This window comes from Massilia forsythiae (genome assembly GCF_012849555.1).
Classification (GTDB): Bacteria; Pseudomonadota; Gammaproteobacteria; order Burkholderiales; family Burkholderiaceae_D; genus Telluria; species Telluria forsythiae.
This window is the reverse complement of the sequence record NZ_CP051685.1, coordinates 4077775-4539147: the sequence shown is the minus strand read 5'-3', so window position 1 is coordinate 4539147 and position 461373 is coordinate 4077775. Positions and strand designations below refer to the sequence as shown.

361 protein-coding genes, 2 tRNA genes, 6 pseudogenes and 2 riboswitches (2 of these 371 cut by a window edge) are annotated in these 461373 nt (G+C 68.3%); of the genes and pseudogenes, 181 read left to right on the top strand and 188 right to left on the bottom strand.

The window, feature by feature from the left end; all coding sequences use genetic code 11:
* A protein-coding gene (locus tag HH212_RS19205; RefSeq protein ID WP_170203971.1) for a CzcE family metal-binding protein crosses the window boundary here: on the bottom strand, positions 1 to 201 show its 5' portion. Its footprint begins 156 nt before the window's first position; only the first 201 of its 357 coding nucleotides appear in the window; the start codon lies at positions 199 to 201; its stop codon lies off the left edge, out of view.
* Between the two features lie 164 nt (positions 202 to 365).
* Here HH212_RS19205 and HH212_RS19200 point away from each other — a divergent pair, with 164 nt between their 5' ends.
* The 5 genes from HH212_RS19200 (at position 366) to HH212_RS19180 (ending at position 6385) form a co-directional block, all read left to right on the top strand.
* On the top strand, positions 366 to 1037 hold the full coding sequence (locus HH212_RS19200; RefSeq protein WP_170203970.1) for a heavy metal response regulator transcription factor: 672 nt from the start codon (positions 366 to 368) through the stop codon (positions 1035 to 1037).
* The gene (locus HH212_RS19195; RefSeq protein WP_229217359.1) at positions 1034 to 2455 is read left to right on the top strand and encodes a heavy metal sensor histidine kinase; all 1422 of its coding nucleotides are present in this window, start codon (positions 1034 to 1036) and stop codon (positions 2453 to 2455) included. Before HH212_RS19200 ends, HH212_RS19195 begins: the two co-directional genes overlap by 4 nt.
* Positions 2456 to 2542: 87 nt before the next feature.
* Positions 2543 to 2872 carry a hypothetical protein gene (locus HH212_RS19190; protein ID WP_170203969.1) on the top strand — a complete coding sequence of 110 codons (330 nt, stop codon included), beginning with the start codon at positions 2543 to 2545 and terminating at the stop codon, positions 2870 to 2872.
* A gap of 215 nt (positions 2873 to 3087) precedes the next feature.
* Complete coding sequence (locus tag HH212_RS19185) at positions 3088 to 5214, top strand: TonB-dependent siderophore receptor (protein WP_170203968.1); 2127 nt, start codon at positions 3088 to 3090, stop codon at positions 5212 to 5214.
* 10 nt (positions 5215 to 5224) lie between these two features.
* On the top strand, positions 5225 to 6385 hold the full coding sequence (locus HH212_RS19180) for an acetyltransferase domain-containing protein (protein WP_170203967.1): 1161 nt from the start codon (positions 5225 to 5227) through the stop codon (positions 6383 to 6385).
* A gap of 304 nt (positions 6386 to 6689) precedes the next feature.
* Here the strand turns inward: HH212_RS19180 and HH212_RS19175 are convergent, their stop codons facing one another.
* Entirely contained in the window at positions 6690 to 9392 is a 2703-nt protein-coding gene (locus HH212_RS19175; RefSeq protein WP_170203966.1) for a glycosyl hydrolase 115 family protein, read from the bottom strand.
* A 115-nt stretch (positions 9393 to 9507) separates the two neighbouring features.
* Entirely contained in the window at positions 9508 to 10539 is a 1032-nt protein-coding gene (locus HH212_RS19170; RefSeq protein ID WP_170203965.1) for an NADP-dependent oxidoreductase, read from the bottom strand.
* A gap of 104 nt (positions 10540 to 10643) precedes the next feature.
* Between HH212_RS19170 and HH212_RS19165 the strand changes: the two genes are divergently transcribed.
* Entirely contained in the window at positions 10644 to 11558 is a 915-nt protein-coding gene (locus HH212_RS19165) for a LysR family transcriptional regulator (RefSeq protein WP_170203964.1), read from the top strand.
* Positions 11559 to 11597: 39 nt separating this feature from the next.
* Here the strand turns inward: HH212_RS19165 and HH212_RS19160 are convergent, their stop codons facing one another.
* Positions 11598 to 12251: an NAD(P)-dependent oxidoreductase gene (locus tag HH212_RS19160; protein WP_170203963.1), complete on the bottom strand. Its 654-nt coding sequence runs from the start codon at positions 12249 to 12251 to the stop codon at positions 11598 to 11600.
* A gap of 241 nt (positions 12252 to 12492) precedes the next feature.
* Here HH212_RS19160 and HH212_RS19155 point away from each other — a divergent pair, with 241 nt between their 5' ends.
* Positions 12493 to 13470, top strand: coding sequence for a LysR family transcriptional regulator (locus HH212_RS19155; protein WP_308633216.1), 978 nt, complete (start codon positions 12493 to 12495; stop codon positions 13468 to 13470).
* Positions 13471 to 13578: 108 nt separating this feature from the next.
* A complete protein-coding gene (zwf, locus tag HH212_RS19150; protein ID WP_170203962.1) occupies positions 13579 to 15054 on the top strand; it encodes a glucose-6-phosphate dehydrogenase in 1476 nt (491 codons plus the stop codon).
* Positions 15055 to 15199: 145 nt separating this feature from the next.
* On the opposite strand, the gene HH212_RS19145 is transcribed toward zwf, so the two are convergent.
* The 5 genes from HH212_RS19145 to HH212_RS19125 all read right to left on the bottom strand — a co-directional run bounded on the left by HH212_RS19145 (position 15200) and on the right by HH212_RS19125 (position 18227).
* Positions 15200 to 15637 carry a hypothetical protein gene (locus tag HH212_RS19145; protein WP_170203961.1) on the bottom strand — a complete coding sequence of 146 codons (438 nt, stop codon included), beginning with the start codon at positions 15635 to 15637 and terminating at the stop codon, positions 15200 to 15202.
* Between the two features lie 194 nt (positions 15638 to 15831).
* On the bottom strand, positions 15832 to 16428 hold the full coding sequence (locus HH212_RS19140; protein ID WP_170203960.1) for a hypothetical protein: 597 nt from the start codon (positions 16426 to 16428) through the stop codon (positions 15832 to 15834).
* Between the two features lie 7 nt (positions 16429 to 16435).
* On the bottom strand, positions 16436 to 16621 hold the full coding sequence (locus HH212_RS19135) for a hypothetical protein (protein WP_170203959.1): 186 nt from the start codon (positions 16619 to 16621) through the stop codon (positions 16436 to 16438).
* A 75-nt stretch (positions 16622 to 16696) separates the two neighbouring features.
* Positions 16697 to 17946 (bottom strand): IS3 family transposase gene (locus tag HH212_RS19130; RefSeq protein WP_229217358.1). Its coding sequence is split into 2 segments (ribosomal slippage): positions 16697 to 17661 and positions 17661 to 17946, totalling 1251 coding nucleotides; the frame shifts between segments, so codons are not numbered across the junction.
* A gap of 41 nt (positions 17947 to 17987) precedes the next feature.
* Positions 17988 to 18227, bottom strand: a complete 240-nt coding sequence (locus HH212_RS19125) for a hypothetical protein (protein WP_170203958.1) — start codon at positions 18225 to 18227, stop codon at positions 17988 to 17990.
* A 299-nt stretch (positions 18228 to 18526) separates the two neighbouring features.
* On the opposite strand from HH212_RS19125, the gene HH212_RS19120 reads away from it, so the two are divergent.
* Together HH212_RS19120 and HH212_RS19115 are read left to right on the top strand one after the other, a co-directional pair.
* Positions 18527 to 20314, top strand: a complete 1788-nt coding sequence (locus tag HH212_RS19120) for a thiamine pyrophosphate-requiring protein (RefSeq protein ID WP_170203957.1) — start codon at positions 18527 to 18529, stop codon at positions 20312 to 20314.
* 381 nt (positions 20315 to 20695) lie between these two features.
* The gene (locus HH212_RS19115) at positions 20696 to 23500 is read left to right on the top strand and encodes a TonB-dependent receptor plug domain-containing protein (protein WP_229217357.1); all 2805 of its coding nucleotides are present in this window, start codon (positions 20696 to 20698) and stop codon (positions 23498 to 23500) included.
* Positions 23501 to 23568: 68 nt separating this feature from the next.
* On the opposite strand, the gene HH212_RS19110 is transcribed toward HH212_RS19115, so the two are convergent.
* From HH212_RS19110 to HH212_RS19100, 3 genes are read right to left on the bottom strand one after another with little or no spacing between them, the layout of a single operon-like run.
* Positions 23569 to 24351: a 3-hydroxybutyrate dehydrogenase gene (locus HH212_RS19110; RefSeq protein WP_170203956.1), complete on the bottom strand. Its 783-nt coding sequence runs from the start codon at positions 24349 to 24351 to the stop codon at positions 23569 to 23571.
* 21 nt (positions 24352 to 24372) lie between these two features.
* On the bottom strand, positions 24373 to 25560 hold the full coding sequence (locus tag HH212_RS19105) for a patatin-like phospholipase family protein (protein ID WP_170205547.1): 1188 nt from the start codon (positions 25558 to 25560) through the stop codon (positions 24373 to 24375).
* A 16-nt stretch (positions 25561 to 25576) separates the two neighbouring features.
* On the bottom strand, positions 25577 to 26143 hold the full coding sequence (locus tag HH212_RS19100; protein WP_170203955.1) for a carboxymuconolactone decarboxylase family protein: 567 nt from the start codon (positions 26141 to 26143) through the stop codon (positions 25577 to 25579).
* 143 nt (positions 26144 to 26286) lie between these two features.
* Here HH212_RS19100 and HH212_RS19095 point away from each other — a divergent pair, with 143 nt between their 5' ends.
* Positions 26287 to 26496, top strand: a complete 210-nt coding sequence (locus tag HH212_RS19095; protein WP_170203954.1) for an NADAR domain-containing protein — start codon at positions 26287 to 26289, stop codon at positions 26494 to 26496.
* Here HH212_RS19095 and HH212_RS19090 read toward each other — a convergent pair.
* Genes HH212_RS19090 through HH212_RS19030 form a run of 13 tightly spaced genes read right to left on the bottom strand, consistent with a single transcriptional unit; the run spans position 26457 to position 40138 of the window.
* Positions 26457 to 27083, bottom strand: a complete 627-nt coding sequence (locus tag HH212_RS19090; protein ID WP_170203953.1) for a hypothetical protein — start codon at positions 27081 to 27083, stop codon at positions 26457 to 26459. The two genes, HH212_RS19095 and HH212_RS19090, sit on opposite strands and share 40 nt — an antisense overlap.
* Before the next feature lie 34 nt (positions 27084 to 27117).
* Positions 27118 to 27474, bottom strand: coding sequence for a cytochrome C oxidase subunit IV family protein (locus HH212_RS19085; protein WP_170203952.1), 357 nt, complete (start codon positions 27472 to 27474; stop codon positions 27118 to 27120).
* 1 nt (position 27475) lies between these two features.
* Entirely contained in the window at positions 27476 to 28207 is a 732-nt protein-coding gene (locus tag HH212_RS19080) for a cytochrome c oxidase subunit 3 (protein ID WP_170203951.1), read from the bottom strand.
* Positions 28204 to 29859, bottom strand: coding sequence for a cytochrome c oxidase subunit I (gene ctaD, locus HH212_RS19075; protein ID WP_170203950.1), 1656 nt, complete (start codon positions 29857 to 29859; stop codon positions 28204 to 28206). The genes HH212_RS19080 and ctaD overlap by 4 nt, the downstream gene beginning before the upstream one ends.
* Positions 29834 to 30781, bottom strand: a complete 948-nt coding sequence (gene coxB, locus HH212_RS19070; protein WP_170203949.1) for a cytochrome c oxidase subunit II — start codon at positions 30779 to 30781, stop codon at positions 29834 to 29836. The genes ctaD and coxB overlap by 26 nt, the downstream gene beginning before the upstream one ends.
* The gene (locus tag HH212_RS19065) at positions 30778 to 31785 is read right to left on the bottom strand and encodes an SCO family protein (protein WP_170203948.1); all 1008 of its coding nucleotides are present in this window, start codon (positions 31783 to 31785) and stop codon (positions 30778 to 30780) included. The genes coxB and HH212_RS19065 overlap by 4 nt, the downstream gene beginning before the upstream one ends.
* Complete coding sequence (locus tag HH212_RS27110; RefSeq protein WP_211172369.1) at positions 31782 to 32492, bottom strand: hypothetical protein; 711 nt, start codon at positions 32490 to 32492, stop codon at positions 31782 to 31784. The genes HH212_RS19065 and HH212_RS27110 overlap by 4 nt, the downstream gene beginning before the upstream one ends.
* A complete protein-coding gene (locus tag HH212_RS19055; protein WP_211172368.1) occupies positions 32485 to 33567 on the bottom strand; it encodes a hypothetical protein in 1083 nt (360 codons plus the stop codon). Before HH212_RS19055 ends, HH212_RS27110 begins: the two co-directional genes overlap by 8 nt.
* Positions 33564 to 34259: a c-type cytochrome gene (locus tag HH212_RS19050; RefSeq protein ID WP_229217356.1), complete on the bottom strand. Its 696-nt coding sequence runs from the start codon at positions 34257 to 34259 to the stop codon at positions 33564 to 33566. The genes HH212_RS19055 and HH212_RS19050 overlap by 4 nt, the downstream gene beginning before the upstream one ends.
* Entirely contained in the window at positions 34256 to 35050 is a 795-nt protein-coding gene (locus HH212_RS19045) for a DUF3341 domain-containing protein (RefSeq protein ID WP_170203947.1), read from the bottom strand. Before HH212_RS19045 ends, HH212_RS19050 begins: the two co-directional genes overlap by 4 nt.
* Positions 35047 to 36474, bottom strand: coding sequence for an NrfD/PsrC family molybdoenzyme membrane anchor subunit (gene nrfD, locus HH212_RS19040; RefSeq protein ID WP_170203946.1), 1428 nt, complete (start codon positions 36472 to 36474; stop codon positions 35047 to 35049). Before nrfD ends, HH212_RS19045 begins: the two co-directional genes overlap by 4 nt.
* Positions 36471 to 39491 carry a 4Fe-4S dicluster domain-containing protein gene (locus tag HH212_RS27430; RefSeq protein ID WP_229217355.1) on the bottom strand — a complete coding sequence of 1007 codons (3021 nt, stop codon included), beginning with the start codon at positions 39489 to 39491 and terminating at the stop codon, positions 36471 to 36473. The genes nrfD and HH212_RS27430 overlap by 4 nt, the downstream gene beginning before the upstream one ends.
* Positions 39488 to 40138: a cytochrome c3 family protein gene (locus HH212_RS19030; RefSeq protein WP_170203945.1), complete on the bottom strand. Its 651-nt coding sequence runs from the start codon at positions 40136 to 40138 to the stop codon at positions 39488 to 39490. Before HH212_RS19030 ends, HH212_RS27430 begins: the two co-directional genes overlap by 4 nt.
* Before the next feature lie 328 nt (positions 40139 to 40466).
* Here HH212_RS19030 and HH212_RS19025 point away from each other — a divergent pair, with 328 nt between their 5' ends.
* From HH212_RS19025 to HH212_RS19005, 5 genes are all read left to right on the top strand, one after another.
* Positions 40467 to 41246, top strand: a complete 780-nt coding sequence (locus HH212_RS19025) for a PEP-CTERM sorting domain-containing protein (protein WP_170203944.1) — start codon at positions 40467 to 40469, stop codon at positions 41244 to 41246.
* Between the two features lie 129 nt (positions 41247 to 41375).
* On the top strand, positions 41376 to 42200 hold the full coding sequence (locus tag HH212_RS19020; RefSeq protein ID WP_170203943.1) for a sterol desaturase family protein: 825 nt from the start codon (positions 41376 to 41378) through the stop codon (positions 42198 to 42200).
* Positions 42201 to 42371: 171 nt separating this feature from the next.
* On the top strand, positions 42372 to 44996 hold the full coding sequence (locus HH212_RS19015; protein ID WP_170203942.1) for a TonB-dependent receptor: 2625 nt from the start codon (positions 42372 to 42374) through the stop codon (positions 44994 to 44996).
* 214 nt (positions 44997 to 45210) lie between these two features.
* A complete protein-coding gene (locus HH212_RS19010) occupies positions 45211 to 47709 on the top strand; it encodes a beta-galactosidase (RefSeq protein ID WP_170203941.1) in 2499 nt (832 codons plus the stop codon).
* A gap of 18 nt (positions 47710 to 47727) precedes the next feature.
* Entirely contained in the window at positions 47728 to 48318 is a 591-nt protein-coding gene (locus HH212_RS19005) for a hypothetical protein (RefSeq protein ID WP_170203940.1), read from the top strand.
* Positions 48319 to 48330: 12 nt separating this feature from the next.
* Here HH212_RS19005 and HH212_RS19000 read toward each other — a convergent pair whose 3' ends face one another.
* On the bottom strand, positions 48331 to 49290 hold the full coding sequence (locus tag HH212_RS19000) for a LysR substrate-binding domain-containing protein (protein WP_170203939.1): 960 nt from the start codon (positions 49288 to 49290) through the stop codon (positions 48331 to 48333).
* 198 nt (positions 49291 to 49488) lie between these two features.
* On the opposite strand from HH212_RS19000, the gene HH212_RS18995 reads away from it, so the two are divergent.
* The 6 genes from HH212_RS18995 (at position 49489) to HH212_RS18970 (ending at position 57122) form a co-directional block, all read left to right on the top strand.
* Entirely contained in the window at positions 49489 to 50592 is a 1104-nt protein-coding gene (locus HH212_RS18995; protein WP_170203938.1) for a glycoside hydrolase family 53 protein, read from the top strand.
* Between the two features lie 70 nt (positions 50593 to 50662).
* On the top strand, positions 50663 to 52186 hold the full coding sequence (locus HH212_RS18990; RefSeq protein ID WP_170203937.1) for a glycoside hydrolase family 32 protein: 1524 nt from the start codon (positions 50663 to 50665) through the stop codon (positions 52184 to 52186).
* Between the two features lie 170 nt (positions 52187 to 52356).
* Complete coding sequence (locus HH212_RS18985) at positions 52357 to 53463, top strand: UDP-glucose--hexose-1-phosphate uridylyltransferase (protein WP_170203936.1); 1107 nt, start codon at positions 52357 to 52359, stop codon at positions 53461 to 53463.
* 41 nt (positions 53464 to 53504) lie between these two features.
* Complete coding sequence (galK, locus tag HH212_RS18980; RefSeq protein ID WP_170203935.1) at positions 53505 to 54692, top strand: galactokinase; 1188 nt, start codon at positions 53505 to 53507, stop codon at positions 54690 to 54692.
* Positions 54689 to 55690, top strand: coding sequence for an aldo/keto reductase (locus HH212_RS18975; protein ID WP_170203934.1), 1002 nt, complete (start codon positions 54689 to 54691; stop codon positions 55688 to 55690). Before galK ends, HH212_RS18975 begins: the two co-directional genes overlap by 4 nt.
* Before the next feature lie 733 nt (positions 55691 to 56423).
* Positions 56424 to 57122 carry a FadR/GntR family transcriptional regulator gene (locus HH212_RS18970; RefSeq protein WP_170203933.1) on the top strand — a complete coding sequence of 233 codons (699 nt, stop codon included), beginning with the start codon at positions 56424 to 56426 and terminating at the stop codon, positions 57120 to 57122.
* A 37-nt stretch (positions 57123 to 57159) separates the two neighbouring features.
* On the opposite strand, the gene HH212_RS18965 is transcribed toward HH212_RS18970, so the two are convergent.
* The 3 genes from HH212_RS18965 to HH212_RS18955 form a co-directional block, all read right to left on the bottom strand.
* On the bottom strand, positions 57160 to 57897 hold the full coding sequence (locus tag HH212_RS18965; RefSeq protein ID WP_170203932.1) for a hypothetical protein: 738 nt from the start codon (positions 57895 to 57897) through the stop codon (positions 57160 to 57162).
* Between the two features lie 359 nt (positions 57898 to 58256).
* Positions 58257 to 58781: a hypothetical protein gene (locus HH212_RS18960; RefSeq protein WP_170203931.1), complete on the bottom strand. Its 525-nt coding sequence runs from the start codon at positions 58779 to 58781 to the stop codon at positions 58257 to 58259.
* Between the two features lie 154 nt (positions 58782 to 58935).
* Positions 58936 to 60051 carry an alpha/beta hydrolase gene (locus HH212_RS18955; protein ID WP_229217354.1) on the bottom strand — a complete coding sequence of 372 codons (1116 nt, stop codon included), beginning with the start codon at positions 60049 to 60051 and terminating at the stop codon, positions 58936 to 58938.
* 240 nt (positions 60052 to 60291) lie between these two features.
* Here HH212_RS18955 and HH212_RS18950 point away from each other — a divergent pair, with 240 nt between their 5' ends.
* From HH212_RS18950 to HH212_RS18925, 6 genes are all read left to right on the top strand, one after another.
* Entirely contained in the window at positions 60292 to 61707 is a 1416-nt protein-coding gene (locus tag HH212_RS18950; protein ID WP_229217353.1) for a glycoside hydrolase family 88/105 protein, read from the top strand.
* 265 nt (positions 61708 to 61972) lie between these two features.
* The gene (locus HH212_RS18945) at positions 61973 to 64717 is read left to right on the top strand and encodes a TonB-dependent receptor (RefSeq protein WP_170203930.1); all 2745 of its coding nucleotides are present in this window, start codon (positions 61973 to 61975) and stop codon (positions 64715 to 64717) included.
* 124 nt (positions 64718 to 64841) lie between these two features.
* Positions 64842 to 65669 (top strand): rhamnogalacturonan acetylesterase, encoded by an 828-nt coding sequence (locus HH212_RS18940; protein ID WP_170203929.1) that lies wholly within the window; start codon positions 64842 to 64844, stop codon positions 65667 to 65669.
* Positions 65666 to 68542 (top strand): pectinesterase family protein, encoded by a 2877-nt coding sequence (locus HH212_RS18935; RefSeq protein ID WP_229217352.1) that lies wholly within the window; start codon positions 65666 to 65668, stop codon positions 68540 to 68542. The genes HH212_RS18940 and HH212_RS18935 overlap by 4 nt, the downstream gene beginning before the upstream one ends.
* Before the next feature lie 19 nt (positions 68543 to 68561).
* Complete coding sequence (locus HH212_RS18930; protein WP_170203928.1) at positions 68562 to 70481, top strand: glycoside hydrolase family 28 protein; 1920 nt, start codon at positions 68562 to 68564, stop codon at positions 70479 to 70481.
* Positions 70482 to 70631: 150 nt separating this feature from the next.
* Positions 70632 to 72200, top strand: coding sequence for a GGDEF domain-containing protein (locus HH212_RS18925; RefSeq protein ID WP_170203927.1), 1569 nt, complete (start codon positions 70632 to 70634; stop codon positions 72198 to 72200).
* A 5-nt stretch (positions 72201 to 72205) separates the two neighbouring features.
* Here HH212_RS18925 and HH212_RS18920 read toward each other — a convergent pair whose 3' ends face one another.
* Positions 72206 to 72892: a TetR/AcrR family transcriptional regulator gene (locus tag HH212_RS18920; RefSeq protein WP_170203926.1), complete on the bottom strand. Its 687-nt coding sequence runs from the start codon at positions 72890 to 72892 to the stop codon at positions 72206 to 72208.
* Positions 72893 to 72997: 105 nt separating this feature from the next.
* On the opposite strand from HH212_RS18920, the gene HH212_RS18915 reads away from it, so the two are divergent.
* Positions 72998 to 74176, top strand: coding sequence for an FAD-dependent oxidoreductase (locus HH212_RS18915; protein WP_170203925.1), 1179 nt, complete (start codon positions 72998 to 73000; stop codon positions 74174 to 74176).
* A gap of 87 nt (positions 74177 to 74263) precedes the next feature.
* On the opposite strand, the gene HH212_RS18910 is transcribed toward HH212_RS18915, so the two are convergent.
* Positions 74264 to 75496, bottom strand: a complete 1233-nt coding sequence (locus HH212_RS18910; protein WP_170203924.1) for a TerD family protein — start codon at positions 75494 to 75496, stop codon at positions 74264 to 74266.
* Between the two features lie 181 nt (positions 75497 to 75677).
* Between HH212_RS18910 and HH212_RS18905 the strand changes: the two genes are divergently transcribed.
* On the top strand, positions 75678 to 76730 hold the full coding sequence (locus HH212_RS18905; protein ID WP_170203923.1) for a ferritin-like domain-containing protein: 1053 nt from the start codon (positions 75678 to 75680) through the stop codon (positions 76728 to 76730).
* A 311-nt stretch (positions 76731 to 77041) separates the two neighbouring features.
* Here the strand turns inward: HH212_RS18905 and hpnA are convergent, their stop codons facing one another.
* Entirely contained in the window at positions 77042 to 78052 is a 1011-nt protein-coding gene (hpnA, locus tag HH212_RS18900; protein ID WP_170203922.1) for a hopanoid-associated sugar epimerase, read from the bottom strand.
* A gap of 243 nt (positions 78053 to 78295) precedes the next feature.
* On the opposite strand from hpnA, the gene ispH reads away from it, so the two are divergent.
* The 6 genes from ispH to HH212_RS18865 all read left to right on the top strand — a co-directional run bounded on the left by ispH (position 78296) and on the right by HH212_RS18865 (position 85565).
* Positions 78296 to 79228 (top strand): 4-hydroxy-3-methylbut-2-enyl diphosphate reductase, encoded by a 933-nt coding sequence (ispH, locus tag HH212_RS18895; RefSeq protein WP_170203921.1) that lies wholly within the window; start codon positions 78296 to 78298, stop codon positions 79226 to 79228.
* Between the two features lie 47 nt (positions 79229 to 79275).
* Entirely contained in the window at positions 79276 to 80457 is a 1182-nt protein-coding gene (gene hpnH, locus HH212_RS18890; RefSeq protein ID WP_170203920.1) for an adenosyl-hopene transferase HpnH, read from the top strand.
* Positions 80458 to 80465: 8 nt separating this feature from the next.
* Positions 80466 to 81830 carry a bacteriohopanetetrol glucosamine biosynthesis glycosyltransferase HpnI gene (gene hpnI / locus HH212_RS18885; RefSeq protein WP_229217351.1) on the top strand — a complete coding sequence of 455 codons (1365 nt, stop codon included), beginning with the start codon at positions 80466 to 80468 and terminating at the stop codon, positions 81828 to 81830.
* A gap of 26 nt (positions 81831 to 81856) precedes the next feature.
* Positions 81857 to 83290, top strand: a complete 1434-nt coding sequence (gene hpnJ, locus HH212_RS18880) for a hopanoid biosynthesis associated radical SAM protein HpnJ (RefSeq protein ID WP_170205540.1) — start codon at positions 81857 to 81859, stop codon at positions 83288 to 83290.
* Positions 83291 to 83347: 57 nt separating this feature from the next.
* Positions 83348 to 84184 (top strand): hopanoid biosynthesis-associated protein HpnK, encoded by an 837-nt coding sequence (hpnK, locus tag HH212_RS18875; protein WP_170203919.1) that lies wholly within the window; start codon positions 83348 to 83350, stop codon positions 84182 to 84184.
* Between the two features lie 370 nt (positions 84185 to 84554).
* A complete protein-coding gene (locus HH212_RS18865) occupies positions 84555 to 85565 on the top strand; it encodes a lysylphosphatidylglycerol synthase domain-containing protein (RefSeq protein WP_170203918.1) in 1011 nt (336 codons plus the stop codon).
* On the opposite strand, the gene HH212_RS18860 is transcribed toward HH212_RS18865, so the two are convergent.
* On the bottom strand, positions 85531 to 86202 hold the full coding sequence (locus HH212_RS18860) for an MlaC/ttg2D family ABC transporter substrate-binding protein (RefSeq protein WP_229217350.1): 672 nt from the start codon (positions 86200 to 86202) through the stop codon (positions 85531 to 85533). The two genes, HH212_RS18865 and HH212_RS18860, sit on opposite strands and share 35 nt — an antisense overlap.
* 349 nt (positions 86203 to 86551) lie before the next feature.
* Between HH212_RS18860 and HH212_RS18855 the strand changes: the two genes are divergently transcribed.
* Together HH212_RS18855 and HH212_RS18850 are read left to right on the top strand one after the other, a co-directional pair.
* On the top strand, positions 86552 to 89521 hold the full coding sequence (locus HH212_RS18855; RefSeq protein WP_229217349.1) for an MMPL family transporter: 2970 nt from the start codon (positions 86552 to 86554) through the stop codon (positions 89519 to 89521).
* A gap of 41 nt (positions 89522 to 89562) precedes the next feature.
* Positions 89563 to 90366 carry an MlaA family lipoprotein gene (locus tag HH212_RS18850; protein ID WP_170203916.1) on the top strand — a complete coding sequence of 268 codons (804 nt, stop codon included), beginning with the start codon at positions 89563 to 89565 and terminating at the stop codon, positions 90364 to 90366.
* Here the strand turns inward: HH212_RS18850 and HH212_RS18845 are convergent.
* Positions 90363 to 91166, bottom strand: a complete 804-nt coding sequence (locus HH212_RS18845; protein ID WP_170203914.1) for a phosphorylase family protein — start codon at positions 91164 to 91166, stop codon at positions 90363 to 90365. The genes HH212_RS18850 and HH212_RS18845 overlap by 4 nt on opposite strands.
* A gap of 2 nt (positions 91167 to 91168) precedes the next feature.
* The gene (gene shc / locus HH212_RS18840) at positions 91169 to 93259 is read right to left on the bottom strand and encodes a squalene--hopene cyclase (RefSeq protein ID WP_170203912.1); all 2091 of its coding nucleotides are present in this window, start codon (positions 93257 to 93259) and stop codon (positions 91169 to 91171) included.
* Positions 93260 to 93735: 476 nt separating this feature from the next.
* Here shc and HH212_RS18835 point away from each other — a divergent pair, with 476 nt between their 5' ends.
* The gene (locus HH212_RS18835; protein WP_229217348.1) at positions 93736 to 98367 is read left to right on the top strand and encodes a PDDEXK-like endonuclease domain-containing protein; all 4632 of its coding nucleotides are present in this window, start codon (positions 93736 to 93738) and stop codon (positions 98365 to 98367) included.
* A gap of 156 nt (positions 98368 to 98523) precedes the next feature.
* Here HH212_RS18835 and galB read toward each other — a convergent pair whose 3' ends face one another.
* Together galB and HH212_RS18825 are read right to left on the bottom strand one after the other, a co-directional pair.
* Positions 98524 to 101136, bottom strand: a complete 2613-nt coding sequence (gene galB / locus HH212_RS18830) for a beta-galactosidase GalB (protein ID WP_170203910.1) — start codon at positions 101134 to 101136, stop codon at positions 98524 to 98526.
* Positions 101137 to 101281: 145 nt separating this feature from the next.
* A complete protein-coding gene (locus HH212_RS18825) occupies positions 101282 to 101659 on the bottom strand; it encodes a response regulator (RefSeq protein WP_170203908.1) in 378 nt (125 codons plus the stop codon).
* Between the two features lie 223 nt (positions 101660 to 101882).
* On the opposite strand from HH212_RS18825, the gene HH212_RS18820 reads away from it, so the two are divergent.
* A complete protein-coding gene (locus HH212_RS18820; RefSeq protein ID WP_170203907.1) occupies positions 101883 to 103028 on the top strand; it encodes a PAS domain-containing sensor histidine kinase in 1146 nt (381 codons plus the stop codon).
* A 46-nt stretch (positions 103029 to 103074) separates the two neighbouring features.
* Here HH212_RS18820 and HH212_RS18815 read toward each other — a convergent pair whose 3' ends face one another.
* Positions 103075 to 103656, bottom strand: coding sequence for a VPLPA-CTERM sorting domain-containing protein (locus tag HH212_RS18815; protein ID WP_170203905.1), 582 nt, complete (start codon positions 103654 to 103656; stop codon positions 103075 to 103077).
* A 313-nt stretch (positions 103657 to 103969) separates the two neighbouring features.
* Between HH212_RS18815 and HH212_RS18810 the strand changes: the two genes are divergently transcribed.
* Positions 103970 to 104950, top strand: coding sequence for a sulfurtransferase (locus tag HH212_RS18810; RefSeq protein ID WP_229217347.1), 981 nt, complete (start codon positions 103970 to 103972; stop codon positions 104948 to 104950).
* Between the two features lie 205 nt (positions 104951 to 105155).
* On the opposite strand, the gene HH212_RS18805 is transcribed toward HH212_RS18810, so the two are convergent.
* Entirely contained in the window at positions 105156 to 105791 is a 636-nt protein-coding gene (locus HH212_RS18805; RefSeq protein ID WP_170203903.1) for an NAD(P)H-dependent oxidoreductase, read from the bottom strand.
* On the opposite strand from HH212_RS18805, the gene HH212_RS18800 reads away from it, so the two are divergent.
* Positions 105790 to 106134 (top strand): peptidylprolyl isomerase, encoded by a 345-nt coding sequence (locus HH212_RS18800; RefSeq protein ID WP_170203901.1) that lies wholly within the window; start codon positions 105790 to 105792, stop codon positions 106132 to 106134. The two genes, HH212_RS18805 and HH212_RS18800, sit on opposite strands and share 2 nt — an antisense overlap.
* A 5-nt stretch (positions 106135 to 106139) precedes the next feature.
* Positions 106140 to 107783 carry an outer membrane protein assembly factor BamB family protein gene (locus tag HH212_RS18795; protein ID WP_170203900.1) on the top strand — a complete coding sequence of 548 codons (1644 nt, stop codon included), beginning with the start codon at positions 106140 to 106142 and terminating at the stop codon, positions 107781 to 107783.
* A gap of 134 nt (positions 107784 to 107917) precedes the next feature.
* Here the strand turns inward: HH212_RS18795 and HH212_RS18790 are convergent, their stop codons facing one another.
* Positions 107918 to 109276 (bottom strand): amidohydrolase family protein, encoded by a 1359-nt coding sequence (locus HH212_RS18790; protein WP_170203898.1) that lies wholly within the window; start codon positions 109274 to 109276, stop codon positions 107918 to 107920.
* 317 nt (positions 109277 to 109593) lie between these two features.
* Between HH212_RS18790 and HH212_RS18785 the strand changes: the two genes are divergently transcribed.
* The 6 genes from HH212_RS18785 to HH212_RS18760 are packed head-to-tail and all read left to right on the top strand — an operon-like array spanning position 109594 to position 120403.
* Positions 109594 to 111168 (top strand): DUF2138 family protein, encoded by a 1575-nt coding sequence (locus HH212_RS18785; protein WP_170203896.1) that lies wholly within the window; start codon positions 109594 to 109596, stop codon positions 111166 to 111168.
* Entirely contained in the window at positions 111150 to 111896 is a 747-nt protein-coding gene (locus HH212_RS18780; protein WP_170203894.1) for a DUF1175 family protein, read from the top strand. The genes HH212_RS18785 and HH212_RS18780 overlap by 19 nt, the downstream gene beginning before the upstream one ends.
* Positions 111896 to 116578, top strand: a complete 4683-nt coding sequence (locus HH212_RS18775; protein WP_170203892.1) for an alpha-2-macroglobulin family protein — start codon at positions 111896 to 111898, stop codon at positions 116576 to 116578. Before HH212_RS18780 ends, HH212_RS18775 begins: the two co-directional genes overlap by 1 nt.
* Positions 116575 to 118353 (top strand): DUF2300 domain-containing protein, encoded by a 1779-nt coding sequence (locus tag HH212_RS18770; protein ID WP_229217346.1) that lies wholly within the window; start codon positions 116575 to 116577, stop codon positions 118351 to 118353. Before HH212_RS18775 ends, HH212_RS18770 begins: the two co-directional genes overlap by 4 nt.
* Positions 118350 to 119141 (top strand): DUF2135 domain-containing protein, encoded by a 792-nt coding sequence (locus HH212_RS18765; RefSeq protein WP_170203891.1) that lies wholly within the window; start codon positions 118350 to 118352, stop codon positions 119139 to 119141. The genes HH212_RS18770 and HH212_RS18765 overlap by 4 nt, the downstream gene beginning before the upstream one ends.
* A gap of 26 nt (positions 119142 to 119167) precedes the next feature.
* Positions 119168 to 120403 carry an XAC2610-related protein gene (locus HH212_RS18760; protein ID WP_170203889.1) on the top strand — a complete coding sequence of 412 codons (1236 nt, stop codon included), beginning with the start codon at positions 119168 to 119170 and terminating at the stop codon, positions 120401 to 120403.
* 49 nt (positions 120404 to 120452) lie between these two features.
* On the opposite strand, the gene HH212_RS18755 is transcribed toward HH212_RS18760, so the two are convergent.
* The gene (locus tag HH212_RS18755) at positions 120453 to 120965 is read right to left on the bottom strand and encodes a type II secretion system protein (protein ID WP_170203887.1); all 513 of its coding nucleotides are present in this window, start codon (positions 120963 to 120965) and stop codon (positions 120453 to 120455) included.
* 211 nt (positions 120966 to 121176) lie between these two features.
* Between HH212_RS18755 and HH212_RS18750 the strand changes: the two genes are divergently transcribed.
* On the top strand, positions 121177 to 121719 hold the full coding sequence (locus HH212_RS18750; RefSeq protein WP_229217345.1) for a hypothetical protein: 543 nt from the start codon (positions 121177 to 121179) through the stop codon (positions 121717 to 121719).
* A gap of 28 nt (positions 121720 to 121747) precedes the next feature.
* Here HH212_RS18750 and HH212_RS18745 read toward each other — a convergent pair whose 3' ends face one another.
* From HH212_RS18745 to HH212_RS18735, 3 genes are all read right to left on the bottom strand, one after another.
* Positions 121748 to 122977: a YncE family protein gene (locus HH212_RS18745; RefSeq protein ID WP_441295196.1), complete on the bottom strand. Its 1230-nt coding sequence runs from the start codon at positions 122975 to 122977 to the stop codon at positions 121748 to 121750.
* A gap of 76 nt (positions 122978 to 123053) precedes the next feature.
* Positions 123054 to 123941: a creatininase family protein gene (locus tag HH212_RS18740; protein ID WP_170203885.1), complete on the bottom strand. Its 888-nt coding sequence runs from the start codon at positions 123939 to 123941 to the stop codon at positions 123054 to 123056.
* Positions 123942 to 123969: 28 nt separating this feature from the next.
* A complete protein-coding gene (locus tag HH212_RS18735; RefSeq protein WP_170203884.1) occupies positions 123970 to 125136 on the bottom strand; it encodes a TGL-type protein-glutamine gamma-glutamyltransferase in 1167 nt (388 codons plus the stop codon).
* A 128-nt stretch (positions 125137 to 125264) separates the two neighbouring features.
* Between HH212_RS18735 and HH212_RS18730 the strand changes: the two genes are divergently transcribed.
* Positions 125265 to 125990, top strand: a complete 726-nt coding sequence (locus tag HH212_RS18730; RefSeq protein ID WP_170203882.1) for a hypothetical protein — start codon at positions 125265 to 125267, stop codon at positions 125988 to 125990.
* A gap of 30 nt (positions 125991 to 126020) precedes the next feature.
* Here HH212_RS18730 and HH212_RS18725 read toward each other — a convergent pair whose 3' ends face one another.
* On the bottom strand, positions 126021 to 127388 hold the full coding sequence (locus tag HH212_RS18725; RefSeq protein WP_170203880.1) for an MBL fold metallo-hydrolase: 1368 nt from the start codon (positions 127386 to 127388) through the stop codon (positions 126021 to 126023).
* Between the two features lie 213 nt (positions 127389 to 127601).
* On the opposite strand from HH212_RS18725, the gene HH212_RS27425 reads away from it, so the two are divergent.
* Positions 127602 to 128192 (top strand): tannase/feruloyl esterase family alpha/beta hydrolase, encoded by a 591-nt coding sequence (locus tag HH212_RS27425; RefSeq protein WP_229217344.1) that lies wholly within the window; start codon positions 127602 to 127604, stop codon positions 128190 to 128192.
* Entirely contained in the window at positions 128075 to 129301 is a 1227-nt protein-coding gene (locus tag HH212_RS18720) for a tannase/feruloyl esterase family alpha/beta hydrolase (protein WP_229217756.1), read from the top strand. Before HH212_RS27425 ends, HH212_RS18720 begins: the two co-directional genes overlap by 118 nt.
* Here HH212_RS18720 and HH212_RS18715 read toward each other — a convergent pair.
* Entirely contained in the window at positions 129293 to 131893 is a 2601-nt protein-coding gene (locus tag HH212_RS18715) for a TonB-dependent receptor (RefSeq protein ID WP_170203878.1), read from the bottom strand. The genes HH212_RS18720 and HH212_RS18715 overlap by 9 nt on opposite strands.
* Before the next feature lie 153 nt (positions 131894 to 132046).
* Here HH212_RS18715 and HH212_RS18710 point away from each other — a divergent pair, with 153 nt between their 5' ends.
* From HH212_RS18710 to gudD, 5 genes are all read left to right on the top strand, one after another.
* Positions 132047 to 133408, top strand: coding sequence for a sensor histidine kinase (locus HH212_RS18710; protein ID WP_170203877.1), 1362 nt, complete (start codon positions 132047 to 132049; stop codon positions 133406 to 133408).
* Positions 133405 to 134043: a response regulator gene (locus HH212_RS18705; RefSeq protein WP_170203875.1), complete on the top strand. Its 639-nt coding sequence runs from the start codon at positions 133405 to 133407 to the stop codon at positions 134041 to 134043. The genes HH212_RS18710 and HH212_RS18705 overlap by 4 nt, the downstream gene beginning before the upstream one ends.
* Before the next feature lie 191 nt (positions 134044 to 134234).
* Positions 134235 to 135119 (top strand): LysR substrate-binding domain-containing protein, encoded by an 885-nt coding sequence (locus HH212_RS18700; RefSeq protein ID WP_170203873.1) that lies wholly within the window; start codon positions 134235 to 134237, stop codon positions 135117 to 135119.
* A 190-nt stretch (positions 135120 to 135309) separates the two neighbouring features.
* Entirely contained in the window at positions 135310 to 136614 is a 1305-nt protein-coding gene (locus HH212_RS18695) for an MFS transporter (protein WP_229217755.1), read from the top strand.
* A 33-nt stretch (positions 136615 to 136647) separates the two neighbouring features.
* Positions 136648 to 137988, top strand: coding sequence for a glucarate dehydratase (gudD, locus tag HH212_RS18690; RefSeq protein ID WP_170203870.1), 1341 nt, complete (start codon positions 136648 to 136650; stop codon positions 137986 to 137988).
* A gap of 132 nt (positions 137989 to 138120) precedes the next feature.
* Here the strand turns inward: gudD and HH212_RS18685 are convergent, their stop codons facing one another.
* Complete coding sequence (locus HH212_RS18685; protein WP_211172367.1) at positions 138121 to 140670, bottom strand: S9 family peptidase; 2550 nt, start codon at positions 140668 to 140670, stop codon at positions 138121 to 138123.
* A gap of 252 nt (positions 140671 to 140922) precedes the next feature.
* On the opposite strand from HH212_RS18685, the gene HH212_RS18680 reads away from it, so the two are divergent.
* Entirely contained in the window at positions 140923 to 141042 is a 120-nt protein-coding gene (locus HH212_RS18680; protein ID WP_170203868.1) for a PEP-CTERM sorting domain-containing protein, read from the top strand.
* Between the two features lie 49 nt (positions 141043 to 141091).
* On the opposite strand, the gene HH212_RS18675 is transcribed toward HH212_RS18680, so the two are convergent.
* The 3 genes from HH212_RS18675 to HH212_RS18665 all read right to left on the bottom strand — a co-directional run bounded on the left by HH212_RS18675 (position 141092) and on the right by HH212_RS18665 (position 144371).
* Positions 141092 to 142192, bottom strand: coding sequence for a PQQ-dependent sugar dehydrogenase (locus HH212_RS18675; RefSeq protein WP_170203867.1), 1101 nt, complete (start codon positions 142190 to 142192; stop codon positions 141092 to 141094).
* 98 nt (positions 142193 to 142290) lie between these two features.
* Entirely contained in the window at positions 142291 to 142968 is a 678-nt protein-coding gene (locus HH212_RS18670; protein WP_229217343.1) for a hypothetical protein, read from the bottom strand.
* On the bottom strand, positions 142965 to 144371 hold the full coding sequence (locus HH212_RS18665; RefSeq protein WP_170203865.1) for a selenium-binding protein SBP56-related protein: 1407 nt from the start codon (positions 144369 to 144371) through the stop codon (positions 142965 to 142967). The genes HH212_RS18670 and HH212_RS18665 overlap by 4 nt, the downstream gene beginning before the upstream one ends.
* Before the next feature lie 359 nt (positions 144372 to 144730).
* Between HH212_RS18665 and HH212_RS18660 the strand changes: the two genes are divergently transcribed.
* Positions 144731 to 147643, top strand: coding sequence for a TonB-dependent receptor (locus tag HH212_RS18660; RefSeq protein ID WP_211172366.1), 2913 nt, complete (start codon positions 144731 to 144733; stop codon positions 147641 to 147643).
* A gap of 162 nt (positions 147644 to 147805) precedes the next feature.
* Entirely contained in the window at positions 147806 to 150670 is a 2865-nt protein-coding gene (locus tag HH212_RS18655) for a TonB-dependent receptor (protein WP_170203863.1), read from the top strand.
* Positions 150671 to 150995: 325 nt separating this feature from the next.
* Here HH212_RS18655 and HH212_RS18650 read toward each other — a convergent pair whose 3' ends face one another.
* Positions 150996 to 151355 (bottom strand): HepT-like ribonuclease domain-containing protein, encoded by a 360-nt coding sequence (locus HH212_RS18650; RefSeq protein ID WP_170203861.1) that lies wholly within the window; start codon positions 151353 to 151355, stop codon positions 150996 to 150998.
* Positions 151352 to 151642, bottom strand: a complete 291-nt coding sequence (locus HH212_RS18645) for a nucleotidyltransferase family protein (protein ID WP_170203859.1) — start codon at positions 151640 to 151642, stop codon at positions 151352 to 151354. Before HH212_RS18645 ends, HH212_RS18650 begins: the two co-directional genes overlap by 4 nt.
* 362 nt (positions 151643 to 152004) lie before the next feature.
* Between HH212_RS18645 and HH212_RS18640 the strand changes: the two genes are divergently transcribed.
* Positions 152005 to 152829, top strand: coding sequence for a hypothetical protein (locus HH212_RS18640; RefSeq protein WP_170203857.1), 825 nt, complete (start codon positions 152005 to 152007; stop codon positions 152827 to 152829).
* A complete protein-coding gene (locus HH212_RS18635; RefSeq protein ID WP_170203855.1) occupies positions 152826 to 153389 on the top strand; it encodes a DUF4123 domain-containing protein in 564 nt (187 codons plus the stop codon). The genes HH212_RS18640 and HH212_RS18635 overlap by 4 nt, the downstream gene beginning before the upstream one ends.
* A 57-nt stretch (positions 153390 to 153446) precedes the next feature.
* On the opposite strand, the gene HH212_RS18630 is transcribed toward HH212_RS18635, so the two are convergent.
* The 5 genes from HH212_RS18630 to HH212_RS18610 are packed head-to-tail and all read right to left on the bottom strand — an operon-like array spanning position 153447 to position 158746.
* Positions 153447 to 153767, bottom strand: coding sequence for an OTU domain-containing protein (locus HH212_RS18630; protein ID WP_170203854.1), 321 nt, complete (start codon positions 153765 to 153767; stop codon positions 153447 to 153449).
* Position 153768: 1 nt separating this feature from the next.
* Positions 153769 to 156435: a hypothetical protein gene (locus HH212_RS18625; RefSeq protein WP_170203852.1), complete on the bottom strand. Its 2667-nt coding sequence runs from the start codon at positions 156433 to 156435 to the stop codon at positions 153769 to 153771.
* Positions 156436 to 156441: 6 nt separating this feature from the next.
* Positions 156442 to 157410, bottom strand: coding sequence for a peptidoglycan-binding protein (locus HH212_RS18620; protein ID WP_170203850.1), 969 nt, complete (start codon positions 157408 to 157410; stop codon positions 156442 to 156444).
* Positions 157403 to 157834, bottom strand: a complete 432-nt coding sequence (locus HH212_RS18615; RefSeq protein WP_170203848.1) for a hypothetical protein — start codon at positions 157832 to 157834, stop codon at positions 157403 to 157405. Before HH212_RS18615 ends, HH212_RS18620 begins: the two co-directional genes overlap by 8 nt.
* 45 nt (positions 157835 to 157879) lie before the next feature.
* Complete coding sequence (locus tag HH212_RS18610) at positions 157880 to 158746, bottom strand: hypothetical protein (protein ID WP_170203847.1); 867 nt, start codon at positions 158744 to 158746, stop codon at positions 157880 to 157882.
* On the opposite strand from HH212_RS18610, the pseudogene HH212_RS27845 reads away from it, so the two are divergent.
* Positions 158634 to 158972 (top strand): annotated as a pseudogene (locus tag HH212_RS27845) (transposase); the annotation flags it as partial. The gene HH212_RS18610 and the pseudogene HH212_RS27845 sit on opposite strands and share 113 nt — an antisense overlap.
* 138 nt (positions 158973 to 159110) lie before the next feature.
* Here HH212_RS27845 and HH212_RS18600 read toward each other — a convergent pair.
* From HH212_RS18600 to guaB, 6 genes and pseudogenes are all read right to left on the bottom strand, one after another.
* Positions 159111 to 159401 (bottom strand): annotated as a pseudogene (locus tag HH212_RS18600) (integrase core domain-containing protein); the annotation flags it as partial.
* A gap of 4 nt (positions 159402 to 159405) precedes the next feature.
* Complete coding sequence (locus HH212_RS18595; protein WP_170203843.1) at positions 159406 to 160782, bottom strand: IS30 family transposase; 1377 nt, start codon at positions 160780 to 160782, stop codon at positions 159406 to 159408.
* A gap of 67 nt (positions 160783 to 160849) precedes the next feature.
* Positions 160850 to 161729: pseudogene (locus tag HH212_RS27420) on the bottom strand (IS3 family transposase); the annotation flags it as partial.
* A gap of 50 nt (positions 161730 to 161779) precedes the next feature.
* Positions 161780 to 161929: pseudogene (locus tag HH212_RS18580) on the bottom strand (transposase); the annotation flags it as partial.
* 416 nt (positions 161930 to 162345) lie between these two features.
* Positions 162346 to 163956, bottom strand: coding sequence for a glutamine-hydrolyzing GMP synthase (gene guaA / locus HH212_RS18575; protein WP_170203838.1), 1611 nt, complete (start codon positions 163954 to 163956; stop codon positions 162346 to 162348).
* A 56-nt stretch (positions 163957 to 164012) separates the two neighbouring features.
* Positions 164013 to 165473: an IMP dehydrogenase gene (gene guaB, locus HH212_RS18570; protein WP_170203836.1), complete on the bottom strand. Its 1461-nt coding sequence runs from the start codon at positions 165471 to 165473 to the stop codon at positions 164013 to 164015.
* 208 nt (positions 165474 to 165681) lie between these two features.
* On the opposite strand from guaB, the gene HH212_RS18565 reads away from it, so the two are divergent.
* Complete coding sequence (locus HH212_RS18565; RefSeq protein WP_170203834.1) at positions 165682 to 166272, top strand: DUF4124 domain-containing protein; 591 nt, start codon at positions 165682 to 165684, stop codon at positions 166270 to 166272.
* A 44-nt stretch (positions 166273 to 166316) separates the two neighbouring features.
* Here HH212_RS18565 and HH212_RS18560 read toward each other — a convergent pair whose 3' ends face one another.
* Both HH212_RS18560 and HH212_RS18555 read right to left on the bottom strand, forming a co-directional pair.
* On the bottom strand, positions 166317 to 166736 hold the full coding sequence (locus tag HH212_RS18560; protein ID WP_170203833.1) for an RnfH family protein: 420 nt from the start codon (positions 166734 to 166736) through the stop codon (positions 166317 to 166319).
* The gene (locus HH212_RS18555) at positions 166729 to 167160 is read right to left on the bottom strand and encodes a type II toxin-antitoxin system RatA family toxin (RefSeq protein WP_170203831.1); all 432 of its coding nucleotides are present in this window, start codon (positions 167158 to 167160) and stop codon (positions 166729 to 166731) included. The genes HH212_RS18560 and HH212_RS18555 overlap by 8 nt, the downstream gene beginning before the upstream one ends.
* Before the next feature lie 66 nt (positions 167161 to 167226).
* Between HH212_RS18555 and smpB the strand changes: the two genes are divergently transcribed.
* Complete coding sequence (gene smpB, locus HH212_RS18550) at positions 167227 to 167676, top strand: SsrA-binding protein SmpB (protein ID WP_170203829.1); 450 nt, start codon at positions 167227 to 167229, stop codon at positions 167674 to 167676.
* Between the two features lie 237 nt (positions 167677 to 167913).
* Here the strand turns inward: smpB and HH212_RS18545 are convergent, their stop codons facing one another.
* Together HH212_RS18545 and lepB are read right to left on the bottom strand one after the other, a co-directional pair.
* Entirely contained in the window at positions 167914 to 169116 is a 1203-nt protein-coding gene (locus HH212_RS18545) for a multidrug effflux MFS transporter (RefSeq protein ID WP_170203827.1), read from the bottom strand.
* Between the two features lie 175 nt (positions 169117 to 169291).
* Positions 169292 to 169975 (bottom strand): signal peptidase I, encoded by a 684-nt coding sequence (lepB, locus tag HH212_RS18540; RefSeq protein ID WP_170203825.1) that lies wholly within the window; start codon positions 169973 to 169975, stop codon positions 169292 to 169294.
* A 260-nt stretch (positions 169976 to 170235) separates the two neighbouring features.
* On the opposite strand from lepB, the gene HH212_RS18535 reads away from it, so the two are divergent.
* Complete coding sequence (locus HH212_RS18535; protein ID WP_170203824.1) at positions 170236 to 170472, top strand: hypothetical protein; 237 nt, start codon at positions 170236 to 170238, stop codon at positions 170470 to 170472.
* Between the two features lie 30 nt (positions 170473 to 170502).
* Here the strand turns inward: HH212_RS18535 and HH212_RS18530 are convergent, their stop codons facing one another.
* Positions 170503 to 170682 (bottom strand): hypothetical protein, encoded by a 180-nt coding sequence (locus HH212_RS18530; protein ID WP_170203822.1) that lies wholly within the window; start codon positions 170680 to 170682, stop codon positions 170503 to 170505.
* Positions 170679 to 171878 (bottom strand): PepSY-associated TM helix domain-containing protein, encoded by a 1200-nt coding sequence (locus tag HH212_RS18525; protein ID WP_170203820.1) that lies wholly within the window; start codon positions 171876 to 171878, stop codon positions 170679 to 170681. Before HH212_RS18525 ends, HH212_RS18530 begins: the two co-directional genes overlap by 4 nt.
* Before the next feature lie 154 nt (positions 171879 to 172032).
* On the opposite strand from HH212_RS18525, the gene HH212_RS18520 reads away from it, so the two are divergent.
* Complete coding sequence (locus HH212_RS18520; protein ID WP_170203818.1) at positions 172033 to 174234, top strand: TonB-dependent receptor; 2202 nt, start codon at positions 172033 to 172035, stop codon at positions 174232 to 174234.
* Positions 174235 to 174429: 195 nt separating this feature from the next.
* Entirely contained in the window at positions 174430 to 175377 is a 948-nt protein-coding gene (locus HH212_RS18515; protein WP_170203816.1) for a hypothetical protein, read from the top strand.
* A 42-nt stretch (positions 175378 to 175419) separates the two neighbouring features.
* Here HH212_RS18515 and HH212_RS18510 read toward each other — a convergent pair whose 3' ends face one another.
* Together HH212_RS18510 and HH212_RS18505 are read right to left on the bottom strand one after the other, a co-directional pair.
* The gene (locus HH212_RS18510) at positions 175420 to 176376 is read right to left on the bottom strand and encodes an SPFH domain-containing protein (protein WP_170205529.1); all 957 of its coding nucleotides are present in this window, start codon (positions 176374 to 176376) and stop codon (positions 175420 to 175422) included.
* 95 nt (positions 176377 to 176471) lie between these two features.
* Entirely contained in the window at positions 176472 to 176894 is a 423-nt protein-coding gene (locus HH212_RS18505; protein ID WP_170203815.1) for an NfeD family protein, read from the bottom strand.
* Positions 176895 to 177174: 280 nt separating this feature from the next.
* On the opposite strand from HH212_RS18505, the gene HH212_RS18500 reads away from it, so the two are divergent.
* The gene (locus tag HH212_RS18500; RefSeq protein ID WP_170203813.1) at positions 177175 to 178380 is read left to right on the top strand and encodes a GGDEF domain-containing protein; all 1206 of its coding nucleotides are present in this window, start codon (positions 177175 to 177177) and stop codon (positions 178378 to 178380) included.
* A gap of 24 nt (positions 178381 to 178404) precedes the next feature.
* Here HH212_RS18500 and HH212_RS18495 read toward each other — a convergent pair whose 3' ends face one another.
* Both HH212_RS18495 and ppsA read right to left on the bottom strand, forming a co-directional pair.
* Positions 178405 to 178779 (bottom strand): hypothetical protein, encoded by a 375-nt coding sequence (locus HH212_RS18495; RefSeq protein ID WP_170203812.1) that lies wholly within the window; start codon positions 178777 to 178779, stop codon positions 178405 to 178407.
* 130 nt (positions 178780 to 178909) lie between these two features.
* Positions 178910 to 181363, bottom strand: a complete 2454-nt coding sequence (gene ppsA / locus HH212_RS18490; RefSeq protein ID WP_255486837.1) for a phosphoenolpyruvate synthase — start codon at positions 181361 to 181363, stop codon at positions 178910 to 178912.
* A 299-nt stretch (positions 181364 to 181662) separates the two neighbouring features.
* Here ppsA and ppsR point away from each other — a divergent pair, with 299 nt between their 5' ends.
* Entirely contained in the window at positions 181663 to 182520 is an 858-nt protein-coding gene (gene ppsR, locus HH212_RS18485; RefSeq protein WP_211172365.1) for a posphoenolpyruvate synthetase regulatory kinase/phosphorylase PpsR, read from the top strand.
* 177 nt (positions 182521 to 182697) lie between these two features.
* Here ppsR and HH212_RS18480 read toward each other — a convergent pair whose 3' ends face one another.
* The 17 genes from HH212_RS18480 to rpsB all read right to left on the bottom strand — a co-directional run bounded on the left by HH212_RS18480 (position 182698) and on the right by rpsB (position 199862).
* A complete protein-coding gene (locus HH212_RS18480; protein WP_170203810.1) occupies positions 182698 to 183936 on the bottom strand; it encodes an EAL domain-containing response regulator in 1239 nt (412 codons plus the stop codon).
* Positions 183937 to 183987: 51 nt separating this feature from the next.
* Positions 183988 to 184773, bottom strand: coding sequence for a TrmH family RNA methyltransferase (locus HH212_RS18475; RefSeq protein WP_170203808.1), 786 nt, complete (start codon positions 184771 to 184773; stop codon positions 183988 to 183990).
* Complete coding sequence (gene rnhB, locus HH212_RS18470) at positions 184770 to 185462, bottom strand: ribonuclease HII (RefSeq protein WP_170203806.1); 693 nt, start codon at positions 185460 to 185462, stop codon at positions 184770 to 184772. The genes HH212_RS18475 and rnhB overlap by 4 nt, the downstream gene beginning before the upstream one ends.
* Before the next feature lie 50 nt (positions 185463 to 185512).
* Positions 185513 to 186685, bottom strand: a complete 1173-nt coding sequence (lpxB, locus tag HH212_RS18465; RefSeq protein WP_229217342.1) for a lipid-A-disaccharide synthase — start codon at positions 186683 to 186685, stop codon at positions 185513 to 185515.
* Positions 186669 to 187457: an acyl-ACP--UDP-N-acetylglucosamine O-acyltransferase gene (gene lpxA / locus HH212_RS18460; protein ID WP_170203804.1), complete on the bottom strand. Its 789-nt coding sequence runs from the start codon at positions 187455 to 187457 to the stop codon at positions 186669 to 186671. The genes lpxB and lpxA overlap by 17 nt, the downstream gene beginning before the upstream one ends.
* The gene (fabZ, locus tag HH212_RS18455) at positions 187457 to 187993 is read right to left on the bottom strand and encodes a 3-hydroxyacyl-ACP dehydratase FabZ (RefSeq protein ID WP_170203803.1); all 537 of its coding nucleotides are present in this window, start codon (positions 187991 to 187993) and stop codon (positions 187457 to 187459) included. Before fabZ ends, lpxA begins: the two co-directional genes overlap by 1 nt.
* A complete protein-coding gene (gene lpxD / locus HH212_RS18450) occupies positions 187990 to 189048 on the bottom strand; it encodes a UDP-3-O-(3-hydroxymyristoyl)glucosamine N-acyltransferase (protein WP_170203802.1) in 1059 nt (352 codons plus the stop codon). Before lpxD ends, fabZ begins: the two co-directional genes overlap by 4 nt.
* Before the next feature lie 106 nt (positions 189049 to 189154).
* Positions 189155 to 189676 (bottom strand): OmpH/Skp family outer membrane protein, encoded by a 522-nt coding sequence (locus HH212_RS18445; RefSeq protein WP_170203801.1) that lies wholly within the window; start codon positions 189674 to 189676, stop codon positions 189155 to 189157.
* 79 nt (positions 189677 to 189755) lie between these two features.
* Positions 189756 to 192107 carry an outer membrane protein assembly factor BamA gene (gene bamA / locus HH212_RS18440; protein ID WP_170203800.1) on the bottom strand — a complete coding sequence of 784 codons (2352 nt, stop codon included), beginning with the start codon at positions 192105 to 192107 and terminating at the stop codon, positions 189756 to 189758.
* Between the two features lie 87 nt (positions 192108 to 192194).
* Entirely contained in the window at positions 192195 to 193547 is a 1353-nt protein-coding gene (gene rseP / locus HH212_RS18435) for an RIP metalloprotease RseP (protein WP_170203799.1), read from the bottom strand.
* Between the two features lie 62 nt (positions 193548 to 193609).
* Positions 193610 to 194788, bottom strand: a complete 1179-nt coding sequence (gene ispC, locus HH212_RS18430) for a 1-deoxy-D-xylulose-5-phosphate reductoisomerase (RefSeq protein ID WP_170203798.1) — start codon at positions 194786 to 194788, stop codon at positions 193610 to 193612.
* A gap of 14 nt (positions 194789 to 194802) precedes the next feature.
* Entirely contained in the window at positions 194803 to 195630 is an 828-nt protein-coding gene (locus HH212_RS18425; protein WP_170203797.1) for a phosphatidate cytidylyltransferase, read from the bottom strand.
* Positions 195630 to 196379 carry a polyprenyl diphosphate synthase gene (uppS, locus tag HH212_RS18420; RefSeq protein WP_170203796.1) on the bottom strand — a complete coding sequence of 250 codons (750 nt, stop codon included), beginning with the start codon at positions 196377 to 196379 and terminating at the stop codon, positions 195630 to 195632. Before uppS ends, HH212_RS18425 begins: the two co-directional genes overlap by 1 nt.
* A gap of 132 nt (positions 196380 to 196511) precedes the next feature.
* Positions 196512 to 197072, bottom strand: coding sequence for a ribosome recycling factor (gene frr, locus HH212_RS18415; RefSeq protein WP_170203795.1), 561 nt, complete (start codon positions 197070 to 197072; stop codon positions 196512 to 196514).
* Positions 197073 to 197105: 33 nt separating this feature from the next.
* Positions 197106 to 197822 carry a UMP kinase gene (pyrH, locus tag HH212_RS18410; RefSeq protein WP_170203794.1) on the bottom strand — a complete coding sequence of 239 codons (717 nt, stop codon included), beginning with the start codon at positions 197820 to 197822 and terminating at the stop codon, positions 197106 to 197108.
* Positions 197823 to 198050: 228 nt separating this feature from the next.
* Positions 198051 to 198959 (bottom strand): translation elongation factor Ts, encoded by a 909-nt coding sequence (gene tsf, locus HH212_RS18405; RefSeq protein ID WP_170203793.1) that lies wholly within the window; start codon positions 198957 to 198959, stop codon positions 198051 to 198053.
* Positions 198960 to 199115: 156 nt separating this feature from the next.
* Entirely contained in the window at positions 199116 to 199862 is a 747-nt protein-coding gene (gene rpsB, locus HH212_RS18400) for a 30S ribosomal protein S2 (RefSeq protein WP_170203792.1), read from the bottom strand.
* 269 nt (positions 199863 to 200131) lie between these two features.
* Here rpsB and map point away from each other — a divergent pair, with 269 nt between their 5' ends.
* The 3 genes from map to HH212_RS18385 all read left to right on the top strand — a co-directional run bounded on the left by map (position 200132) and on the right by HH212_RS18385 (position 204594).
* A complete protein-coding gene (gene map, locus HH212_RS18395) occupies positions 200132 to 200971 on the top strand; it encodes a type I methionyl aminopeptidase (RefSeq protein ID WP_170203791.1) in 840 nt (279 codons plus the stop codon).
* Positions 200972 to 201002: 31 nt separating this feature from the next.
* Positions 201003 to 203624 carry a [protein-PII] uridylyltransferase gene (locus HH212_RS18390; protein WP_170203790.1) on the top strand — a complete coding sequence of 874 codons (2622 nt, stop codon included), beginning with the start codon at positions 201003 to 201005 and terminating at the stop codon, positions 203622 to 203624.
* 223 nt (positions 203625 to 203847) lie between these two features.
* A complete protein-coding gene (locus tag HH212_RS18385) occupies positions 203848 to 204594 on the top strand; it encodes a pseudouridine synthase (RefSeq protein WP_170203789.1) in 747 nt (248 codons plus the stop codon).
* Positions 204595 to 204608: 14 nt separating this feature from the next.
* Here the strand turns inward: HH212_RS18385 and HH212_RS18380 are convergent, their stop codons facing one another.
* On the bottom strand, positions 204609 to 204902 hold the full coding sequence (locus tag HH212_RS18380; protein WP_170203788.1) for a hypothetical protein: 294 nt from the start codon (positions 204900 to 204902) through the stop codon (positions 204609 to 204611).
* 352 nt (positions 204903 to 205254) lie between these two features.
* Between HH212_RS18380 and HH212_RS18375 the strand changes: the two genes are divergently transcribed.
* The 4 genes from HH212_RS18375 (at position 205255) to HH212_RS18360 (ending at position 211346) form a co-directional block, all read left to right on the top strand.
* Positions 205255 to 206778: a peptide MFS transporter gene (locus tag HH212_RS18375; RefSeq protein ID WP_170203787.1), complete on the top strand. Its 1524-nt coding sequence runs from the start codon at positions 205255 to 205257 to the stop codon at positions 206776 to 206778.
* 83 nt (positions 206779 to 206861) lie between these two features.
* On the top strand, positions 206862 to 207383 hold the full coding sequence (locus tag HH212_RS18370; protein ID WP_170203786.1) for a GNAT family N-acetyltransferase: 522 nt from the start codon (positions 206862 to 206864) through the stop codon (positions 207381 to 207383).
* A 200-nt stretch (positions 207384 to 207583) separates the two neighbouring features.
* Entirely contained in the window at positions 207584 to 208447 is an 864-nt protein-coding gene (locus HH212_RS18365; RefSeq protein WP_170203785.1) for a phosphate/phosphite/phosphonate ABC transporter substrate-binding protein, read from the top strand.
* 16 nt (positions 208448 to 208463) lie between these two features.
* A complete protein-coding gene (locus HH212_RS18360; protein ID WP_170203784.1) occupies positions 208464 to 211346 on the top strand; it encodes an EAL domain-containing protein in 2883 nt (960 codons plus the stop codon).
* Between the two features lie 365 nt (positions 211347 to 211711).
* Here HH212_RS18360 and HH212_RS18355 read toward each other — a convergent pair whose 3' ends face one another.
* A complete protein-coding gene (locus HH212_RS18355; RefSeq protein WP_170203783.1) occupies positions 211712 to 212806 on the bottom strand; it encodes a patatin-like phospholipase family protein in 1095 nt (364 codons plus the stop codon).
* A 197-nt stretch (positions 212807 to 213003) separates the two neighbouring features.
* Between HH212_RS18355 and HH212_RS18350 the strand changes: the two genes are divergently transcribed.
* Positions 213004 to 214251 carry a pyridoxal phosphate-dependent aminotransferase gene (locus HH212_RS18350; protein WP_170203782.1) on the top strand — a complete coding sequence of 416 codons (1248 nt, stop codon included), beginning with the start codon at positions 213004 to 213006 and terminating at the stop codon, positions 214249 to 214251.
* Between the two features lie 13 nt (positions 214252 to 214264).
* Here HH212_RS18350 and HH212_RS18345 read toward each other — a convergent pair whose 3' ends face one another.
* The 4 genes from HH212_RS18345 to HH212_RS18330 form a co-directional block, all read right to left on the bottom strand.
* Positions 214265 to 214525 (bottom strand): hypothetical protein, encoded by a 261-nt coding sequence (locus HH212_RS18345; protein ID WP_170203781.1) that lies wholly within the window; start codon positions 214523 to 214525, stop codon positions 214265 to 214267.
* A gap of 52 nt (positions 214526 to 214577) precedes the next feature.
* Positions 214578 to 215831 (bottom strand): hybrid sensor histidine kinase/response regulator, encoded by a 1254-nt coding sequence (locus tag HH212_RS18340; protein ID WP_229217341.1) that lies wholly within the window; start codon positions 215829 to 215831, stop codon positions 214578 to 214580.
* A 97-nt stretch (positions 215832 to 215928) separates the two neighbouring features.
* Positions 215929 to 217398: an ATPase domain-containing protein gene (locus tag HH212_RS18335; protein ID WP_170203779.1), complete on the bottom strand. Its 1470-nt coding sequence runs from the start codon at positions 217396 to 217398 to the stop codon at positions 215929 to 215931.
* The gene (locus HH212_RS18330) at positions 217395 to 217841 is read right to left on the bottom strand and encodes a hypothetical protein (protein ID WP_170203778.1); all 447 of its coding nucleotides are present in this window, start codon (positions 217839 to 217841) and stop codon (positions 217395 to 217397) included. Before HH212_RS18330 ends, HH212_RS18335 begins: the two co-directional genes overlap by 4 nt.
* A 254-nt stretch (positions 217842 to 218095) precedes the next feature.
* Between HH212_RS18330 and HH212_RS18325 the strand changes: the two genes are divergently transcribed.
* The 3 genes from HH212_RS18325 (at position 218096) to HH212_RS18315 (ending at position 222079) form a co-directional block, all read left to right on the top strand.
* Entirely contained in the window at positions 218096 to 219754 is a 1659-nt protein-coding gene (locus HH212_RS18325; protein ID WP_370663940.1) for a M28 family peptidase, read from the top strand.
* Positions 219755 to 220026: 272 nt separating this feature from the next.
* On the top strand, positions 220027 to 221808 hold the full coding sequence (locus HH212_RS18320; protein WP_170203777.1) for a DUF885 domain-containing protein: 1782 nt from the start codon (positions 220027 to 220029) through the stop codon (positions 221806 to 221808).
* Positions 221809 to 221923: 115 nt separating this feature from the next.
* Positions 221924 to 222079, top strand: coding sequence for a hypothetical protein (locus HH212_RS18315; RefSeq protein ID WP_170203776.1), 156 nt, complete (start codon positions 221924 to 221926; stop codon positions 222077 to 222079).
* Positions 222080 to 222608: 529 nt separating this feature from the next.
* On the opposite strand, the gene HH212_RS18310 is transcribed toward HH212_RS18315, so the two are convergent.
* Together HH212_RS18310 and HH212_RS18305 are read right to left on the bottom strand one after the other, a co-directional pair.
* Positions 222609 to 223913, bottom strand: coding sequence for an ImmA/IrrE family metallo-endopeptidase (locus tag HH212_RS18310; RefSeq protein ID WP_170203775.1), 1305 nt, complete (start codon positions 223911 to 223913; stop codon positions 222609 to 222611).
* A gap of 885 nt (positions 223914 to 224798) precedes the next feature.
* Positions 224799 to 225272, bottom strand: a complete 474-nt coding sequence (locus HH212_RS18305) for a MarR family winged helix-turn-helix transcriptional regulator (protein WP_170203774.1) — start codon at positions 225270 to 225272, stop codon at positions 224799 to 224801.
* Positions 225273 to 225354: 82 nt separating this feature from the next.
* Here HH212_RS18305 and HH212_RS18300 point away from each other — a divergent pair, with 82 nt between their 5' ends.
* From HH212_RS18300 to HH212_RS18280, 5 genes are read left to right on the top strand one after another with little or no spacing between them, the layout of a single operon-like run.
* Entirely contained in the window at positions 225355 to 226212 is an 858-nt protein-coding gene (locus HH212_RS18300) for a hypothetical protein (protein WP_170203773.1), read from the top strand.
* A gap of 40 nt (positions 226213 to 226252) precedes the next feature.
* On the top strand, positions 226253 to 227017 hold the full coding sequence (locus HH212_RS18295; RefSeq protein WP_211172364.1) for an MlaE family ABC transporter permease: 765 nt from the start codon (positions 226253 to 226255) through the stop codon (positions 227015 to 227017).
* 12 nt (positions 227018 to 227029) lie between these two features.
* A complete protein-coding gene (locus HH212_RS18290; protein ID WP_170203771.1) occupies positions 227030 to 227857 on the top strand; it encodes an ABC transporter ATP-binding protein in 828 nt (275 codons plus the stop codon).
* Complete coding sequence (locus HH212_RS18285; protein ID WP_170203770.1) at positions 227854 to 228849, top strand: MlaD family protein; 996 nt, start codon at positions 227854 to 227856, stop codon at positions 228847 to 228849. Before HH212_RS18290 ends, HH212_RS18285 begins: the two co-directional genes overlap by 4 nt.
* On the top strand, positions 228846 to 229520 hold the full coding sequence (locus tag HH212_RS18280) for a PqiC family protein (protein ID WP_170203769.1): 675 nt from the start codon (positions 228846 to 228848) through the stop codon (positions 229518 to 229520). The genes HH212_RS18285 and HH212_RS18280 overlap by 4 nt, the downstream gene beginning before the upstream one ends.
* 119 nt (positions 229521 to 229639) lie before the next feature.
* On the opposite strand, the gene HH212_RS18275 is transcribed toward HH212_RS18280, so the two are convergent.
* The 8 genes from HH212_RS18275 to HH212_RS18240 all read right to left on the bottom strand — a co-directional run bounded on the left by HH212_RS18275 (position 229640) and on the right by HH212_RS18240 (position 243631).
* Positions 229640 to 230188 (bottom strand): hypothetical protein, encoded by a 549-nt coding sequence (locus tag HH212_RS18275; protein ID WP_308633215.1) that lies wholly within the window; start codon positions 230186 to 230188, stop codon positions 229640 to 229642.
* Positions 230185 to 230721, bottom strand: coding sequence for a peptide deformylase (gene def / locus HH212_RS18270; protein ID WP_170203768.1), 537 nt, complete (start codon positions 230719 to 230721; stop codon positions 230185 to 230187). Before def ends, HH212_RS18275 begins: the two co-directional genes overlap by 4 nt.
* Positions 230718 to 231608, bottom strand: coding sequence for a UTP--glucose-1-phosphate uridylyltransferase GalU (galU, locus tag HH212_RS18265; RefSeq protein ID WP_170203767.1), 891 nt, complete (start codon positions 231606 to 231608; stop codon positions 230718 to 230720). Before galU ends, def begins: the two co-directional genes overlap by 4 nt.
* Complete coding sequence (ligA, locus tag HH212_RS18260) at positions 231605 to 234034, bottom strand: NAD-dependent DNA ligase LigA (RefSeq protein ID WP_502572565.1); 2430 nt, start codon at positions 234032 to 234034, stop codon at positions 231605 to 231607. The genes galU and ligA overlap by 4 nt, the downstream gene beginning before the upstream one ends.
* A 10-nt stretch (positions 234035 to 234044) precedes the next feature.
* Positions 234045 to 235331, bottom strand: coding sequence for a cell division protein ZipA C-terminal FtsZ-binding domain-containing protein (locus tag HH212_RS18255; RefSeq protein WP_170203766.1), 1287 nt, complete (start codon positions 235329 to 235331; stop codon positions 234045 to 234047).
* 269 nt (positions 235332 to 235600) lie between these two features.
* The gene (locus HH212_RS18250; protein WP_370663939.1) at positions 235601 to 237145 is read right to left on the bottom strand and encodes a catalase; all 1545 of its coding nucleotides are present in this window, start codon (positions 237143 to 237145) and stop codon (positions 235601 to 235603) included.
* Between the two features lie 125 nt (positions 237146 to 237270).
* A complete protein-coding gene (gene smc / locus HH212_RS18245; protein WP_170203765.1) occupies positions 237271 to 240783 on the bottom strand; it encodes a chromosome segregation protein SMC in 3513 nt (1170 codons plus the stop codon).
* Positions 240784 to 240874: 91 nt separating this feature from the next.
* Positions 240875 to 243631, bottom strand: a complete 2757-nt coding sequence (locus HH212_RS18240) for a DUF1631 family protein (RefSeq protein ID WP_170203764.1) — start codon at positions 243629 to 243631, stop codon at positions 240875 to 240877.
* A 402-nt stretch (positions 243632 to 244033) separates the two neighbouring features.
* Between HH212_RS18240 and HH212_RS18235 the strand changes: the two genes are divergently transcribed.
* Complete coding sequence (locus HH212_RS18235; protein WP_170203763.1) at positions 244034 to 244399, top strand: hypothetical protein; 366 nt, start codon at positions 244034 to 244036, stop codon at positions 244397 to 244399.
* Between the two features lie 442 nt (positions 244400 to 244841).
* Here the strand turns inward: HH212_RS18235 and HH212_RS18230 are convergent, their stop codons facing one another.
* Positions 244842 to 245402 (bottom strand): ATP-dependent Clp protease proteolytic subunit, encoded by a 561-nt coding sequence (locus HH212_RS18230; RefSeq protein WP_170203762.1) that lies wholly within the window; start codon positions 245400 to 245402, stop codon positions 244842 to 244844.
* A gap of 150 nt (positions 245403 to 245552) precedes the next feature.
* Positions 245553 to 245638, top strand: a riboswitch (glycine riboswitch).
* A gap of 16 nt (positions 245639 to 245654) precedes the next feature.
* Positions 245655 to 245747: riboswitch (glycine riboswitch) on the top strand.
* A 54-nt stretch (positions 245748 to 245801) separates the two neighbouring features.
* Between HH212_RS18230 and gcvT the strand changes: the two genes are divergently transcribed.
* The 3 genes from gcvT (at position 245802) to gcvP (ending at position 250486) form a co-directional block, all read left to right on the top strand.
* On the top strand, positions 245802 to 246938 hold the full coding sequence (gcvT, locus tag HH212_RS18225; RefSeq protein ID WP_170203761.1) for a glycine cleavage system aminomethyltransferase GcvT: 1137 nt from the start codon (positions 245802 to 245804) through the stop codon (positions 246936 to 246938).
* 77 nt (positions 246939 to 247015) lie between these two features.
* Positions 247016 to 247396 carry a glycine cleavage system protein GcvH gene (gene gcvH, locus HH212_RS18220; RefSeq protein WP_170203760.1) on the top strand — a complete coding sequence of 127 codons (381 nt, stop codon included), beginning with the start codon at positions 247016 to 247018 and terminating at the stop codon, positions 247394 to 247396.
* 195 nt (positions 247397 to 247591) lie between these two features.
* Entirely contained in the window at positions 247592 to 250486 is a 2895-nt protein-coding gene (gcvP, locus tag HH212_RS18215) for an aminomethyl-transferring glycine dehydrogenase (protein WP_170203759.1), read from the top strand.
* Between the two features lie 26 nt (positions 250487 to 250512).
* Here gcvP and HH212_RS18210 read toward each other — a convergent pair whose 3' ends face one another.
* Positions 250513 to 252189, bottom strand: coding sequence for a methyl-accepting chemotaxis protein (locus tag HH212_RS18210; protein ID WP_170203758.1), 1677 nt, complete (start codon positions 252187 to 252189; stop codon positions 250513 to 250515).
* Between the two features lie 202 nt (positions 252190 to 252391).
* On the opposite strand from HH212_RS18210, the gene HH212_RS18205 reads away from it, so the two are divergent.
* On the top strand, positions 252392 to 252715 hold the full coding sequence (locus tag HH212_RS18205; RefSeq protein WP_229217340.1) for a hypothetical protein: 324 nt from the start codon (positions 252392 to 252394) through the stop codon (positions 252713 to 252715).
* Positions 252716 to 252806: 91 nt separating this feature from the next.
* On the opposite strand, the gene HH212_RS18200 is transcribed toward HH212_RS18205, so the two are convergent.
* Complete coding sequence (locus HH212_RS18200) at positions 252807 to 254474, bottom strand: peptide chain release factor 3 (protein WP_170203757.1); 1668 nt, start codon at positions 254472 to 254474, stop codon at positions 252807 to 252809.
* A 490-nt stretch (positions 254475 to 254964) separates the two neighbouring features.
* On the opposite strand from HH212_RS18200, the gene HH212_RS18195 reads away from it, so the two are divergent.
* Positions 254965 to 255729 (top strand): Crp/Fnr family transcriptional regulator, encoded by a 765-nt coding sequence (locus HH212_RS18195; protein WP_229217339.1) that lies wholly within the window; start codon positions 254965 to 254967, stop codon positions 255727 to 255729.
* A gap of 96 nt (positions 255730 to 255825) precedes the next feature.
* Here HH212_RS18195 and HH212_RS18190 read toward each other — a convergent pair whose 3' ends face one another.
* From HH212_RS18190 to HH212_RS18140, 11 genes are all read right to left on the bottom strand, one after another.
* Positions 255826 to 257388 (bottom strand): sensor histidine kinase, encoded by a 1563-nt coding sequence (locus HH212_RS18190; protein WP_170203755.1) that lies wholly within the window; start codon positions 257386 to 257388, stop codon positions 255826 to 255828.
* Positions 257389 to 257747: 359 nt separating this feature from the next.
* Positions 257748 to 258380: a response regulator gene (locus HH212_RS18185; protein WP_170203754.1), complete on the bottom strand. Its 633-nt coding sequence runs from the start codon at positions 258378 to 258380 to the stop codon at positions 257748 to 257750.
* A gap of 222 nt (positions 258381 to 258602) precedes the next feature.
* Complete coding sequence (locus HH212_RS18180) at positions 258603 to 259007, bottom strand: MerR family transcriptional regulator (protein WP_170203753.1); 405 nt, start codon at positions 259005 to 259007, stop codon at positions 258603 to 258605.
* A gap of 12 nt (positions 259008 to 259019) precedes the next feature.
* On the bottom strand, positions 259020 to 259388 hold the full coding sequence (locus tag HH212_RS18175) for an integration host factor subunit alpha (protein ID WP_170203752.1): 369 nt from the start codon (positions 259386 to 259388) through the stop codon (positions 259020 to 259022).
* 175 nt (positions 259389 to 259563) lie between these two features.
* Positions 259564 to 261990: a phenylalanine--tRNA ligase subunit beta gene (gene pheT / locus HH212_RS18170; protein ID WP_170203751.1), complete on the bottom strand. Its 2427-nt coding sequence runs from the start codon at positions 261988 to 261990 to the stop codon at positions 259564 to 259566.
* Between the two features lie 55 nt (positions 261991 to 262045).
* On the bottom strand, positions 262046 to 263077 hold the full coding sequence (gene pheS, locus HH212_RS18165; protein WP_170203750.1) for a phenylalanine--tRNA ligase subunit alpha: 1032 nt from the start codon (positions 263075 to 263077) through the stop codon (positions 262046 to 262048).
* Positions 263078 to 263212: 135 nt separating this feature from the next.
* Positions 263213 to 263575 (bottom strand): 50S ribosomal protein L20, encoded by a 363-nt coding sequence (rplT, locus tag HH212_RS18160; RefSeq protein ID WP_170203749.1) that lies wholly within the window; start codon positions 263573 to 263575, stop codon positions 263213 to 263215.
* 23 nt (positions 263576 to 263598) lie between these two features.
* Complete coding sequence (rpmI, locus tag HH212_RS18155) at positions 263599 to 263799, bottom strand: 50S ribosomal protein L35 (RefSeq protein ID WP_005667419.1); 201 nt, start codon at positions 263797 to 263799, stop codon at positions 263599 to 263601.
* A 319-nt stretch (positions 263800 to 264118) separates the two neighbouring features.
* On the bottom strand, positions 264119 to 264643 hold the full coding sequence (gene infC / locus HH212_RS18150) for a translation initiation factor IF-3 (protein ID WP_170205521.1): 525 nt from the start codon (positions 264641 to 264643) through the stop codon (positions 264119 to 264121).
* Between the two features lie 55 nt (positions 264644 to 264698).
* Positions 264699 to 266609: a threonine--tRNA ligase gene (gene thrS / locus HH212_RS18145; RefSeq protein ID WP_170203748.1), complete on the bottom strand. Its 1911-nt coding sequence runs from the start codon at positions 266607 to 266609 to the stop codon at positions 264699 to 264701.
* A 233-nt stretch (positions 266610 to 266842) separates the two neighbouring features.
* A tRNA-Val gene (locus HH212_RS18140) sits at positions 266843 to 266919 on the bottom strand.
* Positions 266920 to 267044: 125 nt separating this feature from the next.
* Between HH212_RS18140 and HH212_RS18135 the strand changes: the two genes are divergently transcribed.
* The 4 genes from HH212_RS18135 to HH212_RS18120 all read left to right on the top strand — a co-directional run bounded on the left by HH212_RS18135 (position 267045) and on the right by HH212_RS18120 (position 270161).
* Positions 267045 to 267998, top strand: coding sequence for a cation diffusion facilitator family transporter (locus HH212_RS18135; protein ID WP_170203747.1), 954 nt, complete (start codon positions 267045 to 267047; stop codon positions 267996 to 267998).
* Between the two features lie 108 nt (positions 267999 to 268106).
* Complete coding sequence (locus HH212_RS18130; protein WP_170203746.1) at positions 268107 to 269129, top strand: NAD(P)/FAD-dependent oxidoreductase; 1023 nt, start codon at positions 268107 to 268109, stop codon at positions 269127 to 269129.
* 67 nt (positions 269130 to 269196) lie between these two features.
* Positions 269197 to 269589 carry an H-NS histone family protein gene (locus HH212_RS18125; RefSeq protein ID WP_170203745.1) on the top strand — a complete coding sequence of 131 codons (393 nt, stop codon included), beginning with the start codon at positions 269197 to 269199 and terminating at the stop codon, positions 269587 to 269589.
* A gap of 98 nt (positions 269590 to 269687) precedes the next feature.
* On the top strand, positions 269688 to 270161 hold the full coding sequence (locus HH212_RS18120; RefSeq protein WP_170203744.1) for an MgtC/SapB family protein: 474 nt from the start codon (positions 269688 to 269690) through the stop codon (positions 270159 to 270161).
* Positions 270162 to 270262: 101 nt separating this feature from the next.
* Here HH212_RS18120 and HH212_RS18115 read toward each other — a convergent pair whose 3' ends face one another.
* From HH212_RS18115 to HH212_RS18090, 6 genes are read right to left on the bottom strand one after another with little or no spacing between them, the layout of a single operon-like run.
* Entirely contained in the window at positions 270263 to 270910 is a 648-nt protein-coding gene (locus HH212_RS18115; RefSeq protein WP_170203743.1) for a hypothetical protein, read from the bottom strand.
* Positions 270907 to 271860, bottom strand: coding sequence for an MlaD family protein (locus HH212_RS18110; RefSeq protein ID WP_170203742.1), 954 nt, complete (start codon positions 271858 to 271860; stop codon positions 270907 to 270909). The genes HH212_RS18115 and HH212_RS18110 overlap by 4 nt, the downstream gene beginning before the upstream one ends.
* A gap of 13 nt (positions 271861 to 271873) precedes the next feature.
* Positions 271874 to 272680, bottom strand: a complete 807-nt coding sequence (locus tag HH212_RS18105; RefSeq protein WP_370663938.1) for an MlaE family ABC transporter permease — start codon at positions 272678 to 272680, stop codon at positions 271874 to 271876.
* 52 nt (positions 272681 to 272732) lie between these two features.
* A complete protein-coding gene (locus HH212_RS18100; RefSeq protein WP_170203741.1) occupies positions 272733 to 274973 on the bottom strand; it encodes a RelA/SpoT family protein in 2241 nt (746 codons plus the stop codon).
* A gap of 12 nt (positions 274974 to 274985) precedes the next feature.
* On the bottom strand, positions 274986 to 275336 hold the full coding sequence (locus HH212_RS18095) for a RidA family protein (protein WP_170203740.1): 351 nt from the start codon (positions 275334 to 275336) through the stop codon (positions 274986 to 274988).
* 30 nt (positions 275337 to 275366) lie between these two features.
* On the bottom strand, positions 275367 to 276254 hold the full coding sequence (locus tag HH212_RS18090) for an alpha/beta fold hydrolase (RefSeq protein WP_170205519.1): 888 nt from the start codon (positions 276252 to 276254) through the stop codon (positions 275367 to 275369).
* Positions 276255 to 276466: 212 nt separating this feature from the next.
* On the opposite strand from HH212_RS18090, the gene HH212_RS18085 reads away from it, so the two are divergent.
* Together HH212_RS18085 and HH212_RS18080 are read left to right on the top strand one after the other, a co-directional pair.
* Entirely contained in the window at positions 276467 to 277261 is a 795-nt protein-coding gene (locus HH212_RS18085; protein ID WP_170203739.1) for a 3-hydroxybutyrate dehydrogenase, read from the top strand.
* A 66-nt stretch (positions 277262 to 277327) separates the two neighbouring features.
* Entirely contained in the window at positions 277328 to 277735 is a 408-nt protein-coding gene (locus tag HH212_RS18080) for a hypothetical protein (protein WP_170203738.1), read from the top strand.
* 52 nt (positions 277736 to 277787) lie between these two features.
* Here HH212_RS18080 and HH212_RS18075 read toward each other — a convergent pair whose 3' ends face one another.
* Positions 277788 to 278372: a cohesin domain-containing protein gene (locus HH212_RS18075; RefSeq protein WP_170205518.1), complete on the bottom strand. Its 585-nt coding sequence runs from the start codon at positions 278370 to 278372 to the stop codon at positions 277788 to 277790.
* A 95-nt stretch (positions 278373 to 278467) separates the two neighbouring features.
* Entirely contained in the window at positions 278468 to 281497 is a 3030-nt protein-coding gene (locus tag HH212_RS18070; RefSeq protein ID WP_229217338.1) for a reprolysin-like metallopeptidase, read from the bottom strand.
* Between the two features lie 300 nt (positions 281498 to 281797).
* On the opposite strand from HH212_RS18070, the gene HH212_RS18065 reads away from it, so the two are divergent.
* From HH212_RS18065 to HH212_RS18055, 3 genes are all read left to right on the top strand, one after another.
* The gene (locus tag HH212_RS18065; RefSeq protein ID WP_229217337.1) at positions 281798 to 283255 is read left to right on the top strand and encodes a metal-dependent hydrolase family protein; all 1458 of its coding nucleotides are present in this window, start codon (positions 281798 to 281800) and stop codon (positions 283253 to 283255) included.
* 153 nt (positions 283256 to 283408) lie between these two features.
* Entirely contained in the window at positions 283409 to 284707 is a 1299-nt protein-coding gene (locus HH212_RS18060; protein ID WP_170203737.1) for a dicarboxylate/amino acid:cation symporter, read from the top strand.
* Positions 284708 to 284854: 147 nt separating this feature from the next.
* Positions 284855 to 286300 (top strand): NAD-dependent succinate-semialdehyde dehydrogenase, encoded by a 1446-nt coding sequence (locus tag HH212_RS18055; protein ID WP_170203736.1) that lies wholly within the window; start codon positions 284855 to 284857, stop codon positions 286298 to 286300.
* 6 nt (positions 286301 to 286306) lie between these two features.
* On the opposite strand, the gene HH212_RS18050 is transcribed toward HH212_RS18055, so the two are convergent.
* Together HH212_RS18050 and HH212_RS18045 are read right to left on the bottom strand one after the other, a co-directional pair.
* Positions 286307 to 287101 (bottom strand): SIMPL domain-containing protein, encoded by a 795-nt coding sequence (locus tag HH212_RS18050; RefSeq protein WP_170203735.1) that lies wholly within the window; start codon positions 287099 to 287101, stop codon positions 286307 to 286309.
* A gap of 33 nt (positions 287102 to 287134) precedes the next feature.
* Positions 287135 to 289531, bottom strand: coding sequence for an ABC transporter permease (locus HH212_RS18045; RefSeq protein WP_170203734.1), 2397 nt, complete (start codon positions 289529 to 289531; stop codon positions 287135 to 287137).
* A 146-nt stretch (positions 289532 to 289677) separates the two neighbouring features.
* On the opposite strand from HH212_RS18045, the gene HH212_RS18040 reads away from it, so the two are divergent.
* Positions 289678 to 290064 (top strand): BlaI/MecI/CopY family transcriptional regulator, encoded by a 387-nt coding sequence (locus tag HH212_RS18040; RefSeq protein ID WP_170203733.1) that lies wholly within the window; start codon positions 289678 to 289680, stop codon positions 290062 to 290064.
* Positions 290061 to 291353: a M56 family metallopeptidase gene (locus tag HH212_RS18035; RefSeq protein WP_170203732.1), complete on the top strand. Its 1293-nt coding sequence runs from the start codon at positions 290061 to 290063 to the stop codon at positions 291351 to 291353. The genes HH212_RS18040 and HH212_RS18035 overlap by 4 nt, the downstream gene beginning before the upstream one ends.
* A 95-nt stretch (positions 291354 to 291448) precedes the next feature.
* Here the strand turns inward: HH212_RS18035 and HH212_RS18030 are convergent, their stop codons facing one another.
* Together HH212_RS18030 and HH212_RS18025 are read right to left on the bottom strand one after the other, a co-directional pair.
* Positions 291449 to 292099, bottom strand: coding sequence for a 3-oxoacid CoA-transferase subunit B (locus HH212_RS18030; RefSeq protein WP_170203731.1), 651 nt, complete (start codon positions 292097 to 292099; stop codon positions 291449 to 291451).
* 17 nt (positions 292100 to 292116) lie between these two features.
* Positions 292117 to 292815: a CoA transferase subunit A gene (locus HH212_RS18025; protein ID WP_170203730.1), complete on the bottom strand. Its 699-nt coding sequence runs from the start codon at positions 292813 to 292815 to the stop codon at positions 292117 to 292119.
* A 159-nt stretch (positions 292816 to 292974) separates the two neighbouring features.
* Between HH212_RS18025 and HH212_RS18020 the strand changes: the two genes are divergently transcribed.
* Positions 292975 to 293532 carry a LuxR C-terminal-related transcriptional regulator gene (locus tag HH212_RS18020; RefSeq protein ID WP_170203729.1) on the top strand — a complete coding sequence of 186 codons (558 nt, stop codon included), beginning with the start codon at positions 292975 to 292977 and terminating at the stop codon, positions 293530 to 293532.
* A gap of 12 nt (positions 293533 to 293544) precedes the next feature.
* Here the strand turns inward: HH212_RS18020 and HH212_RS18015 are convergent, their stop codons facing one another.
* Genes HH212_RS18015 through HH212_RS18005 form a run of 3 tightly spaced genes read right to left on the bottom strand, consistent with a single transcriptional unit; the run spans position 293545 to position 295687 of the window.
* A complete protein-coding gene (locus HH212_RS18015) occupies positions 293545 to 294102 on the bottom strand; it encodes an acyl-CoA thioesterase (protein ID WP_170203728.1) in 558 nt (185 codons plus the stop codon).
* A complete protein-coding gene (locus tag HH212_RS18010) occupies positions 294099 to 294914 on the bottom strand; it encodes an alpha/beta fold hydrolase (RefSeq protein ID WP_170203727.1) in 816 nt (271 codons plus the stop codon). The genes HH212_RS18015 and HH212_RS18010 overlap by 4 nt, the downstream gene beginning before the upstream one ends.
* A complete protein-coding gene (locus tag HH212_RS18005; protein ID WP_170203726.1) occupies positions 294911 to 295687 on the bottom strand; it encodes an SDR family oxidoreductase in 777 nt (258 codons plus the stop codon). Before HH212_RS18005 ends, HH212_RS18010 begins: the two co-directional genes overlap by 4 nt.
* Positions 295688 to 295892: 205 nt before the next feature.
* Between HH212_RS18005 and HH212_RS18000 the strand changes: the two genes are divergently transcribed.
* Positions 295893 to 297569 (top strand): electron transfer flavoprotein-ubiquinone oxidoreductase, encoded by a 1677-nt coding sequence (locus HH212_RS18000; RefSeq protein ID WP_170203725.1) that lies wholly within the window; start codon positions 295893 to 295895, stop codon positions 297567 to 297569.
* A gap of 65 nt (positions 297570 to 297634) precedes the next feature.
* Here the strand turns inward: HH212_RS18000 and HH212_RS17995 are convergent, their stop codons facing one another.
* Positions 297635 to 299761 (bottom strand): putative bifunctional diguanylate cyclase/phosphodiesterase, encoded by a 2127-nt coding sequence (locus tag HH212_RS17995; RefSeq protein ID WP_229217336.1) that lies wholly within the window; start codon positions 299759 to 299761, stop codon positions 297635 to 297637.
* A gap of 105 nt (positions 299762 to 299866) precedes the next feature.
* Between HH212_RS17995 and HH212_RS17990 the strand changes: the two genes are divergently transcribed.
* On the top strand, positions 299867 to 300046 hold the full coding sequence (locus HH212_RS17990; protein WP_170203724.1) for a hypothetical protein: 180 nt from the start codon (positions 299867 to 299869) through the stop codon (positions 300044 to 300046).
* Positions 300047 to 300048: 2 nt separating this feature from the next.
* Here HH212_RS17990 and HH212_RS17985 read toward each other — a convergent pair whose 3' ends face one another.
* From HH212_RS17985 to HH212_RS17965, 5 genes are all read right to left on the bottom strand, one after another.
* Entirely contained in the window at positions 300049 to 300465 is a 417-nt protein-coding gene (locus tag HH212_RS17985; RefSeq protein ID WP_170203723.1) for a hypothetical protein, read from the bottom strand.
* A 135-nt stretch (positions 300466 to 300600) separates the two neighbouring features.
* Positions 300601 to 301065, bottom strand: coding sequence for a metallophosphoesterase family protein (locus tag HH212_RS17980; protein WP_170203722.1), 465 nt, complete (start codon positions 301063 to 301065; stop codon positions 300601 to 300603).
* Positions 301044 to 301352 carry a DUF378 domain-containing protein gene (locus HH212_RS17975; RefSeq protein ID WP_170205514.1) on the bottom strand — a complete coding sequence of 103 codons (309 nt, stop codon included), beginning with the start codon at positions 301350 to 301352 and terminating at the stop codon, positions 301044 to 301046. Before HH212_RS17975 ends, HH212_RS17980 begins: the two co-directional genes overlap by 22 nt.
* Before the next feature lie 175 nt (positions 301353 to 301527).
* On the bottom strand, positions 301528 to 302181 hold the full coding sequence (locus HH212_RS17970) for a YcbK family protein (protein WP_170203721.1): 654 nt from the start codon (positions 302179 to 302181) through the stop codon (positions 301528 to 301530).
* 95 nt (positions 302182 to 302276) lie between these two features.
* Entirely contained in the window at positions 302277 to 302792 is a 516-nt protein-coding gene (locus HH212_RS17965; RefSeq protein ID WP_170203720.1) for a GNAT family N-acetyltransferase, read from the bottom strand.
* 196 nt (positions 302793 to 302988) lie between these two features.
* Here HH212_RS17965 and HH212_RS17960 point away from each other — a divergent pair, with 196 nt between their 5' ends.
* The 4 genes from HH212_RS17960 (at position 302989) to HH212_RS17945 (ending at position 306471) form a co-directional block, all read left to right on the top strand.
* Positions 302989 to 304002: a sulfate ABC transporter substrate-binding protein gene (locus HH212_RS17960; protein ID WP_170203719.1), complete on the top strand. Its 1014-nt coding sequence runs from the start codon at positions 302989 to 302991 to the stop codon at positions 304000 to 304002.
* A 361-nt stretch (positions 304003 to 304363) separates the two neighbouring features.
* On the top strand, positions 304364 to 305335 hold the full coding sequence (locus HH212_RS17955; RefSeq protein WP_170203718.1) for a serine hydrolase: 972 nt from the start codon (positions 304364 to 304366) through the stop codon (positions 305333 to 305335).
* 159 nt (positions 305336 to 305494) lie between these two features.
* Complete coding sequence (locus HH212_RS17950) at positions 305495 to 305920, top strand: DUF7684 family protein (protein WP_170203717.1); 426 nt, start codon at positions 305495 to 305497, stop codon at positions 305918 to 305920.
* Positions 305921 to 306069: 149 nt separating this feature from the next.
* Positions 306070 to 306471, top strand: coding sequence for a response regulator (locus tag HH212_RS17945; protein ID WP_170203716.1), 402 nt, complete (start codon positions 306070 to 306072; stop codon positions 306469 to 306471).
* Between the two features lie 21 nt (positions 306472 to 306492).
* Here the strand turns inward: HH212_RS17945 and HH212_RS17940 are convergent, their stop codons facing one another.
* The 4 genes from HH212_RS17940 to recC all read right to left on the bottom strand — a co-directional run bounded on the left by HH212_RS17940 (position 306493) and on the right by recC (position 317370).
* Positions 306493 to 307656, bottom strand: a complete 1164-nt coding sequence (locus HH212_RS17940; RefSeq protein WP_170203715.1) for a PAS domain-containing sensor histidine kinase — start codon at positions 307654 to 307656, stop codon at positions 306493 to 306495.
* A gap of 125 nt (positions 307657 to 307781) precedes the next feature.
* On the bottom strand, positions 307782 to 309992 hold the full coding sequence (gene recD / locus HH212_RS17935; RefSeq protein WP_170203714.1) for an exodeoxyribonuclease V subunit alpha: 2211 nt from the start codon (positions 309990 to 309992) through the stop codon (positions 307782 to 307784).
* On the bottom strand, positions 309989 to 313912 hold the full coding sequence (gene recB, locus HH212_RS17930; RefSeq protein WP_170203713.1) for an exodeoxyribonuclease V subunit beta: 3924 nt from the start codon (positions 313910 to 313912) through the stop codon (positions 309989 to 309991). The genes recD and recB overlap by 4 nt, the downstream gene beginning before the upstream one ends.
* Positions 313909 to 317370: an exodeoxyribonuclease V subunit gamma gene (gene recC, locus HH212_RS17925; protein ID WP_170203712.1), complete on the bottom strand. Its 3462-nt coding sequence runs from the start codon at positions 317368 to 317370 to the stop codon at positions 313909 to 313911. Before recC ends, recB begins: the two co-directional genes overlap by 4 nt.
* A gap of 146 nt (positions 317371 to 317516) precedes the next feature.
* On the opposite strand from recC, the gene HH212_RS17920 reads away from it, so the two are divergent.
* A complete protein-coding gene (locus tag HH212_RS17920) occupies positions 317517 to 319562 on the top strand; it encodes a prolyl oligopeptidase family serine peptidase (RefSeq protein ID WP_170203711.1) in 2046 nt (681 codons plus the stop codon).
* Between the two features lie 101 nt (positions 319563 to 319663).
* Complete coding sequence (locus tag HH212_RS27840; protein WP_370663881.1) at positions 319664 to 320038, top strand: helix-turn-helix domain-containing protein; 375 nt, start codon at positions 319664 to 319666, stop codon at positions 320036 to 320038.
* Here the strand turns inward: HH212_RS27840 and HH212_RS17910 are convergent.
* Positions 320013 to 320744 (bottom strand): helix-turn-helix transcriptional regulator, encoded by a 732-nt coding sequence (locus HH212_RS17910; protein ID WP_170203710.1) that lies wholly within the window; start codon positions 320742 to 320744, stop codon positions 320013 to 320015. The two genes, HH212_RS27840 and HH212_RS17910, sit on opposite strands and share 26 nt — an antisense overlap.
* Positions 320745 to 321139: 395 nt before the next feature.
* Between HH212_RS17910 and HH212_RS17905 the strand changes: the two genes are divergently transcribed.
* Positions 321140 to 326149 carry a HAMP domain-containing protein gene (locus tag HH212_RS17905; RefSeq protein WP_170203709.1) on the top strand — a complete coding sequence of 1670 codons (5010 nt, stop codon included), beginning with the start codon at positions 321140 to 321142 and terminating at the stop codon, positions 326147 to 326149.
* On the top strand, positions 326149 to 327027 hold the full coding sequence (locus tag HH212_RS17900) for a CheR family methyltransferase (protein WP_170203708.1): 879 nt from the start codon (positions 326149 to 326151) through the stop codon (positions 327025 to 327027). Before HH212_RS17905 ends, HH212_RS17900 begins: the two co-directional genes overlap by 1 nt.
* Before the next feature lie 206 nt (positions 327028 to 327233).
* On the opposite strand, the gene HH212_RS17895 is transcribed toward HH212_RS17900, so the two are convergent.
* Positions 327234 to 327854 (bottom strand): glutathione S-transferase family protein, encoded by a 621-nt coding sequence (locus HH212_RS17895; RefSeq protein ID WP_170203707.1) that lies wholly within the window; start codon positions 327852 to 327854, stop codon positions 327234 to 327236.
* 199 nt (positions 327855 to 328053) lie between these two features.
* On the opposite strand from HH212_RS17895, the gene HH212_RS17890 reads away from it, so the two are divergent.
* Positions 328054 to 330717, top strand: coding sequence for a M1 family metallopeptidase (locus HH212_RS17890; RefSeq protein ID WP_170203706.1), 2664 nt, complete (start codon positions 328054 to 328056; stop codon positions 330715 to 330717).
* Between the two features lie 9 nt (positions 330718 to 330726).
* Positions 330727 to 331089: a hypothetical protein gene (locus HH212_RS17885; RefSeq protein WP_170203705.1), complete on the top strand. Its 363-nt coding sequence runs from the start codon at positions 330727 to 330729 to the stop codon at positions 331087 to 331089.
* A 216-nt stretch (positions 331090 to 331305) separates the two neighbouring features.
* On the opposite strand, the gene glpD is transcribed toward HH212_RS17885, so the two are convergent.
* Positions 331306 to 333033, bottom strand: coding sequence for a glycerol-3-phosphate dehydrogenase (gene glpD, locus HH212_RS17880; RefSeq protein ID WP_170203704.1), 1728 nt, complete (start codon positions 333031 to 333033; stop codon positions 331306 to 331308).
* Between the two features lie 166 nt (positions 333034 to 333199).
* On the opposite strand from glpD, the gene HH212_RS17875 reads away from it, so the two are divergent.
* Positions 333200 to 333847, top strand: coding sequence for a phosphohydrolase (locus tag HH212_RS17875; RefSeq protein ID WP_170203703.1), 648 nt, complete (start codon positions 333200 to 333202; stop codon positions 333845 to 333847).
* A 429-nt stretch (positions 333848 to 334276) separates the two neighbouring features.
* Here the strand turns inward: HH212_RS17875 and HH212_RS17870 are convergent, their stop codons facing one another.
* Complete coding sequence (locus tag HH212_RS17870; protein WP_170203702.1) at positions 334277 to 336397, bottom strand: ATP-dependent helicase; 2121 nt, start codon at positions 336395 to 336397, stop codon at positions 334277 to 334279.
* A gap of 465 nt (positions 336398 to 336862) precedes the next feature.
* Positions 336863 to 337093, bottom strand: coding sequence for a hypothetical protein (locus tag HH212_RS17865; RefSeq protein ID WP_169433516.1), 231 nt, complete (start codon positions 337091 to 337093; stop codon positions 336863 to 336865).
* Positions 337094 to 337308: 215 nt separating this feature from the next.
* On the opposite strand from HH212_RS17865, the gene HH212_RS17860 reads away from it, so the two are divergent.
* Positions 337309 to 337485, top strand: coding sequence for a hypothetical protein (locus HH212_RS17860; RefSeq protein ID WP_170203701.1), 177 nt, complete (start codon positions 337309 to 337311; stop codon positions 337483 to 337485).
* An 18-nt stretch (positions 337486 to 337503) separates the two neighbouring features.
* Here the strand turns inward: HH212_RS17860 and HH212_RS17855 are convergent, their stop codons facing one another.
* A complete protein-coding gene (locus HH212_RS17855) occupies positions 337504 to 338607 on the bottom strand; it encodes a DUF4380 domain-containing protein (RefSeq protein ID WP_170203700.1) in 1104 nt (367 codons plus the stop codon).
* 190 nt (positions 338608 to 338797) lie between these two features.
* Between HH212_RS17855 and fghA the strand changes: the two genes are divergently transcribed.
* The 4 genes from fghA (at position 338798) to HH212_RS17835 (ending at position 342877) form a co-directional block, all read left to right on the top strand.
* Positions 338798 to 339640, top strand: a complete 843-nt coding sequence (fghA, locus tag HH212_RS17850) for an S-formylglutathione hydrolase (protein WP_170203699.1) — start codon at positions 338798 to 338800, stop codon at positions 339638 to 339640.
* A gap of 314 nt (positions 339641 to 339954) precedes the next feature.
* Positions 339955 to 340677 (top strand): phosphoribosyltransferase, encoded by a 723-nt coding sequence (locus tag HH212_RS17845; RefSeq protein ID WP_170203698.1) that lies wholly within the window; start codon positions 339955 to 339957, stop codon positions 340675 to 340677.
* Positions 340646 to 341470 carry a hypothetical protein gene (locus tag HH212_RS17840; protein WP_170203697.1) on the top strand — a complete coding sequence of 275 codons (825 nt, stop codon included), beginning with the start codon at positions 340646 to 340648 and terminating at the stop codon, positions 341468 to 341470. The genes HH212_RS17845 and HH212_RS17840 overlap by 32 nt, the downstream gene beginning before the upstream one ends.
* 81 nt (positions 341471 to 341551) lie before the next feature.
* Positions 341552 to 342877: an erythromycin esterase family protein gene (locus HH212_RS17835; protein ID WP_211172362.1), complete on the top strand. Its 1326-nt coding sequence runs from the start codon at positions 341552 to 341554 to the stop codon at positions 342875 to 342877.
* Positions 342878 to 342883: 6 nt separating this feature from the next.
* Here HH212_RS17835 and HH212_RS17830 read toward each other — a convergent pair whose 3' ends face one another.
* Entirely contained in the window at positions 342884 to 345430 is a 2547-nt protein-coding gene (locus HH212_RS17830; RefSeq protein WP_170203696.1) for a sensor domain-containing diguanylate cyclase, read from the bottom strand.
* A gap of 331 nt (positions 345431 to 345761) precedes the next feature.
* On the opposite strand from HH212_RS17830, the gene HH212_RS17825 reads away from it, so the two are divergent.
* A complete protein-coding gene (locus tag HH212_RS17825; RefSeq protein WP_170203695.1) occupies positions 345762 to 347390 on the top strand; it encodes a tetratricopeptide repeat protein in 1629 nt (542 codons plus the stop codon).
* Here HH212_RS17825 and HH212_RS17820 read toward each other — a convergent pair.
* Positions 347387 to 347992, bottom strand: a complete 606-nt coding sequence (locus tag HH212_RS17820) for an isochorismatase family protein (RefSeq protein ID WP_170203694.1) — start codon at positions 347990 to 347992, stop codon at positions 347387 to 347389. The two genes, HH212_RS17825 and HH212_RS17820, sit on opposite strands and share 4 nt — an antisense overlap.
* A 347-nt stretch (positions 347993 to 348339) precedes the next feature.
* Between HH212_RS17820 and HH212_RS17815 the strand changes: the two genes are divergently transcribed.
* The 5 genes from HH212_RS17815 to HH212_RS17795 all read left to right on the top strand — a co-directional run bounded on the left by HH212_RS17815 (position 348340) and on the right by HH212_RS17795 (position 357501).
* Positions 348340 to 349449, top strand: a complete 1110-nt coding sequence (locus HH212_RS17815) for a pyridoxal phosphate-dependent aminotransferase (protein WP_229217335.1) — start codon at positions 348340 to 348342, stop codon at positions 349447 to 349449.
* 15 nt (positions 349450 to 349464) lie between these two features.
* Positions 349465 to 351702 carry a hybrid sensor histidine kinase/response regulator gene (locus HH212_RS17810; protein ID WP_170203692.1) on the top strand — a complete coding sequence of 746 codons (2238 nt, stop codon included), beginning with the start codon at positions 349465 to 349467 and terminating at the stop codon, positions 351700 to 351702.
* 422 nt (positions 351703 to 352124) lie between these two features.
* A complete protein-coding gene (locus HH212_RS17805; RefSeq protein ID WP_170203691.1) occupies positions 352125 to 354347 on the top strand; it encodes a TonB-dependent receptor plug domain-containing protein in 2223 nt (740 codons plus the stop codon).
* A gap of 255 nt (positions 354348 to 354602) precedes the next feature.
* On the top strand, positions 354603 to 356228 hold the full coding sequence (locus tag HH212_RS17800) for a Na+/H+ antiporter (protein WP_170203690.1): 1626 nt from the start codon (positions 354603 to 354605) through the stop codon (positions 356226 to 356228).
* 58 nt (positions 356229 to 356286) lie between these two features.
* A complete protein-coding gene (locus HH212_RS17795) occupies positions 356287 to 357501 on the top strand; it encodes a glycoside hydrolase family 88 protein (RefSeq protein ID WP_211172361.1) in 1215 nt (404 codons plus the stop codon).
* Positions 357502 to 357522: 21 nt separating this feature from the next.
* Here HH212_RS17795 and HH212_RS27105 read toward each other — a convergent pair whose 3' ends face one another.
* Complete coding sequence (locus tag HH212_RS27105) at positions 357523 to 358131, bottom strand: PEP-CTERM sorting domain-containing protein (RefSeq protein WP_211172360.1); 609 nt, start codon at positions 358129 to 358131, stop codon at positions 357523 to 357525.
* Between the two features lie 64 nt (positions 358132 to 358195).
* Entirely contained in the window at positions 358196 to 360439 is a 2244-nt protein-coding gene (locus HH212_RS17785; RefSeq protein WP_170203689.1) for a phosphocholine-specific phospholipase C, read from the bottom strand.
* A gap of 340 nt (positions 360440 to 360779) precedes the next feature.
* Here HH212_RS17785 and HH212_RS17780 point away from each other — a divergent pair, with 340 nt between their 5' ends.
* Positions 360780 to 362132, top strand: a complete 1353-nt coding sequence (locus tag HH212_RS17780) for a YihY/virulence factor BrkB family protein (protein WP_229217334.1) — start codon at positions 360780 to 360782, stop codon at positions 362130 to 362132.
* A gap of 157 nt (positions 362133 to 362289) precedes the next feature.
* Here HH212_RS17780 and HH212_RS17775 read toward each other — a convergent pair whose 3' ends face one another.
* Positions 362290 to 362583: a hypothetical protein gene (locus HH212_RS17775; RefSeq protein WP_211172359.1), complete on the bottom strand. Its 294-nt coding sequence runs from the start codon at positions 362581 to 362583 to the stop codon at positions 362290 to 362292.
* A gap of 322 nt (positions 362584 to 362905) precedes the next feature.
* Entirely contained in the window at positions 362906 to 363889 is a 984-nt protein-coding gene (locus tag HH212_RS17770) for an alginate lyase family protein (protein ID WP_170203687.1), read from the bottom strand.
* Between the two features lie 147 nt (positions 363890 to 364036).
* Between HH212_RS17770 and HH212_RS17765 the strand changes: the two genes are divergently transcribed.
* Both HH212_RS17765 and HH212_RS17760 read left to right on the top strand, forming a co-directional pair.
* Positions 364037 to 365179, top strand: coding sequence for a DNA topoisomerase IB (locus tag HH212_RS17765; RefSeq protein WP_170203686.1), 1143 nt, complete (start codon positions 364037 to 364039; stop codon positions 365177 to 365179).
* Between the two features lie 35 nt (positions 365180 to 365214).
* On the top strand, positions 365215 to 366285 hold the full coding sequence (locus HH212_RS17760; RefSeq protein WP_170203685.1) for an L-dopachrome tautomerase-related protein: 1071 nt from the start codon (positions 365215 to 365217) through the stop codon (positions 366283 to 366285).
* Between the two features lie 222 nt (positions 366286 to 366507).
* Here the strand turns inward: HH212_RS17760 and HH212_RS17755 are convergent, their stop codons facing one another.
* Positions 366508 to 369393, bottom strand: a complete 2886-nt coding sequence (locus HH212_RS17755; RefSeq protein WP_170203684.1) for a hybrid sensor histidine kinase/response regulator — start codon at positions 369391 to 369393, stop codon at positions 366508 to 366510.
* Positions 369394 to 369636: 243 nt separating this feature from the next.
* Here HH212_RS17755 and HH212_RS17750 point away from each other — a divergent pair, with 243 nt between their 5' ends.
* Positions 369637 to 370818 carry an L-dopachrome tautomerase-related protein gene (locus tag HH212_RS17750; RefSeq protein ID WP_229217333.1) on the top strand — a complete coding sequence of 394 codons (1182 nt, stop codon included), beginning with the start codon at positions 369637 to 369639 and terminating at the stop codon, positions 370816 to 370818.
* A gap of 295 nt (positions 370819 to 371113) precedes the next feature.
* Positions 371114 to 372142 carry an IS5 family transposase gene (locus HH212_RS17745; protein ID WP_170203683.1) on the top strand — a complete coding sequence of 343 codons (1029 nt, stop codon included), beginning with the start codon at positions 371114 to 371116 and terminating at the stop codon, positions 372140 to 372142.
* Between the two features lie 166 nt (positions 372143 to 372308).
* Here HH212_RS17745 and HH212_RS17740 read toward each other — a convergent pair whose 3' ends face one another.
* The 4 genes from HH212_RS17740 to HH212_RS17725 form a co-directional block, all read right to left on the bottom strand.
* Positions 372309 to 372845: a pyridoxamine 5'-phosphate oxidase family protein gene (locus HH212_RS17740; RefSeq protein WP_170203682.1), complete on the bottom strand. Its 537-nt coding sequence runs from the start codon at positions 372843 to 372845 to the stop codon at positions 372309 to 372311.
* Between the two features lie 105 nt (positions 372846 to 372950).
* The gene (locus tag HH212_RS17735; protein WP_170203681.1) at positions 372951 to 373436 is read right to left on the bottom strand and encodes an RES family NAD+ phosphorylase; all 486 of its coding nucleotides are present in this window, start codon (positions 373434 to 373436) and stop codon (positions 372951 to 372953) included.
* Positions 373433 to 373957 carry an Xre family toxin-antitoxin system antitoxin gene (locus HH212_RS17730; protein ID WP_170203680.1) on the bottom strand — a complete coding sequence of 175 codons (525 nt, stop codon included), beginning with the start codon at positions 373955 to 373957 and terminating at the stop codon, positions 373433 to 373435. The genes HH212_RS17735 and HH212_RS17730 overlap by 4 nt, the downstream gene beginning before the upstream one ends.
* Positions 373958 to 374087: 130 nt before the next feature.
* Positions 374088 to 377039, bottom strand: a complete 2952-nt coding sequence (locus HH212_RS17725) for a hybrid sensor histidine kinase/response regulator (RefSeq protein WP_170203679.1) — start codon at positions 377037 to 377039, stop codon at positions 374088 to 374090.
* An 89-nt stretch (positions 377040 to 377128) separates the two neighbouring features.
* Here HH212_RS17725 and HH212_RS17720 point away from each other — a divergent pair, with 89 nt between their 5' ends.
* Positions 377129 to 377269 carry a hypothetical protein gene (locus HH212_RS17720; protein ID WP_170203678.1) on the top strand — a complete coding sequence of 47 codons (141 nt, stop codon included), beginning with the start codon at positions 377129 to 377131 and terminating at the stop codon, positions 377267 to 377269.
* 12 nt (positions 377270 to 377281) lie between these two features.
* Here HH212_RS17720 and clpP read toward each other — a convergent pair whose 3' ends face one another.
* Positions 377282 to 377890, bottom strand: a complete 609-nt coding sequence (gene clpP, locus HH212_RS17715) for an ATP-dependent Clp endopeptidase proteolytic subunit ClpP (protein ID WP_170203677.1) — start codon at positions 377888 to 377890, stop codon at positions 377282 to 377284.
* Positions 377891 to 378038: 148 nt separating this feature from the next.
* On the opposite strand from clpP, the gene HH212_RS17710 reads away from it, so the two are divergent.
* Entirely contained in the window at positions 378039 to 378755 is a 717-nt protein-coding gene (locus HH212_RS17710; protein WP_170203676.1) for a sigma-70 family RNA polymerase sigma factor, read from the top strand.
* A gap of 22 nt (positions 378756 to 378777) precedes the next feature.
* Here the strand turns inward: HH212_RS17710 and pncB are convergent, their stop codons facing one another.
* The 8 genes from pncB to HH212_RS17670 form a co-directional block, all read right to left on the bottom strand.
* Positions 378778 to 379974, bottom strand: coding sequence for a nicotinate phosphoribosyltransferase (gene pncB, locus HH212_RS17705; RefSeq protein ID WP_170203675.1), 1197 nt, complete (start codon positions 379972 to 379974; stop codon positions 378778 to 378780).
* Between the two features lie 36 nt (positions 379975 to 380010).
* A complete protein-coding gene (locus HH212_RS17700; protein WP_170203674.1) occupies positions 380011 to 380571 on the bottom strand; it encodes an SET domain-containing protein in 561 nt (186 codons plus the stop codon).
* Positions 380572 to 380675: 104 nt separating this feature from the next.
* The gene (locus HH212_RS17695; RefSeq protein ID WP_170203673.1) at positions 380676 to 380912 is read right to left on the bottom strand and encodes a cupin domain-containing protein; all 237 of its coding nucleotides are present in this window, start codon (positions 380910 to 380912) and stop codon (positions 380676 to 380678) included.
* A 29-nt stretch (positions 380913 to 380941) separates the two neighbouring features.
* Positions 380942 to 382624 (bottom strand): AMP-binding protein, encoded by a 1683-nt coding sequence (locus tag HH212_RS17690; RefSeq protein WP_170203672.1) that lies wholly within the window; start codon positions 382622 to 382624, stop codon positions 380942 to 380944.
* 125 nt (positions 382625 to 382749) lie between these two features.
* Entirely contained in the window at positions 382750 to 383430 is a 681-nt protein-coding gene (locus tag HH212_RS17685; RefSeq protein WP_170203671.1) for a TorD/DmsD family molecular chaperone, read from the bottom strand.
* A gap of 24 nt (positions 383431 to 383454) precedes the next feature.
* The gene (locus tag HH212_RS17680; RefSeq protein WP_170203670.1) at positions 383455 to 383592 is read right to left on the bottom strand and encodes a DUF2474 family protein; all 138 of its coding nucleotides are present in this window, start codon (positions 383590 to 383592) and stop codon (positions 383455 to 383457) included.
* Positions 383592 to 384599 (bottom strand): cytochrome d ubiquinol oxidase subunit II, encoded by a 1008-nt coding sequence (cydB, locus tag HH212_RS17675; protein WP_170203669.1) that lies wholly within the window; start codon positions 384597 to 384599, stop codon positions 383592 to 383594. Before cydB ends, HH212_RS17680 begins: the two co-directional genes overlap by 1 nt.
* A gap of 2 nt (positions 384600 to 384601) precedes the next feature.
* Positions 384602 to 386077, bottom strand: coding sequence for a cytochrome ubiquinol oxidase subunit I (locus tag HH212_RS17670; RefSeq protein WP_170203668.1), 1476 nt, complete (start codon positions 386075 to 386077; stop codon positions 384602 to 384604).
* Between the two features lie 182 nt (positions 386078 to 386259).
* Between HH212_RS17670 and HH212_RS17665 the strand changes: the two genes are divergently transcribed.
* Positions 386260 to 387390, top strand: a complete 1131-nt coding sequence (locus HH212_RS17665; RefSeq protein WP_170203667.1) for an AI-2E family transporter — start codon at positions 386260 to 386262, stop codon at positions 387388 to 387390.
* A gap of 425 nt (positions 387391 to 387815) precedes the next feature.
* Here HH212_RS17665 and HH212_RS17660 read toward each other — a convergent pair whose 3' ends face one another.
* A complete protein-coding gene (locus HH212_RS17660) occupies positions 387816 to 388082 on the bottom strand; it encodes a hypothetical protein (protein ID WP_170203666.1) in 267 nt (88 codons plus the stop codon).
* A gap of 88 nt (positions 388083 to 388170) precedes the next feature.
* Here HH212_RS17660 and fnr point away from each other — a divergent pair, with 88 nt between their 5' ends.
* The gene (gene fnr / locus HH212_RS17655) at positions 388171 to 388956 is read left to right on the top strand and encodes a fumarate/nitrate reduction transcriptional regulator Fnr (RefSeq protein WP_170203665.1); all 786 of its coding nucleotides are present in this window, start codon (positions 388171 to 388173) and stop codon (positions 388954 to 388956) included.
* A gap of 10 nt (positions 388957 to 388966) precedes the next feature.
* Here the strand turns inward: fnr and HH212_RS17650 are convergent, their stop codons facing one another.
* From HH212_RS17650 to HH212_RS17630, 5 genes are all read right to left on the bottom strand, one after another.
* Entirely contained in the window at positions 388967 to 390349 is a 1383-nt protein-coding gene (locus HH212_RS17650; protein WP_170203664.1) for a right-handed parallel beta-helix repeat-containing protein, read from the bottom strand.
* Between the two features lie 171 nt (positions 390350 to 390520).
* Complete coding sequence (locus tag HH212_RS17645; protein WP_170203663.1) at positions 390521 to 391012, bottom strand: GNAT family N-acetyltransferase; 492 nt, start codon at positions 391010 to 391012, stop codon at positions 390521 to 390523.
* 70 nt (positions 391013 to 391082) lie between these two features.
* Entirely contained in the window at positions 391083 to 392960 is a 1878-nt protein-coding gene (locus HH212_RS17640) for a DUF885 domain-containing protein (protein ID WP_170203662.1), read from the bottom strand.
* Positions 392961 to 393073: 113 nt separating this feature from the next.
* Positions 393074 to 393511 (bottom strand): type 2 periplasmic-binding domain-containing protein, encoded by a 438-nt coding sequence (locus HH212_RS17635; RefSeq protein ID WP_170203661.1) that lies wholly within the window; start codon positions 393509 to 393511, stop codon positions 393074 to 393076.
* A 5-nt stretch (positions 393512 to 393516) separates the two neighbouring features.
* Positions 393517 to 394770 carry a hypothetical protein gene (locus tag HH212_RS17630; protein ID WP_170203660.1) on the bottom strand — a complete coding sequence of 418 codons (1254 nt, stop codon included), beginning with the start codon at positions 394768 to 394770 and terminating at the stop codon, positions 393517 to 393519.
* Between the two features lie 194 nt (positions 394771 to 394964).
* On the opposite strand from HH212_RS17630, the gene HH212_RS17625 reads away from it, so the two are divergent.
* A complete protein-coding gene (locus tag HH212_RS17625) occupies positions 394965 to 395540 on the top strand; it encodes a TssQ family T6SS-associated lipoprotein (protein WP_170203659.1) in 576 nt (191 codons plus the stop codon).
* A 335-nt stretch (positions 395541 to 395875) separates the two neighbouring features.
* The gene (locus HH212_RS17620; RefSeq protein WP_170203658.1) at positions 395876 to 396274 is read left to right on the top strand and encodes a TraR/DksA family transcriptional regulator; all 399 of its coding nucleotides are present in this window, start codon (positions 395876 to 395878) and stop codon (positions 396272 to 396274) included.
* A 3-nt stretch (positions 396275 to 396277) separates the two neighbouring features.
* Here HH212_RS17620 and hemN read toward each other — a convergent pair whose 3' ends face one another.
* On the bottom strand, positions 396278 to 397678 hold the full coding sequence (gene hemN / locus HH212_RS17615) for an oxygen-independent coproporphyrinogen III oxidase (RefSeq protein ID WP_170203657.1): 1401 nt from the start codon (positions 397676 to 397678) through the stop codon (positions 396278 to 396280).
* 132 nt (positions 397679 to 397810) lie between these two features.
* Positions 397811 to 399370 carry a methyl-accepting chemotaxis protein gene (locus tag HH212_RS17610; RefSeq protein ID WP_170203656.1) on the bottom strand — a complete coding sequence of 520 codons (1560 nt, stop codon included), beginning with the start codon at positions 399368 to 399370 and terminating at the stop codon, positions 397811 to 397813.
* A gap of 254 nt (positions 399371 to 399624) precedes the next feature.
* Here HH212_RS17610 and HH212_RS17605 point away from each other — a divergent pair, with 254 nt between their 5' ends.
* From HH212_RS17605 to HH212_RS17555, 11 genes and pseudogenes are all read left to right on the top strand, one after another.
* Positions 399625 to 403665: a Pls/PosA family non-ribosomal peptide synthetase gene (locus HH212_RS17605; protein ID WP_170203655.1), complete on the top strand. Its 4041-nt coding sequence runs from the start codon at positions 399625 to 399627 to the stop codon at positions 403663 to 403665.
* Between the two features lie 4 nt (positions 403666 to 403669).
* The gene (locus tag HH212_RS17600; RefSeq protein ID WP_170203654.1) at positions 403670 to 404383 is read left to right on the top strand and encodes a 4'-phosphopantetheinyl transferase family protein; all 714 of its coding nucleotides are present in this window, start codon (positions 403670 to 403672) and stop codon (positions 404381 to 404383) included.
* Positions 404384 to 404526: 143 nt separating this feature from the next.
* Positions 404527 to 404805 (top strand): annotated as a pseudogene (locus HH212_RS17595) (gamma carbonic anhydrase family protein); the annotation flags it as partial.
* Between the two features lie 109 nt (positions 404806 to 404914).
* Complete coding sequence (locus HH212_RS17590) at positions 404915 to 405883, top strand: threo-3-hydroxy-L-aspartate ammonia-lyase (RefSeq protein ID WP_170203653.1); 969 nt, start codon at positions 404915 to 404917, stop codon at positions 405881 to 405883.
* A 127-nt stretch (positions 405884 to 406010) separates the two neighbouring features.
* Complete coding sequence (locus HH212_RS17585) at positions 406011 to 407288, top strand: metal-dependent hydrolase (RefSeq protein ID WP_170203652.1); 1278 nt, start codon at positions 406011 to 406013, stop codon at positions 407286 to 407288.
* A gap of 442 nt (positions 407289 to 407730) precedes the next feature.
* A complete protein-coding gene (locus HH212_RS17580) occupies positions 407731 to 408282 on the top strand; it encodes a GNAT family N-acetyltransferase (protein WP_170203651.1) in 552 nt (183 codons plus the stop codon).
* Between the two features lie 255 nt (positions 408283 to 408537).
* Positions 408538 to 410799: a TonB-dependent receptor gene (locus tag HH212_RS17575; RefSeq protein ID WP_229217331.1), complete on the top strand. Its 2262-nt coding sequence runs from the start codon at positions 408538 to 408540 to the stop codon at positions 410797 to 410799.
* Positions 410799 to 411668 carry a carotenoid biosynthesis protein gene (locus tag HH212_RS17570; protein ID WP_170203650.1) on the top strand — a complete coding sequence of 290 codons (870 nt, stop codon included), beginning with the start codon at positions 410799 to 410801 and terminating at the stop codon, positions 411666 to 411668. Before HH212_RS17575 ends, HH212_RS17570 begins: the two co-directional genes overlap by 1 nt.
* Positions 411665 to 413107: an oxygenase MpaB family protein gene (locus HH212_RS17565; protein ID WP_229217330.1), complete on the top strand. Its 1443-nt coding sequence runs from the start codon at positions 411665 to 411667 to the stop codon at positions 413105 to 413107. The genes HH212_RS17570 and HH212_RS17565 overlap by 4 nt, the downstream gene beginning before the upstream one ends.
* 4 nt (positions 413108 to 413111) lie before the next feature.
* Complete coding sequence (locus HH212_RS17560) at positions 413112 to 416720, top strand: hybrid sensor histidine kinase/response regulator (protein ID WP_229217329.1); 3609 nt, start codon at positions 413112 to 413114, stop codon at positions 416718 to 416720.
* Positions 416717 to 417673 (top strand): diguanylate cyclase domain-containing protein, encoded by a 957-nt coding sequence (locus HH212_RS17555; protein ID WP_211172358.1) that lies wholly within the window; start codon positions 416717 to 416719, stop codon positions 417671 to 417673. The genes HH212_RS17560 and HH212_RS17555 overlap by 4 nt, the downstream gene beginning before the upstream one ends.
* A gap of 4 nt (positions 417674 to 417677) precedes the next feature.
* Here HH212_RS17555 and HH212_RS17550 read toward each other — a convergent pair whose 3' ends face one another.
* A complete protein-coding gene (locus tag HH212_RS17550) occupies positions 417678 to 417986 on the bottom strand; it encodes a hypothetical protein (protein ID WP_170203649.1) in 309 nt (102 codons plus the stop codon).
* A gap of 237 nt (positions 417987 to 418223) precedes the next feature.
* Between HH212_RS17550 and HH212_RS17545 the strand changes: the two genes are divergently transcribed.
* From HH212_RS17545 to HH212_RS17510, 8 genes are all read left to right on the top strand, one after another.
* Entirely contained in the window at positions 418224 to 418928 is a 705-nt protein-coding gene (locus HH212_RS17545) for an ABC transporter ATP-binding protein (RefSeq protein WP_170203648.1), read from the top strand.
* On the top strand, positions 418921 to 420378 hold the full coding sequence (locus tag HH212_RS17540; protein ID WP_170203647.1) for a DUF3526 domain-containing protein: 1458 nt from the start codon (positions 418921 to 418923) through the stop codon (positions 420376 to 420378). The genes HH212_RS17545 and HH212_RS17540 overlap by 8 nt, the downstream gene beginning before the upstream one ends.
* Complete coding sequence (locus HH212_RS17535) at positions 420375 to 421877, top strand: DUF3526 domain-containing protein (protein ID WP_170203646.1); 1503 nt, start codon at positions 420375 to 420377, stop codon at positions 421875 to 421877. Before HH212_RS17540 ends, HH212_RS17535 begins: the two co-directional genes overlap by 4 nt.
* Positions 421878 to 422016: 139 nt before the next feature.
* On the top strand, positions 422017 to 424137 hold the full coding sequence (locus HH212_RS17530) for a TonB-dependent receptor (protein WP_229217328.1): 2121 nt from the start codon (positions 422017 to 422019) through the stop codon (positions 424135 to 424137).
* A 31-nt stretch (positions 424138 to 424168) separates the two neighbouring features.
* The gene (locus tag HH212_RS17525) at positions 424169 to 424564 is read left to right on the top strand and encodes a MerC domain-containing protein (protein ID WP_170203645.1); all 396 of its coding nucleotides are present in this window, start codon (positions 424169 to 424171) and stop codon (positions 424562 to 424564) included.
* Positions 424565 to 424681: 117 nt separating this feature from the next.
* Positions 424682 to 426157 carry a pilus assembly protein TadE gene (locus tag HH212_RS17520; protein ID WP_170203644.1) on the top strand — a complete coding sequence of 492 codons (1476 nt, stop codon included), beginning with the start codon at positions 424682 to 424684 and terminating at the stop codon, positions 426155 to 426157.
* Positions 426154 to 426642, top strand: a complete 489-nt coding sequence (locus HH212_RS17515; protein ID WP_170203643.1) for a TadE family protein — start codon at positions 426154 to 426156, stop codon at positions 426640 to 426642. Before HH212_RS17520 ends, HH212_RS17515 begins: the two co-directional genes overlap by 4 nt.
* Positions 426629 to 427258, top strand: a complete 630-nt coding sequence (locus HH212_RS17510; RefSeq protein ID WP_170203642.1) for a TadE/TadG family type IV pilus assembly protein — start codon at positions 426629 to 426631, stop codon at positions 427256 to 427258. Before HH212_RS17515 ends, HH212_RS17510 begins: the two co-directional genes overlap by 14 nt.
* Positions 427259 to 427289: 31 nt before the next feature.
* Here HH212_RS17510 and HH212_RS17505 read toward each other — a convergent pair whose 3' ends face one another.
* The gene (locus HH212_RS17505; RefSeq protein WP_170203641.1) at positions 427290 to 428630 is read right to left on the bottom strand and encodes an MFS transporter; all 1341 of its coding nucleotides are present in this window, start codon (positions 428628 to 428630) and stop codon (positions 427290 to 427292) included.
* A gap of 195 nt (positions 428631 to 428825) precedes the next feature.
* Here HH212_RS17505 and HH212_RS17500 point away from each other — a divergent pair, with 195 nt between their 5' ends.
* Both HH212_RS17500 and HH212_RS17495 read left to right on the top strand, forming a co-directional pair.
* A complete protein-coding gene (locus tag HH212_RS17500) occupies positions 428826 to 430916 on the top strand; it encodes a sensor histidine kinase (RefSeq protein ID WP_229217327.1) in 2091 nt (696 codons plus the stop codon).
* Positions 430913 to 431512 carry a response regulator transcription factor gene (locus HH212_RS17495; protein WP_170203639.1) on the top strand — a complete coding sequence of 200 codons (600 nt, stop codon included), beginning with the start codon at positions 430913 to 430915 and terminating at the stop codon, positions 431510 to 431512. The genes HH212_RS17500 and HH212_RS17495 overlap by 4 nt, the downstream gene beginning before the upstream one ends.
* Positions 431513 to 431558: 46 nt before the next feature.
* Here the strand turns inward: HH212_RS17495 and HH212_RS17490 are convergent.
* The 3 genes from HH212_RS17490 to HH212_RS17480 form a co-directional block, all read right to left on the bottom strand.
* Positions 431559 to 431629, bottom strand: a tRNA-Cys gene (locus HH212_RS17490).
* A 99-nt stretch (positions 431630 to 431728) separates the two neighbouring features.
* Positions 431729 to 432859 (bottom strand): FMN-dependent L-lactate dehydrogenase LldD, encoded by a 1131-nt coding sequence (gene lldD / locus HH212_RS17485; protein WP_170203638.1) that lies wholly within the window; start codon positions 432857 to 432859, stop codon positions 431729 to 431731.
* 102 nt (positions 432860 to 432961) lie between these two features.
* Positions 432962 to 433633: a DUF1345 domain-containing protein gene (locus tag HH212_RS17480; protein ID WP_170203637.1), complete on the bottom strand. Its 672-nt coding sequence runs from the start codon at positions 433631 to 433633 to the stop codon at positions 432962 to 432964.
* A gap of 151 nt (positions 433634 to 433784) precedes the next feature.
* On the opposite strand from HH212_RS17480, the gene HH212_RS17475 reads away from it, so the two are divergent.
* The 4 genes from HH212_RS17475 to msrA all read left to right on the top strand — a co-directional run bounded on the left by HH212_RS17475 (position 433785) and on the right by msrA (position 437400).
* On the top strand, positions 433785 to 434825 hold the full coding sequence (locus HH212_RS17475; RefSeq protein WP_211172357.1) for an aldo/keto reductase: 1041 nt from the start codon (positions 433785 to 433787) through the stop codon (positions 434823 to 434825).
* A gap of 160 nt (positions 434826 to 434985) precedes the next feature.
* Complete coding sequence (locus HH212_RS17470) at positions 434986 to 435465, top strand: DUF2231 domain-containing protein (RefSeq protein WP_170203636.1); 480 nt, start codon at positions 434986 to 434988, stop codon at positions 435463 to 435465.
* Between the two features lie 71 nt (positions 435466 to 435536).
* Positions 435537 to 436823, top strand: coding sequence for a PQQ-dependent sugar dehydrogenase (locus HH212_RS17465; protein WP_170205503.1), 1287 nt, complete (start codon positions 435537 to 435539; stop codon positions 436821 to 436823).
* Between the two features lie 64 nt (positions 436824 to 436887).
* The gene (gene msrA, locus HH212_RS17460) at positions 436888 to 437400 is read left to right on the top strand and encodes a peptide-methionine (S)-S-oxide reductase MsrA (protein ID WP_170203635.1); all 513 of its coding nucleotides are present in this window, start codon (positions 436888 to 436890) and stop codon (positions 437398 to 437400) included.
* 77 nt (positions 437401 to 437477) lie between these two features.
* Here the strand turns inward: msrA and HH212_RS17455 are convergent, their stop codons facing one another.
* Positions 437478 to 438461, bottom strand: coding sequence for a YdcF family protein (locus HH212_RS17455; RefSeq protein ID WP_229217325.1), 984 nt, complete (start codon positions 438459 to 438461; stop codon positions 437478 to 437480).
* 140 nt (positions 438462 to 438601) lie between these two features.
* Here HH212_RS17455 and HH212_RS17450 point away from each other — a divergent pair, with 140 nt between their 5' ends.
* From HH212_RS17450 to HH212_RS17410, 9 genes and pseudogenes are all read left to right on the top strand, one after another.
* Positions 438602 to 440158, top strand: coding sequence for an ABC transporter substrate-binding protein (locus HH212_RS17450; protein ID WP_170203634.1), 1557 nt, complete (start codon positions 438602 to 438604; stop codon positions 440156 to 440158).
* On the top strand, positions 440155 to 441093 hold the full coding sequence (locus HH212_RS17445; RefSeq protein ID WP_229217324.1) for an ABC transporter permease: 939 nt from the start codon (positions 440155 to 440157) through the stop codon (positions 441091 to 441093). Before HH212_RS17450 ends, HH212_RS17445 begins: the two co-directional genes overlap by 4 nt.
* Complete coding sequence (locus HH212_RS17440) at positions 441090 to 441920, top strand: ABC transporter permease (RefSeq protein WP_170203632.1); 831 nt, start codon at positions 441090 to 441092, stop codon at positions 441918 to 441920. The genes HH212_RS17445 and HH212_RS17440 overlap by 4 nt, the downstream gene beginning before the upstream one ends.
* Positions 441917 to 443386: an ABC transporter ATP-binding protein gene (locus HH212_RS17435; protein WP_170203631.1), complete on the top strand. Its 1470-nt coding sequence runs from the start codon at positions 441917 to 441919 to the stop codon at positions 443384 to 443386. The genes HH212_RS17440 and HH212_RS17435 overlap by 4 nt, the downstream gene beginning before the upstream one ends.
* Positions 443387 to 443390: 4 nt before the next feature.
* A complete protein-coding gene (locus tag HH212_RS17430) occupies positions 443391 to 444215 on the top strand; it encodes a DUF429 domain-containing protein (protein ID WP_170203630.1) in 825 nt (274 codons plus the stop codon).
* A 726-nt stretch (positions 444216 to 444941) separates the two neighbouring features.
* Positions 444942 to 446024, top strand: coding sequence for an eCIS core domain-containing protein (locus HH212_RS17425; RefSeq protein ID WP_170203629.1), 1083 nt, complete (start codon positions 444942 to 444944; stop codon positions 446022 to 446024).
* A 219-nt stretch (positions 446025 to 446243) separates the two neighbouring features.
* Entirely contained in the window at positions 446244 to 446648 is a 405-nt protein-coding gene (locus tag HH212_RS17420; protein ID WP_255487019.1) for a substrate-binding domain-containing protein, read from the top strand.
* A gap of 64 nt (positions 446649 to 446712) precedes the next feature.
* Positions 446713 to 447102: pseudogene (locus HH212_RS17415) on the top strand (TonB-dependent receptor plug domain-containing protein); the annotation flags it as partial.
* A 119-nt stretch (positions 447103 to 447221) separates the two neighbouring features.
* Entirely contained in the window at positions 447222 to 447575 is a 354-nt protein-coding gene (locus HH212_RS17410) for a hypothetical protein (protein ID WP_170203627.1), read from the top strand.
* 50 nt (positions 447576 to 447625) lie between these two features.
* Here the strand turns inward: HH212_RS17410 and HH212_RS17405 are convergent, their stop codons facing one another.
* Positions 447626 to 447847, bottom strand: coding sequence for a hypothetical protein (locus HH212_RS17405; RefSeq protein WP_170203626.1), 222 nt, complete (start codon positions 447845 to 447847; stop codon positions 447626 to 447628).
* Positions 447848 to 448005: 158 nt separating this feature from the next.
* Here HH212_RS17405 and HH212_RS17400 point away from each other — a divergent pair, with 158 nt between their 5' ends.
* From HH212_RS17400 to HH212_RS17390, 3 genes are all read left to right on the top strand, one after another.
* Complete coding sequence (locus HH212_RS17400; protein WP_170203625.1) at positions 448006 to 449373, top strand: aminotransferase-like domain-containing protein; 1368 nt, start codon at positions 448006 to 448008, stop codon at positions 449371 to 449373.
* 57 nt (positions 449374 to 449430) lie between these two features.
* Positions 449431 to 450186: a substrate-binding domain-containing protein gene (locus HH212_RS17395; protein ID WP_170203624.1), complete on the top strand. Its 756-nt coding sequence runs from the start codon at positions 449431 to 449433 to the stop codon at positions 450184 to 450186.
* A gap of 184 nt (positions 450187 to 450370) precedes the next feature.
* The gene (locus HH212_RS17390) at positions 450371 to 452473 is read left to right on the top strand and encodes a TonB-dependent siderophore receptor (protein ID WP_170203623.1); all 2103 of its coding nucleotides are present in this window, start codon (positions 450371 to 450373) and stop codon (positions 452471 to 452473) included.
* A 202-nt stretch (positions 452474 to 452675) separates the two neighbouring features.
* Here HH212_RS17390 and HH212_RS17385 read toward each other — a convergent pair whose 3' ends face one another.
* Positions 452676 to 454880: an OsmC domain/YcaO domain-containing protein gene (locus HH212_RS17385; protein WP_170203622.1), complete on the bottom strand. Its 2205-nt coding sequence runs from the start codon at positions 454878 to 454880 to the stop codon at positions 452676 to 452678.
* An 18-nt stretch (positions 454881 to 454898) separates the two neighbouring features.
* Positions 454899 to 455786 carry a LysR family transcriptional regulator gene (locus HH212_RS17380; RefSeq protein WP_170203621.1) on the bottom strand — a complete coding sequence of 296 codons (888 nt, stop codon included), beginning with the start codon at positions 455784 to 455786 and terminating at the stop codon, positions 454899 to 454901.
* Between the two features lie 97 nt (positions 455787 to 455883).
* Here HH212_RS17380 and metE point away from each other — a divergent pair, with 97 nt between their 5' ends.
* The 4 genes from metE to HH212_RS17360 form a co-directional block, all read left to right on the top strand.
* Positions 455884 to 458175 carry a 5-methyltetrahydropteroyltriglutamate--homocysteine S-methyltransferase gene (metE, locus tag HH212_RS17375; protein ID WP_170203620.1) on the top strand — a complete coding sequence of 764 codons (2292 nt, stop codon included), beginning with the start codon at positions 455884 to 455886 and terminating at the stop codon, positions 458173 to 458175.
* Between the two features lie 116 nt (positions 458176 to 458291).
* Positions 458292 to 459497 (top strand): aminotransferase class V-fold PLP-dependent enzyme, encoded by a 1206-nt coding sequence (locus HH212_RS17370; RefSeq protein WP_170203619.1) that lies wholly within the window; start codon positions 458292 to 458294, stop codon positions 459495 to 459497.
* A 314-nt stretch (positions 459498 to 459811) separates the two neighbouring features.
* Positions 459812 to 460816, top strand: a complete 1005-nt coding sequence (locus HH212_RS17365; protein WP_170203618.1) for a catalase family protein — start codon at positions 459812 to 459814, stop codon at positions 460814 to 460816.
* A 28-nt stretch (positions 460817 to 460844) separates the two neighbouring features.
* Positions 460845 to 461373, top strand: the 5' portion of a protein-coding gene (locus HH212_RS17360; protein ID WP_170203617.1) for a hypothetical protein. 170 nt of this gene lie beyond the right edge of the window; only the first 529 of its 699 coding nucleotides appear in the window; the start codon lies at positions 460845 to 460847; its stop codon lies beyond the right edge, outside the window.

Sequence of the window (461373 nt, the reverse complement as noted above, 5' to 3'; positions counted from 1 at the left end):
CTCGCCGTTGGTCACGTTCACGTGGCGGGTGCGCTCATGGACCACGACGGTGCGGTGCGCATGCTTGGCATGCTTGACGTGGGTGCCGTAGTCGGCGTGCTTGTGCTTGGCCGGGGCGACATTCGAGGCGCTGGCGGCGCCGGTGGCGAACAGGGCGCCGACGATCAGCGGGAGGATCAGGGTACGGGTCGAGCGCTTCATGGTGTTTCTCCTTCTCGGTTGGTATGGCTGTAGTCTAGAATCCCGGCGCTGACACGAGCATGACCCGATTATGACAATTGCATGACAGATCCCGGTCGGATTCGTCATCCGCAAGCGGGGCCGGGTACGGCACAATGGCGGCCAATCGCGGCAATGGAGAACAGATGCGAATACTGATTGTTGAAGACGACCCCAAGACCGGCGACTACCTGAACCGGGGCCTGCGCGAATCCGGTTTCAACGCCGACCTGGCGCGCACCGGCCCGGACGGCCTGTACCTGGCGCTGGAACACGACTACGACCTCGTGGTGCTGGACGTGATGCTGCCGAAGATGGATGGCTGGGCCGTGCTGGGCGAGCTGCGCCAACGGAAGGACACGCCGGTGCTGTTCCTGACCGCGCGCGACGAGATCGCCGACCGCGTGCGCGGCCTGGAACTGGGCGCCGACGATTACCTGGTCAAGCCGTTCGCCTTCGCCGAACTGCTGGCGCGCATCCGCACCCTGCTGCGCCGGGCGCCGACGCGCGAGCCGGACGTCATCCGGGTGAGCGACCTCGAGGTCGACCTGCTGCGCAGCCGCGTCTCGCGCGCCGGCACGCGGCTCGACCTGACGCCGCGGGAATTCGCCCTGCTCAAGCTGCTGGTGCGGCGCCAGGGCGAGGTGCTGTCGCGTTCCCTGATCGCCTCGCAGGTGTGGGACATGAACTTCGATTCGGACACCAACGTCGTCGACGTCGCCGTCAAGCGCCTGCGCGCCAAGGTCGACGACCCGCATCCGTCCAAGCTGATCCACACGGTGCGCGGCATGGGCTACCTGCTGGAAGAACGCGCGTGACGCGCACGCCGCTGTCGATTTCGCTGCGCCTGTGCCTGCTGTTCGCCGCCATCGCCGCCGGGGTATTCGGGGTAGTCGACGCCTACCTGTACCGCACCCTCGAGGTCCAGATGGCACAGCGCGACGATGCCGACCTGCTCAACAAGGGCGTGCTGGTGCGCCAGCTGCTGCGCACGCTGCCGGCCGGCGGGCGCATGCCGCAGGAACAGCTGGAAGCGGTGCTGGCGCCGATGATCGGCCAGGAAGGCGTGATGCTGCATGTGTCCCTGCCGGACGGCCAGGTGCTGGCGTCGACCGTGGAGGACGAGATGCGCCTGCCGGCGCACGCGCCGGTACCGCTGGCGCGCGCGCCCGCGTTGGACGACATCGTGGAAGTGGACGGCGGGCCGGCGCCGGCGCACGTGCTCGCCATGCTGGCCGACTACGGCGGACGCGGCGCGCGCACCCAGGTGCGGGTGCTGCTGCTGCGCGCGCGCTCGGACCGCCTGGCGATCCTGGAACACTACCGCGCCGACCTGCTCGCCACGGTCGGCGCCGGCACGCTGCTCGCCGCGGTGCTGGGTTTCTGGGCCGTGCGCAGCGGCATGCGCCCGCTGCGCGGCATGGCCGCCAAGGCCAACGACATCCACACCCACCACCTGGCGACGCGGCTCGACCCGGCCGCCATGCCGGCCGAGCTGCGCGAGATGGCGACCGCCTTCAACGACATGCTCGACCGCCTGGAAGAAGGCGTGCAGCGCCTGTCGGGCTTCGCCGCCGACCTGGCGCACGACCTGCGCACGCCGGTCAACGCCCTGATGATGCAGACCCAGGTGGCGCTGGGCCAGGAGCGCACGGTCGAGGACTACCAGCTGCTGCTCGAATCCAACCAGGAAGAGTACGAGCGGCTGGCGCGCATGATCGAGAACACGCTGTTCCTGGCGCGCGCCGAGAACGCCCAGCTGGCGCTGGCGCGCGAGCATCTCGACCTGGGCCGCGAACTGGCGCAGATCGGCGACTATTTCGAGCTGCTGGCCGAGGACCGCGGCGTGCAGATGACGCTCGGCCCGATGCCGGAACACCCCCTGTTCGCCGATCCGGTGCTGCTGCGCCGCGCCGTCAACAACCTGATGTCGAACGCGATCCGCTACACGCCGCCGGGCGGCCAGGTGCGGCTGGACGCGCGCACCGAAGGCCCCTGGATCACGATCGCGGTGGCGAATCGCGGCGACGGCGTGCCCTCCTTCGACCTGGAGCGCGTGTTCGACCGCTACTACCAGGCCGATCCCGCGCGCGCCAGCACCAGCTCGGTCGGCCTGGGCCTGCCGATCGTGCGCGTGATCATGCACCTGCATGGCGGCAGCGCCCATGCCGAGGTTCGCCCGGAGACCGGGACGGTGTTCAGCTTGCGCTTTCCGCGCCATGCGGGAGCGGCATAATGCATGCGTCGGCGCGCGGCCGCCTTCAATAAATACAGCACTTCCAGTAGAATCGCGTTTTTCCGGACCGAACCGCATCACGCCGCCATGACCGCCGCCCCGCCATGCCACTTCCGACCTGCCGCCGCGCGCGGCCGGCTGGTGCTGTGGCTGGCCGGGCTGGTATTCCTGTTCCAGCTGCTCGCCGGCACCCAGCACCATCACGAGCCGGGTGCCAAGACACAGCATTGCGTGTCCTGCACGCTGCACGCCCAGCCGCACGCGGCGCCGCCGGATGCGGTGCTGGCGGTGTTGCCGTCGGCGTTCACACTGCTGCACGTGCTGGGCGCCGCGCGCGCCGCCCACGCGGCGCCTGCCGCGCCCGATCACCTGCGTCCGCCATCGCAGGCCCCGCCCCGCCTCCCGCACCGGTACTGACACGTCGCGCGCCCTCCGGGGCGCACAGCGGCCGCACACGCACATGCAGCGGGAGCGAAGCAGTGCGAGCGCGCTTCGCATCCGGGCATCGCACCCGCTCGTGCAATGCACGCGGCCGTTCGCATTTACCTGCCGGCGCACGCCCTGGCAGCCGTCCGCGCATCCATGCGCCGGCGGCGCCATGGCGCGCCTTGCCGGCCATTGCAGGAACGAACATGAAGCACACCTCTCTACGGTGCCTGGCGCTGGCCGCCGGCACCCTGCCCTTCGCCTGGCCCCTGGTCGCCAATGCCGCCGACGACGCCGTTGCAGCCGCCGCTGTAGCCGACATTGCCGGCCCGGCCGCCGACAGCGTCGTCGTCACCGGCCAGCGCAGCGCCTACCGCACGCTGGCCGTGGCCGGCGCCACCAAGACCGACGCGCTGCCGCTCGACCTGCCGCAGAGCACCCGCACCCTCGGCGCCGACCTGCTGCGCGACGCCGGCGTCACCAGCCTGTCCGACGCGCTCGACCTGGCCAGCGGCATCGCCCGCCAGAGCGACCTCGGCGGCCTGTGGGACAGCTACGCCATGCGCGGCTTTACCGGCGACCCGAACTTCGGCGCCGACTACCTGGTCAACGGCTTCAGCGCCAGCCGCGGCTACAACGGCCGGCGCGACGTCGCCGGCACCCAGGCCATCGAAGTCCTCAAGGGACCGGCGGCGGCGCTGTACGGGCGCGGCGAACCGGGCGGCACCGTCAACATCCTCACCAAGAAGCCGCGCTTCGCGCCGCAGTACGGCCTCGACCTGTCCTACGGCAGCCACGACACGCGCCGCGTCGCCGCCGACCTCACCGGGCCGGTCAGCGAAACACTGGCCTGGCGCGTCAACCTGGCGCACCAGGACGGCGACAGTTTCCGCGACACCGTCCACACCGAGCGTTCCTACCTGGCGCCGTCGCTGCTGTGGCTGGCGGGGCCCGACACCACGGTGTCCTACGAGATCGAGGCCACGCGCCAGCGCACGCCATTCGACCGCGGCGTCCCGGCGATCAAGGGCCGCCTGGGTGCGCTGCCGGTCACGCGCTTCCTGGGCGAGCCGGGCGACGGCCCGATGACGGTGCAATCGGTCGGCCAGCAGCTGTTCGTCCAGCACGTACTGGCCGAGGGCTGGTCGCTGCAGGGCGGCGCGTCCTACCGCGACAGTTCGCTGGAAGGCTATTCCACCGAAGCCAACGACCTGCTGGCCGACGGCCGCACGCTGCGGCGCCAGCGCCGCCACCGCGACTTTTCCGCCACCGACCGCTCGGCGCGCCTGGAACTGGTCGGCAGCGCCACGGCGTGGGGCGTACGCCACGCGCTGCTGTTCGGCGTGGACGGCTACCGCTTCGACGACACCCGCGTGCAGCTGCGCCGCAATCCCTCCGCCGCCAACCCGTACGCGATCGACATCTTCGCGCCGGTGTACGGCACCGTGGCGGCGCCGCTGGCGCTGTCCATCGACACCGTCGAGCACCAGCACGCGCGCGCCGTGTACGCGCAGGACCAGCTCGACCTGGGCCGCGGCTGGAAGGCGCTGCTGGGCGCGCGCCTGGACCGCTACGACCAGGCCGTGGTCAACCACCGTACCGGCGCCACCAATCGCCAGTCGCTGGACGCCACCAGCCCGCGCGCCGGCCTGGTGTGGCAGCCCACCGCGAGCACCGCGCTGTACGCCAGCAGCGCGCGCGGCTTCCGCCCCAACAGCGGCATCGGCATCGACAACAATGCCTTCCCGGCCGAGCGCAGCCGCACCCACGAGGTCGGCGCCAAGCTGGACGTGCCGGACGGCCTGTCGGCCACGCTGGCGCTGTACCGCATCGAGAAGGACAACGTGCTGACGACCAATCCGCTGAATACCGACTACGCACTGCCGGCCGGCGCAGTCGCCAGCCGTGGTGTGGAGCTGGACGTGGCCGGCGAACTGCGGCGCGGCCTGCGCCTGTCCGGCGCATACGCCTATACCGATGCCAGGGTCACGCGCGGCGACAACACCATCCGCAGCGGCAGCCGCTTCCCCAACGTGCCGAGGAACAGCGCCAACCTGCTGCTGGTGGCCGGCGACGCGCGCGCCTCGCTCGGCGCCGGCGTGAGCTACGTCGGCGAGCGCTTCGGCGACGTGGCCGCCTCCAGCGACTTCCGCCTGCCGGGCTACACCACCGCGCGCCTGCTGGCGGCGTGGACGCCGGCGCCGCGCTGGCGCCTGGCGCTCAACGTCGACAACCTGTTCGACCGCCGCTACTACGCCAGCTCGTACAGCCAGCTGTGGGTGGCGCCGGGCAGCACGCGCACGGCCAACGCGACGCTGTCGTACCGTTACTGAAGGAACCATCATGGAACGACTGGACAAGCTCGCCGTGCATGCGGGCGTCGCCGGCAAGCGCATCGCCTCGATCGACGTCGCGCGCGGCCTGGTGATGCTCCTGATGACGCTCGACCACGTGCGCGAGACCTTCTTCCTGCAGCACCAGGTGAGCGATCCGATGGACCTCGCCGCCACCGGCCCGGCGCTGTTCTTCTCGCGCCTGGCCGCGCACTTCTGCGCGCCGATGTTCGTGTTCCTGACCGGGCTGTCGGCCTGGCTGTACGCGCACCCGGCCGCCGGGCCGCGCGACGCCACCGGCTTCCTGGTCAAGCGCGGCCTGCTGCTGATTGCGCTGGAGATCGTGGCGGTCAACTTCGCCTGGACCGGCACCTTGCTGCCGTCCGTGGTCTACCTGCAGGTGATCTGGGCGATCGGCCTGGCGATGCTGGCGCTGGCCCTGCTGCACCGGCTGCCGCTGCCGCTGCTGGCGCTGCTGGGCGCCGTCATCGTCGGCGGCCACAACGCGCTGTCCGGACTGTCGTTCGCGCCCGGCAGCCCGGCGCAACTCGCCTGGACCGTGCTGGAGCAGCGCGGCTTCCTGCTGGACGGCGCGCTGCGCATCAAGGTCAGCTACCCGGTGCTGGCCTGGATCGGCGTGATCCTGCTCGGCTACGCCGCCGGCCCGCTGTATGCGGCGTCCACCGCGCCGGCGCTGCGGCGGCGCCGGCTGCTCGCCATCGGCGCCGCCTGCCTGGCGCTGCTGCTGGTGCTGCGCGGCTTCAACCTGTACGGCGAAGCCGCGCCGTGGACCGCGCAGGCCGATGCGCTGCATACGGCGATGGGCTTCCTGAACTTCACCAAGTACCCGCCCTCCCTCGACTTCCTGCTGCTGACGCTGGGCTGCGGCCTGCCGCTGCTGGCCTGGCTGGAACGGATCGACGCCGCGCCGGCGCGCGTGCTGGCCGCGTTCGGCGGCGCGCCGCTGTTCTACTACCTGCTGCACCTGTACGCGCTCTTGGCACTGCAAAAGCTGGCGGCCGGCGCCGCCGGCGTGGCGCGCGCCGACGTCGCCCACATCTGGCAGGTGTGGACGATCGCGGCCCTGCTGCCGCTGGCGCTGTACTGGCCGACGCGCTGGTTCGGGCACTACAAGCGCAGCAGCGGCAAGGGGTGGGTGAAATATTTCTGAGGCGTCGTTCGTACGTATGCGCGGTGCTGTCCAGCATACTATCGCCGCGCTCAAGACCGTCGTTCCCAGCACTGCCGGAAACGACTTCCAGGCACTGCCTGAAACGACTCCCCGCGCAGGCGCACTGCTGTCGAAGATAATATTGCTGACCTAAAAACCGTCGTCCCCGCGAAGGCGGGGACCCATGCTGAGCGCCAAAAGTTGCCATCTTTGGAAATTTTATGATTGCTTCTGAGTACCAAATTCTCTTGCTCAGTATGGGTCCCCGCCTTCGCGGGGACGACGGAACAATCGAATGCATGCATCATTGGCTCACCGTGCCGTCTTCCACCACATCCACCAGCATCCGGTCCACTACCACGCCCGCATCGATACCGTACAGGCGCAGCGTGTGGGCGCCGGCACTCGTCACGCCGAGGTCCACCGGCACCAGGCGCCTGTTGTCGAGCACGCCCTGGGCCCACACGGCGTCGCCATCCCGGTTCGGTAGTTCCACCACCCTCGGCGTGCCATCGTCCAGCGCCAGCGCGAAACGCAGCGCGCCCGTGCTCGGATGGGTCGGCAGCAGCTGGACCCGCAGCGTCACCTTGCCGGCGCGCGCCAGGGTGACACGGTAGTCGAGGCGCGCGGCATCGCGGGCGACCTGCTGCGGCGTGGCGACATCCGCCGGCGCGCCCGATGCGGCGGCGGCGCCGGGCGCGAAGGCGGTGCCGGTTGCCGATGCAGGATAGCGCGGCGGCGCGGCTACCAGCGTCACGCCGCCCTCGCCGCTCGTCCCCAGGCCCGTCACCGCCTGCCAGGCGGCGGCGCCCGCCGCGCGCCGCTGATCGAAACGCTCGGCCTCGATCGACATCGGCGCTGCCAATTGCGCTGGTGCCGGTCGCGCTGCTGCCGATTGCGCCGCTGCCGGCGCGGCCGGAGGCGTATCCGCATACGCCGGCAGGCGCCACGGCCGCAAGCGGAACGACGGCCACTGCCCGTCGGCCGGCTCCTCGCGCATGAAGTGGCGCCACTTGCCGCCGGCCAGGTCGCCGTCCCAATACGCCGTCAGGCGCTGCAGGCGCAGGTCGGCGGCCAGCGCCGCGGCCTGGCTATCGCGCTCGCCACGCATGAAGCGCTCGCCCTCGATGAAGCGCTGGTTGGCCAGCGCCGCCGCCTGCACCGGGTAGGCCACCAGCTCGAACCAGGCATCGCGGTTGGCGGCGGGGATCGCCGGCTGCAGCGCCTCGACCCGCTCGCGCAGGCGCGCGAAGGCCAGCAGGCGCGCGTCGGCCTCGCCCGCATCCCAGGCGGCGGCGCGCGGCGTTTGCTTCGGCAGCCACCATTGCAGGTGCTCCGGCCGGCGCCGGAAATTCAGGCGGTACCAGTCCGCCATGATGGCCGCGATGGCGTCCGCCTGCGCCGCGCCGAACTCGCGCGCGGCCCAATGGCGCAGGTAGTCGCCCAGGTTGTCGGCGCGCCAGCGGTCGATGTCCCAGGCCAGCTGCAGGAAGAATTCGGTGCCGATCTCGGCCGGCTTGAGGTCGCCGACGTTGACGATCCAGACGCGGTCGGCGCCGGCATCGTATGAGCGGCGTAGTTCTTCCCACACCAGCGCCGGCGGCGTCGTCGCCAGCCACAGGTAGGACAGCGGCGCGCCCAGGTAGGACAGATGATAGTAGACGCCGAAGCCGCCGGCGCGCCCGCGCTCGGCCGGCGCGGTGAAGTTGCGCACGTAGCCGAAGTTATCGTCGGTCCACATGACGGTGACGTCGTCCGGCACCCGCAAGCCCTGGCGGTACTGGGCCAGCACTTCCTTGTACGGCACGAACAGTTGCGGCACCCGCGCCACCTGCGGGTCGACGTGTTTCGCCAGCAGCGCGCGCTGGTCGTCGAAGATGCGCTCGAGCAGCGCCGCCCGCTGCGCCGTGTCCTTCGGTCCCTGCATGGCCGAATCGTGGATGCCGCGCATGCCGACCGTGTATAGATTCTCGTAGCGGCCGTTGGCGGCGACGCGCTGTTCCCAATAGGCACGCACGCCGTCCCGGTTGGCCTGGTAGTCGTAGGCGGCGGCCGGCGCGGTCCACTCGCCCACGTTGTTGCGCAACATCGGCTCGGCGTGCGAGGAGCCCATGACGATGCCCCATTCATCGGCCAGGCGCGCGTTTTCCGGGTCGGCGTTGAAGGCCGGGGTGCCGGGGTGCATGGCCGGCCACAGCGTGTTCGCCTTCAGGCGCAGCAGCAGCTCGAACAGGCGCGCATGGGTCCTGGGGCCGATGCCGCCGTGCTCCGGCTCGAAGGTGCGCGCGGCCCACGGCTGCAGGCCCCAATCCTCGTCGTTGAGGAACACGCCGCGGTACTTGACCGACGGCGGGCCGAAGCGGCGCAGGCCGGCGGCCACGTACAGCGCGTCGCGCCGCGGCGGCGCCACGTCGGCCCACCAGTGCCAGGGCGAGACGCCGATCGCCTGCGCCAGCTCGTAGACGCCGAAGGCGGTGCCGCGCGGGTCGCTGCCGACGATCGCCAGCGCGCGCTCGACGCCGGGCAGCGGCCGCTCCACGGTGGCAATGACGAAGCTTTCCCATGTGCCGCGCAGGCCGGACAGGTCGATCTTGCCGCCGGCCGCGAGCGCATCGGCCAGCGCGCTCTTGCCCAGCGTGCCGACCAGCACCACGGGACCGGGCGTCGCTACGCCGGACGCCGGCGCCACATGCCACGCGCGCAGGTCCGGGCGGCGTCCGCTCACCCGCTCGACGTCGGCGGCCAGGTCGCGCAGCGCGTGCCCGACCACGGCGGCATCGGCCGGGTCGGACAGCAGCGCGGCCGCGCCGGCGCCGGTCGCCAGCGGGAAGTCGGCGGCGGCGCCGGTGGCGCGTATCCAAGACGTGGCGTAGCCGGCGGGCAGCGCGGCGGCGGGCGATGCGGCGGCGGCCCGCGCCGCGGCGCCGGCGAGCAGCGATGCAGCCAGCAACACCAGGAACAGCCAACCCGCGAGCAGCGGACCAGGGAACAGCAATCGGCGCGGCATCCTTCCTCCCCTATTTCCAGCATGGTAGCCGCGGCCGGCGCCGGCCGGACGGCGCGCGCATAAAACTCAAGCGGGTGAGCGTTCGGGCGCGCCGCCGGGATGCAGCGGCGCGGGCCTACGCCACCTTCACCAGCAATTTACCGGTATTGGCGCCCTCGAACAGCATGTTCAAGGCGTGCGGCAGGCGCTCGAAACCTTCCACCACGGTCTCGTCGAGGAACACCTCGCCGGAACGCACCCAGGGCGCGACCACCGTACGCAGTTCGTCCATGCGGTGCACGAAGTCGCGCGCCAGGATGCCCTGCGCGGTGGCGCGCTGGAACAGCAGGTGCTGCAGCACGCGCGGCGCCAGTTCGGGCGCATCGATGCCGCCTTCGTACTGGCTGATGGTGCCGCACACGACGATGCGCGCGCGCAGCTTGATCAGCGGGATGACGGCATCGCTGACGGCGCCGCCGACGTTGTCGAAATAGATGTCGACGCCACCGCTCTGGCGCGCCACCTCGGCCGCCAGCGCCTCGGTACTCGCGAATGCCTTGTAGTCGACCGCGCCGTCCAGGCCCAGCCGTCCGGTCAGCCAGGCGCACTTGGCCGGGCCGCCGGCGATGCCGATCACGCGGCAGCCGGCGCGCTTGCCGAACTGCGCCACCAGCGATCCGACCGCGCCGGCCGCGCCCGACACCACCAGCGTGTCGCCGGGACGGGGCCGGCCGGCTTCCATCAGCCCGAACCAGGCGGTGCGGCCCGGCATGCCGAGCACGCCGAGCGCGCTGGTCACCGGCGCCGCCGCCGGATCGAGCTTGTGCAGCTGGGACGCGTGGCATTTGTCGTGGGTCTGCCAGCCGTTGTAGCCGAGCACCCAGTCGCCGGGCCGCAGCGCCGCGCTGCTGGAAGCCAGCACCTGCGACACCGCGCCGCCCTGCTGGACGATGCCGAGCGGGTGCGGCGCGTCGTAGGTGCGGCGGGTGTGCTGCTGCACGCGCATGTAGGGGTCGACGCTGAGGTAGCGCGCCCCCAGCAGGACTTCGCCCTCGGCCAGACGGTCGTCGATCGGCGTCTCGCGCAAGGTGTAATGGTCGGCGCCGACGCGGCCCGTGGGCTGCCTGGCGTAGATCCATTGGCGGTTGGTGTAGGTGGTGGCGGTCATGTTCGCTCCTGTGGTCGATGTGCGAAAAATTATCGGCCGCCCGATCTTTCCCGAAAAGCGATAAAAATGACATAATCGTTTCCCGCCATTCACGCATCGCCCTCATGCCCGACCTCGAAACCCTGCGCCATTTCCTCGCCATCGCCACCCACGGCAGCCTGGCGGCGGCCTCAGCACAGCTGCACCTGACGCCCGGCGCGCTGTCGAAATCGCTCAAGCGCCTGGAAGAGCAGTTGCAGGTGACGCTGTTCGACCGCGACGGCCGCGCGTTGCGGCTGAACCTGAATGGCGAGCGCCTGCGCCCGCGCGCCGCGGCCCTACTGGCCCAGGCCCGCCAGGTGCAGTTCGACTTCGCCGGCGAAAAGCACGCCTTCGCCTGCCGCATCGCGGCGCCCGCGCTGCTGCACGTGCACTGGGCGGAAACGCTGGCGACGCGGGTGGCGCAGTCCTATCCGAAAGCCACGGTCGGCATCGAGCAGATGAGCGAGGCGCAGGCGCTGCGCGCGCTGGTCAACGGCGACGCGGACGTGGCGCTGGTCACCGGCGGCGTGCTGGAAGGGCTGGACGCGCGCCTGGCCAGCCGCGCATTGGGCGACACCGAGTTCCGCGTCGCCATCGGCGCCGCCCATCCCCTGCATGCGGCGCGCTTTCCCGGCGGCGCCGCGATCGAGGACGTTGTCGCGCACGACTTCGCGGCCTTGCTGACGCCGCCCTTCGCGCAGCTGGAAACGGGCGTGTCGAGCGACGGCTGGCACGACGAGCGTTTCCCGCGCACGATCCGCTACCGCAGCGACGACCTGGCGCTGCTGTGCAAGCTGGTGCGCACCGGGCAGGCGCTGGCCTACCTGCCGGACCGCCTGATCCGCGACCTGGGCCTGGACATCCTCCCGATCGGCGGCTGCCCGTATTTCTGCCGCCAGAGCGTGGCGCTGGTGGTTGACCGCGCGCACGCGCCGGGCTGGATCGGGCACGTGGCCGACGGCGCGCCATGGCCGCCGCTGGAGGACGCACGGGCCTGAGCGCGATAGCCGTCCGCGCTACGCCCCGATCGCGCCCATTCAGGCCGCGACCGTGAAGCGCGCACGCACGTGGCGCGGCTGCTCGATCTCGTCGACCGCCGCCAGCGCCAGGTCGGCCACCGAGATGCCGGCCGGCCGCGTGCCATCCATCAGCAGGTCGTCGCCGCCCGTGCGGTAGCGGCCGCTGCGCGCGCCCGGCGCCAGCATCGCCGGCGGGCTGAGGAAGGCCCAGTCGAGCGCAGTGTTGGCGCGCAGCGCCGTGAGGGCATCGCGCGCGGCGCGCGCGCCCGGCACCACCTTGGCCGGCACGTGGTCGGTGAACTGCGGCGTGTCGACCAGTTGCACGCCCGGCGCCACGAACAGGCTGCCGGCGCCGCCGACCACCAGCAGGCGGCGCACGCCGGCCGCCTCGACGCCGCGCTCGATGGCGGCGCTGCCGCGCAGGAACAGGGCGTACAGGTCCGGCTCGTCCCAGCCGGGGTTGAAGGCCGAGATGACCGCGTCGTGGCCGCGCACGGCGGCGGCGACGCGCTCGCTGTCGTAGACGTCGCAGGCCAGCGCCGTCAGCCCCGGCGCGGGCGCCAGCTTGCCGACGTTGCGCACGATGGCGGTGACCCGGTGGCCGCGGCCGAGCAGCTCGGCCAGGACGGCGGCGCCGACGAAACCGGTGGCGCCGATGAGGGCGATGTTCATGGTGATTCCTTATGGTTGGAGCCGCTAACACGAGCCGCAGGGCAAGGGGCGCGGCCCACCGACGCATTGTCGAAGACAGCACGCCAGTACGGCGAGACGAATGCAACGCCGCCATGCGGCTCGTGTTCGCGGCTCTTATGGATGAGCCATGCATGTTAGCTATGATGGACGCATGCGATAAGCCGGTTGGCATCGCCAACAGCTTGAAGCGCAGCTTAACGATGGAAAGGCAATATCCAGGATGTTGGACGACCTGAAAGCGATGGCGGTATTCGCCGAAACCGTCGACGCCGGCTCGATGAGCGCCGCCGCGCGCCGCCTGCAGATGACGCCCTCGGCGGTCAGCCAGGCCATCCGCGCGCTGGAGTCGCGCGGCGGCGTCACGCTGCTGCACCGCTCGACGCGCAAGCTGGCGCTGACCGAGGCCGGCGAGCGCTACTACCCGCACTGCCGGCGCCTGCTCGATGCCGGCCAGGCCGCGGCCGATTCGCTACAGCTGGCGCGCGACGCCCCCAGCGGCGAACTGCGGGTGGCCGCCCCGGTCGGCTTCGCCGGCCACATCGCGCCGGCGCTGGCGCCGCTGCTGGCCGACGCGCCGCTGCTGCGCCTGCGGCTGCTGGTCGACGACGCCATGATCGACCTGATCGAGGCGCGCATCGACATCGCGGTGCGCGCCGGGCGCCTGGCCGATTCCGGCTGGACCGCACGCCGCCTGTGCGAGCTGCGCACCGTGCTGTGCGCGGCGCCGGACTACCTGGCGCGCCACGGCACGCCGCTGGCCCCGGAAGAACTGCCGGCGCACCAGTGGCTGGCGCTGGGACGCGCGCCGCAGGCGGGCGCGCGCACCGGCCCGGCGGCCGCGCCGGATGCCGTGGCGGCGCCGGCCGCGTCGTCGCGCGCGGTAACGATGGCGCTCGACCTGACCGCGCCCGACGGCGCCGTACACGGCGTGGCGCTGCAGGCGCGCATCGCCAGCAACAGCCAGGTCGCGCTGCAGCAGATGTGCGAGCACGGCCTGGGCATCGCCCACCTGGCCGAAGCCGACGCCGCCCCGGCCCTGCAGCGCGGCGCGCTGGTGCGGGTGCTGCCGGCGTGGCGCCTGGCGGCGCTGCCGGTGGCGGCACTGACGGCGCGGCGCGACGGCGAAGCGGCCAAGGTGCGCGCCGCGCTCGACCACCTGAAACGCTATTTCGCGACCCTGCCCGGCGCCGCCGCTTGAGCCGCTGCGGCCGTGGTTCGCACCGGCGCCGCGCATCTGCTACGCTATGGGGCGATGGAGCGGCACGACGGCCGCGCTTTCCCCACCAATCATCATGAACGGAACGACATGACCCAACCGACCCAGCCGACCCCGCAAGACAGCGACCTCCCCCTCGACATGATCATCTTCGGCGGCGTCGGCGACTTGGCGATGCGCAAGCTGCTGCCGGCGCTGTACATGGCCTACCTGCACGGCAACCTGCCGAGCGCGACGCGCATCCTCTCCACCGGCCGCCAGGACTACGACCGCCAGGCCTACCTGGACCACGTCGAGACCAATTCGCGCGGCTTCATCGCCGAGGCCAACTTCAACGCCAAGACCTGGGACGGCTTCCTGCAGCTGCTCGAGTACGTCAAGCTCGACGTCCAGGCCGCCCCCGCCTTCGACGCGCTGGCGCAGGCCTCGCGCGACGGGGCCCAGCGCGTGTTCTACCTGTCGACCGCGCCTTCGCTGTTCACCACCATCTGCGAAAAGCTGGCCGCCGCCGGCCTGGTCGACGCGCGCGCGCGCGTGGTGCTGGAAAAGCCGCTCGGCCAGGACCTGGCCTCGGCGGTGGAGATCAACGAGGCGGTCGGCGCCCACTTCGCCGAATCGCAGATCTACCGCATCGACCATTACCTGGGCAAGGAAACCGTGCAGAACCTGATGGTGCTGCGCTTCGGGAACTCGATCCTGGAACCGCTGTGGCGCGCGCCGAACATCTCCAGCGTGCAGATCACGGTGGCCGAGGAAGTCGGCGTCGGCAGCCGCGCCGGCTTCTACGACGGCACCGGCGCCATGCGCGACATGGTGCAGAACCACCTGCTGCAGCTGCTGTGCATCGTCGCCATGGAGCCGCCCACCTCGCTGGCGCCGGACGCGGTGCGCGACGAGAAGCTGAAGGTGCTGCATTCGCTGCGCCGCATGGGCCTGGCCGACATCGCGCGCGACACCGTGCGAGGCCAGTACAAGCACGGCGCCAGCGGCAACCAGGAAGTGCCGGGCTACCTCGAAGAGAAGAACGTCCCGGCCGGCAGCAAGACCGAGACCTTCGTCGCGCTGCGCGCCTACGTCGACACCTGGCGCTGGTCCAAGGTGCCGTTCTACCTGCGCACCGGCAAGCGCATGACGCGCCAGTCGTCGAAGATCGTGATCGAGTTCGCGAATCCGCCGTTCCCGCTGTTCCCGGGCAGCCAGGAAGGCGTGGCCAACCGCTTGGTGATCGAGCTGCAGCCGGAAGAAGCGATCAAGCTGCAGATCATGGCCAAGCAGCCCGGCAGCGGCATGGAGATGCAGCAGGTGGCGCTGAACCTCGACCTGCAGTCGGCCTTCCAGCAGCGCCGCGCGGAAGCCTACGAGCGCCTCCTGATCGACGTGGTGCGCGGCCGCCTGACCCACTTCATGCGCCGCGACGAACTGGAAGCGGCGTGGGCCTGGGCCGATCCGATCATCGAGGGCTGGAAGACGCTGGACGAGAAGCCGCACGGCTACGCGGCCGGCTCGTGGGGGCCGGCGGAATCGTTCGCGCTGCTGGCGCGGGATGGGTTCAGCTGGGTCGAGTGATCCCGCGGCATACCGTGATGGGAAGTACGCTGCGCCTGCGACGTGCGGGCGCAGCCGGTGTGCCTCAATCGTCGATAATGGATGTCACCATGCCCGACAAGGGCCGGTTGGCATGATTCAACGTAGCGCGAGGATGGCGAGCGCTTCATGCCCTGCGCGCCGTTATATCGTCAGGATAGCTCGGAGACACGTAAATTGTCGTAGATGGCCTGTCTCGACCAAGTCCCTCGATCGCTTTCTTGGCTAATGCAATGTCGAAGTTTTCCAAGTTTGCCTTCATGGCTTCCAGAAAGCCTTCGACGCCGTCGTCTTCCCAGCCGATGTCCACGGCATGAAATTCCGCCATGACGTCGTACACATAGTGCCCCGGGGTGTACGGCTCCTTCATCAGTACTTGAACGTTTTGAAACAGGCACCATGGGATCCAATACGTCTCGCCAGTGTCGATGTGCCGTACACCAACCGCTCCATCTGCATAAATCAGCTTGCGTGCACCCGAATGTTCACTGGCTCGTACCTCTTGCAGGGTCCGAGATCCTTCAATCTTCGCTTTCTTGCAGAAGAACTTGAGTAAAGAAGTCATTCTGTTTTTTGACATGTATTCCGGCATTTGCAGCAGAAATTAAAAAAATCGAACTACCGTTACCGGCCATCTTCCGTTGCACAGCGATTGGACCGGCGATCCGCATCGCTGTCATCAAGGCATGCCCCGCTGTGCGAAACAACCGATGACAGCGAATTTGAAGGATGAGCCGCCGACAATGCACGACCACCAACTTAGTCGATGATCTCCACGTGCGCTTCGAGCCATACGGTCGGCCTGGCGTTCAAGATGGACACGGGGTTCGCGTTCAAGCTGAACTTCATTGACCTGTGGCTACCGCTCACCCGGATTTCCGCGCTCGAAACGGCCAGCGGCTGCGGCCCGCATATCGAACAGAGCGGCACGGCATCTGGCGTCACCACGGCAACGGACGCAGTCGCGTAAGCAGTAAAGTCCTTCGAAATAGCCTTTGCCCCTGATACATGGACATTGAGATCCTCTCCATCCCTCGGCATGCGACAGCCCGGAATGTCCCATCCATTGGCGCCCGCGGCATTACCTTCGTCGGCATAGACGGGGATCTTCCCGCGGACCTTGCAAAGCTCGCTTATTTTGCTGACTCGACCATGACTCGCTTCGATTAATCGAACCTCGACCGTCATCATCGCTTTACGCAGCAGACGCGGTGACGGCGGCGGCGGCGGAATTGCCTGCGCGGGCAACATGCCCAATAGAAACCACGTTACCAGCAATTGGTTTCGGGATGGCATGTATTTGCTTGCAGCCACTGGCTTACCGTGCGCATCGACGCTTTTGCCAACTTGTCCCATTGTCGTATCACGTGAAATATTTGCCTCCGCCTCGCCTGAACAACGATGGATCGTTGGGCAGGCATTTGCCGAATGCCGTGTAGATCGACTCGACATTCGACCGGCGCAGCATCACCGTGCAGATGAATGGATCGCCGATCCAGTGCGGCTGAAAGCGCCCTCCGGGAACATCGGCCTTGAACTGGATCGTCACCCTGGCTTGCGTCAGATCCTCGGCCCGCAGGTTCTTTAAAGTGGACCCATCAGTCAAGACACTCAGCCGGCTAGTTTAAGCTGTGTCCGTTTCCACTTCAGCAGCTGCCCGGCGCTGCCCCGTACTGCCGATTTTTTCTTGCTCTAGGCCCGCGTCGCCGAACCTGTCGACGATCAGCGCACCGCCTCCGACACCGGCGCGGTAGACATGATCCGGCGTCTCATATCTCAACGCCTGATGCGGTCGCTCGGCGTTGTAGAACACAAAGTACTGCGCCAGGCCGACTGTTAGTTCGGGCATGTTGGCATAACCCTTCAGGTACACGTCTTCGTACTTCACGTTGCGCCACAAGCGCTCGACGAAGATGTTGTCCAGCGCCCGCCCGCGTCCGTCCATGCTGATCGCCACACCTTCGCGCTTGAGCACGCCGGTAAAGGCGTCGCTGGTGAACTGCGCGCCCTGGTCGCTGTTGAATACATCCGGCCTGCCGTGGTGGCGCAGCGCATCTTCCAGGCAGTCCACGCAGAACGACGCGTCCATGCTGTTGCTGATGCGCCAGGCCAGTACCCGGCGCGAGTACCAGTCGATGATCGCCACCAGGTAGGCAAAGCCACGCGCCAGGCGGATATAGGTCAGATCCGTACTCCACACCTGGTTCGGTCGCGTGACTGCTACCCCGCGCAACAGGTATGGATAGACCTTGTGCTGCGGATGCGGCTTGCTCGTCGCCGGCCCCGGCGCCATGCCCGCCAGACCCATTTCCCGCATCAAGCGCTGCACGCGCTTGCGATTGACCTGGTGCCCTCGACCTCGCAGGAACACCGCCATGCGCCGGCTACCGTAGAACGGCCGGCCGGTGTATTCCTCGTCGATCAGGGCGCGCAATCGGTCGTCTTCCTCGTTCATGCATGCCTGGCGTGTTACCGCTTCCAGCCGCCGATACACCGTCGAACGCGGCACGCCGGCCAGTTCGCACTGCATGGTCAGCGGCATCGCGTCTTCCCGCGCAATCCACCGTGCCCGCTCGGCAGGACTCATTCCCCAAGCTTTTTTTTGAGCCAATCCACCTGCATCTTCAACTTGCCGATCTCGCTGTACAGCTTGTCCTCGGGACTGCTTTCGTCCACCGGCTTCGGCCCGCGCTTGACGTCGAACAGCGCGCCGGCGTTCTCCAGAATCTCCTTCTTCCACTGCGTCACCAACTGCGGATGCACGTCGTGCTCCTGCGCGATCTCGTTGATCGTCTTCACCCCGCGCACCGCTTCCAGCCCGAGCTTGCCCTTGAACTCGGCACTGTGCACCCTGCGTTTTTTACCTTCACTCATTCGCTGTCATCCTTTCGCGGACGACAGCTTAAACCACTGTCTCAAATTCGGGGTCCACTATACTTCTTCGACAGGGCCTTGCCGAGGAAGTCGGCATAACGCGCTGCAATCGAATCCGCCCCGGGTCCCGCCGGCGTGGCGGTTCGCGCCAGCAGATCGAGCGTGACGAGGTATGGCGCTTCCTGCACTTCCCGGTAGAGCATGCCCAACGCCCAGAACCCGTCCAGTGCATTGCAGCGCGAGTAAAAGGAATCGAGCAGACCTGCCGCGACGTGGTTCATGCGATTGCGTATTGCCATTGGACGTTTTCATCCTTTCTTCGACATCATATGGTATCGACCGCATGCGGCCGTCCGGACAAGCATAGCAGGCTGGCGGTCCGCAAAAAGTCATACACTGTCATGACCGGTCCGGATCGGCCCGTCGCATCCACCGCCAATCCAGAACATCCGCCCAGTACGTCCGCACCCCTGCTCCTTGCTCATCCTTAACGGGCGATGTCCTGCGGTATCGTGCGCTCGCCAATACGACCCTCCTGCTAGCCTGACAACTCGAATAATCGATTGGCATTGGAGCGGACATGAGCAAGACGGTGGGCGATTTCGTGGTGGAACGGCTGGTGGAATGGGGCGTCAAGAAGATCTTCGGCTATCCCGGCGACGGCATCAACGGCGTGATCGGCGCCCTCGCCCGCGCCAAGGGCAAGATCGAATTCATCCAGGTGCGGCACGAGGAAATGGCGGCCTTCATGGCGGCGGCGCACGCCAAGTTCACCGGCGAACTGGGCGTGTGCCTGTCCACCGGTGGCCCCGGCGCCTCGCACCTGGTGACCGGCCTGTACGACGCCAAGCTGGACCACCAGCCGGTGCTGGCCATCGCCGGCCAGGCGGCGCGCACCGCGCGCGGCGCCCACTACCAGCAGGAAATCAACCTCGAGCGCATGTTCAGCGACGTCGCCGACTTCGTGCAGGAAGCCTCGGTGCCGTCGCAGGTGCGCCACCTGATCGACCGTTCGATCCGCACCGCGCTGGGCAACCGCAGCGTCGGCGTGCTGATACTGCCCAACGACCTGCAGGAAGAGAAGTACGAGGACCCGCCGCACGCGCACGCCAGCGTCACCTCCAGCGTCGGCTACACGCGCCCGCGCGTGGTGCCGTACGAGGTCGACCTGCGCCGCGCCGCCGAGGTGCTCAATGCCGGCAAGAAGGTAGCGATCCTGGTCGGCGCCGGGGCCTTCGGCGCCACCGATGAGATCATCGCCGTGGCCGACCGCCTGCAGGCCGGTGCCGCCAAGGCGCTGCTGGGCAAGGCGGTGCTGCCGGACGACCTGCCGTGGGTGACCGGCTCGATCGGCATCCTGGGCACCAAGCCGAGCTGGGACATGATGAACGATTGCGACACGCTGCTGATGGTCGGCACCGCGTTCCCCTACGTCGAGTTCCTGCCCAAGGAGGGCAAGGCGCGCGCGGTGCAGATCGACATCTCGCCGACCATGCTCGGCATCCGCTACGCCACCGAGGTCAACCTGCACGGCGACAGCGCCGAGACCCTGCGCGCGCTGCTGCCGCTGCTGGAGCAGAAGGCCGACCGCGACTTCCGCGACGGCATCGAATCCGGCATGCGCGACTGGCACAAGACGCTGGAAGAGCGCGCGCTGGCGCCGGCCAACCCGGTCAATCCGCAGCGCGTGGTGTGGGAACTGTCGCCGCGCATTCCGCACGACGCCATCGTCACCAGTGACTCCGGCTCGTGCGCCAACTGGTATGCGCGCGATTTGCAGGTGCGGCGCGGCATGATGTGCTCGCTGTCCGGCGGACTGGCGTCGATGGGGGCGGCGGTGCCGTACGCCATCGCCGCCAAGTTCGCGCATCCGTCGCGCCCAGTGGTGGCGCTGGTCGGCGACGGCGCGATGCAGATGAATAACATGGCCGAGCTGATCACGGTGGCCAAGTACTGGCGCGAGTGGAAGGACGGGCGCTGGATCGTGTGCGTGTTCAACAACCAGGACTTGAACCAGGTGACCTGGGAGCAGCGCGTGATGGAAGGCGACCCGAAATTCGAGGCCAGCCAGGACCTGCCGGACGTGCCGTACTGGCGCTTCGCCGAGCTGGTCGGCCTGAAAGGCATCTTCTGCGACGATCCGGACAAGGTCGGCGCGGCCTGGGCCGAGGCGCTGGCGTCCGACAAGCCGGTGGTGCTGGAGTTCAAGACCGATCCGGAAGTGCCGCCGCTGCCCTCGCACATCACGTTGGAGCAGGCCAAGAACCTGACCTCGACCCTGCTGCACGGCGACCCGAGCGAAGGCTCGATGCTGAAAGGCGTGGCGCGCCAGGTGCTCAGCGCGATCCTGCCCAAGGACAAATCCTGACGACGACGGGGGCGTTAGCCGCCTCCGGCAGCATGGATACGTTGGGTACTCTAGCCGTCAGGCCGATCATACCGTCGGCCTGTGCCCACCGTAATCGAGCAATTCCAAGCATGAAACTCGCACTCGGCGCCCGTTTTCGCGCAGCTTATGCGCAAAACGCTCAACTTTATTCGGAATCCGATCAAGCACCTGCGCACTTTGTAGTCAAATCACAACACATGTAACGAGAAGTAACCGATAAATCCCGGAAATGGAATTTACAACTTTGCATTATAGAAATGCTATGCAAAAGTATGTACGTCCGTGATCACCGGCAGGCCTACCTTGCCTGCCCGGCCGATGCGTGCGATCCAACAATAAAACCATCACCCGGGAGTCGTTGTGAAGCACAAGAGCACCTTGCAAAAGAACGCCGTCGCACTGGCGTTGACCTTGGCCTTTCCTGCCGTTGCCGCCGCACAGGAAAACATCCAGCCCACCACGCCGATGCAGCGCGTCGAAGTCACGGGCAGCAGCATCAAGCGCACCGATGCGGAAGCGGCCGGCTCGGTCCAGGTCCTGACCCGCGACGATATCGAAAAGATCGGCAAGACGACCGCCCTCGAGATCCTCACCAGCACCGCGGCCATCAATACCGACCTGAGTTCCGCCACCGGCGGGTCGGGCGGTTTCGCCACCGGCGCGTCCGGCATCAGCATGCGCGGCCTGAACAAGGTGTCGACCCTGGTGCTGGTCAACGGCCGCCGTATCGCCCCGTACGGCCTGGCCGACGGCGCCCAGCAGAACTTCACCAACCTCGACGCGATCGCCAGCGATGCCATCGAACGCATCGAGATCCTGAAGGACGGCGCCTCGGCGATCTACGGTTCCGACGCCATCGCCGGCGTGGTCAACATCATCCTGCGCAACAATTTCCAGGGAGCGCGCATACGCGCCCAGTACAAGGAAGCGCAGCACTTCAAGGACATGCGCAACCGCAACGTGGCCGCCATCTTCGGCTACGGCGACCTGGAGCAGCAGGGCTTCAATACCTACCTGAGCGTGGAAGGCTACAAGACCGACGGCTACAGCACCGGCGACCTGCGCAGCCACTATCCGGACTGGCACCGCCTGACGCCGGGGCGCTCGACCTGGGACGCCAAGAGCACTTATTCGCCGACCGGCAATTACTATCGCAGCAGCACCAACATCGTCGCCGCGCCCGGCTGCCCGGCCGACGCCATCGACCCGAGCGACAAGCTGTGCAAATGGGACTTGCTGCCGTACACCGGCCTGGCCACCGACAACAAGCGCCACGCGCTGGTCAGCAACACCCATTTCAAGCTGGGCAAGGAGATCGACGCCAACCTGGAAATCACCCATTCCGCCGCGACCACCGACTACATCGTGGCGCCGTTCGCCACCAATAACGGCGGCTCGACCACGTCCACCAGCGTCTGGTACAACGTCTACGCCGGCAAGATGGTCGGCCCGTTCTCCTATCCCAAACTGCCGGTCGGCCACCCGAACAACCCGTATTCGGTGGCGACCGAATACCGTGCGCGCCTGCTGGACACCGGCGACGGCTTCAACTTCAACCGCACCGACGCCGAGCAATCGCGCGTGATGCTGGCGCTGAGCGGCACCATCGCCGGCTTCGACTGGAAGTCGGCGGCCGGCTGGATGAATTCGACCGCGACCAAGGCCACGCGCGCGGTGAGCGCCACCGGCTACACCAACGCGATCGTCAACGGCACCTACAAGTTCGGCCAGCAGAACGACCGCGCGCTGCTGGAAACCATGTTCCCGGTGCGCACCACCGACGGCAAGGCCCAGGTGAAATTCTTCGATGCGACCGTGTCGGGCACCGTGGCCCAGTTGCCGGCCGGCCCGCTGAATATCGCGGTCGGCACCGACATCCGCAGCAACGCCTACCGCATGAAGAGCTCGGACAACGTGCTGAACGGCGAACTGGTCGGCATCTTCGGCCTGCAGGTGGACGACCAGGTCGGCCAGTACGCGCTGTTCACCGAAGCCGTGGCGCCCTTGACCAAGAACCTCGAATTGAACGCCGCGCTGCGCGCCGACAAGACCGACAATGCCGAGGCGCACGTGTCGCCCAAGCTCGGCCTGCGCTTCAACGTCAGCGACAGCCTGCTGCTGCGCGCCACCGCGTCCGGCGGCTTCCGCGCGCCGAACATCGTCGAGTCCGGCAACGGCCTGGGCCGCAGCTCGGTGGCGACCAGCGTGGTCGACCCGCGCCGCTGCCCGATCGCGACCCAGCTCAACAAGCTGGTGCAGGGCGCGGCGGGCGCGACCACGGCGGACAAGGCGCAGGCCAACACCTTCCAGAACAACGAGTGCCTGACCTCGCTGCCCAGCTTCGTCGCATCCAACCCGGATCTGAAGCCGGAAACCTCGCGTTCCGTCACCACCGGTTTCGTGTTCGAACCGGTCAAGAACTGGACCATGGCCCTCGATTACTACTTCATCGAGCGCCGCAACGAGATCGGCACGCGCAGCGTGGCCGACATCTTGAACGGCGAAGCCAGCCTGCCGGCCGGCCAGCTGATCCGGGTCGACAATACCGCCAACGACAACGAGTTCCTGGCGCTGGTGCGCAAGTACGCGCCGGGCAACACCCTGAACTACGGCGGCGTCGGCAAGCTGGGGCTGGTCTACAACCCGTACGTCAACAGCGGCCGCACGCGCGCTTCCGGCTTCGACTTCGACGCGTCCGGACGCGTGCGCGTGGCCGGCGTCGACGTGCGCCTGAAGCTGGACGGTAACTACCTGTGGAAGTTCCAGGAATTCAACGTGGCCAACAACGCCTACTATCCGAACGAAAGCGGCACCTACGACGTCGGCTCGCGCCTGAAGTTGCGCGCGCGCGCCTACGTCAAGCACGGCGACTGGGACCATGGCCTGACCGGGAACTTTTCCAGCGGCTACAGCAACAACAGCATCTCGTCGCCGACCTACTGCGCCACGCAAAAAGTCGCCGCCGAATACCTGGCCAACTGCGAGCGCGTGGGCACCAACACCACCTTCGACTACAGCCTGACCTACAGCGGCATCCACCACGTGCGCCTGAATTTCTACGTCGACAATATCGCCGACAAGGATATTCCGATCCGCTGGCGCGACGGCTACACGTCGAATCCGCAGTTGCGCAAGTTCGGCTTCGCGGCCAGCTACACGCTGTGATCCGCACGGCGGCGCCGGCATGGCGCCGCCTCGCCGGGACTGGGCCGCGGCCCGGTCCTTCGATCACGTCATTGCATGAACCAGCCGTGGCTGACCACGATCGATTGCCCGGTCAGCGCGTTGGTCGGGAACGCCGCCAGGAACAGCGCGGTCTGGGCGACGTCGTCGACGGTGGTGAATTCGCCGTCGACGGTATCCTTCAGCATCACGTTCTTGACCACCTCGTCCTCGCTGATGCCCAGTTCCCTGGCCTGCTCGGGAATCTGCTTTTCCACCAGCGGCGTGCGCACGAAGCCCGGGCAGATCACGTTGGCGCGCACGCCGTGCGCGGCGCCTTCCTTGGCCACCGTCTTGGCCAGGCCGACCAGGCCGTGCTTGGCCGTCACGTACGGTGCCTTGAGTTTCGAGGCTTCCTTCGAGTGCACCGATCCCATGTAGATGACGCTGCCGCCGCGGCCCTGCGCATACATCAGCTTCAGGCAGGCGCGCGTGGTGAGGAAGGCGCCGTCCAGGTGGATCGCCAGCATCTTCTTCCAGGCGCCGAAGTCGAACGACTCGACCGGGTTGACGATCTGGATGCCGGCGTTCGAGACCAGCACGTCGATGCCGCCGAACTTGGCCGCCACCGCGGCGATGCCGGCCTCGACCTGCTCCTCGCTGGTGACGTCCATCGCCACCGCCAGCGCGCGCTCGCCGGACGGGTCGAGTTCGCGCGCCGCCGCCTGCGCCGCGGCCAGGTCGAGGTCGGCGATGGCGACCTTGGCGCCGTTGTCGAAGTAGGTCCTGGCGATCTGCTTGCCGATGCCGCTGGCGGCGCCGGTGACGACGGCGACCTTGTCATTCAAATTCATGTCGGTTCCTTGTAGCTTGGTTCATGCGGGTTGAGGGAGTGGCTGCGCCGGCGCCGTCAGGAAATCGTAGACGGCCGGATTGTCGGCGGCGGCGGGCAGCCGGAAGATCTCGTCGTGCGCCAGCGTCCTGGCGGCGTCGGCATAGCCGGCCTGCCAGTGGTCGTTCATGGTGCGGCGCGAGAACTCGAAGTCCTTGCACTGGCCTTCGTAGGTCGGCGAGCGGTACACCAGCTCGACGATGCCGTACAACGCCGGGCCGGACGCCTCGGCCAGCAGGCGCGCCTGCGGCGTGGCGGCCAGCGCCGGCGGCATCTGCGCCAGCAGTTCGTTGAACGCGGTGCGCAGCTTTTCGGTGCGGCGGAAGGCATCGGTGGCGCTGCGCGTGCGGCTCGAGTACTGGATTTCCTTCATGCGCGTGGCCACGCCGGCCAAGTCGCTCGGCACCTCGCCGCGCGCGCTCCACAGGTCGACCTGGAACACCAGCGTATCCAGGCGCGCGCGCGAGGACAGCACCCAGTCGAGCGGCGTGTTGGACACCATGCCGCCGTCCCAGTAGCGCTCGCCGTCGATCTCGACCGCGTCGAAGCCGGGCGGCAGCGCGCCGCTGGCCATGATGTGCTCGGGACCGATGCGGTCGGCGGCGTTGTCGAAGTAGGCGAAGTTGCCGGTGCGGACATTCACCGCGCCGATGCTCAGGCGCGTCTCGCGCGCGTTGATGCGCTCGAAATCGACCAGGCGCTCGAGCGTGGCGCGCAGCGGCGCGGTGTCGTAGTAGCTGGTGGCGCCGCTGCCGAACGGCGCCAGGTAGGGCGGCGGCAGGCGCGGCTCGAAGAAGCCGGGCACGCCCTGCACCAGCACGCGCCCGGCGGCGGCCTGGTTCAGCCAGGCGCGCCAGACGTCGGCCAGCGCCAGGGCGTTCCACTGGTCGCCCAGCACGCCGTCGCCGGCGGCGCTGACGCCTTCCCAGAACTCGCGCAGGCGCGCCACCCGTTGCGCGCGCGGGTTGCCGGCGATGATGGCGCTGTTGATGGCGCCGATCGAGATGCCCGAGATCCAGGTCGGCTCGATGCCCTGCTCCAGCATGCGCTCGTACACGCCGGCCTGGTAGGCGCCGAGCGCGCCGCCGCCCTGCAGCACCAGCGCGATGCTCTGGAAATCGGTGGCGCACGGACGGGGCGGCTCGGCGGGCGCGCGCCGTCCCTCGTGCAATACGCTGTCGTCGCGTCTATTCACGTTCCGGCACCGGCACGTTGAAGCCGTTCAGCGTGGTCGACACCAGCGCGTACAGCCCGACCAGGTAGATCAGCTCGTTGGTGGCGTGCTGGCCGAAGGTGCCCAGCGCCAGCCGGTACAGCGGCTCCGGCAGCACGCCGCCGCGCGCCAGCGCGTGGGAAAAGTCGAAGGCGACGTTTTCTTCCTTGCTCAGGTCGGTCGGCTTGACGCCCGCCACCAGCGCGGCCAGGCGCTCGGGCGACATGCCCTCGTGCTCGGCCACCGCCACGTGCGCGTACAGCTCGTAGGCGGCGTTGTAGCGCGCGCCCACCACCAGGATGGCGATCTGGCGCACGTTGTCGGGCAAGGCGGCATTGGCGGTCATCGCCAGGGTCAAATCCCAGATCGCCTTGCCGATCGCGGGCTCGTGCAGCCACGGATTCCACGGGCCCATCAGGGCCCCGTCCTCGCGCTCGACCTTGAAGGCGTTGAAGTTGCTGGCGATACCCTTGCGCATTTCGTCGTACAAGGGCCGTTGTTCGGCGTTGAGTTCGGCCGGGGGGATGAGTGGCAGGCGCAATCGATTCCTCACGAATGTGTTGACGGGAAAAGGCAGCGCCGCTGGAAAGAACATGCCTCGGCGCGTCCGTTACCATTCTGGCACTGCGCGGCTTCGCATGCTGTACGATTGAATGCGGACGCAATATTTACGCGGGGCTGGCCATGAGCGCGGATCGATTGAATCACCGGTACCTGCACCGGTTCCTGCTGTCGACCGGCGACGACGTGCTGGTAGAAGCCAACCCGGTAGATGCCGTCTGTGACATCGGGCTGGAAGGACAGGCGGCGAAGACCGTATCGCCGCGCGAATGGCAAGAGCGCAACCTGCTCGGCTACGCACTCGTGAAAGTACGCACCGCCATGCGCGCATGAAACGGACGCGCATTTTTGTCCAGGAAACCATCGACCAGGGCTGTCACGGCCTGGTCGACCGACGCCTTGTGGGCCAGCAAGCCGGGATGCAAGACATAACACAACTCGATGGCGTCCGAATAGCGCCGATCGGCACTCGCGTTCATGCCGTCGGTAGTCGAATAACGGATGATGTGCCCTTGTGCCGTCAGTGCAAACACTTCTTCCGATACTTCTCCCTTGTGCACCGGCCCCTGCAAGCGGCGCAGCGAAGCCATGTCGGCTTGCGCATTCAATGGCAAATCCTGCGCTTCGACCTGCAGGCCGCTCCTGCCGAACGCGAATTCGGCGCGCGTCCTTTGCATGCCGATATTTTCGATGAGGAGCGCGATGACGTTGCCGGTATCGCCCGGGAAAGCCTCCGGCCGCAAATCCGGATAGGAAAAATAGACCCAAACGAACGGCATGTCCGGCTTGGGATCGTAGCCGGTAAAGTACGCGACCGGAATCCGTAGTTCGACCACGCGATTGCCTTCGGTCAGTCGCACCGTGCCGGCATAGTCCGGCCTGGTGCAGCCAGCGATGCCCGCCGAGGCCAGCGCGGCCATGAGTGAACGCCGATTCATCGCTGTCGGGTCCACATTATCCGTGCACCAGCGGCGCCAGCTGCACCGGCCCCTGCATCGGCGCCGGATGCAGCGGCCGCGTGGCGAAGTCCATGCCGGACAGGCCGAACAGCACCGTCAGCGCCACCAGTCCGACCATCGCCGCGGTCCAGATCAGGCCGTGGCTGGAGCGCAGGCGCATGAAGAACCACAGCACCAGTGCCGCCTTGACGGCGGCGATGCCCAGGCTGATCGGGCCGCTCCAGGCGCCCAGCCGCAGCAGCGCCAGCCCGGCGCTCGCCGCCAGCAGCAGCACGAGCGCGATCCAGACCAGCACCAGCGTCACTTCATCCTTGCGCGCGTCCTGCTTGCGCGTCTTCTTGTCATCGTCCATCTCAGCCTCCCGCGCGTCCGGCCAGGTACAGGAGCGGGTACAGGAAGATCCACACCGCGTCCACGAAGTGCCAGTACAGGCCGACCAGCTCGATGTGCTCGGCACGCGCCTTGCCGCGCCGCAGCGCCCACGCCGCCAGGCCGCACAGGCCGAGGCCGACCACCAGGTGCAGCGCGTGCAGCGCGGTCATGGCGAAGTACAGCAGGAAGAACAGCTGCATCGCGTGCACGTGGGCCGGGCTGCCGCCCTCCTTCGGCGCAAAATGTACGCTGGGGAACAGGCCTTCCGTGTACTCCTTGTGCCACTCGAAGCCCTTGATCGCCAAAAAGGCGACGCCGAGCAGCATGGCGATGCCCATCAGGCGCACCGTCGGGCGGCTGTCTTCGCGGCCCGGCTTGGCTTTCACCGCCGCCAGCGCGATGCACAGGCTGCTGGTCAGGAGCAGCGCGGTGTTGACGGTGCCGAGCAGCAGGTCGGTGTGGCGGCTGGCGGCGTGCACCGCCGGCGCATAGTGCGTGCTCAGGTACAGGTAGCCGAAGAACAGCGGCCCGAAGAACAGCAGCTCGGTCGACAGGAAGATCCACACGCCGAGCGTGGCGGCCAGTTCCTGGCGCTCGCGCGTGCGGAACTGCTCGGCGTGCGGCGCCGATGCCGGCGCCGGCACCTGTTCGGCATGCGGCGAGGCCGGATTGGGCTCCTCGGCCGCCACGGTGGAGGTGGAGGCGGCGCTCATGGCGTTGGCGTATAAGCGTACGGGCCGCGCGTGACGATCGGCTGCTCGGCGAAGTTGTGGGTCGGCGGCGGCGAGTCGGTCTGCCATTCCAGGCCGGTGGCGCGCCACGGGTCGGCGGCGGCGCGCTTGCCCTTGAACAGCGACCAGGTCAGGTAAATCAGCGGCAGCAGGTAGCCGACCGCCAGCAGCGAGGCGCCGGCCGAGGACAGCACGTTCAGCACCTGGAATTCCGGCGGATAGCTGTGGTAGCGGCGCGGCATGCCGCCGTAGCCGAGCAGGTATTGCGGGAAGAAGGTCAGGTTGAAACCGAAGAAGATCAGCAGGGCCGCCACCCTGCCCCAGGCTTCCGAGTACATGCGCCCGGTGATCTTCGGCCACCAGAAGTGGATGCCGCCCAAGTAGGCCATCACCGAGCCGCCCACCATGATGTAGTGGAAGTGGGCGACCACGAAATAGGTGTCGGACAGGTGCACGTCCAGCGCCAGCGCGGCCAGGAACAGCCCGGTCAGGCCGCCGATGGTGAACAGGCCGACGAAGCCGAGCGCGTACAGCATCGGCGCGTGGAAAGTGATCGAGCCTTTATATAACGTGGCGGTCCAGTTGAACACCTTGATCGCCGACGGGATCGCCACCAGGAAGGACAGCAGCGAGAACACCATGCCGGCGTACACCGACTGGCCGCTAACGAACATGTGGTGGCCCCAGACCAGGAAGCCGATCACGGCGATGCCGAGGATCGCATAGGTCATGAAGCGGTAGCCGAACACCGGACGGCGCGCGAAGCACGGGATGATCTCGCTGGCCACGCCCATCGCCGGCAGCACCATGATGTACACCGCCGGGTGCGAATAGAACCAGAACAGGTGCTGGAACAGCAGCGGGTCGCCGCCCAGCGCCGGGTCGAAGATGCCGACCTGGAACACGCGCTCGATGCCGACCAGCAGCAGTGTCATGGCCAGCACCGGCGTGGCCAGCACCAGGATGATCGAGGTCGCGTAGTTGGCCCAGATGAACAACGGCATGCGGAACCAGCTCATGCCGGGCGCGCGCATGGTGTGCACGGTGACGATGATGTTCAGGCCCGACATGATCGACGAGAAGCCGAGGATCAGGATACCCAGCAGCGCCATCACCACGTTCGAGTTCGAGAACATCGACGAGAACGGCGTGTAGAAGGTCCAGCCGGTGTCCACGCCGCCCAGCAGCAGCGCGCCCAGCGTGAAGATGCCGCCGGCGATGTACGTGTACCAGCTGGCCAGGTTCAGGCGCGGGAAGGCCAGGTCGCGCGCGCCGATCATCAGCGGCACCAGGAAGTTGCCCAGCACCTGCGGGATCGACGGGATCAGGAACAGCCACACCATGATCACGCCGTGCGCGGTGAACAGCTTGTTGTAGGTCTCCGCGGTGACCAGGTCGCCCTGCGGCGTGGCCAGCTCGAAGCGGATCAGCGCCGCCGCCATGCCGCCGATGAAGAAGAACAGCGTGATCGCGATCGCGTACAGGATGGCGATGCGCTTGTGGTCGCGCGTGCCCAGCCAGGAGCGCAGCGAATGGCCGTCGGCCAGGTAGCTGGGCTGGTCGGGCGGATCGACTGCGCGCGGCTGGTCGGCGGCGTCGGGGGGCGCGCTATCGGTCCCGGTTGCGCTCGTCATGGTTGCTCTCCTTGAGGTATTCGATGATCGCCAGCAGGTCTTCCTCGGCGATCTGGCCGGCGAAGGATGGCATGACGGGGGCGTAGCCCGCCACCACGTCCTTCTGCGGCAATAAAATGGAATCGCGCACGTAGGCGGCGTCGGCGCGCACGGTGCGGCCGTCGGAAAGGTGCACTTCGCGCCCCAGTAAACCTTCGAGCAGCGGCGCGTGCACGCTGGAGCCGGCGGCGTGGCAGCCGGTGCAGCCGTAGCTGCGCATCAGCTCGTAGCCGCGCGCCGCCATGCCGGGCTGGCGCGGGCCTTCTTCCAGCCAGCGCGCGAACGCGGCCGGCGGCATCACCACGATGCGTCCGCCCATCACGGCATGGTCGGTGCCGCAGAACTCGGCGCAGAACAGGCGGTATTCGCCGGCGGCCTTGGCGTCGAACCAGGCCGCGGTGTAGCGGCCCGGCAGCACGTCCTGCTTGATGCGGAAGGCCGGCACGAAGAAGCTGTGGATCACGTCCTGCGACGTCATCAGCAAGCGCACCGGCGTACCCAGCGGCACGTGCAGTTCGCCGATCTCGCGCTTGCCGTTGCGGTGCTCGGCCTTCCACATCCACTGCTTGGCCACCACGTACACCGGCATGGCGTCGTCGGGCGGATCGTACAGTTTCACGTAATCGATCGCGGCCCAGGCGAACACGCCGAAGAAGATCAGCATCGGGATCGCGATCCAGGTGCTTTCCAGCGCGCGGTTGCCGGCCGGCGGATTGACGCGATTGACCTTCGTGCCGGCGCGGTAGCGCACGCACATCACCACGATCAGGACGAAGACGGTGACCGCCACGAAGCCGGTCAGCAGCAGCATGCTCAGCGCCAGCGAATCGAGGCGGTCGGCCGAGCCGGACGCGCTGGCCGGCAGGATGTGCATCGGGTTCATGGGCGCGCTCCCTGCGGACGGCGGCGCCAGGCCCAGGCCAGCAGCGCCGCCAGCGCCAGCAGCACGCCGGCGCGCACCGCCCACAATGCGCCGGCCGAGTGCAGGCCGCTGGCGGGGGCATAGTGCGAACACAGCATCAGGAAGCGCTGGCCGAGGCCGGGGCCGGCTGCGTCGGCTGTGTCGATTGCGTTGACGGCCACCGTGCCGGCTGCTGCAGCATTGCCGGCGTCGGCGCCGCCACGGGTGGCTGCGCTGCCGATGCGTCCGAGGCGCGCCGCTTCCAGCGCCGCGCGCAGCGAGGCCGGGTCGAAGCGCACACCGGAAAAGAAGGCAGAAATGCGGCCGTCGGCGGTCGCCACCACGAAGCCGGCCGCGTGCGCGAACTGGCCGTCGGCGTCGCGGCTGGCGCGGTAGCCGATTGCGTCGGCCAGCGCCGTGACATCGGCGGCCGCGCCGGGCGCGCCGCTCAGCAGGTGCAGGCCGGCGCCGGACGGCAGGATGGCTGCGTAGGCGCGCTTGCGTCCCAGCGCGCGCGCGGCGCTGTCGTCCGGGTCGATCGAAAAGCCGACCAGGCGGTAGGCATCGCCCGGCAGGCCGCTCAAGGCCAGCGCCTGCAGCACGCCTTCGAACAACGTCGAGCACAGGTTCGGGCAGGTGTAGTAGCCGGGCACCAGCACCACCGGCGCCGCGCCGAACAGGCTGCCCAGGCGCAGCGCGCGGCCGTCGTCGTCGGTGAAGCGCGCGTCCAGCGGCAGCCGCGTGCCCGGCAGCGGGGCGAACGCGGCCTGCGGCGCCGGCGGCAGCGCCAGCGGCGGTGCGGCCAGGGCGGTGCCCGCGCCGGACAGCACGACCAGCGCCAGCCCGGCGGCCCGCAGCCGGCGGGGCGCCCTGCACGCCCGCACGCCGCGCTCCGTGTCCGGCACTGCCGTGCCGCACGTGGCCGGCGCCGGCACGCCATCCGTCGCCACCCGCCGCGCCCTCCGATTGTCGGTGCTGCGCCTCATCTGCCCTGCTCCCCCGGCCCGTTTGCCGTGCTCATCTGCATATCCTTCTGCTCATCCTTGCGCACCTTCTTGCGCTCGTCCCCGCGCCGGTCCGGCCGCCGGTCCGCAGGCGCGCCTGCGAACGCCGGCGTTTCCGCTTGCGCCTGCGCCTGTCCCGTCCCCGGCCGCGGCCGCGGCCGCGCCGCCATCAGCTGCATCGCCTGCTCGACCGGAATGCGCGCGATGCCCGCCTCACGGTCGACCCAGCCGTAGCCGTCCACCAGCTGCGCCTTTTCGCGGTCGTAGGCGGCGCGTTCCGGCTGTGGCGCCGTTTCCAGGCGCGGCCGGGCGGTGGGCGCGGCGCCGACCGCGTCGGGCGGATGGTGGCCGTGGCCCGGCCACAGCAGCCCCAGGCCGAACCACGACACTGCCACCGCGAACACGATGCCGGTGACGATGATGGCGCCGCCCCAGGCCACGGCGCGCAGGTCGATGTCGTCCGGGTGGCCGGCGTCACGCGGCTCGCGCCCCGCGGCGTCCGCCCGGCGCCGCTCCTGCCCACGTTCCTGCCCACGTTCCTGCCCGCGTTCCTGCCCGCGTTCCGGCGTTTGTTCCCGGCCGCGCGCCTGCTCCTCGGCAGGCTCCTCAGGCAGGTCCTGCGCCGGCCGCCCCTGTCCGGATTCCTGGTGCGGCGCCTGCTGCACCGGCTTGCGATCCTGTTCAGGCATGCGCGCGCTCCTCGTCCGTTTGCTTCTCGTGCGGCAGCGTGGGCGCCGGCGCCGGCAGCAGCAGCGCCCCCATGCCCAGCGCCAGCAGCGGCGCCATCCACAGCCAGTGCAGCGAGAGCGGCGCCGCGCCCGGCAGCACCAGCCACCAGCAGTCGAGCAGGTGCGCCGCCAGCAAGCCCAGCGCCAGCAGCCCGAGCAGGCGCGGCGCGCGCTTGGCGCGGCGCGACAGCAGGATCAGCAGCGGCGCGGCGAAGTGGAACGCCGCCAGCGTCCAGGCCACCGCCGTCCACAACGGCGTACGGCGGCGCACGTACCAGGCGATTTCGTTGGGCAGGTCGGCGCCCCAGATGATCAGGTACTGCACGTAGGCCATGTAGGCCCACAGCAGCACGTACATCAGCAGCAGGTTGCCGAGGTCCGGCAACGCTTTCCTGCAACGCTCGCGGTCGATCAGGACGATGGCCAACGCCATCCCGGCCAGCATCTGGCCCGAACCGGCCAGCCAGCCGAACACGCTGGAGCGCCACTCCGGCTGCAGCGACATGATCCAGTCGAGCGCGGCGAAGCTGACGCTGACGCCGTACGCCAGCAGCGCCAGCGCTGCGAAGCCTTGCGAGCGCGCCAGCGCCGGGCGCCGCGCCAGCCAGGACAGCAGGCTCCACAGCGCGAGGTAGCCCAGCGCGCGGACGGTGAAGAAGCCGCGCGACAGCCACCACAGCTTGAAGTCCGGCGCGCTGAGCAGCTCGCGCCAGTGCGCGGTGCCGCCCGGCGCCGCCCACGGGTACAGCAGCTCGACCCCGGCCAGCAGCGGCAACAGCAGCAGGCAGGCCAGCGGCACCCGCCGTCCCGCATGCAGCAGAGGCGCGCGGATCGCCTCTCCCCACGCGCCGCCGGTGAGGTTGTGCAGCCAGACGTTGGCCAGGCCGCCCATCAGGATGCCGGCGCACCACCACCAGGCCGCCAGCCAGCAGGCCAGCAGCGCGCGGGCATCGACCAGCCAGCCGGCGGCGCCGGCAACCAGCAGGCCGGCCAGCGCCGCGATGCGGATGACGCTCCCCCGTGCGCGCAGGTTCATGGCCGGCCTCCGGCCGGCAGTCGCGCGCGCACGGCCGCCGGCAGCGCGGCCGCCTCGGCGTGCTGGCTCAACTGCAGCGCGCGGATGTAGGCGACGATGGCCCAGCGGTCGGCCGGCTCCACGCGGTCGCCGTACGGGTACATGATGCCGTAGCCGTTGCTGATCACCTCGAACAGGTGGCGGTCGCTGGCGTCGCGCAGGCGCGCGATGTGGTACGAGGGCGGCGCCGGGAAGCCGCGCCGCACGATATAGCCGTCGCCGTCGCCGGCGCGGCTGTGGCAGGGCGTGCAATAGATGGTGTAGCGCTCCTGGCCGCGCCGCAGCAGCGCCATGTCGATGGGATACGGGATCGCCTGTGCCTGCGCCGCCTGCTGGTCGCGCAGCACCGCCTCGCGGCCCAGGCGCCCGCTGGAACTGCCGGCGAAGGCGCCGCGTGCCTGCGGCACCGCGCCCGCCGGCGCGGTGCGCCCGGCCAGGCCGTCGTCGAACTGCGGACTGGCGGCGTACGGTTTGTATTTGGGCTGGTCGTACATGTCCTGCTTGGCACGTTCGCAGCCGCCCAGCAGCAAGGACGCGAGCAAGGGCAGCATCGAGGCCAGGGCCGCGACCGGCAGCGGGCGCGCACCCGGCGCCGCCAGCGGGCGTCCGGTGCCGGCTGGGCGCAGAGCGAGAGCGAGCGCGGCGCGCGTCATGCCGGCACCTCGCGCACCAGCAGCGGATCGAGCGAGCGCAGGAAGCCGCTGCTGCGCGTCCGGTCGAAGGCCGGATCGCGCGCCGGCAGGCACAGGAAGAAGCGGTTGCGCGAGGCCAGCTCGAATTCCTCGACCTCGAACAGCGGATGGTGCAGCCTGGGCAGGCCGTTCAGCGCCAGCATGCCCACCGCCGCGGCCAGCGCCGCGCCCAGGATGGTGATCTCGAAGGTGGCGGGAATGAAGGCGGGCCAGCTGTGCAGCGGCCGGCCGCCGACGTTGATCGGGTAATCCACCACCGCCGCGTACCACTGCAGGAAATAGGTGGCGGCGCCGCCGGCGACGCCGCCCAGCAGCGTGATCAGGGGAATGCGGTTGCTTCTCATGCCGACCGCCTCTTCCAGTCCCTCGACCGCGAACGGTGCGTAGGCTTCCACGCGCGCGTAGCCGTGCGCGCGTGCGGCGCGGGTGGCGGCCAGCAGCGCGTCGCCGTCCGGGAATTCGGCCAGCAGGCCGTACAGCGGCGCATCCCGCCCCGGCTGCGGCGCTGGAGCGCCCTGCGGTGCCGGCTGTTCCTGCTCTTCCTTCGGCTCCGGGCTGGTCTCGCCGTGCTGCGGCGCGGCCTGCGGCGCCGGCGGCGCGCTGTCCTTGACGTGTCGTTCCGGCACGTCCGGCGGCTGCGGGTGCGGCCGGGCCGGCTCGCCGTGCTGCGGCGCGCCCTGCGGCTGCGGCACGGCCCGCCCTGCCTCCCGGCCCGGCTGGCGATCCGGCTCGCGTTCAGTCGGCGTGCTCATGCCTTCCCTTTCGCATTCTCGTCCACCAGTTCGCGCATCTCCGCCATCGAGATCGCCGGCAGCACGCGCACGAACATCAAGAACAGCCAGACGAACAGGGCGATCGAGCCGGCCAGCTGCAGGCAGTCCCAGAACGTCGGGTGGTAGATGCCCCAGGCGGACGGCAGGTAGTCGCGGTGCAGCGAGGACACCACGATCAGGAAGCGCTCCATCCACATGCCCAGGTTGATCACCAGGCTGATGGCGAACAGCAGCGGCACGCTGTGGCGCACGCGGCGCAGCCACAGCAGTTGCGGGATGACGATGTTACAGGCGATCATGGTCCAGTAGACCGGTGCATAGGGACCATGAAAACGATTGAGCGTCATGTAGATCTCGTTTTCGTCGCCGCTGTAAAAGGCGGTGAAGATCTCGGCGCCGTAGCCGTAGGCCAGCAGCCAGCCGGTGACCAGCAGCACCTTGGCGGCGTTGGCCAGGTGGCGCTTGGTGATGAAGTCCTGCAGGCCGAAGGCCCAGCGCAGCGGGATCGCCAGCGTCAGCACCATGGCGAAGCCGGAAAACAGCGCGCCGTCGACGAAGTACGGCGGGAAGATGGTCGAATGGTAACCGGGCGTGTTGCCGAAGGCGAAATCGAGCGCCACGATGGTGTGCACCGACACCACCAGCGGCGTGGCCAGGCCGGCCAGCAACAGGTAGGCGTGCTCGTAGCGCGCCCAGTGGCGCGCTTCGCCGCGCCAGCCCAGCGCCAGCAGGCCGTAGGCGACCTGCATGCCGCGCCGGCCCATGCGCCCGGCGCGGTCGCGCAGCAGGGCCAGGTCCGGGATCAGGCCGATGTACCAGAACAGCAGCGACACCAGGATATAGGTGCTGATGGCGAAGAAGTCCCACACCAGCGGGCTGCGCCATTGCGGCCAGACATTCATCACGTTCGGGTACGGCACCAGCCAGTAGAAGAACCAGGGCCGGCCCAGGTGCAGGATCGGGTACATGCCGGCGATGCTGGCGGCGAACAGCGTCATCGCCTCGGCGAAGCGATTGATCGAGGTGCGCCACTTCTGGCGCAATAGCAGCAGCACCGCCGAGATGAAGGTGCCGGCGTGGCCGATGCCGATCCACCAGACGAAATTGCTGAGCGCGAAACCCCAGGCCACCGGGATGTTGACGCCCCAGATGCCGATGCCCTTCATGAACAGCCAGACCATGCCGACCAAATAGCCGCACACGCCGATGCTGGCCAGGAAAAACGCCAGCCACCAGCCGCGCCCGAACGGCTGGTTCATGACCACGTTGGCGATCTTGTCGCTGACGGTGGCGTAGTTCCAGCCCGCCTTGATCACAGCGCTGTCGTGCGAGACCGGCTGCCGGCGCGCCGCTTCCGCGGGCGTGGCCGCGTGCTGCGCCGTGTTTTCCTTGGACGCGCTCATTCCAGCTCCGGATCGGGGTTGACCACGCGCGCCGCGTAGGTGGTGCGCGGGCGGGTATTCAGTTCGGCCAGCAAGGCATAGTCGAGCGGCGACGCCTTGGCGCGCACCACCGCGCTGGATTTGTCGTTGAGGTCGCCGAACACGATGGCGGACGTGGGACAGGCGGCCTGGCAGGCGGTGACGACCTCGCCGTCCTGGATGCCGCGTCCCAGCTTTTCGGCATCGATGCGCGCGCGCGTGATGCGCTGCAGGCAGAAGGTGCACTTTTCCATCACGCCGCGCCGGCGCACCGTGACTTCCGGATTGCGGCTGGCCTTGATCTGCTCGCGCGAGGCGTCGGCGTACTGCAGGAAGTTGAAGCGCCGGACTTTATACGGACAGTTGTTGGAACAGAAGCGCGTGCCGACGCAACGGTTGTACACCTGCACGTTGAGGCCTTCGCTGTCGTGCACGGTGGCGCCGACCGGACAGACCTCCTCGCACGGCGCCTGCTCGCAATGCATGCACGGCACCGGCTGGAACAGCGTGCGCGGGCGTCCTCCCGCGCCTTTGCGGCCCGTGTCGCGGTCGCGGTAGCGGTCGACGCGGATCCAGTGCATGATGCGCCCGCGCAGCACCTCTTCCTTGCCCACGGTCGGGATGTTGTTCTCGGCCTGGCAGGCGAGCGTGCAGGTGCCGCAGCCGATGCAGGCGTTCAGGTCGATCGCCATACCCCACTTGTGTTCCTTGTAGGGCACCTGCGGGTACAGCGAATGTTCCGGCACGCGGTCGCGTTCGAGCGCGTTGGCAAAGGCGGGCTTGCGCGTGAATTCCTGCAGGTCGGCCAGGCGCACGATCGAGCGCCCGTGCATGTCGTCTTCCTTCTGGCGCAGCGCGAAGGTGTGGAAGCCGGCGGCGCGCGTTAGCCTGCCCACGGCCGGCGCATCCAGCGCCGCCAGGCTGCGCAGGCGGTAGGCGTCGAAGCCGACGCCGTTGCCGACGTTGCCGGCGGCGGCGCGCCCGTAGCCCAGCGGCAGCGTGACCACGCCGTCGGCCTGCTCCGGCAGCACCAGCACCGGCGCCTCCAGCGTGCGCCCGGCCACCTCGATGCGCAGGCGTTCGCCATCGATCACCTTCAGCGCCGCCGCCGTGCCGGGGCCGAGCAGCGCGGCATTGTCCCAGGTGAGCTGGGTCAGCGGGCGCGGCCACTCCTGCAGCCAGGCGTTGTTGGCGAATTCGCCGCCGTCCAGGCCGGGGTCGGGCTTGAACACGATCTCGATGGCGTCCAGGCGCGCCGGCGGCGGGCCGATCTCGCCGCCTGCCTTCAGCGCCAGCGGCGCCGCGGCGCTGCCGTCGATGACGCCGCGCCGCAGCGCCTCCTGCCAGAAGCCTTCGAAGCGCGCGTCGAAGCGCGGATCGGCTGCTCCGCCGCCGGCGACCGCGGTGGCGGCACCGAGGATGGTGGGCGCGGCGCGACCGCCGTCCACGCCGGGGTGCTGGCGCCGGTTTGCGTCGGCATCCTCGCGCCCATTCACGGACAGCCCGGCGTCGCCGTCGGCGTGTTCGGCCCAGGTGCGGCGCACGGCCGCATACTCTTCCGCGCCCGGCCCGGCGCCTTCGCGCCCCAGCAGCATGGCCAGCAGCGCATGCTCGGAACGGCCGCCGTACAGCGGCGCGATCACCGGCTGCACGATGGACGCCGTGCCGTCGTGGGCGCGCGCGTCGCTCCACATTTCATAGCAGTGGGTCTGCGGCAGGTGCCAGGTGGCCTGGTGCGCGGTCTCGTCGCGGTACAGGCCCAGGTGGGCGCTGAGCTTCACGCGGCGCATGGCTTGCCCGAAGTCGAGGTCGGCCGGCGCCGTGTACACCGGATTGGCGCCCAGCACCAGCAGCGTATCGACCGCGCCGGTATGCATGTCGCGCGCCAGGTCGGCGATGGCGGCGCCGTGCTGCGGCGCCGCGCTCGACACCGGCGCAATGTGCAGCAAAGTAACGCCGGTGTTGCCGAGCACGTCGTTGAGGCGGTGCGCCAGCGCGCGCGCCGCCGGGCGCAGGCTCGGGCCGGCCGCCACCAGGCAATGTCCGCGGTTGGCCGCCAATGCGGTCGCCGCCGCGCGTTCCCAGCGCGCCGTGGCGGCGTCCGGCGCGGCGCCGGGGTCGGCCACGGCGCCCAGGCGCGCCGCGATGCGCCACAGCGAGCGCTCGATCTCGCGCGGCGCGCGCGCCAGGCGCTCGTCGGCAAAGGCGCCGGTGATCGAGGCGCTGGCTTCCATCGCATACAAGCGCGCGCTGCCCGGCGCGGCGCCGGCGCGGCGCCCGGCGGTGAAGTCGCGCGCGTTGCGCAGCGCGTCCGGCCAGTCGCCCAGCAGGTCGGCGTCCAGCGCCAGCACCATCTGGGCGCGGTCGAGCCGGTACAGGGTGTCGGCGGCGCGCCCGAAGGCCAGTTGCGCGGCGGCGGCGGCGCCATCGTCGTGCAGCGGCTCCCAGGCGTGCCAGCGCGCGTTCGGATACAGGTCCATCAGCGCGCGCAGCTGCGCCACCAGCGTCGGCGAGGTGACGTCGCCGGTCAGGATGCGCAGGCCGGCGCCGCCGTCGCGCGCAAAGGCGGCGCGCCGCTCGTCCAGCGCGCGCGCGAAACCGGCCCAGGTGCCGGGCTGGCCGCCGAACTCGGTATTCTGAAAGACCGCCTGCGAGCGGTCCGGGTCCCACAGCTGCAGCACCGAGGCCTGCATGAACACGTCGCTGGCGCCGCCGCTGCCGGGATGCTCGGGATTGCCCTCGATCTTGGTCGGCCGCCCCTCGTTGGCCTCCACCAGTACGCCGTGCGCGAAGCCGCGCCGCACGAAGGCGCTGGCGTAGAACTGCGGCTGGCCCGGCACCGTTCCCTCCGGCATGCGCACGTAGGGCAGGATGCGTTCCGCCGGCGGCCCGCTGCAGGCGCTGCCGCCCAGCGCGGCCGACGCCGCCATCAGCTTGAGCACGCGGCGGCGGTTGGCGTCGTCCAGCGGCAGGATCGGAATCGAGCGTTTCAGGGTCATCGGTGGCACACCGAGCAGTTGGTGAGCGCGTTGGCGTCGCGCAGCTTGTACATGCGTTGCAGCTGGCGCACCTCGTCCGGCGACAGCGAGCGCACCGGCTGCATCGACAGCACCTCGTTCAGCGGTCGCACGTTCTGCGGCGCGTTGCGGTGGCATTCCAGGCACCACTGCATCTCCAGCGAGGCGTTGCGCCAGGTGAGCGGCATCTGGTCGACCTGGCCGTGGCACTTGATGCAGGCGACGCCCTTGTTGACGTGGATATCGTGCTGGAAGTAGACGAAGTCCGGCAGGTCGTGCACGCGCGTCCAGGCGACCGGCTTACCGGTGCGCATGCTGTCGTGCAGGGGCTGCAGGGCCGGCGCATCCAGGAACAGCTGCGAGTGGCAGGTCAGGCAGACTTGCGTGGACGGCATGCCGGCGGTATTCGACTTCTCGACCGAGGTGTGGCAGTAGCGGCAGTCGAGGCCGTCGTCGCCCACGTGGTGCTTGTGGCTGAACGGGATCGGCTGGCCGACCGGTTCGAACTGCGCGTATTCCGGCGTCATACGCCAGTGCGCCAGCGCCACGCCGGCGGCGATTGCCAGCGGAATGGCCAGCAGGATCAGCTTGACGACCAGCACCGCCGATCGTGAGAACGCAGGTTTCATGCAAGGCGCGGCGACGGCGTCGGTGACGGTGGCGGTGAGGGCGGCAGATCCATCCTTGCAGTATAGTCAAGATACCCAGGGAGGGTCCGCACGCTTGGCGGCGCGTGTTGCCGCGGGCATCCGATGTGTTTCCAACACTTTCGCGCAGAGTTGATTTACAACAAGAAAGTTCTGCTAGAATATCCTCAGCGCAATTAATTTTGCCAATTCGCAACTTGCGCGCTTGAATTCCAGTTCGACGACGGTCACGCGTCGAACTCCCGCCGGCCGAATCGCCGCCGGCGGCAGTTCCTCAACTGTCCGTCACTCATTCATTGGAGCCCGTCCCATGCGCCTGAAGTCCGTCCTGCTGTCCCTGTCCGCCGCCGCCGCCATGCACGCCGGCGTCGCCCACGCCAACCTGATCGTCAACGGCAATTTCGAGTCGACCACCAACGGCACCAACAAGCAGCTGTCGTATGGCACCAGCAGCGCCTCGAACCGCACCACCCTGACCGGCTGGACCAGCTACAACGGCAGCGACGGCGGCTACAACTTCGTGCTGAACGCCGCCACCGCCACCACCAGCGCCTCGGTGCTGCAGCTGCGCGGCACCAACAACGGCTTCAGCGGCTCGTCCGACGGCGGCAACTTCTTCGCCTCGGATCCGTTGTACTACCCGGGCGTGCTGTACCAGTACGTCAACGGCCTGACGGTGGGCAGCACCTACACGGTCACATTCGAATACGCGCTGGCCCAGCAGACCAATTTCAGCGGCCCCAACGTCGACGATTACTGGCAGGTCGGCCTCGGCACTTCCACCGCAGGCCCCAGCCAGGCCACCACCGCGCTGAGCATCGCCGACGGCGGCTTCAGCGGCTGGAAAAACGCCACCATGACCTTCACCGCCACCGGCGTCAACCAGGCGCTGTGGTTCCTGGCCAAGGGCAGCTCGACCGGCGCGCCGCCGTTCATGCTGCTCGATAACGTGTCGATGAATGCCGCCTCGACCACCAACCCGTCGAGCGCGGTGTCCGAGCCGTCGTCGCTGAGCATGCTGCTGGGCGGCCTGGGCCTGGTGGGCGCGCTGGCCTACCGCCGCCGCGGCGTCGCCCGCAAGCCGGCGTAACGAGGCAGGCACGCCGGGCGCACAGGCCCGGCACGCGGACGGCGCATCGACGGCGCGCCGTTCGTCGTGTACGCCTTGACGCACCTGCCGGCATCCTCGCCACGCCGTCATCCGCCAGGCGCCTCTTCCATGCACTTTTCCCTCCACGAGTTTCTTGAAACCGCGCTGCGCCTGTGCGTCTGGCTGGTGCTGCTGACCGCCCTGTTCGTCCCGCTCGAACGCTGGTTCGGCGCGCGCCACGACGCATCGGCGCGGCGCGACCTGGGCCAGAACCTGGCCTGGTACTTCATCAGCGGCATGGTGCCGGTCGTGCTGCTGGGCGTGCCGACCGCGCTGCTGGCCGCCGCCGCCCAGCACCTGGTGCCGGCCGCGCTCACCGACGCCATCCGCGCGCTGCCCTACTGGCTGCGCCTCGCCATCGGCTTCGTCGTCGCCGAGACCGGCTTCTACTGGGGCCACCGCCTCAGCCACGAACTGCCCTGGCTGTGGCGCTTCCACGCCCTGCACCACAGCACCGAGCACCTGAGCTTCCTGGCCAACACCCGCGCGCACCCGGTCGACATGGTCGTGACGCGGCTGTTCGGCCTGGTGCCGCTGTACCTGCTCGGCCTGGCCAGCCCGGGCGTGGCCGGCAGCGGCGCGCCGGCGCTGCTGCTGGTCGTGGGTTCGATGTGGGGCTTCTTCATCCACGCCGACCTGCGCTGGCGCCTCGGCCCGCTTGAATGGCTGCTGACCACGCCCGCCTTCCACCACTGGCACCACAGCCGGCGCGACCACATCAACCGCAACTACGCTTCCACCCTGCCCGTGCTGGACCGGGTGTTCGGCACCCACTACCTGCCACGGCACTGGCCGGCCGAGTGCGGGACCGGCACGCCGGTGGCGGAGACGCTGGCGGGGCAGCTGCTCGATCCGCTGGCGCCGCCAGCGGCGCCACACGGCCAGCGCACCTGAGCAAAAAAGCACGGTCATGCTGAAGCTATACGAAGTTCGTATAAATACATAACGAAATCGTATTGGTTAGCCGGTGGTTCACCCGCCTAGAATTTCGATCAGTAAATTGATTATTTCTCAATCAGCGCAATCAATTTACCCATATCGAATAATAGATCCCCGAGGAGACCCATGAAGCCAACCCGCATGGCCGCGCTGGTGCGCGCCCTGTTCCTGTTCCCCGCCGTGCCCGCTGCCCTGGCCCAGCAAGCCGGCGACGCGCCGCAGGCCGCCGATGCCGTAGCCGCAACCTCGACCGCGCAAGTCCAGCAGATCACCGTCACCGGCATCCGCGCCTCGCTGCGCAGCGCCCTGTCGGTCAAGGAAAACTCCAACAGCATCGTCGAAGTCGTGTCGTCGGAAGACATCGGCAAGCTGCCGGACACCACGATCGCCGAATCGCTGGCGCGCCTGCCTGGCCTGTCCGCCGGCCTGGACCGCGGCAACGCCAGCCAGATCGTGGCGCGCGGCATGGGCGAGCGCTTCATCGGCGCCACCCTCAACGGGCGCGAGCTGGCCTCGTCGGAACCGGGCCGCGCGGTGCGCTTCGAGCAGTTCCCGTCCGAGTCGCTGAGCGGCGCGGTGGTCTACAAGACCCAGAATGCCGACCTGGTCGAGGGCGGCGTGGCCACCACGATCGATTTGCAGACCGTGCAGCCGCTGAAATACAACGGTCGCCAGGCCTCGATCAAGGCCGACGCGCTGTACTACCCGCTGGCCAAGGACGTCGGCACCCGCTCGGTGCGCCCGCGCCTGGGCGGCATCTGGATCGACCAGTTCGCCGACAAGACGGTCGGCGCCGCGCTGGCCTTCAGCTACCAGAAGCAGCCGTCGGTGCAGGAGCGCAAGCGCCACTGGGGCTTCAACGAAGACCATTCCGTCGACCTGAACGGCGACGGCAAGGTCGACAAGACGCCGTGGGGCTTCGAGGACGAGATCAAGCGCGGCACCAACGAACGCAGCAGCGTGCTGGGCAAGCTGGAATGGAAGGCCAGTCCGGACGCCTTCATCACCGCCGACGTCTACTACGCCAAGGACAAGATCCTGGAACCGAGCGTGCAGCACTGGAGCAGCGACCTGGGCAACTGGGACGGCTACGAGAGCGGCAATTTCTCGAATCTCGACATCCGCAACGGCTACGTGGTCGGCGGCACCTTGCGCGACGCCTCGGTCTCGACCCACAGCACGCGCTGGTTCCAGAACATGGACAACCTGGCCGGCGGCCTGAACGGCAAGTTCAACGCCGGCGACTGGAAGATCGAGGCGGATATCGCCACCTCGCGCGCCAGCCGCGACAGCCAGTGGGCCGACGTGCGCCAGTACAGCGGCAACGGCACCCTGAACTGGTCGTTCACCGGCATCGACCACCAGAATTATGCGTTCACCGGCGACACCGGCAACGCCGCCCTCTTCGGCACGCCCTCGCTGTACGTCGACAACGACGGCCACGTCGACGACCGCCTGAACTCGGCGCAGCTGAGCGCGGCGCGTCCGCTGGAGCTGGGCCTGGTCAACCGCATCAAGTTCGGCGCGCGCTTCGCCGACCGCGAAAAGAGCTACCGCCAGACCACCTGGAACCTGTCGCCGGCCGGTGCCGCCATTCCCGCCTCCGCCTACGAGACGGTGAGCATCCCCGGCTACTTCCCGGCCCTGTTCCTGCGCGACTTCGACGGCACCGTGGCCTCGACCTTCGGCAATGGCGCCACCGACCCGGCCGGCCGCACCCAGACCACCACCGACCTGCTGGCCGGCTGGCGCGTGAAGGAACGCACCAGCGCGCTGTACGCCCAGGCCGACCTGGACGGCGATGTGTTCGGCAAGAGCATGCGCGGCAACGCCGGCGTGCGCGTGGTGCACACCAGCCAGACCGGTTCCGGCATGGGGCAAGTCAACGGCGGCACCCCGACCGAGCGCTCGGAAGGCACTTCGTACACGCGCGTGCTGCCGAGCGTGAACCTGATCTTCAACCTCGACCAGGCGCAAAAGCAGCAGCTGCGCTTCAGCGTGGCACGCGCCATGTCGCGCGCGCCGCTGGACGAGATGCGCGCCTCGCGCCAGATCTCGGTCGACACCACGGCCGGATCGCAGCAGCCGCTGTCGGGCAGCGCCGGCAACCCGGGCCTGCTGCCGATGATGTCGAACCAGGCCGACCTGTCGTACCAGTGGTACTTCGACAAGGGCGCGCTGCTGTCGGCCGGCGTGTTTTATAAACACATCGGCAGCTACATCGGCATCACCACCGACAACACCACCATCGACGGCCGCGCCGCCGTGATCAGCCGCTCGGTGAATGGCCCCGGCGGCGACGTGCACGGCCTGGAGCTGGTGTACCAGCAAGCCTTGACCATGCTGCCGGCGCCGTTCGACGGCCTCGGCATCGCGGCCAACTACTCGTACAACGAGAGCAACATCAAGGAGTACGTCAACAACTTCTCGATGGTCGGCCTGATGCGCCACAACGCCGGCGCCACGCTCTGGTACGAAAAGAACGGCTTCGAGGCACGCCTCTCGGCCAACTACCACAGCCCCTACGTGCGCATGCCGCAATGGGACCCGAGCTACCTGATCGAGAACGCCAAGGAACTGTACGTCACCGCCAACTTCTCGCAATACCTGACGCCGCAGCTGCAGCTGCGCCTGGGGCTGGACAACATCACCAACCAGAAGGTGATCGAGACGCGCGCGGGGAATGCGTACGTGCAGAACGTGATGAACTACGGGCGCCGCTACAATCTGGGGCTGTCGTACAAGTTCTGATCCGCCACGGCCTCGCCGCCGCCACGTCGTCCCCGCGCAGGCGGGGACCCATGCCGAGCATCGGAACTCGTGATCCTCGATGAGCCGCGATGCTTCTGGTTGCACGACTCTGGAAATTCAGTATGGGTCCCCGCCTGCGCGGGGACGACGGCTTGATGCTCGCTTCGGCTGCAAGCATCGGCACCCCTGTCCTCCAGCACCACGAAAAGAATCCATGTACCCATCCTTCCGCCCCGCCACCCGCCGCACCGTCCGCCGCACCGCCTGCGTTACCGCCATCTGCCTAGCAACCGCCCTGCTGTGCCATGCCGCCCACGCCGAACGCCTGCTCACCATCGACGCCAGCGCCCCCGCCGCAACGCCGCTGATGAACACCATCCAGACCGGCACCGCGCGCTCCCCCGACGGCCACGTCCTCGGCATCAACAGCCAGTACCTCACCCGCGACGGCCAGCCCTGGCTGCCGGTGATGGGCGAATTCCACTACTCGCGCGTGCCGGCCGCCAGCTGGGAAGCGGAGCTGGCCAAGATGAAGACGGCCGGCATCGACATCGTCGCCTTCTACGTCATCTGGAACCACCACGAAGCCAACGAAGGCCGCTTCGACTGGAGCGGCAACCGCGACCTGCGCCGCTTCGTCCAGCTGGCGCAACAGGCGGGATTACAGGTGGTGGTGCGCGTCGGCCCCTGGGCGCACGCCGAGGTGAGATACGGCGGCGTGCCGGACTGGGTGGTGGACGCCATGCCGACCCGGCGCGACGATCCGCAATATCTCGGTTATGTCGCGCGCTTCTACAACGAGATCGGGCGCCAGCTCGACGGGCTGCTGTGGAAACAGGGCGGCCCGGTGATCGGCGCGCAGATCGAGAACGAATACAACCTGGCCGGCCCGGGCCGCGGCGCCGGCCACATCCGCACCCTCAAGGGACTGGTGCTGAAGGCCGGCATCGACGTGCCCTACTACACCGTCACCGGCTGGGACCAGACGCTGTACCCGTCCGGCGAAGTGACACCGGTGTTCGGCAGCTACCCGGACGAACCGTGGGGCACCAGCACGCGCGAACTGCCGCCCAAGGAAACCTACGCCTTCCGCTTCGACAGCCGCGTCAGCGGCGACCTCGGCGCCCAGACCCATGCCACCCAGCAGGGCACCGCCGAGACCGACATGACGCGCACGCCCTTCCTCGGCGCGGAATACGGCGCCGGCCTGCCGGCCATGTACCGGCGCCGCACGCTGGTCTCGCCCGACGACATCGCGGCGATGCTGCCGGTGCAGCTGGGTTCCGGCGTCAACCTGATGGGCTACTACATGTTCCATGGCGGGCGCAATCCGGTGATGGGCACCACGATGGAAGAAAGCACGCGCACCGGCGGCTACAACGACACGCCGGCCATCAACTATGACTTCAACGCCCCGCTCGGACCGGACGGCCAGCAGCGCCCGGTGCTGGCCTGGCTGCGCCCGTTCCACTTTCTTCTGCACGACTTCGGCGCGCGCCTGGCGCCGATGACCGTGCGCAAGCCGGACGTGGCGCCGCGCGCGCCCGACGACCTGGCCACGCCGCGCCTGTCGGTGCGTAGCCGCGGCGACGCCGCCTTCTTGTTCTACAACGGCCACGTGCGCCAGTACCCCACCCCGGCCCAGAAGGACGTGCGCTTCACGGTCAAGCTGCCGGGCGGCGCGGTGACGCTGCCACGCAAGCCGGTCGACCTGGCCAGCGGCAGCTACTTCATCTGGCCGGTGAACTTCGACATGGACGGCCACCGGCTGCGCTATGCGACCGCGCAGCCGGTGGCGCGCCTAGACGGCGCCGGCGGCCAGGGCAGCGTCTACGTGTTCGCGGCGCAGGCCGGCGTGCCGGTCGAATTCGCGTTCGGCGCGAGCGCGCGCGACTGCGTGCATGCCGGCACCGGTGCGCATGTCGACAACGCCGGCGGCCAGCTGACCGTGGACGGCATCCGCCCAGGCCTGGACGCGGCGCTGACGCTGGCCTGCGCCGGCAAGCAGCCGGTGACGGTGCTGGTGCTGGCGCAGGACCAGGCGAGACAGTTGATCGTGGGCGACATCCAGGGCCGGCGCCGGCTGGTGCTGAGCGACAGCCAGGCCTACGTCGAGAACGGACGCCTGGTGCTGCGCAGCCTCGGCCAGCCGAATTTCAGGGCGGCGGTGTACCCGGCGCTGGACCAGCCGGCGGCCACCGGCGGCGCCGCGCTGCGTTCGTCCGGCCGCGACGGCCTGTTCCAGGTGCTCGAAGCGTCGGTGCCGGCGCGCTCGACGACAGTGACCATGCGCCAGGTGCGCGCGGCCCAGCCGGCGGCGCCGGTGCGCATCGGCGGCACCGCCAAGGCGGCCCTGCTGCCCGATCCGGAAAGCTTCGGCGCATCGGCGGCATGGGAACTGGCCTTCGGTGGCGACCGGCCGGGCGCCGACGACCTGCTCGACATCGACTTCAGCGGCGACGTGGCGCGCCTGTTCGACGGCACGCGCATGGTGGACGACTGGTACTACAACGGCCAGCGCTGGCAGTTCGGGCTGGGGAACCTGGGAGCTTCGCGCTTCGGGCCGTTGATGCTGACGGTGCTGCCGTTGCGCGCCGATGCGCCGATCTACCTGCCGCGCGAGCACCGGCCGGCGTTCGGCGGGCAGGCGCAGGTGGCGGCGCTGCGCAAGGTGCAGGTGGTGCCGGCGTACCGGCTGGAGATCGGCCGCTGATCGACAATATGGAGCGACATGATTTTTTCTTTCGTATCCATCGGCGTCGCTGACGTTGCCGAAACCAGGGCTTTTCCCGCAGTCCTGGCCGGACACGTGCAGCGCGTGGCGCCCATGCTCGCGCAGGGTCAGATGCACGCCCCTTCGGAGACCGTCGTTTCCGTCCGGCTTCAAAACGCGTTTCTCGCCATTCCGTATCGCGTGTATTACGATGCGAAGCGGGTCCTCGCGGCGCTGGACGAGCCGGGCGAGGCGGGTGTCATTGCCCAGTGCCTGGGATCCCGGCATCATGATGGATCGATCCGCGAGGTGTGCCTGCGTCGCCTCCTGGCGAGCGAACCGGATTGGGCGGTACCGTTTATCGTCCAACTGCTCGGCGAATACGTGATCGAGATCGTCGAGCCGATCCATGAACGTTTCGAGCAAGGGATCGAAGCGAAATACGTGGATTTTTTCCGGCTCGACCCACACCACTGCCACGTCCTCGAACAAAGGGCGATCAGCTACTGGAACGCCTATTACCGTCATCGCTTCGCCACGCATCGGGATTATCCGGCCGTCCAGGCCTTGGCGATGCTGAAACATGCCGCCCAGCGCGAGGATGGATAAAGCGGCGTGCGCTCACGCCGTGGCCCGCGCTGCTTCCCTCAGTACCCCCAGCATCGCCTCCGCCGCCGGCGACAAGCGGTGCTGCCGCCGCGTGATGAACCCGTACATATCCATGCGCAAGTCCAGGTCGAACGGCAGCACCGCCAGCAGGCCGCTGTCCAGGTAGGGCCGCACCAGCTCCACCGACATCGGCGCCACCATGTCGCTGCGCGCCAGCAGCGCCGTCACCACCGGCAGGGACGAGGTCGACACCGTCTCGGCCGGCTGCTCCACGCCGCGCGACAGGAACAGCGAGGCGATGCAGTCGCGCACCAGGCTGCCCGGCGGCGGCACGATCCAGCCTTGCCGCGCCAGTTCGTCCAGGCCGACCGGGCCGACGCCGAGCAGCGGGTGGCCGGGACGCACGATCAGGCAGTGCGGCTCGTCGCTGAGCGGCTCGAACTGCAGTTCGTCGGCGGCGGCCATGGCGGCGGGGTCGGTCACGCGGCCGATGGCGATGTCCAGTTCGCCGGCGCGCAGGCGCCGCACCAGCGCCGCGCTGCTGTCGACCTCGATCGACACGTTGACGCGCGCGTGGCGCGCCTTGAGCATCGTCACCGCCGCCGGGACCAGCGTGCTGGCCGGCGTCAGGATGGCGCCAAGCGCGACCCGGCCGCGCAAGCCGGAGGCCAGTTCCATCACCTCCTGGTAGGCGGCGTCCATCTCGGCCAGCGAGGCGCCGGCGCGGCGGATCAGCACCTTGCCGTACCAGGTCGGTTCGACGCCGCGCGGCAGGCGTTCGAACAGCGGCACGCCGAGCGCGTGTTCGAGTTCGCCGAGCAGCTTGGAGGCCGCCGGCTGGGTCAGGTTGGCGGCCTGGGCGGCCTGCATGATGGAGCCGTGCCGTCCCAGCTCGACCAGCAGCACCAGGTGGCGGGTTTTGAGGTAGGCGCGCACGAAGCGGTCGGAGCGGTCGGGACGGGGATCGGACATATTTACTGCAGATAATTTTTCCAATGATAATTGGCGGCCCGGGCACGGTCAAACCAGCCATACGATTTTTACATGCCTGCAACGAAAGATCGCATGGACGCACGCTGGCCCTTGTCCCTACAATGCGCGCTGCCGCGGTCCGGCCGGCACCCGATCGCATCGTCCGGACCGCGCTTCCACCCACGCACACCGACGCCCATGAACCCATCCAGCACGCCCGCCGCCCCTGCCCGTCTTGCCCGCCTTGCCAGCCGCCATCCGCTGCGTGCCCTGACTGCCCTGACTGCCCTGGCGCTCGGCCTGCAACTGGCGGCCTGCGCCAGCCTGCCGGCGCCGTCCGCGCCGTCCGCGCCCGCCGCCGGCGCGCCGGCCTTCGCCAAGGGCGCCGACATCAGCTGGGTCACGGAGATGGAAGCCGCGCAGTATGTCTTCCGCGACCGCAACGGCGCGCCGCGCGACTTGTTCGCGATCCTCAAGGACCAAGGCATGGACGCGGTGCGCCTGCGCATCTGGGTCGATCCGCAGGATGGCTGGAACGGCATCGCCGACACCATCGCCAAGGCGCGCCGCGCGCAGGCGGCCGGCATGCGCATCATGCTCGACTTCCACTACAGCGATTCCTGGGCCGATCCGCAGCAGCAGACCAAGCCGGCGGCCTCGGCGCACCTGGACGCGGCCGGCCTGGCCGATGCGCTGGCCGCGCACACGCGCGCCAGCCTGCTCGCGCTGCGCGCCGCCGGCATCGCGCCCGAGTGGGTGCAGGTCGGCAACGAGACGCGCGACGGCCTGTTGTGGCCCGAGGGACGCGCCAGCACGAACATGGCCAACTACGCGCTGTTCGTGAAGCGCGGCTACGGCGCGGTGAAGGATGTGTTCCCGCAGGCGCAGGTCATCGTCCACGTCGACAATTGCCACGACAACGCCACCTTCCGCTGGAACTTCGACGGCCTGGCAAAGCACGGCGCGCCCTTCGACGTGATCGGCATCTCGTCGTACCCGACCACCGCCAAGGGCCACACCTGGCGCAGCGCGGTGGCCGCCTGCACCGCCAGCATGGACGACCTGGTGGCGCGCTACGGCAAGCCGGTGATGCTGACCGAGGTCGGCGCGCCCTGGGACGACCCCGAGGCCGGCGCCATCGTTTCCAGCCTGATCGCCAGGGCGCGCGCGGTCAGGAACGGGCCGGCGCTGGGCGTGTTCTACTGGGAACCGGAGGCCTACGGCTGGAAGAACTACGGCATGGGCGCCTTCGACCAGCGCGGCAAGCCGGGACCGGGGATGGACGCCTTCCTGGAGCGTTGATGCCAGCCGTGTCATTACGCGGGCCGGCCCTCGGTTAGAATCGCCGCGTCCAACCATCCGGGAAGCACGCATGATCTCACGCCGTACCTTTACCTCGACCGCCCTGCTGTCCCTGGCCGGCCTGCCCGCCGCGCGCGGCGCCTGGGCGCAAGCGCCGGCGCCGGCGCCGGTCCCATCTGCCGACGAGCGCTACCGCCCGGTGCTGCACTTCACCCCGCCGCAGGGTTTCATGAACGACCCCAACGGCCTGGTGTTCGCCGACGGCGAATGGCACCTGTTCTACCAGCACAACCCGTTCGAAGCGAAGATGGGCCGCGTGCACTGGGGCCACGCGGTCAGCCGCGACCTGCTGCATTGGCAGGTGCTGCCGCTGGCCCTGCGCGAGACGGCGGACGGCATGGCCTTCAGCGGCTCGGCGGTGATCGACCGTGCCAACAGCAGCGGCCTGCTCGCGCAACGCGGTGAAGGCAACGGGCGCGGCGGCATGGTGGCGGTCTATACGCGCGCCTCGGCCACGCGCCAGGTGCAGGCGCTGGCCTACAGCAGCGACGGCGGCCGCAGCTTCGCCGACTACCGCGGCAATCCGGTGCTGGACGTCGGCTCGGACCAGTTCCGCGACCCGAAAGTGTTCTGGCACGCGCCCGGCAAGGTCTGGGTGATGTGCGTGGTGCGCTCGCGCGAGCACCGGGTCATGTTCTACCGCTCGCGCAACCTCAAGGACTGGCGCGCGGCCGGCGAGTTCGCCCATGCCGGCGTCTACGGCATCGACTACGAGTGCCCCGACCTGGTCGAGCTGCCGGTGGCGGGCGGCGGCACGCGCTGGGTGCTGTTCCTGTCGATCAATCCGGGCGCGCCGCAGGGCGGCAGCACGGTGCAGTACTTCGTCGGCCGCTTCGACGGGCGCCGCTTCGTGCTTGATGACGGCGCCACCCGCTTCGCCGACTTCGGCAAGGATTTCTATGCGCTGCAGACCTTCGCCGGCGTCGACGGCGCGCCGGTCGGCATCGCCTGGATGAACAACTGGCAGTACGCCAACGACCTGCCCACCGGCCGATGGCGCGGCGCCATGACGCTGCCGCGCCGGCTGTCGCTGCGCCGGGTGGCGGACGACTGGAAGCTGGTGCAGGAACCGCTGGGCCTGGAGGCGGCGCGCAGGCAGGTCATCGCGCAGGGACCGGGCCGGGCCAGCACGGCGCTGCCGCCGGACACGGCGCTGGAGATCCGCCTGGCGTGCGCGCCGGACACCGTCACCAGCCTGCGCCTGGCCAACGGCACCGGCGAATACCTGGAAGTCGGCTACGATCCCGGCCCGGCGGTCGGCTCGGTGTGGGTCGACCGCGGCAACGCCCGGGGCTTCCGGCACCGCTTCTTCACCGACAAGATGTCGTGGGCGCCGCCGCCGGACGGCAAGCCGCTCGACCTGCGCCTGGTGTTCGATCGCTGCTCGCTGGAGCTGTTCGCGGCCGGTGGCACCGGCTGCGCCACGCTGCTGCACTTCTTCGCGGCGCCGCCCGATCGCCTCGAGCTCGCCGTCGCCGGCGGCCCGCTCCCCGACATCGCGGTGCACGCCCTGCTGCCGACCGGCGGGCGCTAGCGTGCCGGCATGCCGGGCCCGCCATGGCGAAGCGATCGGGCGGCAGGCGCGCCCGGTATATCGAAACGGCATACCTCGATGCGCAACTCGCAGTAGACTGGCGCCTGTCGCACGGCTAAGCTTTGCCGCCAAATAATTGCCATATCCAGCACACAGTACAAGGAGATCCCATGTTCAATCCCTCGGACCATCCGCACCGCCGCCACAACCCCCTGACAGGTGAATGGGTGCTGGTATCGCCGCACCGCGCCAAGCGCCCCTGGCAGGGCCAGCAGGAAAAGGTCGACCGCAGCGCCCTGCCCGCGCACGACCCCAGCTGCTACCTGTGCGCCGGCAACCTGCGCGTCAACGGCGAGCGCAATCCCGACTACAGCGGCACCTTCGTGTTCGAGAACGACTTCGCCGCGCTGATGCCGGACACGCCGGATGCCGAAGCCGGCGCGGGTACGGGTGAAGGCGGCGCCGACGGTGCGCAGGCCGGCGACCCGCTGTTCCAGAACATGAGCGCGCGCGGCGTCAGCCGCGTCATCTGCTTCTCGCCCGACCACGGCAAGTCGCTGCCGCTGCTGTCCGTGCCCGCCATCGAAGGCGTGGTCGATACCTGGTGCGAACAAGCGGCCGAGCTGGGCGCCACCTACCGCTGGGTGCAGGTGTTCGAGAACAAGGGCGCGGTGATGGGTTGCTCGAACCCGCACCCGCACGGCCAGATCTGGGCCAGCAGTTTCCTGCCCAACCTGCCGGCCGCCGAGGACCGGCGCCAGCGCGACTACTTCGCCAGGCAGGGCCGCCCGATGCTGCTCGACGTGGCCGAGCGCGAAGCCGGCAGCGAACGCGTGGTGGTGGAAACAGAGCACTGGCTGGCGATCGTCCCGTACTGGGCGGCGTGGCCGTTCGAGACGCTGCTGCTGCCGCGCTTCGCGGTATCGCGCCTGGAAGACCTGACCCGCGAACAGCGCGCCGACCTGGCGCTGGCGCTGAAAAAGCTGACCACGCGCTACGACAACCTGTTCGAGACCTCGTTCCCGTATTCGATGGGCTGGCACGGCGCGCCCTATTCCCCCGCCGGCGAGGCTGACGACAAGCAGCCGTGGCAGCTGCACGCCCACTTCTACCCGCCGCTGCTGCGCTCGGCCACGGTGCGCAAGTTCATGGTCGGCTTCGAGATGCTGGCCGAGTCGCAGCGCGACCTGACCCCGGAACAGGCCGCCGCGCGCCTGCGCGAGCAGTCCGACGAGGTGCATTACCTGGACGCCGAACTGGCCGCCGCCCACTCCTGAATCATCAACCGCAACCTGTAACCTATAAGCTCATCGACAGCATGACGAACGAAACCCTCACGGCCCGCGTGGCCGACGTGTTCCAGGCCACCTTCGGCGGCGCCGCACCGATCGTGGTGCAAGCCCCCGGCCGGGTCAACCTGATCGGCGAGCACACCGACTATAACGACGGCCTGGTGCTGCCCTGCGCGATCGACTACCGCACCGTGATCGCCGCGCGCCCGCGCGCCGACCGCACGCTGCGCGTGGTCGCCGCCGACTACGCCGACGCGGTCGACGAATACGCGCTGGACGCGCCGATCGAGCGCCTGGACGCCCCGATGTGGGCCAACTACGTGCGCGGCGTGGTGCGTGCGCTGCGCGAACGCGGCCTGGCGCTGCAGGGTTTCGACGTGGTGATCGGGGGCGACGTGCCGCAGGGCGCCGGGCTGTCGTCGTCGGCCTCGCTGTCGGTGGCGGTGTGCCGCCTGTTCGCCACCCTGCCCGGCTTCGACCTGTCGCCGGTGGAGATGGCGCTGGTGGCGCAGCGCGCCGAGAACGACTTCGTCGGCTGCAAGTGCGGCAACATGGACCAGATCAGCTCCGCCTGCGGGGTCGAGGGCCACGCGCTGCTGATCGACTGCCGCTCGCTGGACGTGCAGCCGGTGCCGGTGCCGGACAACGCCGCCATCATGATCTTCAATTCGCACGTCACGCGCGGCCTGGTCGACAGCGCCTACAACACCCGGCGCGAGCAGTGCGAGGCGGCGGCGCGCCACTTCGGCGTCAAGGCGCTGCGCGACGTCGACCTGGCCATGCTGGACGCCCAGGCCGACGGCCTGGACCCGGTGGCGCTGCAGCGTGCGCGCCACGTGGTGAGCGAGAACGCGCGCGTGCAGGACGCCGCCGTCGCCCTGCAGGCCGGCGACCTGGCGCGCATGGGCGAATTGATGGCCGCCTCGCACGCCTCGATGCGCGACGACTTCGAGATCACGGTGCCGGCCATCGACCGCCTGGTGGAGATCGTCAAGGATGTCATCGGCGCCGACGGCGGCGTGCGCATGACCGGCGGCGGCTTCGGCGGCTGCGTGGTGGCGCTGGTGCCGCACGCGCTGGTGGAGCGGGTGCAGGCCGCCGTGGCGCGCGACTACCGCAGCCCGGACGGCAAGCAATCCACCGTCTACGTCTGCCGCGCGGCGGCCGGCGCCGGCACGCTGCGCGCGGACACCGGCGCGCAGGCCGCCGCATGAGCTGGCAGGCGGCGCCAAGCCGCTACGACACGATGCCGTATCCGCATTGCGGCCGCAGCGGCCTGCGCCTGCCGGCGGTGTCGCTCGGACTGTGGCACAACTTCGGCGGCGAGGGCGCCGACCTGGCGCGCCAGCGCGAGATCGTGCGCACCGCCTTCGACCACGGCGTCACCTGCTTCGACCTGGCCAACAACTACGGTCCGCCGCCGGGATCGGCCGAGCGCAATTTCGGGCGCCTGTTCGACTTGTACCTGCGGCCCTACCGCGACGAACTCGTGGTCTGCACCAAGGCCGGCTACACCATGTGGCCGGGGCCGTACGGCGACTGGGGCAGCCGCAAGTACCTGGTGGCCAGCCTCGACCAGAGCCTGAAACGCATGGGCCTGGACTACGTGGACGTGTTCTATCATCACCGTCCGGACCCGTCCACGCCGCTGGAAGAAACCATGGCGGCGCTGGACTGGATCGTGCGCAGCGGGCGCGCGCTGTACGCCGGCATCTCCAACTACAACGGCGAACAGACCCGGCGCGCCGCCGCCGAACTGCGCCGCCTGGGCACGCCGTGCGTGGTCAACCAGTCGCGCTACAGCATGCTGGTGCGCGGCGTCGAGGACGATCTGCTGCCGGTGCTGGAACAGGAAGGCATCGGCGGCGTCGCCTTTTCGCCGCTGGCGCAGGGCCTGCTCACCGACCGCTACCTGGGCGGCGCGCTGCCGGCCGATTCGCGCGCGGCCGGCGGCGTGGGCTTCCTGCGGCCGGAACACGTCACCGACGAGCGGCTCGACGTGGCGCGCCGGCTGGACGCGATCGCGCGCGAAGGGGGCCAGTCGCTGGCCCAATTGGCGCTACGCTGGGTCAAGCGCCAGCCGGCGGTGACCTCGGTGCTGATCGGCGCCAGCAAGCCGCGGCAGGTGCTGGACGCGGTCCGGGCGGTGCAGATGCCGGCACTGGGCGGCGACGAACTGGCGGCGATTGAAGAAATTCTGCTGGCTGGCTGAGTTCGGATACTCAGCATGGGTGCCCGCCTGCGTACATTGCTGCCCAAGATAGTATTGCTGGCCTAAAAACCGTCGTTCCAGGCACTGCCTGAAACGACTCCCCGCGCAGACGCACTGCTGTCCAAGATAATTGTTATCTCTGCCTTAAGCAGGTTTTGTTGCTAGCAGTAACGTAAAAATCATTCCTAGCCAATAACTCGTCGTCCCCGCGAAGGCGGGGATAATGCCACTGGCATTATCCCCTCCATACTGAGCAAGAAAATTTGGTAGCTGGAAGCAGTCAGAATGCTTCAAAAATACCAACTTTTGACACTCAGTATGGGTCCCCGCCTTCGCGGGGAGTCGTTTCAGGCAGTGCCTGGAACGACGGTTTTTAGGCCAGCAATACTATCTTGGACAGTAGTGCGCGCAGGCGGGGATCCATGCTGAGCATCCACAGTTGATATTTCTGAAATATTCCAGTTGCTTCAATGGTAATGAATTCTGTTGCTCAGTATGGGTCCCCGCCTTCGCGGGGAGTCGTTCTCGGCAGTGCCGGGAACGACGCGTTATTGGTTGAAGCAGAGATAAAGGTTGTCTTGGACAGCAGCGCGCAGCGCCGGCAACGCTCGAAAATTTGCAGTTCCGCTCAAGCTCATCGGCATTTCGGTTGCTCCCCTTGCAACCTTGCCCGGACCAAACTAAGATTCGGCTCTTGGCATCCGCCGTCAATCTTTCCGGAACGAATTCACCGATGAAGAGAACCACCGCGCCGCAAGAAGCGACTTCCGCCGAGCCGCGCCTGTACCGGGTCGTCTCGAACCGGATCGAAGACCTGATCCGTGAAGAAAACATCCAGCCGGGCGAACGATTGCCTTCCGAACGCGACCTCTCCACCAAGCTGGGCGTCAGCCGCACCTCGCTGCGCGAAGCGCTGATCGCGCTGGAACTGGGCGGCATCGTCGAGGTGCACGGCGGTTCCGGCGTGTACGTGAGCGAGCCGGCGCCGGCGCACAAGAACGGCCCGGCGGCCGGCCCCGGCCCGTTCGAGGTGCTGGCGGCGCGCCGCATGATCGAGGTTGAGGTGGCGGCGCTGGCCGCCAAGAATGCCACGGCGGCCGGCATCGACGCCATCCTGGTCGCGGTCGAGCAGATGGAGCAGGATTACCAGGACCGCGACGCCAACGAAACCGCCGACCGCAATTTTCATCTGGCGATCGCGCGCGCCAGCGGCAACAGCGCGCTGGTGGGCGTGGTCGAGTACCTGTGGAACCAGCGCGGCACCCTGTGGCACAAGCTCAAGGAACATTTCCAGACCGAGGAATTGCGCCAGCAGACCCTGATCGACCACCGCAACATCCTGTCGGCGATCGCGTCGCACGACGTGGCCGGCGCCAAGCAGGCCATGCGCGCGCACCTGGACCGCGTGACGCGCACCTTTTCGCGCGGCTGATCGGGGCCGAGCGCCGGTCGATACACGCTGCCGGGCGCTACGCCGGCGCGGCGGCGTCCGCGCCCGCCAGCGTGTAGCGCGCCCGGTACGGCCGGAAGCCGACCCGGCGCTTGAAGTCGCGCAGCCCCGGCCTGGCGCCGAGGAAGGTGTCGTACATGAAGTAATCGACCGCGCCCTCCTCGATCAGGCCGCAGATGATGGTCGACAGCAGCAGGTACATGATACCGTCCTGGTTCTTGTAGCCGATCAGCTGGTCGGTGGCGACGAAATTGCCGTAGCGGCCCATCGTGCAATAGCCGGCCAGGCGCCCTTCGGCGTCGAACACGCCGTGGCATTCGAAGTGGGACGGGGTATCGAAATCGTCCCGTTTCACCAGGTATTGGCTGTCCATCGGCCGGCCCTGGCGCTCCTCGCACGAGGTGTGGATGGCGTGGATGGCGTCGGCGTGCTCGTTGCGGTCGAAGCGGCGCACGCTGTAGCCGCGCGCGGCCGCCTTCTTGCTCTGCGGCCCGGCATGGCCGCTGCGCCGCACCGACGCCAGGTAAGCGGCGGCCTGTCCTTCGAACGCGCGCAGGTCGACCAGCGCGATGCCCATGGTCTTGTTGCCGAACACTTTGTAGCGCGCATGCGGGCGCGTGAACAGGGCGTGGGTGCGGCGGATGCCCTCGGGATTCAGGCGTTGGTCGAAGCGCAGCCGGGCAACCGGCAGGCGCGCCAGCTGCAGCAGCAGCCGCGCGCGTTCCGCCAGGGTCGAAAACAGCTCGGGCATGTCCATGGATACACTTTCGGGTCGGGCGCTGGGAAGGATCGTCCATGCAGAGTCTAGCCGCGCGCCGGACGCATCCGGAGGGGCCTGGCGGAATACACCCCATAAAAGCATGTAAAGATCGTGCTGTGGATTGCTGAGTGAACAATGCATCGGCTTCCACTATTTCGAGCGAAAACTGAAATACTGAAACTATCTTGCTGTGCCGATCGATTGCATTGGAACTGGCTAACCGGAATGCATCGCCACTCGAATAGCGAAAACAATAGCGTTTTCCGGCGACCCGCTTTTGAGCGGCACCAAGAAACTTGTTTTTCTATATTGGATGCTGCCGCCGACAACGTCGGCCGCGACATGCGCTGCCGGCCTCAGCCGCGCGCCAGCGACGCCCGTTTCACTTGCCGGTCGCGGCCGATGGCCGCCGCCGATGCGCACCACAGCGCCAGGGCCGCCGCGATGCCGGCAATGTCGCCGCCCAGCGGCGCGGCGACCGCGAAGCCGATGGCGGCAGCCAGCAGCAGGAATGCGCCGAGCACATAAAACGGGCGGAACGCGGCGGCGTGGGCGATCGGCAGGAAATGCAGGCCGACGACGAGGGCGATCGCCGGCAGCAGCAGGTCGGGACGGTGCAGGTTGGCGACGACATTCGCTGCGATGAAGATACCGATGCCCTCGCCGGTGCTGCTCCAGACCAGCGCCTTTCTGGTTCGTTCGGAAAGCACGATGCCATCGCCTTCCGAGCGCAGGGTATGGGCGGCGGCGGCGCCGATGGCCAGGAACACGATGAACGGCAACGCCAGCATGACGCCGCCGAGCTGCCACTGCAAATGCATCGTCAGCGCCGCGAATACCGCGCCGAAGAAGCCCATGACGACCGCGCCGCGAGCACCCATTTTTTTCCTTTCCTAATCCGCCACCCGGCGGATGCCGCCGAGGATACCGCAATGCAGCCCGGCCAAAACGCGTGCATCGTCACGCCCGCGGTCCACGGCGCCCCTCCCCCGCCTCGGGTAGCGGCCGCGCGGCTGGCACAGGCGGCGGCGCGCCCTAGCTGCCCGCGCCGCGCAGGTACTTGTCCAGGAACGCCGCGGTCGCTTCCACGGTCGGCGCCAGCCACGGATCGAACAGCCAGAAGCTGTGCGGCGTGTCCGGCACCATCACGACCCGGCTGGGAATGCCCAGCGCCGTCATCTTGCCGATCATCGCTTCGCGCCCCATACTGAAACGCGGCTGGGCGCTGCCGATGAACAGGATCGGCGGCGTCTCGCGCGTGACGTGGAAGGTCGGCGAGGCCTCGCGCCACAGCGCTTCCTTTTGCGCATAGCGGCCGCCGAACCAGGCGCCGGCCGACGACGGCTGCTTGGCCGGGTCGTCCTCGTAGCGCAGCGCTTCCGGGGCGGTGAAGTCGGACAGGCCGTCGATGTTGACGATCGCCTGCACCGCGCTCGATACCTTGCCCGGCGCCGTGGCCGCATCGGCCGCGTCCACGGCCGCCGCCGGCTCGACGATCTCGCGGTCGGCCGTCACGCCGGCCAGGCTGGCGACCTGCCCGCCGGCCGAGGCGCCGCCGATGGCGATGCGCGCCCCATCGATGCCGTAGGACTGGCCGTGGGCGCGCAGCCAGCGCACCGCCGCCTTGGCGTCCAGCACCGCGGCCGGGTAACCGGCTTCGGGCGACAGGCGGTAGCCGATGGTCGCCGCCGCGTAGCCGCGTTCGGCCAGGCGGATCGCCAGCGGCGCCAGGTTGCTGCGCAGGCCGGCGCGCCAGCCGCCGCCGTGCACCAGGACGATGGCCGGCGCCGGCGGACGTTCTCCCGCCTTCGCAGCCGGCAGGTACAGGTCCAGCTGCAGCGCGTGCGTTCCGCGCTGCACATAGGTGATGTCTTCGACTGCGCGCACCGTGGCCGGCACGGCACGGCTGGCGATGCGGATGAACGGATACGTCTTGGCCAGCTTGGCCCAGGTGGTCTCGGCGGTATAGCTCTCGGGCGCGGGCGCGGGCGCGGGTGCCGGCGCCGCCACGGAGGCGGCGGCCGTCTGCGCCGCGGACTGCGCCAGCGGCGCCAGCACGGCGAGCAGGGCCGCGCCCATCGAGACGGCGGCGCGGCGGTTCACGCGCGGCGCGGCGGGATACGGAGCAAGGTGCGGCTTGGGGCGGGACATACCGGTGTTCCAGTCGAATAGCGTATTGATCGGAGCGCGGCGGTGCCGGCGGGGGCGGTCACGCGGCCGCGATGGTGTCGAGTATGCCACGATTCCGAACATAAATGCCCTGCTGCGGCCCATCCGCCTTGCACAAGCGGTCTTACCAAATTAGAATGGTCCGACCAAAAAGAAACCAGCCCGGACGGTGTGCACGAACGCGCGGCCGAGGAAGGTTCGACGACACAACTGGAGACGACGTTGCATCTGAAGCCAAGACTGCTGGCCTCGCTGGCCGCCACCGCATGCGCATTCGCGCTGGCCGTTCCCGCCCACGCGGACGGCCCCTACCGCAACCCCGACAACAAGAACCGCAACGACCCGGCCGAGGGTACCTACCCGGTCCCGTACAAGAAGCCGGTGGCGGCCGAGATCACGGCGTCGCTGCAGCGCATCCGCGCCTACCTCGAATCGCAGACGCCGACCCGCATCGTGCACAAGGACGGCGGCGCCCCCGTCACCGATTTCGCCACGCCCGTGGCGGACGCCGTGGTGGCCGGTATGGACAGCGACCTCGGCCTGCAGGTCTACGAGATGGGCGTGGTGCACGCCGGCCTGCTCAAGGCGGCCGAGGTCACCGGCGACAAGCGCTTCACCGACATGACCGCGCGCCATTTCAATTTTTTCGCCGAGCGCCTGCCCTACTTCCGCGCCCAGGAACAGCGTTTTCACCTGGAACGCGCCAACAGCTTTTCGCGCTTCCTCGACCCGCGCTCGCTGGACGACGCCGGCTCCATGTGCGCCGCCATGATGCGCGCGCGCCGCGCCGGGGTCGGCCCGGACCTGTCCGCCCAGATCAAGGTGTGCGGCGACTGGGTCGCGCGGCGCCAGTTCCGCCTGGCGGACGGCACCCTGGCGCGCCAGCGCCCGCAGGCGGTGTCGCTGTGGGCCGACGACATGTACATGGGCGTGCCGGCGCTGGCCGAGCTGGGGCGCATGAGCGGCCAGCGCGCCTACTTCGACGACGCCGTCAAGAACGTGCTGCAGATGTCGTCCTACCTGGCCGACCCGCAGACCGGCCTGTACACGCACGGCTGGAACGCCAACAACCCGGACGCGCCGCGCTTCTACTGGGCGCGCGCCAACGGCTGGGCGCTGTTGTCGATGGCCGACCTGCTGGACGTGCTGCCCAAGGACCATCCGGGCACCCCCAAGGTACTGGCCCAGTTGCGCAAGTCGCTGCGCGCGGTGGCCGAGCTGCAGTCGGGCAGCGGCCTGTGGCACCAGATGATCGACCGCAGCGACTCGTATCTCGAGACCTCGGCCAGCGCCATCTTCACCTACGTGATCGCGCATGCGGTCAACCAGGGCTGGGTCAGCCCGTCCACCTGGGGCTCGGTCGCCCAGGCCGGCTGGGCCGGGCTGTCCACGCGCATCAACGACAAGGGGCAGGTCGAAGGCACCTGCGTCGGCACCACCTTCGCCGGCGACCAGGTGTACTACTACAACCGCCCCACCAGCGTCGACGCCCTGCACGGCTACGGGCCGACGCTGCTGGCCGGCGCCGAGATCATCCGCATGCTGAACAACCCGGCCTTCAGCATCGAGTACCGCGTGCGCACCTACCATTACGTGCCGAAGGACGGCGGCCAGACCAGCTACCGCGAACACCACTGACGCGCTGCTTCTCCGGCAGGCGCGCGGCCGCGATCCGACCCGCGCCCAGCCCGGCAAGTGTTGAAATTAAGTCACAAACATGGATAAGGTGGTCTGTCCACATTGCATATGTGAACATACCAATCTAGAATGGTCCGACCAATATGACTCCTGGACGCCACGCCGGCAACGGCGGCGGACCGGGCAGCCATCGGGCAGGAAGCATCAGCGGCGCCGCGGAGACGGCGGCGCCGGATAGTCGTCAAAATAATCAGGAGACAGCTTCATGAACACCCCCCGCATCACCGCCGCCCATCCTTCCCCATCGCGCCAGGGCCGCGCCATCGCCCTGTCCGCCATCGCGCTGGGCGTGCTGGCACTGACCCAGCAGGCCGCCGCCCAGACCGTGGCTGCGCAACCCGACGCCGCCGTGCAGCGCGTCGAAGTCACCGGCTCCAGCATCAAGCGCCTGGCCGCCGAGGAAGCGCTGCCGGTCACCACCATCAAGGCCGAGGAATTCGTCAAGCAGGGCTTGACCACGCTGGCCGACGTCATGATGGCGCTGCCGCAATCGAACTCGCTGGCGCCGTCGCAGGCCGGCTCCGGCACCAACGTCAACCTGCGCGGCCTGGGCGTGAACCGCACCCTGGTGCTGCTCAACGGCCGCCGCCTGGCCAACGAGGCGATCGCCGACGGCTACGCCAACCTCGACACCATCCCGATCAGCGCGCTGGCGCGCGTCGAGGTGCTGCGCGACGGCGCGTCCTCGACCTACGGTTCGGACGCCATCGGCGGCGTGGTCAACTTCATCACCAAGCGCGAGTACGAAGGCGCCAACGCCACCATCCAGTACGTGCAGCCGGAACGGCGCGGCGGCGGCGACGAGCAGCGCGTGACCCTCAGCTTCGGCAAGGGCAATATCGAACGCGACGGCTGGAACGTCTACGGCACCGTCGACTTCCACCAGCGCAGCCGCCTGCTGCAGGCCGACCGCGTCGGCTTCGTGCCGGACACCGCGGCCCTGACCGCGATCGGCCTGGCGCCGAGCCTGGCCAGCGGCGGCTACGCCACCCCGGCCAACTTCACCAGCTCGGCCAACAAGACCGCCGCCAACCCGTATTATGCGAGCGGCTGCCTGGCGCCCTACTCGATCCAGGGCCGCAACAACACCTGCGTGCTGAACAACGACACCTACGGCACCGCGCTGTACCCGAACAAGCAGCTGTCGGCCTACTTCAAGGCGACCAAGAAGATCAACGACGACCACACCGTGTCGGTCGAATACACGCGCGGCGACGAATCGATCTTCAGCTACAAGAATCCGACCCAGGCGCTGGCCGTCGGCTCGCTGCAGCCGATCGTGCCGTCCACCAGCAAGTGGTACCCGGGCAAGAGCGGCGGCACGCCGGCGGTGGCCGGCATCACCAACCAGCCGCTGACCGTGAGCTGGGCCGTGCCCGATGCCGCCGTCACGCGCGACAACCAGATCAACCAGCGCCTGCTGGTGTCGGCCGAAGGCCGCCTCGGCACCTGGGACTACCGCACCGGCTTGAGCTATGGCCTGTCGCAGCGCAAGGTGTACTTCCAGTCCGGCTACTACTCGGGCCCCGGCCTGCTCACCGGCCTGGCCAACGGCACCCTGAACCCGTTCGGCGTACAGGACCAGGCCGGTACCGACTACCTCGATTCGATCGCCGCCGACGGCATGCTCAACCGCAGCGCCAAGGTGTCGTACTACGGCGTCGACGGCACCGTCAGCAAGGCCCTGATGCCGCTGGCGGGCGGCGACCTGGCGCTGGCGGTGGGCGTGGACCTGCACCGCGACACCAACGAAGACACCAAGCTGGCGCAGGCGGCCGACATCACCTTCGCCAAGATCGTGCCGAGCCACGGCGAGAGCGCGCGCACCATCGCCGGCATCTTCACCGAGGTGGACGCCCCGGTCACCAAGCAGCTGACCCTGAACGGCGCGGTGCGCGTCGACCACTACAGCGACGTCGGCAGCACCGTGACGCCGAAGATCAGCTTCCGCTACCAGCCGACCAAGACCATCATGCTGCGCGGTTCGGCCAACACCGGCTTCCGCGCCCCGACCCTGTTCGACCGCTACGGCGCACGCACCACCGTGGCCAACACCACTACCTCCGGCCGCTGGGACGATCCGGTGCTGTGCCCGAGCCGTACCCCGACCATCCCGGGCACCGGCACCGCCGTGGCCGGCGCCAACGCCGCCGACGTCTGCAACGCCAAGCTGAACAAGCTCACCGGCAGCAACCCCAACCTGTCGCCGGAAAAATCCAAGGGCGGCACGCTGGGCGTGGTGTTCGAGCCGAGCCCGGCGGTGACGATGTCGCTCGACTACTGGCAGGTCAACATGAAGGACATGCTGGCCAACATCCCCGAGTCGGTGTACTTCACCAACTACGCCCAGTACCAGAACCTGTTCGTGCGCGGCGCCAACAATTCGCTGACCTACATCGACAACACCACGATGAACCTGGGCGGCCAGATCGCCGGCGGCGTCGACGTGACCGGCAACTGGAACCTGCCGCGCACCAGCTTCGGCACCTTCCGCCTCGGCCTGGACGGCACCTACCTGACCCGCTTCGACAACCAGCTCGTGAAAGACGGTCCGTGGATGTCGAACGTCGGCCGCTTCGGCTGGGCCAGCAACGGCACCACCAGCAGCTACCCGATCATCACGCCGCGCTGGAAGCACTCGCTGCGCCTGTCGTGGCAGGGCGGCGACTGGAGTGCCCAGCTGACCAACAACTTCAACAGCAAGTACCACGACGCCAACACCGCGGTCACGTCGCAGTACTACCGCGACATCTCCTCGTACTCGACCTGGGCCCTGACCGCCGGCTACGTCGCGATGAAGCAGGTGCGCGTCACCCTCGGCGTCACCAACCTGACCGACAAGGCGCCGCCGACCACCAACAACACGGTGTACAGCTACGGCTACCTGAGCAGCATGGGCAACGCCACCGGCCGCGCCTACAATCTGCGCGTGAGCTACGACTTCCTGTAAGCCGTAACCCGGCGATGCGCCACGACGCATGACCCGCGCCCGTCCCGCCTGCCCTCACCGGCAGGCCGGACGGGCGCGCGGCCATCCAGCGGCGCCTTTCGAGACCATCCAGACGAGCAGGCAGATGAAACGATTTACCCACTTTTCCATGACACGCGCCGCGCTGGCGACGCTGGCGGGCATCGCGGCGCTGGCCGCGTGCACGCACGCCGGCGCGGCCGATACGGCCGGCACCAGGACGCGCGTGATCCTGGTCGGCGATTCGACCATGGCCACCAAAAGCGGCTACGGCGACGCGCTGTGCGCCCGCTTCACGGCGCAGGTCGACTGCATCAACCTGGCGCGCGGCGGCCGCAGCACCAAGAGCTTCCGCGAGGAAGGCCGCTGGGACGAGGTGCAGCGCCTGCTGCGCGACGGCGCCGCCTTCGGCAACACCTACGTGCTGGTGCAGTTCGGCCACAACGACCAGCCGGGCAAGCCGGGCCGCTCGACCGACTTCGTGACCGAATACCCGGCCAACATGGCGCGCTACGCCGCCGAGACGAAAGCGGCGGGCGGCGTGCCGGTGCTGGTGACGCCGCTCACCCGGCGCACCTTCAAGGGCACCTACCTGCACAACGACCTGGCGCCCTGGGCCGAGGAAACCCGCCGCGCCGCCAAGCGCGAAGGCGCGACCCTGCTCGACCTGAACGCCGACAGCTACGCCGCGGTGCAGGCGATGGGCCAGGCCGGAGCGGACACGCTGGCGGTGGCACCGCCGCCCGCGGCGCCACCGGCGAACGGCACGACGGACCTGAACAAGCTGGAGCCGGCCGGCGTCGCCAAGAGCGCGTTCGACCGCACCCACGTGGGCGCCAAGGGCGCCGACTTCTTCGCGCGCATGGTCGAGCGCGAGATGGTGCAGGCGCTGCCGGCCACCGGCGCGTTGTTCAAGGATGGGGGCCGGCCTTGACGCCGCGATCGGCGGCGGCCGCGACGCCGCTCGATGCGACGGCAGCTGATGCGACGACGCCCGATGCGGCGCGGCAGGCGGCGCCGGCACCTGGCGGCGCATGGAACCCGCGCCTGCGTCTCGCGCTGGGCCTGGCGTTCGGCGCCGCCGCCGGCGCCGCCTGCGGCATGGCGCACGCGCAGGACACGCGCACAGTGCGCGAGCCGGCCGTGCCGCCGGCCTGCGCGGTGCTGATCGCCGAAGCCGAAGCCGATGCAGCCGGCGGCGCGACCGCAGCCGGCGCCGCGCCCGCCAGCGCGGCCAGCGCCTGGGGCGCCGGCCAGACCGGCCGCGACGACGCCGCGCGCATCCAGGCCGCCATCGACAAGTGCGCGCCCGGCCGCGCGGTGGTGCTCGCCGCCAGCAACGGCAAGCGCGCCTTCGTCTCCGGCCCGCTGGTGCTGAAGGAAGGCGTGACGCTGGTGGTGGACGACGGCGCCACCCTGTACGCCAGCACCGACCCGGCACTGTTCGACCGTGGCGCCGGCACCTGCGGCAGCAACGACCGGAACGGCCGCGGCTGCCGCCCGCTGATCACCGCCGAGGGCGTGCGCGGCGCCGGCATCATGGGCCGCGGCGCCATCGACGGCCAGGGCGGCATGCGCATCGCCGGCAAGACCGAATCCTGGTGGCAGATCGCGCGCCGCGCGCAAAAGGAAAAAACACGCCAGAACGTGCCGCGCCTGGTCCAGGTCGACCGCGCGCGCGACTTCACGATCTACGGCATCCTGCTGAAGAATTCGCCCAACTTCCACGTCACGCTGAACGGCGTCGACGGCTTCACCGCCTGGGGCGTGCGCATCGACACCCCGACGGACGCGCGCAACACCGACGGCATCGACCCGATCTCCTCGACCAACGTCACCATCGCCCACAGCTTCATCCGCACCGGCGACGACAACGTGGCGATCAAGGCCGGCAACGGCGGCCCCACCGAGCACATCAGCCTGGTCGACAACCATTTCTACAGCGGCCACGGCATGTCGATCGGCAGCGAGACCAACGGTGGCGTGCGCAAGGTGCTGGTCGAGGGTTTGACGCTGGACGGCACCACCTCCGGCCTGCGCATCAAGAGCAACGACACGCGCGGCGGCCTGGTGACCGACATCGTGTACCGCGACGTCTGCCTGCGCGCCGTACGCACGCCGATCGACATCACCACCCACTACGAACAGGGCGTGCCCGGCAACCTGATCCCGTCGTATAGCGGCATCCGCATGGAGCGCGTGCACGGCCTGACGCCGGGCCGCGTGCTGCTGCAGGGCTACGACGACGCCCATCCGCTGAACCTGGCCCTGCGCGACGTGGTGGTCGACGGCCAGCCGCCGGTGACGCTGGAACACGCCCGCCTGAGCGACGCGGGCGGCGCGCCGACGCAGTTCAATGCGCCCGCCAATACGGCAATCGATTGCGGCGCGCGCTTCGTCCCCTTCCCTGTCGACGCGCCGCGCAACCGCCGTCCGCAGTTGAGCGCCGAGCAGGCCAAGGCCTACGCCTACCGCGAAGTGCTGCAATGGACCGGGCCGCTGGGCGCCGAGCGGCGCGACCCGTGGGACCCGCTGGCCGATCCGCTCGCCACCGGCGCGCGCTTCACGCCCGATTACACGGTGGATGCCGGCGCGCCGGCCGACGGCGTCACGCGCTTCGCCAGCGTGCAGGCCGCGGTCAGCCGCGCGGTCGCGGACGGCGAGCGTACGCGCCGCGTGTATATCCGCATCGCGCCGGGCACCTACGACGAACTGCTGTACGTGCCGGCCTCCGGCGCACCGATCACGCTGTACAGCGACGCCGCCGACGCGCGCGCCACCCGCATCACGGCGCGCCTGGACGCCTCCACCACGGGCGCCGCCTACCGCCAGCGCTACGCAGGCCAGTTCGACCACGCGGCGCCGGCCGTGCGCGCCATGTACGAGACCCTGAAGGACTTGCCGGTGCTGCAGACCACCGGTTCCGGCACCGCCTGGATCCGCGCCGACGGCTTCCAGGCGCGCAACCTCACCATCGAGAACGGCTTCAACCGGGGTGCGGTGGCCGAATGCAGCGGCGACGCCTGCCCGGACAACACCGGCGGCAGCCGCGTGCACCACCAGGCGGTGGCGCTGCGCGTGGACGGCGCCGACCGCGTGCAGTTCGAGAACGTGCGCCTGCTGGGGCGCCAGGACACGCTGTTCCTGCACTCGCGCGACGCCGCCAGCACCGTGCGCAGCTTCTTCAACCGCTCGTACGTGGAAGGCGACGTCGACTTCATCTTCGGCGACACCATCGCCTACTTCAACGACTGCGAAGTCAGGTCGCTGGGCGGGCGCGCGGCCTCGTACGCGCTGGCGCCGGACACCAGCCGCCGCGCCCGATACGGCTTCGTGTTCAACGGCTGCCGCTTTACCGGCGACGCCGCCGACGGCGCCGCTGGTTCCGCCACCGGCAAGGCGGCGGGCACCCGGTTCTACCTGGCGCGCCAGTGGTTCCACAACCAGCGCTGCACGCCCTACGGCGCCATCGCCACGGAGGGCTACAGCTGCCGCCCGGGCGAGGTCGACGTGTACAAGGCGCCCAACGGCACCATCCGCAAGCGCACGCTGGAATCGGTGGGCAAGGCGGTGATCCTGCATTCGCGCATCGGCGCCCACATCGACCAGGACACGCCGTGGTCCGAATGGAACCGCAACGGCACGCTGGCGCACCGCCCGGCGCAGTTCGGTGCCGACGACTGGTGGAACAACCTGCAACGCGCCGGCCTCGACCCGGCCACCGCGCTGGGCGAAGGCCCGCGCCCCGCCGCCGCCGCTACCGCCGCCGACATCTACCTCGGCGAATACGGCAATACAATCGAATGATCGAATGATGGAGACACCCATGAAGAACACGTTCACCCGCCGCACCCTGCTGCGCGGCGCCTCCGCCGGCGGCCTGTCCCTGCTGGGCGGCGCGCTGCCGTTGACGGCGCTGGCCGCCGCCGCGAAGGCTGCAAGCGACGCCGCCGCCAAGGACGCCGGCGATCCGTGGCAGCGCGCGCGCGACATCGCCGCGCGCCTGGCCAACCCGGTCAAGTTCCGCAAGATGGACTACCGCATCGGCGACTTCGGCGCCGAGCCGTGCAAGCTGGTGCCGGTGAAGGCCTGGGTCTCGTTCGAAGACCAGGCAACCCTGAACACGCCGGCGCCCGGCGCCAAGGATTGCCATGGCGCGATCAAGGCCGCCATCGCGCGCTGCCATGCCGAGGGCGGCGGGCGCGTGCTGATCCCGAAGGGCGACTGGTTCTGCGCCGGCCCGATCGTGCTGCTGTCGAACGTCAACGTGCACCTGCAGAGCGGCGCCCACGTCTACTTCAGCAACGACCCGCGCGACTACGCCAAATACGGCGACGTCGACTGCGGCGCCAACGGCAAGCTGGTGGTGTCGCGCTGGCAGAGCAACGATTGCCTGAATTTCTCCTCGATGGTGTACGCGAAGGGCCAGGACAACATCGCCCTCACCGGCGACGACTGGAACGCCATCCTCGACGGCCAGGGCGGCGTGCCGTTCGGAGACGCCGTCGTGAGCCGCGACAAGGCCTTCGGCGCCGCGTCCGACTGCTGGTGGACCTGGAAGGGCAAGAACGCCACCATCAATTCGGTGGCGCAGGACAAGTCGCCCGGCTACGCGCCGGGCAAGCTGGCGCAGAACCAGCCCAATCCCGCCAACCCCAGGTCGCTGGCCGAGGTGGCGCCGGGCCTGGCGGAGGCGCAGCGCCTGCTGATCCAGGGCGAAGGCGACAAGTGGCGCGCCGACGACGCCTACCTGCCGGCGCTGTCCGAAGCCGGCGTGCCGCTGCAAAAACGCGTGTTCGGCCTGGGCCACTATCTGCGTCCGCCGATGATCCAGCTGATCGAGTGCACCAACGTGCTGCTGCAGGGCTACCAGGTGACCCACACGCCGTTCTGGCAACACCACCCGGTGGCTTGCCGCAACCTGGCGATCCGCAACGTGTACGCCAACAGCCTGGGGCCGAACAGCGACGGCTTCGACCCGGAAGCCTGCGACACGGTGCTGGTGGAAGGCTGCCAGTTCGACACCGGCGACGATTGCATCGCCATCAAGGCCGGCAAGAACCTGGACACGCACTACGGCCCGTCGCAGAACATGGTGATCCAGAAGTGCACCATGCAGAGCGGCCATGGCGCGGTCACGCTGGGCAGCGAGATGGCGGCCGGCATCCAGCACGTGTACGCGCAGGACCTGGTGTTCGAGAACAAGAACTGGGCCACCAATCCGCTCAACACCGCGATCCGCCTGAAGACCAACATGAACCGCGGCGGCTTCCTGCGCCATTTCTACGTGCGCAACGTGTCGATCCCGAACGGCGTACAGACCAGCCCCTCGTTCTATGCGTCGCTGCCGGGCTCACCGATCGCCTCGCGCACCGTGGCCACCGCCGCCGGGGCCGTGGTCACCTTCGACTGCGACTACACGCCGCGCGCCGACAACGTGCGCACCCGCCCGCCGGAAGTCAGCGACGTGCATATCTCGAACGTCAGGGTCGGCAACGTGAGCAAGGACGGCAAGCGCCTGTCCGGCTTCCAGGCGTTCGTGCTGCTGGGACCGGTGGCCTCGGACTACAACGGACCGTCTCCGGCACCGGCCGTGCTGCCGGTGCGCGACGTGACCATCAGCGACTGCGATTTCGGTACGCCGGCCAACGCCGCCCAGCCCTGGTTCGTGTACAACGTCAAGGGTGTCAAGTTGTCCAACGTGACCATCGCCGGCAAGCGCCACGATACGGTGCTGTCGACGTGAAAGGGTATCAAAGCCGTTGCTAAACGACAACCAATTCGGCTGTAATCAGTAAATTCGGTAATTATTTTTAGAAATTAAAGTTGCACTGTGGACTTACCGGGAACGGAAGGCTATGCTGTTTTCCGACTCTTCCGTTCTTTCCGGTCCGCCATGCACTATGCCGCTTCATCCGCCATCGATCACCTTGACCGGCAGCGCAAGCCGCTGGTCATGCGCTCGGCCGCGCTGATCGCGGGCTTTTGCCTGCTGCTGCTCGGCCTGCATTTCTGGAGCCTGATGGTGTCACGCCAGGAACAGTTGGACGAGACCGCCACCAGCACCGCCAACATGGCGCGCGCGCTGGCCTCGCAGGCGGAGCGCTCGCTCAAGGTCGGCGACCTGATCCTGGGCGAGATGGTCGAACGCATCGAGCAAGGCAAGCCGGAAGCGGATGCCGAGCAGCACCTGCACGCGCGCCTGGCGGCGATCGTCAAGGCGGCGCCGGAAATCCAGGAACTGTTCCTGTACGGCGCCGACGGCCTGCGCATCGCCACCTCGCTGCCGGTCAAGCTCCCCGGCAGCAACGCCGACCGCGAATTCTTCCGCTACCACCAGACCCATGCGGACCGCAGCCTGCACATCGGCAAGCCGATCCGCAGCCGTTCCACCGGCATCCTGACGATTCCGCTGTCGCGCCGCATCGACCGCGCGGACGGCAGCTTCGGCGGCGTGGCGATGGCCTCGCTGCGGCTGAGCTTCTTCGGCAATTTCTACGACAGCTTCAACGTCGGCAAGACCGGCACCATCATCCTCGCCATCGACGACGGCACCCTGCTCTACCGGCGTCCGTTCAACCCGGCCATGGTCGGCTCCGACGTCGGCAATACCGTGGTGTTCCAGATGTACAGGAAGGACGGCCCGGTCGGCAGCGGCCTGCGCGTGGCCAGGCTGGACGGCATCGAGCGCATGTACAGCTACCGCCACCTGGAAGGTTTTCCGCTGCTGGTGGCGATCGCCCGCTCCCGGGACGAGATCCTGGCCGACTGGTGGACGGTGGTGTTCAAGATGAGCGGCGTGGTGCTGTTCGCGGTGGCGCTGCTGGCCTGGGGCGGCGTGCGCATGGTGCGCCAGATCCGCGTGCGCGAGGCGCTGGAGACCGAACTGCGCCTGGCGCGCGCCTCGCTGGAAGGGCACAACGTCTCGCTGCAGGCGCTGGCCGACACCGACGGCCTGACCGGCCTGGCCAACCGGCGCCGCTTCGAGACCACGCTGGCGCGCGAGCACGAGCGGGCCCGCCGCAACGGCATGCCGTGCTCGCTGATCCTGACCGACGTCGACTTCTTCAAGAAATACAACGACCGCTACGGCCACGTGGCCGGCGACGATTGCCTGCGCCGCGTCGCCGCCGCCATCGGCAGCGGCACGCGCCGCCCGACCGACCTGGCGGCGCGCTACGGCGGCGAGGAATTCGCCGTCATCCTGCCGGACACCGACCTGGAAGGCGCGCGCGCCGTGGCCGAGAACATGCGCGCCGCCGTCGCCGCGCTGCACGTCCTGCACGCCGACAGCCCGTGCGGCCACGTCAGCATCAGCCTGGGCGTGGTCACCGTCCATCCGGCCGTCGAAGGCGGCGACCCGCTGGAATGGGTCGAGGCCGCGGACACGCTGCTGTACCGCGCCAAGGCCGCCGGCCGCAATTGCGCCGCCGCCTGCGACGGCAGGACCCTGCTCGCAGCCTGAGTTGATTACGGCGGTGGCCGCCGCGCCTGTTCGATGCCGTCCAGGATCAGGTCGATCCCGGCCATGAAATCGGCGCGGTCGTCGTGCTCGCGCAGCTGCGCGGCGACGCTGCGCGTGAACGCATAGGCGTCCTCGTCCAGGCGCAGCCACGCCGCCGCCACCGATTCCAGCAGCGCCGGCCGTTCCCCGCCCAGCCGGCGCGCCACCCGCGCGTTGGCGGCATTCTGGCCGGCCACGCCGAGGATGTAGTTCAGCAGCGTGGACGCCGCCAGCCACTGCCCCTGCGACGGCACGCCGAGCGCGCGCACCTGGCCGCCGATGCCTTCCAGGATGCGCACCATCGGCAGCGCCCCCGGGCTGCGCGCCAGTTCGGCGCCGATCCAGGGGTGCGCATCCAGCGCGTCGAACATGCCGACGCCGATGGCGCGCATGCGTTCCCTGGGCGTGGCGCTGTCTGCGGCAGCCGCCATGGTGCGTGCCACCACGGCGTCGCAGGCGGCGTCCAGCAGGTCGCCCTTGTCGGCCACGTGCCAGTAGATGGCGCCGGCGCCGGTGGCCAACCGCTCCGACAGCGCGCGGAAGGTCAGCCCGGCCTCGCCGCCGGCGTCCAGCAGCGCGATGGCCGCCTCGATGATGCTGTCGCGCGACAGCGATGTTTCCCCGCGCTGGGTGCGGCGTGTGTTCCTGGTCATGGCGCATCTTGACATGCCGGCGACAATGTTTCAACATTAATGGAACGGCGTTCCACAAAGCGCACGCAGCGTGGATGCATTTCTACTCTCTTTCAAGGAACCACCATGACCACTTCCATCGCCATCGTCGGCGCCGGCCTCGGCGGCCTGCTGCTGGCGCGCGTCCTGCACCTGCACGGCATCGCGGCCACCGTGTACGAAGCCGACGCCGCGGCCGACGCGCGCAGCCAGGGCGGCATGCTCGACATCCACGAGCACGACGGCCAGCGCGCGCTCAAGGCGGCCGGCCTGTTCGACGCATTCACGTCCATCATCCACCGCGGCGGCGAAGCCACGCGCGTGCTCGCCAAGGACGGCGCCGTGCTGCTTGACGTGCCCGACGACGGCAGCGGCGGCCGGCCCGAAGTGCCGCGCGCCGCACTGCGCCGCATCCTGCTCGACTCCCTGCCGGCCGGCACGGTGCGCTGGGGCAGCAAGCTGGTCGCGGCCACCCCGCTCGGCGGCGGCCGCCATGCGCTCGCCTTTGCCGACGGCACGCAACAGGCCGTGGACCTGCTGGTGGGCGCCGATGGCGCCTGGTCGCGCGTGCGCCCGCTGGTCTCCGGCGCGCGCCCGGCCTACGCCGGCTTCACCTTCGTCGAAACGTTCCTGCGCGATGCCGACCGGCGTTTTCCCACCAGCGCGCAGGCGGTCGGCGGCGGCGCCCTGTTCGCGCTGCTGCCCGGCCAGGGCATCCTGGCGCACCGCGAACCGGACGGCGTGCTGCACGCCTACCTGGCCTTCCAGCAGCCGCACGACTGGGCCGACGCCATCGACCTCGCCGACCCGGCCGGCGCCAAGGAAGGCCTCGCCGCCGCCTTCGACGGCTGGGCGCCCGCCCTGACCGACCTGGTCCGCGCGGCCGACGGCGTGCCCGTGGTGCGCCGCATCCATGCGCTGCCGGCCGGACACCGCTGGGAACGCGTGCCGGGCGTGACCCTGCTGGGCGACGCCGCGCACCTGATGGCGCCCTCGGGCGACGGCGCCAACCTCGCCATGCTCGACGGCGCCGAACTGGGCCAGGCGATCGCCGCGCATCCGGACGACCCGGAGGCGGCGCTGGCGGCCTACGAAGCGCCGATGTTCGCGCGCGCCGCACAGGCCGCGGCGGGCGCCGACGCCGTGCTGGAAGCCTGCTTCGGCGCCGATGCGCCGGGCAGCCTGCTGGCCTTTTTCGGGGCTGCCCTGCCGGCCGAGGCATCGCGGGCGGCGGCGCCGGCGCCGGATGCGCAGCCGGCCGGCTAGGCTTAAGAACCTATCCCGGTAGGGAACCGGTCGTTGCTGACGCGCCGAAGTGGAACGGATCGCCAGGCAGGCGCGCAAGGACGCGCCTCAGTTCTTGGAACCGGTCTTCCAGCGCAGCCCGAATCCGTAGCGCTGGTCCAGCGCCACGTGGTCGGCCACGTACTCGGCCAGCTTGGTCACGCGCAGCTGGCCGCGGTCGTTGTCGATCATCGCGATGGCGCACATCTTGTACGCGCTGCCGTGGTCGAGCCGCACTTCCACCGCCGGCTGGTCCGGCAGCGTGACCGTGACCACGCCGTCGGTCTCGACCCAGTTGGCGACGCCGCGGTAGATGTAGGCGAACACCAGCACGCGGCGGATCTGGTCGAAGCGGTCGCCGTTGACCAGCATGTTCTCGCCGCCCTGGACGGCGCCGGTGCGGTCGTCGCCTTCGAGGCGGATGAACGGGCGGCCGTCGAAGCTGCCCCAGCTGTTGCCGAGCGCCTGCACCACGCCGCGCGAACCGTCGGCCAGTTCGTACAGGCAGCCGAGGTCGAGGTCGACGCCGCGCGCGCCGGCGTTGCGCAGGCGGTCGAGCAGGCCGCGCGCCGGCGTCCTGGATGCCTGGTTCCAGTCGAGGTTGACGCGGATGCGGCCGAACCCCGCGTTGCCGCGCTTGTCGAGCGAGACCTTGTCGCCACGCTTGTCGAGGGTAATCTTGGACAGCGATACCTTGGGGGCCGCCGGTGCTGTCGACGCTGCCGCTGCGGGCGCCACGGGCGCGGATGCCGGGACAGGCGCGGGCGCCGGCACGGACGGACGCGCTTCCTCGCCGCCGAAATGCGCCAGCAGCGCGCTCAGGCCACCGTCGAAGCCCTGCCCCACGGCACCGAAGCGCCACTGGCCGTCGCGACGGTACAGCTCGGCCAGGATCACCGCCTTTTCCGCCGCCAGGTCGGCGCCGTCGAGCGTGAACGCCAGGGCGTGGCCGAGGCGCAGCGTGATCGGGCCGGCGCTGCGGATCGCCGCGCCGCCGTCGATGGCGGCGGTGAACACCAGCTTGGCGATCGACGGCGGCAGCGCTTCCAGGTCGACCTGGAAGTCGGCGCGCCCCGGCGCCAGCGCCAGAGAGACTTCGTTGCGCGCACTGGCCAGCTGGTTGTAGAACACCATGTAGCGGTCGTCGGCCAGGCGCTCGCCGGCATCCAGCCCGAAGCAGGAAATATCGACGGCATGGGCAGGCGCGTGTCCGGCCGCCTGCAGTTCGACGGCGACCGGCAGGCGCAGCGGCAGCCCGAGGTCCGACAATTTGCCCTTTTGGCCGCGTGTGAATGTTTGCATCGTGGTTGTACCTTTCAAGCTCGTCGCGCTGTTTCGCTGATGGTATTGCACGCCTGGCGACACGATCAATATCCATCCTTCAACGGCGCGCCGATGCGAGCGGCTTGCAGGCGAATGCGCGACGGCGCGCCGCACATCCGGCTATCATGACGGCGACGTGTTTCGCCCCATGGGAGGCAGCATGGACCAGTACGCCGATGCCGGCGACGGCTTCGACATCGCCCGCCTGGTGCCGGGCTTCCGGCCGCCGCCGCACCCCGACACCGCCGGCGCCGGCGCCGCGCAACTGCGCGCCGCCGACATGCGCATGCGCTGCTGGCGCAGTCCGCTCGCCGGCCCCTTGGCTCCCGGTTCGGCACGGCACCGTGACGCCGTCTGCCGCATGTTCCGCGACACCTTCAATCCCTACCGTCCCGCCGTGCTCGACTGGCCGGCCCTGGCGCCGGCCACGCTGGCGCGCATCGTCGCCCTGCCGATCTGGGATATCGCGGTACAGACCGAAGGCAAGGCGCGCCTGCGCATGGCGGCCTATGCCGGGACCGTGCTCGATCCCGGCATGCGCGCGGCGCTGGCCCTGAACGCCTGGGAAGAACACCGCCACAAGGAAGTGCTGTCGCGCATGGTGGCCGCCTACGGCATCGCGCTCGCGCCCGAGTCCCCGTACCGCCGGCCGGCCGATCCGGAATGGGCCTACCTGGTCACCGGCTACAGCGAATGCATCGACAGCTTCTTCGCCTTCGGGCTGTTCGAGCTGGCGCGGCGCTCCGGCCTGTTTCCGCCGGAACTGGTAGACACCTTCGAACCGGTGATGCAGGAAGAGTGCCGCCACATCCTGCTGTTCGCCAACTGGGCCGCCTGGCACCGCGCCCGCCTGCCATGGTGGCGGCGGCTGCGCTTTGAGGCCAGGGTCGGCGCCGCGTGGGCGTTCCTGGCCTGGGAGCGGATCGGGCTGGCGCGCAGCGTCGGCAGCGGCGGCGGTGCCGGTGCCGACGCTGCCGCCGGGCAGACCCGCGGCAAGGGGCAGGACAACAATTTCACCCTGCACGGCGCGCAGTCGGTCGCGTCCGGCGACGTGCGGCTGTCCGACCTGCTCGCGCTGTGCCTGGCCGAAAACGACCGGCGCTTCGCCGGTTACGACGAACGCCTGCTGCGGCCGGCCACGGTGCCGTGCCTGGTCCGCCTGGTGTTGCGCTGCCTGCCGCGACGCGGCGGGCGCGCTGCACGAACGGGCTGAGGCAATCGCCACAAAACAAATGTCGTGGGCAAGGACGACAAAGCAAGCGCTGTAAGGCAAGAGCCATGAAGGGCACCTCGAAAAAACCGTCGCGAGCGGCAGTAGTTTCGGCTGAGACGCACAGCCGTACAAGCGTACGGCCGGTCCGCCGTAGCGGAGCATCGCAAGCCGAAAATGCAACGCGCAGCAGGTTTTTCGAGGTGTTCTGAAACAAGCACTGTGAACCAAGCGTTATGAACCCGGATCTGTGAAGCGCGCCCCGTGGAACAAGCGCCTGAGGCCTGGCCGGCGCCGCCCGAGCCTGCCGGCGCCTATCCAGGCCGGCGCCTGCCGAGATAGCCGGCCTGTCCGAACCATGCCAGGGCCGCCTGCACCGCGGCCGCGTGCGGCGCCGGCCGGTAGCCCAGTTCGCGCTGCGCCTTGTCGGACGAAAAGAACATGCGGTTGCGCGACATGCGCAAGCCGTCCACCGTCAGCAACGGTTCCCTGCCGCTCAGGCGCGCCGCCGCTTGCGCCAGGTGCGCCAGCGGCAGCAACGGCGTTACCGGCAACCTGATGCGCGGCGCGCGCCGTCCGCACAGCGCCGCGATTTCCGCCAGCAACTGGTGCAGCATCAGGTTGTCGCCGCCCAGGATGTAGCGTTCGCCGACCCGCCCGCGCTCCAGCGCCAGCAGGTGGCCGCGCGCGACGTCGTCCACGCCGACCACGTTCAGCCCGGTCTCGACAAAGGCCGGCATGCGGCCGCGCGCCGCCTCGACGATGATGCGCCCGGTCGGCGTGGGACGCACGTCGCGCGGCCCCACCGGGGTCGACGGATTGACGATCACCGCCGGCAGGTCTTCCTCGGCGGCCATGCGTTCCACCAGGCGCTCGGCCAGCACCTTGCTGCGCTTGTAGGCGCCGATCGCCGCGTCCGGCGCCACGGGCGCGTCCTCGGCGGCGGCCACGGTGGACGGCGCCACCCGCAACGTCGCCACGCTGCTGGTGTACACCACCCGTTCCACCGCCGTGGCCAGCGCCGCGCGCATCACCGCCGCCGTGCCGGTGACGTTGTTGCCGACGATGTCGCCCGGCGTACGCGACCACAGCCGGTAGTCCGCCGCCACGTGCAGCAGGTAGCGTGCGCCGTCGAGGGCGCGTTCGACCGCCGGCTGGTCGCGCATGTCGGCCACCGCCACCTCGGCGTCGAGCCCGGCCAGGTTGCGGCGCGGACTGCCGGCGCGAACCAGCAGGCGCACGCGATAGCCGCGTTCGAGTGCGGCGCGCGCCACCGCCGAGCCGACGAAGCCGGCCGCTCCCGTCACCAGCACCAGGTCTGCCATCGGGCCTCCATGCATGCTTGCCGGGCTGCGCTCATGCGGCACCGGCGCCGAAGCATCGTTTCGTACCCATGCAGCGATAGAGCATGGAGGATGCCGCCCGGTTCCCGCCGATGCGCGGTCCGTTTGATCCAGGCGAAGAAACGGCAGCAAAGATGGCCCCGCCACACCGAAAAACGCGGCGGCGCGCGAACCGCCGGGCGGATGCGCCATCTAACCGTCGTGAACATCGATGAAGGGATCGTCATGCGGGTCATCCTTGCCCAGCCACGCGGGTTCTGTGCCGGCGTCGTGCGCGCCATCGACATCGTCGAGCGCGCGCTGCAGCAATACGGCACGCCGGTGCGCGTGCGCCATGAAATCGTGCACAACAAGGCGGTGGTCGACGGCCTGCGCGCCAAGGGCGCCGTGTTCGTCGAACAGCTCGACGCGGTGCCGCCGGGCGCGGTGACGGTCTTCAGCGCCCACGGGGTCGGCCGCGCGGTCGAGGCCGAAGCGCGGGCGCGCGGGCTGCGCGTGCTCGACGCCACCTGCCCGCTGGTCGGCAAGGTGCACATGCAGGGCCGCCAGTACGCCGCCGCCGGCCGCGTCGTCATCCTGATCGGCCATGCCGGCCACGCCGAGGTGGAGGGCACGATGGGCCAGATCGACGGCCGCGTGCTGCTGGTGCAGAACGAGCGCGACGTCGCGGCGCTCGACCTGCCGGCGGATACGCCGCTCGCCTACGTGACCCAGACCACCCTCAGCGTGGACGACACGCGCGGCGTGATCGCGGCGCTGCAGCGGCGCTTCCACGACATCGTCGGGCCGAACGTCAGCGACATCTGCTACGCCACCCAGAACCGCCAGCGCGCGGTGCGTGCGCTGAGCGGGCTGGTGGACGTGCTGCTGGTGGTGGGCGCGCCCAACAGCTCGAACGCCAACCGCCTGCGCGAGATCGGCAACGAAAGCGGCATTCCCAGCTACCTGCTGGCCGACGGCGGCGAACTCGATCCCGCCTGGGTGGCCGGCGCCACCGCGGTCGGCATCACGGCCGGGGCGTCGGCGCCGGAAGCGATGGTCGGCCACGTGATCGACGCGCTGCGCGCGCTGGCGCCGGTCGAGCTGTCGACCATGGACGGGATCGAGGAGCGGGTCGAGTTCCGGCTGCCGTCCGAGCTGGCCGGCCGGGCGGCGTGACGGCGCCCGGCGACCGGCGCGAATGGCATACGCACAGGGAGCGGACCATGGCGATACCGTTGCTGCAGAAATTCCGGGTCGGCGCCTACGTCGTGCGCAAGCACCTGTCCGGCACCCGGCGCTATCCGCTGGCGCTGATGCTGGAACCGCTGTTCCGCTGCAACTTGGCCTGCGCCGGCTGCGGCAAGATCGACTATCCGGAGCCGATCCTCGACCAGCGCCTGTCGATCGACGAATGCCTGGGCGCGGTCGACGAATGCGGCGCGCCGGTGGTCTCGATTGCCGGCGGCGAACCGCTGCTGCACAAGGACATGGCGAGGATCGTCGAGGGGATCGTGGCGCGCCGCAAGTTCGTGTACCTGTGCACCAACGCGCTGCTGCTGGAAAAGAAGCTGGACCAGTACCGGCCCGGCCCCTACTTCACCTGGTCGGTCCACCTGGACGGCGACCAGGACATGCACGACCGCGCCGTGTGCCAGCCCGGCGTGTACCGGCGCGCGCTGGCGGCGATCGGGCGCGCCAAGGCGCGCGGATTCCGCGTGAACATCAACTGCACGCTGTTCGACGGCGCCGAACCGGAGCGGGTGGCGCGCTTCTTCGATTCGCTGGCGCTGCTGGACGTGGACGGCATCACGGTGTCGCCCGGCTATGCCTACGAACGCGCCCCGGAACAGCAGCATTTCCTGAATCGCAACAACACCCGGCAATTGTTCCGCGACATCTTCAAGCGCGGCGACGGCGGCCGGCGCTGGGCCTTCGGCCAGTCCAGCCTGTTCCTGGATTTCCTGGCCGGCAACCAGCGCTACCACTGCACGCCGTGGGGCAACCCGACCCGCACCGTGTTCGGCTGGCAGCGTCCCTGCTACCTGCTGGGCGAGGGTTATGCCGCCAGCTTCGCCGAACTGATGGATGAGACCGACTGGGATGCCTACGGCACCGGCAACTACGAGAAGTGCGCGAACTGCATGGTGCACAGCGGCTACGAGGCGACCGCCGTGATGGACACCCTGGCCCATCCGCTGGCGGCGGCGCGGGTCGCGCTGGCCGGCGTGCGCACCGACGGGCCGATGGCGCCCGACATCGCCCTGGAAGGCCAGCGTCCCGCGCAATACGTGCACGCGCGCCACGTGGCGGTGAAGCTGGCCGAGATCGGCGGACGCAAGGCCGGCGCCGGGCTGGCGGGAGCGCCTGGCGGCCGCGACGCCGGCCCGGCGCCGGCCGCGGAGTGACGGCGCCCATGGACACGACGATGAGCGCCATCGCCGCATCCGCTACATTCGCGGCCACCGCCGGCATGCTGCTGACGTTGCTCGCCACCGTGTATGCGCTGGCCGCGCTGCTGTGCCGCGGCCGGCCCTGGCGTCCGCGCCGGAGCGCCGGTCCCGGCGACGAACCCGGCGCCGTGCCGGTGCCGGTGACCGTCCTCAAGCCCCTGTGCGGCGCGGAACCGCGCCTCGACCACAACCTGGCCACCCTGGCCGTCCAGACCCATCCGTGCTACCAGCTCGTGTTCGGCGTGCGCCGCGCCGACGATCCCGCCATCGCCGCCGTGGAACGGCTGGCGCGCCGCCATCCGCGGCTCGACATCCGGCTGGTGGTCGACCCGCGCGTGCACGGCGCCAACTTCAAGGCCGGCAACCTGGCCAACATGGCGGCCGCCGCGCGCCATCCCTTCCTCGTCGTCGCCGACAGCGACATCGCCGTGGCCCCGGATTACCTGGAACGCGTGACGGCGCCATTGCACGACCCCGGCACCGGCATCGTCACCTGCCTGTACCGCGGGCGCGCGCTGGACGGCTTCTGGCCGCGCCTGGGCGCCCTCTTCATCGATGCCTGGTTCGCGCCCTCGGTGCGGGTGGCCAGCAGCGGCGGCGCCAGCGCGTTCGGCTTCGGCGCCACCATCGCGCTGCGCGCCGACACCCTGCACGCGGTCGGCGGCTTCGCCGCGCTCGAGGATTGCCTGGCCGACGATTTCTGGCTGGGCGAACGCACGCGCTGCCTGGGCCTGGCCACGGTACTGTCCGAGGTCGTGGTCGATACCGATGTCACCGAAGGCAGCCTGCGCGCGCTGTGGGCGCGCGAGCGGCGCTGGATGCAGACCATCCGCTCGCTCAATCCGCTCGGCTATCCCTGTTCCTGCATCACCTTCACCTTGCCGATGCTGGCGCTGGGCCTGTGGCTGGCGCCGACCGCCGCCAACGCCGCCGTGGCGCTGCTGGGCGCCGCCGCCCGCCTGGGCCTGGTGGCGCGCACGCCGGCGGCAGCGCGCGCGGCGCGCGCGGCGCATGCGTCGGGCACGGCGGATACGGCCGGGACAGCACCGATGGCGAGCACGGCGCCGATGGCGCGGGCGGAACCGATGGCCGGCGCCGGCCGCACGGCCCCCTGCGCCGCGGCGCCGGCCTGGCGCCGCCGGCTGCGCCACGCGCTGCTGATGGCACCGCTGCGCGATGGCCTGCTGCTGCTGGAATGGCTGGCCGGCTTCGGCGGCGCCACCACGCGCTGGCGCGGCCGCACCGTGCCGGTGGACCGCCGCCGCGCCGGCAGCGGCGCCGCGGCCGCACGCAGCCGCAGTCCTCCCACCCTGCACGAATCGTCCTGAAGGTGGCCACGATGAACGATACCCCGATGAAGACGACCCTGTTCCTGCAAGCGCCCTCGTTCGACGGCTTCGACGGCGGCGCCGGCTCGCGCTACCAGGCGCGGCGCGAGATCCGCTCGTTCTGGTACCCGACCTGGCTGGCCCAGCCGGCCGCGCTGGTACCCGGCAGCCGCCTGCTGGACGCGCCCGCCGAGGGCATGCCGGTCGAGCAAGCGCTGGCCATCGCCGCCGGGTACGAGCTGGTGATCATCCATACCAGCACGCCCTCGTTCGCCGGCGACGTGGCGTTCGCGGAACTGGCCAGGGCACGCCGCCCCGATATGTTGCTGGGCATGGTCGGCGCCAAGGTCGCGGTCGACCCGGGCGGATCGCTGGCGGCGAGCCCGGCCCTCGACTTCGTCTGCCGCGAAGAGTTCGACTACACCTGCCGCGACCTGGCCGAAGGCCGGCCGCTGGAGACGATTGCCGGCCTGAGCTGGCGCGACCACGCCGGCGCCATCCGCCACAATCCGCGGCGGCCGATCGTCGAGGACATGGATGCGCTGCCCTTCGTGGCGCCGGTCTACCGGCGCCACCTGGACCTCCGCAATTACTTCATCGGCTACCTGAACTACCCCTACGTCTCGCTGTACACCGGACGCGGCTGCCGCTCGCGCTGCACCTTCTGCCTGTGGCCGCAGACCGTGGGCGGTCACCGCTACCGCACGCGCTCGGCCGCCAACGTGCTGGCGGAGGTACGCTGGATCAGGGACAACATGCCCGAGGTGAAGGAGATCATGTTCGACGACGACACCTTCACCGACCTGCGCCCGCGTGCCGAGGAAATCGCGCGCGGACTCGGCGCGCTCGGCGTGACCTGGTCGTGCAACGCCAAGGCCAACGTGCCGTACTCGACCCTGAAGATCATGAAGGAGAACGGCTTGCGCCTGCTGCTGGTCGGCTACGAGTCCGGCGACGACCAGATCCTGCTGAACATCAAGAAGGGCCTGCGCACCGACATCGCGCGTCGCTTCGCCGCCGATTGCCGCGCGCTCGGCATCACCGTGCACGGCACCTTCATCCTCGGCCTGCCGGGCGAGACCCGCGCCACCATCGAGAAATCGATCGAGTTCGCCAAGGAGATCAATCCGCACACGATCCAGGTCTCGCTGGCGGCGCCCTACCCCGGCACCCGCCTGTACGAGCAGGCCGTGGAAAACGCCTGGATCGCGCAGGACAAGACCATCCCCCTGGTCAGCGACAAGGGCGTGCAACTGGCGGCGCTAAGCTATCCGCACCTGTCGAGCGAGGAAATCTACCATGGCGTCGAACGCTTCTACCGGCGCTTCTATTTCCGCCCCTCGAAGATCTGGGAAATCGTGCGCGAGATGCTGCATAGCTGGGAGATGACGCGGCGGCGCCTGCGCGAGGGCGTCGAATTCTTCCGCTTCCTGCGCAGCCATGGCGCCAGCCATTCATGACGGCGCGCCCGGATGCGCCGGTCCGGTGCATGAAGGCGGCCGGCCGCGAGGGGCGCCATGCGCCGGCCCGGCCTGATCGTCACCGCCGACGATTTCGGGCTGCACCCGAGCGTCAACCTGGCGGTCGAGCGCGCCTGGCAGGCAGGCACGCTGGCGGCAGCCAGCCTGATGGTCGGGGCGCCGGCGGCACGCGATGCGATCGCACGCGCGCGCGCCTGCGCCGGCCTGCGGGTCGGCCTGCACCTGGTGCTGGCCGATGGGCAGCCGGTGCTGCCGGCGCGCCTGGTGCCCGACCTGGTCGGCGCCGACGGCCGCTTCGGCCTGCACATGGTGCGCGCCGGGGTGCGCTTCTTTTGCCTGCCGCGCGTGCGCCGGCAGTTGCGCGACGAGATCGAGGCCCAGTTCGCCGCCTTTGCAGGCGCCAACCTGGCGCTCGATCACGTGAACGCGCACAAGCACTTTCACCTGCACCCGACCGTGCTGTCGCTGCTGCTCGATGTGGGACGCGGCTTCGGCCTGCGCGCGGTGCGCCTGCCGCGCGACGCCGGCGCGCCGCCGTGGCTGCGGCCGTGGCTGTCCCTGCTGCGCATGCGCCTGGAGCGCGCCGGCGTCGCGCACAACGATTACCTGGTCGGCCTGCGCCAGTCCGGCCGCTTCGGCGAGGCGGCGCTGCTGGCGGCGCTGGACGCCTTGCCGGCCGCCGGCGTGGGCGAGTTGTACCTGCATCCGGCGCTGGAATCGGGCGCGGCGATCGCGCCCTCGATGCGCGGCTACCGCCATGCCGACGAATTCGCGGCGCTGCTGTCGCCGCGCGTGCATGCCGCCTGCGCGCGCCTGCGCGAACGCGGCGTGCGCTTCGGCGGATTCGCCGACCTGCTCGGCCGGCCGCCGTGAACCGCGTCGCCTGCCCGAGCGCGGTGACCGCAACGGTTGTCCCGGCGGACGGGCGCCCCGCAAGCCCGGGGACGTGCACGTGCACCACGGGCACTGGCTCTGGCACTGGCTCTGGCACTGGCTCCGGCTCCGGCTCCGGCTCTGGCTCTGGCTCTGGCTCTGGCTCTAGCTCTGGCTCTGGCAATGGCTCCGGCTCCGGCTCTAGCACTGGCTCCGGTTCTGGCACTGGCTCCGGTTCTGGCTCTGGCTCCGGCTCCGGTTCTGGTTCTGGCGCTGGCAATCGCACGGGCACGGGCACGGGCACGGGCACGGCAGTTTTCCACAGCACGCGCGCCGCCCGCCGCGCAGCGGCGGCAAGCGCCCCGCAGGCATGAACCGGCTGGCCTGGCTGGGCGCGAGCGTCGGCCTGGCCGTGCTGGCGGCGCTGGTCGCCTGGCAGGGCTGGGATGCGGTCGTGTCCGCCTTTTCACACGCCGGCTGGGCGCTGCTGTTGCTGCTGCCGCTGCGCCTGGCGACGCTGGCGCTGGACGCGCTGGCCTGGCGCGTGCTGCTGGCGCGGGCCGATCCGGCGCGCCGGGCGCGCCTGCCGTTCCTGCTGTGGGTCGCGTGCGTGCGCGACGCCGTCAACCGCCTGCTGCCGGTGGCCGGCATCGGCGGCGAAGTGGTCGGGGTGCGCCTGGCCGGCACGCGCATCCGCGACAACGCCGCGCTGGGCGCCAGCGTGATCGTGGAGGTGCTGCTGACCATGCTGGTGCTGACCCTGTTCTGCGGCGCCGGCCTGGTGCTGATGGCGCGCCTGGCCGCCGGCCTCGACCAGCTCGGGACACTGGCCGCCGCCCTGGCGCTGGGCGTGCCGCTGCCGCTGCTGGCCTGGCTGCTGCTGCGCCATGGGGCGCCGTTCGGACGGCTGGTACGATGTCTGCGGGCGGCGCTGGTGGGGCTCGGGCTGCGCAGGGAGATCGCGGCGAACCTCGACGGCGCCCGCCTCGACCGCGAAACCGCGATCCTGCTGGCGCAGCGCGACCGGCTGGCGCGCGCCTTCGGCTGGCAGGCGGCATCCTGGCTGCTGGGCAGCGCCGAGACCTGGTATGCGCTGCTGCTGCTGGGCCATCCGGTGAGCGTCGGCGCCGCCGTCGCCATCGAAGCACTGACCCAGGCCGCGCGCCACGCCGGCTTCCTGGTGCCGGCCGGCCTCGGCGTCCAGGAAGCCGCCATGCTGCTGTTCGGCCACCTGGCCGGGGTCGGCGGCGACGTCGCCCTGTCGCTGGCGCTGGTCAAGCGCATGCGCGAACTGCTGACCGGCATCCCGGCGCTGCTGTCCTGGCACTGGTTCGAGACGCGCCGCCTCATGGCGCCGCGTTGTGCGCCGCCAGATACCTGATCAGGCCATCGACGCCGCCTGCCTGCAACTGCGCCGCGAACTGGCGGCGGTAGACCTGGATCATCCACGCGCCCATCATGTCGATGTCGTAGATCTTCCAGCCGGCCGCCGTCCTGCGCAGGCGGTAATCGATGGCCATCGTGTCGCCGCCGCTGTGGACGGTGGTCTTGACCACGGCGTCGGTGTCGCTGCGCGCCACCCTGCCGGCCTGCGCATAGGTGAATCGCGTGTCCTCTGCGCTGATCTGGGTCAACTGGGTGGCGTAGGTACGCGCCAGCAAGGTCTGGAACTGGCGGAACAGCGCCTCGCGCTGGGCCGGCGTGGCCCGGGTCCAGGCGGCGCCGACCGCGTATTGCGTGCTCAGCATGAAATCCGTCCCCGGCAAAAATTTTTCCCGGACCAGTCGATAGATGCGCTCGCCATCGCCCGCGCGCGCCCCGGCATCGGCGCGCATCGCGGCCATGACGCCGTCGATGGTGGTCTTGACCGCCTGGTCGGGACCGAGCTCGTCCACCTGCGCGGCCAGCACGGCCGGGGCGGCCGGCAGCATGGCGGCTGGCAGGAGCGCGGATGCCGGAAGCAGGCACCGCAGGCGCATCGACGACAGCAGTGCGATTAGCGGGATCGATGGCTTCATCGCGGAGTTCCTTTGCGGGCAACGGGAGAATGGCCGTCCGCGCACGGCGGGCGCCGGCTTCGGCTCCGGCTCCGGCTTCGGCTCCGGCCTCGGCTTCGGCTCCGGCTTCGGCTCCGGCCTCGGCAGGACCGCTTACCGTGCGCGACTTCCGTAAGACCGGCCCGCAACGGGCGCGTTCCATCGGGCGCCGGTCCGGCGCCGCCCGCACCGGCGCGGCGACAGTGCCTTAATCGCGACAATCGGACGGCATGCGGCCGGTTCCGCCAAAGCCACCCGCGCGTGGCCGCCGAAACGCCGCCGCGGCGCCGGCCGATGGAGTCCACTGGCACCGACCACCACACCTGCGCCGATGCCGACCGAGCCGATCGCGAAAATCGTCGATGCCTCCTGCCGCCACGCCTGGGCGGTGGTGGCCGCGTTCGCCCTGCTGGTGCTGCTCGCCGGCGCCTTTGCCGCCGGCCGCTTCGCGATCAGCACCGACGTCGGCAAGCTGATCGATCCGCATGCCGGCTGGGCGCGGCGCGATGCCGCCATCGCCGCCGCCTTTCCCGGCCGCAGCGACACCACGCTGGTGGTGGTGCGCGCGCCGGCGCCCGAATTCGCGGCCCGGGCGGCGCGCGAACTGGCAGGGCGGCTTCGGCAGCAAGCGCAGCATTTCCATGCGGTCGACCTGGGCGCGGGTAGCGACTTTTTCCTGCGTAACGGCTTGCTCTACCTGCCGGCGCCGCAGGTGGCGCAGCTCACCGGACAGTTGACGGACGCGCGCCCGCTGCTGAATGCGCTGGCGCGCGACCCCTCGCTGCGCGGCCTGGCCAACCTGCTGTCGGTGTCGTTGTCGACGCCCCTGCAGACCGGCCAACTGACCCTGGCCGGCATGGCGCCGCTGCTGGAGCGCAGCGGCGCCACGGTCGACGCCGTGCTGGCGGGACGGCCGGCGGTGCTGTCGTGGCAGGAACTGATGGACGCTACTGGCGGCAGAGCCGGCAGCGGCGCAGATGGCGGTGGCGGCGCAGATAGCGGTGGCGATGGCAGCGGCAGCGGTACTGATGGCGATGGAGATGGCAGCCGCAGCGGTGGCGGCACTGATGGCGGTAGCGGTAGCGGTGGCAGCGGCTCAGGTGCAGGTGCAGGCGCGGGCGGCGAGCGCATGGCGACCAGCCTGATCGAAGTGCGGCCGGTACTCGATTTCAGCGAACTGATGCCCGGCGCGCCGTCGAGCCGGGCGATCCGCGCCGCCGCGCGCGAACTGCATCTGGCCGAGCGCTACCACGCCAGCGTGGCATTGACCGGGCCGATCCCGCTGGCCGACGACGAATTCGCCTCGCTGCAGGAAGGTTCGGCGCTGACGGCCGTCGCCCCGGTGGCGCTGCTGGTGTGCATCCTGTGGCGCGCGCTGCGCTCGTGGCGCCTGGTGCTGGCGGTGCTGCTGACGATGCTGGGCGGGCTGGTCATCACGGCCGCGCTGGGCGTGCTGATGGTGGGCGAACTGAACGTGATCTCGATCGCCTTCGCCATCCTGTTCGTCGGCATCGGCGTCGACTTCGGCATCCAGTTCGGAATGCGTTTCCGGGAATTGCGGCGCCGCCATGGCGGCGCCGGTACCGGCGCGGCCCTGCACGATGCCGCGCGCGCGATCGCGCTGCCGCTGGCCCTGGCCGCGGCCGCCACCGCGTGCGGTTTCCTGGCGTTCCTGCCGACCGCCTACCGCGGCGTGGCGGAGCTGGGACAGATCGCCGGGGTCGGCATCCTGTTCGTGGCGTTTCCGTCCTGCGTGACGGTGCTGCCGGCGCTGATCTGCCTGATGCCGCCGCCGCCCAGCGCCGTCGCGCCCGGCTATCCGCGCCTGGCGCCGCTCGACCGCGCGCTGCAGGCGCACCGCAGGACGGTGCTGGGCGCCACGCTGGCGCTGGTGGCGGCAGGGCTGCCGCTGCTGTGGCAGCTGCGCTTCGACGCCGACCCGCTGCACCTGAAGGACCCGGCCAGCGAATCGATGGCGACGCTGCGCGCGCTGGAAGGCGGCGCCGGGAACGGTGCAAGCGTCGGCATCGACAACATCCAGGTGCTGGCGGCTTCCCCGGCCGCGGCGCAGGCGCTGGCGCGGCGCCTGGCACGCCTGCCCGAGGTCGGCAGCGCGACGAGCGTGGCGGACCTGGTGCCGGACCGCCAGGACGACAAGCTGCGCGCCATCGGCACGGCCGCCGCCGCCCTGCTGCCGGCGCTGGCGCAGGCGCCCTTGCCCGCGGCCAGCGACGCCCAGCGCGTGACGGCCCTGCGGGCGGCTGCGCAGGCGCTGCGCAACGCGGCGCTGGATCACCCTGGACCGGGCGCGGCGCAGGCCGTGCGCCTGGCCGCGGCGCTGGCCGCGCTGGCGCGCGCCGGCCCTGCCCTGCGGGATCGCGCCGAGCACGCGCTGGCGATGCCGCTGCGGCTGGCGCTGGAGACGCTGGAGCTGGCGCTGCAGGCCGGGCCGGTCACGCTGGCCGGTCTGCCGCAAGCGCTGCGGCGCAACTGGATCGCGCCGGACGGCCGCGCGCTGGTCGACGTCGGCCCGCGGCCCGCACGGGAGCCGACCCGCGCGCGGCGGAATGCACGCGACGGCGCCACGGCGCGTACGGATCGTGCGCCCGGCGACGGCGGCGCCGGAAGCAGCGCCAGCGACGATGGCGGCGTCAGCCACGGCGGCGGCAAACATGGCAGCGACCGCGAACCTGGCAACGCCAGCGAACACGGCGACGCCCGCCTACGCGCATTTGCGCGCGCGGTGCTGCGCGAGGCGCCCGAGGCCAGCGGCGGCACCGTCTCCGTGCAGGGCGCGGCGCAACTGATCGTCGATGCCTTCATCGAGGCGGCGCTGCTGGCGGTGCTGGCCATCACGCTGCTGCTGTGGCTGGCGTTCCGCCGCTTCGGCGACGTGCTGCGCACCATGGTGCCGCTGCTGGTATCGGGGCTGGTGACGCTGGAAGCCTGCGTGCTGCTCGGCATCGACCTGAATTTCGCCAACATCATCGCGCTGCCGCTGCTGCTCGGGGTCGGGGTCGCCTTCAAGATCTATTACGTGATGGCCTGGCGCAGCGGCGAAGCGGCGCTGCTGCAACATGCGCTGACCCAGGCCATCGTGCTGAGCGCGGCCACCACCGCCACCGCCTTCGGCAGCCTGTGGCTGTCGCACCACCCCGGCACCGCCAGCATGGGCGAACTCCTGGTGCTGGCGCTGGTCTGCACCTTGGTCGGCGCGGTGTTTTTCCAGCCGGTCCTGCTGGGACGGCCGCGCCAGGCCCAGGCGGACCGGCCCGGCCGCGACGGGCCGGCGCACGATTGAACCGGAAACCGGGCCGAACCAACCTGGGAACGAACGCGACCATGCCTATCCCACATGACCTGCTTGCGTCCGCCATGGCCGACGCCGGCGGCAGGCGACGGACGCCGGTTGCCGCCTGCGCGGGAACGACGCCCTGGGGCCTGCTGCGCGTGCTCGGCGCAGCCGCATGCCTGGCCGGCTGCGCCACCGGGGCGCAACGCGATCCGGCCGATCCGCTGGAGCCGCTCAACCGCGTCACCTGGCGCGTCAACGATGCGCTCGACCGCACCATCGCGCAGCCGGCGGCGCGCACCTGGAACCGCGCCGTGCCGCGCCCGCTGCGCACCGGCGTCGACAACTTCTTCGCCAACCTGGGCGACGTCACCGTCATGGTCAACGACTTCGCCCAGTTGCGCTTCGAGGACGGCATGTCCGACCTGATGCGCGTCGCCGTGAATTCGACCTTCGGCCTGCTGGGCGTGCTCGACGTGGCCACGCCGGCCGGGATCGCCAGGCACGACCAGGACTTCGGCCTCACGCTGGGCCACTACGGCGTGCCCGGCGGCCCCTACCTGGTGCTGCCGCTGTTCGGGCCGAGTTCGTTGCGCGATGCGGCCGGGTTCGGCGTCGACCAGGCCGTCGCGCCCGCCAACCGCGCCCGTCCGCGGGTGCGCAACAGCCTGTGGGTGACGGACTTCGTCAGCACGCGCGCGCGCTACCTGAACGCCACCAACCTGCTGGAACAGGCGGCGCTCGACCGATACCTGTTCGTGCGCGACGCCGACCTGGGCCGGCGCCGCTCGCAGCTGGAAGACGGCAAGGAACCAGCGCTGCCGGACTACGAGAAACCGGAGCACCCTCCCTAGTAAGGTGGCGCAGCCAGCGCCACCCCGAGCCGCGCACGCACGCGGCGCAGCGTGCGGCGCGCGCGCCAGGCGTCGCGCGCCAGCGCGCGCATGGCGCCGAGCTGGCGCGGCTCGCCGGCCAGGCTGCGCAGCAGCGCCAGCCAGGCGGTGCGGCCGTCGTCTTGCACGCCCGCCAGCGCTGACGGCGGCACGCTGCGCCCGGCCGGATCGAGCACCACGCGGCAGGCGGCGAACGGCAGGCCGTGGCGGCGCGCCGCCAGCGCCGCGGCGTGCGATTCCATGTCGGCGACGACGGCGCCGCTGGCCTGCAGCAGGCGCGCCTTGTCGGCCGGCGCGACCAGCGGCGCGTCGACGCCGGCCAGCCAGCCGCCGCGCGCCTGCGGCAGGCGTTGGCGCAGGACGTCCAGCCAGTCGGCGTCGGCCGCCAGGCGCCAGGCCGGCGTGTACACGCCCACCGCCAGCACGCAGGTGCCGGGCGCCAGCGCCGGATCGAGCCCGGCGGCGCAGCCGAAGCTCATCACGCCGGCCCAGTCCTGCTCCGGGCCGGACAGCAGCGCGTCGAGCCGGGCGGCGATGCGCGCCGGCCCCGGCCCGACCAGCGGCACCACGCGCCGCCCGGCGGCGATGGCCGCCTCGAACGCCAGGCCGCACACCGCGATGACCGGGGCGCCGCGCTCGTCGTCACGCTCGTCGTCGCGCCCGGCGCGGGGCCGCGCCTTGCGCCCGCCGCCACGCCGGTCGCCACGCTCGTCGCCGCCCCGGTCGCCGCCCGCATCATACACGCCGCCGGCGCCGTCCATGCTCACATCCCGAACACCGCCGCGCCGGCGCCGCCCGCGCGCAGATTGCGCCAGCGCGCCAGCGCCCACAACGGGAAGTAGCGCGCGTAGCCGTGGTAGCGCAGGTAGAACACGCGCGCGAAGCCGGTGGCGGTGTGATGCGGCTCGTCCCACAGGCCGTCGGCGCGCTGGCGCGCGATCAGCCAGGCGGCCCCGCGCGCCACTGCCGCCGCCGTAGCGCCATCCGCCGCGCCACCCGCCGCGCGCTCCGCCACGCCGCCCGGCGCCGCACCCGCGGCGGCGCCCGCCATCAGTCCCAGCATCGCCCAGGCCGTCTGCGACGCGGTGCTGGGGGCGCCCACGAAGCCGGCCTGCGCCGGCTCGTAGCTGCGCGCATCCTCGCCCCAGCCGCCGTCGCGGTTCTGCACCGAGGCCAGCCAGCCGCGCGCGCGCGCCACCGGCGCGGCATCCGGGCCGAGTCCGGCGGCCCCGAGCGCGCACAGCACGCTCCAGGTGCCGTAGACGTAGTTCATGCCCCAGCGTCCGTACCAGCTGCCGTCGCGCTCCTGGGCGCGCAGGAGCCAGGCCAGCGCCCGTCCCGCCGGCGTACGCCGCGGCGGGCGTCCCATCCAGCCCCGGCCGGCGCCGCCGTCGAGCTGGGCCAGCAGCGACAGGCAGCGCGCCGAGACGTCGGCGGTGGGCGGGTCGAGCAGCGCGCCGTGGTCGGCGAACGGGATGTTGTTCAGGTAGGGATAGTCGTTGTCGATGTCGAACGCGCCCCAGCCGCCGCCGCGGCCCTGCATGCCGACGATCCAGGCGCGCGCGCGCGCGATGGCGTCGCCGTAGCCGGCCTGCGGGCGCAGGCGGCCGGCGCGCTCCAGCGCCATCGCTACCACGGCGGTGTCGTCGACGTCGGGATAATGGCGGTTCTCGTACTGGAAGGCCCAGCCGCCGGGCGCCAGGCGCGGTCGCCGCGCGCTCCAGTCGCCGCGCAGGTCGACGATCTGCAGCGGCAGCAGCCAGTCGAGCGCGCGGCAGGCCGCGTCCACCGCGTCCGGCGTACCGGCTTCGAGCAGCGCGTGGCTCATCAGCGCGGTGTCCCACACGGGCGACAGGCAGGGCTGGCAATAGGCTTCGCCGGCGCGCCGCACCAGCAGGCGCTCGATGGCGCCGCGCGCCTGCAGCGCCTCCGGACCGGACGGCGGCACGCCGAGCGCATCGAGCATCTGCACCGCGTTGACCATGGCCGGGAAGATGGCGCCCAGGCCGTGCTCGCCGTTCAGGCGCGCACGCACGAAGGCGGCCGCCTGCGCGATGGCGTGGCGGCGCAGGCGTGCCGGCAGGTGCGGCTCCAGCGCGCGCACCTGCGCCTCCACCACGCGGAAGAAGGAAAACCACAGGCGCTTCTGGTGCGCCGCGCGCGGCGCCTGGCCGAGCTGCTGCGGCGGCGCCAGGAACAGTTCGTCGATGCCGACCGCGCGCGGATTTCTCGCGCGCGGCTTGAGCGCGCCCAGCACCAGCAGCGGCGCCACCACCGTGCGCGTCCAGTACGACACCTTGGACAGGTGGAACGGGAACCAGCCGGGCAGCAGCGCGATCTCGACCGGCATCACCGGCACCGCGTCCCACGGCACCACGCCGTACAGCGCCAGCAGCATGCGCGTGAACACGTTGCTGCGCTCGGCGCCGCCATGCAGCAGGATCGCCGCGCGCGCCCTGGCCATGTGCGGCGCGCCGGGCGCATCGCCGATCATCTTCAGCGCGAAATACGCTTTCACGCTGGCGCTCGGATCGAAGGCGCCGCCGTGCACCAGCGGCCAGCCGCCGTGCGCGCCCTGCACGCGGCGCAGGTAGCGCCCGATCTGCGCTTCCAGCAGCGGGTCTGCCGGCTCGCCCAGGAAATGCACCATCAGCACGTATTCGGCCGGGATGGTGGCGTCGGCCTCCAGTTCGTAGACCCAGTGGCCGTCGGGCCGCTGTTCGTCCAGCACCGCCTGCAGCGCGCGTTCGATGGCGCGATCGAGTGCGCCGCCGCGACGCAGCGCCGCGTCTTCGACGCCGCGCACCGCCGGCGCGCCGGCCGGCGCCCCCGCATGGAAAGCCGAATATCGCATGGCGCATCCCCTGGCTCGTCCGCCCGAGCACGGCAAGGCCGCACGGGCGGCGGATCATGCAGTTCGAAGCGCCAATACTAAGCCATTCGGCCGATCCGGTTCGCACGTTCCGGCGCGCGTCTGGATCGTTGAAAGAGCAATATTTTCAATGAAAAGTGTTGATCGAAATCCGGCGAAAAGAACCCGATAAACCGTTTTCCGCTGGCGCCGTTGCGCGCCTCGCCGCGACGGACCGGTTTGTCAATACATCAAGTTCTTGCCGCTGTACTCGTCATTACCTCATGGATGGCGATATGAAAAAAACACGGCACGAAAAAATAGCGCGAAAAACGCCGCGTTTGTCACGATACCCTGCGGAAATCCGATGTTATTTAGCATCATTTCGCTACAATAGCCGGACGGCCAGCGCATTGCCTGTCGCGGCCTTCCAAGAAACAGACGCCTACCTGATCCGCCCCGCCGGGAACCCCAGAACCATGCACACTCCCACCCTGCTGATGAGCGGGTTGCTCGACTATCTGGTCGAGCAAGCCAAAGACATCGACCCCGCCGCTTTTTCCCTGTCGAAGGCGGCCGAATTCAAGAAGACCTTCGCCGACCTGGCCACGCTGCCCGGCGTCGAATTCAACATCGACGAGGACGGCGATCCCGATACCGAAGGCGACACGCTGTGGCTGCGCGTGGCCCGCTTCGACCCGACCCGCCCGCCGGCGCTGGCCCAGCCCGGCCTGGCGCAATACCTGGCCATCGGCGAGAACCCGGCCGGCGCCGCGCCGAGCGTGCGCGACGACGTGCTGGCCGGCGCGCGCGACCGCGACGTCGACAGCGTCGGGCTTGAAGCTGCCGCCGAGCGCGATGCCTCGCGCCGCGCGCGCCTGGCCCGGTTCCTGGAAAGCTATGCGACCCACTGGCGCGACTGGGCCGCACGCGAACTGCCGCGGCGCCAGGCGATCGCGCTGTACGCCGACCTGTTCGCGCTGAAGACGCGCCTGGAATCCGAGGAAGCGCTGCGCCCGCTGGAACTGGTGTGGGGCATCGGCGTCGCGGCCTGGCGCATCGCCGGCAGCAACCCGAACGGCGCGGCGCTGGCGGCCGACTTCCAGTACCCCTTGATCACGCAGGCGGTGGAACTCGACATCGACCCGCTCACGCACGCGATCGCGGTGCGCCCGCGCCAGACCAGGCCGCGCCTGGAGCTGGATGCCTTCGCCGCCGCCGACGTGCCGGGCATCGGCGACGTCGACCGCGCCGCGCGCGACTACCTGCGCGCCGACACCATCGTGTCGCCGTTCGACCCGGCCGGCGTGGAACCGATCCTGAAACTGGTGGCGGGCAACCTGGCCTCGTCGGCGCGCTACGAGCCCGGCGCCCAGGCGCTGCCAACGCCCGGCCCCGACCTGGTGGTGTCCGACGCCTGGGTGCTGTTCGCGCGCCCGCGCGCCAGCCACTTCCTGATCGAGGACATCGCGCGCCTGAAGGAACGCGTGGGCACCAGCGCCGAACTGCCGCAGGGGCCGCTGAGCATCGTCACCAGTCCGGACGACGCGGTGATGGAGCACGCACCGATCGCCTTCCGCGGCCTCTCCGGCCGCGCGGCGGACAACCGCGGCGCCGGCGCAGAGCCGCGCGAGCTGTACTTCCCGCTGCCCTACAACCGCGAGCAGGAAACCATCATCCAGCAGCTGGAACGCTCGGCCGGCGTGGCGGTGCAGGGTCCCCCCGGCACCGGCAAGACCCACACCATCGCCAACATCATCAGCCACTACCTGGCCTCGGGCAAGCGCATCCTGGTCACCTCGAAGGGCGAGCCGGCGCTGAAGGTGCTGCAGGAGAAAATCCCGGAATCGATCCGGCCGCTCACGGTCGCCCTGCTGTCCGGCGACAAGGAAGGCATGCGCCAGTTCCAGGCCTCGATCGAGGCGATCATCCACAAGCTGACCCACCTGAATCCGGCGCTGGAACAGGAAGCGATCGCCACCTGCCACGCGGCGCTGGACCGCGCGCACGAAGAGATGGCGCGCATCGATGCGCGCATCGACGACATCGCCTACGAGCAACTGGCCGACATCGACGTCGACGGCGTGCCGATGCGCGCCCAGAAGATGGCCGAGCTGGTGGTGCATGGGCGCGCGCAGTTCGGCTGGTTCGACGACGAATTGACGCTGGCGCCGGAACACGCGCCGCCGTTCGGCGACGACACCGCGCTGCAGCTGCGCGAGACGCGGCGCCGCCTGGGCGCCGACCTGGCCTATTGCCACGTGCACGCGCCGGCATCGAACGCGCTGCCGCCGGCGGCCGACATCGAGCGCCTGCACGGCGTGCTGGCGGCGATGCGCACGCTGGAACGCGACGAAGCCAGCGGCGCCCTGCTGCCGCTGCGTCCGGTCACGCCCGAGGTGCTGGCGAATGCGCGCCGCCTGCTGGCGAACCTGGAAGGCGCCATCGAGGAAGTGGCGCAGCTGGAGGAATCCGGCTACGACTGGGTGTTCGCGCTGCGCGACAAGGCGCGCCGGCCGCAGTTCGCCACCGAGCGCGCCTCGCTGGAGGCGCTGTTCGCCGACATCGACGCGCTGCTGCACGCGCGCGCCGAGTTCATGCAAAAGCCCGTGAGCGCGCCGCGCGAGGCGCTGGAACTGCCGAAGGCGCAGGAAGCGATCGCGCGCGGCGCCGAGAGCGGCAAGCCGTTCGGCCTGTTCGCCTTCGGCGCCGGCGACGTCAAGGCGCACGTGAGCGCGGTGCGCGTGGCGGGATTGCCGCCTGCTTCCGCCGCCGACTGGGCACACGTGCTGCGCTTCGCCGCCCTGCACGCGCGCGTGCTGTCGTTCGTGACGCGCTGGAACGCCTTCGCCGAACTGCTGTCGCTGCCGCAGCTGCAGGCCGGGTCGGAACAACTGCTGGCGCAGCTGCGCACGATCGAACTGATCACCAACGCGGCGCGCGGCGCGCACCGCCTGGCCGCCACCATCGACCCGCAATCGCTGGCGCTGGCGGCGCAGGTGTTCGACGAGGTGCCGGGCGCCGCCCTGCTGGGCCGCCAGCCCGAGCTGGCGCGCGTGCGCGAGCAGCTGCGCCGCCACCTGGCGCGCGAGCAGCTGGCGCAGGCCACGGCGGCGCTGGCCCAGCTGCGCGACAGGCTGGCAGGCAGCGGCGGCCCGGTCACGCGGCGCCTTCACGCCTTCATCGACGATGAACTCGGCAACCCGGAGCTGGCGCCGGCCCGGGCGCACGCGGACTATGCCGCCCTCGTCGCCGAAGTGCGCCGCGTCGAAGGCCTGGCGCACGACCTGGCGACGGTGCGCGGCCTGGCCGCCGCCATCGAGCGCCAGGGCGCGCCGCAGCTGGCCGCGCGCGTGACGGCGATTCCGGTCGACGCCCACGGCGAGGACGCGGTGTTCCCGGTGCGCTGGCGCGACGCCTGGACCTGGGCGCGCCTGAAATCGCACCTGGAAGGCATCGACGACCGCGAAGAGATGCAGGTGCTGGCGGCGCGCCGGCGCGACCTGGAAAAGGGTTTATCACGTTTATACGAAGAGCTGGTGTCGAAATCGGCCTGGCTGGCGACGCGGCGCCAGGCCGGCCAAAGCGTGTTGAGCGCACTGGAAACCTACCGCGTGGCGATGCGCAAGATCGGCAAGGGCACCGGCACCAATGCCGGCCGCTACCGGCGCGACGCGCAAAAGGCGATGGTCGACGCCCAGGCCGCGGTGCCGTGCTGGATCATGAGCCATGCGCGCGTGTCCGAGACGCTGCCGGCCAGCCTGGGCGCGTTCGACCTGGTGATCGTCGACGAGGCCAGCCAGTCCGACCTGTGGGCGCTGCCGGCAATCCTGCGCGGCAAGCAGATCCTGGTGGTGGGCGACGACAAGCAGGTGTCGCCGGAAGCCGGCTTCATCGCCGCCGCCAAGATCGCCGACCTGCGCCGCCGCTTCCTGGCCGGCCAGCCGTTCGAGCCGGTGCTGACCGCCGACATGTCGCTGTACGACATCGCCTCGTCGGTGTTCGCCTCATCCAAGGTGATGCTGCGCGAGCACTTCCGCTGCGTGCCGCCGATCATCGCCTACAGCAACCGCGTGTTCTACAAGAATTTCATCCAGCCGGTGCGCATCCCGAAACCGTCCGAGCGGCTGGACCCGCCGCTGGTGGACGTGTACGTGGCCAACGGCTTCCGATCGGCCAAGGGCCAGAACCCGTCCGAGGCCGAGTTCATCGCCGCCGAAATCGACGCCATCCTGCGCGACCCGAAGATGGCCGGGCGCAGCCTGGGCGTGGTGTCGCTGCTGGGACCGGAACAGGCGCAGCTGATCGACAAGCTGGTGCGCGGACGCTGCGACGCCGCCGAGCTGGCCAGGCGCCAGTTCTCGTGCGGCGACGCGCGCATCTTCCAGGGCAGCGAGCGCGACATCATCTTCCTGAGCATGGTGGCCGACAGCGCCAACCACCACGCGCTGTCCGGCAGCATGTACGACCAGCGCTTCAACGTAGCCGCCTCGCGCGCGCGCGACCGCATGTATCTCGTGCGCTCGGTGCGGCTGGAAGAACTGTCCACGCTCGACCTGCGGCGCACGCTGGTCGAGCACTTCGCCAAGCCGGTACAGGCCAACGACGAGGCCAGGAGCCTGATCGAGCTGTGCGAATCGGGCTTCGAGCGCGACGTGTACACCGAATTGTTCGAGCGCGGCTACCGCGTGATCCCGCAGGTGCCGGCGGCCGGCTACCGCATCGACATGGTGATCGAGGGCGCCGACGACCGCCGCCTGGCGATCGAGCTGGATGGCGACGAATTCCACGGCCCCGACAAATGGGCAGCCGACATGGGCCGCCAGCGCGTGCTGGAGCGCGCCGGCTGGACCTTCTGGCGCTGCTTCGCCTCGACCTGGTCGCTGCGGCGCGAAGCGGTGCTGGACGAATTGCTGACGCAACTGGACGGCATGGGCATCGAGCCGCTGGGGGCGCTGGAGCGGATTCCGTCGCTGGTGGAGTACCGCGAGTGGGGGCGCGAGCCGCTGGCGGCCAACGATGACGCGGCGGGACGGATGGTGGAGGCCGCGGTGGCCGAAGCGACTTCGGAGACCGTCGCAGCGCCAGCGGGGGACGCGGCGGCGGCATAATTGCGCCGTCGTCCCCGCGCAGGCGGGGACCCAAGCTGACCTAACTGAAATCGACATACTGGAAGCTGTACGATTACAGCAGGAATATTACCTTCGGATGATCAGTATGGGTCCCCGCCTGCGCGGGGACGACGGTGGTTGCGACGGCGTGGCGGGTCAAAGCTGACTGTCCAGCACCACCTGCGCACTCCCCAATCCCTCGGCGCTGGCCGTCAGCACCATCCTGCCGTCCTCGCCCGCGCGCGTACGCACGATCGCCAGCGCCATGCCGTTGTACGCATTCCTCTGCGGCGACTGGAACGATTCGAAGCTGGTCGCATCGCCGTTGTCGGTGGCGACGATCCGGCCCGGCCCGCTCAGGCTGAAGCGGATGCGGTTGGACGCACGCGGCGCCGGGCGGCCCTGCCGGTCGACGATGCGCACGGTGACGAAGGCCAGGTCGGCGCCGTCCGCATGCAGCGCGGCGCGGTCGGCCGCCAGCGTCAGCCTGGCCGGCGCGCCGGCGGTGGCGACGCTGTCCTCGGCCCAGGGCTTGCCGTTCTTGTAGCTCACCGCGCGCAGGGTGCCCGGCTGGTAGACGACGTCGTCCCAACGCAGGCGGTAGTCGCGCGGGCCGCGCCGCTTGCGGCCGAGCGACTTCCCGTTCAGGAACAGCTCGGCCTCGTCGCCCGAGGTGTACAGGTGCACCGGCGTCACCTGGCCGACGCGTTCCGGCCAGGTCCAGTGCGGCAGCAGGTGCGCCATCGGCAGGTCCGGGCGCCAGCGCGCTTGGTACAGGTAGAAACGGTCCTTCCGGAAGCCGGCCAGGTCTACGATGCCGAAGTAGGAACTGCGCGAGGGCACCGCGATCTTCTTGAGGTCCGCCAGCTCGCGCGCCATGCGCCCCTGCTGGGCCGGGTCGGTGAAGTTCAGCAGGTTGGTGGCGTCGCTGTTGTACGGGGTCGGCTCGCCCAGGTAGTCGAAGCCGGTCCAGACGAATTCGCCGGCCACGAACGGGTTGTCGTCCTGGCCCCTGAACTCGACGTCGGGCGGCATGGCCCAGCGCGGCGCCGACAGGTCGTAGCTGCTGACCTGGAAGTTGGCCTGGCCCTTCGACTGGTCGTCGCTGACCGGGAAGAAGTACTCGCCGCGCGAGCTGACGGTGGAGGCGGTCTCGGTGCCGACCAGCGGGATGTGCGGCGCGGACGCGTGGAACTTGGCGTACTCGCCCGGCTTGTAGTTGTAGCCGAACAGGTCGACCGCATTCTGAAAGCCATTGTAGCCGGAGGCGACGTGATTGTAGGCGGCGGTGACCGGGCGGGTGCGGTCTTCGCCGTGCGCGATCTCGGCCAGGCGCGCGGCCAGCTTCCAGCCTTCGCTGCGGCCCTGCTCCGGGATCTCGTTGCCGATACTCCAGGCGACGATGCTGGGGTGGTTGCGGTCGCGCCGGATCATCGCGCGCAGGTCCTTCTCGTGCCAGGCGTCGAACAGGGTGTGGTAGTCGTTCGGCGTCTTTTGTTCGCGCCAGGTGTCGAACGCCTCGTCCAGCACCAGGAAGCCCATGCGGTCGGCCAGGTCGAGCAGTTCCGGCGCCGGCGGGTTGTGGCTGGTGCGGATGGCGTTGACGCCCATCTCGCGCAGGATCTCCAGCTGGCGTTCGAGCGCGCGCACGTTGACGGCGGCGCCCAGCGCCCCCAGGTCGTGATGCTGGCAGACGCCCTGGATCGGCAGGCGCTGGCCGTTCAGCAGGAAGCCGCGCGCGGCGTCGAAAGCGATGGTGCGCACGCCGAACGGCGTCTCGACCACGTCGGTCACCCGGCCGCGGCTGGTGACGGTGGTGACGGCGACGTAGCGCTGCGGACTGGACGGGCTCCACAGGCGCGGCTGCGCCAGCGTCAGCGCCTGGGTCAGCTGCACCTGGCGGCCGACGCCGATCTTCGCCGGCGCCGACACGTCCCGGTGCGCCAGCGCGGCGCCGCTGCGCCGGCCGGCGGCGTCGAGCAGGTACACATCGGTCGCCACCTGTACTTCGTCGTCGGCGCCATGGTTTTCCAGCGTGACCTGCACGTCGACCGTGGCGGCGGCCGGCGTCACGCTCGGCGTGCTGACGAAGGTGCCGTACTGGGCCACGTGCAGCGGCGCCGTCTTGACCAGCCAGACGTTGCGGTAGATGCCGCCACCCGGATACCAGCGCGAGGAATCCTTCGGGTTGTCGAGGCGGATCGCCACCACGTTGGCGGCGCCCGGCTTGACGACATCGGTCAGGTCGAGGCGCCACGAGGCGTAGCCGTAGGGCCAGCCGCCCACGTGGCGGCCGTTGACCCACACCGTGGCGTGCGACATGGCGCCGTCGAGGTCGAGGTAGATGCGCTTGCCGGCGTCGCCCGCCGACAGCGTAAACTGCTTGCGGTACCAGCCGACGCCCCACCACGGCAGCTTGCCGGTGTCGCCCGGGTATTCCTGCCTGAACGGCCCTTCGATGCCCCAGTCGTGCGGCAGGTCGAGCTTGCGCCAGGCGCCGTCATCGTAGTCGACGCGCGCGGCGGACAGGTCGGCGCCGGCGGGGACGTCGGCGCCGCTGCGCAAGGCGGCGTCGTTCATCGAAGCGCCGCCGGCCTGGTCGCCCTTGGCGAAGCGCCAGCCGGCGTTGAAGGCGCTGCGTTCGCGCACCGATGCGCCGGCGGCGGCGTCGGCAGCGACGGCGGCCGGGGCGGTGGCGATGGCGGCGGCGCCGCACAGGGTCAGGCAAGCCAGGGCGATGGGAACGAGGGAGCGGCGAAGTGGCGGCATGGGGAATCGACGACGGGAGTCAGCGGAAGCGAAAGTATGGCTTGAATGAAAACTTTCAGCTATAACAATTGCAGTGGCCGTTATCTCGAAATGCTATGGCAGCGACAAGCCGGCGATCCACGACGGTGCCCTCCCTTGCATGGCATTAACGCGCCAGCGCGGCTTCGTTGATCAAGCTGTCGAGCATCGCCGGCTTCACCAGATGGCCGTCGAAGCCGCAGGCAACGGCGCGCGCGCGCGATGCCAGGTCGCCCCAAGCTGTCAGGGCGACGATGCGCGCCGTATCGAACGATGGATCGCGGCGCAGCGCGCAGGCCACTTCATAGCCGTCCATGTCGGGCATGCCGATATCCAGGAATACCACATCCGGCAAGAACGTGGCGGCGGCGGCGAGCGCCGCCTTGCCACCATGCGCCACCACCACGTCATGTCCATGCAGCGACATGACTTCACCCACCAGCTCGGCCGCGTCCGCATTGTCGTCGACCACCAGGACCCGCCGACCGCTGAATGCCTGCTCCATGACTGCCTCTCTCGTATCGTGCTTTGTCAGTTCTTATCGGCTGAGATTTCACATTCTAAAGATCTGCGATGCATTATTTTTGACATGCCGGATGCAGCAACTGCGCCGATCGAGGGACAACTTCCGACATTCCCTACAGTGATTGTCCTACGCAAACAAAAACTGGCTGGACCGATAATATCAATTAGCTAACTCAGCAGCGGCCTGGTGCCGCATCCGCATCATGAACACGACACACCATTCGCCAGGGCGCAGCTTCGCCCGACTCGACAATGGGTGGCCCGACTCCTACGCATGGGCCATCGAGCAGATGCCTTGTCCGGCTTACTGCTGCGCGCACGACGGCGCCGTCATCCACCGCAATGCTGCGGCAACCCGCATCTGGGGAGAGACGCAAACGAGCGTCGCCGCATCGCGCTGGGACGGTTTTGCGGCGCTGCGCGACCTGGACGGCAGCATCATCGACAAGGACGCCAGCCCAGCCGCGCAAGCCGCGGCGGGCGAGCACCCTGCCCCCACCGAGCTGCTCGCCCTGTGCCAGGATGGCCAGTTGCGGCGGGTGGTCATCCACGCCAAGCCGGTGTTCGACGCCGCAGGCGCCATCATGGGCGCCTTGTGCTGTCTCACCGATGTCAGCGAAAAACGCCGCCTGCAAGAGCGCGTCCAGGATGCGGCCAGCGCACGCGAGGATTTCCTGACCATGCTCGCGCACGAACTGCGCAATCCGCTGGCACCCATCATGAACGTCGCAGGATGCCTGCAGCGGCCGAACGCCGATCCGGCGGTCGCCAGGATGGCGGCCGTCGTGCAGCGCCAAACCAGGCAGCTGGCGCGCTTCATCACCGACCTGCTCGATGCCTCGCGCGTCGACTGCCTGTGCGAACTACCGGTGGCGCCGCGCACCTGCACCAAGGACGACATCCTCACCCTGGCCCTCGATGCGGTCGAGCCCGAAGTGCGCGCCCGCAGGCAGCGCGTGGTGGTCGAAGTCGACGACCCCGGCGCCGGCTTGTGCTGCGATCCGGAACGGGTGGCGCAAGCCCTGGGCAATGTCTTGTGCAACGCCAGCGCATTCACGCCGGATGGGGAAGAGATCTGCCTGCGCATGGAGGTCGAAGGCGACTCGCTGCACGTGGAAGTGGCCGACCGCGGCGCCGGTATCGCACCGGAAGACTTGCCGCACGTGTTCGACCCGTTCGAGCGGCGCGCGGTGGCGCCCGGCCGGGCGCCGGTCGGTGCCGGCCTCGGCTTGACCATCGCCAAGGGCGTATGCGAGGCGCACGGCGGTTCGATCCAGGTATGCAGTCCCGGACTGGGCCAGGGAACGACGGTATCGCTGGCCTTGCCGGTGGCCGTGGACAGCGCTTGAGCAGTGCCGCGGGCGGCGGCCGGATCAGCGCCGCATCAGGCAGCGATCAGTGGATTGCCTTGGCCGCGCGACGGCGGCGGCGGCCGGCATACGCCATGGCCGCCAAGCCGCCTCCCAACAGCAGCGCGCTGGCCGGTTCCGGCACATCCTGCTGCGCTGCCTGCTGGACCTCGAACGTGATCGTGCCAAAGTTCCAGATGCCGTCAGCGCCGGCCAGGTCGTCGTATTCCTCGTAGAACTCCAGGCGCAGGATACCGTCGCCGCCGACCTTGAAGTCAAGGCCCAGGGCGACCAGGTTGACCACATCCGAATAGCTGGCGGTCCCCGGATCGTCGTCGCCGATACCGGGGTTGAAGATCACGCCGTCGCTGACGGCCGAGTTGGTGAAAGCCAAGCCGAGGTCGGACAGCCAACTCGGCGTGAACGCGGTCAGGTTGACCGAATACGAAACCGCGGTGATGGACGCATTGGCGCCGACGTTGTAGGTGCGCACCGTATTGGCCGCATCGCCGAACTCGCCGACACTCTGGGCGCCGGCGATATTGACCGTGAACGGCACGGCAAACGCCGAAGCGCATGCGAAGAACGACATGCCGACCAGCAGATTCTTAACCGAGCTCAATGCCATGGAAATCCCCTGTTGTTGTGTGAGCCAACAAGGAATGCAATTACCGTGCCTTCAAGCATTAATTGATTTAAATCATTGATTCCTATTGGGAAAAATTAAAGTATGAATTCGGACGCTGGTTAATTTGTAATGTTTACCGACATTCAGTTAGTATAAATTAATTATAATAAATTTTTAATTCCCAAAATCAATCAGCTGCGATTACAGCGTCGCTCATCTATTTCCGTGCTTCAATGGGCTAGCAATAAGCCAGTGATGCTCACACGCAACCGCTATAATCCAGTGCCCATTTTTTACATGATAGGCCGGCTCGTTGAACAGCATCGCCGCCACCACGTCTTCCCGCTTTCGCCGCGACCTGGCCCGCTGGCGCCAACTCGTCGCGCCTGCCTGGCTCCACGGCCTGGTCTCGGGAACGGCGGTCGACGCCGCCCCGACCGGCGCATGGCGCCTGTTCGAGTGCGGATTCGCCGCCATCGATGCCTATGTGGATCGCCACATCCCCGGCGCCGGTTACATCGATACCAACGAGCTCGAACATGGTCCGCTGTGGAACAAGGTGCCGGATGCCGAACTGGAACGGGTGCTGCTGCGCCACGGCATCCGCCACGACGTCACCGTGATCCTGTACGCGCGCAACCTGCTGGCGGCGGCGCGCGTGGCGCACCTGCTGCTGTATGCTGGCGTGGCCGACGTGCGCTTGCTCGATGGCGGCTTCGACGCCTGGCGCCGCGCCGGCTTCGCTTGCGAACACGGCGCCCCGCCCTCCCCATTTGCCGTGCCCGATTTCGGAGCGGCGCTGCCGGTCCGGCCGGATTACCTGTTCGACATGCAGCGCACGCGTGACTTGCTGCGGCATGGCGGCGGCACGCTGGTCAGCACCCGCAGCTGGAACGAATTCATCGGCAAGACCTCGGGCTATGGCTACATCGAAGCCAGGGGCGACATCGCCGGGGCGGTATGGGGCCGGGCCGGCGATGACGACGACGTCAACAGCATGAGCGAGTTCCACGACGCCGATGGATGCATGAAGCCGGCCGCGGCCATCCGCGTCATGTGGGGCGCGGCCGGCATTCACCCCGGGCGCCGCACGGTGTTCTATTGCGGCACCGGGTGGCGCGCCTCGCTGGCGTTCTTCTACGCGTGGCTGATGGACTGGGAGCACATCGCCGTGTACGACGGCGGCTGGTGCGAATGGAGCCGCGACGCGGAGAATGCGGTCGTGCGGCGCGTGGACGATTGCGCGCAGGACCGCGATTCCGGCAGCACGGACGCCGGCATCCTGGCTGCCTGACGCTTCGTCGGCATGGCGGTCTCCCCGGCTGCGGCCCGTATCCGCAGGAAGACCGTCCGTGCGCTCCCTCCTTTTCGAGGGCGCCGACCAGGAAGGAAGCGCCGTGCTCGGCGCCGTAACTCTTCATGGGCTGCTAACCCCACCTGCATCGCGGTCACCCGGTGATGCTACGCGCTCGAGCATGCGGACATGCCGTACCGCGGGCTCAATCCACGTCGGTCACGAACTGCCCGAGCGGACGACGCACCTTCGGCAGGCCGGCCAGCCAGTCCTGCTCGGCCTTGCGGTAGCCCAGCGGCAGCATGACCACGCTGCGCAGGTGCCGTTCGCGCAAGCCCAGGATATCGTCGACCGCGGCCGGATCGAAGCCTTCCATCGGCGTGGCGTCGACTTCCTCGAACGCGGCGGCGATCACCGCCGCGCCGAAGCCGATGTAGGCCTGGCGCGCGGCGTGCTCGAAGTTCACCTGCGCGCCGCGGCCCGGATAGGTGGACAGCAGCTGCTGGCGGTACGCTTCCCAGCCTTCGTTACGGAAGCCCCGTACCTCGTTGGTCAGGTCGAACATGGCGTTGATGCGTTCCGGCGTGTAGTCGTCCCAGGCCGCGAACACCAGCAGGTGCGACGCATCGGTGACCTGCGCCTGGTTCCAGGCGACCTCGCGGATGCGCGCGCGCAGCTGCGGGTTGTTGACGACCAGGATTTCGAAAGGCTGCAAGCCCGACGAGGTCGGCGCCAGGCGCGCCGCCTCGATAATGCGGTCGACCTTGTCGCGCGCCACCGGGCGCGCCGGGTCCATTGCCTTGGTGGCGTAGCGCCACTGCAGTTTGTCCAGCAATTCCATGAGAGTCCTTATCGATAATGGGGGCATCCATTATATTTTTTCCCGCCGGAGGCTGCCGGGTATGGCCCGAAAATCGCGGCCTGGCCTTGGAGGCGGCAGCAGCCCGGGCCAGTTTCGGCGCGGCGAGTGCGTGCCGGAGTTCGATACGCTGCTGTCGCGCATGCAGGCCGGCGAGGCGCCGCAACTGGTCGAGACGCGCTTCGGCTTGCACATCGTGCAGATGGTACCGCACATCGAGGGTATGCTGGCGCCCGACGATAAAGTACCTCCGCCATGTGATGATCGGATAGATTTCCGCCAGTTTCGAAGTGACATCGTTGCATTCCAAATAACACATTTGTAATGACAATGAAAACGACCATTTCGATTCCAGCACGCCATTTCACCATCGTTACGTACAGTCTGCTTCTGACAGCTTGCGGCGGCGGCGGTAGTGACGGCGGCGGCGGCAATGCGGGCGCCGTCGGCACGGGGAGTGGCGCCCCGGTGGCCACCACGCCAGCACCACCGGCCGCGCAAGCGCCGTTCACGATCGTACCGGGTGTATTGAGCGGCAAGTACTTGGCTGGCTATCCCACCGCCATCAAAGCCACCGCTTCCCCGAACACCACGCTGGCGGGTACGCTCTATTTCAGGCTCGACGACGACAATGGCGTGATCGTGTCCGCGGACATCAGCGCCAACGCCGACAACACCTATGCCGTGTCGGCCATGCCATCGGCAACCAAGGCGTCCGGCCACTACACGGGTGCGGTGGTCGTCAACGTGTGCAAGGACGCCAGTTGCACGACGCAGATCGCCGGTGCGCCTTTCAAGGTACCGTATTCGATCGATGTCATTTCGCCCAATGGCGGCACGGTTGCCGCGAACGTGACGGCACTTTCGGGGCTCGCCAACGCGCGCGACTGGTCGGGCTTCCAGGGCGACGCCTCGCATACCGGCATGGTACCGGTCACGCTGGCGCCGGCTTCGTTCACGGCGCGCTGGACCCACGAAACCCCCGCCATCGGCGCAGAACAGCTCAGGATTTCGGACATCGCCACCGGCAACGGGCTGATTTACTTTTCGACCAATCCTCGCTACACGGAAAAGCGCGGGTACGCCCTGTTTGCGCTGAAGGAGCAGGACGGGACCGAGGCCTGGCGACGCGATTTCTCCAGCCTGCCCTATCCATCGACCAATGCCCCCGCCTTCGCCAACGGCAGGATCTTCATGTCCGCCGGATCGCAGACGTCTTCGTCGTTCTACGCGTTCGATGCCGCCAACGGCACCACTTTGTTTGCCAAAACGGTCTCCGAACAATGGAATCGCTACCCTGCGCCGGCCGTCTTCGGCAACGGTGTCTACCTCGGTGGCGGCATCTATGGCGGCATGTATGGATTCGACGCCAATTCCGGTATGCAGCGGTGGCTCATCAACGAGAGGCAAGTCGGCAACTGGACACCCGCGGTCGACGAAACCCATGTCTACAACTACCAGAATGACCGCCTGCTCGTGAACGACCGGATCACCGGCGCGCCCGTCAGTCAGGTCCTCGGCCTCGAGGACCTCAGCTTCTACGGTATCACTCCGATGCTCGGCGCAGCGAACAACGTGATCATTGCAGGTAGCAAAGCCGTGGTCAATTTCGATACCGGCGCCAACAAGATCCGCTGGTCGGTCGGCGGCAGCTACCATGTGGGACCCGCTTACGACAACAAGACCATCTTCGTGCTGCGCGACCAGTCGATCGCTCTGCAGGCGCTCAACGAAGCCGATGGCAGCCTGGCGTGGAGCTGGACGCCGCCTGCGGTCGCCGGTCGCTGGAGCGGCAACGTGCTTTTGACGAACAACCTCGTCTTCGTCAGTACCGAAAACACGACCTTCGCGATCGACCGCGCCACCCACTTGCCGGTATGGACCTACCCCGCCGGTGGCAACCTGGCATTGTCGTCGAACGGTGTCCTGTACATCGGCGGCCAATCGAGTATTACCGCGATCAACACCAGGTGACGTGCAGCGGCGATAGGTAAGCACGATAACCTGTTCCGGCCATTCTTCGGCAAATCGATGGCCCGCAAGACGACAGGGACAACAACGATAGAAGGGAATCAAGGCGGTGCGGCCTGCCGCCGCCTGCGCCCGCGTCAGCGCTCGCCCGACACCAGTACCCCGCGCAGCCACACCCCGTGGATCTTGCGCGTATTGCGGATATCGTCCAGCGGATTGGCATCCAGCACCAAGATGTCGGCCTGCTTGCCGGCCGCCAGCGACCCGCGCTCCTTGTCGACGCCAAGGATCGCCGCATTCACCGCGGTCCCGGCCTGCAGCGCCTGCATCGGCGTCAGTCCGGCCTGCGTCAGCAGCTCCAGTTCGCGGTGCTCGGCGAAGCCCTGGATGCGCGCGATGGTGGCGCCGGAATCGGTGCCGAGGCCGACCGGGATGCCGGCCGCGTGCAGCGCGCGCACGTTGCGCTGCGCCACCGAGAAGTCCTTGCGCGATTGTTCCTTGACCTTATACGCCGGGCTGTGCAGCCACTCCCACACGCCCGGGTCGAGCGCCTGGCGGAAGAACGGTTGCCCCATCCACTCGGGCTTGTCGGCATAGACATAAAAGGCTTCGTCCAGGTCCAGCGTCGGGATGTACGAGATCCGGTTCTTCTTCATCAGGCCGATCAGTTCGGCGTCCACCGGCTTGTCACGCACGCTGTGGCCGAAGATGTCGATGCTGTCGCGCGCCAGGCGCTTGGCGTCTTCCAGGTAGAACACGTGCGCCGCCACCTTCAGGCCGTGCTTGTGGGCCTGCACGATCACTTCGCGGTACAGCGCCGGGTCCATCTTCCTGGTCGACTTGTCGCCGAAGTCGTCGACCCAGATCTTGACCAGGTCCGGCTTGTTGGCCGCCAGTTCGGCGATGTCCTTGTCGACTTGCGCGATGGTGGTCGGCCGGTACACCTGGTCGATGCCCATCTTCGCCGGCGGCGCGCCGTCGGGCACGCCGAAGCCGTGGCCCGCGGTAAGGATCGCCGGCGCGGCCAGCTTGCCGGCCTGCTGGCGCGCGCGCAGGCCGTAGATGAAGTCGTGGTCGGTGCCGAACACCGCCACCGTGCCGATGCCGTACTTCATGTACTTCTGCAACTGGCGCACGACGTTGTCTTCGGTGACGTTTTTCGCCCCCGCGCTGGTGCCGTTGGTCAGCCCCAGGTGCGCGTGGCCGGCGATCAGCGCCGGCATCACGGTCTTGCCGCGCAGGTCGACGATCGTGGCGCCGGCGGGCGGCGCCGCACCTGCCCTGGCGACCGATTCGATGCGGCCGTTGCGGATCACGATACTGCCGTTTTCCAGCGGCGCAGCGCCGCTGCCGTCGATGATGCGCGCGCCTTGCAGCACGGTGGCCCGGGATGCCGGCTGGGACGCCGGCTGCGCAAGCGCCGGGGTACCGGACATGGTCCAGGACACGACGCCGGCGACGGCGAGCGCGGCGACGCGCGGAATGGGAAGACGCATGCTGGAACCTCTCTGAATAGGGAAATGGACGCACGACACGATCCACCACGACGGCGTCTGCATCGACTCATCGTTATCCATACTAGCATCGCGCCCTTCCCGCACTGCGCACGGCTGCGGCGGGGGTCGATACCCGGAACCGGCGCTGGCCTACCTTCCGGCAAGCCAACAAGTTGCAATCCAGGCAAACATTTCGCCACATTCCGCACTGTTTTGCGTTGCAGTTTGGTTAGGATTGAGCCACGTCAAGATGTATCATATAGCAATAGCTTCCTGTTAAGTTTTATCATCGATACTTTGTTCTCTTCCTTCCCGACATGAAAAGAAACGTGCTGCGCGGCTCGCTGATCGCCGCCGTCGTGTGCGTCGGCGCCGTGGCCGCCTGGCGCGTGTTCGGCTGGGGCCACCTGGGGCCGGTCAACGGCCTCCACCTGGACCTGGCCAGGCCGGACGCGCTGGTGCTTACGCGCAGCCTGGCGGCGCTGCCGCGCGATTTGCTCACCATTCCGCTGGCGCGCGACGTGCTGCGCGAAGACTTCGTGTTCTACTACGAGCAGAGCGAAGACCGTCTCGGCTTGAAGGGCACGCTGCGCCGCATCGCCTACGAGCACGACCTGGGCTGGGGCGACCGCCTGATCCGCAGCGTGCTGGACGAGCCGGCCGAGGTGGCGCTGTGGCGCGACGGCAATGGCGCGCTGCGCCACTACGCCATCGCGGTCTCGCGCGGCAAGCTGGCGCGCCTGCTGGAAGAAGCCGGCAAGGTGGCATTGAAGGACAGCCAGCTGCGCGTGGCCGGCAAGCTGCGCGTGGACGGCGACAGCGTGCAGGTGTACGCGCTCGACTACGCCTACGGGCAGACGCTCCTGATCGCGGCGCACGGCGAGCGCATGGTGATCCTGTCGCATCCGGGCATGCTGTACGGCGGCGACGACGGCAAGCGCGAGGACAAGGATGCGCGCGCGGTGGTCATCAAGCTGCTGGCGGCCAAGCGCGCCGACCAGGACGTGTTCCACGGCCAGTTCCACCTGGCGCCGGGCATCCCGGCCGGCCACAGCGTGGCGGTCAAGGCCGATTGGCTGTCATTTGGCTACCAGCCGTTCTTCGGCGCGCTGCAGGCGCTGCGCTTCGATTTCAGCAACGGCCGCTGGCAGTCGCAGGTGCTGGTGGACGGCAACCGCCTGCGCGCCGGCGGCTACGACAACCGCGCGCTGTGGGGCGTGCTGCCGTACAACCCGAGTGCCTGCTTCAGCGTACCGGCCGACTGGAACGCCATGAAGCCGGTGCTGGAACGCCTGGGCGCCAAGGGCGGCAGCGCGCTGCCGCAGCTGGTGGCGCGCTTCGACGGGCCGGCCGCCGCCTGCTGGTACGGCACGTCGCGCCTGTACACGCCGGTGTTCGTCGCCAACTACACGCACAGCGGCGACAACGACCTGCTGGCCAGCCTGTTCGGCGCGCTGGTCGGCGGCACCCCGGCCTACAGCGCCGCCGGCGGCGTGCAGCGCTGGGAACGCACGATCGACACGCCGCAGGGCAAGCTGACGCCGACGCTGGCCGTCGGCAACGGCACGCTGGTGTTCTCGGCCGACCGCAAGCTGGTCGATGCGGTGCTGGCGGTGAAGCGGCGCCAGGCACCGGCCGCCGCCGACCGCCTGCCGGATGCGCCGCGCACGGTCGGCTTGATCGACACCGCCGCGCTGGCGCAGCTGGCGCAGAAGGAAGCCTTCGAGGCGTTGCCGGCGGCCAGCGAACCGGTGCTGCGCGGCGCCGCCGAGGCGCACCTGCTGCCGCGCCTGGCCGCGCTGCGCACCTATCCGCCCTACCGCATGGTAGTCAAAAGCCTGCCGGCGTCCGGCGTGGTGTGGGAACCGCTGGAATGGCAGGCGGCGCGGTGAGCGGCGGGCGCCGGCCGGATCGCGCACCGGCGCCGCGGCAAGGGTGCGTCCAGCCCGGACGGCGCGCCTGTCTGAAGCTGCTGGCGCTGGCGGCCGGCGGCGCCGGCCTGGGCGCACTGGCGCCGCCGGCCGCCGCGCTGAAGGAGCTGCCCGGCACCCAGCCGCGCCTGAGCGTCGAGCAGAGCCGCGCGTTCCAGGCCTGGATGGTGCGCATCGTGCGCGACCAGGTCGCGCGCGGGCCGAATCCGCGCTGGCAGCACCGCGACTGCGCCGGCCTGGTGCGCTTCGCCGTCACCGAGGCGCTCAGCCCGCACGACGCCAGGTGGATGCGCGCCAACGGCATGCGCACCGACGCCAGCCTGCCGCCCGAGCTCGACCTCGGTCCGCAGCAGGCGCTGCTGCGCAACCGCTGGGTGCAGACCGGCGGCACGGTCGGCCACTTCGTCACCGCGCTGGCGCTGGTGCAGCACAACAGCCGCCCCGTCGGGCGCGAGGTCAACGCCGCCCGCCCCGGCGACCTGCTGTTCTACGACCAGGGCACGGAACAACACCTGATGGTATGGATGGGCGCCTCGATCGCCTACCACACCGGCACGGTCGCGCCGGGCGACAACGGCCTGCGCACCGTCGGCATTCGACAACTCATGAACTGGAAGGACACGCGGTGGCAACCAACGCCCGACAATCCGAATTTCGCCGGCGTGTATCGGCTCTCGTTTCTGGCTTGATGCCTGGCCTGGCACGGCGCGCGCGCCAGCCGGGAGCGGCGCTGGCCATGGCGCTGGCGGTCGCGCTGTCAGCCGTGCTTGCGCTGGCGGCCCTGCCGGGCAGCGCCGGCGCCGCCGATCCGATTCCCTGGGAGCAGCCGAGCGGCTATACCACCTTCAAGGGCGAGCCCTTCTTCCTGCTGTCCGACGCCACCCGCGGCAGCAACGAGGTCGCCAGCGTGCGCCTGGAAGTGCCGGGACGCGACATGGCGCGCGCCAGCCTGGAAGCCTATTCCGGCGTCGACATCGTGGTCTACCGCGTGCCGCAGCCGCTGGAGTTCCTGAAGAAGCAGCGCAACCTGCACCGCATCGAGGTGGCCGGCAACTACCAGGGCGAAGGCCTGGCCAACACGCTGCGCTACCTGTGGGACAGCTGGTGGAAGAAGTCGCGCCTGCTGTGGCGCCGCATCTTCACCGGCGACGCCCGCCGCGCCGTCACCGAGACCCATCCGGCGCTGCGGACCGACGACGCCATCGGCCGCCCCACCGTGTTCGCGCACCATCCGCAATACAAGCCCTTGAAAGGCTTCGAGATGGTGGACAGCTTCCGCTATCCGGTCTGGCAGGCCAGGCCGATCGAGCCGCCCAAGGGCGTCAAGCTGGAAGGCTCCAGCAGCGATTTCCTGCCGTCCGGCGGCGGCAACCTCATGATCCCGGTCGGCCAGCGCAAGCCGGGCCTGTACCTGGTGGAAGCCATCATCGGCGAGCACCGCGCCACCACGCTGGTGTTCGTCTCGGACACCATGGCGGTGACCAAGGTGTCGTCCAACCAGATGCTGGTGTGGAGCGCGCGCCGCGACAACGGCGCCGCGGTGGCGGGCACGCGCCTGGCCTGGAGCGACGGCACCGGCATCCTGCAATCGGGCGCCACCGACGCCGCCGGCATCGCCGTGTTCGAGCGCGGCAGCCCGGAACACACCTACGTGATCGGCGAGGACAAGCAGGGCGGCGTGTTCGTCTCGGAGAATTACTACTACGACAGCGAGATCTACAACACCAAGGTGTACGCCGTTACCGACCGGCCGCTGTACCGGCCGGGCGACGAGGTCAACGTCAAGTTCCTGGCGCGCGACTTCAAGTCGGCGCGGGTGTCGCAGCCGGCCGCCGCCGGCCCGGTCGAGCTCAGCGTGATCGACCCGAACGGCACCCCGGTGCTGACGCAGCGCCTGCAACTGTCGCCGGACAGCGGCAGCGAGGCGCGCTTCCGCCTGCCGGAGAGCGCCGGCGCCGGCGGCTACGAACTGCGCTTCAGCTACCAGGACGGCACCTACGGCGCCGCCTTCCGGGTGGCCGAATACGTCAAGCCTCACTTCGAGATCGACGTGCGTCCCGCCAAGCCCGAGTTCAAGACCGGCGAGACGGTGAAGGGCAGCATCGCGCTGCGCTACCCGGACGGCAAGCCGGTGCGGCGCGCCGCCGTGGCGCTGTCGCTGCGCAGCCAGCAGAACACCATGGTCGAGGGCGAGCTGCGCTACGGCGGCCTGTTCCCGGTGGAGCTGAAGACCCAGGAACTCACGACCGACAACGACGGCAACGTCGACTTCACGCTGCCCGCCGCCACCCAGCCGTCGCGTTACATCGTCACCCTGCTGGCCACCGACGGCGCCGCCTACCGCGTCAAGACCACGCGCGAACTGCTGATCGAGCGCGCGTCCGCCAGCTACCGCTTGAGCGCCGCGCGCCAGTTCTCCGACCCCGGCCAGCGCGTGCATTTCGACCTGGTGCCGGAGAACGCGGCGCCGCCATCCACGAGCACGAACGCGGCCGCAGCCGCAGCCGCCGCCGCACGCCCGACGCGCTGGGAGATGGTGCGTCTGGAAACCCAGACCAGGACCGCCGGCGACTTCGACCCGGCCGCGCGCGGCTGGGACGTGAGCTTCCCGCAGGCCGGTTCCTACCAGCTGTCGCTGCGCGACGCGCGCGGCAACCTGGTGGCGGCCGCCAGCCACTGGGTCAGCGGCGACGGCGTCAGGACCACGCCGGGCAGCATCGAGATCGTGCTGGACCGCGCCCGCTATGCGGTGGGCGATACCGCCGAGGCCCTGGTCACGTTTTCGGAACCGGCCGACCAGGCGCTGGTGACGCTGGAGCGCGACAAGGTCGAGCACCACGGCCTGGTCACCGGCGGCGCCGACTGGTTCAGCGCGCAGCGGGTGGCGCCGCGCCAGTGGCGCGTGCGCATTCCGGTGCGCGAGGACTACGGTCCCAACATGACGTTCTCGGTGGCCAGCGTGCGCCGTGGCGACTTCGTGTTCGAGAACGCCGGCCTGCAGATCGCCGAGCCGCGCATCGCGCTGCAGTTCAAGGCCGACAAGGACGTCTACCAGCCGGGCGAAAAAGTCACGCTCGACGTCAGCGCGCAGCTGGACGGCAAGCCGGTGTCGACCCTGGTGACGCTGGGCGTGGTGGACGAGATGATCTATGTGCTGCAGCCGGAGATCGCGCCGCCCATCGACGATTTCTTCTACCACCCGCGCCGCAACAACGTGCGCACCACCGCTAGCCTGTCGTTCATCAGCTACGACGTGGCGCAGGGCCGCGGCGACGCGGCGCCGGCGCGCCACAACTACAACGAGCGCGGGGTGAAGGTGCTGGAGCGGCCGCGCCGCGACGACGTCGACACCGCGCTGTGGGCGCCGTCCCTGCGCACCGATGCCAGCGGCCGCGCGCGCGTCAGCTTCACCATGCCGGACGCCCTCACCCGCTGGCGCATCACCGGGCGCGCCATGGACGCCCAGGGCCGGGTCGGCCAGCGCACCGCTTACCTGCGCTCGGACAAGGCCTTTTATGCCAAGTGGACCGCGCCCGACTGGATGCGCGCCGGCGACGCCCCGCGCGCCAGCGTGGCGCTGTTCAACCAGAGCGGCAAGGAGCAGGCGCTGGCATTGACGCTGCTGGGCGGGCCGCAGCCGCAGGCGCTGAACGTCGCCGCCAAGCCCGGCGTGAACTATGCCGAGTTCGCGCTGCCGCCCAACGCCGGCGCGCTGCGCCTGGAAGTGCGCCAGGACGGGCGCCTGGTGGACGCCCTCGACACCCCGCTGGCCACGCTGCCGGCCGGCTGGAGCGGCACGCGCACGCAGGTGCTGCCGCTGGCCGGCCAGGACACCGCGCTGCAGCTGCCGGCGGACGCGCGCGACGTGCGCGTGACGTTCGCGTCCGACGCCGCCGGCCACTTCGCGCGCATCGTCGACGACCTGATCGCCTACCCGTACGGCTGCGTCGAACAGACGGCGAGCCGCCTGATTCCGCTGGCCATGGCGCTGCAGAGCGTCGGCAACGCGGGTTCGACGAATGCGCCGGCGGCGCTGGCGGTGCGCGGCCGCCTGGGCGCCATGCTGCAGTCGCAGCGCCTGCGCCTGGTGGCGATGGCCGGGCCGCAGGCGACCTTCGGCTGGTGGGGCAACGGCACCCGCGGCGACGCCCTGATGACCGCCTACGCCTACTACGCCGACTGGCTCGCCGCGCGCGCGCTGCGCATCGAGCTGCCGCCCGAGCACTGGAACAACGTGCTGGCGGTGTACCAGGAACACGGCCTCAAGCAGCCGCTGCTGGACCGCGCGCTGGTACTGTGGCTGGCGCACGAGATGGACTTGCCGACCCAGACGCTGGCGGCCGGCCTGGTCGACGAACAGGCGAAAACGGTGCTGGGCAACCAGCGCGGCCGGGCCTCCGCCAACGCCTCGCTGGTGCTGGGCGCGGTGCAGGAGCAGGCGGCCGGCAAGGCGGCCGGCGCAAATGCCGACGCCATGGGCCTGGCGCTGCTGGGCCTGGTGGCGGCGCAGAACGGCGCCACGCTGCCGGCGCCGCTGCAGCAACAGGTCGACGCGGCGCGCCAGGCGCTGCTGGCCAGCCCGGCGCCGGTGGCGCAGGCACTGCTGGTGCTGGGCGGCCAGCTGCCCGTCACCCGCGCCGATGCCATCCTGGCCGCGGTGCGCGCCGAGATGCCGACCGTGGACCGCGCGCTGACGCTGGTCTGGCTGCAGAAGAAGCTGGGCGGCGCCCAGCCGGCCGGCCTGGCGGAGGCCGCGCTGGACGGCGACTGGCGCCGCCAGGACACCCGCACCGGGCTGCCGGCCTGGCGCTGGAACGGCAAGGGCGTGCCGGAGCGCCTGCGCCTGGCGCAGGCAGCGCTGCCCGCCACGCTGGCCGTGGTCGAGTACGAGAGCCGCGCGCCGGAAGCGCAATCGCTGCCGGTGGGCGTGGAGCGGCGCATCCTGCGCATGCAGCGCGACAAGGACGGCTACCGCACCGAGCCGGTCAAGGCCGGCGAGGCGCTGCGCACCGACGAACTGTACATGGACGAGATCACGCTCAAGCCGCCCGCCAATGCCAACTACCGCTTCGGCCTGCTGGAAGTGGCGCTGCCGCCGGGTGCCACGGTCGAAGGCAGCACCTGGGGCATCAAGCTCCTGGGCGGCAAGGAACCGGTGGCGCTGGAACGGGCGCGCCACGTCGAGCGGCGCGACGGCTACGCGGTGCCGGTGGACGCCCTGGCGGAAACGGTCACCGTGCGCCACCTGCTGCGCTTCGCCCAGAAAGGCCGCTACGTGCTGCCGCCGGCGCGCTTCTACCGCATGTACCAGCCGGACCAGAAAGCCTTCGAGGATGGCGGCAAGACCATGCGCCAGCTAGCGGTGGAATGATGCGATCGGGTCCGCTCCGCGCGCCGCCGCGGCGCCCATGGCGTCCACGCGCGCGCGCGCTGGCGGCGGCGTGCCTGCTGGCGGCGGCGTGCGCGCAGCCGGCGGCGGCCACGCTGGACCTGGCCTGGCTGCGCGGCGGCGAGGTCGCCGCGCTGCAGCTGCACCAGGGCGCGCGGCCGCCCTCCGCGTCGGTGCACGCCTCCGCGCCGGCCGCCGCCGGCGCGCGCCCGGTGCCGCTGGGCAGCCTGTGGAAACTGTTCGTCTACGTGTACGCGGCCGACAGCGGCCTGCCGATGCCGGACTACCGCTGCGGCGGGCATGTGCCCGACGAAGTGTATTGCTGCGAAGCGGGCGCCAGCATCGACCGCGACGCCGCGCTGGCGCAATCCTGCGGCCTGTTCTTTTCCCCCGCCCGGCTGATGCTGGCGCGCGACCCCTGGCGGCGCTACTGGACGCGTCGCCTCGGCGCGGCGCCCGCCGGGCAATTCGCCTGGCTGGCCGACCCGGCGCTGTTGACGCCGGAGCGCACGGTGCGCCTGGACAGCCTGCTGCGCGCACTGGCCAGCCTGCCGCCGGCCAGCCGTGCCGATGCCGAAGCGGCGCTGCTGCGCGTGGTGCTGGACGGGCGCGGCGCCGACACGGTGCGCTGGTTCGGCAGCCGCCTGCGCGTGAAGACGTTTTCCTGGCACGAACCCGGGCATCCGCGCGCGCCGCTGGGCGGCGCCGCCGGCTGGCTGGCCGACGGCACCCCGGTGTGGTTCGCCGGCGCCGGCACCAGCGCCGCCATCCTGCGCGGCTGGGCGCCGCAGCTGGCCGCGGCGCTGCCGCCGCCCGTCGCCGCGGCGGATGCCGCCGGCGCCGCGCCGGCCGATGCCGGCTGCGTGGTGGTGGATTTCTTCGCGCGCTATCCGCTGCGCAGCGTCACCGGCCCGGCCGGACCGGCGCGGCCCGGCCCGCTGGCCGGACGCCATGTGGCGCTGTTCGAGAACGGCCAGCGGCTGGCCTTCCGCGCCGACGGCATGACGCTGGCGCGCGGTCCCGGCGGCCATCCTCTGCTGCAGGGACGCTTCGGCGTCAACGACTACGTGGCGCGCGTGCTCGAACGCGAGGGCGGCGCGGCCGAGCCGGAAGCGGCCAAGGCGCTGGCGATCGCCGCGCGCAGCTACCTGCGCCAGAACGCGCGCCCGGAAGGCTCGTGCCGGCGCATCGCCGACAGCAGCGCCGCCCAGCGCGTGGGGCCGGACCTGCCGTCGCCGGCGGCGCTGGCGGTGGCGCGCTGGACCGACCGCCTGGTGGTCGACGGCCCCGCCGTGCGCTACCACGGCACGACGCCCGGACCGAACGTGCTGGCCTGGAGCGATGCGCTGGCGCAGGCGCGCGCCGGCCGCCCGTTCGACGCCATCCTGGCGCGCGCCTACCCCGGCGCCGTGCTGACGGTGGACGGCGCCGGCGGGCGCAGTTGCCGACGCCTGCACGGCAACGAAGACTGGCTGGCCGCCATGCTGCCGCGCTGGGAACGCCTGCTGCGCAGCCAGCCGGGCTACGAACGGCCGGCGCAGCTGCCCAGCGTATGCGAGCTGGCGCTGGGCGCGCCCTATTCCGAACAATCGCGCAACCGCATCTTCATGCGCCCCCTGTCCGGCCGCGAGGACCGCATCACGCTGGCCCACGAATACGTCCACATCGCCCTGCGCGGCCATCCGCGCGGACAGGACGAGGCCTACGTGGAACAGACCGCGCGCCGGCTGGTCGACCTGAACCTGGAGAGCCTGTGAAACGCCTCATCGACAAACTGCGCCGCCATGCACTGTGCGGCATCGCCTGCCTGCTGGCCGCGGGCGCGCACGCGCCGGCGCACGCGCAGGTGCGAATCGACGCCCCCGCCGGCGGCTGGCGCAATTCGGCCGGCGCCGCGGAACAGTACACGCAGGGCGTGAACTACCCGGCATCCTCGGTGAACCTGCAGCCGGGCCAGAGCGAGACCGCGCAGATCCGCGGCCGCATCGCCGGCGCGCCCAAGGACAAGCCGGCCACGCTGGTGGTGAACGGCACCGCCATGCCGCTGCAGGTGAACGAGGACGGCAGCTTCGCCCGCCCCTACGGCTTCGGCAGCGGCGCCAACGGGGTCGAGGTGCGCGCGCCCGACGGCAAGAACCGCGCGCGCGCCCAGTTCTACGACGTCTACCAGGGCAAGACCCAGGCGCGCCTGCGCGTGGTGCTGTCGTGGGACACGCCCGGCACCGACCTCGACCTGCACGTGGTGTCGCCGGACGGCGGCCACGCCTGGTACGGCAACCGCGTGATGCCGAACGGCGGCGCGCTCGACGTCGACGTCACCACCGGCTACGGCCCCGAGATCTTTTCCAGCGCGGCGCCGGCCAGGGGCCTGTACCACGTCTACGTGAACTACTTCGGCAGCGGCCAGGACACCTCGGCGCTGACGGTGGCGCAGGTGGCGATCATCACCAACGAAAACACCCCGCGCGAAAAACGCCAGGTGTTCCAGGTGCCGATGCGCGCGGCCGGCGAGCTGACGCTGGTGAAGTCGTTCGTGTTCCCATGAGCGCGCAGGCGGCGGCACGATCGGACATGTCGGCGCCGCGCCCGCGCCGCAACTGTCTGCCATGGATGCTGGTCCTTGCTTGCCTGGCGGTGGCGCCCGCTTCCACGGCCGCCGCCGAGGGCAAGAAGGGCGAAGTGGAAATCTCGGCCTGGAACCGCGTGTTTTCCGGCAAGCTGGGCGACAAGGACGTCCAGGTGAACCTGGAACTGATCGATACCCGCCTGTCCGGCCGGTACTGCTACGGCGCGTGTTCGGAGAACGCGCCCTTGCAGCTGCAACTCGACGGCAAGCTGGTACGGGACAGGATCGAACTGGTCGAACGCGACCAACGCTCGCGTCGACCGGCGGCGCCGACCGGCCGCTGGAGCGTCGCGCTGGAAAACCAGGACCTGGTGGGCAGCTGGCGCTCGCCGGAAGGAAAACGCGTCCTGCCGCTGCGGCTGCACGCGCAACCCGCGTTTCCATTCCAGATGCGCCTGGTCGCCAGCTCGCTGCCTGCCGATGCCGGCGACTGCGACGACGAGCCGCGTGTCTCGGCCATCCGGCTGTACCGGAACGGCAAGCCGGTCCAGACGCTGCCTACCGACGCGCAAGATGGTTGCCGCCTGTTCGTACCGGCCATCGTCGACGCCAACTTCGACGGATGGCCCGACCTGACGATTGCCACCGCCACGCCCGCCGGTCCCAACATCCCCCATCGGACCTGGCTGTACGACGCCGCGCGCGGACGCTTCGTGGATGCACCACCCGCCTTGCAGGCCATCACCTCGCCCGAATTCGATGCCACCCACAAGACCATCGTGTCGCAATGGCGTAACGGCTGCTGCGAGCATGGCGTGACGACCTACCGCTGGCACGGCAATGCGCTGCGCGAAAGCGGACGCGAAACGAGCAGGTGGCTGCCGGTGCTGGCCGGGCGGCGCCGATTGTATTGCTACGTCATCCCTGCCTACCAGGATGGACGTATCGACTATCCGGACCGGGTGGAACGGCGTGGCGAACGCCTGTCGCTGACGTTCGACGATTTCAGCAACTGCGAGTCCAGGCTGGTCATGTCGCCGGAACCTGCGATCGACATATGGGAAACCGACCCGGCTGGAAAGCAGCGCCGCGTACGTACGGAAACCACGCGCTGGAAACAGGTGGCAGGCGCCGCCGGCGGGCAGTGGTGCCCGGAAGTGCCTTTCTTCTCCGCTGGCACGATCCGGCGCATCGTCATCCAAAACGATCCCGAGCAGCCTTGCAGCGCGACCCGGCCGTGACCGCGCGGCCCTGCGGCAACGTGCTCGCTGCGACACGCAAGGACACGCTTCAGGCGCAGTTGCCGGGCGTGGTATTGCCGCCGGCTGCCACCTGCGGCGGACTCTCCGGTCCGGGGCTTTGCGTATACACCAGGTAGCAGCGCACCGCCCTCGGCGTGCCGGCGATGCTGTTGTGCACCAGGGACATCGTCCCCGCCGCCACGGCGGGCGTGGTGTCCGTCGGCGCGGACACGTCGGTATAAACGGTATAGCCCTTTGCCAGGCCGGCGGCGGCGGCCGTGGCCGGCACCGCGGCGGGATAGCCGTATACGAGCGGCACCGTCACGTCTTCCAGCGCCTGCGCCGCGCCGCCGTGGACCAGGAAGCGGCCATGGGCCGTGGCGGCCACGGTCATCAGCGCGCCGCCCGCCGCCTGCATCGACGCCTCGCGGGCGGCGCCGCCCAGCGCCGTCACCTTGGGCAGGACGGCCGCCGTCAGCACGCCGATGGCGGCCGTCGCCGCGACCATCTCGATCAGGGTGAAGCCGGCTTGGCGCCGTGCGCTGCGCAGGGTGGTGGGCATGGAAGATCGTTTCGCGGGCAATGGGTTGAGGTTGGATTGACATCGCCAAGATAACATATTTGCAATATTTATCTTGTCTGATTGAATCGAGTCATACCTGGCGACATCCCGGCGATTCGCCGCGGCCATGGCGGCCGGGTATCGAAAACGCCATTTCCGGACGCCTGCTGTATATTGAAATGTCAACGATCCCCACCGTAAAGGAGATGGCATGTCATTCGATCTAGGCAGCTTATTGCAGCAGTTCACCGGCGGCGGCGCCAGCGCGGAGCAGGCCGACCGGCATTTCGACCAGGTGGCCCAGTCGGTGCCGCAAGGGCAGCTGGCGCAGGGCCTGGGACAGGCATTCCGCTCGGACCAGACGCCGCCGTTCGCGCAGATGGCGGCGCAGTTGTTCGGCAACAGCGATCCGAACCAGCGCGCCGGCATGCTCAACCAGATCCTCGGCAGCATCGGCCCCGGCGTGCTGTCCTCGCTGGCCGGCGGTGCCCTCGGCGGCAGCCTGGGCAACCTGTTCGGCGGCGGCGCGGGCGCGACGCCACAGCAGGCGCCGCAGATCACGCCCGAGCAGGCCTCGCAGATGACGCCGGAGCAGGTGCGCCAGATCGCCGAGCAGGCCGAACGGCACGACCCGAGCGTGGTCGACCGCATGGACGACTTCTATGCCCAGCATCCCGGCCTGGTGAAAGGCCTGGGCGGCGCCGTCCTGGCGGTGGCGCTGGGCCACATGGCGCAGGGAATGCAGCGCGATTGAGGATCGCGCCGGCGGGCCGGCTGCCGCGCTAGCGCAGGTTGCCGGTGTGGCCGAGCGAATAGCGGCCCGGCTGCGGCCACACGGTCAGGCCGTGCGGCTCGCCGCCGACCGCGATCTGGCGCACCTCGCCGCTGGTCGTGTCGAAGCGGTAGACCACGTCGTCGAAGCGGCCCGACAGCCACAGCCACTTGCCGTCGGCGCTGACGTTGCCCATGTCCGGGCTGCCGCCGCCCGGCACCGTCCAGCGCTTGACGATCTGCCCGGTGGCGAAGTCGAGCACGGCCACGCTGCCGGGTCCCTTGCGCTTGCCGTGGATGCGGTGGGTGCCGCGGTTGGCGATGTACAGGAACTTGCCGTCGCGGCTCGGGTACAGGCCGTGGGTGCCGAGGCCGGCCGGGATGAAGCCGATCTGGCGCATGGCGTCGCCGTCGACCACGTGCACGCCGTCCGCTTCCATGTCGGCGATGTAGTAGCGCTTGCCGTCCGGCGACATGCGCACGTCCTGCGGCATGCCCTTCTTCGACGAACACACCTCGTCGGCGCCCGGGATGCCGGGCGTGCCGTTGCCTTCCTTCAGGCGCGTGGACGGCATGTTCAGCTTCAGGTAGCCCAGCACCTTGCGCTCGGCCAGGTCGATCTTGGCCAGGCTGCCGTCGAATTCGCAGGTGAACAGCGCGTAGCGGCCGTCCATCGAGAATTCGGCGTGGTTGATGCCGCCGCATTGCGGCACGTCGATCGCGTACTGCATCGCCATCGTGTGCGGATCGCGGAAATCGAGGCGGTGGCGTGCCTCGGCCACCACGATCGCCGACTTGCCGTCCGGCGTGAAGTACATGTTGTAGGGGTCGTCGACCGGCACCGACGGGCCCGGCTTGCCGGTGGCCGGGTCGATCGGCGTCAGGCTGCCGTCGTTGCGGCGCTCGGCGTTGTTGGCGACCCACAGCGTGCGCAGGTCCCAGCCGGGAATCACGTGCTGCGGGCCATAGCCCACCTTGAAGCGGTCGACCACCTTCATCGCCACCGGGTCGATCACGCTGACGTCGTTGGTGCGCAGGTTGGGCACGTACACGCGCTGCAAGTCGCCGCGCACGGCCGGGCTCAGGTGGGTGGGGCCGATCTCGCTGTAGACGTTGCTCGGGTCGACCACCGGCGGCATGCCTGGGACGGCCTTGACTGCCGGGACCAGCACGGCGTCCGGCTTGCCCTTGGCATCGACGCCGGCCCGGGAGGCGGACAGGGGCGCGACCTTGCCGCGCATGGCGATGGCGCCGCCGGCCACGATGGCCAGGATCAGGACGGCGCCGGCTGTTTTCTTGTATCGCACGATGGATTCTCTACTGTTGCTTGGATGGTTTCTGGACAGGCCCGGACTGGCGCGCCCCGGACTGGCGCGCGGCGCGGATGGCGGCGACCGAGGCGTCGACGATGCGCGCCACGCCGAGCTGGCCCAGCGCCGCGCTGGCGCGGGTCGGGTCGCCGCGCACGCCGCCGGCCGCGCCGGCCCTGGCGCCGGCCGCCAGCAGGCCAGTGCGCACCTGGGCCGGGTCGAGCGCCAGGCTCAGGCTGGTGTCGGCCAGGCCGGCGTGCAGGCCGATCTCGGCGTCGCCGTAGCCGCGCCGCTTCAGGTCGGCGACGTAGGCGTCCTGCGTGGCCTGGTAGTAATCCGGCAGCGCATGCACGCGGCAGCCGCTGTCCAGGGCCTTGTTGGCGCGCGCCGCGGCCCTCTCCTCGTTCTTCTGGTAGCCGCCGTGGTCGCCCAGGAAGAACACGTCGCGCACGCCATGTGCACAGAGGCTGCGCGCGGTCCCTTCCAGCAGCGCCTCGAAGGCGGCGTCCGGGATGGAGAGGGTGCCGGCGAAGCGCATGTGCCCGGCCGGCGGCGCGATCGACCCTTCCGGGACGTAGGCGACCACCGGCGCCACCACGGCGTCGCCCAGGCGCTGGGCGATGCGTCCGGCCAGCAGGCGCGCGCGCGCGTTGTGCTTGCCGAGCGCGAGGTGCGGCCCGCTCTGCTCGGTGCCGCCGATCGGCACCAGCACGGTAGCGGCGCCGGCGGCGATGCGCTCGCGCAGCTCGGGCGAGGTCAGGTCTTCGAGGTAGACGCTGGCCGCGGCGCCGGCGGCGGGCACGTCAGCAGCCACGGCAGCCGCGGACGCCAGCAGCGCTGCCAGGCAGGCGATGCCGGCCGCCGCACGGCGCCGTGTATTCTGGGGGTGAAGCATGTGTGCCATCTTTCGGAAGCTTGACCGCCTATTGTAGAGCATGCGGCGCTCCGCGGGCGGACGGCAACGCGATCCGGGCGCTGCCCGGACACACGCTGCGCGCCGACTCGCGCGAATGGTCGAGGCAGCCGCCGTCGGCGTAGACGCCGCGTCCGTCGCGCAGGCGCGCCATGCGCGCGAGCACCGCCGTCCGCCGCTGCGGGTCGGCCATGGTCTCGCGCACCCTGGCCTCGACCACCGCCTCGTCGATACGCGCATCGCCCGCCGCATCCAGGTAGACGGCGTCGCGCCAATGGTACATCTCGACGCACTTCGATTCGAACGTGTACGGCTGGTCCTGTTTCCAGAAATTGGCGAACTCGCCATTGCCGAGGTAGATGACCCACGATCCCTCGTAGCCGGACGCGTCCGAAGAGCGCGCGTCCGGATTGCGGAACCAGACCCGGTCGCCCGGCACGTAATAGCGCAGCGGCAGCGGCGCGTCGATCGATCCGTACTCGTCCAGGAAGGTGTCGTGGAAGGCCCCGGACTGGATCGCGCGCGTTTCCCACTGCCGCTGCAGGCGCGCCAGCAGCGGCGGATTGACCCGTTCCAGTTCCTGCGCGATCCCGAGCAGCAGCACGTATTCGCTGGCGCGGTAGCACGAAAAGCCGTACAGGCGGCCGTCGCCCGCCCCCGGCTGGGTGGCCAGCGTCAATGCCTCGACCAGCGGCCGGCCCGGCAGGACGGTGAAGCCGCGCCCGGGATCGTAGGTCCAGTGGCTGGGCGGGCGCTCCACGGCGGCGGTGCCGAAGGCGAGCCGGGTGCGGCGCGCGGCCAGCACCGTGTTGCGGCGGATCGCCAGCGCCGCCAGGACTTCGCACGCGCTGGCAAAGCGCAGCGGGCGCGGCGCCGCCAGCATGGCCAGCACGATCTCGCGCTCCAGGCCGGCCGAACCGGCGGCGCTGTCGAGCCCGAGGTCGCGGCACAGGTGCATGGTGTCGCCGCCGGGGACCAGGTCGCGCGCGACGCCGGCCGCCAGCGCGAACGCGTGGCCGGCGCCGGACGCAGATTCGGCCACGTACGGCCCCAGCGCCAGGGCATCGAGCAGGTCGCGCACGCGGCCGGCCTGGGCCGGATCGGCGCCAGGCAATTCGATGCCGCGCGGCGGCGGCGCGGCGCTGGGAAAGTCGCCGGAAAAGCAAGCGGAATTCACGGTGAAAGTCGATCCTCGATATGGTACGCGCTGGATGGCGGCGTCTGCCCTGCGGGTCAAGTTACACCATAACCATGAGGCCAGCATTAAAATGACGGCCTTCGATCACCGCCACGCTACCCGCCACCATGACGCCCGCTCCCGACCTGCCCTTCCGCGCCACCACCGACGAAACCTGCGCCTGGCTGGCGCGGCGCACCGGTTCGCCCTGGACCCTGGCGCGCCTGCTCGAGCACGGGTTGACGCCCCATGTCTGGCTGGATTACGACGCCGCCCACGCCGACTTGTTCGGCGAGGCCAACGGCGGCTACGCGGCGCCGATCTTCTTCGAGGGCGACATCGCGCGCCTGGCAGGCGGCGCCGGCGACGTGCTGATCACGCTGACCAAGGATGCCTACAAGATCGCCGTGCGCCTGCCGGAACCGGGTTTCCGGCGGCCGCTCGAGGCGCTGCGGTTCCAGAAAAAGGACATCGAGCGGCTGGCCGAGCAGCTGCAGCGCGCGGCCGAGGCGCCGCCGGCAGCCGAAGCGCCGGCCAGGCCTGCGGCCACCGAATCGCAGGCCGGCATCGGCAAGGATGCCGTGCTGGCGGCGTTCGGGCGCCTGGCGCGGCTGGACCTGGCGCAGGCGCTGGACGAGGCCATCGGCCTGTTCGGCGACGACGGCGCACGTGTGAAAGCGAGCGTACGCAAGTCGAAGCGCAACGCGCTGTGGAATCCGGTCACGCTGGCGCTGGGACTGCACGACGCCTACCGCGTGCCGCTGGGTCCGCTGAAGCGCGCCTTCCAGTCGCACGAGGTCCTGGCGCCGTGGGCGGCCGACTGGGAAGCATCGCTGCGCCTGCTCGGCAAGTAGCCGTTCCCGCGGCGCCGGCGCTCGGGTGGACTAGCGCGCCAGCAGGCGCTTCAACTGCGCCGCCTGGTAGGCGCCGAAGGTGTCGCCGAACAGGCAGCGCACCAGCGGGTCGTCGACCACGTCGGCATCGGCCAGGTCGCGTTCGGTGGCGGCGTCGAACACGGCGTCGTTGATGCGCACGTACATCGAGGTCAGCGACTCGCCCAGTTCCAGCGCCGCGTACAGCTTGGCGATCGGCACTTCGGTGGTCCAGCCCAGCGGGGCGTCCGCCTCGCCTTCCCCTTCCCCTTCCCCTTCCAGCAACGCCGCATCGCCGTCGAGGCGGTAGCACAGGTGCAGCGCCCGGCCGTGATGGTCGTACAGGGACAGGCGCCAGTTGCGCGGCCGCTCGAAGTAGTCGCAGCCGGCCTCGGTCTCGCCGTATTTTCCCGGCAGCGCGCTGCGGCACCAGTCCAGCACGCGCGCCCGCTCGGCTTCGCCCAGGGGCGGGAAATGGCGCGCGATGGCGGCGGTCGGCGGCGGCGCGGCGTTGCCTTCGTAGGCGTAGTCGACGTCCTGCGGGCCGAGCGGGACCACCCACGGCAGCGGCGGCGCCGGCCGCAAGCCCGCGCCGTCAAGCCGCACCGACACCGACGGATCGAGCCGCACCACCTGCGCATCCGGCAGCGCCGCTCCCACTTCGCGCGCGAATTGCGCGTACGAGATCGGAAAAAAGGCGCGGTTGTACCAGGACCACGGCTCCTGCAGGAACTGGCACGAGCTCGGCACCACATGGCGCGGCCGCAGCGCCCGCAATTGTTCGATCCATTCGTCCGGCAGCGTGGGCGGGACGGCGGCGGCGCGCGACGGCGCCAGCACCTCGATCTCGCGCATGGTCTGGAACGGCCACAGCACCATGTCCCACGGCCCCTCGCGCACCAGTTGCGCCAGGGTGCCTTCGTCGATCCAGGAATCGACCACGTTCAGCACGTTCAGGCCGGCCGCGCGCACCTGGAACATCGAGTCGACCTCGGCGTCCATGGCTTCGCGCGGCGTCACCCGGAACGGGCCGACGGCCACCGTCCGGTCCAGGTGCAGCGGGTGGACATGGGTAAAACCCAGCCGGCGCACCATCTCGAACAGCTCGTCGAACAGGCAGTAGATGTGGATCGGCGTGGCGCGGTCGAGCAGGTCCAGGCTGTCGAGCGAGCAGTGGTCGTCGTGGAAGTGCGAGATGAACACCGCGTCGAAGCGCTGGCGGCGGATCGCCTCGGTGTCGAAGCGCACGCCGGGAAAGGCGTGGCAGTTGCGGCTGAACGGGTTCTCGAAGATGGTATCGAAGGCGATGCGGACGCCGTCGCATTCGAACACGTAGCCGGCGTGCAGGATGCGGGAAATGGTGAGAAATGGCTGGGTCATGGTGGTCTCGCGGCGAAGGCGGCATTCTACAACCTGCACGGACAATGCCGCCTCCAGTTCTCAAGGCAAGGATTTCGCCGCACGCGGCGCGCCGTGGCCACCAAACTGTCGCGATCGACGCCGCCGCCCTTGCCGGCGTTTGCTCATCCTTTGCGCCGATGGTAAAACGGGGTTCGCCCTGATGCACAGGGAATAACCCACCTCGGAGATACCATGCAAAGGCACCTGACTTCCAGGCCGGCGCGGTTGGCGCCGTGCCTGGTCCTGCTGTCCTGTTCCGCCGCGCTGCTGGCGGGCTGCCACGGCCGCGACGACGACGGCGCGCCGCCGCAAGCCCTGGGCTGCGCCGACATGGCCGGCAAGACCGTGTCCGCTGCCGCCATCGGCCTGCCCACCGGCGGCGCCACGGTGACCTCGGCCACCGTGGTCGCGGCAAGCGAGGCCGGCAACGCCAACGGCGAATACTGCAAGGTGCTGGGCGCCATCCTGCCGGACGCCGGCGCCGCCGCGGGCACCCCGAACATCCATTTCCAGCTCAACCTGCCCGCCGCGTGGAACGGCAAGACGGTGCACATGGGCGGCGGCGGCTACAACGGCACGGTGGTCACACCGGCGCGGTCTCGTTCGCGCCCGGCGTGGCCCCGCTGGCGCTGGGCTACGCCACCTTCGGCTCGGATTCCGGCCACGTGGGTAACAGCGCCACGGCCGACTTCGCGCTCAACGAAGCGGCGATCGCCGCGAGCCGCGGCTCGAACTTCGGTTACCAGCACATCAAGAAAACCTGCGACACGGCGTTCGCGCTGATCCGGCTGCGCTACGCCAGGGCCGTCGCCAAGTCCTACTTCGCCGGCGGCTCCACCGGCGGGCGCGAAGGCATGACGGCGGTCGAGCGCTTCCCGCAGGACTACGACGGCGTGATCGCCAACGCCCCGGCCATCAATTTTTCCGGCGTGCGCCTGCAGGGCGTCAAGATCGGCCAGGCCGCCTACGGCAGCGGTGGCAACGGCGGCGGCGCCGGCTACATCGACCCGGCCAGGCAGCGCCTGATCCTGAAGACCGCAGTCGATGCCTGCGACGCCGACGACGGCGCGCTCGACCGCATCGTCGCCAACGTGGAAGCCTGCCGCACCAGACAGGCGTCCATCCTGGCCACCCTCGCCTGCCGCAGCGGCACCGACGAAGGCGACGGCTGCCTGTCGGCCGCCCAGCTCCGCACCGTGCGCGCCATCGCCGACGACCTGGTGCTGCCCTACACGCTGGCCTACGGCGTCGACCGGCACCAGGGCTACAACATCCTGCAGGGCGCCGACTTCTCCACCGGACTGGGCCTGGGCAATTCGCCCACGCTGCTGGACCCGCCGACCGTGGCCGCCAACGGCTACCTGTACACCCAGGGCGACGGTTACCTGAAATACTTCATCGCCAGGAATCCGGACCTGGACACGCTGGCCTTCGACCTGGACCGGCCGGGCGCGTACCAGCAGCGCCTGGTCGACATGTCGGCCACGGTCGGCGCCATGAACCCGGACCTGGCCGCGTTCATGGCGCGCGGCGGCAAGCTGATCGTGCTGCACGGGCTGGCCGACGAGGTGATCAGCCCGAACGCCACCATCGCCTACTACAAGGCGCAGGTGGCGAAGAGCGGCCAGGCCGCGGTGGACGCCTTCTGGCGCTTCTACACGGTGCCCGGCCTCGGCCACGGCGACGGCGCCTTCATCCCGTCGTGGGATGCGATCGGCGCGCTGGACGCCTGGGTGAGCACGGGCACGGCGCCGGGCACGCTGACCGGCACCGACACCGCGGCCGCGACCGCCGGCCGCACCCGGCCGCTGTGCCAGTATCCGGCCTACCCGCGCTACAAGGGGACGGGCAGCATCGACGTGGCCGCCAACTACGCCTGTGCCTTACCTTGAGCGCGTGCCGAAGGCATAGCGCAGTCCGGCCCAGACGGTGCGCGGCGCGCCCGGCGCATAGAAGGTCGCATTGACCACGCTGGCGTTGTCGCCCTGCGCCGAGAACGGCCGCGCGATGAAGTTGCCTTGCGCAGTGAGACCGGTCGCGTTCAGCTGGGCGGCAGTGGCGTAGCGCCGGTCGAACAGGTTGTCGACCTGGACGAACAGGCGCAGGCGCGGCGCCGCTTCCCAGGTGGCGCCGAGGTCGAACACCGCATACCCGGCGGAGCGGCCGCTGCCGACGAAATAGGTGCCGTCGGGCCGGTGGCCGCCGTTCTCGTTGCCGCGCGCGTTGGCGCCGGATAGCGCGACCAGGCCGGCTTCCAGCGCCAGGGCCGGCATGATGCGCCAGTCGGCGCGCGCCTTGAACACGCGGCGCGGGATCAAGGGCAGGCGGTCGCCCGGCCGCACCGCGATGTTGCCATCGTCGCCGGCGCTGCTGTTGGCGGCGCCGTTCAGCAGTTCGGCGCTGCGGAAGGTCGCGTCCAGCCAGGTGGCGTTGGCGGAAAACCCGATGTCGCCGGCGCGGCCGTCCAGACCGAGTTCGACACCCTGGCGGCGGGTCTTGGCGACGTTGCGGAAGTAGCCGAAGCCGGCCGCGTCGTCGGCCACGAACAGGATGTCGTCGGCGTTGGTGGCGCGGAACAGCCCGGCGTTCCAGCGCAGGGTCGTGGCCGGATTGCCGGCCAGCGTGCCGCGCGCGCCCGCTTCCCAGGTCCGGGTGACGACCTGGCGCAGCGGCGGATCGCCCGCCATGGCGTTGGGCAGCTTGCACGGGTTGTCCGGATCGGCGCAGCCGAGCTCGATCGCGGTCGGGGTGCGGCTGCCCTGGTTGTAGCCGGCGTACAGGTTGAGGCCGCGCGCCGCGTCCCAGGCGGCGCCGACGGCCGGGTTGAAGCGGCCGAAGCGGTGGTCGCCGTCGAGCGAACCGGGGCCGCCGCCGGGGGCGATGCGGTCGCGGTTGCGCACGGTGCTGCGGTCGTAGCGTCCGGACAGGGTCAGGTGCAGCGTCTCGCCCACGCTCAGGGTATCGGTGGCGTAGGCGCTGGCGGTGCGCGTGCGCCCTTCCAGGTCGACGCGCGCGTCGACCGGGGTGCCGTCGTCGTCGATCTCGCTGCCGTCGGCAAAGAAATCGACCGGCGTCACGCTGCGGTCGGGGTTCAGGTAGCCGAACTGGCTCGACTGGCGGAAGCGCACGCGGCTGGTGTCGAACGCCGCGCCCAGCGTGAACCCGTTGCGCTGCCCGGCCAGGCGCCCGGACAGGGTGGCCTGGGCGCTGGCGCCGGCATTGCGCTGGCGGCTGTCGCTGCGGTTCAGCAGGCCGTTGCATTTCTCGGCCGGCTCGTCGGCGCGCAGCACGTTGGCGATGCAGCGCCAGTACGGGAACGGCGTATTCGCCGCCGTCGCCCCGCTGGCCGGAAAGCCCGAATAACCGGCCGCCGCCAGCGCCGTGCGTTCCGCCGCGCTCGGCTGGTAGACCGACTGGTCGAGCGCATCGTCGTTCAGGTCGCCGTTCAGGGTGGCGGTGCGGATGCGCCGGAAATACGCGTTGCCCGAGAATTGCAGCGCGTCGCCCACCGTATGGCTGGCGGCCAGGTTGAACAGCACGGCGTGGTTGCGGGTCTGGTCCGGCGTGGTGTAGACGCTGGCGTAGTCGCGCGCCAGCAAGCGCCCCTCCTGCAGGCCGTTGCCGGTCAGCCGGGTCGGCGCCAGCGCGGCGCTGAGCGCCACGTCGCTGCGGCCGTCGCGCCATCCGGCCTTGGCGAACAGTTGCCCGAGCCGGGTCGGCGAGGCGTCGCGCCAGCCGCGCTCCCTGAAACCGTTGCCGGCCAGGTACCAGTGCCAGCCGCGGCTGTCCTGGCCGCCATGGCCGCCGTGTTCGAACGTGACTTCCTGGCGGCCGTGGCTGCCGGCCAGCGCCTGCACGCTCGTGCCGGGGTCGTGCAGGCCATCCCTGGTGCGGATCGAGAGCGCGCCGCCCAGCGTGTTCAGGCCGAACAGCGGATTCGAACCGGGCATCAGGTCGACCGAGGCGATGGCGGCACGCGGGATCAGGTCCCAGCTGACCACGTCGCCGAACGGCTGGTTGATGCGCACCCCGTCCAGGTACACCGACAGGCCCTGCGGCGTGCCCAGCAGCGGCGAGGCGGTGAAGCCGCGGAAGCTGACGTCGGGCTGGAACGGGTTGCCCTGGATCTCGTTGACGAACACGCTGCCCAGGCGCCGGTTGAGGGCGTCCGGCAGGTTGGCGCCGTCGGGGCCGGTGACGGCGGCGCCGTCCAGGGTCTGCACGTTGGCGGCAATCCGCTCGCGCGCCAGTCCCAGGCCGGGCAAGGGCGTGGTGCCGATCACGACCACGGTCTGCAGGGCGGGCGCCGGCGCGGCCACGGGGGCGGGCGTGACGGCAGGCGCGAGCGGCGCGTCGGCGGCCGCTCGCGCCAGCGCCGGCGCGCCGGGCCAGGCGGCCGCGACGGCGGCGGCGGCCAGGCCCGGCGCCAGGCGCCGCCGGGCCGCGGTTTGTCGTGGATGCCTGCCCTGCGCGCGCTGTTTCATGCTCGTGTCTCCGTGGCGTTCTTGTGCGTTCGATTATTCCAAGGACGGCCGCGCCGCCGCTAGGGAAAAATTCCCGACGTGGCGGCGCCGGCATCGCGGCATGGCATGGATGTTGCAAGAAGCCGGACAGGGATGGCACACACGAGGAGACCCATGGACCTGCGCCGCCGTTTGATCGTGTCGCTCGGCCTGCTGCTGGGCGGCTTGCTGGCGATGACCGCCATGATCCAGCTGCTGTCGCTGCGCAGCGACATCGCCGCCGAAGTCGCTGCATCCACACGCCTGGTGAACGTGCTGCTCGCGGCCGGCGAGCCGCCGTCCGGGGCCCAGCCCGGCCAGCGTCCCGGCCCCGGCGCCGCCCTGGACGAGCGCCTGGACGAGCGCCTGGCGCACGCCGGGCTGCGCCACCTGCGCATCCGCAGCGCGGACGGTCCGGCGCCGGCGGCGGCGGCGGCGCCCCATCCGCTGCTGGCCTGGCTGGGCCTGGCGCCGCCCGAACAGCGCGAACGGGCGATCCGCATCGGCGCCCGGGTGCTGGCCATCGCGCCCAATCCGCATTCGGAAATCGACGAACGCCTGGCGAACACTGTGCAATTATTGAGCACCCTGTTGTTCTTTTCCGGAACAACGCTGCTGGTGGCCTGGTACTGTGCCGACCGCGCGCTGGCGCCGGTGCGCGAACTCGAGGCCAGCCTGCAGCGCCTGGCGCGCGGCGAGCCGGACCCGGCGCTGCCCGCGTCCGTCCTCCCGCCGCGCGCGCTGCGCGAATTCGCGCGCGTGGCGCACGCCATCGAGCACCTGGCCGGCGCCCTGCGCGACGCCCGCGCCGCCCAGCACGAACTGGCGCAGCAGCTGATCGCGGTGCAGGAAGAGGAGCGGCGCGCGCTGGCGCGCGAGCTGCACGACGAAATGGGCCAGACCCTGGCCGCGCTGAGCGTCACCGCCACCCACCTGGCGCGCAACGCCCAGCGCTTGAGTCCGCCCGCCGTGGCCGAATGCGCCAGCGACCTGCGGCGCGACCTGCGCACCTGCGGCGAGCAGTTGCGCGCCATGCTCAAGACGCTGCGCCCGCACGGCCTGCACGCCAGCGGCCTGGCGCCGACATTGCGCGAACTGGTGCAGGGCTGGCGCGGCCGCCATACCGAGATCGCCTTCACGCTGGCGCTGCCGGCGGCGCTGCCCGGGATCGGCGAGGCGGCGGCGCTGACCGCCTACCGCGTCGTGCAGGAAGCCGTCACCAACGTCGTGCGCCACAGCGGCGCGCGCCGCTGCGCGATCCGCGTGGACGCCGGCGCCGACGGCCTGGCGCTGGAAGTGCGCGACGACGGCCGCGGGCTGCCGGCCGCGCCGCGCTGGCGCGGCGGGCTGCTCGGCATGCGCGAACGGCTCGGCATGATCGGAGGAACGCTGGAACTGGCGCCGGCGCCCGGCGGCGGCCTGCGCCTGCGCGCCACCCTGCCGCTGGCGGCCGCCGCCGCGCAGCCGGACACCCTGCCCGCGGGAGCGCTGCCATGATCCGCATCGTCCTGGTCGACGACCATGCCATCGTGCGCAGCGGCTACCGCCGGCTGCTGTCGGCGGAACCGGATTTCGACGTCGCCGGCGAAGCCGCCACGGTCCAGGAAGCCAACGCCCTGGTGCAGCGCGTGCGCCCCAAGGTCGCCATCGTCGACCTCAGCCTGAAAGGCAGCAGCGGCCTGGAAGCCATCGCCGGCATGCTGGCGCGCCTGCCCGCGCTGCGCGTGCTGGTGCTGTCGATGCACGACGGTGCCGGCCACCTGGCGCAGGCGTTCAAGGCCGGCGCGCACGGCTACCTGACCAAGTCGAGCGAACCGGAGGAAGTCATCGACGCCATCCGCGCCGTGGTGCAGGGCCGGCGCGTGCTGTCGCGCGACATGCGGGACGCCATGCCGGCCGATGGGGACGAGGCGCTGCACGACCTCAAGCCGCGCGAGTTCGAGCTGCTGCGCCTGCTGGTGCACGGCGAATCGGTGCAGGACATCGCCACCGTGATGCACCTGAGTCCGAAGACGGTGCTGAACTACCTGACCGCAATCCGCCAAAAGCTCAATGCCGACAACGATTTCAAGCTGATGCACCTGGCGGCGCGCTGCGGGCTGGTGGAATTCGGGGCCGGGGTGGCGGCTTGAGAGGATGCGAGCGGCGGCCCTCGCGTGCCGGCCGGGTTTGCGGGCAGGACACTGCTTTCTTGTTCGCTGCAGCGGACTCGGCGAAGGCACAGCACCCCTACAGTTGTACGATGACGCATCTCAAGCGATTGCCAATCGGCTCGCTTGGTTGTACGATGACTTACAAATGTTGTACGCCCCAGGAATCACCGATGTTCGAACTCAGCCAGCTGCGCTGCTTCGTCGCCGTCGCCGAAGAGCTGCACTTCAGCAAGGCCGCCGAACGGCTGAACATGACGCAACCGCCGCTGAGCCGGCAAATCCGCCTGCTGGAACACCACGTCGGCGTGCAGCTGCTCGAGCGCAACAGCCGCGCCGTGCGCCTCACCGCCGCCGGCCAAGCCTTTTTCCAGGAAGCCTCGCGCATGCTGCGCATCGCGGAAGAGGCGGTGTTCGCCGCGCGCCGCGCCGCCAAGGGCGAGCAGGGCCGCCTGGCGATCGGCTTCACCTCCGCCTCCGGCTACAGCCTGCTGCCGGAAATCGTGCACCGCCTGCGCGAGTGCGCGCCCTGCGTGACGCTGACCCTGAAGGAACTGGTCAGCACGGTGCAGGTCGAGTCCCTGAATGCCGGCGAACTCGACCTGGGCGTGCTGCGCCCGCACGCCATGAACCGCGAACTGGAGAGCCGGCGCATCGCCACCGAGGCGCTGATGCTGGCGGTGCCGGAAGCCGAAGCCGGTCGCTGGCCGGCCACGCCCACCCTCGCCTGCCTGCACGGCAAGCCGTTCGTGATGTACTCGCCGTTCGAGGCGCGCCCGTTCTACCTGATGCTGAGCGAACGCTTCGCCAGGGCCGGCGTGGTGCCCGACGTCGTCGAACACATCGGCCAGGTGCACACCATGCTGGCGCTGGTGCGCGCCGGCGTGGGCGCGGCGCTGATCGCCCAGGGCGCCGCGCGCCTGCAATTCGACGGCATCGTCCTGCGCCCGATGGCGACCGAGCCGGTGGAAATGGTCTGCACCTGGCGGCGCGACAACGCCAATCCGGTGCTGCAGCTGTTCAAGGAACGGGTACTGCCGAGCTTCGGCGCCGGTTGACGATTCAATTATTGAATGCATGCCGTCACACTTTGGTTTGGCCGTGCCGGGTGCAGGGCATATGATCGTTCCACAAGGCGTGCAAAAAGACGCCATCCGACAACCGGAGACACCCGTGGAACAAGTTCAAACCGCCAAGGCCGCCAGCGCGGCCGGGGTCCGGACGCGCACGCGCTGGACCATCCTCGCGATGCTGTTCGCGATCACCACCATCAACTACGCCGACCGTGCCACGATCTCGATCGCCGCGCCCGAGATCCGCAAGGACCTGGGACTGGACGCGGTGCAGATGGGCTTCGTCTTTTCGGCCTTCGCCTGGTCGTACGTGCTGGCCCAGCTGCCGGGCGGCTGGCTGCTGGACCGCTTCGGCTCCAAGATCACCTATTTCTTCAGCATCTTCCTGTGGTCGACCTTCACCGTGCTGACCGGCGCCGCCGGCTTCTTCGCCGGCGGCGCCGCGGTGGCGGTGCTGTTCGCGCTGCGCCTGCTGGTGGGCGCCGCCGAAGCGCCCTCCTTCCCCGGCAACAGCCGCATCGCCTCGAGCTGGTTCCCGACCCACGAACGCGGCCTGGCCGCCGCCGTGTTCAATTCGGCCCAGTACTTCGCCACCGTGCTGTTCGCCCCGATCATGGGCTGGCTGGTGCATACGCACGGCTGGCACAGCGTGTTCTACGTGATGGGCGGACTGGGCATCGGGATGGCCTTGCTGTGGCTGAAGACCATCTACAGTCCCAGGCAGCACCCGCGCCTCGGCGCCGGCGAACTGCACTACATCCAGGAAGGCGGCGCGCTGGTCGACCTCGACGGCCAGGCCGGCGGCAAGCGCGCCGCGCCGCCGCGCCAGGTGGACACGCTGGCCTGCATCAGGGAGCTGCTGTCGAACCGCATGCTGCTGGGCGTCTACATCGGCCAGTACTGCATCACCACCCTCACCTATTTCTTCCTGACCTGGTTCCCGGTGTACCTGGTGCAGGAGCGCCACATGACCATCCTGAAGGCCGGTTTCGTGGCCTCGCTGCCGGCCATCGCCGGCTTCGTCGGCGGCATCGTCGGCGGCTGGATGTCGGACCGCCTGAGCCGCGCCGGCTACTCCTTGTCGGTGGCGCGCAAGCTGCCGATCGTGGTCGGCATGCTGCTGTCGATGAGCATGATCGCCTGTAACTACATCCAGACCGACCTGCTGGTGGTGGCGGTGATGTCGCTGGCCTTTTTCGGCAAGGGCATCGGCGCGCTCGGCTGGGCGGTGGTGTCGGACACCTCGCCCCGGGAAGCCGGCGGCCTGAGCGGCGCCTTGTTCAACACCTTCGGCAATACCGCCGGCATCACCACGCCGATCGCCATCGGCTACATCGTGCAGAATACCGGCTCGTTCGCCGGCGCCCTGGTCTTCGTCGGCGTGAATGCCGCGCTGGCCATCGTCAGCTACCTGTTCATCGTCGGCGACATCCGGCGCGTGACGCTGGTGACGTCGCTGGTGAAACCGCCCGCCTTGTAAGCTGCTCCACGCATCCACCATCGAGACTCGACCATGACCCATTCCGTTTCCAGCGCCCCCGTCGTCACCGACATGCGCGTCGTCCCCGTCGCCGGCCAGGACAGCATGCTGCTCAACCTGAGCGGCGCCCACGGCCCCTGGTTCACCCGCAACATCGTCCTGCTGACCGACAGTGCCGGCAATACCGGCCTGGGCGAAGTGCCGGGCGGCGACAAGATCCGCCAGACCATCGAGGATGCGCGCCCCTTCGTCATCGGCAAGACCCTGGGCGACTACAACAAGGTGCTCAACCGGATGCGCAGCGCCTTCGCCGGGCGCGACGCCGGCGGGCGCGGCCAGCAGACCTTCGACCTGCGCACCACCATCCACGCGGTGACGGCGGTGGAATCGGCGCTGCTCGACCTGCTCGGCCAGTTCATGGGGGTGTCGGTGGCGGCGCTGCTGGGCGAAGGCCAGCAGCGCGACGCGGTCGAGATGCTGGGCTACCTGTTCTACGTGGGCGACCGCAACAAGACGAACCTGTCCTACCGCGCCGAGCCGGACGCGGGCGACGCCTGGCTACGCCTGCGCAACGAGGAAGCCTTGACGCCGGAAGCGATCGTGCGCCTGGCCGAGGCCACGCGCGCGCGCTACGGCTTCAACGACTTCAAGCTGAAAGGCGGGGTACTGAGCGCCGACGAAGAGATGGAAGCCATCGTCGCCCTGCACGAGCGCTTTCCCGAGGCGCGCGTGACGCTCGATCCGAACGGCGGCTGGCTGCTGAAGGATGCGATCCGCGTGTGCCGCGACAAGCACGGCATCCTGGCCTACGCCGAAGACCCGTGCGGCGCCGAGGACGGCTACTCGGGCCGCGAGGTGATGGCCGAGTTCCGCCGCGCCACCGGCCTGCCGACCGCCACCAACATGGTCGCCACCGACTGGCGCCAGATGGCCCATTCGATCCAGCTGCAATCGGTCGACATCCCGCTGGCCGACCCGCATTTCTGGACCATGCAGGGTTCGGTGCGCGTGGCCCAGCTGTGCCAGATGTTCGGCCTGACCTGGGGTTCGCACTCGAACAACCACTTCGACATCTCGCTGGCCATGTTCACCCACGTCGGCGCCGCCGCGCCGGGCAAGGTGACGGCGATCGACACCCACTGGATCTGGCAGGACGGCCAGCGCTTGACGAAGGAACCGCTGCGGATCGAGGGCGGCATGGTCAAGGTGCCGGCCAAGCCGGGACTGGGCATCGAGATCGACGCGGATGCGCTGGAACAGGCGCACCAGGCCTACAAGAACATGGGCCTGGGCGCGCGCGACGACGCCGCGGCGATGCAGTTCCTGGTGCCGGGGTGGAAGTTCGACAACAAGCGGCCCTGCCTGGTGCGCTGAACCGGCCGTCCCCGGTCGACGATCGGAACGCGAACGTAGGGTGGACGGCTACGCCGTCCACGCGTTCGAGCATCAGCGGCACCTTGGCGACGCACGCTCTAATTGAACGCGTGGACGGGAAACCCGTTCACCCTACGGTGCCGCGCCGCCGGCCGGCGCCGCATCCTTCACGTACTTGTCGAACCAGCGCAGCATTTCGTACACCAGCTGCTCGTTCGACTCGCGCGCCGCGTACCAGTGCGGCTCGTACGGCAGCATCACCAGGCGCGTGGTGCCGCCGTTGCCGCGGATCGCCTCGTACAGCTTGGTCGATTGCAGCGGCGTGGTGCCGGGATTGGCGTCGTCGCCGCCGTGCACCAGCAGCAGCGGCGTCTTGAGCTTGTCGGCGTAGAAGAAGGTCGAGGCCTTGGTGTACACGTCCGGCGCTTCCCACACCGAGCGGCGCTCGTTCTGGAAGCCGAACGGCGTCAGCGACTTGTTGTACGAACCGCTGGTGGCGGCGCCGGCGCGGAACAGGGTCGAGTGCGCCAGCAGGTTGGCGGTCATCAGCGCGCCGTGGCTGTGGCCGGTCACGCCGACGCGGTCCGGGTCGGTCACGCCCAGGCGCACCGCTTCGTCCACCGCGGCCTGCGCATCCGCCACCAGCTGCTCGGTGTAGGTGTCGTAGGCCTTGCGCGGATCGCCGACGATCGGGAAGGCGGCGCTGTCGATGATGGCGTAGCCGGACAGCAGCAGCAGCCGGTACTGGCGCAGGCGCGTGAAGGTCGCCTGCGAGCCGGTGGTCTGGCCGGCCTTGGAGGCGTCCGCGAAATCCATCGGATAGGCGTTCAGGATGGTCGGCAGGCGCGTGCCTTCCTTGTAGCCGGGCGGCGTGTACAGCGTGAACGACAGCGGCACGCCGTCGGCGCGCTTGTAGGTCACCAGGCGCTTCTTGATCTCGCGTACCTGCGGCACCGGATCGGTCAGGTGGGTCAGCGCCGCGGCGGACGACGCGACCGCCGGCTCGCCCGGCGCCGCGGCCGTGGCGGCGCCCAGGGTCCGCACGAAGGCGTTCGGCGTTTCCGCGGCCGACTGGTACCAGGTCAGCAGGCGGCCGGTATCGTCGCCCGCGAAACCGATGAACTGTTCATACGAGGTCTTGCTGCTGCGGAACAGGCGCTGGGCCGTCTGCGTCTTGAGGTCGAACCTGTCGAGGAACGGACGGTCGCCATCGGTGGACGATCCGGTGCCGGACAGGTAGATGGTGTCGCCCTGCTGGCGGATCACCGGGAAGCCGTTGGCCAGGATGCGGCGCACCGGCACGCCCGGGTCGGCGTACTTCTCGTCGCTCGACATGTCCCACAGCAGGCGGCGCGATGCTTGCGCGCTATCGACATCGATCTGCCAGGTGCGGCGCCACTTGCGGTTGACGTCGTAGTCGCTCAACAGCGCCGTGCCCGGCTGCTCGCTCCACAGCAGGCCGGCGTAGCGCTGGCCGGTGCGCACGATTTCCTTCGGCTCCGCGCTGAACGGCGCTTTCAGCAGCATCAGTTTGTCGCGCTCCGCGGCCTGGACGTTGGGGTTGCCGCCGTCCAGCGCCTCGGCCCACACCAGCGTTGCTGCTTCGGTCGGACGCCAGGTGAAGCCGCGCGGGCCGACCGGCACGCCGCGGTTCGGCACGCGGTCGGCCAGCGGCAGCGACGCGATCTGGCGCACCACCGGGTTGCTTCCCTTGGCGCCATGCTTCGACAGGTCCCAGATGTCGATCTGCTTGGGGAAGCGGTCGAAGGTGGTGACGTAGGAATACGGCGTGCGGATCTCGGTCACGACCGCGTGGCGGCCGTCCGGCGCCACGTCCAGCGCCTCGTACAGGCCGGGCTTGCCGACCGGCGTGATCTTGCCGCTGGCGGCATCCACCAGCGCCAGCTGCGAGCTGCCGTAGTAGTCGAACAGCTGTTCGTCGTGGCGGTTGCGCAGGGTGTCGCGGTTTTCGTAGGTGCTGCTCTGGCCGGTGGCGCCCAGCGATTCCTGGATGCCCGGACCGTCCGAACCCGCAGGCGCTTCGGGCGGCGCCGTCTGCCCGGACACCAGCTTGACCAGCAGCGTCTTCTGGTCCGGCATCCATTGCACCTGGTCGCCGAACATCTGGTTCAGGCGCACGCCGGCCAAGCGGCGCACGGCACCGGTACGCGCGTCGCCGACCCACAATTCCACCGCCTGCGCGGTGATGTTCTCGAACGCGAAGCGCTGGCCGTCCGCGCTCCACACCGGGCGGCGCGGGCAGGCGCCGGCCGGCAGCTTGACCGCGGTCTGCCTGCCGTCGGCCACCGTCACCAGGTCGATCGCGCCGACGCAGGGCGGGATGCCGTAGCCGCCCGGCGTGTCGTGCTGGCTGCGGTTGCCCGGCTCGATGCGCACGCCGGCCAGGCGCAGGAAGGGCGTGGCGACCTTGGCGATCGACGGGTACTCCTCCATGGTGACCAGCATCAGGCGGTCGCGCGTGGGGCTGAGCGACGGCACCGGCGGCGGCGGCGCGCGCATGACGTCGAGGATTTCCCTGGGCGGCTGGTTGTAGGCGCTGCCTGTAGCGGCGGTAGCGGCGGTGGTGGACGCTGCCGGCGCCGCGCTGGCGGCCGAGATCGGTGTCATGCCGGCGGCGAGCGTGGCGCTCACGAGGCCGGATAACAGGTGTTTTGCCTGCATGGAGGTGCTCCGTTTCTATGGAATGCGTGGGTATGCCAGGAGGATCGCTCCCGGCACGCCTATAACCTTGCCATAGAAATATTTCTGCGACAACATTAAATTTGACGATTTCCTGCGCCATCGGTTGCCGCCATCTCGTCGTCATCGCCTGCGCCGCCCTGTTTCGCTACCAGCTTCCTTCCACCGACCGCGTGATTTATTGATCTGACCGAGTACCTGGGCACCGGAAGATACACCCTGACGATCTCGAACGTGGACGCCGGGCCCGGCCCGACCGATCCGGGCGAGGTGCCGGAGCCGGCCACCGCCGCGATGCTGCTCGGCGGCCTGGGCCTGATGTACGCGTCCAGGAAGCGTCGCTTCGGCAAGTAAATCGTTTCCTGGCAGCGGCGCTCCGTTGCAACGGGCGGTTACAACGCACTTACAGCGCAGGGACGGCGACGATGCGGTCGTCGTCCGGCCCCGGCGTACCGCGCCCATCGGTATTGTTCGTCAACATCCACAGGGTGCCGTCGGGCGCCACGGCGACGTCGCGCAAACGACCATATTGCCCGACATAGCGTTCGGTGGCGCTGCCCAGGGCGGTCACCGGAATCTGGCGCAGGCGCTGGCCGCGCAGGTTGGCGATGTACAGGTTGCCCTGGCTGTAGGTCATCCCGCTCGGGCTGGCGTCCGCGGTCGCCCACTGCTGCACCGGGTCGATGAAGCGGCTGTCGCCCGCCCTGCCCTCCACGGTCGGCCAGCCGTAGTTGCCGCCCGCCTTGATCACGTTCAGCTCGTCCCAGGTGTTCTGGCCGAATTCGGACGCGTACATGGTGCCGTCGGCGCCCCATGCCAGTCCCTGCGGATTGCGGTGGCCGTAGCTGTAGACATACGATCCGGGAAAGGGATTGTCGGCCGGTACGCCGCCCTGCGGCCGCAGGCGCAGGATCTTGCCGCCCAATGAAGCCAGGTCCTGCGCCCGCGCGCTGTTGCCGGCGTCGCCGGCGGTGGCGTACAACATGCCGTCCGGACCGAACGCCAGGCGCCCGCCGTTGTGGATGCCGGCCGCCGGAATGCCGTCGAGGACGGTCTCGGCCGGACCGAGGCGCAGCGCCGGCGCCGTGCCGTCGAGCCGGTAGCGTTCGATGCGGTTGACCGTACCGGCGGTGAAATAGGCATACAGGTAGCCGTCGCGCACCGCGATCCCCAGCAGGCCGCCCTCGCCGCTGCCGTTCACGCCGGCGATGCGCGCGATCTCGGACGGTTTGTTGGCGCTGTCGAACGCGAGGATGCGCGCCGAATCGCGCTCGCTCACCAGCGCGGTGCCGCCCTGGAAGGCGATCGACCAGGGCGCCTTCAGCGAGCTGGCGATGATCCTGGGTGCGGCGGGCGCCGCCGGCGTGCCCGGCGACACCGGCGCGGCCGGCGCGCTGGCGACGGGGCCGGCCGTGTCCGACCCGCTGCCGCACGCGGCCAGCGCCAGCACCGCTATCCCTGCGATGGCCCATGCGGGCGCTGCAATATCGATTCGGTTCGCCATGCTGTTCCTCCTCGTTGTGCTGGACGAGACTGTAGCGCGGACGCCGCCGGCGCGGAGCGCGATTGGTGAGCCGGGCCGCCGCCGCTGCCGCTGCCCGGCTACCAGGCCAGCGCGATCCCGGCCGCGCCGGCCAGCGCCAGGCTGGCGCCCCAGACGGCATCGAGGTCGAACCACGTGCGGCGCAGGAAGCGCAGCCCGAGATGGCGATACACGAGCCAGGCCATGCCGAGGCCGGCCAGCATGCTGGCCAGCGCGTGCACCGCCGTGACCAGCAGCGCCGTGTCCAGGTTCGCGCGCGCCAGTTGGCCCATCAACCCGGCGTGGCCCGTCGCTGCAGCCCCGGCACCGGCCGCCATGCCGGGCGCCGGTGCGGCGCACAGGCCCAGCATGAACGGTACCAGCATCAATCCCGCGCCGTGCGCGGTGGCCATCAGGAACGACCACCAGGCCAGCCGGCCCGGAGGAATGCGCGCCAGCATGCGCGGGTGGCGCGGCCTGGCCAGCTTGTAAAGGCCGAACAGCAGCACCAGCGCGCCCGCGCCGGTGCGGATGGCGCGGCTCCATTCCAGGTACCAGCCCAGCCAGGCGAACGGCGCCAGCGCGACGGCGATCGCCATGGCGTGGCCGCCGCCCAGCGGCAGCACGGTGGCGAACACCGCACCGGCGCGCCGCTCGGCCATGCCGTTGGCCACCGCCAGCGGCCAGCCCATCGCCGGATTGAGGCCGTGGTACAGCCCCAGGCCCACCACCGCCAGCCAGAGCGCGGCCGTGTTCAAGCGGACGGATAGCAGAACGAATCGGTCGAGCAATCGCCGCCCTGCAGGCGGATCTGGTGCGCGCGGTAATGCGGGCCGAAGTCGACGCAGAACGCCGGGTCCAGCTCGATGCCGCCGCCGGCGCCGACCTTGCACATCAGCTGCACGCCGGGCACGCCGTCCGGATAGAACTGGTCGTCCCAGCTGCTGTAGAGCGAGTTGGTGAAGTACACGCGCCTGCCGTCGCGGCTGATTTCGGTCATCTGCGGGCCGCCGCCGACCGTCCGGCCGTTCGGATGCGCCGTGCGCCGGGCGATGCCGCCGACGCGCACGCTGCCCGCCAGGGTCGGTTTCATCGGATCGGTGACGTCGTACTGGCGCAATTCCCCGGTGCCCCAGCAGGCCACGTACAGGAAACGGTCGTCGAGCGACAGGTCGATGTCCGTCACCAGCGGCGGCACCGCGCCGAAGCCTTTCAGCAGCGCGGGCAGCCGGCCGGCATCGGCCGATTCGGCCGGTATGGTGGCGCTCTTCCTGATCCGGAAGCGGCCGTTCTCGCGGTACCAGGTCCAGATCGACCCTTCCAGGTTGGCGGTATCGACGACCACGCCCAGGAACCCGTACTCGCGCGCCGGGTCGTGCGCCGGCCGCACCTCCAGCGCCATCTGGTGGTTGGCGCCCAGGTCGATGGTCTGCACGTGCCGGCGCTCGCGCAGGTTCCAGAAATGCACCGCGTGGCCGTATTTGCCGGCCAGCAGGTCTTCGGCCACGATGCCGCTCTCGAACTGCGGCGGCAGGCCCCATTCGCTCGACACCATGTAGTCGCGCGGCAGGTTCCACCAGAAATCGTAGTGCAGCTTCTGCGGCCCGCGCTCGATTTCCCAGCGCCCCAGTATCTCGAAGTTCTCGCAATCCATCACGAACACGCCCGGCGGCCCCTGCGTGCCGTCCGGACCGGCCCCGCCCAGGGTGCTGATGTAGATCCCTTCCGGACCGCAGTGGACGGTGTGCGGCCGCGAATAGCCCGTCTTGCGCAGCAGCTCGTCCGGCTCGATCGTCTTGACCAGCACGGGCGCGCGCGGGTCGGGCTGCGTATCCACGATGTAGATGCGCGACGAGCGGATGCCGGGAATGACCAGGTAGCGGCGCTGCAGGAAGGCATGCCCGGACAGGGGCGAGAGCACCGAGCTGCAGGCATTCCAGCCGAAATGGTGGAACTCGTCGCCGCTGTGCGGCATGACCAGCCGGTGGATGACCGTGCCGTAGGCCGCGGATTGCGGGTCGACGTCGACCACGGCCAGGGCGTCTGGACGGGAGCGGTCGGGCGACAGCAGCACCGTGTAGGCGATCAGTTCGGCCGGCGCTTCCATCGCCAGGCGCGCCGATGGGTGGAAGGTGGGATCGGGACGCAGGGTGTTCAGCATGGTGGATCCTCGTTGGGGAGACAGCGGATGCTGGGAACGGCTCGGTCGTCGGTGCCGCAAGCTTGAAGGCTGAAGTTCGGACTGGCGCTTGTCAAGGGACCCGATCAAACCACCGCACCGAAGTGGCCTGAATACAACGCCATGTGGCCAGACCAGATTTACCGTAGTTGGGCCGACATGAGGGGCTTTGGCCACGCGATCCATCCACGAACGATGCGGTTGCCTGCATATGCATCCGGCATACGGACGTCGGTCGACGGCGCTCCCAGAAAATTGTTGTATTTACGCGGGATTCCAGCAATATGGCGTTGGCTTATTTGCATTGCTGCACTACCAACATAAACCCACAGGAGACCCGCATGCATCGTTCCCCGCTTCCGCTCAAGCGCACCCTCATCGCCTCGGCCCTGCTGGCCATCGGCCTACCCGTCCAGGCGCAGGACACGCCGGGCGCCGCCCAGACCGTGGTCGTGACCGGCCTGCGCGCCTCGCTGGAGAGTGCGCTCAACGCCAAGCGCTCGGAAAACGGCATCGTCGACGTCGTCAAGGCCGAAGACATCGGCAAGTTCCCGGACACCAACCTGGCCGAGTCGCTGCAGCGCGTGCCCGGCGTGGCGATCGACCGCGATGCCGGCGAAGGCCGCAGCATCACCGTGCGCGGCCTCGGCGCCGATTTTACGCGCGTGCGCATCAACGGCATCGAGGGCTTGGCGACCACCGGCGGCACCGACAGTTCGGGCGGCAACAACCGCGGACGCGGCTTCGATTTCAACGTGTTCGCCTCGGAACTGTTCAGCTCCCTCACGGTACGCAAGAGTTCGTCGGCCGAGATCGAGGAAGGCTCGCTCGGCGCCACCGTCGACTTGCAGACCATGCGCCCGTTCGACACGCCCAAGCGCGGCTTCAACGCCACCGCCATGGCCAAGGCGCGCTACAACGACATCTCGAAGAAGACCGACCCGCGCGCCGCCTTCCTGCTGTCCAACACCTTCAACGACAACACGATGGGCTTCCTGGTATCGGGCGCCTTTTCCAAGCGTAATGTGCTGGAAGAAGGCTTCTCGACCGTCCGCTGGGACAACGGCCCCTCTTCCGGCGGCTGGTGCGCCCCGCTCGGCGGCAGCGTCACCTCGGCCAACTGCGCCGCGCCGGTGGCCGGCTTTCCCACCGCCACGCGGCTGCCGGCCAGCGCCGCGGCGAGCGCCGCCTACACCGCCGCCTCCAGCGCCGCCAACTTCACGCCGCGCCTGCCGCGCTACGGCCGCCTGACGCACGACCAGGACCGCGTCGGCCTGACCGCTTCGTTCGAATGGAAGCCGACGCGCGGCACGCGCATCTCGCTGGACATGCTGTACGCCGACCTCTCGGCCACGCGCGAGGAAAGCTACCTGGAAGCCATCTCGTTCAGCCGCTCGGCCTCGCAGGGCGGCAAGCCGCAGACCTCGGTGGCGCAGGCGCAGTACGACGCGCAAGGCCGCCTGCTGTACGGCGTCTTCAACGGCGTCGACATCCGCTCCGAGACCCGCTTCGACGACTTGTCGACCAGGTTCACCCAGCCGACCCTGACGGTGGCGCACCGCCTCGGCGACACGCTCGACCTGAACCTGCGCCTCGGGCGCGCCAGGTCGAACTTCAAGAACCCCAACCAGACCACGGTGACGCTGGACGCGCCCAACGTCAACGGCTACACGATCGACTTCCGCAACAGCGACCGCCTGCCGGTCATCGCCTACCCGTTCGACCCGGCCGCCACCAATGGGGCACTCGGCATCTACGGCGTGCCGGCCGGCGCCGCCAGCGTCACCAGCGCCACCCCGAGCGAGATCCGCATCCGCCCGCAAGGCTCGATCAACCAGAACGACGTGGCCCACATCGACCTGGCCTGGCGCGCCGGCGACACCTGGACGCTCAAGGGCGGCGCCGACCTGAAGACCTACAAATTCCAGACCTACGAGGCGCGCCGCCCGAACGCGTCCGGCGAAGCGATCTACAGCCTGCCGGCCGGCACCAGCCTGGCCAGCGTGACGCGCCTGCTGTCCGGCTTCGGCAACGGCCTCGACCTGCCGGCCGGCAGCGTCACCGGCTGGCTGGTCCCGGACGTGCAGGCCATCACCAGGCTGTACGACGCCTACTGCAATTGCTTGACAAGCGGCCCGGCCGGCGGCCCCGGCGACTTCACGCTGACCTCGACCACCAACGGCAATGCGCGCGGCAACAACCGCAACGTCAAGGAAGACGACAAGGGCGTGTTCCTGCAGGCCGACTTCGACAGCGAACTGGCCGGCACGCCGCTGCGCGGCAACCTCGGCGGGCGCTACGTCAAGACCAGGCTGACCGCGCAAGGCTACCTGGCCACCGGCGGCGGCACGTCCGTGACGGCGACCAACGCCTACAACGACTTCCTGCCCTCGTTCAACCTGGCCGCCAGCCTGACGCCCGACTTCCTGGTGCGCCTGGCCGGCGCCAAGGTGATGTCGCGCCCGCCGCTGGGCAACCTGAACCCGGGCGGCACCGTGGCTACCTCCGGCACGCTGACGATCAACTCGGGCAACCCGACCCTGGCGCCGTTCCGCGCCAAGACGCTGGACGCCTCGTTCGAGTATTACTTCAAGAACAAGGCCTTCCTCGGACTGGGCCTGTTCCAGAAGAATATCGACAGCTATATCCAGGGCATCCGCCAGACGCTGCCGTTCAACCAGACCGGCCTGCCCCTGTCCTTGCTGCCGTCCAGCTTCAACGGTTCGGAAGTGTTCGACGTGACCTCGTTCGCCAATACGCCGGGCGGCAAATTGCGCGGGTTCGAATTGAATTACCAGCAGCCGTTCACCTTCCTGCCGGCATGGGGCCGGAACTTCGGGCTGGTGGCCAACTACACCAGGGTGAAATCGAAGATCGCGTATCTGATTTCGGCGACGGCGGCCAACAGCGCGACCGTGCAGGACGACCTGGTGAATCTGTCGCCGACGTCGTGGAATACCACGTTTTATTACGACGACGGCAAATTCAGTGCGCGCCTGACCGGGGCGTCGCGCTCGGGATACCTGCAAGTGGTGCCGGCGCAGAACAACAACGATGTGCAGGGAAAGAATGCGACCTTCAACGTGGACTTGTCGGTGTCGTACAAATGGGACGACAAGCTGGAATTCACGTTCGAGGGGGTCAATTTGACCAACGAGGCGAACGACCAGTTCGTGAGCCGGGCACGGAACAGCGTTCTGGTGAATCACGTCACTGGGCGCGAATACCTGCTGGGGGCGCGCTACAAGTTCTGATCCTCGGCCCGGCTTTGCTGCGACAACACCGGAGTGATCTCCAAATCGATATGGGAAACACGGGAAAAGTCATTGGCTCGATGATTGCAGGATCTCTAACATGTTCTCGGTGCAATGCCAATTTCAAAAAGAATTTTCCATAACTAGAAACAGAGGAGACATATGAAATCGCACGTACCCGCACGTCCTTTCGCCTTGAAGCTCACCGTGACCGCGCTGATGGGCGCCGGCCTGCTCAGCAGCGCCTCGGTGTGGGGCCAAGCGGCCGCCGGACAGGCCGAGCCGGCCGACACCCAGACCGTGGTCGTCACCGGCGTCAAGGCTTCGCTGATCAAGAGCCTGGCGATCAAGCGCACCAACGACCAGGTCGTCGAATCGGTGGTTGCCGAAGACATCGGCAAGCTGCCCGACAACAATGTCGTCGAAGCGCTGCAACGCGTGACCGGGGTGCAAGTCACCAACCGCACCGGCGGCGAAGTCGGCACCTTGTCCATCCGCGGCCTGCCCGACGTCCAGACCACCTGGAACGGCCGCACGATTTTCACCGCGTCCGGCACCCAGGTCGCGCTGCAGGACATTCCCTCGACCCTGGTGCGCCAGATCGACGTCTACAAGACGCGCGACGCCAGCCAGCTGGAAACCGGCATTGCCGGGCAAGTCGACGTCAAGTCGCTGCGGCCGTTCGATTTCAAGGGCCAGAAAGTGTCGCTGTCGGCGCGTGAAACCTATCTCGATCCCGCGAAAAAGGCGAACCCGCAACTCAGCGCCATGTACAGCAACCGCTGGCAGACCGGCGCCGGCGAATTCGGCGCCCTGGTCAATCTGTCGGATTCCAGGACCAAGTACCGCAACGAGAGCGTGACGCCGGGCGCGATGGTGCCGTTCGCCAGCCCGAATGCCGCCGAACTGCCACCGGGTTATACGCCGCTGCAGCGCATCACCGACACCAGCATCTGGACGCCCGGCACCAATACCGGATTGCCGACGGCAGCGGGTTCGACGCTGAATTTCAACGGCAAGGCGTATCCGTATTACCTGTCGCGCGACGCCATTTTCCAGAGCGACGTCCAGGGAGAACGGCAGCGTCCCGCCGCGAATATCGCCCTGCAATGGAAACCGGACAGGGATTCGGTGTACACCTTCGAATCGATGTACAACGGTTATCGCAACAAGTCCTTCAACCAGCTGCTGTTCAGCTTCGTCGACTGGTGGGGCGATCTCGGCAGCAACCCGGCGGGAACGATCACGACCTACCCGGGAACCAACATCATCAAGAGCCGCCAGGTCGGCAGCGTGTATGGCTTCAACAGCGGCGACTACACCACATCGGCAACCGATTCCTACGTGTATGCGCTGAACGGCAAGTGGGACATCGGCGAGCGCCTGAAGCTGGACGGCGACCTGTCCTACCAGACCAGCACCTACCATTCGGAATTCACGGCCACCCGCATCGATCGCGTCGCGCCATCCATCAACGTCAACTTCAACGACGGCGGCGACAACACGTCGTTCCACTTCAATAACGATGCCGACCTGACCGACCCGACCAAGTGGAACGTCGCCCAGTTCTACGATACCGCCAACCGCAACAAGGGTAGCGCCGCGACGGCCAGCCTGTCGGGCGTCTACGATGCCGACTGGGGCATGCTGCAGACGCTCCACTTCGGCGCGCGCTTCGACGACCGCAAGGCCTCGGAGGCCAACCGCACCCAATCGGCCACCCTGGGCCGCAACCTCGCCTCGCTGGGTGCGGCGTATGCCTCCACCAACGCCAACTTCGGCACCGACATCTCGGACGTGCCACGCTCGTGGCTGGAACCGAATGCCTACTATATCCGCGACCATATCGACGACTGGCGCAAGCTATATAACTCGGTCGACCCGAATTTCCTGACGACGGACCGGCTGAGCCTGCAGAAGACCTTCGATGTCGACGAAAAGACGACCAACCTGTTCGTGATGGGAAATACCCAGAACGAACTGTTCGGCCGGCGCTTGCGCGGCAATTTCGGCGTGCGCTACGTCAAGGTCGATACCGACATGACCTTCTACAAGGTCGATGCCACCACCAAGGTGGTCACGCCGTCCGGCGCCAGCAAGTCGACCAAGAAATTCTTGCCCAGCATGACCCTGATCTACGACCCGACCCAGGACGTGGTGCTGCGCTTCAACTATGGCCAAACCCTGCGCCGCCCGAACTTCGGCGACCTGAATCCCGTCCTGCAACTCGGTGACGACGTGTCGCGGGTGGGCTATGGCTCGGGCAGCGGCGGCAATCCCGACTTGAAACCGACGCGCGCCAAGAACCTCGACCTGACGGCCGAATGGTATTTCCAGAAGGACAGCGCAATCTACGGCACGGTGTTCCAGCGCAAGATCGATGGCCTGGTCGTGAACTTGCGCCACAAGGTGCACGTCGACCCGGCGGACGACCCGTTCCGCAACTCGACCTCGGGCGGCAACCATGCGAACGGCTACGACTACGTCATCAACTCGCCGGTCAATGCCTCCAACGGCAAGATCAGCGGCGCCGAGCTCGGCTTCGTCTACTTCCCGAAGGGCCTGCCGAGCCTGCTGGACGGCCTGGGCATCCAGGGCAGCTATACGCGACTGACCTCGTCACAGAACGTGCCCGAGGCCAACGATGCCGGCGAGATCGTCGCCCAGCTCGAGACCCCGTTCTTCGGCGTGTCCAACCGCTCCTACAACGCCACCCTGGCGTACGAAAAAGGCCCGCTCAGCGCGCGCTTGTCCCAGGTCTGGCGCTCCGGCTTCTTGGCGGGCAACGAAGCTGCCTTGTTCGCCAATCCGATCGGTATCTGGCGTCACCCGGAAAAGAGCGTGGACATGCAGATTTCGTACAGGATCAACGACAATATGTCGGTCGATATCAGCGGGGTCAACTTGACTAATGAGATGCAGAAGCAGTACTACCATTTCGGGAGTGCGGGGAATGCGCAGGTGAGTAATTTTGGTACGGTGCAGATCGGGCGGTCGGTGGCGGCTGGGTTGCACTGGAAGATGTAAGTCTGGGAGTCGAGGAGAGGCTGCCGGCCAGAAAGGGCGTTGCTTGGTTCAGACCTGCAACGCCCATTTCATTAAATTCTACAAATTGCCATTAGTTTGCTGGGTTAGTTAACTCTAATCTGTCAACCTCGTAAAAGACTCACCGAAACAAGCTTTTCAAGCCGGGCAAGCAGAGTTCTGCAAGGGAAGCCTTACCCGCACTCCAATATCAATCGGCTCGGCAGCCTCTTGATTATCGCCGCTTTCTTTTATCCCAAACATTCGATACCGTCCCGGATACCGTATCTGGAAAACGTTGCTGCTGTAGTAGCAAAACTTACCTTAGTCAGTCAGGATTCGCCACGGCGTGCTGTACCTTCCGGTACAAGACCGGCAGGTCCGCGTAAATCGTCTTCCATACGATCCCGTAGTCGACGTTGAAGTAATCATGCGCGACAGCATTGCGCATCTGGTATGCGAATGCCAAGGGAAGTTCGGGATGCCGCGTCGCAAAATCCGGATAATGCTTTTGAATGTTGTTGCTGGCTTCGCAGAGAATATCAAGGTTGCGGACGACGGCGTCTTGTACCAGTTCGTTCCGCAGGAACGCGAGCTCGTCCATATCCTCGGTGTAGCGGTTGATCCTCTCGATCGCTTCCAGCATGTGCGCCAGATAGTCGATCAGGCGCCGCCGGTCCTTGCTCATACCGGCATGGCTTGCGCAAGTACGATGGCCCGGAAACTTTCGGGGAGCGCCTTTGGTGTCAGCACGTCGACCGGTACGCCAAGAAGTTGCAAGAGCTCATGCCGGATCGCACCGATGTCGAGAAGCGTGGTTTCCGGCGTCGGGTCGACGAGCAGGTCCAGGTCACTTCCCTCGGTATCGCAGCCTTGAAGCACGGACCCGAATATGCGGGGATTGGAGGCGCGATGACCGGCCACGATCTTGCGAATCGTTTCCCTGTGTTTCTGCAAGGCGATAGATGGTTTCATGTCGACGAACCGCGTGGCTTCGGTTGGACAGATTTTACCACCTCGATTACAGCGTCCGAACGGTGCCATCGGCTGCAACATCCTTGACACAGATGATTTCGCTGTACATATCCGGCCAACCATTCAGTAGCCGCGCACGACGACTTCGCACGGCATCGCAGGTATAAACCGGCCGCGTCGATCTCGGCCATACGACGTCGACAACAGCTCAGCTGCAAGTTCGCAAGCCACTGTGTCCCGGCTGATAAGTTCACCGAGGTGTACACGTTATAGCCATGTGGACACAAGGCCGGACGCGCGCTATGCTGCTAGCCTCGCGACTCCATGCCATCGTGTTCCAATACCCGTCTGGACCCCGCTTCATGTTACATCCCCTGGCCAGCCTGTGGCGTCATCCGCTGCGCGTGTCGTTCTACGAGTCACGCGCGCTGACCGGAGGTGGCTTGCCCCGGCCGGACGGACCTGGACTGGAATCGCTGGCGGTGCGACGCCGCTTCGCTTCGGCCGACGCCACCGCGGCCTACCTGCGCTACTGGCTGGGCGAACCGGCCGCGCGCGCCGAACTCCAGGCGACCCTGCGCCGCTCCGGACCATCGCTGACGAGCGTTAATGCGGGCGCCGACGGCTGGTTGCGTGCGCTGGCGACATGCATCATGGCCGGCAGCATCGTGGTGGTCGAGGAAAAGACGCACCGGGCCATACCGTCTCGGCTGATCGCGCCGAGCCCGCCCGCCGCCGACAGCGTCGACGATCTATCCCCGCTGAGCGCCACGGCGCTCATGGAGACGCCTGTGCGGGACGTCGACGAGGCGCCGGCCGTCGCCGCGACGAAAGCAGCGACACCGGCCGCGGCGGCGGCATGGGACATGCAGGCGGATGCAGGCACCGAAGCGCGCGAGACGGCAGCCACCGAAACTGCAGTCGATGTGCAGGTCGCACAGGCGCAAGTGCTCGAGGAAGCCGCCCGGAACGGCACACCGTTCTGCGAAATCTGCGAGGCGGCGCGCGTCCCGGTCGATCCCACCCCGCAGGACCGGGAAGCAAGCACGTACCCGCCCTCCCCTGCCGACCATGTCGCGCAAGCAGAAACGCTCGAACAGGCCGCGCAACACGGTACGCCATTCTGCGAAATCTGCGAAACGACGCGCCGGTCGGCCCAACAATCTCTCACGGAAAGCAGGACATGAACGGCAGCGCCCAGCAATCCTTTCGCCGTCTGCTCTGGCGCGATGCCGCCGACGGCGATGGCCAGCATGTCCACTGGATCCTGGACGGCGCGCGCGACCGCGCCATCGTCCCGCTCGTCCGCACCAGCGGGCTGGAACATGTCTGCATGTTCTCGGGGCCCCTGCATCCTCGCCTGGAAGCGGCAGCGCCCTATCTCGTGCGCCTGCCCGCCTCGTCCGAGGCGGCCTGCGAATTGCTGCGCCGGGGCTGGGGGCGCTCCTGGGGTATCTTGATCACCGCCGATGCCGCTCTTACGCTCGATCAGTTGCGCCTGCACCTGAAGAAATTCTTGCGCGTCAAGACCGAAGATGGCAGGACGCTGGCGTTCCGCTACTACGATCCACGCGTGCTGAACATCTTCATTCCAACCTGTACCAACGCGGAATTCAAGACCTTTCTCGGTCCCGTGACGCGGCTGCTCGCCGAGACCAATGGTGGCGCCGCGGCCCGGGAATTCGACCTGGAAGACGACATCCTGCGCGTGCGGGACCATGCCGACATCGCCCTCGGGCCGGGATGAGCGAAGTGCGCACTCCAATGGGCGAAGCTGGCGCCGTGAGGCGACAGCACCGACCGGTCAACCTGGCGGCTTCAGATAGCGCCAATGGTTGCCATGCCGGTGCACCAGTGCGATGTCATAGGCCGGCGCGAGGCCTTGGTCGTTTTCGAACACAAGGCTGTAGCCGGGCGCCGGATAGGTCGGGGAAAACACGGTGACCCTGGCGTTGTACACCCGGCAAAACATCATGATCTCGGCATCCGATCCCCAGCGGCTGAGCTGCGAGGAACTCTTAGCGTACTGCCGCATTTCCGCAATGTAGTCCGGCGTGATTTTCTGCCTGAGGCAAAAGACGGGATATCTCCCATACTCGTCGCAAATCCTTTCTCGTATCGTCACGTCATCGGTGCCGACGATCCCGTGTCCCGCTTCGTACAGCCCCCCCCCCCAAAGCGTAGAACAGGCAATTGCCATCGCTTGGCACGTCGCATTCGATGCCGCGGACCGCTACAGCGGCGTCGAACTGCAGAACCGTCCGCAGTGCTGGAGGAGCCGTCCGGCTGGACAGGAACTTGGTGATCCAGGCGGCATTCTTGAATTCGCTCGTGCGACCGGTGCGCATGACCATGGGTGCGACCGTCTTCCCCGTGTGCGCGTCGGTGCGCACCGCATGGATGTTCCCGATCGGCATGAGTCCTTTGCTCAGGTTGCCCAAGTCGTCGCGGTAGACCAGCAAGCCGCCGCGCTGCTTTGCCATGCGGCGCATGAGCTCGATCAAGCGGGCCTCGTGATAATTCACCAGCCAAGAGGCAATATTCCGGTAGGCGCCGGACCGTTGCACATCGTCGGTACGCACTCCGGCATGGAATTGCAGGAAATCTTCCCTTACCAATCCGTATTTCTGCAGGTGGATCTTCGGGTCATATCCATCACCAGCGTCGCTGCCAGGGAAGGACGGGTACTTGGCGACATGCTCGGCCGCCACCCGATCACGTTCGATGAAAGCGGGAAATGTGGTTTCGCGTTCTTCGGCGATGGCGAGCGCTACCTTAATCCTCCCGTTCAGGTTGAGAGAGGTGACGTGCAAGGGCGCTGCCTTTAGATAATCCTCCAGCGTGAACAGGTAGGCAAACACCTTCCCGGCATATGGCCATACCGTATTGCCGTCGGCATCCCAATTCGGATTAAGGATCTCGTTTTCATGGCCGCCATAGGCTTTCATACCATAGGCGTACTTCAGCGCATGGCGCGGCATGTCGCCGGTCGAGACCATCGGATTTGCCGCGTTGAACAGGCCGTCCCACAACTTCCATTCGTCGCCGTCGCCCTTGGCCTTTCCCGGGGCTTCTTCGCCACTCCTGGCCGTCGCCTGCTGCCGCAGATATTCGCCGATCAGGGCGAAGCAGCGATCGTAATTGTTGGTGTACAGGTCCTGCAGCGCTTCGCCCGCATTCTCGTAGCGATAACCCGACGTCTCGACCGGGCCAGATTTGCGCTTTTCCAGCAAGACGCCGCGTAACTCCTCGGCGTATTGCAGCAGCCTGGCATCCACGGTCTCGTCGTATTGCCCGTCGTAATACCGTTCCGCGGAAATCCCGACCTCGACAAACACGGAAGGACTGAAGGTCGGCAGCCGGGTCTCGAACTTTTCTCGGCTGTTGCGCCGTTCGATTGGCGTGAATCTGTAGGTATTGTAGGTAATGCCCCGGTATTGTGCGATAAAGAACCGGGTCTTGAGTGCCTTCAACGCCTTCAAGTCCTGGTTGGCGAAGGCCGCGCGCGCGGCCAGGAAATCCTTTTCCTCCTGGACCGTCCATGCAGGTTCGTGGTAGACCTGCGCGATACCGATTTCCTGCCCTTCCTTGACTTCGGCGGCAAGTCTGGCGACCTTGGCGCCTTCGTCGTCGAATCGCTTGACCAGTTCCTTGATGCCGGAACAATGCACGCCCCAGTCGGCCAGGCTTCCGCTCGACAGCTTTTCCCGAGAGTTACGCACCTCGCCCGCCACCATCTTCTCCAGATCCTTGACGGCGCCACGCAGGTAGGCGCCTTTGTTGCGCTCGTTCGAAAACTCTTTCGAACACAGCGTTTGCTGGAACCCGGCGGCAAATTTGTAGGCCGCGTCGCGCTGCGCCAGCGCCTTGCACAAATCGTCCCGCAAACGGTCGACCCGCGATACCGCATTGCGCACCGTCGTTAGGTCCGGCGCAGACGAGGCTAGCATCTTCTCGATGTCGCGCACGGCATTGCTCCCGCGGCTGTAACACGTCTCGATGTCGTCCGCCAATGCCGCGACCGGCGCGAATGCGGCCTTCGCACGCTTGCAGATGTCGCTCCTGTTATCCTCTGTTACGCCCGTACCTTTCAGCATCGTCTCAAGGGTGTCATCGAAGGACGCCATTGCGCTCCCGACCCGTTCGTCTAGGGCTGTATGCGCCGTCACGGTCTCCACCAACGCATCGGCACAAGCCCGTAGCCCATCCAGGATGGGGGCGCAAGCTTCGTCGAAATCGCGCCCGATCTTGTCCGTCCTTCTTGAGGCGTCGACCTGTTCCTTCTTGACCCGCTGCAGTACCTGGTTGGCGTCCGGCGTGCAGTCGTAGGTGCGGAACGTGCGCTCTTCGCCGTCGTCCGAATCCTCGGAGGCATAACCGCTCAAGTCATGCTTTCCCGCCTTGTCGGGGAAATACTCGCGGAATAGCTTCTCGCGCGCTACCTCTGTCTTTTCGGAGCCGCCCTGGATATCCTCGGCCAGCGCGGGATCGACCTCACGCAGCCTGGCTAGGACCTGCAGTGCTTCTTTGTTACCAGGGCCGCTGCTGGCAACCAGGTCGAGATAGCGCAGGCGCAACGCAGTCAGCAGCTTGTCGTGGGCGGCCCGCACGTACTCGTACAGCGCCGCCTCCGCTTCCGGTGCATCCTTGTAGGGTTCCAGTCCGCACAACGCATCATGAAGCGCGTATAAGTTCTCTTCCTTCAAGCAATCGTCCACGTGGCGATACGACGCCACCAGGGCGCCCTCCGGCCCGGGCACCGGCACGCCGCGATTTTCGAAGACAGCACTCATGGTCGGTCAGCAGCCATGAACAGACACCAGCATGTCGCGCGTGGCACCGTCGGCCTCCCCGGTGGCTTCGAGGTCGTGATTGACCTGGAACAGCCGTAGGGCGGCAGCCAGGGCGCGTGCCGCATCGATACCTTGCGACTCGTCCTGGCTCTGCGGCAGCAGGTAACTCAGGTGGACAAGGCGTGACTTTAGTCCGGACTCGGTGGTAACTGGATCGAGATGGCCGACATGGACGGCGAATGCCTGCCCGCCCTTCAGTTGCAGGGTGCCTTTCGCCGCGCCTTGATCGACCGCCACCTCGGCCACGTCATACGCGGCCAATGTCCCGCCCTCGGCCACGCCATCGATCTCCATCAAGTACTTGACCGGATCGTCGGGGTCACCTTCGACCCGGATCCGTACGAACAAGGGCACGCCCCGGCGTTCGAATTCATTGAGCCGTTCCAGCACCACCGGAACCTTCCTGACGCGTAATGTCGGCAGCGCCAGGATGTCGCCGGGATACAGGATGCCTTCCGCCCGCAGGTCCGCAGCCAGCGCCCGGTTGGCGTCGAGCGCCATGACGGTGCCTGCGAAGAAGCCGTGTGCCACGGCGAGCGTATGCACGCAGTCACCCTGGACAACCTCGATGGTAGTGGCCGCGGCACGCGGCGCGGCGGGCGGAGTAGTGGCGCCAACCGGCCCCCATGCCTCTTCGTCCAGGCCGGGAAAGGACAGGGTCCATTCGCCTTCGGCGAGCCCTTCGACGCGGGTGGAGCCGTCGGCCCGGGTTTTCCCGCGTACAGGGCGCGCCGCGCCATTCGCCAGTTCGTAGGTTTCGCCGCCGATCGTCACGCCATCCGCCCCGGCGAGGCGGATCTCGCACCAGCTTCCCTGGCGGCACGGCTGTACCGCGGACAAGGGAGGCGCGGCTGCCGAAATCTGCGCCGCTGCCACATCTCCTGCGCGCAACTGTCTTTCGATCGAATCAGTCACGCTCGAACGCCTCACGGGCGCCGGCGCTGGCAGCCTGCTTCGCCGCGCGGCGCAATGCTTCGGCGTGTAAATGGGCGAGGCGGTCGGCCGGCGCGATGGCGGCATCGTCCAGCACGTCCAGCACCCACTCACGCGTGGTAAAGTCTTCGCCGTGCAGCAGAGCGAGCGTGGCGAAACGCAGCGCATCATGCTTGCCGGCCCCGAGCCGAGCCGCCGTTCCCACGCAGTGGTCGAGCAACGCATGCCGGCCAGCGTACGGCAGCCGTCCCCACTCTTTAGGAAAATGCCGCTCGAGATGCACCGCCGCGCGCCGTACCGTTGCGACGCGCGCCAGCCGCTCGAATTCTGCCATCTGTGCCTGCCGTATCACGAAGAAGGACATACGGTCATTTCCGGTCGTTGGAACAAGGATGAGTATCGGCATCTCGGCACATCCCGTCAAGACGGTGCTGCCTGGCAGCTAGCCCTTCTATGCAAACTTGAGTTCTTTGCCGCGCGCCGAATTGCATGTTTGGCAGGCTGGTTTAAGGTTCATCAAGCCATGCATGCATTGCGACTGCAGCAGGGCCTTTTCACCCGCATCGACAACGAAGCTGTACAGGACAGCGCCGTCGTCGTTCAAAGTATAGCGATCGTTGATATTGAAGCCGCCCAGCCCAAACCGCCCAGGCCGTGTCAGCACGGGCTCGAGTTGCGCGCCTGCCGTAATATGCTGCAATACTATCTTTCCCTTGCCGCCACGCGGCCCCTCCATGGTCAGGCCGAATGCGCGGAATGTCTTCAAGACCGCCTCGATCTCGCCGCCCGACTGGGGACGCTGATGGTCGACGGTCAAGTTTCTCATTGGAAGCACCAGTCCACAGATCATGCAGGGAGCGCTCCAGACCTCCCGTGTACTGGAGTCTCCCGCTTCGATATACATGAGCCACCGCTTCTTCACGTCATAGAGTTTCTGGAAAAGTATGTCATCCGTGACATTGCCGTACTGGGTCCTGGCGAAGGCGACGCTGCTCACCATTCCCGCCCTGGCGTAGAGCGGCCCCATTTTCAACGCTGTCGTCGTGACAGGCGGCATGGTTGTGACGAGTTCCACGTCATAGCCGTCGTTTCGGCGTAAGACCTTCAGCTTATAACCAGCCTTCGCGACTTCCTTGCCGGTCTCTAGCGTTACGACGTTGAACAGATAGGGACGCGACGACGTGGCCTTACGCAGGACCTTTTCGATGGTGTCTTTCAGGTTAATGATGATTCGTCTCCCAGGTGCGTCTCGAGTTCGTTGCGCATTATCTCGTATTTTTGCGAGTATGAAAAAATACTTCAGCCAACGCAGCTTCAAGCTCGAGGTCGTCCGTATGGTCAAAGAACAAGGGCTCAGCATCTCGCACGTGAGTCAGACAATGGATATCGGTGTGACCGCGATCCGACGTTGTATCGAGCAGTACGAAGCTGAGCAGCAAGGCCAGCCAGGCATTGGCCAGCCGCTCACTCCCGAGCAGCAGCACATTCGCCAACTGGAGCAGGAAAACCGCCAACTTCGTAGTGATGTGGACGTCCTAAAAAAGCATCGGCCTTCTTTGCCCGCGAGCTCAAGTGAGCTACCGGCTCATGGTGAACCGCGGTGTTGACCCAGCGGCCCAGACTGTCCAGGAGTTCGCGTGTGACCGGGCTGAGGTGTACTGTCAATAGTGGACACGTCCGTTTCAAGCAGCCAGCGGCTGTCTGCTGAATTCTTCGGCAAACGATGCTGGCGATAGGTACCCGAGACGCGAATGGCGCCGCTGACGGTTATAGAAAATTTCGATGTACTCCGTGATCGCGGACTCCGCGTCAGCTCTGGTCGCATATCTCTGGTAGTGGATCAATTCGTTTTTCAGGCTCCGCCAGAAGCTTTCCATGGGCGCGTTGTCGTAGCAGTTCCCCTTGCGCGACATGGAGGCCTTCATGCCGAACTGCTCGACCAGTTTGCGATAGTCGTCCGCGCAATATTGGGCGGATTCAACCGGTCGTCGCAACACTATATTGTTGTACAGATTTTAGGTACTCGTCCAGTGCTTCGGCCGGCGTCTTCCAACCAAGTGTTTTACGGGGCCTAGAATTGAGTGTATTGGCAATGGCGTGGAGTTCGCGGGCGCTCCACCGAGATAAATCAGTACCTTTTGGGAAGTACTGCCGCAAGAGGCCGTTCGTATTTTCGTTTGTGCCGCGTTGCCATGGACTGTGCGGATCGGCAAAGAAGACCTTTACCCCAGACTCGACCGTGAATCGCGCGTGATCAGACAGTTCTTTTCCACGATCCCAAGTCAATGACTGCCACAAAAGGGCCGGCATGTCAGCGACGGTATTACTGAGCGCGTTGGCCATTGTGACAGCTCCGTAGCCAGCTAGCGCAGGGCCATTCTTTGTCTTGGGTATCAAACCGTAGCCTTCCTCGCGAGGCAGATGGACAAGCATGGTAAATCGGCTTGATCGCTCGACCAGCGTTCCGATGGCCGACCGATTCAAACCGATGATCAGGTCGCCTTCCCAATGTCCCGGCACGGCACGATCTTGGACTTCTGCAGGCCGGTTGGAGATCATTACATCCTCGCTCACGTGTGCCCAGGCTTTGGCTTGTGCTCTCGTCCTCGGCATGCGTAATGCCCGCCCAGTGCGCAGACAACTAACCAGCTCGCGCTTAAGAGCTCCTCGGCCTTGGATATAGAGTGCTTGGTAGATGGCTTCGTGAGAGATGCGCATGGATTCGTCATCCGGAAAGTCAGTCCGCAGGCGGTTGGAAATCTGTTCAGGCGACCAACCAGTGACCCATTTACGGTCGCCGCGATGTGGCTTGTTTCTTCCTATGAACGGTGCCGATTCCGGCCCAGAAATGTCATGGCCATCAGCGTCGCGAACCTGTCCCTGCAAGCGGCCTTGAACATAGTCGTGCAACCGTTGATTCGTCACCAGTTTCGAAGGCTTGGGTCTTCTAGCAACGAGTTCGGCCTTCCACTGCGCAACCGAAGCTCGATACTCAAGTCGGCCGCAGCGTGTAGCAGCATTACGTCTTAGTTCTCGGGAGACCGTTGATGCACTGCGGCCGATCTGGCGAGCAATCTCTCGGATTCCGATACCTTGACACGAAAGAAGGCCAATCTCTTCTCGCTCTGTGAAAGACAGGTATCTTTTAGATATTGGACTCAACATGGAAAGTGGCATGCCGCCATTATGACGAAACCAGCGCGCCCCAACTGCCTGCGATACGCCAACCGCCTCAGCAGCCTTCTCAGTTGTAATACCCGTCGCTATTTGCTCCCAGAATCGCCGCTCGGTTTCTCGGCGATGCGACGGCGCCCCTGGTGAGCGCATTGCTCCTCGCCCTGTCAACTTGTGCATCCATCCTGCTGGTCGTCCCATAAACACCCTCTCGATAAAGGTGTTGCGACGACTGGTTGAATCCGCCTTGGCTGCCGCGGTCCGAATGAAGAATCAGGCCTGGCGCCGGCCGCTTGTTGCGTACTGCTCGCCAGAGCGCCTGCGCCGTCAACTCCTGGGTCATTCGTGCGCCCAGCGCATAGCCCACCATCTCGCACGTGAAAACGTCCTTGATGCCCGCCAGATAGAGCCAGCCTTTGTCAGTGGCGACATACGTGATGTCGCTCACCCAGGCTTCGTCTGGCGCTGTCGGCGTAAAGGTCTGTTCCAGCAGATTCGATGCGACCGGATAAGCGTGCTTCGAGTTCGTCGTCGCCTTGAATCTGCGTTTTTGCTTGCAGCGCAGGCCAAGCTCGCGCCGCAGTCGCACGATCCGATTACGTCCTGCTTCAAAGCCTTGTGCGGCCAGTTCTGGCTGCAGGCGCAACGGCCCATACGTCTGGCGAGTCTGGACATGAGCAGCCTTGATGGCGATCTTCAGCTTTTCGTCGTCCTGCGCACGCTGCGATGCTGGACGATCCAGCGCCGCGTAATAGCCGCTGCGCGACACCTCAAAGACACGGCACAACAGGCCAAGCGGATACTTGAGTCGCACCGTCTTCATGAACGCGTACCGGGCAGCGACTTCCTCGCAAAGTACGCGGTGACCTTTTTAGCACTTCCTTTTCCATCCGCTCCACGGCCAGTTCTTTACGCAGCTTTGCCAACTCGGTTTCCAGTTCCGCGACGCTTCGGCTGCCCGGTAGTGCCGCTGGGTCCGTGCTGCGCTTCGCCGCGCTCACCCAGTTGGCCAGCGTCCCTTTCGGCACCTCGATCCACTGGGCGGCCTGTTCCTGCGATAAGCCCTGTTCCAGCACCAGCTTGACTTCTTCGGCCCTGAACTCAGGCGTGTATGTTTTCAATTTCATGTGTTCGCTCCTTCCGACAAGTTTAACAATCGGAAGTGTCCGAAAAAGTCAGGGTACCTCAACGCATCCAGCGCCGCTTCGGCCAGCTCGGCGTTGGCAGCGTGGTAGATCGGCTTGAGCGCCGCTGCCAGTTCCTTACGGTCCTTCCAAGCCGCAAGCGTCGTCGAATTGCGGATCAGGTGCACGATGCACGTCTGAATCTGCGCCTGCTATCGTTCATGACATGAGCTCACAAGCGAAGAAACCGTCGCGTTCTATTACGTTGCAGGCCGGTGTCCCTGGACTTGAGCTTACGGGGTACAGGTCGATGAGCATAGATGCCTCCGATACCATGCTTATCGGCACGCGGTTACGGTGCGCCCCTCCCTTTGTATTCAGCCATTCGGCACATTCCGATACCATGGCGGGAAGCGAGCTTAAAAATGGTATGGGCACTCTTCAATGCCAACGCCCTGACCCAACACCATGCTCAATACCATTGAATTCACCCGTATAGAATCACTTGGGCATGCACAGACCCGCCCCATCCGACAATGAAAAAGCCGTTGACCATCCACACTTGATGATCAACGGCTCTTCATTTTTCAGTTTAAAATCAGTTACTTAGATAATCCGGTCACTCCCACTCAATCGTCGCCGGCGGCTTCCCCGAAATATCATAAACAACCCGATTAATCCCGCGCACCTCGTTAATGATGCGATTCGAGACTTTGCCCAGCAACTCATGCGGCAAATGCGCCCAATGCGCCGTCATGAAATCCAGCGTCTGCACCGCCCGCAAGGCCACCACGTAATCATACGTGCGTCCATCCCCCATCACCCCCACCGACTTCACCGGCAGGAACACGGCAAACGCCTGGCTGGTCGCCTCGTACCAGTTCACCGGCGCCTTGCCGGCATCGATGCCCGGCACATGCAGCGTTTCGAACGGTGCCTTGCGCAATTCCTCGATGAAGATCGCATCCGCCTCGCGCAGCAAGTCCGCATACTCGCGTTTCACCTCGCCCAGGATGCGCACGCCCAGCCCCGGCCCTGGGAACGGATGGCGGTACACCATGTCGTGCGGCAGGCCCAGCGCCACGCCGAGTTTGCGCACCTCGTCCTTGAACAGTTCGCGCAGCGGCTCCAGCAATTGCAGGTTCAGCGTGTCCGGCAAGCCGCCCACGTTGTGGTGGCTCTTGATGGTCTGGCCCTTCTTGCCCTTCCCCGCCGATTCGATCACGTCCGGATAGATCGTCCCTTGGGCGAGCCAGCGCGCCGACGTCAACTTGGCGGACTCGGCCTGGAACACCTCGACGAATTCGCGGCCGATGATCTTGCGCTTCTGCTCCGGGTCGCTGACGCCGGCCAGGTGGCCCATGAACTGGTCGGACGCGTCGATGCGCAGCACCTTGACGCCCAGGTTCTTCGAGAACATGTCCATCACCATCTTGCCCTCGTCCTTGCGCAGCAGGCCGTGGTCGACGAACACGCAGGTCAGCTGGTCGCCGATGGCGCGGTGGATCAGGGCCGCGGCCACGCTGGAGTCGACGCCGCCGGACAAGCCCAGGATGACTTCATCGCTGCCGACCTGCGCGCGGATCTTCTCGACCGCTTCGCTGATGTAGTCCGGCATATTCCAGTCGCTCTTGCAGCCGCAGATCTCGTGCACGAAGCGGCCGATGATGGCTTCGCCCTGGGTCGTGTGGGTCACTTCCGGGTGGAATTGCAGCGCGTAGAAGCGGCGCTCCTCGTCGGCCATGGCAGCGATCGGGCAGCTGTCGGTCGAGCCCATCAGCTTGAAGCCGGCCGGCATGTCCAGCACCTTGTCGCCGTGGCTCATCCAGACCTTCAGCATGCCGTGGCCTTCATCGGTGACGAAGTCGTTGATGCCGTTCAGCAGCTTGGTGTGGCCGCGCGCGCGCACTTCGGCATAGCCGAATTCGCGCACCTTGCCGTTCTCGACCTTGCCGCCGAGCTGGGCCGCCATGGTCTGCATGCCGTAGCAGATGCCGAGCACCGGCACGCCGAGTTCGAACACGGCTTGCGGGGCGCGCGGGGAGTCGCCTTCCAGCGTCGAGTTGTGGCTGCCGGACAGGATCACACCGGCGGCGCCGTAGTTGCGCACGAACTCGTCGCCGATGTCGTAGGGGAAGACTTCGGAGAACACGCCGGCGTCGCGCACGCGGCGGGCGATCAGTTGGGTAACCTGGGAGCCGAAGTCGAGGATGAGGATTTTCGAATGCATGTGGTTTTTCAATGGCAAATACAAGAACGCGGCCGTGTGGCCGCGTTTCGGGGATCTTATTCGGTGCGGTAGTTCGGCGCTTCCTTGGTGATCTGCACGTCGTGCACGTGCGATTCACGCATGCCGGCCGAGGTGATCTCGACGAATTCCGCCTTTTCGCGCAGTTCCTCGATGGTGCCGCAGCCGCAGTAGCCCATCGACTGGCGCACGCCGCCGACGAGTTGATAAATGATCGCCAGCACGCTGCCCTTGTAGGCGACGCGGCCCTCGATGCCTTCCGGGACGAATTTCTCGGCCTTGCTCGAGGCTTCCTGGAAGTAGCGGTCGGCCGAGCCTTCGGCCATCGCGCCCAGCGAGCCCATGCCGCGGTAGGACTTGTAGCTGCGGCCCTGGTACAGGATGACTTCGCCCGGCGCTTCTTCGGTGCCGGCGAACATCGAGCCCATCATGACGGTGTGCGCGCCCGCCGCCAGTGCCTTCGAGATATCGCCCGAGAAGCGGATGCCGCCGTCGGCGATGCAGGGCACGCCGGTGCCGGCCAGCGCTTCGGCCACGTTCGAGATCGCGGTCACTTGCGGCACGCCGACGCCGGCGACGATGCGGGTGGTGCAGATCGAGCCGGGGCCGATGCCGACCTTGACCGCGTCCGCGCCGGCCTCGACCAGCGCCAGCGCGGCGGCCGCGGTGGCGATGTTGCCGCCGATGACGTCCACTTCCGGATAGGTCGTCTTGATCCACTTCACGCTGTCGAGGATGCCCTGCGAATGGCCGTGGGCAGTGTCGACCACCAGCACGTCCACGCCGGCTTTCACCAGCAGATCGACGCGTTCCTTGTCCTTGTCGCCCACGCCGACGGCGGCGCCGACCAGCAGCTTGCCCTGCGCATCCTTGGAAGCGTTCGGGTGCTCGTGCGATTTCAAGATGTCCTTGACCGTGATCAGGCCGCGCAATTCGAACTTATCGTTAACGACCAGCACACGCTCCAGGCGGTGCTTGTTCATCAGACGCTTGGCCTCGGCCGTGTCCGCTTCCTCGTCGACGTACACGAGTTTTTCGCGCGGGGTCATCTTGGTGCGGGTCTCGGCGTCCAGGTCTTCTTCGAAACGCAGGTCACGGTTGGTGATGATGCCGACCACCTGGTTGCCTTCCACCACCGGGAAGCCGCTGAAGCCGTGCTGGTGCTGCAGGGCGATCACGTCGCGGATGGTCATCGTCGGCGGCACCGTGATCGGGTCGCGCAGCACGCCCGCCTCGAAACGCTTGACCCGCGCCACTTCGCGCGCCTGGTCCGCCGGGCGCAGGTTCTTGTGGATGATGCCGATGCCGCCTTCCTGCGCCATGGCGATGGCGAGGCGGGCTTCGGTCACGGTGTCCATCGCGGCGGAAATCACCGGGATGTTCAGCGACAGGTTCCGGGTCAGCTTGGTACGCAGCGAGGTGTTGGCCGGGAGAATATTCGAGTAGGCCGGGACAAGCAGCACGTCATCGAACGTGAGTGCTTTCTGAAGAAGACGCATAGTTGATTTCCTATAGGCGCAAAAGCGAATTATACAGAAAGTCGTCGTCTTCTTCTCAAGGTCGCCCAAAAAAGGCCGCTAAGCGGTATGACACGCACGTTCGCTGCACGTTCGGTGCAGATCGGCCTCGATCGAGGCCGATTTGACAAGCCGGAAAAAACGTGGCGAAATCAAAGACTTAACCTACGGAAATATTCAAGGAACCGGCATGATCCGATACTGGCCGCGTCCGCTTCTCGCGGGCGCCCTTCTTGCGCTGATGCTGCCGACACAGTTGGCCCACGCGCAGTATTCTTCCTGGATCGACGAAAAAGGCACGCGCGTGTTCTCGGACCGGCCGCCGCCGCCGGGCACGCCTGCCAGCCGCATCGTCAAGGCGCCGCGCGGGTTGCAGGCGCCGGCTGGGCCTGACGGCATGGCGGCAGCGGCGCCCGGCTCCAGCGCCGGCGTCGTTGCGGCGGGCGACGCTGCGGCAGCTTCTGCCGGCGCGCCTACGGCCAAGGCGGCCAGTGCGCCCACGGCGGCACCGAACAAGCCGCCGTCGCTGGCCGAGCGCGAAGCCGATTTCCGCAAGCGCAGCGCCGAGCGTGCCGAGCAGGACAAGAAGGCGGCGCTGGAGGCCGAGCGCAAGGCGGCGCGCGCCGAGCAATGCGCGTCGGCGCGCGACTACGAGGCACAGCTGACGTCGGGGGCGCGCGTGGCGCACGTCGACGCCAACGGCGAGCGTGCCATCATGTCGGACGAGGAAAAGGCGCGCCAGCTGGAGCGCGTGCGGCGCGCCAAGGCGGCTTGCTCTTGAACAGTTGTTAGAGGCGAGCCGGCCGCACGCCTACGAATGCAGGCTCATCCGGTAGCGGCGTCGTCCGCGCCGGCAGGACCGGGCGCAGCGGACACATCCGGCGTGGCCGCAGCAACCGGCGCAGCAGCGGATCCCGCCACGCCTACGGACGCTGACGTGGCGGCACCTTCCTTCTTGGCAGCGCGCTTGCGCCGCGAATCCTTCGGATCGGCCACCAGCGCGCGGTAGATCTCGATACGGTCGTGTTCGCGCAAGACCGTTTCCAGCGTCTTCTTCTTGCCGTAGATGCCCGCCGGCTGGGTCACCAGGTTGATCTCCGGGAAGCCGGCCAGCACGCCGCTGGCCTCGATCGCCTGGCCCAGGGTCGTGCCCGGCGCCACCGCCAGCGGCTGCAGGAACTCGCCCTGCGGCGTCGCGTACGCCACGGTCACGCGCACGTCCGCGGCCTGCGCCTGCTCAGCCATACACCGCCTCGGCGCGCTTGCTGAAGGAATCGACCATGGTGCTGGCGATCATGCCGAATACCGGGCCGACGATCTGTTCCAGCAGGATATTCGAGAACTCGTACTGCATGTCGAAGTCGATCTTGCAGGCATCCGCGCGCAGCGCCTTGAAGCTCCAGACCGCTTCCAGCATTTTGAAAGGACCGTCGACCAGGTGCATCTTCATTTGGGTCGGGCGCTGGTTGTGGTTCGACGTGGTAAAGCTCTGCTTGACGCCGTGAAAATTGATCTGCAGGCTGGCGACCAGCTTGTCGTCGCTGCGTTCGACCACTTTCACGCCGCTGCACCAAGGCAGGAACTTGGGGTAATCTTCGACCTTTGCCACCAGGTCGAACATCTGTTCGGCGCTATATCCCAGGAAAACCGATTTGTGCACTACTGCCATCGCTCAGCCGTTTGTTATGATGTTGGTACTGCATAGTTTAACCGACGCGCGAATTTTAGCTATTTCATGAGTATTGTTGATAATAAAAAAGCCTTTTTCGATTACTTCATCGAAGACCGTTACGAAGCCGGCCTGGTGCTGGAAGGCTGGGAAGTCAAGGCCATCCGCGACGGGCGGGTGCAGATCAAGGAAGCCTACGTGGTCGTCCGCAACGACGAGCTGTACCTGTTCGGCGCCCACATCAGCCCGATGACCACGGTGTCCGGCTGGAGCCATCCGGAAGCGCTGCGCACCCGCAAGCTGCTGCTGCACAAGGCCGAGATGGAGAAGCTGGTCGGCAAGGTCGACCGCTCCGGCTACACGCTGGTGCCGCTCAACCTGCACTTCAAGGGCGGGCGCATCAAGTGTGAGGTTGGCCTGGCCAAGGGCAAGAAGCAGCACGACAAGCGCGATACCGAGAAGGACCGCGACGCCAAGCGCGAGGTCGAAAAGGCGATGAAGACGCACCGGCGTTGATGTCGTAGCGCCCGGCATGTCCATTGCAGGCGTCCAGACGTAGGGTGGACGGCTATACCGGGCATGCTCGCGTATCGACGCCTATCGCGCCGTCCACGCGGTGATCGGTAACGGCCGATCTGCGAATTTTCCGGCGACGTTTGAACGCGTGGACGGCAACCATGTTGACCGTAATGCAGACGTCACGGCCTAGCCGTCCACTCTGAGAAACCGGCGGCGTCACGGGGGCTCCATGTATCAAGCCGCCGGCGCCTGCGCCGTATCGCGCGCCGCCCATCCGGCCAGCTGGCAAGCAATAAAACTCAGCACCAGCCCCGCCGCCACGCCGCACGCCAGCTTGAAGGCGCTGCCGAACAGCTGCGGCGCCACCAGGCCCGAGACCAGCGCGAACGACATCATCTGGATGAAGGCCAGCATCGACGACGCCAGCCCGCGGTTGTGCGGGAACAGGCCCAGCGCCGCCACCTGGAGCGCCGGCATCGCCACCGCCAGGCCGAAGGTGTACACCATCAGCGGCAGTACCGCCCACGGCACGGCCACCCGGTCGCCGCTCCAGGCGGTGTAGCCGACGTTCAGCACACAGGCCAGCGCCATCAGGCCGTAGCCGATGCGGCGCAGCGCGCCGGCCGGGTAGCGCGCCACGCGCTTGCCGCCCCAGGCCGAGCCGATCACCATGCCGCTGATCAGGGGGATGAACATCCAGGCGAACGCGGTCTCGGGCAGGTGCAGGATGGCCATCACGAAGTCGGCGGCGGCGCCGATGTAGATCGACAGGCCGCCGAAGGCCAGCCCCACGGCCAGCGACAGCAGCAGGAATTGCGGGTGGCCCAGCACTTTCAGGTAGTTGCGCGCAATGGCGCCGCCGTGGAAGGCGTGGCGCTTGTCCGGCGCCAGGCTTTCCGGCAGCAGCTTCCAGCACACCAACAGCATGACGGCGCCGAACAGGGTCAGGAACCAGAAGGTGGCGCGCCAGCCGAAGCTGACGTGCAGCCAGCCGCCCAGGATCGGCGCGATCGCCGGCGCCAGGCCGAACACCATCATGATGTGCGACATGATGCGCTGGGCGTCGGCGCCGCTGAAGCGGTCCTGCACGATGGCCTGGCCGATCACCGAACCGGCGCCGGCCGACAATCCCTGCAGCGCGCGGAACGCCAGCAGCCAGCCGAAGGTCGGCGCCAGCGCCGCGCCGAACGAAGCCAGCGTGTACATCGCCAGCGCCGCCAGGATTACCGGACGCCGTCCGAACGAATCGGACAGGGTGCCGTAGAACAGCATCATGAACGCGAACGTGAACAGGAACACGCTCAGGGTCTGCTGCACCGCCACGGGCCCGACGGCGAAGTGGCGGCCGATCGCGGGGATCGACGGCAGGTAGGTATCGATCGCCAATGCGCCAACCATGCCCAGGCAGGCGAGGATGACGGTCAGGAGTCTTTGCACGGGAATGCCTTCACAAGAAAATTCGGCACTGCACCATGCGAGCGTCCGAGGGACGCGATTGTAGCGGCAATCCCGCCACAGGGTAATGGACCGCATCGTCGTTCCCGCGAAGGCGGGAACCCATGCAGAGCGTCCATGACCGCTTCTTCGCACAGTCATGGACCAGCACTGGACATCATTCGTGCCGGTACAGCGACATCCCGAAGCGCTCGGTGCGCGGCATCCAGTTACCCTGGTAGTCGGCCGACACCAGCACCCGCTCGGCGCGCCCGACCAGCAGCTTGCGCGGCACCAGGCCGATCACGCGCGAGTCGGCGCTGTTGTCGCGGTTATCGCCCAGCATCAGGTACTCGCCGGCGGGCACGGTCAGCGGACCGAAGTTGCGCGCCGCCCTGATCTCCGGCAGCACCTGGATATGGCGGCGCCTGCCGCCGGCGCCGTCGAAGGATTCCGCCAGCTGCAGCGCGCGCACCGCGCTGCCGCCGACCGAATCCAGCGATTCCTCCACCAGCTTGTAGTCGGCGCCCTTGCCGTTGATGTACAGGCGCTCGTTGCGCATCTCGACGGTGTCGCCGGGCAGCGCCACCACGCGCTTGATCAAGAGCGTGCCGCCCTGCGGCGAGCGGAAGGTGACGATGTCGCCGCGCGCGGGCTCGCCGGTACGCGCCAGCACCACGTCGGTCAGCGGCACCTTCAGGTCGAAGGCCACGCGGTTGACCAGCACCACGTCCCCTTCCAGCAAGTTCGGATGCATCGACGCCGAGGGAATCGGGTTCCAGTCCGCTACCGCGGTGCGGAACACGCCGAACAGGACCAGGAAGGCCAGGAAGCCTTTGTTGTTGCGCACCCAGGTTTTCACCGCGAGACTCCTTCGTTGTTGTGGTGACGAAGTTATACGTGGTATTGACGGCCCGATGCTTAGCAGAAGATTAAACCCGCGACGGCGTCCGCTTGGTCCCGCGCGCGGCAACGGCAGAGTGGGCATTTTGATAAAATCGGCTATCGCCTGCGAGGCCGGGGAACGCCCGGCTTCGGCGGCCCGTCATCATTTTTTTGGAAGGAACATCATGTCCCATCATCCGCACCGCTCCCGTGCTTCGTTCCGCGTGGATGCCTAACATGCGCGACCCGGCAAAGGCGGCCACTGCCGAAGTGGCATTCGAACTGGGCAAGATCACGCGGCGCGCGCTGGACCATGCCGGCAAGGAGGCCGGCGAGGCCGAACTGCACAACTTCGCCAACAACCTGCTGGAAGCGGGATTCGAGAAGATCGACAACGATTTGCTGATGGTCTTCGTGGCCGGCTTCCACGAAGGCGATCCGCCCGAACGGCGCGCCGGCCGCGCCGAGCGCTGAGCGGCCCCGCTGCGGCGCTTAGAACATGTCTTAGTGCGGCGACTTGAGCGGCTTGGCCCAGTGCCAGCCGCCCACCAGCACCGGCACGGCCAGTGCGGCCACCGACACCAGGTCCCACACGCCGTCGCCCACCAGTCCCACCAGCAGCCCGGCGAGGTTCAGGATGCCGAGCAGCACCGGCATGCCCCAGATCTGCGCCGTCGTCTTCATCGCCCTTCCCCGCCGCGCGCCAGCGCCGGCGCGGCCGTCTCGACGGCGCCGCCGGCGCCCTTGCGCGCCTTCGCTTCGGCCCTGGCCGAGCGTCCGCGCTTGACCCATAAGTACAGCCCGCTGCCCAGCACGACGATGGTGGCGACGTCGAGCAGCGCCCACAGCAGCTGCATGCCGGCGCCGCCGTAGTCGCCGAAATGCAGCGGTTGCGACACCAGCAGCGCGGTCAGGTACCACGGCAGATTGCGGCGGTCGGTGATCTCGGCGGTCTGGGCGTCCACCAGCACCGGCTTGTACAGGCGCGCCGTGAGCGCCTGGTCGCCGTGCATGTAGACGCCGTAGTGATGCGGCGTGGCGAACGGCGTGCCAGGAAAGGCGACGAAGCCGACCGCCATGCCCGGCTCGGCGGCCTCGGCGCGCGCGATCGTGGTCTGCATCGACGCCAGTCGCGTGGGCGCCGGCTGGCCCCGGTAGGGCTCCGTCATCTCGGCGATCTCGGTGGCTTGCCACACCTTCAAGAGCAGGTCGGCCCAGGTGTTGACGACGCCGGTGGCGCCGACCACCAGCGCCCACACCAGCGTGACGATGCCGAGCAGGTTGTGCAGGTCGAGCCATTTCAGGCGCGCGGTGCGGCCATGGCGCACGGTGCCGAAGTCGAGCTTGCGCATGAAGGGCGCGTACAGCACCACGCCGGAGACGATCGCCGCCAGCAGCAGCAGGCCCATGAAGCCGAGGAACAGCTTGCCCCACAGGCCGGCGAACAAATCGACGTGCAGGTGGAACATCAGCGACATGAAGCCGCCGCCCTCGATCGGCGGCTCGCCCACGTAGCGGGCGGTGCGGGCGTCGACCGCGATCGACTTGAAGTGCTCGTCGGTCGGATGGTCGCCCATGGTCAGAAACCACAGCGCCGGCTCGTCCTTGTCCTGCGACATGTACATCATGACCTTGCCTGGATAGCGCGCCTTGCCGGCGGCGATCACCTGGTCGATGTCGGCGCGCGGCGGCGCCTTGCCTTCGGCGGCCAGCGCGGCGGGCAGCGCCGGCGCTTCGATCTCGTTGCCCAGCAGGTGGCCGATCTCGTGGTGGTAGATCAGCGGCAGGCCGGTCAGGCACAGCAGCAGCATGAAGACGGTGCAGACCAGGCTGCTCCACTTGTGGATCCAGGACCAGCGGCGCAGTTGTACGGGAGTCATGTGGGGGCGATCGGAAGGCGGGATGACGTCGGATGGGACGCGCGGCCGCAGGCGAACCTGTGGCGCACGCGCCCGGATAGTAATGGTTCTCATTTACGAATGCAAGGGCGGCGGGCTATAATGAGAATCATTCTTATCAAACATGTACAGTTCCATGAAGATCCACGCCTTGCCGCTCATTCCGTTCACTTCGCTCACCCCGATCGCCATCGGCGCCCTGCTGCTGGCCGCCGGCGCCGCCTCCGCCCAGACTGTGGAGGGCCAACAATCCGGGGCCGACATGTCGACCGTGGTGGTGAGCGCCTCGGCCGACGCCTCGGCCCAGGGCTTGCCCGCCGCCTATGCCGGCGGCCAGGTGGCGCGCGGCGGCCGTCTCGGCCTGCTCGGCAACGTCGACATCATGGACGCCCCCTTCAACGCCACCAACTACACCCAGGCGCTGATCCAGGACCAGCAGGCGCGCAGCGTGGCCGACGTGGTGCTGAACGACCCCTCGGTGCGGGTGGCGCGCGGCTTCGGCAATTTCCAGGAACTGTACGTGATCCGCGGCTTCCCGGTGAACTCGGACGACCTCGCGTACAACGGTTTATACGGTTTGCTGCCGCGCCAGTTCGTGGCGGCGGAACTGCTGGAGCGCGTGGAAGTGCTGCGCGGCGCCAACAGCTTCATCAACGGCTCGACGCCAGGGAGCGGCGGCATCGGCGGCATGATCAACCTGCTGCCCAAGCGCGCCCCGAACAGCGACCTGAGCCGGGCGACCCTGGGCATCGAATCGGGCGGCCAGGGCTACGGCGCCTTCGACGTGGCGCGCCGCTTCGGCGACGAGCGCCGCGGCGGCATCCGCGTCAACGCGGTGCGGCGCGACGGCGACACCGCGGTCGACCGCGAACAACGCCAGCTGAACCTGCTGTCGGTCGGCCTCGACTACCGCGGCGATGCCTACCGCCTGTCGGCCGACCTCGGCTTCCAGGAACACAAGCTGGACGCCGCGCGCCCGAGCGTGACCACCGGCGCCGGCCTGGCCGTCCCGCGCGCGCCGGACGGCGACAGCAACTTCGCCCAGCCCTGGACCAGGTCCAGCGAGCGCGACACCTTCGGCACGCTGCGCGGCGAAGTCGACCTGGCGCCGAACCTGGTGGCCTGGGCCGCCGCCGGCGCGCGCAACGGCGACGAGACCAACGTGCTGGCCTCGCCGACCACCACCAGCAACGCCGGCGCCACCGTCATGACGCGCTTCGACAATGCGCGCCGCGACCAGGTGCGCACCGGCGAGATCGGCGCGCGCGGCGACTTCGCCACCGGCCCGGTCAAGCACACCGTCAGCGTCACCGCCTCGGCCTTCGAGGTCAAGGAACGCAACGCCTACGCCCTGGGCAACTTCAGCGGCTGGGCCTCGAACCTGTACGCGCCGGTCGACGTCGCTGCGCCGCCGAACGACTTCTTCACCGGCGGCCGCCTGGACGCGCCGCTGCTGACGCGCAAGTCGATCCTGGGCAGCTACGCAGTGGCCGACACGCTCGCCCTGTTCGACGACGCCGTGCGCGTGACCGTGGGCGCGCGCCGCCAGACCATCAAGGACTTCGGCTACGACTACAACAGCGGCGTCCAGAACGCGGCCTATGACAAGAGCGCCACCACGCCGGTGGCCGGCATCGTCTACAAGCCCCTGAAGAACGTCTCGGTCTACGCCAACTACATCGAAGCGCTGCAGAAGGGACCGGTGGCCGCGGGCGTGAACATCGTCAACCAGGGCGAAGTGTTCGCGCCGTATACCTCGCGCCAGAAGGAAGTCGGCGTCAAATACGATGGCGGCAAGCTGGGCGCCAGCCTGGCGCTGTTCACCACCTCGCAGCCGCTGGGCTTCGTGGTCGACCGCCGCTTCGGCCTGAACGGCGAGCAGCGCAACCGCGGCGCCGAGCTGTCGGTGTTCGGCATGCCGGCCCAGGGGCTGCGCGTGCTGGGCGGCCTGACCCTGCTGGACGCCGAACAGCGCCGCACCGCCGGCGGCGTGAACGCCGGCAAGGACGCGATCGGCGTGCCCGGCACCCAGCTGAACCTGGGCGCCGACTGGGACGTGCCGCAGGTGGCCGGCCTGGCGCTGACGGCGCGCGCCCTGACCACCTCCAAGCAATACGCCGACGGCGCCAACACCCAGCAGCTGCCGTCCTGGACGCGCCTGGACCTGGGCGCCAACTACCTGGCCCGCGTGCTGGAACGCGACGTGACCCTGCGCGCGCGCGTCGACAATGCCTTCGACCGCAGCTACTGGGCGTCGGCGGGCGGCTATCCGGGCTACGGCTACCTGGTGCTGGGTGCGCCGCGCACGTTCACGCTGTCGGCGAGCGTGGATTTCTGACGGCGTTGTCAATGTCTCGACGGATGGTCTCCGTGCGTTCATCCGACGTTCGCAGCGCAATGCCGTTGTTCCCAGTCACGCCGGTCGAACGCGTGGACAGCGGAGCTCTCCACCCTACCCGGCACGGCGGCGATCGATTCGCCCCCGTAACGCCGTTTGCGGCTAGGATGGCATCTTTCCCATCGCTTGCCACCCATGCCGCCCTTCCTTCGTTCCTGCCTTCCCGCCTTGCGCCTGCCCGCCGTGCTGCTGGCCCTCCTCGCCGGCAGCGCCATCGCGCAATCGGCCCCGTCTCCAGCGCCCGCCGTCGTCCCGCTGCGCTTCGTCAACGGCCTGCCTTTCGTGCAGGTCGCCGTCGGCGCGGCGCGCAGCGAGATGATGTTCGACAGCGGCGGCGGCTTCGGCATCTCGCTGCCGACCGCGACCATCGACGACGCCGGCTCGGTCACCATGCTGGACGAGACGAGCCGGTTTTCCGACCTGCTCGGCCAGGTGCACGAGGTGCGCAAGCTGGTCGCACGGCGCGTGACCGTCGGCCGCACCGCCTTGGAACCGGTGCGTGGACGCGTGCATGTGAACTGGGGCGGCGCACCCGAAGGCCCGGATGCGGAGCTTACGCGCGCGCGCAACGGCGGCGCCATCGACCTGCTCGCGTTCGGCGAGCGCGCGCTGATGTTCGATTACGCACGGCGCACACTGACCATCTACGCGCCCGGCCGGCATCCGCTTGCCGATCCCGAGGCGCGCGCCGCCGGCTGGCAGTCGCTGCGCCTGGAACACGGCAAGACCGGACCTTACGTGACGCTGCGCGTGGGTAGCAAGCCGCTCAAGCTGGTGCTGGACACGGGCGCCCCGCTCAACTTCATCAACCCGGGCAGCCTGGCGGGCACCGCAGGCAGATGCGACGACGCGGGCGACGCGCCTGATCCATGCAACTTGCCCGACGTGCGCACCGAAGGCGGCGCGGCGCTGGGCGCGATGAAGGCGCGCGCCATGTCCCTGGACGGCGCCCCCTTCGACGGGCTGCTGGGCGCGCCCTTCTTCGCGGCGCGGCGGGTGCTGTTCGACCCGGCTGCGCAGCGCCTGCTGATCGCCCCCGCGGACCCCGCCGGCGCCGCCCGATCCACGGCGCCGGTGCCCTAGCCTGAAGGCCAGGCTGCCAGGCGCGCCCGCTGCAAGGCGCGTTCAGGCATTCGGCGTGGACGTGGTCGCGCGGATCAGGTCCGGCTTCTGGCTCTTGACGATCTGCAGCGCGCTGGCGATCAGGCCACTCATGTCGCCCAGGTCGGCCGGCACGATGATGGAATTGTTGGTTTTGGCCAGCTTGCCGAACGCATCCACGTAGCGCTCGGCCACGCGCAGATTGACGGCGTCTGCCCCGCCCGGGCTGCGGATGGCGTCGCCCACCTGGCGCAGCGCGGTGGCGCTGGCGTCGGCCAGCGCCACGATCGCGGTCGCATCGCCCTGGGCACGGTTGATCGCCGCCTGCTTCTCGCCTTCGGAACGGGCGATGGCCGCCTCGCGCTCGCCGCTGGCGATGTTGATCGCTTCCTGGCGCCGTCCTTCCGACGCCGCGATCAGCGCGCGCTTCTCGCGCTCGGCGGTGATCTGGCGCTGCATCGCGTGCAGGATCTCGGCCGGCGGCGTCAGGTCCTTGATCTCGTAGCGCAGCACCTTGACACCCCAGTTGGCGGCCGATTCGTCGATCGCGTTGACGATGGTGGTGTTGATGTGGTCGCGCTCCTCGAAGGTCTTGTCCAGTTCCATCTTGCCGATGACCGAGCGCAGCGTGGTCTGCGCCAGCTGGGTGATCGCCTGGATGTAGTTGGACGAGCCGTACGAGGCGCGCATGGCATCGGTCACCTGGAAGTACAGGATGCCGTCCACCTGCAGTTGCGTGTTGTCGCGCGTGATGCAGACCTGCGGCGGCACGTCCAGCGGAATCTCCTTCAGGCTGTGTTTGTACGCGATGCGGTCGATGAATGGCACCACGATGTTCAGTCCTGGCGCCAGGGTGGCGTGGTACTTGCCGAGACGTTCGACCACCCAGGCGTGCTGCTGCGGCACGACGTTGATGGTCTTGAACACGAACACCAGGGCGACGATGAAGATCACCAGTGCGACGCTACCGAAGGAGAACATGGACGGGCCTTTCTCGTTGTTGACGACGATGCCGGCCGAACGGGTCGGCCGGTCACACGAACATGCCATGCCGCGGCCGCCGCGGCATGGGCGCTTCAGCCATTGGCCACTACCAGCCGGCTGCCCAGCACCTCGACGATGCGGAACTGGCCCGGGTGCGCCGTGGCGCCCTGCCCCAGCTCGACGTCCCACAGCGCGCCGCGGTACAGTACGCGCGCGCGGCCATTGTCCCAGGCCGGCACCGACACGTGCTGGCCGATGTCCAGGTTGACGTTGCGGTCGCGCGTGGCGTCCTGCCGGGCCGGACGGCCGAAGCGCGAACGGTGCAGCAGCCCGGTGGCGGCCACGCCGACCACGCCGGCCACGATCGCCTGCAGCGGCAGGGCCGCGCCGAGCAGCGCCACCACGCCGCCGACGGCCAAGCCGATGGCGATCATCAGCAGGTAAAAGGTGCCGATGAACAGTTCGAGGATCACGAGTATGCCGGCGAGCGCCAGCCAGCCCATCCAGTCAGCCATGGTTTCCTCCCGTTCCGAACGATGAAAACCCCCGCCTCCCGGAACGAGCGACGAGGGCTGGCCAGCGCAGCGGCGTGCATGGCCAGTGTAACTTCCCGGCGCGCAGAGTCAATAGCCGTCTTGTAAATTTGCAATCTTGTCCGGATGGCGCCGATTTGATTGCTGTTCGATAAACACCGCTGCCCTGCCGATTTTGATACCATCTGGCAATTCCTTCATGAAAGCCGGGTAGCGCGCTGCCCGCTCCTATGTCCGCCCATCCCTCCCCGAACGCCTGCCGATGCTGAGCACCACCAGCCTGTTCCTGCTCATGATGGCCATGTCGGCGGTGATGCTGCTGGTGCTGTCGTCGCAGGCGCACAGCGGCGCCAGGGGCATCCGCGAATGGTCGGTCGCCAATGCGATGGCGATGGCCGCCATGCCGCTGTTCGCCGCACGCGACCATATTTCGGCCTTGCTGTCGATCGAACTGGCGAACGCCCTGATGATCGGCACCTCGGTCATGATGTACGCCGGCTTTCGCCGCCACCTTGGATGCGGCGTGCAGTGGCGCGCACTGGGTGGATTCGCCGCGGCCACCATGGCGACGGTGGTGGCGCTGCATGTCGGCATCGACTCCACCCCGCTGCGCGTGGCCGTGGTGTCGCTGCTGCACGGCGGCCTGTGCATGGCGATGTGCCGCAGCGTGTGGACGGCGCTGCCTGCGGCCCCGCGCCGCTATCCCTACCTGTTCACGATGGGCGCCGCGTTCGGCATCGGCATCGGGCTGTTCGTGCGCGGCGCCGCTTACGGCGCACGCGTGGCCGGCTGGCTGCCGTCAGTGGACGTGCCGACGCTGGACCTGGTGTTCTTCGCCTGCGGCACCCTGTCGATACCGACGCTGACGCTGGGCGCCGTCATGATGGCCAACGCCGAGATCATCGCGCGCGCCAACCACGCCGCCGACCACGACCACCTCACCGGCGCGCCCTCGCGCCGCGCCTTTTTCGCGGCAGCCGAGCGCGAACGCGCCCATGCGGCGCGCACGCAGGCGCCGATGTCGCTGCTGCTGTTCGACGTCGACCATTTCAAGCGCATCAACGACACCCACGGCCACGCGGCCGGCGACCGGGTGCTGGTGGAGATCGTCGCGCGCACCGGCGCGCTGCTGCGCAGCCGCGACCTCGGCGGGCGCCTGGGCGGCGAGGAATTCGCCGTGCTGCTGCCCGCCACCGCGGCCGATACCGCATTGCACACGGCGGAGCGCCTGCGCGCGGCCCTGCAGTGCGTGGCGCACGACCCGTCCGTCGAGCGCGGCGCCGACGACGCGGCGGCGGCCATCGGCTACACGGTCAGCATCGGGGTCGCCACCCTGGCGCCGGGCGAAACCGTGGCCGACCTGCTGTCGCGCGCCGATACCGCCCTGTATGCCGCCAAGGCGGCCGGGCGCAACCGCGTCATGGCGGCCGCGGCCGCACGCCATGACGGCGCGCGCCGCCGCGCCTGAACGCTGCCGGCGCGGCGGCTGCCGTCAATTGTCCTTCTTGCCGTGGCGCTCGACCACCTTGCCGACGGCATCGCCGTCGGTCTCCACCTTGCAGCTGCGGGTGCAGCGCGCGTAGGCGTCGTCGCAGGCGCCGTTGCGCGCCATGCGGCGGTGCTGCAGGCCCGAGCGTTCCAGCGCACCGTTGTCGCTGGAAAGCATCTGCACCTGGGCAACGCGCGCGAGCGGGTTCTTGTCCGGCGTACCGTCCGGCAGCAGGCCTTCGTTGTAGGCCGTCTTGCCGACGCTGGCCAGGCACTGGGTTTTTTCCGAATTGCACACCGACTTGCAGAAGGCGGCGTCCTGGGCGAAACCGGCGCTGGACAATGCCAGCAAGATCATCGAAAGAACAAGGCGTTTCATGGCATCCTTCGGAAAATAATTTCCGAAAGAATAACGCATTCGCGTCTGCAGGCAAGATCCTGTTACAAAACAGAAATAAAAAAGCCCTCCGGCCCGAACGGACCGGAGGGCGCGACTGGTCAGCCCGGTTTTACTTCGCCGCCAGCTTCTGCCAGGTATCGATCACCGAATCCGGGTTCAACGACATCGATTCGATGCCCTCGTCCACCAGCCACTCGGCGAAGTCGATGTTGTCCGACGGCCCCTGGCCGCAGATGCCGACGTACTTGCCCTGCGCGCGGCAGGCCTTGATCGCCAGCGACAGCATCGCCTTGACCGCCGGGTCGCGTTCGTCGAAGTCCTTGGCCAGCAGCTCCATGCCGGAATCGCGGTCCAGGCCCAGGGTCAGCTGGGTCAGGTCGTTGGAACCGATCGAGAAGCCGTCGAAGTATTCCAGGAACTGCTCGGCCAGGATGGCGTTGGACGGCACTTCGCACATCATGATGACGCGCAGGCCGTTCTCGCCGCGCTTCAGGCCATACTTGGCCAGCAGCTCGATCACCTTGGCGGCCTGGCCCAGGGTGCGCACGAACGGGATCATGATCTCGACGTTGGTCAGGCCCATTTCCTCGCGCACGCGCTTCATGGCCATGCATTCCATCTCGAACGACTCGGCGAAGTCCTCGGCCAGGTAGCGCGCGGCGCCGCGGAAGCCCAGCATCGGGTTTTCCTCGTCCGGCTCGTAGCGCGAACCGCCGATCAGCTTCTTGTACTCGTTCGACTTGAAGTCGGACAGGCGCACGATCACCGGCTTCGGCCAGAACGCGGCGCCGATGGTGGCCACGCCTTCGGCCAGCTTGTCCACGTAGAACGCGCGCGGCGACGCGTGGCCGCGCGCCACCGATTCGACCGCCTTCTTCAGGTCGGCGTCGATGTGCGGGTACTCGAGGATCGCCTTCGGGTGCACGCCGATGTTGTTGTTGATGATGAATTCCAGGCGCGCCAGGCCGACGCCGCCGTTCGGCACCGACTGGAAGTCGAAGGCCAGCTGCGGGTTGCCGACGTTGAGCATGATCTTGGTCTTGATCGGCGGCAGTTCGCCGCGCACCACTTCCGACACTTCGGTTTCCAGCAGGCCGTCGTAGATCTTGCCTTCGTCGCCTTCGGCGCAGGACACGGTGACCAGGGTGCCGTCCTTGAGGATGTCGGTGGCGTCGCCGCAGCCGACCACGGCCGGCACGCCCAGCTCGCGCGCGATGATCGCCGCGTGGCAGGTGCGCCCGCCGCGGTTGGTGACGATGGCGGAGGCGCGCTTCATCACCGGTTCCCAGTTCGGGTCGGTCATGTCGGCCACCAGCACGTCGCCCGGCTGCACGCGCTCCATCTCGGACGGGTCGCTGATCACGCGCACCGGACCGGCGCCGATCTTCTGGCCGATCGCGCGGCCGGAGGTCAATACGGTGCCGCTGCCCTTCAGCTGGAAGCGCTGCTGGGCGTCGGTCGCCTTTTGCTGCGATTTCACGGTTTCCGGACGCGCCTGCAGGATGTACAGCTTGCCGTCGCGGCCGTCCTTGCCCCACTCGATGTCCATCGGGCGGCCGTAGTGCTTCTCGATGATGACCGCGTACTTGGCCAGTTCGACCACTTCGTCGTCCGTCAGCGAGTAGCGGTTGCGCTGCTCGACCGGCACGTCCACGGTGCGCACCGAACGCCCGGCCTTGGCTTCCTGGGTGAACTCCATCTTGATCAGCTTGGAGCCGATGCTGCGGCGGATGACCGGCTTCTTGCCCTGCTCCAGCATCGGCTTGTGCACGTAGAACTCGTCCGGATTGACCGCGCCCTGCACCACGGTCTCGCCCAGGCCGTAGCTGGAGGTGATGAACACCACGTCCTTGAAGCCGGATTCCGTGTCGATGGTGAACATGACGCCGGCCGCGCCGGTGTCGGAACGGACCATGCGCTGCACGCCGGCGGACAGCGCCACCTCGGCGTGCGTGAAGCCTTTATGGACGCGGTAGGAGATCGCGCGGTCGTTGTACAGCGAGGCGAACACGTGCTTCATGGCTTCCAGCACGTTGTCGATGCCGACCACGTTGAGGAAGGATTCCTGCTGGCCGGCGAAGGAGGCATCCGGCAAGTCTTCGGCGGTGGCCGAGGAGCGCACCGCGAACGAGATCTCGGTATCGGAATCGGCCACCAGGCGCTCGTAGAAGTCGCGGATATCCTGTTCCAGGCGCGGCTGGAACGGGGTGCCGACGATCCAGCCGCGGATCTCGGCGCCGGCCGCGGCCAGCGCGCGCACGTCGTCCACGTCCAGGCTTTCCAGGCGCAGCGCGATGCGCTGGCCCAGCGAGGGGCCGCCGTCGGCGCTGTGGCGCAGGAAGTCGCGGAACGCCTCGGCCGTGGTGGCGAAGCCGCCCGGCACGCGCACGCCGGCGCCGGCCAGCTGGCTGATCATTTCACCGAGCGAGGCGTTCTTGCCGCCGACCGACTCGACGTCGGTCATGCGCAGTTGTTCGAACGGTGCAACATAGACGTTGTCGCCGGCGCCAGCGCCGGCTTGTGGATCTGGAACGTTCAATGCTGCGGTAGACAGGTTGGTCATGATAAAACACCTTCTTTGATGATGGAAACCGGTACGGTGGGATGGGCTGCGGATGGACGCTGCGCGGCGGTGCATACGGAGTAGCACGGCGGGTGTCGCGAGGTCCGGGCGTTTCTTGTTATTCTTGGTTGCGTACAGCACAATCCCGGAAAGGAGTCCGTCGTCTTCGCGCATCGGCACCGATGGCGCGGCGCGGCGGATGGCGGACTTCCTGAAACCGTTGCAGAGCATTTTACCGCGTGATTGCGATTCGCAGCGCGGCGCCTGCAAGTTTGTCATCATATTAGCAAAAAGGCACTATGACCACCTCCAGCACTCCAGGCAACCAGGGCGCGGCGCGCACCGTGCTCTTCGTCTCCGACGGTACCGGCATCACCGCGGAGAGCTTCGGCCACGCGGTGCTGAGCCAGTTCGAGATGCGCTTCCGCCAGATCCGCCTGCCCTTCATCGACACCATCGACAAGGCCCACGAGGCGGCGCGCCGCATCAACGAAATCGCGCAGGCCGACAACCAGCGCCCGATCGTGTTCTCGACACTGGTCAAGCACGACCTGTCGAGCGTGATCCGCGCCGCGCAGGGCATGCACATGGACCTGTTCCAGACCTTCGTCTCGCCACTGGAACAGGAACTCGGCGTGAAGTCGACCCACACCATCGGCCGCATCCACAACGTGGTCGACACCGAGGAATACAAGAACCGCATCGAGGCGATCAACTTCTCGCTGGCGCACGACGACGGCCAGTCGCACAAGAACCTGGCAGATGCGGACGTGATCCTGGTCGGCGTGTCGCGCTCGGGCAAGACCCCGACCAGCCTGTACCTGGCGATGCAGTACGGGATCAAGGCGGCGAACTACCCGCTGATTCCGGACGATTTCGAGCGCGGCCGCCTGCCCTCGGCGCTGCCGCAGTTCAAGCATAAGCTGTTCGGGCTGACCATCACGCCGGAACGCCTGGCCGAGATCCGCAACGAGCGCCGCGCCGGCAGCAAGTACGCGTCGATCGAGAATTGCCGCTACGAGGTGAACGAGGCCGAGCAGCTGATGCGGCGCGAAGGCATCCGCTGGCTGTCGTCGACGACCAAGTCGATCGAGGAGATCTCGACCACGATCCTCCAGGAGATCAAGCCGGAATCGAGCGCGCGCGCGCAATATTGACGGCGATGTTTATTGGCACGCGGACGATACCGGGCGTAGGGTGGACGGCTCCGCCGGACGGTTCGCATCACGACCACGCCGGCGCCGTCCACGCGTTCACACCGCGTTCGAATCGACGGGCGCCGTTGTTGGCGCGGGGCGATGCCGGGGCCGGCGATCACCGCCGATATCGATGGTCTAGAAAAACTGCCGCCACTCTTCGAGCCAGCCCGGAAAATCCGCCGTCGCCATCGGATTGGCGATGTGGTAGCCCTGCGCATAGGTACATCCCAATCCCTGCAGGAAATCCCAGTCCTGGCGCGTTTCCACGCCCACCGCCACCGACATGCGGTCCAGGCTGTGCGCCAGTCCGAGGAAGGATTTCAGCACGGTGCCGATCGGGCGCTTCTTGGAGGCGCCGTCGACGAACGAGCGGTCGATCTTGAGTTCCGAGAAGGGAATGCGCGCCAGCAGCTGCAGGTTCGAGCGCGCGGTGCCGTAGTCGTCGATGGCCAGGCCGAAGCCCATCATGCGCAGGCGCACCAGGCGCTCGATGAAGCCGGCGTCGAAGTCCAGGATCGACGACTCGGTCATCTCGAAGCTGACGTAATCCGGCAGCAGGCCGTGGCGCGCCATGCAGGCGCCGGCCTGGCGCAGGAAGTTCGGATGCGCCAGCGTGGCCGGCGCCAGGTTCATCGAGAGCGACACCGGGATGCCCTGGTCGTGCAGGCGGCGGCAGCGCTCCACCGCCAGTTCCAGCATGGTCCAGTCGAGGAAATCGATGCGGCCGTTCTGTTCCAGCGCATCGATGAAGGCGCTCGGGCCGAGCACGCCATGTTCGGGGTGGCGCCAGCGCGCGAACGCTTCCACGCCCTTGACCTGGCCGGTGGCCAGTTCGATCTTGGGCTGGAAGAACGGTTCGAACTGGCGCTGCTGCAGGCCGACGCCGACCTCGGCGAAGCTGAGGCTGGGACCGGCGGCTTCCGGCGCCCGGCGCACGGCGCCCGGTGCGGGCGCCGCCGCGTCGCCGGCCAGCAGCGCCCGCAGCCGGGCGGCGCCGGCCGGCTTGGGGATCGTGCCGAGCAGTTCGACGCCATAGGCTTGCGCCAGGGTCTCCACCGAGAACAGCACGCTGGCCGGCTGGTCGCCGATCACGATCAGGCGCACGGTCGATTGCAGCGCGGCGATCGCGCACAGCAGTTCCAGGCCGTCCATGCCGCCCAGCGCCAGGTCGATGATGGCGACGTCCACGCGCGGCCAGAAGCCGGCCTGCAGGGTGCGCAGCGCGGCCGGGCCGTCCGGCACGTCGGTGATGCGGCCGGCGCCCAGCCCTTGCAGCGTGGCGATCAGCGCGCGGCGCTGGACCGGGTCGCCCTCCGCCACCAGGAAATGCAAGGGTGCCGGCGGCGCTGCGGGTTGCGAATGCGGGTTGTCCATCTCGGCTCCATCTTTGATTGCCCAAGAGTAACCCGAACGACCGGGCCGCGTCTATGCCTGGCGCTGGCGCAGCTGCTCGAAAAAGCACACCGCGGCGCAGGCCGCCACGTTCAGCGACTCGACCTGGCCGGCGTGCGGGATCGCCACCCGGTGCGTGGCCAGTTCCAGCAGCCCGGCCGACACGCCCTGGCCCTCGTGGCCGAGCAGCCAGGCGGTCGGGCCGCGCAGGTCGACGTCCCAGATGCGGCGCTCGGCGTAGCCGCTGGTGGCCAATACGGTCACCTCGGCAGCGCGCACCAGCGCGGGCAGGTCCACGTTCTCGAAGATGTCGAGCACGAAATGGGCGCCCATCGCCGCGCGCAGCACCTTGGGCGACCAGCAGAACGCGGTGCCGGGGCTGCAATACACTTGCGTGATACCGCCGGCGCCGGCGCTGCGCAGGATCGAGCCGACGTTGCCGGGGTCCTGCACGCCGTCCAGCAATACCGCCGATTCGGTCAGCACGGCGGGCCGGGCCGGCTGCGGCGTGGCGACCAGGAACAGCAGGTTGACGCCGTGCTCGACCTGGCTGAGGGCGCCGAACAGTGCGTCCGGCAGCGCCGTGACGTGGCCGCGCCCGCCCTCGACCCGTTCGACGACGGCCGCCACTTCCGGGTTGGCCAGCGCGCCTTCCGACACCACGCAGTGCAGCGGCGCGCCGGCCAGGTCGAGCCAGGCCTGGCACAGGTGCACGCCGTCCAGCAGCGTCTGGCCGGCCTTGCGGCGCGCCTGCGAGCTGGTGGAAAGCTGCTTGAGTTCCTTGTAGAAGGCATTGTCGCGCGAGGTGATGCTCTTCATGCGGCGGCTCCCTGGAACAGGTCCGCCTGCGCGGCGGCGACGGTTGCCCGGACCGGCTGCGGCAGCAGCGCGCGCACCGGCGCGAAGCTGCGCCGGTGCACCGGACAGGGGCCGTGCTCGCGCAGGCGCGCCAGGTGCAGCGCGGTGCCGTAGCCCTTGTGGCGGTCGAACGCGTACTCGGGATAGGCGGCGTGCAGCGCCACCAGTGCGGCGTCGCGCGCGGTCTTGGCCAGGATCGAGGCGGCCGAGATCGCATGCACCTTGTCGTCGCCCTCCACCACCGCGTGGGCGCGGATGGCGGCGGCGAGCTGCGGGCAGCGGTTGCCGTCGATCAGGGCGACGGTCGGCGCCGTGTGCAGCGCCTCCACCGCGCGGCGCATGGCCAGCATGGTCGCCTGCAGGATGTTGATGCTGTCGATTTCCTCGTGCGAGCATTCGGCCACGGCCCAGGCCAGCGCCTGTTCGCGGATGAGCGGCGCCAGTTCGTCGCGGCGCGCCTCGCTCAGCTTCTTGGAGTCGCGCAAGCCCTCGATCGGGCGGCGCGGATCGAGGATCACGGCGGCGGCGTAGACCGGCCCGGCCAGCGGACCGCGCCCGGCTTCGTCCACGCCGCACACCACGTCCTCGACCGTGAACGGACGGTTCCTGGCCGGCAGGCCCGGGTAAAAATCGAACTTTTTCTTGCTCATGTGCTGCTCGTTGATTGTGGTTGCCGCATCGGTTCGGTCGCGGCCTGGCATTACCGGCCTATCACCCGCAGCACCGCGTCGGCGCTGGCGCGCGCGCTGTCGCGCAGCAGGCCGTGGTGCATCTCGGTAAAGCGCTCGCGCAGGCGCGCGCGGTTGTTCTCTTCGGTCAGCTGGAACCACAGCGCGTCCGCCAGCGCCTCGGGCGTGGCCGCGTGCTGCAGGAATTCCGGCACCAGGAATTCGCGCGCCAGGATGTTCGGCAGCCCGATCCACGGCAGGTAACCCATGTGGCGGATGATCATCCATTCGGCCGGCAGCACCTTGTAGGCGATCGCCATCGGCTTCTTGAACAGCGCCACCTCCAGCGTGGCCGTGCCGGACGCCGCCAGCACCGCGTCGGCGGCGGCGATGCAGTCGTGCGAGGCGCCGTCCACCAGCGTCAAGGGCACGTCCTGCAATCCGGCCTGCGCCACGACCTGCCTGAAATACGCCTTTTGCCGCTCGCCCGCCATCGGCGCGATGAAACGCAGCGACGCGTCGCGCGCCGCCAGCAGGCGCACCGCACGCACGAAGGGCTCGGCCAGGTACTTGATTTCCGCCATGCGGCTGCCCGGCATCACCGTCACCACCGTGGCGTCGACGGGAATGCCGAGCGCACGGCGCGCGCCGGCCACGTCCGGCTGCAACGGGATGGTCTCGGCCAGCGGGTGGCCGATGTAGGTCACCGGCACGCCGGCCTCGCGATAAATCGCTTCCTCGAACGGGAAGATCACCAGCATGTGCGACACCGCGCGCTGGATCTTCTTGATGCGCGCGCGCCGCCAGGCCCAGATCTGCGGCCCGACGAAGTGCACGGTCGGGATGCCGGCCGCGCGCAGCTGCTGTTCCAGCCCCAGGTTGAAGCCGGGGTAGTCGGCGCCGATGAAGGCGGCCGGACGTTCGGCCAGCAGGCGGTCGCGCAGCCGGTCCTGGATGCCCTTCAGCTCGCGGTAGCGCAGCAGCACCGGCAGCAGGCCGCGCACCGTCAGCGTGTCCATCGGCACGTCCGACACCAGCCCCTGCTCCAGCATGCGCGGCCCGCCGATGCCGGAATAGCGCACGCCGGGCAGGCGCGGCGCCAGGCCGGCCATCAGGCGCGCCGCCAGCAGGTCGCCCGAGACTTCGCCCGCGACCAGCGCCAGCGCGGGCGCTGCGCCTACATCCAGGTCAGCGGACGATGCCACGGCTGGTCGCATCCAGGAAGTCGCGCAGCGCACGCACCTGCGGCGCCGCCTCGCCCGCGCCCTGCTCTTCCTCGGCCAGTTTCGCCTTGGCTTCTTCCAGCGTCAGGCCGGAGCGGTAGACCAGCTTGTAGGCGTTGCGCACGGCGTTGATCTGCTCGCGCGTAAAACCGCGCCGCTTCATGCCCTCGATGTTGACGCCGTGCGCCGCCGCCGGGTTGCCGGAGACCAGCACGAACGGCGGCACGTCCTGGGTCAGGCTGGTGTACATGCCGATGAAGGCGTGGGCGCCGATCTTGCAGAACTGGTGCACGCCGCAATAGCCGGACAGGATCGCCCAGTCGCCCACGTGCACGTGCCCGGCCAGTTGCGCATTGTTGGAAAAGATCGTGTTGCTGCCCACGCGGCAGTCGTGCGCCAGGTGGGTGTAGGCCGACATCCAGTTGTCGTCGCCCAGGCGCGTCACGCCCTCGTCCTGCACGGTGCCGGTGTTGAAGGTGCAGAATTCGCGGATGGTGTTGCGGTCGCCGATCTCCAGGCGGGTCGGCTCGCCGGCCCACTTCTTGTCCTGCGGCTGCGCGCCCAGCGAGGCGAACTGGAAGATGTGGTTGTCGCGGCCGATCGTCGTGTGGCCTTCGATGACCACGTGCGGGCCGACGCGGGTGCCGGCATCGATGCGCACGTTGGCGCCGACGATCGAATACGGGCCGACCTCGACCGAGCTGTCCAGCTGGGCGCCCGGATCGACGATCGCGCTCGGATGGATCCTGCTCATTACTGCCCCGCCGCCGCCGGTGCCGCCGCTGCGCCCGGGCTCATCTGCGCCTGGGCGGCGCCGCGGATGGTGCACATCAGTTCCGCTTCCACCGCCACCTTGCCGTCGACGCTGGCCTGCGCCTTGTACTTCCAGATGCCGCGCGAGGTGCGCAGGATCTCGACGTCCATCTTCAGCTGGTCGCCCGGCTCGACCGGACGCTTGAAGCGCACGTTGTCGATGCCGACGAAGTACACCACCGAGTTCTCGTCCGGCTTCACGCCCATCGTCATGAAGGACAGGATGGCGGCGGTCTGGGCCAGCGCCTCGACCATCAGCACGCCCGGCATCACCGGCTGGTGCGGGAAGTGGCCATTGAAGAATTCCTCGTTCACGGTGACGTTCTTGATCGCGGTGATGGTCTTGCCCAGTTCGTAGTCGACCACGCGGTCCACCAGCAGCAGCGGATAGCGGTGCGGCAGGTATTCCTTGATTTGCGTGATGTTCAGGGTCTTGGACGCGGCGGCGTCGCTGGTCTTGGCTTCGGTCGTGGTCATTGTTGTTGTGCTTGTTCCGTCAATTGTTTGATCTGTTTTTCCAATGCGCGGATTTTCTCGCGCATCGAGGAAAGGTTGCGCACGATGGCGGCGGACTTTTCCCATTCCGCATTCTTGGCCAGCGGGTAGAAGCCGGTGTACTGCCCCGGCTCCAGCACCGAGCGCGACACCATGCTGCCCGAGGAGATATGGACATTGTCGGCGATTTCCAGGTGGCCCAGCACCATGGCGGCGCCGCCGAAGGTGCAGTGCTTGCCGATCTTGGCGCTGCCGGCCACGCCGACGCAGCCGGCCATCGCCGTGTGCGCACCGATGTGGCAGTTGTGGCCGATCTGGATCTGGTTGTCGAGCTTGACGCCGTCCTCGATGACGGTGTCGGCCAGCGCGCCGCGGTCGACCGTGGTGTTGGCGCCGATGTCGACGTCGTCGCCCATCAGCACGCGCCCGGTCTGCGGGATCTTGATGTAGGCGCCGTTCTCGCGTGCGAAGCCGAAGCCGTCGGTGCCGATCACGGCGCCCGAGTGCAGGATGCCGCGCTTGCCGATCACGCAGCGCGCGTGGAAGGTGACGTTGGCGAACAGGCGCGTGCCTTCGCCGATCTCGGCGTGCGCGCCGACGAAGCAGCCGGCATCGATCACCACGCCGGGGCCGATCGCCGCGCCGGCCTCGACCGTGACGTTGGGGCCGACGTGCGCGCTGGCGTCCACGCGCGCGCTGTCGTGCACGACGGCGCTCGGATGGATGCCGGGCGCCGGCACGCTCTCTTCCAGCGCCGCGAAGTACTGGGCGGCGCGCGCGAAATAGGCGTACGGGTTGGTGGTGACGATGCGCGCGCCGGCATAGGTGGCGGCCACGCTCTGGTCGTCCAGCGGCGCCAGGATCAGTGCCGCCGCGCTGCTCTGCGCCGCCAGGGCGCGCAGTTTGCTGTTGCTGAGAAAGCTGATGTGCGAAGCGCCGGCGCTGTCCAGCGGTGCGATGCCCTGGACGTCGAGGTCCGGGTCACCCACCAGCTGGCCGCCGAAGCGTTCGACCAAATCACCCAGTCGAGTGCCCATCTTGGTCATTCCATAGTGAAGGATAAGGAGGATAAGGAGGACGCCGGGCGCGCTCGAGCCGCGCCGGCAGCCGGTGCCGCCGCAAAAGGGGCGGCTGCCTGCCGGATTACTTGTCCAGCAGCTTGAGGATCTTGTCGGTGATGTCGATGCGCGGGCTGGTCCAGATCGATTCCTGCAGCACCACGTCGAGGTGTTCCTGCTCGGCCACCTGCTCGATCAGCTTGTAGGCGCGCTGGGCGATCGCCGAACGCTCTTCGTTTTTGCGCTGGAACAGGTCCTCGTTGTACTCGCGCTGCATGCGCTGCAAGTCCTTTTCCATGTCGAGCAGTTCGCGCGTGCGGCGCGTGCGCTCGGCGTCGGACAGGCGCGGCGCCTCGCCGTCGAATTTCTCGCGCGCCGCCTTGAAGCGCGCCATCACGTCGTCGACCTGCTTCTGGCGCTTGGAAAACTCGGCCTGCAGCTTTTCGTCGGCGTTCTTGGCCAGCTTGGATTCCGTCATCAGCCTTTCGGTATAGACGAAACCGATGCGCCCGGGCAAGCTCTGCGCCTGCGCATGGACCGCCGTACCGGCGCACAGGGCGGCCAGCACGATACCGCGGGGCAGCGAGGCTATTACTTTGTTCAACATATTCTAGGTAATCCTTGTCGAGGCGCGACTGCTGCGGCGCGGCCACGCGCGGCAGCGGTCCGGCCGCCGTCGTTTCCGATTAAAAGCCGGTGCCCATCTGGAACTGGAAGCGTTCCAGGCGGTCGCCAGGCTTGGCGTTCAAGGGCTTAGCATAACTCAACTTCAGCGGACCCACCGGGGAAATCCACGACAGGCCGATACCCGCGGAGTAGCGCAGTTCCGACGCGCGGATCTTCTGGCCCTGCTGGTAGATCTGGCCGGTGTCGGCGAAGGTGAACCAGCGCAGGCTGCGGTCGGTGCCGCTGCCCGGGAACGGGAACTGCAGCTCGGCGTTGCCGATCACGCGCTTGGCGCCGCCCAGGGCATCGTAGGTGCGCGGATCGAGGATGCCCAGCGACGAACTCTCGTAGCCGCGCACCGAACCGATACCGCCGCCGTAGAAGTTCTTGAACACCGGATAGGCGTGGCCGCCGATGCCCGAACCGTAGTCGAGCTCGCCCTTCAGCGCCAGCGTCATCCAGCGCGTGATCGGACGGTACCACTGCTGTTCGTAGATGGCGCGGTAGTACTTCGAGTCGCCCAGCAGGTCGACTTCCAGGTTGGCGCGCTGGTAGCGGCCGCGCGTCGGCGTGACCGCGCTGTCGCGCGAGTCGCGGCCCCACGCCACCGTCAGCGGGATGGCGTTGGTGGTGGCGGTGCCGATGCCGGTGGACGGGCCGCCGTTCTGCGCCACGAACTGCTGGTACAGGGTCGGCGAGCTTTCGTCGGTTTCCAGCGTGGTGCGCTCGAGGCCGGCGCCGAAGAACACGGTGTCGATTTCCGAGAACGGCACGCCGAAGGTCATGTTGGTGCCGGTCTGGCGCACCGAGTACGAACCGAGGTTGATCGCCGGCGGCCGCGAGGTGCGCAGGTAGACCGAGAACGCGCGCTGGATGCCTTCGTCGGTGAAGTACGGATTGGTCTGCGAGAACTGGATCGTGCGGTTGTACTTGCTGGTGTTCAGGTCGATGCCGACGGTGTTGCCGCTGCCGGCGAAGTTGGCCTGCGTGATCGACGCGGTGAAGGTGAACTTTTCCGCCTGCGAGAACGCGCCGCCGACCATGAAGTTGCCGGTCGGTTTTTCGGTGACGGCGATGTTGACGTCGACCTGGTCGGTGGTGCCCTGCGACTCCGGCGTCTCCACCGTCACGTCCTTGAAGTAGCCGAGGCGGTCGACGCGGTCGCGCGAGAGCTTTACACGATTCGGGTCGTACCACGAGCTTTCGAACTGGCGGAATTCGCGGCGGATCACTTCGTCGCGGGTGATGGTGTTGCCCGAGATCGTCATGTGGCGCACGTAGGCGCGCTTGCCCGGATCGACTAAGAAGGTGAACGCCACCTCGCGCTTGTCGCGGTTGATTTCCGGATTGGCGGTGACGCTGGCGAAGGCATAGCCGAAGCTGGCCAGGCGGTCCGAGATGCGCTTGTTGGACGCTTCCTGCAATTCGCCCGAATAGGCCTGGCCCGGCTGCAGCAGCACCAGCTGGCGCAGCTCCGCCTCGCGCCCGAACATCTCGCCGTCCAGCTTGATGCCGGAGACGGTGTATTTCTCGCCTTCGGTGATGTTGATGGTGAGGTAGATGTCCTTCTTGTCCGGCGTGATCGACACCTGTGTCGATTCGACGTTGGCTTCCAGGTAGCCGCGGTTCAGGTAGAACGACTTGATCGCCTCCAGGTCGCCGGTCAGCTTCTGCTTCGAGTACTGGTCCGCCTTGGAGTACCAGGTCAGCCAGCCCGAGGTCGACAGCTGCAGTTGCGAACGCAGTTCCTTGTCCGAGAATACCTTGTTGCCGACGATGTTGATGCCCTTGATCTTGGCGACGTCGCCTTCGTCGACGTTGAAGGTGATCGTCACGCGGTTGCGTTCGATCGGCGTGACGGTGGTGGTGATCTTGACGCCGTACAGGCCGTGCGACAGGTACTGGCGCTTGAGTTCCTGCTCGGCGCGGTCGACCGAGGCCTTGTCGAAGATCTTGGTCTCGCCCACGCCGATCTCGCGCAGGGCCTTGACCAGCATGTCCTTCTCGAATTCCTTGGTGCCGGTGAAGTCCACGGTGGAAATCGCCGGACGCTCCTCGACCAGCACCACCAGCACGCCGTTTTCCTCTTCCAGGCGCACGTCCTTGAAGAAGCCGGTCGCGTACAGGGCCTTGATCGCGGCGGTGCCCTTGTCATCGTCGAAGGTCTCGCCCACGCGCACCGGCAGGTAGCTGAATACCGTGCCCGCCTCGGTGCGCTGGATGCCTTCGACCCGGATGTCCTTCACGACGAAGGGAGCGACGGCGGCGGCGTGGCCGGCGCACAGGGCCAGCACGGCGGCGGCGATCAGGCTGCGACGACGGCAAGGCAGGGCAAAACCAGGCAGGGCAAAGCGATCAGGATGTAAGTTCATTCGTGAGATCAATCGGTCAGTCATTGGACAACGTTTCGTGTTCTTGCGGTTGACCGGGGGTTGTTTGCCGCTGTCGGGGAGCCCGATTCAAAGCAACCGCACCAGGTCGTTGAAGACGGCGAGCGCCATCAGCATGAGCAGCAGGCCTATTCCCGCAAGCTGCGCGATCTCGCCGATCCGCGCGGGCATGGGGCGCCCGGTCAAAACTTCCAGCGAATAATACAGCAATTGGCCCCCATCCAGAACGGGAATTGGTAACAGATTCATTACACCCAGACTGAGGCTGATGAAGGCCAGGATCTCGAAGTAATAGCCGAAACCGGCGTCCACGGCCTGCCCGGCGACGTGGGCGATGGTGATCGGACCGGAAACGTTTTTCAGCGAAACCTGCCCGGTGACCATCTTGCCCAGCATCTTGAGGGTGGTCACGCTGCCCTCCCAGACGCGGCCCACGCCCTTGGCGACGGCGTCCAGCGGGCCGGCGCGCACCGTGACCATCTGCGGCGCCTGCGCCACCATCAGTTTCACCACGCCGGCGCCGCCGGCCGGATCGCGCTCCGGCGTCAAGGGCAGCACCAGCGCCTGGCCGGCGCGCAGCACGCCCACCTGCAGCGTGCGCCCGGCGGCGGCGCGCACGGCGGCGATGAAATCCAGGCCGTCGGCCAGCGGCTTGCCATCCACCGCGGTCACCAGGTCGCCGGCGCGCAGGCCGGCGCGTTCGGCGGCGCCGCCCGGCAGCACCTTTTCCACGGTCGGGCGCGGGCGCCACATCTGCAGGCCCAGCGCGGTCATCGCATCGGTTTCCGGATCCAGGCGCGCCAGCGCGGCCGCCGGCAGGATGGCGCGGTAGTCCCCGCCGCCGCTGCCTGCGCCCGCGCCACGCAGCGTCAGTTCGGCTTCGCGCTTGTCGACCGCGGCCTGGCCGATTTCCCAGCGCAGGTCGCTCCACGACTGCACCGGCTTGCCGTTCACCGCCAGCACGGCGTCGCCGCCGCGCATGCCGGCCACGTAGGCCGGGGTGTCCGGCGCCATGGCGCGCAGGCGCGTGCCGGGCTCGTCCTTGCCGACCATGAACAGCGCCGCCAGCAGGCCGATGGCCAGGATGAAATTGGTGATCGGGCCCGCGGCGATGATGGCGATGCGCTTCCACACGTTCTGGCGGGTGAACTCGCGCGCCGCTTCGGCGGCGTCGCGCGGCGCGCAATCCGGGTCGCGGCTGTCGACCATCTTGACGTAGCCGCCGAACGGCAGCAGCGAGAGCGCCCACTCGGTCTGGTCGGCGCCAAAGCGGCGCGACCACACCACCCGTCCGATGCCGATCGAGAAGCGGCGCACCTTGACGTTGCACAGGCGCGCCACGAGGTAGTGCCCCAGTTCATGCAGGATGACCAGGGGGCCGAGGCCCAGCAGGAAGCCGAGCAGGATATGGGTAGCGGTCATGCTTCTCCAGGCAAGGTGTCAAGCGTCCTTCGGACGCACTTCATGCGAATAGCACGCGCTCTTCAGGCGCGTGCCAGCGTGTCCACGATGCAGCCGGCGGCGCTGCGCGCGAGGGCATCCTGCGCCATCACCGCCTCGATGCTCGCTGCGTCGCCGTATGTGCTGGCGTCCATCGTGCGCCGCACCACGCGGTCGATGTCGCGGAAGCCGATGCGCCGGTCCAGGAAAGCTTGGACAGCGACTTCGTTGGCGGCGTTCAGCAAAGCCGGCGCGGTACCGCCCGCGCGCAAGGCGTCGAACGCCAGCGCCAGGCACGGGAAGCGGCCGAAATCCGGCTGGTGGAACTGCAGCGCCGCCCATTGGGTCAGGTCCAGCTGCGCGACGCCGGAGGCGATGCGCTCGGGGAAGGCCAGCGCATGGGCGATCGGGGTGCGCATGTCGGGGTTGCCGAGTTGGGCCAGCACCGAGCCGTCGACGTAGGACACCATCGAGTGGATCACGCTCTGCGGATGGATCACCACCTCGATCAGGTCGGCCGGCGCGCCGAACAGCCAGTGCGCCTCGATCACTTCCAGGCCCTTGTTCATCATGGTGGCCGAATCGACCGAGATCTTGCGGCCCATCGACCAGTTCGGGTGCTTGCAGGCTTCTTCCGGCGTGACATGTTCGAGCGTCTCGACGGTGCGCTGCAGGAACGGGCCGCCGGACGCGGTCAGCAGCACTTTCGCCACGCCGGCCGCATTCGGATCGCGCGCGTAATGGCTCGGCAGCGATTGAAAAATCGCATTGTGTTCGCTGTCGATCGGCAGCAGCGTGGCGCCGTGCTCGCGCACCGCGTCCATGAACAGCTGGCCGGACATGACCAGCGCTTCCTTGTTGGCCAGCAGCACCTTCTTGCCGGCGCGCGCCGCCGCCAGCGTCGGCGCCAGACCGGCGGCGCCGACGATGGCGGCCATCACGGTATCGGTGTCCGGGCTGGACGCGATCTCGCACAGCGCCGCCTCGCCGTGGCCGATGTCGATCGGCAGGTCGTGCAGCAATGCGGCCAGTTGCGCCGCCGCCTCGGGCGAGCCGACCACGGCGCGCTGCGGGCGGAAGCGGCGGCATTGCCCGGCCAGCTCCTGCACGCGCGCGTGCGCGCTCAGGGCGTACACGCTGTAGCGTTCGGGATGACGCGCGAGCACGTCCAGGGTCGAGGCGCCGATCGAGCCGGTGGCGCCCAGGATGGTAATGCGTTGCATGTTGAAAGCTCCTTTTACAGCCGGGAGCCGATCAGGGCCGCCAGCGGCAACACCGGGATCAGCGCATCGATCCGGTCGAGCACGCCGCCATGGCCGGGCAACAGGTTGCTGCTGTCCTTCATGCCGGCGCGGCGCTTGAGCTGGGATTCGAACAGGTCGCCGACCACGCTGGCCGCGCTCATCAGCACCAGGATCGCAACCAGCGCCGGCCAGCCGAAGCCGTGCTGGACGCGCACCGCGAAGGTATTGGCGAAGGCCGGGCCGCCGAACAGCACGGTGGCCGATGCGATGACGATCACGGCGATGCCGCCGCCGATCGCGCCTTCCCACGATTTGCCGGGCGAGATCGACGGCGCCAGCTTGCGCTTGCCGAAGGCCTTGCCGGCGAAGTAGGCGCCGATGTCGGCGACCCAGACGATCGCCATCACCGACAGCAGGTACATCGGAGAGAACGAGAACAGCACCACGATCGCCGCGAAGCAGCCGACGATGGCGAAGCCGTACACCAGGCTCAGCAGCGTATTCGACGGCGTGCCCAGCTGCGGCAGGCCGGTCTTCAGCGACGGCGCGAAACGGGCGATCCACAGCGCCAGGCTGAGCGCGGCCCAGAACGACGGATTGATGCGCTCGGTCAGCACCGCCGCGGCGAAGGCGGCGGTCCAGACCAGTGCGATGATGTGGGCGTTCTGGGTGCCCGGATTGAACAGGCGGAAGCATTCCCAGATCGCGGCGCCGAAGAACGCCGTGGCCACCAGCGCGAAGGCCGTGAAATTGTTGGAATACAGGACCGGCAACAGGATTGCCAGCAGCACGACGGCGGTGATGACCCGGGTTTTCAGCATCAGGTTTTCTTTGCGACTTGTTCGCCGGTACGGCCGAAGCGGCGTTCGCGGCTCTGGTAGGACGCGATCGCGGTATCCAGCGACGCGGGCGAGAAATCGGGCCAGAAGGCATCCGTGAAATACAGTTCGGAATAGGCCAGCTGCCACAGCAGGAAATTCGAGATGCGCTCTTCGCCGCCGGTGCGGATGAACAGGTCGGGCTCGGGCGCGTAGGCCATCGCCAGGTGCGGCGCCAGCATGTCCTCGGTGTAGTCGGCGACGCCCGGATTGGCGGCGATCATTTTACTGGTCGCCTGCATGATGTCCCAGCGGCCGCCGTAGTTGGCGCACACGCTGACCGTCAGGCGGCTGTTGCCGGCGGTGCGGCGCTCGGCGTTGGCGATCATGTCCTGCAGCTTGGCGTCGAAGCGCGACAAATCGCCCACCACCTTCAGGCGGATGTTATTGGCGTGCATCTTCGACACTTCGCGCTCGAGCGCGCTGACGAACAGGCCCATCAGGTAGGACACCTCGTCGGCGGGGCGGCGCCAGTTTTCCGAGGAAAATGCGAACAGCGTCAGGTACTCGACGCCGCGCTCCACGCAGGCCTCGACGATCTTGCGCACGGCATCCACGCCCTTGACGTGGCCGGCGACGCGCGGCAGCAGGCGCTTGGTCGCCCAGCGGCCGTTGCCGTCCATGATGATGGCGATGTGGCGCGGCACCGATGGCGCTTCGGGTACTGCAGTGGTCGAACTTTTGAAAATCATAAATCTGGCCAAGACGGCGAAAAAAGGATGCGGACCGCCCGGGCCGGCCGCGGGCAAATGCCGGGCTCGGCGCGGACGGTCCGCGGGCATGCGGGCGCGCATCCGCCCGGATGCGCGCCCTGCGACGCCATCTTACACCGTCATGATCTCTTTTTCCTTATCGACAACCATCTTGTCGATATCGGCGATCGCCTTGTCGGTCAGCTTCTGCACGTCGTCCGAGGCGCGGCGTTCGTCGTCTTCCGAGATCGCCTTGTCCTTGACCAGCTTTTTCAACTGCTCGTTGGCGTCGCGGCGGACGTTGCGCACGGCGATCTTGCCGTCTTCCGACTCCGACTTGACCAGCTTGACCATTTCCTTGCGGCGCTCTTCGGTCAGGGCCGGGGTCGGCACGCGCACCATTTCGCCGAAGGTCGACGGGTTCAGGCCCAGGTCGGAATCGCGGATCGCCTTTTCGACCGTATTGAGCATCTTCTTTTCGTAGGGCTGGACACCGATGGTGCGGGCGTCGATCAGGGTCAGGTTGGCGACCATCGGCAGCGCGGTCGGCGAGCCGTAGTAATCCACCATCACGTGGTCGAGGATGCCGGTGTGGGCGCGGCCGGTACGGACCTTGGCCAGGTCCGCCTTCAGGGTCTCGATGGACTTGGCCATCTTGTCCTGGGCGGTCTTTTTGACGTCAGCTACAGACATGCTGCTCTCCTGTCTTTTCTAGAACAATGAATGTTAAACGTGTACCAGTGTACCCTCGTCCTCGCCCATGATCACGCGCTTGAGCGCGCCGGGCTTGACGATCGAGAACACCTTGATCGGCAGCTTCTGGTCGCGGCACAGGGCGAACGCGGTGGCGTCCATCACCGCCAGGTGCTTCGAGATCGCCTCGTCGAACGAGATCGACTCGTAGCGCGTCGCGTGCGGGTCCTTCTTCGGATCGGCAGTATAGACGCCATCGACCTTGGTGGCCTTCAGGACGATCTCGGCCGAGATCTCCGACCCGCGCAGCGCGGCGGCGGTGTCGGTGGTGAAGAACGGGTTGCCGGTGCCGGCCGCGAACACCACGACCTTGCCTTCTTCCAGGTACTGCAGCGCCTTCGGACGCACGTAGGGCTCGACCACCTGCTCGATGCCGATCGCCGACATCACGCGCGCGGTGATGCCCTGCTGGCGCATGGCGTCGGCCAGGGCCAGCGCGTTCATGACGGTGGCCAGCATGCCCATGTAGTCGGCGGTGGCGCGGTCCATGCCCTGCGCACCCGGGGCGACGCCGCGGAAGATGTTGCCGCCGCCGATCACCACCGCCAGCTCCACGCCCAGTTTCTGCACCTCGGCCACGTCCGCGACCATGCGTTCGATGGTGGCGCGGTTGATGCCGAACGGATCGTCGCCCATCAGCGCTTCGCCAGACAGTTTGAGGAGGACTCGTTGGTAGGCTGGTTTTGTCATGGGTGCGGCTCCTTGAAGAAATGTATTTCGAATTCGGGTGGGGGCCGGAAAAAACCTACTGCGCGTTGCATTTCCGGTCTGCGATGCTCGCCGTACATCCGTACGGCTGCGCTTCTCGACCGGAACTGCCGCCGCTCGCTACGGTTTTTTCCGGCCCCGATAAACCTGTGGCCGGGAAAATACCAACCTACAAAAACGGGCCTTTCGGCCCGTCTTTCTACTGCTCGATTACTGCTTGACTGCGGCCATCTGCGCCGCGACTTCCGCTGCGAAGTCGTCGACCTTCTTCTCGATGCCCTCGCCCACCACATACATGGTGAAGCCCTTGACGGTGGTGCCGGCGGCCTTCAGCATGGCTTCGACGCTCTGCTTGTCGTTCTTCACGAACGCCTGGTTGAACAGCGACACTTCCTTCAGGTATTTCTGCACCGAACCGTCGATCCGCTTGGCGACGATCTCGGCCGATTGCGGCTGCTTGCCTTCGGCGGTCGCCTTGTCGGCGTCTTCCTGGGCCTTCAGCTGGGCGACCGAACGCTCTTTCTCGATCAGTTCGGCCGGCACGGCTTCCGACGACAGCGCGACCGGCTTCATGGCGGCGATGTGCATGGCGACGTCCTTGCCCACTTGCTCGTCGGCGCCGTCGTAGTCGACGATCACGCCGATGCGGGTGCCGTGCAGGTACGAGGCCAGCTTGCCGGTGGTCTCGAAGCGCTGGAAGCGGCGCACGGTCATATTCTCGCCGATTTTGCCGATCAGTGCAGTGCGCAGGTCGTCGAAGGTCTTGCCGTCGACCGGCAGGGTCGCCAGGGCGGCGACGTCGGCCGGGTTGTTCTCGGCGACCAGCTTGGCGGCCAGGTTGGCCATGGCCAGGAAGTCGTCGTTCTTGGCGACGAAGTCGGTTTCGCTGTTGATTTCGATCAGCGCGCCGATGTTGCCTGCCACGTAAGCGGCGACCACGCCTTCGGCGGTCACGCGCGACGATGCCTTGGATGCCTTGCCGCCCAGCTTGACGCGCAGGATCTCTTCGGCACGGCCCATGTCGCCGTCGGCTTCGGTCAGGGCTTTCTTGCACTCCATCATCGGGGCATCGGTCTTGGCGCGCAGTTCGCCAACCATCGCTGCAGTAATAGCTGCCATGTTGTTTCTCCTAATTTGGTCGTTCTGGATTCGGATGCGGCGCGCCGGTCGCGGCGCCACCGCTGCATAGGGACGAAAATGCGGGGCACCGGTTTGAAAAAAGGGGCGCTCGGCGCCCCTTCCGGTCCCGCGGCGGGCCGTGGCCCGCCTCTGGAATTATGCTTGCTCGGACACTTCGACGAAGTCGTCGGCCGACTTGACCATCTCGGCGACTTCGTTGGTGGCGTTGGCACGGCCTTCCAGGATCGCATCGGCGACGCCGCGTGCGTACAGGGTGATGGCCTTGGACGAGTCGTCGTTACCCGGGATCACGTGGGTGACGCCTTCCGGCGAGTGGTTGGTGTCGACCACGCCGATGACCGGGATGCCCAGCTTGCCGGCTTCGGTGATGGCACCCTTGTGGTAGCCGACGTCGACCACGAAGATCGCGTCCGGCACGCCGCCCAGGTCCTTGATGCCGCCGATCGACTTCTGCAGCTTTTCCATTTCGCGCGAGAACATCAGCGCTTCTTTCTTCGACATCTTCTCGACCGAACCGTCTTCGACTTGCGCTTCCATGTCCTTCAGGCGCTTGATCGAGGTCTTGATGGTCTTGAAGTTGGTCAGCATGCCGCCCAGCCAACGCTGGTCGACGTACGGCACGCCCGCGCGCTGCGCTTCGGCGGCGATGATGTCGCGCGCCTGGCGCTTGGTGCCGACCAGCAGGATGGTGCCGCGGTTGGCCGAGATCTGCTTGATGGTCTTCATCGCATCCTGGTACATCGCCATGGTCTTTTCCAGGTTGATGATGTGGATCTTGTTGCGATGACCGAAGATGAACGGGGCCATTTTCGGGTTCCAGAAACGGGTCTGGTGGCCGAAGTGGACACCGGCTTCCAGCATTTCACGCATAGTGACGGACATAAAATTCTCCAGGGTTACATTCTTGAACGACGGCCGGTACACCCGTTTCCGGGCACCCTTGTCGGCCGACTTCGCGATTTGATAAAAAGTTGGTTTTTACAACATTGCCCGATACGGGTACGAGCAACCCGAGATTCTAGCGGGAATCGGGCGCGATATCAAGTGCGCACGGCTGCGCGCCCCGCCCCCGCCCGCGCCGGGGCCTTATTCATCCCATATCGATCGCATATAATGGCCGGATCATCGATTGCAGCACAGGAACACCAACCATGACCATCTCCATCAAGACCCAGGAAGACATCGAAGGCATGCGCATCGCCGGCCGCCTGGGCGCCGAAGTGCTCGACTACATCACGCCTTTCGTGAAACCCGGCGTGACCACCGGCGAACTGGATCGCCTGTGCCATGAATACATGGTGAATGTGCAAGGCACGGTGCCGGCGCCGCTCAACTACGCGCCGCCCGGGTACACCCCGTTCCCGAAATCGGTGTGCACCTCGGTCAACGACGTGATCTGCCACGGCATCCCGGGCGACAAGGCGCTGAAGAACGGCGACACGGTCAACATCGACGTGACCGTGATCACCAAGGAGGGCTACCACGGCGACAACAGCCGCATGTTCTTCGTCGGCGAACCGTCCAAGCTGGCGCGCCGCCTGTCCGACATCACCTACGAGTGCATGTGGCTGGGCATCGAGCAGGTGCGGCCGGGCGGGCGCCTGGGCGACATCGGCCATGCCATCCAGCAGCATGCGCGCGCGGCCGGCTACGGCGTGGTGCGCGAGTTCTGCGGCCACGGCATCGGCAAGGTGTTCCACGAAGAGCCGCAGGTGCTGCACTACGGCTCCCCCGGTACCGGCGAGGAAATGCTGCCGGGCATGATCTTCACCATCGAGCCGATGATCAACGCCGGCCGCGCCGAACTGCGCGTAATGCCGGACGGCTGGACCGTCAAGACCAAGGACCGCAGCCTGTCGGCCCAGTGGGAACACATGATCCTGGTGACCGAGACCGGCTACGAGGTGCTGACCACCTCGGCCGGCACCCCGCCGCCGCCGGCCATCGTGCGCAAGCAGCAAGACGCCGCCGCCAACGCCGTCCCCGCCTGAGCGGCCGGCCCATCCTTTCCGTAACGACGCCATGACCAGCACCGCCAGCGGCCAGTCCGGCCACGACACCGCACCCGCAGCCCAGCCGGCGCAACTGCAGCCGCTGCAACTGAAGCAGCGCCTGAAGGCCGAGCGCGAACTGCTCATCGCCGAGTTCCGCAAGGACGGCAAGCCGGAAAAGCTGCTGCGCGCGCTGCGCCAGAGCGTCGACGGGGTACTCACCGACGCCTGGCACGCCGCCGCCCTGCCGCCGGATGCGGCGCTGGTCGGCGTCGGCGGCTACGGCCGCGGCGAACTGTTTCCCTACTCCGACGTCGACCTGCTGATCCTGCTGGCGCGCCCGGCCGACCCGCACGCGCAGCAGCAGCTGGAAGCCTTCGTCCAGCTGCTGTGGGACCTGGGCCTGGAAATCGGCCACAGCATCCGCACCGTGGACGAATGCCTGACCGAGTCGGCGGCCGACATCACGGTGCAGACCAGCCTGCTGGAAGCGCGCCTGGTGACCGGCAGCGCACCCCTGTTCGCCGAGCTGCAGCGCCGCTACGACGCGGCGATGGATGCGCAGACCTTTTTCCACGCCAAGACCGCCGAGATGCGGCTGCGCCACGCCAAGTACGAATTCACGCCGTTCAGCCTGGAGCCCAACGTCAAGGAAAGCCCGGGCGCGCTGCGCGACCTGCAGGTCATCCTGTGGGTGGCCAAGGCCGCCGGCCTGGCCAGTTCCTGGAGCCAGCTGGCGGTGCGCGGCCTGATCACGCGCGAGGAAGCGCGCCAGCTGATGGAAAAGGAGCGCGCGTTCAAGGATATCCGCGTGCGCCTGCACCTGCAGACGCGCCGGCGCGAAGACCGCCTGGTGTTCGACGTCCAGACCGCGATCGCCGAGACCTTCGGCCTCACCTCGACCGGCCACGGCCTGGAGGCGCGCCGCGCCAGCGAATACCTGATGCAGCGCTACTACTGGGCGGCCAAGGCGGTGACCCAGCTGAACACGATCCTGCTGCAGAACATCGAGGCCCAGCTGTTTCCGCAACCCTCGGTGCCCAAGCCACTGAACCCGCGCTTCAACGAGGTCAACGGCTTCATCGACATCGTCAGCGAAGACACCTTCGACACCTGCCCGGCGGCGGTGCTGGAAATCTTCGTGGTGATGACCGAACACCCGGAAATCCGCGGCATGACGGCGCGCACCATGCGCGCGCTGTGGCACGCGCGCACGCTGATCGACGACGCCTTCCGCCACGAGCCGCGCCACCGCGCGCTGTTCCTGCGCGTGCTGCAGGCGCCCAGCGGCCTGGTGCACGCGCTGCGGCGCATGAACGACATGGGCGTGCTGGGGCGCTACCTGCCTAACTTCCGCCGCATCATCGGCCAGATGCAGCACGACCTGTTCCACGTGTACACCGTGGACCAGCACATCATGATGGTGGTGCGTAACATGCGCCGCTTCACCATGAGCGAACACGCGCACGAGTACCCGTTCTGCAGCCAATTGATCGCGAATTTCCGCGACCGCTGGCTGCTGTACGTGGCGGCGCTGTTCCACGACATCGCCAAGGGCCGCGGCGGCGACCACTCGGAACTGGGCAAGCAGGACGTGCTGGAATTCTGCCGCGACCATGCGATCGCCGAGGAAGACACCCAGCTGGTGGTGTTCCTGGTCGAACAGCACCTCACCATGTCGCAGGTGGCGCAAAAGCAGGACCTGTCCGACCCGGACGTGATCGCCGCCTTCGCGAAACTGGTGGGCGACGAGCGCCACCTGACCGCGCTCTACCTGCTGACCGTGGCCGACATCCGCGGCACCAGTCCCAAGGTATGGAACGCCTGGAAGGCCAAGCTGCTGGAAGACCTGTACAAGGTGACCTTGCGCGTGCTGGGCGGCGAGCCGCCCTCGGCCGACCGCGAACTGCGCGCGCGCCAGCAGGAGGCGCTGGCCACGCTGCGCCTGTTCGGCCTGGCGCCGGATGCGCACCAGGCGCTGTGGAAGCAGCTCGACATGGCCTACTTCCTGCGCCACGACGCCTCCGACATCGCCTGGCAGACGCGCAGCCTGCACGACAAGCTCGGGCGCGACACGCCGGTGGTGAAATCGCGCCTGGCGCCGATCGGCGAAGGCTTGCAGGTGACGGTGTACGTGAAGGACCAGCCCGACCTGTTCGCGCGCATCTGCGGCTATTTCGAGCGCAAGAACTTCTCGATCATCGACGCCAAGATCCACACCACCAAGGACGGCTACGCGCTCGACACCTTCCTCATCACCGACGAACACTTCGCCGGCAGCTACCGCGACATCATCAACCTGATCGAGCACGAGCTGTGCGCGGTGCTGCTGCGCCAGGAAGCTCTGGCGGCGCCGCTGCGCGGGCGCCTGTCGCGCATGTCGCGCACCTTCCCGCTGACGCCGACGGTGGACCTGCGCCCGGACGAGCGCGGCCAGTTCTGGCTGCTCTCGATCGCCGCCAACGACCGCAACGGCCTGCTGTACGCGATCGCCAGCGTGCTGGCGCGCTACCGCATCAACCTGCACACGGCGAAGGTGATGACGCTGGGCGAACGGGTCGAGGACGTGTTCCTGATCGACGGCCCGGCGCTGACCAACCAGAGGACGCAGGTGCAGCTGGAAACCGAGTTGCTGGATGCCCTGAAAATCTAGCCGCCGTCGTCCCCGCGCAGGCGGGGACCCATGGTGAGCTTGCAACATCGTGGACTCAAACACGCCGAGGCGGTTCTGGCGGAACGAATCCAGATGCTCTGTATGGGTCCCCGCCTGCGCGGGGACGACGTGCATGTTGTGCCTCTCAAAAACGACGCAATCCCGCATCTCGCTTTAGACTCGCTTTAGACTCGCTTTAGACTCGCTTTAGAAATCACCAACCATGACCGAACCAGTACGCCTCTCCAAACGCATGTCCGAACTCGGCCTGAGTTCCCGCCGCGAAGCCGATGAATGGATTTCCCGCGGCTGGGTCCGGGTCGACGGCAAGGTCGTGTCGGAACTGGGCAGCAAGGTGCTGCCGCACCAGAAGATCACGGTCGAGCGCCAGGCCGCCGCCGAGCAGTCCAAGCGCGTGACGGTGCTGGTCCACAAGCCGGTCGGCTACGTCAGCGGCCAGGCCGAAGACGGCTACACGCCGGCGGTGGTGCTGGTCAAGCCGGAAAACCGCTGGGCCGACGACCCGTCCGCCGAACTGTTCCACCCGACCCAACTGCGCTCGCTGGTGCCGGCCGGCCGCCTCGACATCGATTCCACCGGCTTGCTGGTGCTGACCCAGGACGGGCGCATCGCCAAGCAATTGATCGGGCAAGACACGGCGATCGACAAGGAATACCTGGTGCGCGTGCAGTACAGCAAGCCGGGACGGCTGCCGGATACCGAGCTCAGGAAGCTGAACCACGGCCTGTGGATGGACGGCAAGCCGCTGCTGCCGGCCAAGGTGCGCTGGCAGAACGACGACCAGCTCAGTTTTACCTTGAAGGAAGGCCGCAAGCGCCAAATCCGGCGCATGTGCGACATGGTCGGCCTCAAGGTGATCGGCCTGAAGCGGGTGCGCATCGGGCGCGTCAAGCTGGGCGACCTGCCGGCCGGACAGTGGCGCTACCTGCGGCCGGACGAGGGGTTTTGATCTGCGCGGCCATGTCACGAATGCCGCGTATGGAAATGCGTCCACGGATCGAGCACGCGCAGCGCGTCCAGCACGGCGCGCGGGCCGGCGATGCTGCCGCCGCTTTCCTGGTCCCATTCCAGCTTGAGCTTGGCGCGCCCGTTGCGCAAATCGACGCGCGCGTAGTCGATCCAGACGTCGGCCTGGTCGTATTCGAAGGTCTTGACCCAGCCGCCGCGCACCAGCGCGTCGACCGTCTGCCGCAGCGCGAACGGCGGCAAGCCTTCGATGGTTTCCGGCTTCGACCGGGGATCGGGATCCCGCAGCATGCCGATATATCGTATGAAGTGTGATAGCCACGCCATCGCTGCCTCCCAACATCGTTTGACGTGACACCAGTCTACCAGCGGAATGGTCGCTCAGGCGTTAAATGACGCACAGTGGATGAGATACGGCATCCGTATTTTATGGCGGCAATCCACGTCCATTTCAGACGGAAAAAGCTCCACGGAAAGCCGCGTGCGCCCTGTCAGTACAGGCGCGCTTTCGTATCGACCGCCCGAACCCGGCCATTGCACGAACCCGGCCACTCGCGTAGCATCCGGTGCTTGCCGGCCGCCACCCGCGCCGCGAACGACTCGGTTGCCTACCAGGCACCCGTCCAAGATTCCCTGGAGCGTCATGAAAAACGAAATCCCACCCCTGTCCGGCGCGCGCGCCCTGCCCTACTCGCAGACGCGCTCCTTCCTCACCGTCGCCCTGATCGAACTGTGGGAGCGCTTCGGCTACTACGGCATGCAGGCGCTGATCGTCTACTTCATGGTGCAGCGCCTCGGCTTCGAGGACAGCCGCGCCAACCTGGTGTGGAGCGCGGCCGCTGCACTGATCTACGTGGCGCCGGCGATCGGCGGCTGGATCGGCGACAAGGTGCTCGGCACGCGGCGCACGACCTATTTGGGCGCAATGATCCTGGCGCTCGGCTATGCGCTGATGGCGGTGCCGAGCGAAAACACCTGGGTCGTGTTCGGCGCCCTCGGCGTGGTCGTGGTCGGCAACGGCCTGTTCAAGCCGAACGCGGGCAATCTGGTGCGCAAGATCTACGAAGGCGACGACTCCAAGCTGGACAGCGCCTTCACGCTGTACTACATGGCGGTCAACGTCGGCTCCACGGTGTCGATGCTCGCCACGCCCTGGATCAAGGATTACGTGAACGCCACCTACGGCAACCAACTGGGCTGGCACGTCGCCTTTGCCGTGTGCAGCGTCGGCCTGGTGCTGGGGCTGCTGAACGTGATGCTACTGCGCGCCACCATCGCCCACGTCGGCTCGCGTCCGGACACGCAGCCGCTCCAGGTCGGCAAGCTGCTGGCCGTGCTCGGCGGCGGTGTGGTCCTCGCCGTGGCAGCGGCGGTTATCCTGGAATACCAGTCATTGGCGCGCGCCTTCGTCTACCTGGCCGGCATCGTCCTGCTCGGCATCTTCGTCCACCTGATTCGCAAGAGCGCGCCGAGCGAACGCGCCGGCCTGACCGCGGCGCTGGTGCTGACCGCGCAGATCGTGTTCTTCTTCATTTTCTACCAGCAGATGTCGACCTCGCTTTCGCTGTTTGCGCTGCGCAACGTCGACCTCGACTTCCGCCTGTTCGGCGCCCACCTGTGGACCTGGTCGCCAGCGCAATTCCAGGCCCTGAATGCGATCTGGATCATGGTCCTGAGCCCGGTACTGGCATGGCTCTATTCGGCAGCGGGTCGCAGCGGCAGGGACTTGTCGATCGCCGCCAAGTTCGCACTCGGTTTCTTCTCAGTGGCCCTCGGTTTCTTCGCCTACGGCGTGGCCGGCAGCTTCGCGGTGAACGGCCTGACCTCGTCCTGGGTGATGATCGCCGGCTACGGCCTGTATTCGCTGGGCGAACTGCTGGTGTCGGGCCTGGGCCTGGCGATGATCGCGCGCTACGTGCCGGAGCGCATGGGCGGCTTCATGATGGGCGCCTATTACGTCGCGGTCGGCATCTCGCAGTACCTGGGCGGCGTGGTCGCCAACCTGGCCAGCGTGCCCAGCAACGTCACCGACCCGGTGCAGACGCTGCCGATCTACACCAGCCTGTTCAACAAGCTGGGGCTGGGCGCGCTGGCCTGCACCGTGATCGCCCTGCTGGCGCTGCCGCTGGTGCGGCGCCTGACCGCGACCCACCAGGCGCACCAGTGAAGGTCGCGATATTGACTAATTGACATTGCATCAATAAGATCGAAGGGCGCACGCGGGTGCGCCCTTTCCTTTTGCGAGCCGCCATGACCGTCCTGCGCACCGAGCGCCTGCGCTTCGAACCCTTCGACGACAGCCACGTCGACGGCCTACACGCGATGAACCGCGATCCCGACGTCCAGCGTTATCTGCTGGGGCGTCCCGAAACCATCGACGAGACCCGCGCCTCCGTGGCGCGCGTACGGACGCGCCGGGCCGCGCTGGGCTACGGCTGGTGGGCCTTCATCGAAGCCGCCAGCGGCGAACTGGTCGGCGCCGGCTGCGTGCAGCACCTCGGCCACGAGCGCGCCAATCCGCTCGAGATCGGCTGGCGCCTGCGGCGCGACCGCTGGGGCCTGGGCCTGGCCTCGGAAGCGGCGCACGAACTGGCCCGCTTCGCCTTCGCCGAACTGGACGCGCCGCTGGTATGCGCGATCCGCCATCCGGACAACCTGGCGTCGCGGCGTGTGATGGACAAGCTGGGCATGCGCTACATCGGGCTGGAGGAGCAACACGGCGAGCAGGTCGCGCTGCATCGCCTGCTGCGCGCCGACTGGCTGGCGCGCTGACACTGCGCCGGCGCTCGCGCTGCGGCGGCTGTGGTGGCCACAGCGGCGGGCGCCGACTGTGGTAAATAGCGCACGCCGGACGCTTCGGCAAACAATTCCAGCCTTTCTGCAAACAGGCAATTAATATTTCCTTTTAGAAATATGCTATATTGGTAGCGATCCTCCCGGCAATCCTGCGCCGCTCTCACGCTTCCAATACCATGACCACCCCCGTCCAACGCGCCCTGTCCAGAGGCGCCCTGTGGCTCGCCTGCGGCCTGGCCGCCGCCCCGACCGCCTTCGCCGCGGCGCCGGCCTGCTACAATTTTTCGCCCGTCAACCAGTACAACCTGCAGGTATCGGCCGGGTTCTGGAACCCGATCATCCGCTACGTGTCGGCCAGGAGCGGCGTGTGCCTGACCCTGAAGCTCGGACGCACCTCGGCCGACACCACCAGCTACATCCTGGCGCGCGAGGTCGACTTCGCCTTCACCAACCACTTGTTCAGCCCGGAGCGCGAAAAGATGGGGTGGACGGTGTTCGGACGCCGCAACGCGCCGCCGGTGCGCGGCCAGATCGTGGTGCCGGCCGATTCCCCGATCAAGGACATCAAGGACCTGGCCGGATCGGCGGTCGGCTTCCCGGGACCGGAGGCGCTGGTCGCCTACAAGGTCACCTACGCCCAGCTGCTGCGCCGCGGCGTGCCGGTCAGCGTGCTGTTCGCCGGCAACCACGACGCCGCGTTCACCCAGCTGTTCGCGGGCCGGGTCAAGGCGGTGGGCGCCAATTCGCAGCTGGTCGCCAGCTGGGGCGACCGCGAGGGCAAGTCCTTCCGCGTGCTGTGGAGTTCCGCGCCCTTCAACGACCTGGCCCTGATGGCCTCGCCGCGCGTGCCGGCCGAACAGGTGCACGCGGTGGCGCGCGCCTTCCTCGGCATGCACCTCGACCCCGAAGGCAGGCAGGTGCTGGCGGCCGCCGCGGAACTGGTGCATGCGGCCACGCCGCAATCCTTCGTCGCCGCCAGCGACGCCGATTACGCCAGCTACCGCACGTTCTATGCGGAAGCGCCGGCCAACCTGCGCTGACCCCGCCGAACCGACCATGACCACCGTCCCCGGCACGCCCGTGCGCGCGCTGCTGCGATCCTTCCTGCCGCGCTCCCTGATGGGGCGGGTGTTCGGCCTGTTCACGCTGACCATGCTGATCTTCCTCGGCACCGGCCTCGGCATGTTCTACCGCTACCAGTTCATCCAGCACATCGAGGAAACCCAGGACAACGCCCTGACCCTGGTCGAGGTGGCCGCCCAGACCATCGAGGACAGCGCGGTGATCGGCGACTACGACACCGTGCAGCGCACCCTCAACAAGATGCTGCTGCAGTCGCCCTTCAAGAGCGCCGAGTTCCTCGACGTGTCCGGCGGCGTGATCCGCCTGCGCGCGCCGCAGGTCACGCAGGGCCTGGCGCCGCAATGGCTGACCGGCCTGATCGCCGCCAAGCTGTACGACGTCAACCGGGTCGCCAACGTCGGCGGCAAGGACTACGGGGTGGTGCGCCTGTCCTTCGACGAGCGCAAGCTGGCCGCCCAGATGTGGGTGCTGCTGGTGGAAACCGCGCTGGTGACCGGCATCGTGTTCGCGCTCAGCCTGGTGGTGATGCGCACCCTGCTGCGGCGCTGGCTCGACAACCTGGGCGGCCTGCGCTCGTACGAGCACGACGTCGCCGCCGGCGTGGTCACGGCGGAGGCCGCCCTCAACGACGACGCCCCGATCGAGATCCAGGAAGCGATCCAGGCGGTCAACCGCAGCGCCGCCAGCATGCGCGTGCAGTTCGGCCAGCGCATCGATTCGCTGATGAATTCACTCATGCAGCACAAGAGCGCGATGGACCAGGCCGCGATCGTCTGCGAGCTCGACGCCGAGGGCCGCGTCGTCGAGGTCAACGAGCTGTTCGTCGCCAACAGCGGCTTCGCCCGCGCCGAGGTGGTGGGACGGCCGCTGGCCGAGGTCGGCCAGGCGGCCGGCATCGACGCCTGGCGGCCAAGCCGCCAGGTGTGGAACGGCGAAGTGGTGGTCGCGGGCCGCAACGGCGTGCGCCAGTGGCACCGCACCGTCGTGCCGATGTTCGACGCCGCCGGCGTGGTGGAGCGCTACATCTGCATCGACATCGACATTTCCGAGCGCAAGGAGTTCGAGCGCGCGATCGTGGAAAACGCCGCGCGCCAGACCCTGATCGCGGAATTCGGCCGCAAGGCGCTGGGCGCCGACGGCATCGAGGACTTGTTCGCCGACGCCGCCGACGTCGCCATGCGCGGCCTGGGCGCCTCCTGCGCCGCGACGTTCGAAGCGGGCGGCGCCAACGAGCAATACCACGTGACGCTGCGCGCCGGCGCCGGCCACTTGACGGCGGCGCAGGGATTCCGCCTGGCCTTCCCGGGCGGACCGTTGCAGCCGCAGCCCCAGGAAACCCCGTTGCGCCCGTGGCTGGCGCCGCTGGCCGACCTGCATGGACTGCACAGCGGCGTGGATGCCTGCATCATCTGCGCCGACAATCCGATCGGCTTCATCGGCGCCTACAGCGACGGGGCGCGCCGCTTCGGTGCCGACGACCTCAACTTCCTGCGCACCATCGCCAACATCCTGGCCACCGCGGTCGAGCGCCACGACGCCAAGAACCGCCTGACCTACCTGGCCCAGTACGATGCGCTGACCGACCTGCCCAACCGGCGCCACCTGGCGCTGTCGCTGGAGCAGGCGATCGGCGAGGCCGGGCGTCAGGGACACCGCGCCGGCGTGATGTTCATCGACCTGGACCGCTTCAAGAACGTCAACGACATGCTCGGCCACGGCGTCGGCGACCAGTTGCTGGTGCTGGCCGCCAAGCGCCTGCGCGCCTGCGCGCGCGACGGCGCGCTGGTGGCGCGCCTGGGCGGCGACGAATTCGCGCTGGTGCTGCCGCGCCTGGCCGGCAACGACGCCGCCGCGGCGCTGGCCGGCAGCGTGATCGAGGCGCTGGCCCAGCCGTTCTACCTGCAGGGCCAGCAACTTTTCGTCTCGGCCAGCGTCGGCATCGCCAGCTTCCCGGAAGACGGCGCCGATGCCGAGCTGCTGCTCAAGAGCGCCGACACGGCCATGTACGAAGCCAAGAACAACGGCCGCAACAACTACCAGTTCTACGCCGCCGCCATGCACGAAGGCGCGGCCCGCCGCCTGCAGCTGGAAGCGCAGCTGCGCCAGGCGCTGGAACGGCGCGAGTTCCTGCTGCACTACCAGCCCAAGCTCGACCTGGCCAGCGGCAGCGTCAGCGGCTTCGAGGCGCTGCTGCGCTGGCAGCACCCGCAGCGCGGCCTGGTGCCGCCGCTGGAATTCATCGCGATCCTGGAAGACACCGGCCTGATCACCGCGGTGGGCGAATGGGTGATCGGCGAAGTCTGCCGCCAGCTCAAGGAATGGGAAGCGCAGGGCCTGCCGCTGCCGCGGGTGGCGATCAACCTGTCGGCGCGCCAGCTGGAGCAGGACGACCTGGCCGGCACCATCGAGCGCATCGTCCACGCCGCCGGTGTGGCGCCGGCGCTGCTCGAATTCGAGCTGACCGAATCGATGCTGATGAGTAATCCGGAAGCCGCGGTCGAGATCCTGGAACGCATCAAGGCGCTCGGCATGCGCCTGTCGGTCGACGACTTCGGCACCGGCTATTCGAGCCTGGCCTACCTGAAGCGCTTCCCGCTGGACGCCCTCAAGATCGACCGCACCTTCGTGCGCGACCTGCCGCACGACAGTGACGACGCCGCCATCACCATGGCCGTGATCCGCCTGGCGCACAGCCTGAACCTGAAGGTGGTGGCCGAGGGCGTCGAGGACATCGCCCAGCTGCGCGAGCTGGAAAAGTACAACTGCAACGAAATCCAGGGCTATTACTTCAGCCGCCCGCTGCCGGCGGCGGCCTGCACCGCGCTGCTGCTGGGGGAGCAGCCGCTGGCGGCGTAGCAACGTCGTCCCCGCGCAGGCGCACTGCTGTCCAAGACAGTATTGCTGGCCTAAAAACCGTCGTTCCAGGCACTGCCTGAAACGACTCCCCGCGAAGGGTGAAGAATGCCACTGGCATTCTTCACCCCATGCTGAGCATCCACAGTTGTTATTTCTGAAATGTTCCAGTTGCCTCAATGGTAATAAATTCTGTTGCTCAGTATGGGTCCCCGCCTGCGCGGGGACGACGAGCTATGGGTTAAAGCAGAGATAACGCTTATCTTGGACAGCAGTGCACCTTCGCGGGGAGTCGTTTCAGGCAGTGCCTGGAACGACGCGCTCCTGGCGGAGAAGCACTTTTACATGAGCGAGCCTACTGCCAGCGTTCAAGCCACCGCCCGCAAGCGTCCCGCCTGCATCTGCGACGGCGCGTGGCGCGACGCCGCCGCCCGGCCGGCTTCCCACGCCGCCTTCACCGCGTATTCCGAGAAATCGTGGTCGCCGCCAGGCGCCGCCGGCGCCCCTTCGATCACCCGGATGTTTTTCAGCGCTCTGAGCCGCTGCAGCCAGTTCCAGGCCGCGCCGGCCGTGTTGTGCGGCTGGTCGGCGCGGTCCTGGCGCAGCATGCTGTCGGCCGGCAGCTCGCGCTCGAGGATTTCCAGCATCTGCGTGAACCCTTCCGGTCCGGCTTCGCCGCCGTATTCCGCCCAGAAGCGGTTTTCGTACTGCATCGCCAGCGCCCGGGTCTGCACGTCCATCAGGTTCTTCGGCAGCGGCAGGTTGCGCGTGGTGAACAGGTCGATGGTGAAGATCGGCAGGCCGTCGATCTCGTCCGGCCGCAGCATGTTCAGCAGCGCGTCGATCGGCGTGTTGCTGAACAGACCGCCGTCCCAGTAGGCTTGGTCGTCGATCACCACGGGCGGAAAGCCGGGCGGCAGCGCGCCGCTGGCCATCACGTGCGCCGGCGTCAAACGCTGCTGCATTGCCTGCAGGCTGCCGGAGTCGCGGTGGGCGTCCGGCGCCAGGTAGTTGGAAAACGTGGTCGGCCCGCCGCTCTGCAGGCTGGTGGCGGTCACCGCCAGGCGCATGTGCCCGCTGTCGTTCATCTGCTCGAAGTCCAGGTGCTTTTGCAGCGTGGCGACCATCGGCGCCGTGTCGCACAGGCTGTTCCAGCTCGCCATCTGCAGGTAATCCGTGCGCGAGCGCCAGAAGTTGGGATTTCCCATCAATGACAAATTGCCCTGCATGCTGGCCGGCCAGAACGGCAGCGTGCGCAGCGTGATCTCGTTCCAGATCGCATCCAGGCTGGCGACGATGTCGCCGCCTCTCGCGCCGGCGATGGCCGCCGCGTTCACCGCGCCGATCGAGACGCCGGTCACCGCCACCGGCTCCCAGCCCATCTCGACCAGCTTGGTCACCACCCCATACTCGTAGGCGCCCAGCGCGCCGCCCCCTTGCAGAATCAAGGCCATCTTGCTCATGCTGAATCCTCGCTTGTCCAATGGAAGAAATTGCAGATCTGCTCGTCATGAGCGGTGCCGGTGTCAACCGGACTGGACAACCTTAGCGGGATGAGTTTGCACGACATTGATCGAGATCAAACCAATGATGCGCCGCACCAAATGCGTCGGATGCGCTAGGATGGCGTCTTTCCCCCTTTGCCGCCGCATCCGCCACCATGCAAGACCACCAGCACCACGCCCCCGGCGCTTCCGTCCCCTCCGCGCGCGCCCTGCAGGTCGCCGCCCGCGTCGACGCCATCGAACCCTTCCGCGTCATGGAAATGGTCAAGGCCGCCGCTGCCATGACCCGCTCCGGCATCGACGTCATCAGCATGAGCGTCGGCGAACCCGATTTCACGGCGCCCGACATCGTGGCCGCCGCGGCGATGGCGGCGATTCAAAAAGGCAGCACCCAGTACACGGAGTCGCTCGGCCTGCCGGCCCTGCGCGACGCCATTTCCGGGCATTACGCCGCGGCCCACGGCCTGGACATCGACCCGCGCCGCATCGTGATCACCGCCGGCGCCTCGGCCGGGCTGCTGCTGGCCTGCGCCGCGCTGGTGGCCGAGGGCGACGAAGTCCTGATGCCGGACCCGTGCTATCCGTGCAACCGCCACTTCGTCAGCGCCTTCGGCGGCAAGCCGGTGCTGCTGCCGTCCGGCCCGGCCGAGCGCTACCAGCTGACCGCCGCCCAGGTCGCGTCGCACTGGAGCGCGCACACGCGCGGCGTGATCGTGGCTTCGCCGTCGAATCCGACCGGCACGTCGATGACGGCGCTGCAGACCGCCGACCTGCTGGCCGCGGTGCACGCACGCGGCGGCTTCGCCGTGGTCGACGAGATCTACCAGGGCCTGTCGTACGGCGACGCGATCGGAAGCGACCTGGGCACGCGCCCGACCAGCGCGCTGGCGCTGTCGAACGACGTCATCACCGTCAACAGCTTCTCGAAATACTTCGGCATGACCGGCTGGCGCCTGGGCTGGCTGGTGGTGCCGGACGCGCTGGTGCCGGTCATCGAAAAGCTGGCGCAGAACCTGTTCATCTGCGCGCCGACCATCGCCCAGCATGCGGCGCTGGCCTGCTTCGCCCCGGAAGCGATCGCCATCTACGAGGAACGACGGCGCGAATTCCAGCGCCGCCGCGACTTCCTGGTGCCGGCGCTGCGCGCGCTCGGCTTCCAGGTGCCGGTGCTGCCGGACGGCGCGTTCTACGTGTATGCCGACATCGGCGCCTTGGACCACCCGCTGGCGGGCGACAGCACGGCCTTCGGCATGGCGGCGCTGCAGGAGGCGCACGTGGCGATCGTGCCGGGCGACGACTTCGGCTTCGCCGCGCCCGCGCGCCACGTGCGTTTTTCGTATGCGGCCAAGTACGAACGCATCGAGCAGGCGGTGGCGCGCCTGCGGACGATGCTGCAGGGCTGACGCCGGCCGGGCCTCAGGCCTGGGTCTGCTGGAACTGCTGGCGCTGCATGGCGACGTCCTGCATGTAGCCTTCGAAGTCGGCGGCGCTCTCGATGCGCCGCACGACTTGCCCGTTGCTGTCTTCCACCGTGAAGGCGCCGCCGCGTTCCAGCACGGCGGCGACGGTGGCGCGCACGTTCTCGAGCGAGATGTCGCTGCCGGTCGTCGCCAGTGCGGTCCAGGTGTCCTCGGCGATGGACACGTCGTGTTCGAGGAAGTGAAGGCTGAAGTTCATCGCGGTTCTTTCCGAAAAAGTGGTCTTGCGACCACCATAGCAGACGCGTGCTTCAGGCGGCGCGCGCCGGCAGCGCCGCGATCAGCGCGCGCAGCTCGGCCACGCCGGCCGGCTTGACCAGGTAGCGGTCGAAGCCGGCCGCCAGGCCGCGCGCACGGTCGTCGTCCTGGCCGTAGCCGGACAGCGCGATCGCGAACGGCACCGCGCCGGCGGGCGCGGCGCGCACCGTGCGCATGAGTTCCAGGCCATCCATGCCGGGCAGGCCGATGTCGCACACGATCACGTCCCACGGCCGTTCCATGAAAGCGGCCAGGCCGGCCTTGCCGTCGTGTACGCAGCGTACCCAATGGCCCTCGGCGCTCAGGACGCCGGCCAGCATCGCGCAGGCGTCGACGTTGTCCTCGACCACCAGGATGTCGAGGGAGCGGCCGGCAGCCGTGGCGGCGGCGCCGAGCGCCGGCGCCGCCGGCCGGGCCAGGCGCGACAGCGGCAGGCACACCGTGAAGCGGCTGCCGCTGCCGAGGCCGTCGCTGTCGGCGCGCACCGTGGCGCCGTGCATCGCCAGCAGGTTGCGCACCACGTTCAGGCCGACGCCCAGCCCGCCCTCGGAGCGCGCCAGCGAGCGCGGCCCCTGGGTGAACAGATCGAATATGTGCGGCAGCACGTCGGGCGCCATGCCGATGCCGTCGTCCTCGACCACCAGCAGCGTTTCGCCGTCCCCGGCCGCAACGCGCACGCGCAGCGTGCCGCCGTCCTGGGTGTACTTGGAGGCGTTCGCCAGCAGATTGGTGAAGACCTGGGTCAGGCGCACGCGGTCGCCGTCGACCGTGATGGCCTCGTGCGGCAGGTCGACGTGCAGGTGCTGGTGGCGCTCGTCGATGCGCGGCTGCATGGTCTCGGCCGCATGCGACACCAGTTCCGCCAGCGGCAGCGGTTCCAGCGCAAGGGTGATCTTGCCGCTGCTGATGCGCGCCGCGTCCAGCAGGTCGTCCAGCAGGCGCGCCATGTGATCCACCTGGCGTCCGATCACCCGCGTCAGGTTGACCACCTGGACGCTGGCGCTGGGCACGTTGCCCAGCAGCGAAGCGGCCATGCTGATCGGCGACAGCGGGTTGCGCAGCTCGTGCGCCAGCATCGCCAGGAATTCGTTCTGGCGCTGGTTGACGGCCTCGGCGTCGTCGCGCAGGTTCTCGGCATTGAAGGTCGCCAGTATCAGGTGCTCGTTGGCCTCCCGCAATTGCGCCAGGCTGGCGTCGTTTTCCAGCTTTTCGTCGTCCTGGCGGCGGGCCGTTGCCCGTGCACGCACGAGCTCGTCCTCGAGCATGCGGACGCGAAGGCGCAAGGCAGCGTTCTCGCGATCCCTCTCCAATGCAAATTCCTGCTGACTATCCATGATCTTGCGTTCAATCCTCCAGCTGCGCCTGCGGGCGCGGCTTGGGCCATCCGGTGAGCACCCCGTCGTAGCGGATCATGCCCTCGTCGATCTGGATGCCGTGCGTGTCGATGCGGTAGCGCCGCAATTCGGTGCTGTGGGCGCTGCTGCGTACCTTCACCACCGCCATGAACTTGCCGAGGTCGCCGTCGACCTCGGCGAAACGCATGACCAGCACCGCGTCGGCCAGGAAGCACAGGTCGTCGATCGAGAACTGCAGCCCCGGCTGGCCATCCTCGATGCCCGACATGACCATCGTGGTGATGCCGCGCGCGGCCAGCATCGACAGGGTGCGGAACACCGACAGGCGCAGGTCCTTGCTGAATTCCGGTGCCAGGTACAGGCCGATCTCGGACAGGGAATCGATCACCACCCGGGTGGCGCCGGTGCGTTCGATGTTCTGGACCAGTTCGTCCAGGAATTCCTCGATCGACAAGGACAGCGACACCGGGTCCATGATGGTGATCTTGCCGTCCTCGACCAAGTCGTTGAGCGTGGCATTGTGCAGGCGCGCCGTGTGCTTTTCGAAATACACGGCCACGCCATGCTCGCCGGCCGCCGCGCCCGCTTTCAGGAATTGCACGCCGAGCACCGTCTTGCCGATGCCGGTGGGGCCGGTCACCAGCACCGTGTGCCCTTGCGGCAGGCCGCCGTGCAGCAAGCCGTCCAGCCCGGCCACGCCGGTGGAGACGCGGCGCGGGTCGCGGTCGTGGCCCAGGTAGGCGTCCGGCATGGTGACCAGCTGGCGCGGATACACGCGGATGCCGTCGTCGGTGATGCGCATGGTGTGCGAGCCGACCATGTGCGGCTGGCCGCGCATTTTAATGACGCGCATCTTGCGCACCACGGTCTCCTGGTACTCGTTGTGCGTCAGTGCCACGATGCCGTCGGCCACCGTGATGATCGGGTGCGCTTCCGAATCGTTCTGGCTGTACTCGCCGATCAGGAAGGTGGTGGCTTGCCAGGTCGCCATGCGCGAACCCAGCTCCTGGATGAAGTTCTGCACGTCCCACAAGCCCTCGTTGCCGCTGCGCCTGGTCTGCACCACGGAGCGGAAGGAATCGACGAACACCAGGCTGGGAACGAAATCCTCGACTTCCTGCATGATGCGCTCCAGCACACCGCTGAAGTCGCCTGCGCGCAGGTCGTCGGCCAGGTTGACGTAGCGGATGCTGGTGCCGACCTTGTCCATGTCGAAGAAGGAGAATTGCTGCTGGTAGCGCAGCATCTTCAGCGGCGGCTCGCCCAGCACGGTGAAGAACAGCGCACGCCGCTCGGGCGTGGCGAGCGCGAACATGATCTGGTGCGCCAGCGTGGTCTTGCCGCTGCCGGGGGCGCCGGCGATCAGCGTGAACGAAAACTCGCTCAGGCCGCCTCCAAGGAGAATGTCGAGTCCCGGCACGCCGGTGCTCAACTTTCCCAATGCCACTCTGTCGCTCATTCCTTGTGCTCCTGTTGATTCTGTTGCAACACGCTGCCGGGACGGGTCTGGGTCCGGGGGTCGGCCACGGTATTCGCCAGCAACCGCGCTGTCAGGCCAGGGCCGATCAGGGCGCTGAGCTGGCGAGTAAAAATAGTCATCAATTCATCGTTCACCACCCCGGCCACGGCGGCATCCACCGTGGCCAGGTCGCGTTCGAGCGCATCCAGCAGCAGCGCCCCGGTCTTGCGCGCCGAGTCGCTGCTGAGCCAGGCGTGGGCCGGCGCCAGCAGGCGCAGGCTGCGTCCGAACAGGGCGACGAAGCCGGTTTCGCCGATCAGCGGCACCAGTTGGCGGCGCAGGTCCAGCCATGGCCGGACCAGCGGCGCGCCGTGCTGCGGACGTGTCCCGTCCGGGACGCCGCCGGCGCGTGCAGGCGGCGCAGTGTAATCGTCTTTGTCCATTCAGGAGTTTGGAAAGCGGGTTCTTGTACGCGCGGTCCTGTACTGCCGCGCTTATCGGCGAATTATACCTTGCCAATGGGACGGTTGCGACTTTGGAATTGTTGAAATTGTTGAAATTGTTGAAATCGCGCGCGCGCCGCGGCCGCGGCCGCATCGGCCTGGCGGCCACGGCCGCGCGGGTGCTACCATCGCAGGCTTGTGCCACTCCTGCGCTGCCGCCCATGTCCTTCGATCCGAATCCGCAACCGTTCGTCCTGCGCGCCCTGGCGCGCGCCCTCCTGGCCGGCCTGGCCTGTGCCAGCCTGGCTTGCAGCGCAGCCCCTGCGGCCGCTTCCAAGGCGCCGGCTCCACCGGCCGTCACCGAGGCGCCGCTGCGCGCCCACCTGGCCTTCCTGGCCGACGACCTGCTGGAAGGCCGCGGCACCGGCCAGCGCGGCGGCGACCTCGCGGTGCGCTACCTGGAAACGCAAGCCGCCGCGCTCGGCCTGCAGCCGGCGGCGAATGGCGGCTATCGCCAAAAGGTCGAGATGGTCGGCCAGAAGACCCTGCCGGCCAGCACCCTGCGCTTCGAGGCCGGCGGCCGCGAACTGGCGGTGCGCTTCGGCCAGGAAGCCGTGTTCGGTAACGCCAGCGGGCGCACCGCCACCCGCATCGACGCGCCGCTGCTGTTCGTCGGCTACGGCATCGACGCACCAAGCGAGCGCTGGAACGACTTCCAGGACGTCGACGTGAAAGGCAAGCTGCTGGTGGCGATGGTCAACGATCCGCAGCCTACCGCCGCCGAACCGGAACGCTTCGGCGGCAAGTCGCTGACCTGGCACGGCCGCTGGACCTATAAATTCGAGGAAGCGCTGCGCCAGGGCGCGGCCGGCATCCTCTTGATCCACACCACCGAATCGGCCTCGTATCCGTGGAGCGTGCCGGTCAACAGCTTCTCGCACGAGCAGTTCCACCTGGCCGGCGCGGGCAACGCGCTGCAGGGCTGGATCAGCGAAGACTTCGCGCGCACCCTGTTCGCCGCCGCCGGCCAGGACCTGGACCGCCTGCGCGCCCAGGCCGAGGTGCGCGGCCTCCGCCCGGTCGACCTCAGGGCGGCGGCGCACGCCGACGTGAAAAGCGCGGTGCGCAACGTGGTGCAGTACAACGTGGCCGGCATCGTGCCGGGCAGCGACCCCAGGCTGCGCGAAGAAGCGGTGATCTATTCGGCGCACTGGGACCACCTCGGCATCGACGCCGACAACGGCAAGCCCGACCACATCTGGAACGGCGCCATCGACAACGCTTCCGGCAGCGCCGCGCTGCTGGCGATGGCGCAGGCGGCGGTGGCGCATCCGGCCAAACGCACCCAGATCTTCCTGTGGCCGTGCGCCGAGGAGCAGGGTTTATTGGGCAGCCTGGCCTACGTGCGCGCACCGCTGTGGCCGCTGGCAAAAACCGCCGCCGACCTCAACCTGGACAGCATGAACTTCGTCGGCCGCACGCGCGACATCGGCGTCGCCGGCGCCGAACGCAGCTCGCTGCTGGAGACCTCGGCCGCGGTGGCGAAGTCGATGGGCCTGGCGCTGGCGGCGCCGACGCCGGACCTGGGCGGCGCCTACTTCCGCGCCGATCATTTCAGTTTTGCCAAGGCGGGCGTACCGGCCTTCAACGTCGGTTCGGCGGTGTTCTCGGGCGACGGCAAGTTCGACTTCGAGCACGACCACGCGCATGCCGGCGGCCATGGCAGCGCCGATCGCATGCGCGCCTTCACCAAGGATTACCACCAGGTGAGCGACCAGTACGACCCGGCCTGGGACCTGTCCGGCATGGTGCAGCAGGCGCAGTTCACGCTCAACCTGGGCTACGCGGTGGCGAATGCGCCGGCGATGCCAAGCTGGAAGGCGGGACAGGCGTACGGCGCGGTCAAACGCTGACCCGTCGTTCCCGGCATTGCCGGAAACGACTTCCTGCGCAGGCGCATTGCTGCCTAAGATAGTATTGCTGGCTTAAAAACCGTCGTTCCAGGCATTGCCTGAAACGACTCCCCGCGAAGGCGGGGACCCATGCTCGGTAACGATCGTCGATCATGTGAAGTAGCTCGATCACTTCACAATGCGCGATTCCAGACGTTCAGCATGGGTTCCCGCCAAGGGGGCCGCCAAGGCCGGGAACGACGCTTTTGCTATCAAAATGAATACATGATTCCATGAAGCGCATTCTGCTAAACACTGCCGTCTCGATCTCACTCCTGAGCACGCTGGCTCCTGCCATCTCAGCCTTCGCCGCCACGACCACCGCAGCCGAGTCCCCCGCCGACACCCGCTTCAAAACGATCTACGAGCAGGAATGGCAATGGCGCCTCGCCCAGCGCCTGGCCTGGGACGACGACAATCCGCGCGCCGCCGACGGCGAACTGGCGCGCGTCGATGCCGGCACCCAGCAGGCGCGCCTGGCCTACTGGCAAGACGTGCTGGCGCGCCTGGACGCGATCCGCCCGGACGCGCTGTCGGCGCCGCAGCGCCTCAACTACGCGGTCTACCGCGCCCAGATCGCCGCCCTGGCCGAGGCCCAGCGCTACCGCGAATACGAGCAGCCGGTAAATGCCGACAGCGCGTTCTGGTCCGACATCATGTACATCGCCCGGCGCCCGCTGAAGGACGAGAACGAATACCGCACCTACCTGCGCCAGCTGGCCGACCTGCCGCGCTACTTCGGCGAAGAGCTGGCCAACATGCGCGCCGGCCTGGCGCGCGGCTTCACCCCGCCGCAAGTCACCCTGACGGGACGCGAGGCGCCGCTGGTGGCGGTCGCCGAAGCCAGGACGCCGCAAGACACGGTTTACTGGACGCCGTTCAAGGCGATGCCGCCCACCATCCCGGCGGCGCGCCAGGACGCGCTGCGCGCCGAAGCCGCGCGACTGATCGCCGGCGCGGTGCAGCCGGCCTACGCGGCGGCGCTGACGTTCGTACGCGACGAGTACTTCCCGCACGCGCGCACCGCGCTGGCGGCCGAGCGCCTGCCCGACGGCAAGGCCTATTACCAGTCGAAGATCGTCGAGTACACCACCACGACCATGAGCGCCGACCGGATCCACGCGATCGGCCTGGCGGAAATGGCCAAGATCCGCGCCGAGATGACGCAGACCATGGCGCAGGCCGGCTTCCAGGGCGAGCTACCGGCCTTCCTGACCTTCCTGCGCAGCGACCCGCGGTTCTATGCCAGGACGCCGGACGAACTGCTCATGCGCGCCGCCTGGATCGCCAAGAAATTCGACGGCAAGGCCGACCAGTACTTCGGCTACCTGCCGCGCAAGCGCTTCGCCATCGTCCCGGTGCCGCCCGACCAGGCGCCCTACTACACCTCGGCGCGCGGCGGTCCCGGCATCTACCTGGTCAACACCTATAACCTGCCGGCGCGCGCGCTGTACAGCCTGCCGGCGCTGACGCTGCACGAATCGGCGCCCGGCCACGCCTTCCAGATGCCGGTGGCGCTGGAACAGAAAGGGGTGCCGCCGTTCCGCCGCGCCTACATCTCGGCCTACGGCGAAGGCTGGGCGCTGTACTGCGAGCGCCTGGGCAGCGAGATGGGCATCTACGAGACGCCCTACGAAACCTTCGGCATGCTCAGTTACCAGGCCTGGCGCGCGGCGCGCCTGGTGGTCGACACCGGCATCCACGCCAAGGGCTGGACGCGCGCGCAGGCGCAGGCCTACCTGCACGACAACACCGCGCTGTCCGACCACGAGATCGAGACCGAGGTCGACCGCTACATCTCGTGGCCGGGCCAGGCGCTGTCCTATTACCTGGGCCAGATGGCGATCATGGAAGCGCGGAAGAAGGCGGAAACCGCGCTCGGCGCGCGCTTCGACATCCGCGCCTTCCACGACACCGTGCTGCAGATAGGCGCGGTGCCGCTGCCGGTGCTGGCGGCGCGCATCGATGCCTTCATTGCCGCGGGTGGCACATCGCCGTATCCGCCATCGAAATAGCGTGGACGATCCGCCGCCTTGAAGCCGCGACTGCACCTAGCGCGCGACGCCGGTCCGCAATTGCTTGCAGAATCGGTGTCGCCGCCATGTGTCGGCCAACGTTGAGGAGGAAATCATGAGCAGGACACCGAACGACGACCGTAGTGATAGCTTGAATCCGAACAGCGACGCACACAGTGCCAGCCAGGACAACCGCTCGGATCAACTGAACCCGAATAACGAACGCTATCAGGGAAGCGACAAGTCCGACGAAGAAGATAAAAGCGACTGAGCACACTGCGGGGCGCCCCTCGTCCCGCTCAGGCTTCGACAATCCCGCTGGCCTGCTATGGCGTTGCACGCCGTTTCGGTCGGTTACGGTAACCGCAGCGCCATCGCGCTTCCAGCAAATCAAGTAGCGCAGTCGTTTGTATGCGGGACTTACAAATCTCGATCCTGTTTCAACCGGTGGGGCGAAAATTTCGCCAATGATCACGACAGGTCGGGAAAGACCCTAAGCGGCCGCTCGAATAGAGCGGAACTACATGACACCCCACCACATTTGCTTAGCCCCAGGCTCTGGCTTGAGCATGTGCGGCACTGATGTCACTGTCTCGAACAAAGCATCTACCTCCGCTGGATTTTTTTCGCGCATCATAGAAAATCCGGCAGTATCGAAAATCGCCGTTTTGAAGACGTCGAGCTCGCTCTCGTCCCAACAATCGGAGGACCAAGTTACTGCAGGAAGTTTACCAGCGAGAAAGCCAGCAGGAGGGACATCTGTTGGATCGGCTCGCTGCTCGTGCCGAAGGCACAATCTCCTACAAAGTATATGCTTGAGGGCGGACGTCGCGCAGCAGCCCAAGACTTTCGAGCCTAATCGTGGTGGCGACGCGCGATACGCCATAACGTGACATCAGCTCGCGAGTTACCCGCTCATAGTTTTGGTAGTTACAGGGTTGCCCGTCCAGATACAGCGCGCCGTGACCTCTGTTCGGTATGTGCAGCCATTCGATGATCCGCTTGAAGTCATCAACGAAGGAGGCCTTGGGCATAAGCAGGCAAGCCGCGAATACGTTTGCCTGGTATTCCATCCGAACGATGTCAGGAGACATGGAATCTGCGTCGCGCTTTAACTTGAAATCGCTTTCGTCGCACGCTTCGCCCGACATGTATTTCCCATGGGAAAGCAGATGGTGGGCAAGTTCGTGCGCCAAAGTAAAGCGCTCCCGTCCAGAGTTCGGAACCAATTGACGGTAAACTAGTATCTCGAGCGGTGAGAAAGAGATTCGCCCTAGGGTTGACTGCCGCATTTTCCCATCTTCCAGAAATGCCTCCGTCCTTACCTGCAGACCACTACGCATCTGCTCTTGGGAGCAAATGTCCTCCATCGAAACCTCTCCTCCGGGCCAGCCGATCTCTCGTAGTATGCAGAGGCACTTATCTTCGAGTTCATCGTTCCCAATGTAAGGAACCCTACACGACGGCCTACCGCGCGGATTCGCTACCGCCCGACGCTGCTCGGCGCTCAGCCGCGAGTGAACTAGCATTCCATCCGCAAAATCCCATAGCGAATTGGTCACCCCCACGGGAGACTGCATATACAAGTCGAATGCGCCGTCAAACTGTTGCGAAGTCAATCCTTCGAGTATTTTATCGGAGGTGCCTTCAAATGCTGTAACGGCACTTGCCGACGGCGACCTGTACAGCTCCCACTTCGCATCTGAGGTGCTAAAGAGCCGTAATATCCCCATCTTTTTCGCCTTCGCGAAGTTTAGAGCGCCGGACTGGAACGCCGCGTTGCTTGCCATTACAGGCTTCGCGCTTGTAGGTGAGACCTGCTGCACCTTGGCAAAAAATTCCTCAGCATCGTTTACCGGAACCGAATGGGAATAGTGCTTGCATTCTATTAGCCAGACTTCCGAGTATTCCGTAGCCCCCGGAAGGTAGATTTCTATAGAAACGTCGAATTCTATTTCACTGTCACGATCCCTTGAATAGTAGCCCTTTTTGTGAAAGACCTTGCAGCAACTGCTCCTGACGTGGAATTGCTCGTCTTTGATCTGAGTACGGAAGTAATCGTAAACCCTGCGCTCGAACGCGTCGCCCTTAATCGTTGTATTCATGGAATTATTCCGATGTCTACAAGTATACGTGCTTTCATGGATTCTTTGGACAGGTTGCTGGGTTTTCGTACAGTATAAGACATTAGTCGGCTGTACTTGATGGACTCGCAACTGGCTTGCCCCGCTAAGGCGGCATACAAGGCGCTTGGTATTAACGTAACGAACCAATGAGGAGCGGAAGAAAATCTAAGAGTGGAGCCCTGCCGAGGGGGCGCTTGTCGAAGGGGAGTATCCGACATACAACCCTGCTGAATCGGACGTACTGGTTGCCATCTATAGCGTGGGTTATTTCCTGGATTCTCCAGCAAAGGCGAAAACAGCTTTGAAGCCATAGGCGTCTACGCGACCGACAAAACCGGAAAACCTCGTTATTTTGTTGATATCTTGTGAGAATTTGGGAACCTCCAGCGGAAAGTTCACGAACTGTCATGACCGGCTGTTGTCGACCCAGCGCTGCAGAAATTCACGTAGGAGCCTTCTCACATTAAGCGGCCTCTACGAAAGCCGGGGCGATTCAATCCTGTCCTAAACCCTCACTCCTCAACAGTCAACCCTCCAAATTCATCACGATTTGCGATGGCGGACGCTAAAAAAGATTACGTCCTAGTAGGGATTTCGGCCCCTGCCAACCTGCACATCGGAAATGCGGTTCAAGTAACGCTGGCAATTTCAACATAAAGCAGCTTCGAAATATTTAACTGAAAGGTCCGCTTTTGACTGCGCTCGGCCGTTCGCCAACCTTAAAATGTTCAACCTTAAAATAATTCATCGGCCACCTGTCAAGACCGGTCCTACCCAGCAGAAAGCGGACCTTCTGATATTCTCCCGGATAGTGAAGCATCAGATATACCAAACCACCGCTTCATTGCCCCGCGCCATAGCGGATCACACATACGCGCCGCTATCGGCCGCTTCCATCTCCACCAGCCGGCCCTGCATGCGCTGGAGGAATCCGGCCAGCAAACGCCGCTCCGATGCATCCAGCACGCCGAACATCTGCTCGGCAAAATCGCACAGCAGCGGCGAGATCACCGCCAGCGCGGCGGCGCCGGCCTCGGTCAGGGCGATCCGCTTGGCGCGCCGGTCGACCTTGTCCTGGGTGCGCAGCACCAGGCCCTCCTGCTCCAGCGCGTCGATGCCTTCGGTGACCGTGCGCGGCGCATAGCCAAGTCCCTGCACCAGGTCGATCGAGCGCACCGCGCCGCGGTGGCCGATGAACAGCAGCAGTTTCACGCGCGCCACCGACGTCCCCTGTTTGCCGAGCCGGCTGGCCAGCACCCGGTGCGCCTGCTCGGAAAAATCGCGCAGCGCTTCGCCGGCGTCAATTGCCCCCGCCGCACGATTGGTGTCTTTCTGCATGTTTTCTCTCGTTATGTTATATTTTTTGCATATCATATGGTTGTAGCATGTGATGCATTATATTCAACTTTCAGGAAAATTCATGTCCGTTTCATCCCGTCGCGCCCTCTCCCTGTCCCAATACCGCCGCTCTGCCGCCCTGCTAGCGCTGGCCGCCATCGGCTTCGCCGGGGGCGCCGCACAAGCCGAACCGTCGGCGGCGCTCGACCGCGTGAGCCTGTCCGCCGGCGCCTTTTATACCGAACCGAAGATCCATCTGGGCGCCGATACCCCGCAAGGTTTCGTCTCCACCCCGGACCAGGAACTGGGCCATGTGACGCTGCCGCGCGTCAAGGCCGACGTACTGCTGGGCGATTCGCAAGGCTTGTCGTTCGACTACTTCCGCTACGACAAATCGAACAGCTCGACCGCATCCGGCAGCACCACCTACGAGGGCGTGCCCTACGCCGGCGCGGTAAACGCCAACCTCAACTTGCAGCTCGACCTGGCGCAGCTCGCCTATAAATGGTGGATCGGCCAGGGCAGCGACGTGTTCGGCATCGGCGTCGGCGCCGGCTACTACCGCGCCAAGGTCGACGCCCGCGCCACCGGCACGGTCAGCGGCACGGTCGCCGGCCTGCGCCAGAGCCGCGACTTCAGCGCCGACGGCTCGGCCAGCGAAAGCGCCTTCGCGCCGCTGCTGGAACTCGGCTGGCGTCACGCCTTTACCCCGGACCTGCGCATGGTGGCGGACGTTTCCGGCGTCAAGAAGAACGGCGGCAAGCTGAGCGGCCATATCTATGGCGCCAGCGTCGGCGCCGAGTGGTTCTTCGCCAAGAACGTCGGCCTGATGGCGGACTACGGCATCCAGCGCATCCAGCTGAGCCGCAACGGCACCCGCGATGCCGACCTCAAGGTGCGCCTGACCGGACCGTCGGCCTACCTCAAGGTCCGCTTCTGAACCGGTCCATGACCAGCACGCCTGACCAGGGATGGCCGCGATGAATGCACTGTTGGCGGGCGCGCGCCGCCCGGTCACCTTCCTCGGCGAAGTGATCCTGGCCGGCGTGGCGGCGGTCGGCGGCGGCTGGCGCTTCCGCATGGCCGACTTCGTGCGGGTGCTGGCCGACACCAGCTGGCGCGCGGTGCCGATCGTCTCCACCGTGAATTTCCTGGTGGGCGCGATCCTGGCCTTCGTCGGCGCGGTGCAGCTGGCCAAGTTCGGCGCCGGCATCTTCGTGGCCGACCTGGTCGGCATCGCAGTGGCGCGCGAAATGGCGGCCATCATCACCGCGGTCGTCATCGCCGGCCGCACCGGCGCCGCCTTCGCCGCCGAGATGGCCTCGATGCAGGCCAACGAAGAGATCGACGCGCTCGAGGTGCTGGGCCTGCCGGCCATCGACTTCCTGGTGCTGCCGCGCGTGATCGCGCTGCTGGTCATGATGCCGCTGCTGTACGTGTTCGCCTGCATGACCGGCATCCTGGGCGGCATGAGCGTGGCGGCGGCGATGCTCGACATCTCGATGGCCGGCTACCTGCAGCGCACGTCCGAATCGCTGACCTGGATCCACCTGGCGCTGGGCGCCGGCAAGTCGCTCGCCTTCGGCATCCTGATCGGCCTGGTGGGCACCTATTTCGGCCTGTACACCAAGCGCAACGCGGCCGGCGTCGGCATGGCGACCACCGGCGCGGTGGTCACCAGCATCGTCGGCATCATCGTGCTCGACGCGGTATTCGCGCTGTGCGCCAACGCATTGAACCTCTGACATGGGACGACCATGAGCCTGCTCGCCGTACACGACCTCGAAATGCGCTTCGGCGACCGCCTGATCCAGGAGCACGTCTCGCTGAAGGTGGATGAAGGCTGCATCTTCGCCGTGATGGGCGGCAGCGGCTGCGGCAAGAGTACGCTGCTAAAGCACCTGGTCGGCCTGCTGCCGCCGGCGTCCGGCGCAGTCTGCTACGACGGCGTGAACTTCTGGGACAGCGACGAGGCCGGCCGCGACGCCCTGCGCGCCAAGTTCGGCATGCTGTTCCAGAGCGCGGCGCTGTGGTCGTCGATGACGGTGCTGGAAAACGTCCTGCTGCCGCTGACCCAGCGCACCAAGCTGGACGACAAGGCGCGCGAGAAGCGCGCACGCGAGGTGCTGGAATGGGTCGGCATGGAGGGCTCGGCCGACGCCTTTCCGGCCGACCTGAGCGGCGGCATGAAGAAGCGCGTCGGCCTGGCGCGCGCCATCGCCGCCGAGCCGCAACTGCTGTTCCTGGACGAACCCTCGGCCGGCCTCGATCCGATCAGCTCGCGCCGGCTGGACGACCTGATCCTCGACATCCGCGAGCGCACCGGCGCCGCCTTCGTGCTGGTCAGCCACGAGCTGCCCAGCCTGTTCGCCATCGCCGACGACGGCATCTTCCTGGATGCCGACAGCAAGCACCCGATCGCCCACGGCAAGCCGGCCGACCTGGCCAAACAGCACATCCATCCGACCGTGGACGCCTTTTTGCGGCGCGAAGTGCCGCCGGAAGACGACGCATCGACGGGCGCCGGCGCGGCCGCCGATCACGGCGCCGCAACCGCCCCCGACAAACAAAAGGAACCCGCATGAAACGCAACGCCCTCATGATCGGCGCTTTCGTCATCGCCACCCTGGTCGTCATCGTCGCCGCCATCATCTGGCTCAGCGGCAGCGACCTGTTCACCAAGCAGCAGAAAGCCAGCGTCTACTACGAAGGCAACGTCAGCGGCCTATCGGTGGGCGCGCCGGTGACCTTCCGCGGCGTGACCATCGGCCAGGTGACCGCGATCGGCATCAACGTCGACGGCAATTCGCTGCGCACCACGGTGCCGGTCTCGCTCAAGCTGCAACCGTCGGCGCTGAACATCAGCGGTGCGCCGGACGGCACCATGAACATCCCGACCCTGGTGGCGCGCGGCCTGCGCGCGCGCCTGGCCTCGCAGAGCATCGTCACCGGCCAGAAAGGCATCGAGCTCGACTTCGTGCCGCATTCGCCGGCGATACTGCACGGCGTCACCGGCGGCGGCGCGCACGACCCCGAAATCCCGGCGGTGGCCGACCGCTTCGGCGCCCTGATCGACCAGGTCGCCGAGCTGCCGCTGCGCGATACCGTCAACGACATGCGCGCCACCGTACAGGACCTGCAGAAGACCCTGGTCAGCGTGCGCGACACCCTGTCCACTGCGCAGGCCCTGCTGGGCACCGCATCGACCGAGTTGAAAGCGACCACGGTGGACTCGCGCAAGACCCTGGAAACCGCCACCGAGGCGATCCGCCGCGTGCAGGACCATTCGGCGCAGACCCTGGAAGCCGTGACGCGCCTGGCCAACACCTCGAACGACACCGTGGCCGGCGCCCAGCCGGAACTGCAGCGCACGCTGGTCGAAGCACGCCAGGCATCGGAAGCCGCGCGCCTGGCGATGGAACGGGTGGCCGACCTGGCCGCGCCGGGCGCGCCGATGCGCTCCGACCTGGAAGGCACGGTGCGCGACCTGTCGCAAGCCGCGCGCGGCCTGCGCTCGCTGAGCGAACTGCTGGAAGAAAAACCGAACGCCCTCATCTTTGGGAACAAGAGCAAATGAACGGATTCACGACCCCATCGCCGCGCGCCGCGCGCCGCCTGCCTGCCCTAGGTGCCCTGTTTGCGCTGGCGTCGGTGCTGTCTGGCTGCGCCTCGACGCCGCCCGCCACCCTGCTGTCGCTGCCCAGCGCGGTGCCGCTGATCGCATCGGCGGCACCGCCACGCAGCATGGATGCCGCCATGCCGGTGCTGGCGGTCGGGCGCCTGGACATCCCGGAGTACCTGGTCGCGCGCCGCGTGCGCTACAAGGTCGACGACAGCACCGTGGCCGAATGGCCGGACACCTACTGGGCCGAGCGCATCGAGGTCGGCGCCTCGCGCGAATTCACCGCTGCCCTGCAGCAGCGCCTACCCGGCTGGCGCGTGTGCGATGCCGATTGCACGCCGCTGCATCCGCGCGCCTCGCTGCGGGTCGACCTGGTGCGCATGGATTACGTGCGCGGCCAGCGCAAGCTGGTCGGCAAGGTACGCTTCGGCGTGCTGGGACGCACGCCCGATGCCGGCAGCGCCGCCGCCAACGCGGCGGCGGCAGTGAACGCCGCGCGCGGCGAGGAACGGGTGTATGAAGTGGCGGCCAGCGGCGACAGCCCGCAAGCCCAGGCGCAGGCGGTCACGGAACTGCTGCGCCGCATCGCCGCCGACGCCGCAGCGCTGGTCGGCGCGGTATCGTGATCGCTACGTAGGGTGGACGGCTATACCGCCGCCGGTCGATTTGTCGCGGTGTAGCCGCCGTCCATGCGGCGATCGGCGACGCCGGCATAATCCGTGCCGCAACGACATGCAAACCGGCGTCAGAACAGCTTGACCTTCAATTGCACCGAAATCCCGCCGTACAGGCGGTCCTTGTAACTCGGGATCACGCCGACGTTGACGCCAACACGCTCGTACTCATAGGTAAAAGTAGGAATCAGCGCCGGGAACCAGCCGCGGTCGCGCATCTTCGGGTAGCCGTCGAAGGCGGCGATGGCGGCGCCCAGGCGCACCGGCCCGAGCGCCCACGGCTGCCAGATCACGCCGGCGTAGTTCGAATACACGCGGTCGCTGTTGACGAAGCGCCCGGCCACCGCCGCCATGGTGCCGGAAAAACGGTATTCCGCGCCCAGGCCGCGGTTGCCGCCGTTCAGGTTCTTGTCGCGGTCGAAGTGGTAGGTGGCAAAGCCGCTGTCGAGCCACAGCTCGGCTTTGGGATCGGCGTCGATCCAGGTAAACAGTTTATCCGCAGGCGCCGGCGTACCGGCCTGGGTGGCAGGTCGTGCAGTGGCCTGCGCCTGCGCGCCGCCGGCGAGCAGCGCCAGGGATGCGGCCAGCGCTAGCGGGCGGATATGTCGGTAAGCGTTCAATCGTCGGCCTTCGGGTCGAGTCCGGGAAACAGCACTTCGGTGAAGCCGAAGCGGGAAAAGTCGCGGATGCGCATCGGGTACAGGATGCCGAACAAATGGTCAACCTCGTGCTGCACCACGCGCGCATGGAAGCCGTCGACCTCGCGCACGATGCGCGCGCCGTACTGGTCGACACCTTCATAACGCAGGCGCGTGTGGCGCGGCACGCTGCCGCGCAGGCCGGGCACCGACAGGCAGCCTTCGAAGCCCTCTTCCATCTGGTCCGACAAGGGCGTCAGCAGCGGATTGATCAATACCGTTTCCGGCACCGCCGGCGCATCCGGATAGCGCCCGTTGCGCCCGAAGCCGAAGATCACCACCTGCAGGTCGACGCCGATCTGCGGCGCGGCCAGGCCGGCGCCGTCGACCGCGCGCATGGTCTCGAACAGGTCGGCCACCAGCGCGTGCAGCTCGGGCGTGTCGAAGGCGGTGACCGGTGCGGCGGTGCGCAGCAGGCGCGGGTCGCCCATTTTCAGGATCTCGCGGACGCTCACGGCTTGACCTCGCTGCACAGGTGCTGCAGGAACTCGCTATACGCCGCGGCGGTTTCCGGGTGCTTCATGCCGATCGCCGCGGTCGCCTTCAGGTAGCCGATCTTGGAGCCGCAATCGTAGCGCTGGCCGGCATAGCGGTAGGCCAGCACGCGTTCGCGCGCCATCAGCGCGGCGATGCCGTCGGTCAGCTGGATCTCGCCGCCGGCGCCGGTGCCGAGCGTTTCCAGGTGGTCGAAGATCGCGCCGCTCAGCACGTAGCGGCCGACCACCGCCAGCGTCGACGGCGCGTCCTCGGGCTGCGGCTTCTCGACGATGCCGGACACCAGCTCCAGGTCGGTGCGGTAGGGGCTGGCGCTGACGATGCCGTACTGGCGCGTGTTCGCGCGCGGCACGTCCTGCACCGCCAGCACGCTGCAGCGCTCGTAGGTGTACAGGTCGGTCATCTGGGCCAGCACCGGCTTGTGGCCGGCGGCGGTGTCCATGAAGTCGTCGGCCAGCAGCACGGCGAACGGCTGGTTGCCGACCACCGGGCGGGCGCACAGCACCGCGTGGCCGAGGCCGAGCGGCTCGGACTGGCGGATATAGATGCAGTTGACGCTCTTCGGGATGACCCCGCGCACCAGTTCCAGCAGCGCCTGCTTGCCGGCCGCTTCCAGTTCCGCTTCCAGCTCGTAGGCCTTGTCGAAGTGGTCCTCGATGGCGCGCTTGTTGCGGCCGGTGATGAAGATCATCTCGGTGATGCCGGCCGCGACCGCCTCTTCCACCGCATACTGGATCAGCGGCTTGTCGACGATCGGCAGCATTTCCTTCGGCTGCGCCTTGGTGGCGGGCAGGAAGCGGCTGCCGAGTCCCGCGACGGGAAATACCGCCTTCTTGATGACACTCATTCCTGCTCCACCTGTTTCGCTTCGTTCGTATTCGATGCCGCCGACCCGCCATCGGTTCCCAGCAGCGCCAGCAGGCCGGCCTCGTCCAACACCGTCACCCCCAGCGCTTCGGCCTTTTCCAGCTTGCTGCCGGCATCGGCACCGGCCACCACGTACGAGGTCTTCTTCGACACCGAACCGGACACCTTGCCGCCGGCCGCCTCGATCAGCGCGCCGGCCCCGTCGCGCGACATGGTCGGCAGCGTGCCGGTCAGGACGAAGGTCTTGCCCTCCAGCGCGCCGGCAGGCCCGGCCGCGGCCTGCGGCAGCGCGTCCAGCTGCGCCAGCAGTTCGCGCCGCAGGTCGGCCACCGCGTCCAGGGCGGCGCGGTTGGCGGGTTCTGCCATCCAGGTTTCCAGCGGCGCCACCACCGCTTCCGGCAGGCCGAACACGCCGAACACCTTCGAATGCGCCAGGTCTTCCAGCGTGCGCCCGTCCAGCAACTGGCGCGCGCGCGGACCGGTCAGTTTCGGGATGCCGAGCGCGGCCAGCAGCTCGACCTGGTCGAGGCGTTCGCGCAGTTGCGCGCGCGGCGCGTGTTCTCCCTGCGGTGCGACGCCGGCGGCCAGCAGCGCATCCAGCGCCTGCTGGTTCTTGACTTCGGCGAAGAAATCGGCGATCGCTTGCGCCACCGTGCCGCCGATGTCGGGCAGCACGCGCAGCAGCGCGGCCGGCGCGCGCCGCACCAGCGCCAGGCTGCCGAGCCAGTCGGCCAGGGTCTTGGCGGTGGATTCGCCCACGTGGCGGATGCCGAGCGCGAACAGCAGGCGCTCCAGGGGCGGGCGGCGGCTGGCGGCGATCGCGGCCAGCAGGTTGTCGGCCCACCTGGTCGGGATCTTGCCCTGCTTGACGGTTTCCGGCGTGGTGCCGTCGCGCTCGTCGGCCAGGCGCTTCATCGCCAGCAGGTCTTCCAGCGTGAGGCGGTACAGGTCGGCCACGCCGTGGATCAGGTTCGATTCCACCAGGCTGTCGATGTAGCGGTCGCCCAGGCCCTCGATGTCCATCATGCGCCGGCCGGCGAAGTGGCGGATCGCTTCCTTCCTCTGGGCGGCGCAGCTCAGGCCGCCGGAGCAGCGGGCGATCGCCTCGCCTTCCTCGCGCACCACGTGCGAGCCGCATACCGGGCATTGCTGCGGCAACCGATACACCGGCGGCGCCGGCTCGGGACGCCGTTCCAGCAGCACCGACAGCACTTCCGGAATCACGTCGCCGGCGCGCCGCACGACGACCGTATCGCCCACGCGCACGTCCTTGCGCTGCACCTCGTCCTCGTTGTGCAGGGTGGCGTTGGTGACGGTGACGCCGCCCACCGACACCGGCACCAGGCGCGCCACCGGCGTGATGGCGCCGGTGCGGCCGACCTGCACGTCGATCGCCTGCACGACCGTCAAGGCTTCCTCGGCCGGGAACTTGTGCGCCAGCGCGAATCGCGGCGCGCGCGAGACGAAGCCGAGCAGGCGCTGGTCGGCCACGCGGTCGACCTTGTACACCACGCCGTCGATCTCGTACGGCAGCGTCTTGCGGCGCGCGCCGATGTCGTTGAAATAGCCCAGCATGCCCTGGCAACCCTCAACCACGGCGCGCTCCTTCGATACCGGCAGGCCGAGGCGCTCGAACCAGTCCAGCACCGCCGAGTGCGATGCCGGCGGCGGCGCGCCTTCCAGCACGCCGATGCCGTAGGCGAAGAAACGCAGCTTGCGCTGGGCGGTGATGCGCGCGTCGAGCTGGCGCAGGCTGCCGGCGGCGGCGTTGCGCGGATTGGCGAATTCCTTCTGTTCGGCCTCGCGCTGGCGCGCGTTCAGGCGCGCGAAATCGTCCTTGAACATCAACACCTCGCCGCGCACCTCGAGCACGGCCGGGATGTCGGGGCCGTGCAGGCGCAGCGGGATCACGCGCACGGTGCGGATGTTGGCGCTGACGTCCTCGCCCGTCACACCGTCGCCGCGGGTGGCGGCCTGCACGAACACGCCGTTTTCGTAGCGCAGGCTGATCGCCAGTCCGTCGAATTTCAACTCGGCCGCGTAGGCCACGCGCGCCACGTCCAGGCCGTCGCGCACGCGGCGGTCGAAGTTGTCGATGTCTTCATCCGAAAAGCCGTTGTTCAACGACAGCATCGGCAGCGCGTGCGTCACCTGGCTGAATTCGGGGATCGGTGCGGCGCCGACCCGGAAGGTCGGCGAATCGACGGATTGCGCTTGCGGGTGCGCCAGTTCCAGCGCCTGCAGTTCGCGGAACAGCTTGTCGTACTCGGCGTCCGGAATGGTCGGCGCGTCCAGCACGTGGTAATTGTAGATGTGGCGGTTGAGTTCCTCGACCAGCCAGGCCATGCGCGCCAGGGGATCGGCCTGATCCCCTTGATCGATGGCCGCGTTCGGTGTTGCCGTCAAGTCGGACTCCTCAACTGAACAGGCGCAGCGCGCGCGCCGAGCCGGCGGCGATGTCGGCGCCGTCCATCTCCTGGTAGAACTCGCGTACCTGGCCGGCGATCTCTTCCAGCGTATCGTCCGACAGCGGCTGGTCGAAGTCGTCGACGATGGCGCCGTTCAGGCGCTGCTCCAGCGTCTTGGCGCAGGCCACCATCTTGCCGAAGCCGTCGCGCGCGGCCGGCACGCAGGGCACGTCCAGCAACAAAGTCAGGCGCGAGGTGGTGTCGGCGCCCAGCGTGACGTTGGTCGACAGCGTGAACAGCAGCGCGCCTGCGTGGCCGGCTTCCTTGTCGGGCATGGCGAAGCGGCCGTCCGGACGCACGTCGAAGCCCTGGTTTTCCAGGGCGCCGATCAGGGTCGGCATCGACCACGGCGCGCCCTTCGAGGCCAGGTTGACGCCCAGCTGGGCATCGTGGCCGGCGACGAAGCGGTGCAGGTTCTTCGCTTCGCTCATCACCTCGATCATGTCCGGCACTTCCGGCTCGGCTTGAATCTCGTCGGCGACGGCGCGCAGGCGCGTCACCAGTTCCGAGTATTCGAGTTCGTTGAGCGCGGTACTGCGCGTGGCCAGCTGGACGCCGGCCTGCAGCCTGGAATACACGCCACCGTGCACGATCGGCGTCCATTCGCCGCCGGCGGCCTGGCCGACGTAGTGCACCGGCTTGTTGCCGATGCGGCGCAGCTTGTGCAGCGCCGGCAGGATGCGCTCGCCATGCAGCGGGCCTTCGGAATTGAGCGGGATGATGCAGTCGATCAGGGGATCGACCAGAGAATCGGCGGGATTCGCGGCCGGATTCGCGGCCGAAGTCGCAGCTGGATGCGCGCCCGCCTGGCCCGGCGCCTGGACGGCGCCGGCCAGGGGCGCCAGCGCCGGTTCGGCGCCATGCGCGCCGCCGGTGCCCGCACCACCCGCGGCGGCGCCGGCCGCCGGGGCGCCCGTCGACGGCGGCGCGTGCAGCACCGGCTCGGCCAGCGCATCGGCGCCCGGCATCAGGGCGCCCGGCGCCGATGCATCGAATACCGGCTCGTGGCGGTCGAGGGCGGCGTGGTCGGCGGCGCCGTGGAGCGGCGCGCCCAGGCCGGGCTCGACCTGGGGACGCTCGGTCATGCCGCTCTTCATCAGCACGTCGTCATGGTCCGAAGCGAATGCGCGCTCGACGCTCTTGCGGGCCTTGTATTCCTGCCACTTGTTGTAACTGATGACGGCGACGACGAAGACGCCGCCCACGCCGATCAGGCTCATTTGGAGATCTGTCATGCTGCTTGTGCCTTGGATACGTCTAGTTGTTGTAATTCGATTAGCAATATTTTCATCGATTGGCGAAAGCCTGCATGCTCACCCGATCCGCTCGGGCGCAGGCAAGGGCTTGGACAATGGATTCACCACGCGAGGGTAACACGAAGGCAACGATTGGCGCCACGCCGCTCGGCCGCGCACGGACGAAAAAAAGCCATCCCCGCGGGGATGGCTCGGTAGCCGGCGGCGCCCTTCCGGCGCAATCAGGATGCCGGCACGGGGATGGCCGCTTATTCCTGCAGGGCGGCGGCCAGCCTGGCGATGCGCTCGCCGTCCACGCCGACGGCCTTGGCCAGGCGCTTGCCATAGTCGGCGTCGGCCTTCCAGAAATAGGACAGCATCGTGTTCAGGGTATCCTGGTTCTTCACACGCTTGAGGTCGCCGGACAGGTTGACGATCAGGTCGTCACGGTCCTGGGCGCCCAGCGCGCGGTAGAAGTCGCCGGCCTGGCGGAAGTTCAGGGTCTTGGCGATGCGCTGCTGCTGGGTGGTGCCGGTCAGCGGCAGCTGGCTGCTGCGCGCCTGCGGGTCCTCGACCAGCGCGCCCTCGAGGCGGCTCGGCTGGTAGTTGACGCTGCCCTTGCGCCCCGAGATGTTGGCGGCGCCGTCCTGGTTGTTGTTCAGCACCGGCACCAGCGGGCGGTTGATCGGCAGCGACTGGAAGTTGGCGCCGAGGCGGTGGTGCTGGGTATCGATGTACGAGAACAGGCGGCCTTGCAGCATACGGTCTTCCGATGCCTCGATGCCCGGAATCAGGTTACCCGGCGCCATGGCGACCTGCTCGGTCGACTCGAAGAAGTTGTCCGGCACGCGGCCCAGCGTCATGGTGCCGACCTTGCGCTCTGGGATGCCCGGCCAGATCTTGGTGGCGTCGAGCGGATCGAAATCGAACTTGTTCAAGTCCTGCGGACGCAGCACCTGCACGGTCAAGTCCCATTTCGGGAACTTGCCGGCCTTGATGGCATCGTACAAGTCGGTGGTCAGGTGGCTGGTGGTCTTGCCCTGCACCAGCGGGATTTCCTGCGGGCGCAGGTTGCGCTCGCCCTGCTGGGACTTCCAGGCGAACTTGGCGTACACGTAGTCGCCCCTGGCGTTGACCAGCTTGAGCGCGTGCACGCTGCTGCCGTTCATCTGGCGGTAACTGGCCGGCGTACCGTAGTTCGAATACACGCGGGTCAGCATCTGGGTCGATTCCGGGATGTGCGAGAAGAAATCGAACACGCGTTCCGGCTCCTGCACGTTGGTGACCGGATCGGGTTTCAGCGCGTGGATCATGTCCGGAAACTTCATCGCGTCGCGGATGAAGAAGATCGGCAGGTTGTTGCCGACCAGGTCCCAGTTGCCTTCCTGGGTATAGAACTTGGTGGCGAAGCCGCGCGGGTCGCGCACGGTCTCGGTGCCGGAACGGCTCGGGATCACGGTGGAAAAGCGCACGAACACCGGTGTGACGGTATTGCGGCTGAACAGCTTTGCCTTGGTGAGGTCGGACAGGTCGTCGGTGGCGACGAAGCTGCCGTGCGCGCCGGTGCCGGTCGCGTGCACCACGCGCTCGGGAATGCGCTCGCGGTCGAAACGCTGCAGCTTCTGCACCAGTTGCACGTCCTGCAGCAGGGTCGGACCGTTGGGGCCGGCGGTCTGGCTGTTCTGGTTGTCGCCGACGGCGGCGCCATTGTCCTTCGTCATCACTTGCTGCGCATACGCGCCTTGCGCCAGCAACAGCAGGCCACCGGTTGCGGCCAGCGTGCACAGCGCAACGCGGCCCATCGACATCTTCATCAATTCCATACGTAAAACCTATTGAAACAGTTCAGGAGATAGGAATCATAAATCCTGGCCCATCAATATATGAAATTGACAATATTTATCTATTCAATAGCTTTTCTGTATTTACCATCCCGGCGTCAAGCCGCTGCCAGGCTGGCCGCCGCTTCCATGTCGACGGCGACGATGCGCGACACGCCTTGCTCCTGCATGGTCACGCCGATCAGCTGATTGGCCATCTCCATCGCGATCTTGTTATGCGAGATGAACAGGAACTGGGTCTGGTCCGACATGCGCTGCACCATGCGGCAGAAGCGCTCGGTATTGGCGTCGTCGAGCGGCGCGTCGACCTCGTCCAGCAGGCAGAACGGCGCCGGGTTCAGGCGGAACATCGAAAACACCAGCGCGGTCGCGGTGAGCGCCTTTTCGCCGCCGGACAGCAAGTGGATGGTGGCGTTCTTCTTGCCCGGCGGCTGCGCCATCACCTGCACGCCGGCGTCGAGGATCTCGTCGCCGGTCATCACCAGCTTGGCATTGCCGCCGCCGAACAGGATCGGGAACAATTCCGAGAAATGGCCGTTGACCCGGTCGAAGGTGTCTTGCAGCAGGTCGCGCGATTCGCGGTCGATGCGTGCGATCGCCCCTTCCAGCGTGCCGATCGCTTCCAATAAATCGTTGTTCTGGGCGTCGAGGAACTGCTTGCGCTCGGTGGCCTGCGCCAGTTCCTCGACCGCCGCCAGGTTGACTGCGCCCAGCGCGGAAATCGCATTCGTCAGGCGCGTGACCTCGCCCTGCAGCCACGACGGTTTCATGTCCGGGTCGAGCTTTTCCGATAATGCTGCCTCGTCGGCGCCGGTGCTCTTCAAGGCATCGGCGAACTGCTCCTGGTTCAGGCGCGCGGCCTGCTCCTTCAGCTGCATCTCGGTGATGCGCTCGCGCTGCGGCTGCAGGCTGCGCTCGGCGCCCATGCGCGCCTCTTCGAGCGCGCGCAAGCCCTGGGCCAGCTGGTCGAGCTCGTGACGGGCGTCGGCCAGCGCTTCTTCCTGGCCGCTGCGGCGCGCCAGCAATTCCTGCAAGCCTTCGGCCACACTGCCTGATTCCAGCGCCGCCAGTTCCAGGCGCGCCGCGGCGACGCCCTGCGCCACCTGGGCCGCCTGCTGGCCGGTGGTGGCGCCGCTCCTGCGCAGCTCCTCGATGCGTGCGCGCCCGGTCTTTTCGGCGAACAGCGCTTCCTGGGCCGCGCGCTCCAGTTCGCGCAGGCGCGCGCGCGCTTCGGCCAGGCCGCGCTCCTGGCCTTCGAATGCGGCTTGCCCGTCCTCGTGCGCGCCCTGCAGCTCGGCCAGTTCCAGGTCGAGCTCCTCGAACTGGGCTTCGGCTTCCGCCCTGGCCTGGCGCGCCTCGGCTTCCTGGGCCGCGATCTCGTCGAGCTCGGCGCCGATCTGCCCACTGCGCTGGTTGTAGCGCGCCTCGACCTCGCCCTGGCGCACCACGTCGATCTGCAGGGCATGGGTTTCGCGCTGCAGCGTGGCCACGCGCTGCCGGCCCTCCTGCAGGCGGCGCTGCAGTTCGGTGACGGCGGCGTCGGCGCGGGTGGCGCGGATGCGCGCCTCGTCCAGCATCAGCGCCTGGGCGCGCAGCTGCTTGTCGATGTTGTCGATCTCGTGCTGGCGCGCCAGCACGCCGTCCTGCTCGGCGTCGGCGGCGTAGAAGCGCACGCTGGAGCGCGTGACCATGTGGCCGTTCGGCGTAACGAAGGCGCCGCCCTCGGGCAGGCGCGCGCGCTGGGCCAGCGCGCTGCCGGGATCGTCGGCCGCGTACACGTTCAGCAGCCAGTCGTCGAGCATGCCGCGCAGGCCCGGATCGTTCAGCCTGAGCAGGCTGGCGAAGGGTTTCAGGCCGTGGTGCCCGGGCGTGGCGCCGCTGCCGGTCGCCGGCGTGTACACCGCCATGCGCGCCGGCGGCGCGTCGCCGAAGAAGCCGCGCGCCCAGTCCAGGTTGCTGATCTCGAGCGCGCCGGTGCGTTCGCGCAGCACCGATTCCAGCGCGGTCTCCCAGCCGGCCTCGATGTCGAGCTTTTGCCACAGGCGCGGCAGGCCGTCGAGTTCGTGTTTCCTGAGCCAGGGCTGGACCTTGCCCTGGGTCTGCACCCGCTCCTGCAGCTGGCGCAGCGCGGCCAGGCGCGCCTCCAGCCTGGCATTGGCGCCGGCTTCTTCCTGCGCCTTGGCGTGCGCCTGGCGCCGTTCCTGCTCGCTGGCCGCCTGGCTGGCGGCGGCGCCCTCCAGCAGCAAATTGGCCTCTTCCAGCGCCAGCTGCTTTTCCTCGAGGTCCATGCGCAAGTCGTCCAGGCGCCCGGCGTCCGGCAGGTCCAGGCCGGCGCGCTCCTGCTGCAGGCGCTCGCGCCGGGTGGCCAGGTTGGCCAGGATGGAGGCCGCGTTGCGCCCGTGCGCCGCCGCCAGTTCGATGCGCTGGCGCACGCCCATGATGCGCGCGCGCGCCTCGCCGGCCTGGTCCTGCGCCGTGCGCCAGGCCGCTTCCAGCGCCGGCAGGCGCTCGCCATGCGCTTCCACGGCGATCTGCGCGCCTTCCGCGCGCGCCGCCAGTTCTTCCAGCCGGTACTCGGCTTCTTCCAGCTGTTCCTGCAGTTCCTGCGCCTGGCTTTGCCAGCCTTCGCCCTGGGCGGACAAGGTGGCGATCTGGTTCTGCAGCCGGGTGCGCGACTCGACCACGAACCTGATCTGCGCCTCCAGGCTGCCGATTTCGGCATTGGTCTGGTACAGCGCGCCCTGGGCGGCGTGCAAGCGGTCGCCGGTGGCGTAATGGGCCTGGCGCATGCGCTCCAGTTCCAGCTCGTGGTGGCGTAGCGCCGCGGTCTGCTGTTCCAGAGCGGTCTGCGCCTGCTCCATCTCCAGGAACCAGCGCGCCTGCTCGGCCTTGGCTTCGTTCTTGCGCAGCAGCCACAGCAGCTTCTGCTTTTCTTCCTGGTCGGCCTGCAGCTGGCGGAAGCGGTTCGCCACCGCCGCCTGCGCTTCCAGCTTGTCCAGGTTGGCGTTCAGCTCGCGCAGGATGTCCTCGACCCGCTGCAGGTTCTCGCGCGTGTCGGACAGGCGGTTCTCGGTCTCGCGCCGGCGCTCCTTGTACTTGGAGACGCCGGCCGCCTCCTCCAGGAACACGCGCAGTTCTTCCGGACGCGACTCGATGATGCGCGCGATCATGCCTTGGCCGATGATGGCGTAGGCGCGCGGCCCCAGGCCGGTGCCGAGGAAGATGTCCTGGATGTCGCGCCGCCGCACCGGCTGGCCGTTGATGTAATAGGTGGAGGTGCCGTCGCGCGTGAGGGTGCGCTTGACCGCGATCTCGGCGTACTGGCCCCACTGCCCGGCCGCCTTGCCGGCGTTATTGTCGAACACCAGCTCGACCGAGGCGCGCCCGGCCGCCTTGCGGTGGGTCGAGCCGTTGAAGATCACGTCCTGCATCGATTCGCCGCGCAGCTCGGACGCGCGCGACTCGCCCAGCACCCAGCGCACGGCGTCGATGATGTTCGACTTGCCGCAGCCGTTGGGGCCGACCACGCCGACCAGCTGCCCCGGCACCTGGAAATTGGTGGGATCGACGAAAGACTTAAATCCCGACAATTTGATGGAGGAAAGGCGCACGTTCGCTCAGGCTGGCTCTTGGATCGATGAAGCGAACATCATACCATTTGTTGCTTTACAACCAGTAGGGTGGACGGCGAAGCCGCCCACCCTACGCAATAGCGGTATCGTTGCCGGCGCGCATCGCTTCCTGCAGCACTTGCCCGACCACGCCGTCCAGCGCCAGCACGCGCGCGGCGCCGGCGTGCAGGGCGGCGGCCAGTTTTTCGGCGGTCATCGAAAAGGCTTCGCGGCGGCCGGCGCCGGAAAAGATGAACAGCGTGCGCAGCGGGCTCACCCAGGCCAGGCGCACCTTGCGCGGGCCGCTGTCGGCGGCGCGGAATTCGCACCACATGCCGCGTTCCAGGCCGTCGACCGGCGAGATCGCCTGGCGCCGCGCCGCTTCCTGCTCGGCGGCGGCGTTTTCCAGTTCGACGCGGCGCAGCGCGTCCTGCTGGGCCGCTTCGACCGCCAGTTCCAGCTGGCGCTCGGGCGACAGTTCGATCGGCGCGCGCACGATCGAGGCATGGCACTCGGCCAGGCGGGCGAAGAACTGCAGGCGCTCGGCGTCCTGCCAGCGGATCGCGTCCAGCCACTTGTTGAGCGTGCCCAGCAGGCGCGGCAGGCGCGCGATCAGGGCCTTGCGCTGTTCCTGGGTCGCCTTCGGCTTGATGCTCCAGATCAGGTCGTCCATGGCGCGCGTGGCGTTGCCGACCGCGCCCGGCTTGTCGTCCTCGATGCTGTAGGCGAAGGTCATCACCGTGGTCCAGCGCTGCGCCAGGAAGGCGCCGACCACGTCGTCCAGGTCGCCGGCGTCGACGCGCAGCGCCACCGCGGCGCGCGCGGCGCGGCTGGCGACCGCCATCCTTTCCTGCTTCAGGGCACTGGCCACCGGCGCCGCCAGGGCCTGCTCGTGCGCGCTTTCTTCCTCGGCGATGCTGGCCTCGAGTCCGGCGACGGCCTGGGCGAAGCCGTCGCCGCCGGCAACGCCGTCCGCAGCCGCACCCTGCTCCGCCGCTCCCGCGGCGGCCACGCGCTCGACGCTGCGTTGCATCGCCTGGAACAGCGGGTCGTCGCCATCCTTGTGCTGGGCCCAGCCCATGCGCGACAGCAGGTCGACCAGGCGCCGTGCCGGATGCGCCTCTTCGAAGAAGAACGCCTTGTCCCGCAGCGCCGCCTTCAGCACCGGCACCTGCAGCGCCTGCAGCAGTTCGCGCGCCTGGGGCGGGATGCTGGCGTCGAGCAGCACGGTCTCGAACACGCGCGACAGCAGGTCGAGCGTGTGCGCGTCGCCGCGCGACAGCGCCCCGCGCGGCAGGCTCTGTTTCAGGCGCGGGAGATAGAACACGTTGTGCGGGACCGCGACTGGAGCGGCAGCGTCGTGGCGAGCGCCGTCCGCGCCGCCTGCGCCGGATACCCCGCCGGCGCCGTGTTCCAGCGCCGACGCCGGCGCACTCCGGCCCATGCCCACCCCCGCCGCCAGCGCCGGCTCGATCCGCGCCAGCAGTTCCAGCAACGGCGCGGCGCCGGCGGCCGGCAGCGCCGAGAAGGATGGCGGCGCCAATCCTGCCGCCGCCGCTGCCAGGCCGTGCACCGGCACGCCCGCCCAATAGGGCGCGGGGGCGGCGCCCTGCGCCATCTTCCCTGCGTTGCCTGCGGCCATGTCCGGGTCTGCCAACGCGCCCGGCGGCAAGCCCCCCGCCAGCCCCGGTGCAAGAAGTGCATGCGCCGGCATGGGCGCCGTGGCGCCGCCCGGCACCGCAACGGCCATTCCCTGGAATACGCCGGCCGCAAAGCCCGCTGCCGGCGCCATGCCGGCCATCGGCACGGCGGCGGATGCACCGGCCGCCGGAACGAAGCCGGGCGCCATGTGCACCGCGGCGTCGACTTGCGCCTGGATCATGCCTGCCTGCCCGGCCGCCATACCCGCCTGCGGCACGCCGCCGCCGGGCGAGGCGCCGTCCGCCGGCAACCCCGCGACGGACGCCGCTCCCGACCCGCCGCCGGGCGCGAATCCGGCCGCGCCGCTGGGACGCCAGCCGCCAGTCCCCGCCGGCATGCCGGGCAGGTCCGGGATCAGCGGCACGCCCTCGTCGCCGCCGTCGTCGCCGAACAGCTTGCGCAATTGCTCGGCCAGCGCGGCGCGGCCGCTGGCGCGCGCCGCCCTTGCCGCCGCGGCATCATCGGTCTTCTGGAAACGGCAGGCATCGGCCGAACCGGGCTGGCCTTCCTTGCGCTTGAGGACATCGGCCAGGCGTTCGTACAGGGGCGCGGGATCGAACACGATGCTTGGTCGCAGCAGCGGCCGGGCCAGGCAATGCGCCTCGCTGTCCGGTTCGAATTCGCGCCAGGCCTGTTCCAGCGCCTCCAGCAGTACCGCGGGACGGAACGGGTTGGCGTCGGCGCGCAGCACGCCGCGTCCGAACAGCATGCCCAGGCGCACCGACAAGGTGGCGAGCGCTTCCGAATGGGCGATGTCGAACGGCCGCGCCAGCGCGCCGAAGGCGAGCTTGCCGTCGATTTCCTCCAGCGGCACCAGGCTCAGGGATGCCGCCGCCTTGGGCGCTGCCGCTTGCGGGTTGAAGGCGTCGAATTCCCTGCGCAGCGCCGCTTCGATCGCATTCGACGCCAGGTGCACGAACGCGTACCCGTTCTCCTTGAGCAGCTTGGCCGACTTGACGCGGCGGTACACCTCGCGCGTCTCCAGGCCGGGCCGGCCGACGTCGGCCAGGTCGGCCGCCATGCGCGCCGCCATGTCCGCCACCTGGTCGGCGGCGAAATCCGAGACGACGACGGCGAGCGCGTCCAGCGTCGCCTGCAGCGACGCGGCCTTGGCTGCGGCCGGGGTCTGGACGGGGCTTGCTGTCATGGTCTGATGGAGCGAAACGGGCGGTAACGATATTGTGGCACATAATTTCCACCTAGCAATAGAAATCTGTCACGGATACCACACGGGTTCGCTGCCGATGCATTTAGAAAAATAATTCCAAAAAGAATAATCATGCTAAAGATGAGCTAACTCATCAGTAAATGCCAGTTTTTCAGATGTCGTAAAATTACTTATGAGGAATAAATACATTACTTTTTCGGTTTATTCAAAATAGATATTCTCAGACCTTAGTCGTAATCCTACACGCGCTCAAGAGATGATCCGATACCCGTTCCATGGCCGTGCTTGCATCATTGCTGCACCGGAAACGCAACTGAACCACGATGTTTAGAAGCACTTTTGGCAAAGCAAGACATTTCCCAACTTGATAAAGGAATGATCATGACTTCGAGCAAAAATTCGCGTCCAGGCAACCAGGGCGGCACCCACGAGCAGCATGTCGCCGCTGGCCGTCAAAGCCACAAGAACACCCCGAGCAAGAACAGCGCCAGCCAGGACGATGCGCTGCTGGACGACGGCAACCAGCAATCGGCCTCGTCGGGTTCCGGCTCGCGCTCGGGCGGTGTCCAGGGCGGTACCCACGAGCAGCACGTGGCGGCTGGTCAGCAGAGCCACAAGAATTCCAACAAGCAGTCGGGCGCAGCCGGCTCGGCCAGCGCATCGACATCGGGCGGCAAGCAAGGCGGCTCGTCGGAGCAGCACGCCGCGGCAGGGCGCCAGAGCGCGAAGAACGACGCCAAGCGCTGAGCCTGTGTACCGCTGGATGGCGCCGCTTACGGGTGCCGTCGGCGACCAGTGCCGGACAGGCAGCATGGAGGGAGCCCGGGTGCGTCGCTGCTACGGGCTTTTTCGTGTTCATGTGATCGGTCCGACTGTGGGCTTGCCATACCGGCCTGTATGACGACTATGCAAGGATATGAGGCGCTGTCCGGGTAAATGTCGAGAGATCGCCACATGTCGGTTAGTTGCAGTAAACGTTTACCGTGTATGTGTCTCCACGCGTTTCTGCAAAAGGACCGAAGCGCTCAGCGGTGCGGGACGGATACGCGTCGCCTCGGACTGTGCGGGCATTACCCCATCGTCTTGCAGCCATTTCACCCGCAGGATGCCGATGGAACGGGCCGGTATGTATCCGGCACATCCCGATCCTGCCCTGCCATCCGGTTGAACTCCAGCGCCTGCCCTCCTGTCAGATATTGCGCAGCGGCGCTCCCCGCGGCGGCGCGAAATCGGCGACGTCGTTCACCAGTCCGGCCGCCTTGGCATCGCGCGCATTCAGGTGCAGGTCACCGTACTGGTGGATGCCCCACTGCTCGGTCGTCAGCTCCATGTGCTTGCGCAGGATCGATTCGGTGCGCGAATCGTCGGCGCGCAAGCCTTCGACGATGATATTCAGCGCATCCGGGCGCGAGCCGGGCGAAGCCGTGGCATGCGACTTGTGGATCATGAAACGCGCGGTCTCGCTGGCGTAGCGGCGCTTGCCGGCGAGGAACAGGATGACGGCGATCGACGCGACCGCCCCGCCGTTGTACATCACGAAATCGACCGGCGAGTTGGCCATGAAGTTGTACAGGCACAGGCCGTCGCTGACATAACCGCCGTTCGACTGCACCAGCACGTGGGCGGTCTCGATGCCATCCTCGGTCATCATGGAAGTCGCTTCGAAGACGCGGTGCACCATGTCGCTGTTGACGTCGCCGGACAGGGTGAAATAAGCCGCTTTGCGCTGTGTTGCTTGCTCTTCGCTCATCGTGCCGCTCCTATGACAAAGTTCATGGGGCAAGTGTAACAAAACGCGCTACAGAGGACGTGGCGCCCCGGCGCAAGCGTGTGCGCCCCGCCTGCCGCGCCGGCACGCCGGCGGTCGATTGACTTCCGGGGGCGACTCGCATATCCTTCGCAGTCTTGACCGGGAGAGCGCAGCACAGGCTGCCGCCGAAGGGGCATCACCCGAAAACTCTCAGGCAACCGGACCGGTCAGGGGACGCCGCGCAGCGCGCGGCGGACCAACTCTGGAGAGCGGCCCGGACGGGCCCACCGAAGGGGCAGGCGGCGTCGCCGCTATCTCTCAGGTACCGAGGACAGAGGGGTGCGAAAGGCATGCGGACCGCGCGTGCCGCACCCCATTTACCTGTCCGAGGATGCATCCATGACGCTCAAAGCGACCCCGCTCAATTCCGCACACCGCGCCGCCGGCGCCAAGATGGTCGACTTCGGCGGCTGGGACATGCCGGTCAACTACGGTTCCCAGATCGCCGAGCACGACGCCGTGCGCCAGGATGCGGGCATGTTCGACGTGTCGCACATGTGCGTGGTCGACATCGAAGGCGCCAACGCGCGTCCGTTCCTGCGCCACCTGCTGGCCAACGACGTCGCCAAGCTGCAGGCGCCGGGCAAGGCGCTGTACTCGTGCATGCTGAACCCGCAGGGCGGCGTGATCGACGACCTGATCGTCTACTTCTTCGGCGAGCACTGGTTCCGCCTGGTGGTCAACGCCGGCACCGCCGAGAAGGACATCGCCTGGATCCGCGAGCGCAACGAGACCTCGGGCAGCGGCCTGAAGATCACCCCGCGCCGTTCCGACATCAATGCCGACCCGCAGGGCGGCGCCATCGCGCTGATCGCGGTACAGGGCCCGAACGCGCGCGCCAAGGCGTGGGACGTGCTGCCGCAGACCCGGGCCGCCTCCGAGAACCTGAAGCCGTTCAACGCCGCCATCGTCGAGGATACCCCGTTCGGCGAGGTGATGGTGGCGCGTACCGGCTACACCGGCGAGGACGGCTTCGAGATCGGCGTCCCCGCGGACCGGGCCGAGGCGCTGTGGAACGCGCTGCTCGGCGCCGGCGTGAAGCCGGCCGGCCTGGGCGCGCGCGACACGCTGCGCCTGGAAGCCGGCATGAATCTGTACGGCCAGGACATGGACGACACCATCTCGCCGCTGGACGCCGGCCTGGCCTGGACCGTGGTGCTGGACGCCGAGCGCGACTTCGTCGGCAAGGACGCGCTGCAGCTGCACGGCCAGCGCCAGCAATTCGTCGGCCTGATCCTGCGCGACAAGGGCGGCATCCTGCGCGCGCACCAGAAGGTGGTGGCGGGTTCCGGCAACGCCGGCGAGATCACCAGCGGCACCTTCAGCCCGAGCATGCAGGCGGCCATCGCGCTGGCGCGCGTGCCGCTGGACGTGGCCGTAGGCGACACCGTACACGTCGAGATCCGCGACAAGAAGCTGGCGGCGTCGGTGGTCAAGCTGCCGTTCGTACGCAACGGCAAGGTGCTGGCCGCCTGAAAGGCATCCGGCGCGAAGCCCGACAAGAACACTTTATACTGAACACTCACTCTTACCCTCATATCCGGAGCCCCCGCATGAACATCCCAGCCGACCTGAAATACACCGAGTCCCACGAGTGGGTCCGCCAAGAAGCCGACGGCACCCTGACCGTCGGCATCACCGAATACGCACAGGACGCGCTGGGCGACATCGTGTTCGTCGAACTGCCGGCGGTCGGCAAGACCTTCACCGCCGGCGACGATGCCGCCGTGGTCGAGTCGGTCAAGGCGGCCAGCGACATCTATTCGCCGGTCTCTGGCACCGTCACCGCCGTCAACCAGGCCACCGCCGACGCGCCGGACTCGATCAACGCCGATGCCTATAGCGCCTGGCTGTTCAAGCTGCAGCCGAGCGATGCGAATGCCGTCGCCGGCCTGCTGGACGCCACCGCCTACGGCAAGGCGACCGCGGACTGATGGTGTTTGCCAGCGCGCCGTGCAGCGCGCTGGTTGTTCGTACTTCCATGACGTTTCAACGACAGCATAAATGATCGTCGTTCCCGCGCAGGCGGGAACCCATACCGAGTAACCACGGCCACTCAGCATGGATCCCCGCCTGCGCGGGGACGACGGCATCGCGCAATGCGCTTCTCTCCTTTTTCCGCCCCTACCATGACCCGCACCAGCCTGACCCAACTCGAAGCACGCGACGGTTTCATTCCGCGCCACATCGGCCCGTCCGACACCGAACAGGCAGCCATGCTGTCCGTCCTCGGCTACGATTCGCGCGCCGCGCTGATCGACGCCGTCGTCCCCGCCAACATCCGCCTGAAGGAAAAGCTGGACCTGGGCCAGTTCTTCGAGCCGCTGCCGGAACAGGCCGCGCTGGCGAAACTGAAAGCGCTGGCATCGCAGAACAAGGTCATGAAGTCGATGATCGGCCAGGGCTACTACGGCACCCACACCCCGCCGGTCATCCTGCGCAACATCTTCGAAAACCCGGCCTGGTACACCGCCTACACGCCCTACCAGCCGGAGATCTCGCAGGGCCGCCTGGAAGCGATCCTGAACTTCCAGCAGGTGATCGTCGACCTGACCGGCATGGGCATCGCCAACGCCTCGATGCTGGACGAGGGCACCGCCGCCGCCGAAGCCATGACCCTGGTCCAGCGCGTCGGCAAGTCGGCCTCGAAGGTGTTCTACGTGGCCGACGACGTGCTGCCGCAGACGCTGGAAGTGGTGCGCACGCGCGCCCTGCCGATCGGCGTCGAGGTGCGCACCGTCGCCGCCGCCGACCTGGAAACGCTCGAAGAGACCTGCTTCGGCGTGCTGCTGCAATACCCGGGCGTGAACGGCGACGTGCGCGACTACCGCCACGCCGTCGAGAAGCTGCACGCGGCCGGCGCCATGGTGATCGTCGCCGCCGACCTGCTGGCACTGACCGTGCTGGCCGCGCCAGGCGAATGGGGCGCCGACGTCGTGATCGGCAACAGCCAGCGCTTCGGCGTGCCGCTCGGCTTCGGCGGCCCGCACGCCGGCTACCTGGCCACGCGCGACGAGTTCAAGCGCAGCATGGCCGGCCGCCTGGCCGGCGTCACCATCGACGCGCAGGGCAACAAGGCGTTCCGCCTGGCGCTGCAGACGCGCGAACAGCACATCCGCCGCGAAAAGGCGACCTCCAACATCTGCACCGCGCAGGTGCTGCTGGCGGTGATGGCGTCGATGTACGCGATCTACCACGGCCCGAAAGGCCTGGAGCAAATCGCCCGCCGCGTGCACCGCTACGTCGGCATCCTGGCCGGCGCGCTGCGCTCGCTCGGCTACCGGCTGGCCAACGAGACCTATTTCGACACCCTGACCGTGGCGGTCGAGGATGCCGACGCGCTGCACCGCATCGCGGTCGGCCGCGGCGTCAACCTGCGCCGCATCGACGCCGGTCGCGTCGGCCTGTCGCTGGACGAGACCACCACCCGCGACGACCTGGCGCTGCTGCTCGACATCTTCACCGAAGCCGCCGGCAAGACCCAGTCGTTCGACATCGACGGCCTCGACCAGGACGCGCAGGACGCCTTCCCGGCGGCGCTGGCGCGCACCAGCGCCTACCTGACCCACCCGACCTTCCACCGCTACCACGCCGAGCACGAGATGCTGCGCTACCTGCGCGCGCTGGCCGACAAGGACCTGGCGCTGGACCGCACCATGATCCCGCTCGGCTCGTGCACCATGAAGCTAAACGCGACCTCGGAAATGATCCCGGTGACCTGGCCGGAGTTCTCCAGCATCCACCCGTTCGCGCCGGATGACCAGACCGCCGGCTACCGCGAGATGATCGGCCAGCTGGAAGCGATGCTGTGCGCCGTCACCGGCTACGCCGGCGTGTCGCTGCAGCCGAACGCCGGTTCGCAGGGCGAGTACGCGGGCCTCCTGATCATCAAGAAGTACCACGAGTCGCGCGGCGAAGGGCACCGTAACATCTGCCTGATCCCGTCCTCGGCGCACGGCACCAACCCGGCCTCGGCCAACATGGTCGGCATGAAGGTGGTGGTCACCGCCTGCGACGAGAACGGCAACGTCGACCTGGACGACCTGCGCAAGAAAGCCGCGGAGCACGGCGCCAACCTGGCCTGCGTGATGGTCACCTACCCGTCGACCCACGGCGTGTTCGAAGAAGGCATCCGCGAACTGTGCGAGATCGTGCACGGCCACGGCGGCCAGGTGTACGTGGACGGCGCCAACATGAACGCCCTGGTCGGCGTGGCCGGGCCGGGCCAGTTCGGCGGCGACGTCAGCCACCTGAACCTGCACAAGACCTTCTGCATCCCGCACGGCGGCGGCGGACCGGGCGTGGGTCCGGTGGCGGTGGGCGCGCACCTGGTGCCGTTCCTGCCGAACCAGGCCTCGACCGGCTACCAGCGCGACGAACAGGGTATCGGCGCGGTCAGCTCGGCCGCCTACGGCTCGGCCTCGATCCTGCCGATCTCGTGGATGTACATCGCGATGATGGGCGGCGACGGCCTGACCGCGGCCACCGAGACCGCGATCCTCAACGCCAACTACATCGCACGCCGCCTGGCACCGCACTACCCGGTGCTGTACACCGGCGAAGCCGGGCTGGTGGCGCACGAGTGCATCATCGACCTGCGCCCGCTGCAGGACGCGACTGGCATCAGCAACGAGGACGTGGCCAAGCGCCTGATGGACTTCGGCTTCCACGCGCCGACCATGAGCTTCCCGGTGCCGGGCACCCTGATGATCGAGCCGACCGAGTCGGAATCGAAGGCGGAGCTGGACCGTTTCATCGAGGCGATGATCTGCATCCACGCCGAGATCGTGAAGGTCGAGCGCGGCGAGTACGACCGCATGGATAACCCGCTCAAGGGCGCGCCGCACACCGCCGAGGTGGTCACCGCCGACGACTGGCAGCATACCTATTCGCGCGAGGTGGCCGCCTTCCCGGTGCCGTCGCTGCGCAAGAAGAAATACTGGCCGCCGGTCGGCCGCGCCGACAACGCCTACGGCGACCGCAACCTGTTCTGCGGCTGCGCGCCGGTCAGCGATTACGAGTAATAACGCGCAGTAGGTTTTGCGAGGTGCTACCGCACCTGCCCGCGGCTGGATGCCAGCCGCAGGTAGGGATGGCCGGGTTCGCCGGGGCGCTTGCCCGGCGTCCCGGCCAGTCCGCACACCTTTTCCCCGATCTCCCCTTCTTCCGCGCCGGTCGCCTCGTCCAGCCGGAATGCCGCCACCGCGCGCGACAGTGTCAGCGCCTGCTGCTGCAGGCTGCGCGCCGCTACCGCCGCCTCTTCCACCATGCGCGATCCCTGCAGGGTCATCTCGTCCATGCGCACGATGGCCTGGTTGACGCCAGCCAGTTCCTGGGCGCGCTCGGCACTGGCGTCGCCCATGCGGTTGACGATGTCGCCCACCTCCTGCACCGAGCTGGCCAGGTCGGCCATGCTGGTGCCGGCCTGGGCCGCCCAGGCCCTGCCGTTCTCGATCGTCGCGACAGCCTGGCGCGCCAGGTCGCGCGCCTCGTGCGCGGCGGCGCCGGCGCGGCGCGCCAGCGTGCGCAGCTCGCAGGCGGCCTGGGCGAAGCCCTGCCCCTGCTCGCCCGCCTTGGCCGCTTCCACCGCGGCGTTCAGCGCCAGCGTGCCGGCATTGCCGAGGATGGTCTCGACGGCATCGTTGATCTCTTCCATGCGGCCGGCGCTGCGGCGCACGCTTTCCAGCGTCGCCACCAGCCGGTGCACCACGCTGCCGCCTTCCTGGGCCGCGAGCGAGGCGCTCTCGGTCACGCGGTTGGCGTGCTGCACGCTGTCGGCGCTCGAATGCATCGCCGCCGCCAGTTCCTGCATCGAGGCCGCGGTGTGTTCCAGCGAGGCGCGCACGCCGGCGCGCGCCGGCAGCGCCGCGCGCCCCAGCGTGATCTCGCGCGAGGCCAGCCCGATCGAGCGCGCCGACTCGAGGATGGTGCGCAGCGTGCCGTTCAGGTTGCGGATGCTGGCGTCCAGCGCGCGCGAGGTGGCGGCGATCTCGTCGCGGCCGTATTCGCGCGGCCTGGTGGTCAGGTCGCCACTGGCCAGGCCGTGTACCGCCGCCTCGATCGCGCCGATCTCGCCCAGCAGCGAACGCCGCACCGCCATCGTGATCGCCAGCGAGGCGGCGATCGACAGCGCGATCACCAGCGGCATCAGGGTGGAGATGGTCTTGAAGTCGGTGGCGGCGCCGGTCGACGCCAGTTCCGACAATTCCTGCTCGCGCTGCGACAGCTCGGTCAGGCGCTGCGCCACCACGGCGAACGCGCGCTCCGCCTTGACCATGGCGGTGGCGCTGACCGACTGGTCGTTCTGGGCCAGCTCCAGCACGTCGCCGACCGCCGCCACGTACAGCAGCCAGGCGCGCTGGGCCTGGTCGATGTAGCGCTGCTCGCCCGGACTCCCGCGCGCCAGGTGCGACAGGGCCGCGAAGCCGCGCTTGACCGCGCCCTGCTGCAGCTGGACGTCGCGCACCAGCGGCTCCACGCGCGCGCGCGGGAAGCTGCCGCTGATCCAGGTGAGCACCTGGTAGGCCTGGGCATGCGCACGCTGCGCCGAGGCGACCAGGTCGAAGGCGGCGCGCATGTGCACCGCGCGCTGCTGGACGATGGTGTCGAGGGACTGGTTCTGGCGTACCATCGCCATGTAGGCGCCGCAGGAAAGCAACACCAGCAGCAACAGCACGGCGCCGGGAGCCAGCAGCAGTTTGGGACCGATCCGCAGGCGCGACAGCATGTCAGCGCACTCCCTGCGACGATGGGCCGGCCAGGCCGGTGCGACGGATGGACGATGCAGCGATCATGATAGGCTCCCGGGAAGATGCATGCCTGGGCCGGTGCGTCGTGCCCGGCTTTATTTCCAGCGTGCATTTAAGCAATCTACGGGAGCGGGGGCGCGCACCCTTGCGCCATCTCAACAATGGAATTTCAGGAGAAAAATGAAGCGAAACGTCACAGGTGCGCTATTGTCGGGACTGTTGTTTCCTGGCATCGGCCAGTTCTACCTGGGCCGCCGTGCGCTGGCCCTGCTATTCCTGGTGCCGGCTGCCGTTGCCGGCCTGGCCTACCTCGATGTCATGCTGGAGCAGGCCAGCGCCGTGGCCGACCAGGTGCTCAGCGGCGCCGTGGCGCTGGACCCGGCCGCGATCGCGGCGCGCATCGACGCCCAGCAGACGCCGCCATGGGCGCCGGCGGCAGCCATCGTGTTCGCCCTGTGCTGGATCGGCAGCATCGCCGAGGCGCTGCTGGGGCGCCGGACGTGAAGGATGCCGGCGCGGCGCGATGCCGGCCGGTGCAGCGGGGTGCAGCGGCGCGCGGCGCGGCGGCCAAGCCGCGCGCCGGCGCCGCACGCTGTCAGTCGAGCTTGGCCGCATGCTCGCGGGTGGCGTGGAACTGCAGCTTGGGCCAGCGCTCCTGGGTCAGGCGCAGGTTGACGCCGGAAGTGGCGAGGTAGGCCAGGTTGCCGGCGGCGTCGTAGGCGACGTTGTGGGCCAGCGCGGTCTCGAAGTCGGCCAGCGACTTCTTGTCGTCGCTCGACACCCAGCGCGCGCTGCTGATGCTGGAGCTTTCGAACACCGCGTCCACGCCGTACTCGTTGAGCAGGCGGCTGGCCACGACTTCGAACTGCAGCACGCCGACCGCGCCCAGGATCAGGTCGCTGCCCATGACCGGCTTGAACACCTGCACCGCGCCCTCTTCGCCCAGCTGCTGCAAGCCCTTGTGCAATTGCTTGGTCTTGAGCGGATTGCGGATACGCACCGTGCGGAACAGGTCCGGCGCGAAGTACGGGATGCCGGTGAAGGTCAGCATCTCGCCTTCCGAGAAGCTGTCGCCGATCTGCATGTTGCCGTGGTTGGGCAGGCCGATGATGTCGCCGGCGTAGGCTTCCTCGACCTGCTCGCGGCTGGACGCCATGAAGGTCACCACCGACGACAACTTGACCTCGCGGCCCAGGCGCAGGTGCTTGACCTTCATGCCCTTGTCGAAGCGTCCCGAGCACACGCGCAAGAAGGCGATGCGGTCGCGGTGGGCCGGGTCCATGTTGGCCTGGATCTTGAAGACGAAACCGGAGAACGGCTGTTCCTGCGGCTCGACCGCGCGCACGGTGGCGTCGCGCTCGCGCGGGGCCGGCGCCCAGTCGATCAGCGCCGACAGGATCTCGCGCACGCCGAAGTTGTTGATCGCCGAGCCGAAGAACACCGGGGTCTGCACGCCGGCCAGGAAGCGCTGCAGGTCGAACGGGTGGGACGCGCCGTGCACCAGCTCGACTTCCATCTTGAGCTGGTCCATTTCGAGCGGGAACATGGCCGCCAGCTTTGGGTTGTCGATGCCCTTGATGATTTCGTAGGCGCCGTCGGCCTTTTCCTCGCCGGCCTTGAACAGCATGACTTCGTCGTTCAGCAGGTGGTACACGCCGCGGAAGTTCTTGCCCATGCCGATCGGCCAGGTCACCGGCGCGCATTCGATCTTCAGCACCGACTCGACCTCGTCCAGCAGTTCCAGCGGATCGCGCGTCTCGCGGTCGAGCTTGTTCATGAAGGTGACGATCGGCGTGTCGCGCATGCGGCACACGTTGAGCAGCTTGATGGTCTGCGCTTCCACGCCCTTGGCGGCGTCGATCACCATCAGGGCCGAGTCGACCGCGGTCAGCACGCGGTAGGTATCTTCCGAGAAGTCTTGGTGGCCGGGGGTGTCGAGCAGGTTAATCACGTGGTCGCGGAATTCGAACTGCATCACCGACGACGCCACCGAAATGCCGCGCTGCTTCTCGATGTCCATCCAGTCGGAGGTGGCGTGGCGGCCGCTCTTGCGGCCCTTCACGGTACCCGCCAGCTGAATCGCACCCGAGAACAGGAGCAACTTTTCAGTCAGCGTGGTCTTACCCGCGTCCGGGTGGGAAATGATGCCGAAAGTGCGGCGGCGCGCCACTTCGCGGGCGATCAGGGCGGCCGGTTTGGCGCTCGCGGCGCCGCTGCCGGCGTCGCCGGTGTCGGGGGTGGTAACTGCGGTTTCGTTGGACATGGTTTCGGCCATCGCGGCGCTTGCAAAACTCTCGATTTTACCGGCTCCGGACCGGCTTGTGTGAACTGATTGGGAGCGCTGCCCGGGCATGCAGAAAACCCTTCTCTACAGGGAAAAACGGCGTCATGAGCTCGACAATACGGAACGACATGGGCACACGAGGAGGTCCTGTGTAGGAATTCTGACACCGAGACTGCAGTATGGATGGGTTAACGCGACAGTATCGACCAGGAAAACCACGCTCCAGATACCGAAAAACGTGGTTTTGTGTGATTTTCTCCAGTAGGACTGGACTGACAAAACATTATGCACGCCACCTACAGGGGGGCGACAGCCAGTCTTATGTTCGGCAAATGACATTAGCTTTAATCTTCACACATCGCGATGAGGAAACCCATCCAAGCAATCGCCCAGTGAAGTAAGTCAGAGATAACGAGGAAATAAAATGAATAATGCTCAATTTGGTGCTACCGCGAAGAAGACGCAGTCGATGAATCAGTTCCCGACCACTTCGGAAGAACTGAAATCCACGACGCGTCCGGTCGTGAGCTACAGCGGTACCCAACAAAATGAGCTGCTGGCAGCCCTGCCGCGTCCTGACTTGGAAAGCCTGTTCGAACACCTGGAACTGGTCCCGCTGCCTTTCGGCAAGGAACTGTTCGAATACGGCAGCAAACTCGAATACGTGTACTTCCCGACCACCGCCATCGTTTCCCTGCTGTACGTGATGGAAGACGGCGCCACCACCGAGATCGCCGTGGTCGGCCATGAAGGCGCAGTCGGCGTGTCGCTGTTCATGGGCGAGCGCGCCACCTGCAGCGCCGTGGTCCAGAGCGCCGGCTACGGCTACCGCCTGAAGACCCAGTTCCTGCGCGACGCCTTCAACAAGGGCGGCGCCCTGCCACAGTTGCTGATGCGCTATACCAACGCCCTGTTCGCCCAGATGGCCCAAAACGCCGTCGGCGGCCGCCACAGCTCGATCGAGCAGAAACTGTGCCGCTGGCTGCTGGACCGCCTGGACCGCTCGGCCAGCAACGAACTGAAAGTGACCCAGGAACTGATCTCGATTATGCTGGGTGTGCGCCGCGAAAGCATCACCGCCGCTGCCGGCAAGCTGCAGGACGAAGGCCTGATTCAGTACCGCCGCGGCAACATCACCGTGCTGAACCGCCAGGGCCTGGAAGACTATGCCGGCGAATGCTACAAGGTCGCCAAGAGCGAATACGACCGCCTGCTGATGGACGTCGCACGCTGATCGACCCTTCCGCCTGTCCGGCAGCCTCGGCCGGACAGGCGTTGCATTACCACTCGTTGCATTCGCCCCCTCCCGCAGTTCCTTCCCCGCCGTTCTTCAGTGCGCCGCAGTACCCGAGCCGAGCGCCAATTGCAATTCCATTCCCGGTTCCACCAACGATGCAGCGCCCGCCTGCGCCGCCGCATTGCCGTCCTGTTTCTGCGCCGGCATGGCCGCGGCCCGTACCAGCGGCGCCGCCGAAAGCACCTCGCCTCCGGCGACGGCGGCGTCGGTACCGGACGCCACCATCGGCACGCAGGCATGCACGCTGGTGCCGATGCCGTTCACGCCGCGCCCCACCTGCAGGGTGCCGCCCAGCAGCAACGCACGTTCGCGCATGCCGAGCAGGCCATGCGACTTGGGACGCCGCATCGCATCCGGCGGAATGCCGACCCCGTCGTCGCTGACTTCCAGCGCCAAGGCTTCGCCCTCGCGCGCCAGGTGCACGATGACGGTGCGCGCCTGCGCATACTTGGCGATATTGTTGAGCGATTCCTGCGTGATGCGGAACAGCGCGATCGCCTGCATCGATCCGGCGCCATCGACGTCGCCATCGATCAGCGCTTCGCAATCGATGCCGGTGACGCGGCCGAAATCGTCGCAATAGCTCTGGATGGCCGCCGCCAGGCCCATGTTGTCCAGCAGGCTCGGGCGCAAGTCCTCGATGATGCGGCGCTTGAGCTCGATCGTGTCGACCAGCGTGGCGCGGGCGCGGCCCAGCATCGCGGCCTGCTCGGCATGGGTCGGTTTCAATTGCTCGCCGACGGTCGCCAGGTACATGCCGATGGCGGTCAGGTTGGCGCCCATCTCGTCGTGCAGTTCGCGCGCCAGGCGCGCCTTTTCGTCTTCCGCCACGCGGATCAGGTGGCGCGACAATACCGACAGTTGTTCGGTGCGCGCCGCCACCAGTTGCTCCAGCCCGTCGTTGGTCCGCTGCAGCGCATGTTCGGCGCGCAGGCGCAGGCGGAAACCGTGACGGATCAGGTTATAGAACAGCACCAGCACGGCCAGCGCCGCGAGGTTGATGCCGACGCCCACCAGCACCGCGCGCCGGTACTGTTCGTAGACGGCAGCCCCGCGCGCGGCCAGCAACTCGTTCTGCTCGCCCGTCATGATGACGACCTGCATGCGGATCTCGTCCATGCGGCTCTTGTCTTCCTGGGCGCGCGCGATCGCCACGATGTCTGGCAAGCCGCCCTGGCGATACACCTGGATGCCTTCATGCATCAGGTCGATGCGGCGCGTGACCAGCGCGCGCAGCTGCGCCAGGTTTTTCGATTGCGCCGGGTCGTCGGCCAGCAATTTCTGCAAGCCCCCGAATTCCTGCGGCAATTCCCGTGCGGCCGTACGCAGCGGCCCCAGGTAGGTATCGGAACCGGAAAGGAAATAGCCGCGCAAGCCGCTTTCGGCATCGATCACCAGCAGGTTCACATACTGCAGGCGCGCCGACACGCGGTCGGCCTGGGTCTGCCGGGTATTGGCAGTCTTCAGTTCGTCGAGGTTGCGCACCAGGCTGATGCCGTTCAATACGAGGAACAGTACGCACACGACGCACAGCAAGGTCTGGTAGAGCGGAAGACTGCGCCCGGGCTTGAACGTGGGGTCGGTGGTGAAGTACATCCTCGAATAGTCCTTTTGCGCAACATTTCGTCTAGTTCATTATAGACCGTAAAATTTTGCATCGAACCGCCGCGCGAGCGATCGCAGACGATTGTGGCATGGTGACGACGCGAAATAAACAATTCTTTATGAGAACTTATTCGAACCGCCATGGTCGCCCGCCAGTAGGGCGACAGCGACGCCGAAACTGCCTGCAGCGTGGGAACGAGGAGATGGCGCCGTTACAGCCGGCAATGTGCGGAAACGTGATGCGGGGGAACTGGGAGAGAAAACGGCCACCTGTCCGGTGGCAGTGCCTGCCGGGCGCACGGGAGCGCGGCGCCGGACAGCAGGGGCGGCAGGGCGCCGCCCTCGCCTGCTCAGTCGAGCAGGTTGTTCTTCATGGCGTAGTAGGTCAGGTCGCTGTTCGACTGCAAGCCCATCTTTTCCATGATGCGGGTACGGTAGGTCGACACGGTCTTGATCGACAGCGACAGCGCATTGCCGATATCCGACACGGTCGCGCCCTTGGCCAGGCGCAGGAACACCTGGAATTCGCGGTCCGACAGCTCGGTGTGCAGGGCCGTGTTGGGATCGCGGTCGAAACTCTGTGCCAGCAATTCGCCGACCTGGGAGCTGACGTAGCGGCGGCCCTGGTAGACGGTGCGCACGGCGGTCTTGAGTTCGTCGGCCTCGCACTCCTTGTTGAGGTAGCCGTTGGCGCCCATCTTGAACAGGTTCAGCGCATATTGCTGCGCCGGATAGCCGGACAGGATCAATACCGGCAGGTTGGGCTGGCCCTGGCGGATGGTGCGCAGGATGTCGATGCCACTCTGGTCCGGCATGGCGATGTCCAGCAACAGGACATCGCAGATTTCGCGGCGTGCGATGTCGAGGGCCTCACGCCCGGTTGCGCCTTCGGCGACGACTTCGAAATCGCCCGACGACGAAAAAATCTGTTTGAAACCTGCTCGAACTATCTGGTGATCGTCACAAATGGCAACGCGTATCATTGTCTTCCCTTAGATTTTTCCCGGTACAGGAAAGAGCCGAGGCTGACACCTCACGCCCGTTAGGTCATGCGCTTGAGTCAGCATATCGCAAGTGACATTCTAGCACCTCCGCGGTGCAGAACAACAGGAGTACGAACGCCCGAGTTCGCATGCCTGCGTTCTTTCGCCTGAATTCAGCTATACGAGCAGTTCATTGGCGCATGCCGGACGCCGCCACCGGTCTCAGGCAGCCGGCGCACCGCCACGCAACAGGTGCAGGATGGCGCGCAATTCCTGGCGCAGCTGCTCGGGTTCGAACGCCGGCAGCGCGGCGACCTCGGGCGCGGTGTCGATGTCTTCGACCTGGCCGTTGCGTCCATCCAGGCGGTTGCGGGCGCCGCTGATGGTGAAGCCCTGCTCGTACAACAGCTCGCGGATACGCCGGATCAACAGCACTTCGTGGTGCTGGTAATAACGACGGTTTCCGCGACGTTTGACAGGCTTTAGTTGAGTAAATTCCTGCTCCCAGTAACGCAGGACATGCGGTTTGACCCCGCACAATTCGCTGACTTCGCCGATCGTGAAATAGCGCTTGGCCGGGATCGGCGGCAACACGGTCGGTTCCATCTTGTTCGGTCGGTCATTCATGGTTCAACTCGCTCAGGCTGCACGCGCCAGCGAGGAAGCACCCGCATTCGAGGGACTGGCTTCCTCGACCATGCCCTTGAGCTTCTGGCTGGCGTGGAAGGTCACGACGCGGCGCGCCGTGATGGGAATTTCTTCCCCGGTTTTGGGATTGCGGCCGGGGCGCTGCGGCTTGTCGCGCAACTGGAAGTTGCCGAAGCCGGACAGCTTGACCGCTTCGCCGCGCTCCAGGGCATTGCGGATTTCGTCGAAGAACGTCTCGACCATGTCCTTGGCTTCGCGCTTGTTCAGGCCGACCTGCTCGAACAGCAGTTCGGCCAGCTCGGCCTTGGTCAGGGTCGGCAATTCCTTTTCCGCTTCCTGCCGTACCCTGGCCACATGCATCGCACGATGCAGGTCGGCGGCCAGTGCCTCCTGGAATACGGCGGAATCAACGTCGTTGTTGTTAATTTTGATTACCTTCAGCTCAAACGTTTTGGATGGGGCCCCGGCCGACCGCATGCGCGCACAAGATGTGCGCGACGGCCTGCCAAAGCCCGTCAAGGCGCGTGACCTCTCATCAAGCGCGCAAGGCAGCGCCGTGATTTTGTTGTGCCGCGGCAGCCAATGCAGTCATGATCGCCTCGACCGCATCATCCTGCAGCGTCGATTGAGTATCTTGCAAGCTAAAGCGGAAAGCAAGGCTTTTTTCATCCGCCTGCAGGCCCTTCCCGCGGTATTCATCAAACAAAACAACGGCTTGCACGAGTTTGCCGAGCTCGTTCGACGCCAGCTCGGTCTCGAAGGCGTCCAGCAATGCCTGGGCCGGCAGGTCTTGCTTGACCACCAGCGCCAGGTCGCGCGTGGCGCCCGGGAACTTGGAAATCTCGGCATGGCGCGGCACGGCGCGGCGGCGCAGCGACTCGGCGTCCACCTCGAACAGCACCGGCGCCTGCGGCAAGTCGTACTTCTGCAGCCAGCGCGGGTGCAGCTCGCCGATGAAGCCGACCGGCTCGCCATCCACCTCGACCGCGGCGCAGCGGCCCGGGTGCAGGGCCGGGTGTTCCATCTTACTGAAACGCACCTTGCGCGGCGCGTACATTGCTTCCAGGTCGCCCTTGACGTCGAAGAAGTCGACCGCGCGCGCCTTGTCGCCCCACTGTTCGTCCAGCGCCGCACCGTAGGCGATCGCCGCCACCCGCTTGGGCTGGTCGAAACCGGCCACGCTCAGCGCGCCGTCGACGGCCTGGGCGTTGCGCAGGAACACGGCGCCGACCTCGAACACGCGCACCCGGCCGGCCTTGCGGTTCAGGTTGTAGCGCACGTTGGCCACCAGGCTGCCCACCAGCGACGAACGCATCACGCTCAACTGGCTGGCGATCGGGTTCTGCAGGCGGATCGGGTCGGCATTCGCGGCGAAGTCCGCTTCCCAGCCCTGCTCCACGAAGCTCATGTTGACCACTTCCTGGTAGCCCAGGTCGGCCAGCTGGTGGCGGATCGCGAACAGCGAGCGCGTGTCTTCCGGCTCGACCAGCATGGCACTGGGCGCGGTCGGCGGCAGCGCCGGGATGTTCTCGAAGCCGTACACGCGCGCCACTTCCTCGATCAGGTCTTCCTCGATCTCGATGTCGAAGCGGTACGACGGCGCCGTGACGAGGAACGCTCCCGGCTCGCGCGTGAAGGACAGGTTCAGGCGCGTGAAGATGTCGGCCACCTGGTCGTCGGTGAGCGGCACGCCGATCACCTTGGCGGCGCGCGCGGTGCGCAAGGCCACCTGCTTGCGCTGCGGCAGGTTGGCGACTTGGTCGTCGATCGGGCCGACCTGCGTCTCGCCGGTGCCGCAGATCTCGACGATTAGCGCGGTGAGGCGCTCGATGTGCTCGATCGTGGTCGCGTAGTCGACGCCGCGCTCGAAGCGGTGCGCGGCGTCGGTCGAGAAGTTGTAGCGGCGCGCGCGGCCCTGGATGGCGTTCGGCCACCAGAACGCTGCTTCCAGGTAGATGTCGGCGGTGTCCAGCGACACGGCGGTGGCGTCGCCGCCCATGATGCCGGCCAGCGACTCGATTTCCCGGTCGTCGGCGATCACGCCGATCCATTCGTCGACCTCGACGGTATTACCGTTCAGCAGCTTGAGCGACTCGCCCTTGCGGCCCCAGCGCACGTCCAGCGAACCGTGGATCTTGTCCAGGTCGAACACGTGCGACGGGCGGCCGACTTCCAGCATCACGTAGTTGGAGATGTCGACCAGCGCCGACAGCGAACGCTGGCCGGAACGCTCCAGGCGGCGCTTCATCCATTCCGGGGTGGCGGCGCGCGCGTTCAGGCCGCGGATCACGCGGCCGGTGAAGCGGCCGCACAGGTCCGGCGCCGAGATTTTCACCGGCAGTGTCTCGTCGGTGGTGACCGGCACCGGACGGAAGGCCGGCAGGTTCAAGGGCGAGCCGGTGAGCGCCGACACTTCACGCGCCACGCCCAGCACGGACAGGCAATCGGCCTTGTTCGGAGTCAGCTTGATGGTGAACTTGAGATCGTTCAAGCCGAGGTAGTCGCGGATGTTCTGGCCGACCGGCGCGTCTTCCGGCAGTTCCATCAGGCCGGCGCTTTCTTCCGAAATCTTGAGTTCCTTCGCCGAGCACATCATGCCTTGCGACTCGACGCCGCGCAGCTTGCCGACCTTGATTTCGAAGGGCTTGCCGTCGGCGCCCGGCGGCAGCACGGCGCCGGCCTTGGCGCAGATCGCCTTCATGCCGGCGCGCACGTTGGGCGCACCGCACACGATGTTGAGCAGCGTGCCGCTGCCGACGTCGACTTGGCACACGTTGAGGCGGTCGGCGTTGGGGTGCTTGGCCACTTCCTTGACCTCGGCCACCACCACGTTCGAGAACGGCGGCGCGACCGCCTCGACTTCCTCGACTTCGAGGCCGGACATGGTGAGCAGGTGGGCCAGTTCGTCCGAATTCATCTTCGGATCGACCATGGAACGGAGCCAGTTTTCAGAGAATTGCATAATCGTTTGCCTTGTCGCTGCGTGGACTTGTCGGTTTTCTTGTTGTTCTCGACGCTTAATTGAACTGCTTCAGGAAGCGCAGGTCGCCTTCATAGAACAGGCGCAGGTCGTTGATGCCGTAGCGCAGCATCGCCAGGCGCTCCAGGCCGGAACCGAACGCGAAGCCGATGAAGCGTTCGGGATCCAGGCCGAAATTGCGCACCACGGTCGGGTGCACCTGGCCGGCGCCCGAGACTTCCAGCCAGCGCCCCTTCAATGGACCGGAACCGAAGGCGATGTCGATCTCGGCCGACGGCTCGGTGAACGGGAAGTAGGATGGACGGAAGCGCACCTGCAGGTCGTCGGTCTCGAAGAAGGCCTTGACGAAGTTCAGGTACACGCCCTTCAGGTCGGCAAAGCTGATGTCTTCGCCGATCCACAGGCCTTCGACCTGGTGGAACATCGGCGAATGGGTGGCGTCGCTGTCGACGCGATAGGTGCGGCCCGGCGCGATCACCTTGATCGGCGGCGTATGCGTGCGCGCGTAGCGTACCTGCATCGGACTGGTATGGGTGCGCAGCAGCAGCGGCTTGCCGGTGCTGTCGTTGCCCTCGATATAGAAGGTATCCTGCATCGAACGCGCCGGGTGGTTTTCCGGGCTGTTCAAGGCGGTGAAATTGGTCCAGTCGTTCTCGATCTCGGGGCCGTCGGCCACGTCGAAGCCGATCGAGCGGAAGATCTGTTCGACCCGCTCCCAGGTCCGCATCACAGGATGGATGCCGCCGGTGGAACGGCCGCGGCCCGGCAGGGTGACGTCGATGCTTTCCGCGTTCAGGCGCGCCAGCAATTGCGCGTTGGCCAGGTCGTCGCGGCGCGCACTCAGGGCGGTCTCGATCTTTTCCTTGGCGGCGTTGATCAGGGCGCCTTGCGCCTTGCGCTGGTCGGGGTCGAGCTTGCCGAGACCCTTCATCAGGTCGGTCACCTGGCCGGTCTTGCCCAGGTATTTCGCTTTGGCGTTTTCCAGCGCGGCGGCGTCTTGCGCGGCACCGAAGTCAAGCTGGGCGGCGGCGACGAGTTGTTCCAGCGCGGGTTGTGCGTGCGGATCCATGCGTGTTCTGTTCCTGTTTTGGATGGCGGGAGGCGCCACAATCAAAAACGGGGCATCGGTTTGACCCTTTGCCCCGTCCCTGTTGCGCCGGCGGCATGGCCGCGGCGCTGATCTTGCTTGCAGTCGCTCGGCCGATTACGCGGCGGCGGCTTGCGCCTTGACGGTGTTCACGATAGCGGCAAAAGCCGGCTTGTCGTTGACAGCCATGTCGGCCAGGACTTTACGGTCCAGTTCGATCGCGGCTTTCTTCAGGCCGTTCATGAACACGCTGTAGGTCACGCCGTGCGAACGCGCAGCCGCGTTGATACGGGTGATCCACAGTGCGCGGAAGACGCGCTTCTTGTTGCGGCGGTCGCGGTAGGCGTACTGGCCGGCGCGCATGACTGCTTGCTTGGCAATACGGAATACCTTGCTGCGGCGGCCACGGTAGCCTTTGGCAAGTGCAAGAACCTTCTTGTGACGGGCACGTGCAGTAACCCCACGTTTTACTCGAGGCATATTCGCTCCTTAGTGATGTGAGATTAGACGGCCGACGGCATCATGCGGTAGACGCTCGTGACGTCCGACGCATTGATGTTGCGGGTGCCACGCAGCTGGCGCTTGTTCTTGGTGGTCTTCTTGGTCAGGATGTGACGCTTGAACGCCATACCCGATTTGACGGTACCACCCGGACGCACGCGAAAACGCTTCTTCGCGGAGCTTTTGGTTTTCATTTTCGGCATAGTCATCTGCCCTCTTAGAGGCAGCCTCATATGTAACAGGATTGCAGGTGGCGGCAACGCCGCTCTTGGATGCCTGCTTTCACTTGTTTCTGCAGCAGAAGCGAGTCCACTACAGTATTGCTTTCCCGCATTAGCAAACGCGGGAACCGCAGATTCTAGCACAGATTCGGGCGCGTGTAACGCTACCGTTGCGGGAATGATTGCACCAGCGAGCGCACCGCCCCGACGCAAACGGCCGGACCCGGATCGCGGAGTCCCCTCCACAACCCGGGTCCGGCCCGGCTTGACTGTCACGGCGCCGAGGCGCGGCGAACGAAGCTTACTTCTTCTTCTTCGGCGCGACGACCATGATCATCTGGCGGCCTTCGAGCTTCGGAAACTGTTCGACCTGGCCATACGGCTCCAGGTCGCCGCGCAGGCGTTCCAGCATGCGCGCACCGATGTCCTGGTGGGCCATCTCGCGGCCGCGGAAGCGCAGCGTGATCTTGGTCTTGTCGCCCTCTTCCAGGAACTTGATCAGGTTACGCAGCTTGATGCTGTAGTCGCCTTCGTCGGTACCCGGACGGAACTTGATTTCCTTGACCTGGATGATCTTCTGCTTCAGTTTCGCTTCGTGCGCCTTCTTTTGCTCCGAATACTTGAACTTGCCGTAGTCCATCAGGCGGCAGACCGGCGGATTCGCGTTCGGCGCGATCTCCACCAGGTCCACGTTCGCTTCTTCGGCCATGCGGAACGCGTCCGCCAGGCTCACGATGCCCAGCGGCTCGTTGTCCACCCCGTTCAGACGCATTTCCGGGTGGTTGATTTCGCCATTGATGCGATGCGACGACTTGTCAGTAGCTATGTTGTTTCCTTTGAAAGTTAAATGATTCCGGCAGCTGCCTCAAGCGCGGCGAACCTCACTTGGTTTTGGAAGCGACCTCACCCAGGAGGCGCTCCAGCAGCGCGTCGACCGACATGACGCCGAGGTCGACATTGCCACGTGCGCGAACGGCCACGGTATTGGCGTCCCGCTCTTTATCGCCGACAACAAGGATGTACGGCAGTTTTTGGACAGAATGCTCGCGAATTTTATAGGTAATCTTCTCGTTCCGCAAATCAGCGTGAACGCGCAGACCGGCCGCTTTCAGGCGCGCTTCCACCTCTTTCACATAAGATGCTTGCGCATCCGAGATATTCAAGATGGCGACCTGTACCGGCGCCAGCCACAGCGGCAGCGCACCGGCATAGTTCTCGATCAGGATGCCGATGAAGCGCTCCATCGAGCCGACGATCGCGCGGTGCAGCATGACCGGCACCTTGCGGGTGTTGTCTTCCGCCACGTATTCGGCGCCCAGGCGGCCCGGCATCGAGAAGTCGACCTGCATGGTGCCGACCTGCCACGGACGGCCCAGGCTGTCCTTCAGGTGGTACTCGATCTTCGGGCCGTAGAACGCGCCCTCGCCCGGCAGTTCCGTCCATTCCACGCCGCAGCCGCGCAGCGCCGAACGCAGCGCTTCCTCGGCCTGGTCCCAGACTTCATCGGTGCCGATGCGGTTGTCCGGACGCAGGGCGATCTTGACGTCGATGTTGGCGAAGCCGAAATCGTCGTACACCTTCATCGCCTGGGCGTGGAAGGCGGTGACTTCGCCGGCGATCTGCTCTTCGGTGCAGAATACGTGGCCGTCGTCCTGGGTGAAGCCGCGCACGCGCATCAGGCCGTGCAGCGCGCCCGAGGATTCGTTGCGGTGGCACTGGCCGAACTCGCCGTAGCGCAGCGGCAGGTCGCGGTACGAGCGCAGGCCGGCGTTGTAGATCTGGATGTGGCCCGGGCAATTCATCGGTTTCAGCGCATAGGTGCGGTTTTCCGATTCGGTCGTGAACATGCTTTCACGATAATTGTCCCAGTGGCCGGTTTTCTTCCACAGGGTCACGTCCAGGATCTGCGGCGCCTTGACTTCGTTGTAGCCGGTGACCTGGTAGGTCTTGCGCATGTACTGCTCGACCTGCTGCCAGACGGTCCAGCCCTTCGGGTGCCAGAAAATCAGGCCCGGCGCCTCTTCCTGGAAGTGGAACAGGTCGAGCGCCTTGCCGATCTTGCGGTGGTCGCGCTTTTCCGCTTCTTCCAGCATGTGCAGGTACTGTTCCTGGTCTTCCTTTTTCGCCCAGGCCGTGCCGTAGACGCGCTGCAGCATCTCGTTCTTCGAGTCGCCGCGCCAGTAGGCGCCGGCCAGCTTCATCAGCTTGAACACTTTCAGCTTGCCGGTCGAGGGCACGTGCGGGCCGCGGCACAGGTCGGTGAACGCGCCTTTCGTGTACAGCGACACGTCCTCGTTCGCCGGGATCGAGGCGATGATCTCGGCCTTGTAGTCTTCGCCGATCGACTTGAAGTAGGTCACCGCCTCGTCGCGCGGCAACACCTTGCGGGTGACCGGCTCGTCCTTCTTGACCAGTTCCGCCATCTTCTTCTCGATCGCCTTCAGGTCGTCCGGGGTGAACGGGCGCTTGTACGAAAAGTCGTAGTAGAAGCCGTTCTCGATGGTCGGGCCGATGGTGACCTGGGCGTCCGGGAACAGTTCCTTGACGGCGTAGGCCAGCAGGTGGGCGGTGGAGTGGCGAATGACGTCCAGGCCTTCGGCATCCTTGTCGGTGACGATCGCCAGGTCGGCGTCGTGCTCGATCAGGAACGAGGTATCGACCACCTTGCCGTCGACCTTGCCGGCCAGCGCCGCCTTGCCCAGGCTGGGCGCGATGCTGGTCGCCACCTGGGCGACCGTCACCGGTGCATCGAATTGACGGCTCGAGCCGTCTGGAAGTCGAACATTCAACATCGTGATCTCCATGTCGGCGCCGCTGCGCCCGTTGATGTTAATAAAATTGAAACTGGAAAAGTCGGGACGAAAAAAAACGCGCACCAGGCGCGTTTTCTTCAGTGTTGTCGAGCGTTTGCGAAAGACAAAAGCACACCGAACCGCGTCTAGCGATTCTCCCACAACCAGGTTGTAGTTCGCGGTGTCATAACCGTCAGTGCCTTTCTCGCTCTTACCGTTACTGCTGAGGATTCTGGTGGGCGGTGCAGAATTCGAATCTGCGACCCCTTGGATGTCGACCAAGTATTCTAACCAGCTGAACTAACCGCCCGTGTGCCGCCATTATAGGGAGTCGGGGCGCAATGCGCAAGGCTCATGTCCGCATCGTGCGCGCCGCGCGAATCCAGTACACTGCGCGACGGCCCGCTCATCCTCTTCGCTCATCTTCTCCAGACCATGTCCCAGCAGCCCGCCCACCCTTCCATCGACACCGCGCCGTCCGACTCCGCCCACCTGCACGCCCACCTCGACGGCGACGCCGTCCACGGCCACACCATCGAGGGCAGGAGCCAGAAAACGCTCGGCGTGGCCCTGGCGCTGACGCTGCTGTTCGCGCTGATCGAGGCGGTCAGCGGCGTCATGTCGAACTCGCTGGCGCTGATTTCCGACGCCGGCCACATGGTGACCGACGCCGCCGCCCTCGGCCTGGCCCTGATGGCGCAGGTGATCGCCAAGCGCCCGCCCTCGGCGCGCCATTCGTTCGGCTTCGTGCGCGCCGAGGCGCTGGCCGCCTTCGTCAACAGCCTGGCGATGCTGCTGCTGGTGGCCTGGATCGTCTACGAGGCGGCGCAGCGCCTGCTGCATCCGGAGCCGGTGGGCGGATCGACCGTGTTCGTGGTGGCCTCGATCGGCGCCGCCATCAACATCCTGGTGGCCTGGGTGCTGTCGCGCGGCGAACAGAGCATCAACACGCGCGCGGCGCTGGTCAACGTGATGGGCGACCTGATGGGCTCGGCGGCGGCGATCGCGGCCGGCGCCATCATCCATTTCACGCAGTGGGTGCGGATCGACCCGATCCTGTCGATCTTCGTCTCGCTGCTGATCCTCCGGTCCACCAGCGGCATCCTGCGCGAGTCCTACCACTTCCTGATGGAGAGCGTGCCGGCCGGGATCGACTACCTGAAGGTGGGCGCCGACCTGGCGGCGGTGGACGGCGTGATGTCGGTGCACGACCTGCACGTGTGGGACATGTCGCCGGGCGAGCCGGCCCTGATCGGCCACCTGGAAATCGTCGACCTGGCGTGCTGGCCGGAAGTGCTGTTCGCGGTCAAGGCGATGCTGCTGGAAAGGCACGGCATCGACCACGTGACGCTGCAACCGGAAACCCACAACGCCCTGCCCCACCTGTGACCGGACGGCGAGCCGGCCACGCGCGCAGCGCCGTGTCAGTACGGTCCGACCCGGCTGCGGCGCGCGCGCCGATAGGCCGATGGCGCCCGCCTTGCCGATAATCGGGCCATGACCATTCCACACGAACCGTTGAGCGCGCCCGTCTACGACACGCTGATCGTCGGCGGCGGCCCCGCCGGCCTGACCGCGGCGATCTACCTGCGCCGCTTCACCCGCAACATCGCCCTGGTCGACAAGGGCAACAGCCGCCTGCGCCTGATCCCGGTCTCGCACAACTATCCGGGCTTCCCGGAAGGGGTACCGGGCCACACGCTGCTCGGCAACCTGACCGCCCAGCTGGAGCGCTACGGCGGCTCGGTCATGAGCGGCGAGATCGCCGACCTGCGCATCGAGGACGGGCTGTTCGTGGCCGACTACCTGGCCGGGGACGAGTCCGAACAGCGCGACGTCCAGCCGATCCGCGCCCATACCGTGCTGCTGGCCACCGGCGTGGCCGACGTCGGCCTGCCGGTCGAACACTGGCGCGAGGCGATCGCCGTCGGCTCGGTGCGCCTGTGCCCGGTGTGCGACGGCTTCGACGTCATGGACAAGCGCATCGCGGTCGCCACCGCCGAGGTGAACCCGGTGGGCCACGCCATGTTCATGCGCACCTTCAGCGCCGACGTCACCCTGTTCGAGCGCGGCCCCGCCGGGCCGCGCTCGGCCTCCATCCTCACCGACGACGACCGTCGCCAGCTGGACGCGGCCGGCGTGCGCTACGTCGATTCGCCGCTGCTGTCGGTGACGCTGGACGCCGCCATGAAGCCGGTGATGCACACCGAGGACGGGCAAGCCTTCGAAGCCGACGTGTTCTACCCGATGCTGGGCGAGAACGCGCGCTCCGGCCTGGCCGTGAATCTCGGCGCCGAGACCGCCCAGTGCAGCGAGCTGGTGGTGGATGGCCACGGCGCCACCGCGGTGCCCGGCCTGTTCGCGATCGGCGACGTGGTCGTCGGCCTGAACCAGATCGCGGTGGCCACCGGCCAGGCGGCGCGCGCCGCCACCCACATCCACAACCTGCTGCCGCCGGCGCTGCGCCCGGCGGCGGCGCCTGGCAGCGCGGCGGCGCGCGCCCTGCAGACGGTCTGGTGAGCGCCGCCGCGCCCGGAAACCCGGCATGATGCGGCCATCCCCACAACGCATACGGAAAGAATCCTCCATGGCCGCGATCAACCTGTCCGACTACAACCTGGCCGAGCTGAAAGGCTTGCAGTTCGACGTCGAAAACGAAATCAAGGAACGCCAGCGCCAGGAACTGGGCAAGGCGCGCGAACAGATCCGCGCGATCGCCAGCGAGGCCGGCATCTCGGTCGAATCCCTGATGAAGAAGGGCGGCGGCCGCCTGAAAGCGCTGGCCGGCCCGAAGGCGGACGGACTGGAACCGGCCGGCGCCAGGGCCAGCGGTCCGAAGGCGGCGGCGCGCTACCGCAACCCGGCCAACGGCGCCCAGACCTGGAGCGGGCGCGGACGCCAGCCGAAATGGATCGCCGAGGCGCTGGCCGGCGGCACCACGCTGGATGCCTTCAAGGTGGCCGACGCCAAGGGCGCCTGAGCGCGTTCGCCTGCCCTGCCCGGCCGCGGCGGCGAGCGGCGCGCCGCCAGGCGGCCCGGACTGGCATCATGCGCATGGAATGATGGACATGCGAAGGGATGCCGATGTGGTGGGAGCAAAGTTGGGCGACGGTGCAGCAGGAATTCTCGGACCTCGGCCAGGCCGACGACATCACGCGCCTGGTGCTGCGCCTGCTGGTGGCGATGCTGCTGGGCGGGATGATCGGCTATGAACGCGAAGCGAGCGGCGCCTCGGCCGGCCTGCGCACGCATATGCTGGTCTCGCTCGGCTCGGCGTTGTTCGTGCTGATTCCGCTGCAGGCCGGCATGCGCGTGGAAGACCTGTCGCGCGTGCTGCAGGGCGTTACCGCCGGCATCGGCTTCCTCGGTGCCGGCGCCATCCTCAAGCAAAAGGAAAGCAACGACATTCGCGGACTGACGACCGCGGCCAGCGTCTGGCTCACCGCCGCCATCGGCGTGGCCGCCGGCATGGGCAAGGAAGCGACGGCGGTGGCCAGTGCGCTGTTCACGGTGATCATCCTGGCCCTGCTGAAACGCCCGCGCGGCGACTGACAGACGCTGGTCCGGGCCGCATGGCTGCGTTGCATTCTTCTCGCCATACTAGACGATGCGCCTTGCCCTGGGGCCTGTGCCAGCGTTTGTAGAGATTGCGTTCATTCCCCGGATGCCAGCTCGATGCGGCGCCGCACGGCGCGCGCCGCCGCGTCGTCGCCGGCCGCCAGCGCGCGCCGTTCCTGCACGCCCAGCCAGGCCAGCAGGGGGCGGCGCCAGCCCTGGCTTGACGCGGCGTCGACCGCGGCGCCGACGTCTCCGGGCGCGATGCGGCCGGCCTTGAGCAGCGCGCCGGCCGCCACCAGGCGCGCCAGCGGATCGGCCACGCCGGCCAGCGAGCCGCTCGCCACCACCGCCCGGTGCTGCGCCGGCAGCAGGCCGGCATCCAACCCCTGCCAGCGCCCGTCCAGGTAGGCCGCGTAGGCGCGCTGGGCCGGCGTGGCATCCTGGGCGATGGCGGCGAAGCCGGGACAGTCGTAGTCGAGCGCCGCCGCGCGCACGCCGCAGCGCACCAGTTCGGCCTGGGCCACGTTGTCGAAGCGGCCGGTAGCGCCGGCGGCGCGGCGCGCGCGCGCGAAATCGGCCTCGGCGGCGCCGCCGTCGCCGTGCAGCCAGGCGTCGGTGAAGCCGTCGAGCGCGTCACGCACGTCGTTCTGCCAGGGCGGCGGCTTCGGCGTGGCGGCGCAGCCGGCCAGCACGATCGCCAGCAGCGCCAGGCCGGCCTTGCGCGGAAGGGATGCGATGGTCATGGCAGCTTGATCTCCGTGTCGCGCTTGAACGGCCACTTGCGGTCGATCTGGTCGACCAGCCGGTTCACCTTGCGCAGGCTGGCGTCGACCTCGCCGCGCAGCTTGCCCAGGTCCTGCGTGGCGACGCGCGCGTTGGCGCCCACCGCCTGCGCCTCGGCCAGCACCGCGTCGACCTTCTGCAGCGTCACGCGGGCATCTTTCAACATGCCATTCAGCTCGCCGATCGCGGCCTGCGTATCGTCCATCACGCCGTTGGCGCCGAACACGCGGCGGTCGGCCTTGGCCAGGATGGCGTCGACGCGGCGCAGCGTCTGCAGCAGCTGTTTCGCTTCCTCGTCGCCGCCGAGCGCGGTACCGAGCACGCCGTAGCGGCCGGTCATGCGGCCGGTGATGGTCTCGACATTGGCCAGGCTGTTGCCGATCGACGAATCGGCGCGCGTCATCGCTTCCAGGTTCTCCATCAGCGTGCGCGCCGTCGCCAGCAGGCGCGGGATCTCGGCGGTGGCGTCGCCGCGCAGCACCGGGCGGGTCGACTTGTCCGGCAGCGGCGGATCGCTCAGGATGCCGGTGTAGGCGCGCAGGCGCGTTTCGCCGACCACGCTGCGCTCCAGCGTGAACACGCTGCTGGTACGCAGCCACCTGGCGTCGTCGCGCGCGATGTCGACCGCGATGTTGACCTTGCCGTCGTTGCCCAGGTCGACCTGGCGCACGCGCCCGATCGGGAAGCCGGCGAAGGTCATGTCCATGCCCGGGATCACGCCTTCGGAATCGTCGGCCACCAGCACCAGGCGCTGGGTCTGCTCGAACACGCCGCGCGCGTACATCACGTACAGGAAGAAGCCCACGATGAGAGCGCCGATCACGGCCAGCAGGATCAGCGCCTTGGCCTCGACGTGGCGCGGCTCGGCCGGGGTGGATACGGACGGGGGAGTGGATTCGGGTTCGGCCATGGGCTTCCTTGGATCAGATGTATTTCACCGCCAGCGAACCGGCCTCGATCAGCAACAGCACGAACAGCAGGCGCAGCGCGCCCGGCTGCACGCTGGAGCCGGTGCGGCGCGGGCGGCGCAGCAGTTCGAGGATGGCGGCGCTCGGGATCACCGCCACCGCCAGCCCGAACAGCACGGTCTTGAGGACGAAGCCGACTGTCACCACCGGGTCGAACACGCGGCCGACGGTGCGCGTGTAGTCGGACAGTCCCCAGGGCGACAGTCCGTACACGTTCAGGTAGGCCAGCACCAGCACGGTCACGCTGCTGGCCATCGCCAGGCTGAGGACCGAAAAGGCGTCGGCCACCAGCTGCGGCACGAGATCGCGCCGCAAGCGCTGCAGGGCCGCGCCGGTGACGGCGGCCGGATCGACGCCGATGCGGTCCAGGCCGATGGCGGCGGCGTCGAAGGCCAGGCCGGCGCGCAGCGCGGCGAACAGCGCCGCCGACAGCGGAATCAATTCCAGCACCAGCACGCGCACCACCATCTCCAGCGCATAGCGCGACAGGCCGTAGCTCTGCGCCGTGACCAGCACGATGCGGATGATCACCAGGCTGACCAGCGCGGTCAGCAGCGTAAACCAGGGCAGCACCTGCCAGGTGCCGGCGTGGATGCGGCGCGAGACCGCCAGGCGCTCGGCCCGGTGCCAGCCGGACGTCGACGCCGCCAGCACCAGCGCCACCGCGCCCAGGTGCAGCATGCGCCACCAGCTGCCGAGCCAGCGCGCGGCCAGCTTGCCCCAATGGCGCGGCGGGGTGGTCAATAGGGTCGAGTTCGGCATATTGACATGATACAGGGTGGCGCGGATGGGCTCCACCACCGCTCGTTCGACGTCAGGTGCGTTTCGCTTCCTGCACGCCGGGCACTTCGGCGATCGCCGCCAGGGCCTTCTGCAATTGCCCGGTGGCGCCGATCTCAGCGGTGAACACCATGCGCGCGGTCCCCTTGGCGCTTTGCGTATTGACGCCGATGACGTTGATCTTCTCGCGCGTGAGCACCTCGGAGATGTCGCGCAGCAGGCCCTGGCGGTCGCTGGCCAGGATGAAGATGTCGATCGGGTAGACGGTGTCGTTGCCGGTGCGGCCCCACTCCGTCTCGAGCACGCGCTCGGGCGCCTTGGCCGCCATCTCGCCGAAGTTCTTGCAGCTGGCGCGGTGGATCGACACGCCCTTGCCGCGCGTGACGAAGCCGACGATCGGGTCGGGCGGCGCCGGCTTGCAGCAGCGCGCCAGCTGCGTCATCAGGCCCTCGGTGCCGACCACCAGCACGCCCGACTTGGCGCCCTGCTCGACGCTGGAGGCGCGGCTCTTGTTGACCACCGCCGCGTCTTCCTGCTGCGCCGTCTCGCTCGGCTCGTGCAGCGCCGCTTCCACGTGGCGCAGGCTGAACTTGTCCTTGCCGACCGCGATGAACAGGTCGTCCAGCTTGGCGAAGCCCAGCTTGTGCGCCAGCGCTTCCAGGTTGACCGCGGTCTTGCCTTCGCGCTGCAGCGATTTTTCCACCTGGCCGCGGCCGTGCGCCAGGGTCTCGGCCAGTTCCAGCGCGTGGAACCAGGCGCGGATCTTGGTGCGCGTGCGGCTGCTGACGGTATAGCCGGGGCTGAGCCAGTCGCGCGACGGCCCGGCGCTGCCCGGCGCGCCCTTGGCGGTGATGATCTCGCAGGTCTGGCCGTTGTGCAGCGCCGTGTTCAGCGGCACCATGGTGCCGTCGATCTTGGCGCCGCGGCAGCGGTGGCCGACGTCGGTGTGCAGGTGGTAGGCGAAGTCGATCGGCGTGGCGCCGACCGGCAGCTCCAGCACGCGCGCCTGCGGCGTCAGTACGAAGATGCGGTCGTCCAGCGTGGTCGACTTGAGCTTCTCGACCCATTCGCGCTGCAGCTCTTCCTGGCCGGCGACGGCGCCGGCGACGTCGCTGTTCCAGGCCAGCAGCTGGCGCAGCCAGGCGATCTTTTCGTCGTACTGCTGGCTCTTGAAGTTGGACCCGCCCTCTTCCTTGTAGCGCCAGTGCGCCGCCACCCCGTACTCGGCGAAGTTGTGCATCTCCTGGGTGCGGATCTGCACTTCCAGCGGGCGACCGTCGTCGGCGTTGACCACGGTATGCAGCGACTGGTAGCCGTTCGGCTTGGGACGCGAGATGTAGTCGTCGAATTCCTTCGGGATCGGGGTCCAGATGTTGTGCACCAGGCCCAGCACCGTGTAGCAGGTCTTGACGTCGGCCACGATCACGCGGAAGGCGCGCACGTCGTACAGCGCCGTGAAGTCCAGCTCCTTGCCGCGCATCTTTTTATAGATGCTGTAGATGTGCTTGGGCCGCCCGCTGACCTCGGCCTTGATGCCGGCCGCCGCCAGTTCGTCCTGCAATCGCGTGATGGCAGACTGCACGAAGCTCTCGCGCAGCATGCGCTTTTCTTCCAGCATCTTGGCGATGCGCTTGTAGGTTTCCGGCTCCATCATGCGGAACGCCAGGTCTTCCAGCTCCCATTTGAGCTGGAAGATGCCGAGGCGGTTGGCCAGCGGCGCGTACAAATCCAGCACCTCGCGCCCGTAGTCGTGGGTGACCGCATCGAAGCGCTTCTGCTCGGCGAACCAGCGCAGGCTGGTCACGCACGAAGCCAGGCGCACCAGCACCACGCGCATGTCGGATGCCATCGCCAGCAGCATCTTGCGCAGGGTTTCGACCTGCGCCTTGGCTTCCTGGGCGGCGTTCTTGCCGCGCCCGACCGGGGCCTGGTTGGCCGTCAGGTCGCGCAGGCGGATCAGCTGCTGCACGCCATGCACCATGGCCGCCACGTCCTTGCCGAAGCGATCCTCGATCTGGGCGGCGTGCGCCGGATCGACCACGGCCAGCTCGAACAGCAGGCCGGCCATGCGCGTCTCGGCGTCGCTGCGCAGCAGCGCCAGGGTGCCGCCCACCGCCAGCGAAAACTCGAAGGCGCCCTGGCCGGACGTGGCCAGGCTGTCGCCGTAGGTGGCCGAGGCAAAATCGAGGGCGGCCTTGACCCGCGTGCAATCCTCATGGCCGAGGCCGTGCAGCAGCTGGGTGGTGGCGTCGCCGAGCGCGACGATCGATACCATACGCGCCGCTTCTCAGGCCTGGGCCGCGACGACCACGATCTCGACCAGGCAGGCGGGATTGGCCAGCTTCGCTTCGACCGTGGCGCGCGGCGGCGTGTGGCCGGGCACGACCCAGCCGTCCCACACGCTGTTCATGCCGGGGAAATACGCCATGTCGGCGATGTAGATCTGGCAGCTGAGGATGCGCGTCTTGCCGCTGCCGGCTTCGGCCAGCAGGCGGTCGACGTGGCCCAGCACTTCGCGGGTCTGGCCGACGATGTCCTGCGCGGTGTCTTCGGCGATCTGGCCGGCCAGGTACACGGTGCCGTTGTGGATGGCGATTTCGGACAAGCGCTTGCCGACGTGGAGTCGTTGGATTTCCATGGTTTCCTTGGGTTTGGGTGGATAAATGTTTCAGCCGGCCAGGAAGGCGCGCGCGATGGCGATCTGGTCCGGCTGCACGAAGGTCGGCGCATGGCCGACGCCCGCGATCTCGACCAGTCGGGGGCGCGGTCCGCGCCGCGTCATTTCCTCGGCGGTGGCGCGCGAAAGCAGGTCGGAGCGTTCGCCGCGCACCAGCAGCGTCGGGCAGCGGATCGCGTCGAAGGCGGCCCACAGCATGGCCTCGTCGCTGCGCGCGCGTTCCGGTGTGATGGCGGCGAACGGCCTGGCCAGGCGGATGTCGTAGTGGCGCGCCCATTGGCCATCCGGTTCCTGCACCAGCACGTCGGCGGCCAGCTTGCGCCACTCGGCGTCGCTATGCGGCCCGAACGAGGCGGATACCTCGCGCACGAAGGCGGCGCCGGCCTCGAAGCTGGGAAAGCGCAGGTCCTGGCCGATGTAGTCGCCGATGCGCGCCATCGCCACCGGATCGAGCACCGGGCCGATGTCGTTCAGCACCAGGCGCCGCACCGGCGTGCCGTCCAGCGACGCCAGGATCATGCCGATCAGGCCGCCCATCGAGGTGCCGAACCAGTGCACGCCTTCATCGGCGTTGCCGTCGGCGCCGGCGGTCACGCGCGCGACCAGCGTCACCATGTCGGCCACGTACTGCGGCACCGTGTACAGCTCGGGATCGCGCAGGCGCCCGGAACGGCCGCGTCCGGCCACGTCCGGGCACACCACCCGGTAGCGGTCGCACAGGGCGCGCGCCAGCGCATCGAAATCGTCGGCCACGCGGGTGACGCCATGTACGCACACCAGCACGCGCGGGTTGGCGGGGTCGCCCCATTCCTTGTAGGCCATGCGGTGCAGGCCGGCCGGCGAGCTGCACAGCACCGACTTGCGCCGCGCTTCGTTCACATTCTGTTCCACTGACATTTCTTCCATCTGCCGACTCATTGGTCCAACCCAGCGATCCGGCCCGGCGATCCAGGCCGCTTCCGTACGCCGCCGACAATATCGTCCCAGCCCTGCAAGATATTATTCGGCGCAGCGATTAGAATTCTACCAAGTCTGGCGGCCCGCCCGCCATGCCAATGCGGCTCCACTCCCCTTTTACAGATGAGGATCGAATGAAATCCACCATGTTGAGCGGCAAGACTGCCCTCGTCACCGGCTCGACCTCGGGCATCGGCCTGGGCATCGCGCGCGCACTCGCCGAGCAGGGCGCGAACATCGTGTTCAATGGTTTCGGCGACGCCCAGCAGATCGACAAGCTGTACACCGACGTCGGCCAGGAATTCGGCGTGCAGACCGCCTACCACAATGCCGACATGTCGAAGCCGGCCGAGATCGAGGCCATGATGGCTTTCGCGCTGGAGAAGTTCGGCGGCGTCGACATCCTGGTCAACAACGCCGGCATCCAGTACGTGGCCAACGTCGAGGATTTCCCGGTCGAGAAATGGGATGCGATCATTGCCATCAACCTGTCCTCGGCCTTCCACACCACGCGCCTGGCGCTGCCCGGCATGAAGAAGAAGAACTGGGGCCGCATCATCAACCTGGCCTCGGCGCACGGCCTGGTCGGATCGAGCCAGAAGTCGGCCTACGTCGCCGCCAAGCACGGCCTGGTCGGCCTGACCAAGGTGACGGCGCTGGAAAACGCCGCCAGCGGCATCACCTGCAACGCGATCTGCCCGGGCTGGGTGCTGACGCCGCTGGTGCAGAAGCAGGTGGACGACCGCGCCGCGCGCGAAGGCATCCCCAACGAGCAGGCGAAAAAGGCGCTGCTGGGCGAGAAGCAGCCGTCGGGCGAGTTCGTCACGCCGGACGAGCTGGGCGCGCTGGCGGTGTTCCTGTGCTCGGCGGCCGCCAACCAGGTGCGCGGCGCGGCCTGGAACATGGATGGCGGCTGGACTGCGCAGTAAGGCGCCACTGAAGCGCGCACCCGACCGGACGCCTGCAAGCGGCGTCTGGTCTAGAATGGCGCCACCATGACAGATACCGATTTCCATTCCGACTCCGACGCCGATGGCGTCGACATCCCCGGCCTGCACGAGGCCTGCCTGGAACTGGCGCACGTCGTGCTGGCCGCCGGGCAACCGCAGGTCTCGCGCGACATCCTGGAAACCCTGGCGGCGAAGTTCGCGCGCGAAGCCGCCGACTTCGCCCCGCTGGTGGCCGGCCACGGGCGCGATACCGGCCTGCTGGCGCGCGCCGTGCACTACCTGAACGACGCCCACGCGCTGCCGCTGATGGGCACCGACATGGACTGGTTCCGCCAGTCGCTGGCCTGCCTGGTCGAGCTGGCGGTGCCGGACATCGCGCTGTCGGGCAAGGGCGCCGCCTTCCTCGGCGACCTCGCGCTCGGCATCGAGCAGGCGCGCCAGGACCACGAATGAAAAAAAGCCGGGCCGGCCTGGCGGCCGGTCCGGCGCAGCCGGCGCTGCGCGTTCAGGCGCAGGCGGCGCAACGGGCACCGGTACGGCGGCGCAGCGCGGCTGCGGCAACCGCGCCGATCCCCACCAGCATCCAGCTGCCCGGCTCCGGCACGTCGATCGTGCTGATCGTCACCGACCCGGGATTCGCGGTGACCGCGATATCGTTCAAATTACTGTCGAGGAACACGAGGTCGGAGAAATTCAGCGACGACACCCCGTTCGCCAGCGCGTTGAACGTGATGTGCAGCAAGCTGCCGCTGCCGGATGCACCTGCCTGCGGGCCGACCAGCGTATAGCCCGCGAACGAGATGATGCCTGTGCTGTTGTCGATCTCGCCCGTGGTGCCGAAGGTCGGACCGGCACTGCTTAGGAAACCCTGCTGGCTGACGCCACCCACGTCCACCACCTTCGGATCGAAGGTGATCGAGAAGTTGTAGGCATACAGGTCGCTCACGTCCGAGATCACGACGTCCACGCCGACGAACGAACCGGGCGGCACGCTGCCGGGCGAGGTGAAGCTCAGCGTCGGCACGGCCCAGGCCGGTACGCAGGCCGCGCTCAGCGCGACGGCGCCGAAAAGTGTTTTCCATCGCTTCATGTTGTCATTCTCCTTGTCGCCCCTTCGGGCATGTCTTATGAGGTGCTGCCGCGACGATGGTCGCGGCAGCCGGATTGCCTGTCGCCGTTACGTGGTCAGTTGCAGCTGCTGCCCTGCGGCAGGCGCTGCGACACGTAGGCCAGGTCGCGGGCGTCGATCACGTTGTCCTTGACCACGTCGGCGGCCGCGTCGAAGCCGGCCTGTCCGCTGCGCTTGCCGAAGGCCGCCTTGACGGCCGCCAGGTCGGCGCACGACACACTGCCATCGCCGTTCACGTCGCCGGCCAGGCGGATGGTAAAGTCGGCGTTGGAGACGTCGAAGAACACGTTGCCGACCGCCTCCACCTTGACGCGCGCGGTCTTGCTGGTGTTCGCCGGCAGGGTCACCTTGGCGCTGCCGTTGTTCGGCACGCTCTCGGCCAGCACGATCGGGAAGGTGGTGCCGCCGTCAAGCGACAGGGTGATCTTGACGCTGGCGGTGTTCACCGGGGCGACGTCGGTATTGGCCACGCTCCAGGTCACGGTCTGGGCGCTGCCCGCATCCACGACCGTCGCCGTGTTCGGGTAGGTGACCAGGAACGGACCGGCGTTCGGCGCCAGTGTCAGCCGCGTGTTGGCGCTGTTGACGCCGCCGCGGCCGTCGCGCGCGGTCAGGCGGAAGTTGAGCGAGGCCGGATTGGCATTGACATTGGGAACGCCGACGTAGGCGGCGGTCGGCAGGTACTCCGAGAAGCACTCGATGTCGGCCGCGGTCGGGGTGGCGGCCGCGGTCGGGCACACGCCGGTCCCGGCGTTGGTGTTGTTGGACAGGATCTGCTTCATGTCCGGGAACACGCGGGTCGGATCGGCGGTGGTGTGGTTCTCGCCCGGCGAATCGTAGATCAGGGTATCGGTGGCGCTGACCACGGCGCGGGTGCCGAACTGGCGGAACAGCGGGCCGTTGAGCTTGGTGTTGCTGATCAGGCCGGTGCCGGTGGCGGCGCCGCGGTCGTTCTGTTCCCACATGTAGGTGAGCGGATCGCCGTCCGGGTCGGTGGCGCTGCCGGTCAGGGCGAACGGGGTGCGCACCGGGATCGTGTAGCCGGCCGGCGCGGTCACGTTGGGCGCGGTGTTGCCGGTCGTGGAGACCGTGCCGCGGCGCGTGGTGGGGCCGCCGGCGATGATCTCGCCGATGTAGCCGCTGGCGCCGCCGCTGGCATTGGCCAGGAACAGCTGACTCGTGTTGACGCCGCCCAGCGTGCCGCCGAAGGTGACGGTGAACGCAGTGTCGCCCACGGCGCTGACGGTGACGATGGCGCCCGCCGGCCAGCCGGCGATGCCCTCGATAGCGGCCTTGATGCCGGCAGTGGTGAAGTTGGCGCCGCGCACGATCGGCGCCGACAGGTTGCCGTTATAGGCGAGCTGAAATTGTTGCCCGTCGGTGGCGAAGCCGGTCAGCACGCCCATCTGCACTTCGTTCAGGCTATTTTCTGCACCCGAGGTGTAGGCGACGATCTCGTCGAAGCTGCGCTGTGACCAGTAGGCGTCGCTGTGGGTCTGCAGGTTGTCGGTGGTGCAGATGCCGGCATAGGCCATGATCGAGGAGCCGCTGCCCGGCTCGACCGAGGTGCCGGTGTTGCGGTTGCCGCCGGCGCAATTCAGTTGCACACCGTTGAAGGTGTGGTTGCCGGAGAACTGGTGGCCCATCTCGTGCGCCACGTAGTCGACCGCGTAGAAGTCGCCCACCGGGGTCGGGATGCCGGTGCAGCCCTGCGCCTTGCTGGCGCGGCCCACCACGCCCAGGCTGGCGATGCCGCCGCCGTTCAGGCCCAGAGCAATGTGGCCGATGTCGAAGTTGCTGGCGCCTGCCAGCAACCCGGCGACGATACGGTTGCGGGCCAGGATGTCGGGGCCGCACGAAGTGCTTATATCGGACGCGAAACAGGCCGAGCCGCCGCACGGTCCGTCGGGACCGGTCATCTTGGCGGCGGTGTCCAGGTTCAGCGCGTCGGTGCCGTCGATCAGCACCAGGCGGATCGAGGTTTCTTCCTCATACACCTGGGTAACGCGGTTGATCAGGGTGACCTTGGCCGCAGTGACGTTGCCGACATTGGGTCGATAGGCGGCGTAGGACGGATCGCTGACCAGCGCCAGGCGGTAGGTGCGCAGCTGGCCGGCCACGGCGACGTCGGCCGAATTGGCGTCCAGCACGTGGAAGGCGGCGGCGCTGCTGCGGTTGCCGTCGCTGGCAATCACTTCGAAGGCGCCGGTGCCGTTGCCGGCACCGGCCAGCGTGGCGACGATATTGCCCTTGCCGTCGGCGGTGGCGGTGGCGGCCGGCACGCCGGCCAGTTGCGAGGCGCCTTCGGTCTCGGCGCGCACGCTCAGGCTGACGCTGGCGCCCGGCGCGAAGCCAGAGCCGCGCACCTCGACCGTATCGCCCGGCTTGTAGAAGCTGCGCGACAGTACCAGCTGCGATTCGTCCACGGTGCCTTCGATCAAGGGTCCGTGCTGGTTGTCCAGGTCGCCGCGCGCATAGGCGGCATACACGCTGGTGTCCTGCACATAGTATGGGTCGACGTACCAGCCGCCGTTGGGTGAGCGCACCGAGGCGTGCAAGCCTTGCGGGGTGATGTCCATGCGCAGCGTGGCGCTCGGGTCGTCCAGGCCGCGGCCTTTATAGGTCTTGATCTCCGGATGCCTGGCGGCCAGGCCGGCTTCCATGACCGGCGATTCGGACAGCACGAAGCGCTGGAAGCCGCCGTCCGGATGCGGCAGCGAAATCGTCAGGGTGCCGGTCACGGCGCCGTCGGCGCGCTCCATCGGCGCGCCCGCGGTGAGCGACTGCATGCCCGGCATGTCGAGGGTGACCGCATGGTAGCGCTTGAGCGACAGCGCCGGGGTCTTGGCGGCGGCGCTGGTCCTGGCGGCACCGGCCTGCGCGTCCGACACCACGCCGGCGCTCTGCCAGAACGGTGCGGCGCGCTGGCTCAGCGCGCTCTTGGCGGCTTGCGCCTGGGCCTGCGCCGCCGGCAGGGCAGCGCCGAAGGCCAGGGCGACGCACAGGGCGATGGATGTCATTCCCGGGGCGCGCTGCGCCTGTTGCGGCACGCGCTGACGGCGTGAGGTCGACGACTTCGTTTTCATGCAGTGTCCTCTCTCGACTTAGTGATGCTGTTATGAGCTCTTATGTGTCGTGGTACGGTGCTACCTGGACTTCCTACGGCCCGCAAATGCTGCGCAGGCACTGCTTGCCTCGATGCAATTAAATCAATACAACTTTTTAATACTATTGGTTGATTTGCATTAATACAAGGTATTTTGTTGGATGTAGTAAATTTGTAGAAACACAAAAAAAGTTGTCTATTTTCTTATCGATAAGCTTGCAATGAAAATATGAATGTGCATGCGCCTGGCATCGCCAATGCCGGCGTACAAGGGCTGCGCATGCAGACATGCGGCAAGCGCTTCGCTATGATGGCGGCTTCCCATTTATATAACGACAAGAAGACCGGCATGCCGACCTGGACCAATCCTCTCTCCCCTTCCCGGCGCTCCCTGCGCACTGCCGTGGCGCCCATCGCCCTCGCCCTTGCGCTCGCTGCCGGCGCGCCTGCGCAGGCCCAGTCGCCGGCCGGCGCACCCGGCACCGCCGCCGCGGCGCAGCCGCTGCTGCTCACTCCGGACCGTGTCTGGACCGGCGACGGCGCCGCCCATCCCGGCTGGAGCGTGCTGGTGGCGCGCGGCCGGGTGCAGGCCGTGGGGCCGGCACAGAGCATGACGCTGCCGGCCGGGATCGCGCGCATCGCCCTTCCCGGCAAGACCCTGATCCCGGGCCTGATCGACCTGCATTCGCACGTGCTGCTGCATCCGTACAACGAGACCACCTGGGACGACCAGGTGATCAAGGAAGCGCCCGCCTACCGCGTGGCGCTGGCGGTGCGCCATGCGGCCGACACCCTGCAGGCCGGCTTCACCACGCTGCGCGACCTCGGCACCGAGGGCGCCGGCTACGCCGACGTCGGCATCAGGCGCGCCATCGACGAGGGGCAGGTGCCGGGCCCGCGCCTGCTGGTGGCCACGCGCGCCATCGTCGCCAGCGCCAGCTACGGGCCGGCCGAGCGCAGCTACCGCCCCGACATGGACATTCCCTACGGCGCCCAGCAGGCCACCGGTACCGACGAGGTCACCAGGGCGGTGCGCGAACAGGCCGCGCACGGCGCCGACTGGATCAAGTTCTATGCCGACTACCGCACCGGCGTCGACGGCAGTACCCGCCCCACCTTCACGCTGGAGGAAATGAAGGCGATCGTGGCTGCCGCCCACGTGAGCGGACGCAAGGTGGCGGCCCATGCCAGCAGCGACGACGCCATCCGCCTGGCGGTGCTGGCCGGGGTCGACACCATCGAGCACGGCTACGGCGCCAGCGAGGCCACCTTCAGGCTGATGGTCGAGCGCGGCACCGCCTACGTGCCGACCCTGACCGCCCCCGAAGCCATCGGCGAGTACTTCCAGAAGCACGTGCGCGGCGGCGCGCCGACCCCGGCCATGCAGCAGGCCGAGCGCGCATTCCGGCTGGCGCGCCGCCTCGGCGTGACCATCGGCAACGGCAGCGACGTCGGCGTGTTTGCGCACGGCACCAACGAACGCGAACTGGAATGGCTGGTGCGCCTGGGCATGCGCCCGGCCGAGGCGCTGCGCGCCGCCACCGTGGTCGCGGCCGGCATCCTCGGACGCCCCGACCTGGGCGCGATCCGGCCCGAGGCGCTGGCCGATCTGGTGGCGGTCGACGGCGACCCGACCGCGGATATCGCCGCGTTGCGCCGGGTCGGCTTCGTGATGAAGGGCGGCGTGGTGTTTCGCCAGCCGCCGACGGGTGAGACCGGCGCCGGCAACGGGCAGTGACGGCGGGCGCGCCAAGCTGATGTTTCCTCACAGATATTCACGTAACTGCAGTGTGGTTATCACCCCTGGTGTTGCGGTTTTCCACAATAGATGGCGCAGATATTTTGCGTGATGATGACGGCACTATCATTAGCGTATGAAGCTAAACAAACCATGAAAAAACCTTTCTATAAAGTCCTGTACATCCAGGTACTGTTCGCGATCATCCTGGGTGTCCTGCTGGGCATCTTCGATCCGAAACTGGGTGCCGACATGAAGCCCTTGGGAGACGGCTTCGTGAAACTGATCAAGATGATCATCGCGCCGGTGATCTTCTGTACCGTGGTCGCCGGCATTGCCGGCATGCAGGACATGAAGAAGATCGGCCGCGTCGGCGGCAAGGCCCTGCTGTACTTCGAGGTCGTCTCGACCTTCGCGCTGGCCATCGGCCTGATCGTCGCCAACCTGATCAAGCCGGGCGCCGGCTTCAACGTCAACCCGGCGACGATCGACACCCACTCGATCGCCCAGTACACCGAAAAGACCAAGTCGCTGACGACCACCGACTTCCTGCTGAACATCATCCCGAACACCTTCGTGGATGCGTTCGCCAAGGGCGAGATCCTGCAGGTGCTCTTGATCGCGATCCTGTTCGGCTTTTCGCTGTCGATGCTGGGCGAGCGCGGCCGTCCGGTGGCGCGCCTGATCGAAGACCTGTCGCACGCCATCTTCGGCGTGGTGAACATCATCATGAAGGCCGCCCCGATCGGCGCCTTCGGCGCCATGGCCTTCACCATCGGCAAATACGGCGTCAAGTCGCTGATTCCGCTGGCATCGCTGGTCGGCTCGTTCTACCTGACCTGCTTCCTGTTCGTGGCCATCGTGCTGGGCACCATCGCCCGCTTCACCGGCTTCTCGATCTTCAAGTTCCTCGCCTATATCAAGGAAGAATTGCTGATCGTGCTGGGCACCAGCTCGTCGGAAAGCGCGCTGCCGGCCATCATGCGCAAGCTGGAACGCCTGGGCTGCCCGAAATCGGTGGTGGGCCTGGTGGTACCGACCGGCTACTCGTTCAACCTGGATGGCACCAACATCTACATGACCATGGCCGCCCTGTTCGTTGCCCAGGCGACCAACACCGAGCTGACCCTGACCCAGGAACTGACCATCTTGTTCGTGGCGATGCTGACTTCGAAGGGTGCGTCCGGCATCACCGGCGCCGGTTTCATCACCCTGGCCGCGACCCTGGCCGTGGTCCCGACCATCCCGGTGGCAGGCATGACCCTGATCCTGGGCATCGACAAGTTCATGAGCGAATGCCGCGCCCTGACCAACATCATCGGCAACGGCGTCGCCACCATCGTCGTGTCGAAATGGGAAGGCGAACTGGACCAGCAGCGCCTGGCCGCCGAACTGGCCAATCCGAGCCTGGACGACAAGACCGACCTGCGCCCGATGCGCGAAGCGGCCTGAGTTTTCGGGGCCACGTGCCCCGCCCTCCTCCTCGTTCGAACGCCGGGTCCGCCCGGCGTTTTTTTTGCCTTCCCGGCAAAGAATGCGCAGGGATGCGATGATGTCGGCTTCGTTGACACGCTTGACCTCGCAAAGGAACCGACACCGATGACCACTTCCAGCTATCCCGACACCCGCCTCCTGATCGCCAACGAATGGCGCGACGCCAGCGGCGGCAAGACGATCCCGGTGCGCAACCCGGCCACCGGGCAGGCGATCGGCGCGGTCGCCCACGCCGCCATCGCCGACCTCGACGCGGCGCTGGCCGCGGCCCAGAAGGGTTTCGAGGCCTGGCGCGCGGTGCCGGCGGCGGAACGCGCCGCCACCATGCGCCGCGCCGCCGGCCTGCTGCGCGAGCGCGCCGCCGACATCGCCCGCCTACTGACCCAGGAACAGGGCAAGCCGCTGGCCGAAGCCAAGGCGGAAGTGATGGCCGGCGCCGAGATCATCGACTGGTTCGCCTTCGAGGGCATGCGCGTGTACGGCCGCGTGGTCCCGGCGCGCAACCCGGCCGCCCAGCAGCTGGTGCTGAAGGAACCGGTCGGCCCGGTGGCCGCCTTCACGCCGTGGAACTTCCCGATCAACCAGATCGTCCGCAAGCTGGCCGCCGCGCTCGCGACCGGCTGCTCGTTCCTATGCAAGGCGCCGGAAGAGACCCCGGCATCGCCGGCGGCGCTGTTCCAGTGCTTCGTCGATGCCGGCATGCCGGCCGGCACGGTGGGCCTGGTGTTCGGCGACCCGGCCGAGATTTCCGGCTACCTGATCCCGCATCCGGTCATCCGCAAGGTCACCTTCACCGGCTCCACCCCGGTCGGCAAGCAGCTGGCGGCGCTGGCCGGCGCCCACATGAAACGCGTGACGATGGAGCTGGGCGGCCACGCACCGGTGATCGTCGCCGAGGATGCCGATGTCGCCCTGGCCGTCAAGGCGGCCGGCGCCGCCAAGTTCCGCAACGCCGGCCAGGTGTGCATTTCGCCGACCCGCTTCCTGGTGCACCGCGCGGTCAAGGACGAGTTCACGCGTGCGCTGGTGCAGCATGCCGAGAGCCTGAAGCTGGGCGACGGCCTGCTCGAAGGTACGACCCTGGGGCCGCTGGCCAATGCGCGCCGCGTGGATGCGATGCGCAAGGTGGTCGAGGATGCGCGCGCCCGCGGCGCGCTGGTGGCCACCGGCGGCGAGCGCGTCGGCGAGGCCGGCAACTTCTTCGCACCGACCGTGCTGGCCGACGTGCCGCTGGACGCCAGCATCTTCAACGACGAGCCGTTCGGCCCGGTGGCCGGCATCCGCGCCTTCGACACCCTGGACGAAGCCATCACGGAAGCCAACCGCCTGCCCTACGGCCTGGCCGGCTACGCCTTCACGCGCTCGATCAAGAATGCCCAGCTGCTGATGAACCGCGTGGAAGTCGGCATGCTGTGGATTAACCAGCCGGCCACGCCGAGCGCCGAGCTGCCGTTCGGCGGCGTCAAGGATTCCGGCTACGGCTCCGAGGGCGGTCCGGAAGCGCTGGAGTCCTACCTCAACACCAAGGCGGTGTCGATGGTCGGCGTGTAAGCCCGTTCAGGACGGCTTCTTGCGCGCGCGCGCCGGCGGCGCCGGGTTTTCCAGGCGGAAGACCGCGTCGACCGGCTGCCGTAGCCGGATCGCCTGGATCATCAGCAGCTGTTCGCGGTCGGCCTGGGGCCGGACGTTGCCGGGGTCGCGCGCCTGGCGGAAGTCGGCGCGCTCCAGGCCCAGCGCCGTGCCCAGGTTCTTGATGGCGTCCGGCGTGGCCGCCATCAGCGGCCCCAGGCGGCGGCCGGCGCCGGCCGCCATCACCTCGGCGCGGCGGCGCGCGTCCTGCAGCGCCTGCGTCACCAGCTCGTCCTCGAGCCGTTCGCGCGTGCTCAGGTCGAAGGTGGCGGCGAAGCCGTCCAGGTTCGGCTGGCCGAACAGGCTGCCGGCCAGCTGCGGCCACACGGTGAGATTGCGTACGTTGATGTGGACGTCGCAGCGCAGTTCGTACACGGGCGCGCCGGCCGGATCCGCTCCCGCGCCGCCCGCCCCCTTGCGCAGGCTCTGGCGTACCTCGCGCACCTGCAGGTCTTCCGGGTCCAGCCCGAGCCGGCGCATCAGGTCGCGCACCTCGCCCACGCGCGCCTCCAGCGTGGCGCGGCCCGCGGCCGGGTCGGCATCCAGCGCCAGCATCTCGACGTCGAGGGCGCCGATGTCCGGCATCGCCGCCACGTAAGCGCTGCCGCTCACGTGCAGGAACGGATACGCGGGGATCGGCGCGGCGGCGGCGCCGGCGTACGTGGCGGTGGCCAGCGCCAGGGCCGTCACCCAGCGGGCCGGTTTCAAGCTTGTTGTCGACATCTGCATCGGTTCTCCATCGTTGTAGAAATCAAGTCAGTCGCGCAGGGCCAGCGCCGGCGCCATGCGCATCGCCGCCAGCGCCTGGCGCGTGCAGGCGGCCAGGGCGACGCCGCCGACGCCGAGGCAGGCCAGCACTAGCGGCCAGGCGCCCATCGGCGCGCGCTCGACGAAGCCGGCCAGGTAGCGTTCGCTCCATACCCAGGCCGGCGGCACCGCCAGCAGCGTGCCGGCCGCGAACAGCAGCAGCCATTCGCGCGCCACCAGCAGGCCGACATGGCGCGCGCCGGCGCCGTGCAGCTTGCGCAGCACGATCTCGCGCGCGCGGCGACGGACGGTGTAGGCCGACAGCACGAAGATGCCGAAACAGGCCAGCGCGGTGGCGACGCCGCTGGCCAGCGCCAGCAGCGTCGCCTGGCGCCGGTCGGCGGCAGTGTTTTCCGCGAATACCGAGGTGGCGGTCTCGATGTCCGGCGCATCGTCGGGAAAATGGCGCGCCCACAGCGCTTCCAGCGCCGCCCGCGCCTCGGGCAGGCTGCCGCGCACGCGCACCGTCAGCACCGGCTGGTCTTCTTCCAGGCGGTACACGATCGGCTCCGGCTTTTCGCGCAGCGTGTTGTAGCGCAGGTCGGGCGCGATGCCGACGATGCGGTTGTCCGCGTCGAGCATCCGGCCGACCGCCGCCTGCGGCGTCGCGTAGCCCAGCGCCAGTGCGGCGCGCGCATCGAGCACCACCGCGTTGCGCTCCCGGTGCGCGAACAGCCGGCCGGCCAGCGGACGCATGCCGAACACGTCGAAGAAATCGGCGCCCACCTCCTTCAGCTCGACCGGTACCGGCAGCGGCGGCCCGCCCGGACGCGCCAGCAGCATCACCGCCTTGTTGCCGTCGCGTCCGACTGCGTCCTGCATGGCCGCCACGCCCGCCACCTGCGGCAGGCGCGCCGCCGCGGCCTTGAACGCGTGCGCCGCCGCCGCGGCCGGGTCGCCCGGCAATTGCAGCACCAGTTGCGGGCGCGGATCGAAGCCGAGGTCGACGCGGCCGGCATGGTGCGCCTGCCAGCCCACCGTCAGGGTGCAGGCCACCAGCGCGATGGCGGCGGCGAACTGCGCCACCGTCAGCACGCGGCGCAGGCGCAAACCCTCGAGCGTGTCGCCGCTGCGTCCGGACAGCGCCACGCTGGGCGGCACCCTGGCCGCCATCCAGGCCGGCCAGGCGCCCGCCAGCAGGCCGGTGCCCAGCCCGGCGCCGGCCAGCATGGTCCAGGCGGCCGGCCCGTAGGCGCCGCCAATGGGCTGCCCGACCAGTTGCGCGAACCACGGCAGCGCCGCCCGGGCCAGCAGCGCGCCGGCCAGCGTCGACAGCGCCGCCACCAGCAGCGATTCGGCCAGGAATTGCGCGGCCAGGCGCGGCGCCTTGACGCCGAGCGCCTTGCGCAGGCCGATCTCGCGCCGGCGCGCGGCGGTGCGCACCGCCGCCAGGTTGACGTAATTCGTGGCCGCCAAGAGCAGGATCAGCAGCGCCAGCAGGCCGAGGCCGGCGATCGCCGCCGGGCTGCCGTAGCGTTCGGCAGCGCGCCCGGCCAGCAGGTCGGGATCGACGTACACGCCCGAGAGCGGCGTCACGGCGATGCTGGTGTATGGCTTCGGGTGGCCGGCGGCGAGGCCGCCCTGGAATACGTAGTCGCGCCGCACGGCGACGATCCGTTCCAGCGCGGCCGCGAGGCGGCGCCCGTCTACGCCCGGCGCCGGCTTCAGGTAGGTGCGCGTGCGCTGCGACCAGGCCTGGTCCGCCGTGGCCGGAACCGGGTCCCAGGGGTGCGCACCGCGCCCGAGCAGGATGCCGAAATCGGGACTGGTATTCGGCGGCAGGTCGGGAATGACGGCGCGTACGCCGAACGGCACGCCGTCGATCGCCAGCACGCGGCCGATCGGATCGGCGGCGCCGAACAGGCGCAGCGCCTCGCTGCGCGACAGCACCAGTGCATCCGGCCGCGCCAGCGCGGCGCGCGCATCGCCCGCCAGCGCGTGCACGCCGAAGAAATCCAGATAGTTGGGTTCGACCACCGCCAGCTCGATCTTGACCAGGGCGCCGCGGCCGCCCGGATCGCCGCTGTCGCCGATGCGCGCCGCCACCTGCGCCGGACGCGCCCCGGTGGCGGCCCGCACCAGCCCGGCGTCGACGGCGGCCGCGCCCAGCGGTCCCGGACCGGCTTCGACCCAGTCCGGGCGCGGCAGCAGGTTGCGGCGTTCCTTGACCACGACGATCTCGCCGGCGCCGGCCAGCGCCGCGTTGTAGGTCCAGGCATGCTGGACCAGGCCGAACAGGAGGAAGCAGGCCGCCAGCGCCACCGCAAGGCCCAGGATGGCGACGGCGGAATACACGGGCTCCCCGGCCAGCTGGCGCCAGGCCAGGCGCAGGTCGCGCAGGTTCATCTGCACCTCCGATAATCTAGACAATATTGTCTATAATCGTTCAATCACTTAATTTTCGCAACAGCATCCCGATGAAAAATTCAGTAGACAGGATAATCTAGAAATATTAGTCTAGAAACGTCGACACGATCACCAAGGAGCCTGCCATGGCCAGATCCCCTCCGCTGCCCAAGCCCACCGCGGCCGAACTCGACCTGTTGCAGGTGCTGTGGCCGCTCGGCGCCGGCACTGCGCGCCAGGTGCACGAAGCCATGCAGGCGGAGCGTCCCGACGTCACCTACGCCACCGTGCTGCGCCTGATGCAGATCATGCACGGCAAGGGCTTGCTGATCCGCGACGAGAGCGAACGCTCGCACGTGTACGCCCCGGCCCAGGCGCGCGAATCGCTGCAGACCAACCTGTTGAAGGATCTGATGCAGCGCGCCTTTTCCGGTTCGGCCAAGGCACTGGTGCTGGCGGCGCTGAAGACCGGCATCTCGAAGAAGGAACGCGAGGAAATCGAGCGGCTCTTGAGGGACGAGGACAAGCGATGAGCGCGCCCGCACTGGTGGCGGCCATCGGCTGGGCCCTGCTCGACTTCGTTTGGCAGGGTGCCTTGATCGGCTGCGCCACCGCCGTGGCCTTGACGCTGCTGCGCAATGCCCGGCCCGAGACGCGCTACGCGGCGGCCTGCGCCGGCCTGCTGCTGTGCCTGGCCTGGCCGGCGGCACAGCTGATCCTAGCGCTGCAGGCCGGACCCGATACCGCGGTCGCCGGCAGTGCGCTGCGCGGCGCGGCGGCGGATGTCCGCGCCGGCGCCGGCGGCGGCCTCCCAGCCTGGCTGGGCAGTCACCTGACGCTGCTGGTCGGCGCCTGGGCCGCCTGCAGCGGCGCCCTGGCCCTGCGCATGGGACTCGGCCTGCTGTGGATCGGCAGGGCCGCACGCGGCCGGCACAGCGACCCGGCCTGGCAGGCGCGCCTGTCCGGGCTGGCGGCGCGCTGCGGCGTCGGCCGCGCCGTACGGCTATGCATCGTCGACAACCTGTCCAGCCCGGTGACCGCCGGCTGGTGGCGGCCGGTGGTGCTGGTGCCGGCGGCGCTGGTATCGGGCATGCCGCCGCAATTGCTGGAAGCGCTGCTGGCGCACGAGCTGGGCCACGTGCGCCGCCACGACTACCTGGTCAACCTGCTGCAGAACGTGATCGAGACGCTGCTGTTCTACCACCCGGCCGTGTGGTGGATCTCGCGCCGCATCCGCAGCGAGCGCGAACTGATCGCCGACGATATCGCCGCGCGTACGCTGGGCGAACCCCGGCGCCTGGCGCTGGCCCTGTCCGAACTGGAACGCCTCCAGTTCTCAACCCACCACCTGGCCCAAGCGGCCAACGGAGGAGATCTCATGACCCGTATCAAACGACTGTTGCGTCCCGACACCCAGGCCCTGAACTGGAAGGCGGCGATTCCCGTGCTGGGCCTGGCGGCGATCTGCGGCGCTTGCGCCCAGGCGCCGAGTGCGCCGCCAGCGGACCGTGCCCCGGCCATGGCAAACGCCGACGCACCTGCTCCTACCACACGTGCGGTCATCGACTTCAACAGCTGCGCCAAGCCGGTCTATCCACAAACGGAACTGGCTGCCAACCACCAGGGCACGGTGACCATGTCGTTCCGCACCGAGGCGGACGGTTCGATCAGCGCTTCCAGGGTCGATAAATCCAGTGGATTCCCATCCTTGGACGACGCCGCGCTGACGGCGCTGGCAAAATGCCGCTTCAAGCCGGCCGTGCCGGATGGACAGCTAGTCAGCTCGTGGGTACCAGTCAAATATGTGTGGACCACGCAATAAACTGCGACAGGACAACAGCACCATTGAAAAAGGAGCGGGATGCCAGCCAGGCACCCCGCTCCTTTTCACGTTGGCGTCAAGCGGCCTCTGAAAGCCTACACCGCCGACACGTCCAGTTCCGCTTGCGTGGCCGCCACCACCTCCCCGGCCGTCACACCCGGCGCCAGCTCCACCAGCTTGAGGCCGGTCGTGGTCACGTCGATCACCCCGAGGTCGGTGATGATGCGATCGACCACGCCCACACCGGTCAGCGGCAGGTCGCATTGCTTCAGGATCTTGTGGCTGGTCGAGCCGTCCTTGGCGGTGGCGACGTGCTCCATCACCACCACCACGCGCTTGACGCCGGCCACCAGGTCCATGGCGCCGCCCATGCCCTTCACCATCTTGCCCGGGATCATCCAGTTGGCCAGGTCGCCCTGCTGCGACACCTGCATCGCGCCCAGGATGGCGAGGTTGATCTTGCCGCCGCGGATCATACCGAAGGAATCGGCCGAGCTGAAGTAGGCCGAACCCGGCAGCGCGGTGACGGTCTGCTTGCCGGCGTTGATCAGGTCGGCGTCCACCTCGGCATCGATCGGGAACGGGCCGATGCCGAGCAAGCCGTTTTCCGACTGCAGGAACACTTCGATATCGGCGGGAACGTAGTTGGCCACCAGGGTCGGCAAGCCGATGCCCAGGTTCACATAAAAACCGTCCTGCAGTTCTTGCGCCGCGCGTGCGGCCATTTGGTCACGAGTCCATGCCATGCTTGTCTCCGTCCTGGTCAGGCTTGACGCACGGTGCGCTGCTCGATGCGCTTTTCCGGCGTGGGGTTGTGAACGATGCGGTGCACGAAGATGCTCGGGGTATGCACCTGGTCCGGATCGATGTCGCCGATCTCGACCAGTTCCTCGACTTCGACGATGCAGACCTTGCCCGCGGTGGCGACGTTCGGGTTGAAGTTGCGCGCGGTCTTGCGGAACACCAGGTTGCCGGCGCGGTCGGCCTTCCAGGCCTTGACCAGCGACACGTCCGGGAACAGCGCGTGTTCCATCACGTACATGTCGCCGTCGAACTCGCGGGTTTCCTTGCCTTCCGCCACGATGGTACCGTAGCCGGTGCGCGTAAAAAAGGCCGGGATGCCGGCGCCGCCGGCGCGCAGTTTCTCGGCCAGCGTGCCCTGCGGCGTGAACTCCAGCTCGAGTTCGCCGGCCAGGTACTGGCGCGCGAACTCCTTGTTTTCGCCGACGTAGGACGCGATCATCTTCTTGATCTGGCGCGTGGTCAGCAACTGGCCCAGGCCGAAGTCGTCGACGCCGGCGTTGTTCGAAATGGCGGTCAAGTCCTTGACGCCGGAATCGCGCAGCGCCAGGATCAGCGCCTCGGGAATGCCGCACAGGCCGAAACCGCCGACGGCGATCGTCTGGCCATCCTGCACCACCCCCTCCAGCGCAGATCGCGCATCAGGATAAACTTTGTTCATACCCGTCCCTTGATAGTTAAGCGTTAAGCAAAGCGATTCAAAGCCGCTCTTGTTTATGTACCGCAGAGTCGGATCCGAGCTTAAAATACCGCCCTCGAAAGCACAATACCGTAGAACTACCGGCAACAAATTCGCCGGGAAACGTCGGACCGTCATCCCATGAACGCATCATACGCCATCGATTACGAGATGATTTTCCAGCACGCGCCGGTGGGCATGTGCATCTCCGTGGACCGCGTGATCCAGTCCTGCAACCATGCCCTGGCCGCCATGTTCGGTTATGAGCGCACGCAACTGCATGGCCGATCGTTTTCGGTGCTGTATCCGACCATGGACGAGTTCCTGCGCACCGGCGACCGCATCGTCCCGATCATGAACCTGAAGGGCCGCTATTCGGACGAGCGCATCATGCGCCGCGGCGACGGCGAACTGTTCTGGTGCCACGTGAACGGGCGTGCCCTCGACGCCCGCGCGCCGCTGGGCGCCGGCGTCTGGACCTTCGAGGACGTCAGCGAAAAGCGCCCGGTGACGGCCGAGCTGACCCCGCGCGAGCGCGAGATCGCCGCCCTGCTGGTCGAGGGCAAGACCAGCAAGATCATCGCGCGCGACACCGGCCTGTCGCCGCGCACGGTCGAGATGCACCGCGCCAAGCTGATGAAGAAGTTCTCGGCGTCGACCTCGTCGGAACTGGTGCACAAGCTGGTCGGGGCGCGCTGACCGGACCCGCCGTCAGGCGGCCGCCGGCAGCATCGCCTTGAGCGCCGCCGGCAGCGGCACCGATTTTTCCGCCTTGTAGTCGACCCAGACGACCTTGCCGCCGCCGGCGGCATGCACGTCGCCGGCTTCGCCGTCCGCGTCCACCAGGCGGATCTCGTGGGTCACCTCGAAGCTGGAGCGGCCGGCCGGGCCGGCGAAGGTGCGCACCTCGATCTCGCCCGGATAGGTCAGCTGCTTGCCGAAGTTGCAGTAGGCGGTAACGATCACCGGCCCCTCGCCCGCCGCATCGAAGGCGCCCGCCGCCTGTTCCAGGAAGGCGATGCGCGCCGTTTCCATGTAGCGGAAATAGACAGTATTGTTGACGTGCCCGAAGGCATCCATGTCGCCCCAGCGGATGGCCTGGCGCATCACGTGCACCGGCCTGGCATCCTGGGAAGGAACCTGCTTGAGATTGTGCTGCAGGTCCTGCAATGCTTTCTGCCGGCGCGCAGTCTGCTGCGGATCTTGGTGCTGGTCTTGCTGCGGATTGTCCTGGGACTCGTGTTGCCGGATTGCTTGTTGCTGACTCATCGTTGCCTTGCTTCGTTAAGAACATCCATGTCCGGAGGCGGCGTGGCGCCGGCCTCCCCTTCGACGATCGCCCCCAGCATCCGGCAGAAGTTCGCCGGATCCTCGAGCATCATCATGTGGCCGGTCTTCGGCTGCGCCACGACCCGGCGCGCCGCCGCCAGCACCCATTCCGGCACATCCCAGCCGGCGGCGGACAGCTCGCCGGCGAACAGGACCAGCGGTGTGCCGCGCACCAGCACGCGCCGCACCAAATCGAGCCAGTCCGGGGCACCGGTCGCGCTCACCACCGAGCGCGCCATCGACTGCACCGTCGTGTACGGCTGGTTGGCGAGGATCTCGCGCGCCCAGCGGAGGCGCTCGTCGCCGGCCTCGATGCCGTTCTTTTCCAGCCAGGCGGCCGGCGCGTCTTCCATGGCGCCGTACTCCAGTGCCCACTCGGCTTCGTCCAGCCGCGCGATGCGTGCGCACCAGAACGCGTCGCGCAGCGTGAAGTTGCCTTCCACGCTGACCAGGCCGCGTACCAGGTCCGGCTCCAGGTCGGCCACCATCATCGCGACCGCGCCGCCGACGCTGTGGCCGAGCAGCCAGCTCGGCCTGCCGATGCGCTCGCGCAGGTAGCGCGCCAGCGCGGCCGCCTGGCCGGGCAGGTCGATACCCTCGGTGTCGACGCGCCGGCAGCTGTAGCCGGCCATGTCGGGCGTGTGGATGTCCAGTTGCGGCAGGCCGCGGGCCGGATCGAAGTAATCGATCGGTCCGAGCAGGCCATGGATCATCAACAGCGGCGTGCGCCGTGCGGGCGCCGCGCCGCTCATTGCGCGGTCATGCCGTCGTCGGCGGTGATGATGGCCCCGTTGATGAAGTGCGCTTCCTCGGCCGCCAGCAGCAGCAGCAGGCCGTCCAGGTCTTCCGGGCGGCCGGCGCGGCGGCGCGGCAGCATCTCGATCAGCTTCCGGCCCTGCTCGGTGTCGAAGTAATCCTCGTTCATCTCGGTGGCGATGTAGCCGGGGCAGATGGCGTTGACGTTGATGCCGTACTTGCCCCACTCGACCGCCATGGCCTTGGTCATCTGCACCACGCCGGCCTTGCTCATGCAGTACACGCCGATCTGCGGCAGCACGCGCAGGCCGGCCACCGAGGCGATGTTGACGATGCGGTGCTGCTTCCTGGGGTCGCCCTTGGCGCGCTGGATCATGCGTTTCGCCGTCTGCTGGGCCATGAAGAAGGCACCGCGCAGGTTGGTGTCCATCACGTAGCCGTAGTCGTCCTCGGTCACGTCGAGCAGGCGCTGGGTGGTCGACACGCCGGAATTGTTGACCAGGATATCGATCGGGCCGGCCTCGGTCTCGGCGTGGGCGATGGCCGACTTGATGCTGGCCAGGTCGGTCACGTCGAGCGTCACCACGTGGGCGGCGCCGCCTTCGGCCTCGATTTCCGCGCGCAGTTCCTTGAGCCGGTCCAGGCGGCGCGAGGCCAGCACCACCTGGGCCCCGGCGCCGGCCAGTGCCTTGGCGAAGCGCGCCCCCAGCCCGCTGGACGCGCCGGTCACCATCGCGATCTTTCCTTCGAAATTGACTTCAATACCCACGGTCGGCTCCCCTTCTGCAGATTCCCGCGAACACGTCCGGCGACGCCGGCACCCGGTTCGCTGCGTTGCGCACGCATAATCATTACACAATTCACCGCTCATTCGATTGCCGAGGTGGCGACTTGCCCTAAAATGGCGCTCGGCGTTGCAAACATAAGTAAAAAAGTGCACACTCGTGCTTAAATTTTTTTAAGACTACAAGACAATGACTCAGACCAACGAACTCCTCGAACAATACGGCCCGCGCGAAGCGATGGAATACGACGTGGTCGTCGTCGGCGGCGGCCCCGGCGGCCTGGCGGCGGCGATCCGCCTGAAGCAGCTGGCGGCGGCGCAGGGCCGCGAGGTGTCGGTCTGTGTCCTGGAAAAAGGCGGCGAGCTGGGCGCGCACATCTTGTCGGGCGCGGTGGTCGATCCGCGCGCGCTGACCGAGCTGTTCCCCGACTGGAAGGAACTGGGCGCGCCGCTGAATACCGCGGTCACCGAGGACCGCGTGCTGTTCTTGACCGAGACCAAGTCGTACGCCACCCCGGCCTTCATGATCCCGAAGGCGCTCAACAACCACGGCAACTACGTGATCTCGCTGGCCAACCTGGTGCGCTGGCTGGGCCAGCAGGCCGAGGCGCTGGGCGTCGAGATCTTCCCCGGTTTCCCCGCGGCCGAGGTGCTGTACAACGACGACGGTTCGGTGAAAGGCGTCGCCACCGGCAACATGGGCGTGAACCGCCACGGCGAGCCGACCGACGCCTTCCAGCTCGGCATGGAGCTGCACGCCAAGTACACGCTGTTCGCGGAAGGCTCGCGCGGCCACCTGGGCCGGCAATTGATCGCCAAGTACGACCTGGCCAGGGGCCGCGATCCGCAGACCTACGGCCTGGGCATCAAGGAACTGTGGGAGATCGACCCGGCCAAGCACCAGCCTGGCCTGGTGATCCATACGGCCGGCTGGCCGCTGGCCTCCGATACCTACGGCGGCTCGTTCATGTACCACCTGGAAAACAACCAGGTCGCGGTCGGCTTCGTGGTCGGCCTGGCTTACCAGAATCCGTACTTGTCGCCGTACGAGGAATTCCAGCGCTACAAGACGCACCCGGCTATCCGCCACTTCTTCGAGGGCGGCAAGCGCATCTCCTACGGCGCGCGCGCGATCACCGCGGGCGGCCTGCAATCGCTGCCGAAGACCGTGTTCCCGGGCGGCGCCCTGCTCGGCTGCGACGCCGGCTTCCTCAACGTCAGCCGCATCAAGGGCAGCCACGCCGCCATCAAGACCGGCATGCTGGCCGCCGACGCCGCCTTCGCCGCGCTGGGCGAGAACCGCCAGCACGACGAACTGGCCGCCTACCCGGCCGCGTTCGAGCAATCCTGGCTGCGCGAGGAACTGCACGTGGCGCGCAACTTCAAGCCGTGGATGAGCCGTGGCCTGTACGTCGGCACCATCATGACCGGCATCGACCAGATCGTCTTCAAGGGCAAGGCGCCGTGGACGCTGCACCACAAGCATGCCGACCACGAATGCCTGCGCCCGGCCGCGGAATACACGCCGATCGTGTACCCGAAGCCGGACGGCAAGCTGACCTTCGACCGCCTGTCGTCGGTGTTCATCTCGAACACCAACCATGCCGAGGACCAGCCGGTACACCTGACGCTGAAGAACCCGAACGTGCCGGTCGAGGTCAACCTGGCCAAGTACGCCGGTCCGGAACAGCGCTACTGTCCGGCCGGGGTGTACGAGTATGTAAAAACCGACGAAGGGCGCGACCGTTTGCAGATCAACGCCCAGAACTGCGTGCACTGCAAGACCTGCGACATCAAGGACCCGACCCAGAACATCGTGTGGGTGACGCCGGAAGGCGGCGGCGGACCGAATTATCCGAACATGTGATCGAAAACCGGCGCACGATGCGCCGGTTTTTCATTGGCGCGGCCGCCGCGCCGGATGCGGCCGGGTCAGGCGGCGCCGCCCATCCGGTTCGCCGCCAGGGTTTCGAGTTCCAGCGCCGTCATCGGCTTGCCGAATATAAAACCTTGCGCGTAATCGCAGCCGGCTTCCTTGAGCAGCATGCGCTGGGCCGGCGTCTCCACCCCTTCCGCCACCACTTCCAGGCCCAGCTTGTGCGCCATGGCGACGATGGCGCCGACCAGGGCCAGTTCGCTGTTGTCGCTTTCCGCCAGCGCCGCCAGCGAAGAATCGATCTTGACGAAGTCGATCGCGTAGCGCTTCAGGTGCGCCAGCGAGGCATGCCCGGTGCCGAAGTGGTCGAGCGCCACCTGCAGTCCGAGCGCCTGGTAGTTGCCGAGGCGCTCGACCACGCGCTCGGCGCCGTCCAGCAGCGTGCTCTCGCTGATCTCCATCACCAGGCTGCGCGGCGGCAGCGCCAGTTCGCGCAGCGCTTCCACCCAACCCTGGTACAGCGCGGCGTCGCGCCGGAACTGCACCGGCGACTTGTTGACGCTGACCTGGAAGCCGGGCGCGATGCTGCGCTGCCAGCGCTGGGCCTGGCGCGCCGCTTCGCGGAACACCCAGTCGCCGATCTCGACGATCAGGCCGCTGCTCTCGGCGAACGGGATGAACTGCGCCGGCGCCAGCAGGCCGCGCTGCGGATGGCGCCAGCGCAGCAGCGCCTCGGCCTTGTGCACGCTGTTGCTGCGCAGCGAGACGATCGGCTGGTACAGGATCTCGAACTGGCCCTCGGCCAGCGCCTGGCGCAGTTCGCGGGCGATGGCCTGGCGCGCCAGCGCCGCTTCCTGCAGGTCGGGCGTGAAGTAGCTGTAGCGGTTGCAGCCGGCGTTCTTGGCCGCGTACATGGCCTGGTCGGCGTACGACAGCAGTTCGGGCAGGCCGCGCGCGTCGGCCGGATACAACGCGATGCCGACCGAGGCCGACACCGACGCCGACTCACCCTGCAGGTCGAACGGATGCGCCAGCGCGTCGATGATGGCCTGGGCGATGCGGTCGACGCTGGCAACCCGGTCCAGTCCGGCCAGGATCACCGTGAACTCGTCGCCGCCCAGGCGCGCCAGGGTGTCGGAAGCGCGCACGCAGCCCTTGACCCGGCGCGCCGCCTCGGCCAGCAGCGCGTCGCCCACCGCATGCCCGAGGCGGTCATTGACTTCCTTGAAGTGGTCCAGGTCGATGAACAGCAGCGCCGCGAAGCCGGCGCCGCGGTCGGCCTTGTGCATTTCCTGGCGCAGGCGGTCGCGGAACATGTGGCGGTTGGGCAGGCCGGTCAGTTCGTCGTAGTTGGCCTGGTGCCAGATGCGTTCGGCCGAGGCGCGCTGGCGCGTGATGTCGCTGACCAGCGCCAGCGCGCCGAGGTAGTGGCCGGCGGCGTCGAACAGCGGCGTGGTGGCGGCGCTGGTCCACAGCTCGGCGCCGTCGCGGCGCACGAACTTCAGCTCGACCCGTTCGCCCTGCGCGTGCGGGCGGCGCACGTCGTGCGCCTCGAAGCGCGCGCGGCCCTCCTCGTCCATGAAGCGCACCAGCGGCTGCTCGATCAGGTCTTCGATATCGCAGCCGAGCAGCGCCGCCATCTTCGGATTGACGAAGGTGATGAAGCCGAAGGCGTCGATTTCCCAGATGCCCTCGCCGGCGCAATGCACGATGCGGCGGAAGCGTTCCTCGCTGCGTTCCAGCGCGGCCAGCTGGTCCTGCGGCTCGACCGGTTCGACCACGATGCGGCAGGCCTGGGCGCTGCCGTCGGCGCTGGCCAGCAGCTTCACCGGCGCCGGCAGGCCGCCGTCGACGCAGGTCATTTCCAGCCGGTGGCGCTGCGGCGTGCGGCTGTTCAAGGCAGCCTCGAAGAAGGCGTCGAAGCCGGGGCGCCAGGCACGCCGCACGAAATCGCGGAAATGGCAGCGCTCGGTCCCGGCGCGCACGATGCCCAGCATGCGCGCGCCGGCCAGGTTGGCCTGCAGGATGCGGCCGTCGATGCCGACCACGAAATAGCCGAACGGCGCCAGCAGGTGAAGTTCGTTGTAGCGCGCCTGTTCCTGCTCGTGGCGCAGCCGTTCGGCGCCGATGCCGCTGTCGAGCTGCCCGGCCATGGCGGCCGGCATGTGCACGTCCTTGTCCATCTCACCTCGCGAAGCGGTTATCGATTGACGTTGCGCTGGATTGGTGACGCGATGATGTTGCCTGACGGTAAAGCCTAGCACGGTCGTGCCGCGCATGTCGAGCGCATGTTGCCGCTGCCGTCCGCTTTATGGGGCAAGCGGCGTTGGCATGCAACGTTCGCGCGCACGGCGGCGCCGGCAGCGCGGCCGATGCACAACAGGGTGCAGCAGAATGAACAGAGCTTGAAGAAGATCAATCCACAGGCATCAAATTCGTGCCTGTTCGACGCAAGCAGTGGAAAATGACGTCAGAGCATGCGGCGCGCATGCTTGCCGAAATTGTGGCCGGTGACGATCAGCGAACTTTCCACCAGGCTCGACAGGCCCAGCAGCAGCTGCACCAGCTTGTCGTCGGACAGGATCCAGACCTGGCCGGCCGGCTGCTCGGCGCCGGTGGCGGCCATCACCAGCGGCGCGATCCAGGCCGCGTCCGGCTCGATGTCGAGGAGCACGGCGTCGGCCGTGGTCTGCATGTAAACGTCGCCGCCGACGGCCAGGCGAAAGCGCACGCCGACGCCGGTTTCCTGCGGGCGGATGGTTTCCTGCATGGTCTGGTTGTGCTCGGCGATCCACAGTTCGACGTCCTGCGGCGTTTCCAGCGCGGTCCAGGGCACAGGACGGAAACGGGGACGGTCGGCGCTGTCGTTGGCGGGTGGCTGGCTCATGAGGGCGATCGCGGCAAGCGCAAGAATGGTGGAAACGGCGCGTATGCTAAGGCATTTTGCCGCGCCGGGCCAGCACGGCTTGCCTGGCCGCCGTCGAGCGCCGCAAGCCATGCCGCAGCGGAACGCGCGTCGCCCCTACGCCGCCAGCGTCGCCAGGTTGACCGTCACCCGGCCTTCCTCGATCAGCAATTCGCCGGCCGCGATCGGCAGGCTGAAGCGGCGCCGCCCGGCGCTGCCGGGATTCACGTACAGCACCCCGCCGCGCTCGGCCCAGGCCGGGCGGTGCGAATGGCCGGACACCACCACGCGCACGCCGGCCGCCGCCGGGTCGATGTCGAGGTCGGCGATGTCGTGCACGGCATACAGCGCCACGCCCCCGAATTCGAGGCGCGCGGTCAGCGGCAGCGCCGCAGTCCAGGGCGCCATGTCGTTGTTGCCGCGCACGACCGTGAGCGGCGCCAGCCCTGCAAGACGCTCGAGGATGTCCGGCCCGCCGATATCGCCGCCATGCACGATATGGTCGCAGCCGGCCAGGTAATCGAGCGCCTCCGGACGCAGCAGTCCGTGGGTATCGGAGATCAGGCCGATCCGGAGTGCCATCCGAGCCTGTCGGCGCGGCTCATCTTGGCCGCCGTATAGATCGAATACAGGGCGGCGATGCCGACCAGCACATACACCACCCGGCTGGCCGGGCTGCCCAGGCCGAACAGGGTCGCCACCACGTCGATGTCGAACAAGCCGACCATGGCCCAGTTCAGGCCGCCGATGATCAACAGCGCCATGGCGATGTAGTCGACCGCCGACATCGCTGCATGTCCTTCGCGCACGGACGCGCGCCGCTCGGGCAGGTGGCGCCGTTCCATGGTTGGTGCATTCACGCTTGCCATCATGTCCTCCCTTTCGTTGTGACCGGAAGATTGATACGGAAGTTGATACGGAAAATCCGACGATTTCCCGGCGCGGCGCGAGCCGTCCCTTCAAGATAGCAAATTCGCGAAGAAGCGTGCGCCGTCTATCCGCCCGGCATGCGCGCGGGACGGGGGACGGCGCCGTGGATGGCGGTCAGCCCTTCCAGGTCCGGTTCAGGCCGGTATCCGCATGGATCCAGCCGCCCCTGGGGCCGGAACGGTAATAGAAGCCGACGCCGCCGTGGCGGAAACTGCGCACCAGGCCGCCGAGCACTTCCTCGGTGAGGCCGGCAATGCGTACGTCGGCGGCCTTGCCGGACATGTGCAGCGACTGGCGCGCGGCCGGCACGCCCTGCTCGATCAGGCGGCTGTTGGACGCCGGGGTACGGTAGCCGGACAGGATCTCGAGCGGCTTTTCCAGGCCGTAGCGCGCCACGAAGGCTTGCGACGCCCACAGGGTTTCCAGCAGCTTGGGATCGATCGGGATCGACGCCTTGCCGTTGACGTCGCGCAGCATGTGGCACAGTTCCTGGTAGGCGGAATCGATCATCTCGCCATCCTTCCAGTACAGCACCTGGGCTTTCTCACCGCTGGCGGGACGCACCACGGTCAGGGTGCGCGGCTTGGCCCAGAAGTCGCGGTCGACCACCTGGGCATCGAACAGGTCGGGCGGCGGCTCCATGTCGGTGCTGGGCGCATTCGCCTGGGCGGCGCGCTGTGCGGCCTCGGCATCCAGCAGGGGAACGGCCACCAGGCCGAGGGCGGTCAGGCGCAGGCCTTGGTTGAAAAACTCTCTACGGGAAGACATAACGAACTCATCATGGTGGGGCGCACACTATAGCGCAACGCACAACAGGAAAAAAGATGCGTTCGTGTTACAGAACGTTAATGCAATTAGACAACTTATTCACCGCATTTACAGAAACGCTTGCATAGCGGAGGCGTGGACGCATCCAGCTGCTTCCACAGGAAATCGCATTCCAGGCCGAAGCACGCCTTGTCCTTGCCGGCATTGACATAGCCGAGGCGTTCGAAGAACGGGCTGGCCGAGGCCGGGCTGTGCATGTGCAGCTTGCTGATGTTGCGGCTGCGCGCCTCGCGCTCGACCGCTTCCAGCAGGCGCCGCCCGACGCCGGCGCGCAAGCCTTCCGGCACCACGTAGCACAGGGCCAGCTTGCCGGCCGGGGTCAGCAGCGCCAGGCCGGCCAGCTCGCCGTCGCGCTCGGCCACCACCGCATAATTGCTGGGCGAGGAAAACCAGGCCAGCACGTTCTGCAGCGTCTTGTTGCCGAGCCAAGCTTGCAGGATGGCGGGCTGCTGCGCGTGATCGGCCTTGCAGCCCTCTTCGATCGACCTGCGCAGCACCGTGCAGGCTGCCGCCGCGTCGCTGGGAGTCGCCTGGCGAATGTCAATGCTCATTTCATGCGCTCGCAAAGAGTCCGGACAAAGTTGCCGTTAACGGCAAAGGCCGGACTATAACCCAAAGCCCGCATCTCTGCTTTGGGCGAACCCATCCAGGAAGACCGTCTATGCATATGATAAAAATGTACTTTAGTTTTGCATTTCGCTCATGGATGATGCATGTGTCTCAATGATTTTTAACAGGAAAAATGATATGACGATCAAGATGTCCGCCCTGCGCCGCCTGGTACTGGCCATCGGCATGGGCAGCGCCCTGCTGCCGCTGGCCGCGCACGCCGCCGGTCCCGAGCTGCTGAACGTGTCCTACGACGTGGCGCGCGAGCTGTACAAGGATGTGAACCCGGCCTTCGTCGCCGAATGGAAAAAGGCCAGCGGCGAAGACCTAACCATCAAGCAGTCGCACGGCGGTTCCAGCAAGCAGGCACGCGCGGTGGCGGACGGCCTGGAAGCCTCGGTCGTCACCATGAACCAGGCCAACGACATCGACATGCTGGCCGACCGCGGCCTGGTGGCGAAGGACTGGGCCAGGAAGTTCCCGAACAATGCCGCGCCGTACTACTCGACCATGGTGTTCCTGGTGCGCAAGGGCAATCCGAAGCAGATCCGCGACTGGGCCGACCTGGCCAAGCCGGGCGTCAAGGTCGTGATCCCGAACCCGAAGACCGCCGGCAACGGCCGCTACACCTACCTGGCGGCGTGGGGCTCGGTCACCCGCAAGGGCGGCAGCGAAGCCCAGGCGCGCGACCTGGTCGGCCGCATCTTCAAGAACGTGCCGGTGCTAGACGGCGGCGGCCGCGCCGCCACCACCACGTTCACGCAGCGCCAGATCGGCGACGCCCTGGTCACCTTCGAAAACGAAGTCAACCTGGTGCGCGCCGAATTCGGCGACAACTTCGAGGTCGTGTATCCGTCGATTTCCGTGCTGGCCGAATCGCCGGTGGCCGTGGTCGACAAGGTGGTCGACCGCAAGGGCGTGCGCAAGCAGGCCACCGCCTACCTGAACTTCCTGTACTCGAATGCCGGACAGGCGATCGGCGCCAAGCACTACATGCGCGTGCGTAACGAAAGCGTGATGAAGCAGTTTGCCGCGAACTACAAGCCGATCCAGTTGTTCACGGTCGACGACGCTTTCGGCGGCTGGCGTGCTGCGCAGAAGCGACACTTCGACGATGGCGGCGAATTCGACAAAATTTATCAGTCAAAATAATCTTGAGCCCATTTAATTCAAAATGGAAATAATATGCAGGGTGAATCGGCAATATAACTGTATGGATATACAGCAAAATGCACGTTGCCTACAAATTATGGTCATTTGACGACGCTTTGGCGGCAGTACGCTTCAAAATTCCCGTTCACAATTAAGGCCTTGCGACAACGCAAGGCTTTTTTTTCTTGTAGAATCTTGCCATTGGGTCTGATTTTCCGAGATAGGCATAGAGATATGTCAATCCGGGTGCTATGGCTCAATGGAAAATCGGCAAAGTAGCTTGACGCTACGGCTTGCCCCGACGTTTTGATGCTCCGCGTCTATCGGCGCCCGACCATTAACCGTACCTAATTACTCATCCATGATCAAACAATTCCTCGCTGCCGCACTGCTGACGATTTCCAGTGCGGCGGCCCTCGCCGTGCCGTTCGGATCGCAATCGGTACTGGTGGTGGAAGACGGTACCGGCAAGGTGCTGTTCGAAAAGAACGCCTCTACCGTGGTGCCGATCGCTTCCCTGACCAAGCTCATGACCGCCATGGTGGTGCTCGACGCCCACCAGGACATGAACGAGCCGATCGAAATCGAAAAGAGCGACGTCGACATGCTCAAGCACAGCACCTCGCGCGTGCCGGTCGGCGCCACCATCCCGCGCCGCGACGTGCTGCAGCTAGCGCTAATGTCGTCGGATAACCGCGCCGCCGCCTCGCTGGGCCGCACCTATCCGGGCGGCATGCCGGCGTTTACCGCCGCCGTCAGGCGCAAGATCGCCGCGCTGGGCATGAACCAGACCGTGATCGAGGAACCGACCGGCCTCAGCCCGAACAACCGTTCGACCGCGGCCGACCTGGTCAAGATGGCGACCGCCGCCTCGAACTATGCGGAAATCACGCGCATCACGACCTCGTCCGAGCACCTGATCAACATCAAGGGCCGTGACGTCGAGTACCACAACACCAACCGCCTGGTGGGCGCCAAGGGCTGGGACATCGGTTTGTCCAAGACCGGCTATACCCAGGAAGCCGGCCGCTGCCTGATCATGCGCGTAAAAGCCGCCGGCAAGAACGCGACCATGGTGCTGCTCAACGCCGGCGCCTCGTCGGTGCGCGTGCTGGACGCCCTGAACATCCGCCGCCACGTGCTGGGCGACGCCGCCCCGGCGCCGGAACCCGCCAAGCCGCGCCTGCGCGCCGCCGCCGGCGGTCCGCGCATCAAGGCCACCACCGCCGGCGCCCGCATCAAGGCGGCCGCCGGCAATGCGCGTGCCAAGGCCGTCGCCGCGCGCGCCCGCGTCAAGCACGCGCTGGTGACGCGCCACCGCCGCCACCGCTGATCACGGCGCGGTGACAGGACCAGGCCGGAACGGGCGACCGTTCCGGCTTTTTTCTTTGGCGCGCCGGCATCGGCGCGCATGCCGACGGCAGCCGATGCGGGCGCCGCCGTCCGGCAAGCAATGCGATAATCCCGGCTTTCCCGTTTTCCGCCAGCCGCCATGCAAAGAACCACCGTCGATTACCTGCACCTGGCGCCCGATGCCGGACTGCCCGCGATGCGCGACACCACGCCCTTCGCCGCCATCCTGGTGGCCGACGACGAGAGCGCCCAGATGTGGCAGTGGGAGGCGGCGCGCTGGCTGGCCGCATCCGGCTGCCGTCTCCTCATGACCTGGGGCAAGGACTGCGCCGCCTGGAGCGAAGCCGCCGAGGAAGCGGCCGAGGAAGCCGCCAGCTATGCCGAGGTGACGCCGGAGCAGGTATTCATCACGACGTCGCACGAGGACGATGACCTGGAAGAAGTGTTCTGGTTCTCGAAGCACCGCGCCGCGCATCCGGCCGGGCCGCTCAAGCGCACCCTGATCCTGCACATCGCGGACACGCCGCGCAGGAACGAACTCGAAGCCGCGTACGCCGACGCCTGAAACCGGCACCCGGGACGGCGCACGCGGCGCAAGCGGATTCATGCTCACAAATTTGTGACGCCACTGTATAATTCGCTTAACAAAGCGGCGTCTGCCGACAGCCTTCCCAGCCAAACCACCCAGTCTTCCGGCAAGATCAGCGAGCAACTATGTTTACGAATTCCGGACACGCGGCGCCCAAGCGCCGGGTCCTCATCATCGATGACAACGCGGATGCGGCGGACCTGCTGTCGATGTTCGTGAGTGCGCACGGCCACGACACCGCGGTGGCCAACAGCGGCCGGGAAGGCCTCGAACTGGCCGTCTCGTTCCGCCCCGAAGTGGTGTTCCTCGACCTCGGCATGCCGCACATGAGCGGCTACGAAGTGGCCCCGGCGCTGCGCGCCCTGCCCGGCCTGGCGGGCGTCTACATCTCGGCGCTGACCGGCTGGAACGACCAGAGCACGCGCGCGCGCGTGGTGGCCGCCGGCTTCAACCACCACCTGGTGAAGCCCGCCGACGTGCAGGCCGTCCTGAAGCTGGTCGACGCCACGCCGGCCTGCGCGCTCTAGCTTCGCCCCGCAGCGGTTGAATCAATGCGGCGCCTGCGGCGCCGGCAAGGGTTCCGGCGCGCCGCCGTGCGGACGCCGCTGCGGAATGCGCACCATGAATTCGCTGCCCTTGCCCGGCCCCTCGCTGCGCACCTCGATCGTGCCCTGGTGCAGCGCCACGATTTCCTTGACCACCGCCAGTCCGATGCCGAGTCCGGCGCCGCGCTCGCCCTGCGCGCCGTCGGCCTGGGTGAAGACATCGAAGATGCGCGGCAGCAGGTCGGCGCCGATGCCCTGGCCATCGTCCTTCACGCTGCAGATGAAATGGGTCTGGTCGGTAGTGGCGCTGACCCAGACCGTGCCGCCGGCCGGCGTGTACTTGATGGCGTTGTTGATCAGGTTCAGCATCACCTGCTGCAGCCGCAGCGGATCGGCCTCGACGTCGATCGGCACCGACGGCATCACCCCGTGGATGCCGATGCCCTTGCCGTCCGCGGCCGGCCGGCAGCTGTCGATGGCCTCGCTCATGCACGCCTGCAGACCGATGCGCTCGTAGGCGATGCTCATCTTGCCGGCCTGTACGCGCACCAGGTCGACCAAGTCCTCGACCAGGCGTTCGAGCGCGCCGATCTGGCGTTCCATAACGCCGAGCGGGCGCTCCATGCGCGCGCCGGCGTCCGGGACGCGCTTCATCAGCTCGACCGCCGTCTTCAGCGGCGACAGGGGATTGCGCATCTCGTGGGCGATGGTACCGATGAAGACGTTCTTTTCTTCCTGCCGGACGTGGCATTCCTGCAGCACGTTTTCCAGGTATTTCATGCGCGCGCGCAGGTGGGTGGCATCGCGGAAGAGTTTGACGTAGCCGCCGTCCGGCAGGCGCACGCTCATGCCGCTGGACCAGAAGCGCGAGCCGTCCTTGCGCAGGTGCCAGCGTTCGTCCTCGCCGACGCCGGTCAGGCGCGCGGTGTTGGCCTCGTGCTCGTGCAGCTTGCGCTCGCGGTCTTCCGGCACGAACAGCGTGGCGAACGGCTGGCCGAGCAATTCCTGCGCGGTCCAGCCGGTGATGTAGTGGGCGCCATGGTTGATGCCGCCGATGCGCAGCGCGTCGTCATAGAACACCACGCCGTACTGTTCCGTACCGCCGAGCATGAGCCGCGTGAACGCCTCGGCCTGCCCTGCTGTCCAGTGTGCGCCTGCTTCTTCCAAGATGGTTTCGTCCCCGCACGTCGCGTGCATTGCCAAGGTTTGCCGCATCGATTGCACATTCTACCCAAAGCGCATGAATCCACGCTCACGCCTGGCGTGCGCTGCGCTGGGCGGGGCTTGCGGGGCTAGCGCTCGACCATGGCGCGCAGGCCGCTGGCGCGGTGGGTGCGGCGCTCGACCGCCTCGCCCAGCACCGCCGCGCTCGGCGTGACCAGCGTGAAGGCGGCGCTGGCGCGGGTGATGCCGGTGTACACCAGCTCGCGCGCCAGCACCGCCCCGCCCTCCTTCGGCAGCGCCAGTACCGTGTGCGCGAATTCCGAGCCCTGCGACTTGTGCACCGTCATCGCATACGCGGTCTCGACGTGGCGCAGGCGCGTGGCCAGCACGCTGCGCACCTTGTCGCCTTCCAGGAAGTACACGCGCAGCGAGCCGGGGCGGGCCGGGTCGTCCAGCGTCAGGCCGATGTCGCCGTTGAACACCCCGGTGCCGTAGTCGTTGCGGGTCACCATCACCGGGCGGCCGACGTACCAGTCGCCGCCGCGCCGCACCAGGCCCGCCTGCTCCAGGCGCGCCTCGATGGCGCCGTTAAGGCCCTGCACGCCCCATTCCCCCTCGCGCACCGCGCACAGGATGCGGAAGGCTTCGAAGCGCTGCAGCACGGCGCGCACGCGCTGCTCGTGGTCGTCGTGCGCGGCGCAGCCGTCCGCCGCGCGCGCCAGGGTCGCGCGCAGCAGCTGCAGATAGGGCCGGTAGCCGTCCTCGGCCAGCGCGATCGCATGCTGCTGCTGGGCGCGCTCGATCCAGCGCAGCGGCGCGCCGCTGCGCAATTCGGCGATCGCCGCCTCGACGTCGCCGCGGTTGACGGCCAGCGCCAGGCGCCCGATCGGGCCGCCGAAGCGGCGGCTGTGGCGCAGCATCACGGTCTGCTGGGCCAGCGCGCCGCCGGCGCCGGCGAAGGCGGCCGGCACGTCCTCGCCGCTGGCGGCCTTCACGTAGTCCAGGGTGGCGGCGTCGTAGTTGCCGGCCTGGGCGTCGTGGCACAAGTCGCCCAGCACCGCGCCCGCTTCCACCGACGCCAACTGGTCCTTGTCGCCCAGCAGGATCAGGATGGCGCCCGGCGGCAGCGCATCGAGCAGCGAAGCCATCATCTCCAGATGCACCATCGAGGCTTCGTCGACGATCAGCACGTCGACGTCGAGCGGGTTGCCGCGGTGGTGGGCGAAGGCGCGCGTGTCCGGCCGCGCGCCCAGCAGCGAGTGCAGCGTGCGCGCCGCGCCCATGCGCGCCGTCAGTTCGCGCAGCGGCAGCGCGGCGCCGACACGCTCGGCCAGCTCGCCCAGCGCCTTGTCGATCGATTGCTTCAGGCGCGCCGCCGCCTTGCCGGTGGGCGCGGCCAGGGCCACGCGCTGGCGCGCGGCGTCCGGCGCGGTGGCGAACAGCAGCGCCAGCAGGCGCGCCACGGTATAGGTCTTGCCGGTGCCGGGGCCGCCGGTGATGATCGCCACCGCGCCGCGCAGCGCCACCGCGCAGGCCAGCTTCTGCCAGTCCGGTCCCTGCGCCGCGTCGTCCGGACGGCGCGCGCCGAACAGTTGGTCGAGCCATGCATGCACCCGCGCCGTGTCGACCTGGCGCCGGTCGAGCGCGCGCGCACGGATGCTGGCGGCCACCAGGGTCTCGTCGCGCCAGTAGCGGCGCAGGTACAGGCGCGCGCCGCTGCCGCCGGCGGCCTCCGTGTCCAGTACCAGCGGCTGGCCATAGTCCAGGTTCCCCGCCTGCCACACCTGCTCGCACGCCGCCAGGCGCGCGCTCCAGCCCTTGGCGCCGCGCGGCAGCGGACGCGCCGCGCGCGCCAGCGCCTTCCAGTCGTCATCGAGCCAGCCGAGCAGCGCGGCCGGGTCGCCGGCCAGGTCGGACAGCAGCAGGCAGCTGTGGCCGCGCCCTTCCAGTTCGGACAGCACCAGCGCCGCCAGCAGCAGCGCGCCGTCGCCGGATGTGCCCCGCCCGCCGCTGGCGCCTTCGCCGGCGCCGAGCGTCGCCACGAAGCGGGCAAAGGCGCCGGACAGGCGGCGCAGCGCGCCGGCCTCGGTCAGCCGTTCGGTCTCGCGCCAGAAGGCGGCGTAAGGGCCGCCGGCTGCGCCGCCCTCCAGGTCGCTGCCGCCGATGCCGTCGATGCGGGGGCCGCCGGTGTCGACGTTGCCTTCATCCACGGCGCCGCTGGCGCGTGACGACGCGGGCGCGGGCGCGCCGGCGCCTTCGGCTACGACTGCGGCTGCGGCCGGGGCGTCATCCGCCGGCAGGCCGGCCTGCTGCGGCTCGTGTCGGGCTCGTCGGTTCATGTGCGTTCTCCATCGCCCAACAGGCCATCCAGCCCGTCGAGCAATTCCAGGTCCGGCGCCAGCAGGAAGCAGCCGTGGGTGGCCGGGCTGGCGATCCCGCGCAGGAACAGGAACAGCGCGCCGCCCAGTTGTGTGGCGGGATCGTAGGCGGCGCCCAGGCGCGCACGCAGCAGGCGGTGCAGCGCCAGCAGGTAGATCGCGCCCTGGATGTCGTAGCGGTGCCCGGCCATGCCGGCCGCCATCGCCGCCTGCGTGTAGGCGGCGTCGCCCGGCCCCAGCGCGTTCGACTTGTAGTCGAGCACCCAGTAGCGGCCCCGGTGCTCGAATACCAGGTCGGTGAAGCCCTTCAGCATGCCGTGCAGCTGGCGCTCGGGCAGCGTCGGGCGCGCCACGTCGCCCAGCAGGCGGGCGCGGCACAGGCGGTCCAGCGCGCCCACGTCGAGGCTGCGGCTGGGGAACCAGAATTCCATCTCCGGCAGCAGCGTGCCTTCGCGCGCCAGGTCGGCCAGGGCGGCGTCCAGCGGCGGCAGCGGCGTCGTCGCCAGCGCGCGCAGCCACGCCAGGGCATCGTCCAGGCGGTTGGCCCAGCCGGCGCGTTCGATGCGCTGGGCCAGGCGCGCGCCGTGCTCCGCGTCGTCAATGCGATCGAAGCCTTCCTGCGCCATCCATTCGAGCTGCTCGTGCAGGAAGTTGCCCGGCGTGGCGCCGCGCGGGAAGCGGTGCCAGGGCGCGTCCTCGACGCGCACAGGCTCGACCGCGCCCGCTTCCGCCTCTTCCATCAGGTTCTCTTCCTGCGGACGCGTCGGCGGCGCCACCGTGTGCCGGGTCAGCGAGGTGAACGAGCCGATCGACCAGTTGCGCTCGAAGGCATGCTCGAAGGGGGCGGCGCGCAGCAGTTCCGGGCGCGCATCCTGGCGCGCCAGCACGGTGAAGCCGTCCAGCGGCTGCAGGTCGTGCAGCGCGATGCCGTCGACGTCGCCGCGCAGGCGCTGCCAGCGCGCGCCCATCGACGCCGCCGGGATCGCCTCGCCGCCGGTCAACAGGTAGCCGAGCGCCGATTCGTGCAGGCGGTTCTCGCCCTTCCTGCCGGCGGCCACCGCGGCCACGCCCAGCCACAGGAAGTGGCGCGCGCGCGTGAGCGCCACGTACAGCAGGCGCAGGTCTTCCTCCAGGCGCGCGCGGTCGACCGCTTCCAATGCCGCGTCGCCCAGGCCCAGGTCGATGCGGCGCGCGCCGCCGTCGTCGACGTATTCGAAAAAGGCGCGGTTCCTGCGCTCGGTCTTCCTCGCGGTGACGGCGAACGGCAGGTACACCAGCGGGTATTCCAGGCCCTTCGACTTGTGCACCGTGACCACCTTGACCAGCTCGGCATCGCTCTCCAGGCGCAGCACGCGCTCGTCGCCGGCCTCGCCCATGCCGTCGATCTGCTCGGCGAACCAGCGGATCAGCGCCTGCTCGCCGTCCAGCTCGCGGCTGGCTTCCTGCAGCAGCTCGGCCAGGTGCAGCAGGTTCGTGAGCCGGCGTTCGCCGCCGCCGGCCGCCAGCAGCTGCGACGGCAGGCCGAGTTCGTGGATGAAGCGGCGCAGCATGGCCAGCACGCCCTGGCGCTGCCAGGCCTGGTGCAGGTTCTTCAATTGCTCGACGCGGTTTTCCCAGGCCTGCTCGTCGCTGGCCAGGCGCGCCAGCGCGGCCAGCGGCAGCGCGCAGGTAGCGGTGGCGAAGGCGGCGCGCGCCAGGGCGCCGTCGAGCGGATTGGCGACCGCCTGCAGCCAGCGCAGCATGTCGGCCGCCTCTTCGCTGTCCAGCACGGAGTCCTGGTCGGACAGGTAGACGCTGGCCACGCGCCGCCGCGCCAGCGCATGGCGCACCGCGGCCGCCTCGCGCCGGTCGCGCACCAGGATGGCGATATCCGCCGGCACCAGGCGCTGGAAGCCGCCCCCGGGGTCGCCGAAGCCGACCCGGGCGTCGTTCAGCAGCGTGACGATGTGCTCGGCGCAGTGCTCGGCGAAGAACGCGCGGTAGTCGTCGGTGCGCAGGTCGTCGCGCCCGGTGGAGCACACCGCCAGCGCCTGGAACGGTCCGTCCACGCCGACCAGCTGCTGGCGGCGCCCGGCCGCCGCCACCGCCTCGAACGGCAGCGGATTGTCGCCATCCTTGCGGAAGCGGAAGGCGCCGGCGGCGTAGCCCGGCTGCCCGGGATCGCCGGCCTCGCCCTCGGCGTACTGGAACAGGCGGTTGACCGCCCGCACCAGCTGCGCCGTCGAGCGGTAATTGGTGCCGAGCTGGTAGTGGCGCCCGGCGGTGGCGCGCCGCGCCGCCAGGTAGCTGTGGATGTCGGCGCCGCGGAAGCCGTAGATCGACTGCTTGGGGTCGCCGATCAGGAACAGGCCGCGCGCCGGATCGTTGTCGGCCACCCGGTACAGCAGGTCGAAGATGCGGTACTGGTCGGGCGAGGTGTCCTGGAATTCATCCACCATCGCCACCGGGAACTGGTCGAGGATGCGCTGGCGCAGCGCCGCGCCGTTCGGTCCTTCGAGCGCCTCCTTCAGGCGCGCCAGCATGTCGGCGAAGCCGAACTGGCGGTTGCGCCGCTTGAGTTCCGCCACCCGCCGGGCGATCTGGCCGGCGGCGTGGCGCAGCAGCGCATGCGCCAGCGGCGCCACCGCGTCCAGCGCCGCGCGCAGGTCCCGCATGGCGTCGAAGCAGGCCGGCACCGTGGTGCTGAAACCCTTGCTGAAGGCGTCCACGATGCCGTCCGGCGCCAGGCGGTTCCAGGCCGCCTCGGTCAGCGCCGGGGTGTGCAGTTGCGGATCGAGCGCCCAGGCGCGCAGCGCATCGAACCACTTGGCCAGGGTGTCGGCGCGCATCTTGCTGCCGTGGAAGCACTTGGGATTGCGATCGCGTTCGGCGGCGATCCAGTTTTCCATGGCGTCGGCGCGCTCGGCCCAGCCGGCCTTGATGCGCGCCAGTTCGCCCTGGCGCCGGCGTTCAATGCGCACGATCAGCGCGCCCAGGCTCTCCGCGGCGTCATCGCCTTCCTGGTCCAGCCCGTCGGCGCGCGGCACCAGTTCGCGCACCGCGCGCTTCAGCGCCTCGACGTCCTTGAAGCAGGACAGCAGCGCCGCCAGCGCCGCGCCGCCGAGCGGATACACGTGCTGGCGCCAGTAATCGTGGGCGGCATCCTCGAACAGGCCGCGCTCGTCGCTGACCAGTTCCTCGTCGAACAGGCTGCCGCTATCGAAGGCATGCTCGCGCAGCATGCGCTGGCACCAGGCGTCGATGGTGAAGATGGCCGCTTCGTCCATGGTCTCGGCGGCCAGCACCAGGCGGTGCGCGGCCAGCGCGCGCCCGCCTTCGTCGGCATAGCTGTCGGCCAGCGCCGCCAGGTAGGGATCGTCGCTGCGGGCCTCGCCGCGGAAGTACGCCGCCGCCTGCACCAGACGCTCGCGCACGCGGTTCGACAGCTCTCGCGTGGCGGCGCGGGTAAAGGTCATCACCAGGATTTCGGGCGGCATCAGCGGGCGCAGGTAGGCGCTCGGCTCGGCCTCGCCGCCGCCCTGGGCGCCACCGTACGCGCCGTGGCTTGCAGGTTCGCCCGCCGCATCGTCCAGGGACCAGGCGGGGGCGCCGTCCAGATCCGGGCCGGCGCCGGCGTCGAAGCGCGCGGCGAAATCCGCTTCGGCATCGCCAAAGCCGGCGTCGAAGGCCAGGTCGAAGTCGGGATCGAATTCGGCGTCCATGCCCATGCCGCCCTGCCCGTCGTCTCCTGCCGCGGCGGAACCGTCCGCGCCCTTGCTGCCGTGCCCCAGCACCAGGCGCAGGTACAGCGCGGCGATGGTGTAGGTCTTGCCGGTGCCGGCGCTGGCCTCGATCAGGCGCGAGCCGTGCAGCGGAAACGCCAGCGGTTCCAGGTTGCTCATGCCGCCGCTCCCGCGTGCGCGCCGGCATCGGCATCGGCGTCGGCGTCGGCACCGAACGGCAGCACGCGCACCCCGCCCGCCAGCCAGTCGGCCAGCGGACCGTACAGTTCCTGGGCCACGCCCGGCCAGCCGCCGGACGCCGCCAGCAGCGCGAATTCCGGCCACAGGCGCGCCAGGCAGGGGTCGATCACTTCGCCGTCCAGCTCGAAGCCGCCGTCGTAGGTCTCGCGCGCATCGCCGCCCTGCAGGTGCGCCAGCGCGGTCTTGCAGGCCACTTCCAGGGGCCGGTCGAGGTTGGCCCGCCACAGCGCCGCCAGGCGCGACAGGGCAGCGCGCGCCGCGTCCGGGTCGAGCGGCGCCATCTCGACCGTGGCGTCGCGCCCGACCAGGTAGCCGGTGACCGCATGCCCCATGGCGCCGGCGGCCAGCTGGCGCAGCCAGGCCCCGATCAGCTTGTCGCCGCGCGGCGCGCCCTTGCGGTCGAGCACCTTGCTGGAGACCTGCATCAGCCACACGCTGCGCGCGCCGTCGCTGCGCAGGCGGTCGATCCAGTCGTCCAGCGGCAGCGTGGACCCGTCCGCACACGCCAGCTCCAGCGCGAGCGCCAGCTTGGGCGCCTCATGCGGATAGCGCGCCCCCAGCGCCAGCCAGGCCGTGCGCACCGGCACCAGTTCGTCGACCAGCTGCTGCTGCCACTGGCGCCCGATCAGGCCGATCGGCAGCACCCCTTCGCGCGCCAGGCGCTCGGCGCGCGCCGCCAGCACGCGGCGCACGTCTTCCTGCGGCTCGGGCAGGCCGCTGTCGTCCAGCAGCGTGTCTTCCAGGAAGTAGCGTTCGAGCGCATCCAGCGAGAACGGTTCCTCGTCCTCGCCCACCACTTCCAGGCTGTCGAAATGCACGCCCAGGCGGCGGCGGAAGAAGTAGCGCGCCGGCTGGCGCAGGAAGCTGGCCAGCTCGCCCAGTTTCAAGCGGTAGTCCGGTTCCAGCTCGTACGGTTCGAGTACGGCGGACGCAGGCGCGTCGCCACCATCGCCGGCGCCTGCCGCCGCCCCGTGCGCCGCGCGCCATTCGCCGGCATAGGTGAGTAGCCCGCCGCGCTCGAAGTAGCGGCGCGAGAACGGTTGCAGCGCGTGCACGGTGGTGAGCGCTTGCGCATCCATGTTCCAGCCGGACGCCAGGTAGTCGCGCAGCTGCGACACCAGCACCGAGGCCGGCTGTTCGGTGTTGTCGCGCACGTTGCGCCCGACCCAGCTGACGTAGAACTTGTCGCGCGCCGCCAGCAGCGCTTCCAGCATCAGATAGCGGTCGTCGTCGCGGCGCGAGCGGTCGCCGGGGCGGCCCATGCCGGGCATGGCCAGCAGATCGAAGTCGGCGTGCTGGGCGCGGCGCGGGAAATCGCCGTCGTTCATCCCCATCAGGCACACCACGCGGAACGGCACGGCGCGCATCGGCATCAGCGTGCAGAAGGTGACGCCGCCGGAGACGAACTGGTGGGTCAGCGCCGGCTGGTCGAGTTCGCGCAGCCAGGCTTCGCGCAGCACCGCCAGGGGCACCGGCTCGTCGAACGATGCGTTGGCGCAGATCTCCAGCCAGCATTGCAGCGCTTCGTCGAGCTGGTTCAGCACCAGGCGGTCTTCCTCGCCGGCGGCGCGGAAGAAGCGCGCCATCATGGCGCGTACGCGCTTGCCCCACTCCAGCGGACGCAGGTGTTCGTCCAATTGTTCGCGCCAGGCCAGCAGCGCTTCCACCAGTTCGGCCAGCGAGCCGGCCAGGGCCGCGTCCAGCCCGCCGACCTCGGCGTACGGCTCGATGTCGCCGAAGCTGGGACCGGCGCCGGTGGCGTAGCCGAGCAGCATGCGGCGCAGGCCGAACAGCCAGGAATTCTGCTCGCCGGCGGAACCCAGCCCGAGGCCGGCGCGGTGCTGCCGGTCCAGGCCCCAGCGCACGCTGGCGCCCTCGATCCAGTGGCCCAGGATCGGCAGGTCGTCCTCGCCCACGCCGAAGCGCGCCGCCAGCGCCGGCACGTCGAGCAGGTCGCGCACCTCGCTCTGGCGGCAGCGCTGCTGCGGCAGGCGCAACAGCCACTCCAGCGCCACCAGCAGCGGGTTCACGCTGCGGTCCTTGACGTCGCCGATCTCGAAGGGGATATAACGCGGATCGCTGCGCTTGTGCTGGTCGAACACCGCGTGGATCGCGGCCGAGAAGGTGTCGATGTCGGGCATCATGACCACCACGTCGCGGGGACGCAAGGGTTCGTCGCGTTCTTCCGCGAACCAGGACAGCAGCTGGTCGTGCAGCACCTCGACCTCGCGCTGGGCGCTGTGAGCGATGTGGAATTCGATCGAGCGGTCGCTCGCGGCCGGCGGGGCCTTTGGATGCTCGTCCAGCGGCAGCAGGTCGCGGATGGCGGCCTGGGCCTGGGCCAGCAGGCAATCGCCCGCGTCGTCCGAGAACAGGTCCACGCGCAGGCTGCCGAACCGGGCGCCGTGGTCGCCGTCGAATTCGTCCAGCATGCGCACGAAGTCGCGCCCTTGCCGCCCCCAGCTGGCCAGCAGCGGATGGCAGTGCGCGTGCATCTGCTCGGGCGGAATGTCGGCCAGGCTGGCGCCGTTGCGCGGCTGGTGGCGTTGATAGGCGGCGCGCAGCAGTTCGCGCCCTTCGATGATATCGCCCCAGTAGAACTGGCACGGGTTCGGCACCGCCAGCAGTACCTGCGTGTAGCGCGACAGGCCGGCCATGGCCTGGATGGTCTGGTAGGGCAGCGTCGACATGCCGAACAACACCACCCGGCGCGGCAGCTTGCCGGCCGGCGGTTTGCCGTCCTCGGCCGCCGCCATGAATTGCTGGTGGATGGTGGCGCGCCCCGACCAGCGCCGCTCGGGCGGCAGGCTGGCGTGGATCTCGCGCCAGAGCTGGGCCTGCCAGCACTGGTCGTGCGCCAGCTCGACGGCGTCGCCGCCGGGACGGCGCAACTGATCGCGCCCGTCGGCCCAGTCGCTCAGCCAGTCGGCGCGGTACACCTGGTACTGGTCGTACAGGTCGGCCAGGCGCTCGGCCAGCTGCAGGCGGCGTTCCGGGTCGCCGTCCGCCAGGAACTGGCGCAGCGGCGCGAACTTCTCCTTTTCGATCGCCTCGGGCAGCAGGCGCATCAGGCGCCACACCAGCGCATCCTTGTCGAAGGGCGAGCGGCGCGGTACCCGCTCCGGCCCCAGCATGCCGCGGTAGGCCTGCCACAGGAAGCGCGCCGGCAGCGCCACGCGCGTGGCCGCGCACACGCCGACGTCTTCCGCCAGCGCGATCTTGAGCCACTCGGCCACGCCGTTGGACTGCACCAGGATCAGCTCTTCCTCGAGCGGGCCGAGCGGATTGTCGCGCAGCCAGTCGAAAACGGCGGCGCGCAGCAATTCCATCTGGTTGCCGTGCAGGATGAGGAGGCCGGGGGTGATCGGGGCTGGCATGACGGGGGCATTGGACGGGATGCCGGCAGCATACTACTTATGGCCATATTGCGGTAGAGCTCGAAATTCCATTGACCTGCGGCAGTTTTCCATTGTTGCTACCATGGGGTTTTCGCCATCGGCGAACCCGACTACAAGGAAGCACCATGTCCGACCCGGCAATCCCCTCCTCTCCGCACGATCCCTACCTGTGGCTGGAAGAGGTCTCCTCCACGCGCGCCCTCGACTGGGTCGGCGCGCGCAACACCCACAGCGAGCAGGAACTGGCGCGCGATCCGCGCTACGCGGCGCTGCGCACGCGCCTGAAGACCATCCTCGATTCGAAAGAACGCATTCCCTACGTCGGCCGCCACGGCGACTTCTACTACAACTTCTGGCGCGACGCCGAGCACGAGCGCGGCATCTGGCGCCGCACCACGCCGGACGAGTACGCGAAATCCACGCCGCAATGGGAGACGGTGCTCGACCTGGACGCCCTGGCGCGCGACGAAGACGAGAACTGGGTCTGGGCCGGCGTGTCGACCCTCAAGCCGCGCGGGGAACGCTGCCTGGTGTCGCTGTCGCGCGGCGGCGGCGACGCCCACGTGGTGCGCGAGTTCGACTTGTCCACGCTGCGCTTCGTGGACGACGGTTTCGTGCTGCCGGAAGCCAAGGCCAGCGCCGGCTGGATCGACCGCGAGACGCTGTTCGTGGCCACCGACTTCGGCGAGGGTTCGATGACCGAATCCGGCTACCCGCGCATCGTCAAGGAATGGCGCCGCGGCACGCCGCTGGAACAGGCCACGCTCGTGTACGCGGCGCAGCCGGACGACTTGTCGGCCTCGGCCTGGCACGATCCGACCCCAGGTTTCGAACACCAGTTCGTGCGGCGCCAGGTCGATTTCTATACCAGCGAGCTGTTCCTGCGCGAGGCCGGCGCCCTGGTTCCGGTACCCAAGCCGTTCGACGCCGACGCCTTCACGGTGCGCGACCAGGTCGTGATCGAGCTGCGTTCCGACTGGGACGCGGGCGGGCGCACCTGGCCGCAGGGCGCGCTGCTGGCCATGGACTTCACCCGCTTCATGGCCGGCGAACGCGATTTCGACCTGCTGTTCGCGCCGTCTCCCACCACCTCGATGGACGGCTTGACGGCCACCCGCGACGCGCTGCTGCTGACGGTGCTGGACAACGTCAAGAGCCGCATCGTCGAACTGCGCCTCACGGCGGACGGTTGGCAGCGGCGCGACGTGGCGGCGCCGAGCATGGGTTCGCTCGACGTCTCCAGCGTCGACGAATTCGCCTCCGACGACTACTTCCTGACCGTCACCGACTTCCTCACGCCGAGCAGCCTGTACCTGGGCCGGGCCGGCAGCGACACGCGCACGCTGCTGAAATCCATGCCGGCCTTTTTCGACGCCGACCCGTACACGGTCGACCAGTTCACGGCGCGCTCGCAGGACGGTACCGAGGTGCCCTACTTCGTGGTGCGGCGCCGCGACACGGTCTTCGACGGCGCCAATCCGGCGCTGCTGTACGGCTACGGCGGCTTCGAAGTGTCGCTGGCGCCGTTCTACAGCGGCGTCACCGGCAGCGCCTGGCTGGAACAGGGCGGCGTGTACGTGCTGGCCAACATCCGCGGCGGCGGCGAGTTCGGCCCGCGCTGGCACCAGGCCGCGCTGAAGGAACGGCGCCAGCACGCCTTCGACGACTTCATCGCCGTGGCGGAAGACATTGTCGCGCGCAAGCTCACCGGCCCGCGCCACCTCGGCATCATGGGCGGCAGCAACGGCGGCCTGCTGGTCGGCGCCGTGCTGACCCAGCGCCCGGACCTGTTCAACGCCGTGGTGTGCCAGGTGCCGCTGCTGGACATGCGCCGCTACCACCAGCTGCTGGCCGGCGCCTCCTGGGTGGGCGAATACGGCGACCCGGACGACCCGGCGCAATGGGCCTTCATCGGCAAGTATTCGCCCTACCACAACGTGTCGGCGCACAAGCGCTACCCGCGCGTGCTGTTCACGACCTCCACCCGCGACGACCGCGTCCACCCCGGCCACGCGCGCAAGATGGCGGCGCTGATGCAGGAACAGGGGCATGACGTGCTGTACTGGGAAAACACCGAGGGCGGCCACGCCGGCGCGGCCAACAACGAGCAGACCGCGACCATGTGGGCCCTGACCTATGTGTTCCTGCTGCGCCAGCTCGGGCGCGCGTGAGGCCGGGACGATATGCAGCCAGGCGGCATGCATTTACCATAACGGCGTCGTGCATGACCACACGATTCCGTTGGGAACTAGCCGTTTAGATAGGATGCGCAATGAATGATGCATGGCATACTGAATTCGATCTCAGCAGGCATCAGTCGCCGACTGGCCTGGGTGAGACGGTTCAACCTCATTCATTTTTCCTCGAAGGAACGGCGATGGCTAATGATTTCGTTACCGAAGCAGCCCTGTGGGAACCTGTTGCAGGGAGTGTCAAACCGCTGGCGTCCTTGACGCCTTCCCTCAACGATCTGCGAAAGTTCCGGATCAGCAAACGCGAGAGCCAGGAGAAATTCTGGGGCCGCTTCGGCGTCACCCAGTCGAGCGGCAGCCGCTTCGAGAACGGGCTGGCGGTGCCGGCGCCGGTCGCGTTGCTGCTGAAACTGTACGTCAACGGCAAATTCAGCGACGGTGATCTTCTGGAGTGATCAGCCCCAGCGAAATCGCCTTCACGACCGCCTGTTGCCGGGTATTGACGTTGAATTTCTGCCGAATATTCCCCATGTGGAATTTCACCGTCGTCTCGGCGCAGCCGGTGATCTTCGAAATCTCCCACGACGATTTGCCCGCCATCACCCAGCCGAGCACCTCCAGCTCGCGCGGGGTCAGCCTGGGCGCCGCCTCGGCCGGCGTGGTCGGGCAAAAGCGCACGCCCGACGCGAACGCATAATCGCGTACCAGCGCCAGGTCGGGCAGCATGGCCTCGACATCGCGTGCGAACGCCGCGTCCGGCGCCAAGCCCGAAGCAAAGCACACGATGCCGAATTCGCCGTTCGGCCCGTGCATCGGCAAGCTGACGCCCGAGCGGATGCCGTACGAGCACGCTTCCTGGTACAGCCCCTGGTGCGCCGCAGCGGCAAATACCTGCGCATCCCAGATCAGCGGCAGCACGCTGGCCAGGCAATGGCTCACGATCGGATCGATATACACATAGCGCGCGGCATCGTAGTGCTCGCGCCAGCCGGCCGGGTAGTTACTCTGGACCAAGCTAAATTCCTTGCGCGCATGGCGCGGCCCGGTCAAGCGAAACAACATCTTGTCGAAACCGTACGCACGGCCGAGCGCGAACAGCGCTTCTCCCCAGGCATCCGGATTATCTCGACGCAACAGCTGCTCCAACTGGGCGATCTTCATGATTCCCTCGCGTCGTTAATGTAATGACATTCCACATGCTAGATGAGTTGTAACCAAAAAGCACGAAAAATGAAACCCAAACTCAATCACGATCGCTGGAATCGCAGCATTCGATAGCTCAACAGTATCATTCCGTGAAACGAGTTGAAGGATCGTCGCAGCTCCGCGCGATAAAATCACTAAAATCACATATTTTTCATCACATATATTGCTAAATCACAAAATAATTTCTGGTAATCTATTTGCTGTTGCAGATAGGCAAACTTGACTTGTGCGGGCACAAGCGTATCGTTCGTTTCTTTGCATCCGTGTCGCACCCCGAACCGCATCCGCTTTTGCCGTGCCTTACATGACCCTGTGCTTCGCGCCCAAGCGCCACCAAGGAACCCCCGTCAATGAATAACATGACCGACATGGCCGAACAGCTCGATGTCAAGCTGTTGCTGTCCACGCTGATGGCCCTGAAAAAGGGCGATTTTTCGGTGCGCATGCCGTCCGACTGGACCGGCGTGTCCGGCAAGATCGCCGACACCCTGAACGACATCATCGAAACCAAGCAGAAGATGGTGGAGACCGTGACCGAGGTGTCGCGCGTGGTCGGCCGCGAAGGCCACCTGACCCAGCGCGCCGACGTGCCGGGCGTGGTAGGCGGCTGGTCCACCATCATCAGCTCGGTCAATACGTTGATCGACGACCTGGTGCGCCCGACCACCGAGATGGCGCGCGTGATCGGCGCGGTGGCCAAGGGCGATTTGTCGCAGACCATGGCGCTGGAAGTGGACGGCCATCCGCTCAAGGGCCAGTACCTGCGCGCGGCGCAGACCGCCAACACCATGGTGGAACAGCTGTCCTCGTTCTCGTCGGAGGTGACGCGCGTGGCGCGCGAGGTCGGCACCGAGGGTAAACTCGGCGGCCAGGCCCAGGTGAAGGGCGTGGCCGGCACCTGGAAGGACCTGACCGACTCGGTCAACTCGATGGCGGGCAACCTGACCTCGCAGGTGCGCAACATCGCCGAGGTGACCACGGCGGTGGCCAACGGCGACCTGTCGAAGAAGATCACGGTGGACGTGCGCGGCGAAATCCTGCAGTTGAAGGACACCATCAACGTCATGGTGGACCAGCTGCGCGCGTTCGCCTCGGAAGTGACGCGCGTGGCGCGCGAGGTCGGCACCGAGGGCAAGCTGGGCGGCCAGGCCTACGTGCCGGGCGTGGGCGGCACCTGGAAGGACTTGACCGACAACGTGAATTTCATGGCCTCCAACCTCACCGGCCAGGTGCGCAACATCGCCACCGTGACCACCGCGGTGGCGAACGGCGACCTGTCGAAGAAGATCACGGTGGACGTGAAGGGCGAGATCCTGGAACTGAAGAACACCATCAACGTGATGGTGGACCAGCTGTCCTCGTTCTCGTCCGAGGTGACGCGGGTGGCACGCGAGGTCGGCACCGAAGGTAAGCTCGGCGGCCAGGCCCAGGTGAAGGGCGTGGCCGGCACCTGGAAGGACTTGACCGACTCGGTCAACTCGATGGCCGGCAACCTGACCGGCCAGGTGAGGAACATCGCCGACGTGACCACGGCGGTGGCCAACGGCGACCTCTCGAAGAAGATCACGGTCGACGTCAAGGGCGAGATCCTGGAACTGAAGAACACCATCAACGTGATGGTGGACCAGCTGAACTCGTTCGCCTCGGAAGTGACGCGGGTGGCGCGGGAAGTCGGCACCGAGGGCCGCCTGGGCGGCCAGGCCAACGTGCCCGGCGTGGCCGGCACCTGGAAGGACCTGACCGACAACGTCAACTTCATGGCCGGCAACCTGACCGGCCAGGTGCGCAACATCGCCGAGGTGACCACCGCGGTGGCCAACGGCGACCTGTCCAAGAAGATCACCGTGGACGTGAAGGGCGAGATCCTGCAGCTGAAGGACACCATCAACGTGATGGTGGACCAGCTGTCCTCGTTCGCCTCGGAAGTGACGCGCGTGGCGCGCGAGGTCGGCACCGAGGGCAAGCTCGGCGGCCAGGCCTACGTGCCGGGCGTGGGCGGCACCTGGAAGGACCTGACCGACAACGTCAACTTCATGGCGTCCAACCTCACCGGCCAGGTGCGCAACATCGCCGCGGTGACCACCGCCGTGGCGCGCGGCGACCTGTCCAAGAAGATCACGGTCGACGTCAAGGGCGAGATCCTGGAACTGAAGGACACCATCAACGTGATGGTGGACCAGCTGTCTTCCTTCGCCTCGGAAGTGACGCGCGTGGCGCGCGAGGTCGGCACCGAGGGCCGCCTGGGCGGCCAGGCCAACGTGTCCGGCGTGGCCGGCACCTGGAAGGACCTCACCGAGAACGTCAACCAGCTGGCGGCGAACCTGACCAACCAGATGCGCGCGATCGGCGAGGTGGCGACGGCGGTGACGCGCGGCGATTTGTCGCGCTCGATCACGGTGGAAGCGCGCGGCGAGATGTCCTACCTGAAGGACAACATCAACGAGATGATCCGCAACCTGAAAGAAACCACGCAGAAGAACGCGCAGCAGGACTGGTTGAAAACCAACCTGGCGCGCTTCACGCGCTTGCTGCAGGGCCAGCGCGACCTGCAGGCGGTGACCAAGCTGATCCTGTCGGAACTGGCGCCGCTGATCTCGGCCCACCACGGCGTGTTCTACATGATGGATTCGCAGGAGACCGATGCGCGCCTGCGCATGATCGCTTCCTACGGCTACCGCTCCAGCCGCAAGCTGCCGACCTCGTTCCTGCCGGGCGAGGGCCTGGTCGGCCAGTGCGCGCTGGAGAAGAGCCGCATCTGGCTGACCGACGTGCCGCGCGACTACATCGTGGTCTCGTCCGGCCTGGGCGCGGCGCCGCCGACCAACATCGTGGTGCTGCCGATCCTGTTCGAGCAGCAGGTCAAGGCGGTGATCGAGATCGCCTCGCTGGACCGCTTCACCGAGACCCATTTGTCCTTCCTCGACCAGCTGATGGAATCGATCGGCGTGGTGCTCAACACGATCGAGGCCAACAGCCGCACCGAATCGCTGCTGACCCAGTCGCAGTCGCTGGCCCAGGAGCTGCAGCAGACCAACCTGGAACTGGCGGAAAAGGCGCGCCTGCTGTCCGACCAGAACATCGAGGTGGAGCGCAAGAACCGCGAGGTGGAGCAAGCCAAGCTGGCGCTGGAAGAAAAGGCGACCCAGCTGGCGCTGTCCTCGAAGTACAAGTCCGAGTTCCTGGCCAACATGTCGCACGAACTGCGCACGCCGCTCAATTCCCTGCTGATCCTGGCCCAGCAGCTGTCCGACAACCCGGAAGGCAACCTGTCCGGCAAGCAGGTCGAATTCGCCAAGACCATCTACGGTTCCGGCTCCGACCTGCTCACCCTGATCAACGACATCCTCGACCTGTCGAAGATCGAGTCCGGCACGGTCACGCTGGACGTGGCCGAGTACCGCTTCGCCACCCTGCGCAACTACGTCGACCGCACCTTCCGCCACATGGCCGAGGCCAAGCACCTGGGCTTCCAGGTCGAACTGGCCGACAACCTGCCGGGCGCGGTGATGACCGACACCACGCGCCTGCAGCAGGTGCTCAAGAACCTGCTGTCGAACGCCTTCAAGTTCACCAGCCACGGCCACGTGTCGCTGTCGATCGGCCTGGTGGCCGGCGGCTGGAGCCAGGAGCACCCGCACCTGCCGGACGCCGACGCGGTGCTGGCGTTCTCGGTGCGCGACAGCGGCGTCGGCATCCCGGCCGACAAGCTGCAGCTGATCTTCGAAGCCTTCCAGCAGGCCGACGGCTCGACCGCGCGCAAGTACGGCGGCACCGGCCTGGGCCTGTCGATCTCGCGCGAACTGGCGCGCCTGCTGGGCGGCGAGATCCGGGTCGAGTCGACCGTCGGCGCCGGCTCCACCTTCACCCTGTACCTGCCGTACAACCGCGCCGGCTTCATCAACTACGAACAGACGCGCCAGCCGCAGCCGGCGCGCCTGGCGCCGCCGCAAGCTGCCGCGCAGGCCGCCGCGCCGTCCGCAACCGCGCCCGCGGCGTCCGCGGCGAGCGCGCGTGACACCGGCGCCGGCGTGGGGGCGGGCACGGCAGCGCAAACCGACGCCGCGGCCGGCGTGCGCGGCCCTGGCGCGGGCGGCGCGCCGGAAGCGGACGCCGGCGCCTTCCCCGCCGCCGCGCACAGCGCCGCCGGCGACGACGACGTGATGGACGACCGCGGCATCACCACGCCGGGCGATCCGTCGGTGCTGATCGTCGAGGACGACGAGCGCTTCGCCGCCACCCTGCTCGACTTCGCACGCGAAAAGAACTTCAAGGGCATCGTCACCCACCGCGGCGACTCGGCGCTGTCGCTGGCGCGCGACTACCTGCCGTCGGCGATCCTGCTCGACATCGACCTGCCCGACATCGACGGCCTGACCGTGCTCGACCGCCTCAAGCGCGACCCCGGCACGCGCCACATCCCGGTGCACGTGATCTCGGCCCTGCGCGAGCGCGAGCGCGCGCTGCGCCAGGGCGCCATCTCCTACGTCGAAAAGCCGGTCACGCGCGAGGTGCTGCAGGACGAATTCAAGCGCATCCAGAAGTTCCTGATGGGCGGCAAGCGCGCGCTGCTGGTGGTCGAGGACGACCCGGCCCAGCGCGATGCGATCGTGAGCCTGGTGGGCGCCGCCGACGTGCACATCGTCACCGCCCACGACGGCGCCGCCGCCTTGGCGGCGCTGGCCGAACGCGACTTCGACTGCATGGTGCTGGACCTGACGCTGCCCGACGTCACCGGCTTCGAGCTGCTCGACCGCATCGGCAGCCAGCCGGCGCTGCGCGACCTGCCGATCGTGGTGTACACCGCCAAGGAACTGTCGCACCAGGACGTGGCCCGGCTGAAGCGCTACGCCAAGACCATCGTGGTCAAGGATGCGCGTTCGCCCGAGCGCCTGCTGGACGAGACCGCGCTGTTCCTGCACCGCTCGCAGGCCAGCCTGCCCGACGCCCAGCGGCGCATGCTGGAAGAGATCCATGCGCTGGACGGCACCCTGGCCGGCCGCAAGGTGCTGATCGTCGACGACGACCTGCGCAACATTTTCGCCCTGTCCTCGCTGCTGGAACGCCAGCAGATGCAGGTGGCGTTCGCCGAGAACGGCCGCGACGGCATCGAGGTGCTGGAAAAGGACCCGGGCATCGAGATCGTCCTGATGGACATCATGATGCCGGAGATGGACGGCTACGACACCATGCGCGCCATCCGCCGCATCCCGGAATTCAAGTCGCTGCCGATCATCACCCTGACCGCCAAGGCGATGAAGGGCGACCGCGACAAGTGCATCGCCGCCGGCGCCTCGGACTACATCACCAAGCCGGTGGACGTGGCCCAGCTGCTGTCGATGATGCGCGTTTGGCTGCACTGATGGCGGCACCGAACGAGGCGGCGCCGGCGGGCGCCGCACACGCGTGGACCGGCCCGGCCGCCGCCCTGGCGGTGGAGGAGCTGGAAACCGAGCTGCTGCTGGAAGCCCTGTTCCAGCGCTTCGGCCACGATTTCCGCGCCTACGACCGCGCCGCCCTGCGCCGCCGCCTGGTGCAGGCGCTGCGCGCGCAGGGCGCGGCCACCCTGTCCGGGCTGCAGGAGCGGGTGCTGCACGATGCGGCGGCCGCCGCCGTCGTGCTGCGCGCGCTGTCGGTGGCGCCGGGGCCGCTGTTCGCGCATCCCGGCCACGCGGCGCGCCTGCGCGGCGTGCTGGCGCCGGCGCTGCGCGGCTGGCCGGTGCCGAAGGTGTGGATGGCCGAGTGCGCCGGCGTGGGCGAGGCCTGGACGCTGGCGATCGTGCTGGCCGAGGAAGGCGTGGCCGGCCGGCTCGACATCCACGCCACCCTCGCCAACGAGGAACTGGTGGGCGAGATGCAGGACGCCGCGATTCCCGTGGCCGAGCTGGCGGCGGCGCAAGAACGCTACGCACTGGCCGGCGGCGCGGCCGCGCTGGCGTCCTACTTCGAGGTCGAGGACGGCATGGCGCGCCTGCGCCCGCAGCTGCGGCGCGCCATCACCTGGTCGCAGTACAGCCTGGTGACCGACGCCTCATTCAACGAATTCCAGGCGATCCTGTGCTGCGGCGCCCTGCCCGACTTCGGCCCGCTGCTGCGCCAGCGCGTGCTGCGCCTGTTCCACGACAGCCTGGCGCGCTTCGGCGTGCTGTGCCTGGACCGGCCGCTGGCGGTGACGGATGCGCATGCGGGGACCTACCAGGCGGTGGGTGGAGACAGGCCGTGGTACAAGCGGGTGGGATGAAGGGCGCTGCTACTCTTGGTTCGTCGCGTACTGGCGGCCTTATTTTCGAACACGACAAGCTGTACGTCGTCCCCGCGCAGGCGGGGACCCATATTGAATGACGACGGTCGCTACGCAAGCACCTCGATACGATCACGGTCAGCTTGGGTCCCCGCCTGCGCGGGGACGACGGTTTGCAAACTGGCGCAAAGATCAACGCGCTTGGCTCACACCACCTGCGCGCTCGGCCGCTCCGCGATCCGGTCGCGCCACGCCTGCAGGTGCGCCAGGCCGGCGTCCGCCGCCCGGAACTTCATCAGGCGTGCGAATTCCAGCGCGCAGAATGCCGTGATGTCGGCGATCGTGAAGCGCTCCCCGGCCACATACGGCTGCGCCGCCAGCACCCCGTCCAGCCAGCGCGCGCTATCCAGCATCTTGTCCTTTTGCGCCGCGCCGAAGTCGCCGAACTGCGGCTGCTCCAGGTGCGCCAGGCCCGGGTGCGCATGGCGCAGGTGATTGGCGATGCGCATGAACAGCCCCAGCTCGACGCGCCGGTCGGCCATCTCGATAAAGGCGCGCTCCTCGAACCCCTCGCCCATCAGGTTCGGCTGCGGATGCAGGCCTTCCAGCCAGGTGCAGATCGCGCGCGTCTCGCCCAGCACGCGGCCGTCGTCGAGTTGCAGCAGCGGCACCTGGGCCAGCGGATTCAGGCGCGTGAAGGCGGGGTCGCGCTGCTCGCCCTTGCCCAGGTCGACCTGGACCGGTTCGATATCGCGGATGCCTTTTTCGGCGATGAACATGAGCACGCGGCGGGGATTCGGCGCGCGCGCGGTGGTGTACAGTTTCATGCTGGGTCTCCTTGTCGTTGTCGTATCACGCCGAGAATGGATGCGGCCGCGCACGGCCGCGTTCCGATCATAGCGCAGGCCGCGCAGCCACCGATACCGGATTGACACCGGCCGTCCCAGCCCGTAGATTGGCAAGCCGGCTTGCGGCCCTCGGCGCAAGCGCGACGTACATACATACAATCAATCGACCAGATACCCCATGCACCGTAGCCTGCTTTCCACCGCCGTCGCCCTGGCCCTGGCGGCCCTGCCCGCCCTGCCCGTCCACGCCGCCGCGCCCGCCGCCAGAACGGCGCAGGCCGAGACCACCACCCAGCTGCCGCGCGGCGTCGTCCCCAGCCACTACGAGGTCTCGCTGACGCCGGACGCGGCGGCCGGCCGCTTCGGCGCCCGCACCGTCATCACGCTGGCGCTGGCCAGGGGCATGGACAGCATCACGCTGAACGCCGCCGACCTGGCCTTTTCACGCGCCGAGATCGTCCCGGCCGGCGGCGGCGCCGCGCTGCCGGCCACGGTCAGCGTGAACGCCGAGGCGCAGACCGCGACCTTCCGCTTCGCCCGTCCGCTGGCGCCGGGCGGCTACCGCCTGGCGCTCGACTACAGCGGCATCATCGGCACCCAGGCGGTCGGCCTGTTCTCGCTGGATTACCCGGGCGCCGGCGGCAAGCAGCAGCGCGCGCTGTACACCCAGTTCGAGAACTCCGATGCGCGCCGCATGATTCCGTCGTGGGACGAGCCGGGCTACAAGGCCACCTTCAAGCTCGACGTCACGGTGCCGGCCGGCCAGATGGCGGTCAGCAACATGCCGGCAGCGAACACCGCCACGCTGGCCGACGGGCGCAAGCGGGTCAGCTTCGCCCAGTCGCCGAAGATGTCGACCTACCTGCTGTTCCTGGGCGTGGGCGACTTCGAGCGCGCCACCGCCAGCGTCGACGGCACCGAGCTGGGCGTGATCACGCGCCGCGGCGCCCTCGACCAGGCCAGGTTCGCGCTGGATTCCTCGGCCGCCGTGCTGAAGGAATACAACGATTACTTCGGGGTGCGCTACCCGCTGCCCAAGCTCGACAACATCGCCGGTCCGGGCCAGAGCCAGTTCTTCGGCGCCATGGAAAACTGGGGCGCCATCTTCACCTTTGAGTACGCGCTGCTGCTCGATCCGGCCATCTCCACCCAGCACGACCGCCAGGAAGTGTTCGCCACCGCCGCCCACGAAATGGCGCACCAGTGGTTCGGCGACCTGGTCACGATGCGCTGGTGGGACGACCTGTGGCTGAACGAAGGCTTCGCCTCGTGGATGGAAAGCCGCATGACGGCGCGCCTGCATCCGGAATGGAACACCCGCCTGGGCGCGCTGAACGGCCGCGACGCCGCCATGCGGCGCGATTCGGTCGCCGCCACCCACCCGGTGGTGCAGCACATCGAGACCGTCGAGCAGGCCAGCCAGGCCTTCGACGAGATCACCTACCAGAAGGGAGAAGCGGTCATCCGCATGCTGGAAGCCTACGTCGGCGAGGATGCCTGGCGCAGCGGCGTGCGCGCCTACATGAAGGCCCATGCCTACGGCAACACCGTGTCCGACGATTTGTGGCGGCAGATCGAAAAGGCGGCGAACAAGCCGGTGACGGCGATCGCCCACGATTTCACGCTGCAGCCGGGCGTGCCGCTGATCCGCGTGGGCGCCCCGGTATGCGCGGGCGGCAAGACCACCGTGGCGCTAACCCAGGAAGAATTCTCGCGCGACCGCCCCGGCAAGAAGCCGCTGGCCTGGCGCGTGCCGGTGATCGCGCAAATCGGCGGCAACGGCAAGCCGGCCAGCACGCTGGTGGCCGGCGGCAAGGGCAGCCTGGCCCTGCCCGGCTGCGGCGCGGTGGTGGTGAATGCCGGCCAGAGCGGCTACTACCGCACCCTGTACGCGCCGAAGGAATTCGCGGCGCTGGCCGGCCAGTTCGCCACGCTGGCGCCGATCGACCAGATCGGCCTGCTGTCCGACAGCACGGCGCTGGGCATGGCCGGCATGCAGCCGGCCTCCGACGTGCTCGACCTGGCCAGGCGCGCCCCGCTGGGCGCCGACCCGCAGGTGTGGCAGCGCATCGCCAGCGTGCTGGACGGCCTGCACGACCGCTACGCGGCGGACGCCGCGCGCCAGCAGCGTTTCGACGCGTTTGCGCGCGCGCGCCTGGCGCCGGTGATGGCGCAGGTCGGCTGGACGGCGCGCAGCGGCGAGGCGTCAGCGGTCGCCAATTTGCGCGAGCAATTGATCGTCGTGCTGGGCGAGCTGGGCGACGCCAACGTCGTCCAGGAGGCGCGCCGCCGCTACGCCGCCATGCAGCAGGATCCGGCGGCGGTGCCCGGTGCGCTGCGCAAGGTGGTCACTTCCGTGGTGGCGCAGCATGCCGACGCCGCCACCTGGGACGCGCTGCGCGCCAGCGCCCGCGTCGAAAAGACGCCGCTGGTGCGCGACAACCTGTACGTGCAGCTGGCGCTCGGCGCCGACCGCGCGCTGGCCGAGCGCGCCCTGCAGCTGGCCCTGACCGACGAACCCGGCCTGACCAACAGCGCCGCCATGATCTCGGCGGTGGCGCGGCGCCATCCGGACCTGGCCTTCGATTTCGCGCTGGCGCACCAGGAACAGATCAACCGGCGCGTCGACGCCAGCTCGCGCAGCCGCTACTTCGCGCGCCTGGCCGGCGGTTCGTCCGACCCGGCCATGGTCGGCAAGCTGAACGCCTACGCCGGCGCCAACCTGGCGGCCGGCGCGCGCGGCGACGTGGAAGCGGCGATCGCGGCGATCCAGGACCGGGTCAAGGTCAACGCGGCGCGCCTGCCGGAAATCGACGCCTGGCTGGCGCGCCACCCCGATTGAGGAGCCGCCATGCGATCCAGTGACCTGATGACGCTGCTGTTCGACGCCGGCCTGCCGACCGCCGGCTACGGCTTTTCGCGCCAGACGCCGGCCGAGCGCGACGCCCTGCTGGCGGACCTGACCGGCCGCCCCGACGCGGTCGTGACGCGTTCACCGGGCATCAGCCTGGTCGAACTGGAAGACGAGCAGACCGTCTACCTGGTGACCGAAGCCGGCCACTTCGCGCACCCCTCGGTCCTGCGCCGCAGCGTGGTGCTGAAGGAGGGGCGCCGCACGGTCGAGACGCGCGGGTTCACGGTGGCGCCGGGCGGGGTGATGTCGACCTGGGTCGACCAGTTCCGCGAACAGGATGCGTTGATGGGGAGGCGGTGACGGAGCGTGCCGGACCAGAGGCCGTCGTTCCAGGCACTGCCTGAAACAACCCCTGCGCAGGCGCATTGCTGTCCAAGATAATATTGCTGACCTAAAGACCGTCGTTCCAGGCACTGCCTGAAACGATTCCCCGCGAAGGCGGGGACCCATACAGAGTGCCCGGAGTCTGTGTTTTTGAAGCATTCTGGTTGCATCTGAGGTACCAAATTCTCTTGCTCAGTATGGGTCCCCGCCTGCGCGGGGACGACGTGGGGGCTGCTCCGGTCCGGACATGGCAAGCGACGCTCCCGGCGCCGCCATGTGCGCCGCCCGGCTGCGCGCCTTGCCGGCGGCCAGCCACGCGTCCACCCGCCCGACGCTGTCGGCCGGCACATGCAGCCCCAGCTTGGTACGCCGCCACAGCACATCGTCCGCACACTGCGCCCATTCGTGGCGGCGCAGGTAGTCCAGCTCGACCTCGAACAGCCCCGGCGCGACTTCCTCGCCCAGGTCGGCGTGCATACGGCAATGCGCCAGCAGCGTGCCGATGCGGGTGCCGTAGGCGCGCGCCCAGCGCGCCAGCAGCGCCGGGGCGACCCAGGCGTATTGCTGGCGCCGGGTGCGCAGCCAGGCGTCGAATTCGAGCACGCCGCGCACGTCCGGGCGGCGCCCGAACAGGTCGCCGCCCGGCAGGCAGGCGTGTGCGGTCCAGCCCGGCATGCGGCGGCCGAGCGCGGGCGCGATCCAGTCGACCGCCTGCTCGGCCAGCTTGCGGAAGGTGGTTACCTTGCCGCCGAAGACCGACAGCAGCGGCGCGCCGCGCGTATCGGTGTGCAGCCGGTAGTCGCGGCTGACGCGCGCGGCGCTGGCGCCCGCCGCTGCGCCGATCAGGGGCCGCACGCCGGCGAAACTCCACACCACGTCGGCGGGGCCGATGCGGCGCTGGAAGCAGCGGTTGGCGGCCTCGCACAGGTACGCGGTCTCGGCCGCGCCGATCGCCACCCGTCCCGGATCGCCGTCGTAGTCGACGTCGGTGGTGCCGACCAGGGTGAACGCCTCCTCGTAGGGCAGCGCGAACACGATGCGGCCGTCCGGCTGCTGCAGCAGGTAGGCGTGGTCGTGCGCGAACAGGCGCGGCACCACGATGTGGCTGCCCTTCACCAGGCGCAGCGAACCACCGGCGCCCTCCAGCCCGGCGGCGCCGGCACCGCCCACGGCCGCCTGCAGGAAGCGCGCCGCCCACGGCCCGGCCGCATTCACCACGCAGCGCGCCTGTACCCGGATCTCGCCAACAAGGCCTTCAGCGCTCTCGGCGCCCTGCACGCCCCGCAGCGTCGCGCTCCAGCGCGCCGGCCCGCGTTCGAGCGCCGTGCAGCGGGTGCGCGTGAGCACCGTGGCGCCGCGCTCGCGCGCGTCGAGCGCGGCCAGCACCACCAGGCGCGCATCGTCGACCCAGGCGTCGGAATACAGAAAGGCGTGCGCGAAGTGCGGCTGCAGCGGCGCCGCCAGCGCCGCCGCCAGCGGCGCGCCGCCCTGGCCGCGGTGCGCGCCGCGCAGGGCGATGCTGCAGGAACCCGGCAGGAAGTCGCGCCGCGCCAGGTGGTCGTACAGGAACAGGCCGGCGCGCACCATCCAGGCCGGACGCTGGCCGGCGCCGTCCCCGCCACCGGCCGCATGCGGCATGGCGAAGCGCAAGGGCCGCATGATGTGCGGCGCGCTCCTGAGCAGGATCTCGCGCTCGGCCAGCGCCTTGCGCACCAGGCCGAACTGGTACTGTTCCAGGTAGCGCAGGCCACCGTGGATCAGCTTGCTCGACGCGGACGAGGTGTGGCTGGCCAAATCATCCTGCTCGCACAACAGCACGCGCAGGCCGCGTCCGGCGGCATCGCGCGCGATACCGGCGCCGTTGATGCCGCCGCCCACCACCAGCACGTCGCAATCGATGCGTCTCGCTTGTCCGTCCATGTGCCCCCTCCTGCCGGTTCGGCCGCCGTCCGCCGGAGCGCGGCGCGGCCACAGGCCAGTGTAGTGCCGCCCTCATGCCCGATGTTCGGGCAGGTCAATCTCGCGGGGAGCCGGCGCGGCAGTGTGTAGAATCGCCGCATGATCCTGCATTTTCCACACCGTTGAGATGGCGCCCGCGCTGCGCGCCTGGGTCCGCATGCCGTCCGGCAAGCGGCTCGATCTGCTGAATCCGACGCCGTTCGACTGGGACGACGCCGACCTGGCGCTGGGCCTGGCGCGTACCTACCGCTGGGGCGGCCACTCGGCCTGGCCGCTGCCGCTGTCGGTGGCCCAGCATTCGATCGCGGTGCTGCTGCTGCGCCGCGGCGCCGCCACTGGCAGACCCTTGCCGCCCCTGGTCGAGCTGCGCGAGCTGCTGCACGATGCCGAGGAAGGCCTGCTCGGCTTCGACGCCGTGTCGCCGATCAAGCCCTTCCTGGGCGAAGGCTTCCGCGCCCTAACGCGGCGCCTGGAGCAAGCCGTATTCCTGCGCTACGGCTTGCCGGCCTGGACCGCCGCCGAGCACGAACGCCACAAGCGCGCCGACCGCCTGGCCGCCGCCGGCGAGGCGATCCACGTGGCCGGCTGGTCGGAACAGGAAGTGCGCAGCACGCTGCGCATCCGCTCGCCGCTGCTGCACGACGATCCGCTGGCCGCCGTCTACGATTGCCGCCCGTGGGAACCGTGGCCGCCGGCGCTTGCCGCCGAACGCTTCCTGGCGCAATTGCAGGCGCTGCAGCGGCGCGTCGACGAGGACGAGCGCCGGCGCGCCTGAGCGGGTTGCAGCCATGCCGATGCGCGCCGCATGCGGCTTGCCACGAGGACGCTTGCGTATCGCCATGCGCCGATGAGCTGCGCATCGCATCGCGTTTTGTTACCAAAAACGAACATCAGGCTTGATCGAGCTCAACCTGCATTGTGAATCCCGATTCTTTATTCAATTCTCTAAGCTCTTGATTTCATGGATTTTGTTCCACTATCCACAAGAATTGTGGATAACTATGTGGACAAGCCACTCTTGACAAGTCGGAAGTCCAGTATCGATGCGGGTTTCAACAATTTGCCCATTCAAGAGGCAAATTCCGAACCCTTATGAATCAAGGACTTGCACACGCATCAGTTTCGGGCAAGGCGTGCTCATGCGGCAAATTCCTACAAAATTCAACCATGGGGGATAACTTGCTTCGACGCCATGAGATCAGCGCTATTTCCAGGCATTGCGCGCGCGCTCGCGCACCAGCATGCGCACGCTGTCCGGCATCGGCTTGCGGCTGTGCGGCGTGTCCGCGTCCTGCCACAGGCACTCATCGAAGTGCTTGAGCATGGCGGGAGAGATGAAGCGGGTGCGCTGGGCGTAGACGTGGCGGTCGCCCATCTGCGCCTGCTGGCGGACGAAGAAGCGGTGCGGCAGCACCAGCTGCAGGTGTTCCCTGGCGCGCGTCATGGCCACGTACAACAGGCGCCGCTCTTCCTCGATGTCGTCGGCGCTGCCGGTCGACATGTCGGACGGAATGCAGCCGTCGACCGCGTTCAGCACCGTCACCGACTTCCATTCCTGTCCCTTGGCCGAGTGGATGGTGGACAGGATCAGGTAATCCTCGTCCAGCAGCGGCGGTCCGGCGCGGTCGCTGGTGGCGTCCGGCGGATCCAGCGTCAGTTCGGTGAGGAAGGATTCGCGCGAGCCATGGCCGCCGGCCAGCTGCACCAGCTGGTCGAGGTCGGCGGCGCGCACCGGGGCGTCGTCGTACAGCCGCTCCAGGTGCGGCAGGTACCAGTCCCTGGCCAGCTCGGCGTCCAGCGGCCAGCGCAGGCCGGGCGCGCGCAGGGTGCGGAACAGCGCGGCGAACGCGTCCCAGTCGGTCTGTGCGCGCGGCGGCGGCGCGAATGCGTCCACCGCGGCGCAGGCATCGGCCGCCTGCCCCACCGCTTCCAGCAGGCGCGCCGCCGTGGCCTGGCCGATGCCCGGCACCAGCTGGGCCGCGCGGAACCCGGCCAGGCGTCCGCTCGGATTCTGGGCGAAGCGCAGCAGCGCCAGCAAGTCCTTGACGTGCGCCGCTTCCAGGAATTTCAGGCCGCCGAACTTCACGAACGGCACGTTGCGGCGTACCAGCTCCAGCTCCAGCGCCGCGCTGTGGCTGGCGGCGCGGAACAGCACCGCCTGCTGGATCAGCTTGACGCCTTCCTCGCGCAAAGCCAGCACGCGGTTGCAGACCCAGCGCGCCTGCTCGGCCTCGTCCGGAATCAGGATCAATTGCGGCCTGGCGCTGGAGACGCGGTCGGTCCACAGTGTCTTGGCATGGCGCTCCAGCGCCGCCGCGATCACGGCGTTGGAGGCGTCCAGGATCGGCTGGGTCGAGCGGTAGTTGCGCTCCAGCGTGACGGTGCAGGCCGGGCGCGAGAACTGCTGCGGAAAATCCAGGATGTTGCGCACCGTGGCGCCGCGGAACGAATAGATCGACTGGGCATCGTCGCCCACCGCCATCACGCCGCGGCCGTCCGGCTTCATGCCCCGGACGATGGCGGCCTGCAGGCGGTTGGTGTCCTGGTATTCGTCGACCAGCACGTGGTCGAACAGCGCGCCCAGTTCGGGGCCGAGCTCGGGGTCGGCCGCCATCTCGGCCCAGAACAGCAGCAGGTCGTCGTAGTCGAGCACGTTCTGTTCCTGCTTGGCGTCGACGTAGGCGCCGAACAGGCGCTTGAGTTGCGCTTCCCATTCGCTGCACCAGGGAAAGGTCGATTGCAACACCCGCTCCAGCGGTTCGCGGCTGTTCACCACGCGCGAATAGATCGCCAGGCAGGTGCCCTTCAGCGGAAAGCGCTTCTGGCCGCCGGCGGCGCCCAGTCCGATCTCGTGGCGCACCATGCCCATCAGGTCCTCGGCGTCGCCGCGGTCGTGGATGGTGAACGAGGGTTCCAGGCCGATGCGCCCGGCATACTCGCGCAGCAGGCGTGCGCCGATGGCGTGGAAAGTGCCGGCCCATGGCAGGCCGGCCATCGGCTGGCTCGACCCGTGCCGGCCGGACAGGCCCAGCACGCGCTGCAGCACGCCGGCGGCGCGCTGCCCCATCTCGTTGGCGGCGCGCCGCGAAAAGGTCAGCAGCAGGATGCGCTGCGGGTCGGCGCCGGACTGGATCAGGCGCGCCACGCGGTGCGCCAGGGTGCTGGTCTTGCCCGAGCCGGCGCCGGCCACCACCAGCAGCGGGCGCGGCGCGGCGGCGCCGATGTCGTGCTCGACGGCGGCGCGCTGCTGGGGATTGAGTTCGGCGAACGGATCGCGCGCCGTCGAGGCGGCGGGTGCGTGGGCAGGTGCGGGAGCGGCAGGCATGGCTATCCGGATGGGTTATCCGGACTGTACATGCATCCAGTCGCGGGCTGCAAGCCCGGAAGACGATATCGCCTGAAGCTGTATCGAAAAGACATCGATGCAATACGCAAGCGATATACGTTAACCAATGGATCGTACGGGACCGCCATTTCCACAGGCATTGATCAGATATCCACAAAAACTGTGTATAACACTGTGGAAAAGCACCCCCTTGACACGCCGGAAGCAAGCAGCAATGCGGCTTTCAACAAATTGCACGTTGCGCGTGCACATGCCGAGACGCGAAAAATCAATGAGTTACGATGTCAAGTAGCGCACAAATCAAATAAATATGCAAGATGCAAACTGGAAATTTTTGTGTATAACAACTACCTGAAAACTGTTGTTGTCGGATAAACGGCTGCGCCATCCACGCAGCGATCGCCGCAACCCGTTCATACCGGCATGCTTCCCGGCTTGCGCGAATCAGACGCTCCACGAGCGCCTGCGCCCCGGCTCCGTCAACACCCGCTCGATCACCTCGTTGCTCACCTCCTGGGACCGCATGTACTTGATGGCCGACATGGTATTGCTGCGCTGTTGCAAGGCAATGCCGAGATCGACGATGTCTTTTTGGCGCGCATCGCGCCGCTGGTACGAAATGGCAAGCTCGCTGCCGGTTTGCTCGAGGCTGTCTGCGGATTGATCTGGATTCATCGTGACTCCTGTTGGACATGGCGGAAGGTGGATGGCGGGCTTGACCCCTAACGAGTATTTGCCAGCATTTGCCAAAGTCAAGCTTATTTTTACAAGCCCATATGAAATCGTCATGACATGCCGGCGCATCCGCCGGGCTGGCCGACCGGCGCGTGCGCTGCGTCCGCCCGGGTGCGTCTAGAATGACTCCGTCATCCATTTCCAGCGAGGTATCCATGAACACGACTTTCAATCCGGACCTGAAACCGGGCGACGAGGCGGAACCCGGCACGCCAGGCGCAGCCGAAGACTTGTGCGACGGCTGCGGCGGCACCGGCAAGTTGGCGGATGGCAAGAAATGTCCGGAATGCGAGGGCACCGGCCGCGTGATGCGCGGCATCGGCGGCGGCTGAGCCGGCGCCGGGGCTTTCCTAGCGCGCGGCGCCGATGCCCGCCAGGCCGAGCGCCTGCGCCTGGGCGCGCAGGAAATCGAGATGCGCCGCGCGCGTGTCCGGCCCGTCGTAGGGAAGCAGCGTCCACGTCTCGGCGGCGGCCATGCGTGCGCCCGGCGCCAGTTGCCGGTAAGGCGCGTGCACTTCCATTTCCAGCAAACCGTTGCCCGGGTCGTCCGCGGCATAGTCGTTGTACAGCTCGACCTGGCCCTGGTCGGGATGGATCGCGGCCCGCGGCTGCAGTGCGAACTGGATCACCAGCGCCATGCCGTCGCGGAAGCCGGCCATCCACCCGCCGGACGGCTGCAGCAGCAGCTTGCCGTTGCGGCGTCCGGCCTTGCGCGCAATGACGCCCGCTTCCGTGCCGCCCGCTTCCGGCACCGCCATATCGATCGACAACACGCCATCCGCGAGCGTCCACGCCAGCGGCACGATGTCCGCTCCGCGTTCGATGGCGTGCTGGGCGACATCCTCGCGGCGCGCCACCGGCACGTACACGCGCGTATCGCCATGGACGCGCGTGTTGAACCAGATATCCCAGGCCACGCCGGCACGGCGCCGGTTGACGGCGTCCACTTCCAGCCGCAGGCTGTTCGGCCTGCCCGGCACCAGGTTGTAGCGTTTGTCCAGCTGCAAGCCATTGACCGGGCTGGCGGGACTGGCCAGCGCGATCCCGGCGCGGTCGCTCCGCACGACCGTGTAGCGCGCCAGGCTCAGGTACGGGTCCGGCGGCCACTCGGCGCCGGCGGCGGCGCGCCCCGGATTGGCGTCCTGGTGCGACCACCATTGCTTCTGCGGCCCGATCCAGACTTCATGGCCGAGGTAGCCGACGTTCCCCGTGTCCGCATCGACCCTGGCGCCCGGGTCGCCGGCGGCGGTGTCGATCTTGAGGAAATTGGCCTTGCCGGCGAGGGCGAACGACAGCAGGCGTCCGCCGATGGCATCCGTGATGCTTGCCCGCACCGTGCCATTGTCCAGCGCATGGGTCGTGAGCGGCGCGGAAACGGGTGCGGGCCGGGCGCCGGCCGTGGCCGAGATGGGCGCAAGGGCCAGCAGCAGCGCGGCGATGGATGTTTTCGTCATGAATGATGCGTCCGGTTAATGCGCGATGTGCCAGCTTAACAAAAAACCCTGCGCGGAAGAACGGCGGCGCCCGGCAACCGGTATTGCGGCGGTCCGGCGGTCCGGCGGTCCGGCGGCACGGCTGACGGCCGGCCTATGGCGGCAGCGGCGCCGACGAGGCATACTTGTGACTTTGTTACGGGAGTCTTCCATGCTCGAATTGCTCAGCGAACATGCCTGCTTCGGCGGCGTCCAGCGCTTCTACAAGACCGACTCGGCCGCAGTAAAGCTGCCGATGCGCTTTTCGGTCTACCTGCCGCCCGGCTTCGAGGGCCAGCGCCTGCCGGTGCTGTTCTACCTGGCCGGCCTGACCTGCACCGAAGAAACCTTCATGACCAAGGCCGGCGCCCAGCGCGTGGCCGCCGAACAGGGCCTGATCCTGGTGGCGCCGGACACCAGTCCGCGCGGCGCCGCCGTGCCGGGCGAAACCGACAGCTGGGACTTCGGCGCGGGCGCCGGCTTCTATGTCGACGCCACCGAGGAACCGTGGGCGCGCCACTACCGCATGTACAGCCACATCCTGGAACTGCGCGAACTGGTGCTGGCCGAATTGCCGGCCGACCCGGCGCGCGTCGGCATCTTCGGCCATTCGATGGGCGGCCACGGGGCCCTGATGCTGGCGCTGCGCAACCCGGACCTGTTCCGTTCGGTATCCGCCTTCGCCCCGATCGCCGCGCCGATGCGTTGTCCGTGGGGGCACAAGGCGTTCGGCGGCTACCTCGGCGCCGACCGGGCCGCGTGGCGCGAGTACGACGCCACCGAACTGATGGCACGCCACCAGACGGCGCCGTTCCCGGCCGGCATCCTGATCGACCAGGGACTGGCCGACAAGTTCCTGGCCGAGCAGTTGTATCCCGACGCCTTCGAGGAAGCCTGCCGCGCCGCCGGCCAGCCGCTCGAACTGCGCCGCCATGCGGGCTACGACCACGGTTACTACTTTATCCAGACCTTCGTCGAGGATCACCTGCGTTTCCACCGGCGCCAGCTGGGCTGAGGCAGCCGGCATGAAAGGCGCCGGGGCGCGAGGGTGCCCCGGCGCCCGCATGCATCGCCGTACAGGCGAACAATTCCCGTCTCTTTCCGATCCGCTGGCATGCGTCAAGCCTGTGCCGGATTAGTCCGCTCGCCGCGCGCGCACGCTTGCGCCCTCCCGGAGCCCGTCCTATAACGGATGTCTGGACGCCGCACGGCGCCGTTGCGGCGCCGCTGCGGCACGTATCGCAACGGAAACGTACGGCGCCCGAGCGAACGCGTCGGGTATGCTGCAATCCGACCGGCAAACGAGCATGTCGAGGAGGCCCACGCCGCATGACCGAGATCCGCCGCTTCAAGAACCGCCTGCAGGCCGGCAGGCTGCTGGCGCAGCAGCTGGGCCGGCATGCACGCCAGGCCGACGCCATCGTGCTGGCCCTGCCGCGCGGCGGGGTGCCGGTCGGGTTCGCGGCCGCCAGGCGGCTCGGCATCGCGCTCGACGTCCTCGTCGTGCGCAAGCTCGGCCTGCCGCGCCACGAGGAGTTCGCCATGGGTGCGGTCGGCAGCGGCGGCGTGCGCGTGCTGCAGCCGGGCGTGCCGGGGCTGATGGGCGTCACCCAGGCCGAGGTCGACGCCGTCACCGCGCGCGAGCTGGCCGAATTGCAGCGGCGCGAACGCGTCTACCGCGGCGGCCGCCCGGAACCCGACCTGGCCGGGCGCAGCGTGATCCTGGTCGACGACGGCGTCGCCACCGGCTCCACCATGCTGGCGGCGATCCAGGTGACGCGGCGGCGCCGGCCCGGCATGCTGGCGCTGGCGATTCCGGTGGCGCCGCCCGACACCGTGCGCAGGCTGGCGCCGCAGGTCGACCGGCTGGTGTGCCTGCTGGCGCCGCCGGGCTTCCAGTCGGTCGGCCAGTGGTATGACGCCTTCGACCAGACCACCGACGCGCAAGTGCAGGATTTGCTGGCCACCGCCTGGCATGCGCAGGCGGCGTCGATTTCCCACCCAACCGGAGGACCGCATCGTGAACTTCTCGACCAACGACACAAGTCTTGACCTTGCCAAGCTGCTGGGCGGCGCCGCCGCCGGCGCCCTCCTGATGTACATGCTCGATCCGGACCGCGGCAGCGCCCGCCGCGCGCAATCGGCCGGCGCCGTGCGCCAGGCCGGCATCCGCACCTCGGGCGCGATCGGCAATGCCTGGCACGATGCCGGCGCGCGCCTCGGCGCCGCCGCCGACCGGCTGCGCGAGCGCGCCGCCGAGCGCGCCGCGCACGCTTTTCGCGCCGGCAGCGCCGCCGGGCGCGCCAGCGACCTGGCCGACGCCGTGCTGTCCAGGGCTGCCGGCAAGGCCGGAAGCGGCGCGCCCGCCAGCGGCCGGCCCAAACACGCAGGCGCGCGCACGCCGGCCCGCGAATCGGGACACAACGCGGGACACGATGCGGGACGCGAAGCCGACGGCAGCCGCCGCCGCTGGTTCGGCGCCGGCGCGCGCGCGCACGACACGGCGCACGCCACCGCAGGCGACTGGCAGGCGGCCTGGCGCAATCCTGGCGTGCTCGGCGGCGGCCTGCTCGGCCTGTACGGCCTGGCGCGCGGCCTGGCCGAACGGCGGCCGCTGGGACTGGCGCTCGGCCTGGCCGGCGCCGCCCTGGCGGCGCGCGGGATCGGCGGCCAGCCGCCGGGCCGGCTGCCGGCCCGGCGCGGTCCATCGAACCAGACCGTCGACTTCGAGAAATCGGTCCACATCGACGCCGAGCCGGACATCGAGCGCGGCGCCGGACATGCCGCGCGCCAGGGCCGCGCCGCGCAGCAAGCCCGTTCCGGCAACGGCCGTTTCCTGCATTGACCGACCGCCGGCGCCGCCACGGCAATACCGACGCAACGCAGCCATGGGGGTTGTGTTGGCCGCTCCAGAGAAAGGATCACCATGGCAGACCGAGACACCATTGCCGCCATCCGCAGCGCCGCCGTGCCCTTGGACGGCGGCGCCCATGACCACGACGCCCTGCTCGACCTGGTCGGCGACGCGCGCTTCGTGCTGCTGGGCGAAGCCACCCACGGCACCCGCGAGTTCTACCAGGAACGCGCCCGCATCACCCGGCGCCTGATCGAAGAAAAGGGTTTCCATGCCGTCGCGGTGGAAGCCGACTGGCCGGACGCCTATCGCGTCAACCGCTACGTGCGCGGCCAGGGCGGCGACCGCGACGCCGAACACGCGCTGAGAGGCTTCCAGCGTTTTCCCAACTGGATGTGGCGCAACACCGACGTGCAGCAGTTCGTCGAATGGCTGCACCGCCACAACGGGGCATCCGGGTCAGCGCCGGTCGGCTTCTACGGACTCGACCTGTACAGCATGTTCACCTCGATCGGCGAAGTGCTGGCCTACCTGGACAAGGTCGATCCGCACGCGGCCGGCCAGGCACGCGAGCGCTACGCCTGCTTCGACCACTACCGCGAAGACACCCAGCACTACGGCTACACGGCCAGCCTGGACTTGTCCGAATCGTGCGAACAGGGCGTGATCACGCAGCTGGGCATGATGCAGGCACGGGCGCTCGACTACATGGCACGCGACGGCGACGAGGAAGCCTTCTTTTACGCCCAGCAGAATGCGCGCCTGGTCAAGAATGCCGAGGAATACTATCGCACCATGTTCCGCGGCCGCATTTCGTCATGGAACCTGCGCGACAGCCACATGGCAGAAACGCTGGACGCGCTGGCAGCACGCCTGTCGAAAGATGGCGAGCCGGCCAGGATCGTGATCTGGGAACACAACTCGCACATCGGCGACGCCCGCGCCACCGAGGTCGGCGAGCTGGGCGAATGGAACGTGGGCGAACTGGCGCGCAAGGCCTACGGCGATGCGGTGCGCCTGATCGGCTTTTCGACCTACGACGGCTTCGTCACCGCCGCGTCCGAATGGGATGGCGCGGCCGAGCACAAGCGGGTGCAACCCGGCCTGGCCGGCAGCTACGAGGCATTGCTGCACGAGACCGGCATCCCGCGCTTCATACTGCCCTTGCGCACGCCCGGCGCGGCGCGCGACGCCCTGCTGGGGCCACGCCTGGAACGCGCGATCGGCGTGATCTACCTGCCGCGCACCGAACGCCACAGCCACTATTTCTCCGCCAGCATGGCGCGCCAGTTCGACGCGGTGATCCACATCGACCGCACCAGCGCGCTGCGGCCGCTCGACCCGGGCGGCGGCTGGCATGCGGAAGAACCGCCGGAAACCTATCCGGGCGGTTTGTAAAGGGAATCATCTGCCGCCGGCGCGCTCCGCCGCGCCGGCCGGCGCCTGCGCCGCACCGGCAGCCCCGGCGCCGGCGCACACGCGCACCACGCAGCGTCCCGGCCCGCCCGACTTGGCCTCGCGCAGCGCGCTTTCCGCCGCGCTCAGCAGGCGGTCGGCGCCGGGCATGGCCTCGCCGCCGCCCGCCAGCACGACCGCGATCCCGGCAGTGATCTCCAGCGCCTCGCCGGCCACCATGAACGGCGCGCCGAGCGCCTGCGCCAGGGCGGCGCCGCGACCGGCCGCGCCGGCTTCGCCGCCGGCGTCGTCGTCGAACAGCACGGCGAAGCGGTCGGCGCCGAGGCGGGCGATGCTGCCGGCGCCATCCACGGCGGCATCCAGGCGGCGCGCGGTTTCGCGCAGCACCTCGTCGCCGGCGTCTTGCCCCCAGGCCTCGTTGATCGCGCCGAAGCGGTCGAGGTCGACGATCGCCAGCGCCGGCCCCGGCCGCCGTCCGCCGCCGCGCCGATGGCCGCCGCGCGACAGCGCCTGCGCCAGCGTGGCGCCGAACAGGCGGCGGTTGGCCACGCCGGTCAGCGCATCCAGGCGCGCCATGCGCACCAGTTCGCTCTCGGCTTCGCGCGCCATGGTCACGTCGTATCCCAGCGCAACCACGCCGTCCACAGCGCCCGGCCCGGCATCCGGCTGCGCATCGGGCACCAGGGTCCAGGCCAGGATGCGGTGCCGGCCCTGCGCCTGCAGCGCCATGTCGAAACGCACGACCTGCCCCTCGAAGGCCTGCTTCAGGCGCACGCGCGCGCTGTCGTAGGCCGGCCGGCCGATGGCGTCGGCCAGGTGCATGCCGCCGAGGGCGGCCGGGTCCAGGCCGAGCCAGGTGCGGAAGGCGGCGTTGCCGAAATCGAGGCGATGGTTGCGATCGACGCGGCATACCAGCGCCGGCAGGTGATCGGCGATCAGGCGCAGGCGCCGCTCGCTGCCGGCCAGCGCCTCCTCGGCCTGGCGGCGCGCGCCGATGTCGGTGGCCAGCACGAAGAACCCCTCGACCGCGCCACCGGGACCGATGTCGGGCACGCAGTCGATCGCCTGGCGCGGGCTGTCGCCTTCGCGCGCATCCTCGGTGTGGCCGGCCTGGCCGCGCAGCGCCGCCTCGATCAGCGGTTCCAGGCGCGCGTAGGCGACCGGTCCGAGGGTCTCGCGCACGGTCCGGCCGAGCGCCGTGCCGGGCGCGATGCCGAGCGCCTGTTCGAAGGCGCCGTTCACGAAGACGTAGCGGTGCGCGCGGTCGACGTAGGCCAGCATGGCGGGCAGATGGCCGGCGGCGACGCGCAAGCGCGCCACGGTGCGGGCGCGCTGCGCCTGCAGGCTGAACAGGGCGTCCGCCAGCTCGCCGATCTCGTCGCCGCGCTGCGCCAGCGCAGCTGCGTCGCCGTCCGGCGGCGCCATGGCGGACCGGCCCGGCGCCACGCCGGCGCCGTCCGCACGCGCCACGGCGGCATGGCCCAGCGCCGCGGCGACCGCGCCTGCCGTGGCGCCGCCCGCGCCCGGTCCGTGCCCGTCCGCGCGCATGACGGCGGCGGCGCGACGCAAGCGGTCCAGCGGCCGCAACTGGCGCCGCACCGTCCACCAGGCCAGGCCGGCGCCCAGCAGCCCGAGCGCCGCCGCCAGCGCCAGCACCTCGCGCCGCAGGCCGGCCAGCGGCGCGAGCGCTTCGTCGAGCGGATAGCGCGAGCCCAGCACCCAGCCGGTGCCCGGCAGGCGTTTGTAGCTGAAGATGGCCTGGCCGCCGCGGTCGCTGCCGACCACCCAGCCGTCGACGCCGCGCAGCGCGCGCGCCGCGCCCGGATAGGCGCCGGGCAGCGCGCCGACCGGCTGCAGCAGGCGCTCGCTGGAAGGATGGTCGATCAGCAGGCCGTCGGCCGACATCAGGAACAGGTAGCCGTCGCGGCCCGGCTTGAGGGTGTCGACCTGGCGCAGGAAATTTGCGTGCTGGAGGTCGATGCGCCCGGCCAGCACGAAGGCGACCGCACCGTCCGGCCCCGTCACCGGCGCGGTGACCAGCACCACCTGGGCGCCCGACAGGCGGCTCTTGAACGGCGCCGACACGATGCCGCGCCCGCGCAGGATGGTTTCCTCGAAATACGGCCGCCCGGTGGCCGACAGCGGCTGCGCGCTCGGCATCGACGAGGTGCTGGCGACCAGGTCGCCGTTGCGGGCGAACGCGACCACGTTGACGAAGTCGTTTTCGGTGCCGAGCACGTGCTCGCTGAGCCAGGCCTGCAGCCGCGTGGGGTCGGCGCGCACATCGGCCGGCACCGACGCGCCCAGCATCTCGATCTGGCGCAGGCGCGCATCCAGGCGCTCGTCCATGAAGGCGGCGGCGCCGGACAGCATGGCCATCTGCTGGTCGCCCAGCACGCCGCGCAGGTCGCGCTCGACCAGTTCGACCGCCAGCGTGCCGGCGAGCGCGGCCACGGCCAGCGCCAGGGCACTGGCGGCGGCGCTGAGGCGCAGTCGCAACGACGACTTGGGAAAGAAGGGTATCCGGAAACTCATGGGCATGGCGCCGCAGCGGCGGCGCATCAGTATGTCATATTCCGGGCATTTCTACTAACGGGGCCGGTCGTGCGGCGAATCGTGCGCGGCGCCGGGAAACCGCGCAAAAATAGTTGCTCCCGGTGGCGCGCTTTGGATTACGATGTGCGTCTTTATCATCCGGCAATGCAATCCGGCCAGCCGCCGACCCAACGGCGCCCGTGCGCCGCCGACACCGACACATGCGCAAATTCACCATGAACGTCAACGGCAAGGACGGCACCCGCACCGCGCACCTCGACGACCGGCCGGTACGCTCGAAAACCGACCTCGGCTGGAGTTGACCGCCGCCATGCCGCCGCCCCCGACCGACGACCTGCTCCGGCAAGCGCTGCAACTGCACCAGCGCGGCCGGCTGGACGCGGCGGCCGCCCTGTACCGGCAGGTACTGGCGCAGGCGCCGCGCCAGTTCGACGCGCTGCATTTACTGGGCGTCATCGCGCGCCAGCAGGGCGATGCGGCGCAGGCGGCGGCCCTGATCCGCGCCGCGCTGGCAGTGCGGCCGGACCAGGCGCGCGCGCACTGCAACCTGGGCGCCGCGCTGCAGGACCTGGACGATCCCACGGCGGCGCTGGCCAGCTACGACGAGGCGGTGCGCCTGGATCCGCGCTACGCGCTGGCCTGGGACAACCGCGGCAACGCGCTGCGCCGCTTGCGGCGTCCCCAGGAAGCGCTGGACAGCCACGAGCGCGCGCTGGCCCTGCGCCCGGACTATCCGGAAGCCTGGTGCCACCGCGCCATCGCGCTGCAGGAACTGGGTTGCTGGGCGGAGGCCGCCGACAGTGCGGCGCGCGCGCTGCGATCGCGTCCGGCCTGGACCGAAGCGCTGCTGGCGCTCGGCAATGCGCTGCAGGCGCTGGAGCGCTTCGACGACGCGGTGGCGGCTTACGACCGCGCGCTGGCGGCGGCGGATGCGGCGGGTGCTGCGGCCGGGCCAGGTGCGGCGGATGCGGCCGATGCGGCGACGGGCAAGGCGGCGGCCGGCGCGAACGGCGCCGGGCCGGACCAGGCGCCCGGCGGGCGCGCCGACATCTGGTGCGCCCGCGGCGCCGCCCTGAAAAAGGCGGGCGCGCCGCAACGGGCGCTGGACAGCTACGAGCGCGCGCTGGCGCTGCGGCCGGATTACGTCCTGGCCTGGCATTACCGCGCCAACGTGCTGCGCGCCCTCGGGCGCCGCGACGAGGCCGTGGCCGCCTATCGCCGCGCGCTGGAACTCGGCGCCGACGCCGCCGAGATCGGCTTCGCGCTGGCCGCGCTGGGCGAAGGCGCCCTGCCCGGCGCCGCCCCGGCCGACTACGTCAAGAACCTGTTCGACCAGTACGCGCCGCACTTCGAGCGCCACCTGGTCGGGGTGCTCGGCTACCGCACGCCGGCGCTGCTGGACGCACTGCTGCGGCGCCACCTGGCCGCGCCGGTGGAAACTGCGCTCGACCTGGGCTGCGGCACCGGCCTGTGCGGCCCGCTGCTGCGTCCGCTGGCGCGGCACCTGGCCGGGGTCGACCTGTCGCCGCGCATGCTGGAGGCGGCGCGCGCCGGCGGCGCCTACGACGAACTGGCCTGCGCCGACATCGGCCCCTGGCTGGACGAGCGCCGCACCGGCGCCGGCCTGGCGCTGGCGGCCGACGTGCTGGTCTACTTCGGCGACCTGGCGCCGCTGTTCGGGCAGGTGCGCCGGGCGCTGCTGCCGGGCGGGCTGTTCGCGTTCTCGGTGGAGGCGGCGCAGCCCGGCGCCGCCGGTTATGCGATCCTGCCCTCGAACCGCTTCGCCCATGCGCCGGCCTATGTCGAGCGCTGCGCGCTGGACGCCGGCTTCACGGTCGTCGAACGCGAGGACGCCGTGCTGCGGCGCGAGGACGGGCGCGACGTGGCGGGCTGCCTGGTGCTGCTGCGCGCAGGCACCGCAATAGCGGCGCCAGGCTAGGCCACCGACAGCGCGGTCATGCCGAGCTCGCCCAGCCGCACCGGCACCGCGCCGCGCGCCACCATCCGGTCCAGCGCGCGCGCGCCGTCGCCCGGCGCGACGTCCACCGCGCGCATCGCTTCCGGCACGATCAGGGTGTCGAAACCCTCTTCCAGCGCATCGCTCGCCGTCTGCAGCACGCAGTAGTCGGTGGCCAGGCCGCACACCGTCACGCGTTCCACCCCGCGCGCGCGCAGCCGGGCGGCCAGGTCGGTGCCGCCGAAGGCGGAATAGGCATCGACCGCGGCGGTGTCGGCCTTCGAGACGACGATGGCGTCGTCCGGCAGCGCCAGTTCGGCCGCGAACCCGGCGCCGGGCGAACCGGCGATGCAGTGCGGCGGCCATGGTCCGCCCTGGGCGCCGAACGAGCAGTGGTCCTGCGGATGCCAGTCGCGCGAGGCGACGATCGGCAGGCCCTCGGCCGCGAACAGTTCGATCAGGTGGTTGATCGGGGCGATGACTTCATGACCCCCGGTCACGCCGAGCGCACCGCCCGGCAGGAAGTCATATTGCATGTCGATCACGAGCAGGGCGTCGCCGGCGTCGAGGTGAATCGTACTCATTGTTTTCTCCATAGGCCGCGGCATGCACCGCGCCGCCATTGTCGCGCAAGCCCGGATGTCTTGCACGCAGAACCCGCAGGCACGCCTGCCGCTCACGCCGGCATCGTCGCCGATGGCACCCACCCATTCGCAGCAATTGCCGGGAGTTCACAAGGTTTTCACGGGAGATTCAAAGTTGTCTCGTTGAGCACTGATGCGTGCGGCATATTTCGGTGAATTTAGTACAATGAGGAAACACTCTGCCATTCGATCTGCGCCGTTCCGACTGTCCAAATACGCATGCTGCACCGGAGAATATGAAAATTTCCGCACGGATCGCTTCCTCCCGCCCTCTCGCCACGACCGCCATGCACGGCCGTGTCGAAACCCTGCGCAACGAAGGCCGGCCGGTCATCGATTTCTCGATCGCGATCTCGCATTTCCCGGCGCCCAGGGTGGTACTGGATGCGGTAGCCGGCGTCATCGAGCGCCAGCGCACGCTGCCCTATACCAGCGTGGTCGGGGAGTTGCGCCTGCGCCGCCATCTGCTGGCCAAGCTGCGCAGCGAAAACGGGCTCGAGGCGGACAGCGGCGAGATCATCGTCACCAACGGCGCCAAGCAGGCGCTGTACGAGGCGCTGTACGTGACGAGCGACCCGGGCGACGGCGTGCTGATCTTCAAGCCGCATTGGCCGGCGTATGTGGCGACAGCCCAGCTGCTCGGATTGCGGCCGATCCTGGCCGACCTGCCCGACGAGATCACCGAGGAAGGCCTGGCGGCCCTGGAGCCGGCGCGGATCGTCATCATCAATAACCCGCACAACCCTACCGGCAAGGTGTACACTCGGCGGGAACTGGAATGCATCCGGGATTGGGTGGCCCGCACCGGCGCCCGCGTGATCGTCGACGAGAGCTACGAACACCTGGTATTCGAGGGCAGGCAGACCAGCCTGGCGGCGCTGTGCGACTGGCGCGGCATCGGCGTGGTGACGATCTTTTCGGCGTCGCAGAGCTACGCCATGATGGGCTGGCGCATCGGCTTCGCGCTGGCGCCGGCCGAGGTGGTGCAGGCGATGCAGACGCTGCAGGGGCCGATCACGGCGGCCGCGCCGCACCTGTCGCAGGTGGCGGCGGATGCCGCCTTCGCCAGCGGCGCCTCGCCGGCGATGCTGGCCGACTACCGCGCGCGGCGCGACCTGGCGGTCGACCTGTTCGCCGGGACGCCGTGGATCGTCATGCACGCCCCGGATTCCGGTCCGTACCTGTGGGGCGACGTGCGCGGGCTGACGCTGGACAGCGCCGGGTTCGCCGAAGCGCTGCTCGAGGCCAAGCAGGTGGCGGTGTTGCCCGGCGAAGCGCTGGGCGCGCCGGGTTTCATCCGGCTCGGCTATATCTCCGACGACGTGGCGACCCTGCGCGACGGCATTCGCAGGATCGTTGAATTTGGTGACGCCTATGCGGCAAAGAGCAAGAAGTAGACAATGGATTCCGGGTTGAGCCGCAGATTGGGATATTTCAGGCTGAACAGCCTGCGCAGCCGGCTGATGCTCCTGGTGGCGCTGGCGATCCTGCCGCTGGCCGTCATGACGGTGGTCTCCGGCATGCGCGAACGCGAACACGCCATCAAGGCGTCCGAGGAAAACCTGCGGCGCCTGACCGGCATGGCCGCCGCCAACGAGGCGCAGTCGGTCGAAGGCGCGCGCCAGATCCTGGTCGACCTGGCCAGCGTGCCCGACCTGCTGAAAGATACCGCCAGGTGCACCTCACTGCTGTCGGATGTCCTCGACCGCAACGAAGGCTTCGTCAACTTCGGCCTGATCCAGCTGAACGGCGACGTGACCTGCAGTGCGGTGCCGCTGCTGCACCCGGTCAACCTGGGCGACCGCAGCCACTTCCGCCGCGCCATCTCCGAACGCCGCTTCATCGCCGGCGACTACGTGTTCGGCCGCGTGATCAAGAAGCACACCATCAACCTCACCTACCCGGTGATCGACCGCAGCGGCAAGGTGCTGGCGGTGGTGTTCGCGGCGATGGACCTGGAAGGCCTGGACACCTACATCAACGACATCAACCTGCCGGCCGGTTCGGTGCTGACGACCTACGACGCGCGCGGCGGCGTCATCTCGCGCCGCCCGGACCCCGAGCGCCACCTCGGTGCCAAGGTCTCGGCGGCGATGAAGGATGCCCTCGCCAATGCCGGCCAGCGCGCCGTCACCATCCGCGGCGAGGACGGCGTCGAGCGCTTGCACACCTTCGTGCGCGTCGGCCCGCAGACGCTGACCGACTACACCGTCACCATCGGCATCCCGACCGAGACCATCATCTCGGCCGCGCGCCACGACCAGGTCATGTCGCTGCTGGCGCTGGCCGCCACCACGCTGCTGGCGATGGTGGCGGCCTGGCTGGTGGGCGACGTGCTGATCGTCAAGCGCGTGCGCAAGCTGATGGGCACCGCCGAGCGCATCGCCGCCGGCGACCTGGAGGCGCGCTCCGGCATCGACTACGGTAACGAAGAGATCGGCAACCTGGCGCAGGCGCTGGACCGGATGGCGTCCGCGCTGCAGAAGAAGGAAACCGCACGCTCGCTGGCCGAGCGCGAACTGCGCGCCGCCGACCAGCGCAAGGACGAGTTCCTGGCGATGCTGGCGCACGAGCTGCGCAATCCGCTGGCGCCGATCAGCACCGGCGCCCACCTGCTCAAGCTGCTGCACTCGGACAACGTCCAGATCACCCAGACCTGCTCGATCATCGTGCGCCAGGTCGACCACATGACCGGCCTGGTGGACGACCTGCTGGACGTCTCGCGCGTCACGCGCGGCCTGGTATCGCTGTCGACCCAGGTGCTGGACCTGAAACGCGTGGTCGACGACGCCGCCGAGCAGATCCGCCCGCTGATCACGGCGCGCCGCCACCGCGTGGTGATCGACCTGCCGCCGCTGCCCTGCCACGTCAAGGGCGACCACAAGCGCCTGGTGCAGGTGGTGGCCAACCTGCTGGGCAATGCCACCAAGTACACGCCGGAAGGCGGCGCCATCGACCTGCGGCTGGCGGCCGACGGCCACGACTACGTGCTGACCGTGGCCGACGACGGCATCGGCATGGAGCCGGCGCTGGTGGAACGGGTGTTCGACCTGTTCACCCAGGCAGAGCGCACGCCGGACCGCTCGCAGGGCGGCCTGGGCCTCGGCCTGGCGCTGGTGAAGAGCCTGGTGGAGCTGCACGGCGGCGCGGTGCATGCCGCCAGCCCCGGCCCCGGCAAGGGTTCGACCTTTACCGTGCGCCTGCCGCGCCACACCCAGGACGTGGTGCTGGCGCCGCAGCCGGCGGCGCGCGACGGCCAGGACGACGGCGCGCCGCTGCGCATCCTGCTGGTGGACGACAACGTCGACGCCGTGCACACGCTGCAGTTGTTCCTGCGCTCGGCCGGCCACCGCGTGGAAGTGGCCTATTCCGCCGGCGACGCGCTGGAACTGGCCAAGACCCTGGTGCCGGAAGTCTGCCTGCTCGACATCGGCCTGCCCGACTTCGACGGCAACGAACTCTCGCGCCGCCTGCGCACCCTGCCGCAGGCCGCCGGCGCCACCCTGATCGCCATGACCGGCTACGGCCGCCAGCAAGACCGCGAGACCGCGATGGCGGCCGGGTTCGACCATTACCTGGTCAAGCCGGTGAACACCACCCAGCTGTCGGACATCCTGGCGGCGGCGGCGGAAGCGAACATCAAGCGCTGAGGCGCGCACGGGCGGCGCGGCGCATACCCGTCGTCCCCGCGCAGGCGGGGACCCATACTGAGCAACAGAATTCGGCGCATTCGAAGTAGCTCGGACGCTTCAAGAATGCCAACCCTGGACACTCAGCATGGGTCCCCGCCTACGCGGGGAGTCGTTTCAGGCAATGCCTGGAACGACGGTCTTTAGGCCAGCAATACTATCTTGGACAGTAGTGCGCCTGCGCGGGAAGTCGTTTCCGGCAGTGCCGGCAAGTCGTTTCCGGCAGTGCCGGAAACGACGGCCAGGGTTACGGCGCCGGATACGGGCGGCAGGCCGGCAGGCGGCCTCGTCCCACGCCGGCGGCGCTTCGTCACTCGGACTGTAAATGGCACGCGCGGCTGTTTATACTTGCCGGATTGCCACTTTTCATTGCCATCCCGACCATGTTCCGCCGTGTGCCCGCCCTGCTGCTGTCCCTCCCCTTGCTGACCGATGGCGCCGCCCTGGCCCAGGACACGACGGCGCCGCCCGCCATGCAGCAGGTGGAAATCAAGGCACCGGACGCGCAGGCGCAGCGCCGCGACAGCGGCGTCGGCCGCATCGTGGTCGGGCGCGAGGAACTGGCGCGCTACGGCGACACCACCCTGTCCGGCGCGCTGAAACGCCAGAGCGGCGTCAGCGTGGCCGGCAGCGAGATCCGCCTGCGCGGCCTGGGCGCCGGCTATACGCAGATCCTGCTGGACGGCGAACCGGCGCCGGCCGGCTTCGCCATCGACACGCTGTCGCCCGACCTGGTCGAGCGGGTCGAGATCCTGCGCAGCGCCAGCGCCGACACCGGTACCCAGTCGCCGGCCGGCTCGATCAACATCGTGCTGCGCAAGGCCGGCGCCGGGTCCGGCGCCGCGGGGTCCGGCGCCGCACCGCGCCTCAAGCTCGGGGTGGAACGGGCGCAGGCGCGCACCAGCCCCAACGCCGCGCTGCAATGGTCGGGGCGCCTGGGCGGCCATGCCGTCGGCGTCAACGCCAGCCTGGCGCAGACGCGCACGCTCGATACGCCGCGGATCGACGAGCGTTCCGAGACCGCCGGCGTGCCGGTCGCGCGGCGCCGCTTCGACGAGCGCGACGATGCGCGCCTGACCAGGCTGACCGTGGCACCGCGCCTGGACGCCAGGCTGGACGGCGGCGACACGCTCGCCCTGCAGGGGCTGTTCGACCTGTCGCGCAACCGCTTCGGCGGACGCCAGCTGGAGACCACGCTGCTGGGCGCGCCGACCGCGTCGCCGGATGCGCGCTGGCGCGGCGTGTACGACACCCGGCTGGCCAAGGGCGACCTGACCTGGGCGCACCGCTTCGACGCCGGCCGCCTGGCGCTCAAGGCCGGCGTGGAAGCCAACCGGCGTCCGGGCGACTACCTGTTCCGTGGCATCGATAGTGCGGGCATCCCCTGGTTCGAGCGCGCCGTCGGCTCGGGCGCGGCCGAGCGCCGCGCGAGCAGCAGCGGCAAATACGTGGCGCCGCTGTGGAACGGCCATGACATCGCGCTCGGCTGGGAAGGCGCGCTCACCCAGCGCACCGAAAATCGTCTGCAGCGCGACAGCCTGCCGGCCGGCGCCGGCGCCGCCGCCGGCACCGCCACACAAGCGCCGTACGCCGTCCTGGACCAGGCCTACGACGCCCGCATCGGCCGGCTGGCCCTGTACGCCCAGGACGAATGGACGCCACGTCCCGGCCTGCAGGCCTATCTCGGCCTGCGCTGGGAGGGCCTGGACACGCGCACCGGCGCCGGCGACTCCGCCGCCGTCGCGTCGGCGTCCTCGGTGTTCAGCCCGATCGGCCAGCTGGTGTGGAAGCTGCCGGGCCGACCGCGTGACCAGCTGCGCCTGGCGCTGGCGCGCACCTACAAGGCGCCGCAGCCGCGCCAGCTGGTGCCGCGCCGCTACACGGTCAACAACGACAACAACCCGGCCAACCCCGACTTCGAAGGCAATCCGGGCCTGCGCCCGGAACTGGCGTGGGGGCTGGACGCCGCGCTGGAATCGTATTTCGCGCGCGGCGGCATGGCCAGCGTCTCGCTGTACGCGCGCCGCATCCGCGACGTGGTGCTGCAGCGCCTGTGGCGCGACGCCGGCGGCGCCTGGGTCGCCACCCCGGCCAACGGCGGCGGCGCGAGCGTGCGCGGCATCGAGTTCGACGCCAGGCTGCCCTTGCCGGCGCCGGCGGCGGCGTCCATTGCTGGCTGGCCGGCGCTCGACCTGCGCGCCAACCTCGGACGCAACTGGTCGCACGTGGACGCCCTGCCCGGCCCCGGCAACCGGCTGGCGGCGCAGGCGCCGTTCACGCTCAACCTGGGCGCCGACGCACGCTTCGGCACGGCGCCGGCACAGGGTCTGCCAGCGCCGACGGCCGGCGTCAACCTGCACGTGGTCGGCGCCAACACGGCGCGCGTCACGCCGGCCTTGACCGCCATCGAGGGCGCCGTGCGCGAGCTGGAAGCCTACGCCGCCTGGCCGGCCAACGGCGGCCAGTGGCGCGTGACGATGCCCGACCTGCTGCGGCGCACGCGCCGCGGCGGCCAGCTGTACGCGGACGGCACGGTGCTCGAACAGCGCCTGGTGGCGACACCGCGGCGCGCCGCGCTGCGGGTGCAGTTCGAGGCGGCGCTGTAGCCACAGCCGCACGGTGCGTCGTCCCCGGCCTTGGCGGCCCCCTTGGCGGGGACCCATGCTGAGCAACAGAATTCATTACCATTGAAGCAACTGGAATATTTCAGAAATAGCAACTGTGGATGCTTAGCATGGGTCCCCGCCTGCGCGGGGAGTCGTTTCAGGCAGTGCCTGGAACGACGGTTTTTCGCAGCAAATGGACCCATCCGAGCAATAACCTTTATCATCGGTCCCTGACAAACGAAAAAGGAACAAGGGATGGAGTCGGTCGAAGTCGTCCTGGCGATGCTGCTCGCCGTGATCGCCAGTGGCTACCTCGGGCGCATGCTGCCGTTCGCGGTGCCGCTGCCGCTGATCCAGATCGCGCTGGGCGCGGTCATCTCGGGCGTGTTCAAGCACGGCATCGCGCTCGAACCCGACATCTTCTTCCTGCTGTTCCTGCCGCCGCTGCTGTTCCTGGACGGCTGGCGCATTCCCAAGGTCGGCCTGTTCCGCGACAAGGGCACGATCATCGAGCTGGCCCTCGGCCTGGTGCTGTTCACCGTGCTCGGCGCCGGCTTCCTGATGCACTGGCTGATTCCCGCGATGCCGCTGCCGGTGGCGTTCGCGCTGGCGGCGATCGTGGCGCCGACCGATCCGGTGGCGGTGTCGGCCATCACCAGCCGCATCCCGGTGCCGCCGCGCCTGATGCACATCATCGAGGGCGAATCGCTGCTCAACGACGCCAGCGGCCTGGTGTGCTTCCGCTTCGCCGTCGCCGCCGCCATGACCGGCCAGTTCTCGCTGGCCAAGGCCAGCGCCACCTTCCTGTGGGTGGCGCTGGGCGGCATCGCCGCCGGCGTGCTGGTCACGCTGGCGATCTCGCGCATCCATACCTTCGTGCTGCGCCGCTTCGGCGAAGACCAGGGCGTGCCGATCCTGGTCAATCTCTTGATGCCGTTCGGCGCCTACCTGGTCGCCGAGCGCCTGGAAGCGTCCGGCATCCTGGCGGCGGTGGCGGCGGGCGTCACCATGAGCTACGTGGAGCTGAGCGGCATCGCCACGCCGGCCACGCGCATCCGCCGCAACATGATCTGGGACACGCTGCAGTTCGCGCTCAACGGCGTGATGTTCGTGCTGCTGGGCGAGCAGCTGCCGGACGTGCTGCGCGGCGCCCTGCACCCGCCGGGCGGCCTGCCCTTCCACCCCTGGTGGCTGGCCGGCATGGCACTGGCGCTCAGCCTGGGCCTGGTGGCGCTGCGCTTCGTCTGGGTGTGGGTCTCGCTCAGCCTGACGCTGCTGAACCAGCGCCGTCTCGGCCAGCAGGTGTACCAGCCGCGCCTGCGCCTGGTGCTGGCGACCTCGTTCGCCGGCGTGCGCGGCGCCCTGACCCTGGCCGGCGTGCTGACGCTGCCGCTGGTGCTGCCGGACGGCTCGCCGTTCCCGGCGCGCCACCTGGCGATCCTGCTGGCCGCCGCCGTGATCGTGGTCTCGCTGGTGCTGGCCAGCGTCGCCCTGCCGCGCCTGCTGCGCGGACTGGAGGTGCCGCATGAAGCGACCTCCGAACAGGACGAGGACGAGGCGCGCAACATCGCCATCGCGGCGGCGGTGACGGCCATCGAAAAGGCCGGACGTGCGCGCGCCGACGCCGGCGACCGCGAGCTGCACGCCCAGGTCTCCGGCCGCGTGGCCAACCTGTACCGCCAGCGGCTGCGGGCGATCCGGGGCGCCGAAGGAGACCCGCATCCCGAAGTGGCGCGCGATGCCGAACGCGACTACCGCCTGACCGGCCTCAATGCCGAGCGCGACACCATCCTGCGCATGGGACGCCGCGGCGAGATTTCCGACGAGACCGCGCGCAAGCTGCTGCACGAGATCGACCTGGTCGAGGCCCGTTACGGCTGACCGCCCCGGTCCCGGCCGGCACGATGCCGTTCATCTCTCCCGGATTGCCATGCGCCCGATGAAAACCGTTTATCGCATTCTGCTGATGGGCTGCATCGGCATCGGCGCCGGCTGCGGCGCGGCGCAGGCCGCCGAGCCGGTCGCTGCGCTGGTCGAGCGCGACATCCGCACGGCGGCCGCGCAATACCGCGTCCTGCTGTCCGCCGTCGCGGACAAGCCCGGCTTTCCGCGCACCGTCGAGCGCGGTGAAATCAGGACGGTCGATGCGGGCGACTGGACCGCCGGCTTCTTTCCCGGTTCGCTGTGGTACCTGTACGAGGCCACCGGCGACGAGATCTGGCGCAGCGCCGCGCGGCGCTACACCGAGCGCACCGCGCCGGCGAAATTCGACAAGCGCCAGCACGACGTCGGCTTCATGCTGGGGGCCGGCTACGGCAACGGCTGGCGCTTGAGCACCGACCCGGCCGAACGCATGCGCTACCGCGACGCGCTGCTGGCCGGCGCCACCACGCTGGTGACGCGCTTCGATCCGACAGTGGGCGCGATCCAGTCCTGGGACGTCGAACCCGGCAGCGCCTGGGCCTACCCGGTCATCATCGACAACATGATGAACCTGGAGCTGTTGATGTGGGCCGCGCGCGCCGCCGGCGAGCCGCGCTACCGCGAGGTCGCCGTCGCCCACGCCGGCACCACGCTGAAGCACCACTTCCGCCCCGACGGCTCCAGCGTCCATCTGGTCGACTACGACCCGCACACCGGCGCGGTGCGCGCGCGCGTCACGGTGCAAGGCCATGCCGACGGCTCGGCCTGGGCGCGCGGCCAGGCCTGGGGCCTGTACGGCTACACCATGATGTACCGCGAGACGCGCGACCCGGCCTACCTGGCGCAGGCGCAGCGCAGCGCCGCCTTCTGGCTCGGCCATCCGCGCCTGCCGGCCGACAAGGTGCCGTACTGGGACTTCGACGACCCGGCCATCCCGGACGCGCCGCGCGATGCGGCGGCCGCGGCCATCGCCGCTTCCGCGCTGCTGGAACTGGCCGGGTTCGTCGAGCGCGCGGCGGCGGCGCGCTACCGCGATGCCGCCGAGCAGACCATCCGCAGCCTGTCCTCGCGCGCCTACCTGGCCGCGCCGGGGGAAAACGGCGGTTTCCTGCTCAAGCATGCGACCGGCCACAAGCCGGGCGGAACGGAAATCGACGTGCCGCTCAACTATGCGGATTACTATTTCCTGGAAGCCGTGCTGCGCTTGAAGGCGGCGCGCGCCGGGCGCTAGTGCCGTCGGCCGCCACGCGGCTCAGTGTTTCGAGCGGCGCCGCCGCACGGCACCGGCGAGTCCCATTCCGGCCAGCACCAGCGCGAGCGAGCCCGGTTCCGGCACCTCCACCACGCTCTCGAAACTCAGGTCGTCCATCACGTACGACGCCTGGGCGCCGCTCGCCACGACGACCGTATCGATGGCGCCGTTCCAGCCGGCGGCCAGGAAAACCGGCGTCTCCGACAAGGGCAGCGCGGCCGAGCTGGCGACCAGTTGCCCGGCCAGGTAGAGGTCGAAACGCACGCTGCTGTCGCCATAGCCGGCGAACCAGGCGCCGCCAAACACCGTGGGCGCCAGGAAGCGGATGGTGCTGGCGGCCGGGCCGCCGTCGATCCAGTCGGTAGTGACGCGGCCCTGGCCGGAATGGGCGCTGAACGGCGCCTGCTCGCCGGTGAAGACGGACAGGCCGGCGTCCGACCAGTCGAGTCCACCGTAGTTGCCCGGCACCGCGGCGAAACCGTCCGGGCCGACGATGTCGTCGAAGCCCAGCACGGTGGCCGAGGCCAGGGGCGCGGCCAGTGCGATGACGGCGCCCGCGACGACGTTGCGGACGGCATTGCGGACGAAGTTGCCAGTAAAAGGATGCATGGAATTCCTGTTCGATATTGGTTCGATTGGCGGCAGCCGGCGGCATGCCGGCTGCCGCGCCCGGTCAGCCTCGGCCCAGCGCCGGGTCGCTGACCGTGTGGCGGCCGGTCTCGACGCGGCCGGCGAAGCGGCGCACCCAGTCGGGCTGGCTCGACACGGTGGCGCTGACGTCGTACCAGTAGCCGTTGGCGGCGACCGGTATGCGCAGCGCCAGTTCGCTGCGCGCCGCGACCGTGTGCATCTGCCGCAGCGGCGCATAGGCGTTGGCGCCCAGGTTGAAGGTGCACGGCGCCGTCCCGCCGTTCACCAGGCGCAGCACCAGTTCGCCGGTTGCGGCGTCGCAGCGCACCTGTACGTCCGGACGCGGCTGGCCCGCGGCGACGGCGCGCAGCGCGCTGCCGGTGAAGTGGCGGTGGTAGCCGTTCGGTCCCAGCACCCACAAATCGTAGCCGCCCCCGACCGCGGGCGTCCAGGCATCCGCCAGCGACTTGCCGGCTTCGACGGCGTAGCGGCGCGGCAGCGCCGCCAGGTTGTTGCGGTCGTACACGTGGAACACGGCGGCCTGGCGCCCGGTATTGGCGAAGGTGAGCGCCACCTGCACGGCGGCCATGGTGGCGCCGGGCAGCACCTCGCAGGTGGTGGCCAGTTCGTACGGCAGCGCGCGCGACGGCCGCGTGCCGGCAGCCTGCAGCGGCAGCTGCGGCGCCGCCGGCGGCGCGATCTGCGCCAGCCGTTGCTGCGCGGCGCGCAGGGCGTCGGCCTGGCCGCGGTCCTTGCGGCCCTGCAGCACCGGCAAGGCTTCGGCGTTGGGCGTGGCGAAGTTGAAGGCGCTGGTCAGGTCGCCGCACACGGCGCGGCGGAAGGCGCCGATGTTCGGCTCGCGCACGCCGAAGCGCGCCTCCAGGAAGCGCAGCACGGACGTGTGGTCGAACACCTGCGAGTCGACCCAGCCGCCGCGGCTCCAGGGCGAGATCACGAACAGCGGCACGCGCGGACCGGGTCCGTACACGCGGCCGTCGGCCGCCGGCTGCCTGGTGCTGCCCAACGGCCGGCCATGGGTGTAGTACTCGGGCGCCAGGTCGGCCGGCGCCATCGTGGTCTTGCCGGCATAGCCGCCCTTGCCGTCCGGCGACGGCGCCGACGGCGACGGCACGTGGTCGAAGTAGCCGTCGTTCTCGTCGTAGGTGACGATCAGGACGGTCTTGCTCCAGACCGCGGGGTCGGCCGTCAGCGCGTCCAGCACCTCCTGGATGAACCAGGCGCCCTGCACCGGGCTGGACGGCCCGGGGTGCTCGCAATAGATCGACGGCGCGTTGACCCACGACACCTGCGCCAGCCTGCCCTCGCGGATGTCGCGCTTGAACGCGTCCAGGTATTGCTCGGGCTGGGTGCCCGGCAGCGTGTTGGCGATGCCCTTGTAGAGCGGATTGTTCGGGTTGTCGGTAGCCGCGTCGTAGGCGTGGTAGGGCACGGCCTGGCCGGTATTGGTGTAGGGCTTGCCCGGCGCACCGCCGCTGGACACCGGGTAGCCCGAGGCGATGTTGGCGCGCCGGAACTGGCGGAACGCGCCCAGCATGTTGTCGCCCCACTCGTCCGGCATGTTCTGGTAACTCATCCAGCGCACGCCGGCCGCCTCCAGGCGCTCGGCGTAGGTGGTCCAGGTGTAGCCGGTATTAACGCCGGCGGCGGTGCCGTCGATGGCGTCCCACTCGTTGGTGACGAAGGCCGTGTCGGTCGGCACCGCGCCGTTGGTGCCGGTCAGGAAGAACGAACGGTTGGCGTCGGTCCCGGTATGCATCGCGCAGTGGTAGGCGTCGCACAGCGTGAAGGCGTTGGCCAGCGCGAACTGGAACGGGATCTCGTTCTCGTTGAAGTAGCCCATCGAGATCGGGTTCTTGTAGCGCGGCCACTGGTCCATGCGGCCGTTGTCCCAGGCCTGCTGGCTGTCGTTCCAGTCGTGCGGCGTGCCGTTGGCGCGCTGGGCGTTGCCGACGCTGCCGTCCAGGTGGAACGGCGTCACCACGCTGCCGTTGGCCAGGCGCTGCTGCCACACGCTGCGCCCTTCCGGCAGCGGGATGGTAAAGCGGTCGCCGAAGCCGCGCACGCCGGGCAGCGTGCCGAAATAATGGTCGAACGCGCGGTTTTCCTGCATCAGGATCACCACGTGCTCGACGTCGCGGATGGTGCCGGTCGCGTTGTTGGCCGGGATCGCGAGCGCGCGCTGAATCGAGGCGGGAAAGCCGGCGTAGGTGGCGGCGGCGATGCCCGCGCGGGCGCTGTTGCGGAGAAAATGGCGGCGTGAAGTCATGGGCTTATCCGGGACGTTGACTGGTTTCGCATGCAACACAAGTGGTTGCATGTCGTTGTCATGGCGCTATGGCGGCAAGACTGCGCCAATGTAACCGGCGTGGATGACGCCGCCATGACAAGGACCGATGCGGGTAGAAACCGCCAATGAGCCGGCTGTGGCCGGCCACACCACGCGAGCAGGGTATCGAGCTTGCCAATCTGTTATGCTGGGCCGAACGACTGCATGCGGCCGGCAGCGGCCTTCGTCGCACTCAAGTCAACGAAGAAATCGAAGAATCGAACCATTCGGCCGTCCCGCCAAGGCCGTCCGGCACGAATGCCAACCAGATGAGGACAATATGACCAACAACGCTCACGACATGCGTGACGTCCAGACCGGCGCAGTTGCCGCCGAACCGGGAATGAAAGAGCAATTCGACACCTTGAAATCGAAGGCTGCCGACGTCCTTTCCTCTCCGTATGTGCGTGGCGCCGCCGTACTGGGCGTCGCGGCAGCCAGCTATGCTTACGTCAGGCGCAAGAAAACCCCAGTGTTCGGCAAGAAGGCCCCTGTGCTCGGCAAGAAAGCCCCCGTACGCAAGAAAGCGCCGGAACACAAGAAAGCGCCGGAACACAAGAAAGCGCCGGAACGCACCCGCGATGCCGGCAATATGCTGAAGGTGGGCAGCTTTCTCGTCTCCGTGGCAGCGTCCGTCGTCTCGGCCATCAACGATGCCAGCGTCGACGCATCCGCCCCGGTCCGGAAAGACACGGGCTATGTGCCGCCGCGCATGGCCGAGCGCGCATCCGAGGTAAAGGATGCGGAACCGGCCACGCCCGCGCGCCCGAAGTTCGAACACAGCGCATCGAGCTTCATCGGCAGGCAGTGGCAGATCTTCCTGGCGGCGGCCAACGCCTGGATGGACGATTACGCGCCGAGCATGGGGGCGGCGCTGTCGTATTACACGCTGTTTTCCCTGGCGCCGCTGCTGGTCCTCATCATCGCGATCACCGGCATGGTCTTTGGACAGGACGCCGCACAAGGCGCGATCATCGCGCAGCTGCAAGGCATCATGGGCGAGGAAGGCGCGAGCGCCGTGCAGGGCTTGCTGCAAGCCGCGCATGAACCGTCCACCGGCATCGTCGCCAGCATCGTCGGCGGGGTTCTCTTGCTGATGGGCGCAACGGCGATCTTCGCCGAGCTGCAAACCGACCTGGACCGCATCTGGGAAGTGCCGGCGAAAGCGAAACCGTCCGGCATCTGGGGGTGGTTGCGCAGCCGCGTATTGTCCTTCGGCCTGGTTCTCGGACTGGCGTTCATGCTGATGCTTTCGCTCGTCGTCAGCGCCGGGCTCGCCGCCGCGGGCGATTGGCTGGGCGGCGGAAGCGCAGCCGAAAGCGTGCTGGCAAGCGCATTGAATTTCATCGCATCGCTGGCCATCTTCACGGTGCTGTTTGCGATGATCTACAAGCTCATGCCGACCGCGAAGATCTCCTGGCACGATGTCTGGATGGGTGCCGCAGTCACGGCCTTGCTCTTCAACGTGGGCAAATCCCTGATCGCGCTGTACCTCGCGAAATCGAGCGTGGCCTCGGGCTTCGGCGCGGCCGGTTCTTTCGTGATTCTCATCGCGTGGTTCTATTACTCGGCGCAGATCTTCCTGTTTGGCGCTGAATATACGTGGGTGTACGCGAACAGCAAAACGAAATAGCCGCACGTTTCCTTCGTTCATGTCACGACTCGCTGAACAGGCCGGATAAGTCATTGATGGGGAGCGTTTCGCCGCTATGCCATAAGGCCGCGACGCGCTCCATATGGCTGACGAACTGGTGGCGAGGTTGTGCGCCATGACCAAGTAACAGTATTGATCAAGAGCCGATGCATTTAACTCCCAAGCCGGTCCCAACGCTCGTTTCCGCAGCCGTCATCGGCGTAACAGCTGCGACCTGCTCGACCTGTGGCGTTGGGCTTGTAAACGGCACGAAAATCTGGTGTGCGTTGCCGATATTCTGGCTTTTCGGTTTCCCCGTCGCGATAGGTACGGCAATCGTCTTCGGTTTGCCGCTGACGCTCATTTTTTGGAAGCTCCGTCTGGCACGCTGGTGGCAATTCGGAATGGCCGGATGCATCTGTGCCATACCCTTCTGGATCGAGGTTTCCAAACCGTTCATATCAGACAATTGGATGGAATCTGGTCTTTATGATTCCTTGAATTATTGTGGATCTGGATTCGCAGGCGGACTGTCGTATTGGTGGATGAGCCGAAAGACCGGTATTGGCAAGAACGTGAGCAAGGCAAATCGAGAAATGGATGAGTCTGCGTAACTCTCCATATCGGTACAGCCTCGTCGATACGCTGCGAGGCCATTAAGCCATTCTTGTCTCAGCGCCCGGCGCATGCGGCGCGAACCAGACGCTTCGACTCAACGACACCATGCGCCCGATGCACGACTTCGGCCTATGGGAAGAACGCCGGTAGCCGCGTCAGGGAAGCGCATGCACATGTTCGAGCGGATTGGCGCGATTCCGGTCCCCGCCCATGCGCGCATCGAAGTTGCGCGCCGGCGGCACGAGCGGCGCGGCCAGGCGCCCGCCATGGCGCTGCCAGATGGCGATCCACCCCGGCACCCCATCCTGGCGCTCCTGGCGCACGCCTGCCAGCTTTTCCATGATCGAAGGATCGGCGGCGGCGGCCACCGACAAGGCCACCAACCGGTCCAGCGGCGCCGCCTGCACGTCGAGGATCGAAGCCAGCATCACCAGCGGCGCCGCCGCGAACAGGTGGTAGGCCAGCGCCCGCCCGCCCCGCGCCAGCTCGTAGGGCAGCGTGCCGTCCGGCTGGACCTGCCCCATCGCGTCATCGAACACGCGCCGGCCCCAGGCCAGGCTGTGCGCGTCGCCGGTCACCGCGCCGGTGGCGGCCACCGCCAGGCCTTCCCAGTAATAATGGTTGTTGCGGATGCCCTTGTGCGCGTCCGCATGGCGCATGGTGGCGTCGGCCAGCGCCAGCAGCCAGCGCTCGATGCGGCGGCGCTGTTCCTGCGCCGCCGCCGGCTGTACGCGCGCGTAGCTCAGCGCCAGGCCCGCCAGTGTCCACTTGCGCGTGTAGTACGACTGCTCGGTCGTCATCCTGCCCAGCAGCGCATCCTGGCCGGCCCAACTCGCCAGCCAGTCGAGCGCGCAGCGCGCCTGCGCCGGGTCCTGGCCGCGCGACCAGGCGTCGGCCGCGTGCGCCACCGCGTTCAGGTAATCGGTGACCGGCTTGACGGCGGCCTCGTTGCGCGCCTTCAGCGCCGGGTCGACGATCGAATGATGGCTGTCGCTGTAGTAGCCGTTGGCGTCGATGTCGCGCACCGCCGGCGGCGGCGCCTCGCAGGCCGTGGCCAAGCTGCCGGTGCAGGCCAGCAGCAGCGCCGCGGTGTACAGGCCTGGCGAAAAGGGGCGACGGTTCGGGATACGGTGCGGCATGGTTCCTCCTGGGCTTGCCGCGATTATGCCTGCAAGCGGGAACGGCCATCCGCATGCCGTGTCCGCAAAGTTAGTTCCCGTACGGTGCGCCCGGCGCAAATGCATAGACTGTCCTTCGGCAGGCCCTGCCTTACCGAGGTGACAGGAATGAAGAACGACGAACGATCCGCCGCAGACAAAGAGAGCAACGCCATCCCGAACGCCGACCCGTCCACCGCCGCCAAGGCGGCCGGGCTGCGCTACGTCCACGACGACCGCCCCGGCATCGGCCGCAAGGCCGTCAAGGACGGGTTCCGCTACCTGGACGCCAAGGGCAACACGGTCGACGACGAGGCCACGCTGGCGCGCATCAAGGCGCTGGTGATCCCGCCGGCCTGGACCGAGGTGTGGATCTGCCCGCAGGCCAACGGCCACCTGCAGGCCACCGGGCGCGACGCGCGCGGGCGCAAGCAGTACCGCTATCACGCCAAGTGGCGCAGCACGCGCGACGAGGTGAAATACGAGCGCATGATCAACTTCGGCAAGGCGCTGCCGCAGATCCGCAAGGACGTCGACCGCGCCCTGAAATTGCCCGGCCTGCCGCGCGAGAAGGTGCTGGCCACCATCGTCTACCTGCTGGAAGCGACCATGATGCGCATCGGGAACGACGAGTACGCGCGCGAAAACAAATCGTATGGCCTGACCACGCTGCGCAACCGCCACGTCAAGATCGACGGCAGCGAGGTCGAGTTCAGCTTCCGCGGCAAGAGCGGCGTGCACCACGACGTCAAGGTGCACGACAAGCGCCTGGCGCGCATCATCCAGCGCACGCGCGACCTGCCGGGGCAGGACCTGTTCCAGTACCTGGACGAGGATGGCGAGCGCCACACGGTCGATTCCGGCGACGTCAACGACTACCTGCGCGACATCACCGGCGAAGACTATACCGCCAAGGATTTCCGCACCTGGTCCGGCACGGTGCTGGCCGCGCTGGCGCTGCAGGAATTCGAGAAGTTCGACTCCGAGGCGCAGGCCAAGAAGAACGTGGTGCGCGCCATCGAATCGGTGTCGGAAAAGCTCGGCAACACGCCGTCGGTCTGCCGCAAGTGCTACGTGCACCCGGCCGTGCTGGACGCCTACCTGGACGGCACCATGATCGAAGGCCTGCGCGCGCGCGCCGAGCAAAAGCTGGTGCAGGAACTGCACGAGCTGGAACCCGAGGAGGCGGCGGTGCTGACCATGCTGCAGCTGCGCCTGGCGCAGGACGCACCCAAGGACGCCGGCCTGCAGGTCAAGCGGCGCGCCGCCTGATACCCCATTCAACCACATCGACAAAGGAACACACGATGACTTCAACTTCCGCGTCCAAGGGCGCCTGCACGATCGAGCTGGTGGCGGACTTCGGCCACCAGGTGACCGGCATCTCGGTCTCCGAGGACAACCGCATCTTCGTCAACTTCCCGCGCTGGACCGAGGACAATGCGATCTCGGTGGCCGAACTGAAGGACGGTTCGCTGGTGCCCTACCCCGACGAGGCATGGAACGCCTGGCGCAACGCGAAAAAGGACGAGGTCACACCGCACGACCACTGGGTGTGCGTGCAGAGCGTGGTCGCCGACGGACGCGGCAGTCTGTGGGTGCTCGACCCGGCGGCGCCGGCGCAATCGCACATGGTGGACCAGGGCGCCAAGCTGGTGCGCATCGACCTGAGCACCGACAAGGTAACGCAGACCATCGCCTTCGACGAAGAGGCCGCGCCGCAGGGTTCCTACCTGAACGACGTGCGCTTCTCGCAGGACGGCAAATACGCCTACATCACCGATTCCGGCGTCACCGGCGCCATCCTGGTGGTCGACATCGGCGCCGGCAAGACCGTGCGCCTGCTGGACGGCCATCCGTCGACGCAGATGAAGAAAGGCTTCAACGTCAAGGTCGACGGCGAGGTGCTGCGCCGCCCGGACGGCCGCGGCGTGGAATTCTCGGCCGACGGCATCGAGCTGTCCAAGGACGGCGACTACCTGTACTGGCAGGCGATCAAGGGCGAGGACCTGTACCGCATCCCGACCGCCGCCCTGGTCGGCGCCGGCCTGCGCGGCGAAGACGTATCGGGCCAGGTGGAAGCCTACGGCAGGAACGGCGTCAGCGACGGCCTGCTGGTCGCGCGCGGCACCGACGACATGTATTTGAGCGCGGTCGAGGACAATGCGATCAAGGTACGCAACCTGGCCGCCGGGCCGTCCGGCGAACCGCGCATCGTGGTGCAGGACGAACGCCTGCGCTGGCCGGACACCTTCAGCCAGGGACCGGACGGCACGATCTACGTGACCACCTCGCACATCCAGGACTCCGCGCTGTTCAAGCCGGACGCGCCGGCGGCCTTGCCGACGCAGTTGTGGAAGCTGGTGTTTGCGGGGTAAGGGAAGTCGATGATGGACAGAAGATAAAATCCGCGTCGTCCCCGCGCAGGCGGGGACCCATGGTGAGCAACGCAATTCGCGAACCGTTGCAATACCGCGACGTGTCTGCATGCGCGACTTCGGTAACGCCGCATGGGTCCCCGCCTGCGCGGGGACGACGGTCTCTCTGCCGCCGGCCGGTCGCAGCGCTGCCGAAACATTATCAGGCAGCTGGCCTGGCCTTTACAGTACCACCGCCTTCTTCTCGGGTTTCACCAACTCCGCCAGCGCCTCCCCCAGCATCTCCAGCGTGTACGGCTTCGGCAATGCCCGCACGCCCGGAATCGCTACCGTACCGCCATAGCCGCTGGCCAGCAGCACCGCGATATCCGGAAACTGCGCCCGGGCCAGCTGCGCCAGGTCGGTGCCCTGGATGCCCGGCAGCTGCAGGTCGGTCAGCAGCACGTTCACATCGCGCGACAGGTGCGGCATCGCTTCCTCGGCGCTGGCCACGGCGATCACCTCGTGGCCCAGGTACTCGATCATGTCGCGCGTGTTGTCGCGGATGGTGGTCTCGTCTTCCACCAGCAGCACCTTCAACACCGTACCATCGCCCGGCGCCGCAGCGGCGGACGGCGCGGCGGGCGCAGGGTCAAGCGCCACGGCGGCCGGCAGCGGATTGGCCCTGGCCGCCTGCTTCTGCTTCTCGTTGGCCAGCACGTGGCGAATCTTTCTCGCCAGGCTCTCCTTGGTGTACGGCTTGCCGATCAGTTCGACGCCGGCATCCAGGCGGCCGCCGTGCACGATCGCGTTCTCGGTATAGCCGGAGGTGAACAGCACCGCCAGGTCCGGCAGGCGCTCCTTGGCCTTGCGCGCCATGTCCGGGCTGCGCAGCGGTCCCGGCATGACGACGTCGGTGAACAGCAGGTCGATCGGGATGCCGCTGTCGATCACGGTCAGCGCGGCGCTGGCGTCGCTCGCCTTGAGCACGCGGTAGCCCAGTTCGGTCAGCATCTCGACCACGGTGGCGCGCACGGCGTCGTCGTCCTCGGCCACCAACACGGTCTCGCTGCCGCCCACCACCGGCTGCATGTCGAGCGCCTCGTAGGCATCTTCCGCGGCGCGCGAGCGCGGCAGGTAGAGCTTGATCGTGGTGCCCTCGCCGACCTCGCTGTAGATCTTGATGTGGCCGCCGGACTGCTTGACCAGGCCGTACACCATCGACAGGCCCAGGCCGGTGCCCTTGCCCTCGGCCTTGGTCGAGAAGAACGGCTCGAAGGCTTGCTGCAGCACCTCGGGCGGCATGCCGGTGCCGGTGTCGCTGACGGCGATCACCACGTACTGCCCCGGCGCCACGTCCGGATGGGTGGCGCAGTAGTTGGCGTCCAGCAGCGCGTTGTTGACCTCGATGGTCAGGCGCCCGGCGCCCTCGGCCACGTCGGCCATGGCGTCGCGCGCATTGATGGCCAGGTTGAGGATCGCGTTCTCCACCTGCGCCACGTCGATCGCGGTACTCCACAGGCTGCCCGAGATCACGGTCTCGATCTCGATTTCCTCGCCCAGGGTGCGGCGCAGCATGTCTTCCATGCCGGTGATCAGGCGCCCGACCTTGACCACCTTCGGCTCGAGCGGCTGCTTGCGCGCGAACGACAGCAGCGAGCTGGCCAGCTTGGCGCCGCGCTGGACGCTGGCCAGCGCGTTTTCCACGCGACGGCGGCCGACCGGCATGTCGGCCAGCTGCGGCGCCAGCAATTGCAGGTTGCCGGAAATGACCTGCAGCAGGTTGTTGAAGTCGTGCGCCACGCCGCCGGTCAGCTTGCCGATGGTTTCCATTTTCTGCGCCTGCTGCAGCGCCGCCTCGGTGCGGCGCATGGCTTCGGCCTGCTGCAAATCGGCGGTGATGTCGCGCCCGATGGCGTTGATGTGGTCGTCGCCCGGCACCGCCGTCCACGACAGCGTGCAATAGCTGCCGTCCTTGCGGCGGTAGCGGTTCTCGAAGCGGAACACGTGGTTGCCGCCGCTGAGCGACCCGATCTGCTGCACGGTCGACTGCACGTCGTCCGGGTGGATCAGTTCCAGCAGCGAGGTGCCCAGCACTTCCTGCTCGCGCCAGCCGAGCGTGGCGGTGAAGGCCGGGTTCACCGCCGCCAGGCGTCCTTCGAAGTCGGCGATCAGCATGAGGTCTTTCGACAGCCGCCAGATGCGGTCGCGCTCGGCGGTGCGCGAGGTCACCTGCTCTTCCAGCGTGGCGTTCAGCGATACCAGCGCCTGCGCCGTCGACTTCTGGTCCTCGATGTCGGTATTGCTGCCGATCCAGCGCGTGACCTTGCCGTCCTGGTCCAGCATCGGCAGCGCGCGCGCCAGGTGCCAGCGGTAGGCGCCGTCGTGGCGGCGGATGCGGAATTCGACGTCGTAGCGGCTCCCCGCCGCCACCGCCTCGCGCCAGCGTTGGACCACGGCCTCGAGGTCGTCCGGATGCACCAGCGCCGCCCAGCCGTCCGCATCCAGCGCGCCGCCGGCCACGCCCGAATATTCGTACACACGCTCGTTGAACCAGTCGAGCTGGCCGTCCGCCGGCGCGGTCCACACATGGTGCGGCATGGCCTGGGCGAAGGCGCGGAACTTGGCCTCGCTCTCGCGCAGGCGCGCTTCGGCCTGCACCTTGGCGCTGGTCTCGACCACCACCGCGATCACGCCGGCGATGTCGCCGCGCTCGAAGATCACCGGCGAATAATCCAGGTTCATCCAGACCTGCTCGGGACGGCCATGGCGGTGCAGCGTCAGTTCCTGGTCGGCATAGCTGAGGATGCCGCCCTGCATGACCACCTTCATCACGTTGTCGTTGAAGGCGGCGACCTCGGGCCAGCCCTCGCGCACCTTGGTGCCCAGCAGGCGCGGATGGCGCCCGCCCGCGAACACCGAATAGGCGTCGTTGTAGATCATGTAGCCATCCTCGCCCCACAGCGTGACGATCGGCACCGGCGAACGCAGGATCAGGGCCACGGTCGTCTTCAAGCCGGCCGGCCAGCGCTCGAGCGGGCCGAGGGCGGTATCCGACCAGGGGAAGGCGCGGATCAGCTCGGCGGTCTTGCCGCCGCCGTCGAGGAAAGTCAGGGCTTTGTCAGGCATGTCTCGGGAAAACGAGGTGAACGAGGTCCGTATTCTACTGAACGCGCGCGCGACGTGCCGAAGTTGCGTCCGTTTGTCTTCCATGCCGTTTGTTCAATTATTTTTTGCCATGCTTCGAGAAGGATTCCGACATCTGAACAGGCGTGCGCCTACATCGAAGACGGGGTCACCCTGCCAGAATCGTGCCTCCCAGCGGCCCCGCGCCGTCGAATCCACTATTTTTACCACTTCACGGAGGCAGGCATGAGCATCAAGATCACCCCGGGTTTCCTGGCCCTCGCATTCGCCGCAGCCGCCATCGGCATGGGGCCGGCGCACGCGCAACCGGCAGCGCAAGCCGCCACGGCCGCGTCGCAAGCACCGATATCGAAAGGCAACCATGCGGCCCTGCAGCAGGTGGCGCAGTTCGGCCACCAGGTCACCGGCGTCACGGTCGCCGAGAACGGCCGCACCTTCGTCAATTTCCCGCGCTGGACCGAGGACTCGGCGGTGTCGGTGGCGGAAGTCATGGCCGATGGCTCGCTCAAGCCCTACCCCGACGCCGAATGGAATGCCTGGCGCAACGTCAAGCGCGACGAGATCAGCCCGCAGGACCACTGGGTATGCGTGCAGAGCGTAGTGGCGGACGGCCGCGGCAACCTGTGGGTGATCGATCCGGCCGCGCCCGGCAACGACGGCCTGGTGCCGGACGGCGCCAAGCTGGTGCGCATCGACCTGAAGACCAACCGCGTGGCGCAGGTGATCCGCTTCGACCAGAACGTGGCGATTCCCGGCTCCTACCTGAACGACATGCGCTTTTCGCGCGACGGCCGCTATGCCTACCTCACCGATTCCGGCCAGCGCGGCGCGCTGGTTGTCGTCGACCTTTCGAACGGCAACGCCAGGCGCGTGCTGGACGGCCATCCGTCCACGCAGCCCGAGAAAGGCGTGGTGGTGACCACCGACGGCAAGCCGGTGCGCTACCCGGACGGCCGCAAGGTGCTGTTCGCCGCGGACGGCATCGCCCTCTCCTCGGACGGCGCCTGGCTGTACTACAAGGCGCTGACCGGCAACACGCTGTACCGCATCCAGACCAGGGTGCTGGAGTCGGGCGGCCTGGCCGGCCAGGACGTGAGCGGCAGCGTGCAGAACTTCGGCAACATCGGTCCCACCGACGGCCTGTGGATCGGACGCGGCACCGAGACCCTGTACCTCACCTCGATGCAGGACAACGCGATCAAGGCGCGCGACCTGGCGCAGGGCGCCACCGGTACGCTGCGCACGATCGTGCAGGATGCGCGCCTGCGCTGGCCGGACACCTTCAGCCAGGGTCCGGACGGGTCGCTGTACGTGACCACCTCGCGCATCCAGGATTCCGCGTTCTTCAACAAGGACGCGCCGCCGGCACTGCCGACGCAGCTGTGGAAATTCAAGCTGCCGCGGTAAACCCGACCGTCGTCCCCGCGCAGGCGGGGACCCATGCTGAGGCGAAAGAAATCAGCTAGCCAGAATTTCACGAACGTCGATTTAGCGGGATTCCAACTCCGCCGAATGTCGTTACTCGGTATGGGTCCCCGCCTGCGCGGGGACGACGGTGGTGTTGGTGACGGATGCGAAAAAGGCCCGGTTTCGGCATTGCCGGAACCGGGCCTTATTCAAGGCCACCTCTAAAAACCTCGGCTGACCTGACGCCGGCTGGGTAAAATCTTGAGATCGAACCAAGCCAGTGAGTGTCGCCGTGATGAAACCCCGGATCAGTCTATTTGCCGAGCAGGAGCGCGAGGACCGGCGCGCGAAGCTGGGCGATCCGCTGGTGGGCCTGGCCGAGCATGTGGATTTCGAGGCGCTGGCGGGGAGCATCGATGCCGCCGCGCCGCGTCCGTCGCGTGCCAAGGGCGGCCGTCCGCCATACCCGACAGTGTTGATGATCAAGATCCTGGTGCTGCAACAGCTCTACAACCTGGCCGACGACGCGCTGGAGTATCAGTTGCTGGACCGGCGCAGCTTCCTGCGTTTTCTGGACCTGACGGAAAGCAGCAGCATCCCCGACGCCAAGACGATCTGGCTGTTCCGTGACCGTTTGGCCCAGGCAGGCGTAGGCAATCAAGTATTCGAGCAAGTCCAGCAACAGCTGCTGTCGCAAGGCTATCTTGCCCGCTGCGGCCAGATCGTCGACGCTTCGCTGGTCCAAGCCCCGGTTCAACGTAACAAGCGGGAAGAGGCCGAGACGGTCAAGGAAGGCACGATGCCGCTAGGCTGGAAACCGCATAAGCGCGCGCAAAAGGACGTCGATGCCAAGTGGACCAAAAAGCACGGCAAGAATCATTTTGGGTACAAGCTGCACGCCAGCGTCGACAAGCGTTGCAAGCTGATCCGCAAGATCGCCATCACCCATGCTGCCGTAGCCGACACCACGGTCTTCGAGGAATTGCTCGACCTGAGCAACACAAGCCGGGATGTCTATGCCGACCGTGGCTACCCCAGTATCGAACGCGAAGCCAGATTGAAACAAGCCGGGTGGCGCGTGCATATTCAACGACGCGGCCATGCGACCAAAGGCATTTCCGAGACGCAGAAACGGCGCAACCGCGCGATCGCCACACCGCGAGCCCGTGTCGAGCATGTATTCGGCGCCCTGGCTCAAATGGGTGGAAAACTGGTGCGCTGCCTCGGCATCGTGCGCACGACCTTCGTCCTGCAGTTGAAGGCTGCCAGTTACAACCTCAAGCGTCTCGTATTCTTGAAAGAACGCGGTCTGGCACCGTTCTAAACCCACGGTTTGGCAGCCTGCGGCTGCCAAACCAGCCTGTTCATGTACGTGTCGCGATCAAAAATCGCGTTGTCGGAGAGTCGCGGCACGCTAAATCGTGGTTCAGATTGCCTGCTGACGTTCAAAACTGGGTTATTCGAGGTGGCCTCAAGCATCGAAACGTCGATCAGAACGTCAAACGTCCCTCGATCGAATCGTCCAGCGTCTTGCCGAGCACGGCCCCGACCGCCACCTTCACGCCGGCGACCACGTCGCCGTGCTTGTTGTCCCAGTAGTAGCCGGTCTGCGGTACGAAGCGGATCACGGTGATGCGCGGGTCGTCTTCGCCCTCGGTGAACCAGGTCTTCAGCAGCGGGTTCCACAGCTCCTTGATCTTGCTGCGGTCCTGCGACACTTCCGCCTTGCCTTCCAGCTCCAGGAAGCCGGAATGGGCGCCGATCTGGAAGTACAGTTTCAGCGCCGGGTTCGATGCCAGTTCCTGGTTCTTGTGGCTGTCGCTCGCGCTCAGGAACCACAGGTTGCCGGCGTCATCGGACTTGCGCACGCTCATCGGACGCACGCCGTTGGTTTCGCCGGTGGCCGCGGCGGTGACGAAGAAGCAGCTCTCGGCATCGTCGGTCATGTCCTTGACGCGCTTGATGGCGTCGGCGCCGCCGAGGTCGCGGCGGTTCTCTTCCGGTTGGTTGCGATTGATCGAATCCATATTCTTCTCCTGAAGGCCACGATGGCCGATATGGCAACTCTACGGATTCGCACGGGTCGCGTATGTGCGGCTACGCACACGCACGCACGTTGGCGTAGAACGATCTCAAAGACGCGGGTCGTAGACGTATTGGCGCACGACCTGAGCGTTGACCTTGGCAACGGCTGGATGAGCAGGGTTGATCAGGACGTTATGTTCCTCGGGAACAATCACGGACGGAACCAATAGAACCGGCGAGTCCGTCTTTGCCAGCCAAGCGTTACCGAATGTGATCGACGTAGAGCCCGGCGGCTCGGCCTTCCAGGTGATATCCAGCTCATCCGGCGCCACGATGACCCGGCGACGCCAGAGCGTTGCAGGTATGTCGATCCGTACCAGAAAAGCATTTCGTATCGCAATGTTGTCGCCGAGATGGGCGAGTGTTTCCAGTGTTGCCAACGAAACAGTCGTCGCCGCGTAGACGACGGCGCGCCCTTTCGCGTTCCAGCGCCCGCCTGTCATTTTCGCGCCGCCGCCGGTCATGTCATCTGCACGGTACTGAGCGGTATGCTTGGCGATACGCCAGACAGGCTGGGCGCCTCTCGTCGTCAAGACACCACCCCATATTCTATGCGGCCGAGGGTGTCGAGCACCAATTCGTAGCCGGGCTCCGTATCGAGCAGGGCAAGCGGGATCTCGCCGCCCAGCGAACGGTTGTTCCGGTTCAGCCAGGCACGCGCGGCATCCGCGTCCTCCAGTACCTCGATTGCCCGCGCCAATACTTTTTCGGCGCGGTATACGCGATCCTGCTCCGTGGCCGAGAGCAGCCCGCCCGCGCTGATGCGCCCTTTTACAGTACTCTTCGGCAAGTGCAGCAGATCGAACAACCTTTCCTGAGTGACGCCCAGCACGGATGCGATGCGCGGTATCGTGCGTGCTGGCGTGCCGGTGCGCATTTGCGCAATCATGTCGAAAGGCGTACCCATGAAAGCGAGTACGGGACTGTCACTCGTTCCCGTACGTACTTCCGTACCGCTCACAGACACACGACGCACTTTCGGTTGGCCGCTATGTTCGTTTGCAGTCGCAGAGGATTTCCCGGCGTTTTTTCCCTGCTTCGTTTTCGCTACCATCGTTCGATCCAGTTCAGGACAAATATTTATCCCATTATAGACCGGCTAATGGCATTTGCATCCGGTAGCGCCAAGCGTTCGGTTCAACCGCGTTGCAAAGCTTGGCTGTGGACGACGCATGTGAAAAATATCAAGAGCGTTCTACCGCGCCCAGTATCGCCGCCAGCCTGGCGCTGTCCACCGGTTTCACCAGGTGATGATCGAACCCCGCCGCCAGCGTGGCTTCGCGGTCGTGCGCCTGGCCATAGCCGGTCACGGCGATCAATACCGCGCCGGCGGTGCGCGGGTCGGCGCGCAGGCGCCGCGCCAGTTCGTTGCCGTCCATGTCGGGCAGGCCGATGTCGAGCAGGCAGACCTGGGGCGCCTCGCCGCGCGCGCGCGCCAGCGCCTGGCGCGACCCGTGCTCCACCACCACGCGGTGGCCGGCCGCCTCCAGCAGCATGCCCAGCATCTCGGCGGCGTCGACGTTGTCGTCCACCACCATGATGCGCAGGCCGCCGCCGGTCCCGTGCGCGGCGGCGCCGTCCGCCGCCGCCGCGCCCTGGCCGGCCTGCGCCGCCAGGCGCGGCAGGCGCACGGTGAAGGTGCTGCCCTGGCCCGGGCCGCCGCTGGCGCTGGTGACGCTGCCCTGGTGCAGCTCCACCAGGCTCTTCACCAGCGCCAGGCCCAGCCCCAGGCCACCCGACGAACGGTCCGAACTGCGCTCGGCCTGGGCGAACAGATCGAAGGCGCGCGCGCACAGCTCCGCCGTCATGCCGATGCCGTTGTCGGCCACGGCGATCGCCACCTGCGCCGCGTCCGCCTGCACCGTCACCCGGATTTCTCCCTCGTCGTGCGTGTACTTGGCGGCATTGTTGACGATGTTGGCCACCACCTGCACCAGGCGCTTCTCGTCGCCCAGCACCAGCGCCGCGTCCGGCGGCAGTTCCAGCAGCAGGCGGTGACGGCGCGCCGCGATCAGCGGGCCGACCTGCTCCACCGCGTCCGACACGATGCGGCGCACGTCGAGCGGCGCACTGTCCAGCTCCACCAGCCCGCGCGTGACGCGCGACACGTCCAGCAGGTCGTCGATCAAGTGCGTCATGTGCTTGACCTGGCGGCCGATGATCTGGCTGGTCTGGCGCACGCGCGCCTCGTCCAGGCGCATCATCTGCAGCAGTTCGGCCGCCGCGCCGATCGGGGCGAGCGGATTGCGCAGCTCGTGCGCCAGCATGGCCAGGAACTCGTCCTTGCGGCGGTCGGCCTCCTTGAGCTTTTCGCGCTCGGCACGCAGTTCGGCCTGGGCGCGGGCGCCGTCGATGGCGAGCCAGGTGCGGTCGGCCATGTCGCGCGCCGCCGCGGTCTCTTCCGCGGTCCAGCTGTGCGGATTCGCATGGTGCACGCTCAGCACCGCCTGCAGCCGGCCATTCCGGGTCAGCGGCACCGCCAGCACCGAGCGCACGCCCAGGGACAGGTAGAAGTCGCGGCAGGCCGCCGCATGGCCGTCCCCGGCCACGTCGTCGATGGCCAGCACCCGGCCGGCGCGCAAGGCGGCGGCCACCGGCGCGCCGAAATCGTCCAGCACGAAGCGGCGCTGCCGGAGCGGCGCCGCCGCGTCGTCGCTCCAGCCCGGCGCCAGGACCAGCGCGTCGCCGGCGGCGTCGACCTCGGCATAGCTGACCCGCCTGGCGCCCAGGTAGTCGCCCAGCAGCGCACTGGCGGCGGCCGTGACCTGCTGCGGATCGGACAAGGCGCGGATGCGGTCGGCCAGTTCCAGGCGGAACGTCTGGCGCCCCGCCAGCAGGTGCAGCGCCTGTTCCGCCTGCTTGCGGTCGTGGATGTCGACCGAGGCGCCGAACCAGCGCAGGATGCGGCCGTCGTGCGGGTCGCGGTAAGGCTCGGCCCGCACCAGGAACCAGCGGTAGGCGCCGCTCGCGGAGCGGATGCGGTGTTCGATCAGGAAGGTGTCGCCGCTGCGCTGGGCGTGGGCGAAGCGCTCCATGGTGAGGGCGGCGTCGTCGGGATGCACCACCGCGGCCGCCACGTCCGCGGCCGTTTCCATGTCGTACGCCAGGCCGGTATAGTCGCTCCAGTGCTGGTTGAAGAATTCGATGCGCCCGTCGGCATCGGTGATCCAGACGATCTGCGGCACCGCGTCGGCCATCAGGCGGAACCGCTCCTCGCTCTGGCGCAGGGCCTCGGCGCGGTTGCGCTCGGTGACGTCGGCCACCACGCCGGTCATGCGCACCGCGCGGCCGGTCTCGTCGTAATAGGTGCGGCCCAGCGGCGCGATCCAGTGCACGCTGCCGTCCGGCCAGCGCACCCGCACTTCGCACGACACCACGCCGGTACGGGCGGCGCGGGCGAAGGCGTCGCGGAAGGTGGCGCGGTCTTCCGGCAGCACGTGGCGCAGGGCGATCTCCAGCCCCCACTCGGGCTGCAGGCGGTCGTAGCCGAAGATCCGGTCGTGCCGCAGCGAGCGCACCGGCGCGCTGTCGGTCGCGAGGTCCAGGTCCCAGGTGCCGAGGTCGGCCGCTTCCACCGCCAGCCGCAGCCGCTCCTCGCTGTCGGCGCGCACCTTGCCGGCCTCGGCGCGTTCCACCTGCGCGGTGGTTTCGGCGACCGTCACCAGCACGCCTCCAATCCTTCCCTCTTCATCGAGCACCGGCGAAAACCCGAGTGTGAAAAACACGTTTTCCGGATGGCCGTGGCGCTCGAGCACCAGCAACTGGTCTTCGAAGCTGAACGATTCGCCGCGCTCCAGCACACCCTCGTACAGCGGCGCATTGAATTCCCAGACTTCCGGCCAGCAGGCGCGCGTCGCTTGGCCGAGTCCGGCCGGATGCTTGGCGCCCATGACCTGGCGGTAGCCGTCGTTGTAGATCTGGATCAGGTCCGGCCCCCACAGCACGATCATCGGCAGCGGCGAGGCGACCACGATCGACGCGACCGTGCGCAGGCTGGCAGGCCAGGCGTCGAGCGCGCCGAGCGGGGTCTGGTCCCATGCCTTGGAACGGCACAGGGCGGCGAGTTCTCCATCACCCCGGAATATGCGATCGGCAAGGCGTGGCGGCAGCGCCTCCGGGGTAAAACGGTCATGCATCGGATTCATTCCTTACAGCAGCATCCAGCTCCTCTGGAGAAAGAACGTGAAATCAGCCGTGGGTTACGAAAAGGTGAACCGACTATAGTATGAAATTCACAAAAACGGCGCGCGCCACGGCCGCGTCGGCCGGCGCGCGCCTCGACCACCGGCGCGAAGCGCAGGAAGCCGGTGTCGTCGGCCATGTCGTCGTAGACACCCTTCAGGAGGACGAAGAGCGACCATCTTGACCCGGCGCCGCACTATTGTCTCGACGTCAGCACCCGATCGATCAAGCCGTATTCCACGCCCTGCTCGGCCGACATGTAGTTGTCGCGGTCCGAATCCCTTTCCACACGCGCCAGCGCCTGCCCGGTGCGCTCGGCCAGGATGCCGTTGATGCGGTGGCGCTGGTACAGGATCTCGCGCGCCTGGATCTCGATGTCGGCCGCCACGCCCTGCGAGCCGCCGTGCGGCTGGTGGATCATGATGCGCGCATTGGGCAAGGCGTAACGCTTGCCGCGCGCACCCGCCGCCAGCAGGAAGGAGCCCATGCTGGCGGCGAAGCCGGTGCACAGGGTCGAGACGTCCGGCTTGATGAACTGCATCGTGTCATACACCGCCATGCCGGCGTACACCGAGCCGCCCGGCGAATTGATGTACAGGGAAATGTCCTTGTCTGGATTGTCGGACTCCAGCACCAGCAGCTGGGCCACGATCAGGTTGGCCGATTGCTCGGTAACCTCGCCCACCAGGAAGATCACGCGCTCCTGCAGCAGGCGCGAATAGATGTCGAAGGCGCGTTCGCCGCGCCCGGTCTGTTCGACGACGGTGGGGACCAGGCCCAAACCCAGGGGAGATGTCGCAGTCATGGTATTCCTTTCGCGGTAAGGTTGGACGACTGCGCGCTTGACGCCTGCGGCCGGGTGCGGTGTGACGGCGAAAAAATATTGGGTTCGCGTGTCACATCGTTCCTGCGCCGGGCGTCGAGCGTTACCATCACCGCAAAGGAGGTTCACGATGCCGCCCACCCTCGACCCCGACGGCGCCCTGTTCGAACGGCTGCGCCCGCGCCTGACGGCGATCAGCCGCCGCATCGTCGGCAGCGACGCCGAGGCCGAAGACATCGTGCAGGACTGTTTCCTGAAGTGGCGCTGCGCCGACCAGGACGCGCTGGAAACGCCGGCGGCCTGGCTGACCACGGTGGTGCGGCACCAGTCGATCGACCTGCTGCGCAAGCGGGTGCGCGACGCGGCGGCCGCGCACGCCACCCTGGACTGGCTGCCCGCGGACGCGGCGCCGCCGCCCGAACACGGCCTGCTGCGACGCGCCGAGCTGGGTGCGGCGCTGGGCCGCATGCTGGCATGCCTGTCGCCGTCCGAGCGCCTGGCGCTGGTGCTGCGCGAAGTGTTCGAGTGTGAGCACGCCGACATCGCCGCGGCGCTCGGCACCACGGCCGTGAATGCGCGCCAGCACCTGGCGCGGGCACGGCGGCGGCTACGCGAACGAGCGGACGAGGAACGCGACATGGACCGGGCCGGGGCGCCGTCCGGCGACAGGCTGTGCCGCGAGCTGGTGCGGCGCTTCCAGGCGGCGCTCGATGGCCTGGACGTGCCGGCCATGGTGTCGCTGCTGGCCGCGGAGCAGCCGCTGTCGGTGCTGGCGCCGGCGCGGCCGCGCGGCGGCACGCGTGCCTGCGCGAACGATGCGGTGTATCGCGTGGCGGTGGCGGCCTAGCGCTGCCGGCTGCGCCTTCGGCTCAAATCCGCTGGTCGAACACCTGGCGCAGATAAGCGATGAAGGTCTCGTCGGTACTGAACCCCTTGCCCGGCGAATCCGACAGCTTGGCCACCGGCTGGCCGTTGCAGCGCACCAGCTTCATGACGATGTTGATCGGGTCGAACTGGGTGTCGTTGGTCAGCTTGGTGCCGATGCCGAAGCCGGTCATCACGCGGTCGGCGAAGTGGCGGTACAGGCTCAGGGCCTTGGGCACGGTCAGCGCGTCCGAGAACACCAGGCGCTTGGTGCGCGCATCGATGCGCAGCTTGACGTAGTGCGCCAGCGCCTTTTCTCCCCATTCGACCGGGTCGCCGGAATCGTGGCGCAGGCCGTCGAACAGCTTGGCGAAATACAGGTCGAAGTCGCGCAAAAAGGCGTCCATGCCGACCACGTCGGTGAGCGCCGTGCCGAGGTCGCCGCGGTATTCCTGCACCCAGTCTTCCAGCGCCTTTTTCTGGAAGTCGCGCAGGCGCACGTCGAACGACTGGAAGGCCTGCATGTATTCGTGCGCCATGGTGCCGATCGGGACCAGGTTGAATTTCTTGGCGAGGTAGACGTTCGAGGTGCCCTTGAAGAATTGCGGCAGCTCGCGCGCCAGCGTGGCGACCACCTCTTCCTGCCACTCGCCGGAAAAGCGGCGGCGCACGCCGAAGTCGAAGAACTCGAACGGGTTCTGGCGCTTCGGCTCCTGCTCGAAGGCGCGGAACTCGTCGACCTTCTGGGCCAGGCGCTTGCGCGCTTCCTGCAGCGCGGCGGCGCGGTCGAAGCGGCGGAAATACAGCTCGTTGACGATGTACAGCACGAAGATCTCGAAGCCCATCACGTGCACGATCGGGCCGGCGGCGCGGATGCGCAGGTGCGGGCCGTCGGTGTCGACCTGGATGAACTTGCGCTGGAAGCGGAACAGGGTCAGGAAGTCGGCGAAGTCGCTCTTGATGAAGCGCAGCGAGCGCAAGTAGTCGATCTCGTCGGCGCCGAACATCAGCGTGCACAAGTGGTCCAGTTCGCGTTCCACCTCTTCCTTTAATTCGGCCAGCGGATACGCAGGCGTGTTGCGGCACTTGAACTCGTATTCGCCGGTGGCGTTCGGGTGCATGTGCAGCAGCGCCTGCCACATGGTGAACTTGTAGAGATCGGTTTCGAGCAGGCTGCGGACGACGGGGACGGCAGGTGTCATGGCGGGGCTTTCTGGGTTCTTGTTGTGGTGGGCGGCTCAGGCGGCTGCTTCGGCGGGGCGCGTCCCGGCGCCGCCCGCCTTCTTCCTGGCGCGCCGCTTCGGCGCCAGCATGGTGCCGGTGCAGCCAGGCGTGCCGCAGCGGCAGGCGAACAGGCGCTTCAGGGCCGGCGTGTGGCGCTCTTCGTAGACCAGCGCGTAGTTGTAGTTCAGCTCTTCGCCCGCGGCGATGTCGCGCAGCGCGTGGATGTAGACGCGGCCGTCGTCCTCGTAGGCTTCGCAGTTCGGCTCGCAGGCGTGGTTGATCCAGCGCGCGTCGTTGCCGCGCCGGCCGCCGTCGATCACGCGGCCGTCGGCCAGGCTGAAATAGAAAGTGTGGTTGACCGGGCCGCCGCGCGCGGCGGCGCGCGCGGTGGCGTCGTCCCACGAGATGCGCTGGCCGCGGTATTCGATGATGCGGTCCCCCGCGCCGATGGCGCGCAACGCGAACACGCCCTTGCCGTGCACCGGCGATTGGCGCACTTCGGCCAGCGGCGACGTGGGCGCCGGCTGCTGCGATTCGGGTTGGGCGGACGATGCCGGGCTTGCGTGTGGACTCATTACGGGGTGCGGTCGCGTGGATGGGGGTGGTGGAGAAAGGCGGCGCTGCTTGTCATTCGGCCATTATTGATCGGTTTGCAGCAAAGGTGCCGCACGGCTCCATCCTAGCGCCTTTGCCGGCCCCTCGCCAGGTGCTCGGCGCATTGGCCGCTGGGGCGCTCCGGCTGGTGCGCCGTGCCGTTGCGCGGGAAGCCGGCGCACATGCCGGCGCCGAGCACCGTTTCGCCGCCATCGTGGACCAGCGTCAGCTCGCCGCTCAGCACATAGATCCACTCGTCCTGCAGCGAATGGCGGTGTAACAGCGCCGACACCGCGCCCGGTGCATCGGCTTGCTGCGGCATGGCGCCCTCCCCTCCAGTCGATATCGTGCTCACTCGGCGAACTCCTCTTCGCGGAACTCGACGCCGGTACGCTGCCCGGCCGCTTCGGCACGGCGCAGTTCGACGCGGCGGATCTTGCCGGAGATGGTCTTGGGCAGCTCGGTGAATTCCAGCCGGCGGATGCGCTGGTAGGGCGACAGGCGCGTGCGCGCAAAGGCGAAGATGGCGCCGGCCAGTTCGCGCGTCGGCGCCACGCCGGCGCGCAGCGCGACGTACGCCTTGGGCACCGCCAGGCGCAGCGGATCGGGGCTGGGCACGATGGCCGCTTCCAGCACGTCGGGGTGCTCGATCAGCACGCTCTCGAGTTCGAACGGGCTGATGCGGTAGTCGGACGACTTAAACACGTCGTCGTTGCGGCCGACGTAGAAATAATAGCCCTCCTCATCCACGGTGGCGCTGTCGCCGGTGTGGTAGTGGCCGGCGCGCATCACCTCGCCGGTCTTGGCGGCGTCGCCCTCGTAGCCCAGCATCAGCCCCAGCGGCGCCGGGTCGAGCGCGAGCGCGATCTCGCCCTCGGCGGCGGGGCGGTCGTCGAGGTCGAGCAGCGCCACCCGGTAGCCGGGCAGCGGCCGCCCCATCGAGCCGGGTTTCACCGGCTGGCCCGGCGAATTGCCGACCTGGCAGGTGGTTTCGGACTGGCCGAAACCGTCGCGGATGCGGATGCCCCAGGCGCGCTCCACCTGGTCGATGACTTCCGGGTTGAGCGGCTCGCCGGCGCCCACCAGTTCGCGCAGCGGCGGCTGCCAGGCCGCCAGGTCTTCCTTGATCAGCATGCGCCACACGGTCGGCGGCGCGCACAGCGAGGTGACGCCGCAGCGCACGATGGTGTCCAGGCAGGCGCGCGCCGAAAAGCGCTCGTAGTTATGGACGAACACCGTGGCGCCGGCGTTCCAGGGCGCGAAGACGCAGCTCCAGGCATGCTTGGCCCAGCCCGGCGAGCTGATGTTCCAGTGCACGTCGCCGGCGCGCAGGCCGATCCAGTACATGGTCGACAGGTGGCCGACCGGATAGCTCTGGTGGCTGTGCAGCACCAGCTTGGGCTTGGCCGTGGTGCCGGAAGTGAAGTACAGCAGCAGCGGATCGCTGGCCAAGGTAATGCCGTCCGGCTGGAAGTCCGCGGCGGTGCGCAGGCTGTCGGCATAGTCGCGCCAGCCGGCGGGCGGCGGCGCGTCCTGCGCGCCGACGGCGATGCGGGTGTATTCGCCAGCCAGGGCCGCGAACTTGGGCGCTTCCGACGCCTGCGCCACCACGTGGCGGATGCGCCCGCGCGCCATGCGGTCTTCGAGGTCGGCGCCGGACACCAGCATCGTGGTCGGCACCAGCACCGCGCCGAGCTTGATCCCGGCCAGCATGGTTTCCCACAGCTCGACGCGGTTGGGCAGCATCAGCAGCACGCGGTCGCCGCGCCGCACGCCGCAGTCGCGCAGCCAGGCGGCGACGCGGCCGGACCGCGCCGCCATGTCGGCGTAACTGATCCTGCGATCGCTGCCGTCTTCCTCGACCACCCACAGCGCGGCGGTATCGTTGCCGCGCGCGTGCACGTCGAAGTAATCCAGCGCCCAGTTGAATTCGGCCAGTTCGGGCGCGCGGTAGTCGCGGTAGGCGGTGTCGTAGTCGCTGCGGTGCTGCTGCAGGAAGTCGCGCGCGCGGATGAAGCGCTCGGTCGGTGTCATCGTCGTCTCCTGTGCGTTGTCGGTGCGGCTGCTGCCGACGAGTATATGCCTGGACGGCGCCGCCGAGTTGCACGGATGATCACGCCGCTGCGCATCCGCCACGGCGGCCGCCCGGCCGCGGCGCGTCACTCCCCGGACGCAGCGGCGCCGGCGTCCCCGTCCAGCAGCGCGAAGGCCTGGGCGTCGATCGACAGGAAGGCGTCGGCGAACACGGCCACGCTGCGGTAGAAAACGGCGCCCCCGGCCGCGGCGATATCGCTCAGGCAGGCCGCGTACCAGGGCCGCAGCCAGGTCTCGAAGAAGCGCTTCTGCGCCGCGGGGGACGGCTGCGCGGCGCCGGCCAGCAGCGCCATCGCCCGGCACAGCATGCCCAGGTGGTCCTCAAGGGCGCCCGCATGCGGCGCGCGCGCCAACCCGAGTCCGGCGAGGTCGGCGCGCAGGCGCGCCGGCGCCGCATCGTCCGCGCCGGGGTCCGGGTAGAAACGGGCCGACGGCGCCAGCCGCGGCGGGCCGGTATCGGCGTCGGAATCGGCGTCGGAATCGGCGTCGGAATCGGCGTCGGAATCCGCGAACAGCAGCGCGAATTCGACGGCGACGGCGGCGGCGTCGGCGGCGGCGGCATCCCGCGTCAGCTGCAGCCAGGCCTGCTCCAGGGCGAACTCGCCGGCGGCGACGATCGGGCCGGCCGCACCGAGCGCGGCCAGCAAGGCCGCGCTCGGCGCCGACAGCAGCAGGCGCGCGAGCAAGGCGTAGAAATCGGCGCGCGGGTCGGCATCGGCGTCGACTTGGCTGGTCCGCTGCGGCATGCGCGCCTTCCTCCAGCGCCCGGCCTAGCGCATGCCGGCCGCGTGCATGGCCACGCGCAGCAGCAGCGCCACCGCGCCCAGCGCCAGCACGCCGCCCAGCCACAGCGCCACCAGCCAGGCGATGCGCCGCGGCCAGGATGGGGAAACGGGAACGTCATCCATCAGTGATAACCCTCGCTGTCGGCCACCTTGCCGCGGAAGACGTAGTAGCTCCACATGGTGTACGCCAGGATCAGCGGCAGCACGATCAACGTGCCGACCAGCGCGAAACGCTGGGTGGCCGGCGGCGCGGCGGCGTCCCAGATCGTGATTGCCTGCGGCACGATGTAGGGCCAGATGCTGATCGCCATGCCGGTGTAGCCCAGCAGCACCAGCGCCAGCGCGGCGACGAAGGGCTTGCGGTGCGGATCGCGCTTGAGCGACCACAGCAGCCAGACAAAGGCGCCGCCCACCAGCAGCGGCACCGGCGCCAGGAACAGGATGTTCGGCCAGCCGAACCAGCGCGCGGCCACCTGCGACTGGGCCAGCGGCGTCCACACGCTGACCGCCGCGATCGCCGCCAGCAGCAGCAGGGCAAACGGGCGCGCCAGCTTGACCATGCGCGCCTGCAGGTCGCCCTCGGTCTTCATCACCAACCAGGTGGCGCCCAGCAGCGTGTAGGCGATCACCACGCCGGCGCCGGCTGCCAGCGGAAACGGCGCCAGCCAGTCGAGCGGGCCACCGGCGTAGGCCTGCCCGTGCACCGGTATCCCGGACAGGAAGGTCCCGAGCGACACGCCCTGGAAGAACGCCGCCACGGTCGAGCCGGCGGTGAAGGCGATGTCCCACACCGGCCGCTCGCGGTCGTCGGCCTTGAAGCGGAATTCGAAGGCCACGCCGCGGAAGATCAGGCCGATGAGCATGAAGATCAGCGGCAGGTACAGCCCCGACAGGATCACCGAGTACGCCACCGGAAACGCGGCCAGCAACCCTTCCCCGCCCAGCACCAGCCAGGTCTCGTTGCCATCCCAGATCGGGGCCACGGTGTTCATCATGATGTCGCGCTCGCGCCGGCCCTTGACGAACGGGTACAGCATGCCGATGCCGAGGTCGAAGCCGTCCAGCACCACGTACATGAACACGGCGAAGAAGATGATGGCGGCCCAGACGGTGGTGATGTCGATGTCCATGCTCACTCCTTGCCGCCCTTGCCGCTGCCATCGCCGCTGTCATCGCCGACGTCGTCGTCGGCGCCGCCCTTGCCGGCCGCGCCGCGCTCGGCCACCGACAACGGCCGGGCCGGCGTCTTCTTGCGACCCGGTCCGCCCTGGGCGGCGCGCTTCAGGTCGAACGCCTGCGGGCCCTTGCGCACCAGCCGCAGCACGTAGGCGATGCCGACCCCGAACACGAACACGTAGGCGACGACGAACAGGCCGAGCGTCAGCGCCAGCGGCGCCGCGCCGTGTTTCGACACCGCGTCCGCCGTGCGCAGCACGCCGTACACCACCCACGGCTGGCGCCCGACCTCGGTGGTGATCCAGCCGGCCAGCACCGCCAGCAAGCCCGCCGGCCCCATCCACATGGCCATGCGCAGGAACGGACGCGACGAATACAGCCTCCCCTTCCAGCGCGACCAGGCGCCCCACAGCCCGAGCGCGATCATCAGCAGCCCGAGGCCGACCATGGCGCGGAAGCTCCAGAACACGATCAGCGAATTCGGCCGGTCCTGTCTCGGAAACGCCTTGAGCCCCTTGATCTGCCCGCCCCAGGTGTGCGTGAGGATCCAGCTGCCCACGCGCGGGATGCCGACCGCATACTTCGTTTCCTCGTCCCGCATCGACGGGATGCCGAACAGCAGCAGCGGCAGCGGCGCATCGCCCTCGTTCTGCCAGTGCCCTTCCATGGCGGCGATCTTGGCCGGCTGGTGCTGCAACGTGTTCAGGCCGTGCATGTCGCCCACCAGCGCCTGGACCGGCGCCACCGCCAGCACCATCCACATCGCCATCGAAAACATGGTGCGCACCGCCGGCGCGTCGCGCCCGCGCAGCAGGTGCCATGCCGCGGAGGCGCCGACGAACAGCGCGGTGGAAAGAAAGGCGGCGATCGCCATGTGCGCCAGGCGGTACGGGAACGACGGGTTGAAGACGATGGCCAGCCAGTCCACCGGCACCATGCGCCCGGCCTCGATGGCGTAGCCCTGCGGCGTCTGCATCCAGCTGTTGGCGCCGAGGATCCAGGTGGTCGAGATCAGCGTGCCGAGCGCCACCATGCAGGTGGCCAGGAAGTGCAGGCCGGGGCCGACCTTGGTCCAGCCGAACAGCATCACGCCGAGGAAACCGGCTTCCAGGAAGAACGCGGTCAATACCTCGTAGGCCAGCAGCGGCCCGGTGATGCTGCCGGCGTATTCGGAAAAAAAACTCCAGTTGGTGCCGAACTGGTAGGCCATGACGATGCCCGACACCACGCCCATGCCGAAGTTGACCGCGAAGATGCGCAGCCAGAAGTGGTACAGGTCGACGAACACCTGGCGCCTGGTCTTGAGCCAGCACAGTTCGAGCACGGCCAGGTAGCTGGCCAGGCCGATGGTGATGGCCGGGAACAGGATGTGGAACGACATCGTGAATGCGAACTGGATGCGCGCCAGGTCCAAAGCTTCCAAGCCGAACATGCTCTCTCCGTGGTGGTGGAGTGCGGAATCTAGCATGGATCGCGCGGCGGACGAGCCACGCACGCTTGCATGGCCGGCATGCCGGCACTCTCCCCGACACCCGGCCCATCCCGATTCCGGGTAAGCTTGCAAACCTGACAAAAGGCCGCACGGCCTTTGCCCATCTATTTCCTGGAGTCGTCATGCTTGGTCTCGACTTGCGCACCGCCCGTGTGGTGTGGACCGCGTCGTTCATGTTGTTGCTGATGTATGCCGCGTACGTCGCGCGCGGTACCCTGCTGGTGGTCGTGTTCGCGGTCTTTTTCAGCTACCTGATGTATCCGCTGATCGGCCTGCTGGAACGCACGCTGCCGAAAAAAGTGCCGCAGACCGTGTCGATCGCCCTGGGGTTCGCCATCGTCATCAGCGTGATCGCCATCGCCAGCGCCCTGCTCGGTCCGCGCATCGTCGACCAAGCCACCCACCTCGGCCAGAAGATTCCCGAACTGGTGAAAGACCCGAATGCACTCAACAAGGTCCCGTTGCCGCGCTTCCTGGAATCGTTTCGCCCCCGGATCATCGGCTTTTTGCAGGAACAGTTCCAGGAAGGCTCGGGCACGGTGGTGCCGATCGCCAAGCGCGTCGGCACCACCGTGCTGTACGCGGCCAGCAACCTGATCTATCTGGTGCTGGTGCCGATCCTGAGCTTCCTGCTGATCAAGGAAGGACCGGGCATGCGCACGACGGTCCTGGGCTGGATGACGCCGCGGTATGCGGCGCTGTGGGGCAAGATCACCAACGACCTCAGCTTCACGCTGTCGAAATACGTGCGCGCGCTGCTGCTGCTGTCGCTGTCGACCCTGGTGGCCTACGGCACTGCCTTTTCCCTGATGGGCGTGTCGTATGCACTGGTGCTCGCCGCCGTGGCGGCGGTGCTGGAATTCATCCCCTTCGTGGGACCGCTCGTCGCGCTGGTCGGCAGCGTCGCCATCGCGGCGGTGACCGGCTTCGACAGTCTGCTGTTGCTGTCCGGCTTCATCGTCGGCTACCGCGTGTTCCAGGATTACGTGCTGAATCCCTACCTGATGAGCGAGGGCGTCGAGGTCTCGCCGCTGCTGGTCATCGTCGGTTTGCTGGTCGGGGATGAGATCGGCGGCGTCGCCGGGATTTTCCTGTCGGTGCCCTTGATGGCGGCGGTCAAGATCATCGTCGGACATGCGTGGGCGGCGCACCGCGCGTCGGCCAGGGGGCTTGGACCGGGAAGCACATCGGTGGACGTCGGGGAGCAGCACGCGATGCCGGCTGAGACGCGGGTTGTCGAACGAAAGGGTTAGATGACTGCGTCAGGCAGCATGATCGGGAGGATTACAGAAATGTGCGTCAGGACGGCTGGAGTTGCCCCGAAGCAGACCGTGGCCATTTCAATCTTGGCGATACTTACCCGATAAATCATGAGCGCCATTTGCTGATGTCAGTTTGAATAACTGCGAAGGTCTCAGGATGAAGAAGGAAGGAATATAGTTTCCCGCAACCTGACATCGGCTCGGACTTGTCCGGTGACGTCCAATAGGCCACTACTAGAACCGTTGGCACTCCATCCAGAGCCTGGTGCAGGAAACTTCTGTCTTGATCGGAAAAGCGCGCGCGATCAACGAAGCTCTTCGGTTGTGTGAAAACGTCACTCGCGCAGTTTGCCCAGCCGATTACTTCAGCATGCAAGGGATGGTCTACCGTAGCAAGTGCGGTTTTCGCAACTGATTCACTTACGTTGCTTGTAACGTGCATCTAGCTTATCTCCATGCTCTTGCAATAATTGCCGCAGGGGCGTTTCCGCTCCAATTGGTGAAGGTCTGTTTAGGGTCATAGCAGACATCGAAATAAATTCAGTATAAAAACTGTTACCATCTGAGCAACAAGAAAAATTCGTCAAGCGCGTTCTATCGAATGCAACTCGATGACGTGGCAAAAAGCGGGAGAAATACCACAGCAGCTGGTATTTGTGGCAAGCATCCACCAGGCTGTACATGGCTGTTCGCTCATCACCGGTTCTGGAAAGCTATAATTCCCGGTGTTTACGCTCCTCGAGCTCCCCCAACGTCCACCGAGCGCCCGCCATGACCCACGCCGCCTCCCCTGCCGAACGCTCGCCCGTCCAGACGGACACGCCGTTGAATGTCGGTGCGCTGAAGGTCAGTTGCGCCAACTGCAGCATGCACCAGCTGTGCCTGCCCATGGGCCTGGAAGACGCCGACATCGACCGCCTCGACAAGATCATCGGCCGCCGTCGCCGGCTGGCGCGCGACGAACATCTGTACAAGGCAGGCGACCCGTTCCGCAGCCTGTACGCGGTGCGTTTCGGCCACTTCAAGACCTACCAGATCAACGCCGCCGGCGAGGCGCAGATCACCGGCTTCCAGATGGCCGGCGAGCTGCTGGGCATGGACGCCATCAGCGGCGACCGCCACCATTGCGACGCGGTGGCGCTGGAAGACAGCGAAGTCTGCGAGATCCCGTTCGCCAACCTGGAAGAGATGTTCGGCCAGGTGCCGGCCCTGCTGCGCCACTTCCACCGCATGATGAGCCAGGAAATCACGCGCGAGCAGAACGTGATGCTCTTGCTCGGGAACATGCGCGCCGAGCAGCGCTTCGCCGTGTTCCTGGTGAACCTGGGGGCGCGCTACGCCACGCGCGGCTATTCGGCGACCCGCTTTCAATTGCGGATGTCGCGCGAGGACATCGGCAATTACCTCGGGCTGACCATCGAGAGCATCAGCCGGCTGCTGTCGCGCTTCAGGAAGATGGGACTGCTACAGGTGGACAAGCGCGAAGTCACCTTGCTGGAACCGGCGCGCCTGAAGGCGATGGCGGCCGGCACCGAGCAATGCAGTCCGATGGCCTAGGGTTTAGGGCCTAGCGCGCGTACTGGCACGACTTCACCACGTTCGGCGCCGGATCGCCGAAGGTCGCATTGTTGCAGGCGATGGAACCGGTCGCGGTCTTCGTGACGTACGCGTTGTTGGCGCCGTAGCGCACCTGCGTCGTGCCGGAGAAGCGGCAGACGCCGTTTTCGCTGGCGCAGGTGGTCCAGGTCACAGTCGGCGTGGTGGTCACGGCCGCGACCGCTTCATAGGCGCCGATATCGATGCTGCCCGACACCGTGCGCGTTTCGCTGGAAGCGGCGTGCACGTACTGCGCCGTCGGCGCCAGGGCGAAGCCGCTGGCCGACAAGCCGGGGGCGGAGCCGGCGTCGACGATCAGCGCGCTGGCGATCGGGTGCAGGTCGTAGGCGATGCGGTTGACGAACCCGGGGGCGATGGAGCGGTAGTTGGTCCGGTCCAGCGAACCGGATTGGCTGCTCATCGTGCCGATGCCTGCAAAGATGTTGTTTTGCAGCAGCACCGGCTTGGTCACGCCGGAACCGGGCATGACGAAGGTACCGCCGGACGTGTCGTCGTTCAGGAAGGTGTTGTTGACCACATACAGGTCCTGGCCCGGATTCGTGACGCCCTCCTCGCCGTAGGCGAGCATGGTTTGATTGGCGCTGCCGGCCGGTTGCTCGATCACGTTGCCGATGACGTACGACGTGCCCGCATTCGGCAAGTCGATTTCATAGGATGGCTTGCCGCTGGCCGTGGTGCCGGTCTGACCGTCGGGCGTACTGGAAAAGCGGTTGTAGACGATGGTATTCAGGATCGCGCGCGATTTCAGGTCATGGCCGCCATTCGCATCGTGCGAATAATTGGCGCGGAATGTCAGGCTTGCCACATTGCCGATATAGACATTATGCGTATAACCGGTGCCATTACCGTTATGGCCGAAGTCCGTGGTCTCGATGAGAATATTGCTGGCGGTATTCGCACCGGCCAGGATGCCGTTTTCATTATCGTGAATGAAGCTGCCGCGCAGGGTGAAATTGGTGCCTTCCAGGCGCAGCGCGGCGCCATTCTGGTCCGGCACCTTGGCGCCGAACATCTCGACGTTTTCGATAACCACATTGTTTCCGATGACGACCCAGGTGCCCTTGCCCTGGGCGTTGGCACCCGCGGCGTCGATGCGTGCGCGGCCGTTGACGCCGCGAATCGTCAGGTTGTTCTTGCCGATGGCGCAGACATCGCCGGAATACGTCATGCCGCCGGCGATTTCGATGGTATCGCCCGCCGCGGCGCGGGCAATGGCGGCGCATGGTGCGGCATAGGTCTTGCCGGGTCCGACAGACAGGGTGCTCGCAAAGGATGGCAAGGCGAAGGAAGATGCCAGAATGGCACTCAGGACACGCAGATTCGAGATGGGCATTGTGTGATTGAATAGACTATTAAATAGAGTAAATAACAGTTTCACTGGAAAATGTATTTATCAATCTAAAGTAATTTAATCTAAACAGATGTAACCACATGTAAGCATTCAAAATGACCCAATGATCAATTATGCATGTTTATTTATTATCGGGAATTCTTATTGTCATTTTCAGATAACAGGCTTTATACGAATCATTAAATCTTTTTCCATCAGCACACATCTGATGACGATTCCGCTATGGTGCTCGTGCCATTGCTCGCGCAAGGCCGTAAATCCGGCGCGGCGATAGAAAGGCGTCCCGTTCAACGACGCCGACAGGAACAGACGCGCCAGGCCGGCCTCGCGCGCCATCGCTTCCAGCGCGTCCAGCAGGGCGCGGCCGATGCCGCCGCCCTGGCAGTCGGGGTCGACGAACAAGGCATCGACTTCGCCGGTCTCCAGGTCGAGCGCGCCGAAGCCGGCCAGGCGCTCGCCGCGCCGCATCAGCAGCACGCTGCCGGCAAGCGTCAATTGCGCCAGGCTCGGCGGCGGCGACGCCGCGCTCCAGGCGGCGATCACGGCGGACGGATAGTGCGTGGCGCAACTGATGCGGACCGCGCGCGTGCGCAGGTCCCACAAGGCATCGAGATCGGCGCCGGTCGCGGTGCGCTGGCTGAGCATGACAATCTCCCGCAACGGTTTGCATGACATGCAGCGCCGCCGCGTCGGCGGCAGCCGGCACCCTGCCAGCTTACGACCTCTTCTGCACCGCGATCCAGCGGTCGACGACTTCCCCCAGCACATCCAGCGGCACCGAACCGTTGCGCAGCACCACGTCGTGGAAGGCCGGCAGCGAGAACCTGTCGCCCAGTTCGCGCTGTGCTTTCGCGCGCAGGTCGACGATGCGCAGCATGCCGATCATGTAGGCGTTGGCCTGCCCCGGCCAGGCCACGTAGCGCTCGACCTCCTGCGCGCCGATGCCATAGTCGATCGCTTGCTGGCGGGTCCAGCCCTTGGTGTGCAGGCCGGTGTCGACCACCAGGCGGCGCGCGCGGAACAGTTCGGAGCCGAGCGCGCCCAGCAAACCGGGCACGTCGCCCGCGTACCAGTTCTGTTCCACCGCCAGACGCTCGGCATACAGCGCCCAGCCTTCGCTGTGGGCGCTGCCGCCGCCGAAGATGCGCTGGGCGCGGAACTTCGGCAGGCTGGTCTGTTCCTGCTGGATCGCCAGCTGGAAGTGGTGACCCGGCACCGCCTCGTGGTAGGACAGGCTGCGCATGCGGATCATGTCGAAGGTCGGGCCGCGCATCGGCACCCAGAAGATGCCGGGACGGCTGCCGTCCGGCGCCGGCAGCGAGTAATGGGCGGCGGCCGAGGCTTCGGTCAGCGGCGGCTCGCGCCGTACCTCGATCGGCGCGCGCGGCTTCAGGTTGAAGACGGCGTCGCTGCGGCGCTCGGCGTCCTTGACCATCGCCGCGTACTGCTGCAGCAGCACCGGGCGCGGGTCGCCTTCTCCTTTCGGCTGGAAACTCGCGTCCAGCTGTTTCATGCGCTCCTCGACGCTGCCGCCGGCGTAGCCGAGCGCGCGCAGGTGGCGGTCCATCTCGCCTTCGATGCGCGCCACCTCGCGCAGGCCGATGGCATGGATCTCGGCGGCCGTGAGGGTGGTCGACGTGTAGGTCCTGAGCGCCTGCTGGTAGGCCGCGGCGCCGTCCGGAAGGCGCGAGATGCCGGCCGCGTCGGAGGTCGCCGGATGCAGTTCGGCCATGAAGGCTTGCACGCGGCGGTAGGCCGGGATGATCCTGGCATCGACGATGCGGGTGGCGTCGGCGACGGCGCGCTCGCGCGCCTGCGGCGCCAGGTCGGCCAGTTTTTCGCTGCGCTGGGCCAGCGAAGTGACCAGCACGTTGTTGGCGGCGTCGGGCTTGAGGAAGATGTCGACCTGGGCCTGGGCGCGCTCCAGGATGAAGCGCGGCGGAATCAAGCCGCGCTTTGTAGCGGCGCGGGCGCGCGCCAGCGCTTCGTCGATGCGGGCGCCGACCTGGTCGAGGCGCGCCAGGTAGCTGTCGACGTCGCCCGCACGGCGCAGCGGGTGGGTGTTGGTCATGAAATTGACCAGGCCGACCTGCACGCCGCCGAACTGGTTGAAGGCGAACGCGTGGTCTTCGAACGGCGCGGCGGCGACGGCATTCGCCAGCGACCAGCGCATCACCGCGGCCGAGGTGCGCTGTTCCTCGCTCAGCGGGCCGGCCAGGAAGCGGTCCAGGCGCGCCACGCCGGTCCTGGCCAGCGCAATCGTTTTCTTGCGCTGGGCGTCGGTAAGCGGCGTCAATTGGCGGTCGAGCGCGTCCTGCTCGGCGCCGGAAAAATACTGGGTGCTGGTGGCCAGTTGCGGGTTGTGGCGCACCCAGTCCTCGGCGAAGCGGTCGGACCAGGCGTCGAAGGCGCGGTTGGGCTTGGCGGCGGCTTGCGCCGCTTGCGCGGATGGCGCGGCCTGTGCGGACGGCGCGGCCTGGACGGGGGCAACGGCGGCGCAGGCCGGACCGGCCGCCAGCGCGGCGCCCAGCGTGAGGGGAACGGCCAGGGCGGCGAAGGCTGCGCGCGGCAGGCGGAATGGCATGGTCGGCATCTCTCTTCCCTATGTTATTGTCATTGCCAACCGGATAAGTTTGGCAATTGGAAATTTAACATGGAAAAGCGCGGCCGCCTACGGCCAGCGCGGCCGGCGGCCGGGCGCCGCCGTCAATGCACGACCAGCACCGCGCGCACGCTCGGGTCCAGCGCGGCGCGCTCGACGTAGCCGATCATGCCCGGGGTGTCGGCGACCAGCTTGCGCATGGCGGCATTGCCGTCCACCTCGGCCGGCGGCTGGCCGCGGCCGGTGAAGATCAGCTTGGTCCAGTAGGCCTTCATCAGCGCCGGCGAACGGCGCGCCACCTTGCCGTAGAACTCGTCGCGCAGCGGCGAGCCCAGGTTCTGGTCGACCGCCACCGCTTCGCTGCCGTCCGGGAAGCGGTTGGTCTGCGACAGGAAGATGTCGGCGACCTGGTCGGCGCGCAGCGTGGTCACCGGGGTGCGCGCCGAGACGATCACCACCAGGTCGGCCGCGCGCGCGGCGCCGGCGCACAAGCCCAGCGCGAGACCGAGGCCCAGGCAGAGGGTGCGTATCGAGACGTTCATCGCGTTCAAAATACGAAATCCACGCCGAGGCTGACCACGCCGAACGGCCGGCCGGAGCGGAAGCCCGGCTGGACGTTGACCAGGGTGCCGATCGAACCGCCGCGCGGCGTCACGCGGTCGACCTGCGCCTTGAACGCCAGGTTCGGCGCGAAGTCCCAGCGCACGCCGATGCTGGCGCTGTCCTGCACGCCGATCTGGGACAGCTGGAAATTCAGCTGGTCGTTGATGACGCCCGCCACCGCCGCGGCCTCGGGCGGCAGGCCTTCCAGCGGCAGGCCGGCCGTCTGGGTGGGCATGTTGGCGGCCAGGTGCGCGTAGGTGACGTAGGGCGCCACGCTGCCGAAGCGGTAGCCGGCCGACAGGTAGGACGCGGTCTGGTCGCCCAGCAGCGAGCCGGTGTTGATGCGCCCGCTCTCGCCGATCAGGAACCAGTCGCCCGGGTCGTAGTTGAAGCCGGCGCTGAACACGCGCACGTGGCGCTTGGCGATGTCGTAGCGGTCGGCCAGCGCCTCGCCCGCCGGGCCGAAGGCGCGCACGCCGTCGAACAGTTCCTCGGCGCCGGGCACCTCGAGCAGCGATTGCGCCGCGGTGACGCGCAGCGTGAGCGCGCCGGCGACCGCGTTGTGGGTGATGCCGACGATATTGCGCGCCTTGCCCTTGACGTCCTTGTTCAGCTGGGCGCTGGCGCGCCCGAGCGAGAGCGTGGTCTCGTGCTTGACCGCGCCGGTGTGCCAGCGATAGGCGACGTCGACGCCGTCGCTGTTCGAGATCGGCATCAGGCTGTACAACTCGACCGGCGCGCGCAGCCAGGGCAAGGCGTAGCCGGCCTTGCGGTAATCCGCCGCCAGGAACAGCGGCAGCGCGATGCGTCCAGCGCGCAGCGACAATTCCGGCGTCGCCTGGAACTTGACGTTGGCCCAGGTCAGATAGGTCTTGTACGCATTCTCGACGCTCTTTTCCTGCGTTACCTGCACCACCGCCGACCAGCGCTTGTCGAACTGCACCCCGAGCTGGGCACCGGCGCGGCTGTCCACGTCGTAAGCCCAGTCCCTGGAGTAGCCGGCGCGGCCGGGCGAGTTCGGATTGACGGTGTAGTCGGCCTGGTCTTCGGTCGAATGGGCCGCGCCCAGGGTGCCGAAGCCGCCGAAAGTCCACTTGGCCTGTGCGCGTGCGTCGCCGTGCGTCCAGGCCAGCAGGCAAGCCAGCGTAGCGGTGGACACGGCGCTGCGCGCGCGGAAGAAGTGGAACGTCGGTGACATCGGTAAAACCCGGACTGATGATGCTATTCGGCAATAACTAGAGGAGGCTTGACACTGTATTACAGCCGCCGGAGACTGTCGATTGGTTTCCAATAGGAATCATCAATTTCCTCAAAAATACCTGAAAATACAACATGCGGCGCCGGATGCGTCACGCCGCGCCGCACTGCCAGGGTTTTGGGTAACATATCTCCATGACCACATCCCGCGCCCTGCTTCGCCGCCTGCCGCTATCGCTGTCGCTGTCGTCGCTGCTGACGCTGCTGCCGATGTTCGGCGGACCGGCGCATGCCGCCCAGCCGGTCGCCGGCGTGGTCACCGACCATCCGCGCGCCGAAGAGGTGCTGCAGCGCTGGCGTGCGCAGGCCGGCCAGCCGGGTAACGAGGCTGCGCGCGAGCAGACCCGTGCCGCCGCCGCCGTCATGCTGGAAGGCATCCGGCTGTACGACAACGGCGACTTCCAGCAGGCCATCGCCCGCCTGGCCCGGCCGGAACTGCAGGCCGCGCCCGAGGCCATCCGCATCGAGGCGCTGAAATACACCGGCTTCAGCTATTGCGTGCTGCAGCGTTTGGCGGAATGCCGCCAGGCCTTCGACCGGGTGCTCGACATCGATCCCGACTACGAACTCGGCAAGGGAGAAAACGGCCACCCGATGTGGGGACCGGTGTTCGGCCAGGCCAAGGCGGCGCGCGACCAGGCCCGCACGCGCGCCTCGGCGGCCCAGCAGCGCGAGCGCCTGCGCAACGTGGAAACCTGGCGCACCTGGTAGCGGCCCTCGCGGGCGCTTGCCTGCCGGTCGGCCCCCATCACCAGGGGCTGGGCGCCACGGTGGCGACGGCAAACTGGCGCAGGATCTTGTCGTTATGGTCTAGACTGTTGTCCAGGTTGCACTCCCCGAAAAACAAGAAAGATCACATCGGGAGCCTAGGTTTCCGAACAAAGAAAACCCATGGCCTGAATCGACAATTTCAGATCGGGAACAGGAGCGCTGCGGAGCGTCTCCCGGGTGTCGCTGAAAGCGGACGGGTGTATGAAAAACCGATTTACCCAGGCCCATTTGATGTATCGCTGAACGCCCCCTCAACCACTAAAAAGGAATTTCCCATGCCCCCTATCTCCGCAGAACTTCAAGACGACATCGCCAAGCGCCTGCACCAGCAGCACGACGATCTGCTTGCCACCATCCACGGTCGCACCGACGGCGACCCGGACGAACCCCCGGCGATCGCGCCGATGGCGCACATGGGCCAGAACGACGACGCACCCGCCGCGGAGATGCTGAGCCATAACGAGGAACACATGGCCGAGCACGACAGCGACCAGCTGGCGGCGGTCGACGCCGCGCTGTCGCGCCTGGAATCGGGCGACTACGGCACCTGCGTCTCGTGCGGTTGCGAGATCCCGGAAGCGCGCCTGGTGGCGACGCCGACCGTGCAGACCTGCATTCCCTGCCAGGAGCGCATCGAGCGCGAACAGGGAACCGGGCGCGGGCCGTCGATGTAAGGCTCACACGGTGCGCGAATGGCGCCGCTCGCCGCGCGCCAGGTAGCGGTCGAACACCATGCACACGTTGCGGATCAGGAGGCGCCCCTTCATGCTCACGCTGATCCACTCGGGCGACAGGCTGACCAGGCCGTCGCGCTCCAGGCCGGCCAGTTCTTCCAGCTCGCGCGCGAAGTAATCCGCGAACACGATCGGAAAGGCCTGTTCGATGGCGGGAATCGACAGCTCGAACTGACACATCAGGCGCTGGATCAGGCTGCGCCGCAGCACGTCGTCCATCGACAGGCGCGCGCCGCGCGCCACCGGCAGTTCGTTGCGGTCGAGCGCATCGTAGTAGGCGTCCAGCGTCTTGGCGTTCTGGCTGTAGGTGGCGCCCACCGCGCTGATGGCCGACACGCCGCACGCCACCAGGTCGCTGTCGGCATGGGTCGAGTAGCCCTGGAAGTTGCGGTGCAGGCGGCCCTGGCGCTGGGCCACGGCCAGGTCGTCGCCGGGCTTGGCGAAGTGGTCCATGCCGATATACACGTAGCCGGCTTCGGTGAGGCGCTCGATGCACAGCTGCAGCATCAGCAGCTTGGTGTCGCTGTCCGGCATGTCGCCGTCCAGGATGCGGCGCTGCGGCTTGAACAAATGCGGCATGTGGGCGTAGTGGTACACCGCGATACGGTCGGGGTCGGCCGCGATCACCTTGTCCAGCGTGGCGCGCATGGTGCCGGGGGTCTGCCTGGGCAGGCCGTAGATCAGGTCGATGCTGACCGAGCGGAACCCGGCGGCGCGCGCGGCGCCGATGATGGCGCGCGTCTCTTGTTCCGGCTGGATGCGGTTGACCGCCTGCTGCACGCCGGCGTCGAAATCCTGCACGCCCAGGCTGATGCGGTTGAAGCCCTGGGCGCGCAGCGCGTGTACGCGCGCGGGCGAGACGGTGCGCGGGTCGACCTCGATCGAATACTCGCCGACCGCGTCCGGCGCAAAGCGGAAGCAGTGGCGCAGGTGGTCCATCAGTTCGCCCATCTGCGCGTCCGACAGGTAAGTCGGGGTGCCGCCGCCGAAGTGCAGCTGCTCGACCTCGTTGATGCCGGCGAACAGGTGGCCCTGCATGGCGATCTCGCGCTTCAGGTAGGCCAGGTAGGTGGCGGCCTTGTCGCGCTTTCTGGTGACGATCTTGTTGCAGGCGCAGTAGTAGCAGACCGTGTCGCAGAACGGGATGTGCAGGTACAGCGACAGCGGCTTGGCGCCGCCGCGGGTGCGCAGATCCGCCACCGCGCGCAGGAATTCGGGGTAGCCGAAGGCGTCGCCGAAGCGGTCGGCGGTCGGATAGGACGTATAGCGCGGGCCGGAGGTGCCCAGGCGCGCCAGCAGCGCGGCGTCGAATTCGACGGTGGCCGGAAACTCTTTTAACAGCATGATCGATAAACTCCTTGCGTCGGTCACGCTACACATGCGGCGTGGCAATTCATGCGAAGAGTTTATGGACCCGACCCGGCAATTTCCTTGACCTGCATCAAAAACGGCCGGGCGCTCACATTCATGCGCGATTCATGCAGCCGCCTTGTGCGCCAGCTTGAACACCGATAATGCCTGCGACAGGTGCGCCGCCTGCTCGGCCACGCTCACCGAAGCCGCCGCCGCTTCTTCCACCAAGGCCGCATTCTCGCGCGTGATGCCGTCCAGCTCGCCCATCGCCGCGTTCACCTGGGCGATGCCATGGCTCTGCTCGCGCGAGGCGCCGGTGATGCCGTGCATGATGGCGGCGGCGTCCTGCACCGACGCCACGACTTCGCGCATGGTCTGGCCGGCCGCGCCGACCAGTTCGTTGCCCTGGCCGACCTTCTGTACCGAGTCCTCGATCAGCGCCTTGATCTCGCGCGCCGCGCCGGCCGAGCGCTGCGCCAGCGAACGCACCTCGCCGGCGACGACCGCGAAGCCGCGCCCCTGCTCGCCGGCGCGCGCCGCTTCCACCGCGGCGTTCAGCGCCAGGATGTTGGTCTGGAAGGCGATGCCGTCGATCAGCCCGATGATGTCGACGATGCGCGTGGCCGAATGGCTGATCTGGCCCATGGTCGAGCCGACCGCGCGCACCGCCTCGCCGCCGCGCCCGGCCACGCTGGAAGCGTCGCCGACCAGGCCGTCGGCGCGCACCGCGCTGTCGGTGTTGTGGCCGGCCGCGGCGGCGATCTGCGCCAGGCTGGCGGCGGTCTGTTCCAGGCTGGCGGCCTGCGCCTCGGTGCGGCGTGCCAGGTCGCGGTTGCCGTCCGCGATGCCGCGCGTGGCATCCTCGATCGAGGCCACGTTGGCGCGCACGTCGCCGACGATCGCGGTGAGGTTGATGTTCATCTGGCGCAGCGCCAGCAGCAGGCGGCCGATCTCGTCGTCGCGCCCGGCCTGCGGCAGCTGCGACAAATCGCCGCCGGCCAGCGCCTGCACGGCCGCGCCGGCGCTGGCCAGCGGCGCCACGACAGAGCGCTGCAGCTCGGCCCAGGCCAGCAGGCTCAAGCCGGCGCCGCCCGCCGCCAGGATGCGCCACACGGCGCCGTCGGCTGCCGCGGTCAGCGCCAGCATCAGCGCCGCCTGCGCGCCCAGCATCATGCCCAGGCGCCGTCCCAGCGGCAAGTCGCGCAGCGCCGCCAGGCGTGCCCGCGCGCCGGTGCGCACCAGCGCGCCGCGGCGGATCGCCAACCCCTGCGCGCGCTCCTCGCGCAACAGTGTATACGCCGCCTCGGCGGCGGCCACCTGGGCGCGCTCGGGCCGCGTGCGCACCGACATGTAGCCGACCGTGCGCCCGCCCTCGCGCACCGGCACCACGTTCGCCACCACCCAGTAGAAATCGCCGTTCTTGCGGCGGTTCTTGACCAGCCCGGTCCAGGGCATGCCCGCCTGCAGGGTCGCCCACAGGTCGGCGAAAGCGGCCGGCGGCATGTCCGGGTGGCGCACCACGTTGTGCGCCTTGCCGATCAGTTCATCGATGCCGAAGCCGCTGACTTCGACGAAGGCCGGGTTGACGTAGGTGATGCGGCCCTTGACGTCGGTCTTGGACACGATCGACTGGCCCTCCTGCAGCAGGTATTCGATGTCGGTGACGGGCAAATTGGTGCGCACGAAAACTCCTTCGCTTCTTTAGAATAATGAGTTGCTTTGCATCGTTTTGTAGACGCAGGGCAACTATTTTCTTTGACTTGCACCAAAAAGGCGATGAAAACTTGGTTAAGTGAGGAAAAAAACAGACGCACTCATGAAATCCATCAAAATCATGTACGCTGCGCCCATATAACGGACCGGATATTTACCGAAAGCATTATTGCTCCTGGTCGCCGGTCCTTGTTTAACGTTTCGCTTACCCTCATCTGTTGCCGATGAACGATCACTCTTCCCCGACCCGGCACCCCGACGTCCTGTATGGGCCGCACCAACCGGCGCTGCTGCGCGACGAAATCCTGGCCGATTTGCTGGAGGCGACCGCGCGCCGCATCCCCGACCAGTTGGCGCTGGTGGCCGGCGCGCGCAATCTCACTTACCGCGAATTGGACGAACTGGCCGACCTGGCGGCCTCGCGCCTGATCGAGGCCGGCATCCGGCCCGGCCACATCGTCGGCCTGTGGATGCCGCGCGGGATCGAGCTGCTGGTACTGCAGGCCGCCATCGCCAAGGCCGGCGCCGCCTGGCTGCCGGTCGACGAGGACACCCCGGTCGAGCGCCTGCTGGTGTGCATGGAAGACGCCGGCTCGCCGGCGCTGGTGAGCAGCGAACGCATGCGCGCGCGCCTGGACGACCATCCGGGCGGCATCCCGCAGCCGGTGCACATGGCGGAAAGCCTGCTGGCCCCGGCCGCCGCCGGCGCCGCCCTGCTGCGGCGCGGCGCGGTAGCCGGCGGCGACCCCGCCTACGTGATCTACACGTCGGGCTCGACCGGCAAGCCGAAGGGCATCCGCATCGACCAGCGCAGCATCTGCCATTTCCTGCGCAGCGAGAACGAGGTGCTGGGGGTGACGGAACAGGACCGGGTCTACCAGGGCTTCTCGGTGGCCTTCGACATGTCGTTCGAGGAGATCTGGATTTCCTACCTGGTCGGCGCCACCCTGTGGCTGGGGCCGAAGGAAACCGCCGGCGACCCGGAAGCGCTGCCGCGCCTGCTGGCGGAAAACCGCGTCACCGTGCTGCACGCGGTGCCGACCCTGCTGTCGCTGTTCGCCGACGACGTGCCCGGCCTGCGCATCATCAACCTGGGCGGCGAGATGTGCCCGGACAGCGTGGTCGAACGCTTCTCGAAGCCCGGCCGCCAGATGTTCAACACCTACGGCCCGACCGAGGCGACCGTCTCGGCCAGCCTGGCCAGACTCGAACCCGGCCGCCTGATCACGATCGGCCGCCCGCTGCCCAACTACGGCCTGCTGGTGATTGCGCCGGAAGCCGGCCCGGACGGCCTGCGCCTGCTGGCGCGCGGCGAGACCGGGGAATTGTGCATCACCGGTCCCGGCCTGTCGTCCGGCTACCTCGGCCGGCCCGACCTGACGGCGGAAAAATTCGTGCCGAACCCGTGGGCGGCGGGCGACGACGATGCGCGCCTGTACCGCACCGGCGACCTGGCGCGCATCGAGCCGGACGGCCAGGTGGTGTGCCTGGGCCGCACCGACGACCAGGTGAAAATCCGCGGCTTCCGCGTCGAGCTGGGCGAGATCGAAGCGGTGCTGGCACAGCAGGACGGCGTCGGCACCGTCGCCGTCCTGCTGCGTAAGGACGACGGCATCGACCGCCTGGTGGCCTACCTGGTGCCGTCGAACGGCGCGGACGACGAGCGGCTGGCGCCGGCCGTGCTGCGCCGTGCGCTGGCCGAGCGCCTGCCGCCCTACATGGTGCCGAGCCGCTTCGAAGTGCTGCCGCTGATGCCGCGCCTGACCTCGGGCAAGATCGACCGCAAGGCGCTCAAGGCGATGCCATTGAGCGCGCCGCCGGCCGCCGACGCGTCCGAGTCCGACACCCCCGAGACGCCGGGCGAGGAAGCGCTGTTCGCCGCCCTGGCCGGGCTGTTCCCCGGCCAGCCGCTGCGGCGCGAACTGGATTTCTTCAGCGACCTGGGCGGCCACTCGTTCTTCGCCGCGCGTCTGGCCACCGCGCTGCGCGCCGACCCGCGCTTCGCCCACGTGACGGTGCGCGACATCTACCAGCAGCGGCAGATCGGCGCCATCGCCTCCAGCCTGGACCAGGCCGCCGGCACCGCCATGGCCGAGGAAGACTGGACGCCGCCGCCGCCGCTGCACCGCTGGCTGTGCGGCCTGGCCCAGCTGGCCACGGTGCCGGTGCTGGTGACGCTGCGCATGGCGCAGTGGCTGGCGCCGTTCTTCACTTATCACTTCTTTACCGGCGACCCGGGCGACTCGGTGGCGCGCGCGGTGGCCGCCTCGATCGGCGTGTTCCTGCTGGCGACGCTGATGGAATTCGTGCTGGCCATCGGCGGCAAGTGGCTGGTGGCCGGCCGCCTGCAACCCGGCTCGTATCCGCTGTGGGGCATGACCTATTTCCGCTGGTGGCTGTCCGACCGCCTGCTGGAAGCGGCGCCGACCTACCTGCTGGCCGGCTCGTCGCTGTACACCTGGTGGCTGCGCCTGCTCGGCGCGAAAGTCGGGCACGACGTGGTGATCGGGTCGCTGACGCTGCGCGCGCCCGACCTGCTGGCGATCGGCGACAACGTCAGCATCGGCAACGCGGTGAATTTCGAGAACGCGCGCGTCGAGCGCGGCCGCCTGCTGCTGGGGCAGATCACGCTGGAAGACGACGCCTGCGTCTCCTCGTACGCGATCCTGGAAGGCAATACCCGGGTCGGCAAGCTGGGCCACCTGGAAGGCCAGTCGGCGCTGCAGGACGGCGCCGCCGTCCCGGACGGCCGGGTGTGGAGCGGTTCACCCGCGCGCGACGCCGGCGCCTTCGACACGTCCGCCCTGCCGGCGCGCCCGCACGCCAGCGGCGCGCGCCTGGCCGGCGAGATGCTGTTCTTCGTGTTCGGCATCCTGCTGGTGGCGACCCTGTTCTTCATGCCGGTGTTCCCGAGTTTTGTCCTCATCGACTGGTTCGACGAACGCGGCGCGCTGGCGATGGTGCGCGAGAACACCATCCTGGGCCAGCTGACGCGCTACTTCCTGCTGGCGCTGCCGGCCAGCGCGGTGCTGATTCTGTTGACCATGCTGGTCTCGGCCGGCATCCGCTGGACCTTCCTGCCGCGATTGGCCCCGGGCCGCTCGGCGGTGCACAGCAAGACCTATTGCCAGAAATGGATGGTCAGCCACATCCAGGAATCGAGCCTGAACGTCCTGCACGGCATCTACGCCACCGTGTTCGCGCCGTTCTGGTACCGCCTGCTGGGCGCCAAGGTCGGGCGCGACGCCGAGATCTCCACCGCGATGGGCGTGGTGCCGGACATGCTGACGCTGGGCGACGAGACCTTCATCGCCGACGCCGTCATGCTGGGCGACGAGCAGATCGACGGCGGCTGGATGACGATGGAACCGACCGTGGTGTCGAACCGCAGCTTCGTCGGCAACGGCAGCTACATCCCGGACGGCACCGTGCTGCCGGAAGGCGTGCTGGTCGGCGTGCACACGCACGCGCCGGCGAACCACCACATGGGCGGCGGCCAGACCTGGCTCGGCTCGCCGCCGATCCACCTGCCCGCGCGCGAGCAGGTCAGCGGCTACCCGGAACACCTGACCTACCACCCGTCGCCGCTGCGCCGCTTCGGCCGCACGCTGGTGGAAGCCTTCCGCATCGTGGCGCCGCACGCGGTGGTGATCGCGGTCGGCTACACGGTGGTGCTGGACCTGATGCCGATCGCCGGCGCCGGCCGCTGGGGCGAAGTGATCTGGGACCTGGCGCTGGTCGGCCTGGCCTACGGCTTCGGCTGCTACCTGTTCATCGTCGCCTTCAAGTGGCTGCTGCTGGGCCGCTATAAAAAGCGCGCGGAACCGATGTGGACGCCGTTCGTGTGGCTGTCCGAAGGCGTGACCAACATGTACGAGGGCATCGCCGTGCCCAACTTCATGCGCTACCTGCGCGGCACGCCGTGGCTGCCGCTGGCGTTCCGCCTGCTCGGCTGCCGCATCGGCCGCGGCGTCTACATGGACACCACCGACATCACGGAATTTGACTGCGTCGCCATCGGCGACCACAGCGAATTGAACGCCCTGTCCTGCCCGCAGACCCACCTGTTCGAGGACCGCGTGATGAAGATCGACCGTGTCGAGATCGGCAGCAAGGTGTACGTGGGCCCGCGCAGCACGGTGCTGTACAGCGCCAAGGTCGGCCACAACGCGCGCCTGGGACCGCTGACGCTGGTGATGAAGGGCGAGCACATCCCGATGGCGACCAGCTGGAGCGGCTTGCCGGCGGCGCCGGTGCGGGCCTGATCCGATGACGCCGGTGGGGGTGCACTGGTGGGAGGCGCAACGCGGATTTGCGCCTGACCTGCCCGGCAGCGATCCTCTCTTTCCCATCGAAGGGCGCAGCCGCGATGCGGCGGCCGCGCCCGCCGTGGCGCCCGGCGCGCTGGTGATCGGCGTGCGCGGCCGGGACGCCGGCCGTAACGCGGCGCGCCATGCGATCCGCCAGGCGCTGGGCGCCGCCCTGGCCCGGCTGACCGGACTGGCTCCCGCCCGCATCGTCCTGCGCACGCTGCCGGGACAGGCGCCGCATGCCCTGCTCGACCCGGATGGCGATGGCGGTAGGCGCCGCGTGGCGCTCTCGATCAGCCATGACGGTGACTTGTCGCTGGCGGCGATCCGGACGACGCAGGCCGGCGGGAACGCCCGAGGTGGCGTCGGCAATGGCGCCGGCAGCGGCGGCGTCGGCATCGACCTCATGCGCAGCGCCGCCATTCCCGACTGGCGCGCCGTCGCCCACGACTACCTGGGACCGGACGCGGCGCGGCGCCTGGCCGGCCTGCCCGACGCGCAGCGCCCGATGGCGCTGGCGCGCGCCTGGAGCGAACGCGAAGCGCGCCTGAAGTGCCTGGGCCTGCCGCTGGCCGAGTGGGACGGCGCCGACGCGCGCCGCATCGACGCGGCCATCGCCTGCCTGCCGCTGGACGTGCCCGCCCCCTATTGCGGCGCGCTGGCGCTGGGCTGACGCGCAAGCCGGCGCGGCCGCACAGCCTCGATCGCGGCAACATATCGTTTCCGCCCTGCGCTTGTACCCTGCGCTTGTACCCTGGATAGATATTTGTCACAATATCCAGCGTCACAGCAACCGCCCCGTCCAGCCATAAGAACATGCCGATCTCGCACTACCTCGATGCCGCGCCGACGCTCGGCGAGCGTGTCTACCTCCATCCCTCGGCCCAGGTGATCGGCAAGGTCAGCATCGGCGCCGATTCGTCGGTGTGGTGCAACGCGGTGCTGCGCGGCGACGTCAACGACATCGTGGTCGGCCGCTGCTCCAACATCCAGGACCTGACCATGGGCCACGTGTCGCACCGGACGCCGCACAAGCCGCAGGGGTCGCCCCTGGTCATCGGCGACCACGTCACGGTCGGGCACGGGGTGATCCTGCTGCGGGTAAAGGACGATTATCTCGGCGCCGCGCAGCGGGCCTGAACCTCGGCCATGCCCCGCGCACTGCGCGCCGCCTGCAACGACATCCAACAACCGGAGACACCAGATGACCTCACTCGACCTGCCCACCTACGACGACGTGGTCCAGGCGGCCGCGCGCATCGCCGGCGCCGCCAACCGCACGCCGGTGCTGACCTCGCGCACCGTCAACGACCAATTCGGCGCCGAACTGTTCTTCAAGTGCGAGAACATGCAGCGCATGGGCGCCTTCAAGTTCCGCGGCGCCTATAACGCGCTCGCCAGGTTCACGCCGGAACAGCGGCGCGCCGGCGTGGTCGCGTTCTCGTCGGGCAACCACGCCCAGGCCGTGGCGCTGGCGGCGCGGCTGCTCGGCATGCCCGCCACGATCGTGATGCCGCACGACGCGCCGGCCGCCAAGGTGGCGGCCACCAAGGGCTACGGCGGCACCGTCGTGGTGTACGACCGCTACACGGAAGATCGCGAACAGATCGGCCGCGACCTGGCCGACAAGCACGGCCTGACCCTGATCCCGCCCTACGACCATGCGGACGTGATCGCCGGCCAGGGCACCGCCGCCAAGGAACTGTTCGAGGAAACCGGGCCGCTGGACGCGTTTTTCGTCTGCCTCGGCGGCGGCGGCCTGCTGGCCGGCTCGGCGCTGGCCACGCGCGCGCTGGCGCCGCAGTGCCGCCTGTACGGCGTCGAGCCGGAAGCCGGCAACGATGGCCAGCAATCGTTCCGCAGCGGCGCCATCGTCCACATCGATACGCCCAAGACCATCGCCGACGGCGCCCAGACCCAGCACCTGGGCAATCTCACCTTCCCGATCATCCGGCGCGACGTGGACGACATCCTGACCGTGTCCGACGACGAACTGGTGCAGTGCATGCGCTTCTTCGCCGAGCGCATGAAGATCGTGGCCGAACCGACCGGCTGCCTCGGCTTCGCCGCGGCGCGGCGCATGCAGGACGAACTGCGCGGCAAGCGGGTCGGCATCCTGGTCAGCGGTGGCAACATCGACCTGGCGCGCCTGAGCGGCTTCCTGGCCGGCTGAGGCCTGGCTGCGGCCGGATCGTCGGCGATCCGCTTGCCGGCGATCCGGTTGCCGACGCCTGCCGGCTGCACGCCGAGGCCGGCGGCGGCGGGCGCCGCCCTGCTTGCGATCCGGCTAAGATTGCGGGATGGACAATATCACCCACTCCGTCGTCGGCCTCGGCGTCGGCGCCCTGATCGACCGCAGCCTGCCGGCCGAGCCCGATGCCACGCATGCGCGCACACGCCAGCGCATGCTGCTCGCCATCGGCGGCCTGGCCAGCAACTTCCCCGACCTCGACTTGCTGCTGACCAGGCTGCTGGACGCCCCGCTCGGCTACCTGCTGCACCACCGCGGCCACACGCACACGCTGGTCGGCGCCGTCGCCGAAGCGGCGCTGCTGCTGGGCCTGGTGTGGCTGCTGTGGCCGAACGCGCGCCGCCTGCTTCAGGCAAGCCGCAGCGCGCGCGGCGGCGCCCTGCTCGCCGCCTGCGCGGGCCTGGCGCTGCACCTGTCCATGGATGCGCTCAACGTCTACGGCGTGCATCCGTTCTGGCCGTTCGACCGCGGCTGGTACTACGGCGACCTGGTGTTCATCGTCGAACCGGTGTTCTGGGTCGCCTTCGGCATCCCGCTGGCCGCCATCGTGCCGCGCCCGGGATGGCGCCGCCTGTTCCTCGGCCTGCTACTGGCGGTGCCGCTGGCGGCCACGCTGGCCGGCTTTCTGCACCCGCTCTCGCTGGCCGGCCTGGTCTTGCTGGCGCTGCTGCTGGCCCGGGTCGAACGCCGCAATGCGCCGGCCGAAGGCCGCGCGCACCGCGGACGCGCGGCGCTGGCGGCCGGCCTGGCGGCATCGCTGGCGCTGGTCGCGGTGCAGGGCCTGGCGCTGCACCAGGCGCGCACCCTGGTCGCGGCTGCGCTGCACGGCCTCGATCCGGGCGAGCGCCTGCTCGACACCGCCCTGTCCGCCTATCCGGCGAACCCGCTGTGCTGGTCGTTCGTCAGCGTGGCGGTGGGCGGCGATGGCGGCGTGGCAGCCGGCACGACGGCAGCCGCCGCCAGCCTGCACCTGCGCCGCGGCCTGCTCAGCATCGCGCCCGCCATCGTTCCGGTATCGTCCTGCCCGGCAGGCATCGCCGGCCGCGCACCGGCGGACGCGACGCCGCGGCTGGCCTGGCTGTCCGAGCAGCGCGAAAGCCTGGCGGCGCTGCGCGGCCTGGCGCGGCACGACTGCCACGTGAACGCCTGGATGCGTTTCGCACGCGCGCCTTCGCTGGCCGACGGCCTGGCCACCGACATGCGCTGGGGCCCGCCCGGCGCACGCAATTTCTCGACACTGGACGTGGCGGCGCAGGCGCACACGCCCTGCCCGCATCCGGTGCCGGGCTGGGGCTATCCGCGCGCGGACTTGCTGGGCGGCCGCTGAGTGCCGTACCGCCAGGACCGGCGCCTGCCGTGACAATCCGTGAACATGCGTGGGCAGCGCCTGGATATACTGCAAGGCCTCGTCAATACGGACAACGAACGACCACCGATGCCTTCCACACCACCGTCGATGCAGTACAAGCCGTCAGCAAGACTTTTTCTGGCCGCCACGGCTTGTCTTGCCATCGGCAGCGCCTCCTTCCTGGCCTCCCATCACCCGGGCGTAGCCGCCATGCTGGCCATGGCCACGGCCATCTGGGCCATACTGACTTATCGGGCCTGGCGCGTGCAGCGTAGCGCCGCTTGAACCGGTCCGGCATGCAGCAGCCATCCGCTGCATGACGTCCAACCGTAAGCGCATGCCGCTCCCGCCTCAGCGCGGCGTCAGTCGTGCGCCGGCGCGCATTTCCCACCTGCCCGGCGCCAGCCGCTACAATCGGCCCATGAGCGACCTGCCGACCATTCCTACCGCGCGCACCGTGATGCGCGTGCTGGCGCCGGAACACGCCGGCCTGCTGCTGCGCTACCGCGAGCGCAACCGCGCGCACCTGGCGCAGTGGGAACCGGCGCGCACGCCCGCCTACTTCACCGAGGAGGCGGCGCGCCAGCGCCTGGCGCAATCGGTCGACGAGGCACGCGCCGGCACCGCCCTGCATTTCATCGCGCTCGACCGCGAGAGCGGCGCCGTGGCCGCGACCTGCGCATTCACCGGCATCTCCCGGGGCGTATTCCAGGCCTGCCACCTCGGCTTTTCGGTAGCCGAGGCCTGGCAGGGCAGCGGCCTGATGCACGAGGTCGCCGCCGCCGGCATCGCCCACCTGTTCGAGCGCGAAGGCCTGCACCGCATCCAGGCCTGCCACCTGCCGCGCAACCTGCGCAGCGCCACCCTGCTGGCCCGGCTCGGCTTCGAGCGCGAAGGCTATGCGCGCTCCTACCTGTGCATCGACGGCCGCTGGGAAGACATGGTGCTGACCTCGCTGATCAATCCCGCATAGCGCCGCCTGCCGCCCTCTCCATCGCTGAACCGGCAGTGGATTTCCAAGTGGAAATAAAATAGACTATTGCGTTCGTAATTTCTTTCCATTAATTCGGGGCTTTGTAGCTTTTGAGCACTATTTCTCCTTGGAATTAACTTTTACAATGCCGGTCTGACCCGCTCGTCATAACCCGGCCAAGCAATCCAGCATCCGCCCTCTCTCCATCGCGCGTGGAAAGAGTGCGCGCATCGATAAGAACAACGAGGAAGTTTCATGAAGAATCAACGGGTTCGCCTGAGCCCTACGCTGCTGGCGCTGTCCATGTCCAGCATCGCCTGGGGCGCCGCCGCCCAATCCCTGCCGCAGCAGTCCGACAGCGGCGCCGCCATCCCCGAAATCATCGTGACCGCCCAGCGCAGCGCGGCGCCGGAATCGAAGACCCCGGTGGCCATGAGCGTGCTCGGCGGGGCCGATCTGGAAAAGGCCGGCCTGGACACGGCGGGCGACCTCGGCGCGCGCCTGCCCAACGTCTACCTGCAGGAATCGTTCGACGGCCTGCGCATCGCGATCCGCGGCGTGTCCAACGCCGACGTCACCGAGAAGGGCGACCCGTCGGCCGCCTTCATGGTCGACGGCGTCTACCTGGCGCGCCCGCAGAGCCAGACCGTATCGTTCTACGACGTCGAGCGCATCGAAGTGCTGCGCGGTCCGCAGGGCACGCTGTACGGCCGCAACACCACCGCCGGCGTGGTCAACGTGATCAGCAAGGCGCCGGCGCCCTACTTCGAGGGCAACGCCAACGCGACCGTGGGCAGCTACGGCACGCGCAACGCCGGCGCCATGGTCAACGTGCCGGTGAACGACATGCTGGCGCTGCGCGCCGCCGTCACCGCCAACCGCCACGATGCCTACCTGCGCAACGGCCAGGGCACGCCCTACACTTTGGGCCTGGACCGCGACGACCGCGCCGCGCGCCTGTCGGCAAAATTCAGCCCGGGCCACGGCGTGACGGCGCTGGTGCGCTACGACGCCGGCCGCGACGACACCAACAACGACAGCGCCGTCCCGGACGCCAATTTCTACAGCGGCATCGCCAGCGGCAAGCCGGTGTGGAACGACGACAGCACCAGCCGGCGCCTGACCAACCGCTTCCGTGCGCCCAACAGCGTGCCGGAACAGGGCTATTCGCGCAAGAAGACCGCCAACCTGACGGCCGAACTGGCCTGGGACCTGGGCCCGGCCACCGTCTCCTGGCTGGGCGCGCACCGCCACTTCGAGCACGATTACCTGTACAACTTCTACTACCGGGTGGCGCCGACCGTGGCGCTGGGCACGCGCAACGACTTCCACGCCGACTACGCCCAGGATTCGCACGAACTGCGCATCGCCACCAACGGCAGCGGCCCGCTGAATGCCCAGGCCGGCGTCTACTGGTTCCACGAGAAGGCCACCGCCCTGTACGACTTCCGCGACCTGCAACCGGTCGGCCTGACGCCCTATTACGTGTTCGACAGCGACCCGGTCGACGCGCGCAGCAAGGCCGTGTTCGGCCAGGCCACCTACGCCATCGCGCCGCGCCTGCGCGCCACCGCCGGCGCCCGCTACACCGAGGACGACAAGTCGCGCTACGGGTACATCGGCTACCAGCAAAAGGCCGCCTTCAACCCGGCCACCGACCTGCGCGAGCTGAACGCCGGCGCCATCTCGTCGCACAAGACCACCTGGCGCCTGGGCCTGGACTACGACCTGTCCCCGGCCACCCTGTTGTACGGTTCGGTGTCCACCGGCTACAAGGCCGGCGGCTTCAACGACGGCTGCGTGAGCGGCGCCAGCCAGGTAGTGGCCGGCAGCACGGTGACCTGCCCGGCCGCCAGCGGCGTGCCGGCCGATACCCTGGTGTACCGGCCGGAAACCGTGCGCGCCTGGGAAGCCGGCCTCAAGACCCGCTTCTGGGACGGCCGCGCGAGCTTGAACCTGGCCGCCTTCCACTACGACTACCGCAACCTGCAGCTGTCGGCCGAGACGGTCGTCAACGGCCGCCCGCGCTACGAGACCACGAATGCCGGCGAAGCCGCCGTGCGCGGCCTGGAAGCCGACGGCCAGGTGCGCGCGACGGCGCACGATCGCGTCACCTACGCGTTCACGCTGCTCGATGCGCACTACACCAGCTACATGCCGGACAGCCTGCATTCCTGGGCCGGCGTCAAGCTCGACCGCGCGCCCGGCCGCACGCTGGCGCTCGGCTACGAGCACGGCTTCGACCTGGCCGGCGGCGTGCTGACGGCGGGTGCTTCCACCCGCGCCAGCGCCGCCTACCTGCTGAGCGTGCCGACCCAGCAGCTGCAGTTCCGCGTGCCGGGCCACACCGAGTCCGACCTGCGCCTGGGCTGGGAACCGCTGGGCGGGCGCTGGAGCCTGCAGGCGCGCGTGCGCAACCTGGAGAACGAGGTGCGGCCGCTGACCATCAGCGCCTCCGGCCTGACGGTGCCGAGCGCACCGCGCACCGCGGACATGCGCCTGGATTACCGGTTCTGATGGACGCATTCCGCCGCTTTTCCGGCAGCGCCATCGCCATCGCCGCCGCCATCGCCGCCGTCGTACTCGCCGCGCTCGCCCTGCGCGAGGGCGCCACCACCTTCGTGCTGGTGCTCGGCGCGCTGCTGATGTCCGGCGCCTGCTGGGCCAGCGCCGCCCGCGTGCTGGGACGCCGCGCCGCCCTGCGCCTGCTGCTGGTCGCCTGCGCCATCGGCTGGCTGGCGGAACAGCTGGGCGCGTCGTACGGCTGGCTGTTCGGCCGCTACGCCTACACCGCCGTGCTCGGGCCGCGCCTGGGCGCGGTGCCGGTCGTGATCCCGCTGATGTGGTTCGCACTGAGCTACATCGGCTACGTGATGGCCAACCTGATCGTCTGGCAGGCGCCGGTCGAGGCCGGCCGCGGATCGCCCGCGCGCCACGCGCTGCTGGCGCTGGTGGGCGCGACGGTGGTCACCTGCTACGACCTCGGCGTCGATCCGTACATGGTGTACCGCCTGCGCGCCTGGATCATGGCGCGCACCGACGGCGCCTGGTTCGGCGAGACCGTGCAGGGCTTCGCCGGCTGGATGACGGTCGCGTTCGCGATCCTGCTGGCGTTCCGGCTGAGCGGCGGCGCGCCGGACCGCACGGACGCTATGCCGGCACCGGCCACCCGGCATGCAACCGGCCCGGTACTGGTGCCGCTCTGCGTTTACGCCGGCCTGATGCTGTTCCAGGTCTGTCTCGGCTATCCGGTCGAGGCGCGCACCATCGCCCTGTTCGCGATGGGCTTTCCGCTGTTGAGCGCGGGCTGCGGCCTGCTGCGCTGGCGCGGGGTGCTGGCCGACGCCGCGCCACAGCAGCCGGCATCGATGAAAAAGGCCGCATGATGCGCGACGGCGAATTCACGGAAACACTCGACAGCCTGCCGGCCGCCGGCCCGTCATGGCGCGCCGACCCGCTGGCCGACGCCGCCATCGCGCGCATCCTCGGCCCCGGTACGGGCGCCCGGGCCGGGTCCGGCGACGGCCCGGACATGGACCTGATCGCGCTGCTGAACGGCCAGATCGCGCGCTGGCGCACCAACGCCGACCTGGACGGCTGGCGCGCCGACGCCGGGGTGCCGGCGCACGTCGCCGCGGCGCTGGAAGACTACGTGCGCGCCGCGCGCGTGCTGCCCGGCTGGGCCGATGCCGGGCAACTGGCCGGCGCCGAGCGCCTGTTCATGGACATGAGCATGATGTCGGTCACCCTGCTGTTCTGCGCCAGCCTGCCGGAGTGCTATGCCGTGCCCGACCTGGCCGCCGTGCTGCACACGGCCGGCCAGCTGGAGCAGCATACCGACTACCGGGTGCGCTCGACCGCCGCCATGATCTTCCCGGTCATGATGCGCGGCGGCTTGAGCACGCCCGCCGGCGGCGGCGTGGCCCAGGCCATCAAGGTGCGCCTGATCCACGCCACCATCCGACACCTGATCCTGCGCGGCACGCCGCAACAGGCCGTGGCCGCGACCGACGCCGTGGTCGACGATGCTTCCAGGTCGCCGCGCTTCGCGCGCCTGCCCAGGCTGGCGCCGCGCGGGCCGAGCATGCAGGAAGCGCTGTACGCGCACGGCTGGGACAGCGAAGGCCGCGGCCTGCCCTGCAACCAGGAAGAGCTGGCCTACACGCTGCTGACCTTCGGCTACGTGTTCCTGCGCGCCATGCGGCGCCTGGGCGTGGGCGCCGGGCACGATGCCGAGCGGGCCTACCTGCACGCCTGGAACGTGCTCGGCCACCTGCTCGGCATCGAGCGCGAGCTGATGCCCGAGGACATGGAACAGGCGCAGGCGCTGTTCGACGCCATCCAGGCGCGCGCCCGCGACCAGGCGCGCACGCCCGACCCGCGCCCGGCGCTGGGCCAGGCGCTGATGGCGGCGCTGCAGCGCTACATTCCCGCCGGCCTGCTGAAACCCTTCCCGGTGCTGCTGGCGCGCCACCTGTGCGGGGCGGCGGTGGCGCGCACGATCGGGCTGGACGGCCACGTGGGCCGGCCGGCGCGCATCGCGTTCGCGCTCGGCATGGGCCTGACGCGCGCCATCGACCGGCTGGCGCGGCCGTTCTTCCCCGGCTTCTCGCTGGCGCGCCTGGCCACCCGCATCGTCGGCTACCACTTCACCGTGCGCGTGCTGATGGACCAGACCCGTCCGCTCAAGCTGCCGGACGCGCTGCTGAACCAGGTCGACGGCGTGGTGCGCGCCTGGACCCACGACCCGCAGGCGCCGCGCTGGATGAACGCGCTCGAACGGCGCTTCACGGTCCGCGCGCGCGCGGCCACGACCCAAGGATAACCCGATGCCGAATGCCGTCCGTCCCGCCGATCCCGCACGCCTGCTGTTCCAGGCCGGCCCCGCTGCTTCCCGCCCGGCCCGCCCGGCAGGCACGCTGTCGGCGTTCGTCCTGGCCCTGATGCTGGTGCTGATGCTGATGCTGATGCTGGCGTGGGCCATGCCGGCGCTGGCCGCCGGCGCCGCTTCCGCGCCGGCCGGCCTGCTGCTGGACCAGCGCACGCCCAGCGTGGAAGGCTGGCCGGCCGCCACGCTGCTGCGCGAGGACGGCGCGGTGCTGCCGGTCGAGACCGTGCTGGCGGCGCCGCAGCGCTTCGCCAGGCCGACGGGCGCCTACGCCACGCTCGGCATGCACAAGGGCCCGGTATGGCTGCGCATTCCGGTGCAGGCGGCGCCCGGCGGCGACGGCGCCTGGACCGTCAAGCTCGACTTCGGCCTGCTCAACCGGGTCGACTTCTACCTGGCGCAGGGCGGCCGCGTGGTGCAGCATGCCGTGGGCGGCAGCGGCCAGCCGCCGGCCGGCGCGCTGGGCGGCCCGGTGCCCGCCTTCGCCACCCGGCTGGCGCCGGGCGTGCCCTACGAAGTCCTGCTGCGGGTCGAGACCAACGGGCCGAAGATCATGCCGGTCAGCTTCCAGAAGCCGGACGTCTTTTACCAGGGCGCGATGGACGAGCAGATCCTGCAAGGCCTGCTCGGCGGCCTGACCTTGTGCCTGCTGCTGTACAGCCTGGGCCAGTGGATCAACCTGCGCGACTCGCTGTTCGTCAAGTACGCGATGCTGGTCGGCGGGCTGGCGCTGTACAACCTGTCCTGGTCGGGCCTGGGCGCCGCCTACCTGTGGAAGGGCAACGACTGGGCCATCGTCCACGCCACCGGCGTGATCGCGCTGCTCACCGCCTGCGGCGCCTACCTGTTCGTCGGCCAGGCGCTGATCCGCCCCGGCATGGACCGCCTGTATGCGCGCCTGACCAAGACCGGCGCGGTCCTGTGCGTGCTCGCCGCCCTCGCTTTCGGCCTGGACCTGATCCACGACCAGACCCTGGTGGCCATCAGCAGCACCCTGGGCGTGCTGCCGATGCTGCTCGGCCTGCCCGGCGCCTTCGGCCGCGCGCGCCGCGGCGACCAGGTCGGCATCTACCTGCTGGTCGGCTGGGCGGTCAGCTTTTCCAGCGCCGCCCTGCAGTCGTTCGTGATCAAGGGCACCATGGACGCGAATTTCTGGACCATGCACTCGACCCAGCTGGGCAACACCTTCGACATGGTGGTGTTCATGCGCATCCTCGGGCTGCGCACCAAGGCCATCCGCGACGCCATGCTGCGCGCCGAGGCGGCCACGCGCATGAAGTCGGAATTCCTGGCCAACATGAGCCACGAGATCCGCACCCCGATGAACGCCATCATCGGCATGAGCCGCCTCGGCCTGATGGCCGATCCGGATCCGAAGCTGCGCAACTACCTCGCCAAGATCCTCGGCGCCGGCGAGCACCTGCTGGGCATCATCAACGACATCCTCGACTTTTCCAAGATCGAGGCCGGGCGCATGACGGTGGAGTCGGTGCCGTTCGACCTCGACGCGCTGCTGGAGCACCTGTCCAGCCTGACCGCGCTGAAGACCGACGCCAGGCGCGTCGAGCTGGTATTCTCGGTGCCGCGCGGCGTGCCCGCCCGCCTGGTCGGCGATCCGCTGCGCCTGGGCCAGGTGCTCATCAACCTGACCAACAACGCGGTCAAGTTCACCGAGCGCGGCGAGATCGTGGTCGCGGTCGAGGTGGCCGAGCGCGGCGAACGGCACGTGGTGCTGCGCTTCTCGGTCAGCGACACCGGCATCGGCATGGACGCCGAGCAGCTGGCGCGCCTGTTCCAGTCGTTCACCCAGGCCGACAGCTCGATCACCCGCAAGTACGGCGGCACCGGCCTCGGCCTGTCGATCTCGAAGCAGCTGGTGGAACTGATGGGCGGCGCCATCGCCGTCACCAGCACGCCGGGCGTGGGCAGCCGCTTCAGCTTCACGGCGCGCCTGGGCATCGGCGACGCCGCCGCGGACGACATGGCGCCCACCGCCGACGCGCTGGGACAGCTGCGCGTGCTGGTGGTGGACGACAGCACCGGCGCGCGCGAGGCGCTGGTGGACATGCTGGACGGCTTCGGCGTCAAGGCCGACGCCGCCGTCTCCGGCGAGGATGCGCTGGCGCGCCTGGCCCGGGCCGCCGCCGCCGGCAAGCCCTACCAGGTGGTGCTGATGGACTACATGATGCCCGGCCTGGACGGCGTCGAGACCATCCGCCGCATCCGCGCCGACCCGAGCCTGGGGGCGCCGCCGTCGATCCTGATGGTCAGCGTGTGCACCCGCGACGGCGTGCTGGCGCAGGAAGGCGACTTGCCGCTGGACGCCTTTCTCACCAAGCCGGTCGGTCCGGCCCTGCTCTACCACAGCCTGGTGCAGGTGCTGCGCCCCGAACTGGCGCCGGCGGACGCCGCCGCGACGGTGGCCGGCGCGCCGCTGGACCTGGCGCGCCTGGACGGCGCGCGCATCCTGCTGGTCGACGACAACGCCAACAACCGCGAGGTCGCGCTCGACTTCATGGCCGCGGCGCGCATGCACGTGGACGTCGCCACCGGCGGCGAGGAAGCGGTCGCGATGGTGCGCGAGCACGACTACGACCTGGTGCTGATGGACATCCAGATGCACGAGGTGGACGGCTACAGCGCCACCCGCCGCATCCGTGCGCTGCCGCAGCGCGCCGGGCTGCCGGTCATCGCCATGACCGCGCACGCGATGGCCGGCGACCGCGAAAGGAGCCTGGAAGCCGGCATGAACGACCACGTCGACAAGCCGATCGACCCCGACCTGCTGTTCCGCGCCCTGCTCGGGTGGATCGATCCGGCGCGCCTGGCGGGACGCAGCGTGCCGCCGCGCGCCCTCGATCCGGCCATCTCCGCCGGCGCGCACGCGGCGCATGCGGCGCTGCCGGCCGAGCTGCCGACCGTGCACGGCCTGGACTGGGCCAGGGCGCTGGCCAGCGCCGGCGGCGAGCCGGTGCGCCTGCGCCGCCGCATCGCCGGCTTCCTGCAGGAATACCAGCCGGCGCCGCAGGCGATGCGCGACGCCCTCGCCGGCGGCGGCTACGTGCCGCTGCAGTCGCTGGCGCACAACCTGAAATCGGGCGCCACCTACATCGGCGCGGCGCCGCTGGCGGCATTGGCCGGGGCGCTGGAACAGGAACTGCGCGCCGGCCGCCACGAGCGCGTGCCGCTGCTGGCGCCGGACCTGATCGTGGCGCTGGAGACGGTGCTGGGCGGGCTGGCGCGCATCGCGCCGCCGGCCGCCGCCGGTGCCGGCGCCGCCCCGGCCGCCGCGGCGTCCGGCGCGGACATCGCGGCGCTGCTGGCGCGCCTGGAAACCTTCCTGCGCGACGACGACGCGCGCGCCGAGGACGCACTGGATGCGCTGCAGGCGGCGCTGCAGGGCATGCCGCAGGCGGGTCAGGACGCGAGCGAACGGATCGCGCTGCTGGCGCCGCTGCGCCAGGCGGTCGACGACATCGAATACGATGCCGCGCTGGCGCACCTGGCGGCGCTGGGACGAGTCCTTGACACGGCGGAGCAGCCGTCGTGAGCGGGGGCGCCTACGAGGAAAGCGCGTTCGGCGACGGCGCGGGACGCGCCGCGCCGGAACCGCAGAAGGTGCTGATCGCCGACGACGATGCGATCAACCGCCAGGTGCTGGCCGAACTGCTCAAGCCGGAATACACGGTGCTGCTGGCCAAGAACGGCGAGCAGGCGCTGGAGCGGGTGGCGCGCCACATGCCCGACCTGGTCCTGCTCGACGTGATGATGCCGGACATGGATGGCTATGAGGTGCTGCGCCGCCTGCGCGGCGATCCCGACACCGCACAGACCGCGGTGATCTTCATCTCCGGCATGGACCGCCCGGAAGACGAGGCCAACGGCCTCAAGCTGGGCGCTTCCGACTACATCGTCAAGCCGTTCAACGCCACCGTGGTGATGGCGCGCGTGGCCCTGCACCTGCAGCTGGTGCGCCAGCGCCGCATGCTGGAACGGCTGGCCAACGTCGACAGCCTGACCGAGCTGGCCAACCGGCGCCGCTTCGACGCGCTGTTCGAGCTGGAGTGGCAGCGCGCACGGCGCAGCGGCCGGCCGCTGTCGCTGGCGCTGCTCGACATCGACTGCTTCAAGCAGTACAACGACCATTATGGCCATCCGGCCGGCGACCGCGTGCTGCGCGCCGTGGCGCGCGCCGCCGGCGCCGGCCTGCGCCGCCCGGCCGACCTGGCCGCGCGCTACGGCGGCGAAGAACTGGCGCTGCTGCTGCCCGACACCGATGCCGCCCAGGCATACCAGGTGGCGGAGAACGTGCGCGCCGCGGTGGCCGCACTGCAGATCGCGCACCAGGCGTCCAGCGCGGGACCGCTGCTCAGCGTCAGCATCGGCGGTGCGACCTTGGACGCGCACGGCGCCGAAAGCAAAGCCGCGCTGTTCGAGGCGGCCGACGCCTGCCTGTACCGCGCCAAGCAGACAGGCCGCGACCGGGTCGCCTGGCGCGATTGAGGGTCTAGGCCCGCCCCAGCAGCAGCAGGCCGGCGCCCGCCAAGCCCAGCGCCAGCAGCGGCAATTGCGCCGCGCCGGCCAGCATCGCCCTGCGCAATGCGGCGCCGGCATGGCGCATGCCGCTGGCGCCATCGGCCAGCACCAGGGCCGCCAGGCCCAGCGCGGCCAGCGATACATACTCCTCATGACCGCACAGCAGGGCCAGCCCGCGGCCGGCGGCGCCGATGGCCAGCAGCACGCCGACGCACAGGCGGATATGGCCGGGTTGGCGCGGCGGACGGCGCCGTGCCAGGTAGACGAGCGAATCGCGCATGGTTTCCAGGGGAGGAAGCGCCGCTCGGAAGAGCGGCCAGGCAACCGAGTCTAGTCCCTGCTCCTCGAAAATAGTTGTCTATAGTCAACTTTGCCCTTCATATCCGCTCCCCGCTTCAACAATCCATTAATGCATGTTTCTTGCAATAAGAACGGTAGCGGCTTATTATTGCAACTCAACTGCAATTAATGAAGCGGCATGCGCAGCCGCCGCTGGCCTGCGCACGCCCATCCATCCATGATCCGAATCGAGCAACTGACCAAACGCTATGGCGAGCGCCTCGCCGTCGACGGCCTGGACCTGCGCGTCGGGCCGGGCGAGATCTATGCCCTGCTCGGCCCCAACGGCGCCGGCAAATCGACCACGATCGGCTGCCTGCTGGGCTTCGTCCGGCCCGACGGCGGCCGCATCGAGCTGGCCGGATCGACGCTGGCGCCGGCCGAGGCGGCGATCCGCCACGCCGCCTACATCGCCGAGAACGTGGCGCTCTACGAGCGCCTCACCGGCGTCGAGAACGTCGAATTCTTCATGCGCCTGCTGGGCCGGCGCCCCACGCCGGCGCAGATCGAAGCGCTGCTGGAACGGGCCGGCCTGCCGCGCCACGCCTGGCACCGGCCGGCGCAGGGCTACTCGAAAGGCATGCGCCAGAAGGTCGGCATCGTGATGGCGCTGGCCAAGGGCGCGCAAGTGCTGGTGCTGGACGAGCCGACCTCGGGCCTGGACCCGGAGGCCAGCGTGGCCTTCGGCGCCCTGGTGCGGGCACTGGCGGACCAGGGCGCGGCCGTGATCATGGCCACCCACGACCTGCTGCGCGCACAGGAACTGGCGGACCGCTGCGGGGTGCTGGTGGCGGGCCGCCTGATCGATGAATGGAACCTGGGAGACCTGCATGCGGGCGAACTCGAACGCAACTACCTCGGCAGCCTCGGCGGCCATGCCTGACGCCGGCGGCGGCTTCGTCGCCGCATTCCTGGCCGCCTGGCAGGCCGACTGGCGCCAGCGCCGGCGCGACTGGCGCGTGGCGCTGGTGCTCGGCATCGGCGTGGCGCTGGCCGCCTGCGCCGCGCTGCTGGCGGCGCTCGACCTGGCGCAGACGCGCGCGGCGCGCCAGGCCGCGGCCGACGCCGAACGCACGCGCTGGGTCCACCAGGGCGGCAAGGATCCGCATGCGGCCGCGCACTACGGCGTGTACGTGTTCAAGCCGCTGCCGGCGCTGGCCGCGCTCGATCCGGGGGTCGAACGGTATGTCGGCGCCGGCATCTGGCTGGAGGCGCACAGGCAGAACGACATGGTGTACCGCCCGGCCGCCGACGACGGCGGCGCCGAGCGCCAGTTCCGCCTCAGCCCGGCGCTGGTGCTGCAGGTGCTGGCGCCGGCAGCCATGGTATTCCTCGGCTTCGGCATGTTCGCCGCCGAACGCGAACGCGGCATGCTGCCGGCGCTGCGCCTGAACGGCGCGCGCCTGGGCGCCATCGCGGCGGCGCGCGCGGCGGTGCTACTGTGCCTGGCGCTGGCGATGTCCTTGCCGGCCTGCGCCGCGATCGTCCTGTCGACCTGGCAGGCCGGCGCCGCCGAACCGTTCGCCGACGCGGCCTTGCGCGGCGCGCTGTTCGGCGCCGGCTACCTGCTGTACCTGGTTACCTGGGCGGCGCTGGTGACGGCCGCCTCGGCGCTGGCGCCGACACTGCACGCCAGCCTGGCGCTGCTGCTCACGGCCTGGACCGTGCTGGTGCTGGTGCTGCCGCGCGCCGCCGTCGAACTGGCGCAGGCGGCGGCGCCGCTGCCGACGTTGCAGGCGTTCCGCCAGGGCATCGACGACGAACTCGGCATGCCGGAGGACCCGGCCGAGGCCGAGCGCGCCAGGCGCGCGCTGCTGGCGCGCTACGGCGTGGCCGACGCGGTGCAGGGCGCGCCCGGTGCGCTGCCGGTCAACTGGCGCGGCATCGGCCTGATGCAGGGCGAAGAGCACGGCAACCGCATCTTCGACCGCCACTACGGCCGCCTGTACGATGCCATGGCGCGCCAGGACCGGGCCATGGCGCTGGCCGGCTGGCTGTCGCCGGCAGCGGCCGTCGCCGGGCTGTCGAGCCGGCTGGCCGCCAGCGACAACGCCGCCCACGTCGAATTCGTGCGCGCCGCCGAACGCCAGCGGCGCCTGGTCCAGGCCCTGCTCAACGCCGAAGTGGTGCGCCACCCGGACCGCGCGGGCGCGCGCTACCAGGCCGGCGCAGATCTGTGGCGCAGCATCCCGCCGCTGCATTTCGCCTATGCGCCGCTCGACCTGCGCGCCGTGCTGGTGCGGCATGTGCTGCCGCTGCTGGCGCTGTGCGCCGCCGCGGTGGCGCTGGCCGCCGCCGCACTGCACCGCCTGCGACTCGGGAGCGCCAGATGACCCGGCTGATCACCCTGATTGCCTACGACCTGCGCATGCTGCGGCGCGACCGCGGCGCCCTGCTGCTGATGGCGGCGGCGCTGCTGCTGGCCCTGTACGGCCTGTTCGAAGGCGTGCGCTTCCAGCGCCACACCCAAGCCGCGCAACGCGCCGCGGCCGCGCAGGAAAGCGGCGCCCGGCGCGCGGCCGAGGACCTGGCGGCGCGCTACTTCGCCGATCCGGACGCGCCCGAATTTGCGGCCCTGCTGTGGTACCGCACGCCGGTCGACGTGCGCGGCTACGCGTTGCGCGAACACGTCGCCTTCGCCAGCCGTCCGCTGCTGCCCGGGGCAGGCCTGGCCATCGGCCAGGCCGACGTGCAGCCGCCGACGGTGCGGGTGCGCGCCGAATCGATGGACTCGGTGCGCACCGCCGGCGAGATCGAACACCCGGCGCGGCTGGCCGCCGGCCGCTACGACCTGGCGTATTTCACGGTGTACCTGTGGCCGCTGATGTTGCTTTCCCTGTGCGCCTCGGTGCTGACCCGCGAGCGCGAAAGCCGGCGCCTGCGCAGCCTGCTGCTGCAGGGTGTGCGCCCGGGCCTGCTGCTGGCGGCGCAGGCCGGCGCGCGCAGCCTGCTGGCGACCGTGCTCCTGGTCGCGGCGGTCGGCGCGGCGGCGCTGGCCGCCGGCAGCGTGCCGGCCACGGGCGCCGGCCTGGCGGCGCTGGGCTGGTGGAGCGCCGTCACGCTGGCCTACTCCACGTTCTGGGCCGCGGTGGCGATGGCGGTGTGCGCGCTCGCCGCCGACCGCCCGAGCGCCGCCTTCGCCGGCTTCGGCCTGTGGCTGCTGTTCGCGGTGGTGCTGCCGGGCGCGCTCGACGCCGCGCTGCGCATCGGCGCGCCGCTGCCGGCGCGCGAACGCTACGTGCAGGCGCTGCGCGACGCCGGCGACCGCGTGGCCGCCGACGGCGCCGCCAGCCTGGCGCGCTTCTACGACCGCCATCCGCAATGGAAGCCGCGCCGCACGGCGCTGGACCAGGTCCCCGCCAGCGTGTCGCGCCTGCAGCGCGCGCAGGAACTGGAACTGGCCATGCGCGGCGTGGACGCCGAATTCGCCGCGGCGCAGGCGGCGCGCGCCGGCTTGTCCGCGCGCCTGAGCGCCTTCAGTCCGGCCACGCTGGCCAGCCAGGCCTTCGCCACGGTCGCCGGCAACGACGCGGCGCGCTACCAAGACTTCATCGGCGAAGTGGCGTCCTACCAGGGCGGCCTGCGCGACTTCTTCCAGGGCGCGATCCAGCGCGCCGCGCTCGGCGACGAGCGCGCGCCCTGCCCGCGCACCTGCCTGGGCGGCTATGGCTTCCGCGACTTCGACCGGGTGCCGCTGTTCGCCGCCTCGCCCGGCCTGGCGCGCCAGGCGCCGCCGCCGGCGCGCACGCTGGCCCTGCTGGCCTGGGCCGCCGCCTTCGCCGCGCTGGCGCCGGGGGCGCTGCGTCTTGCACGTGCGCGCCATGACGGCTGACGCAGGCTTTTCACATCGAGGAAATCGCGCCGTGCCGTCCATGCCCCGCGGCGCCGGCATCGCCGCGGCGCCCGCATCGCAGGCTGCCGGACGCACGCGACCTTCCTTCCCTTTCGTTTTTTCCACCGGAGCTTTCACCTTGCCTCGACCGACCCGCTTCCACCCGTCCCGTCCACCCGCCCGCGCGCCGCTGCGCGCCCTCCCGCATGCCGTGCTGCTCGGCTGCGCCCTCGGGTGCCCGGCCGTCGCCTGTGCCGACGAGGACGTACTCGACGACACGCCGGCCCAGGTGGTCGAAATCCGCGGCAGCAAGGAAGAACAGGCGCGCATCGCCGCCGGCAGCGGCGCCAGGTCGCTGCCGTCCACGGTCACCAGCATCACCTCGGACGACATCGCCACCATCAACGTCGGGCGCGATATCTCCAACGTGTTCCGGCGCGTGCCGGGCGTGGTGGCCAACAACATCGACCAGGGCGACACCGGCAACGGCTTTCGCATGCGCGGCTTCGCCACCCAGGGCACGCACGGCGCCGACACCGCGGTGTACGTCGACGGCGTGCCGCAGAACATGCCGTCCAGCCAGGGCGGCGCCGGCCACGGACCGGTGTTCCTGGAATGGCTGACGCCGGACATGATCGCTACCATCGACGTGATCAAGGGGCCGGTCTCGGCACTGTACGGCGACCAGAACCGCGCCGGCGCGGTCGACATCGCCACGCGCGAAGGCGGCGCCGCCACCGCCTCCAGCGCGGCGCTGACGCTGGAGAGCTACCGCGGCCGGCGCGCCTCGCTCACGCTGTCCGGCGAGCACGAAGGCACGCGCTCGCTGCTGGTGGCCGACCGCTACCTCACCGACGGCTTCCGCCGCGGCGCCCATAACGACCGCATCAACGTCTTCTGGAAGCTGTCGCGCACCATCGGCGACGGCGTCTACAGCCTGCGCGCCAGCTACTACCGCGCCGACTACGCCGGCGCCGGCTACCTGCTGCTGCCGTCCCTCGAAGCCGGCCTGGATCCGCGCGCGGTGCAGTACGACCTGCCCGGCTTCGGCGATGCGCACCGCAAGAGCGTGGTGTTCAACCGCCGTCCGGCCGGCGGTGAAGCCGGCTGGTCGGCCACCGCCTACGTCGAGGGTTTCGAGCGCAGCCGCGCGATCACCACCAGCACCACCCAGCACACCTTCGGCTACGACGAGCGCGACATCTACGGCGCGCGCCTGGCGAATACCTGGACCTTCGGGCAAGCCGCCGTGCTGAGCGCCGGCGCGGAGGCGCGCAAGGACCAGGGCGACGCCTACCGCCGCCAGTACCGGCTGCGCCAGCCGACCGCCAATTACATCAACGACCAGTACCTGAACCTGCGCACCTACGGCGTGTTCGCACAGGGCCAGTACCGCATCCTGCCGGACTTCAAGCTGCACGGCGGCGCGCGCTACGACCGCTTCGACTACGACCTGGTCAACCGCAAGCTGCCGGCGGCGTCGACCGGCTACCAGGGATCGGTGTTCACGCCGAAGGCCGGCGCGCTGTGGAGTGCGTTGCCGCGGCTGGACCTGTTCGCCAACGTGGCGCAGGGTTTCCGCTCGCCGGCCGCCGAGCAGATCAGCGCCAGCGGCAATCTGGGGCCGCTGGGCGCGCCGGGCGGGCGCGTCAACGCGTCGATCGCGCCGAGCAAGGTACGCTCGCACGACCTCGGCTTCGACGCGCGCCCGCTGGACGGCTGGCAGTTGTCCGGCGCCGTGTACCGCATCACCAACGACGACGAGATCGTCAACACCGCGCCGGACGTGTATGTCGCTTCCGGCCGCACCACGCGCGAGGGCTACGAATTCGATGCGCGCTGGCAGGCCACGCGCGCGACCAGCGCCTACCTCAGCTACGGCCGCATCCTGCGCGCCCGGCTCGACAACCCGACGCCCGGCACCGGCGCCCTGCTGTCGGTGCCGGCGCACACCTGGAAAGGCGGCGTCCAGTACCGCGGCGAACCCGGCGCCGGCCGGCTGACGCTGAACGGCGACGTCTACGTCACCGCGCGCAACCCGTACTACGCCGGCACACCGTCGACGCTGCGCGCCATGCCGACCTACGTGCGCTACGACGTCAAGGCGACCTACGACCGCGGCCCCTACCAGGGTTCGCTGTACGCGGTGCTGCAGCCGCACCGCTTCGCCAGCGACATCGCCTACGGCACCACGGCCGGGCTGCTGGTGTCCACGGTGCCGAAGACGCAGCTGGGCGCGTCGCTGCGGCGCTTCTTCTGATGCGCGCCGACGACCCGGCGAAGGAGAGCGCATGAACAAGCTGCGCGGCCTGGGCGATGCGGTCGGCGTGCTGGCCTCGGCGCTGTGCCTGGTCCACTGCCTGGCCGCCCCGCTGCTGCTGCTCGCCGTGCCGGTGCTGGGCGGAGAACGCGGCGAATCCGGCTTCCACCAGGCCATGGTCGGCGCCGCGCTGTTCGCCGCACTGGCCGGGCTGGCGCCGGGCTGGCTGTCGCACCGGCGCGCGCTGGTGCCGCTGCTGGGCGCGGCCGGCATCGGCTGCCTCGCCACGGCGGTGTTCGCGGTCGGACCGTCTTACGGCGACGCGGCGGAGACCTGGCTCAGCATCGCCGGCGCCCTGCTGCTGACGACGGCGCACCTGCGCAACCGCGCCTGCTGCCGGTGCTGCCGTCCCGGAAACGCCGGCTGATCGCCCCGCCCCCGTGCGCATCATGCACCTTGGTTAAGATCAATTACGCATAAACACGCATCGATAGAATGGCCTTGTAGACAAGATTGCTTTATTTGAAAGCCAGTCGCCGAGACCATGACAATCCATGCGCCCCACCAGCCGCGCGCGCCGATGCGCGTGCGCGGGCAGGACGGCAGCTTCGCCGTCCTGTTCGTGTCGATCCTGTCGCTGCTGATCGCGTGCTGCGCGTTCGCGATGGATGTCGGCCCGCTCTACAACCGCAAGGTGGAGCTGCAGGGCATCGCCAGGGCGGCGGCGCTGGCGGCCTCGGGCAAGTTGAACGGCACGACGGCGGGCCTGGCGGCGGCCAGGGCCGCCGCGCGCGCAGCGGCCGAGCGCCTGGTGTACCGGTACAAGCTGCCGGTGGCCTGGAGCGACGGCGCGCTCAGCTTCGCCAGCGCGCCGGACCGCTACGGCAGCTGGATCCCCTCCACGCAGACGGCCGCCCCGACGGCGCTGTACTACGCCAGGGTGGACACGGCGGCCCTGGGCCCAGGCACCGGCGACGTGACCAACGTGTTCATGTCGATCGCCTCGGCCACGCTGTCGCGCGCCAGCCTGGCCGACAGCGCCATCGCCGGCCGCATCGACATCGACGTCACGCCGCTGGCGGTGTGCGCCATGTCGCCGCAGGCGGCGGCGCCCAGGGCCAATCCGGGCGCCCCGGCCGACGAACTGGTCGAATACGGGTTCCGGCGCGGCGTCAGCTACGACCTGATGCAGCTGAACCCGGACGGCGACAAGCCGGTGCGCTTCCTGGTCAACCCGTACGTCCTGCCCGGCACCGACAAGACCGCTTCGCTCGATCCCTCGACCAACGGCCCGCTGCTGTGCGCCGGCAACATGTGGATGCCGCGGCTGGCGGGCGGCACCATCCAGGTCTCGTCGCTGCCCGCCAACGGCCCGCTGAACTCGATCTACATGCACCTGAATTCGCGCTTCGACCAGTACACCTCCTACCTGTGCACGCCGAACGGCGGGCCGCCCGATTTCAACGTCAAGGCGTATGCGCACAACGCCGCCGGCGGCACGCCCTGGATGCTGCCGGCCATCGGCAACCTCGCGGCGCAGACGACGCAGGTACGCGGCCGGCTGGAAACCATCGCCGACCTGCCGGCGCCGCCCGCGGGCACCACCGCGGCCGCCTACGGCCCCTTGTGGGCGTATGCCGGCGCAGCCAGCCATGCGCCGTTGCAACCCGGCGCCGCCGGCGCGGCGTTCGGTCCAGGCGACTGGCCGGCGCTGTATCCGTCCGGCCCGACCGCGTCCGGCTACCCGACCGCGGCGGCGGCGCCCTACCACGCCACCAGCGGCCCGACCTATGCCGCGCCCGGCGGGGCGCACCTGGAAATGGCGACGGCGCAGCGGCGCGTGCTGAACATCCCGCTGCTGGCCTGCCCGGTGAGCGCGGGCGCGAACGTCAAGGCCACGCCGCTCGCCGTCGGGCGCTTCTTCATGACCGTTCCGGCCGACAGCAACCGGCTGGTCGCCGAATTCGCCGGCGTGCTGCCCCTGTCCTCGCTGATTGGAAAAGTGGAGCTGTTCCCATGACACCGACCTCTTCGCCCCCCAGGCCGCGCCACCCTCGTTGCCGGCGGCGCCAGCGCGGCGTCGCCGCCGTGGAAGCGGCGGTACTGATCCCGGTCATGCTGGTGCTGTTCACCTTCCCCGTGTTCCTGGCGCGCGTGTACTGGCACTACACCGTCGCCCAGAAAGCCGCCCAGGATGCGGCGCGCTACCTGTCCACGGTATCGCGCCAGGAAATGCGCTCGACGACGCTGTCGGCGGCGGCATCGAACGTCGCCACCGCCATCGCCCGCACCGAACTGGCCGAACTGGCGCCCGAAGGATCGTCCGCCACGCCCATCGTGCAATGCGACATGCGGCCGTGCGGCTCGCAAGCCGGGGTGGTGCCGGGCACGGTGCGGGTCGCGGTGACCTTCAACATGTTCGATACCTTCTTCGGGGTGGTCGATAGCGGACGCTATGGACTGAGGATCAACGCTGACGTGACGATGGATTATGCCGGCATCTGACACCACAACGCGCCCGCAGCGGCGCCCCGGGCACCGGCAAGCCGGGACCACCGCGGTCGAATTCGCGCTGCTCGCCGCGGTCTTCCTGCTGTTCCTGTTCGCCGTGCTGGAACTCATGCGGCTGCTGTTCGTCTACAACACGCTGCAGGAAGTCACGCGCAGGAGCGCCGCCGCCGCGGTGAACGTGTACGCACGCGATGCGGCGCAGCTGGCGCGCATCCGCCAGGACGCCGTATTGCGCACCTCGGCGGGCGCACTGGTGCTGGCGCCACCGATCACGGATGCCAACGTACGCATCGATTATCTCGCCCTGGTGCGCGACGGCAGCGGCGCGCTGGCGCTGCAGGACATCCCCGAAAGCCAGCTTCCCAACTGCGTCGGACAGAACCTGCAGATCTGCACCGCCAACCCGAACGCGCCCAATTGCATCCGCTTCGTGCGCGCGCGCATCTGCGATACGGCCAATGCCGGCGCCTGCGATGCGGTGACATCCGGCGTGCTGTTCCCGATGGTGAACGTGAACGTACGGCTCGACCGCGCCACCACGATCGCCACGGCGGAGTCGCTGGGTTACCGGCCCGGTACGCCGCCGTGCGCGGCGCCGCCGCCGAGCTGAGTCGATCCGGGCTGCAAGGTGGAGCGCCGCGTCAACGCGCCTGCGCCTCGGCATCGATGCGCGAGGTCGCGGCGGTATCGCGCATGAACCAGCACACCACCAGCGTGCAGGCGATCACCGCGGTGGTGTACCAGTAAAAGGCGCTCTCCATCTGCACCGACTTGAACCACAGCGCGATGTATTCGGCGGTGCCGCCGAACACCGACACCGCCACGGCATACGGTACGCCCACGCCGGTGGCGCGGATGGTGGCCGGGAACAGTTCGGCCTTGACCAGCGCATTGATCGAGGTATAGCCGGAGACGATGACCCAGGCGCAAGCGATCAGGCCGAAGGCTTCCCACGGACCGCTGGCATTGCGGATGGCGGTCAGCAGCGGCACGGTGAAGACGGTACCGAGCAGGGCGAAGCCCAGCAGCAGCGGACGGCGGCCGATGCGGTCGGACAACGCCCCATACAGCGGCTGCAGGCACATGGCGAACAGCAGCGAGGCGGCCGACACGGCGGTCGTCTGGGCATCGCTCAGGCCGACCGACAGGCGCAGGAACTTCTGCATGTACACGGTATAGACATAAAAGGCCAGCGTGCCGCCCATGGTCAGGCCGATCACCAGCAGCACTTCCTTCGGATGCTGCGCCAGTTGCTTCAGGCCGCCCATCGGCTTGGCCGTCTTGCGTGCGGCCTCGAACGACTGGGTTTCGGGCATGTCGTGACGCATGCGCAGCGCCACCAGGGCGAGGATGGCGCCGGCGAAGAACGGGATACGCCAGCCCCAGGCGCGCAACTGCGCGGCGTCGAGCAGGAAGTGCTGCAGCACCAGCAGCAGCAACAGCGCCAGCAACTGGCCGCCGATCAGGGTGACGTACTGGAAGCTGCTGTAGAAACCGCGGTGCCGGGATTCCGCCATTTCGGACAGGTAGGTGGCGCTGGCGCCGTATTCCCCACCCAGGCTGAGGCCTTGCAGCAGCCGCGCCAGCAGCAGGACGATCGGCGAGACGATGCCGGCGGCGGCGTAGGTGGGCGCGCAGGCGATCAGCAGCGAACCCAGGCACATCAACAGCACCGACGCCATCAGCGCCACCTTGCGGCCGTGACGGTCGCCCAGGTGGCCGAACAGGATGCCGCCCAGCGGGCGCACGAAGAAGCCCAGCGCAAAGATGCCCGCCGTCGACATCATCTGGGCGGTGGGGTCCTGGGCCGGGAAGAAGGAGTTCGCGAAATACAGCGCGAACGCGGCGTAGCAGTAGAAATCGAACCATTCCACCAGGTTGCCGGCGGAGCCGACGAAAATGGCGCGCACGCGGGTGCCGGAAATGCGCTCGGCGCCGCCTTGCCGTGCCCCGGCGAACGTCTGGGTCGTCTCGGTCGTCATGCCCTGTCTCCTGTCATTGTAAGAATCCCGATTGTGGCCTGCCCACGCCCGCCGCACATCCGCAAATCCGGCGCGCCGCGCTCCGTAAAACTACGGAGAGCCTCGCGCCCGCATGGCAAAGCTGCTATCGTTGCTCCGATCCTCTTCCGGACTTGCATGCCCTTCCCGTTCAAACCACACCATTGGCGCAACGCCGTGGCCCTCGTCGCCGTACTGGCCCTGATCGCGGCGTCGGGCAACTGGGCCGAGCAACGCGAACTGCAGGCCAAGACCGAGGCCCTGCGCCAGGCCGCCGATGCCCACGTGCTGGGTTTGCGCGGCCTGGTGGAACGGTACGACTTGCTGCCGCATGCCGCGGCCCGCCATCCCGACGTGCGCGGCCTGCTGCACGCGTCGGGCGACACGGCGCTGCGCGCGCGCGTGAACGGCTACTTCGCCGAGCTGCAGAACACCACCGGCGCCGCCGCCCTGTTCCTGGTGAACCGCACCGGGCTGACGCTGGCCGCCAGCAACTGGGATGCGCCGACCAGCTTCGTCGGGCAGTCCTACCGCCGGCGCCCGTACGTCGAGGATGCCTTACAGGGACGGCGCGGCGTGTTCTACGGCCTCGGCCTGACCACCGGGCAGTCCGGCCTGTTCATCGCCGAACCCGTGCGCGCGGGGCGCGAGGTGCTCGGCGTCGTGGTCATCAAGATCAGCCTGGAACCGCTGCAAGCCAGCTGGCGGCGCGGCGCCACCCCGGTGGTACTCCGGGACGGCCGCGGCATCGTGTTCCTGAGTTCGGTACCGGCCTGGCTGTTCCGCAGCGTCCGCGCGCTGTCGGCCGCCGACCTGCAGTGGGTCGCCGCGCACGGCCAGTACGGCCGGCGCGAACGCTTCGATGCATTGCCGTGGACGATGCAGGCCGCGGACGGCATGGGCGGATTCACGCTGCGCACGCAGGTGGCGGCGCACGACACGGATTTTCTCGCGCTCGACACGCTGCTGCCGGAACTCGGCTGGACGCTGACCGTGACCGAGGACCTGCGCGAGGTACGCCAGGCGCGCCGCCTGGCGCTGGCGCTGGCGGCGCTGGCGGCGGCCCTGCTGCTGCTGGCGGTGCTGTACTGGCGGCTGCGCGAGCGGCGCTACGCGGAGCAGCGTTCGGCCCGGCTCGAACTGGAGCGCCGCGTCGAGGAGCGCACGCGCGACCTGCAGGAAGCGCACGCCTTCCGCAAGGCCATGGAAGACTCGCTGCTGGTCGGCATGCGTGCGCGCGACCCGCAAGGCAAGATCATCTACGTCAACCCTGCCCTGTGCGCCATGGTGGGCTACGGTGCGGAGGAGCTGCTCGGGCGCTACCCGCCCTACCCGTACTGGCATCCGGACGACCTGGAAAAGCAGGCGCGCGACAGCGACAATGCCTTGCGCGGCCGCGCCGCGCCGCACGGCTTCGAATCGCGCATCCGCCACAAGGACGGACACGACGTGATCACCATGGTCTATACCGCGCCCCTGATCGACGCCGGCGGCGTCCACCGGGGCTGGATGAGCTCGGTCGTCGACATCACCGCCCAGAAGCATGCCGAGGCGCGCCAGCGCGACCAGGAAGTGCGCCTGCAGCGCAGCGCGCGCCTGGCCAGCGCGGGCGAGATGGCATCCACGCTGGCGCACGAGCTCAACCAGCCCTTGATGGCCCTGTCCAATTTTGCCGTGGCCGCGCGTGCGCTGGCGGAGCGCGGCGTGCCGGGCATGCTGACCGGCGCGCTCGACGACATCGTCGAACAGTCCCGTCGCGCCAGCGAAATCGTCAAGCGCGTACGCGCCATGATCAACCCGCAACGCGGCGACCACGAGCGCCTGGCCGTGGGCGAGGTGCTGCGTCACGCCGGCTGTCTCCTGAAACCCGAGCTCGAGCGCCATGCCATGACGCTGCGCCTGGTGCTGCGGGACGCGCAGGCGCAAGTGCGCGGCGACCGGGTCCTGCTCGAACAGGTGCTGGTCAACCTGATCCACAACGCCATGCACGCCATGCAGGACCAGCCGCGCCACCGGCGCCGGATCGTGGTGGACAGCGCGCCCGACGCGCACGGCATCCGCGTGGCGGTGAGCGACCTGGGTCCCGGTATTCCCCCCGACCAGGTCGACCAGGTGTTCGCGCCCTTCTTCACCACCAGGCCCGACGGACTGGGACTCGGCCTGAACATCTGCCGCACCATCGTCGAGGCCCACGGCGGCACGCTGACGGTCGACAACCGCCCCGGCGGCGGCGCCACCTTTTCCTTTACCTTGCCCACCGTGCCATGAAAGACCTGCCGCTGACCCTGTACGTCGTCGACGACGACGAAGCCCTGCGCCGTTCGATGCTGCTCCTGCTGTTTTCCCAGGGCCTGGCGGTGCGGGCCTTCGCATCGGGCGAAGCCTTCCTGGACGAGGTCGACGTGCGCCATCCGGGCTGCGTGATCCTCGACCTGCGCCTGGGCGGCATCAGCGGCCTGGGCGTGTTCGAACGCCTGCGCGCGGCGCACAGTCCCCTGGTGACGCTGTTCCTGTCCGGCCACGGCGACATCCCCACCGCGCTCGAAGCCGTGCGGCGCGGTGCCTACGACTGGGTGACCAAGCCGGACACGCAGCAATTGCTCGACAAGCTGCCCGGCGCCGTGGCCGAAGCGCGCGCCCGCGGCCAGGCGCAGCGGCTGTGGGACGAATTGACGCCACGCGAACGGGAAGTCGCGCGGCTGGTGGGCCTGGGACAGCCGAACAAGGAAATCGCCCGGGTGCTGGTACCGCCATGCGGTCCGCGCTCGGTCGAAACGCACCGCGCCAATATCTTCGACAAGCTGCGCTGTGGCAACGACAACGAACTCGGACGCTGGCTGGCGGCGTATCCGTGGCTGGGATGATTGCTGTTCCGGAAGCCGTCTGCGAAGACGGCTGGGGGGAAGTGACAGGCGAGGACAGGAATCGAACCTGTCTCGACGGCGTTGCAAGCCGTTGCATAACCTCTTTGCTACCTCGCCAGGACCGATATTACGCTTCGCTGCCGAGGCGCCCTTGGAGCACGTCAAGCGGGCAAATGGAGCGGATCAATACGGCCGCAACGGGTTTACGGCAGCAATTCAAGCCAGGATCTCCGGCCCGATCTCGCACACCGACTTCACCCCGGTCAGCACCATGCTTGTGCGCATGTCCTTCTCGAAGATGGCCAGCAGATTGCGCACGCCGGCCTCTCCCGCCACCGCCAGCGCGTAGATGAAGGCGCGCCCGATCAGCACGCCGTCCGCGCCCAGCGCCAGCAGCCGCACCACGTCCAGTCCGGTGCGCACGCCGGAATCGGCGAAGATGGTCATGTCCCCCTTGACCGCGTCGGCGATGGCGCGCAGCGCACGCGCGCTGGACCGGGCGCCGTCGAGCTGGCGGCCGCCGTGGTTGGAGACCACGATGCCGTCGGCGCCGAAGGCTTTCGCGTCGCGCGCATCGTCGGCGTCGAGAATGCCCTTGATGACCATCGGCCCCTGCCACTCGTCGCGGATCCACTGCAAATCGGCCCAGTCGATGCCCGGATCGAAGTTGGCGGCCAGCCAGCCGATGTAGTCGGCCAGCCCGGTAGGGTTGCCGCGGTAGGCCGAGATGTTGCCCAGGTCGTGCGGCCGGCCCAGCAGGCCAACGTCCAGCGCCCAGCGCGGGTGCAGCATCGCCTGCAGCGCGCGGCGCAGCGGGCCGTGGCGGCCGCTCATGCCGGAATGGGCGTCGCGGTAGCGCGCGCCCGGCACCGGCATGTCGACCGTGAACACCAGCGTCCTGATGCCCAGTGCGCGCGCGCGCTCCAGGTAGTGGCGCATGAAGCCGCGGTCCTTCAATACGTACAGCTGGCACCAGAGCGGCTGCGCCGACTGCTGCGCCACCTCCTCGAGCGGGCACACCGACACGGTCGACTGGATGAACGGGATGTTCTTGTCGGCCGCCACCCGCGCCGCCTGCACCTCGCCGCGGCGCGCGTACATGCCGGCCAGGCCGATCGGCGCCAGTGCCAGCGGCAGGTCGTGCTTGACCCCGAACCACTCGGTCGACAAATCGAGCTTTTCCGATCCCTTCAGCACGCGCTGGCGCAGCGCCACGTCCTGCAGGTCGCCGACGTTGGCGCGCAGCGTGCTTTCGGTGCCGGAACCGCCGTCGAGATAGTGGAACAGGAACGGCGGCAGCTTGCGGCGCGCGGCTTCGCGGTAATCGGTGGCGGAGGAGATGATCATGTTGTCGTCGTGATGGTGGACGGTGCCCCCTGCGATTGTAGAACAAGCCCGGTCCCGCGGCGAGACCCGGCGTCGATTCGCGCACGCCGATGATCGGTCCGGCTACCCTCCCACGACGCTGGCGGCGATATTGATCGACATGCCGATGATGGCCGCATTGAACAGGAACGACAGCGCCGACTGCGCCATGACGATCTTGCGCGCCTGCGTCGACATCACGCTGACGTCCGAAGTCTGCGCCGCCACCGCGATGGTGATGGAAAAATACAGGAAGTCCCAGTAGCCGGGCTTGGGCTGGTCTTCCGGAAAACGCAGCGGCTTGGGACCGTCGCCGCAACGGTAGTACAGGTGCACGTAATGAAAACTGTAGATCAGCGCCACCAGCAGCCACGAACCCAGCACGGTGCCGGCGGTCAGCGCGTAGTGCAGCACGCGCAGGTCGCCGCTGACGTTCTTGGCCGAGGACAGTTCGACGATGATGGCCGCCAGGCTGACCATCGCGCCGAACGACATGATCGCCGTGGCGAAGACGGCGTTGGCATCCTCGTGCTGCGCCAGGCGCCGGATCTGGTGCTCGTCGTCGCGCGCCACCAGCCACCCGCACAGGATCAGGTAGATCCAGACCGCGACGTTCCAGCCGACCAGGCACTTGAGGGTCAGCCCCCAGGTCTGCGGGAAGAAGACACCGGCCACGAAGCCCAGCAGCAGGGAACCCATCAGGCGCGGATGGGAGTGGATCAGGCGGCGGCGGGCGGAGGTGGAGAGCGGGCGCATAGGGTACTCGGCAAGTGATGCGCCATTGTAGCCATGACTCGCCCCCAGGCGCGGCGCGCCGGGCCGCATGCGTCGCGTGCGCTTCCCGAACCGGACCGCTTGCATACTAAATGTCGATCGACATCCCATGCCGCCAACGAAAGGATCGCCCATGCCAGAAGCAAAGACCAGCCGCGCCCACCAGTTGTTCACGCCCGAATTCCGCTTCGGCCTGGGCGGCGTTTCGGTCGGCAACGAATTCGAATTCGTCACCGACGCCGACGCCCACCAGACCCTGGCCGGCTCCTGGGCCGCCGGCGTGCGCTACTACGACGTCTCGCCATGGTACGGCCTGGGCAGCGCCGAGCGCCGCTTCGGCGCCTTCTTGCGCAACCAGCCGCGCGACAGCTACCTGCTGTCGACCAAGGTCGGCAAGCTCTTGAAAGCCTCGCCCGACAACAAGTCGAAGGAACTGTTCCCGTTCGCGAACTCGCCCAACAACGTGGTGTTCGACTATACCGCCGACGGCGTGCGCCGCTCGATCGAGGACAGCCTGCAGCGCATGGGCATCGACCGCATCGACGTCGTGTTCGTGCACGACATCTCGCCCGACAACAAGTACCTGCCGCGCCCGTGGACCGAGGAGTTCGACGTCGCCCTGAAGGGCGCGTTCCCGGCGCTGTCGAAGATGCGCGACGAAGGCATCATCAAGGCCTGGGGCCTGGGTGTCAACACGCCCGAGCCGATCCTGCGCGTGATGCGCGAATCCGATCCGGACGTGTGCCTGCTGGCGTCGCAGTATTCGCTGGTCGACCACGCCAACGCCCTGAACCAGGTGTTCCCGGTGGCGCGCGAGCACGGCGTCGGCTTCGTGGTCGGCTCGGCGCTGAACGCCGGCTTCCTCTCCGGCAGTCCGCGCTACAACTACGGCGAGACGCGCTGGGACATCCCGAAGGAACACATCGCCAAGCGCGACCGCCTGCGCGCGGTGGCGGACCAATTCGGCATCGACCTGCGCACCGCGGCGCTGCAGTTCTCGGCCGCGCCGGACGTGGCCGTGTCTCTGATCGTCGGCGCGCGCAGCGAGGCGCAGGCGCTGGCCAACGCCAGCGCGATGCAGGACACGGTGCCGCCGGCGTTCTGGGACGAACTCAAGCGCCAGGGCCTGATCGAACCGGACGCGCCGGTGCCGCAGGCAAGGACCGGTACCTGAAGCGCACGGGCGCCGCGCACGGCAGGCGGCGCCCCTGTCACCGCCGCGCTAAGCGAAATGCCACACAGACCCGGGCCGTCGTTGCCGCTACCGTGGGTCTGTTCAACATTTACCATGGATAAAACGATGTTTACCATTTTCGCTTCATCTGGAGCCGGCCATGCGTAGCGCCACCTACGCGCCCGGCTTCGCGCCGCGCCTCGGCCTGGCCAGCCAGCCGGTCTACGCCACGCTGGCGCAATTCCCGGCGGTCTGCTTCACCGGCGCCCTGGTCACCGACCTCGCCTACTGGCGCACCACCACCTTCATCTGGGAGACCTTCTCGGTATGGCTGCTGGCGGCCGGCTGCCTGGTCGCCGGGTTCGCCTTCGTGGCCGGCCTGATCACCTGGTTCAGCCACCGCCACGTGCGCACCCTGCCCTACGCCCGCCTGCACGCGGGCACCAGCGCCGCCGCGCTGGCGCTGTCGATCGTCAACGCCTTCATCCACAGCCGCGACGGCTACGTGGCGGTGGTGCCGGGCGGCCTGACGCTGTCGATCGTCGTGGTCGTGCTGATGCTGCTGGCCACCTGGTTCGGCTGGCCGCGCCCGTACGCGGTCGCCGGCGTCACCCATTCAACCGCCGCCGGAGCCCTGTGATGCGCACCTCGTCCAACCAACCGAAGCGGCGCGCCCTGCGCCTGGCGCAAGGCGCCCTGCTGCTGCCGGTAATGCTGCCGGCGGCCGTGCTGCTGAGCGCCTGCGACCACGGCGACCCGGCCACCCAGGCCGCCCAGCACGGCAACGCGCCGACGCTGCCGGCGCCGAAGAACTACCTGCTGCCGCCGATGAAGGTGGCGCCGGCCGGCGCCTGGAAACAGGGAGAGACGCCGACCGTGGCGCCGGCCCTGAAGATCAGCGCGCTGGCCACCGACCTGAAGCACCCGCGCTCGATCTACCCGCTGCCGAACGGCGACATCCTGATCGTCGAATCGAGCGGTCCGGAAGCGCCGGTATTCCGTCCCAAGGACATCATCATGGGCCTGGTGCAGGGCTACGGCGGCGCCGGTGCCAAGGGCGCCAACCGCATCACGCTGGTGCGCCCGGCAAGCCCGGGCGTTGCGGCGCAGCGCACCATTTTCCTCGACAAACTCAGCTCGCCGTTCGGCGTGGCGCTGGTCGGCAACGACCTGTACGTCGCCAACGCCGACGCGCTGGTGCGCTACCCCTACCAGGAGGGCGACACCCGCATCACCGCGGCGCCCGTCAAGGTGGCCGACCTGCCGGGCGGCCCGATCAACCACCACTGGACCAAGAGCCTGCTGGCCAGCGCCGACGGCAGCAAGCTGTACGTGGGCGTCGGCTCCAACAGCAACATCACCGAGAACGGCATGGACGCCGAGCGCGACCGCGCCGCCATCCTCGAGGTGGACCGCGCCAGCGGCGCCGTCCGCACCTTCGCCGGCGGCCTGCGCAACCCGAACTCGATGCAGTGGGAGCCGCGCAGCAAGGCCATGTGGGTGGTGGTCAACGAGCGCGACGAGATCGGCCCGGACCTGGTGCCGGACTACCTGACTTCGGTGCGCGACGGCGGGTTCTACGGCTGGCCGTACAGCTACTACGGCGCCCACGTCGACGAGCGCGTCAAGCCGCAGCGCCCCGACCTGGTGGCCAAGGCCATCGTGCCGGACTATGCGCTCGGCTCGCACGTGGCGCCGCTGGGCCTGGTCTTCAACACGCCGGACAGCCCGATGCCGGCCAACCTGCGCGAAGGCGCCTTCGTCGGCGAGCACGGCAGTTGGGATCGCAGTCCGATGAGCGGCTACAAGGTCGTGTTCGTGCCCTTCCAGTACGGCAAACCGGCCGGCAAGCCGATCGACGTGGTCACCGGTTTCCTGGCAGGCGACAAGGCCAAGGGACGTCCGGTCGGCCTGGCCATGGACCGCAGCGGCGCGCTGCTGGTGGCGGACGACCTCGGCAACACCGTGTGGCGCGTGAGCGCGGCCGGCACACCTTGATCCCTCTTGAAACATGCCGGGCCGCCCGGCATATGGGGTGTGTCCACCAACGAAAGGAATTCGAATGACACAAGAAACCGCAATCCTCGCCGGCGGCTGCTTCTGGGGCATGCAGGACCTGATCCGCAAGATGCCGGGCGTGGTCTCGACCCGCGTCGGCTACTCGGGCGGCGACGTGCCGAACGCCACCTACCGCAACCACGGCACCCATGCCGAGGCGATCGAGATCGTGTTCGATCCGGACCGGATCAGCTACCGCCGCCTGCTGGAATTCTTCTTCCAGATCCACGACCCGAGCACCCCGAACCGCCAGGGCAACGACCGCGGCACCAGCTACCGCTCCGCCATCTACTTCACCAGCGAAGCGCAAAAGGCGACCGCGCTGGACACCATCGCCGACGTCGACGCGTCCGGCCTGTGGCCGGGCAGGGTGGTGACCGAGGTCGAAGCGGCCGGGCCGTTCTGGGAAGCGGAGCCGGAGCACCAGGATTACCTGGAGCGCATTCCGAACGGGTATACCTGCCATTACATCCGCCAGGACTGGCGTTTGCCGCAGCGGGGCGAACGCGCGGCGTGATGCGCGTGCGCGGAGCGTGACCCGGAGGGGCTGGCATCCAGCATGCCGGCCCCTTTTTTCATTTTTTTTGCAGTTTCTTACTGTTGCGGAACTGGCTGCGGCGTCGTACCCGGTGCCGCCGGGGCCGTGGAAGGCGCCGGCTGCACCGATGCGGGTGTCGGTGCAGCCGGCGCAGTCCGGGCCGGTGCCAGTGCCGCTCCCCGGGCCGGCTGCCCCGCCCAGCGCACCCGGTACCAGACGATCCCCAGCCACTCGTACACCGCATACCATGAGCGGCGCATGCCCTCGGCGCTCGGCATCCAGCCGAACATCGAGTGCGGCTGGTGGCTGAAGAACAGCGTCGGCGCGCTGACCACGTCCATGCCGGCGCGCTCGAACGCGGCGCGCGCGCGCGGCATGTGCATGGCGTCGGTCACCAGCAGGATGCGCTTGACGCCGGCCGCGCGCAGAAGCGCCGCGCTGAAGGTGCCGTTTTCCGCGGTATCGCGCGAGCGCGGCTCGATCCACTTGACCGGCACGCCGAAGTCCTGGCGCAGCGCGGTCGCCATCGCGTCGGCCTTGGAATACAGCGGCCCCTTGGCCTTCGGGTCGATGCTGTTGCCGCCGCTGACCAGCACCGGCAGCCCGGTGCGGCGCTGCAGGCGCGCCGCGTAGCGCAGGCGCGCAAGGGCGATATAGTCGGGGATGTCGCGGTTGTCGTACTCGGGCGCGCTCTCCAGCTGGCCGGCGGCCAGCACCACGATCGCCTGCGCGCCGGCGCGCTCGGGCGCGAGCAAGGGTGAAGTCATCGCTTCCAGCGGCGCCACGAACAGGCGCGCGCCGCTGTTGGTGGACAAGAAGGCGAGCGCCGCCAGGCCGGTGCCGGCGACGATGCGCCCGGCGCGCGGCCAGCGCCGCCAGATCAGCAGGCCGATCAGGATCAGCAGGAACAGGTTGGCCGGCGGCAGCATCAGGTCGCGCGGGATGGCGTTCAGCAGGTCGAGGAGGAAGTCGGGGATCATGGTGCGTGTTGCGGGATGCCTGGTGGTGTCGGACGCGCTCGGCGCTGGTTGGTCAACCACGGAGCATACCATGCGTGTTCTTGTCATTATGTATTGCCGTTATAATCACGGCCGTCCGGCGTCACGCCAGCCCACGCTTGCCTCTCTTGAAAACCAGACCGCTTCCACTCCCGTCGCCACCCTGCGCCAGGCGCCGCGCCATGCTGGCCACCGCCGCCGCGCCGCTGCTGTCCTGGCGCGCCGTCCGTGCCGAAGACGATGAAGACGCGCATGCGCACGGCGTCGGTGCGGCGGCCGAGGACGTGCTGACCGTGGTCGGCCCGTGGGAGATGACGGGACTCGACCCCTCGCGCGCCGGCTACATGTTCACGCGCATGGAGGTGGTGGAGACGCTGCTCGACGTCGACGCGCGCGGCCGCCTGCAGCCGCGCCTGGCCACGCGCTGGGAAACGTCCGACGACGGCCTCGCATGGCGCTTCACGCTGCGCGGCAACCGCCGCTACCACGACGGCACGCCGGTCACGCCGGACAGCGTGCTGGCCTGCCTGCGCCGCGCCGCCGGCCGCCCCGGCGTGCTGGGCCTGGCGGGCATCCGCGCCATCGCGCTGGAGCGCGGCGCCATCGTGTTCACGCTGGCGCGCCCGTTCGCGCCGCTGCCCTGGCTGCTGACGCACTACTCGACCCAGATCCTGGCGCCGGCGTCCTTCGACGCCGCGGGCAAGGTGGTGCGCATCGTCGGCAGCGGGCCGTTCCGCATCGCGGCGATCTCGATGCCGCAGCAGTTCGACGTGGCGCGCTTCGACGGCTACGGCGGCCTGGCCCCGCCCGGCCGCGTGCTGAAAGCCCGCTACATCAGCGTGGCGCGCGCCGAGACGCGCACGCTGCTGGTGCAGAGCGGCCAGGCCGACCTGGCGTTCGCGCTCGACCCGCCCAGCATCCGCGCGCTGCAGCACAGCCCGAAGGCGGTCCTCGTCAGCGCCATGCTGCCGCGCACCACCTTCATCAAGCTGAACGCCGGCCATCCGTTCCTGGCCGACGTGCGCGTGCGCCGTGCGATCGCGCTGTGCGTGCAGCGACAAGGCATCGCGCGCGCCCTGCTGCGCGACCCGGACCTGGGCGCCACCCAGCTGTTCCCGCCGTCGCTGGACGGCTGGCACGACGCCGGCCTGGCGCCGCTGCGCACCGACCTGCGCGAAGCGCGCCGCCTGCTCGACGCAGCCGGCTGGCAGCCCGGCGCCGACGGCATCCGCCGGCGCGGCGGCCAACGCCTGGCGCTGACCCTGACCACCTTCGTCGACCGCCCCGAACTGCCGCCCATCGCCGCCGCGCTGCAGGAAGAAATGCGCCAGGTCGGCATCGCCGTGCGCGTGGTGATCGGCAATTCCAGCGATATCCCGGCCGGCCACCGCAGCGGCGCCCTTCAAATGGGCCTGGTGGCGCGCAACTTCGGCAACGTGCCGGATCCGGTCGCCACGCTGCTGCAGGATTTCGGCGCGGAGGGCGGCGACTGGGGCGCCATGGGCTGGCGCAATGCCGAGGTGCCGGCCCTGCTGGCGCGCCTGGCATCCGGTGATTACCCGACGCCGGACGCCATGCACGCCGACCGCGCCAGGGTCGCCGCCGTGCTGCAATCGGAACTGCCGGTGATTCCGGTGGTCTGGTACCGGCAAGTGTGCGCCGCCAGCCGCCGCATCGCCGGCACCGGCATCGACCCGTTCGAGCGCAGCTACGGGATTGCGGGGCTGCGATGGGCATGACGCTGTTCAAGCCCGTGGCGCAGCGCCTGCTGCAGGCCGCCATGGTGGCGCTGCTGGTCGGCACCCTGTGCTTCTTCATGACGCGCCTGCTGCCGGGCGACATGGCCTACCGCATCGCTGCCGGCCGCTACGGCTACGACATGGTGACCAGCGCCGCGGCCGAGGCGGTGCGCCTGGAACTGGGCCTGGACCGGCCGTGGCCGGCGGCGCTGGCCGAGTGGTGGGGCCGCCTGCTGCGCCTGGACCTGGGCGTGTCGCAGGTGACGAGTGAGCCGGTGCTGCGCGAGATCGCGCGCCAGCTGGGGCCGACGCTGCGCCTGTCGCTGCTGGCGACGGCGCTGTCGCTGCTGATCGGCCCGCCGCTGGGCGTGCTGGCCGGATTGCAGCCGGGCGGCCTGCTGGACCGTGCCACGCTGGGCGTCTCGACGGTGCTGCGCGCGCTGCCCTCCTTCCTGCTCGGACTGGTGCTGGTGCTGCTGTTCTCGGTGCGCCTGGGCGCGCTGCCGGCGGCCGGGCACGACGACCATGGCAGCATCGTGCTGCCGGCGCTGACGCTGGCGCTGGGCATGGCCGCCGTCTCCTGCCGCGTGGCGCGCGACGCCATGGTGCGCGTGCGCGGATCGGCCTACTTCGCCTTCGCGCTCACCAAGGGTCTCACGATGCGGCAGGCGCTGCTGCGCCACGGCCTGCGCAACGTCGCGGCGCCGGTGGTGGCCTACCTGGGCGTGCAGCTGGTGGTCTTGGTCGAAGGCGTGGTGCTGGTGGAAACCATCTTCGCCTGGCCCGGCATCGGCCATGCGCTGGTACACGCGATCTTCGGGCGCGACGTGCCGATGATTCAGGGCACGGCGCTGGTGCTGGGCCTGCTGTTCGTGCTGTTCAACGCGCTGGTCGACGCCGCTTGCGCCCTCATCGATCCACGTCGCCGCCCATGACCACGCTACCGCCCGAATATCTGATTACCGCGCCGCGGCGCCGCTTCACGCGCGCGCAGGTAGCCGGCATCGCCCTGCTCGGCCTGATCGCGGCCTTCGCCCTGTTCGGCCCGTGGCTGGTCGGCCTCGATCCGGCCGTCCAGCAGCTCGATCGCTTCCTGGAGGTACCCAGCCTGGCGCATCCGCTCGGCTTCGACCAGCTGGGGCGCAGCATGCTGGCGCGGCTGGCGCACGGCGCGCGCCTGTCGCTGGCGCTGGCCCTGGTCAGCGTGCTGTCGGCGGCGCTTCCCGGCGCCGTGCTCGGCCTTCTGGCGGCGTGGCGCGGCGGCTGGCCGGAGCGCGCATTGTCGGCCCTGGCGGACGCGGTGCTGGCCTTGCCCGGCCTGCTGCTGGTGTTGCTGCTGGTGGCCCTGTCTCCCGGCGGCTTCTGGCCGCTGTACGTCGGCATCTCGCTGGCGCTGTGGGTCGAATACTTCCGCGTGACGCGCGCCGCCGCCCGCATCCTGCTGGCGAGCGGCCATGTGGAAGCGGCGCGCCTGCTCGGCTTCGGCCCGCTCCACATCGTGCGCCGCCACCTGCTGCCGGACCTGCTGCCGCCGCTGTTGACGCTGATGCGCTTCGGCTTCGCCGGCGCGGTGCTGGCGATGGCAGCGCTGGGCTTCGTGGGCGTCGGCCTGCAGCCGCCCACGCCGGAACTGGGCGTCATGATGATCGAACTGCTTCCCTACTACGGCGAAGCGCCCTGGCTGCTGGGCGCGCCGGTGCTGGTGCTGTTCCTCACCCTGCTCGGCCTGTTGCTGCTGTCGCCGGAACGGGAGGCCGCATGAACGGACGCGCCGCCATCGCCGCGCTGGCAGTCGAACGTCTGGCCGTGCTGCACGGCGACCGCACGCTGGTGCGCGAGGTCTCGTTCGCGATTGCACCCGGCGGCGTGCTGACGCTGCTGGGCGAAAGCGGCTCCGGCAAGTCGCTGCTGGCGCAGGCCATCATGGGCAACCTGCCTGCGCTGCTCCGCTGCACGGGCGGCGTAGCGATCGGCGGCGAACGCAGCGACGCCGCCGACGGACGCAGCCGCCACGCGGCCTGGGGCCGCCGCCTGGCGCTGCTGCCGCAGGAGCCGTGGCAGGCGCTCGACCCCACCATGCGCGTGCGCGCGCAGGTGGCGGAAACCTATGCGCTGGCCGGCGACCGATCGGCCGGCCGTGCCGGCGCGCGCACGCTGGCCGAGCGCGCGCTGGGCGGCCTGGGCCTGGCCGATGCGGCCGACAAGTATCCGTTCATGCTGTCCGGCGGCATGGCGCAGCGCGTGGCCTTTCTGGCCACCCACGCCGCCGGCGCGCCGCTGATGATCGTCGACGAACCGACCAAGGGCCTGGACGCCGACCGCCGCGGCGAGGTGCTGGCCCTGCTGCAGACGGCGCAGGCGCAGGGCATGAGCCTGCTGTGCATCACCCACGACATCTGGCTGGCGCGCGCGCTGGGCGGGCAACTGGCGGTAATGCTGGACGGTACGCTCATCGAGCAAGGCAAGGCCGCGCAGGTGCTGGCCGCGCCGCATCACGATTACACGCGGCGCCTGCTGGCGGCCGACCCGGCGGCCTGGCCCACGCGTGCGGACGCTGGCGCCGCCCCTGCGGCCAGCGCATCCGCCGGGGTTCCCGCCGCTGGTGCCAACGCGCGCCGCGCCGTCGTGACGATCGACGGCGTCGCCAAGTCGTTCGGGCGTCAGGCGCTGTTCGCCGATGTCGACGCCCATATCGGCGCCGGCGAGATCGTCGCCGTCAGCGGCCCGAGCGGCTCGGGCAAGACCAGCTTCGGCAACATCGTGCTCGGCCTGCTGCGGCCGGACCGCGGCCGCGTGACGCGCGCCGCCGGCCTGGCGCCGACCGCGTTCCAGAAGATCCAGCAAGACCCGGGCGCCGCCTTCGCCCCGCGCGTCAGCCTGCGCCAGTCGCTGCGCGACCTGGTCGACCTGCACCGCCTCGACTGGGGCCAGCTTGAAGCCATGCTGGCGCGCATGCGCCTGGCCCCGAGCCTGCTGGAACGCCTGCCGCACCAGGTCTCGGGCGGCGAGCTGCAGCGCATCGCGCTGGCGCGCGTCCTCTTGATGCGCCCGGCGCTGATCTTCGCCGACGAACCGACCTCGCGCCTGGACCCGGTGACGCAGCAGGACGTGCTGGCCATGCTGCTTGAACACGTGCGCGACAGCGGCTGCGCGCTGCTGCTGGTGACGCACGACGGCGACATCGTGCGCAGCATGGCGCACCGTGAAATCCTGCTGCACGGTCGCTGAAACGATGGATATCTTCGGCATCGACTTCACCAGCCGCCCGTCCAGGCGCAAGCCGCTGACGCTGGCGCGCTGCGTCCTGGACGGCGAACGCCTCGACTTCGTGGCGATGGACGCCCTGCCCACCTTCGCCGAATTCGAGCGCCTGCTGCGCGTGCCCGGCCCCTGGATCGCCGCGCTGGACTTCCCGTTCGGGCATGCGCGCCGCTTCGTCGAAGGCATCGGCTGGCCGCTGGATTGGGCCGGCTACGTCGCCACCGCGCATCGGCTCGGCCGGGACGGCTACCGCCAGGCCCTGGAAACGTACAAGGCGGACCGCCCCGTCGGCGACAAGGAGCACCGGCGCGCGGCCGACAGGCTGGCGGCGTCGATCAGCCCGCAAAAGCTGTACGGCGTGCCGGTCGCGCTGATGTTCTTCGAAGGCGCGCCCAGGCTGGTGGCCTCCGGCGTGACGGTTCCGGGATTGCAGACGGGCGACCCGCAGCGCATCGTCGTCGAGGGGTATCCCGGCATCGTGGCGCGGCAGTTGATCGGGCGGCGCAGCTACAAGAACGACGACCGCGCCAGGCAGACGCCGGCGCTGCTGGAGAGCCGCCATGCGCTGCTGGCCGCGCTGCGCGCGCAATCGGTGGCACGCTACGGTATCGTCGTCGAGGCGCCGGATGCGATTGCCGACGATCCCAGTGGGGACCAGCTGGATGCGTTCATCTGCGCGGTGCAGGCGGCCTGGGCGTGGCGCCGGCGGGAACAGGGGTTCGGCATGCCGGCCGATATCGATCCGGTGGAGGGCTGGATCACGGATCCGCACGTGACTGGGGAAACGTCGAGGTAAGCAGTGGCGGCATACCTGCTGGCCAGCGCGACGATCGTTGGTCGCCGGCGATGTTAAGAACCTATCTCAGTAGTCAGGAGTCGCTACTGGCGCGCCTGCCAAACAGGTGCTGCGTTGCTCGTCCTTGCATGGCTCGCCATGCGGCGTCCTCACGCCTTGCCCCTGCTTGCCATGCATCGCCATTAGCTACCCCCTGCCTACTGAGATAGGTTCTAAGTACTCGCCCAAAAATAAATCTGTTCTTGGCTGCCGGAACCAGCGCATTGCTGCCTCGGCTCGCGCTAGCGGTGTTCACGCTGCGTCACACTCACAGCCTCGTACCGCATCCGGTTCCGGTTCCGGTTCCGGTTCCCAAAAATCACATTTATTTCTGGTCAAGTACTCATTCATTGCGATCAAAACAGTATGAGTAGCAACGGAATTGGATTCAGCTATTCACTATATGCTTAAACTGTATCAAAATATCGGTCAACGGTTATTGAGATAGTCTCATTTGCCCAATAAGAAATAATGTAACAGCACATGCGCAGCTGCCGCTCCACCGCCAAGTAATACAAGCTGGACTGACCTATATACTGGGTGTGAGAAAGAAGGTCGTAAGGACGTTGCCGGCGTGTCCACTCGACCACGACAAGTGTTATAAAAATCCTTGGCAACGTGCCGAGCGAGCCGGCGACTGCCCGTACTTGAGCAATCAATCGTCAATGACCCGGAAGAGGAGTCGTCGTGAGCAATCGAATCATTCAGTGTAACTTTCAAGCAGGTTTGATCAGGACTGCAGTCCGGCGCACCGCGAGCGGTACGACGGCGATGGCGCCGCACAGCATGGTTGCCGCGGGGCTAGGTACAGGGCAGCTTATGCCTGAATTTATCCAAAAGAAAATGGAAACGGTTTTCCAGACCGATTTTTCCGACGTGCGCGTTCACCAAGGGCCGGAAGCAGGCGCCATCGGCGCGCTGGCCTTCACTTTGGGTTCCCATGTCTATTTCGCGCCTGGACAATATGATCCGCACTCGCCGCAGGGCCAGGCATTATTGGGCCATGAATTGGCGCACGTGGTCCAGCAGCGCGCCGGCCGCGTACAGAATCCGTATGGCGGCGGGCTCGCGGTCGTCGAAGATTACGCTTTGGAGGCCGAGGCCGACCGCATGGGCAAGCTGGCTGTGACCGGATTGCCGGCAGCGCTACCGGCCTCCGCGCCGTCCAGACCGAGCAAGGGCATCGTCCAGTTGAAAGGGGGCTTGCGCTGGTCGGCCGCGAAAAAGGCGGATCGCCTGCGCGATATGATGGCCGAACATGAGCTGTTGCAGCGGCAAAGGGCTGACCTGGGTGAGGTTCACGAATCCGATGAAATCTACTTCCAGGAATATCTTGCCAAGCCCAAGACCCCGATCAGGGTCTATCGCGGCACGGGCATCAACGTAAAGGCCGATTCATTACAAAGGTTCGTACGCCAGGACGTGCCGCCCAAGCCGGGCGATCCAGACGTTTCGTTTTACGGCGTGTTAGCACACACGCACAGTAATTCTTCGCCCGGAGGAATGGTTTCGACCACGTCTCACAAGGGTGGCGCGATCGAGTGGGCCACCGATGATCACAATTTTGGCTTGGTATTCGAATTTCTGATTGCGGAATATATCGACGTGAATAAGCTGTTAGCAACGCGCAACTTCCGCAACCGCTACCAGGGCCAGTACGAGTTTCTGATCCCGCGTGGATTGAAGGTCTCGGAGATGAAATCGGTGACCTTGTACGCCAAGGACAAGACAGGCAAGGTGGCCGAGCAAGGCTGGCTCAGATGGCCGTGATGCCACGCGCGGTATGAGACCCGCTCGTGTCTGCGGGAGCTGAAGGCCGAGCGCAACCCGGTTGTTTGTCAATCTCATTGTGAGCGCCTCGTTCGGGAAAAGCGAATGCGGAACTTCATTATCGTCGCAATGGCATCTGCCTTTATCCTTGCTGCCGGCTCCCCACAGGCCCAGGCCGCCGACCTCATCGTCTAAAGCACCGTCGCCGCCAAAGCCGCCCTGGCCCGGATCGTTCCCGCCTACGAGCAATCCAGCGGCAACAAGGTCACCCTAGGCATGGGCACGACGGGCGAACTACAGGCGTCGATCGCCGGCGGCGCCCCGGTCGACGTGGCCATCCTCACCAGGCAAGCGCTCGACGACCTGGCCAGCAAGGGCATGGCGCCGGAAGCGGTCGTTCGCGGCGAGGCGGAACTGGCGCTCATGCAGATCCGCGAAATCCTGATGGAACCGGCCGCCCAGCTGGTCGGACCGGTGCCCGAAGGCATGCAGGTTCCGATCGTGTTCGCGGCCGGCGTCGCCAGCCACGGTAAGGCGCACGATGCGACGCGCGCGTTCGTGGAAGCGCTGACGTCGCCCTCGGCCAAGGCGATCCTCAAGTCCGCCGGCCTGGAGCCGGAATGATGTAGAAAGCCGCCCGCCTGCCGATTCCTGTCACCAGGATTACCGCGGCCTATCCGCCGCCGGCGCCACCACGCTGGCCGATGCGCTCGATCTGGCCAGCGGCGTCTCACGCCAGAGCGACTTGGGCCGCCTGTGGGACAGCTATGCGCTGCGCGGCTTCACCGGCGACGCCAACTTCGGCTCCGACTACCTGGTCAACGGCTTCAATTCCAGCCGCGGCTACAACGGCCTGCGCGACGGCGCCAACACGGAAAGCATCGAGATCCTGAAGGGCCCGGCGTCGGCGCTGTACGGACGCGGCGAACCGGGCGGCACCGTCAACATCGTCACCAGGAAGCCGGCTTTTCCGCCATCGTATGTGGTGGACGCCGACGATCCGAATTTCCCGGACTTATTCCAGCACGCAATCAACGATGCAGATTCTCAAGCTCCATCCATGACATCAACGACGTAAAATATAAAGAAAGCGAGCGGTATCAAGGCCACGCAACGCGCTTTGAGCGAAAGCGGCTTGTCGCCGCGCTAACTCAGCGGAAAACGCCTTACAGAGCATATAAAACTAGGAAGAGTGTGATGAAACTAAGTCAGGAAATTTTGGAGGAAATTTTTGAGGTTACTCGACAGGTGGATCGTGGGGATATTACCTTGACAAAGGGTAGGGATGACCTAGTGCGTGCTTACGGACTCAATTCTAACTCGGCAAACATGACTATTCGTTCCCTGCGCCACATGCTCAATGGCGAACGCTACCGTCGAGCGTTGACGCTTGACGCGACAGATTACTTCCTTGATCGGATACGGGAAGAGTATGGCAGCAACGGGCTGCAAAAAGCGCTGGCTGGGTTATCTGCTCATATCTTTTACCGTCACTCAACAGGTGTAGCGGTGCCAGGCCTACAAACGATCCTAGCAAAGCACAGCAAGTAGAATCGGAAAAGCGTGACATGCAGCCGAAACACCTGCCTGCCCCCCTACGCTCACATACCCAGCCATCTGATCATGGCAAAAGTCGCAAACCCCAGCCCCACCAGCAACACCACGAACACCACGGCCACCTGCACCCCCGACCGCAGCACCGCGCGCCGTTCCTTCTCCCTGCCCTTCTTCCCCTGGTCGTAATGCCACTTGATGGCGAAAAACATACCCGTGACCAGCACGAGCGCCTTGAACGTCACGAAGACGATGGGAATCCAATCCATTTTTTTACGTATTTCCAGGCTATTACTTGACACTTTCGATCGTGAGGCGCACTGCCCCGACACGCTGCTCCAACCGCTACATTGAGGCATACTACTTGAAAGCAATTTCCATACATCGGGACAAAGTGTCCTAGTTGAAGACCAACCAAGAGGAACATATGCCGACCTGGTTGCCGCGCCTGGCCGTGCACGGCGGACCGCGTTTCCTGCAGATCGCCGATGCCCTGCAGGCGGCGGTGGCGGACGGGTCGTTGTCGCCGGGCGACCGCCTGCCGCCGCAGCGCCGGCTGGCGGCGCAACTGGACGTCGACCTGACCACGATCACGCGCGCCTACGACGAAGCCCGGCGCCGCAACCTGCTGGAGGGCCGCGGCGCGCGCGGCACGTACGTCGCGGCGCCGAAAGCCGAATTGAGCTCGGTGCTCGACCTGAGCATGAACACCCCGCCGCCGCCGCATGGCGTGGACTTCGACGACCTGCTGAAGCAGGGGTTGGCGCAAGTGCTGATGCGGGCAGACGGTGCGTTGCTGATGACGTACCACGCGGGCGGGGGCAGCGATGCCGACCGCCAGGCCGGCGCCAGATGGCTCGAACCGGTGTTCGGACCGCTGGATGCTCGGCAGCTCGTGGTCTGCCCGGGTGCGCAGGCGGCCATCGCCGCATCGATCCTTGCGCTGACGGCGCCCGGCGCCGTCATCCTGGCGGAGCCGGTGAGTTATCCCGGCTTGTGCGCCGCGGCGACCCAGTTCGGCCGGCACGTCGTCGCGGTGCAGGCGGACGAACACGGGATGGTGCCCGCGATGCTCGAGCGAGCGTGCCGCCGGCACCGGCCCGGGCTGGTCTACCTCAATCCGACCCTGCAGAATCCGACAACCGTCACCATGCCGGCACACCGGCGCCAGGAACTCGCCGCCATCGCTAGGCGCTACGACGTACGCATCGTCGAGGACGATCCCTACTGGCTGCTGGCCGACGCCGCACCGCCGCCGATCGCCACGTTCGCCCCGGAGCGGGTGGTCTACATCTCGACCCTGTCGAAATGCCTGACGCCCGGCTTGCGGGTCGCTTTCGTGCTGATACGCGATGCGCACGAACGCGAGCGTTTCCTGGACGCGCTGCGATCCTTCGCGCTGATGGCCGCGCCGTTGACGGCGCTGCTGGCCACGCAATGGATCCTCGACGGTTCCGCCGGCAGCTTGATGGCAGGCGTACGCAGCGAGGCGCGCCTGCGCCAGCGCATGGCGCGCGATATCCTGGCGGGATACTACGGCGGCACCGGCGATGGGCTGCATGTGTGGCTGGCGCTGCCGGCGCATTGGAACGCTGAGCAGCTGGCGCATGCCGCCGACAGCGAGGGCATCGCGGTCACGCCGGCGCAGGCCTTCGCCACCGGCAGCGAAGTCGTCAACGCGATCCGGATCTCGCTGGGCAGCATCCAGGACCGTGTGCGCTTGCAGGCGGGTCTTCGACGCCTGTCCGATCTGCTTGCGCGGCGGCCCGCATCATCCAGCGCCGCGGTGGTTTGACTGTCCGGGATACCCGGTGTGCGTCGTCACGATCGATACCTTATTTTGGAGAAGCGAATGCGAAATCTCGTCAGCGCCGCAGCAGCATCCGCCGTCATCCTCGCCGCCGGCACCGCACCGGCCCGGGCCGCCGACCTCGTCGTCTACAGCACGGTCGCCGCCAGGGCCGCGCTGGCCCGCATCGTTCCCGCCTACGAGCAATCCAGCGGCAACAAGGTCATCCTGCGCATGGCGACCACCGGCGAACTGCAGGCGGCGATCGCCGGCGGTGCGCCGGTCGACGTGGCGGTCCTCACCCGGCAGGCGCTCGACGACCTGGCCGGCAAGGGCAAGCTCGATGGCGCCAGCCTCGTGACGGTGGCGAAGAGCCGGCTCGGCGTCGCCGTGAAAAAGGGGGCGCCGCAGCCCGCGATCGGCACGGCGGACGGCTTCAGGCGCAGCCTGCTGGCGGCGGCATCGATCGCCTACACCGCGCAAGGCGCGACCGGCAAGCAGTTGCACGACATCTTTGCGCGGCTGGAGATCGGCGACGCCATGCGCGCCAAGACGGTGCTGGTCCACAAGGGCACGGCGCCGGAAGCCGTCGTACGCGGCGAAGCGGAGCTGGCGCTCACGCAGATCAGCGAAATCCTGATGGAGCCGGCGGCCGAGCTGGTGGGGCCGGTGCCGGAGGGCGTGCAAGTGCCGACCGTGTTCGCGGCCGGCGTCGCCAGCCACGGCAAGGCGCACGATGCGGCGCGCACCTTCGTCGAGGCGCTGACGTCGCCGGCGGCCAAGGCGATCCTCAAGTCCGCCGGCCTGGAGCCGGAATGATGTAGAAAACGGCCCGGCTGTCGATTCCTGTCGTTTCGATACGCAGGAAGAAACGCTGCCGGGCACTCTAGTCGCCGCCACGAAACGGCTGGCCGCCCGGCCGGGTATGCAATACTGTCGCCCCTTTTCAGACAGATAGTGAACAACAGGCGCCCGCCCCGATGCCGGCGCCCGCTTCTTGCCGATGATTCCAAGCTCCACCTGCCTCACCGTGCGCTTCGGCGCACTCGCCCTGTCCCTCACCGCCGCCTGCCCATCAATCGCCGCCGCGCAAGACCAGCAAGTCGTGGTCGAAGGCCGGCGCCAGGATTACCGCAGCCTGTCCGCCGCCGGCGCCACCAAGACCGACACCGCGCTCGCAGATCTGCCGCAGAGCGTGCGCGTGCTCACCGCCGACCTCTTGGCCGACGCCGGCGCCACCACACTGGCCGATGCGCTCGACCTGGCCAGCGGCGTCTCGCGCCAGAGCAACCTGGGCGGGCTGTGGGACAGCTACGCGCTGCGCGGCTTTACCGGCGATCCGAACTTCGGCTCGGACTACCTGGTCAACGGCTTCAATTCCAGCCGCGGCTACAACGGCCTGCGCGACGGCGCGAACACGGAAAGCATCGAGATCCTGAAAGGTCCGGCGTCGGCGCTGTACGGGCGCGGCGAGCCGGGCGGCACCGTCAACATCGTCACAAAAAAACCGTCCTTCACGCCGGCCTACGTGGTCGATGCCGGCATCGGCAGCCACGCCACCCGGCGCGCCGCCGTCGACCTGAGCGGCCCGCTCGGCCAAACGGCCGCCTACCGCCTGAACGCGGCCCATGAACAGGGCGGCAGCTTCCGCGACCACGTGGACAGCGAACGTACGCTGCTGGCGCCGTCGTTCCTGTGGCTGCTCGGCGACGCCACCACGCTGTCGTACGAGATCGAAGCGGTGAAGCAGCGCGCGCCGTTCGACCGCGGCGTGGTCGCGGTGGACGGCGTGCTGGGCCTGATCCCGAATTCGCGCTTCCTGGGCGAGCCGGACGACGGCAAGGTCGCCATCCGCTCGGTCGGGCACCAGCTGTTCCTGCGCCACGAACTGCATCGCGACTGGTCGCTGCAGGCCGGCCTGTCCTACCGCGACAGCGCGTTGCGCGGCTACTCCACCGAGCTGAACGACATTGGGGCGGACGGCCGCACGGCACGGCGCCAGCACCGCTACAACGACTGGCATGCGCTGGACCGCTCCGGGCGCATCGAGGCGGTCGGCACGATCGCCACCGGCACCGTCGCGCACCACGTGCTGCTCGGTGCCGACGCCTACCGCTTCGACGACGACCGCATCCAGCTGCGCCGCAATCCGTCGGCCGCCAACCCGTACGCGATCGACATCTACCAGCCGGTGTACGGCGGCGTGGCGGCGCCGCTGGCGCTGTCGTTCTCGACGCGCGAAGCGCAGCGTGCGCATGCGCTGTACGTGCAGGACCAGGTCGACCTGTCGCGCCGCTGGAAAGCCCTGCTCGGCCTGCGCCGCGACGGCTACGAGCAAAGCGTCGCCAACCGCCGCTTCGGCCGCACCAGCGACCAGTCGCTGAGCGCCGCCAGCCCGCGCGCCGGCTTGGTGTATCAACCGCTGCCGACGCTGTCGCTGTATGCCAGCGCGGCCCGCGGCTTCCGTCCCAACAGCGGCATCGGCCTGGACAACCGGGCCTTTCCGGCCGAGAGCAGCCGCGCCCATGAAATCGGCGTCAAGGCCGAGCGCGCCGACGGCAAGCTCAGCACGACGCTGGCGCTGTACCGCATCGCCAAGAAGAACGTGCTGACCTACGATCCGCGCGACACCGATTACTCGATCCCGGCCGGCGAAGTCGCCAGCAAGGGGGTGGAACTGGACGTGGCCGGCGAGATCGCACGCGACGTGCGCCTGTCGCTGGCGTATGCCTACACCGACGCCGTGGTCACCAAGGGCGACAACACCATCCTCACCGGCAGCCGCTTTCCCAACGTGCCGCGCCACGGCGCCACCGTGCTGGTGACGCCGCGCTTCGCGCTCGGCGGCGGGGTGGCGATGGTCGGCGGCGGCGTCACCTGGGTGGGCGCGCGCATGGGAGACGTGGCCGAATCGAGCGGGTTCACGCTGCCGGCCTACGCCACGGCCAAGCTGGTGGCCTCGTATGCGCCGTCGGCGCGGGTGCGGGTGATGCTGGATGTGGAGAACCTGTTCGACAAGCGTTATTACGCCAGTTCGTACAGCGCGGTATGGGTGAATCCGGGGGTGGAGAGGAATGTGCGGGTGAACGTGCGGTATCGGTTTTAATGCGCCAAATAATACTGCCGACCTGAAGACCGTCGTCCCCGCGCAGGCGGGGACCCATGCAGAGTATCCGAAGTTGACGCTTCCAAAGCTTTCGAGTTCTTGGTAATTTATCGATTGCTTTTACGTACTATGGGTCCCCGCCTGCGCGGGGACGACGATGCTTGAGTAAGCGGCCTCAAGTTACGCAGGCTCCGGCAGGAAGCTAAGCCGCCACGCCCGCCGCCTTCGCCCGCGCCGCATGCAGCTTGCGGTAGCTGTCCAGCAAGCGCTGGTGCCGGTCCAGTCCTTCCAGCCCCATGCCGGTTTCGCTCAAGCCGAAGAAACGCACGCTGCCGTCCACCGACCCCAGCGCCGCGTCCATGCGCGCGTCGCCGTACATGCGGCGGAAGTTGAAGACGTAGTCGTCCAGTGCCAGGTCATCGTCCAGCGTCACTTCCAGCACCACGTTGACGGCCTGGTAGAACAGGCGGCGCTCGACCGTGTTGTCGTTGTACTGCAAGAAGGCGCCGACCAGTTCGTGCGCTTCTTCCAGCTGGCCCAGCGCCAGGTGGACCAGCAGCTTCAGTTCCAGCACCGTCAACTGGCCCCAGTCGGTGTTCTCGTCGAACTCGATGCCGATCAGGGTGGCGATGTCGGCGTACTCGTCCAGCTCGTTGTTTTCCAGGCGGTTCAGCAGGTCCGCCAGCTGCTCGTCGTCCAGGCGCTGCAGGTTCAGGATGTCTTCGCGGAACAGCAGCGCCTTGTTGGTGTTGTCCCAGACCAGGTCTTCCACCGGATAGACTTCCGAATAGCCCGGCACCAGGATGCGGCAGGCGGTGGCGCCGAGCTGGCCGAGTTCGGCGATGTAGACTTCCTTGCCCATGTCCCGCAGGATGGCGAGCAGGGTCGCGGCTTCCTGGGCGTTGGAATCCTCGCCCCGGCCGGAGAAATCCCATTCGACGAAGTCGGCGTCGGCCCTGGCGCTGAAGAAGCGCCACGACACGATGCCGCTGGAATCGATGAAGTGCTCGACGAAGTTGTTCGGTTCCGTCACGGCGTTGCTGGCGAAGGTGGGCTGCGGCAGGTCGTTCAAGCCTTCGAAGCTGCGGCCCTGCAGCAGTTCGGTCAGGCTGCGCTCGAGCGCCACCTCGAAGCTCGGATGCGCGCCGAACGAGGCGAACACGCCGCCGGTGCGCGGGTTCATCAGCGTCACGCACATGACCGGGTAGGTGCCGCCCAGCGACGCGTCCTTCACCAGCACCGGGAAGCCCTGCTCTTCCAGCGCCTGGATGCCGGCCAGGATGCCGGGGTACTTGGCCAGCACGTCCTGCGGCACGTCGGGCAAGGCCATCTCGCCTTCCAGGATCTGGCGCTTGACGGCGCGCTCGAAGATCTCGGACAGGCATTGCACCTGGGCTTCGGCCAGGGTGTTACCGGCGCTCATGCCGTTGCTGGCGTAGAGGTTCTCGATCAGGTTGGACGGGAAGTAGACCGTCTCGCCATCCGACTGGCGCACGTAGGGCAGCGCCACGATGCCGCGCGCGGCATTGCCGGAGTTGGTGTCGACCAGGTGCGAGGCGCGCAGCTCGCCGTCCGGGTCGTAGATGTCGAGGCTGTAGTCGTCGAGGAGCCCTTGCGGCAGCACGTCGTCGGCGCCGAACGGGAACCAGCGCTCGTCCGGGTAATGCACGAAAGGCGCATCGGCGAACGCGCGTCCCCAGTAGGCGCCGGCATAGAAATGGTTGTTGCTGATGCGTTCGATGTATTCGCCCAGCGCCGAGGCCAGCGCGCTTTCCTTGGTCGATCCCTTGCCGTTGGTGAAGCACATCGGCGAATGGGCATCGCGGATATGCAGCGACCACACGTTGGGCACGATGTTGCGCCACGAGGCGATCTCGATCTTGATGCCCAGGCCGGCCAGCAGCGCGGACATATTGGCGATGGTCTGCTCCAGCGGCAGGTCCTTGCCCGGGATGTAGGTTTGCGCATCGGCGCCGGGCGCCAGCGTCAGCAGCGCCTGGGCGTCGGCGTCCAGGTTGGCGACTTCCTCGATCACGAACTCGGGACCGGCCTGCACCACCTTCTTGACGGTGCAGCGCTCGATCGAGCGCAGGATGCCCTGGCGGTCCTTGTCCGAGATGTCGGCCGGCAGCTCGACCTGGATCTTGAAAATCTGTTGATAGCGGTTTTCCGGGTCGACGATGTTGTTCTGCGAGAGGCGGATATTCTCGGTCGGGATGGCGCGCGTGTTGCAGTACAACTTTACGAAATAGGCCGCGCACAGGGCCGACGAGGCCAGGAAGTAGTCGAAGGGGCCGGGCGCCGAGCCGTCGCCTTTATAGCGGATCGGCTGGTCGGCGATGACGGTGAAGTCGTCGAACTTGGCTTCCAGGCGAAGCTTGTCGAGAAAGTTGACCTTGATTTCCATGATGTTTTCTAGATGATGTTATTGGCCCGTCTGGCGGGCCAGCGCCACGAAGGCGTGCAGGTAATCGGTGTTCCAGTCGGCCTCGCGCGCGCCCAGGTGGATGTGCTTCCGGATGCCCTGGGGGCCGAGCCGCAACGTGCGCAGGCGCAGGTGCGGCGCGTAGTCGGTCACCAGCCATTTCGGCAGCGCCGTCACGCCGCGGCCGCCGGCGACCATCTGCAGCATGATGTCGGTGGTCTCGATGGTCTTGTGCTTGCGCGGCCTGCAATTGGCCGGCAACAGGAACGTATTATAGATGTCGAGGCGGTCGATGGGGACCGGATACGTGATCAGGGTTTCCTCGGCCAGCTGTTCCGGCCGCACCGCTTCCTGGCCGGCCCAGGGGTGCGCCTCGTGCACCACCAGCACCTGCTCGTAGCCGAACACCGGCTCGAAGCGCAGCCCTGGATGCAGCATCGGGTCGGGCGTGACCAGCAGGTCGATCTCGTGACCCAGCAGCGCCTTGACCCCGCCGAACTGGAATTTCTGCTTGACGTCGACGTCGACCAGCGGCCACGCCGCCAGGTAGGGCGCCACCACCTTCAGCAGCCACTGGTAGCACGGGTGGCACTCCATGCCGATGCGCAGCGTACCGCGTTCGCCCTGGGCGAAATGGGCCAGCTGCTGCTCGGCCAACTCCATTTGGGGCAGCAGTCGCTGCGCCACCGCCAGCAGGTATTCGCCGGCCTGCGTCAGGCGCAGTGCCCTGCCCTCGCGCAGCCAGATATCGGTGCCGGCCTGCTGCTCCAGCTTGCGGATATTGTGGCTGAGCGCCGATTGGGTCAGGTGCAGCGCCTCGGCCGCTGCCGTCACCGAACCGTGGCGCTTGACCTCGACCAGGATCTCAAGATGGGAACGCTCGAGCATGTATGAATGAAATCCATGGATACGTGAAAAATGACCATTTTACTTCATCCATATCAGGATCTTATCATGAATGAATTAACTCATTCATGGAATTTGTATGGCAGTCGTTCATAACCTGGGCTTTCCGCGCATCGGCGCCAAGCGCGAATTGAAGTTCGGCCTGGAGGCGTATTGGAAAGGCGACTCCTCGCGCGACGCACTGCAGGCACTGGGCGCCACATTGCGCCGCGATCACTGGCAGGCGCAAGCCGGCCTCGACCTGGCGCCGGTGGGCGACTTTTCCTTCTACGACCAGATGCTGGACATGAGCGTCACGCTGGGCAACCTGCCCGAGCGCGTGCAAGGCTTCCATGGCGACGCGCTGGACAATTACTTCCGCGTGGCGCGCGGGCGCTCGGCCCAAGGCGCCGAAGACCACGCCGGTTGCTGCGGCGGGGTCGCCGCCGGCGAGATGACCAAGTGGTTCGACACCAACTACCACTACATCGTGCCGGAATTCGGCGCCGCCACCAGCTTCGCGCTGGACGCCACGCGCCTGCTGACGCAGCTGGCCGAGGCCAGGGCGCAGGGCGTCAAGGCGAAACCGGTCATCGTCGGCCCGGTAACGTACTTGGCGCTGGGCAAGGCGCGCGACGGATCGGACAAGCTGGCGCTGCTGCCGGCGCTGCTGGACGCGTATGCGCAGCTGCTGTGCACCCTGGCCGAACACGGCGCCGAATGGGTACAGGTCGACGAGCCGGTGCTGGTCACCGAACTCGACCTCGACTGGCAGCACGCGTTCAACCTGTCCTACCACCACCTGAAGGCCTGCCCGGCCAAGCTGCTGGTGGCCACCTATTTCGGCCAGCTGGAGGAAAACCGCTACCTGGCCGCCAATTTGCCCGTCGCCGGCCTGCACGTGGATGCCGTCTGCGGCCGCGACGACATCGTGCCGCTGCTGAACCTGCTGCCCGACCACAAGGTGCTGTCGCTGGGCGTGGTCGATGGCCGCAACGTCTGGAAGACCGACCTGGCCGCGGTGCTCGACTGGCTGGAACCGATCGCCGAACGCCGCGGCGAGCGACTGTGGATCGCGCCCTCGTGCTCGCTGCTGCACGTGCCGGTCGATCTCGCCGGCGAACGGCGGCTCGACCCCGAACTGGCATCCTGGCTCGCCTTCGCCGTGCAAAAGCTGGACGAACTGCAGGTGCTGGCGCGCGCGCTGCGCGAGGGCCGCGCCAGCGTCGCCGATGCCTTGGCCGCCAACGCCGCCGCGCTGGCGAGCCGGCGCGCCTCGCCGCGCGTGCACGACCCTGCCGTGCGGGCGGCGGTGGCGGGCATCGACGCGCATTTCGGCCGGCGCCATGGCGCCTACCCGGAGCGCGCGGCCCGGCAAGCGGCCCTGCTCCGGCTGCCGCCCTACCCGACCACGACCATCGGTTCCTTCCCGCAGACGGCAAGCATCCGCCAGGCGCGCGCCGGCCACAAGGCCGGCCAGCTCGACGACGCTGCCTACCGGGCGGCGATGCGCGCCGAGATCGAACGCAGCGTGCGCGAGCAGGAGGCACTGGGCCTGGACGTGCTGGTGCACGGCGAAGCCGAGCGCAACGACATGGTCGAGTACTTCGGCGAGCAGTTGCAGGGCTATGCCTTCAGCGAGTCCGGCTGGGTCCAGTCCTACGGCTCGCGCTGCGTCAAGCCGCCGATCCTGTTCGGCGACGTCGGCCGCCCGCGCACGATGACGGTCGAATGGATCGCCCATGCCCAGTCGCTCACGGCCAAGCCGGTAAAAGGCATGCTGACCGGCCCGGTGACCATGCTGAACTGGTCGTTCGTGCGCGACGACCAGCCGCGCAGCGCATCCTGCCTGCAGCTGGCGCTGGCGATCCGGCAAGAAGTGCTCGACCTGGAACGCGCCGGCGTGCGCGTGATCCAGATCGACGAGGCGGCGCTGCGCGAAGGCTTGCCGCTGCGGCGCGCGCAGTGGAAACGCTATCTTGGCTGGGCGGTGGACGCCTTCCGCATCGCCGCCAACGGCGTGCGCGACGACACGCAGATCCACACCCACATGTGCTACTCGGAGTTCAACGACATCGTCGCCGCCATCGCCGCCATGGATGCCGACGTGATCACCATCGAGACGGCGCGGTCAAGCATGGAACTGCTCGACGCCTTCGAACACTTCGCCTATCCGAACGCGATTGGGCCGGGTGTGTACGACATCCACTCGCCCAACATCCCCAGCCGCGAACACATCGTGGACTTGATGCGCAAGGCCGCCGGACGCATCCCGGCCGAGCGCCTGTGGGTCAATCCGGACTGCGGCTTGAAAACGCGCCAGTGGGCCGAGGTGCTGCCGGCGCTGGCCAACATGGTGGCCGCCGCCAGGGACTTGCGCCAGGCCGCCTGAGCGGGCGGGAACGCGGCGCCGGCGACGAAAAACCGATATCCAAGCTCGGTATCGGTCGTTGGTTTTCCTGGCGAACGCGGGTAAGGTAAGTCATCGCCACCTCGATTTTGACCGCCATGACCGACTTCCTCGCTCCCAGCCGCGCAGCGGCGCCCTGTCGCAGCCCGCTCGATCTGCCCGCGCCGGCGGCGCGCCCTGAACCGCCGGCACTTCCGATCTACCTGGACTACGCGGCCACCACCCCGGTCGATCCGCGCGTCGCCCAGCAAATGCTGGTGTTCATGACCGAGAAATTCGGTAACCCGGCCAGTACCTCGCACGGCTTCGGCCAGGACGCCGCCTTCGCGGTGGCCAAGGCGCGCGCCCAGGTCGCGGCACTCGTCGAGGCACCGGCCGCCCGCATCGTCTGGACCTCCGGCGCCACCGAATCCAACAACCTGGCCCTGAAAGGCGCGGCGCACGCCAACCGCGCCCGGGGCAATCACCTGGTCACCGTGGCCACCGAGCACAAGGCCGTGCTGGACTCGATGCGCCGGCTGGAGAGCGAAGGCTTCGAGGTTACCTACCTGCAGCCGCAAGCGAATGGCCTGGTCGACCCGGCCGCCTTCGAAGCGGCGCTGCGGCCGGACACCATCCTGGCCTCGGTCATGATGGTCAACAACGAGATCGGCGTGATCCAGCCGGTCGGAGAATTCGGCCGCATCTGCCGCGCGCGCGGCGTGCTGCTGCACGTGGACGCCGCCCAGGCCGCAGGCAAGCTGCACATCGACGTCGAGCGCTTGCACATCGACCTGCTGTCGCTGAGCGCGCACAAGCTGTACGGCCCCAAGGGCATCGGCGCGCTGTACGTGCGCGAGGGCGTGCGCCTGGAAGCGCAGATGGATGGCGGCGGCCACGAACAGGGCCTGCGCTCGGGCACGCTGCCCAGCCACCAGATCGTCGGCATGGGCGCGGCCTGCGAGCTGGCGCGCCTGGAAATGGACGCCGAGGCGCTGCGCATCGGCGCGCTGCGCGACCGCCTGCGCGACGGCCTGGCCGCCCTGCCCGGCGTGCGCTTCAACGGCGACCTCGATCGGCGCATCCCGCACAACCTGAACGTCAGTTTCGCCGATTGCGGCCCGCTGGCAGAGCGCCTGCCGGACATCGCGGTATCCGCCGGTTCCGCCTGCAACTCGGCCAGCGCCGCGCCTTCCTACGTGCTGCGCGCGCTCGGCCTGGGCGATGCGCTGGCGCGCAGCGCGATGCGCATCACCCTGGGGCGCTATACCGGCCTGGCCGACGTCGACCACTTCCTGCTGCAGTTGCGGCTGGCGCTGCGATAGGCGCGCAAAAAAAAATTTTGGCGCGCATTAGCCGCCGCGCTTTGCGCGCAGCGGTGCTTGCGCGCGCCAAGCTGCCTGCGATCGGGCCGGCGGCGCCAAGGCCTTGCCCGCAAGGGGGCACGCTAGAGCCCGCCCTCGGTTGCGGCGCAACCCATCATCCCCTACCATACTCCTGATGTTTTCATTAAGGCAACATTCAGGAGATTCCACTGTCGACCCATCCGCACCCCTCCAAGGCGCCGCTCGCCTATGCGCCGTCCGTCGAAAACGTCGCTGACGACGAGGCGGCCCTGATCGACGAGATCGTCGAGCGGATGGCCGCCACTAACCGCTGCGCCTTCGAACGCCACCGCCACGCGATCCGCGACGCGCACGCCAAGTCCAACGGCTTGATCGTGGGCGAGATGACGGTGCACGCCGGCCTGGTGCCGGCATTGCGCCAGGGCATCTTCGCCGCACCGCGCACCTACGCCGTGGTCGCGCGCCTGTCGTCGGCGCCCGGTGACATCCATTCGGACAAGATCCCGGCGCCGCGCGGCTTCGCCATCAAGGTGATCGGCGTGGACGGCGCGCGCCTGTCGCCCGATATCGGCGGCGCCAACCAGGATTTCCTGATGGTGAACTTCCCGGTGCTGGCCTTCGGCACGATCCCGAGATACAAGCAGATGCTGGCGCTGCTGGAAGCCAATGCGCACGCGCCCGACACCTTCCAGCGCCTGGTGGCCGGGACCGCGCGCGGCGCCAAGGAGCTGCTGGAAGCGTTCGGTATCGCTCCCGGTGCCACGCTGGAAGGTCTGGCACGCGACCACCACCATCCGCTCGGCGAGACCTACCATACGCAGGCGGCGATCCGCTTCGGCGACCACATCGCCAAGCTGGCGCTCACGCCGCGTTCGGACGCGGTGCGCGCCCTGGCCGGGCAGCCGGTGGCGGACCTGCACGACGCCGCCATGCGCGACGCCGTGAGCGCGCACTTCGCCGCCCACGGCGCCGAATACGAACTGTCGGCGCAGCTGTGCGTGGACCTGGCCGCCATGCCGGTCGAGGATGCGGCCGTCTTGTGGCGCGAGGAGGATTGCCCGCACCGGCCGATCGCCACCCTGCGCTTTCCCGCGCAGGACAGCGCCAGCCCCGGGCGCCGCGTCCACGGCGACGACGTGCTGTCGTTCAATCCGTGGAACGGCGTCGAGGCGCACCGGCCGCTGGGCGGCATCATGCGCATCCGCCGCGCCGCCTACGAGCGCTCGAGCGCGTACCGCCACCGGATGAACGCGCGCGCGCGCATCGAACCCTCGCGGCCGTCCGACATCCCGGACTGACGCGCACCCAACGCAAAGGAACCGCAGCATGACCGACAAAACCACCGACCCGCGCCTGCAGGACGAAACCTGGCTGCAGGAAGCGCGCCGCCGCATCGAGGCGGTGGCGCACGACGCGCCCACCCTCGGCAAGATCGCGCTGGAGGCGCTGGTGCGCGAGCACAACCCCGACCTGAAAGGCAGCGCCGCGTCGGCCGGGCGCGCCGGCCGGCAGTCCGGCAACGTCTCCGAACTGACCGCGATCGCGCCGCTCAAGCCGGGCGGCGCCGAGCGCCTGCGCCGCATCTTCGACCTCACCGGCGGCAATATGGACGGCGCCCAGCGCGTCTCGACGCTGCACGACATGCGCTTCGTGTTCTTCGACGACGACACCCGCATCCTGTTCGCCACCACCTACGACGGCGACTGGGACAGCTACATCAACGACTTCGCCACCAAGATCCCGGACCTGATGGACCTGCTGTTCGCCAACGTCGAGGGCTGGCCCGGCATCGCCAGCCCGGCGGTGAAGGACTTCATCGCCGGCCACCAGATCGACGCCGCCGGCTGGTTCGTGG

Excerpts from the sequence above, each read along its gene's own strand:
- HH212_RS19200 (WP_170203970.1), top strand. The coding sequence starts at position 366 with ATGCGAATACTGATTGTTGAAGACGACCCCAAGACCGGCGACTACCTG.
- HH212_RS19190 (WP_170203969.1), top strand. The coding sequence starts at position 2,543 with ATGACCGCCGCCCCGCCATGCCACTTCCGACCTGCCGCCGCGCGCGGC.
- HH212_RS19185 (WP_170203968.1), top strand. The coding sequence starts at position 3,088 with ATGAAGCACACCTCTCTACGGTGCCTGGCGCTGGCCGCCGGCACCCTG.
- HH212_RS19180 (WP_170203967.1), top strand. The coding sequence starts at position 5,225 with ATGGAACGACTGGACAAGCTCGCCGTGCATGCGGGCGTCGCCGGCAAG.
- HH212_RS19175 (WP_170203966.1), bottom strand. The coding sequence starts at position 9,392 with ATGCCGCGCCGATTGCTGTTCCCTGGTCCGCTGCTCGCGGGTTGGCTG.
- HH212_RS19170 (WP_170203965.1), bottom strand. The coding sequence starts at position 10,539 with ATGACCGCCACCACCTACACCAACCGCCAATGGATCTACGCCAGGCAG.
- HH212_RS19165 (WP_170203964.1), top strand. The coding sequence starts at position 10,644 with ATGCCCGACCTCGAAACCCTGCGCCATTTCCTCGCCATCGCCACCCAC.
- HH212_RS19160 (WP_170203963.1), bottom strand. The coding sequence starts at position 12,251 with ATGAACATCGCCCTCATCGGCGCCACCGGTTTCGTCGGCGCCGCCGTC.
- HH212_RS19155 (WP_308633216.1), top strand. The coding sequence starts at position 12,493 with ATGTTGGACGACCTGAAAGCGATGGCGGTATTCGCCGAAACCGTCGAC.
- zwf (WP_170203962.1), top strand. The coding sequence starts at position 13,579 with ATGACCCAACCGACCCAGCCGACCCCGCAAGACAGCGACCTCCCCCTC.
- HH212_RS19145 (WP_170203961.1), bottom strand. The coding sequence starts at position 15,637 with ATGACTTCTTTACTCAAGTTCTTCTGCAAGAAAGCGAAGATTGAAGGA.
- HH212_RS19140 (WP_170203960.1), bottom strand. The coding sequence starts at position 16,428 with ATGGGACAAGTTGGCAAAAGCGTCGATGCGCACGGTAAGCCAGTGGCT.
- HH212_RS19125 (WP_170203958.1), bottom strand. The coding sequence starts at position 18,227 with ATGAACCACGTCGCGGCAGGTCTGCTCGATTCCTTTTACTCGCGCTGC.
- HH212_RS19120 (WP_170203957.1), top strand. The coding sequence starts at position 18,527 with ATGAGCAAGACGGTGGGCGATTTCGTGGTGGAACGGCTGGTGGAATGG.
- HH212_RS19110 (WP_170203956.1), bottom strand. The coding sequence starts at position 24,351 with ATGAATTTGAATGACAAGGTCGCCGTCGTCACCGGCGCCGCCAGCGGC.
- HH212_RS19095 (WP_170203954.1), top strand. The coding sequence starts at position 26,287 with ATGAGCGCGGATCGATTGAATCACCGGTACCTGCACCGGTTCCTGCTG.
- HH212_RS19090 (WP_170203953.1), bottom strand. The coding sequence starts at position 27,083 with ATGGCCGCGCTGGCCTCGGCGGGCATCGCTGGCTGCACCAGGCCGGAC.
- HH212_RS19085 (WP_170203952.1), bottom strand. The coding sequence starts at position 27,474 with ATGGACGATGACAAGAAGACGCGCAAGCAGGACGCGCGCAAGGATGAA.
- HH212_RS19080 (WP_170203951.1), bottom strand. The coding sequence starts at position 28,207 with ATGAGCGCCGCCTCCACCTCCACCGTGGCGGCCGAGGAGCCCAATCCG.
- ctaD (WP_170203950.1), bottom strand. The coding sequence starts at position 29,859 with ATGACGAGCGCAACCGGGACCGATAGCGCGCCCCCCGACGCCGCCGAC.
- coxB (WP_170203949.1), bottom strand. The coding sequence starts at position 30,781 with ATGAACCCGATGCACATCCTGCCGGCCAGCGCGTCCGGCTCGGCCGAC.
- HH212_RS19065 (WP_170203948.1), bottom strand. The coding sequence starts at position 31,785 with ATGAGGCGCAGCACCGACAATCGGAGGGCGCGGCGGGTGGCGACGGAT.
- HH212_RS27110 (WP_211172369.1), bottom strand. The coding sequence starts at position 32,492 with ATGCCTGAACAGGATCGCAAGCCGGTGCAGCAGGCGCCGCACCAGGAA.
- HH212_RS19055 (WP_211172368.1), bottom strand. The coding sequence starts at position 33,567 with ATGAACCTGCGCGCACGGGGGAGCGTCATCCGCATCGCGGCGCTGGCC.
- HH212_RS19050 (WP_229217356.1), bottom strand. The coding sequence starts at position 34,259 with ATGACGCGCGCCGCGCTCGCTCTCGCTCTGCGCCCAGCCGGCACCGGA.
- HH212_RS19045 (WP_170203947.1), bottom strand. The coding sequence starts at position 35,050 with ATGAGCACGCCGACTGAACGCGAGCCGGATCGCCAGCCGGGCCGGGAG.
- nrfD (WP_170203946.1), bottom strand. The coding sequence starts at position 36,474 with ATGAGCGCGTCCAAGGAAAACACGGCGCAGCACGCGGCCACGCCCGCG.
- HH212_RS27430 (WP_229217355.1), bottom strand. The coding sequence starts at position 39,491 with ATGACCCTGAAACGCTCGATTCCGATCCTGCCGCTGGACGACGCCAAC.
- HH212_RS19030 (WP_170203945.1), bottom strand. The coding sequence starts at position 40,138 with ATGAAACCTGCGTTCTCACGATCGGCGGTGCTGGTCGTCAAGCTGATC.
- HH212_RS19025 (WP_170203944.1), top strand. The coding sequence starts at position 40,467 with ATGCGCCTGAAGTCCGTCCTGCTGTCCCTGTCCGCCGCCGCCGCCATG.
- HH212_RS19020 (WP_170203943.1), top strand. The coding sequence starts at position 41,376 with ATGCACTTTTCCCTCCACGAGTTTCTTGAAACCGCGCTGCGCCTGTGC.
- HH212_RS19015 (WP_170203942.1), top strand. The coding sequence starts at position 42,372 with ATGAAGCCAACCCGCATGGCCGCGCTGGTGCGCGCCCTGTTCCTGTTC.
- HH212_RS19010 (WP_170203941.1), top strand. The coding sequence starts at position 45,211 with ATGTACCCATCCTTCCGCCCCGCCACCCGCCGCACCGTCCGCCGCACC.
- HH212_RS19005 (WP_170203940.1), top strand. The coding sequence starts at position 47,728 with ATGATTTTTTCTTTCGTATCCATCGGCGTCGCTGACGTTGCCGAAACC.
- HH212_RS19000 (WP_170203939.1), bottom strand. The coding sequence starts at position 49,290 with ATGTCCGATCCCCGTCCCGACCGCTCCGACCGCTTCGTGCGCGCCTAC.
- HH212_RS18995 (WP_170203938.1), top strand. The coding sequence starts at position 49,489 with ATGAACCCATCCAGCACGCCCGCCGCCCCTGCCCGTCTTGCCCGCCTT.
- HH212_RS18990 (WP_170203937.1), top strand. The coding sequence starts at position 50,663 with ATGATCTCACGCCGTACCTTTACCTCGACCGCCCTGCTGTCCCTGGCC.
- HH212_RS18985 (WP_170203936.1), top strand. The coding sequence starts at position 52,357 with ATGTTCAATCCCTCGGACCATCCGCACCGCCGCCACAACCCCCTGACA.
- galK (WP_170203935.1), top strand. The coding sequence starts at position 53,505 with ATGACGAACGAAACCCTCACGGCCCGCGTGGCCGACGTGTTCCAGGCC.
- HH212_RS18975 (WP_170203934.1), top strand. The coding sequence starts at position 54,689 with ATGAGCTGGCAGGCGGCGCCAAGCCGCTACGACACGATGCCGTATCCG.
- HH212_RS18970 (WP_170203933.1), top strand. The coding sequence starts at position 56,424 with ATGAAGAGAACCACCGCGCCGCAAGAAGCGACTTCCGCCGAGCCGCGC.
- HH212_RS18965 (WP_170203932.1), bottom strand. The coding sequence starts at position 57,897 with ATGGACATGCCCGAGCTGTTTTCGACCCTGGCGGAACGCGCGCGGCTG.
- HH212_RS18960 (WP_170203931.1), bottom strand. The coding sequence starts at position 58,781 with ATGGGTGCTCGCGGCGCGGTCGTCATGGGCTTCTTCGGCGCGGTATTC.
- HH212_RS18955 (WP_229217354.1), bottom strand. The coding sequence starts at position 60,051 with ATGTCCCGCCCCAAGCCGCACCTTGCTCCGTATCCCGCCGCGCCGCGC.
- HH212_RS18945 (WP_170203930.1), top strand. The coding sequence starts at position 61,973 with ATGAACACCCCCCGCATCACCGCCGCCCATCCTTCCCCATCGCGCCAG.
- HH212_RS18940 (WP_170203929.1), top strand. The coding sequence starts at position 64,842 with ATGAAACGATTTACCCACTTTTCCATGACACGCGCCGCGCTGGCGACG.
- HH212_RS18930 (WP_170203928.1), top strand. The coding sequence starts at position 68,562 with ATGAAGAACACGTTCACCCGCCGCACCCTGCTGCGCGGCGCCTCCGCC.
- HH212_RS18925 (WP_170203927.1), top strand. The coding sequence starts at position 70,632 with ATGCACTATGCCGCTTCATCCGCCATCGATCACCTTGACCGGCAGCGC.
- HH212_RS18920 (WP_170203926.1), bottom strand. The coding sequence starts at position 72,892 with ATGACCAGGAACACACGCCGCACCCAGCGCGGGGAAACATCGCTGTCG.
- HH212_RS18915 (WP_170203925.1), top strand. The coding sequence starts at position 72,998 with ATGACCACTTCCATCGCCATCGTCGGCGCCGGCCTCGGCGGCCTGCTG.
- HH212_RS18910 (WP_170203924.1), bottom strand. The coding sequence starts at position 75,496 with ATGCAAACATTCACACGCGGCCAAAAGGGCAAATTGTCGGACCTCGGG.
- HH212_RS18905 (WP_170203923.1), top strand. The coding sequence starts at position 75,678 with ATGGACCAGTACGCCGATGCCGGCGACGGCTTCGACATCGCCCGCCTG.
- hpnA (WP_170203922.1), bottom strand. The coding sequence starts at position 78,052 with ATGGCAGACCTGGTGCTGGTGACGGGAGCGGCCGGCTTCGTCGGCTCG.
- ispH (WP_170203921.1), top strand. The coding sequence starts at position 78,296 with ATGCGGGTCATCCTTGCCCAGCCACGCGGGTTCTGTGCCGGCGTCGTG.
- hpnH (WP_170203920.1), top strand. The coding sequence starts at position 79,276 with ATGGCGATACCGTTGCTGCAGAAATTCCGGGTCGGCGCCTACGTCGTG.
- hpnI (WP_229217351.1), top strand. The coding sequence starts at position 80,466 with ATGGACACGACGATGAGCGCCATCGCCGCATCCGCTACATTCGCGGCC.
- hpnJ (WP_170205540.1), top strand. The coding sequence starts at position 81,857 with ATGAAGACGACCCTGTTCCTGCAAGCGCCCTCGTTCGACGGCTTCGAC.
- hpnK (WP_170203919.1), top strand. The coding sequence starts at position 83,348 with ATGCGCCGGCCCGGCCTGATCGTCACCGCCGACGATTTCGGGCTGCAC.
- HH212_RS18865 (WP_170203918.1), top strand. The coding sequence starts at position 84,555 with ATGAACCGGCTGGCCTGGCTGGGCGCGAGCGTCGGCCTGGCCGTGCTG.
- HH212_RS18860 (WP_229217350.1), bottom strand. The coding sequence starts at position 86,202 with ATGAAGCCATCGATCCCGCTAATCGCACTGCTGTCGTCGATGCGCCTG.
- HH212_RS18855 (WP_229217349.1), top strand. The coding sequence starts at position 86,552 with ATGCCGACCGAGCCGATCGCGAAAATCGTCGATGCCTCCTGCCGCCAC.
- HH212_RS18850 (WP_170203916.1), top strand. The coding sequence starts at position 89,563 with ATGCCTATCCCACATGACCTGCTTGCGTCCGCCATGGCCGACGCCGGC.
- HH212_RS18845 (WP_170203914.1), bottom strand. The coding sequence starts at position 91,166 with ATGGACGGCGCCGGCGGCGTGTATGATGCGGGCGGCGACCGGGGCGGC.
- shc (WP_170203912.1), bottom strand. The coding sequence starts at position 93,259 with ATGCGATATTCGGCTTTCCATGCGGGGGCGCCGGCCGGCGCGCCGGCG.
- HH212_RS18835 (WP_229217348.1), top strand. The coding sequence starts at position 93,736 with ATGCACACTCCCACCCTGCTGATGAGCGGGTTGCTCGACTATCTGGTC.
- galB (WP_170203910.1), bottom strand. The coding sequence starts at position 101,136 with ATGCCGCCACTTCGCCGCTCCCTCGTTCCCATCGCCCTGGCTTGCCTG.
- HH212_RS18825 (WP_170203908.1), bottom strand. The coding sequence starts at position 101,659 with ATGGAGCAGGCATTCAGCGGTCGGCGGGTCCTGGTGGTCGACGACAAT.
- HH212_RS18820 (WP_170203907.1), top strand. The coding sequence starts at position 101,883 with ATGAACACGACACACCATTCGCCAGGGCGCAGCTTCGCCCGACTCGAC.
- HH212_RS18815 (WP_170203905.1), bottom strand. The coding sequence starts at position 103,656 with ATGGCATTGAGCTCGGTTAAGAATCTGCTGGTCGGCATGTCGTTCTTC.
- HH212_RS18800 (WP_170203901.1), top strand. The coding sequence starts at position 105,790 with ATGAGAGTCCTTATCGATAATGGGGGCATCCATTATATTTTTTCCCGC.
- HH212_RS18805 (WP_170203903.1), bottom strand. The coding sequence starts at position 105,791 with ATGGAATTGCTGGACAAACTGCAGTGGCGCTACGCCACCAAGGCAATG.
- HH212_RS18795 (WP_170203900.1), top strand. The coding sequence starts at position 106,140 with ATGAAAACGACCATTTCGATTCCAGCACGCCATTTCACCATCGTTACG.
- HH212_RS18790 (WP_170203898.1), bottom strand. The coding sequence starts at position 109,276 with ATGCGTCTTCCCATTCCGCGCGTCGCCGCGCTCGCCGTCGCCGGCGTC.
- HH212_RS18785 (WP_170203896.1), top strand. The coding sequence starts at position 109,594 with ATGAAAAGAAACGTGCTGCGCGGCTCGCTGATCGCCGCCGTCGTGTGC.
- HH212_RS18780 (WP_170203894.1), top strand. The coding sequence starts at position 111,150 with ATGGCAGGCGGCGCGGTGAGCGGCGGGCGCCGGCCGGATCGCGCACCG.
- HH212_RS18775 (WP_170203892.1), top strand. The coding sequence starts at position 111,896 with ATGCCTGGCCTGGCACGGCGCGCGCGCCAGCCGGGAGCGGCGCTGGCC.
- HH212_RS18770 (WP_229217346.1), top strand. The coding sequence starts at position 116,575 with ATGATGCGATCGGGTCCGCTCCGCGCGCCGCCGCGGCGCCCATGGCGT.
- HH212_RS18760 (WP_170203889.1), top strand. The coding sequence starts at position 119,168 with ATGTCGGCGCCGCGCCCGCGCCGCAACTGTCTGCCATGGATGCTGGTC.
- HH212_RS18755 (WP_170203887.1), bottom strand. The coding sequence starts at position 120,965 with ATGCCCACCACCCTGCGCAGCGCACGGCGCCAAGCCGGCTTCACCCTG.
- HH212_RS18750 (WP_229217345.1), top strand. The coding sequence starts at position 121,177 with ATGTCATTCGATCTAGGCAGCTTATTGCAGCAGTTCACCGGCGGCGGC.
- HH212_RS18745 (WP_441295196.1), bottom strand. The coding sequence starts at position 122,977 with ATGCGCGGCAAGGTCGCGCCCCTGTCCGCCTCCCGGGCCGGCGTCGAT.
- HH212_RS18740 (WP_170203885.1), bottom strand. The coding sequence starts at position 123,941 with ATGCTTCACCCCCAGAATACACGGCGCCGTGCGGCGGCCGGCATCGCC.
- HH212_RS18730 (WP_170203882.1), top strand. The coding sequence starts at position 125,265 with ATGACGCCCGCTCCCGACCTGCCCTTCCGCGCCACCACCGACGAAACC.
- HH212_RS18725 (WP_170203880.1), bottom strand. The coding sequence starts at position 127,388 with ATGACCCAGCCATTTCTCACCATTTCCCGCATCCTGCACGCCGGCTAC.
- HH212_RS27425 (WP_229217344.1), top strand. The coding sequence starts at position 127,602 with ATGCAAAGGCACCTGACTTCCAGGCCGGCGCGGTTGGCGCCGTGCCTG.
- HH212_RS18715 (WP_170203878.1), bottom strand. The coding sequence starts at position 131,893 with ATGAAACAGCGCGCGCAGGGCAGGCATCCACGACAAACCGCGGCCCGG.
- HH212_RS18710 (WP_170203877.1), top strand. The coding sequence starts at position 132,047 with ATGGACCTGCGCCGCCGTTTGATCGTGTCGCTCGGCCTGCTGCTGGGC.
- HH212_RS18705 (WP_170203875.1), top strand. The coding sequence starts at position 133,405 with ATGATCCGCATCGTCCTGGTCGACGACCATGCCATCGTGCGCAGCGGC.
- HH212_RS18700 (WP_170203873.1), top strand. The coding sequence starts at position 134,235 with ATGTTCGAACTCAGCCAGCTGCGCTGCTTCGTCGCCGTCGCCGAAGAG.
- HH212_RS18695 (WP_229217755.1), top strand. The coding sequence starts at position 135,310 with ATGCTGTTCGCGATCACCACCATCAACTACGCCGACCGTGCCACGATC.
- gudD (WP_170203870.1), top strand. The coding sequence starts at position 136,648 with ATGACCCATTCCGTTTCCAGCGCCCCCGTCGTCACCGACATGCGCGTC.
- HH212_RS18685 (WP_211172367.1), bottom strand. The coding sequence starts at position 140,670 with ATGCAGGCAAAACACCTGTTATCCGGCCTCGTGAGCGCCACGCTCGCC.
- HH212_RS18675 (WP_170203867.1), bottom strand. The coding sequence starts at position 142,192 with ATGGCGAACCGAATCGATATTGCAGCGCCCGCATGGGCCATCGCAGGG.
- HH212_RS18665 (WP_170203865.1), bottom strand. The coding sequence starts at position 144,371 with ATGCTGAACACCCTGCGTCCCGATCCCACCTTCCACCCATCGGCGCGC.
- HH212_RS18660 (WP_211172366.1), top strand. The coding sequence starts at position 144,731 with ATGCATCGTTCCCCGCTTCCGCTCAAGCGCACCCTCATCGCCTCGGCC.
- HH212_RS18655 (WP_170203863.1), top strand. The coding sequence starts at position 147,806 with ATGAAATCGCACGTACCCGCACGTCCTTTCGCCTTGAAGCTCACCGTG.
- HH212_RS18650 (WP_170203861.1), bottom strand. The coding sequence starts at position 151,355 with ATGAGCAAGGACCGGCGGCGCCTGATCGACTATCTGGCGCACATGCTG.
- HH212_RS18645 (WP_170203859.1), bottom strand. The coding sequence starts at position 151,642 with ATGAAACCATCTATCGCCTTGCAGAAACACAGGGAAACGATTCGCAAG.
- HH212_RS18640 (WP_170203857.1), top strand. The coding sequence starts at position 152,005 with ATGTTACATCCCCTGGCCAGCCTGTGGCGTCATCCGCTGCGCGTGTCG.
- HH212_RS18635 (WP_170203855.1), top strand. The coding sequence starts at position 152,826 with ATGAACGGCAGCGCCCAGCAATCCTTTCGCCGTCTGCTCTGGCGCGAT.
- HH212_RS18625 (WP_170203852.1), bottom strand. The coding sequence starts at position 156,435 with ATGAGTGCTGTCTTCGAAAATCGCGGCGTGCCGGTGCCCGGGCCGGAG.
- HH212_RS18615 (WP_170203848.1), bottom strand. The coding sequence starts at position 157,834 with ATGCCGATACTCATCCTTGTTCCAACGACCGGAAATGACCGTATGTCC.
- HH212_RS18595 (WP_170203843.1), bottom strand. The coding sequence starts at position 160,782 with ATGCACAAGTTGACAGGGCGAGGAGCAATGCGCTCACCAGGGGCGCCG.
- guaA (WP_170203838.1), bottom strand. The coding sequence starts at position 163,956 with ATGCATTCGAAAATCCTCATCCTCGACTTCGGCTCCCAGGTTACCCAA.
- guaB (WP_170203836.1), bottom strand. The coding sequence starts at position 165,473 with ATGCGTCTTCTTCAGAAAGCACTCACGTTCGATGACGTGCTGCTTGTC.
- HH212_RS18565 (WP_170203834.1), top strand. The coding sequence starts at position 165,682 with ATGATCCGATACTGGCCGCGTCCGCTTCTCGCGGGCGCCCTTCTTGCG.
- HH212_RS18560 (WP_170203833.1), bottom strand. The coding sequence starts at position 166,736 with ATGGCTGAGCAGGCGCAGGCCGCGGACGTGCGCGTGACCGTGGCGTAC.
- HH212_RS18555 (WP_170203831.1), bottom strand. The coding sequence starts at position 167,160 with ATGGCAGTAGTGCACAAATCGGTTTTCCTGGGATATAGCGCCGAACAG.
- smpB (WP_170203829.1), top strand. The coding sequence starts at position 167,227 with ATGAGTATTGTTGATAATAAAAAAGCCTTTTTCGATTACTTCATCGAA.
- HH212_RS18535 (WP_170203824.1), top strand. The coding sequence starts at position 170,236 with ATGCGCGACCCGGCAAAGGCGGCCACTGCCGAAGTGGCATTCGAACTG.
- HH212_RS18530 (WP_170203822.1), bottom strand. The coding sequence starts at position 170,682 with ATGAAGACGACGGCGCAGATCTGGGGCATGCCGGTGCTGCTCGGCATC.
- HH212_RS18525 (WP_170203820.1), bottom strand. The coding sequence starts at position 171,878 with ATGACTCCCGTACAACTGCGCCGCTGGTCCTGGATCCACAAGTGGAGC.
- HH212_RS18520 (WP_170203818.1), top strand. The coding sequence starts at position 172,033 with ATGAAGATCCACGCCTTGCCGCTCATTCCGTTCACTTCGCTCACCCCG.
- HH212_RS18515 (WP_170203816.1), top strand. The coding sequence starts at position 174,430 with ATGCCGCCCTTCCTTCGTTCCTGCCTTCCCGCCTTGCGCCTGCCCGCC.
- HH212_RS18510 (WP_170205529.1), bottom strand. The coding sequence starts at position 176,376 with ATGTTCTCCTTCGGTAGCGTCGCACTGGTGATCTTCATCGTCGCCCTG.
- HH212_RS18505 (WP_170203815.1), bottom strand. The coding sequence starts at position 176,894 with ATGGCTGACTGGATGGGCTGGCTGGCGCTCGCCGGCATACTCGTGATC.
- HH212_RS18500 (WP_170203813.1), top strand. The coding sequence starts at position 177,175 with ATGCTGAGCACCACCAGCCTGTTCCTGCTCATGATGGCCATGTCGGCG.
- HH212_RS18495 (WP_170203812.1), bottom strand. The coding sequence starts at position 178,779 with ATGAAACGCCTTGTTCTTTCGATGATCTTGCTGGCATTGTCCAGCGCC.
- ppsA (WP_255486837.1), bottom strand. The coding sequence starts at position 181,363 with ATGACCAACCTGTCTACCGCAGCATTGAACGTTCCAGATCCACAAGCC.
- ppsR (WP_211172365.1), top strand. The coding sequence starts at position 181,663 with ATGACCACCTCCAGCACTCCAGGCAACCAGGGCGCGGCGCGCACCGTG.
- HH212_RS18480 (WP_170203810.1), bottom strand. The coding sequence starts at position 183,936 with ATGGACAACCCGCATTCGCAACCCGCAGCGCCGCCGGCACCCTTGCAT.
- HH212_RS18475 (WP_170203808.1), bottom strand. The coding sequence starts at position 184,773 with ATGAAGAGCATCACCTCGCGCGACAATGCCTTCTACAAGGAACTCAAG.
- rnhB (WP_170203806.1), bottom strand. The coding sequence starts at position 185,462 with ATGAGCAAGAAAAAGTTCGATTTTTACCCGGGCCTGCCGGCCAGGAAC.
- lpxA (WP_170203804.1), bottom strand. The coding sequence starts at position 187,457 with ATGAGCAGGATCCATCCGAGCGCGATCGTCGATCCGGGCGCCCAGCTG.
- fabZ (WP_170203803.1), bottom strand. The coding sequence starts at position 187,993 with ATGACCACGACCGAAGCCAAGACCAGCGACGCCGCCGCGTCCAAGACC.
- lpxD (WP_170203802.1), bottom strand. The coding sequence starts at position 189,048 with ATGGGCACTCGACTGGGTGATTTGGTCGAACGCTTCGGCGGCCAGCTG.
- HH212_RS18445 (WP_170203801.1), bottom strand. The coding sequence starts at position 189,676 with ATGTTGAACAAAGTAATAGCCTCGCTGCCCCGCGGTATCGTGCTGGCC.
- bamA (WP_170203800.1), bottom strand. The coding sequence starts at position 192,107 with ATGAACTTACATCCTGATCGCTTTGCCCTGCCTGGTTTTGCCCTGCCT.
- rseP (WP_170203799.1), bottom strand. The coding sequence starts at position 193,547 with ATGACCGCTACCCATATCCTGCTCGGCTTCCTGCTGGGCCTCGGCCCC.
- ispC (WP_170203798.1), bottom strand. The coding sequence starts at position 194,788 with ATGCAACGCATTACCATCCTGGGCGCCACCGGCTCGATCGGCGCCTCG.
- HH212_RS18425 (WP_170203797.1), bottom strand. The coding sequence starts at position 195,630 with ATGCTGAAAACCCGGGTCATCACCGCCGTCGTGCTGCTGGCAATCCTG.
- uppS (WP_170203796.1), bottom strand. The coding sequence starts at position 196,379 with ATGATTTTCAAAAGTTCGACCACTGCAGTACCCGAAGCGCCATCGGTG.
- frr (WP_170203795.1), bottom strand. The coding sequence starts at position 197,072 with ATGTCTGTAGCTGACGTCAAAAAGACCGCCCAGGACAAGATGGCCAAG.
- pyrH (WP_170203794.1), bottom strand. The coding sequence starts at position 197,822 with ATGACAAAACCAGCCTACCAACGAGTCCTCCTCAAACTGTCTGGCGAA.
- tsf (WP_170203793.1), bottom strand. The coding sequence starts at position 198,959 with ATGGCAGCTATTACTGCAGCGATGGTTGGCGAACTGCGCGCCAAGACC.
- rpsB (WP_170203792.1), bottom strand. The coding sequence starts at position 199,862 with ATGTCCGTCACTATGCGTGAAATGCTGGAAGCCGGTGTCCACTTCGGC.
- map (WP_170203791.1), top strand. The coding sequence starts at position 200,132 with ATGACCATCTCCATCAAGACCCAGGAAGACATCGAAGGCATGCGCATC.
- HH212_RS18390 (WP_170203790.1), top strand. The coding sequence starts at position 201,003 with ATGACCAGCACCGCCAGCGGCCAGTCCGGCCACGACACCGCACCCGCA.
- HH212_RS18385 (WP_170203789.1), top strand. The coding sequence starts at position 203,848 with ATGACCGAACCAGTACGCCTCTCCAAACGCATGTCCGAACTCGGCCTG.
- HH212_RS18380 (WP_170203788.1), bottom strand. The coding sequence starts at position 204,902 with ATGCTGCGGGATCCCGATCCCCGGTCGAAGCCGGAAACCATCGAAGGC.
- HH212_RS18375 (WP_170203787.1), top strand. The coding sequence starts at position 205,255 with ATGAAAAACGAAATCCCACCCCTGTCCGGCGCGCGCGCCCTGCCCTAC.
- HH212_RS18370 (WP_170203786.1), top strand. The coding sequence starts at position 206,862 with ATGACCGTCCTGCGCACCGAGCGCCTGCGCTTCGAACCCTTCGACGAC.
- HH212_RS18365 (WP_170203785.1), top strand. The coding sequence starts at position 207,584 with ATGACCACCCCCGTCCAACGCGCCCTGTCCAGAGGCGCCCTGTGGCTC.
- HH212_RS18360 (WP_170203784.1), top strand. The coding sequence starts at position 208,464 with ATGACCACCGTCCCCGGCACGCCCGTGCGCGCGCTGCTGCGATCCTTC.
- HH212_RS18355 (WP_170203783.1), bottom strand. The coding sequence starts at position 212,806 with ATGAGCAAGATGGCCTTGATTCTGCAAGGGGGCGGCGCGCTGGGCGCC.
- HH212_RS18350 (WP_170203782.1), top strand. The coding sequence starts at position 213,004 with ATGCAAGACCACCAGCACCACGCCCCCGGCGCTTCCGTCCCCTCCGCG.
- HH212_RS18345 (WP_170203781.1), bottom strand. The coding sequence starts at position 214,525 with ATGAACTTCAGCCTTCACTTCCTCGAACACGACGTGTCCATCGCCGAG.
- HH212_RS18335 (WP_170203779.1), bottom strand. The coding sequence starts at position 217,398 with ATGAGCGACAGAGTGGCATTGGGAAAGTTGAGCACCGGCGTGCCGGGA.
- HH212_RS18330 (WP_170203778.1), bottom strand. The coding sequence starts at position 217,841 with ATGGACAAAGACGATTACACTGCGCCGCCTGCACGCGCCGGCGGCGTC.
- HH212_RS18320 (WP_170203777.1), top strand. The coding sequence starts at position 220,027 with ATGAAGCGCATTCTGCTAAACACTGCCGTCTCGATCTCACTCCTGAGC.
- HH212_RS18315 (WP_170203776.1), top strand. The coding sequence starts at position 221,924 with ATGAGCAGGACACCGAACGACGACCGTAGTGATAGCTTGAATCCGAAC.
- HH212_RS18310 (WP_170203775.1), bottom strand. The coding sequence starts at position 223,913 with ATGAATACAACGATTAAGGGCGACGCGTTCGAGCGCAGGGTTTACGAT.
- HH212_RS18305 (WP_170203774.1), bottom strand. The coding sequence starts at position 225,272 with ATGCAGAAAGACACCAATCGTGCGGCGGGGGCAATTGACGCCGGCGAA.
- HH212_RS18300 (WP_170203773.1), top strand. The coding sequence starts at position 225,355 with ATGTCCGTTTCATCCCGTCGCGCCCTCTCCCTGTCCCAATACCGCCGC.
- HH212_RS18295 (WP_211172364.1), top strand. The coding sequence starts at position 226,253 with ATGAATGCACTGTTGGCGGGCGCGCGCCGCCCGGTCACCTTCCTCGGC.
- HH212_RS18290 (WP_170203771.1), top strand. The coding sequence starts at position 227,030 with ATGAGCCTGCTCGCCGTACACGACCTCGAAATGCGCTTCGGCGACCGC.
- HH212_RS18285 (WP_170203770.1), top strand. The coding sequence starts at position 227,854 with ATGAAACGCAACGCCCTCATGATCGGCGCTTTCGTCATCGCCACCCTG.
- HH212_RS18280 (WP_170203769.1), top strand. The coding sequence starts at position 228,846 with ATGAACGGATTCACGACCCCATCGCCGCGCGCCGCGCGCCGCCTGCCT.
- galU (WP_170203767.1), bottom strand. The coding sequence starts at position 231,608 with ATGAGTGTCATCAAGAAGGCGGTATTTCCCGTCGCGGGACTCGGCAGC.
- HH212_RS18255 (WP_170203766.1), bottom strand. The coding sequence starts at position 235,331 with ATGACAGATCTCCAAATGAGCCTGATCGGCGTGGGCGGCGTCTTCGTC.
- HH212_RS18250 (WP_370663939.1), bottom strand. The coding sequence starts at position 237,145 with ATGAAGATGTCGATGGGCCGCGTTGCGCTGTGCACGCTGGCCGCAACC.
- HH212_RS18240 (WP_170203764.1), bottom strand. The coding sequence starts at position 243,631 with ATGACAGCAAGCCCCGTCCAGACCCCGGCCGCAGCCAAGGCCGCGTCG.
- HH212_RS18235 (WP_170203763.1), top strand. The coding sequence starts at position 244,034 with ATGACTTCGAGCAAAAATTCGCGTCCAGGCAACCAGGGCGGCACCCAC.
- HH212_RS18230 (WP_170203762.1), bottom strand. The coding sequence starts at position 245,402 with ATGAGCGAAGAGCAAGCAACACAGCGCAAAGCGGCTTATTTCACCCTG.
- gcvT (WP_170203761.1), top strand. The coding sequence starts at position 245,802 with ATGACGCTCAAAGCGACCCCGCTCAATTCCGCACACCGCGCCGCCGGC.
- gcvH (WP_170203760.1), top strand. The coding sequence starts at position 247,016 with ATGAACATCCCAGCCGACCTGAAATACACCGAGTCCCACGAGTGGGTC.
- gcvP (WP_170203759.1), top strand. The coding sequence starts at position 247,592 with ATGACCCGCACCAGCCTGACCCAACTCGAAGCACGCGACGGTTTCATT.
- HH212_RS18210 (WP_170203758.1), bottom strand. The coding sequence starts at position 252,189 with ATGCTGTCGCGCCTGCGGATCGGTCCCAAACTGCTGCTGGCTCCCGGC.
- HH212_RS18205 (WP_229217340.1), top strand. The coding sequence starts at position 252,392 with ATGAAGCGAAACGTCACAGGTGCGCTATTGTCGGGACTGTTGTTTCCT.
- HH212_RS18200 (WP_170203757.1), bottom strand. The coding sequence starts at position 254,474 with ATGTCCAACGAAACCGCAGTTACCACCCCCGACACCGGCGACGCCGGC.
- HH212_RS18195 (WP_229217339.1), top strand. The coding sequence starts at position 254,965 with ATGAATCAGTTCCCGACCACTTCGGAAGAACTGAAATCCACGACGCGT.
- HH212_RS18190 (WP_170203755.1), bottom strand. The coding sequence starts at position 257,388 with ATGTACTTCACCACCGACCCCACGTTCAAGCCCGGGCGCAGTCTTCCG.
- HH212_RS18185 (WP_170203754.1), bottom strand. The coding sequence starts at position 258,380 with ATGATACGCGTTGCCATTTGTGACGATCACCAGATAGTTCGAGCAGGT.
- HH212_RS18180 (WP_170203753.1), bottom strand. The coding sequence starts at position 259,007 with ATGAATGACCGACCGAACAAGATGGAACCGACCGTGTTGCCGCCGATC.
- HH212_RS18175 (WP_170203752.1), bottom strand. The coding sequence starts at position 259,388 with ATGCATGTGGCCAGGGTACGGCAGGAAGCGGAAAAGGAATTGCCGACC.
- pheT (WP_170203751.1), bottom strand. The coding sequence starts at position 261,990 with ATGCAATTCTCTGAAAACTGGCTCCGTTCCATGGTCGATCCGAAGATG.
- pheS (WP_170203750.1), bottom strand. The coding sequence starts at position 263,077 with ATGGATCCGCACGCACAACCCGCGCTGGAACAACTCGTCGCCGCCGCC.
- rplT (WP_170203749.1), bottom strand. The coding sequence starts at position 263,575 with ATGCCTCGAGTAAAACGTGGGGTTACTGCACGTGCCCGTCACAAGAAG.
- rpmI (WP_005667419.1), bottom strand. The coding sequence starts at position 263,799 with ATGCCGAAAATGAAAACCAAAAGCTCCGCGAAGAAGCGTTTTCGCGTG.
- thrS (WP_170203748.1), bottom strand. The coding sequence starts at position 266,609 with ATGTTGAATGTTCGACTTCCAGACGGCTCGAGCCGTCAATTCGATGCA.
- HH212_RS18135 (WP_170203747.1), top strand. The coding sequence starts at position 267,045 with ATGTCCCAGCAGCCCGCCCACCCTTCCATCGACACCGCGCCGTCCGAC.
- HH212_RS18130 (WP_170203746.1), top strand. The coding sequence starts at position 268,107 with ATGACCATTCCACACGAACCGTTGAGCGCGCCCGTCTACGACACGCTG.
- HH212_RS18125 (WP_170203745.1), top strand. The coding sequence starts at position 269,197 with ATGGCCGCGATCAACCTGTCCGACTACAACCTGGCCGAGCTGAAAGGC.
- HH212_RS18120 (WP_170203744.1), top strand. The coding sequence starts at position 269,688 with ATGCCGATGTGGTGGGAGCAAAGTTGGGCGACGGTGCAGCAGGAATTC.
- HH212_RS18115 (WP_170203743.1), bottom strand. The coding sequence starts at position 270,910 with ATGACCATCGCATCCCTTCCGCGCAAGGCCGGCCTGGCGCTGCTGGCG.
- HH212_RS18110 (WP_170203742.1), bottom strand. The coding sequence starts at position 271,860 with ATGGCCGAACCCGAATCCACTCCCCCGTCCGTATCCACCCCGGCCGAG.
- HH212_RS18105 (WP_370663938.1), bottom strand. The coding sequence starts at position 272,680 with ATGCCGAACTCGACCCTATTGACCACCCCGCCGCGCCATTGGGGCAAG.
- HH212_RS18100 (WP_170203741.1), bottom strand. The coding sequence starts at position 274,973 with ATGGTATCGATCGTCGCGCTCGGCGACGCCACCACCCAGCTGCTGCAC.
- HH212_RS18095 (WP_170203740.1), bottom strand. The coding sequence starts at position 275,336 with ATGGAAATCCAACGACTCCACGTCGGCAAGCGCTTGTCCGAAATCGCC.
- HH212_RS18085 (WP_170203739.1), top strand. The coding sequence starts at position 276,467 with ATGAAATCCACCATGTTGAGCGGCAAGACTGCCCTCGTCACCGGCTCG.
- HH212_RS18080 (WP_170203738.1), top strand. The coding sequence starts at position 277,328 with ATGACAGATACCGATTTCCATTCCGACTCCGACGCCGATGGCGTCGAC.
- HH212_RS18075 (WP_170205518.1), bottom strand. The coding sequence starts at position 278,372 with ATGAAGCGATGGAAAACACTTTTCGGCGCCGTCGCGCTGAGCGCGGCC.
- HH212_RS18070 (WP_229217338.1), bottom strand. The coding sequence starts at position 281,497 with ATGAAAACGAAGTCGTCGACCTCACGCCGTCAGCGCGTGCCGCAACAG.
- HH212_RS18065 (WP_229217337.1), top strand. The coding sequence starts at position 281,798 with ATGCAGACATGCGGCAAGCGCTTCGCTATGATGGCGGCTTCCCATTTA.
- HH212_RS18060 (WP_170203737.1), top strand. The coding sequence starts at position 283,409 with ATGAAAAAACCTTTCTATAAAGTCCTGTACATCCAGGTACTGTTCGCG.
- HH212_RS18055 (WP_170203736.1), top strand. The coding sequence starts at position 284,855 with ATGACCACTTCCAGCTATCCCGACACCCGCCTCCTGATCGCCAACGAA.
- HH212_RS18050 (WP_170203735.1), bottom strand. The coding sequence starts at position 287,101 with ATGTCGACAACAAGCTTGAAACCGGCCCGCTGGGTGACGGCCCTGGCG.
- HH212_RS18045 (WP_170203734.1), bottom strand. The coding sequence starts at position 289,531 with ATGAACCTGCGCGACCTGCGCCTGGCCTGGCGCCAGCTGGCCGGGGAG.
- HH212_RS18040 (WP_170203733.1), top strand. The coding sequence starts at position 289,678 with ATGGCCAGATCCCCTCCGCTGCCCAAGCCCACCGCGGCCGAACTCGAC.
- HH212_RS18035 (WP_170203732.1), top strand. The coding sequence starts at position 290,061 with ATGAGCGCGCCCGCACTGGTGGCGGCCATCGGCTGGGCCCTGCTCGAC.
- HH212_RS18030 (WP_170203731.1), bottom strand. The coding sequence starts at position 292,099 with ATGGCATGGACTCGTGACCAAATGGCCGCACGCGCGGCGCAAGAACTG.
- HH212_RS18025 (WP_170203730.1), bottom strand. The coding sequence starts at position 292,815 with ATGAACAAAGTTTATCCTGATGCGCGATCTGCGCTGGAGGGGGTGGTG.
- HH212_RS18020 (WP_170203729.1), top strand. The coding sequence starts at position 292,975 with ATGAACGCATCATACGCCATCGATTACGAGATGATTTTCCAGCACGCG.
- HH212_RS18015 (WP_170203728.1), bottom strand. The coding sequence starts at position 294,102 with ATGAGTCAGCAACAAGCAATCCGGCAACACGAGTCCCAGGACAATCCG.
- HH212_RS18010 (WP_170203727.1), bottom strand. The coding sequence starts at position 294,914 with ATGAGCGGCGCGGCGCCCGCACGGCGCACGCCGCTGTTGATGATCCAT.
- HH212_RS18000 (WP_170203725.1), top strand. The coding sequence starts at position 295,893 with ATGACTCAGACCAACGAACTCCTCGAACAATACGGCCCGCGCGAAGCG.
- HH212_RS17995 (WP_229217336.1), bottom strand. The coding sequence starts at position 299,761 with ATGGACAAGGACGTGCACATGCCGGCCGCCATGGCCGGGCAGCTCGAC.
- HH212_RS17990 (WP_170203724.1), top strand. The coding sequence starts at position 299,867 with ATGTTGCCGCTGCCGTCCGCTTTATGGGGCAAGCGGCGTTGGCATGCA.
- HH212_RS17985 (WP_170203723.1), bottom strand. The coding sequence starts at position 300,465 with ATGAGCCAGCCACCCGCCAACGACAGCGCCGACCGTCCCCGTTTCCGT.
- HH212_RS17980 (WP_170203722.1), bottom strand. The coding sequence starts at position 301,065 with ATGGCACTCCGGATCGGCCTGATCTCCGATACCCACGGACTGCTGCGT.
- HH212_RS17975 (WP_170205514.1), bottom strand. The coding sequence starts at position 301,352 with ATGGCAAGCGTGAATGCACCAACCATGGAACGGCGCCACCTGCCCGAG.
- HH212_RS17970 (WP_170203721.1), bottom strand. The coding sequence starts at position 302,181 with ATGTCTTCCCGTAGAGAGTTTTTCAACCAAGGCCTGCGCCTGACCGCC.
- HH212_RS17965 (WP_170203720.1), bottom strand. The coding sequence starts at position 302,792 with ATGAGCATTGACATTCGCCAGGCGACTCCCAGCGACGCGGCGGCAGCC.
- HH212_RS17960 (WP_170203719.1), top strand. The coding sequence starts at position 302,989 with ATGACGATCAAGATGTCCGCCCTGCGCCGCCTGGTACTGGCCATCGGC.
- HH212_RS17955 (WP_170203718.1), top strand. The coding sequence starts at position 304,364 with ATGATCAAACAATTCCTCGCTGCCGCACTGCTGACGATTTCCAGTGCG.
- HH212_RS17950 (WP_170203717.1), top strand. The coding sequence starts at position 305,495 with ATGCAAAGAACCACCGTCGATTACCTGCACCTGGCGCCCGATGCCGGA.
- HH212_RS17945 (WP_170203716.1), top strand. The coding sequence starts at position 306,070 with ATGTTTACGAATTCCGGACACGCGGCGCCCAAGCGCCGGGTCCTCATC.
- recD (WP_170203714.1), bottom strand. The coding sequence starts at position 309,992 with ATGAACCGACGAGCCCGACACGAGCCGCAGCAGGCCGGCCTGCCGGCG.
- recB (WP_170203713.1), bottom strand. The coding sequence starts at position 313,912 with ATGAGCAACCTGGAACCGCTGGCGTTTCCGCTGCACGGCTCGCGCCTG.
- recC (WP_170203712.1), bottom strand. The coding sequence starts at position 317,370 with ATGCCAGCCCCGATCACCCCCGGCCTCCTCATCCTGCACGGCAACCAG.
- HH212_RS17920 (WP_170203711.1), top strand. The coding sequence starts at position 317,517 with ATGTCCGACCCGGCAATCCCCTCCTCTCCGCACGATCCCTACCTGTGG.
- HH212_RS27840 (WP_370663881.1), top strand. The coding sequence starts at position 319,664 with ATGAATGATGCATGGCATACTGAATTCGATCTCAGCAGGCATCAGTCG.
- HH212_RS17910 (WP_170203710.1), bottom strand. The coding sequence starts at position 320,744 with ATGAAGATCGCCCAGTTGGAGCAGCTGTTGCGTCGAGATAATCCGGAT.
- HH212_RS17905 (WP_170203709.1), top strand. The coding sequence starts at position 321,140 with ATGAATAACATGACCGACATGGCCGAACAGCTCGATGTCAAGCTGTTG.
- HH212_RS17900 (WP_170203708.1), top strand. The coding sequence starts at position 326,149 with ATGGCGGCACCGAACGAGGCGGCGCCGGCGGGCGCCGCACACGCGTGG.
- HH212_RS17895 (WP_170203707.1), bottom strand. The coding sequence starts at position 327,854 with ATGAAACTGTACACCACCGCGCGCGCGCCGAATCCCCGCCGCGTGCTC.
- HH212_RS17890 (WP_170203706.1), top strand. The coding sequence starts at position 328,054 with ATGCACCGTAGCCTGCTTTCCACCGCCGTCGCCCTGGCCCTGGCGGCC.
- HH212_RS17885 (WP_170203705.1), top strand. The coding sequence starts at position 330,727 with ATGCGATCCAGTGACCTGATGACGCTGCTGTTCGACGCCGGCCTGCCG.
- glpD (WP_170203704.1), bottom strand. The coding sequence starts at position 333,033 with ATGGACGGACAAGCGAGACGCATCGATTGCGACGTGCTGGTGGTGGGC.
- HH212_RS17875 (WP_170203703.1), top strand. The coding sequence starts at position 333,200 with ATGGCGCCCGCGCTGCGCGCCTGGGTCCGCATGCCGTCCGGCAAGCGG.
- HH212_RS17870 (WP_170203702.1), bottom strand. The coding sequence starts at position 336,397 with ATGCCTGCCGCTCCCGCACCTGCCCACGCACCCGCCGCCTCGACGGCG.
- HH212_RS17865 (WP_169433516.1), bottom strand. The coding sequence starts at position 337,093 with ATGAATCCAGATCAATCCGCAGACAGCCTCGAGCAAACCGGCAGCGAG.
- HH212_RS17860 (WP_170203701.1), top strand. The coding sequence starts at position 337,309 with ATGAACACGACTTTCAATCCGGACCTGAAACCGGGCGACGAGGCGGAA.
- HH212_RS17855 (WP_170203700.1), bottom strand. The coding sequence starts at position 338,607 with ATGACGAAAACATCCATCGCCGCGCTGCTGCTGGCCCTTGCGCCCATC.
- fghA (WP_170203699.1), top strand. The coding sequence starts at position 338,798 with ATGCTCGAATTGCTCAGCGAACATGCCTGCTTCGGCGGCGTCCAGCGC.
- HH212_RS17845 (WP_170203698.1), top strand. The coding sequence starts at position 339,955 with ATGACCGAGATCCGCCGCTTCAAGAACCGCCTGCAGGCCGGCAGGCTG.
- HH212_RS17835 (WP_211172362.1), top strand. The coding sequence starts at position 341,552 with ATGGCAGACCGAGACACCATTGCCGCCATCCGCAGCGCCGCCGTGCCC.
- HH212_RS17830 (WP_170203696.1), bottom strand. The coding sequence starts at position 345,430 with ATGAGTTTCCGGATACCCTTCTTTCCCAAGTCGTCGTTGCGACTGCGC.
- HH212_RS17825 (WP_170203695.1), top strand. The coding sequence starts at position 345,762 with ATGCCGCCGCCCCCGACCGACGACCTGCTCCGGCAAGCGCTGCAACTG.
- HH212_RS17820 (WP_170203694.1), bottom strand. The coding sequence starts at position 347,992 with ATGAGTACGATTCACCTCGACGCCGGCGACGCCCTGCTCGTGATCGAC.
- HH212_RS17815 (WP_229217335.1), top strand. The coding sequence starts at position 348,340 with ATGCACGGCCGTGTCGAAACCCTGCGCAACGAAGGCCGGCCGGTCATC.
- HH212_RS17805 (WP_170203691.1), top strand. The coding sequence starts at position 352,125 with ATGTTCCGCCGTGTGCCCGCCCTGCTGCTGTCCCTCCCCTTGCTGACC.
- HH212_RS17800 (WP_170203690.1), top strand. The coding sequence starts at position 354,603 with ATGGAGTCGGTCGAAGTCGTCCTGGCGATGCTGCTCGCCGTGATCGCC.
- HH212_RS17795 (WP_211172361.1), top strand. The coding sequence starts at position 356,287 with ATGAAAACCGTTTATCGCATTCTGCTGATGGGCTGCATCGGCATCGGC.
- HH212_RS27105 (WP_211172360.1), bottom strand. The coding sequence starts at position 358,131 with ATGCATCCTTTTACTGGCAACTTCGTCCGCAATGCCGTCCGCAACGTC.
- HH212_RS17785 (WP_170203689.1), bottom strand. The coding sequence starts at position 360,439 with ATGACTTCACGCCGCCATTTTCTCCGCAACAGCGCCCGCGCGGGCATC.
- HH212_RS17780 (WP_229217334.1), top strand. The coding sequence starts at position 360,780 with ATGACCAACAACGCTCACGACATGCGTGACGTCCAGACCGGCGCAGTT.
- HH212_RS17770 (WP_170203687.1), bottom strand. The coding sequence starts at position 363,889 with ATGCCGCACCGTATCCCGAACCGTCGCCCCTTTTCGCCAGGCCTGTAC.
- HH212_RS17765 (WP_170203686.1), top strand. The coding sequence starts at position 364,037 with ATGAAGAACGACGAACGATCCGCCGCAGACAAAGAGAGCAACGCCATC.
- HH212_RS17760 (WP_170203685.1), top strand. The coding sequence starts at position 365,215 with ATGACTTCAACTTCCGCGTCCAAGGGCGCCTGCACGATCGAGCTGGTG.
- HH212_RS17755 (WP_170203684.1), bottom strand. The coding sequence starts at position 369,393 with ATGCCTGACAAAGCCCTGACTTTCCTCGACGGCGGCGGCAAGACCGCC.
- HH212_RS17750 (WP_229217333.1), top strand. The coding sequence starts at position 369,637 with ATGAGCATCAAGATCACCCCGGGTTTCCTGGCCCTCGCATTCGCCGCA.
- HH212_RS17745 (WP_170203683.1), top strand. The coding sequence starts at position 371,114 with ATGAAACCCCGGATCAGTCTATTTGCCGAGCAGGAGCGCGAGGACCGG.
- HH212_RS17740 (WP_170203682.1), bottom strand. The coding sequence starts at position 372,845 with ATGGATTCGATCAATCGCAACCAACCGGAAGAGAACCGCCGCGACCTC.
- HH212_RS17730 (WP_170203680.1), bottom strand. The coding sequence starts at position 373,957 with ATGGTAGCGAAAACGAAGCAGGGAAAAAACGCCGGGAAATCCTCTGCG.
- HH212_RS17725 (WP_170203679.1), bottom strand. The coding sequence starts at position 377,039 with ATGCATGACCGTTTTACCCCGGAGGCGCTGCCGCCACGCCTTGCCGAT.
- HH212_RS17720 (WP_170203678.1), top strand. The coding sequence starts at position 377,129 with ATGAAATTCACAAAAACGGCGCGCGCCACGGCCGCGTCGGCCGGCGCG.
- clpP (WP_170203677.1), bottom strand. The coding sequence starts at position 377,890 with ATGACTGCGACATCTCCCCTGGGTTTGGGCCTGGTCCCCACCGTCGTC.
- HH212_RS17710 (WP_170203676.1), top strand. The coding sequence starts at position 378,039 with ATGCCGCCCACCCTCGACCCCGACGGCGCCCTGTTCGAACGGCTGCGC.
- pncB (WP_170203675.1), bottom strand. The coding sequence starts at position 379,974 with ATGACACCTGCCGTCCCCGTCGTCCGCAGCCTGCTCGAAACCGATCTC.
- HH212_RS17700 (WP_170203674.1), bottom strand. The coding sequence starts at position 380,571 with ATGAGTCCACACGCAAGCCCGGCATCGTCCGCCCAACCCGAATCGCAG.
- HH212_RS17695 (WP_170203673.1), bottom strand. The coding sequence starts at position 380,912 with ATGCCGCAGCAAGCCGATGCACCGGGCGCGGTGTCGGCGCTGTTACAC.
- HH212_RS17690 (WP_170203672.1), bottom strand. The coding sequence starts at position 382,624 with ATGACACCGACCGAGCGCTTCATCCGCGCGCGCGACTTCCTGCAGCAG.
- HH212_RS17685 (WP_170203671.1), bottom strand. The coding sequence starts at position 383,430 with ATGCCGCAGCGGACCAGCCAAGTCGACGCCGATGCCGACCCGCGCGCC.
- HH212_RS17680 (WP_170203670.1), bottom strand. The coding sequence starts at position 383,592 with ATGGATGACGTTCCCGTTTCCCCATCCTGGCCGCGGCGCATCGCCTGG.
- cydB (WP_170203669.1), bottom strand. The coding sequence starts at position 384,599 with ATGGACATCGACATCACCACCGTCTGGGCCGCCATCATCTTCTTCGCC.
- HH212_RS17670 (WP_170203668.1), bottom strand. The coding sequence starts at position 386,077 with ATGTTCGGCTTGGAAGCTTTGGACCTGGCGCGCATCCAGTTCGCATTC.
- HH212_RS17665 (WP_170203667.1), top strand. The coding sequence starts at position 386,260 with ATGCTTGGTCTCGACTTGCGCACCGCCCGTGTGGTGTGGACCGCGTCG.
- HH212_RS17660 (WP_170203666.1), bottom strand. The coding sequence starts at position 388,082 with ATGTACAGCCTGGTGGATGCTTGCCACAAATACCAGCTGCTGTGGTAT.
- fnr (WP_170203665.1), top strand. The coding sequence starts at position 388,171 with ATGACCCACGCCGCCTCCCCTGCCGAACGCTCGCCCGTCCAGACGGAC.
- HH212_RS17650 (WP_170203664.1), bottom strand. The coding sequence starts at position 390,349 with ATGCCCATCTCGAATCTGCGTGTCCTGAGTGCCATTCTGGCATCTTCC.
- HH212_RS17645 (WP_170203663.1), bottom strand. The coding sequence starts at position 391,012 with ATGCTCAGCCAGCGCACCGCGACCGGCGCCGATCTCGATGCCTTGTGG.
- HH212_RS17640 (WP_170203662.1), bottom strand. The coding sequence starts at position 392,960 with ATGCCGACCATGCCATTCCGCCTGCCGCGCGCAGCCTTCGCCGCCCTG.
- HH212_RS17635 (WP_170203661.1), bottom strand. The coding sequence starts at position 393,511 with ATGAACGTCTCGATACGCACCCTCTGCCTGGGCCTCGGTCTCGCGCTG.
- HH212_RS17630 (WP_170203660.1), bottom strand. The coding sequence starts at position 394,770 with ATGTCACCGACGTTCCACTTCTTCCGCGCGCGCAGCGCCGTGTCCACC.
- HH212_RS17625 (WP_170203659.1), top strand. The coding sequence starts at position 394,965 with ATGACCACATCCCGCGCCCTGCTTCGCCGCCTGCCGCTATCGCTGTCG.
- HH212_RS17620 (WP_170203658.1), top strand. The coding sequence starts at position 395,876 with ATGCCCCCTATCTCCGCAGAACTTCAAGACGACATCGCCAAGCGCCTG.
- hemN (WP_170203657.1), bottom strand. The coding sequence starts at position 397,678 with ATGCTGTTAAAAGAGTTTCCGGCCACCGTCGAATTCGACGCCGCGCTG.
- HH212_RS17605 (WP_170203655.1), top strand. The coding sequence starts at position 399,625 with ATGAACGATCACTCTTCCCCGACCCGGCACCCCGACGTCCTGTATGGG.
- HH212_RS17600 (WP_170203654.1), top strand. The coding sequence starts at position 403,670 with ATGACGCCGGTGGGGGTGCACTGGTGGGAGGCGCAACGCGGATTTGCG.
- HH212_RS17590 (WP_170203653.1), top strand. The coding sequence starts at position 404,915 with ATGACCTCACTCGACCTGCCCACCTACGACGACGTGGTCCAGGCGGCC.
- HH212_RS17585 (WP_170203652.1), top strand. The coding sequence starts at position 406,011 with ATGGACAATATCACCCACTCCGTCGTCGGCCTCGGCGTCGGCGCCCTG.
- HH212_RS17580 (WP_170203651.1), top strand. The coding sequence starts at position 407,731 with ATGAGCGACCTGCCGACCATTCCTACCGCGCGCACCGTGATGCGCGTG.
- HH212_RS17575 (WP_229217331.1), top strand. The coding sequence starts at position 408,538 with ATGAAGAATCAACGGGTTCGCCTGAGCCCTACGCTGCTGGCGCTGTCC.
- HH212_RS17570 (WP_170203650.1), top strand. The coding sequence starts at position 410,799 with ATGGACGCATTCCGCCGCTTTTCCGGCAGCGCCATCGCCATCGCCGCC.
- HH212_RS17565 (WP_229217330.1), top strand. The coding sequence starts at position 411,665 with ATGATGCGCGACGGCGAATTCACGGAAACACTCGACAGCCTGCCGGCC.
- HH212_RS17560 (WP_229217329.1), top strand. The coding sequence starts at position 413,112 with ATGCCGAATGCCGTCCGTCCCGCCGATCCCGCACGCCTGCTGTTCCAG.
- HH212_RS17550 (WP_170203649.1), bottom strand. The coding sequence starts at position 417,986 with ATGCGCGATTCGCTCGTCTACCTGGCACGGCGCCGTCCGCCGCGCCAA.
- HH212_RS17545 (WP_170203648.1), top strand. The coding sequence starts at position 418,224 with ATGATCCGAATCGAGCAACTGACCAAACGCTATGGCGAGCGCCTCGCC.
- HH212_RS17540 (WP_170203647.1), top strand. The coding sequence starts at position 418,921 with ATGCCTGACGCCGGCGGCGGCTTCGTCGCCGCATTCCTGGCCGCCTGG.
- HH212_RS17535 (WP_170203646.1), top strand. The coding sequence starts at position 420,375 with ATGACCCGGCTGATCACCCTGATTGCCTACGACCTGCGCATGCTGCGG.
- HH212_RS17525 (WP_170203645.1), top strand. The coding sequence starts at position 424,169 with ATGAACAAGCTGCGCGGCCTGGGCGATGCGGTCGGCGTGCTGGCCTCG.
- HH212_RS17520 (WP_170203644.1), top strand. The coding sequence starts at position 424,682 with ATGACAATCCATGCGCCCCACCAGCCGCGCGCGCCGATGCGCGTGCGC.
- HH212_RS17515 (WP_170203643.1), top strand. The coding sequence starts at position 426,154 with ATGACACCGACCTCTTCGCCCCCCAGGCCGCGCCACCCTCGTTGCCGG.
- HH212_RS17510 (WP_170203642.1), top strand. The coding sequence starts at position 426,629 with ATGCCGGCATCTGACACCACAACGCGCCCGCAGCGGCGCCCCGGGCAC.
- HH212_RS17505 (WP_170203641.1), bottom strand. The coding sequence starts at position 428,630 with ATGACGACCGAGACGACCCAGACGTTCGCCGGGGCACGGCAAGGCGGC.
- HH212_RS17495 (WP_170203639.1), top strand. The coding sequence starts at position 430,913 with ATGAAAGACCTGCCGCTGACCCTGTACGTCGTCGACGACGACGAAGCC.
- lldD (WP_170203638.1), bottom strand. The coding sequence starts at position 432,859 with ATGATCATCTCCTCCGCCACCGATTACCGCGAAGCCGCGCGCCGCAAG.
- HH212_RS17480 (WP_170203637.1), bottom strand. The coding sequence starts at position 433,633 with ATGCGCCCGCTCTCCACCTCCGCCCGCCGCCGCCTGATCCACTCCCAT.
- HH212_RS17475 (WP_211172357.1), top strand. The coding sequence starts at position 433,785 with ATGCCAGAAGCAAAGACCAGCCGCGCCCACCAGTTGTTCACGCCCGAA.
- HH212_RS17470 (WP_170203636.1), top strand. The coding sequence starts at position 434,986 with ATGCGTAGCGCCACCTACGCGCCCGGCTTCGCGCCGCGCCTCGGCCTG.
- HH212_RS17465 (WP_170205503.1), top strand. The coding sequence starts at position 435,537 with ATGCTGCCGGCGGCCGTGCTGCTGAGCGCCTGCGACCACGGCGACCCG.
- msrA (WP_170203635.1), top strand. The coding sequence starts at position 436,888 with ATGACACAAGAAACCGCAATCCTCGCCGGCGGCTGCTTCTGGGGCATG.
- HH212_RS17450 (WP_170203634.1), top strand. The coding sequence starts at position 438,602 with ATGCTGGCCACCGCCGCCGCGCCGCTGCTGTCCTGGCGCGCCGTCCGT.
- HH212_RS17445 (WP_229217324.1), top strand. The coding sequence starts at position 440,155 with ATGACGCTGTTCAAGCCCGTGGCGCAGCGCCTGCTGCAGGCCGCCATG.
- HH212_RS17440 (WP_170203632.1), top strand. The coding sequence starts at position 441,090 with ATGACCACGCTACCGCCCGAATATCTGATTACCGCGCCGCGGCGCCGC.
- HH212_RS17435 (WP_170203631.1), top strand. The coding sequence starts at position 441,917 with ATGAACGGACGCGCCGCCATCGCCGCGCTGGCAGTCGAACGTCTGGCC.
- HH212_RS17430 (WP_170203630.1), top strand. The coding sequence starts at position 443,391 with ATGGATATCTTCGGCATCGACTTCACCAGCCGCCCGTCCAGGCGCAAG.
- HH212_RS17410 (WP_170203627.1), top strand. The coding sequence starts at position 447,222 with ATGAAACTAAGTCAGGAAATTTTGGAGGAAATTTTTGAGGTTACTCGA.
- HH212_RS17405 (WP_170203626.1), bottom strand. The coding sequence starts at position 447,847 with ATGGATTGGATTCCCATCGTCTTCGTGACGTTCAAGGCGCTCGTGCTG.
- HH212_RS17400 (WP_170203625.1), top strand. The coding sequence starts at position 448,006 with ATGCCGACCTGGTTGCCGCGCCTGGCCGTGCACGGCGGACCGCGTTTC.
- HH212_RS17395 (WP_170203624.1), top strand. The coding sequence starts at position 449,431 with ATGCGAAATCTCGTCAGCGCCGCAGCAGCATCCGCCGTCATCCTCGCC.
- HH212_RS17390 (WP_170203623.1), top strand. The coding sequence starts at position 450,371 with ATGATTCCAAGCTCCACCTGCCTCACCGTGCGCTTCGGCGCACTCGCC.
- HH212_RS17385 (WP_170203622.1), bottom strand. The coding sequence starts at position 454,880 with ATGGAAATCAAGGTCAACTTTCTCGACAAGCTTCGCCTGGAAGCCAAG.
- HH212_RS17380 (WP_170203621.1), bottom strand. The coding sequence starts at position 455,786 with ATGCTCGAGCGTTCCCATCTTGAGATCCTGGTCGAGGTCAAGCGCCAC.
- metE (WP_170203620.1), top strand. The coding sequence starts at position 455,884 with ATGGCAGTCGTTCATAACCTGGGCTTTCCGCGCATCGGCGCCAAGCGC.
- HH212_RS17370 (WP_170203619.1), top strand. The coding sequence starts at position 458,292 with ATGACCGACTTCCTCGCTCCCAGCCGCGCAGCGGCGCCCTGTCGCAGC.
- HH212_RS17365 (WP_170203618.1), top strand. The coding sequence starts at position 459,812 with ATGGCCGCCACTAACCGCTGCGCCTTCGAACGCCACCGCCACGCGATC.